The sequence below is a fragment of the Nocardia violaceofusca NBRC 14427 genome, assembly GCF_963869435.1.
GTDB classification, from domain to species: domain Bacteria; phylum Actinomycetota; class Actinomycetes; order Mycobacteriales; family Mycobacteriaceae; genus Nocardia; species Nocardia aobensis.
This window is the reverse complement of the sequence record NZ_CAWMPM010000004.1, coordinates 169909-504073: the sequence shown is the minus strand read 5'-3', so window position 1 is coordinate 504073 and position 334165 is coordinate 169909. Positions and strand designations below refer to the sequence as shown.

Annotated in this window: 273 protein-coding genes and 6 pseudogenes (1 of these 279 cut by a window edge); 142 read left to right on the top strand and 137 right to left on the bottom strand. The window is 67.9% G+C overall.

Annotated features, from left to right (window positions below):
• A partial coding sequence (locus tag AC5592_RS04690) for a hypothetical protein (protein ID WP_232329190.1) occupies nt 1–262 on the top strand: 262 nt, incomplete at its 5' end.
• Nucleotides 263–843: 581 nt separating this feature from the next.
• Here the strand turns inward: AC5592_RS04690 and AC5592_RS04685 are convergent.
• On the bottom strand, nt 844–2301 hold the full coding sequence (locus tag AC5592_RS04685) for a DHA2 family efflux MFS transporter permease subunit (protein WP_051025500.1): 1458 nt from the start codon (nt 2299–2301) through the stop codon (nt 844–846).
• 98 nt (nt 2302–2399) lie between these two features.
• Between AC5592_RS04685 and AC5592_RS04680 the strand changes: the two genes are divergently transcribed.
• Together AC5592_RS04680 and AC5592_RS04675 are read left to right on the top strand one after the other, a co-directional pair.
• Nucleotides 2400–3068 carry a TetR/AcrR family transcriptional regulator gene (locus AC5592_RS04680; RefSeq protein WP_051025499.1) on the top strand — a complete coding sequence of 223 codons (669 nt, stop codon included), beginning with the start codon at nt 2400–2402 and terminating at the stop codon, nt 3066–3068.
• A 29-nt stretch (nt 3069–3097) separates the two neighbouring features.
• A pseudogene (locus AC5592_RS04675) lies at nt 3098–3950 on the top strand (IS5 family transposase).
• A gap of 50 nt (nt 3951–4000) precedes the next feature.
• Here the strand turns inward: AC5592_RS04675 and AC5592_RS04670 are convergent.
• The 4 genes from AC5592_RS04670 to AC5592_RS04655 all read right to left on the bottom strand — a co-directional run bounded on the left by AC5592_RS04670 (nt 4001) and on the right by AC5592_RS04655 (nt 8680).
• On the bottom strand, nt 4001–4369 hold the full coding sequence (locus AC5592_RS04670) for a VOC family protein (protein ID WP_036501643.1): 369 nt from the start codon (nt 4367–4369) through the stop codon (nt 4001–4003).
• A 137-nt stretch (nt 4370–4506) separates the two neighbouring features.
• The gene (locus AC5592_RS04665; RefSeq protein WP_063063508.1) at nt 4507–6111 is read right to left on the bottom strand and encodes a tetratricopeptide repeat protein; all 1605 of its coding nucleotides are present in this window, start codon (nt 6109–6111) and stop codon (nt 4507–4509) included.
• 534 nt (nt 6112–6645) lie between these two features.
• Nucleotides 6646–7041 (bottom strand): type 1 glutamine amidotransferase family protein, encoded by a 396-nt coding sequence (locus tag AC5592_RS04660; protein WP_232329188.1) that lies wholly within the window; start codon nt 7039–7041, stop codon nt 6646–6648.
• A 1123-nt stretch (nt 7042–8164) separates the two neighbouring features.
• Nucleotides 8165–8680, bottom strand: coding sequence for a winged helix-turn-helix transcriptional regulator (locus AC5592_RS04655; RefSeq protein ID WP_063063507.1), 516 nt, complete (start codon nt 8678–8680; stop codon nt 8165–8167).
• 46 nt (nt 8681–8726) lie between these two features.
• Between AC5592_RS04655 and AC5592_RS04650 the strand changes: the two genes are divergently transcribed.
• Nucleotides 8727–9164, top strand: coding sequence for a nuclear transport factor 2 family protein (locus AC5592_RS04650; RefSeq protein WP_051024635.1), 438 nt, complete (start codon nt 8727–8729; stop codon nt 9162–9164).
• 88 nt (nt 9165–9252) lie between these two features.
• Here the strand turns inward: AC5592_RS04650 and AC5592_RS04645 are convergent, their stop codons facing one another.
• Nucleotides 9253–9951 (bottom strand): Lsr2 family DNA-binding protein, encoded by a 699-nt coding sequence (locus AC5592_RS04645; protein WP_063063506.1) that lies wholly within the window; start codon nt 9949–9951, stop codon nt 9253–9255.
• Between the two features lie 474 nt (nt 9952–10425).
• Between AC5592_RS04645 and AC5592_RS04640 the strand changes: the two genes are divergently transcribed.
• Nucleotides 10426–10908 carry an SMI1/KNR4 family protein gene (locus AC5592_RS04640; RefSeq protein ID WP_063063505.1) on the top strand — a complete coding sequence of 161 codons (483 nt, stop codon included), beginning with the start codon at nt 10426–10428 and terminating at the stop codon, nt 10906–10908.
• Nucleotides 10909–10977: 69 nt separating this feature from the next.
• Here the strand turns inward: AC5592_RS04640 and AC5592_RS04635 are convergent, their stop codons facing one another.
• On the bottom strand, nt 10978–11106 hold the full coding sequence (locus AC5592_RS04635; RefSeq protein WP_269750147.1) for a hypothetical protein: 129 nt from the start codon (nt 11104–11106) through the stop codon (nt 10978–10980).
• A 306-nt stretch (nt 11107–11412) separates the two neighbouring features.
• Between AC5592_RS04635 and AC5592_RS04630 the strand changes: the two are divergent.
• Nucleotides 11413–11829 (top strand): annotated as a pseudogene (locus tag AC5592_RS04630) (SAM-dependent methyltransferase); the annotation flags it as partial.
• A 73-nt stretch (nt 11830–11902) separates the two neighbouring features.
• Nucleotides 11903–12226, top strand: a complete 324-nt coding sequence (locus AC5592_RS04625) for a YdcF family protein (RefSeq protein ID WP_084506315.1) — start codon at nt 11903–11905, stop codon at nt 12224–12226.
• Here the strand turns inward: AC5592_RS04625 and AC5592_RS04620 are convergent.
• The 3 genes from AC5592_RS04620 to AC5592_RS04610 all read right to left on the bottom strand — a co-directional run bounded on the left by AC5592_RS04620 (nt 12211) and on the right by AC5592_RS04610 (nt 14282).
• Nucleotides 12211–13740: an outer membrane protein assembly factor BamB family protein gene (locus tag AC5592_RS04620; protein WP_198163755.1), complete on the bottom strand. Its 1530-nt coding sequence runs from the start codon at nt 13738–13740 to the stop codon at nt 12211–12213. The two genes, AC5592_RS04625 and AC5592_RS04620, sit on opposite strands and share 16 nt — an antisense overlap.
• A 101-nt stretch (nt 13741–13841) precedes the next feature.
• Nucleotides 13842–14003 (bottom strand): hypothetical protein, encoded by a 162-nt coding sequence (locus AC5592_RS04615; RefSeq protein WP_157121567.1) that lies wholly within the window; start codon nt 14001–14003, stop codon nt 13842–13844.
• A gap of 48 nt (nt 14004–14051) precedes the next feature.
• The gene (locus AC5592_RS04610) at nt 14052–14282 is read right to left on the bottom strand and encodes a hypothetical protein (RefSeq protein ID WP_084506313.1); all 231 of its coding nucleotides are present in this window, start codon (nt 14280–14282) and stop codon (nt 14052–14054) included.
• Nucleotides 14283–14622: 340 nt separating this feature from the next.
• Between AC5592_RS04610 and AC5592_RS04605 the strand changes: the two genes are divergently transcribed.
• Entirely contained in the window at nt 14623–16134 is a 1512-nt protein-coding gene (locus AC5592_RS04605; RefSeq protein WP_063063502.1) for a carboxylesterase/lipase family protein, read from the top strand.
• A 365-nt stretch (nt 16135–16499) separates the two neighbouring features.
• Here the strand turns inward: AC5592_RS04605 and AC5592_RS04600 are convergent, their stop codons facing one another.
• The 8 genes from AC5592_RS04600 to AC5592_RS04565 form a co-directional block, all read right to left on the bottom strand.
• Entirely contained in the window at nt 16500–17231 is a 732-nt protein-coding gene (locus AC5592_RS04600; protein WP_036501626.1) for a cobalt-precorrin-6A reductase, read from the bottom strand.
• A gap of 18 nt (nt 17232–17249) precedes the next feature.
• Complete coding sequence (locus AC5592_RS04595; RefSeq protein WP_063063501.1) at nt 17250–17858, bottom strand: DUF8020 domain-containing protein; 609 nt, start codon at nt 17856–17858, stop codon at nt 17250–17252.
• Nucleotides 17859–18128: 270 nt separating this feature from the next.
• Nucleotides 18129–19721: a precorrin-2 C(20)-methyltransferase gene (locus AC5592_RS04590; protein ID WP_036501620.1), complete on the bottom strand. Its 1593-nt coding sequence runs from the start codon at nt 19719–19721 to the stop codon at nt 18129–18131.
• A 71-nt stretch (nt 19722–19792) separates the two neighbouring features.
• Complete coding sequence (locus AC5592_RS04585) at nt 19793–20428, bottom strand: precorrin-8X methylmutase (protein ID WP_036501618.1); 636 nt, start codon at nt 20426–20428, stop codon at nt 19793–19795.
• Between the two features lie 93 nt (nt 20429–20521).
• Nucleotides 20522–21091: a hypothetical protein gene (locus tag AC5592_RS04580; RefSeq protein WP_051024636.1), complete on the bottom strand. Its 570-nt coding sequence runs from the start codon at nt 21089–21091 to the stop codon at nt 20522–20524.
• A gap of 156 nt (nt 21092–21247) precedes the next feature.
• Nucleotides 21248–22441: a precorrin-3B synthase gene (gene cobG, locus AC5592_RS04575; RefSeq protein WP_036501616.1), complete on the bottom strand. Its 1194-nt coding sequence runs from the start codon at nt 22439–22441 to the stop codon at nt 21248–21250.
• A 64-nt stretch (nt 22442–22505) separates the two neighbouring features.
• Nucleotides 22506–22835 carry a hypothetical protein gene (locus tag AC5592_RS04570; RefSeq protein ID WP_063063500.1) on the bottom strand — a complete coding sequence of 110 codons (330 nt, stop codon included), beginning with the start codon at nt 22833–22835 and terminating at the stop codon, nt 22506–22508.
• 4 nt (nt 22836–22839) lie between these two features.
• Complete coding sequence (locus AC5592_RS04565; RefSeq protein ID WP_036501614.1) at nt 22840–23067, bottom strand: hypothetical protein; 228 nt, start codon at nt 23065–23067, stop codon at nt 22840–22842.
• Between the two features lie 271 nt (nt 23068–23338).
• Here AC5592_RS04565 and cobN point away from each other — a divergent pair, with 271 nt between their 5' ends.
• Together cobN and AC5592_RS04555 are read left to right on the top strand one after the other, a co-directional pair.
• Nucleotides 23339–26962 carry a cobaltochelatase subunit CobN gene (cobN, locus tag AC5592_RS04560; protein ID WP_063063499.1) on the top strand — a complete coding sequence of 1208 codons (3624 nt, stop codon included), beginning with the start codon at nt 23339–23341 and terminating at the stop codon, nt 26960–26962.
• A gap of 94 nt (nt 26963–27056) precedes the next feature.
• Nucleotides 27057–27446, top strand: coding sequence for a PPOX class F420-dependent oxidoreductase (locus AC5592_RS04555; RefSeq protein ID WP_036501611.1), 390 nt, complete (start codon nt 27057–27059; stop codon nt 27444–27446).
• 11 nt (nt 27447–27457) lie between these two features.
• On the opposite strand, the gene AC5592_RS04550 is transcribed toward AC5592_RS04555, so the two are convergent.
• Together AC5592_RS04550 and map are read right to left on the bottom strand one after the other, a co-directional pair.
• Nucleotides 27458–27844 carry a PPOX class F420-dependent oxidoreductase gene (locus tag AC5592_RS04550; RefSeq protein ID WP_036501609.1) on the bottom strand — a complete coding sequence of 129 codons (387 nt, stop codon included), beginning with the start codon at nt 27842–27844 and terminating at the stop codon, nt 27458–27460.
• A 113-nt stretch (nt 27845–27957) separates the two neighbouring features.
• Nucleotides 27958–28725, bottom strand: coding sequence for a type I methionyl aminopeptidase (gene map, locus AC5592_RS04545; RefSeq protein ID WP_036501607.1), 768 nt, complete (start codon nt 28723–28725; stop codon nt 27958–27960).
• A 77-nt stretch (nt 28726–28802) separates the two neighbouring features.
• Between map and AC5592_RS04540 the strand changes: the two genes are divergently transcribed.
• Nucleotides 28803–29066, top strand: a complete 264-nt coding sequence (locus AC5592_RS04540) for a helix-turn-helix domain-containing protein (protein WP_036501604.1) — start codon at nt 28803–28805, stop codon at nt 29064–29066.
• Between the two features lie 9 nt (nt 29067–29075).
• Here the strand turns inward: AC5592_RS04540 and AC5592_RS04535 are convergent, their stop codons facing one another.
• On the bottom strand, nt 29076–29723 hold the full coding sequence (locus AC5592_RS04535; RefSeq protein WP_157163407.1) for a TetR/AcrR family transcriptional regulator: 648 nt from the start codon (nt 29721–29723) through the stop codon (nt 29076–29078).
• A 96-nt stretch (nt 29724–29819) separates the two neighbouring features.
• Here AC5592_RS04535 and AC5592_RS04530 point away from each other — a divergent pair, with 96 nt between their 5' ends.
• Complete coding sequence (locus AC5592_RS04530; RefSeq protein WP_051024627.1) at nt 29820–30326, top strand: nitroreductase/quinone reductase family protein; 507 nt, start codon at nt 29820–29822, stop codon at nt 30324–30326.
• Between the two features lie 4 nt (nt 30327–30330).
• Here the strand turns inward: AC5592_RS04530 and AC5592_RS04525 are convergent, their stop codons facing one another.
• Both AC5592_RS04525 and AC5592_RS04520 read right to left on the bottom strand, forming a co-directional pair.
• On the bottom strand, nt 30331–31716 hold the full coding sequence (locus AC5592_RS04525; protein WP_036501654.1) for a metallopeptidase TldD-related protein: 1386 nt from the start codon (nt 31714–31716) through the stop codon (nt 30331–30333).
• Nucleotides 31717–31837: 121 nt separating this feature from the next.
• Nucleotides 31838–33361: a TldD/PmbA family protein gene (locus AC5592_RS04520; RefSeq protein ID WP_063063498.1), complete on the bottom strand. Its 1524-nt coding sequence runs from the start codon at nt 33359–33361 to the stop codon at nt 31838–31840.
• Between the two features lie 206 nt (nt 33362–33567).
• On the opposite strand from AC5592_RS04520, the gene AC5592_RS04515 reads away from it, so the two are divergent.
• Nucleotides 33568–34221 (top strand): TetR/AcrR family transcriptional regulator, encoded by a 654-nt coding sequence (locus AC5592_RS04515; RefSeq protein ID WP_083870789.1) that lies wholly within the window; start codon nt 33568–33570, stop codon nt 34219–34221.
• 7 nt (nt 34222–34228) lie between these two features.
• Here the strand turns inward: AC5592_RS04515 and AC5592_RS04510 are convergent, their stop codons facing one another.
• Nucleotides 34229–34996 (bottom strand): TSUP family transporter, encoded by a 768-nt coding sequence (locus tag AC5592_RS04510; protein ID WP_036501599.1) that lies wholly within the window; start codon nt 34994–34996, stop codon nt 34229–34231.
• Between the two features lie 80 nt (nt 34997–35076).
• On the opposite strand from AC5592_RS04510, the gene AC5592_RS04505 reads away from it, so the two are divergent.
• The 8 genes from AC5592_RS04505 (at nt 35077) to AC5592_RS04470 (ending at nt 56804) form a co-directional block, all read left to right on the top strand.
• Nucleotides 35077–36297 carry a sensor histidine kinase gene (locus tag AC5592_RS04505; protein WP_036501596.1) on the top strand — a complete coding sequence of 407 codons (1221 nt, stop codon included), beginning with the start codon at nt 35077–35079 and terminating at the stop codon, nt 36295–36297.
• Between the two features lie 31 nt (nt 36298–36328).
• On the top strand, nt 36329–36988 hold the full coding sequence (locus AC5592_RS04500) for a response regulator (protein WP_036501594.1): 660 nt from the start codon (nt 36329–36331) through the stop codon (nt 36986–36988).
• An 85-nt stretch (nt 36989–37073) separates the two neighbouring features.
• Nucleotides 37074–37556, top strand: coding sequence for an FxsA family protein (locus tag AC5592_RS04495; protein ID WP_063063497.1), 483 nt, complete (start codon nt 37074–37076; stop codon nt 37554–37556).
• Nucleotides 37557–37606: 50 nt separating this feature from the next.
• Nucleotides 37607–39202 (top strand): amidohydrolase, encoded by a 1596-nt coding sequence (locus AC5592_RS04490; protein ID WP_063063496.1) that lies wholly within the window; start codon nt 37607–37609, stop codon nt 39200–39202.
• Nucleotides 39203–39306: 104 nt separating this feature from the next.
• Complete coding sequence (lnt, locus tag AC5592_RS04485) at nt 39307–40896, top strand: apolipoprotein N-acyltransferase (protein ID WP_083870796.1); 1590 nt, start codon at nt 39307–39309, stop codon at nt 40894–40896.
• A 370-nt stretch (nt 40897–41266) separates the two neighbouring features.
• On the top strand, nt 41267–54916 hold the full coding sequence (locus AC5592_RS04480; protein WP_084506312.1) for a non-ribosomal peptide synthetase: 13650 nt from the start codon (nt 41267–41269) through the stop codon (nt 54914–54916).
• On the top strand, nt 54913–55902 hold the full coding sequence (locus tag AC5592_RS04475) for a daunorubicin resistance protein DrrA family ABC transporter ATP-binding protein (protein WP_036501587.1): 990 nt from the start codon (nt 54913–54915) through the stop codon (nt 55900–55902). Before AC5592_RS04480 ends, AC5592_RS04475 begins: the two co-directional genes overlap by 4 nt.
• Before the next feature lie 119 nt (nt 55903–56021).
• The gene (locus AC5592_RS04470; RefSeq protein WP_036501646.1) at nt 56022–56804 is read left to right on the top strand and encodes an ABC transporter permease; all 783 of its coding nucleotides are present in this window, start codon (nt 56022–56024) and stop codon (nt 56802–56804) included.
• Between the two features lie 63 nt (nt 56805–56867).
• Here AC5592_RS04470 and AC5592_RS04465 read toward each other — a convergent pair whose 3' ends face one another.
• A complete protein-coding gene (locus AC5592_RS04465; protein ID WP_030517018.1) occupies nt 56868–57203 on the bottom strand; it encodes an RNA polymerase-binding protein RbpA in 336 nt (111 codons plus the stop codon).
• A 205-nt stretch (nt 57204–57408) separates the two neighbouring features.
• Between AC5592_RS04465 and AC5592_RS04460 the strand changes: the two genes are divergently transcribed.
• From AC5592_RS04460 to AC5592_RS04450, 3 genes are all read left to right on the top strand, one after another.
• Nucleotides 57409–57735, top strand: coding sequence for a hypothetical protein (locus AC5592_RS04460; protein WP_223273776.1), 327 nt, complete (start codon nt 57409–57411; stop codon nt 57733–57735).
• Nucleotides 57736–59161: 1426 nt separating this feature from the next.
• Nucleotides 59162–60448 carry a prenyltransferase/squalene oxidase repeat-containing protein gene (locus tag AC5592_RS04455; RefSeq protein ID WP_157121565.1) on the top strand — a complete coding sequence of 429 codons (1287 nt, stop codon included), beginning with the start codon at nt 59162–59164 and terminating at the stop codon, nt 60446–60448.
• 4 nt (nt 60449–60452) lie between these two features.
• On the top strand, nt 60453–61310 hold the full coding sequence (locus AC5592_RS04450; protein ID WP_036501165.1) for a DMT family transporter: 858 nt from the start codon (nt 60453–60455) through the stop codon (nt 61308–61310).
• Here the strand turns inward: AC5592_RS04450 and AC5592_RS04445 are convergent.
• Nucleotides 61249–61947 carry a phosphoribosylanthranilate isomerase gene (locus AC5592_RS04445; protein WP_063063492.1) on the bottom strand — a complete coding sequence of 233 codons (699 nt, stop codon included), beginning with the start codon at nt 61945–61947 and terminating at the stop codon, nt 61249–61251. The genes AC5592_RS04450 and AC5592_RS04445 overlap by 62 nt on opposite strands.
• 80 nt (nt 61948–62027) lie before the next feature.
• Complete coding sequence (locus AC5592_RS04440) at nt 62028–63008, bottom strand: glycosyltransferase family 9 protein (RefSeq protein WP_063063491.1); 981 nt, start codon at nt 63006–63008, stop codon at nt 62028–62030.
• A 341-nt stretch (nt 63009–63349) separates the two neighbouring features.
• On the opposite strand from AC5592_RS04440, the gene AC5592_RS04435 reads away from it, so the two are divergent.
• Nucleotides 63350–63700, top strand: coding sequence for a hypothetical protein (locus AC5592_RS04435; RefSeq protein WP_036501167.1), 351 nt, complete (start codon nt 63350–63352; stop codon nt 63698–63700).
• A 49-nt stretch (nt 63701–63749) separates the two neighbouring features.
• On the opposite strand, the gene AC5592_RS04430 is transcribed toward AC5592_RS04435, so the two are convergent.
• From AC5592_RS04430 to AC5592_RS04415, 4 genes are all read right to left on the bottom strand, one after another.
• Nucleotides 63750–64970 carry a Dyp-type peroxidase gene (locus tag AC5592_RS04430; RefSeq protein WP_498974558.1) on the bottom strand — a complete coding sequence of 407 codons (1221 nt, stop codon included), beginning with the start codon at nt 64968–64970 and terminating at the stop codon, nt 63750–63752.
• Complete coding sequence (locus AC5592_RS04425; RefSeq protein WP_051024580.1) at nt 64936–65469, bottom strand: copper chaperone PCu(A)C; 534 nt, start codon at nt 65467–65469, stop codon at nt 64936–64938. Before AC5592_RS04425 ends, AC5592_RS04430 begins: the two co-directional genes overlap by 35 nt.
• A 727-nt stretch (nt 65470–66196) precedes the next feature.
• On the bottom strand, nt 66197–66754 hold the full coding sequence (locus tag AC5592_RS04420) for a hypothetical protein (RefSeq protein WP_063920247.1): 558 nt from the start codon (nt 66752–66754) through the stop codon (nt 66197–66199).
• 101 nt (nt 66755–66855) lie between these two features.
• Nucleotides 66856–67365: a GtrA family protein gene (locus AC5592_RS04415; protein WP_036501181.1), complete on the bottom strand. Its 510-nt coding sequence runs from the start codon at nt 67363–67365 to the stop codon at nt 66856–66858.
• A gap of 101 nt (nt 67366–67466) precedes the next feature.
• On the opposite strand from AC5592_RS04415, the gene AC5592_RS04410 reads away from it, so the two are divergent.
• Nucleotides 67467–68267 carry a helix-turn-helix domain-containing protein gene (locus tag AC5592_RS04410; RefSeq protein ID WP_063063488.1) on the top strand — a complete coding sequence of 267 codons (801 nt, stop codon included), beginning with the start codon at nt 67467–67469 and terminating at the stop codon, nt 68265–68267.
• On the opposite strand, the gene AC5592_RS04405 is transcribed toward AC5592_RS04410, so the two are convergent.
• Together AC5592_RS04405 and AC5592_RS04400 are read right to left on the bottom strand one after the other, a co-directional pair.
• A complete protein-coding gene (locus AC5592_RS04405; RefSeq protein WP_063063550.1) occupies nt 68253–70022 on the bottom strand; it encodes a hydroxysqualene dehydroxylase in 1770 nt (589 codons plus the stop codon). The genes AC5592_RS04410 and AC5592_RS04405 overlap by 15 nt on opposite strands.
• A 124-nt stretch (nt 70023–70146) precedes the next feature.
• Nucleotides 70147–71607, bottom strand: coding sequence for an NAD(P)/FAD-dependent oxidoreductase (locus tag AC5592_RS04400; protein WP_084506311.1), 1461 nt, complete (start codon nt 71605–71607; stop codon nt 70147–70149).
• A gap of 234 nt (nt 71608–71841) precedes the next feature.
• Here AC5592_RS04400 and AC5592_RS04395 point away from each other — a divergent pair, with 234 nt between their 5' ends.
• A complete protein-coding gene (locus AC5592_RS04395; RefSeq protein ID WP_063063487.1) occupies nt 71842–73194 on the top strand; it encodes a WS/DGAT/MGAT family O-acyltransferase in 1353 nt (450 codons plus the stop codon).
• 50 nt (nt 73195–73244) lie between these two features.
• Here AC5592_RS04395 and AC5592_RS04390 read toward each other — a convergent pair whose 3' ends face one another.
• The 4 genes from AC5592_RS04390 to AC5592_RS04375 are packed head-to-tail and all read right to left on the bottom strand — an operon-like array spanning nt 73245 to nt 76879.
• Nucleotides 73245–74303, bottom strand: a complete 1059-nt coding sequence (locus AC5592_RS04390) for a cobalamin B12-binding domain-containing protein (protein ID WP_063063486.1) — start codon at nt 74301–74303, stop codon at nt 73245–73247.
• Between the two features lie 26 nt (nt 74304–74329).
• The gene (locus AC5592_RS04385; protein ID WP_063063548.1) at nt 74330–75937 is read right to left on the bottom strand and encodes a PP2C family protein-serine/threonine phosphatase; all 1608 of its coding nucleotides are present in this window, start codon (nt 75935–75937) and stop codon (nt 74330–74332) included.
• 60 nt (nt 75938–75997) lie between these two features.
• Nucleotides 75998–76495, bottom strand: a complete 498-nt coding sequence (locus AC5592_RS04380; RefSeq protein ID WP_036508437.1) for an ATP-binding protein — start codon at nt 76493–76495, stop codon at nt 75998–76000.
• A gap of 24 nt (nt 76496–76519) precedes the next feature.
• On the bottom strand, nt 76520–76879 hold the full coding sequence (locus AC5592_RS04375; protein WP_198163754.1) for an STAS domain-containing protein: 360 nt from the start codon (nt 76877–76879) through the stop codon (nt 76520–76522).
• A gap of 437 nt (nt 76880–77316) precedes the next feature.
• Here AC5592_RS04375 and AC5592_RS04370 point away from each other — a divergent pair.
• Nucleotides 77317–77460, top strand: a pseudogene (locus AC5592_RS04370) (DUF1304 family protein); the annotation flags it as partial.
• 56 nt (nt 77461–77516) lie between these two features.
• Here the strand turns inward: AC5592_RS04370 and AC5592_RS04365 are convergent.
• The 3 genes from AC5592_RS04365 to AC5592_RS04355 form a co-directional block, all read right to left on the bottom strand.
• Nucleotides 77517–78422, bottom strand: coding sequence for an alpha/beta hydrolase family protein (locus AC5592_RS04365; RefSeq protein WP_063063547.1), 906 nt, complete (start codon nt 78420–78422; stop codon nt 77517–77519).
• A gap of 120 nt (nt 78423–78542) precedes the next feature.
• Nucleotides 78543–78800, bottom strand: a complete 258-nt coding sequence (locus AC5592_RS04360; RefSeq protein WP_063063485.1) for a hypothetical protein — start codon at nt 78798–78800, stop codon at nt 78543–78545.
• 339 nt (nt 78801–79139) lie between these two features.
• A complete protein-coding gene (locus tag AC5592_RS04355) occupies nt 79140–80333 on the bottom strand; it encodes a lactonase family protein (RefSeq protein WP_157121561.1) in 1194 nt (397 codons plus the stop codon).
• Nucleotides 80334–80598: 265 nt separating this feature from the next.
• Here AC5592_RS04355 and AC5592_RS04350 point away from each other — a divergent pair, with 265 nt between their 5' ends.
• Nucleotides 80599–81534 carry an alpha/beta hydrolase gene (locus AC5592_RS04350; RefSeq protein WP_157121559.1) on the top strand — a complete coding sequence of 312 codons (936 nt, stop codon included), beginning with the start codon at nt 80599–80601 and terminating at the stop codon, nt 81532–81534.
• A 78-nt stretch (nt 81535–81612) separates the two neighbouring features.
• On the opposite strand, the gene AC5592_RS04345 is transcribed toward AC5592_RS04350, so the two are convergent.
• The gene (locus AC5592_RS04345; RefSeq protein ID WP_063063483.1) at nt 81613–84873 is read right to left on the bottom strand and encodes a protein kinase domain-containing protein; all 3261 of its coding nucleotides are present in this window, start codon (nt 84871–84873) and stop codon (nt 81613–81615) included.
• A gap of 171 nt (nt 84874–85044) precedes the next feature.
• Here AC5592_RS04345 and AC5592_RS04340 point away from each other — a divergent pair, with 171 nt between their 5' ends.
• Nucleotides 85045–85197, top strand: a complete 153-nt coding sequence (locus AC5592_RS04340) for an acyl-CoA dehydrogenase family protein (RefSeq protein ID WP_371507089.1) — start codon at nt 85045–85047, stop codon at nt 85195–85197.
• Between the two features lie 113 nt (nt 85198–85310).
• Here AC5592_RS04340 and AC5592_RS04335 read toward each other — a convergent pair whose 3' ends face one another.
• A complete protein-coding gene (locus AC5592_RS04335; protein WP_195050167.1) occupies nt 85311–85739 on the bottom strand; it encodes an ester cyclase in 429 nt (142 codons plus the stop codon).
• 125 nt (nt 85740–85864) lie between these two features.
• Nucleotides 85865–86554 (bottom strand): GntR family transcriptional regulator, encoded by a 690-nt coding sequence (locus AC5592_RS04330; RefSeq protein WP_063063481.1) that lies wholly within the window; start codon nt 86552–86554, stop codon nt 85865–85867.
• A gap of 218 nt (nt 86555–86772) precedes the next feature.
• Between AC5592_RS04330 and AC5592_RS04325 the strand changes: the two genes are divergently transcribed.
• The 6 genes from AC5592_RS04325 (at nt 86773) to AC5592_RS04300 (ending at nt 92697) form a co-directional block, all read left to right on the top strand.
• Complete coding sequence (locus AC5592_RS04325) at nt 86773–88353, top strand: AMP-binding protein (protein ID WP_084506307.1); 1581 nt, start codon at nt 86773–86775, stop codon at nt 88351–88353.
• Nucleotides 88354–88400: 47 nt separating this feature from the next.
• Entirely contained in the window at nt 88401–90353 is a 1953-nt protein-coding gene (locus AC5592_RS04320) for a flavin-containing monooxygenase (RefSeq protein WP_063063480.1), read from the top strand.
• Nucleotides 90350–91099, top strand: coding sequence for an SDR family NAD(P)-dependent oxidoreductase (locus AC5592_RS04315; RefSeq protein WP_198163753.1), 750 nt, complete (start codon nt 90350–90352; stop codon nt 91097–91099). Before AC5592_RS04320 ends, AC5592_RS04315 begins: the two co-directional genes overlap by 4 nt.
• A 1-nt stretch (nt 91100) precedes the next feature.
• On the top strand, nt 91101–92084 hold the full coding sequence (locus AC5592_RS04310; RefSeq protein WP_063063479.1) for an alpha/beta hydrolase: 984 nt from the start codon (nt 91101–91103) through the stop codon (nt 92082–92084).
• A 68-nt stretch (nt 92085–92152) separates the two neighbouring features.
• The gene (locus AC5592_RS04305; protein WP_063063478.1) at nt 92153–92545 is read left to right on the top strand and encodes a nuclear transport factor 2 family protein; all 393 of its coding nucleotides are present in this window, start codon (nt 92153–92155) and stop codon (nt 92543–92545) included.
• Nucleotides 92542–92697, top strand: coding sequence for a hypothetical protein (locus AC5592_RS04300; RefSeq protein ID WP_157121557.1), 156 nt, complete (start codon nt 92542–92544; stop codon nt 92695–92697). The genes AC5592_RS04305 and AC5592_RS04300 overlap by 4 nt, the downstream gene beginning before the upstream one ends.
• An 11-nt stretch (nt 92698–92708) precedes the next feature.
• Here the strand turns inward: AC5592_RS04300 and AC5592_RS04295 are convergent, their stop codons facing one another.
• Both AC5592_RS04295 and AC5592_RS04290 read right to left on the bottom strand, forming a co-directional pair.
• A complete protein-coding gene (locus tag AC5592_RS04295) occupies nt 92709–93848 on the bottom strand; it encodes a lactonase family protein (protein ID WP_198163752.1) in 1140 nt (379 codons plus the stop codon).
• Nucleotides 93849–94383: 535 nt separating this feature from the next.
• Nucleotides 94384–95265: a helix-turn-helix transcriptional regulator gene (locus AC5592_RS04290; protein ID WP_063063475.1), complete on the bottom strand. Its 882-nt coding sequence runs from the start codon at nt 95263–95265 to the stop codon at nt 94384–94386.
• Between the two features lie 111 nt (nt 95266–95376).
• On the opposite strand from AC5592_RS04290, the gene AC5592_RS04285 reads away from it, so the two are divergent.
• A complete protein-coding gene (locus tag AC5592_RS04285; protein WP_498974557.1) occupies nt 95377–95952 on the top strand; it encodes a hypothetical protein in 576 nt (191 codons plus the stop codon).
• Nucleotides 95901–96158 carry an alpha/beta hydrolase family protein gene (locus AC5592_RS04280; protein ID WP_198163751.1) on the top strand — a complete coding sequence of 86 codons (258 nt, stop codon included), beginning with the start codon at nt 95901–95903 and terminating at the stop codon, nt 96156–96158. Before AC5592_RS04285 ends, AC5592_RS04280 begins: the two co-directional genes overlap by 52 nt.
• Nucleotides 96159–96266: 108 nt before the next feature.
• Here AC5592_RS04280 and AC5592_RS04275 read toward each other — a convergent pair whose 3' ends face one another.
• The 5 genes from AC5592_RS04275 to AC5592_RS04255 form a co-directional block, all read right to left on the bottom strand.
• Nucleotides 96267–97124 carry a mycofactocin-coupled SDR family oxidoreductase gene (locus AC5592_RS04275; RefSeq protein WP_063063474.1) on the bottom strand — a complete coding sequence of 286 codons (858 nt, stop codon included), beginning with the start codon at nt 97122–97124 and terminating at the stop codon, nt 96267–96269.
• 59 nt (nt 97125–97183) lie between these two features.
• Nucleotides 97184–98299, bottom strand: coding sequence for an NDMA-dependent alcohol dehydrogenase (locus tag AC5592_RS04270; RefSeq protein ID WP_063063473.1), 1116 nt, complete (start codon nt 98297–98299; stop codon nt 97184–97186).
• Entirely contained in the window at nt 98296–99135 is an 840-nt protein-coding gene (locus AC5592_RS04265) for an N-acyl homoserine lactonase family protein (RefSeq protein ID WP_063063472.1), read from the bottom strand. Before AC5592_RS04265 ends, AC5592_RS04270 begins: the two co-directional genes overlap by 4 nt.
• A gap of 434 nt (nt 99136–99569) precedes the next feature.
• On the bottom strand, nt 99570–100835 hold the full coding sequence (locus tag AC5592_RS04260; protein ID WP_198163750.1) for a cytochrome P450 family protein: 1266 nt from the start codon (nt 100833–100835) through the stop codon (nt 99570–99572).
• 371 nt (nt 100836–101206) lie between these two features.
• Nucleotides 101207–101869, bottom strand: a complete 663-nt coding sequence (locus AC5592_RS04255) for a TetR/AcrR family transcriptional regulator (protein WP_198163749.1) — start codon at nt 101867–101869, stop codon at nt 101207–101209.
• Nucleotides 101870–102141: 272 nt separating this feature from the next.
• On the opposite strand from AC5592_RS04255, the gene AC5592_RS04250 reads away from it, so the two are divergent.
• The 4 genes from AC5592_RS04250 to AC5592_RS04235 are packed head-to-tail and all read left to right on the top strand — an operon-like array spanning nt 102142 to nt 107514.
• The gene (locus AC5592_RS04250) at nt 102142–103590 is read left to right on the top strand and encodes an aldehyde dehydrogenase family protein (RefSeq protein ID WP_063063469.1); all 1449 of its coding nucleotides are present in this window, start codon (nt 102142–102144) and stop codon (nt 103588–103590) included.
• A gap of 52 nt (nt 103591–103642) precedes the next feature.
• Nucleotides 103643–104794: a CaiB/BaiF CoA transferase family protein gene (locus AC5592_RS04245; protein WP_232329187.1), complete on the top strand. Its 1152-nt coding sequence runs from the start codon at nt 103643–103645 to the stop codon at nt 104792–104794.
• Nucleotides 104795–104848: 54 nt separating this feature from the next.
• Nucleotides 104849–106423: a class I adenylate-forming enzyme family protein gene (locus AC5592_RS04240; RefSeq protein WP_063063467.1), complete on the top strand. Its 1575-nt coding sequence runs from the start codon at nt 104849–104851 to the stop codon at nt 106421–106423.
• The gene (locus AC5592_RS04235) at nt 106420–107514 is read left to right on the top strand and encodes a Zn-dependent alcohol dehydrogenase (protein WP_063063466.1); all 1095 of its coding nucleotides are present in this window, start codon (nt 106420–106422) and stop codon (nt 107512–107514) included. The genes AC5592_RS04240 and AC5592_RS04235 overlap by 4 nt, the downstream gene beginning before the upstream one ends.
• 46 nt (nt 107515–107560) lie before the next feature.
• On the opposite strand, the gene AC5592_RS04230 is transcribed toward AC5592_RS04235, so the two are convergent.
• The 7 genes from AC5592_RS04230 to AC5592_RS04200 all read right to left on the bottom strand — a co-directional run bounded on the left by AC5592_RS04230 (nt 107561) and on the right by AC5592_RS04200 (nt 115573).
• Nucleotides 107561–109051 carry an aldehyde dehydrogenase family protein gene (locus tag AC5592_RS04230; protein ID WP_063063465.1) on the bottom strand — a complete coding sequence of 497 codons (1491 nt, stop codon included), beginning with the start codon at nt 109049–109051 and terminating at the stop codon, nt 107561–107563.
• Nucleotides 109052–109085: 34 nt separating this feature from the next.
• Entirely contained in the window at nt 109086–109535 is a 450-nt protein-coding gene (locus AC5592_RS04225) for a nuclear transport factor 2 family protein (protein ID WP_063063464.1), read from the bottom strand.
• A 205-nt stretch (nt 109536–109740) separates the two neighbouring features.
• Complete coding sequence (locus tag AC5592_RS04220; protein ID WP_063063463.1) at nt 109741–111099, bottom strand: MFS transporter; 1359 nt, start codon at nt 111097–111099, stop codon at nt 109741–109743.
• Nucleotides 111100–111166: 67 nt separating this feature from the next.
• On the bottom strand, nt 111167–111868 hold the full coding sequence (locus tag AC5592_RS04215; protein ID WP_063063462.1) for a DUF8020 domain-containing protein: 702 nt from the start codon (nt 111866–111868) through the stop codon (nt 111167–111169).
• Between the two features lie 344 nt (nt 111869–112212).
• Nucleotides 112213–113265, bottom strand: coding sequence for a zinc-binding dehydrogenase (locus AC5592_RS04210; protein WP_371507087.1), 1053 nt, complete (start codon nt 113263–113265; stop codon nt 112213–112215).
• 274 nt (nt 113266–113539) lie between these two features.
• The gene (locus tag AC5592_RS04205; protein ID WP_063063543.1) at nt 113540–114433 is read right to left on the bottom strand and encodes an alpha/beta hydrolase; all 894 of its coding nucleotides are present in this window, start codon (nt 114431–114433) and stop codon (nt 113540–113542) included.
• A 378-nt stretch (nt 114434–114811) separates the two neighbouring features.
• Nucleotides 114812–115573 carry an IclR family transcriptional regulator gene (locus tag AC5592_RS04200; RefSeq protein ID WP_063063461.1) on the bottom strand — a complete coding sequence of 254 codons (762 nt, stop codon included), beginning with the start codon at nt 115571–115573 and terminating at the stop codon, nt 114812–114814.
• 179 nt (nt 115574–115752) lie between these two features.
• Here AC5592_RS04200 and AC5592_RS04195 point away from each other — a divergent pair, with 179 nt between their 5' ends.
• Nucleotides 115753–116739, top strand: coding sequence for a LysR family transcriptional regulator (locus AC5592_RS04195; protein ID WP_063063542.1), 987 nt, complete (start codon nt 115753–115755; stop codon nt 116737–116739).
• Between the two features lie 56 nt (nt 116740–116795).
• On the opposite strand, the gene AC5592_RS04190 is transcribed toward AC5592_RS04195, so the two are convergent.
• Nucleotides 116796–118148 carry a phenylacetate--CoA ligase family protein gene (locus AC5592_RS04190; protein ID WP_063063460.1) on the bottom strand — a complete coding sequence of 451 codons (1353 nt, stop codon included), beginning with the start codon at nt 118146–118148 and terminating at the stop codon, nt 116796–116798.
• 379 nt (nt 118149–118527) lie between these two features.
• On the opposite strand from AC5592_RS04190, the gene AC5592_RS04185 reads away from it, so the two are divergent.
• From AC5592_RS04185 to AC5592_RS04140, 10 genes are all read left to right on the top strand, one after another.
• Nucleotides 118528–119970, top strand: coding sequence for an aldehyde dehydrogenase (locus AC5592_RS04185; RefSeq protein ID WP_371507086.1), 1443 nt, complete (start codon nt 118528–118530; stop codon nt 119968–119970).
• Nucleotides 119967–121121 carry a CaiB/BaiF CoA transferase family protein gene (locus AC5592_RS04180; protein WP_063063458.1) on the top strand — a complete coding sequence of 385 codons (1155 nt, stop codon included), beginning with the start codon at nt 119967–119969 and terminating at the stop codon, nt 121119–121121. The genes AC5592_RS04185 and AC5592_RS04180 overlap by 4 nt, the downstream gene beginning before the upstream one ends.
• Before the next feature lie 164 nt (nt 121122–121285).
• Nucleotides 121286–122443: an acyl-CoA dehydrogenase family protein gene (locus tag AC5592_RS04175; RefSeq protein ID WP_063063457.1), complete on the top strand. Its 1158-nt coding sequence runs from the start codon at nt 121286–121288 to the stop codon at nt 122441–122443.
• A 33-nt stretch (nt 122444–122476) separates the two neighbouring features.
• Entirely contained in the window at nt 122477–122980 is a 504-nt protein-coding gene (locus tag AC5592_RS04170; protein WP_063063456.1) for a MaoC family dehydratase, read from the top strand.
• 5 nt (nt 122981–122985) lie between these two features.
• Nucleotides 122986–124197: a thiolase family protein gene (locus tag AC5592_RS04165; RefSeq protein WP_232329186.1), complete on the top strand. Its 1212-nt coding sequence runs from the start codon at nt 122986–122988 to the stop codon at nt 124195–124197.
• 21 nt (nt 124198–124218) lie between these two features.
• Nucleotides 124219–124665, top strand: coding sequence for a Zn-ribbon domain-containing OB-fold protein (locus tag AC5592_RS04160; RefSeq protein ID WP_063063455.1), 447 nt, complete (start codon nt 124219–124221; stop codon nt 124663–124665).
• 1 nt (nt 124666) lies between these two features.
• On the top strand, nt 124667–125878 hold the full coding sequence (locus AC5592_RS04155) for a CaiB/BaiF CoA transferase family protein (RefSeq protein WP_063063454.1): 1212 nt from the start codon (nt 124667–124669) through the stop codon (nt 125876–125878).
• The gene (locus tag AC5592_RS04150; RefSeq protein ID WP_063063453.1) at nt 125875–126678 is read left to right on the top strand and encodes an SDR family NAD(P)-dependent oxidoreductase; all 804 of its coding nucleotides are present in this window, start codon (nt 125875–125877) and stop codon (nt 126676–126678) included. Before AC5592_RS04155 ends, AC5592_RS04150 begins: the two co-directional genes overlap by 4 nt.
• 49 nt (nt 126679–126727) lie before the next feature.
• A complete protein-coding gene (locus AC5592_RS04145) occupies nt 126728–127960 on the top strand; it encodes a CaiB/BaiF CoA transferase family protein (RefSeq protein ID WP_063063452.1) in 1233 nt (410 codons plus the stop codon).
• Nucleotides 127957–129105 carry a CaiB/BaiF CoA transferase family protein gene (locus tag AC5592_RS04140; protein WP_063063451.1) on the top strand — a complete coding sequence of 383 codons (1149 nt, stop codon included), beginning with the start codon at nt 127957–127959 and terminating at the stop codon, nt 129103–129105. Before AC5592_RS04145 ends, AC5592_RS04140 begins: the two co-directional genes overlap by 4 nt.
• A gap of 56 nt (nt 129106–129161) precedes the next feature.
• Here the strand turns inward: AC5592_RS04140 and AC5592_RS04135 are convergent, their stop codons facing one another.
• The gene (locus tag AC5592_RS04135; protein ID WP_063063450.1) at nt 129162–129437 is read right to left on the bottom strand and encodes an alpha/beta hydrolase family protein; all 276 of its coding nucleotides are present in this window, start codon (nt 129435–129437) and stop codon (nt 129162–129164) included.
• 55 nt (nt 129438–129492) lie between these two features.
• Nucleotides 129493–130614: an NDMA-dependent alcohol dehydrogenase gene (locus AC5592_RS04130; protein ID WP_063063449.1), complete on the bottom strand. Its 1122-nt coding sequence runs from the start codon at nt 130612–130614 to the stop codon at nt 129493–129495.
• A gap of 456 nt (nt 130615–131070) precedes the next feature.
• On the opposite strand from AC5592_RS04130, the pseudogene AC5592_RS04125 reads away from it, so the two are divergent.
• Nucleotides 131071–131426 (top strand): annotated as a pseudogene (locus AC5592_RS04125) (cytochrome P450); the annotation flags it as partial.
• An 8-nt stretch (nt 131427–131434) separates the two neighbouring features.
• Here AC5592_RS04125 and AC5592_RS04120 read toward each other — a convergent pair.
• A pseudogene (locus AC5592_RS04120) lies at nt 131435–131580 on the bottom strand (cytochrome P450); the annotation flags it as partial.
• Between the two features lie 187 nt (nt 131581–131767).
• Between AC5592_RS04120 and AC5592_RS04115 the strand changes: the two are divergent.
• Together AC5592_RS04115 and AC5592_RS04110 are read left to right on the top strand one after the other, a co-directional pair.
• A pseudogene (locus AC5592_RS04115) lies at nt 131768–131981 on the top strand (cytochrome P450); the annotation flags it as partial.
• A gap of 417 nt (nt 131982–132398) precedes the next feature.
• On the top strand, nt 132399–133457 hold the full coding sequence (locus AC5592_RS04110) for a lactonase family protein (protein WP_198163748.1): 1059 nt from the start codon (nt 132399–132401) through the stop codon (nt 133455–133457).
• 124 nt (nt 133458–133581) lie between these two features.
• On the opposite strand, the gene AC5592_RS04105 is transcribed toward AC5592_RS04110, so the two are convergent.
• Together AC5592_RS04105 and AC5592_RS04100 are read right to left on the bottom strand one after the other, a co-directional pair.
• Nucleotides 133582–134472 (bottom strand): SDR family NAD(P)-dependent oxidoreductase, encoded by an 891-nt coding sequence (locus AC5592_RS04105; protein ID WP_063063446.1) that lies wholly within the window; start codon nt 134470–134472, stop codon nt 133582–133584.
• Between the two features lie 13 nt (nt 134473–134485).
• Entirely contained in the window at nt 134486–135013 is a 528-nt protein-coding gene (locus AC5592_RS04100; RefSeq protein ID WP_063063445.1) for a cupin domain-containing protein, read from the bottom strand.
• A 219-nt stretch (nt 135014–135232) separates the two neighbouring features.
• On the opposite strand from AC5592_RS04100, the gene AC5592_RS04095 reads away from it, so the two are divergent.
• Entirely contained in the window at nt 135233–135604 is a 372-nt protein-coding gene (locus AC5592_RS04095) for a nuclear transport factor 2-like protein (RefSeq protein ID WP_063063444.1), read from the top strand.
• Between the two features lie 110 nt (nt 135605–135714).
• On the opposite strand, the gene AC5592_RS04090 is transcribed toward AC5592_RS04095, so the two are convergent.
• Together AC5592_RS04090 and AC5592_RS04085 are read right to left on the bottom strand one after the other, a co-directional pair.
• Complete coding sequence (locus tag AC5592_RS04090; protein WP_063063443.1) at nt 135715–136551, bottom strand: mycofactocin-coupled SDR family oxidoreductase; 837 nt, start codon at nt 136549–136551, stop codon at nt 135715–135717.
• 84 nt (nt 136552–136635) lie between these two features.
• On the bottom strand, nt 136636–138168 hold the full coding sequence (locus AC5592_RS04085) for an aldehyde dehydrogenase family protein (RefSeq protein ID WP_063063442.1): 1533 nt from the start codon (nt 138166–138168) through the stop codon (nt 136636–136638).
• Nucleotides 138169–138467: 299 nt separating this feature from the next.
• Here AC5592_RS04085 and AC5592_RS04080 point away from each other — a divergent pair, with 299 nt between their 5' ends.
• The 3 genes from AC5592_RS04080 to AC5592_RS04070 all read left to right on the top strand — a co-directional run bounded on the left by AC5592_RS04080 (nt 138468) and on the right by AC5592_RS04070 (nt 141220).
• The gene (locus AC5592_RS04080) at nt 138468–138815 is read left to right on the top strand and encodes a carboxymuconolactone decarboxylase family protein (protein WP_063063441.1); all 348 of its coding nucleotides are present in this window, start codon (nt 138468–138470) and stop codon (nt 138813–138815) included.
• 310 nt (nt 138816–139125) lie between these two features.
• Nucleotides 139126–140115 carry an alpha/beta hydrolase gene (locus tag AC5592_RS04075; RefSeq protein ID WP_198163747.1) on the top strand — a complete coding sequence of 330 codons (990 nt, stop codon included), beginning with the start codon at nt 139126–139128 and terminating at the stop codon, nt 140113–140115.
• 187 nt (nt 140116–140302) lie between these two features.
• Nucleotides 140303–141220, top strand: a complete 918-nt coding sequence (locus AC5592_RS04070; RefSeq protein ID WP_063063440.1) for an alpha/beta hydrolase family protein — start codon at nt 140303–140305, stop codon at nt 141218–141220.
• Nucleotides 141221–141302: 82 nt separating this feature from the next.
• On the opposite strand, the gene AC5592_RS04065 is transcribed toward AC5592_RS04070, so the two are convergent.
• From AC5592_RS04065 to AC5592_RS04040, 6 genes are all read right to left on the bottom strand, one after another.
• On the bottom strand, nt 141303–142766 hold the full coding sequence (locus tag AC5592_RS04065) for an aldehyde dehydrogenase family protein (protein WP_063063439.1): 1464 nt from the start codon (nt 142764–142766) through the stop codon (nt 141303–141305).
• Between the two features lie 69 nt (nt 142767–142835).
• Complete coding sequence (locus AC5592_RS04060) at nt 142836–143603, bottom strand: SDR family NAD(P)-dependent oxidoreductase (RefSeq protein ID WP_063063438.1); 768 nt, start codon at nt 143601–143603, stop codon at nt 142836–142838.
• Between the two features lie 152 nt (nt 143604–143755).
• Nucleotides 143756–144016, bottom strand: a complete 261-nt coding sequence (locus tag AC5592_RS04055) for a hypothetical protein (protein WP_063063437.1) — start codon at nt 144014–144016, stop codon at nt 143756–143758.
• A gap of 13 nt (nt 144017–144029) precedes the next feature.
• Nucleotides 144030–145967: a hydantoinase B/oxoprolinase family protein gene (locus AC5592_RS04050; RefSeq protein ID WP_063063436.1), complete on the bottom strand. Its 1938-nt coding sequence runs from the start codon at nt 145965–145967 to the stop codon at nt 144030–144032.
• A gap of 6 nt (nt 145968–145973) precedes the next feature.
• A complete protein-coding gene (locus AC5592_RS04045) occupies nt 145974–148040 on the bottom strand; it encodes a hydantoinase/oxoprolinase family protein (protein WP_063063435.1) in 2067 nt (688 codons plus the stop codon).
• 153 nt (nt 148041–148193) lie between these two features.
• Nucleotides 148194–149300, bottom strand: coding sequence for a LuxR C-terminal-related transcriptional regulator (locus AC5592_RS04040; RefSeq protein ID WP_063063434.1), 1107 nt, complete (start codon nt 149298–149300; stop codon nt 148194–148196).
• A 490-nt stretch (nt 149301–149790) separates the two neighbouring features.
• On the opposite strand from AC5592_RS04040, the gene AC5592_RS04035 reads away from it, so the two are divergent.
• The 6 genes from AC5592_RS04035 to AC5592_RS04010 all read left to right on the top strand — a co-directional run bounded on the left by AC5592_RS04035 (nt 149791) and on the right by AC5592_RS04010 (nt 158545).
• On the top strand, nt 149791–151836 hold the full coding sequence (locus AC5592_RS04035; protein ID WP_063063432.1) for a hydantoinase/oxoprolinase family protein: 2046 nt from the start codon (nt 149791–149793) through the stop codon (nt 151834–151836).
• A gap of 5 nt (nt 151837–151841) precedes the next feature.
• Nucleotides 151842–153782: a hydantoinase B/oxoprolinase family protein gene (locus AC5592_RS04030; RefSeq protein ID WP_063063539.1), complete on the top strand. Its 1941-nt coding sequence runs from the start codon at nt 151842–151844 to the stop codon at nt 153780–153782.
• 50 nt (nt 153783–153832) lie between these two features.
• Nucleotides 153833–154564 (top strand): hypothetical protein, encoded by a 732-nt coding sequence (locus AC5592_RS04025; protein WP_157121553.1) that lies wholly within the window; start codon nt 153833–153835, stop codon nt 154562–154564.
• Nucleotides 154565–154573: 9 nt separating this feature from the next.
• The gene (locus AC5592_RS04020) at nt 154574–156034 is read left to right on the top strand and encodes an aldehyde dehydrogenase family protein (RefSeq protein WP_063063430.1); all 1461 of its coding nucleotides are present in this window, start codon (nt 154574–154576) and stop codon (nt 156032–156034) included.
• A gap of 73 nt (nt 156035–156107) precedes the next feature.
• Complete coding sequence (locus tag AC5592_RS04015) at nt 156108–157748, top strand: class I adenylate-forming enzyme family protein (RefSeq protein ID WP_063063429.1); 1641 nt, start codon at nt 156108–156110, stop codon at nt 157746–157748.
• Nucleotides 157745–158545: an SDR family NAD(P)-dependent oxidoreductase gene (locus tag AC5592_RS04010; RefSeq protein WP_063063428.1), complete on the top strand. Its 801-nt coding sequence runs from the start codon at nt 157745–157747 to the stop codon at nt 158543–158545. The genes AC5592_RS04015 and AC5592_RS04010 overlap by 4 nt, the downstream gene beginning before the upstream one ends.
• Before the next feature lie 65 nt (nt 158546–158610).
• Here the strand turns inward: AC5592_RS04010 and AC5592_RS04005 are convergent, their stop codons facing one another.
• The 4 genes from AC5592_RS04005 to AC5592_RS03990 form a co-directional block, all read right to left on the bottom strand.
• Complete coding sequence (locus AC5592_RS04005; RefSeq protein WP_063063427.1) at nt 158611–159591, bottom strand: AraC family transcriptional regulator; 981 nt, start codon at nt 159589–159591, stop codon at nt 158611–158613.
• A gap of 121 nt (nt 159592–159712) precedes the next feature.
• Nucleotides 159713–160876: a low temperature requirement protein A gene (locus tag AC5592_RS04000; protein WP_063063426.1), complete on the bottom strand. Its 1164-nt coding sequence runs from the start codon at nt 160874–160876 to the stop codon at nt 159713–159715.
• Between the two features lie 59 nt (nt 160877–160935).
• A complete protein-coding gene (locus tag AC5592_RS03995; RefSeq protein WP_063063425.1) occupies nt 160936–161310 on the bottom strand; it encodes a DUF2255 family protein in 375 nt (124 codons plus the stop codon).
• A gap of 45 nt (nt 161311–161355) precedes the next feature.
• Entirely contained in the window at nt 161356–162255 is a 900-nt protein-coding gene (locus AC5592_RS03990) for a helix-turn-helix domain-containing protein (RefSeq protein WP_063063424.1), read from the bottom strand.
• A gap of 150 nt (nt 162256–162405) precedes the next feature.
• Here AC5592_RS03990 and AC5592_RS03985 point away from each other — a divergent pair, with 150 nt between their 5' ends.
• Nucleotides 162406–163326 (top strand): alpha/beta hydrolase, encoded by a 921-nt coding sequence (locus AC5592_RS03985; RefSeq protein ID WP_063063423.1) that lies wholly within the window; start codon nt 162406–162408, stop codon nt 163324–163326.
• 183 nt (nt 163327–163509) lie between these two features.
• Here AC5592_RS03985 and AC5592_RS03980 read toward each other — a convergent pair whose 3' ends face one another.
• The gene (locus AC5592_RS03980; protein ID WP_063063422.1) at nt 163510–164991 is read right to left on the bottom strand and encodes an aldehyde dehydrogenase; all 1482 of its coding nucleotides are present in this window, start codon (nt 164989–164991) and stop codon (nt 163510–163512) included.
• A 455-nt stretch (nt 164992–165446) separates the two neighbouring features.
• Between AC5592_RS03980 and AC5592_RS03975 the strand changes: the two genes are divergently transcribed.
• From AC5592_RS03975 to AC5592_RS03965, 3 genes are all read left to right on the top strand, one after another.
• Nucleotides 165447–166865 (top strand): MmgE/PrpD family protein, encoded by a 1419-nt coding sequence (locus AC5592_RS03975; RefSeq protein WP_063063421.1) that lies wholly within the window; start codon nt 165447–165449, stop codon nt 166863–166865.
• 61 nt (nt 166866–166926) lie between these two features.
• Nucleotides 166927–168228, top strand: coding sequence for an MFS transporter (locus AC5592_RS03970; protein ID WP_232329185.1), 1302 nt, complete (start codon nt 166927–166929; stop codon nt 168226–168228).
• A gap of 104 nt (nt 168229–168332) precedes the next feature.
• Nucleotides 168333–169076: a DUF8020 domain-containing protein gene (locus AC5592_RS03965; protein WP_063063420.1), complete on the top strand. Its 744-nt coding sequence runs from the start codon at nt 168333–168335 to the stop codon at nt 169074–169076.
• A gap of 146 nt (nt 169077–169222) precedes the next feature.
• Here AC5592_RS03965 and AC5592_RS03960 read toward each other — a convergent pair whose 3' ends face one another.
• Together AC5592_RS03960 and AC5592_RS03955 are read right to left on the bottom strand one after the other, a co-directional pair.
• Nucleotides 169223–170041, bottom strand: a complete 819-nt coding sequence (locus AC5592_RS03960; protein WP_232329183.1) for an IclR family transcriptional regulator — start codon at nt 170039–170041, stop codon at nt 169223–169225.
• A 96-nt stretch (nt 170042–170137) separates the two neighbouring features.
• Nucleotides 170138–171532, bottom strand: coding sequence for an MmgE/PrpD family protein (locus tag AC5592_RS03955; RefSeq protein ID WP_063063418.1), 1395 nt, complete (start codon nt 171530–171532; stop codon nt 170138–170140).
• 286 nt (nt 171533–171818) lie between these two features.
• On the opposite strand from AC5592_RS03955, the gene AC5592_RS03950 reads away from it, so the two are divergent.
• The 11 genes from AC5592_RS03950 (at nt 171819) to AC5592_RS03900 (ending at nt 184327) form a co-directional block, all read left to right on the top strand.
• Complete coding sequence (locus AC5592_RS03950) at nt 171819–172991, top strand: CaiB/BaiF CoA transferase family protein (RefSeq protein ID WP_063063417.1); 1173 nt, start codon at nt 171819–171821, stop codon at nt 172989–172991.
• Between the two features lie 51 nt (nt 172992–173042).
• Nucleotides 173043–173738 (top strand): nitroreductase, encoded by a 696-nt coding sequence (locus AC5592_RS03945; RefSeq protein WP_063063537.1) that lies wholly within the window; start codon nt 173043–173045, stop codon nt 173736–173738.
• Nucleotides 173739–173863: 125 nt separating this feature from the next.
• Entirely contained in the window at nt 173864–174340 is a 477-nt protein-coding gene (locus AC5592_RS03940) for a MaoC family dehydratase (RefSeq protein ID WP_063063416.1), read from the top strand.
• Nucleotides 174341–174423: 83 nt separating this feature from the next.
• A complete protein-coding gene (locus AC5592_RS03935) occupies nt 174424–176325 on the top strand; it encodes an AMP-binding protein (protein WP_232329182.1) in 1902 nt (633 codons plus the stop codon).
• Nucleotides 176322–177485, top strand: coding sequence for an acyl-CoA dehydrogenase family protein (locus tag AC5592_RS03930; protein WP_063063414.1), 1164 nt, complete (start codon nt 176322–176324; stop codon nt 177483–177485). Before AC5592_RS03935 ends, AC5592_RS03930 begins: the two co-directional genes overlap by 4 nt.
• Before the next feature lie 94 nt (nt 177486–177579).
• Complete coding sequence (locus AC5592_RS03925; RefSeq protein ID WP_063063536.1) at nt 177580–178758, top strand: CaiB/BaiF CoA transferase family protein; 1179 nt, start codon at nt 177580–177582, stop codon at nt 178756–178758.
• Nucleotides 178755–179930 (top strand): CaiB/BaiF CoA transferase family protein, encoded by a 1176-nt coding sequence (locus tag AC5592_RS03920; RefSeq protein ID WP_063063413.1) that lies wholly within the window; start codon nt 178755–178757, stop codon nt 179928–179930. Before AC5592_RS03925 ends, AC5592_RS03920 begins: the two co-directional genes overlap by 4 nt.
• A gap of 90 nt (nt 179931–180020) precedes the next feature.
• Nucleotides 180021–180734: a GntR family transcriptional regulator gene (locus AC5592_RS03915; protein WP_063063412.1), complete on the top strand. Its 714-nt coding sequence runs from the start codon at nt 180021–180023 to the stop codon at nt 180732–180734.
• 251 nt (nt 180735–180985) lie between these two features.
• Nucleotides 180986–182221 carry a cytochrome P450 family protein gene (locus AC5592_RS03910; protein WP_063063411.1) on the top strand — a complete coding sequence of 412 codons (1236 nt, stop codon included), beginning with the start codon at nt 180986–180988 and terminating at the stop codon, nt 182219–182221.
• A gap of 37 nt (nt 182222–182258) precedes the next feature.
• Nucleotides 182259–182873, top strand: a complete 615-nt coding sequence (locus AC5592_RS03905) for a TenA family protein (RefSeq protein ID WP_063063410.1) — start codon at nt 182259–182261, stop codon at nt 182871–182873.
• Between the two features lie 110 nt (nt 182874–182983).
• Nucleotides 182984–184327: a phenylacetate--CoA ligase family protein gene (locus AC5592_RS03900; protein WP_063063409.1), complete on the top strand. Its 1344-nt coding sequence runs from the start codon at nt 182984–182986 to the stop codon at nt 184325–184327.
• Nucleotides 184328–184488: 161 nt separating this feature from the next.
• Here AC5592_RS03900 and AC5592_RS03895 read toward each other — a convergent pair whose 3' ends face one another.
• Nucleotides 184489–184779, bottom strand: coding sequence for a WhiB family transcriptional regulator (locus AC5592_RS03895; protein WP_063920233.1), 291 nt, complete (start codon nt 184777–184779; stop codon nt 184489–184491).
• Between the two features lie 10 nt (nt 184780–184789).
• Nucleotides 184790–185740 (bottom strand): acyl-CoA thioesterase domain-containing protein, encoded by a 951-nt coding sequence (locus AC5592_RS03890; protein ID WP_063063407.1) that lies wholly within the window; start codon nt 185738–185740, stop codon nt 184790–184792.
• A gap of 37 nt (nt 185741–185777) precedes the next feature.
• On the opposite strand from AC5592_RS03890, the gene AC5592_RS03885 reads away from it, so the two are divergent.
• Both AC5592_RS03885 and AC5592_RS03880 read left to right on the top strand, forming a co-directional pair.
• A complete protein-coding gene (locus AC5592_RS03885) occupies nt 185778–186572 on the top strand; it encodes an enoyl-CoA hydratase/isomerase family protein (RefSeq protein WP_063063406.1) in 795 nt (264 codons plus the stop codon).
• A 30-nt stretch (nt 186573–186602) separates the two neighbouring features.
• Nucleotides 186603–187490 (top strand): HpcH/HpaI aldolase/citrate lyase family protein, encoded by an 888-nt coding sequence (locus AC5592_RS03880; RefSeq protein WP_063063405.1) that lies wholly within the window; start codon nt 186603–186605, stop codon nt 187488–187490.
• Between the two features lie 71 nt (nt 187491–187561).
• Here the strand turns inward: AC5592_RS03880 and AC5592_RS03875 are convergent, their stop codons facing one another.
• The 6 genes from AC5592_RS03875 to AC5592_RS03850 form a co-directional block, all read right to left on the bottom strand.
• Nucleotides 187562–188257, bottom strand: a complete 696-nt coding sequence (locus tag AC5592_RS03875) for a GntR family transcriptional regulator (RefSeq protein ID WP_063063404.1) — start codon at nt 188255–188257, stop codon at nt 187562–187564.
• 180 nt (nt 188258–188437) lie between these two features.
• Nucleotides 188438–188890, bottom strand: a complete 453-nt coding sequence (locus tag AC5592_RS03870) for a MaoC family dehydratase (RefSeq protein ID WP_084506299.1) — start codon at nt 188888–188890, stop codon at nt 188438–188440.
• 14 nt (nt 188891–188904) lie between these two features.
• On the bottom strand, nt 188905–189774 hold the full coding sequence (locus AC5592_RS03865; protein ID WP_063063403.1) for an HTD2 family dehydratase: 870 nt from the start codon (nt 189772–189774) through the stop codon (nt 188905–188907).
• The gene (fabG, locus tag AC5592_RS03860) at nt 189774–190520 is read right to left on the bottom strand and encodes a 3-oxoacyl-ACP reductase FabG (RefSeq protein WP_063063402.1); all 747 of its coding nucleotides are present in this window, start codon (nt 190518–190520) and stop codon (nt 189774–189776) included. Before fabG ends, AC5592_RS03865 begins: the two co-directional genes overlap by 1 nt.
• A gap of 24 nt (nt 190521–190544) precedes the next feature.
• Nucleotides 190545–191399 carry an HpcH/HpaI aldolase/citrate lyase family protein gene (locus AC5592_RS03855; protein ID WP_063063401.1) on the bottom strand — a complete coding sequence of 285 codons (855 nt, stop codon included), beginning with the start codon at nt 191397–191399 and terminating at the stop codon, nt 190545–190547.
• On the bottom strand, nt 191396–192559 hold the full coding sequence (locus tag AC5592_RS03850; protein WP_157121551.1) for an acyl-CoA dehydrogenase family protein: 1164 nt from the start codon (nt 192557–192559) through the stop codon (nt 191396–191398). The genes AC5592_RS03855 and AC5592_RS03850 overlap by 4 nt, the downstream gene beginning before the upstream one ends.
• Nucleotides 192560–192663: 104 nt before the next feature.
• Here AC5592_RS03850 and AC5592_RS03845 point away from each other — a divergent pair, with 104 nt between their 5' ends.
• From AC5592_RS03845 to AC5592_RS03835, 3 genes are all read left to right on the top strand, one after another.
• Nucleotides 192664–193899 (top strand): acetyl-CoA C-acetyltransferase, encoded by a 1236-nt coding sequence (locus tag AC5592_RS03845; protein ID WP_232329181.1) that lies wholly within the window; start codon nt 192664–192666, stop codon nt 193897–193899.
• Nucleotides 193900–193984: 85 nt separating this feature from the next.
• Complete coding sequence (locus tag AC5592_RS03840) at nt 193985–195148, top strand: acyl-CoA dehydrogenase family protein (RefSeq protein ID WP_232329180.1); 1164 nt, start codon at nt 193985–193987, stop codon at nt 195146–195148.
• A 293-nt stretch (nt 195149–195441) separates the two neighbouring features.
• Nucleotides 195442–196431 (top strand): quinone oxidoreductase family protein, encoded by a 990-nt coding sequence (locus AC5592_RS03835; RefSeq protein WP_063063399.1) that lies wholly within the window; start codon nt 195442–195444, stop codon nt 196429–196431.
• Between the two features lie 317 nt (nt 196432–196748).
• Here AC5592_RS03835 and AC5592_RS03830 read toward each other — a convergent pair whose 3' ends face one another.
• The 3 genes from AC5592_RS03830 to AC5592_RS03820 all read right to left on the bottom strand — a co-directional run bounded on the left by AC5592_RS03830 (nt 196749) and on the right by AC5592_RS03820 (nt 200485).
• Nucleotides 196749–197978, bottom strand: a complete 1230-nt coding sequence (locus AC5592_RS03830; protein WP_063063532.1) for a CoA transferase — start codon at nt 197976–197978, stop codon at nt 196749–196751.
• A gap of 70 nt (nt 197979–198048) precedes the next feature.
• Nucleotides 198049–199080, bottom strand: coding sequence for an MBL fold metallo-hydrolase (locus AC5592_RS03825; RefSeq protein ID WP_063063398.1), 1032 nt, complete (start codon nt 199078–199080; stop codon nt 198049–198051).
• A gap of 307 nt (nt 199081–199387) precedes the next feature.
• Nucleotides 199388–200485, bottom strand: coding sequence for a helix-turn-helix transcriptional regulator (locus AC5592_RS03820; protein ID WP_157121549.1), 1098 nt, complete (start codon nt 200483–200485; stop codon nt 199388–199390).
• 207 nt (nt 200486–200692) lie between these two features.
• Between AC5592_RS03820 and AC5592_RS03815 the strand changes: the two genes are divergently transcribed.
• The 3 genes from AC5592_RS03815 (at nt 200693) to AC5592_RS03805 (ending at nt 204858) form a co-directional block, all read left to right on the top strand.
• On the top strand, nt 200693–202111 hold the full coding sequence (locus AC5592_RS03815) for an MmgE/PrpD family protein (RefSeq protein ID WP_063063396.1): 1419 nt from the start codon (nt 200693–200695) through the stop codon (nt 202109–202111).
• Between the two features lie 182 nt (nt 202112–202293).
• A complete protein-coding gene (locus AC5592_RS03810; RefSeq protein WP_063063395.1) occupies nt 202294–203760 on the top strand; it encodes an aldehyde dehydrogenase in 1467 nt (488 codons plus the stop codon).
• A 48-nt stretch (nt 203761–203808) separates the two neighbouring features.
• Nucleotides 203809–204858 (top strand): zinc-dependent alcohol dehydrogenase family protein, encoded by a 1050-nt coding sequence (locus AC5592_RS03805; protein ID WP_063063531.1) that lies wholly within the window; start codon nt 203809–203811, stop codon nt 204856–204858.
• A 182-nt stretch (nt 204859–205040) separates the two neighbouring features.
• Here AC5592_RS03805 and AC5592_RS03800 read toward each other — a convergent pair whose 3' ends face one another.
• The 8 genes from AC5592_RS03800 to AC5592_RS03765 all read right to left on the bottom strand — a co-directional run bounded on the left by AC5592_RS03800 (nt 205041) and on the right by AC5592_RS03765 (nt 214592).
• Complete coding sequence (locus tag AC5592_RS03800) at nt 205041–205799, bottom strand: SDR family NAD(P)-dependent oxidoreductase (RefSeq protein WP_063063394.1); 759 nt, start codon at nt 205797–205799, stop codon at nt 205041–205043.
• Between the two features lie 121 nt (nt 205800–205920).
• Nucleotides 205921–206100, bottom strand: a complete 180-nt coding sequence (locus AC5592_RS03795; protein ID WP_157121547.1) for a hypothetical protein — start codon at nt 206098–206100, stop codon at nt 205921–205923.
• Nucleotides 206101–206313: 213 nt separating this feature from the next.
• Complete coding sequence (locus AC5592_RS03790) at nt 206314–207825, bottom strand: sugar ABC transporter ATP-binding protein (protein ID WP_063063393.1); 1512 nt, start codon at nt 207823–207825, stop codon at nt 206314–206316.
• Nucleotides 207826–207835: 10 nt separating this feature from the next.
• Nucleotides 207836–208921, bottom strand: coding sequence for an SMP-30/gluconolactonase/LRE family protein (locus AC5592_RS03785; RefSeq protein WP_063063392.1), 1086 nt, complete (start codon nt 208919–208921; stop codon nt 207836–207838).
• Complete coding sequence (locus tag AC5592_RS03780) at nt 208918–211152, bottom strand: ABC transporter permease (RefSeq protein WP_157121545.1); 2235 nt, start codon at nt 211150–211152, stop codon at nt 208918–208920. Before AC5592_RS03780 ends, AC5592_RS03785 begins: the two co-directional genes overlap by 4 nt.
• Before the next feature lie 2 nt (nt 211153–211154).
• Nucleotides 211155–212225: a sugar ABC transporter substrate-binding protein gene (locus AC5592_RS03775; protein ID WP_063063390.1), complete on the bottom strand. Its 1071-nt coding sequence runs from the start codon at nt 212223–212225 to the stop codon at nt 211155–211157.
• Between the two features lie 58 nt (nt 212226–212283).
• Nucleotides 212284–213300 (bottom strand): ABC transporter permease, encoded by a 1017-nt coding sequence (locus AC5592_RS03770; RefSeq protein WP_063063389.1) that lies wholly within the window; start codon nt 213298–213300, stop codon nt 212284–212286.
• Nucleotides 213301–213422: 122 nt separating this feature from the next.
• On the bottom strand, nt 213423–214592 hold the full coding sequence (locus AC5592_RS03765; RefSeq protein WP_063063388.1) for a PucR family transcriptional regulator: 1170 nt from the start codon (nt 214590–214592) through the stop codon (nt 213423–213425).
• 407 nt (nt 214593–214999) lie between these two features.
• Between AC5592_RS03765 and AC5592_RS03760 the strand changes: the two genes are divergently transcribed.
• The 5 genes from AC5592_RS03760 (at nt 215000) to AC5592_RS03740 (ending at nt 221259) form a co-directional block, all read left to right on the top strand.
• Nucleotides 215000–216607: a sigma-54-dependent Fis family transcriptional regulator gene (locus AC5592_RS03760; protein ID WP_063063387.1), complete on the top strand. Its 1608-nt coding sequence runs from the start codon at nt 215000–215002 to the stop codon at nt 216605–216607.
• A 374-nt stretch (nt 216608–216981) separates the two neighbouring features.
• Nucleotides 216982–219135: a sensor histidine kinase gene (locus AC5592_RS03755; protein ID WP_084506294.1), complete on the top strand. Its 2154-nt coding sequence runs from the start codon at nt 216982–216984 to the stop codon at nt 219133–219135.
• Between the two features lie 11 nt (nt 219136–219146).
• A complete protein-coding gene (locus AC5592_RS03750; protein ID WP_063063385.1) occupies nt 219147–219581 on the top strand; it encodes a roadblock/LC7 domain-containing protein in 435 nt (144 codons plus the stop codon).
• Nucleotides 219578–219952: a DUF742 domain-containing protein gene (locus AC5592_RS03745; RefSeq protein ID WP_063063384.1), complete on the top strand. Its 375-nt coding sequence runs from the start codon at nt 219578–219580 to the stop codon at nt 219950–219952. Before AC5592_RS03750 ends, AC5592_RS03745 begins: the two co-directional genes overlap by 4 nt.
• A gap of 260 nt (nt 219953–220212) precedes the next feature.
• A complete protein-coding gene (locus AC5592_RS03740) occupies nt 220213–221259 on the top strand; it encodes a lactonase family protein (RefSeq protein ID WP_063063383.1) in 1047 nt (348 codons plus the stop codon).
• A gap of 80 nt (nt 221260–221339) precedes the next feature.
• On the opposite strand, the gene AC5592_RS03735 is transcribed toward AC5592_RS03740, so the two are convergent.
• Both AC5592_RS03735 and AC5592_RS03730 read right to left on the bottom strand, forming a co-directional pair.
• Nucleotides 221340–224087: an excinuclease ABC subunit UvrA gene (locus AC5592_RS03735; RefSeq protein ID WP_198163746.1), complete on the bottom strand. Its 2748-nt coding sequence runs from the start codon at nt 224085–224087 to the stop codon at nt 221340–221342.
• A gap of 199 nt (nt 224088–224286) precedes the next feature.
• Nucleotides 224287–224994, bottom strand: a complete 708-nt coding sequence (locus AC5592_RS03730; protein WP_036508421.1) for a DUF8020 domain-containing protein — start codon at nt 224992–224994, stop codon at nt 224287–224289.
• Nucleotides 224995–225331: 337 nt separating this feature from the next.
• On the opposite strand from AC5592_RS03730, the gene AC5592_RS03725 reads away from it, so the two are divergent.
• The 4 genes from AC5592_RS03725 (at nt 225332) to AC5592_RS03710 (ending at nt 228147) form a co-directional block, all read left to right on the top strand.
• A complete protein-coding gene (locus tag AC5592_RS03725) occupies nt 225332–225961 on the top strand; it encodes a TetR/AcrR family transcriptional regulator (RefSeq protein ID WP_036508419.1) in 630 nt (209 codons plus the stop codon).
• On the top strand, nt 225958–226827 hold the full coding sequence (locus AC5592_RS03720; protein WP_232329179.1) for a fructosamine kinase family protein: 870 nt from the start codon (nt 225958–225960) through the stop codon (nt 226825–226827). Before AC5592_RS03725 ends, AC5592_RS03720 begins: the two co-directional genes overlap by 4 nt.
• A 196-nt stretch (nt 226828–227023) precedes the next feature.
• The gene (gene gloA2 / locus AC5592_RS03715) at nt 227024–227410 is read left to right on the top strand and encodes an SMU1112c/YaeR family gloxylase I-like metalloprotein (RefSeq protein ID WP_036508415.1); all 387 of its coding nucleotides are present in this window, start codon (nt 227024–227026) and stop codon (nt 227408–227410) included.
• A gap of 245 nt (nt 227411–227655) precedes the next feature.
• Nucleotides 227656–228147 carry a peptidylprolyl isomerase gene (locus AC5592_RS03710; protein WP_039783114.1) on the top strand — a complete coding sequence of 164 codons (492 nt, stop codon included), beginning with the start codon at nt 227656–227658 and terminating at the stop codon, nt 228145–228147.
• A 102-nt stretch (nt 228148–228249) separates the two neighbouring features.
• Here the strand turns inward: AC5592_RS03710 and AC5592_RS03705 are convergent, their stop codons facing one another.
• A complete protein-coding gene (locus AC5592_RS03705; protein ID WP_063063382.1) occupies nt 228250–228969 on the bottom strand; it encodes an SDR family oxidoreductase in 720 nt (239 codons plus the stop codon).
• A gap of 101 nt (nt 228970–229070) precedes the next feature.
• On the opposite strand from AC5592_RS03705, the gene AC5592_RS03700 reads away from it, so the two are divergent.
• Nucleotides 229071–229943 carry a helix-turn-helix domain-containing protein gene (locus AC5592_RS03700; RefSeq protein WP_063063381.1) on the top strand — a complete coding sequence of 291 codons (873 nt, stop codon included), beginning with the start codon at nt 229071–229073 and terminating at the stop codon, nt 229941–229943.
• On the opposite strand, the gene AC5592_RS03695 is transcribed toward AC5592_RS03700, so the two are convergent.
• A complete protein-coding gene (locus tag AC5592_RS03695) occupies nt 229881–230591 on the bottom strand; it encodes a metal-dependent hydrolase (RefSeq protein WP_063063380.1) in 711 nt (236 codons plus the stop codon). The genes AC5592_RS03700 and AC5592_RS03695 overlap by 63 nt on opposite strands.
• A gap of 42 nt (nt 230592–230633) precedes the next feature.
• Nucleotides 230634–232904, bottom strand: a complete 2271-nt coding sequence (locus tag AC5592_RS03690) for a serine/threonine-protein kinase (RefSeq protein ID WP_036508406.1) — start codon at nt 232902–232904, stop codon at nt 230634–230636.
• A 373-nt stretch (nt 232905–233277) separates the two neighbouring features.
• Here AC5592_RS03690 and AC5592_RS03685 point away from each other — a divergent pair, with 373 nt between their 5' ends.
• Genes AC5592_RS03685 through AC5592_RS03670 form a run of 4 tightly spaced genes read left to right on the top strand, consistent with a single transcriptional unit; the run spans nt 233278 to nt 235326 of the window.
• On the top strand, nt 233278–234024 hold the full coding sequence (locus AC5592_RS03685) for an SCO6745 family protein (protein WP_063063379.1): 747 nt from the start codon (nt 233278–233280) through the stop codon (nt 234022–234024).
• Between the two features lie 40 nt (nt 234025–234064).
• The gene (locus tag AC5592_RS03680) at nt 234065–234337 is read left to right on the top strand and encodes a hypothetical protein (RefSeq protein ID WP_030516981.1); all 273 of its coding nucleotides are present in this window, start codon (nt 234065–234067) and stop codon (nt 234335–234337) included.
• Nucleotides 234334–234741 carry a hypothetical protein gene (locus tag AC5592_RS03675; protein ID WP_036508401.1) on the top strand — a complete coding sequence of 136 codons (408 nt, stop codon included), beginning with the start codon at nt 234334–234336 and terminating at the stop codon, nt 234739–234741. Before AC5592_RS03680 ends, AC5592_RS03675 begins: the two co-directional genes overlap by 4 nt.
• Before the next feature lie 42 nt (nt 234742–234783).
• Complete coding sequence (locus AC5592_RS03670) at nt 234784–235326, top strand: hypothetical protein (protein ID WP_036508398.1); 543 nt, start codon at nt 234784–234786, stop codon at nt 235324–235326.
• A 4-nt stretch (nt 235327–235330) separates the two neighbouring features.
• Here AC5592_RS03670 and AC5592_RS03665 read toward each other — a convergent pair whose 3' ends face one another.
• Nucleotides 235331–236272 carry a LysR family transcriptional regulator gene (locus tag AC5592_RS03665; protein WP_063063378.1) on the bottom strand — a complete coding sequence of 314 codons (942 nt, stop codon included), beginning with the start codon at nt 236270–236272 and terminating at the stop codon, nt 235331–235333.
• Nucleotides 236273–236374: 102 nt separating this feature from the next.
• Here AC5592_RS03665 and AC5592_RS03660 point away from each other — a divergent pair, with 102 nt between their 5' ends.
• Genes AC5592_RS03660 through AC5592_RS03650 form a run of 3 tightly spaced genes read left to right on the top strand, consistent with a single transcriptional unit; the run spans nt 236375 to nt 238119 of the window.
• The gene (locus tag AC5592_RS03660; RefSeq protein ID WP_063063377.1) at nt 236375–237478 is read left to right on the top strand and encodes a quinone oxidoreductase family protein; all 1104 of its coding nucleotides are present in this window, start codon (nt 236375–236377) and stop codon (nt 237476–237478) included.
• A 27-nt stretch (nt 237479–237505) separates the two neighbouring features.
• Nucleotides 237506–237799 carry a hypothetical protein gene (locus tag AC5592_RS03655; protein ID WP_063063376.1) on the top strand — a complete coding sequence of 98 codons (294 nt, stop codon included), beginning with the start codon at nt 237506–237508 and terminating at the stop codon, nt 237797–237799.
• The gene (locus AC5592_RS03650; RefSeq protein ID WP_143860283.1) at nt 237796–238119 is read left to right on the top strand and encodes a ribbon-helix-helix domain-containing protein; all 324 of its coding nucleotides are present in this window, start codon (nt 237796–237798) and stop codon (nt 238117–238119) included. Before AC5592_RS03655 ends, AC5592_RS03650 begins: the two co-directional genes overlap by 4 nt.
• Nucleotides 238120–238152: 33 nt before the next feature.
• On the opposite strand, the gene AC5592_RS03645 is transcribed toward AC5592_RS03650, so the two are convergent.
• Both AC5592_RS03645 and AC5592_RS03640 read right to left on the bottom strand, forming a co-directional pair.
• Nucleotides 238153–239631, bottom strand: a complete 1479-nt coding sequence (locus AC5592_RS03645) for a MutS-related protein (RefSeq protein ID WP_063063375.1) — start codon at nt 239629–239631, stop codon at nt 238153–238155.
• Nucleotides 239628–241148 carry a MutS-related protein gene (locus tag AC5592_RS03640; protein ID WP_063063374.1) on the bottom strand — a complete coding sequence of 507 codons (1521 nt, stop codon included), beginning with the start codon at nt 241146–241148 and terminating at the stop codon, nt 239628–239630. Before AC5592_RS03640 ends, AC5592_RS03645 begins: the two co-directional genes overlap by 4 nt.
• Nucleotides 241149–241324: 176 nt before the next feature.
• On the opposite strand from AC5592_RS03640, the gene AC5592_RS03635 reads away from it, so the two are divergent.
• The 3 genes from AC5592_RS03635 to AC5592_RS03625 all read left to right on the top strand — a co-directional run bounded on the left by AC5592_RS03635 (nt 241325) and on the right by AC5592_RS03625 (nt 243837).
• Nucleotides 241325–241768, top strand: a complete 444-nt coding sequence (locus AC5592_RS03635) for a MarR family winged helix-turn-helix transcriptional regulator (protein WP_036507700.1) — start codon at nt 241325–241327, stop codon at nt 241766–241768.
• Nucleotides 241769–241873: 105 nt separating this feature from the next.
• Nucleotides 241874–242437, top strand: a complete 564-nt coding sequence (locus AC5592_RS03630; RefSeq protein WP_063063373.1) for a cysteine hydrolase family protein — start codon at nt 241874–241876, stop codon at nt 242435–242437.
• Nucleotides 242434–243837, top strand: coding sequence for an MFS transporter (locus tag AC5592_RS03625; protein WP_063063372.1), 1404 nt, complete (start codon nt 242434–242436; stop codon nt 243835–243837). Before AC5592_RS03630 ends, AC5592_RS03625 begins: the two co-directional genes overlap by 4 nt.
• 1 nt (nt 243838) lies before the next feature.
• Here the strand turns inward: AC5592_RS03625 and AC5592_RS03620 are convergent, their stop codons facing one another.
• The 5 genes from AC5592_RS03620 to AC5592_RS03600 all read right to left on the bottom strand — a co-directional run bounded on the left by AC5592_RS03620 (nt 243839) and on the right by AC5592_RS03600 (nt 249229).
• Nucleotides 243839–244795: an SRPBCC family protein gene (locus tag AC5592_RS03620; RefSeq protein WP_063063371.1), complete on the bottom strand. Its 957-nt coding sequence runs from the start codon at nt 244793–244795 to the stop codon at nt 243839–243841.
• Entirely contained in the window at nt 244788–245153 is a 366-nt protein-coding gene (locus AC5592_RS03615) for an ArsR/SmtB family transcription factor (protein WP_063063370.1), read from the bottom strand. Before AC5592_RS03615 ends, AC5592_RS03620 begins: the two co-directional genes overlap by 8 nt.
• Nucleotides 245154–245200: 47 nt before the next feature.
• Entirely contained in the window at nt 245201–246412 is a 1212-nt protein-coding gene (locus tag AC5592_RS03610) for a TerC/Alx family metal homeostasis membrane protein (protein ID WP_036505654.1), read from the bottom strand.
• Nucleotides 246413–246553: 141 nt separating this feature from the next.
• Nucleotides 246554–248779 (bottom strand): catalase/peroxidase HPI, encoded by a 2226-nt coding sequence (gene katG, locus AC5592_RS03605; protein WP_063063369.1) that lies wholly within the window; start codon nt 248777–248779, stop codon nt 246554–246556.
• Nucleotides 248780–248815: 36 nt separating this feature from the next.
• Nucleotides 248816–249229, bottom strand: coding sequence for a Fur family transcriptional regulator (locus AC5592_RS03600; RefSeq protein ID WP_036505652.1), 414 nt, complete (start codon nt 249227–249229; stop codon nt 248816–248818).
• 918 nt (nt 249230–250147) lie between these two features.
• Between AC5592_RS03600 and AC5592_RS03595 the strand changes: the two genes are divergently transcribed.
• The gene (locus AC5592_RS03595) at nt 250148–268366 is read left to right on the top strand and encodes a non-ribosomal peptide synthetase (protein ID WP_063063368.1); all 18219 of its coding nucleotides are present in this window, start codon (nt 250148–250150) and stop codon (nt 268364–268366) included.
• 176 nt (nt 268367–268542) lie between these two features.
• On the opposite strand, the gene AC5592_RS03590 is transcribed toward AC5592_RS03595, so the two are convergent.
• Nucleotides 268543–270765 carry a DEAD/DEAH box helicase gene (locus tag AC5592_RS03590; protein ID WP_157121543.1) on the bottom strand — a complete coding sequence of 741 codons (2223 nt, stop codon included), beginning with the start codon at nt 270763–270765 and terminating at the stop codon, nt 268543–268545.
• Nucleotides 270762–271598: a hypothetical protein gene (locus AC5592_RS03585; protein WP_157121541.1), complete on the bottom strand. Its 837-nt coding sequence runs from the start codon at nt 271596–271598 to the stop codon at nt 270762–270764. The genes AC5592_RS03590 and AC5592_RS03585 overlap by 4 nt, the downstream gene beginning before the upstream one ends.
• Before the next feature lie 860 nt (nt 271599–272458).
• Here AC5592_RS03585 and AC5592_RS03580 point away from each other — a divergent pair.
• Nucleotides 272459–274189 (top strand): FAD-dependent oxidoreductase, encoded by a 1731-nt coding sequence (locus tag AC5592_RS03580; RefSeq protein WP_063063365.1) that lies wholly within the window; start codon nt 272459–272461, stop codon nt 274187–274189.
• Between the two features lie 25 nt (nt 274190–274214).
• Here the strand turns inward: AC5592_RS03580 and AC5592_RS03575 are convergent, their stop codons facing one another.
• Genes AC5592_RS03575 through AC5592_RS03565 form a run of 3 tightly spaced genes read right to left on the bottom strand, consistent with a single transcriptional unit; the run spans nt 274215 to nt 276320 of the window.
• On the bottom strand, nt 274215–275057 hold the full coding sequence (locus tag AC5592_RS03575) for an ABC transporter permease (protein ID WP_063063364.1): 843 nt from the start codon (nt 275055–275057) through the stop codon (nt 274215–274217).
• Nucleotides 275017–275850, bottom strand: a complete 834-nt coding sequence (locus AC5592_RS03570; RefSeq protein ID WP_063063363.1) for an ABC transporter ATP-binding protein — start codon at nt 275848–275850, stop codon at nt 275017–275019. The genes AC5592_RS03575 and AC5592_RS03570 overlap by 41 nt, the downstream gene beginning before the upstream one ends.
• Nucleotides 275847–276320, bottom strand: a complete 474-nt coding sequence (locus AC5592_RS03565) for a MarR family winged helix-turn-helix transcriptional regulator (protein ID WP_232329178.1) — start codon at nt 276318–276320, stop codon at nt 275847–275849. Before AC5592_RS03565 ends, AC5592_RS03570 begins: the two co-directional genes overlap by 4 nt.
• Nucleotides 276321–276523: 203 nt before the next feature.
• Between AC5592_RS03565 and AC5592_RS03560 the strand changes: the two genes are divergently transcribed.
• Nucleotides 276524–277225, top strand: a complete 702-nt coding sequence (locus AC5592_RS03560; RefSeq protein ID WP_084506292.1) for a type 1 glutamine amidotransferase domain-containing protein — start codon at nt 276524–276526, stop codon at nt 277223–277225.
• On the top strand, nt 277222–277572 hold the full coding sequence (locus tag AC5592_RS03555) for a UBP-type zinc finger domain-containing protein (protein ID WP_036505631.1): 351 nt from the start codon (nt 277222–277224) through the stop codon (nt 277570–277572). The genes AC5592_RS03560 and AC5592_RS03555 overlap by 4 nt, the downstream gene beginning before the upstream one ends.
• Before the next feature lie 42 nt (nt 277573–277614).
• Here the strand turns inward: AC5592_RS03555 and AC5592_RS03550 are convergent, their stop codons facing one another.
• On the bottom strand, nt 277615–278076 hold the full coding sequence (locus AC5592_RS03550) for a cupin domain-containing protein (RefSeq protein ID WP_036505630.1): 462 nt from the start codon (nt 278074–278076) through the stop codon (nt 277615–277617).
• A gap of 76 nt (nt 278077–278152) precedes the next feature.
• Here AC5592_RS03550 and AC5592_RS03545 point away from each other — a divergent pair, with 76 nt between their 5' ends.
• The 3 genes from AC5592_RS03545 (at nt 278153) to AC5592_RS03535 (ending at nt 281277) form a co-directional block, all read left to right on the top strand.
• Nucleotides 278153–278728, top strand: a complete 576-nt coding sequence (locus tag AC5592_RS03545; RefSeq protein ID WP_232329177.1) for a TetR/AcrR family transcriptional regulator — start codon at nt 278153–278155, stop codon at nt 278726–278728.
• A gap of 137 nt (nt 278729–278865) precedes the next feature.
• The gene (locus AC5592_RS03540) at nt 278866–280092 is read left to right on the top strand and encodes a cytochrome P450 (protein ID WP_084506326.1); all 1227 of its coding nucleotides are present in this window, start codon (nt 278866–278868) and stop codon (nt 280090–280092) included.
• 48 nt (nt 280093–280140) lie between these two features.
• The gene (locus AC5592_RS03535; RefSeq protein ID WP_063063358.1) at nt 280141–281277 is read left to right on the top strand and encodes a phosphotransferase family protein; all 1137 of its coding nucleotides are present in this window, start codon (nt 280141–280143) and stop codon (nt 281275–281277) included.
• A gap of 4 nt (nt 281278–281281) precedes the next feature.
• Here AC5592_RS03535 and AC5592_RS03530 read toward each other — a convergent pair whose 3' ends face one another.
• On the bottom strand, nt 281282–282184 hold the full coding sequence (locus tag AC5592_RS03530) for an alpha/beta fold hydrolase (RefSeq protein WP_063063357.1): 903 nt from the start codon (nt 282182–282184) through the stop codon (nt 281282–281284).
• A gap of 82 nt (nt 282185–282266) precedes the next feature.
• Between AC5592_RS03530 and AC5592_RS03525 the strand changes: the two genes are divergently transcribed.
• Both AC5592_RS03525 and AC5592_RS03520 read left to right on the top strand, forming a co-directional pair.
• Nucleotides 282267–282854, top strand: a complete 588-nt coding sequence (locus tag AC5592_RS03525; RefSeq protein WP_063063356.1) for a TetR/AcrR family transcriptional regulator — start codon at nt 282267–282269, stop codon at nt 282852–282854.
• A gap of 237 nt (nt 282855–283091) precedes the next feature.
• Entirely contained in the window at nt 283092–284195 is a 1104-nt protein-coding gene (locus AC5592_RS03520) for a GGDEF domain-containing protein (RefSeq protein WP_063063355.1), read from the top strand.
• On the opposite strand, the gene AC5592_RS03515 is transcribed toward AC5592_RS03520, so the two are convergent.
• From AC5592_RS03515 to AC5592_RS03505, 3 genes are all read right to left on the bottom strand, one after another.
• A complete protein-coding gene (locus AC5592_RS03515; RefSeq protein ID WP_232329176.1) occupies nt 284174–284944 on the bottom strand; it encodes a DUF2071 domain-containing protein in 771 nt (256 codons plus the stop codon). The two genes, AC5592_RS03520 and AC5592_RS03515, sit on opposite strands and share 22 nt — an antisense overlap.
• Nucleotides 284945–284958: 14 nt before the next feature.
• On the bottom strand, nt 284959–285294 hold the full coding sequence (locus tag AC5592_RS03510) for a metalloregulator ArsR/SmtB family transcription factor (protein WP_063063354.1): 336 nt from the start codon (nt 285292–285294) through the stop codon (nt 284959–284961).
• 99 nt (nt 285295–285393) lie between these two features.
• Nucleotides 285394–286923, bottom strand: a complete 1530-nt coding sequence (locus AC5592_RS03505; protein WP_063063353.1) for a PucR family transcriptional regulator — start codon at nt 286921–286923, stop codon at nt 285394–285396.
• 199 nt (nt 286924–287122) lie between these two features.
• Here AC5592_RS03505 and AC5592_RS03500 point away from each other — a divergent pair, with 199 nt between their 5' ends.
• Together AC5592_RS03500 and AC5592_RS03495 are read left to right on the top strand one after the other, a co-directional pair.
• Nucleotides 287123–287569 (top strand): GreA/GreB family elongation factor, encoded by a 447-nt coding sequence (locus AC5592_RS03500; protein ID WP_036505644.1) that lies wholly within the window; start codon nt 287123–287125, stop codon nt 287567–287569.
• Nucleotides 287570–287614: 45 nt separating this feature from the next.
• A complete protein-coding gene (locus AC5592_RS03495) occupies nt 287615–287866 on the top strand; it encodes a hypothetical protein (RefSeq protein WP_036505623.1) in 252 nt (83 codons plus the stop codon).
• Nucleotides 287867–287872: 6 nt separating this feature from the next.
• Here the strand turns inward: AC5592_RS03495 and AC5592_RS03490 are convergent, their stop codons facing one another.
• On the bottom strand, nt 287873–288136 hold the full coding sequence (locus AC5592_RS03490; protein WP_232329175.1) for a DUF5652 family protein: 264 nt from the start codon (nt 288134–288136) through the stop codon (nt 287873–287875).
• A gap of 213 nt (nt 288137–288349) precedes the next feature.
• On the opposite strand from AC5592_RS03490, the gene AC5592_RS03485 reads away from it, so the two are divergent.
• From AC5592_RS03485 to AC5592_RS03470, 4 genes are all read left to right on the top strand, one after another.
• A complete protein-coding gene (locus AC5592_RS03485) occupies nt 288350–289219 on the top strand; it encodes a class II glutamine amidotransferase (protein WP_063063352.1) in 870 nt (289 codons plus the stop codon).
• Between the two features lie 91 nt (nt 289220–289310).
• The gene (locus AC5592_RS03480; protein WP_063063351.1) at nt 289311–290834 is read left to right on the top strand and encodes an acetyl-CoA acetyltransferase; all 1524 of its coding nucleotides are present in this window, start codon (nt 289311–289313) and stop codon (nt 290832–290834) included.
• Between the two features lie 30 nt (nt 290835–290864).
• The gene (locus AC5592_RS03475; protein WP_063063350.1) at nt 290865–292607 is read left to right on the top strand and encodes a DUF3556 domain-containing protein; all 1743 of its coding nucleotides are present in this window, start codon (nt 290865–290867) and stop codon (nt 292605–292607) included.
• Between the two features lie 48 nt (nt 292608–292655).
• Complete coding sequence (locus tag AC5592_RS03470; RefSeq protein ID WP_232329174.1) at nt 292656–293651, top strand: SMP-30/gluconolactonase/LRE family protein; 996 nt, start codon at nt 292656–292658, stop codon at nt 293649–293651.
• A 36-nt stretch (nt 293652–293687) separates the two neighbouring features.
• On the opposite strand, the gene AC5592_RS03465 is transcribed toward AC5592_RS03470, so the two are convergent.
• Entirely contained in the window at nt 293688–295313 is a 1626-nt protein-coding gene (locus AC5592_RS03465) for a serine/threonine-protein kinase (protein WP_063063348.1), read from the bottom strand.
• A gap of 97 nt (nt 295314–295410) precedes the next feature.
• Nucleotides 295411–296673 (bottom strand): MFS transporter, encoded by a 1263-nt coding sequence (locus AC5592_RS03460; protein WP_036505642.1) that lies wholly within the window; start codon nt 296671–296673, stop codon nt 295411–295413.
• Nucleotides 296674–297193: 520 nt separating this feature from the next.
• Here AC5592_RS03460 and AC5592_RS03455 point away from each other — a divergent pair.
• From AC5592_RS03455 to AC5592_RS03445, 3 genes are all read left to right on the top strand, one after another.
• The gene (locus tag AC5592_RS03455) at nt 297194–299065 is read left to right on the top strand and encodes an APC family permease (RefSeq protein WP_232329193.1); all 1872 of its coding nucleotides are present in this window, start codon (nt 297194–297196) and stop codon (nt 299063–299065) included.
• Between the two features lie 515 nt (nt 299066–299580).
• On the top strand, nt 299581–303585 hold the full coding sequence (locus tag AC5592_RS03450; protein ID WP_084506325.1) for a Pls/PosA family non-ribosomal peptide synthetase: 4005 nt from the start codon (nt 299581–299583) through the stop codon (nt 303583–303585).
• A 13-nt stretch (nt 303586–303598) separates the two neighbouring features.
• Nucleotides 303599–304957 (top strand): M1 family metallopeptidase, encoded by a 1359-nt coding sequence (locus tag AC5592_RS03445; protein ID WP_036505617.1) that lies wholly within the window; start codon nt 303599–303601, stop codon nt 304955–304957.
• 36 nt (nt 304958–304993) lie between these two features.
• Here AC5592_RS03445 and AC5592_RS03440 read toward each other — a convergent pair whose 3' ends face one another.
• Nucleotides 304994–305830 (bottom strand): patatin-like phospholipase family protein, encoded by an 837-nt coding sequence (locus AC5592_RS03440; protein ID WP_063063347.1) that lies wholly within the window; start codon nt 305828–305830, stop codon nt 304994–304996.
• A gap of 133 nt (nt 305831–305963) precedes the next feature.
• Between AC5592_RS03440 and AC5592_RS03435 the strand changes: the two genes are divergently transcribed.
• Nucleotides 305964–306584, top strand: a complete 621-nt coding sequence (locus AC5592_RS03435; RefSeq protein WP_063063346.1) for a TetR/AcrR family transcriptional regulator — start codon at nt 305964–305966, stop codon at nt 306582–306584.
• Nucleotides 306585–306626: 42 nt separating this feature from the next.
• Nucleotides 306627–307280 carry an enoyl-CoA hydratase-related protein gene (locus AC5592_RS03430; RefSeq protein WP_063063345.1) on the top strand — a complete coding sequence of 218 codons (654 nt, stop codon included), beginning with the start codon at nt 306627–306629 and terminating at the stop codon, nt 307278–307280.
• A 19-nt stretch (nt 307281–307299) separates the two neighbouring features.
• On the opposite strand, the gene AC5592_RS03425 is transcribed toward AC5592_RS03430, so the two are convergent.
• Complete coding sequence (locus tag AC5592_RS03425) at nt 307300–310275, bottom strand: type II toxin-antitoxin system Rv0910 family toxin (protein ID WP_063063344.1); 2976 nt, start codon at nt 310273–310275, stop codon at nt 307300–307302.
• A gap of 99 nt (nt 310276–310374) precedes the next feature.
• Here AC5592_RS03425 and AC5592_RS03420 point away from each other — a divergent pair, with 99 nt between their 5' ends.
• The 3 genes from AC5592_RS03420 (at nt 310375) to AC5592_RS03410 (ending at nt 311685) form a co-directional block, all read left to right on the top strand.
• Nucleotides 310375–310746 (top strand): ArsR/SmtB family transcription factor, encoded by a 372-nt coding sequence (locus tag AC5592_RS03420; RefSeq protein WP_084506289.1) that lies wholly within the window; start codon nt 310375–310377, stop codon nt 310744–310746.
• Entirely contained in the window at nt 310743–311225 is a 483-nt protein-coding gene (locus AC5592_RS03415; protein ID WP_063063343.1) for an SRPBCC family protein, read from the top strand. Before AC5592_RS03420 ends, AC5592_RS03415 begins: the two co-directional genes overlap by 4 nt.
• Before the next feature lie 148 nt (nt 311226–311373).
• Entirely contained in the window at nt 311374–311685 is a 312-nt protein-coding gene (locus tag AC5592_RS03410) for a hypothetical protein (RefSeq protein WP_063063342.1), read from the top strand.
• Nucleotides 311686–311893: 208 nt separating this feature from the next.
• Here AC5592_RS03410 and mshC read toward each other — a convergent pair whose 3' ends face one another.
• The 4 genes from mshC to AC5592_RS03390 all read right to left on the bottom strand — a co-directional run bounded on the left by mshC (nt 311894) and on the right by AC5592_RS03390 (nt 315529).
• Nucleotides 311894–313132 (bottom strand): cysteine--1-D-myo-inosityl 2-amino-2-deoxy-alpha-D-glucopyranoside ligase, encoded by a 1239-nt coding sequence (mshC, locus tag AC5592_RS03405; RefSeq protein WP_036505612.1) that lies wholly within the window; start codon nt 313130–313132, stop codon nt 311894–311896.
• Nucleotides 313133–313321: 189 nt separating this feature from the next.
• A complete protein-coding gene (locus AC5592_RS03400) occupies nt 313322–314164 on the bottom strand; it encodes an SCO1664 family protein (RefSeq protein WP_036505611.1) in 843 nt (280 codons plus the stop codon).
• Between the two features lie 6 nt (nt 314165–314170).
• Nucleotides 314171–314755: a DUF3090 domain-containing protein gene (locus AC5592_RS03395; RefSeq protein WP_036505610.1), complete on the bottom strand. Its 585-nt coding sequence runs from the start codon at nt 314753–314755 to the stop codon at nt 314171–314173.
• A gap of 24 nt (nt 314756–314779) precedes the next feature.
• Nucleotides 314780–315529 (bottom strand): histidine phosphatase family protein, encoded by a 750-nt coding sequence (locus tag AC5592_RS03390; protein ID WP_036505609.1) that lies wholly within the window; start codon nt 315527–315529, stop codon nt 314780–314782.
• A gap of 269 nt (nt 315530–315798) precedes the next feature.
• On the opposite strand from AC5592_RS03390, the gene AC5592_RS03385 reads away from it, so the two are divergent.
• The 4 genes from AC5592_RS03385 to AC5592_RS03370 all read left to right on the top strand — a co-directional run bounded on the left by AC5592_RS03385 (nt 315799) and on the right by AC5592_RS03370 (nt 319982).
• The gene (locus AC5592_RS03385) at nt 315799–316761 is read left to right on the top strand and encodes an aldo/keto reductase (RefSeq protein ID WP_036505608.1); all 963 of its coding nucleotides are present in this window, start codon (nt 315799–315801) and stop codon (nt 316759–316761) included.
• A 187-nt stretch (nt 316762–316948) separates the two neighbouring features.
• Nucleotides 316949–317959: a heme/hemin ABC transporter substrate-binding protein gene (locus AC5592_RS03380; protein WP_063063341.1), complete on the top strand. Its 1011-nt coding sequence runs from the start codon at nt 316949–316951 to the stop codon at nt 317957–317959.
• Nucleotides 317956–319128 (top strand): FecCD family ABC transporter permease, encoded by a 1173-nt coding sequence (locus tag AC5592_RS03375; protein ID WP_084506288.1) that lies wholly within the window; start codon nt 317956–317958, stop codon nt 319126–319128. The genes AC5592_RS03380 and AC5592_RS03375 overlap by 4 nt, the downstream gene beginning before the upstream one ends.
• 20 nt (nt 319129–319148) lie before the next feature.
• The gene (locus AC5592_RS03370; protein ID WP_051025108.1) at nt 319149–319982 is read left to right on the top strand and encodes a heme ABC transporter ATP-binding protein; all 834 of its coding nucleotides are present in this window, start codon (nt 319149–319151) and stop codon (nt 319980–319982) included.
• 7 nt (nt 319983–319989) lie between these two features.
• Here the strand turns inward: AC5592_RS03370 and AC5592_RS03365 are convergent, their stop codons facing one another.
• Both AC5592_RS03365 and AC5592_RS03360 read right to left on the bottom strand, forming a co-directional pair.
• Nucleotides 319990–320982 carry an RNA polymerase subunit sigma-70 gene (locus AC5592_RS03365; protein WP_063063340.1) on the bottom strand — a complete coding sequence of 331 codons (993 nt, stop codon included), beginning with the start codon at nt 320980–320982 and terminating at the stop codon, nt 319990–319992.
• 23 nt (nt 320983–321005) lie between these two features.
• Nucleotides 321006–321998 carry a zinc-binding dehydrogenase gene (locus AC5592_RS03360; protein ID WP_063063527.1) on the bottom strand — a complete coding sequence of 331 codons (993 nt, stop codon included), beginning with the start codon at nt 321996–321998 and terminating at the stop codon, nt 321006–321008.
• Between the two features lie 447 nt (nt 321999–322445).
• Between AC5592_RS03360 and AC5592_RS03355 the strand changes: the two genes are divergently transcribed.
• A complete protein-coding gene (locus AC5592_RS03355; protein WP_198163745.1) occupies nt 322446–323246 on the top strand; it encodes a pentapeptide repeat-containing protein in 801 nt (266 codons plus the stop codon).
• 27 nt (nt 323247–323273) lie between these two features.
• Here AC5592_RS03355 and AC5592_RS03350 read toward each other — a convergent pair whose 3' ends face one another.
• Nucleotides 323274–324515, bottom strand: a complete 1242-nt coding sequence (locus AC5592_RS03350; protein ID WP_063063338.1) for an epoxide hydrolase family protein — start codon at nt 324513–324515, stop codon at nt 323274–323276.
• 85 nt (nt 324516–324600) lie between these two features.
• Here AC5592_RS03350 and AC5592_RS03345 point away from each other — a divergent pair, with 85 nt between their 5' ends.
• Nucleotides 324601–325038, top strand: coding sequence for a MarR family transcriptional regulator (locus AC5592_RS03345; protein ID WP_063063337.1), 438 nt, complete (start codon nt 324601–324603; stop codon nt 325036–325038).
• A 144-nt stretch (nt 325039–325182) separates the two neighbouring features.
• Here AC5592_RS03345 and AC5592_RS03340 read toward each other — a convergent pair whose 3' ends face one another.
• Genes AC5592_RS03340 through AC5592_RS03330 form a run of 3 tightly spaced genes read right to left on the bottom strand, consistent with a single transcriptional unit; the run spans nt 325183 to nt 328120 of the window.
• On the bottom strand, nt 325183–327276 hold the full coding sequence (locus tag AC5592_RS03340) for an MMPL family transporter (protein WP_063063526.1): 2094 nt from the start codon (nt 327274–327276) through the stop codon (nt 325183–325185).
• 8 nt (nt 327277–327284) lie between these two features.
• Nucleotides 327285–327818, bottom strand: a complete 534-nt coding sequence (locus AC5592_RS03335) for a WKL family lipoprotein (protein ID WP_063063336.1) — start codon at nt 327816–327818, stop codon at nt 327285–327287.
• 56 nt (nt 327819–327874) lie between these two features.
• Nucleotides 327875–328120, bottom strand: a complete 246-nt coding sequence (locus tag AC5592_RS03330) for a hypothetical protein (RefSeq protein ID WP_232329172.1) — start codon at nt 328118–328120, stop codon at nt 327875–327877.
• Nucleotides 328121–328379: 259 nt separating this feature from the next.
• Here AC5592_RS03330 and AC5592_RS03325 point away from each other — a divergent pair, with 259 nt between their 5' ends.
• The 4 genes from AC5592_RS03325 (at nt 328380) to AC5592_RS03310 (ending at nt 332814) form a co-directional block, all read left to right on the top strand.
• Nucleotides 328380–329402, top strand: coding sequence for a YncE family protein (locus tag AC5592_RS03325; protein WP_063063335.1), 1023 nt, complete (start codon nt 328380–328382; stop codon nt 329400–329402).
• On the top strand, nt 329402–329692 hold the full coding sequence (locus AC5592_RS03320; RefSeq protein ID WP_051024622.1) for a DUF5703 family protein: 291 nt from the start codon (nt 329402–329404) through the stop codon (nt 329690–329692). The genes AC5592_RS03325 and AC5592_RS03320 overlap by 1 nt, the downstream gene beginning before the upstream one ends.
• A gap of 3 nt (nt 329693–329695) precedes the next feature.
• The gene (locus AC5592_RS03315; protein ID WP_036501545.1) at nt 329696–330790 is read left to right on the top strand and encodes a quinone-dependent dihydroorotate dehydrogenase; all 1095 of its coding nucleotides are present in this window, start codon (nt 329696–329698) and stop codon (nt 330788–330790) included.
• Nucleotides 330791–330981: 191 nt separating this feature from the next.
• On the top strand, nt 330982–332814 hold the full coding sequence (locus AC5592_RS03310; RefSeq protein WP_063063334.1) for an AMP-dependent synthetase/ligase: 1833 nt from the start codon (nt 330982–330984) through the stop codon (nt 332812–332814).
• Nucleotides 332815–332893: 79 nt separating this feature from the next.
• On the opposite strand, the gene AC5592_RS03305 is transcribed toward AC5592_RS03310, so the two are convergent.
• Nucleotides 332894–333445 (bottom strand): YbhB/YbcL family Raf kinase inhibitor-like protein, encoded by a 552-nt coding sequence (locus AC5592_RS03305; RefSeq protein ID WP_063063333.1) that lies wholly within the window; start codon nt 333443–333445, stop codon nt 332894–332896.
• 33 nt (nt 333446–333478) lie between these two features.
• Nucleotides 333479–334165, bottom strand: the 3' portion of a protein-coding gene (locus AC5592_RS03300; protein ID WP_051024608.1) for a M20/M25/M40 family metallo-hydrolase. The gene runs 663 nt beyond the window's last position; 687 of the gene's 1350 nt are visible here — the last part of the coding sequence; its start codon lies beyond the right edge, outside the window — the gene reads right to left on this strand; the stop codon is at nt 333479–333481.

The window sequence follows — 334165 nt, the reverse complement described above, 5'->3', positions numbered from 1 at the left end:
CTCTTGGATGCTGACCGCCGAACGCCCCTCCGACAAGAACTTCCGCGCCGCACCCAGCAAGGCGTTGCGAGTCCGCTCGCGCCGTCGGTCGATACGGTTGCGGACCACTGGCTCGGCCATCTCGTGCCATCCCTTCAGCGACGTCATGAAGATCGTAACTGAGCATATTATCAGCTACGATTTCGTGTCCGAGATCTGGCGCGTATCCGGCAGCGCAGCGCGGCAGAGCGGCGTCGATCTATCAGGCGCGTCGGGGAGGTGAGGGTCGGTGTATCGGCCGTCGGCGCCTGGAGGGGTCATCCTGGACGACAGCGTCCCGTTGATGACCGATGGCCGGCGCGCCGGACGTCGCTACGCCCGAGTTCGGGTCGTAGCCGTGCCTCAACCGCCGGTCTCGGTTTGGGCCGGCCAATTCCGGCCGCGGGTCGGCGGCGCAGTGGGCGCCGCGTGGCAGTCGGGGGTCGACAGGCGCAGCCACCGGACCGTCATTCGGGATGGTTTCCAGCGATGGGCCGCGGAATGTGCGCGCCGGGTCATGAAGTTCGCCGATTCAGCGTGGCCGACCAGGTCGTGTCTCCCCATGATTTGAGCCACTGGAACGTTGTGCCGCGCCTATCCTGCGAAATCAGTTGCAGGACATCAACCCCTCGGATCTCCGCCCTGCACACCGCCAAGTCCGCAGTCGCCGGTCTGCTCATCGCCACCGACCCCGCCGAAGGCCGGTCACAAGAAGGCGGCAGTGCCTACGCCCGCCGCAACGCCGACGAGGGCGGCCGCCGTCAGGCTGTCCAGAGCACCCGCGCCCGTCGACCACACTGCGCAGCCACACTCTTCGTCGCCGCCTTATGTGCGGTTCGGTACTGGGCCCGGGGCTTTTTCGCGGCGAGTCCGCATCTCCAGGATAGCCATGAGCGCGGTCGGCACGACCGCCAGCACCGACGCGGCCAGCACCCAGGCGAAGGTCACCGCGAATGCCGATGCCGGATCGGGATGCTCGACGCCCTTGTCGTGCAGGTGTTGCTGCAGGACGACCACGAAGGCGGCGGTGCCGATGGAACCCCCGACGCGCTGCATGACGGTGAGTTGCGGTGTGGCATCGATGATCTGGGACGGAGTGAGATTCCGCAAGGCGGCGGTCATGGCGGGCATGGCCGCCAGGCCGATGCCGAGGCCGCGCACGATCATGGCGCAGCCGAGCAGCCAGTACGGGGTGTCGTCGGCGATCAACATGAACGGAATGGTCGCGACACAGCCGACCAGCGCACCGAGCAGGCAGGTCAGTGCGCCGACCCGTTCGTAGAGCCGGGCAGACACCCCCATGGCGACGGCCGCACCGATGCCTTGAGGCGCCATGAGCAGGCCGGTGTGCGCAGCGTCCTGATGGCGAACCAGCTGAAAGTACAAGGGCAGCAACACCATCGCGCCGAATGTCACGGCTCCGATCACGAAGGTCGAGACGGTACCCGCCGTGAAGAAACGATCCCGCCACAACCTCAGGTCCAGCACGGGGTTCGGGATGCGAAGCGAGCGCACCACGAACAGGGCGGTGCACACCGCTCCTCCGCACAGCGTCACGAGCACCCGCGTAGCCGTCAGCCCGTGTGAGGCTGCCTCGGCGAGCCCGTAGGTGATGCCCACCATCCCCGCCGAGACCAGGATCAGTCCCGGTGTATCCAGGGCTCCGGCCGGTTCGTCCGGCTCGTCCGCGGGCAGCAGCCGTGCGGCGAGCACCAGCCCGATGACACCGATGGGCGCGTTGATCAGGAAGATCCACTGCCACCCCGCGTATTCCAGCAACAGCCCGCCGATGGTGGGACCGACGATCGGCGTCAGCACCATGGGTATGCCCGCGGCCACCATGGCTCTGGCCATGCCTTGCCGCCCGGCGGCGGTCACCAGGATCATCTGCCCGACGGGGATCATGACCCCGGCTCCGAGGCCCTGCGCGACCCGGGCGAGGATCAACAGGCCGACGCTGTTCGCGGCCGCGCATGCGACCGAGGCGAGGGTGAATGCCAGCAGCGCACCGATATACAGCCGTTTAGCTCCCACTCGGCGTGCCGCCCATCCGGTCACCGGCAGCACCGCCGCCTGTACCAGCAGGTACGCGGTCACGACCCACTGGATTGCGTCGAGGGCGCCGCCCAGGTCGGCGGCGAGTGATTTCAAAGCGACATTGACGACGGTGGCGTCCAGGAACGCCAGAACCGCGCCGAACAGCACAACCACGACTGCCCGCCGCGCCTGCGGGCTGAGTGTCGGCCGCTCGACGGCCGCGTCCGATGGATTCGAGATGGTCACCCCTCGAAGTGTCACCCACGGGGATGAACCTGTCAATCAGTTGGATGACAATGTATCCGTTCAGATGACTCGATCATCCAGCCAGTTACAATGTTCGAATGGCGACCGAGCCCGACACCACCGCAAACTCCAGCCGTTCCGCCGCGGGCCGTCGTCCCCGCCGCGCGCCCAGCGCTGCAGATCGCCGTCGCGATGCCGAACGCTCACGCCAGGCGCTGCTCGATGCCGCGCTGGACGAGTTCGCGGCCAAGGGGTTCGACGGCGCCCGGGTGCAGGAGATCGCCGACCGGGCCGGGGTCAACAAGCAGCTGATCGCCTATTACTTCGGCGGCAAAGAGGGCCTTTATCAAGAGATCCAGCGCGGCTGGCCCGCGGCCGAGGCAGAGCGCGCCGATCCGGAACTCCCTCTCGAGGAGGTCGCCGCGCGCTACCTCTCCGCAGCGCTGGAAGATCCGAGACCTGCGCGGCTGCTGGTGTGGCGGGGGCTCACCGGAAGCGGTGCCGCCAGCGACTACCTCGAAGGGGAGGACACTGTCGAGACCGACCTGGCCAATCTTGCCCGCGCCCAGGAACGCGGAGAAATCCACCCGGACTTGGATCCGGCCTTCGTGCGCATGGCGGTCACGGGCATGATCCTGGCCCCGGTCATGCTGCCCGAGACCGCATTGCAGGCGACCGGAAAACAGCCTGGCTCATCGGAATTCGAGGAGTACTACAGCGGGCAGTTGCGGACGCTGCTCCGCCTTCTAGGTCGTGTCTCCCAATAGTGTTCGCTGTGTGGGGCTGATCGGGCATCATGTTCGCCGTGGTGACGGTGGCGGGTGATCGATATCGTGTGCTGACGGACAGGCAATGGGAGCTGCCGGAGTGGCTGTTGCCGAAATCCGAAGGGCGCGTTGGTCGTAACTTCTGCGAGAATCGCAGGATCGTGGAGGGGATGCTGTATCGGCTGCGCACCGGTGTGCCGTGGCGGGATCTGGCGGAGGTGTTCGGGCCGTGGCATACGGTGTGGAACGGCACCGCCGCGATGCCATCGACGGCACCTGGGATCGGGTGCTGACCGCGCTGCTCGCGCCGTCCGACAGCACCGGTGATCTGGACTGGGTAGTGGCGATCGACTCGACGATCGTGCGCGCGCATCAGCACGCCGCCGGGGGCCCGCACCGCTGGCCGGGAGTGCGATTCATGAACCGACCGGCCACGGGGTGGCCCGTTCGCGGGGCGGGCTGATCATCAAGGCCCCTGTGGCCACCGACGGCAACGCCCCGCGGCCTGGCCGTGCTGATCACGCCTGGACAGGCCGCAGACTCGGGTGATGCTGCCCGCAGTGGCTCGAGCGGGTGGCGGTGCCCCGGCTCGCCGGTGGCCCACCTCGGCGTGATCCCGGCACGGTCATCGCGGACATGGCGTACTCGGCGGCGTCGAACCGGGACCTGCTGCGGCGCAAACAGATCCGCAGCGTCATACCCCGACGATCCGGCCAGGTCGCCGACCGGAAAAAGTGCGGCCGCCTCGGTGGACGGCCGCCAGGCTTCGACGAGGTCGAGTACAAACGACGCAACGTGGTCGGGCGCGCGTTCAACAAGGGCGAACACTGGCGCGTAGTCGCGACTCGCTACGACAAGCTCGCCCTGACCTACCGCGCCTGATTCACACTGGCTCTCATCGTCGAATGGCTCAAATCATTGGGAGACGCCAGCTAGCCCCAGTTGGCAGCGAGGGTGAGGCAGAACGGGTGGCCGCTGGGATCGAGCAGCACCCGCCAGGTCTCACCAGGCTGAAACTCCGGCACGGTGGCGCCCAGTTCGACCAGTTGTTTACTGGCGATCTCGAGGTCTTCGACCGCCAAATCCAGGTGGAACTGTTTGGTGCCGTTCTCGTTCGGCCAGGCCGGCGGCTGATAGTCCGGGATCGTGCCGAATCCGAGCGCGTGATCCGGGCCGGTGAGCATGGCGTACTCGTCCTGCACGTGCGCGATTTTCCAACCGAGCGCCGCCGCCCAGAACTCCGCGTCTCGTCGTGCGTCGGCACTGTCCAGGGTGAGCATTTTCAACGTGGCAACCGCCATGGTTTTTCCTCTCCGCAACAAGATTACTGTCAGTCAGCCTGCAACACCGGAAGCCGCAGACGATTGCAAAAACGCGACACCGGCCCGCGCCCGAGATCGGCGGCCGTAAGCGGTCCGCCGAGGTCCACTCCCCACCGTCACTGCCTTCTGCGCTTCGGTATCCCGAATCGTCTGGTCCGTCCTCCGTCTCCGGCGTGCTTTGTCTGGTTCCGAACTCCGTTGTATTCGGGTGGGTCCCACAGCAATCCGGAGGCGAAGTGGCCGCGGCGGGCGGCCTTGCCCAGCCAGTACTCTGCCTGCTCCAGGTCGCCCTTGCTCTGGGCCCGAACTCCGAGAGTGAACATCTCCCACACGTCTTCGGCCGGATCCTGGTCGCTGCGAGGTTCGGTCCGTTTCGGATCGCTGGCCATCTCGAGCTGTGCGCTCAGGGTCCCCGCGAGGCCGTCACCGGCGTCGACCGCTCTTCTCAGCCAGCGTTTGGACTGCTTCCGATGACCATCCCATTGGCACACGACCCCGAGAGTGAACATCGCGCACGTGTCGCCGGCGTAAGCGGCCCTGCGCAACGCCTCGATCTGGCCGGCGTCGAAGATCTTACGAGGCCCGAGTTCGATACCGGCGGGTTCGATCCCCTGTTCGCGCAGCTTCTGGTACCTGGACTTGGCGTCGGTGTCGCCGGCGTCAGCAGCCCTGCGATACCAGAAGGCCGCCCGGTCCGGCTTATCTTCGTGTTCGTACAGGTCTGCGAGATTGAACATCGCGCCGCTGTGGAAGTTGTGGGCAGCCTCGAGGTACCAGTGTTCGGCTTGCTGCGAATCGTTATGGGCCCGGAGCAGATTCCCGAGGTTGATCATCGAGCCGGAAAATCCGGCCTCGGCGGCCGTGCGGTACCAGTGCTCGGCCTGTTCGATATCGCCCGCGTGCTCGAACAGGTGGCCCAAGTTGTGCCGCGCGACGGTGCTGCCGGCCTCGACCGCTCGGCGGTACCAGTGCTCGGCCTGGTCGCGGTCGCCGAATCGCGTGAGCAGGGCGCCCAATTCGTTCATCGCGTCGGCGTCGCCGGCCTCGGCCCGCCCACGCAACGCCTCGGCATCGCTGGTTGCCACCTCCGATTGTGCCTGGCCGGCCCCACCATCGTTCTGCGCACGCAGTGCGTTGAGATTCTCCCGAGCCTGCTGGTTCCCGGCGTCGGCGGCCTTGCCGAGCCAGTATGCGGCCTTGTCCCGATCGCCGGCACTCTGGGCCAGGAGCGCAAAGTTGTTCATCGCATCCGGGCCCCCCGTTGCGGCCGCCTTGGCCATCCAGTATTCGAGCTGTTCGCTGTCATCGCCCTGGTACAGGATTGCGAGATTGTTCATCGATGCCCCGTTGCCCGCATCCGCGGCCTGGCGATACCACTTTTTCGCGCGCTCACGATCACCGCGCTGGTCGAACAGCGAACCGAGGCGGTGCATGGCCCAATGGTCGCCATCCTGGGCGGCCACACGATCGCGATATTCCGCCTGTTGCACCTCATCGCCCTGCGCGAGCAGGGGGCCGAGGCGGTCCAAGGCATCGGCACGTCCGGCATCGGCGGCTTCGCGATACCAGTGCTCGGCCTCCGCTCTCTTTCCACCATCGGAGAGCACGACACCGAGATTGGACATCGACCCCGTCCTCCCCGCGTCGACGGCCTTGCGCAACCAGTGCTCGGCCTGGTCGAGGTCACCCTCTGTGCGGAGCAAGATGCCGAGGTGGTTCATGGCATCGGTATCGCCGGTCGCGTCGATGGCCTTGCGATACCAGAACTTCGCCTGTTCCTGATCGCCGTCGACCCGAGGTGGAAGTGCTCCCCGAGATAGAACATCGCATCCACATCCCCGGCCTCGGCCCGAGCGCGCCAACGCTCGACCGCGTCCGAATCACCTTGCGCCACTATCGGGACCTTCCTGCTCACAAACCCAACTCCATCGCACCACCGACTGTTCGGCAGGCGAGTGCCGTCGGCGCATGTTGGCGAACCCGAAAATCCAAGTGCCTACGCACATCTGCTCAGCCAAAATCCCCCGTTGCAAGTGCCTTCCGAATCCCGACATGCACTATATGACGCGGGCAACCGGGAGCAGAGGGGACCGTACAGACAACGGCGTAACTCCGAATTATGGAGTGGTACTTGATGTCTGACACGACAATGGTCGATGTGGCCGATACCGGGTCGGATTCGGACTGAGCTGCTTGGTCATCGGAGGCAGGATCGGATTGCGCGTTGTGTTTTCGGTCGCGGTGGGTTGGCGTCCCTAATTGAGGATTTCCAGCATCCGCCCTCCCAGAACCCCGGCGGAGTGCGGGTTTTGGCCGGTGACGAGGTTACGGTCCTCGACCATGTAGGGCTCCCAGATGGGGCCACGGCTGTAGTTGACCTTGACCTTCTCTTTCAGGTCCGTTTCCAGCAGCCATGTGGCCCGTGAGGCGAGGCCGACGGCCTCTTCCTCCTCGTTGGAGAAGCCGGTGACGTTGTAGCCCTGGAAGGGCGAGACGCCGTGGATTCTGGTGGCCAGCATCGCGGAGGGCGCGTGGCACACGATGAACAGCGGGTTGCCCGACTCCAGTTGCGCCGTGAGCAGGCGGCCCGCGTCGGCGTCGAACGCCAGGTCGGCCATTGGGCCGTGGCCGCCGGGCAAGTAGACCGCCACGTAGTCCTCCAGGCGTACGTTCGACAGCTGCAGCGGCCGGCGCAGAGCCTCCGCGTCGCGGATGATCGCTTCCAGATCCAGCGCGCCCTGTTCGCCCCTGCCATCGCGGGGCGCAGGCTCATCATGTCCACGTTCGGCGTGGTGCCGCCGGGAGTGGCGACGACGATTTCGTAGCCCGCGTCGGTGAGCATCTTGTAGGGGTTGGCGAACTCCTCGGCCCAGTAGCCGGTCGCGTACCTCGTTCCGTCCTTGAGCACCCAGTACGTGGCCCCACTCACGATGAACAAGATCTTCGGCTTGGACATGATGCACTCCTCTCGGATCGGCCCCTTCCTTCAGCGTGACACCCGAACCACGGCGGCGCTCGTGCCCGACCGTGAAACGTGGATTCGAGACAGCGACGGGTGCGCGCCTTGCGTTGCCTGTGTGTGAGCCTCCGAGCGGGGTGGCCAGCGGCGTTCGCGGGCGGCCGCGTGGGCATGAGAGCGGCCTGACCGTGTTGTCTCCACATCGGGCCGGACTGCCAGGCGGACAGGGGAGCGGTGAGGCTCCGGCCGCCGTTCGATCGTTGCGCCTGTCCGCCATCCACCTGTCGGGAGTGTGGGCTCAGCGTGCTCGTCGAGGACGAGCGCCTGTTTCCAGCCGAGGTTCGCCGCGTCCTGCAGTCCGAGGCCCGCTCGGCGAGCACCTGGACAAGCCTTCGCTGTTGCACGGTGTGGTGAACAGTTGGGAGGCAGGCATCGATGTGAGTTCCAAGGGAAATCCCGCGAAAGATGATTTGATGCGCAAGTCCTGACGCCGCCGAAACAGCACCAGTACGAGATTCGTTGCTACATAAGCGATCCCGGGGTCGCATCATCGAGGTCGGACAAACGACCGACGCGAGCGGAGACTGGACGCCGTGGTTGCCGTCTTCTCGCAATCATGACGTCGGGCGGTTGTGCTTGCCGGTTGCCGGTGCCCACGGCTCGGCCTCCCGAGCAGGGTATCCGCGGTTGAGTCGAGGCCACGGGACTCGCTTCAACGGGACCTCGTCGGGATGAACCGTTGACCCCGGCTCGTAGCGTGCATCAGCCGCGACCCGTTGTGCGCCAGGAGAAGAACTGCGGCGAACCGACCTCGTTCACGGTGTTGTGCGGTCGCCCGCGGAATTCAGCACGGTCGCGATCAGCGCGGTGCCTTCGCCGGTGCGGCCGCCCGGACCTGGCTGATAGACAACCGATTCCGGCGTCAGCTCGCCGCCGCAGCCGTCGCATGTCACCTTCGCCTCGACTCGATGACCGCACGTGCGATGGTGCAGCACCAGCGGCGGCCCCTCGGTCCCGGACTCCCATTTATCACCCCAAGCCATGAGGGCGAACAGCACCGGAATCAGTTCCTGACCCTTGTCTGTCAGGTGGTATTCGTATCGGTCGGGCCGCTGCTCGTAGCGGTGACGCCGCAAGACGCCCTGGTCCACCAGCCGCTGCAGTCGCTGGCTCAGCACATTGGTGGCGATACCGAGGTCGCGCTGCAACTCCTCGAAACGCCGCAGGCCCAGTGCCGCATCGCGAAGGATCAGCAGGGTCCACGAGTCTCCGATGATCGACGCCGAACGCGCGATCGAGCACGCGATCTCGTGAAAGTTCGTTCGCCCCATCTTCCAGTCCCTTGCTTTGAGCAAGCTAGCTGCTTACAGTCGTTTTATGTACAACGCCATCGTACGGTTCCTGGTCCGGAGAACGTGGCGCCGCACCGGCTCGGGTGATCACGACGCCGCTGTGGCGATGGCGGCGCCGGACCTGCGATTCCGCTTCCTCGGCGATACCCCGCTCGGTGCCGACCTGCGCGGACCGGAGGCGTTCCGCGATTGGTTTGCCCGCTTCGATCAACTGCTGCCGGGATTGCGCCTGGAATTGGTGGATGTGGTCTCCAGCGGCCCGCCCTGGAGAACGAAGGTCGCGGTCCAGTTGCGGGTGAGTGGAACCCTGGCCGACGGCAGCGGTTACCGCAACACCGCGATGCAGTGGCTCACCCTGCGCTGGGGCAAGCTGGTGGACGATCTCGTCCTGGAAGACACCCTGACTTTGCAACGCGCCCTCGACCGGCAGCAGGCAGACGGGGCGATCGCCCGATCGCTGTGAGGCCGGCGGCAACACGCGATGAACGATCTCTACGCCACCGCCGGCCAGCGGGCGCGGACTCTCGAACTCGAGATCCCCAGGCAGGTGGTCAGTCGGACCGGATGCTCGCGCGCTGCCACGCCTGTGTAATCGCGGTGGGAATGCGCCCTCTGTCGGGTAGGTCGTATCCATTGGCGCGAGCCCACGCACGAATGACGTGGGGATCCACAGTCTGTGCTGCGCCTGAACTATCGAGATCAGTGGCGTGCGAACCTGGCAGCTGCTGCTCGGAATCACGGGAGAAGCTGACACCGTCATCGAGGAGCCCGTCGGGGAACAGTGGCACCTCGATCCGACCGCTGAAGCTGGCGGCGAGGAATGCAACCAAGCTGCCGTCGAAGGTGTACCAGCGCGGCCCGCGGGCTTCGTTGATGGCTAAACGCCAGTGGTCGGGATCGTCCGCGGGTTCGGCGATCCAGAAGAGATACTCGCCGTTGTCGGTGACCCCGCAGGCGAACAAGCTGTCCGGGGCGTGCGGCACCGGAAAACGACCAGTGTCACGATCATCGCGCAGTTGCCGGCGCAGAGTTGCCGGCATCGGGCCGAAAAGATTGACCCACTCGGTGGGGCCGTGCGGGTGATAGACCCTCAAGTACTCGCAGAAATTGCCGGGGCCGTACATCGTGGCGAGCTGCTTGTAGTCGGTCGGCAACTTGACACCCAGGGTGCTTTCGACAGCGCCCCAGTCCACTGAGACCGGGTGGGCGGGCGGTGGACAGATCCGCAGCAGGTCCGCGATTGAAGTCATAACGGTTCGACCGTACGGCCAAGCTGTGCGGTCGGCCAGCCGGCTCACAAACTGTCCGAGAAGGCCGTGGGGGCCGACCTGTGAAAAGTCACGTAAAGCGGGCTACTGCAGGCAATTGCTCATCTGCAGCACTTGCTCAGCGCCGGATTCCGCAGAGCTGCCCGGTGGGCTCCGAGCGCGGCCGGACGTACCTTGGCCGCACCCCACCCGGTACCGCGCCCGCGCCCATGATTCGATCGCGGTTCGTGGGGTGCGGGTCGGCTCCGACTCCGAGAAGTTTCCAACCTCGTCCAAACTGACGGCAGCGGCTGGAAGAACCTCGGTACCGCGGTCGACGGCAGGACAGGCGTCGACGTTCCGCTCGCGGGAGACTGAGCGTGACCCCCGCATCTCTGAAAGGAATCCGCTGTGTCACATCCCTTGGTGGCCCGCCTGCGTGACGTGCTCCCACCGCCGTCCAGTGGTGGAGACACCGTGGACTGGGAGGAAATCGCCCGGACGGAAGGGCTCGTGCTGCCGTCGGACTACCGGGAGTTCGTCGAGGTGTACGGCGGGGGAGAGATCGACGAGTACCTCGGCATCAGTACTCCTCCGGTGCCCGGGTCGGTGTACGGCGACCTGCTCGACGGGTTCGCGCCGTACCTCCGGCCCGAGGACGAGGCCGAGCTCGCGGTCCACTTCCCCGATGGCGGCCCACTGAAGCTTCTGGTCCTCGGATGCACGACCGACGGAGATGTGTTGGTCTGGCTGCGCATCGGTGAGCCCGACACGTGGAAGATCGCCGTCTTCCGACGCCAGGCGCTCCATGGAGAAAAGTCCTGGACGGTCTTCGACGGGGGGCTGGTGGAGTTTCTTGTGACGGTTCTCGAGGGGAGAACAACAGCCCCGCTCGAAGCCCGGAAGCTCGCGAGTACGCCCCACCGGTTCCTTGGCTGGCGTGAGGCCGAGAACCCCTGAGCTTGTGTTACTTTCCGCCCTCTGGCCGGTCTGGTGTTCATTACTGCCAACGGCCCTGGATCAGGGACGTCATTTTTCCACCGTCACGTCGAAGCCGAACACATTGCGGGCCAACACGATATTGCGCCGCGTCGCGGCGATCGAAACTTCAGCCGCACCGAACCGCGCTTGCCGCGCCGCTGCACGGGTAGGTGACATGAAGCAGCCCCCTGTGGCGAACTCGGTGGGGAAGGAGGACGGTGGTGCGGACTCTGTGGTCTGGTGGGGCGGAACACGATATCGAGCGGGGCTCGCTCGACACTGTGAACCGTCTCGGGATGGGGACGCTTTCCAGCGTATCCGGGCTCGATGTCCACGCCTCGAGGTCGCCGAAGGCGTACCGCGCGAAGGCATCCCGCAACCGGCCGAGTGAAACCGACGCGGCCGTGCGGTATGCCGGCACAACCCGCGCCGTGCGGTGATTCAGATACTCTGCATTGAAATTCTTCTGCGGCGCAGTGAAGGATGCCTATGGCCACCGATAAGGCGGACACGTCGTTCATGCCGATGGTGATCGCGGCCTGCGAACAGCGGGAGTCGCCGCAGCAGCGCCTGCTCACCGACGAACTGGCCGCCACGATGCTGCCCGCGCCGCTGCGCGCCCTGCTCGGGCTGCGTGTGGTCCGCACCCGGTTCGCTGCGCTGATGGACCGTGATGCGCCCGGGATCTGGAACAGCATCGCCTGCCGCAAGCGGTATCTCGACGATGCCGTCGCGCGGGCGATTGCCGATGGCATCACCCAGATCGTGGTGCTGGGTGCCGGATTCGACACTCGTGCCGCACGGTTCACCGCCTCGTCCGAGGCCACCGCGGTGGAAGTGGACCTGCCCCGTTCCGTCGCGCGTAAGCGGCGCCGGCTCGGCGACAGCCGGGTCGTCCTGGCGCCCATCGACTTCGAGCACGACGACCTGGCCACGGTTCTGACTTCCCGCGGCTACGGTCGCGGTCTGTTTCGTGGCGCATCTGATCGCGTTCGGCGGCTACGCACTGATCTACGGCAGCTTGGCGGCTCGTCCCGAAGCCGACGCGATGGCGCGTTACCTCACCGCGCGCGGCGTCTCCGGACACGCCATCGTCCGAGAACGGCGCTCGCGCAACACCGCCGAGAATCTGCGCAACTGCCTGCGGGAGCTGAACCGGCGCGGTATCGATCCGGAGCTGCTCCGAATCACGGTGGTAACCAGTAACTTTCACGTTCTGCGGACGGCCGGGCTGACCCGCCGCCTCGGTATCGATGCCCAGGTCCTGGTAGGCACGCGCGATCAGGGCAGGCCGTAGGCCAGTAGGACGTTGCCCGGCGCGCCTTGGGTGATCGGGTGCAGGTAGCCGGAGTTTGTGTAGAGCATGCCGTTCGAGATGACCGCGCCGTTGCCGTTGAGCGAGCCGCCGGTGCCTGGCACCAGGTTCACAGTCGTGTAGGCGCCCGACGTGTTGAGGTCCGCGAGGATCGTGCCGGTGTCGGCCGAGAAGACACGTAGGTGGCCGTCGACACTACCCTCATAGACCAGACCGGGCGTCGCGGATACCGCATTCGGCATGGCCCGGCACTGCTGGTCGACCAATTTGATGCCGGGCGGGCACAGGGTGGGCGGGTTCGGGGTGCTCCAGACACGTGAGCCGTCGGCCGGGTTCAGCGCGAACAGAGTGCCCGGACCCGCCTGGTAGGTGGCCACGTACAGGCGTTTGCCGTCGTAGGCTGCGCCCCACTGGATACCTTGCAGCGACTCGGCGCCCTGCACCGGCAGGGGGGTGGATGGAGACGACAGCTGGGATTGCCAGATGATCGCGCCGTTCGTGGCGTCGAGCAGATGGTAGATGCCGCTCTTCTGACCCGCGCCGACGACTCTGCGGCCGTTGATGGTGAAAATGTTCGGCTGAGTGCCGAAGTCGTAGTCGTGACCGGGATTCGGGCAGTTCCCTCCGGCCGGTGGTATCAGGCAGCGGACGTTCCACGTGTCGTTCGGGGTCATCTGATGGTTCCAACGGACCGCCCCGCTCCCCAGGTCCAGCGCGGCGATCGCTTCCGCTCCGTCGGGCGTGCCGGTGTAGGGATTTCCGGAGGTGTAGTACAGCGTGTTGCTCGTCGGGTCGATGGTGGGTGAGGACCAGATCGCCCCACCGCTGGGCGCCAATGCCGGCGTGCCACCGGTCGGCTCTGAGGGCGGAATCGTGTAGTGCTGCCACTTGATAGCGCCGCTCGCGGCATCGACCGCCACCATGCTGCCTCGAAACGAGCAGCACTGGTAGGTGGGGTTGACCGCTTGGCCCTCCTCCTGACTCGAGGTGCCCACGTAGACCGTGCCGTTGTATACCAACGGCGAGCTGGTAATGATCGCCCATGGGTGCTGGTCGAGTTTGGCGCTCCACCGCTTGGCGCCCGTCGCTGCGTCGAGTGCCCACAGGTTGGCCGAGTTGTCACCGAAGTAGACGATGCCGCCCACGACCGCGATCCCGTCGCGCAACCCGTACGTGGGAAGGTTCCCGAGAGTCGTGTGGGCGTCGAACGACCATTTGGACCGACCGGTCTTCGCGTCGAGAGCGTACAGCTTTCCGTCGCGGCCGCCGACGTAGAGGACACTGCCCACTACTGCGGGCTGACTGGATGCGGCGACGGCACCTGGGAAGGCGAACGCCCACTCGAGTTTCAACGAACCGACATTGGCGGGCGTGAGAGCGGTTTCGTTCGGATTGTACCGGGAACCGGTCGGATCGAACTGCCACATGGGCCAGTCTCCGCCGGCCGCCGGAGACTGCGCGGAGGCGACGGAGGTGAACAACAGAACAACCGCCACGAGTGGAAACCACACGCGGAGTAGTAGCTTTCGGAGCCTGGCTGGGAACGCGGCGTGACTGGTGGCGTCGGCCTTGCTGTTCACGGTCGTACGTATGTTCATCAGCTGAATCCTTTTGACCACAGCGCGATTTCATCGCCGAAGGTGCACGGTGCGCCGATCCGGCCCCGGCCGGTGTTCGGGAGCAGTGCATGGATGTTGCTGCTGTGCGGCACTTTCCCTCGAATTATTGCCGTCTGAACCCGAATCTGTCCCAGTTCCACGAAATCAGACTGATGTTCCCAGTTTTCGTGGGGTCGCGATACTGGACTTCAGGCCACGGGTTGGATGAACGGTTGCATCATTTCGGACTCGATCGGGCTCCGCATTCCCAGGGCGGAGTGACGACATCGGCGGTTGTGGAAGATCTCGAGGTATTCGAAGATCGCGTTTGCCAGCCCGATCCGCGTCTTCCGTCGCTGCCGGTTCAACAGATCGGTTTGCGTTCTGCCCCAAAGGTATTCGATGACGGCGTCGTCGTAGCAGTCGCCGATCGAGCCCATCGAGGGCACCAGCCCGGACTTACGGGGCCCGGTCGGTGAAGGCCCCGGAGGTGAATTGGACCCCGTGATCGGAATGAATGATCGTCCCGGCCTGTGGTGAGCGGTTTGGCGATGGCCATGCCCAGTGCGTTGGTCACCAGCGCGGCGGTTTGTGTTGAGTCGATCGACCAGCCGACGACCCGAGGGGAGATATCCCACCGGGTTCCGAACCCGAGCGAGTGCTTTCGGGTGACCTCGATCCAATTCGACCGGCACGGCAATCGAATCTGGCCTAAATGGTTTGCGCCGGGTCTTGCGCGCGGGGATGCTCAGCCGGACAGCCATAGATAGGACAAACGAAATGGCCGCATCCCGTAACCAGTCCGAGCCGGAGGTCCGCACGGCGGCCGGCGTGCTGCGCGGGCGCCGGGAGGCGGGGCCGGCGGTCTTCCGCGGCGTCCCGTTTGCCGAACCGCCGGTCGGCGACCTGCGTTTCGCCGCGCCGCAGTCGGTGCGCGGCTGGGACGGGGTGCGACCGGCCGTCGACTACGGCCCGCCGCCTCCGCAGTCCGCCGTGCTAGCGGTGCCTCTGGCCACTGCCGGAGGCGACTGGCTGACGGTCAACGTCTGGACGCCGGAACCGGATCCGGTCTCCGAGCTCCCGGTGATGGTGTGGATTCCCGGTGGTGGATATGCCATGGGCAACTCCGGCCTGCCGCAATACGACGCCGGGCACCTGGCCGCGACCGGAACTGTGGTCGTGACCCTCAACTACCGTCTCGGCATCGAGGGGTTCGCCCAGATCGAGGGCGCCCCGGCCAACCGTGGACTACTCGACCAGGTTGCCGCCCTGGAGTGGGTGCGGGACAACATCCGTGGGTTCGGTGGCGACCCTGAGCGAGTGACTGTCTTCGGGCAGTCGGCGGGTGCGGGATCGGTCGCCGCGCTGCTCGCGATGCCGCGCGCCGCCGGGCTGTTCCGCCGGGCGATCGCACAGAGTGTGCCGGGAACGTTCTTCTCTCCCGAACTGGCCGCCGACCTCACCGCGGCCTTCGCCGCCGAGCTCGGGGTGGCGCCCACGGTGTCCGGGCTCTCGGCGGTGGCCCCGGACCTGCTACCCGCCGCCGGCGACGCGGTCTTCGCCAAAATGGGCCGGTGGCGGGAGCGCTGGGGGCGGATCACCCACCGGCCGATCCCGTATGCGCCGGTCGTCGACGGTGATGTGCTGCCCACGACCCCCTGGCGGGCCCTGGCCGAGGGCACCGCCCGCGAGGTCGAGCTTCTCGTCGGGCACACGCGGGACGAGCATCGGCTGTTCAGCCTGATCGATGGAGTGCTCGGCCAGGTCACCAACGAGCAGACCGAGACCGCGCTGCACGTTCTCGCCGGGCCGGACGGTGCGCGCCGGTATCGCGAGGCGTTCCCGACCGCGGACGATGAGGAGCTCTACGAACTGGTCAACGCCGACTGGTTGTTCCGCATACCGAGCGTCCGGCTCGCCGACGCGCAGGTCGCAGGCGGCGGCCGAGCCCACGTCTACGAGCTCACCTGGACTGCCCCGGGCATGGGCGGCGCTCTCGGCGCCTGCCACGGGCTGGACGTGCCGCTCGTTTTCGGCAACCTGGGCAGTGGGGAGACCGCCATGCTGATCGGCGACCCGCCCCCGCCGGCGGCGGCGGAGCTGTCGGCGCGAATGCGCGGGTCATGGACGTCATTCTCGGCGCACGGCGATCCGGGCTGGCCCGCGTACGACGTCGAGCAGCGCCTCACCCAGGTCTTCGATACGCCGTCGACGGTCATCGCCTACCCGGAGGATGTCTCACGGCTGTTGTGGAAAGGCTTCACCTTCCCGGCGCTGCCGCTGCTTCCGTAGTGAAAGTAGCTGCCGCTCGGCCAAGTTCGGACCGCGTCGAGCGCGGCGATCTCGTACCGGTGTTCGGCGCCGAAGCGAGATTGATGCGCGAGACCCGCAGAGAGAATCGGCGGTAACCCATAAGGCGAGAGCCACCAGAATCGTTCGTTTACAGCCGAAGCGGCCGTGGTCGACAACCCTGAGTTCCACCAACTCGCTCAGACAAGGGCTATCCGAATATCTCGCGGCAGGGGGCAGCGGGGGATTTTCGACACCGACGTCGTGTACAGGACGATCGGCAGTCGTGTCAGCCGTGCCTACCGCATGTCCGAGGAATGGATCGATGCCGAACACGAGCACGTGAACAGCCGGCACGGACGACGGCGTCAGCGCGCGTTCAGCCATTCCCACGCCGCCGCAACCGATTCCGCGCACTCGACGCCTTCGGGCACCGGTGGCCGATCGACGACCACGACTGGAATGCCGCACCGACGGGCAGCGGTCAGCTTGGCCGCGGTGAGGTCGCCACCGCTGTCCTTGGTCACCATCACGGAGATGCGATGCTCGCGCAGCAGATCGACCTCCTGTGCCGCGGTGAACGGGCCACGGGCGAGAAGCAGGAGATGTTGCGGCGGAACGGGCCCGGTGGGCGGATCGATGGCCCGGATCAGAAACCACGGCTCACCGAGCGCGGCGAAGGCACCCACGCCCTGGCGGCCGATGGTGAGGAAGACGCGGTCGAAGGCGGTCACGGCGTGGGCGGCGGCGGCCAGATCCGGCACCCGCGACCACCGGTCACCGGGTTGTTCGGACCAGCCCGGCCGGCGCAGGTGCACGATCGGCACCCCGCCCGCTCGTGCCGCATCGGCCGCATGCGAGGAGATGGTGCCGGCGAAGGGATGGGTGGCGTCGACGACCGCGTCGATCGCATTGTCCGCCAGCCATTTCCGTAGCCCCTCGGTGCCACCGAAGCCGCCGATGCGCACCGCGCCGGCAGGCAGGACGGGTTCGCGCACCCGGCCGGCGAGCGAGGAGACGATGTCGAATCCTCGCTCGCCGGAGGCGATATCGGCGAGCTGCCGGGCTTCCCGGGTGCCGCCGAGAATCAGAACCTTCAGTGTCGCAGCACTTCCGGGTCAGTTACCGCTGAAGTAGGCGAAGGCCGAGTCGATCAGCGGCTGGCCGCCCGCGACCAGCAGGCCGATCACACCGCCCAGGACCGCGCCCGGAATCGAGCCGACGCCGATGAAGATCAGGCCGACCAGGAAGCCGATCACCGCGCCGACCGCGGCGCCCAGCGAGGCGTGCTGCAGCTCGGAGAAGAACCAGTCCTGACCGGAGATGTTCTTCACCGACGAGATCGGCTGCCCCTGGGGGGTCAGCGTCAGGCTGGTGCCGTCCTCGTTCACCGCGGCGGCGACGTTGGTGCCGTTGGGCCCCTTGGCCGAGAGCGGGTAGCTCATCACCACGGCGCCCTGGTCGTTGGTCAGGGTGACCGCCGACTTGTCCGAGGTGAGGGCGAACTTGCCACCCGTCACCGTGGTGACGATCTTGTTGCCCATATCGGCGAGTTCGGTGGTGTAGCCGACACCCTGGTCCGTGCCGTGCACGGCCGGGCTCTGCTGGGTCTGAACCTGGCTCGGCGCCGGCGCGGGCGCGGCAGGTTCGGCGTAAGCGGTACCGTAGGCGATGCTCGTCGCCGCGATGGCGATCAGCGAGGTGCCGACAATGTTGGTGAATCTCATCTATTTCCCATCGGATCGATCACCCGACATAACGATCGGATTACGCTGACCCGAAACATTTCCGCAGGTCAGCCGGTTGCCGTCTGTGGAATCGGATCAGAATCGTTACTCTACCGTCACTTTGGCGATCCAGGTACTCCAGCCACTGGGAGTTGTCGACCGCCTTGCGCCGGAACCCGCGCCCGAAGCTCCCCGCGCCGCTGGAGACGAACGCAGGTCCGCGCGTTCGTGTGCGCTCGGCGTTCGTGGCGGCCGTGTCCGGCTGCCGTCCTACCGGTCGGCCGCGACCGACGCGGTGTTGTCCCGTACTGCCTGCCCGTACCGCCGTGAGGTGAAAACCCGTGTCCCGTGCGGGGTTTCGACGGTGGCGGTGGTGGATGCGCCGATGATGAGCAGCGTGCGCATGTCGACCTCGTCCGGGTTCAGCTCGGCCAGCGTCGTCACACGCACCGATTCGGTCGGCCCACCGACGTCGCGGCCGAGGACCACCGGTGTGTCCGGGCCGCGGTGTTCGAGGACGAGCTCGCGCAGGGCGCCCACCTGCCACCGTCGCTGGGTGGAGGCCGGGTTGTAGATCGCGATCGCCATATCGGCGGCGGCGACCGCCGAAATGCGTTGTGCCACGGTCTCCCACGGTTTGAGGCGGTCCGAGAGCGAGATCATCGCGAAATCGTGGCCGAGGGGTGCGCCGATGCGGGCGGCGACGGCACTGGCCGCGGTGACGCCGGGCAGCACCCGCACGGGCACGTCACGCCACTGCGGATCCGCGGATTCCTCGACGACCGCGGCGGCCATCGCGAAAACCCCGGGATCGCCGGAGGACACGACCACCACGCGGGCTCCGGATTTCGCCAGATCCAAGGCCATGGCGGCGCGTTCGGATTCGACCCGGTTGTCGCTGAGATGGCGGCGCTGCCCGGGGCGGACCGGCACCCGATTCACGTAGGTGGTGTAGCCGACGATGTCGGTCGCCGCCGCGAGGGCGCGGGTCACCTCGGGCGTGGTCCACTGCGGGGAGCCGGGTCCCAGTCCCACCACCACGACCTCGCCGACCTCGGAGGCGGGGGAGGCGGGCGAATCATCCTGGGCCGCAGCGGGTTCGGCGGTGGTGAACGGTATCTCGGTGGTCGGGGCAGGTCCGGGCACCACGGTGATGGCGAAATACGGCACGTCGGCGTCGGAGACGTCGGCGGCGCGCAGGATCCGCTGCCGCCCGCTGCTGGCGCGTTCCACGTAGTAGGCGTCGTCGAGCCGACCGGCCTTCGACAACGCTTGGCGCACACCGGGATAGGTGCGGCCGAGTTTCATGATCGCCGCGGCGTCGGCGTCGGCGAGGCGTTCGGCGAGCTGATCCGGCGGCATGGTCCCGGGCAGCACCGTCAGCACCTGCTCACCCTCCACCAACGGTGTGCCGAGCGCGGCCGAGGCGGCACTGACCGAGGTGATGCCCGGGATGATCTCCGCGGGGAACCGGTCGGCCAGGCGCCGGTGCATATGCATGTACGAGCTGTAGAACAGTGGATCGCCGGCCGCCAGCAGCGCGACGGTGCGGCCTGCGGACAGGTGGCCGGCCAGCAGGTCGGCGGCGCGTTCGTAGAATTCGTCGATCGCGCCCTGATAGCCGCCCGGATGGTCGGTGGTCTCGGTGGTCACCGGATAGACGAGATGTTCCTCCAGCTGGCCTGGCCGCATATACGGCGCCGCGATCGAGCGCGAGATGCTGCGACCGTGGCGGGCGCTGTGGAAGGCGATGACATCGGCCGATTCGATGATGCGGGCCGCCTTCACCGTCACCAGCTCCGGGTCGCCGGGGCCGAGACCCACACCCCACAGCTTTCCGGGAGCCACACCCTGAGCGCTCATGCCGTGCCCCTCGAGGAATGAGCTGGGGTTCTCCGTGGTTACGCGCGCTGCCTCCTCCGCACCCTGAGCGCTCATTCCTGCTCACTCGCGATCGCGTTGAGGGCGGCGGCGGTGATGGCGCTGCCGCCGCGCCGGCCGTGCACGGTGAGGTATTCGACGCCGCCGTATTCGGCCAGCGCCTGTTTGGATTCGGCGGCGCCGACGAAGCCCACCGGGATTCCCAGCACCGCGGCCGGGCGGGGCGCGCCCGCGTCGAGCATGTCCAGCAGATGGAACAGCGCGGTCGGGGCATTGCCGATCGCGACCACGGCGCCGTCGAGCCGATCGCGCCACAGTTCCAGTGCCGCAGCCGATCTCGTATTGCCCATTTGCTGTGCGAGCTGCGGTACGCGCGGATCGGCGAGCAGGCACAGCACGTCGTTGTCGGCGGGCAGTCGTTTGCGGGTGACGCCGGAGGCGACCATGGTGGCGTCGCACAGGATCGGCGCGCCGGCACGCAGGGCGGTGCGGGCCGCCGCCACGACCTGCGGGGTGTGGGAGATATCGGTGGTCAGATCGACCTGTCCGCACGCGTGGATCATGCGCACCACCACCTGCGCGACATCGGCCGGGAACGGCGCCAGATCGGCTTCGGCCCGGATCGTCGCGAACGAGCGCCGATAGATCTCGGCCCCGTCGGTGAGGTAGCTGGTACGCACATCGGACATGGGCATCACCCTAGCGGTGGGAATCCGGGCCCCGAGCGGCAGCGTGGGCGAGGCACCGCCGGGTCCGCAACCTCGGGCGCCCGGCCCGCGACCTCAGAACGGCAGCCGGGCCCGCCACGGCGATTGGGCCGGATCGTGCAGGGGGTTGGCGAAGACGAGGTAGCGGAACAGGGCCAGTGCCCCGGTGAGCAGTAGCACCGCGAGCGGGACTTCGGCGAGCGCGGCCGTCGCGATCGACACCCGGATGTCGTCGGGTCCGGCGGTCGTCGTGTCGAACCAGGCGTCGGCGAGCAGCAGCACCCCGGTGCCGAAGGCGGGCAGGATGAGCAGTGCCCGGCGCCGCCAGCCGAGATAGGCGGTGGTCGTCATCATGACCACCAGCAGAATGTCGAATCCGATCCACACGAGGGACCAGTTGTTCGCGTTGTACTCCGGCGGCAGCGTGAGTCCGAGATAGACCAGCCACGGGATCATCGCGACCGAGCCGCCGACCATCAGCGACAACCGCAGCCCGCGCGCCACGCGCACCCGGCGGGGATTCGGCCGTACCCGGTCCGGCCGCAGGCGCGCGACCAATTCGAGCCGCTGGGCGAGCGAAAGCTCCTCGATCTGCGCATCGGAGAGCAGGGCGGCGGTGGACGGCTGTGGGGCGGACGGGTCCATCGATTCAGTGTGCGCGAACCCCAGGGACGAGGTATAGCGAGTCACCGCGAATCGGAGGGAGTTCGTCCCGATGATCGCACCGTCGGCCGGGGAGGCCGGGCTGCGGGTGGTTGTGGCCGGGCGGGTGCGCGGACGACAGTCGCGGCGGTGTGAGTCTCAGCGATCCGCGCGGGGCCCGGTGATGCGATAACCGCCGGCTTCGGCGACCACCTCGGTCACCGGCCCGGCCGGCCGCCCGCATTGCCGATCGCACCCGGACCAGTGCTGTCGCCCGGCGACGACCACCTGATCGGCCGCGACGCCGGACAGATCCGGGGCCGGGGCGCCGACCGGCAGCACCCGGCCGGTGGCGACGGCGTCGGCCGCATCGGCTCGCACGTCGGTGAGTGATTTCGCGCAGCCCGGCCGCCCGGCGCACGCGGTCACCGCCAGCCACGGCGAGTTCGCGTCGAAGATCAGGCCCATCGGTGCCAGCACCCGAACCACCTGCTCGGCGGTCCACTCGTCCATATCGGCCACGACCAGACTGCGCCAGGGGGTGATCAGAACCGGATGTTCCACCGCCGCGACGAATTCCGCGGTCCGGGCCGGGAGCGCGCCGAGGGGCACCGCCGCCCCGAGCGCGACCCGGTCGTCGGCCTGGGTGAGCCAGCCGATCGGAATATCGTGGCGGGCAACGAAATCCATCGGTTCGGCAATCGGGTCCAGAGCCAGTTCGGCCAGGATCCGAGCCGGGCCGTCGGCAACCTCGCGCAGCCGCCACTGTTCGCCGCGCACCCGCTGGAAGCTGTGTGCGGCCGCCAGCATCGTGTCCACCGCCCGGTCCGCGCCGATGCGCGCGCCCGAATCGCGCCCGGCCAGAACCAGCGCGAACTCGGCCTCATCGGTGGCGTGGACGCCGATATCGCCGCCGAGGCCACTGATGTCGCCGCGGCCGTCGTCGAGGGTGAACAGCACGCGCCCGGGTAGTGCGGCCAATTGCGGGGCCGCCCGCAGCCCCGCGTCGAGTTGCGCGGCCAGCGGATGCACATCGCTCCAGCCGCCCGACCGGCCCGACAGCGGCGAGGCCACGATGTTGCGCACCCGTTCGTGGGTGGGTGCCGGCAGCAGATCGGCGTGCTCGAGGCGCTCGGCCAGTGCTGCGGCGTCGTGCATCTGCCGCAACTGCACATTGCCGCGCGAGGTCAGTTCGATGCTGCCGTTACCGAGCTCGTCGGCCGCCGCGGCCAGCGCGCGCAGTTGGTCGGGGGTGATCGCGCCGCCGGGCAGCCGGATCCGGGCCAGCGGACCGTCGGCGGCCTGATGCAGGCGCAGGACACCGGGGCAGGAGTCGGGAGCGGAGCGCGTCATGATGGTCCCAGCCTACGAGCCGGGCCTGCCCGGGATGCGGCCGGTGCGTCCGAGGCCGGGCTGGTCAATGACCGCGGCGCAGGCGCAGCCGGTGACGCGCGGCGTGCGGCGCGTGGGACGGTCCGAGTGTGACGCCCGGCCAGTAGGAATCCCACAGGAGGCTCGGGCCGGTGTGGTGGGTGGTCCGGTCGTAATAGGCGGTCGCGCCGAACAGGCTGATACCGCCGACGAAGGCGCCCGCGCAGACAGCACCCGCGACGAGGGCCCAGCCGAGATGTCCGCTGCCGGCGGCGGTCAGCCCCATCGCCAGGGTGCCGAAGCCGATCAGAACGCAGAAGTAGCTGGTCCAGGCGACCATACGGTTGCGCCGCACCCAAGGCGGGGTGGCGGGCATGGGATCACCGGTCCTTCGGAGTATCCCTGTCGCGGGCGCTGATCACGGCCTTCCACAGCTGATCGTCGACGTAACTGTCCGACAACAGGTGTGGGTTGTCGTGGCGCTCGAGATGGTCGCGGCGGACAGTGGACTCGAAGACCAGCAGCCCGAAGATCGCGACCGCCGCGCAGGCGCCGGCGGCGACGAGCAACAGCCCGCCGTGGCCGCCCGCTGCAGCGGCCAGAGCCATTGCTAGCAATGCAACAGCAATCATCATGCATGTAATTCCCGACCAGGCGGCAAAGCGGTTCCGCCTGCTCCATCCCGGTGTGTTCGGCATATTCACAGCGTACGCCGCGGAGTTGGATCGGAAAATACCTGTCACAGCAGTGCGATAGCATCCGGAGGCTCGCCGATACGAGGAAAACCGGTGCAATTCCGGTGCGGTCGCGCCACTGTGACAGTCAGACCCTCCGGGCGGGCGGCCGTATCCATCATGGGCGCGTCACCCGAGGAGAACCGTGATCCTGCTGCTGTCCACATCCGACACAGATCTGCTGTCCGCGCGCGCGAGCGGCGCCGAGTACCGGCTCGCCAACCCGGCCCGGTTGCTGGTGGAGGATCTGCCCGGACTGCTCGACGGCGCCGATCTGATCGTGGTCCGCATCCTGGGCGGCCGCCGCGCCTGGGAGGACGGCCTGGACGCGCTGCGTGCCAGCGGGATTCCGCTGGTCGCCCTGGGCGGCGAGATGGCGCCCGATGCCGAGCTGATGGAGTGCTCGACGGTCCCGGGTGGAGTCGCCGCGGACGCGCACAACTATCTCGCCGCGGGCGGGCCGGGCAATCTGCTGCAGCTGCACAACTTCCTGTCCGACACGGTGCTGCTGACCGGTCACGGCTTCGAGCCGCCGGTGCAGCTGCCCTCCTGGGGTGAACTCGACCGAGCCCCGAAGACGTTGTCCGGCAACGATTCCCGCCTCGCCGACGCGCCGACGGTGGCCGTGCTGTACTACCGCGCCCAGCATCTGGCCGGGAATACGGCCTACGTCGAGTCGCTGTGCCGCGCGCTGGAACAGGCCGGCGCCCGTCCGCTGCCGCTGTACTGCGCGTCGCTGCGCAATGCCGAACCGGACCTGCTCGACACGCTGCGTCGCGCCGACGCGCTGGTGGTGACCGTGCTGGCCGCGGGCGGCACCAAACCCGCGACCGCCGCCGCCGGCGGTGACGACGAGGCCTGGGATATCGGCGCGCTCGCCGACCTGGATGTGCCGATCCTGCAGGGCCTGTGCCTGACCAGCGGCCGGGACCAGTGGGCGGACAACGACGACGGGCTCTCGCCACTGGACGTCGCCACCCAGGTCGCGGTGCCGGAATTCGACGGGCGGATCATCACGGTGCCGTTCTCGTTCAAGGAGTTCGACGCCGACGGTCTGTCGACCTATGTGCCCGACCCGGAGCGGGCGGCGCGGGTCGCGGGCATCGCGGTGCGCCACGCGCGGCTGCGGCATCTGCCCGTGGCGCAGCGGCGGATCGCGCTGATGCTGTCGGCGTATCCCACCAAGCATGCCCGCATCGGCAATGCCGTCGGGCTGGACACGCCCGCGAGTGCGATCCGGCTGCTGACCGAGATGCGTACGGCCGGTTACGATCTCGGCGCGGCAGGTGAGGTGCCGGGGCTCGAGGAGCGCGACGGCGACGCGCTCATCCACGCGTTGATCGCCGCCGGTGGCCAGGATCAGGACTGGCTCAGCGCGGAACAGTTGGAGGGCAACCCGATTCGCATCGGCGCCCGGCAGTACACGGCCTGGTTCGACACCCTGCCCGAGGAACTGCGTACCGCGGTCGTGGCGGCGTGGGGGCCGCCGCCGGGCGAGTTGTTCGTCGACCGCTCCGCCGATCCGGACGGTGAAATCGTCATCGCCGCACTGCGTTTCGGCAACATCGTGCTGCTGGTGCAGCCGCCGCGCGGCTTCGGCGAGAATCCGGTCGCGATCTACCACGATCCGGATCTGCCGCCCAGCCACCACTATCTGGCGGTGTACCGGTGGTTGTCCGCGGCGGCCGACGAGGGCGGGTTCGGCGCCGACGCGATGGTGCACCTGGGCAAACACGGCAATCTGGAATGGCTGCCGGGCAAGACGCTGGGCATGTCGGCGGCCTGCGGCACCGATGCCGCCCTCGGCGATCTGCCGCTGATCTATCCGTTCCTGGTCAACGACCCAGGCGAGGGCACCCAGGCCAAGCGCCGCGCCCACGCCACACTGGTCGACCATCTCATTCCCCCGATGGCGCGCGCGGAGACCTACGGCGATATCGCGCGCCTGGAACAACTGCTCGACGAGCACGCCAACATCTCGGCGCTGGATCCGGCCAAACTGCCCGCGATCCGCCAGCAGATCTGGACCCTGATGCGGGCCGCGAAGATGGACCACGACCTGGGCCTGGAAGAGCGGCCGGACGAGGACACCTTCGACGACATGCTGCTGCACGTCGACGGCTGGCTGTGCGAGATCAAGGATGTGCAGATCCGCGACGGCCTGCACATCCTGGGCCAGGCCCCCGCCGGAGAGGGCGAATTGGATCTGGTGCTGGCCATGTTGCGCGCGCGCCAGCTGTGGGGCGGCGAAGTGGCGGTGCCGGGGCTGCGCGAGGCGCTGGGTCTCGACGAATCCGGGGAGGAATCGCGCGAGCGCGTCGACGTCGTCGAGCAGCGCGCCCGGCAGCTGCTGGCCGCACTGCAGGCGGCGCAGTGGTCGCCGGAGGCGGTCGGGGAGCTGGTGGCCCGCTACGAACCCGATGCTCCGGACACCCTCGCCGCCGTCTTGCGGTTCGCCGCATCCGAGGTCGTGCCTCGGCTGCGGCAGACCGGAGTCGAGATCGAGCGGATTCTGCACGCCCTGAACGGCGGTTTCATCCCGGCCGGCCCGAGCGGCTCGCCGCTGCGCGGTCTGATCAACGTGTTGCCGACCGGGCGGAACTTCTATTCCGTGGATCCGAAGGCGGTGCCGTCGCGGCTGGCGTGGGAGACCGGGCAGGCGATGGCGGATTCGCTGCTGGAGCGCTACCGCGCCGACCACGGCGACTACCCGCGCTCGGTCGGGCTCTCGGTGTGGGGCACCTCGGCCATGCGGACCGCCGGTGACGATATCGCCGAGGTGTTCGCGCTGCTGGGTGTGCGGCCGGTATGGGACGAGGCGAGCCGCCGCGTCACCCGCCTGGAGGTGATCGACCTGGCCGAACTCGGCCGCCCGCGCATCGACGTCACCGTCCGGATCTCCGGCTTCTTCCGCGACGCGTTCCCGCACGTGCTGGCGCTGCTCGACGACGCGGTGCGGCTGGTCGCCGAGCTGGACGAATCGGCGGAGTCGAATTACGTTCGCGCGCATACCGATTCGGATCTGGCCGAGCACGGTGACCGCCGTCGTGCCACCACCCGGATCTTCGGCTCCAAACCCGGCACCTACGGCGCCGGCCTGCTGCAGCTGATCGACTCCAAGAGTTGGCGCACCGACGACGATCTGGCCCAGGTGTACACCACCTGGGGCGGCTACGCCTACGGCCGGGATCTGGACGGCGCGCCGGCCGCCGACGATATGCGCGCCGCCTACCGGCGCATCGCGGTCGCGGCCAAGAACACCGACACCCGCGAGCACGACATCGCCGATTCCGACGACTACTTCCAGTACCACGGCGGTATGGTCGCCGCCGTCCGCGCGCTGACCGGCAAGAATCCCGAGGCCTACATCGGCGATTCGACGCGTCCCGACGCGGTGCGCACCCGCACCCTCTCCGAGGAGACCACCCGGGTGTTCCGCTCCCGCGTGGTCAATCCGCGCTGGCTGGAGGCGATGCGCCGCCACGGCTACAAGGGTGCGTTCGAGATGGCCGCGACGGTCGACTACCTGTTCGGCTATGACGCCACCACCAATGTCGTCGCCGACTGGATGTACGAAAAGCTCTCGGAGAGCTACGTATTCGATGATGTGAACCGCAAGTTCATGACCGAGTCGAATCCGTGGGCACTGCACGGTATCGCCGAACGACTGCTCGAGGCCGCCGAACGCAAACTGTGGGAGGCGCCGCAGCCGGAAACGCTCGACCGGCTGCGGCAGATCTACCTCGAAACCGAGGGTGAGCTGGAGTAGCGCGATCCGGTGCGGCCGCTACGTCGGCGGGCGCACCGGGTCCTGCGCCGCGCGGCGGATGTGCGGGGCACGAGTTCGGCCCTACCGTGGGGATATGACCTGGAACGAACTCGCACAGCAGAAGTACGTCCTGCTCACCACCTACAAGAAGGACGGCACGCCGGTCGGGGCCCCGGTCTGGGTGGCTCCCGACGGCGACCGGCTGGTGGTCTGGACCAATCCGAAGACCTGGAAGGTGAAACGGCTGCGCCGCAATGCCGCGGTGACGGTCCAGGCCTGCGACGCCCGCGGCCGCACATCCGGATCGCCGGTGAGCGCCGGCACGGCGCGCATCCTCGATGCGGACGGGACCGAACGGGTCCGCGATCTCGTGGCCCACAAATACGGCGTGATCGGCACGGTGCTGATCCGCGGGCACAAGCTGATCTTCGGGAAGGATCGCTCGGTCGGGCTGGCGATCACCGCCGAACCGGCGGGGGAGTAATCGTCGCCGAATCAGGCCGGGGCAGCGGTGATTTCGATGCCGATCGTGCCCTTGCGGCCGCGCCGCAGCACGCTGCCGGTGACGATCAGCCAGCCCATGAGCGAGTACTTGCGCTTGATCAGCTGCCGGGTCCGGTCGCTGTCCTGCTCGTCGAGCACGCGGGCGGTGCCGCGCACGATCTCTCCGTGCGGCTTGCCGGATACGCTGCACGGCTGCAGGGTGACGTCCGGATTGCGCCGCACTCGCTTGACCTTCCACGCGGCGGTCTCGGTCCAGACGTACAACTTGGCATCGTCGAGCGCCGCCCACACCGGGGTCGCGACCGGCGTGCCGTCCTTCTTGTAGGTGGTGAGCAGAACGTAGTTCGCGGTACCCGCGGGCCCGAAAGGATTGTCCACGACTGCCGAGCCTAATCGGTCGAGCCCGGAGGCGGCAGCGCAGCGTCACCACGGAGGGCTCCCCGATCGAGCTCCGAACGACACTGCCCGATCGGTCGGGAGACCGATGTGAATCATGCCGTGTGCGTGAGGATTCGGGGGCCCTCGTCGGTGATGGCGACCGTATGTTCGGAATGTGCGGTGCGCGAGCCGTCGGCGGAGCGGATCGTCCACCCGTCCGGATCGGTGATGATGCGGTCGGTGGTGCGGGCGAACCAGGGTTCGATCGCGATGGTCAGGCCGGGAACGAGCCGCATGCCGCGCCCGGCGCGCCCGGCGTTGGGGATGTGCGGATCCTCGTGCATGGTGCGGCCGAGCCCGTGACCGCCGAATTCGGTGTTGACGGGGTAGCCGTACCGCCGCGCGACCGCCGCGATGGCCGCGGAGATGTCGCCGAGCCGCCCACCCGGCCGCGCGACCTCGACGGCGGCGGCCAAGGCCTCCTCGGTGGCGGTGACCAGCCGGGCGTCCTCGGGATCGGCGGTGCCGACGATGGTGCTGACCGCGGCGTCGGCGACCCAGCCGTCGACCGAGACCGCCAGATCCATGGTCAGCACATCACCGTCGCGCAGCCGGTAGTCGTAGGGCAGGCCGTGCAGGACCGCGTCGTTGACCGACAGGCAGACGGTGTTGCGGAACGGGCCGCGCCCGAACGAGGGCGCGTAGTCCCAGTAGCACGACACCGCTCCACGTTCCCGGATGCGCTGCCGCACATGCTTTTCCAGATCGAGCAGGTTCACCCCGACCTCGGCTTTCTCCCGCAGCTCCGCGAGCACCTGGGCGACGAAGCGTCCGGCCACGCCCATCCGCTCGATCTCGGCGGCTGTCTTCAGTTCGACCATGAAACCTCCCTGGAATCGGTATTTATATACCGACTCTAACCGTAGCGGTATTTGAATACCAGCTCTATGCTGAGGGCATGGTTCGACTTCCGCTGACCCCGGCCCAGGTGGAGGCCGGTCGCCGCCTGGGTGCGCATCTGCGTGCGGCCCGAGGCGATAGAGACCCCGCGGAGATCGCCCGGGCGGCCGGCATCTCGCCGGAGACACTGCGCAAGATCGAATCCGGCCGGCTGCCCAGCCCGGCGTTCGGCACCGTCGTCGGACTCTCCGGTGCGCTGGGAATTCCGTTGCAGGAGTTGGCCGAGGTCTGGCAGTCCGCACGCCTCAGCGCCTCGGCCTGACGGTCCCGATCAGTTCTCCTCGACGCGGAACAGGGGCAGGGCCGTGTCGGCGATCGCCTCCGGGGAGGGGAGTGCGGCGCGCGCCTCCGGCGGGCTCATTCGCGACTGGAGTGCCCGCTGATGTGCCGCGCCCACCACCAGCAGGGCCGCGGTGCGTGGTTCGGCGACGATGCGGTGGCGGGCCGAGAGGTGTCCGATCACCACGTCCAGGGCGCGATGCGGGCCCAGATCGAAGTCGCGGCTGCGTTCGGAGTAGACCGCGCGCAATTCGGCATCGGATTCGATCGCCGCGATGACGGGGAGCGCGGCGCGGAAGAAGTCCTCCAGCACGGTCACCAGGCGCACGAGATCGGTGCGCAGATCGGGCGATTCGGCCTCGTCCACCGAATGTGCGGGATCGGCGAGCATATCCTTCAGCGGCCGCAGGTGATGCTGGATCACCGCTTGGAGCAGACCGGTGCGATCGCCGAAGTGGTAGAAGATGCTCGATTCGGCGACCCCGGCGCGAGTGGCGATCTCCTTGGTGGTGAGCCGCGCGACCCCGGAGTTCGTGAGGACTTCCTGTGCGGCCGCGATCACGGCCTCCCGCACCCCGCTGCGCGGCCGCCCTCGGGTGCGTGCGGGTGGTTCGGTGGGCTCGGTGTGCTGGCGGGGCACCACATCTTCCTTCCGATCGGACGTGCTCTTGCAGTATGCCGCAACCCGTCGTATTTTCTGAGTAGGCACTCGAAAATATTGATCGGAGCTGTCGTCATGTCCACTTCCAGCACACCTCCCTCCGCCGGCACCCCGGCCGCCGAGTCGGCGGGCCGCGGCCGGTTGCGCATGCAGACGGCGGTCGACGCCGCCATGCGCGCGCTGCTGCGGTCGCCCCTGCATCGCCTGCTCAGCGCGAAATTGATGATCGTCACCGTGGTCGGCCGCAAAACCGGCCGTGTCTACGCGAATCCGGTCGGCTATGCCGAATCCGACGGCGCGCTGCTGGTCGGCACGGCGGCGGGCTGGCGGCGCAATCTGCGGCCGGGCGAACCGGTGCGGATCACCTGGCGCGGCCGGGAGCGGCTCGCGGACTGGGAGGTGATCTCCGGCGAAGACGAGATCGCCGAGCCCTACCGCGTCATCCTCACCCAGAACCCGACGCACGGCCGCTTCGCCGGCATCGGCCTCGACGCCGACGGCAATGTCGACCGGGAACAACTGCGCGCCGCGATCGGCCGCGGCACGGTGGTCGTGCGGCTGCGGCCGCAATCGATGCGCTGAGCGCTCAGGTCGCCTGGCTGACCGAGGACATGTGGAAGTCGGGGATACGCATCGGCGGCATGGCCGTGCGGGTGAACCAGTCCTTCCATTCGCGCGGCAGTGTGATCTCGGTGGCGCCGACCTCGGTGGCGCGGCGCAGCAGATCCAGCGGGCTCTCGTTGAAGCGGAAGTTGTTCACCGCGGCGGTGACCGCGCCGTCCTCCACCAGATACACGCCGTCGCGGGTCAGGCCCGTCTGCAAGAGGGTGGCCGGATCGACCTCACGGATGTACCACAGGCAGGTCAGCAGCAGACCGCGCTCGGTGGTGGCGATCATCTGCTCGAGCGTGCGATCCGTCCCGCCGCTGAGCAGCAGATTCTCACCGGCCACCGTGACGGGAGCGTCGTACTGCGCGGCCACGGCGCGTGGATAGATCAGCGACTCGATCACTCCCTCGCGCAGCCAGTCGACGCGACCGGCCGACAGGCCGTTGTCGAAGATCGAGGACGTCTCCGACGAGGCCGCGGTCGCCACGAACGGCCGGTACTCCAATCCGGCGGCGGCCGGGTCCGAGTACAACGTCAGCGGCAGGTCGGTGAGGCGCTCGCCGACGCGGGTGCCGCCGGCCCGGGCGAATGCGGTGTGTCCCTCGTGGGCGCCGCGCCCGTCCATCGACCACAGCATCGGAATGAGCAGATCCGCCACCGCCGAGGGCGGTAGCAGGGTGGGGTAGCGGCCGGCCGGCAGTTCGACCCGGCGGGCGCACCAGTCCAGGCGCCGGCTCAGCTCGGCCAGCAGTGCGGTGACGCCGATATCGGCGAAGTCGGCGGTCGGCGCGCCCACCCAGGCGCTGGCCGGATCGTTGTCGCCGCGTTTGCCGTTGATCTCGATGGATCCGGTGGGCTCGGTCCACCGGCGGCGGATACCGGTCGACGTGCCCAGCCAGGTGGTGTGCAGCTGATGATGGGCGAAACCGTAGAGCCGGTCGGCGCCGGCGAATCCGACCGCGAGCTCACCGGCGAGTCCGGTGAACACCTCGATACCGGTTTCGCGCACCGGGCCCGACCACTCCGAATCCGGTTGCGCGCCCGCGTTTTCCGGGTCCAGCAGCGGCATCGCGTCGGCGGCGGGCTCGGCGGTGCGAGCCGCCTCTTCGGCACTGCGCACCACTGCCTCGATCTCGGCGGGGTCCACGCTCGTGGAACCGACACTGCCCACCCGCGCCGAGCGCGGGCCCTCGCGCAGGATCGACACCACCGCCCAGGACCGCGACACCGACGACCCGTTGGTGGTCATGGAATTACCGGCCCAGCGCAGCGAGGCCTCCGACGCGTCGGTGACGATGACGATCGTCTCGTCCGCGCGTGCGACGGCCAGCGCCCGCTCCACGACCTCCGCGCCGTGCATCATCGTCACCGACCGGCCTCCCGTGTTGTCTGCGAATTCCGAACCGTGGCCGTTCACCCTGCCTCCTGTGTCTTGCGGGACACCCGCACCCGGTCGGCAGGATGAGTGGCTGCGCGAGTGTTACTCACCCTGCCTCCTGGCGGGTGTTGAGGATGTTCACCCCACGCACCAGCACCGACGGGCACCCGTGCGATACCGCCGCGACCTGGCCGGGCTGGGCCTTACCGCAGTTGAACGCCCCGCCCAGGACCCAGGTCGACGGGCCGCCGACGGCTTCCATCGCGCCCCAGAAGTCGGTGGTGGTGGCCTGGTAGGCGACATCGCGCAGCTGTCCGGCCAGCTCCCCGTTGCGGATCCGGAAGAAACGCTGCCCGGTGAACTGGAAGTTGTAGCGCTGCATGTCGATCGACCAGGATCGGTCACCGACGATGTAGATGCCGTCTTCGACGCGCGAGATCAGCTCGGCGGTGCTGGTATCGGTCTGCGGATCGGGCTGCAGCGACACGTTGGCCATGCGCTGAATCGGCACGTGGTGGGCGGAATCGGCGTAGGAGCAGCCGTTGGACCGGGGCACCCCGAGACGTGGCGCGAAGACCCGGTCGAGCTGATAGCCGACCAGGGTGCCGTCTCGCACCAGATCCCAGCGTTGCCCGGCCACCCCCTCGTCGTCGTAGCCGACCGTCGCCAGGCCGTGCTCCTGGGTCCGGTCGCCGGTGACGTGCATGATCGGGGTGCCGTAGCGCAGCGTCCCGAGCTTGTCGGGGGTGGCGAAGGAGGTTCCGGCGTAGGCCGATTCGTAGCCGATCGCGCGATCGTATTCGGTGGCGTGACCGATGGATTCGTGAATCGTCAGCCACAGATTGGTCGGATCGATCACCAGGTCGGTGGGACCCGGCGTCACCGAGGGCGCGGCGACCTTCTCGGCCAGCCACTGCGGTATCCGGGCCAATTCGTCGCCCCAGTCCCAGACTCCGTCGGCGCCGGTGACGTACTCCCATCCGCGCCCTGCGGGGGCGGCGAGCGTTCGCATGGTCTCGAAACCGCCCGTCGCCGCGTCGACGGTGATCGCCTCGAGTTGCGGATGCAGCCGCACCCGCTGCTGAGTGATCGTGGAACCCGCGGTGTCGGCGTAGTAGGTCTGCTCCTTGACCTGCAGCACCGAGGCCGTGACGTGATCGATGCCCGTGGCCGAGGACAGGCGCTGCGAATAGTCCTGCAGCAGCGCGACCTTCTCCGGCGTCGGCACGGTGAACGGGTCCACGTCGTAGGGCGAGACCCAGGTGGCGTCGCGGTAGACCGGTTCGTCGGCGAGTTCGACCCGCTCGCGGTTGAGCGCCCGCACGGTGGCCGCGACCGTGACCGCGCGCTGGGCCACCGCCACGGCGGTCGCGGACGTCAGCTCGCAGTGCGAGGCGAAACCCCAGGTGCCGTCGACGATCACCCGGACCGCGAAGCCCAGGTCGACGGCGTTGTCGACGGACTCGACCCGGCCGTCGCGCAATCGGATCGATTGCGTCACCAGCCGGTGCACCCGCAGATCGGCGTGTTCGGCGCCGGCCGCGCGTGCCGCCGTCAGCGCCGCGTCGGTCAGGGCGGCCAGCGGTAGCGCGCGGAACTGTTCGTCCACGGTCGCGGATGCGATGCTCACCCGGCCTACGCTAATTGCTGACCGCCGACCGGGCCAACAGATTCGCCGACGGGTGCGGCGAAACACTCCGGGCCCCAATGCGACACGCCGTGCAAGTGTGCAGCTGATGCAAACATGCACGAAATGCGGTGTGGCACGGACTGAAACGCGCGCGAAACGCGCAGCCTGCCGCAGGTTGCGGCACCGATGGCGTACTGTCTGCCCGCGTGCCGCCATCCGCACTCCGTGACCGCAAGCGGGAACGCACCCGCCGCTCCCTCCTCGAGGCTGCCGCCGACCTGTTCGAATCGCGCGGCTACGAGGCGACCACCGTCGCCGATATCGCCGCGACCGCCGAGGTGGGTACCAGAACATTCTTCAACTACTTCGAGAGCAAAGAGGAACTGCTCTTCCCCGAACCCGACGAACGCGTGACCGCGGCGGTGGCCGCGATCGCGAGCCGCCGCAGTGACGAACGGCCCGTCGAGGTGCTGCTGCGCGCGCTGCGTGCCGCCGGCGACAATCCCGGTGACCACCTCGGCGACGATCTCGCGGCCCGAATCGCGGTGTTGCGCGCCCAGGTCTCGCGCACCGTTCCCGCCGTGAGCGGCCGGGCCGCACACGCCCAGCTGGCCGCGCAGCAGGAGATCGCGCGGCGGCTGCGCGACGCGTTCCCCGACGAATTGGACGAGGTCGGCGCGGCCGCGCTGGTCGGCGCCGTCGTCGGCGCGGTGTCGGGCGCGCTGACCGTGCTGTTCTCCGGCCGCCACGCGATCGAGGACGGGGAGCGACTTCATCGCACCATTCGCGAGACCACGTCGCGGGTGCTGGCGCCCTGGCTCTCGGCCGGGCGGCATCTGACCGCGGAGGCGCGCTGCTGAGCGCGGCTCAGCCGAACTGCTGCCAGCCGAGGCGAATGACCATCGCGGTCACCACGACCAGCAGCACCGCGCGCACGAACCCGGCGCCGCGGGCGAGCGCCATCCGCGAACCCACCACGGACCCCGCGATATTCGCCACCGCCATGCCCAGGCCCACCGACCAGATGATGTGCCCGGTGGCGGCGAGCAGAATCAGCGCGCCGAGATTGGAACCGCAGTTGATCACCTTCGCCATGGCTGCGGCGCGCACGAACTCGGTACCCAGCAGGGTGGCGAAGGAGATGATCAGGAAGGTGCCGGTGCCGGGACCGACCAGCCCGTCGTAACCGCCGATCAATCCGGCCGACAGGCCCACCACCAGGATCGTGCGGCGCCGGGTCGGCGGGTGGGTGGCCATCGTCACCCCGATCGAGGGCCGTGTCGCCACCACGATCGCAACACCGATCAGCACCGCCATCACGATCGGGATGAAATAGCGCCGGTCGATCAGCGCCACCGCGGCCGAACCGGCGGCCGCCGCGCACGCCGCGATCACCGCTCCCGACAGCATCAGCGGCCGGTTCATCGGCACCCGGCGCGCGAAAGTCAGGGCGGCGGCGCTGGTTCCGGCGAATGCGGCGATCTTGTTCGTGCCCAGGGCGGTCTGGGGGGCCAGCGTCGGCGCCACCAGCAGCAGGGTCGGCAGAATGATCAGCCCGCCGCCGCCCACCACGGCATCCACCCAGCCCGCGACCGTGGCCGCGGGCAGCAGCACCGCCCAATCAGCCACATCCACGTCGGCGACACAATCAGAGTTCGCGACGTGCGGCAAATCGTGGCGCCCGAGACTGCGGTGGGGCCACCTAGGCTGAGCGGGTGCGCCGATTCAGTCTGTGGCTCCGTGGCAAACCCATGGTCGCCGATTCCATCCTCGCGGCCGCACTGGTGCTGCTCGATCTGCTCACGCTCGGCGGCAAGGATCACGCGATCGTCTATCTGATCCTCGGCCTGCTCGTACCGGTGCCGGTGATCTGGCGGCGCAGCTATCCGCGGGCCAGCGCGGTCGCGCTGCTGGTGTTGTCGATCACGACCAGCGCGGTGAGCGTGGTGCTGCACGAGGATCTGCAGCCCCCGGCGCTGCTGGCGGTCGGCGTCGCGCTCTACACGCTCGTCGCGTACGTGGGCCGGCGTGAGGGGCTGCTGTATCTCGTCGGCCTCGCGGTGGACGGGGCGTTCTCCCTGGCCGTGGTCGACCAGTCGGTGCCGATCGTCATCGGCTTCCTCATCATGTTCTACGCGCTGTGCTGGACCCTCGCGGAATTCCTCGGCGCCCGCCACGCCTATGACGCCGAGGTCGCGGCCCGGCTCGCCGTCGCCGACTACGACCGCGAACGCAGCGCCCACGACGCGGTCTCGACCGAACGCACCCGCATCGCCCGCGAACTCCACGATGTGGTCGCGCACGCGGTCAGCGTCATCATCGTGCAGGCCGACGGGGCGAAATACGCGCTGCGCCGCGATCCGGAGATCGCCGAACAGGCATTGGCCACCATCGCCGCGACCGGCCGCGAGGCGCTGCGCGAACTGCGCCGCACCGTCGAACTGTTGCGCACCGAACACGCCCCGGAACAGCTACCGCAGCACGGCACCGCCGGGCTGGCGAAGGTGGTGGAGATGATGCGCAACGCCGGGCTCGCCGTGGAATTGGAACTCACCGGGGAACTCGACGACGTCGCGCCCGAGGTGAGCCTCGGCATGCACCGCATCGTGCAGGAATCGCTGACCAACACCTTCCGCCACGCCGGCCCCGACCCGCAGGCGTGGGTGCGGGTGCGCCGGCGCGATGCGGACGTGCTGGTCGAGGTCCTCGACCGGGGCGATGCCGGACCGGCCGCGACCGGGTCCACCGTGGCGGCGAAGGCGCCTGTCGTGGATGACACCGCACTGCGCAACGGCATCGCCGGCAGCGGCCTCGGACTGGTCGGGATGCGGGAGCGGATCGCGGTGCTCGGCGGCACCCTCGAGGTGGGACGACGCCCCGAGGGCGGCTGGCGCGTCTGCGCCACCATTCCCCTGCAGCGCGAACTACCCGACTGACCGGGGGAGGAGTCCCGGTTAGATTGGTGCGGTGCCGATCACCGTACTCGTCGTCGACGACCAGGAACTCATGCGCGCCGGACTGAAGATGGTGCTGGGCGCGCACCCGGACGTCGACGTGGTCGCCGAGGCCGACAACGGCGCGACCGCCGTGCGCCTGGCCGGTGAACTGGCCCCCGACGTGGTGCTGATGGATGTGCGGATGCCCGTGGTCGACGGCGTCGCCGCGACCGCCCAGATCCTCGAATCGGGTTGCGGCAGCCGGGTTCTGGTGATGACCACCTTCGACCTCGACGAACACGCGCTCGGCGCGCTGCGCGCCGGAGCCAGTGGCTTCCTGCTCAAGGACACCCCGCCCGAGGATCTGATCTCCGCGATCCGCAGCGTCGCGGCCGGCGACGCCGTGGTCTCGCCGAAGGTGACCAAACGGCTGCTGAACCGGTTGATCGCCGCCGACCCCGCCCGCGTGCGCGACCCGTCGGTGCTCGACGTGCTCACCGCGCGCGAACGCGAGGTGCTCGAACAGATCGCCGCCGGGCGCTCCAACGCCGAGATCGCCGCCGAGCTGTATCTGTCGGAGGCCACGGTGAAGACGCACGTCGGCCGGGTGCTGACCAAGCTGGGATTGCGCGACCGGGTGCAGGCGGTCGTGCTGGCCTATGAAACCGGGCTGGTCACACCGGGTACCTGACCCAGGTCTGGGGCGATATGCCCGGATCGGGAGAAAATCGGAGCCGTCGCGCGTTGGGCAGGGTAGATCGTGGAAAGGATCGCCGATGCCCGCCCTGTTGTTCGCCCTCTATCTCGTTGTCGAGATCGCGGCGCTGGTCGTGGTCGGCCACCTCATCGGTGCCGTGCCGACCATTCTGCTGCTCATCGCCGGATCCGCGCTCGGGCTGATCCTGGTGCGTTCTCAGGGCCGCCGGGTCTTCCAGCAGTTCCGCCGGGCCAGGCGCGGCGAAATCGCCCCGAGTACCGCCGTCGCCGACGGCGCGCTGGTCGGGGTGGGCGCGCTGCTGATGTTCGTGCCCGGTCTGGTCACCTCGGTGTTCGGACTGCTGCTGCTCCTGCCCACCCGCGCACTGCTGCGACCGCTGGTCTCGGCCGCGGCGCTGCGGCGCATCGATCGGCTGACCATGGCCACCGGATATCGCGGCGTGGTGGTGGAACCCTCCGGTGAGGTCGTTGACGGCGTGGTCGTCGAGCAGTACTACGACGACGGTCAGGGCCCCGCGCGGCGCATGATCGATCCCCGCTGACCGACCCGCACTGATCGCATGCCGCCGGCCGTGCGGCACACTGGTCACCCGTGAGTACCCAGTTGCTGGTCGGCGGCCGAATCTACAGTTCCAGTTCCCCCGATGCGACCGCGATGGCGGTCACCGACGGCACCGTGGTCTGGCTGGGCGCCGAACGTCCCGGCCGCGCCCTGCATCCCGACGCCGAAATCATCGATCTGGACGGCGCTTTCGTCGCCCCGGCCTTCGTCGATCCGCACGTGCACGTCACCGCACTGGGCCTGCAACTGACGGGTCTGGATCTGTCCCAGGCGAATTCGCTCGCCCAGTGCCTGGATCTGGTGCGCGAGTACGCCGCCACGCATTCCGGAACGATCATCGGCGACGGCTGGGACGAGACCCGCTGGCCCGAGGGACGCCCGCCCACGGTCGAGGAGATCGACGCCGCGGCCGGGCCCGGCCGCGCGGTCTATCTGTCCCGTGTGGACGCCCATTCCGCCGTCGCCTCGACCGCGCTGCTCGACGCGGTGGCCGCCGTTCGCGCGGCCGCCGGATACACCGCCGGCGTACCGCTTCGCGCCGACGCGCATCACCTCGTCCGCGAGGCCGCTCTCGACGGTCTCGACGGCGCTCAGCGCGACCGGGCCCGGGCCACCGCACTCGATTACGCGGCCGCGCACGGTGTGGTCGCCGTTCACGAATGCGCGGGCCCGCGGATCTCCGGACGCACCGATGTGCGCGAATTGCTGGAATTCGAGCACGGTGTGCAGGTGCGGGCGTATTGGGGCGAGGCCGTCACCTCCGCCGAGGAGGCGCGGGCGCTGGTCGGCGAACTCGGCGTGCACGGGCTCGCCGGGGACCTGTTCGTCGACGGCTCGTTCGGCTCCCACACCGCCTGGCTGCGCGAACCGTATGCCGACCGCGACACCACCGGCGTCTCCTACCTCGACGCCGCGGCGATCGCCGCCCACGTCCGGGCCTGCACCGAGGCGGGAATCCAGGCCGGATTCCACGCCATCGGCGACGCCGCCGTCGACGCGGTGGTCGAGGGCTTCGCCCGCGTCGCCGGCGAACTCGGCGCACCGGCGGTGGCCACCCGCGGCCACCGCCTCGAACACGCCGAACTTCTCGATGCCGCCCAGATCGCGAAACTGGCCGAATTCGGTGTGATCGCCAGTGTGCAACCGGGATTCGACGCCGCCTGGGGTGGCGCCGAGGGAATGTACGCCACCCGGCTGGGCGCCGAACGCGCCGCGGCCACCAACCCGTTCGCGGCGATGGCCGCCGCCGGCATCTCCCTGGCCATCAGCTCCGACGCCCCGGTGACGGCGCTGAACCCGTGGGAGGCCGTCCGCGCGGCCGCGAACCACCGCACCCCGGGACACCACATCTCCCCGCGCGCGGCCTTCGCCGCCGCCACCCGTGGCGCGTGGCGAGCAGGCGGCGTGCGCGACGGCATCGCCGGCACGCTGGTGCCCGGCGCTCCGGCCGACTATGCGATATGGGACACAACGGAATTGGTGGTCGCCGCCGCCTCGGACACGGTGCAACGCTGGTCCACCGATCCGCGCTCCCGCGTGCCCGGCCTGCCGTCCTTGGACGCGGGCGCCGAACTCCCGCGTTGCCTGCGCACCGTCCGTGACGGAGTGACCATTTACGCCTCGTGATGCCGGCAGTACCCGTCGGCGGTCATCACGCGACGGGGTGTCGTGGTCTCGGCCCGGAGCCCGGCACGGGCCGGTGCGCGGTATCCCAGTAGGCTGGCGCGGTGCTGGGCGTGACGTGGCGGGTGTGGGGAAGGATCGGGGCCGCTGTCGTCGCCGGGCTGTTGGTCTTCGCGAGTTTTCCGCCCCGTACCTGCTGGTATCTCGCGCCGATCGGCATCGCGATCCTGACCCTGGTCGTGCGCGATGCGACGAGGTTGCGCGGCGGATTCGGCTACGGACTGCTGGCGGGGCTCGCGTTCTTCCTGCCGCTGCTGCCGTGGACCGGCATCTACGTCGGCCCGGTGCCGTGGCTGGCGCTCTCGGCCGCGTGCGCGATCTATGTCGGCCTGTTCGGGCTGCTGTCGCGGCTGGTGGGCGCCCTGCCGGGCTGGCCGGTGTGGGTGGCCTTGATGTGGACGCTCACCGAATGGGGACGCTCCAGCTTTCCGTTCGGCGGATTCCCGTGGGGCCGGCTCGCTTTCGGGCAGGCCGACGGCTGGTATCTGCCGCTGGCCTGGCTCGGCGGTGCGCCGGTGGTGAGCTTCGCGGTCGCCCTGACCGGAACCGTCCTGGCGGCCCTGCTGCTTAGGTTGCGTCCCCGGGCAACCGCACGTCGTACCGTCGTAATTATCACTCTCGCAACGGTTGTGGCTATTATCCCGATTACCGGAGTGATCCTCCGGACCGCGCTGCCCGCCCCGGACGACGGAGACCGGTCGATCACGGTCGCCGCTATCCAGGGCAGCGTGCCGCGGCTGGGCCTGGACTTCAACGCCCAGCGCCGCGCCGTGCTGGACAATCACATTCGCCGTACCGAGGAACTGGCCCGCGCGGTCGCCGCCGGCACCGCCGCTCAGCCGGATGTGGTGATCTGGCCGGAGAATTCCTCCGATATCGACCCGCTGCGCAATTCCGACGCCTACGACGAGATCACCGCGGCCTCCCGCGACATCCACGCCCCGATCCTGGTGGGCGCCGTCCTCGTCAACGACGACCGCACCACCACCAATTCGGTGATCGTGTGGGACGCCGACGGACCGGGAGAGCGCCACGACAAGAAGATCATCCAGCCCTTCGGCGAATATCTGCCCTACCGCGGCTTCTTCCGCCACTTCTCCAGCTACGCCGACCGCGCCGGCTACTTCGTGCCCGGCCACGGAGACGGTGTCGTGCACGCCCGGCCGGCGAGCGGTGGCCCGATGGTCGCGATCGGCGTGGCGACCTGCTACGAGGTCGCCTTCGACCGGGCTTTCGAGGATTCGCTGCGCGCCGGTGCGCAACTGCTGACCGTTCCCACCAACAACGCCACCTTCGGCGACAGCGATATGACCTATCAGCAGCTGGCCATGTCGCGGGTGCGGGCCGTCGAACACGGCCGGGCACTGGTGGTCGCCGCGACCACCGGGGTGAGTGCCGTCGTCACCGCCGACGGGGTGGTGCGGCAGCACACCGGAAAATTCGTGCCCGCCGCACTCGAGGCGACGCTGCCGTTGCGCAGCGACACGACACCCGCGACCGCGATGGGTCCCCTTCCGGAACGCATGTTGTGTATTCTTGCTGCGGCCGTCGCCCTGGTCGCGGCTATCCGGCGGCGAACGATGCGCTCGGCGCATCGGACCGATGAGGACGTCACCGGCGACCCGGCATTCGACTGACGGCCGCCGCAGTTCTCCCGGACAATCACACATCGCGGGTACCCGCGAATCGAAATTTCTCACACTCCGTCGATTCCGGGCTGCCCATCCGCATTCGCCGCTCGGTTGCACATCCGGTTACCGCGTGCTGCCGATCTTGTCCTCGACGGGCGATCAGCGCTGAACGGCTGCGATTTGCGGTGAAATAGCTATCCAATTGCTTCATCTGCCTGTGGCGTTCGAGGCCGAAGATCACGACATCGTTACCAGTCCGGCCGCAACGGGGCTCCGAATCATAGGGCGTGGATCACGTCCTCCCGCTGGCGCGCGCTTTTCCGCCCGCGGATGGGGACCGGGGAGTTGCGTATACAGCGGCAGAACGGAGTGATGAATGAGTTCATTGGCCACCGATCGTGTCGACCAATGTGCTTCCGGCGAATTCTCAGCACAACCCTTCGCTCTGTCACCGGCGCAAACCGCCCTGTGGTACGCGCAGCGGATTCGACCCGATGTGCCACTGACCATCGCTCAGTATGTGGAAATTCACGGTGATCTCGACGTGGGCCGGCTGCTCTACTCGATCGAGCGGTTCGGCGCGGAAACCCAGGTGGGGCAGTTGCGCGTCGTGGAGATCGACGGTGTGCCGCAGCAGGTGGTGGATTCGGCGCATCGGCCCGGCTGGGCTCGGATCGATCTGCGCAAGGAGCCCGATCCCCGCGCGGCGGCGCTGCGGTGGATGAACGAGCACGCCAGCAGCCCGATCGATATCGAACACGAGCCGCTGACCATCAACGTCGTCCTGCGCGTCGGTGACCAGGACTACATCTGGTATTGCCGCGCCCACCACATCGTCATCGACGGCTACGGCGCCATGAACGCGCTCACCCGCACCGCCGAGATCTACACCGCGCTGGAGAACCACACCGAGCCCTCGGTCTCGCGGGCCACCCCGCTGGCGGAGATCTACGCGGGGGAGTCGCGGTATCGGGAGTCGAGCCGCTTTCGCGCCGATCAGGAGTACTGGCGTGAGCAGCTCGTGGGGGTGGGCGAGCCGCTGACACTGTCGTCGTCGGGGATCGCCTCGTCCATGCCCGATCCGGGCCGGCGCATCGCGGCGGCCGTGCTCGACGCCGACACCGAGACCGAACTCACCACTGCCGCCACCACATTCGACTCGCAGAATTCGGCGCTGGTGGTCGCGGCGCTGGCGGGGTACGTGCGCGCGGTGACCGGCACATCCGATGTGGTGCTGAGCCTGCCGATGTCCGCGCGGACCACGGTCGCGCTGCGCCGTTCCGCGGGCGTCGTGTCCAACGTGGTGCCGATCCGGGTGCGATTCGACGCCGGCACCACGGTCGCCGATGTCGTCAAGGCGACCGAACTGCAGATCACCGGCGCCCTGCGGCACCAGCGCTACCGCCACGACGACATCAGACGTGACTGCGGCTATTCGCGCGATGCCCGCGGCTTCTTCGGGCCGATGGTCAACATCATGCTGTTCCACAGCGAACTGAACTTCGGCAGCTTCGTCGGCTCGCTCAACGTGCTGTCCACCGGCCCGGTCGAGGATCTGTCGATCAACCTCTACAACGGCGAGGGCGGGCGCATCCACGTCGATTTCGAGGCAAATCCGCAGCTCTACGGCGCGGCCGAGCTGACCCGCCACCACGAGCGGTTCCTCGCCTACCTGAACCGCTTCCTCACCGCCGATCCGGCCGAGCCGATCGCGGCGGTACCGGTGATCACCGAGGCCGAACGCGACGAGGTGCTGCGGCAGTGGAATGCGACCGCGGTGCCGGAGCAGCCGGGCACGCTCGCCGATCGTTTCGGTGCGCAGGCGCGGGCCACGCCGGATGCGATCGCACTCGAATACGACGGCGACACACTGACTTACGAACAGCTACGCCGGCGCGCGGACCGGCTGGCGCGCATGCTGATCGCCCGCGGCGCCGGACCCGACACGGTCGTGGGCCTGGCCATGCGGCGCAGTCTCGACCTGGTGGTCGGCATGTACGCGATCGTGCGCGCGGGGGCGGCCTATCTGCCGATCGACCCCGATCATCCGGCCGAGCGCACCGCGCACATCCTCGAACAGGCCGCGCCGCTGTGCGTGCTGACCGCGGCCCGGGACGAGGTCGACCTCCCCGTCGACGTCGCGGTGATCGACGTACAACAGCTCGACCCGGCCGATTCCGGCGCCGAACCACCGATCACCGACGCCGACCGGCGCGCACCGCTGCGCCGCGACCACCTGGCATACGTGATCTTCACCTCCGGCTCGACCGGTAAGCCCAAGGGCGTCGGCATCACCCACGCCGCCATTGTGAACCGCCTGGCGTGGATGCAGCACCGCTATCCGCTCGACGACAGCGACACCGTCCTGCAGAAGACCCCCGCGACCTTCGACGTGTCGGTGTGGGAGTTCTTCTGGCCGTTGCAGATCGGCGCGCGGCTGGTGATCGCCGCACCGGACGGCCACCGCGATCCGGCCTATCTCGCGCGCGTCATCGCCGAAAAGGGTGTGACCACAGCCCATTTCGTGCCGTCGATGCTGTCGGTGTTCGTCACCGACACCGATGTGCGCGACTGCGACGGCCTGCGCCGGGTGTTCTGCAGCGGTGAGGCGCTGCCCGCGGCGACCGTGCGCGATTTCCACGCCGCCGTTCCCGGCGCGCGGCGGGCCGGATCCCCGGCATCGGACGGTGGGGCGCAGCTGCACAACCTGTACGGCCCCACCGAGGCGGCCGTCGACGTCACCTACTGGGCGTGCGCGCCGGAGAACGACGTCGTCCCGATCGGCGCGCCGGTCTGGAACACCCAGGTCTACGTCCTCGACGAGACCCTACGGCCGGTCGCGCCCGGTGTGATCGGCGAACTGTATCTGGCCGGCGTGCAGCTGGCCCGCGGCTACCTGGGCCGCCCCGGCCTGACCGCCGACCGCTTCGTCGCCAATCCGTTCACGCCCGGCGAGCGCATGTATCGCACGGGCGATCTGGTGCGCTGGCGGATGGATCCGATTCCGCCGGCGACCGGCGCCGACCAGCTGCCCGCGGTCCTGGAATACTTGGGACGCAGTGACTTTCAGGTCAAGATCCGCGGCCAGCGCATCGAACTCGGTGAGGTCGAGGCGGCGCTGCTGGCCGACGAGCGGATCGCCCGCGCGGTCTGCGTCGCCCACACCACCCCGGCCGGTGACGAGCTGGTCGGCTATGTGGTCGCCGCGCCGGGGCGCAACGTCGACAGCGCCGCCCTGATCGCCGAGCTGCGCGGTGTGCTGCCCGGGTACATGGTGCCCACCGTGGTCGTCGTGCTCGACGAACTGCCGTTGAGCGCCAACGGAAAAATCGACCGCAAGGCCCTGCCGGCACCGGAGGCGCCCGCGCGCCGCGGCGGCGACAGCATCGTCGAGCCCCGCACGGCCACCGAACGTCAGCTGGCCGCCCTGGTCACCGAGGTCCTCGGCTGCGAGAGTCTGGGTGTCGAGGACAGCTTCTTCGACCTCGGCGGCAATTCCCTGTCCGCCGCACGGGCCGTGGCGCGGATCAACGCCGCCTTCGGCTCCGGGCTGACCATCCGGGATCTGTTCGAATCGCCGACGGTCGCCCAGCTCGCCGAGCGGATCGGCGCGCACGGCGTCGACCGGTCCTCCCCGAAACTGGTGGCAGGCCCACGGCCGCAACACATTCCGCTCTCGCTCGCGCAGCAGCGGCTGTGGATTCTCAACCGTTTCGCCGAACACGCCGGCGCCTACAACATGCCGCTGGCCGTCGAGCTGACCGGACCGCTCGAGGTCGAGGTGCTGCGCGCCGCACTGCTCGACGTGCTCGAACGGCACGAGAGCCTGCGCACCACCTTCCCCGATTCGCCGACCGGCCCGGTCCAGGTGATCCACCCGGCCGAAGAGATCCCGCTGAACCTCGAGCCGATCGACGCCACCGGTGCCGACGCGCTGGCGCTGGCCACCGAATACGCCGGATACGGCTTCGATCTGCGCAGCCAGGCGCCGATCCGGGTGGCGCTGTACGCCACCGGGCCCGACGAACACGTCTTCCTCGTCGTCCTGCACCACATCTGCGGTGACGGCTGGTCGGTGGCGCCGCTGGCTCGCGATCTGATGGGTGCGGTCGCCGCGCGCACCACCGGACAGGCCCCGCATTGGGCGCCGCTGCCGGTGCAGTACGCCGACTTCGCGCTATGGCAGCGTGAACTGCTGGGCGACGAGACCGATCCCACCAGCGCGCTGGCGCGGCAGCTGGCCTACTGGCGCACCGCCCTGGCCGAACTGCCCGATCAGCTGGACCTGCCGCTGGATCGCCCGCGCCCGCGTCAGCGCGACACCGCCGGTGGCCGAGTCGAATTCACGATTCCGGCCGAAACCCGGCGCGCGGTGGCCGAGGTGGCCGCCGAACGCGGCGTCAGCACGTTCATGATCATGCACGCCGCCCTGGCGAGCCTGCTCTCGCGTCTGTGCAACACCACCGATATCGCCATCGGCACCCCGATCGCCGGGCGCTCCGATCCGGCGCTCGACGATCTGGTCGGCATGTTCGTCAACACCCTGGTGCTGCGCACCGAGGTCGACCCCGCCACCGGGTTCGACCGCATGCTCGATCGCGTCCGCGAAACCGATCTCGATGCCTTCGCCAATGCCGATGTGCCGTTCGAGCGGCTGGTCGAGGTCGTCAACCCGTCCCGTGACGCCGGCCGCCACCCGCTGTTCCAGGTGATGTTGTCCTACGAGAACTCGCCCGAACTGCGGGTCGACCTGCCCGGTCTCAGTGCCCGGGTGCTGCCGATGGATGTCGGCGTCGCGAAATTCGATCTGCAACTCATCGTCCACGACAGCGATGCCGCCGATGCCGAGGACGGCCCGCTGTGCGCCGAATTCGGTTACGCCGCCGATGTTTTCGACCATGCCACGGTGCAGGCGGTGGCCCGGCGTTTCGTCCGGCTGCTCGACGCCGCGGTCGTCGCGCCGGAGACCGCGGTCGGTGATCTGCCGATACTCGACGCCCGCGAAATCGGCAATCTGGTGCCGATCGCCGGTGCGCCGGGCGTGCCGCCGCTGAGCCTGGCGCGGCTGCTGCACGAGACCGCGGAGCGGGTCCCGGATCTGGTCGCGGTCCGATACCTGGGCCGCGACACCACCTACCGGGAGATCGACGAGGCCTCCAACCGGCTGGCCCGGGTGCTGATCGAACACGGCGCCGGACCGGAGGTGGTGGTCGCGATCGCGCTGCCGCGCAGCCTGGCCTCGATCACCGCGATCTGGGCGGTCGCCAAGACCGGCGCGGCGTATGTGCCGGTCGACCCCGGCTATCCCGCCGAACGCATCGAGCACATGCTCAGCGATTCCGGTGCGATGCTCGGTCTGACCGACGCCCGCAGTCACGCCGACCTGCCGGAACGGCCGATGCACCGCGGCCGGCACCGCAAACAGGGCGCCGACTGGCTGCTGCTGGATTCCCCCGTCCTCACCCATGCCCTGGCGCGGGTCTCGTCCGCGCCGGTCACCGACCGGGATCGTCTTCTGCCGCTGCGCATTTCGCATCCGGCGTATCTGATCTACACCTCCGGCTCGACGGGCAAACCCAAGGCGGTGGTGGTCACCCACGGCGGTATCGCCTCGCTGGCGCACGAGCAGATGCATCTGTTCAAAGTCAACGATATGGCGCGCACGCTGCACTTCTCCTCGCCCTCGTTCGACGCCTCGGTGCTCGAATTGCTGCTGGGCTTCGCCGCGGGTGCCACCATCGTGGTCGCGCCGGCCGGACTGTACGGCGGCGCCGAACTCGCGCGGCTGCTGCGCGACGAGCGGATCACCCACGCGTTCGTCACCCCGGCCGCGCTGGCGACCGTATCGCCGGACGGCCTCGACGATCTCGAGGCCGTCATCGTCGGCGGTGACGCGTGCCCCGAGGATCTGGTCCGCACGTGGACCGCCGGACGTCGCATGCACAACATGTACGGGCCGTCCGAGGCGACCGTCGCCGCCACCGCCAGCGACCCGATGGTCGCGGGCCGCCCCGTCCCGATCGGCAAGCCGGTGCGCGGCATGCGGCTGTTCATCCTGGACGACCGGCTGCATCCGGTGCCGCCCGGCGTCGCGGGGGAGTTGTACATCTCCGGACCCGGACTGGCCCGCGGCTACCTCGGCCGCCACGGCCTGACCTCGACCCGGTTCCCGGCGAATCCGCACGGGCGCCGCGGCGAGCGCATGTACCGCACCGGCGATCTCGTGATGACCGACGGGCACGGCGTGCTGCACTTCCTCGGCCGCGCCGACGATCAGGTGAAGATTCGCGGTTTCCGCATCGAGCTGCGCGAAATCGACCATGTGCTGCGCGCGCATCCGGGTGTGCGGTTCGCGATGACCGTCGTGCACACCGGGGAGCACGGGGCCGCGCGGCTGGCCTCGTACCTGGCCGCCGACGCCGGCGCCGATATCGACCCGGCCGAGGTGCGCGAGACCGCGCGCCGCCACCTGCCGGCCTATATGGTGCCCGCCGCGATCACGGTGCTGGACCGGGTACCGGTGACTCCGGCCGGCAAGGTCGACCGCAAGGCGCTGCCCGCGCCGGTCTTCACCTCCGCCGGGCCGACCCGGGCGCCGGAATCGGAGCTCGAGAAGCGGGTCGCGCAGATCTTCGCGGCGGTGCTCGGCCATGCCGTACCGGGCGCCGAGGACAGCTTCTTCGACGCCGGTGGCAACTCGCTGCTCGCGACGCGGCTCACCGCCGCGCTGCACGCCGAATTCGGTGTCGAACTGCCGGTCCGGGCCGTCTTCGAAACGCCCACCGTGGCGGGGGTCGCGGCGCATCTGGAACACGCACCGCGCACGAACCGGGTGGCGCTGACACGGTACGATCCGCGCCCCGCCCGGATTCCGCTGTCGCTGCCGCAGCAGCGCATGTGGTTCCTGAACCGCTACGCACCCGAATCCAGCGCCTACAACATCGCTTTCGCGTTGCGCATCGACGGCGACCCGGATCTGCCCGCGCTGCGTGCCGCATTGGCCGATCTGGTCGATCGGCACGAGGTGCTGCGCACGATCTTCCCCGAGGATCAGGCCGGTCCGTATCAGCTGGTTCTCGACTCCGACCGGTGCCTGCCGGTGCTGGAACCCGTGGTGACCGACGAACGTGGCGCTCAGCTGGCGCTGCGCGACCTGGCCCGGCGCGGATTCGACCTCACCCGGGAGATCCCGTTGCGAATGACGGTGCTGCGCACCGGAATCCGCACCTACCAGCTGGGCGTCGTGGTGCACCACATCGCCGCGGACGGCTGGTCGCTGGGACCGCTCACCACCGATCTGATGGTCGCCTACACCGCGCGCCGCGACGGCGCGGCCCCGGCGTGGGCGCCGCTGCCGGTGCAGTACGCCGATTTCAGTCTGTGGCAACGCGAATGCCTCGGTGACGAATCCGATCCGGCCAGCGCCGCGGCGGTGCAGCTGGGGTTCTGGCGCGAAACCCTCGCCGGCCTGCCGGAGGAACTGCCGCTGCCCTACGACCGGCCGCGTCCGGCCGAGCCGACCAACCGTGCGGGCACCGTCCGGATCCGGATGCCGGAGGACCTGCGCGAGCGGCTCGACGAGCTGGCCCGCGCGCAGGGTGTGAGCATGTTCATGGTGCTGCGCTCGGCGCTGGCGGTGGTGCTGCGCATCGTCACCGGCGGCCGCGACATCGTCATCGGCACGCCGGTGGCCGGGCGCGCCGACACTCGCCTCGACGATCTCGTCGGCATGTTCGTCAACACCCTGATGCTGCGCTCGGACGTCGATCCCGACCAGTCCTTCGCCGATCAGCTGCGCGCCGACCGCGACGGTGAACTCTCCGCTATGTCACATGCGGAACTGCCGTTCGAGCGCATCGTCGAGGAACTCGGCCGCGACAACGGCGGACTCCGGCCGTTGCTGCAGGTCGCGCTCACCGTGCAGGACACCACACCGCCGGCCCTCGAACTGCCGGGGCTGCGGTTGCGGGCCGAGGAGCTCGACATCGCGGTGGCCAAGTTCGATCTCGAACTGCGGGCGCCCGTCGATGCCGGTGACCTCGAAATGATCTACGCCGCAGAGCTTTTCGACGAGGACACGGTGTGCACGCTGGCCGAGCGCCTGCTGCTGGTGCTGGAGTCGGTGAGCGCCGACGCCCACGTCCGGGTGCGCGACATCGATGCGCGCACCGAAATCGAACGCACGCACTTCACCCCGCGCCGCGGCCCGGCCGCCACCCCGCAGTGCAGCCTGGCGAACTACTTCACCGCCACCGCTCACCTGCATCCGCACCGCACCGCGATCCGCAGTGGCGACGACGAGCTCAGCTACGCCGAGCTGGAACGCTGCTCGAATCGGATCGCACGCGCCCTGATCGCCCGCGGCGTCGGCAGCGGCGACCGGGTGGCCGTCGGGCTGACCCGGTCGATCGAATCGGTGGCCGCCGCCCTGGCCGTCACCAAAGCCGGTGCGGCGTTCGTGCCCGTCGATCCGAACTATCCGGCCGACCGCGTCCGGCATATGCTCACCGACTCCGGTTGTGCGCTGGGCATTTCCGTGACCGCCCACAGGGACCGGCTGCGCCGCGCCACCGAGGGCAACGGCGCGGCGCCGGGCACCGAGTGGCTGCTGCTCGATGACGCGGCACTGCGCGCCGAGCTGGACGCGCAGGACGAGCGCACGATCACCGACGCCGAACGGCGGCGCACGGTGTGGACGACCGACCTGGCCTACCTGATCTACACCTCCGGTTCGACCGGAAAGCCCAAGGGCGTGGCCGTCACGCACGCCGGGCTGTCCAATTTCGCCGACGAGATCCGCGACCGGATGCGCGTCGACCGCGACGCCCGCACCCTGCACTTCGCGAGCCCGAGTTTCGATGCGGCTGTCCTGGATCTGCTGCTGGCGATCGGCGCGGGCGCCACCATGGTGATCTGCCCGCCCGATATCTATGGCGGCGACGAACTGGCCGCGCTGATGGATCGAGAATGCATCAGCCACACCTTCATGACCCCGGCCGCGCTGGCCACCATCGACCATCGGCGCTGGCCGCTGCCACACCTGCGCGCGATCATGGTCGGCGGCGAGGCGCTCGGCACCGATCTGATCGGGCGGTGGGCGCCGGGCCGGATGCTGTTCAACGGGTACGGCCCGACCGAGACGACCATCGTGGTCACGATCGCCGGACCGATCGCGGTCGGTGACCAGGTGACCATCGGCTCGCTCGTGCGCGGTGTGCATGCGGTGGTGCTCGACGAGCGGCTGCGGCCTGTCCCGGTCGGCGTGCCCGGCGAGTTGTATCTCGGCGGCCAGTCCGTCGCGCGCGGCTACTTCGACCGGCCCGGCCTCAGCGCGGGGCGATTTGTCGCCGACCCGTACGGGCCCGACGGCGCGCGGATGTATCGCACCGGCGATGTGGTGCGCTGGCGCGCCGACGGCGAGATCGTTTATCTCAGCCGCAGCGATCACCAGGTGAAACTGCGCGGTTTCCGTATCGAGCTCGGCGAGATCACCGAGGTGCTGGCCGCGCACCCGGCGCTGCGCTTCGCCCACACCGAGGTGCGCGAGATCGCCGGTACCCCGCGGATCGTGTCCTACGTCCAGCCCGCCGAGCCCGGCGCCGCCATCGACGTCGAGGCGCTGCGGACCCATGTGGCCGCCCATCTGCCGGCGCATATGGTGCCCGGCAGCGTGACCGTGCTGGACCGGATTCCGCTGACCCCGACCGGCAAACTCGACCGCGACGCGCTGCCGGAACCGCAGCAGATCACCACCGCGGCGCGGGAACCGGGCACCGACACCGAACGCCTGGTCGCGCAGGTGATGGCCGATCTGATCGGCGCCGAATCCGTCGGCGCGGACGACAATTTCTTCGAGATCGGCGGAAACTCGCTGCTGGCAACGCAATTGGTGGCCCGGCTGAGCGACGCCACCGGGGTGCGAGTGCAGGTGCGTTCGGTCTTCGGCGCCCCGACCGTGGCCGAACTCGCCGCCCTGCTCGACGGCGGCACGGGCGACGGCGACCACGGCCCCGCCCTGACCCGGCGCGAGCGCCCGCCCCGGGTGCCGCTGTCCGCGGCGCAGCGGCGGCTGTGGTTCCTCAACCGGTTCAACGCCTCCTCGGCCGAGGACCTGTCCGGCGTCTACAACGTGCCGGTCGCCCTGCGGATGCGTGGCGCGCTGGACGTGGCGGCGCTGCGCGCGGCGCTGCACGCGGTGCAGCGGCGGCACGAAACACTGCGCACGGTCTTCCCGGAAGTCGAGGGCGAGCCGTACCAGCGGGTGCTGGCACCCGGCGAGGCCGCGGTGGCGCTGCCGGTCGTCGATGTCGACGAGGGTGAAATCACCGGCACCGTACGGACTTTCGCCGCCGCCGGATTCGATCTCGCGTCGACCGCACCCCTGCGCGCGCAGCTGCTGCGGATCGCCGCCGACGATCACGTCCTGGTGCTGGTCGTCCATCACATCGCCATGGACGGCTGGTCGCTGGAACCGCTGGCCGCCGATATCGCGGAGGCGTACCGGTCGTATGCGGCCGGGTCGGCGCCGCAATGGACCGAACTTCCCGTCCAGTACGCCGATTACACGCTGTGGCTGCAGGACACGCTGGGCGCGGAGGACGATCCGCAATCGCCGATGAGCCGTCAGCTCGACTACTGGCGCGAGGCGCTGGACGGCATTCCCGAACTGCTGCCGCTGCCCACCGACCGGCGTCGTCCGGCGACACCGAGCTACCGGGGCGGCACGGTGGACTGTGTCCTCGACGCCGTCACCCACCGCGAACTGCAGGCCGTCGCCGCCCGCCACGGCGTCACCATGTTCATGGTCCTGCACGCCGCGCTGGCCTCGCTGCTGCACCGGATCAGCACCGAGCACGACATCACCGTCGGCACGCCGATCGCCGGACGCGGACAGCAGGCCCTCGACCCGATGGTCGGCATGTTCGTCGGCACCCTGGTCCTGCGCACGCCGGTGAGCGGCGCGCAGACCTTCGCCGATCTGCTGCGCGCCGTCCGCGACACCGACCTCGAGGCCTTCGCGCATGCGGACGTGCCGTTCGAGCGGCTGGTCGAGGTGCTCAATCCGGCGCGCTCGCAGGCGCATCACCCGATGTTCCAGGTCATGCTCTCGGTGCGGAATCAGCCGGTGCGCAGCCTGGAACTGCCGGAGCTGACGATCGAGGCGTGCGACGCCGATCCGGGGATCGCGAAATTCGATCTGCAGTTCACCCTCACCGAATCGTGGACCGAGCAGCGGGAACCGGCCGGGATCACGGTCTCGGTGAATTTCGCCCGCGACCTGTTCGACGACACCAGTGCCGCCCGCCTGGGCGCGCGTTTCGCCCGCTTGCTGGGGGCCGCGGCCGCGAATCCCGAACTGCCGGTGGGTGATCTGGAACTGCTCGACCCCATCGAATGGTCGACGCTGGCGCCGGTGCGGGGTGCGCTCGCCGGCCGGCCGAGGACACTGCCCGAGGTCTTCGCCGCCGCGGTGGCCGTCGATCCGCGGGCGATCGCCCTGCGCACCGAGGACGCCGAGATCAGCTACGGTGCGTTGGACCGGTGGACCAACCGGCTGGCCCGGGTGCTGATCTCGCTCGGTGTCGGACCGGAAATGCTGGTGGCCCTGGGCATTCCGCGATCGATGGAATCGGTGGCGGTGACGCTGGCGGTGGCCAAGACGGGTGCGGCGTTCGTGCCGGTCGACCCGAACTACCCCGAACACCGCATCGCCCACATGCTCACCGATTCCGGTGCCACCCTGGGCATTACGCTCGACGCCCACCGCGATCGGATGCCCGCGGGCGCCGAATGGGCCGTCCTGGACGCACCGGCCCTGCAGGAGCGCGTGCTGCGCGCCTCCGATGCGCCGATCGCGCCGCAGGAGCGGCGGGGCCGGCTGCGCATCGAGAACCCGGCCTACGTCATCTACACCTCCGGTTCGACCGGCACCCCGAAGGGGGTGGTGGTCACCCACGGCGGTCTGTCGAACTTCGCCGCCGAAACCGCCGAACGGTTCGATGTGCGACCGGACAGCCGGGTGCTGCACTTCGCCACCCCGAGTTTCGACGCGGCCATGCTCGATCTGCTGTTCGCCCTGGGCGGGGCGGCGACGCTGGTCATCGCCCCGACCGGGGTGTACGGCGGTCCGGATCTGGCGCGGTTGCTGGCCGAGGAGGACATCACCCACGCGTTCATCACCACCGCCGCGCTCGGCACGGTGGATCCGGCCGGGCTCGACTCGTTCCGGCACGTGCTCGTCGGCGGCGAGGCGCTGCCGCCGGAGCTGGTGGCGCGGTGGGCGCCCGGTCGCAACCTGCACAACGTGTACGGACCGACCGAGACGACCATCGTGACCCTGATGGCCCCGCCGATCGCGCCGGGTGCGCCGATCACCATCGGCGAACCGATCCGCGGCGTGCACGCGGTGGTGCTGGATTCGCGGCTGCATCCGACCCCGGCCGGCGTGGTCGGTGAGCTGTATCTGTCGGGTCCGGCGCTGGCGCGTGGTTACCACAATCGCACCGGGCTCAGTGCCCAGCGGTTCGTGGCCAATCCGTTCGGCAAGCCCGGCGAACGCATGTACCGCACCGGCGATCTGGTGCGCTGGGTACAGCGCGGTGGCCGCGCCGAGGTCGAGTACGTGGGCCGCACCGACCATCAGGTCAAGATCCGCGGTTTCCGGATCGAACTGGGCGAGATCGACGCCGCGCTGCACCGCCACGAGCAGGTCGAATGGGCCACCACGATCGGTCACCGGACCGCCGCGGGCGCCACCGCGCTGGTGTCGTATGTGAAGCCGCGCACCGGCACGACTCCGACGGCGGCGCAGTTGCGCACCCACGTGGCCGGTCTGGTGCCGAGTTATATGGTGCCGCAATCGATCATGCTGCTGGAGTCGGTGCCGCTGAGCCCGGTCGGCAAGCTGGATCGCAAGGCGCTGCCCGAACCGGTCTTCGCCGCCGAGCACGGCTACCGCGCGCCGTCGGGCCCGCTGGAGACGGCCGTCTGTGCCGCCTTCGCCGAGGTGCTGGGGGTCGAGAAGGTCGGCGCCGACGACGGGTTCTTCGATCTGGGCGGCAACTCGCTGCTCGCGACGAAGGTGGTGGCGCACATGCGTTCGGGCGGGATCGAGATGCCGGTGCAGCTGATGTTCGCCGAATCCACCCCGGCCGGCATCGCCCGGCAGCTGGCGGCCTCCGGCGAGGATGTGCTGGCGGTCGCGATGCAGCCGCTGCTGCCGATCCGGCCCGCCGGCGAGTCCACGCTGGAGCCGTTGTTCTGCGTGCATCCGGCGATCGGCCTGTCGTGGTGCTACGCGGGCCTGCTGGCGCATCTGCCCGGCGACCGCCCGGTCTACGGGTTGCAGGCCCCGCACATCACCGGTGAGCAGGAGCACGACTCCATCCGGGCGGCCGCGAAAGACTATGTCGCGCATATGCGTTCGGTGCAGCCGGAGGGGCCGTACCATCTGCTGGGCTGGTCGCTGGGTGGTCTGATCGCGCACGAGATCGCGGTGCAGTTGCAGGAGGCGGGCCAGCAGGTGGCGCTGCTGGCGATGATGGACAGCTACCAGCTCGGCGATCGCTGGCTCGACCAGGCGATGCCGGGTGTGGCCGACATCATCGGCGAGTTCGGCAGCGATCTGCTCGGTGGCGACCACGGTGTGGATCCGGGCCTGACCCTGGACGAGGCGGCCGAGCTGCTGCGTAACCGGCCCGGTCCGTTCGCGGCGCTGACCATGGACCATCTGCAGCGGCTCTACACCGGATACGCCAACGGCACGGTGCAGGCGAACGGATTCCGGCCGCGGGTCTTCGACGGTGATCTGCTGTTCTTCACCGCCGCCGACGACGAGATCAATCTCGCCGACCCGCAGCGCTGCGCCGCGGCGTGGGAACCGTTCGTGACGGGTGTGATCGAGGACCGCAAACTGCGCTGCCGGCATTCCGGCATGACGACGCCGGAAGCGCTGGCCGTCATCGGCCCGGTGCTGCGGCAACAACTCGAGGCCGCCGCCGGCGGCGACACGGAGGAGACGCTGTGAGTTTGGCAGTGGAAGTCACCGATCTGGTCAAGACCTACGGCAAGGCCCGGGTGCTCGACGGCATCGATCTGGAGATCCCCTCGGGCACTGTGATGGGTCTGCTGGGTCCCAACGGCGCCGGGAAGACGACGACGGTCCGGATCGTCACCACCCTGTTGAAACCGACCTCCGGCAATGTCCGGGTCGCCGGGGTCGACGTGGTGCATCATCCGGCGCGGGTGCGCACCCGGATCGGGCTGTCGGGGCAGTACGCCGCGGTCGACGAGAACCTGTCCGGCTTCGAGAACCTGCGGATGGTGGCCCGGCTGTACGGGATGGACCACAAGAAGTCCGCCGAGCGAGCGACCGAACTGCTCTCGGCGCTGGGACTGGAACATGCGGCCGGGCGCCGTGCGGGCACCTACTCCGGCGGTATGGCCCGCCGCCTGGACCTGGCGGGTGCGCTGGTGGCGCGGCCCACGGTGGTGGTGCTCGACGAGCCGACCACCGGCCTGGACCCGCGTGGGCGGCTCGACATGTGGAAGGTGATCGGCGATCTGGTCGACGACGGCACCACCGTGCTGCTGACCACCCAGTATCTGGAGGAGGCCGATCAGCTGGCCGACCGGATCACCGTGATCGACAAGGGCAAGGTGATCGCGCGCGGCTCGGCCGACGAACTGAAGACCTCGATCGGCGGCGACCGCCTCACCGTCACCCTCGCCGAGGGGCAGGACCCGGGCCCGGCCAAGTCCGTGCTGAGCGAGGTCGGTCTCGGCGAGCCGATCCACGAACCGGGCGCCGATCACGTCTCGATCGTGGTCGGCGACGGCACCCGCACCATGGTCGAGGCGTTGCGCCGGCTCGACGACGCGGGGGTGTGCGTGGTGGACGCGGAGGTGACCCGGCCGAGTCTCGACGATGTGTTCCTGTCGCTGACCGGTACGCCCGCGGAGCCGATCGAAGAATCCGAAACCGAAGACGTAGCAGAGGAGATCATGTCGTGAGTACCGTCGAAGCGGCGGTCGCCGAATCGGAGACGGCGGCAGAGCCCACGCAGACAGACGCGGCGGTGACGCGGCCCGACATCGACAAGGACGTCCATACCATCGCGGCGCCGGTCCGGATCTTCCGCGACAGCGCGATCATCGCCTACCGCAATCTGCTCACCATCCTGCGGGTGCCGACGCTGCTGGTCACCGCGACGGTCCAGCCGTTGATGTTCGTGTTCCTGTTCGCCTACATCTTCGGGGCGTCGCTGGGCGGCGGCCAGTACCGCGAATTCCTGCTGGCCGGCATCTTCACCCAGACGGTCGCCTTCAACGCCGCGTTCACCACCGTGGGCCTGGCCAACGACCTGCAGAAGGGCATCATCGACCGGATGCGCACGCTCCCGATGTCGCGGATGGCGGTGCTGATGGGCCGCACCCTGTCCGACACGATGGTCAACGTGGTGGCGCTGGCCGTCATGGTGGCCTGCGGCTATCTGGTCGGCTGGCGGATCAACGGCTCGGTGGCCGATGCGGCGCTGGGGTTCGCGATCATCCTGCTGTTCGCGTTCGCGATGTCGTGGGTGGGTGCGCTGACCGGGCTGATCGCGCCGAATGTGGAGGTCGCCCAGAGCGCCGGACTGATCTGGCTGTTCCCGGTCACGTTCATCTCGTCGGCCTTCATCTCCGCCGAGACCCTGCCGGGCCCGCTGCGCTCGATCGCGGAGTGGAATCCGATCACCGCGGTCTCGGCATCGGGCCGGAAATTGTTCGCCAACAGCTCACCGCCGACCTTCGCCGCCCCGCACGGCTGGCCGGTCGATCACTGTGTGGAATACGCGGTGGCGTGTTCGGTGGCGATTCTGGTCATCGCGGTGCCGCTGGCGTTGCTGCAGTACCGCAAGGTCGCCAGCCACTGATCGTCCCGACAGCGAAAGTCCCCCCGCACGTGCAGTGCGGGGGGACTTTCGCTGTTGCTCGAATTACCGGCCGCGCCGGGTCTTGAGCAGTTCGAGGCGCTCCTGCAGCAGTTCCTCGAGCTCCTCCTTGGAGCGGCGTTCCAGCAGCATGTCCCAGTGGGTGCGCGGGGGCTTGACCTTCTTGGGTTCCTGGGTGGTGCCCTCGATCAGGATGCCCTCCTGACCGTTACGGCACAGCCAGGTCGGCGGGATTTCGGCGTCGTCGGCGAACGGGACGTCGAACTCCTCACCGTTGTCGGTCCGGTACCGCGCCACTCGACGTGGTGCCAGGTCGTGGTCGCGGTCCGTCTCGTAGCTCACCGCTCCGAGCCGGCTACCTCGGAGTACGCGATCTGCCATGGTGTGCGGTCCTCTCTGGCCTGTCGGCAACGTTCTACTTGACTATCAACGCGCCGGCGGCCCGATCGGTTCCCGCGACGGTCAACCGCAGTATTTTACGGTCTCGGCCGGGCCTCGCCGCCTTCGGCCCGGCCGGTAGCGGTGATTCGCCGGTTCCGGCGAGGCCCGGGCGCGGGTGGCGGGCGGGCGGCTAAGGTGTCGGGTCATGTCGCGCCGTGTGCTGTCGTCGTGCCTGTGGTGCGGCCGGGAAATCGCCGATACCGAGATCGGCCGTCGCCGCCGGTATTGCCGGCAATCCTGCCGCCAGCGCGCCTACGAACATCGAAAGGGGCTGGAGGGCACCGGTATACCGGAGGATTCGGTGGTGCTGAGCGCTCAGGAGGCCGCCGACCTCGCCGACCGCTGGTTCGCCGCCCGGTGCGCGGCCGAGGATGTCGCCACCGCCGTCGCCGAGGGCGCCGACCCCTCGGAGCTGGCCGAATTGACCGCCAACCTGGTCGCCCTCGCCAAGGACGCCGAACGGCTGCGCTGACCGTGCCGCACGACGGCCGCGCCCGCGCCCAGGGTTACCACGCCGAGCGCGACAAATGCGAGCACGCCGGCGCGATCGGGGTGGATCAGCGGCACCGCCCGCAGCGCCTGCCACAACAGCAGCGCCACCAGCCCGGCGTACCCGAGGCCCAGCACACCGATCAACCGGGCGCGCACCCGTTCGTCGAGCCAGGGCCGCCGGCGTGCGAGCCAGGCCGTGATCGCGACCGCCGCGAGCAGGACCTGGATGCCGTGCAGTCCCGCGAAATGCGGAATCCGCAGATCACCGCCGATCGTGCTCCAATGCGTGATCGGCATGTCGCCGACGCCGTCGCGCACGGGCAGGGCGGTATCGGTCACCGTATGCCCGGCCGCCAGCCGCACCGGGCGACCCTGCGCGTCCCGCACGGTCTGCTCGCCGGTGAAGCCCATCAGATATCCGAGCGCCATCCCGGCGACCGCGATGGCGAGCCCGGCGTGCACCGCCCGGCTGGTGGGGCGGTCGAGGACGCGCTGGCGGCACAGGACCACGGCGACGACGAGATTCGCCAGGAACAGGCCCGGCACGCCGGAGGCGAACACCATCTGGCCGATCGAATTGACCGCATCGGTTTCGGTGTCGAAGTGGCTGAAGGTGCCGCGAGCGGCCTGCACCACGATGAAACCCACGTCCACGACACCGGTGACGGCGAAAACGGTTCCCGCCCACCAGGTCACGCGCGCACCGCGATGCGGCACCGACAGCAGCCACGCCAGGGTCAGCGTGTACAGGCAGAAGGCGATCCCGAACTTGCCGGGTTTGAGCCACACCGACTCACCGAGGATGCGGCGATCGTCGAACGGCATGGCGCACAGGCAGCACAGAACGAGTGCCGCCATCGCCGCCGAGGTGCACAACAGCGGCCGGTGCCATCGGCGGGCGGGGGAGGTGATCGTGGTCATGACGCGAAGGTAGGAGCGGCGACCCCCGTCGCGCGTCCCCCGGGCGTACTGTTCGGCTCTCATACTCCGGTACCGGTACGTGGCGGCGGAAGGCGAGCTCTGTCACGGGTTTTGCCTCCGGCGGTCCGTCGCCGACCTTATCGGCGCGTCGTGGATTGCAATTCCGAGTCGGACCGGAAGCGGTACGGCCACGGGACGGCTGCCGGTAGATAACAGGCGCATCCGCGGTTGCCGACATCCACGCCGATCCCGCGTGAATTCTGCTCGCGGCCTTGGTGTTTCGCTGCGCAGGCCGCGGCGGCCGGGGCGTCGCGCCTCGAGACGAAACCGAAATATGCTCGCTACCAGGCAATTCGGGCATTGTTCGGCGGCGCGGCTTGTCGGACCATCCGAGTAACTTGGCGGTTATCAGCCCCATCGAAAATCTCCGGGGCTTCGTATCAAGGGGGCGGAGGGCCGTGTCGAACATCGACGAGCGTATCCGGATGGCAGTGGAATGGCTGCGCGGCAGTCAGTTACCGCATCTCGACGGGGGTGCGGGGTGGGGCTGGATCCCCGATGTTCCGCCGAATCCGCAGAACACCGCCGAGGTGGTCTGCATCCTGCATCGGGCCGGGTGCGAAATCCCGCGTGCCGCAAAAGTTGCCATGCTGGTGCGGGCAACGGTCGTGCAACGGCCGATCGGCGACGAATGGTACTTCCGGACCCCGATCGACGTCGCGTGGCGGATCCGCGCCCTGCGTTGTCTCGGAATCGCGGAGACCGACCCCGATCTGGCCGGGGCCGTGCGAAATCTGCTGGACCAACAGGATTCCGAAACCGGCGGCTGGCGCATGTCGGGCTTTCTGGGCCCGGTGTCGATCACCGCGACGGCTGCCGCGGTCGAGGCGCTGATCGGTGGCGGGACCTTCGACGGTGAACGCCACCAGGCCATCTCGCGGGGCATCGCCTATCTGGTGTCGTCGACGTATCAGGAGCCGCGGACGTTGCCGATGTACGCGGCGGCCCACATCGCCGCCGTGCTCGCCCGGCCGGAGATCGTCCGGATCGGTGACAAACGCGCCGAACGCGCGTGCGAGCTGGCGGTCAAGCGACTGCTGACCGGACTGCGCCGGGGTGAGTGGGATATCGAGACCGAGATCTTCCGCCGTGACGATCTCGTCGACACCTGGCGCCATCTCACTCTGCACCTGGCGGTCGGGGCGGTGATCGCGGCCGACAGCCGCACCATCTTCGACCCGGCCGTGCGGGCGGCGATCGTCGCGCTGCTGGATATGCAGGAGATGGACGCACTGGCCATCTACCGGGGCGGTTTCCGCATCTCGGACGAGGGGCCGGTCACCTCGTATGCCACCACGCAGGCGCTGGAGGCACTGCTGCAGGTGCGCCCGGCGATCAACGAGCGGGTGAATCCGGCGAAGGTGTACGACGAGATCTGCCGGGTCGACGGCGCCCATCGCACCGATCCGCAGGCGATCGCCACCCTGGGCGGGCATCGCCTGCTGATGAATTCGACTGCGGGACAGGCGTTGCTGGTACTGGCGGCGTCCGCCGGTGCGACGGTGTTCGCGTTGGCGGTCGGTTTCGACACCGTATTCGGCACGGTCGGCAGCCGCGCGCTGGTGGTGTGGGGCACGGTACTCATCGCGGTGGGCACGTATTGCGGTCTGGCGACGCGCTTTCCGCGACTACCCAAGCGGCGGGTGGCGAGCGCGGTATTCGCCGCGTTCACCGCGCTGGTCATGCCGGTGGTCACTTATCTGCTCGCCTGAGCCGATGAGCGCCCCGCTCCTGCGCATGGTCGCGGTGACCTGCCTGTGGGGTACCTCCAGCGCCCTGCTGGCGACGCTGGCCGCTCCCACCACCGCGGGCCTGGTGGCTCTCGGCGGAGCGGTGCCGCTGCTGGTGTCGGCGCGGCTGCGCGGTCAGCATCCGTGGACGACGCTGACCGCCCATCCGGCGTTGTACTTCCGGCTGGGCGGGCTGGAGGCGGCGAATCTGGCTCTGTACGTGGCGGCGCTGCGGATCGGGCCGCTGCCGGTGGTGGTCGCCCTGCACCTGACCGCGCCGATGCTGATCATCGCCGCCGCACTGGTCCGCGGCCGGCGCGCGCCGACGCTACCGGTGCTGCTCGAACTGCTCCTGGTCGCGGCGGCGATCGGGCTGGTCGCCTGGCGGCACCCGGGCGGCGACCCGCAGATCGCCGCGGTGACCGGATGTGTTCTGGCACTGGGCAGTGCGGCCTGTGTCGCGCTGCTGGTCAGCGTGATCGCCCGGCACTCGGGTCCGGACCACACGATCACCTCGGCGGCGTTGCAGTTGCTGTTCGGCGGTATCGCGAGTAGTCCGCTGCTGCTGCTGGATCCGCCCTCCGCGCGGGTGGCGATCGAGCTGGCCGCGGTGGGTGCCACTCTCCTCGGACCCGGATTCGCGCTCTACTGGCAGGCCCTGCGGGAGCTGAGCGCGGCCACGGCCAGCGTCATCGGGCTGAACGAGGCCGTGGTGGCCACCCTGGTGGGAGCGGTGGCCACGCACAGTCTGCCCACGGCGGCGACCGCCGCGGCAGGGCTGCTCATTCTGATCGCGGCCGGGCTAGAGCAGCGATCGGCGCCGCGACATCGCGTGCCGCCCTGACGAATTCGGTGCAGTGCGCGGGGTCCTTGTCACCCCGGCCGTCGTCGACGCCGGAATTGACATCGACCCAGGACGGCCGGACCGCGTCGATGGCCGCGGGGACGTTGTGCGGGTTGAGTCCGCCGGCGAGCATGACTGGAAAGGCCGGGCTGTCGAACAGTTCGACGATGCGGGCGCTGATCGACCAGTCGTGGGTGCGCCCGGTGCCGCCGAGCCGGTCGGTGGATCGCGAATCCAGTACGAGCCCATCGCAATCGGGCGCCGCGCGCTCGGCGGCGTCGATCGCCTCCGGCCCGGTGACGTGGATCGCGCGGATCACCCGCCGGCCGCCCGCGCCGCGCCGGACCGCGCGCGCGGTGTCGTGTGAGATCAGGCCGTGCAACTGGATGCAGTCGACGCCGATCCGATCGGCGAGGCGCAGAACCTCGCCCGCGTCGGTGAGATGGGTGACCAGTATGCGTTCCATCGAGGAGGGCACCAGCCTGGACAATCGATGGGCGGATTCCGGGTCGAGTTCGTCTTCGCTGAAATGCGTCGTGCCCGAAATGAATCCGGCCGCGTCCGCATCGGCTGCGACGACGGCCCGGAGATCGGACTCGCTACGGATACCGCAGATTTTGGTTCGGACGGTGATCATCGGCACACGATACTGCCCGAACGTGTCCAGTCCGGTGGTTCGTGGCGATTACCACGCTGACCGCGCCCGCGGCGCGGAACTCAGCCGACGCGGCGATAGGCGGTGCCGCGCCGGTCGGCCTCGGCCCACCGGCGCCGGTCCAGCTGGGTGTCGACGGCTTCCACCACATCCGGAACGGTGATCTGCAACAGACCCGGATCGGGGGCGTCGCCGTCGCGGTCCCCGGTGCTGCCCGCCCACAGCGCGATGTGGCGGCCGGACAGATGCGGCGGCGGTCCACTGCGGCCGGGCGCGGTGGGACCGAACAGGGCCACGGTGCGGGTGCCGAATGCCGTCGCCAGATGTGCGACGCCGGTATCGCCGCACACCACCAGCGCGGCCTCGGCGACGGTGGCCGACAGTTCGATGAGATTCTGCTGCCCGGCCAGCACGTGGTCGTGCGACAGGCCGGCACGCGCGGCGATGCCGAGAGCGAGATCGCGTTCGAATTCGTCGCCGGTCACCACGACCTCGCGGCCCTGCACGAGCAGATGCCGGATCACCGCGGCGAATCGTTCACCGGGCCAGCGGCGGGCGGGTGCCCCGGCGCCGACGTGCACGACCACGCAGTCGCGGTGGCTGGTGGTGGCCACCGGCGGCACCAGGCCGAGATTGCGGCGGTCGGCGCTGATTCCGGCCGATTCCAGCAGATGGCACCAGCGGTCGATGTCGTGCATATCCGCTTGCCATTCGGGGCCGTCGAGATCGGGGAAGGCGGCATTGCGGTAACTGAGCAACCGGGCGGGTTCGGTGCGGGCCAATTCGACGATGCCCTCGGCGCCGGAGCCCTGCAAGTTCACCGCCAGCGCGGGCGCCGCGCCGTCCCAGCGCATGGTGTGCGGGTCGGCGGCGGCGACCATCTCGTCCACCGACGTGATGAGGTCGACGATGGGTTTGAGCCGGTGCGGTGCGGCCAGCACGATGTGATCGCGTGGCCTCGCCCGGCGCAGCGCACGAAGGGCCGGGACCGCGGTGAGGAGATCACCCAGTCCACGTGCGCGCAGCACGAGTACAACCGCCACCCTCTTCTCCTAGCCATCACCAAGCGACCCAGCAGTCCCGACCCACTCGATTGCGCACCGTTGCCGCGGCACGAACGAAGAGAGCCACCTGAAGATGACTACCCGAGCCGATCCGGCGTGAAACGCGCGTATTTCCCCACCCGCCGGCATTCAAACCGGTCGGCACCCCGTGGGGTGGCGGCGGCCTGCCGAGCGCCCGGACAACACGCAGGAAACCGGGGCTGTGAGAGGGCGACGTCGCGAGAACGCATGGGGCGGTGCGGATATGCGGGGGAGGCGGGCGAGGGCTGTTCTACTACGCAGTGTCGTTGAATCTGCGTCGATCCTCTACGCTGTGAGCCATGACAGTGGTCTACAACCTGGTGGTCATCGCCCACCTGCTCGGTCTCGCCGCGGTGATCGGCGGATACGCTGCCGGACGGCCGGCGGTGTCGCAGGTGATGCTGTGGGGTGCGCGAGCGCAGATCGTCACGGGTCTGATCCTGGTCGGCATGGCCGACGGCATCGATTCCCTCGACAAGAATCTCGACATGGCCAAGATCGTGGTGAAGCTGGTCATCGCGGTCGCCGTGGCCGGTCTTGCCGAGATCGCGCACGCGGATGCCAAGCGTGGCAAGACGATTGCCTGGATGGCCGACGCCGCCGGACTGCTGGCCATCGCCAACGTGTTCGTGGCCGTGTTGTGGCACTGAGCAGTCGATGCGGTTCGGCATCGACTGCCGAACCGCATCCGACGCCCGTTCAGCCCTCCAGCAGGGTCTGGCCGAGGTAGCCCTGTGCGTCGGTGATTCCCGGCGGAATCACGAACACCGCGGACCCGACGGGTGTGGTCCAGGTGTTCAGGGCGTCGAATTCGGCCAGGCGGCGCTGCACCGGCAGATACTGCGCCGCGATATCGCGCTGATAGGCGGCGAACAGCAACCCCGAATTCGAAATGGTCCCGGGCGCGGGGGCATCGTCGTAGTTGTAGCCCCGCCGCAGGAAACGCTCGCCGTCGCTGGTGTGATGCGCCCGGGCGATATGCGCCGAGGGCGGTATGACCGGGATGCCGTGGGCGTCCACGGCCGCGAAATCCGGATCATCGGATTCGCGGGTACCGGTCAGCGGCGCCCCGGTCGCGATGCGCCGGCCCACGGTCAGTTCCCGTCCCTCGGGGTCGAGTTCGTCCCAGGTGTCCAGATTCATCGCGATCCGGCGCAACACCATCGAGGTGCCACCGCGCAGCCACGGCACGGTCGCGCCGTCGTCCCACACCAGCCGATCGAGATCCGCTCCGGGGGCGATGTTGACCGTGCCGTCGACCTGGCCCATCAGATTGCGCATCGTCTGCCCGGCAGCAGCGTTGCGGAATCCGCGCTGGGTCCAGCGCACCGTCACCAGGGAGGTCACGCTGCGCGACAGCGCCCGTACCGCGTGCGCCACCGTCGTCGCCTCGTCCGCGCAGACCTGCAGCAGCAGATCCCCTTCACAGAATGCGGAGTCGAGCCGGTCGATGGTGAAGCCGGGCAGTTGCGCGAGCCACTGCGGCCGTGCGGATTCGAGTCCTGCCACGGTGAACAGCCGCGGGCCGAATCCGACGGTCACGGTCAATCGGGCGGGCCGGCGAGCCAGCTCCGGTTCGGTGTCGGCCAGCGTCGGTTCACCGGCCGCGAGCCGCGCCGCGTCCCCGGACCAGATGCGCAGCAATCCCGCGAGGTCGGCCCGGCCGGTGCCGGGCCGCAGATCGAAGGCCACGAACGCCGCATGCTGCTGCGGCGCGGTCGCGATCCCACCCTGATGCGGTCCGTAGAACGGTTCGCGCACGGTGCCCGGGTCGGCGGTCTCGGGATGGCGCGTCCAGCGTTCGGCGCCGAAGGTGAGCCCCGCGACGCCCGCCGCACCGGCCGCGGCCGCGCTGCCGCCGAGTAGCCGCCGCCGCGAGAGCCGCTCAGCCACCGTGGGCGGCCGGGGTCGGTGAGTAATTCTCCTGATTGCCCGCGAAGTCACGCACCTGCGCGGTGAAGGTGGTGCTGGTGCCGTCGGCGAATTTCACCGTGACCGGTGTCTGGGCTCCCGTGCGCAGCGGCGCCTTCAGATCGATGAACATCAGGTGGTCGCCACCCGGCGTCAATTTCGCGCTGCCGTGTGCGGGGATCGCCAGACCGCCGGCCTTGGGCCGCATCATGGACGCTCCGTTCGACTCGACCACCTCGTGGATCTCCATGCGCGCCGACGCCGGGCTGGTCGCGTCGACGACGCGGATCTCGTGGTCGCTGTTGTTGGTGAAATTCGCGAACGCCGCCGACATTCCCGCATCGGCGGCCTTGATCCATTGATCGCTCACGGTGACTGAATTGGCGTCCGCGGCAGTGGATGTGCCGCCGGACGAACATCCGGCCAGCAGCAGCGGGATCGAGGCCGTGGCGGTGATCAGCAGGGCCGCGGACCGGTGGCGGCGCACGGGATGGGGGAGAGAGAACATTGGTGAACTCCGTTGCATGAGAAGAGGTTTCATCGTGGGGTGGCAGGGTGCGTAGCGGACACACTCACCCGACCGGGTGCTTGCTGCACGCGGGTCTGCGCGTGGCGCTGTATACGGGTGAGTGAGCGTTTGCCGTACTCCGCCATCGGTATTCGCTCGTTGCTGCCAAGCCACGGGAGGGTTCGGCCCAGGCGACCACCCGGAACCGGCCGCATGCAGCTCGTCCGGCATTCGATCGACCCGGGCTCTATCGGAACCATGGACGGGATGGGCGGCCGGAACAGCACTGCGTGCGATCAGCGAGCGGCGGTCGCGGACGACCACAGTGGTCATCGTCACCGGACAAGGCAGGCGTGCCGACGTCGACCCGGCGCACCGGACAACCGACGCTGATAGCGGGTGTGCACCCGGTCCGACAGCGTCCCGCGGCCTGGACTGCTCGAGCGACCACTCCCGATCGCGTAGCGGGCCGTCCAGGAGCCGTGCGGCACGGTCCATTCGGGTCGCCGTACCTCGATTGCCGATTTGCCGATTGCCGATTTGCCGATTGCCGACGGGCGACTGCCGTGTGGCGAACCACCGGTGGTGGGCTACGGGCACCCGCTGGGCGCACCCTGCGGCGGCTCCCGGGGGATTATCCGCGTATCACGCAGCTCAGCTTGACGGTCATCGGGAGTCCAGGGCCCAATCCAGCGAGACGGCGGACGTGTCCACCGAGATACCGGTATCACGCCCCCGCGACGACCCCATGCGAGGCAGCGAACGAACGGCTGGGGGCGGGCGGCCCACGCCGCCCGGTGCCCGACGCCAGCACGAGCCGCCGCGGCACTGTCACCGTATCCGGCACCGAGACGACGACCGTAGCGCCGCTGATTCCCAGGATGTGCGTGACCGCGCCGACCGCGCGACGAATCAGCGAAACCGCGCGTCGCAGCGTGGTTTCCGCGCCGCGGACCAGAATCGCCCCGGCCACCGTCGCCACGAGGTGCGCGACCAGCATGGGGGCGGTGATCAGCACGTTGTGGCAGTGCGGCGACAGCGTCAGCGCCAGATGGCCGAGCAGCTGTCCGATCGCGAGCAGGCCCATGAGCCGGAACAGTCCGGTGCGGGTGTGCGCGGCGAGGCAGCCGATCGCGGTGCTCGCGGCGATCAGGGCCATAATCGCCGCTGATCCGGGTGCCACCGTGCCGCCGCCGAGGGCGTGTGCGGCGATGCTCACCGTGCCCGCTGCGGCGCCGACGCATCCACCACGCAGTCGCGTGGAAGGGTCGGCCGTTGCTCGCACCCGCTCATGATATCGGTGCTCGGCGACGGTCTCGGCTGCCAGGTCCACCGGTCCGTACCTGTCGTGATGCCCGACACCCTCGCGGTTTCGGCGGTCCGGCGTCAGAGGATTTCCAGCTCGGCCTCGCGCAGATCCTGGGGAAAGACGAATCGCCGCAACGCCCAGAACCGGAATGCCATCGCCAGCAGCACGCCCAGGATCTGCCCGGTGATGAAGTTGGATACCGCCTGGGTGAACGGGCTGACATGCGGCACCCGGATATCGAAGACGTACAGCGAGACCGCCTGCGGAATCACGGTGACGCCGACCGCCAGCGCGCTGACGGCGAAGAACAGCGCCGCCTCGTGACCGCGCCGGCGTCCGCCGCGGGTGTTGAACGACCATTCCCGGTTGAGGATGTAGGAGACGATCGTGGCGATCAGCACGCCGAACGCGCGCGCGGTCAGCGGCTTGTCCGGCAGCACGGTCAGCTTGAGCGCGTACACGACTCCGGTGTCCACGAACCAGGTGATCGCGCCGACGACGGCGAATTTCATCAGCTCCCGATGGGCGAGCAACAGTGCGCGCCAGCGTTCGGGCAGCCGGTCCAGTCCAGCCTGCACCAACGACACGCAATCCACCCTAACCGTGAGCCGGGCGCCGGGCATCCGGACAGCGATCATGACCCGCGAGGTAATCGTCACGCCGACCGCACCCGCATACGATCGGGCAGGTGCCGACCCATACCGCCGGAGATCTGCTGCGCCACTGGCGTCGCACCCGCCGCCTCAGCCAGTTGGAGCTGGCCGGGCGCGCCGAAACCTCGACCCGTCACCTCAGCTTCATCGAAACCGGCCGGTCCACGCCGAGCCGCCAGCTGATCCTGCACCTCAGCGAGGAGCTCGACATCCCGCTGCGCGAACGCAATCGGATGCTGCTGGCCGCCGGCTACGCCCCGGTCTATGCCGAACCCGGATTGGATACCCCAACCATGGCCCCCGTCCGCACCGCGATGCGGCAGATCCTCACCGGTTACGAGCCGTATCCGGCCCTGGCCGTGGACGCGCAGTGGAATATGGTCGACGCCAATTCCGGTGTCGCCCTGTTCCTCGACGGCATTACCGCCGACTTGCTCACCCCGCCGGTCAACGCCCTGCGGCTGAGCCTGCACCCGCAGGGGCTGGCGCCGCGCATCCTGAATCTGGCGCAGTGGCGCGGACATCTGTTCGAACGCGTCGATCGCCAGATCGAGGCCACCGGCTCGGCCGATCTGGCCGCGCTGCGTAGCGAATTGCTCGGATATCCCGGGGGCCGTGACGATCCCGGCCTGCCGGAACCGGATCAGGCCGTCGTCCCGCTGCGGCTGCGCCACCACGACGGCGACCGCGGTGACATCGAACTGGATTTCATCAGCACCATGACCATCTTCGGCAGCCCGATGAACGTCACGGTCGCCGAGCTCGCGATCGAGTCGTTCCTGCCCGCGAGCCCGGCGACCGCCGAATTCCTGCGCCGCCGTTCACAGCTCGAGTAGATGCGGCAGCCCGGCCCGATAGCGGTCGGCGTCGATGCGCTTGAACGGCTCGAATTCGGGCGGTGCGTACATCGGGAACACCGCCGCCCGCGGCGCGGTGTCACCGGCCGCGTCCAGCACCGCGTTGGCCGCCTTGCGTCCCGCCTCGCAGGCGCCCTCCATGGTCGCGAGGTCGATGCCGGTGCGTACGTGGTCGCCGCAGAAGAACACGTTGCCGATCGCCGAATGCGCCTCCGGCCGGTGATCCCAGGAGCCGACGGTGTTCACCAGCAGCGGGGTGTCGTTGCGGTTGCCGCCCTCCTCGAAATGCACACCCGGATCGACGAACCACGAGTGCACGTCGTCGTCGCGCAGCCAGCCGGTGCCGGTGTTGAGCCAGCGTTTCAGCTGCGCCCACACCTCTTGCACCACTTCGTCTTTCGAGCACTGCTTGGCCGGTTTGCCGTACAGGATGCCGGGGGTGTCCCAGTCCGAGACGTCCGCGGACAGGCATTCCACCACCGTCCCGTCGCCGTAGCGGGCCGCGAAATCGCCACGCCACATCGGCGCCTGCCGCAGTGCGGTGATCGCCCACGGCGAGCCGAGTGCCGCGATATGTCCTTCCGGCACGCCGGTGGGCTGCCGTAGATAGAACTGCACGCCGACCATCCAGTCCAGCACCAGTTCCCGCATCCCGGCCAGCGCCGGGTCCGCGGCGAGGATATCGTCGTCGAGGATCGTGGCCGCGCGGTCGGCCGGCATCGCGCACACGTACCAATCCGCCTGTACCGCACGCCCGCCCACGTTCGCGCCGCTGATCCGGTCACCCGACAGACGCAGGCTCGTCAGGCCCGCGCCGGTGACGAACCGGACTCCCTGTCCGGACAGATGCGCCACCCACGGATCGATCCACGCCTCGTTGGTGGGGCCGTTCAGGATTCGATCCACCCCGCCGCGATATTGCGGCGCGATGCCGGCGCCGGCGAAAACCAGTGCCTCTCCGATGGTTCCGATGGTGCGCGCGGAGCTGGTCTCCGACTTCGCCGCCACCGTGATCCGGGTCAGCGCTCGCGCCAGGTAGTCCCGATAGGCCTGCGACTTCCCGGCGGCGCCGACCGCGTCCATCCACGAGCGGTACTCCCATTGGCCGAAGCGGCGTTCGGGGGAGCTGGTGAACCACATCATCATCCGGTCGCCGAAGAACGCCAATTCCTGCGGCGGCAGCTGCGGGATGAAGCCGAATCCGGCGATGAGCGAGTTGCGGATGCGATCGGGGTTCAGTTCGCGCAACCCGGCGATCTCGGTCGGCACCGTCACCGGGGGCAGATCCGGGAATCCGGCGACCGTGGCCTCCACCCGGATCAGATTCCCGGCCACCCCGTTCGCGTTGCCGGGGAACGGGATTCGCGCCATGGTATCCGGTACGTGCTGGTAACAGCCGGGGAAGAAGCGGAAGCCGTGTTCGCCGGGCAGGTCCGCGCGCCCGCCCGCCCCGGTGCCGGGCACGCTCATGCTGCGCGCCTTGCCGCCGAGCGCGGTCGGCTCGTACACCGTGACCGCATAGCCGCGTTCGGCCAGTTCGTGCGCCGCGGTCAACCCGGATACGCCACCTCCGAACACCGCCACCGTGCGGCCCGAACGAACTTGGCGGCGTGGCGGATTCGCGCGTGCGGCCGTGGCCCATGCGCCGCTCGCCGCGAGGGCCGCGCCCGCTACCGCCGCCCCTCGCAGCAACTGCCGCCTGCCGAATCCACCCGCATCGTCTCGACCGGTCATGTCCACTCCTCGAATCAGCGAGCGGGACCGGCCCTGCGTCGATCCCGAAGCCCGAATTTCTGTGCCTGCGAATCTGTTTCACCGAGGTCCGGCAGTATCGAAGGCCCGCCGGCCGGCCCGCCCCTCACTTCGGCGCCGCCACCGGCCACCGCTGCCACGCCGAACCCCACCGCGCCGCCTGACGTTCCCGCCAGTCCTGCGCGCTGTCGCGCACCTCGCGAATCACGGTGTCCACCACCGTGGCCGCCGGAGCGTGCGCCAGTGCCTGCAGCGCGAACTTCGCCGCCCGTGCCGGGGTCAGCAGTTCGTCGGGGGTCCGCGCCCGGGTCATCACATCCAAGGCGAGGCCGGCCAGGTTCGGGTCGGCCGCACCGGCGCGGTACAGCTGCACCTCGAGCGGTGACATCTCGGTGCCGCGGGCGAGCCGGTTGGTCCACTGGTACATGGGCAGGCAGTCCTGTTCCCGCCGGTGCTCCCATCGGGTCAGTGCCCGGTCCAGCGCGGCCGCGTCGTCGAGTACCGGTGCCGCGCATTCGCCGAGCAACCGTCCGTAGCGCATCGCATCGCGCATTCCCTGTGCGGTGACCGGATCCTTGAAATGCCCGGCATCGCCGGGCAATGCCCAGCCCGGACCGGTGGAGCGGCGGAAATAGGAGACGATGCCGGTGGCCGAGCGCACCCGGCCGATCGGTTCGCAATCGGCCAGTCGCACAGCGAGTTCCGGGATCGCGGCCACCATGTCGCGGTAGCGCCGCTCGGTCTGCCCGGCGGTGCGCGGCCCGTGGGCGACCGGTGGCTGGATCAGCGACAGCACCGCACCGTCCTCGCACGGGAAGGCGGTTCCCAGCAGATCCCCGGCCCGCCACTGCGCGGCCGTCGACCGCCATTCCGGGCGGCCGTCGCGCCAGTAGGCGAAGTAGCACGCACGCCCGCTGGGCTTGCTGCGGTACGGGTCCAGGGCTCCGGTCAGCCGCGCCACGGTGGAGCGGCGCCCGTCCGCGCCGACCACCAGGCGGGCCCGGATCTCGTGGGTGGTCCCCGCACGATCGACCGCGCGCACACCGGCGACCCGGCCGGCGTCGCGGATGAGTTCGATGACCCGCATCGATTCGTGGACGGTCGCACCGGCCGCGCGGGCCGTGCACACCAGGGCCGCGTCGAATCCGGTGCGCCGCACGCACATCGCGTAGTCGATGCCTTCCACGGCGGTGAACGGCGCCCGCACCACCTGCCCAGCGCCGGCGGCGAACGCGACTCGCAATCGGGGCGCGCCGAGTGCCAGCACCCGCTCCAACGCGCCCAACGCCGCTACCTCGGCGAGGCCGGCCGGCCACAGCAGATGGGTCGAGAGGGTGTCGGAGGGGAATCGGGCCGAGTCCACGACGACGACGCGCCGTCCCGCGCGGGCGAAGGCGATGGCCGTTGCCGACCCCGCGCAGCGCGCACCGACAACCACCACGTCGGTGAATTCGATGTCCGGACAGTCGTTTTCGTCGTGACCGCGGTCATTCGCCGGAAGATCCCGGACGGTCGCGTGGATGCCCGAATCGGTCGGCGAGGGGTCGGCAGGTTCGTCGGTAGGCATCGGCGCCGCCTTCGGGGTCACTATGTTCGGACACTATGTCCTAATGAGAGAATGAAGTGACTCCTCTCACATTGTCAATATGTTTGGACCGATTGTTCGCGGCAATTACCGACGCTCGAGCCGCCCGCGCCGGTGACACTCCGGATCGCCCACCTGATCCGGTCGTATCCGCGATGATCACCGGAAGGCGTGGCCGCCCGGCCCGATCGGAAACGACCGTGATGAGGTACCGCGATGGCGTTGATGTCACCCCTGGACTCGGCATTCCTGCTGCTCGAATCGCGCGAACACCCCATGCACGTCGGCGGCCTCTCGCTGTTTCGTCCCTCGGACACACAGAAGCGATCGGCACGGCAGTTACACGAGGAATTGGCCTCGGGCACCGGCCAACTCACCTCGGTGTTCCGGCGCCGGCCCGCGCGGTCGCTGGCGAGTTTCTCCCCGCTGCGGTGGGATCTCGACGACGACGTCGATCTCGACTACCACGTCCGGCTGCTCTCGCTGCCCACGCCCGGGCGGGTGCGTGAACTGCTGGAACTGGTATCGATGCTGCACGGATCGCTGCTGGACCGCCATCGCCCGCTGTGGGAGGTCTACATCATCGACGGGCTCGCCGACGGCCGGATCGCCTTGTACACCAAGACACATCACGCGCTGATGGACGGCGTGTCCGCGGTCCGCACCTGGCAGCGGGCCCTCTCACCCGACCCCGCCGCCCGCGACTGCGTGCCGCCGTGGCGCTCTCCCGGCCGACGTCCGGGCGCCGGCTCGAGCACGCTGTTGCGCCGCTCGGCCGACGCGGTGCGCGCGGCCGGGCGGATCGGCACCGCTGTACCCGAATTGCTGTCGGGCGCATACACGATCGCGCGCGATTATCCCGAACCGCGCCCGTTCGGGGCCCCGCACACGATGTTCAATGTCGCCATCACCGGTGCCCGGCGATTCGCCGCGCAGTCGTGGCCGCTGCCGCGGTTGCGTGCGGTCGGAGCGCGCGCGGGGGCGACCGTGAACGACGTGGTGCTGGCGATGTGCGCGGGCGCGCTGCGGCGATATCTGCTCGCCGAGCAGGCGCTACCGGCCGAGCCGTTGATCGCGATGGTGCCGGTCTCGCTGCGTGGCACCGCCGAAACCGCGGCGGGAGAGGGCAACTCGGTAGGTGCGGCACTGTGCGACCTGGCCACCGACGAACCGGACCCGGCCGCGCGACTCGCCCGCATCCACTCCTCGATGGCGCGGACCAAGAACGCTATGTCGCGGCTGACGCCGCTGCAGATCCTGGGGTTGTCGGCGGTCAACGTGGCAGGACTGGCATCGGCGGCGCTACCGGTGCGGCTGCCGGCCGTCGCGCCGCCGTTCAACATCGTCATCTCCAACGTTCCCGGCGCCGCCGAACCGCGGTACTGGAACGGCCTGCGCCTGGAAGCCGCCTATCCGGCGTCGATTCCCCTCGACGGACAGGCGGTCAACATCACGACGATCAGCTCCGATGGCGCCATGCACTTCGGCATCGTCGGGTGTCGCCGCAGTGTGCCGCACCTGCAACGGCTGCTGACCGGGCTCGACGAATCCCTCGCCGAACTGGAGTAGCCGGGCTGCGCGCGGCAACCGGACGCGACTCGATGGTCGGCGCCCGATGATCAGGCGATGCGGGCGGTTTCGGTGAGGGCGTCGGCGGCGGCGGTGAGAATCCGTCGCGCCCGCGGAAAGTCCTGCAACTGCCCACCGAGCAGATCGATGACAGGAAACAGCGAGTGGGCGGGTACCGCGCGTGCGCTCAGCACGTCGGCGGTCCACGTGACGAAGGTGGTGAACAACTCGTCGTCGTCCAGATACAGTGCGGTAGCGAGGAATTCGAGTATCTGCGAGATATCCTCGGCGGTGCGTTCCAGCTGGAATTCGGAATACTCCCGCATCGCGGGGAAACGGTGCTCCAGCTCCGCCATGGTGGTCGCCAGCAACTGCGGTGTGCTGCGGGCGATCAGGGTGAATTCCTGATCGGTCAGATGCGGCAGCGTCCGGTGCGCCTGCTGCTCGCGTCGCAGCCCCCGGGCGAGCAGCTCGGCCGCGGTCGCGGCATCCGGCGCCCAGGCGTCCGCACCGAGCAGGTTCGCCCAGCGGCCCTCCGGCCCGAACGCCGCACCGCCCACGAGTACCGGCACTCCGGCCGCCTGACATGCGGTGATCGTGCCGTGCGCCGACGGCAGGCGGGTCGGCAGCGACGACGACAGCAACACGGCATCGGGTCCGGTGTTGTGCAGGTGGGCGATCAGGTGCCGCGTGGGCACCTGGGCGCCGAGGAAGTCGACGTGCCAGCCACGCAGCCGCAGCACCTCGGCCACCAGCCGGGCGGGCAGCGCATGCCATTCGCCGTCCACACACGCGACGGTCACCCGACCGGCCGAAGCGGGGCGCGTTCCGGCCGCATGCAGAGCCAGTGCCGTCACGGCACGATCGTTGATCGCGGTGGCGGTGTGCTCGTCGGCGACACTGAGGGTGTTCGCGGCCCATTCCGCCCCCACCCGGCGCTGCACCGCGGCGATCACATCGAGCAGGACCGCCTCCGGTTCCAGACCCGCATCCAGCGCCGCGAGCACGATGCCGATCGCCGCGCGTTCGTCACGGCCCGTGACCGCCGTCCACAGCTGTTCACGAAATACGGAGGGGTCGTGGGTGATTCGGCGATGCGGCTCGGACATGGACGGCGGCTCCTTCGCTGCGCGGGTCAGTCGATCACGGGGGTCGGGGTGCGCGGCGCGGTGATCGCGACGACCGCGATGTCGTCGTGCTGGTTGCGGCCGACCCACTGGGTGGTGAGCATGTGGACGCGCTCGACCACTGCCTCCGCGGGCATATCCGCACACTGCGCCAGCGCGGCGATCAAACGCTCCTCACCGAACATGCGCCGGCCCAGCGGCCCGCCACGCGCCTCCGTCACACCGTCGGTGTAGAGCAGGCAGGTTTCCCCGGGCGCGAGCGAAGTCCGGAATGTCGTGGCGGTGATTCGGGGGAGCGCGCCGACCAACTGCCCACGCGTCTCGGCCGTTTCGACAGTCCCATCGGCGCGCACGATCAACGGTGGCGGATGCCCGGCGGAGGTCAACCGCAGCAGCACCCGCCCTTCCCGATGTACGGCCGATGCCAGCACCAGCGTGGCGAACCGGTCGTGGTGCGAGGACACCAGCGCGTCGTTCAGCAGGGCGAGCATCCGCTGGTGATCGTCGGCCATCGGCACCAGCGCGTGGACCGTGTTGCGGATCTTGCCGGTCAGCACGGCGGCCTCGAGACCTTTACCGCAAACGTCGCCGAGCACGACGAGGGTTTCCCCGCCCGGTGTCGCCGCGCGGTGCACGTCGTAGAAGTCCCCGCCGATGATCTCGTGATTCTCCGAAGCCCGGTAGGCGCCGGCCAATTCGATTCCGTGGATCCGGTGCAACTGCGGCGGCAGCAGCTCGCGCATCAGGATCGCCGTGATGCTGGTCTGCTCCGCGTACAGCCGCGCCGCCGACAACGCGATACCCGCCCGGCCGGCGAACAACTGGGCGAAGATTTCGTCGCGCTCGTCGAAGATCCGCTCGCCGGAGTGTCGCAGCAGTACCAGCGCTCCGGCCGAAACTCCATGGCCGGGAAGCGGAGTCACGATCACCGAGCCCGCGCGATTGGCGAAACCGGGCGGCAGCAGCCACGCCGGCACCGCCGCGGCATCGAGCCACTGCGAGGGAATCGGCGGGAACCCGCGCAGTGCCTCGCTCAGTCCGGCCACCGCGTCGGGATCCTCCTCGACGACGTTCACCCGCACCACACCGTGTTCGTCACACGAGACGACCGACAGCGCCCGCCCGGCCGGGGGAGTGACGACCACCGCGGCATCGGCGAGATGGCGGGCGGCGAGCCGGACTGTCGTCTCCAGGCACCTGTCGACATTCAACGACGCCAGCAGCCGCTCGGAGGCCTGCGACAGGAAGGCGGTCCGTTCGCGTTCCTGCTCCAACTCCGAACGGCTCTCCTGCAGCGAGCGCGCGGTGTCGCCGAGCAACCACCAGACGATCGTCCCTTCGGCGCCCGGGGAGGCGACCGCATGCAGTTCGCGCCCACGCACGCGCCCGGACACCGAGGCGGGCGACGACACGCCGTCCGATGCCGCCGTCGCGTCGTGTGCCTCGGACAACCAGGGCAGCGCGGCGCGGTGCAACGGCTCACCCACCGCCGCATCGGGCACCAGCGCCGCGGCGTCGCCGGTCAGCGCCACCACCGTGCCCGCGCGATCGACCACCACGGCCGGATACGGTATCGCCGACCATCGGTCCACCCCACTCACGATGGATTCGGGCATCGCGACCTCCTCACATCCAGTCACCCGAGTGAAACCCGCTGCGCCGCAGTCGAACCGGCGTCACGGCTGCTCCGCCGAGCTACGCCGGGACCGTTGTCCGGCGTCGGGATCGGATCGCTCCTCGGTGGTGGGCGAGACCACGAATTCGACGGTCGTACCGTCGGCGCCCGAGACGACGCGGGTTCCGGGCATCAGGGCGTTCATCATGGGCAGGCCGCGACCGCGATCGACCTCCTCGTCCGCTCGCGGCGCGCGCCAGGTCCCGCTGTCGGAGACGGTGATGCGGATCGAATGCGTAGCCGTGGCGTGCAGCACGATGGTACGGCCGTCACCGCGATGCCCGTGCTCGACCGCATTCGTACACGCCTCGTTGACGGCCAGCAGCAGATCGTAGGCGCGATCCGGTCCGAGGGTCGTGCCCGCGAGCCAGGCCCGCAGCAGGGTCCGCACGCGCTGCAACTCCCCGGACCGGGCCCGGAATTCGATGTGCAGATCCTCGAGCGAGCGCTGCCCGCTGGTCGTCGCGGCCTTTCGATCGCCGCTCTCGGGGTGACGCATGCCTTCGGGGTGACGCATCCGATATCAGCCGTTCGTGTGGGCGAGGGCGCTCGCGACCGCGGCGTCGACGTCGTCGAAGAGCGCGAACACCGTCGACAGGCCGGTGACCTCCACCACGCGCCGCACCGGCCGCGGCGCCACAACCAGCACTCGCCCCGCCTGTCGCAGGGCGCGGACCAGCACATTCATTCCCGAGGAGTCGAAGAATTCCACCGCGGACAGATCCACGATCAACTGTTCCGGTTGACGAGTCACTGCCTGCTGGACAGCCGTATCCAGCCGTGGCGCGGTATGCGAATCGACCTCGCCAGCCGCGACCACCACCACGAAACCGCCCACCGAGATCACATCGGCGGTGCAGCCGCTGTGGCCTTCGTATCCCACGTGTTCACCCTTCCCTGCACTCCCGGCATCCGTGTCCCGCCCCACGAGTATGAATCGTGCCGGCCGGGCGGATGTGTGCAGGCACATCTGCGCCTGACGAACACCGCGATACTCGGCGTAGTTTCGCGGTGCCGCGCGCGGCTGTGGTCTCAACCTCGCAGGATCACCGAGTGTAACGGCCGCTGCGCCCCCTCCGGGACACGCATCGAGCCGCGCTCGCCCAGCCCCGTCCACGGCGGACCTGCCGCATTCGTCGTGCGATGAGCGAAATCGCGTACGCCGATGGACGATTGGAAGGCGAACGGCACGCCGAGGTGGCATGGTGCGGGCATTTGCGTGGCCGGGTCCGGTGTGTCTGCCGCGACACCCGACGTGTCGCCGACATGTCCCGGGCGCCGCGTGGTTATATCGCGCGACGACGTTCACGGAGGTGTTCGGTGACGACAGCAGGTCTCATCCTCGCGTGCCTCGCGGCCGCGATTCACATCTACATCTTCTACCTGGAATCGGTGGCGTGGACGAGGCCGAAGACCCGGGCCATATTCGGGGTGTCCTCGGCCGCCGAAGCGGAAACGACCAGGAGGATTCGTCGCGGGCCAGCGACGGCACAACCGCGTGAGCGCTCCGGTGGCGGGATCTATTTCAGGTGGGAGTCGAACCAGTCGAGCATGACATCGGGATGTTCGCCGAAGTAGTTGTAGCCGCGGAATCGCTGGTCGGTGCCCTCGATCCAGTGCAGTTTCTTGTCGGTGGCGCCGAGGTTGTCGTAGATCGCCTGTACGTCGGAAGGGAAGGTGAGGGTGTCGTCGCGCACCTGTGCGACCAGGGTCGGCATCTTCACCGCCGGGCCGTGCGGGATCGGCGACTGCTCGTCGACGCGGAAACCGGTGCGTCCGCGCAGCGCCTCGTCGAACAGTTCGACGCCGTTGTCGATTCCGGCGCCTTCGACGACAACGCGCTCGACGAAGGCGCGCGCCGAGATCGGTTGCAGCGCGATCATCGCCTTGATGTGCTCGAACTCCTCGGGATGCTTGTCGACGGCGACGAAGGTCGAGTCGGCGCCCAGGCATACGCTGAGCAGGCCGGTGGTCATGTTCGCGGTGTCGGGACGGGTCCGCGCGTAGCGGATCGAGGCGATGACGTCACGGTACTCGAGCAGGCCGATACCCACGATCCCGCCGCTACCGCTGCCGCTGAGGCCGTGATTGCGCAGGTCGTAGCAGAGAATGTTGTATCCGGCGTCGTGCAGCGCCTTGTACGCCGGCAGGAAGTTCACCTCGAACCCGCCGAAGTCGCCGAGTCCCTCCAGATGTCCCGCGTAGCCGTAGCGGTTACCCGGCAGGAAGTGGTTGTGGATGATCAAGCGGTCGGAGTCGGCCGGGATGAACCATCCCTCGAGGTTGACCCCGTCGAGGGATGGGAAGTACACGTCCTCGTAGTTCAGGCCGACTTCGTCGGGGCGCCGGTACACCGGAGTGCGTTTTCCGTGGGCCCAGAGTTCGACCATCGGCTCGATGACCTTGCCAGGTGCGATCGCACCCATCGCCTTGGCCCCAAGGTTCTGCACGGTTTGCTTGGCCTTCGCCGCAGTGTCGGTCATCGTGATCGCCTTTCGTTGCTCTGTATCGGTCTGTGGCCGCCTACCCGAACCTCCGTGGAGAATTCACGCCCCGAGGAACAGCCGTTCGTTCGGCAAGCGCGGCAACGACAGACGACTCTCGAGGACGTCCAGAACCAGTTCGATGGCGTACCAGGGCCTTCGACGCCAATCCCGGATCAGATTGCTCGCCGCTTCGGCGGCAGCCGCGTAGTCGAATGCCGTGCCCCCCAACCAGATTCGCAGATGTACATCACCGCCCAGCGGCGCCCCGATCCCGTTCCGAGTGGCCGTCTCACCCTCGACAGCACCATGTGTCCACATCGAGCATGTCCCTTCCTGGGTCGGATTTGCTGTCGAAGGCCGAAGGCGAAGTTCGCCGGACGACACCGGTGAGCGTGGCGGCCGGGTCGGGTACACAATCCACGATATGCGCGGGTCCGTTCGCGTACGTGGGAGAATTTCTTCCCCCTCTCGGCTCGGTGATCGTCTACGGGAGCTCGCACGTCGAGGCGAACGTAGCCGTGGAATGGTGTCAGCCACTGCGGGCAAACCAGGTTGGCGGTGTGTCGCAACGCGTTGCGGCAGTTGATGTCCCGCAGTCGGCGACGGTGTGGGTGGTGGCCCACGGCGTGGCGGTTCCGGGCTTCTCGAGTTGCTCGCTCAGACTGCGGGCACCAGCGTCAGCGTCCGGCCGTCCGCGACCGTGGTGCCGGTGTAGCGGGCCGTGGAATCGTCGCGAACCAGAGTTCCGTCGTCGCCGATGGCGAAGCGGCGCAGCACCTCCTCACCGGCTCGCGCGGGATCGGTGCCCAGGACCCACAGCGCTTTCCCGCTCGGCGACATCACCGATGATTCGGAATTGACGCCGGGTTCGGGGGCGAAGTCGACGTCGGGCAGTCGGCGCAGGGTCCCGTCGGGTTGGATCGCGTAGGAGCTGATGAACGACGATCCCATATTGGGCACGTACAGGTAGCGGCCGTCCGGGGTGGTGCTCGCGATGTGCGGCAGCAGGCCCGCCGGGTACGGCGATCCGGCGACCTCGCTCAGCGTCCCGTCCTCGGCGCGGTTGAATGCCTGCACGGTAGCGCTGAGCTCGTTGGTGATGAACAGATGCCGACCGTCGGCAGTGATGGCCGGATAGAGCGGATTGATGCCACCTGCCAGGCGCTGCTTCGCCTCGGACAAGGTGCCGTCTGCGCGGATGTCGAAGACCACCAGCTGGCGGCCGGTGACGCTGGCCACATACAGGTTGCGGCCGTCGGGTGAGACCGCGGCCGAGCCCAGACCATCGATCGCGCCGCCCACCGGGACGGCGGAACCGTTGCGCACCGCGACGCCGTCGCTGCCGATCCGGATCGGCACGATCGCCGCGTTCACCGCCCCCACCGTGACGAATCCATCGCGACCGTTGGGCGCGAACGCGATATCGACCGGAGTGTCGGGCAGCGGCATCGTCGCGAGCGGCGACAGGCCACCGTCCGGGCCGATGGTGTAAGAGATCAGCCGCGGATCGGTAGTGGGCGCGGCGTAGAAGAACCGGCCGTCGGGCGACGGCGCCTGCGCCCAGTTCGGCAAACCGGTCGCGGCCCGCCCCGAGAGCGGGATCGGCTGCCCGGTGTCGGAAGCGCTGAATCCGACGATCCCGTCGCTCATGAAGCCATGGGCGTAGATGTGGTAACCGGCATCCGAGGCCGCCGGTGCCGCCACCGCGGGCTGGGCCGCCGCGGCGCAGCCGAGAACTACGGTGGCCGCGATCGCCATCCCCCAGCCGGTACGCCCGGTCCTGCCGGTTCCCGTGTCCGCGCCCACCACGCGCATCCCCTCATGACCTGTCACCGTTGAATCAGATGTCATGGTGCGCAGCCTATGGCTGGTAGACCGCACCGACTGTCCAGTGAATTGGACAGTCTCGCGACGATCGTGAACACCTCGGTCGTCCCGCAGTTCTGCGGAAGCCATGCGCCGCGCAATCGTGGCCGCCGCCGACGGTGAGGCACGGACCTCTCACGTTGGCTGGGAAGGATCGTTCCTAGGCAGCGTCTCGGCCTGCCGCTGCTGCCGAAACGGCCATACCTTGGGCTTATAACCGAAGAGTAGCCAGCGAACAGGACGGAACATCATGGCAGACAACATCGAGACCGTGGCGGTCAAGGGCTGGGCCTGGGACATCGCGACCGACATCTACTATCCGCCGAACTTCGACGAGTCGAAGGTATATCCCGCGATCGTCTCCGGCCACCCTACCGGCAGTTGCAAGGCGCAGACCTCCGGAAATGTCTACGGTAAAGCGCTGGCCGAGGCCGGCTTCGTGGTCGCGGCCTTCGACGCGAGTTTCCAGGGCGACAGCGGCGGTGATCCGCGCTCGGTCGAGGATCCCGGGTTCCGGACCAGCGACTTCAGTTTCGTGATCGACCATCTGGTGACCCTGCCCTACGTCGACGCCGACAAGATCGGTGTGCTCGGGATCTGTGGCGGCGCGGGCTACTCCGTGGCGGCCACCAAGATCGACCGCCGGATCAAGGCGCTCGGCACCGTCGTCGGCAGCAACGTCGGCCGGCTCATGCGCGAGGGCTTCTCCGAGTACAACCCGATGGGCATGCTCGAGGCCATCGCCGCGCAGCGCACCGCGGAAGCGCGCGGCCAAGACCAGGTGATCAACGATCTGCTGCCTCCGTCGGTCGAGGCGGCGAAGCAGGCCGGTATCACCGATATCGACGTCGTCGAGGCCACCGAGTACTACAAGACCGACCGCGGCCAGGCCCCCGGCGGGAAGACCAGCTTCAACTTCGCTCGCCAAGCGGCGCTGGCGGATTGGGACGCCTACGACCGCGTGGAAATCTTCCTGACGCAGCCGCTGTGCGTCGTAATCGGCGACAAGGTCGGCGCCTTCGCCTCCAACCGCCTGAGCATGGAGCTCTACGGCCGTGCGGCGTCCAAGGACAAGCAGCTCGTCGTCGTCGAAGGCGCATCCCACTACGACCTGTACGACAAGCCCGGCCCGACCGGTGTCGCACTGGAGAACCTGGTGCCGTTCTACCGCAAGCACCTGAGCTGACCGCTCGACACCACGACGTGGGCCACCGGAAACCCCGGTGGCCCACGCGCTTTCGCCATCGACCGCCACACTGAGCGTTCACGCCTCGTCCGGCGTTCGCTGCTGGGCGTCGTCTGCGACCCAGGCCGCGATTTGTGCGCGTGAGGTGAACGCGAGTTTGGTGAGGATATGTTCGACGTGGCCTTCGGCAGTGCGTTGGGAGATGACGAGCCGGGCGGCTATTTGCTTGTTGCTCAGTCCCTGTGCGACCAGATCGGCGACCTGCCGCTCACGCTTGGTCAACGTGGCGGGCGAGCGAGAGGCGGCGCCGGTGTGTGCCTGTCCGAGTGCGACGGCGACCGCGCCGTCCATACCTATTGATCGGCCGCGCCGGAATGCCGAATCGAATTTCCGTACCCCCAGAGCGCGGCGCGCCACCTGCTCGCATTCCTGGTGGAAGGGCGCGATCGTCGGATAGATCGTCGCGGCCCTGCTCACGACCTGCCAGATGTCATCGACCGCACCGAGCAGCACCGCGGCGCGTTCGGGATCGGCGTCGGCCACGATCCAGGCCATCGACTCGAGGCAGAATGCGGCCGCCACGGGGCTGTTCAAGGTGCGGTTGAGTTGCAGCGCGGCGTGAATCAGTCGCTCCGCGCGCGATGCGTCGCCGTGCTGCCAGGCGGCCACACCCAGTCCGCGAAGCGCCCCGCAGCGGTAGGACAACTCGCCGGACGTTTCGGTGATGGACAGCAGCTTCCGGCACCAGGCGGCTGTCTGCGCCATGTCCACGCGCATTTCGTATGCCCAGGCGAGGTAGGCCATGGCATTGACGTACATCACGGACGGCTTCGGTGAGGGAAGTACCTCGACCGCATTCGTGAGTGATGTACACGCGCGAGCGAGGTCGCCGCGGATCAGGGCGAGTATGCCGTCGGCGTGATCGATTTGTGCCCGGACGCTGGGGCGCGCGTCCTGTTCACCAAGAAGGTGTGCCATCTGCAATGAGTTTTGCGCGGCAGCAAAGTCGCCGTGTGCGGCAGCGAGCTGGATATCGGCCCGGAGCGCCTTGGCGCGATCAGGAATCGACCGGGCGTCGGTGCGGGCGATGGCACGCTCGAGCCAGAGCCTTCCTTCGCCGTATTGTCCACGGAAGAACCAGAATTCGTACAACGCGGCCGTGGTGCGCAGTGCTGCGTCGGCCGCTTCGGAGGTTTCGTCGCCGAGCATGGCATCCAGTGCGTCACGGAGATTGGATTGCTCCCGGTCTATGCGCGCTATCCATTCGGGCTGCCGGTGGCTGAGCCAGCCGGCCTCGGCGTCCAGGACCAACTGCTGGTACCAGTCGCGGTGTCGCCGACGCAGTTCGTGATACTCACCCGACTCGTGCAACCGCTGTCGGCCGTACTCGCGCAGTGTCTCGAGCATCCGGAAGCGCACCACGGTATCGACTTCTTCTCGGATCAGAATCGACTTGTCCACCAGAGCGGAAAGCACATCGAGTGCGCTGTGCGGTGTCAGGTCCCGGCCCGCCACGTGTTCGGCGGCGTCGAGTTCGAACGTGCCGGCGAAGACGGCCAGCCGGGCCCAGACGCGCTGTTCGGTCGGAGTGCAGATGGCATAGCTCCAGTCGACGCACCATCGCAGCGTCTGTTGCCGCGTCGGTGCGGCGCGGCTTCCGTGGGTGAGAAGTGCGTAGCGGTCGTCGAGGTGTTGCACGATCTGCTGGGCGGACATCGAACGCAGCCGGGCCGCGGCGAGTTCGATCGCGAGCGGCAAGCCGTCCAGCCGGGCACAGATCTGGGCGACGGCGGCCTGGTTCTTGTGGTCGAGCTGGAAGCCCGGCACGGCAGCGGCGGCGCGCTCGCTGAACAATGTCATCGCGTCGAAGCGGCGTCGCTGAGGGGCGGGTTCCTCGTCGCCGGGTGTGGTCAGCGGGGCCACCCGGACCACCGACTCGCCGGCGATGTTCAGTGGTTCGCGACTCGTCACGAGAATGCGCAAATCAGGACAGTTCCGCAGGACGGTATCGGTCAGTTTTGCCGCGGGCTCCACCAGCTGTTCGCAGTTGTCCAGGATCAGCAGCGCCGTCGTGGTGCTGAGACGCTTGATCAGCACCTCGAGCAACGATGCGTCCGGTTCGTCCCGGATGCCGAGAGTAGCCGCGACCACGCTGGTCAGAAGCGAAAGGGTGGTGACGTCGGCGAGCTCCACGAACCACGTTCCGTCGGCGAAGTCCTGTCTTCGAGCCGAGGCAGCGCGCAGCGCCAGCCGCGTTTTTCCGACACCACCGATGCCGGTCAGCGTCACCAGCCGGGAGGACGTCAGAAGGTTCCGTATCTCGGACAATTCGTGGCGGCGGTTGATGAAACTCGTCAACTCCGCCGGCAGATTCCCGCGTCCGCTGCCCGAATGCGATGCCGGGGTCACAACTCCGGTCTCCCGCACATCGGAGTCGGGCTCGCCCCGCAGTGCCATATCGTCGACCGGGAATCCGAGGCGCTGCTGGATCCGGCGAATGGACTCACCGAATGCGGCGGCCGAGGGACGGTCGCCGGGGTCGCGGCTCATCGCCGTCGTCACGAGGACTGCCACGTCCCCGGGTATGCCGTCGCGCTGCAGGTCGGGTACCGGTTCGGTGCTGATGCGCAGGAATTGCGTCACCATGTTCTCTCCCGTGCGCCGTTCGAATGCCGCATGGCCGGTGAGCGCGCTGAACAGGGTGGCGCCCAACCCGTAGACATCCGAAGCGGGGCTCGGTGTGCCGCCCTCGAGCACCTCGGGTGCGGTGAAGGCTGGCGATCCGGTCAACGTACCCGCGGCGGTCCGGAAGGCACCGGCGATGTGGGCGATCCCGAAGTCGGTCAACGCCGGCTCACCGTAGTCGGTGAGCAGGATGTTTCCGGGCTTCACATCGCGGTGCACGATGTCGAGGTGATGGGCGCTCTCCAGCGCCCCAGCGATCTTCACCCCGATCGAGAGCGCCTTCCGCAACGAAATCGGACCGTGCTCGCGGAGCAGGCGATCCAGTGAATCGGCCGGGTGGTACGGCATCACCAGGTATGGACGCCCGCTCGCGGTGCAACCGGCCTCAAGGATGGTCACGATGTTCGGGTGCCCGGTCAACCGGCCCATCGCCTGCTGCTCGCGAACGAACCGGGCCCGGTTGTCGGGGTCCAACTCCGTGGCCGAAACTTTCACCGCGACCGTTCGATCCAGTGCGTCCTGCCGGCATCGATACACCACGCCGAAGCCGCCGCGCGCGATCTCGACGGCATCCTCGAAACCGGCAGCCGCCAGTTCCGCCGCGAGAGGCGCAACCACCTCACGACGCGTCTGCTGCGGGTCGTCGTCAGTCATTCGTCATATGCATGCCCAGGCGTTTCCGGGGCTGGGCGGCACGCGCCTACCCGGCACCGAAGCCAGCGTATCGCCGAAGATCACCGTGTCGATGCGGTTACCGGCAATTACTCCCCGAGCGGAGCACACTGTCTGCGTCGCCGGACCGAAGGAATCCGGCATGTTGAGAGGATGCCTTCCGCATCCACGGCGGAGACGGTTTCGCCAAGGAATATCGAGCGCCTGTACCGAGGGGCCCCGATGCTGCTCATCGGCGAAGGTACCGTCGATATCCGGCGCATGATCATCGGCCGGCGGCTGCTGGAGACTTACTCCGAACGCTGATCGGCGTCGCCCTCGGTGGGGCCGACGCCCGGTCGCCGGAGCGCGACCGATGCGCTCCGGCGTCGCCAGGCGCCGTCGATGTCATTCGGCGCCTTAGTCTTTCGCTCGCGTTGTCACGCCACGGCGGCGGGCAGCAGTCCAAGCTGGGTCAGGAATGCGGCGTTGTCCCAATAGCCGCGGTGCTCGACGACCTTGCCGCCCCGCACGGCGAAGGTGTCGATGAGCGGGAACCGGACTGCGCGGCCCGTCGGCGGTACTTCTCCCTGCGGCGTGGCCAGTGGCCCGGTGTGCGTTCCCGAGAAGTTCACCTCGGCGACAGCGCCGTCACCGTCGTGCCAGATGTTGCGCACCTCGATCTTCAGATCCGGGAACGCGGTGATGAAAGTCTGGATCATGCCACGCAGTTCGCCGATGCCCGACAGTGGGCCGGAAGGGAATTCGCACGCCACGTCGTCGGCGAACGGGCTCGCCGCGAGCTCCACGTCACCGGTGTTCAATCCCTGGTAGTGCGCTTCGATGAAGCCGCCCAGCAGCTCGCTCATATATGCCTCCGTATCGAAAGTGGTCGGCCCGAATCCGGGTACCATCGACCATATTTCGAGCATTCGGCGGGAGGTGTCCGAGAAATTGGACACTCGCCCGCCGCGCAGTCCGGCGTCGCGATCGGTTACGTCGCGGGCTCGTCCCAGAATCCTTGGGCCTCCAGCGCGGCGATCGATGCCCTGGCACCCTCCAGAAAATGGCGTTCCATCGCTTTTCGCGCTGCCGCCGGCTTGCGGGATCGTAAGGCGGCGAGCACTTCTCGATGTTCGGCATCCGCGTCGGCGGCCAGGCGGGAGTGGGATTCGTAGAGTCCCAGGGGGAGTGGGGTGCCCAGCATGCGCAGGACGGTATTCATCCGTGGCGACTGCGCGGCGTGGTTGATCAGGCTGTGGAAGCGGAACGCCGCCTGGTCACGTTCTGGTTCGGTGGCAGCGCGTTCCATCAGGTTCGCGAGCTTCTCGAGCTCGGTCAGTGCCGATTCGGACAGGGTTTCGGCAGCTCGTTCCGCCGCACGGCCGGATACGACCGCGAGCATCCAGTAGTGATCTTCGATGTCGCGCTTGGACATCGGAGCCACGAACGCTCCGCGACGGGGTATCAGTTCGATGATGCCTTCCCCGACGAGGGCGGACAGGGCTTCGCGGACCGGGATCTTGCTCATGCCGAGTTCCGAGCCGAGGGCTTCGGGATCGACCTTCGCGCCGGCCTTCAACTCGCGGGTGAAGATTCGACGCCGAATCTCATCCATGGCAACCTGTTTCAGGCTTGCGGGAAGAGTGACTGCCCGCGGTGAAGCGGTGGCGTTGTCTGTCATGTGACCGGAGTACCTCCGCGCTGCGTCTTCATCGTGTCGGCCGACCGGGTCGTCGTAACTCGGCCCGGATACGCCGAGTCAGAAGATCAAGTATATCGGCTCCGGTATCCGATTCTGCTCGCGCTCGCTCCTCCACACAGCGGTGCCGAGGACGCCGTACCTACTGCCCTCAGAATTCTGTATACTAAATATTATTCTCGCCGAGAGGGGACCTGAGCGTGAACGACATCGTGCGGCCCGAGAGGGGCCCGACCGTCGCGTCGGTGCTGCGGCGCGGCTATCTCGATTACGCGGATCTGCCGGCGGTCGTCGAGCCATCGGGTGCGACTCTGACCTATCGCGAACTCGGCTCGCGGGCACGCCGGCTGATTTCCGGCCTGCGATCACTCGGCGCCGTCAAGGGGGACCGTGTTGTCGTCCTGACGGAGAATCGTCCGGAGTGTTTCGTCATCGATCATGCGCTGGCGATCGGCGGGTTCGTGCGGGTCGCGCTCAGTTATCGGCTGCATCCCGGTGAGGTGGCAGGGATCGTGCGCGACGCCGCCGCGCGGATCGTCATCGTCGACGGCGAGCGGGTAGCCGATGCGGCCGCCGCGCTCGCGCCCTTCGAGGGCGTGATCGTGAGCCTGGACGACACGTCGGCCGGCGATGTCGTGCCCCTCGACTCGCTGTACGCCGAGGTCGAAGCGGACGATGTCGAGATCCGGCCGGACGACCTGGTCTGGATGCCCTACACGTCGGGAACCAGCGGCAGGCCGAAGGGGGTCATGCACACCCACCGCAGCCTTCTGGCGATTCTGCGCAACATTTTGGTGGAGGTACCGGGCGCCGGGGCCTCGGATGTGCTCGTGCACGTCGCCCCGCTGACTCATCTGAGCGGGTACGCGATGATGGCCTATTTCCTACGGGGCGCACGGCAGATCGCGCTGAGCCACTTCGATCCGGCCGAGTTCGTCGACGTCGTCACCGCGCAGCGCGCGACGGTCCTGCCATTGGTTCCCACCATGATCAACATGCTGTTGCCGGTGCTGGAGGGCGGTTCCTACGACTTCTCGAGTGTGCACACCGTGCTCTACGGCGGGTCGCCGATGGCACCGGACCGGCTGGTGCGAGCCCTCGAGGCATTCGGCCCGGTATTCGTCCAATCGTACGGTCTCACCGAGATGCCCTATAACACGTGGCTTTCCAAGCAGGACCATGTGTTCGATCCGGCCGCGGGGGTTCCGGAGCGGCTGGCGGCGGCGGGGCGGGTGAGCCCGTTCGTGGACATGCGAGTGATGGCATCGGAGGATCGAGTCGCCGCCCCGGGCGAGGCGGGGGAAATCCAGGTACGTGGCGACGCCGCGATGGCGGGCTATTGGAATCTGCCCGAGGAAACGGCTGCGACGATTCTGGCGGACGGCTGGATCGCCACCGGCGATATCGGGCGCATGGACGACGGGTTCCTGTACGTCGTCGACCGCAAGAAGGACATGATCGTCTCCGGCGGATTCAATGTGTATCCGACGGAAGTCGAGAATGCGATCTACACACTCACCGGAGTGGCCGAGGTCGCTGTCGTCGGAATTCCGGATGAGCGATGGGGCGAAACGGTGCACGCGGTGATCGCCGTCCGGGAGGGATACCAGGTCAGCGCGGAACAGATCGAGGCCGCCTGTTTGGATTCCATCGCGGCCTACAAGCGGCCCCGTTCCGTCGAATTCGTGGACGAATTGCCCAAAACCGGTACGGGAAAGATCATGCGGCGCGAGGTGCGGAAGCGATTCTGGGTGGGGCGGGACCGGTTGGTGAACGGATAGCCGCCCGTCGAGCCGATATCGAATTCATCTCCACGGAAAGAGTTTTCATGACGTGTGACCTTGGCGCGACCACCCGAGGCTACGACTCGGTCGTCCGGGATGCGGTTCGCGATGCGAATATTCCGACCCTGCTCATGGTCTTGGTGCAACTGACCGGCGAGCGGCGCTGGTTGGCGGACCCCTACCGGCCCACCCGGGGCCGCGGCCTGGACGAGAACGACTCCGGTGGTCTTCCCGCGCCGATCCAGGATGAGATCCGCGCGGCGGCCGCGGCCGCCATCTCCCGATGGCACAACGGGCAGCCGGTGGCGATCCCGGAACCGGACGAGACATTGCTGACACACATGCTGTCGGTCTCGATCGGCGAGCAGGTGCCGGCGGAGTACGGACCCATGATCGCCGATGATCTGAATGCGGCTCGTGGCAGGGTGACCCGGGCTCGTGATGTGCCCGCGCCGCCGCCCGGCTTCTCGGCCGTCGTGATCGGCGCAGGCATCTCGGGCTTGCTCGCGGCGCATAACCTGCGCGAGATCGGCATCGACTGCACTGTCGTGGAACGCGGTGAGCGCGTGGGTGGTACATGGTGGAACAACCGCTACCCCGGGTGCGGCGTCGACGTGCCGAGCTATCTGTATTCGTTCTCCACCGTCGAGGCCGATTGGCCGCACTATTACGCCGACCGGGACGAGATCCACGACTACCTCGAGAATGTCGCCGCCGAGTGGGGAATCGAGGGCTCGATCAGATTCTCCACCGAAGTGACCGCGGCGCGATGGGACGAGGACGAAGGGCTCTGGACCGTCGAGACCGCCGGGCCCGACGGCGAGCGCGACGCACTTCGCGCGAACATCGTGGTCAGCGGAGTCGGCGCGTTCGGAAAGCCGAAACTCCCGGAAATCCTTGGGCTGGACCGCTTTCGAGGAATGTGGTGTCACACGGCGACGTGGCCGGAGGATGCTGATCTGGCGGGCAAGCGTGTCGGCGTGATCGGCAACGGCGCCAGCGCGATGCAGGTCGTGCCCGCCATCGCGGAATCCGTCGACGCGCTGACGGTGTTCCAACGCTCCGCGCACTGGGTAGCGCCGTTCGAGAAGTTCCGCACCGAGGTGCCCGAGTCGGTCCGATTCCTGTTGCGGGAGGTGCCGCTGTACCGGTCCTGGTATCGGCAGCGGCTGGCGTGGGTGCTCAACGACACTCTCTACGAGTCCTTCCACAAGGATCCGCGGTGGCCGCACCAGGAGCGCTCGATCAACGCGATCAACGACGGTCACCGCCGGTTCTTCACCCGATACCTCGAAGCCCAGCTCGAGGGACGGCCCCACCTGATCGAGAAGGCCACTCCGACCTACCCCCCGTGCGGGAAACGCATCCTGCTCGACAACGGCTGGTACCGGACGCTGCGGCGCGACGATGTCGAGCTGGTCACCGACTCGATCACCGAGATCACCGAGAAGGGAATCCGACTCGCGTCCGGACGAGAGGTCGAACTCGATGTCATCGTGTTCGCCACCGGATTCGACGTCGTGAACTTCCTGTCCTCGTTCGAAGTGACCGGCCGGTCAGGGCGCACACTTCGCGAGGTATGGGGTGACGACGACGCGCGCGCGTACCTCGGCACCACCGTCCCGGATTTCCCGAACCTGTTCGCACTGTACGGTCCCAATACCCAGGCCGGGCACGGGGGCAGCTTGATCTTCTATCTCGAATGCCAGATGCGCTATGTGACCAGCCTGCTGGCCAAGATGTTCGACGCCGGCGCGACGGTCGCCGAATGCCGCCCCGAGGTCAACGACAAGTACAACGACGATGTCGACGCCGCCCATCAGCGGATGATCTGGAGCCACCCCGGCTTCTCCACCTATTACCGCAACGCCCGCGGCCGCGTCGTGGTGGCCAATCCATGGCGGGTCGTGGACTGGTGGCATATGACCAAGGACGCCGACCTGTCGGACTACCGGCTCGGCGTGCGCACCGACCAATCCGCGGAGGCCCTACAGTGACGAACCGATTCGACCACAGCATCGCACTGGTGAACGCCGCCGCCGGCGCGGGAATCGGCTCCGCGATCGCTCGTCGGCTACTGGCCGAGGGCGCCACGGTCGTCATCACCGATCGCAGTGCCAAACGTCTGGACAAGCTCGCCGCACAACTCGTCGAGGAAAACCCTGGCGATCGCCTGACGTCGAGGGTTGTCGATGCCGCCGCCGAGGCCGAGGTCGAGGAACTGTTCGCGAGCGTCGCCGACCGGCACGGGCGGCTCGATGTGCTGATCAACAACGTTGGACTGAACCAGCTTTCGCCGTTTCCCGAAACCACTCTCGAAAGCTGGGAGACGGTACTGCACACGTCGCTCACATCCCATTTCCTGCATGCCCGCGCCGCCTGGCCGTTGCTTCGGAGATCGGCGGCGCCGGCGATAGTCAACGTCTCCTCGCTGGCGTCGGAATCTCCCGCGCCGTTCGGCGAGGTGGCCTACGCCTCCGCGAAGGCAGGCGTTCTCGGGCTTACCAAGGCCCTGGCCGTCGAGGGCGCGGCATTCGGTATTCGCGCGAATGCCGTTGTGCCCGGATTGATCTGGAACGAACGCCTGACGGCCGGAGTGGCTCCGGAATATGTCGACGCCTACCGTTCGAAGCGGCTGTTCGAGCGCGACGGGGAACCGGACGAGGTCGCCGACGTGATCATGTTCCTCGCGAGCACACAGAGCCGCAATGTGACCGGACAGGCCGTGAAGGTCGGGGCCTGAGATGGCCATCCCGGCGGATGAGGTGCGAGTACCGACCCCGTTTCCGCTCGACCCACAGCTGGCGAATGCGGCGGCGCCACTGCTGTCGGCGATGGCCCGTGCCACACCACCTCCGGTGGGGGACTGGGCGACTCGCCGGACGCTGGTCACCACACTGCTCCGGCGCCTGTCCCTGGCTCTACCCGAGAACGAACAGATCACGCGCTCGTCGCGGGAGATCGTCACCGCCGACGGCGGGCGTATCCCGGCAACCTGGTACGAGCCGCCGGGGCGCGGAGCGGGGCCGGCGGCAGTGTTCCTGCACGGCGGCGGCATGATCCTCGGCAGTGTCGCGGTATTCGATCGGATGATCGCGAAATATGTTGCCGACAGCGGCGTTCCACTGCTGGCGGTCGACTATCGGCTGGCTCCCGAGCATCCGCATCCGCTACCCGTCGAGGACTGCTTCGCCGCTGTGGTGTGGTTGCACGAGAACGCCGTTGAACTCGGCGTGGATCCGGGCAGAATCGGCATGGTCGGAGAAAGTGCGGGTGGCGGACTCGCGGCCGCGGTGGCTTTGCTGGCCCGCGACCGCGGTGGCCCACCGATCGCGCGCCAGATGCTCGTCCAACCGATGCTGGACGACCGTACGATCGACCCGGACCCGCATATCGCGCCCCACGCGTTGTGGACCTACGACGACAACGAGACCGGATGGCGCGCGCTGCTCGGAGAGCACTTCCGAGACGGGAATGTCGAACCGTATGCCGCGCCCGGCCGATGCACCGAATTTCACTGTCTCCCACCGGCGTATCTCGAGGTGGGCGAGATCGACATCTTCCGGGACGAGACGGTTCGATACGCGTCCGGCCTCGCGGCGGCCGGTGTAACCACCGAGCTCCACGTAATCCCCGGTGTCACACACTCTTTCGAATGGGTCGCGCCCCGGACGGACGCGTCCGTTCGTTCGATGGCCGGACGAGTTCGATGGCTGCGCATGCTGTGACGCCGATAACCGTGCGACCGCCGGATACGCCGGCGCCGAACTGTCGCCGCCACAGAAGGAGGAACGCAATGGTCGATGACCGAAGGCTCGAGGAGATGTCGGCCAAGCAGGCCATCGCGGACCTGTTGTCGACATATTGCCGGGGCATCGACAGGTGCGATGCCGAACTGGTGAAGCAGGCGTTCTGGCCGGACGCCTTTGACAACCACGGCGCCGACGCCGGTCCGGCGTGGGAATTCGCCGACCGGATCGTCGCCGCCAAACTCGCCCGAACCGAATGGACGACCCACGCGGTCACCAACCACCTGGTCGAGGTCGACGGCGACCGAGCATTCTCGGAGGCGATTGTGCTCACCTTCCAAAACAAAGCGGCAGCGAGGAAGTCAGCATCTTCTGTGGCCGCTACGTCGATCGGGTCGAGTGCCGCGAGGGTGTCTGGCGGATCGCCTATCGGCAGATGATCCACGACTGGAGCGGCTCGACCTTGCTGGCCCCGTGGGCGTTGTCGAGTGTCGCGAATGGTGCGTTCGTGCAGGGCGCACGGCGCGGCGACGACATCGTGACCGGCCCGGGCCGGCAGCGGTTGATGAACGACGAGTTCGCGAGGGATTGATCAGGCCTGCCCTATCGCTGGGTCACCAGCGTGGCGTCCGGTCCGTCGGAGAACAGCAGTCCGGTATCGATCGGTGGGTTTCCGGTGGGGGCGAGGCTCCCGTTGGGGGCGATGGAGTATGAGTGGACCTGTGTGGTGCCGTGCGCTGTCAGTGCGTCGATGAGGAAGACACGGTGGGCCGCTTCGTCGAGGACGACCCGGCCGGGCAGGGTGGCCGCGGGGGCGGGGTAAGGAGAGCCGGGGAGCGGGGTCAGTACGCCGTTGTCGCCGATGCTGAGGCCGCCGATCGAGTCGCTCATCGCGGTGGCGATGTACAGTCGCTTGCTGTCGGCGGTGATCGCCGGGCCGTGCGGAAGGACTCCGGCGCGGTAGGGCGAGCCCGGTGTGGGGGTCAGCTGTCCGTCGGGGCCGATGGCGAAGCCGGCGATACCGTCGCTGGCCTCATTGCTGACATAGAGGAAGCGGCCGTCGGGCGTAACACTCTGCAGGGTGGGCTGCAAGCCTGCGAATATCGGCCCGGCGACCGGGCGCAGACTGGCGTCGGGTTGAACGGCGTAGCTGGACACGGTCAGGTTGATCCAGCTGGCGGTGAACAGGAATCGGCCGTCGGGAGACAGTGTGGGCATGGTCAGTGCGCTCAGGCCCGGCAGCTGTGTGGGGGGCGCTCCGGTGGGCGTGAGCGCCCCGGAGGGGGCGATGTCGTACGAACGGACTTCGTTGACGGCGCCGCCGATCGTGGCAAAGAGGCGAGATCCGTCGGGGCTGACGACGAAGCCGACCGCCGGAGCGCCGAGGTCGAGCTGCGCGCCGGGAACAGGAGTCAGCTTGCCGTCGGCGCCGAGGTGGAATCCGCTGATCGTGCCCGAAACCGTATGTGCGACATAGACGGTGTTTCCGTCGGGCGTTGCGGTCAGTGACAGGGCGCCGGTCCCGGTGGGGAAGGGAGAGCCGGGAACCGTGGACAGGGCGCCGGCGTCCTCGACGCGCAGAACCTCGATATTCGACGACGCCGCGCCGGCGATGACCAGGAAGTGGTCCGGCGTGGCCGCCGTCGCGATCGGCGACCCGGCCCAGCCGCCACACGTGAGGGCTACCGCCGCCGCCAACCCCAGTGCGGCGCCTTTCGCCGTGCGAGCCGTATTCTCGAACACATCAACCTCCGTATTTCCGGTGAGCGGCATCGCTCACGCGAAGCAGCGGATCGCACATCCTGGACGAGGAAATAGGGCTCAGGAAATCCGGCCCTCGACCGGGTGGCCGTAAGCTCCGCGACCCCGCGGCCCGAGGTCGATGCCCCAGGGCGGAATCCATGCGGATGACGATGGCGATCTCTGCTTCCGGGGAGACGCTACGCACCTCGACGGGTGGTGAAGTCCAGGAAATTGGACAGTCCGGCCCGACAGCGTCCGCTGAATCTGCACGGCCACACCGGATTTCGCATTCGGTGCAACGGCGCGATAGTTCAGTGTCAGTCTTCCCGGCCGGTCATCCGGGTCATAGGGACCGGCGCGTGCCATCCGCACGGCAGTCCGCAGGTCGCGATGATCTCGTGGTCGGAACTCCCGTCGGCGTAGTGACGGCTGATCAGGGACGCCGAGGCCGGATAACCGCAGTCGGCGCATCGGCCGAAATAGTCCAGTAGTTCATGAACGTGGGTTCGAGTGGGGAAAGACATGCGCGGCCCGGTCAGTAGTTCCGGTCGGCCTGCGCTGTATCGGACACCGGTGCGTTCCATGAGGTGAGAATGCGTAGCTTCTCGTGAGAGGTGGTTCCGGGCTGGGCCGACCACAGCACCAGTTGCTGATCCGGATCGCCCGCGTACCGGAAGGTGTCCCAGTCCAGGGGCAGCTCACCGACCTCGGGGTGATTCAGGGTTTTGCTGCCGAATTCCTGCCGCGCGACATGGCGAGCCGCCCACCATTGCCGGAACTGTGGGTCGGCGATGGAAAGCTCACCCACCAGGGTCGACAGCTGGGGATCGGCGGGGTTGGTCGCGGCATCCATGCGCAGGATGGCGACGCACGTCTTCGCGACCCCCTCCCAGTCCGCGTAGAGGGTCCGCATGGCGGGGTCGGTGAATACCATGCGCACGTAATTGCGTTGCCGCACCGGCATTTCGGAGAAGTCGGTAAGCAGCGCCGCGGCCAGATGATTCCACGCGAGGATGTCGAGATAGCGGCCGAAGACCAAGGCGGGGGTATCGGTGAGCTGGTCGAGCAGTCGCTGGATCTGCGGCCGCACGATCGGCTGGCGGCGCTTGGGTGCGCTACGACGGTCGGCCTGGTGAACAAGGCTCTCCACGTAGGCGCGCTGATCGTCGTCCAGTCGCAGCGTATGCACAAGGGCTTCCAGGACCTGTTCCGACGGAGCGAGGCGCCCTTGCTCGACGCGGGTGTAATAGTCCTGGCTGATGGCGACCAGATCTGCGACCTCTTCACGGCGCAGGCCGCTGACGCGTCGGGTGGAACTGCCACGCAGCGGCAGCCCGACATCGGCGGGTGTGAGCTCGCCGCGCCGGGCCTTGAGAAATTCGCCCAGTTCGCGCAGGTGGGGCGCCCTGTCGGTCATAACTCCACGGTATGCGCTGACAAGGGGCGCATGCCTGGGAGAATTTACTCCCACCCTCCGGTTCCGGATTTCGCCGCGACCGACCGATACACCAGGCACGATGTATGAAATATGGTGCTTCAGCCGCTCGGATCGTCGACCGCCACCGATGTCGTGGGCGGAAAAGGTGGTGTTCTCGTGCACACAGCCGTGCCGCAGGGTCAACTCAGTTCGTCTCGTGCCGAGATCGCCTTGTCCTGGACGCGATCACGGATGAACGGCTTACGCGAAGATGACGAACCCTGCCTCGTGCTCGAGGAGGTCGACGCTGAGGGCGGTCTGGTGCGCGCGGCCGGCCGCGCTCTCCGGCAAGCGGCGGCCGAACTCGACGGCAGCCCCGTCGCCCTGGTACTCACCGACCATGCGGCGCGTATCGTCGATTTCCAGTGCGCGGCGGGGACGATTCGTGGCGCACTGCGCGATCTGGGGATCGCGCGGGGAGTGTGTCTCGGTGAGGATGTCATCGGGACCAATGCGCTGGGTACGCCCGCGGAGATTCGTCAGGGAGTGCTATCGACATCGTCAACGCGGTCGAGTACTACCGCACCCCACGTGGCCAGGATCCCCACTCGCCCAATAAACTCCGCTTCTCCGGCTTGGAGGCGGCCTTCGGTTTCGACGCCTTCCACTTGGCCGAAGTCTTGCTGACCCAGCCACTGCAGGTCATCATCGGCGACGTGCCGGGCGGATTTGGTTCCTACCGTGATGGTTTCGAGCTGTTCGACCGAGCGCGCTCGGAGAAGAAGAGCCTTCTCGTCGTGAAGGGCGCCAGCCATTACGACCTGTACGACCAGAAGGAATACGTCGACCAGGCGTTGGAACGGTTGCAGGAGTTCTACGCGGAGAACCTGTAGTCGGGCGAAGGGCTCGGGACGACACCGAGCCGGACATGTCCCCAGGATCGGAACGAGAACTCTCCTGGTACTCCAGCGCCTTTACGGGAGCGCTGGAGTACCGGGCGATCAACTCTTGACGGGAGCCGGATTGAATCCGGTCAGCAGACCGTGACCGGCATCGACCGGAATCACGGCGCCGGTGACCACCGAAGCGAGGCCGGAATTGAGGTACAGAGCCGTGTCGGCGATGACCTGAGGATCGAGTGCCGCGGTCTTCCCGAGTGCGTTGAAGTGATAGGCGCCTTCGTCGAGATGGGCCCGATTGCCCCCGGGGCCACCGGCGAACAGGTCGTAGGCCGATTGGTTGTCGATCATCGGCGTATCGATGACCCCCGGGCAGATGGCGTTGCACCGAATGCCGTGCGGTGCCAGCTCGAGGGCGATGTTCTTCATCAGCCCGATCACCCCGTGCTTGGCGGCGACGTAGTGAGCGTAGTTCAGTCCCGGTTCGAGTCCGTTGGCCGAGGATATGATCACGATCGAACCGGTCCCGCGCTCGATCATGTGCGGTGTGACCGCTTTCGCCGATCGCCAGACCCCGCTGAGGTTCACGCCGATCATCTGTTCCCAGTCGTCGTCGGTGAGCTCCCAGAACGGCTTACGCGTCCAGATCCCGGCGTTCGCGATGAGGATGTCGATCTTGCCGAATGCGTTGACGCCCTGGGCAACCGCCCGGTCCAGCGCCGCCTGGTCTCGAATGTCGGCTTCGACGGTGAGGGCTCGACGGCCGCATTTCTCGACGAGTTCGGCTGTTTCGGCGAGTTCGTCGGCGGTGCCCATCGGGTAGGGCACGGTGGACAGCTGACCGGCGAGATCGACCGTGATCACGTCCGCGCCTTCGCGCGCACAGGTCACGGCGTGGGCGCGCCCTTGTCCTCGGGCCGCGCCGGTGACGAGCGCGACTTTGCCGTCGAGAAGTCCCATGGTGGATGTCCTTCGATGAGAAGAGAGTGGTGAGCGATCGAATTGCGGTGCGTGGCAGGCTAATTCCCGTGCAGAATCACGCCGCGGATGATCTTTCCGGCCTTCAGGTCGGCGTAACCCTGGTTGATCTGATCCAGTCGGTAGTGGCGGGTGGCCAATTCGTCGAGCTTCAGATGCCCGCTGTCGTAGAGGCGCAGAAGTTTGACGATGTCGTGGTGCGGGTTGAGAGTTCCGAACATGGAGCCCTTGATCGTCTTCTCCCACTTGGTCATCACCGCGCCGGAGACGTGGACGGTGCGGTCTTCGGGAGCGCCGAGTCCGGTGATCACGACGGTCCCGCCCTTGCCGACGATGTCGAAGGCATCGCCGACAACCTTCTCGTCGACCACCCCGACGGTGACGAGTGCTTGGTCGGCGCCCTGTCCCCAGGTCAATTCGTGGACACGTGCCGCGGCCTCCTCGGCGCTCGCGAAAGCGTGTGTGGCACCGAGCTTCAGCGCGGTCTCGCGCTTGAATTCCACGGGGTCGACGGCGACCACGAACTTCGCTCCGGCGAAGGCGGCGCCCTGGATGGCGTTGATACCGATCCCGCCGATTCCGTAGACGACGACCGTGTCGCCGACATGCACGGCGCCGGCCTCGGTCGCCGTGCCCCAGCCGGTCGGCACTCCGCAGCCCACCAGGACGGCGACCTCCAGCGGAATCCACGGATCGATCTTGATCATCGAGCGTTCCATGACCGTGGCCCGTTCGGAGAAGGTCCCCAGCATGCAGAGGCTGCCGTAGTCACGGCCCTGCGCGTCGTGATAGCGGAAGCGGCCGTCGGGGAAGGTGCCGTTCATCGTGTCCGCGGCCATATCGCACAGGCTCGACCGGCCTGTCGCACAATAGCGGCAGGCGCCGCAGGTCGGTACGAAGCTGCCGACGACGTGGTCGCCCGGCTGTAGTCGGGTCACGCCCGGTCCGACGGATTCGACGATGCCCGCCCCTTCGTGACCGAGGACGATCGGGGTGCGACCGCCGAGCACGCCGTCGATGAAGTGGTAGTCGGAATGGCAGAGGCCCGAGGCGACGAACTTGACGTGAACCTCGCCGAAACCGGGTTCGTCGACCTCCAATTCGCGCAACTCGAGTTCGGTGCTGCCCTCGTCGATGACGGCTGCCAGTGTTTTCACGCCGGCACCGTCTCGGTAGTGCCGCGAAGCGTTGCGGCGCTGGTGATTTCCGAGCCCGCGGCACGCAGTTCGGACCAATCCGAAGGATCGTGGCTGATCCAGACCGTGGTTCCGGGTTGCGTGGCAAGCAGTTTGATTTTCTGCAGCGAATTGTTCTTGTTCGGCCGGTCCACGTCGAACGGCATGCCGATGGTCAGGTCGACGCTGTCGCGTTTGTGTGCCGCGTCGCTGGTGAGCACGAGTGTGCTCTCGTCGGGCATGCGCAATTTCAAGCCCAGCGTGCCGGGCGTATGCCCGTGCAGCGACAGCAGAGTGACGCTACCGTCGCCGAAGAGGTCGTGGTCGTATCCTGCCGGCACCTCGTTCCACGCGATCTTCTGCGCCGCCGCGATGTCCTCCTCCCGGAAGAAGGCCGCATCGAGGTTCGACGGCGTCTTCGCGTAGCGCAGCTCACCCGCGCCGATGAAACCCTGCGCTTGCGGGAAGAGATCCAGTCCTCCGGTGTGGTCGAAGTGCATGTGCGACAACACGACCCGACGAACATCGCGGGTCGTGTAGCCGATGGCTTCGATCTGCCGATCGAGCCGGTACTGCTCGGGGAAATCGATCCGGAATGCTGAGGCCATCTCGCCGTACGCGGCGGCGGGGTCTCCGGCGCCGGCGGTGGCCAGGCCGGAGTCGAAGATCATCAATCCCTCGTCGTGTTCGATGAGGAATGTCGGCGACGGGATGGTCTCCTGCACGCCGCCCGTGCCTAGCAGCAAGATGCCGCAGTCCACGGTGAGTTCCGGTGCGTCCAGCGCCCACACCCGGCGGACGGTTTTTGTTGCTGCCATGGAGACTCCAATGTCGTGCCTGGTCGAGATGCCGATGTGCTGCGGCTGAGCAGATTCAGCATTAAATATTATTTGTAAGCATGAGTCGCGTGGGTCGGGTCGATGAGGTTGTGGTCGTGCCCTGGCGATCCCATCGATCGGGAGGTCGGATCACCCGAGCGAGCCAGGCCGCGAGAGTCGCGGGCTTCTGTCGTTGTGAACGCCTGGGCGAGTTGTGCCGCGGATCACATGCCGCGCGAAATATTATCGTCTGTCGAATTGAGATTCAAGAGATGAGTAGATATTGGCCTTCACCTGCGCTGATGCCGCCTCTGCGGCGCTGGTCGTACGGTCCTGGGCGCTGCCGCAGTCCTGCATGGAGGAGTGGTACATCGCTGAGAGCGAGCCGGAGTAGGAATCGCCGCGATGTACCACCCGTCGCGCTGACCGCCGGATCAGACCATCGCGGAGACGCGGTCCGCGTCGGTGATCGCTACCGTACGAGAATCGGGGCGAGCGGCCGGCCGGACCGGCAGGCTGGTCAAGCCGTGAATCAGCAGGCTCTTTCGCCAGGACAGGTCACTGAATTTCCCGTCGAGCGACATATCCGGGAACGTGGCCAGCAGCCTCGAGATCGCGGTCGTGGCCTCCATGCGGGCCAGGGGGGCACCGAGACAGTGATGGATGCCGTGCCCGAAGGCGATGTGCCGGTTCCCGGGTCGTTCGAGGTCGATGCGGTCCGGCTCGGGGAACCGGGCGGGGTCGCGGTTGGCGGCGGCGAGCGAGACCAGGATGAATTCGTCCGCATCGATGTCTCGATCGCCCAACGTGATCGGAGCGGCGGTGTACCGGGCCGTCGCAAGGTGCAACGAGCCCTGGCAGCGCAGGATCTCCTCGACGTAAGCGGGTATCGCCTCGGGGTCCGCGCGCAACCGCTCGGCGATCGCGGGTTCACGGAGTAGCTCGAGTACCGCGTTGCCGATCAGATTGACGGTGGTCTCATGCCCCGCTATCAGCAGCAGGAGCAGCATGGCGATGAGTTCCTGCTGGTCCAGCCGGTCCTCGTGGTCTTTCGCGACGATCAGGTGGGAGAGCAGGTCGTCGCGAGGGTCGTCGGTGCGTTCGGCGATCAACTTCGTCAGGTAGGTGAAGTATTCGACCCCGGCGGCGGCGCGTTCCTCGTTCGTGGCCGTGTCGCTGACGACCACGGCGGTCCACGAACGGAAGTCTGCCTTGTCGTCGTCGGGCACCCCGAGCAGCTCGCAGATCACCGCGATCGGCAGCCGGAACGCGTAGCTGTCGATGAGGTCGACAGTCGTTCGCGCGCCGATGTCGTCGAGCAGGGTGTCGGCGATCGAGGTGATTCTCGGTTGCAGGTCGCGGATGGCGGGGCCCGCGAACGCTTTCGCCACGAGGCGGCGCAGACGCGTGTGCTGTGGCGGATCGGCGAACAGCATGTTGTCACCGATGGCGGTGTTGAACATCTCGGCCGCACCGTTTTTGGCCAGCACGGCCTGTCCCTCGGGTGACCCGATGCGCTTGCTGATGCTCGGCTCCGCCAAGGCTTGCTTGGCCACGTCGTGATCGACGATCAACCAGCCGACCACACCGTCCAATCGGATTCGATGGAGGGGGCCGCGCTCGCGCAGCGCCCGGTAGGTCGCATGCGGATCCTGGTAGAAGTCGTCGGTCAGTTCGAGGATTTCCATCTCGGTTGTCACCGGCCACCGCCGGCCGGCGAATCGATAGCCGAGCTTGAACATAGGTAATGCACTGTCTCTCAGTCCTTTCGGCGAACGTTCTGACTTGCGCCCGATGCGGTCCGGAACGAGTAAGTCGGCCAGGCTTGCATCGGTGAGAGGTCGAGCAGTGTCGATCGGGTGAAACAGGGATTGGTGAAACAGGGAGACCCCACGGCAGATTAGCCATGGCTACCATCCAGTAAACCCATGCGTGCCGAGTGGCTGTGTGTGAATGTCGCACGGGCGCTGGGAATTATCGGCGAACGCTTCCTTGCCGCAAGCTTCGATGAACGCGATGTCGCGCTTTCGTCACAACCGGAGCGGCCCGAAGACCGGCCCAGCGAGTCGCGCTAGTCGGGATCGGCGACGAACATCCTGATCAGAGTCCGGGACACCTGATCTGCGAACTCGTCGACACCGAGATCGCTGCCGGGATCGAACCATTCGTCGATGAGGGCCAGGCCGCCCAGTGCCAGATTCAACGTGACGTGCAAACGATCGGCAGGAATGGCCTGCGGGGCGGTGACGAGTTCGTCGACCACCCCCCGGAAGATCGCTGTCTGCTCGCGGCGCAGCTCGTCGCGCCGCTGCTCGAGCGCCTCGATCGGCAGTTGGACCTTGAGAAACAGGGGAATGAACTCAGGGTATTCGCGAAGAGTGATCACGGCCTCCTCGCGGAACATCAGGCGCAGCCGATGCAGCGGTGTCCCCTCGGACTCGGCGAGGACGCGCAATCGGGGAAACACCTCGGCGGCCGCGTGCTCCATGCAACGCAGGAAGAGCTCTTCCTTCGAGGCGAAGTAGTAGTAGAGGCTGGAGCCGCGCATATCGAGTTCGGCGCCGATGGCTTCGAAATTGGTGGACTCGTAGCCGAATTCGGCGAACAGGCGTGCCGCGGTGTGTTCGATCAGCCGGACGCGACCGGCGCGTTTGCGCATGGCGCGGGTCTCGGGCCGACCGTTGCCCCCAGCGCCGGCGTGGGGCGAATCGGTCCCGGCGTGCGGCGCGCTCATCATCAACCTCCCTGCCGACAGTGCTGCGGAGCTCGAGGAAGTCCCGACACGTCGGTGATTCTAACGAACCGCCGCGTCCGCTCTCCGTGACCGGTTCGCGGGCCGAAGGGCGATGGCCGCTCGATGGTCCCCGGTGGCGCGATCGGCAATCACCTCTTGTCCATGATTTGATACTATATATAATCTAGTCGTCTGTAGAAGTTCTGGGCATGGAGAGATTTCGTGGCCCGGGTTCGGATCGCCGGCCATCGCCGTCGGCAGAAGGTGGATCAGTGGACATCTCCGGAGTGGACATCCCGCATGCCGACCAGGTGCTGATAGGTGGCGCGCTGCGACCGGCCACGGGTGACAGCCACACCGTGGTCGCCCCGGCGACGGCCGAGCCGGTCGCGGAGGTCCGCCACTCGTCGGTGGCGGACGCGATCGCGGCGGTCGATGCCGCGGACTCCGCGCGCGAGGTATGGGGGCGTACTCCGCTCGCCGAACGGATCGCCACGACGGCGCGCTGGTTCGAACTCGTGGACGCACGTGCCGCCGAACTGGACGTGGTATGGGCGGTCGAGGCGGGGATGCCGTTACGACACGGCCGCGCGCTGCACCGTTTCGGCACCACCGCGGCATGGCGTTCGGCGCTCGACGGCGCGGAAGCCGTGTTGTGCGAACGACGCGCCCGGTCCGACCTCGGCGAGGTGCTGCTGTGCCGCGAACCCGTCGGCGTGGTGGTGGCGATCCTGCCCTATAACGGGCCGCTCGTCACGATCGCCTCCAAAGTCGTTCCCGCCCTGCTCGCGGGGTGTCCCGTGGTCATCAAGGCCGCGCCCGAGTCGCAACTGACCATGGCGCTGGTCGCCGATTGCGCACTGCGTGCCGGATTTCCGGCTGGCGTGGTCGATATCGTCTGCGGCACAGCCGAAGTCGGCAAGGCACTGACCCGCGACCCGCGGGTGGATCTGGTGTCACTCACCGGCGGGCACACCGCCGCCCAGGACGTGCTGGCCGCGACTCACGGCCGCTACGCCAGAACTCAGCTCGAACTCGGTGGCAAATCACCCGCGGTGATCCTCGACGATGCGCCGTTGGACCGAGTCTTGCGTGCGCTGATCCCCGGCGCCACGAACGGCGCGGGCCAGGTCTGCGCGCTGCTGTCGCGAATCCTCGTCTCCGAACGCAGGCACGACGAAGTGGTCGAACGGCTCCGACCTGGATGGGACCGGCTGACCATCGGTGATCCGCTCGACCCGAAGACCCATATCGGTCCGCTGATCAACGAAGCCGCGCTGCGCCGCACCGAGGACTTCGTCGCCAAGGCTGCGGCCGAGGGCGCACAGCTGGTGACGGGCGGCACGCGGCCCGCGCACCTGGACGCCGGATGGTTCCACGAGCCGACCCTGTTCACCGGTGTGGCAGAGGACTCCGACCTGGTTCAGCGCGAAGTCTTCGGACCGGTCACCGCGGTGCAGGTCTATCGCGACCTCGACGACGCCATACGCCTGGCCAATGCCACCGCATTCGGTCTGTCCGGCGCGGTATTCACCGCCGACACCGCGCTCGGAATCGAAGTGGCGCACCGGATCCGCTCGGGTGCAGTGGCGGTCAACTCCTTCGGTCCCGCCATGAACGCACCGTTCGGAGGTGTCGGGGCCTCGGGCTGGGGCCGCGAATCGGGGCCGGAGGGGATTCTCGGGTTCACCGAACTCAAGCAGATTCTCGTCGGGGCGTGACCCCTTGGACGGAAACAACAGTGCCGCCACCGCAAGCCCCGCGAAAGGACCGTTGACCGGTCTCAAGATCATCGAACTCGCCGGGCTCGGACCGGGGCCCTGGTGCGCAATGCTGCTCAGCGACCTCGGCGCCGAGGTCCTGCGCATCGACCGGCCCAGCGCCGTGGGCTCGCTGCGCACCGATCTGGGTGCGCGCAACGGCCGTCAGCCCGCATTCGTCAACGACCGCGGGCGACGCTCGATCGCCATCGATCTGAAACACCCCGACGGCGTGGAAACCGTTCTGCGGCTGGTCGAACAGGCCGACGCACTCCTGGAAGGACACCGCCCCGGCGTCATGGAACGCCTCGGCGTGGGGCCCGACGCGTGCTTCGCTCGCAACCCGCGGCTGGTTTACGGCCGGGCGACCGGGTGGGGGCAGGACGGACCACTCAGCCAGACCGCCGGGCACGACCTGAACTACTTGTCGCTGTCCGGGTTGCTCGCCGCGATGGGACCGGCCTCCGGCGCCCCCGCGATCCCGTTGAATCTGCTCGGCGACTACGCCGGCGGCGGGCTGATGCTCGCGATGGGCATGCTCTCCGCACTGTGGGAAGCGCGCGGCAGTGGCCGCGGCCAAGTGGTCGACGCTGCGATGGTCGACGGTATCGCGCTGCTCGGCGGCGTGTTCTACGGCCAGCGCCAGTCGGGCATGCACAGTCTCGAACGCGGGACGAACATGCTCGACGGCGGCGCACCGTTCTACAGCGTGTACGAAACCGCCGACGGTGGCTGGATGGCGGTGGGCGCGATCGAGCCCGCCTTCTTCACCGAGCTGCTCGACGTCCTCGGGCTGGAACCGGAACTCGTCGACGCCCAATGGGATCGCGCGCGGTGGCCGCGGTTGCGTGCCCGGCTCGCCGCGGTGTTCCGGACCCGATCCCGTGCGGAGTGGGAAGCATCCTTCGCCGGGCGAGACGCCTGCACGACACCGGTTCTCGACCTCGACGAGGCCCTGAAGCACGACCACGCGCTGGCCCGGCACAGCTTCATCCCGGTCGACGGTGTCCTGCAGCCCGCCCCCGCGCCTCGTTTCAGCCGCACACCCGGTGCCGTGCAGGGGCCTGCGGTGCCCGCGGGAACGAACACCACGCGCGCACTGATCGATTGGGGATTCGACCCGCGTGAGGTCGATGCCCTCCGAGCCGCCGGAGCGGTCGTCTAGCAGACAAGGAATACCACGAATGAGTCACTGCCGCCTCACTCACCGGAGCATCTCATGGGTTTGAGCCTGAACTACATCACCGATGCGATCGCCTCGCAGATGCCGGCCGTCGATCCGAGCCGGCCCGCTGTCGCGCTCGGCGGCGAGCCCGCCCTGAGCTGGCTCGAGCTCCGCGCCGCCGAACTGCGCTACGCACGGGCACTGCAACGGGCCGGAGTGCGCAAAGGCGACCGCGTCGGCCTGCTCCTGCGCAACTGCACCGACTATGTCGCGCTGTATTTGGCCATCGGACGGGTCGGCGCCATCGCGGTGCGCCTCAATTGGCGGCTCACCGCACCGGAATTGCAGTTCGCGCTCAGCGATTCCGATCCGGGCGTCCTCGTGCTCGATGCCGAGTTCTCACCCGTGGTGGCCGCGATCCGCGACGACATCGCGGTGGGTACGTATGTTGTGCGCGGCGATGCCTGCGCGCTGGACGGCGCCACTGCGCTGTCGGTGTTCGCCGCAGAGGAGTCGGATGCGACGGGTTTCCCGGTGGTCCATGCCGAAGACCCTGTGTCACTGATGTATTCGTCGGGAACCACCGGCCGGCCCAAAGGTGCGTTGTTCTCACACGGCAATGCCCTGTGGATCGGGTCGATCCAGGCGCAACGCTGGCGGATCGACAGCAGTTCCGTGTGCCAGACCAGCGGCCCGCTGTTTCATGCGGGCGGCTTCGAGGTCCTGCTGCTGCCGGCCCTCACCTCCCACGGCACCGCGATCACCTTCCCCTCGGGCAACTTCGCCCTGGAGAATTTCCTCGATGTCGCGGCCCGGCACGGCACCACCGACGCACTGCTCTATCCGTTCATGTTGTTCGACCTGCTGCGCAGCGACGACGACATCATCGACCGGGTGCCGAAGACGTTGCGGCGCATCGTCACCGGCGGCGACATCGTGATGCCGTGGGTCTACGACGAGCTCGACAACCGTCTGCCCGGGGTCGAGCTGGTGCAGTCCTACAGTCTCACCGAAGGCGGCGCGGTCAGCACCAGCCTGGAATTCGACCGGGCCCGCGGCCACGAGAGCAGCATCGGCACCCCTCAGGCCATGACCGAGATCAAGGTGATCCGGCCGGACGGCTCCTACACCGACGTCGATGAGGTCGGCGAGATCTGTGTGCGCAGCGGCGGGGTGAGCGTCGGCTACTGGAACCGTCCCGATGCCGACCGCATCACCTTCGTCGATGGTTGGTGCCACTCCGGTGATCTTGGGAGCATCGACGCCGAAGGGTTTCTCACCATCGCCGGGCGCGCCAAGGACATGTATCGCAGTGGCGGCGAGAACGTCTATCCGGCCGAGGTCGAGATGGTGCTGACCGGACACGACGATGTCGCCGACGCCGCAGTCATCGGTGTGCCGGACGAGCGATACGTGGAGGTCGGTGCGGCGTTGATCGTGGCTACCGAAGGCCGCACGGTCGACATCGAGGCGTTACGGGTCTGGCTGTGCGAACGGCTCGCCAAATACAAAGTGCCCAAACACTTTCACCTCGTCCGCGAACTGCCTCGCAACGCCAACGGCAAGGTCCTCAAGAACGTTCTGCGCGCCGAGTACGAGCAGATCACGACAACGGAGACGAAGATATGACACGAGCAGCCCTGTTCGAACAGCCCGGCGCGCCCCTGCGGCTCGCCGAGATCGACATCGCGCCGCCGGGGCCGGGGGAGGTCGTCGTCGATGTCAAGGCGACCGGCGTCTGCCACTCCGACGTCGGTGTCTTCTCCGGGAAACTCCCCGCCCCGCTGCCTTTGGTTCTGGGTCACGAGGGTGCCGGTGTCGTCACCGAACTCGGGCAGGGTGTCGACGATCTCGCGGTCGGTGACCACGTGGTGCTGTCCTGGCTGGCCAGCTGTGGCACCTGCTACTACTGCCAACGGGCCGAACAGCACCTGTGCGGACGCCCGCGCACCATGCTCGGTGCCCACACCCTGCCCGACGGCAGCACGCGGATGAGCCTGGACGGCGCACCCGTGCGGCAGTTCTGCGGGCTCGGCACGTTCTCGCAGCGCACGGTCGTGCCGGCGGGAGCAGCGATCCGGATCTCCGACCAGGTGCCGATCGCCTCGGCCGCTCTGCTCGGGTGTGGCGTGCTCACCGGATTCGGCGCCGCGGTCGAGACCGGCGGGGTCCGGGTCGGTGACGCGGTCGCCGTGATCGGTTGCGGCGGTGTGGGTCTCAACGCTGTGCAGGGCGCGCGGATCGCCGGCGCCACCACCATCATCGCCATCGATATGCACGCCGACCGACTCACACTGGCCACCGAGCTCGGTGCGACACATACCTTGACGGCGGGCCCCGACGTGGTCAAGAAGGTACAGCAGCTCACCGGCCGACGCGGCGCCGATGTCGTCATCGAGGTGGCCGGTCGGCAGGAGACCGTCAACCAGGCCGTCGCGATGGCCCGGCGCGGTGGCACCGCGGTCCTCGTCGGTGCGGGGCCAGGCGTCGGTGTGGACGAGGTCTTCAACAACGTCGTCATGTCAGGCAAGACCGTCAAGGGCTGCCTGTACGGCTCGGCGTACGTCAAGCGCGATATCCCACAGTTGGTCGAGCTCTACCAGCGCGGTGCGCTGCTGCTCGACCAATTGGTCACCGAGACTTTCGATTTCGGTGATACCGGCAAGGCCGTCGACTATTGTGCGGGCGAGAACGGCGCTCGGGCGGTGGTCATCTCCTGAATCGATGGGGTCGAGGCTTCGACGCACGAAGCCTCGACCCCGCTTTTCACCGATCCAGATAGGTGATGACCGACTTCGTTTCGAGGTACTCCTCGACCGCGTCCGGCCCGTTCTCCCGGCCCCAGCCCGACTGCTTGAATCCGCCGACCGGCATCTGCACACCGCCCGCGCGGTGCACATTGACCCCGATGCGGCCGGCGCGCAGTCTGCGGGCGATTCGATGTGCATGGGCGACGTCGCGGGTCCAGACGCTGCCGGCAAGGCCGTATTCGGTGTCGTTGGCGGCGGCGACGGCCTCATCGATATCTGTGAACGGCATGGCGCCGATGACGGGTCCGAAGATCTCCTCGCGGACCATTGTCATCTGCGGGGTGACGTCGGCGACGACCGTCGGCTCGAAGTAGAATCCCTTGTTGCCCAATCGTTTACCGCCGCTGACGACCCGTGCGCCTTCGGAGATCCCGCTGTCGACATAGCCGGTGACCCGTTCGAGCTGGCGCCGGGAGATGAGCGGTCCGAGGTCGGCGTCGGGATCGGTGCCGTACCCGATCTTCAGCGCTCGCCCGGCCTCCGCGACGCCCCGTACGACATCCTCGTACACAGCCTCGTGCACGAACAGCCGGGTACCGGAACTGCAGATCTGCCCGGAATTCCAGAACACGCCCAGCGCGATCCCTTGAACGGCCGTGTCCAAGTCGGCATCCGGGAGCACGATCACCGGGGACTTACCCCCCAGTTCGAGTGAGACCTTCTTCAGGTTGCCGATCGAGGCTTGAACGATTTTGTGTCCCACCAGCGTCGAACCGGTGAAACTGATCTTGTCGACCAGCGGGTGCTCGGCCAGCCCCGCTCCCGCCTCGCCGAAGCCGGTCACGATGTTGACCACGCCGTCGGGTACACCGGCCTCGAGCAGAAGGCGCCCGAGCGCCAGTGCGGTGAGCGGAGCCAGCTCCGATGGTTTGAGCACACAGGTACATCCGGCCGCGAGCGCGGGCGCGATCTTCATCGACATCGCGATCAGCGGCCCGTTCCACGGGACGATCATGCCGACGACGCCGATGGGCTCCTTGTAGGTCGACCCCTGGAAACGGCGATCGGCGGGACCGATATCGACTGTGCGGCCGTGGATCTTGTCCGCCCAGCCCGCCTGGTACCGGAATTGCGCGATGGCCTCGATGACCATCAGCCGGGCCTGCGTCACCGGCAGCCCGACATCCAGGCTCTCCAACCGCGCCAGCTCGTCGATCCGCGCCTCCATCAGCTCGGCCACCCGCCACAACACGATTCCGCGCTGCGTGGACGACAGTCCCAGCCAGCGTTCGGTGTCGAAGGCGTGGCGCGCCGCGCGGACCGCCGAGTCCACATCGGCAGCGCCTGCCTCGGCCACCTGGGTGATGATCTCTTCCGTACCCGGATCGACCACGTCGAACGTCCTGCCGGATGCTGCGGGCACCCACGCGCCGTCGATCAGCAGCTCTCCCCGCCTGCTCGCGGTGCCGAGCGCGACCGCCGTCGCCTCCGCCGTCGTGGTGGTCATAGAACAACTCCAACTTCGATTGTGATGGCGGCAATCAGCCGCGGACGTTCTCTGTGAAGATCGGGCTGAGGGAGACGAAACCGGAGAACTCCATACGTCGGATCCGCCATCCGTCACCCGTGCGGGCGAACTCGAAATCGTAACCACCGGAAAGTAATTGGTGAATGCCGTCGGAGGTCAGCCGGTAGTAGGTGACGTCGGTCTCGGCCGTCGCTGTGTCACCGTCGATCTCGATCACCGGATTGGTGATGTGATGATGGCACTGCGGCACCTGCTCCCACACGGTGCGCACCAGTTCCCGCACCCCTTCGATACCCTTGCCTTCACCGCGCGGAAGACTGTAGACCGCGTCGTCCGCCCAGATATTCATGAAGGTTTCTTCATCGTGTCTGTCGATGCCGTGACAGTACTTCGACATCAACATCTTGATCTCTTCGATGTCGATGACCCACTGGATCTTGTCTTCGAGGCTGCGCTCGCTCATTTCACTCCTGGGAGTGGGACCGATGACGTCGGGCGTCGCATCGACCTGGGGTGTGTGCGACGCCGGACTCCCGAGACTAATGTCGTCGGCCTGTGGCGGATGTCTGAATTTTGGACACAATGGTGCCGACTCCCGCGGTTACGGGGCGTCGGCACGCCTGGGCAGGCCGGCGGCGATTGCCTGCGCCGCCGGTCTGCCCCGCGACTCAGTTGATCGGCTCCGGGAGCTCCGCACCTCCCCGGATCTGCTCTGGGCTCGCAGAACCCGATACGGGCTTCGTTCGGCCGATCAGCGAGACTACGGTGGCGGCGACGAAGGCGGGTAGGGCGAAGGCATAGAAGTTCCACTCGACGCCGAGAGCGGAGCCGGCGATCCACCCGCCGATCAACGGGCCGAGAATCGCGCCGGCCCGGGCCAAGCCCATCGCCGCTCCCACCGCCGAACCGCGGCACGACGCCGGAAAGTGCACGGCTACATAGCCATACGTGAGCGTTGACGTCCCGACCGTTCCCAATCCCGCGCCCGCCACCGCGAGCATCAGGTAACCGACGTCGAGCGGTCGGCTCAGCGCGAGCAACGAGACCCCGCCGACCAGGAAAGACGCGACGATCACGCGTTTGGAGCCGAAACGATCGGCGAGCAGCGAGCCGCCGAGGGTTCCGACCACTGCGCCGAGCTGCAGGACGAGCAGGAACTGCAGCGATGAGCCGAGGGGATATCCGGCTTTGCGCATGAGCTGCGGCAGCCAGGTATTCAGGCCGTACACGATCAGTTGCGAACAGAAGCAGGTGATCACGAACAGCGCTGCCGCGATGACATACGGCCTCGTCAGCAGTAGTCGATAGCCACGCCCGCCCGCGCCGTCGGCCGCCGCCGCCTCGGCAGGCTCGACGGTGTGCTCTCGGCAGGCCGAATCGAAGTCCAAACCGTATCGGGATGCGACGCGGCGAGCGTCATCCGTTCGGCCTCGCAGGATGAGGTAGTTCACCGACTCCGGTAGGTAGAAGTACATGACCGGAAGGATCAGCAGATACAGCGCGGCCAGCCCGTAGAGCAGTCGCCAGCTGTGGTCGGGGAGCAGGGCGAGTGCGGCAAGTGCTGCGATGATGCCGCCCAGTGAATAGCCGGTCAAGGTGAGACCGTTGTAGAGCTGACGCCGAGTCTTCGGCGCGTACTCCACAGTCAGGGCGACCGCGGACGGCACCACACCGCCGAGACCGATGCCCGTCACGAACCGGGCGGCCCCGAGGAATTCGGGGGACTGGGCGAGGGCGCAGATCGCGGAGCCGATCGAGAACCACAGGATCCCGATCATCATGACCTTGCGGCGGCCGATCCGGTCCGTCATCGGGCCCGCCAGCAGGAAACCCACCATCAGACCGGCCAGCGTCCAGCTGCCGATCGCTCCGGCTGTCGCGGCGGTCATATGCCACTGCGGTTCGGCGAGCAAATTCGGCACCGTGGCGCCGTAGACGATCAGATCGTAACCATCGGCGACGATCGTCAAGAAACACAATGCGACCACGAACAATCCGCTGCGTGTGCGCGGAGCGGTGAGCTCCATATTCTCTCCTGGGTAATCCGGTACTGCACCACGGAATATGGTGTCGAGCATTGCAGCCCGTGGTCTGTTATTTCGCGGGGTGGAAAGGCTGGTTGATCGTGGTGAAGTACTGAACGGCGGCCATGATCGCCACCGGTGCGGTCACCAGCAATTGGCCGGCGAGTGTGCCGAGTGCGCCCACGGCGATGATGCCGCCGAGGCATCCGACGGCGGCCGCGGGAACGAATGCGCCGAAGAGTCCGACGATGGTCGCGGCGGCGACCGTGGCTCCGGCGATTCCGCCGAGAACGCAACCGACCGCTCCGCCGGCCAGCCCGCCGACCAGGGTTCCCACGGTCGCGCCGGTGGTGAGGGTCTGGAACATGCGATTCCACGCCGCTTGTTCGCGGTCGTACGGCGTCTTCCACGGGGCCGAGTCTTCGTATGGCAGCGCGACCGGCCGGTAAACCGCGTGCTGCATATCGAATCGCGGAGTCAATGTCGCTGTGTGGTCGCGTATTTCGGCGGCGATGGGAAAGACGAAATCATCCACCCGGAACGACAGTTCGGTACCCGCCAGAACTTTTCCGTCGGAGGCCTTGATTCGGAACACTCCGTTGTCGGCATCCATCGTCCCCGCGTCCGTGGTGATCACGGTGGATTGGTCGGTCGCTGTTGCCTTGTAATTCACCACGTCGGCCCGTGCGGCCGGCGTGGCACCGGAGGAGCCGGCGCAAACGGCGAGAGTGGCCGCGGCTGCCGTGGACACGGTGACGAAACTCCTGAACATATTTTCTCCTCGAGACGCCGACAAATACGAAGTCGGGCGTGCGGAAATGTGAACGCCGAATGCGTCACTCCCGATTCTCAGGTGATGCGGCGGGCTGCCGTGCTGTGTCGGGGACCACAGCGTATCACGCATAGTATACAAAATCTAGTATTTTTAGACCCAGCGCGGAGTGGGCCAGAGGGGTAGCTGACGGTCCCCGATACTGTTGTAGCCGTGCCTATTCGGAATCGACTCCGGTCCGTGTGCGACTGCGCCGTCCACCTCGTCGGGTGAACGGCGCAGTCGCAGTTATTGGACGGGCGATCAGAAATCGTCGGGGATCGAGCGGGCGGCCGGTCTCGGCATCAGTGAATCGCAGAGGTCGAATGTGCCGATTCGACGGCATACGGCCGGCGGTGACGACCCTCGAAATCGATGACGCCGCGGATATTGAGGCCCGCGTGCAAATCCTCGTATGCCTCGTTGACCTGTTCGAGTCGGTATGTGCGAGTGATCATTTCGTCGAGCCGCAGCGCTCCCCGCCGGTAGAGTTCGAGCAGCATCGGCACCTCGTTCTGCGGTCCCGCCATACCGTACAACGCGCCTTGAATGCGCTTTTCGCTCATCGTCAAATCCAGCACGGGCACCGATATCTCGGTCAGGGTATGTGGTGCCGCGCTGGTCACCACCAGGGTCCCCCGTTTACCCAGCGCGTCGTAGGACTGCTTCAACTGCTCCTGCGTGGGAACCCCGATACAGACGACGACCGAGTCGGCGCCCTGACCGTTAGTGGCCGAGCGAGCCACATCGGCTGCCTCGTCGATCGTTTCGACCGCATCGGTCGCGCCGAGGGTGAGCGCCAGTGTGCGCTTCATCCGCACCGGGTCGACGGCGATCACGTGCCCGGCGCCACGGAAGGCCGCACCCTGCACGGCACTCATTCCGATTCCGCCGGTGCCGACGACGACCACCACATCGCCGACATCGATATCGGCCGCGCGCGTCGATGATCCCCATCCGGTGGGCACCGCACAGCCCACGATGGCCGCGGTCCGGAACGGGATGTCGTCGGGAACCTTCACCACACATTCCTGCGGCACCGTCGTCCACTCCGAGAACGTCGACAGGCATGCGTTCTGTGCGATACCCCGGCCGTCGGTGTGCATGCGAAAAGTGCCGTCGGGGCGCGTGCCGACAGTGATGAGATGTCCGGCGTCGCACAGGTTCTGATGCCCCGTCACGCACATGCGACAGTGGCCGCATGCGGTGATGAACGATGTCACCACATGGTCGCCGGGCTCGACGCGGGTGACGCCGGGACCCACGGCTTCGACCACGCCGGCGCCCTCATGCCCACCGCACGCGGGTAGGAGTGGAATTGCATGTCGCCCTTGGCGAAATGGTCGTCGGAATGGCACAGGCCGGAGGCCATCACCTTGACGAGAACCTCGCCTTCGCGGGGCTCGTCGAGATCCACTTCCCGGACGTCCCAGGCGCCCGGTGCTTGCCACAGGATGGCTGCGGTCGTTTTCACCTCATGTTCCTCACTCTTGCCAGTCGGTCACGGCGTGTGAACTGCTCGGCGAATGCCTGTGCCGCGCAGAAAAATACGGCGCGCCATGACTCCGTGGTCGGTTCGATGTCCCGCCCGCAGCGCCGCGGCAGCTTCGGCGATATCGGCCGGATCAGCTGTCATGCGATGTGCTTGCGAGCCCACGCGGCGGATTCGGCGATCGTCCGGTCCGCCTCCGGATCGTTGCCCGCCGCGAACGGATGGACGTGCTGGCGGGCGGGGGCGACGTCGAGCGTCACATCGACGCCGGCGGCCTCGGCGGCCTTCACGAATTCCCTCGCACCGCCGAGCAGATTCTCGTGACCGCCGGCCGAGATGTACACCGGCGGGAAACCTGTGAGGTCGGCGTACAGCGGATTGCACAGCGGGTCCGACGTGCTCCGGCCGCCGAACGCGATCGACCCCATCGACACGATCACGGCCTTGCTCGCGAGCATGTCGTTGTCCTCGTTGACCATCCAGTTGCCGTCCCAGTCGAGACCGGGAGACAGCGTCAACACCGCACCGGGCAGCGGCTCAGCCAACTCTCGCAGCTGCACCACGAGGGCGAGAGCCAGTGTGCCGCCGGCGGAATCGCCCGCGCTGACGATTCGCCCGGCGTCGAATCCCTCGGAAAGCAGCCACCGATACGCTTTCACTCCGTCGTCGACCTGCGCCGGGTACAGCACCTCGGGCGCGCGGCGATACTCGACGACGAGCACCCGCGCACCGAAGGCCTTCGCGAGATGACCGGCCATCTTCCGGTGCGAGTTGGTGGAGCCGACGATGAATCCGCCGCCGTGGAAGTACACAACCGCCGAACTCGGATCAGCGTCGGCCGGGATACACCAGACCGCGGGCAGACCGTCGATGTCGACCGATTCGTAGCTCACCGCAGTGGGCTCCGTGGCGACGGTGTGCCAGCCCTCCTGCATATCGCGCATGGTCTGCACGGACATCTGCGGATCGGCTTGCATCCGCCCGGTCCATTCGACGTACAGGGATCGGAGGGGATCGGTGAACTCTGTCGACATGGTCGGCTCCTGGTTGCGGGCGCGGCAGCACAACTCGCGGTTCGATGAACTGTCCGAATGCCGGCAAGGATGAACGGCGTTGTGCGCCACGAGATTCTGATTGTGCGCATGCCCGGTGTCGGGCTTGAGTGACGTGCATCACTGATGATTGAGCCAACCGCGCGATAAAGCAATTGACATTCTTCGAACCAGAACTTCGAATTCGTTCAATCGATCGCCCGGCGGATATCGATCGGCTGCGGACGGCCGTTGACCAGGCGTCGGTTATTTGCTCGATGAGCAATCGTGATTTAGCACGAATCGAGCCGAATTTCTCTTGCTCACGGTCGCGGTTGGGCCGTCACCGGCAATTTCGACTCCCGCGTCATCGGAGTGTGGCTACGCGGAATGAGTTCGCTCGGACAGGGATAGGCGGTCGCTGATCTGCCGGGCTTCCGCGGTGACGGCCGCGGTGATCTGTTCGATCCGGGCATCGATACGGGCCGCCGGGCCCGCGAACGTCAGGACGGCCACGTGGACGCCTTCGCGAAAAATCGGCGCGTGGACTCCGCCCAGATCCGGGGTCGTCCGACGGTCCGCGAAGGACACTTCCTCCCGTGTCGTGCGTGCGAATTCGTCCTGCAAGCGGGCTCGGGTATCGGGGTCGTCGATGTGGCGAGCCAGGTAGTCGTCGCGGAATCTCCGGTCGCTGTAGGCGAGGAAACAGCGTCCCGCCGAGGATGGGTAGAGGGCGCGACGTTCGCCGATTCGAGCCGAAAACCGTACGGGGCGAGTGGATTCGATGGCATCGGCGTAGACAATCTGTTCACCGACGCGCATGCACAACAGGACGGTTTCGTCGAATTCACGATGCAGCGATTCCAGACTGGGGCGCGCCAGATGTTCGACCGAGGACGAGCGGGCGCCGAGCAGCGTCTCCACGGCCGGGCCGAGGGTGTAGACGCCGACATCGGTGAGATAGCCGGTGGCGACGAGACCCTTCGCGATGTAGTGCACCGATGAGCGCGGAGCCTCCAATGCCGTCGCGAGTTCGGCGAGCGTCATGCCCTGCGGGTTGCGGGCGACGAGTTCGAGGATGGTGACCACGCGCGACACCGTCCGGTGTTCCTGCGGCGCGGCCGTCTGGTGCCTGGTCGACATCGGTTCATCCCATCACAGTGAACGACGCTGCGGTTCGAGCGTTCATATATACGAACACGATGTTCGTACATATGATGTAGGCTACGGCTTCGTAGTGGCGCGCGCCATATTCGGAATGGCGGTGTGATCGAGATCCAGCGGGATCGGCGCAGATCCCGGAGTTGTATCGCGAGGTCCAGATGGGAACGTTCAACAGACTTCACCTGATCCGGCAGGTCGACCTGTTCACGCTGAGGTTGTTTCTCTCGGCGATCGAGGAGCGGCAGATCGGCCTCGCGGCCATCCGGGAGAACATCGCCCCGTCCACCGCCACCAAGCGAATCCAGGTCCTCGAGGACATCGCCGGTGTCGAACTGCTCGAACGCGGACCCAAGGGTGTCCTGCCCAGCCCGGCGGGCGCGGTACTCGAGCGGTATGCGCGGTCGATCTTCGGAGGCCTGGACGCGATGCGATCGGAAATCGCGGCACTCACCGAGGGTGTGCAAGGCGAGTTGTCCGTCGTCTCCGCGCGCACCATCATCGTGCCGTTCCTCGCCCGCGAGATCGGCGAATTCGGACGCGAGTATCCGTTGGTCGAAGTGGGCCTGCAGGAGACGGAGAACGTCAACATCGTGCGGCAGGTCGCGCGCGGCGAAGCGGATGTCGGCGTTTTCGCCGCCGCCTACGATCTGGATCTGGACGGCATCGACGTCATTCCCTACCGGCAGGATCGGCTCGTCGCCGTGGTGCCGCCGGGGAACCCGCTGGGGGCGAAGACCGCGGTGACATTCCAGGAGCTCGCCTCGGAACGACTGATCGCACCGCGCGCGATGGTCGGCGCGTTCCGGGCCGCGGCCAAGCGGCTCGGTGGTGAATTCCGGTCACCTCATCGTGTGCGCAGTTGTGAGGTCGCCATCGAACTCGTGCATGCCGGACTGGGTGTGACCGTCGTCCCGGAATGCCTGCTCGATCACGCGCTGCTGTCCCGGGTCACGGTGCTGGAATTCGACGAGTCCTGGGCCGTGCGCCGAATCCATATTGCGACGCCGAGTGGCCGCGTGCCGAGCCCGGCCGCGCAGGCGTTCATCCATCAGTTGTCGGCCCGGCCGGAAAACGATGCCGCCGTGCAGGCAGTCGAGGGGTCGTTGCACGCGGTCTCGGCCGACCACGACGCCCCCGTGGGGTGAGCGAACAGGCCACGATGCCGGTGGCGCCGCCACGATGCGGTGCCACCGGCACCTGCTCAGGAACCGGCCCGCTCCACCAGTGCGACCTTGACGTGATCGGGCCGCTTCAACGTCCCGGCGGGCACCAATTCGACAATCGTCTTCACATTGAGTGCCGACCGCACCCGGTCTTCGATGGCGGCCTTCAGGGCGACTTGCCGGTCCGGGGTCAGCCCGGCCGCGTACTCGACCACGAGCGGGAGCGGCCGCTGCGTCGAATGCCCTTCGAAGTCCGCGCGGATACGCATCTCACCGGTCGTCTCGGGTTCCATCTCGACGACGAGTTGCTTCACCGCGGACGGGAACAGATTGATGCCCCGCACGATCAGCATATCGTCGGTGCGGCCGACACAGCGGACCTTGTATCCGGTTCGGCCGCAGGAACATTCGGTTCCGGTGACGACAACGTGATCGCGGGTGCGGAAACGCAGCAGCGGGGAGGCCTGGCGCCGCAGCGCAGTATAGACCAACTCACCCTGGGCGCCCTCGACCGGGTCGACGATATCCCCGGTGACGGGGTCGATCAGCTCGGCGACCATGAGGTCGGGAGACAGGAAATGCATCCCCTCACCGGCCTCGCATTCACCCCAATACGTGCAGGCGATGTCGGTGCCGCCCAGCATCTCTCGCGCGGTGGCGCCCCACAGGGATTCCAGCCGCTGCCGCACGGCGGGCAGTCCGCCACCGGGCTCACCGCCGACGCTGATCGCACGAACGCCGAGATCGCGAGCCTGCTGCCCGACGATCTCGGGAGCCTGTTCGGCCAGATAGGTGAGGAAATACGGCGTGCCGATCAGCGCGTCGGGACGCTGATCGGCCTGCACGCGCAACAAGCGCTCGGCACCGGCCTCGGCGCCGATCGGAATGTCGACGATCCCCATGTACTGCAGGATCTGCACGACCGGCAGACCGCCGACGAAACCCTTGCTCATCCCGAAGGCGTGCAACAGGCGGTCGCCGGGACGGAAACCGTTGGCGTACAGCGCTCGTGCCCCGAGTTCGGACCAGGTCCCGATATCGCTCGGGGTCAGACCCACGTAGCTGGGGCTGCCGGTGGTCCCGGACGATGCCTGGATCTGCACGATCTGCGATGGGGCGGCCGCGACGTGCGCGCCCAGCGGTGGTGTCCGCGCCAGGCTGTCGCGCAACTCCTGCTTCTCGGTGAAGGGCAACCCAGCCAGATCGGCGACGGTTCGCACCTTCTCCGGGTCGACCTTGTGTTCGGCGAACTTCGCGCGATAGAAATCGCTGCGCGCGGCAAGATACGCGATTTGCTCGCGCAGGCGCTCGTCTTGAATCGCCGCCGCATCTGCGGGGGACGCACCTTCGATCTCGCTCCACCACGACTCCGAGAACGGAGCTCTACTCATCTTTCCTCCAATATTGTGCCCGAGGTCCGCGGCCGAACTGGATCAGGGCCATCCTCGCCGGCGGTTCCACGGAAATACCTGCTGCCCAGGTGAAATGGGTGTTATCGCGTTCATCGCGCACCGACGGCAGGCGAGTGCGGCCCACGGCAAACCGAACTTCATGATATCCACGATTCGGCAGTTTCCGATAGGTGAAAGCGGTTCGAATAATTCGAATCTCGAATTCGTATTTTGCCAATTGGAATATCTGCGAAAGCGAAATAGCCTCGCTGTGATCGGGTCTGTCTCGGTCCGCTACGCATGCACTTTCAAGTATCCCGGGAGCTGACACATGGTATGGCAAGGAAAATATGACAGCTTGTTCATCGGTGGACAATGGGTGGCTCCGTCGACCGATGAGCGCATCGACGTGGTGTCGCCGTATACCGAGCAGACGATCGCTTCGGTCCCCGCCGGTGCGAACGCCGACATCGATGCCGCCGTGGCAGCAGCGCGCCGCGCGTTCGATCATGGGCCTTGGCCGCGGATGTCGCTCGCCGATCGACTCGAGGTGATGGGCAGGCTCAGTGCGGAGATGCGGGCGGCCGAGACCCTCATGGCCGAGGTTGTCAGTGCCGAAATGGGTTGCCCGATAACGCAATCACACAGCATTCAGGCGCTGCGCCCGCGCTTGATCGTGGACGCGATGATCGACCTCGCGCAGGAATATCCGTTCGACGAAATCCGCGAGGCCCCCTCCGGCCGGGCCCGGGTGACCCGTGAACCGGTCGGCGTGCTCGCCGCGATCGTGCCGTGGAACGCCCCGCATCTGGTGACGATGATGAAACTGGCGCCCGCGCTGCTGGCCGGGTGCACGGTCGTGCTCAAACCCTCGCCCGAGACGCCCCTGGATGCCTATCTGCTCGCCGAATTCCTCTCACGGGCAGGGCTTCCGGATGGTGTCGTGAATATCGTTCCCGCGCATCGTGATCCGAGCGAGTACTTGGTGACCCACCCCGGGGTGGATATGGTCTCCTTCACCGGCTCCACCGGTGCTGGGCGCCGGATCGGCTCGTTGTGCGGTGGCCTCATCCGGCGAGCCGCGCTCGAACTCGGTGGCAAGTCGGCCGCTCTGGTGCTCGACGATGCCGATCTGGAATCCACGGTCGAAGCACTGCGGGTCGGCGCGTTCCGCAATACCGGGCAGGTGTGCAGCTCCAAGACCCGGGTGGTGGTATCGCGCAGGCGTGCAACGGAATTCATCGATGCCCTCCGTGCCGCGACCGAATCCATGCCCGTGGGCGACCCGTCGGACCCGGCCACCGAATTCGGTCCACTGGTCTCCGCGCGGCAACGCGAGGCCGTCGAGGGATATATCCGGGCCGGGGGTGCGGAAGGTGCGACTGCCGTTCTGGGCGGCGGCCGGCCCGCGGGGCTGGACACCGGGTGGTTCGTCGAGCCGACCATCTTCGCCGGCGTGCGTCCGGAAATGCGTATCGCGCAGGAGGAGATCTTCGGGCCGGTGCTGTCGGTGCTGGAATACGACACCGAGGACGAGGCGGTCGCCATCGCCAACGATTCTTCGTACGGACTCAACGGCGCGATCTTCACCGCCGACCCACAGCATGCGCTCGCTCTGGCCGAACGGATCCGGACCGGAACGGTCGAAATCAATGGCAATCCGGTGGGATTGGCCGCACCGGTCGGCGGAGTCAAGAACAGCGGCCTCGGCCGGGAACTGGGCCCCGAAGGTTTCGACGAGTTCATCGAGTTCAAGTCGGTCGGGTTGCCACGCGACCTGACCGTCCGACACGGAACCGTGGCTGCTACGGAGTGCGGATGAGCGAATCGGCCGGCCCGCTGTCGGGCATCAAGGTAGTCGAATTGGGTGGCGTCGGGCCAACTCCTTTCTCCTGTCAGCTGCTGTCCGATCTCGGTGCCGACATCATCCGCATCGATCGTCCGCCCGGATACGACGGCGGGGCGCCGGTCGCGCCGCGATTCGATCTGCTCAACCGGGGGCGGCGTAGCGCGGCCATCGATCTGAAGAAGCCGGAAGCCGTTGCGGCGGTGCTGGATCTGGTGCGCCGGGCCGATGTTCTGGTCGAAGGTTTTCGTCCGGGCGTCGCCGAAAGACTGGGGCTGGGGCCCGACGAATGCATGGGGGCGAACCCCGGCTTGGTTTATGGCCGGATGACAGGCTGGGGTCAACATGGCCCGCTCGCTCAGGCGCCCGGGCACGACATCAACTACATCGCGCTGACCGGAGTTCTGCATTCGATCGGTTCCGCGGGCGGTCCGCCGACTCCTCCGCTGAATCTCGCCGGTGACTTCGGCGGCGGCGCGCTGTATCTGGCGTTCGGCATTCTCGCCGCGTTGCTGGAACGCCACGGTTCAGGGCGGGGACAGGTGATCGACGCGGCGATGGTCGATGGATCGGCCTCTCTCATGACACTGTTCTACGGACTGCACGCGGCGGGCTATTGGCGCGACGAGCGGGGCGTGAACCGGCTCGACTCCGGCGCGCCCTGGTACACCACGTATCGCGCGCGCGACGGGCAATGGCTGGCGATCGGTTCCAATGAAGCGCGTTTCTGGCGCAACACGCTGCGCATTCTGGAATTGGACGAGGCCGAAATGCCCGATCAGCACGACCGGTCCCGCTGGCCGGAAATGTGCGAGCGCCTCGCCGAGGTGTTCGCCACCCGCACCCGCGACGAATGGTGTGAGCTGGCCGAAGGCGAGGATGTGTGCTTCGCGCCGGTGCTGTCGCTGAGCGAGGCTCCCCAGCATCCGCATCTGCGGGCCCGGGAAACGTTCATCGAGGTCGAGGGCGTGGTCCAACCCGCACCGGCGCCGCGTTTCAGTCGCACGCCGGGCGCCGTCCAGCGACCGCCCGCGCGCCCGGGCGAGCACACCGACGAGGTGCTCGGCGACTGGGGATTCGCGCCGGCGCGGCTGGCGGCGCTGCGTGCCGCCGGGGCGATCACATGAACCGGATTGTGCGCCCGGAAAATCGTCGATCGCACTGTTCGAATCCGTCGAAGCGCTGATTCGCAATTTATCACTTGGATCGCCGGGGCCCGCGGTTTAGCCTCGATACCGGGGCGAATCCGAAAATCACCGGCTCTTACATCACTATTTGGAGCGAACACGAAATGAATTCGAACTTTCTCACCGAATCCCAGGCGGACTGGCTCGATGTGGTCAACAAATTCATGGACAACGAGATCACCGTCGAATACGTGCGCAAATGCGACTCGGGCCGCGAATACCCGTACGAAGCCTATGAGAAGATCGCGAAACAGGGCTGGCTCGGCATTCTCATCCCGGAGGACGAGGGCGGCTCCGGCGGTGACATCTTCGACTATTCGCTGATGGCCGAAGGACTGGGCAAATTCGGATTCGACTTCGCCTGCTCTGTGCTCGTGCCCACCTTCACCGCGATGAACATCATCAAGTACGGCACCGCGGAGCAGAAGGCGCGCTACGTCAAGCCGTTCATCGACGGGCAGATTCGGTTCTCGGTGTCGATCTCCGAACCCGACGCCGGCTCCGACGCCTCCAACACCAAGACCCGCGCTCGCCGCGACGAGAACGGCGACTGGGTCGTGTCCGGTCAGAAGCTGTGGTGCAGTGGCGCCGCCGCGAAGGACACCGTGATCGCGATGCTGGTGCGCACCGACACCGAGGACAAGCACGGCGGCCTGTCGGTGCTGTTGATCCCGAACGACACACCCGGCCTGGACATTCGGCGGCTTCCCACCCTGTCGCGTCACGCGACCGGCACCACCGAGATCTTCCTCGACGAGGTCCGCGTTCCCGCCGACGCGCTGCTCGGTGAGGTCGGCCAGGGCTGGAAGATCATCACCGAGCACCTGGAGCTGGAGCGCTGCGCGGTTGCCGCGGCCTATGTCGGAAACGCTCAGGAAGCGGTCCGGGCGGCGAATAAGTACGCCCACGAGCGCGTGCAGTTCGGGAAGCCGATCTACGAATTCCAGGTACTTAAGCACATGCTGGCCGAGAACCAGACGCGGGTCGACGCCGCCCGCCTGCTCTGCTATCGCGCCGCGAAGATGAAAGCGGAGAACCTGCCCGCCGCGAGCGAGACCTCGATGGCGAAGCTGGCCGGCTCGGAGACCCTCAAGCAGTGCGCGCTCGACGGCATGCAGATTCTGGGCGGTTACGCCAACCTGCCCGAGGCGGATATGGAGCGTTACCTGCGCGAGAGCGTGCAGTCCACCATCGGCGGTGGTACCTCGCAGATTCAGCGCACCATCATCGCGAAGTCGATGCGCCTGTCCGCGACAGCGTAACCGTCTGCCCCGCAGTACTTCTGGAGGAATTCGATGGTAGCCATCAACAATCGTATCGATATGCCGCTCGACGAGATCGAGGTCGGCACGATCTTCCGCTCGGGCGGGCGGACGATCACCGAAACCGATGTCGTGAATTTCTGTGCGATCACCGGTAACTGGATCGAGATCCACTCGAATGTGCACTACGCCTCGCAAACGCGGTTCGGTGAGCGGATCGTGCAGGGATCGCTGACCTATTCGGTGATGACCGGGCTGATCCAGTTCGGTCCGTCGATTCAGGCGAACTACGGAATCGACAACCTGCGGTATCTGAAGCCGGTGGTCATCGGCGACACCATCTACGCCACCGCCGAGGTGATCGGCAAGAAGGACAAGGACGACAAGTTCGGGGTCGTCACCTTCTTGATGAAGGCGCTCAACCAGGACGGCTATGTCGTGCAGAAGAGCGAGTGGAGCCTGCTGATGCTGCGCAAGCGCGAGGACCTCGACGCGCTGGTCGGCTCCTCCGTCCCCACCGAGCGCCCGAAGGACTGATATCCGTGCCTGCCACTCCCGTCGCCGCGATCATCGGCATGGGCGATGCCTACGCCTCGCGGGACAACCGCAAGGACCCCATGCAGCTCGCCGTGCAGGCGACCTACGGTGCCCTCGCCGATGCGGGCATTCGTAAGAATCAGATCGACGCGGTCTTCACCGGCCGCTCGCCCTGGGCCGACAAACGCTCGCAGTGGTCGAACATCTTCATCTCGCACATGCACATGCCGGTGACCATCGACAGTGAAATCACCATGCACGGTGCGGGTCTCACCTCGAGTATCGCGATCGCCTCGCAGATGATCGCGGCGGGACAGGCCGAATATGTGCTGTGCCTGCAGAGCGATGCGACCGAGCTGTTCGTCGATGCCGTGGCGATGGGAGCGGAGGCGGATTCGGATCCGCAGGTGGAAGTTCCTTACGGTGCGACGATTCCGTCGCTGTACGCGCAGGCGGCGTGCCGGTATTTCCACGAATTCGGTATCACCGAAGCCGATTTGGCGGATGTCGCGATCGCGAATCAGCGGTGGGGCGTGCGCCATCCGCATGCCGCCAAGGCGCGGTTCGGTGAGATCGATCGGGAGAAGGTGCTCTCGTCTCCCTACGTCGCGACACCGTTGCGCCGGTGGATGTGCTCGACCTGGGGAGGCGGGACCGGCGGTGCGCTGGTCGTTACCTCGCCCGACAACGTCGGCGACCGCGACGGCGTCGTCTACGTCCACGGTTATGGTTCGGCGAGCACGCACGAGTATCTCACCGACCGTATGAACCTGCGGCACAGTCGATTCCCTGGACTTGGTGCGCTGCCGAACCTCACCCACACCGCGACGGCCGAGGCGGCCCGGCAGGCGTACGGCATGTCCGGGCTCGGTCCGTCGGATATCGACATGTTGCAGCTGTCGGTGAACTTCGCGCATATGGGCCCGATCGTGCTCGAGGATCTCGGGTTCGCGAAGAAGGGGCACGGCATCGACATCTACCGCGAGGGCCGCACCGCCATCGGCGGAGATCTGCCGACCGATACCAACGGCGGCTGGCTGTCGTTCGGACAGCCCGGTATCTCCTGCAATATGGACAGCCTCGTCGAGGCCATCCGGCAATTGCGCGGCACCGCACTGGGGGCGGCACCGGCGACGCGACCGGAAACGGTGCTCGTTCAGGGAGCCGGCGGGATGCTCGCCGCGGGCAGCGTCATGCTGCTGTCGTCGGCGGCGTGACCAGGGAAAAGGACTAACGACATGAGCGAAGTACCCCTGAACGAGTGGCCGCAGCCCTACCGCCAGCTCGATTCCGAACCGTATTGGGACGCGGTGGCCGAGGAGCGGCTGACCTACCAGCGCTGCGGGGCCTGCCATGAGGCGGTGTGGCCGGCGCATTCACACTGCCCGCACTGCGATGCCGCCGAACTCAGCTGGCAGCAGTCGCGGGGAGTCGGAACGGTCTACTCCTACAGTACGATCGGCCGCGGCCCGACCCCGGTGTGGGCGGCGATCGTGCCCTACACCGTCGGATTCGTCGAACTGGCCGAGGGCTATCACCTGTTCACCCAGATCGAAGGCGACCCGGAAACGATCGAGATCGGCATGCCGGTGGAGGTCCACTTCGTCGAGCGCGGCGGGCAGAAACTTCCGGTATTCGGCCGCCTAGGCGATGGCACGAAATCCACTGATCCAGTGGGGGATTGACATGGCGGGACCTTTGGACGGCGTGCGCGTACTCGACCTGACCACGAATGTGATGGGCCCCTACGCCTCACTGCAGCTCGGAGATCTGGGCGCCGACGTGTGGAAGATAGAGCCGCCGGCGGGTGACACGATCCGCAATGTAGGCCCATCCCGTCATGCCGGAATGAGCTCGAATTTCCTGCACCTCAACCGCAACAAGCGCAGCCTCGCTCTCGACCTGAAGACGTCGGCCGGGGCCGAGGCATTGCTGCGGATGATCGGCACCGCCGACGTGCTGATGCACAGCATGCGACCGACCGCGATGGCCCGGCTGGGGCTGGCCTACGAGAACGCCCGGGCGCGCAATCCGCGCATCATCTACTGCGGAATGTACGGCTTCGGTCAGGACGGACCCTATGCCGACCGTCCCGCGTACGACGATCTCATCCAGGCCGGGGTGGGGTTGCCGGTCCTGCAGAGCCGCAAATCCGGAGAGCCTGAGAACGTGGCGACGCCACTGGCCGACCGCGCGGTGGGGCTGGCCGCGGGCACCGCGGTCACCGCCGCACTGTATCGACGGTCGATCACCGGTGTCGGCCAAGAAGTTCAGGTGCCGATGTTCGAGACCTTCGCGCAATTCGTTCTGGGCGACCACCTCTACGGCTATACCTTCGATCCCCCGATCGGCGACTGGGGGTACGCACGGACGATGGACCCCGGCCGGCGACCCTATCGGACCTCCGACGGCGGTTACATCGCGGTGAACCTCTACATCGACAAGCATTGGAATTCGTTCTTCGCGGTGTCCGGCCACCCGGAGCTGGCCGCTGATCCTCGTTTCGCCGACGTCCACAGCCGGGCCGAACATGTGGGAATCCTCTACGAATTCCTGTCGGAAGTGTTCCCGGCCAAGACCACAGCGGAATGGCTACGGCTACTCACCGACGCCGATATTCCCTCGATTCGGATGCATACGCCCGCAACCGTTCTCGACGATCCGCATATGAAGGGGGTCGGCTTCTTCCGCGATGAGGAGCACCCCTCGGAGGGTCGGTTGCGCACGATGGGCATTCCGCAGCGATGGAGCGTCGACGCTCCCGAATTGCGTTATCCGGCACCGCGTCTGGGTGAGCATTCGGCCGAGTTGCTCACCGAGGCGGGGTTCGATCGTGACGAGATCGACGATCTGGTCGCCGGCGGCGCCGTGCGCGCGGCGGAGGTGCGAGCACGATGAACGACACATTGGCCGGCAAGGTCGCTGTCGTCACGGGTGGAACGGGCGGTATCGGCGCCGGAATCGCGCGGCGCCTGGCCGCCGGTGGCGCGACTGTGGTACTCAACGGCCGCGACGAGCGCAAAGCCGACGCTGTGCTGGCCCAGATCCGGGGCGACGGTGGAAGCGGTGGATTCATCCCCGGCGACGTTCGTTGCCGGCGGGACATGGATGAACTCGCGGCACAGACCGCACGCCGCTTCGGCGGCATCGACATTGTCGTCCCGAACGCCGGTGGCAATGACGACGAGGCCCGTGCGCCCGAGGTCCGAGGCTCGTTCGCCGACATCGATCTCGATCGCGTCACCGCCTTCATCGGCCAGGCGGTGGGCGCGAAATTGCGCGTCGTGCAGGCGGCGGTGCCCTACCTACGCGAAAGCGGTTCGGGCAGCGTCATATTCGTGACATCTGAGGGCGGCCGGGCGCCGACTCCGGGGCAAACCGCGATAGCGACGTTCTCGGGCGGGCTGATCCAGGCGAGCAAAGTACTGTCCAAGGAGTTGGCGCGCGACCGGATCCGAGTGAACTGCGTGTGCGTGACCGTCGTCCGCGACTCGCCATCGTGGGTGGCTGCCTTCGAACAAGACGACGGGGTTTCGGAGGCGCATCGCCGGCAATACGAGAAAATCCTCGCTCGCGCACCCTTCGGAGTCGCCGCGCCACCCGATATCGGCAATGTCGTGGCGTTCCTGGCCTCCGACGACGCGCACTATCTCACCGGCTCCACGGTCAGTCCGACCGGCGGGCTGACCATTCATTGACCGGGGGTCGAGGGCGGACGACCATGGTTTACAAGCAGAGGTATCGATAATGACCGGACCATTGGACGGAATACGGATTCTCGATCTGACGTCGAATTTCATGGGTCCCTACGCCTCGCTGCTACTGGCTGATATGGGCGCCGACGTCGCCAAGATCGAGTCCCGCGCGGGCGACACCACTCGCGGCGTCGGACCGTGTCGCCATCGCGGCATGGGTGCCATCTTCCTGCACCTCAACCGCAATAAACGCAGCATCGTGCTCGACCTGAAATCCGCGGACGGCAATGCCGCGCTGAAACGGATGCTGGAATCGGCCGATGTGGTGCTGTACAGCCTGCGCCCGCAGGCGATGGCGAAACTCGGTCTGTCCTACGACGACGTCCGCGCGATCAATCCCAAGGTGATCTATTGCGGCGCATTCGGTTTCGGTCAGAACGGACCGTACGCGGCGCGTCCGGCCTACGACGACCTGATCCAGGCCGCGGTCGGTATGCCGGTGCTACAGAGCCGCAAGATCGGCGCGCCGGATTATGTCGCCACCGCGATCGCCGATCGGGTCGTCGGAATGGCGACTTCCACGGCGATATCGATGGCGTTGTTCCATCGTGAGCGGACCGGCCGCGGCCAGGAGGTCCAGGTGCCGATGTTCGAGACCTTCGCGCATTTCGTGATGGGCGATCACCTCTACGGTTACACCTTCGACCCGCCGATCGGTGACTGGGGTTATGCCCGGATGATGAATCCGGATCGCCGTCCGTATCGCACTACCGACGGTTACCTCGGCGTCAATGTCTACACCGATAAGCACTGGCACCGGTTCTTCGACCTGTCCGGACACCCGGAGATGACAGCGGATCCGCGCTTCGCCGACATCCACGGCCGGACCGCGAACATCGCCGAGCTGTACGAGTTTCTGGCACGAACCTTCACCACGAAGTCGACCGCCGAGTGGGTGGGCCTCCTAACCGATGCCGATATTCCGGTGATCGAGATGAACACCCCCGACTCCTTGCTGGACGATCCGCACATGAAGGATGTCGGCTTCTTCATCGACGAGGACCATCCCACCGAAGGCAAGCTCAGATCGCTCGGCATCCCGCAGCAGTGGAGCGAAAGCCGACCGGAATTGCGGTATCCGGCGCCACGGCTCGGGGAGCATTCCACACAACTGTTGGCCGAATATGGTTTCGGCGCAGCGGAAATCGAACAACTGTTGAACTCGGGAGCCGCATACGAGGCCGATCGTGCGACGCCGGCGAATAGGAATCGGAGACAGCCATGACGAGCGATCTGCCGCTGGCCGGAATAACCGTGGTGGAATTGGGCGACAGTGCCTCTGCTCCCTTCGCGGGCAAGATACTCGCGGAATTGGGCGCGCAGGTGTGGAAGGTGGAGCGGCCGAGCGGCGACTCGTCGCGCGGCTGGGGCCCGAGCATGTGGCAGGGCAGCGGCGCCGCGTTCCATGCCTTGAATCGCGGAAAGCATTGCGTCCGTATCGATATCAAGGATCAAGATCAGCTCGCAGACCTGCACGAGTTGATCGCTTCCCGTGCCGACGTCTTCATCCACAACCTGCGTCCCGGCTCCGCGGCGAAGTACGGGCTGGACGCCGACAGCCTGCGGGTGACCAAACCTGAACTCATCTATTCCGAGATCGGCGCATTCGGTCACACCGGCCCGATGAATACGCTGCCCGGCTACGACCCGCTGATGCAGGCGTTCTCGGGAATCATGAGTATCACCGGCGAGGAGGGGCAGGCCCCCGTCCGAGCCGGGGTGTCGATCGTCGACTTCGGCACCGGAATGTGGGCAATGATAGGCATTCTCGCCGCATTGCTGCGCCGGCAGCTGAAGCACTGCGGAGCTACCGTGAACAGTTCGCTGTTGGAAACCGCCATGGCCTGGATGTCGGTCGGTGTCGCCAATTACACCGCCGACGGTGAGATCGGTGGGCGTCACGGTTCGGGAGTCGCCTTCATCGTGCCGCACCGGGCTTATGCCGCGGCCGATGGTCATCTGGTGGTCAGCTGCGCCAACGACGGGCTGTTCGCCCGTCTGAGCGAGGTGCTCGGACATCCGGAGTGGGCTCTGGACGACCGATTCGCCACCAACAGTGGAAGATTGAGAAACCGCGACGAAATCGATCGGTTGATCGGCGAGCGGATCGCGACCGAGACCCGCGAGCACTGGCAGCAGATTCTGCAGAGCGCAGGAATTCCGGTCGCCCCGACCCAGACCACCGCGGAGATCGTCGAGCACGAGCAGATACGCTCCCTCGCGATTCTCGGCAAGCCTTCGGAGGAGGAGATCGCGGTGGTGGGACTGCCGCTGTCGTTCGACGGAAAGCGTTCGCCGCCACTGCATTCGGCGCGCGACATCGGCGCCGACAATGACTGTCTCCGACAGGTCATCAGGACCGAATCCTGACGCCGCGCGGGTCGGGCGCCGAGGCGGTTGCTTTCGCGCCCGACCGGTGGCGCCGCTCAGAGGTACTTCTTGTAGAACGGAATCAGGTGGTTCAACGCGATGGCGACCGGTTCCGGCTGGTCGTAAAGATCGTAGTGCGACCACCCCTCGGCCACAACGAGTTCCTTGTCCTTGGAGGCCGCGCGGCGGTAGAGCTCGACGCCGTCGCGGTAAGCACCGAAGGCGCCGGGCTTGTCGCCGACAACGATGCACAGCGGCTGGGTACCTCGGAGCCAGATCCCTTGCGGGCGCGGTCGGCACCGCGCAGCGACGGTGGCACCGGTGCGGCGCACCGCTCCACGGGCGATGGCCGCGCAGTCGTATGCGCGGCCATCGGTGTCGAAGTTGTCAGGTGTCGTGCACGACGACGCCGCGCAAGTTGCGTCCGGCTTTCATATCGTCGAAGCCCTGATTGATCTGGTCCAGCGAATAGCGGGTCGTCACGAGTCCGTCGAGTTCGAGTGTGCCCTGCTGGTACATCGCGAGTTGGGCGGGAATGTCGGCGGTGGGGGAGCAGGCGCCGAACAGCGCGCCCTGCAACCGTTTCTGGAACAGCGTCAACTCGTGCAGGTTGATGTCGCCGTCCTTGACGAGGGTGTCACCGAGGCCGACGGCGACGCAGGTTCCGCCCTTGCGCACTGCCTGCAATGCCTGACCGATATGACGGCCCGTCGTCACGCCGACGGTGACGATCGAGGCATCCGCGCCTTGACCTCCGGTCAGTGAACGTGCGAGTTCTTCGGCTTCCTCCATCGTCGAGAATGCCTGCGTGGCACCGAATTTCAGTGCGCAGTCCCGTTTGAACTCCACCGGATCCACGGCGATGACCGCACTCGCACCGGCATGTGCGGCGCCTTGGACGGCATTGATGCCGATACCGCCGATGCCCATCACGATCACCACGTCGCCCGGGCGCACCTGAGCCGAATTCACCGCAGCGCCCCAGCCGGTGCCGATACCGCACCCGGTGAGCACCGCGACATCGAGCGGGATCGTCGGATCGATGCGAATGGCCGATGCGGTCGACACCGTCACGTGTTCGCAGAACGTGCCCAATCCGGCGAGCTGTCCCACGGGCCTGCCGTCCATCGAGAGCCGGAACGACGTGGGGTCGTCGAAGCGTGCGCCGGTGGCCAAGAACGCCCCGAGATTGCAGAGATTCTGCAGACCCTTCGCACACCATTTGCAGCGCCCGCAGACCGGCAGGAAGGAGAAGACCACGTGGTCGCCCTCGGCGAAGCCGATGGTCCCCGGCCCGGCCGCTTCCACGATGCCCGCCCCCTCGTGTCCACCGGCGATCGGCAGGATGCCCGGAGTCTGATCCCCGACGGCGAAGTGGTCGTCGGAATGGCACAGTCCGCTGGCGACCATCTTCACGCGGATCTCGCCCGCCCTGGGATCGTCCATTTCCAACTCGACGACCTCGTATCGGCCCGGAGATTCGAGCAGCACCGCGCCCCGTGTCCTCATCGACCCAACTCCTCTGGAAACATGAAATGCGGTCGGGCTGAATGTTTCGCGCCGATCGCGAGAATACTTTGCGCATTTTGGCATCGCCTGCAAAAGCAGGTCAATTGGCATTTTTCGAAATGGGAATTCGCGAAATTTCAACAGAACTCGCATCGGCGTGCGCTCGGCGGCCCACTCGTCCGATCGGGGCAGAGGTCGCAACGCTGACCGAACTCGGGGGTCTCGGGGCCGTGCGGTCCGGCTGCACGACCGTCGTGGTACGGCAACGGCCTGCGCGCGGGGGCGCGCCGCCGCACACGCACCCTCGACGATGCCGAACAGTGGTCAAAATCTAGTGCGTAACATATTCTATTTTGCGTCTGATGCTGGATGACTCCGGATACCATGTCGATCAGCTGCCGCGGTCGCTCGCGACCGGCGGCCGTCATTGGTTGCTCGAATCTTCGGAGTCCCTTCATGACCACCCCTGCGCAGGCCCCCGGCGGGCCTGCTCCACACGGCTCGCCGACGGACGGTAGCGTCCCCGAATCGCCCTGTACACAGAGGAATTCGCCGCCGACCCGCATCGGGTCTACCGCGAGATGCGTCGTCGGTTCGGTGCGCTGGTGCCGATCGAACTGGCTCCCGGTGGGCCGGCCACTCTGGTGATCGACTATCAGATCGCTCGGCGAATCCTCAACGACCCCGAGCACTTCCCGGCGGACCCGCGCCACTGGCAGCAGCGGATACCGCACGACTGCCCGGTGCTGCCACTGATTGAATCGCGGCCCAACGCATTTCGCAGCACGGAAGCCGACCATGCGCGCTACCGCAATCCTTTGTTGCAAGCCGCCATGCTGATCACGACAGGCTGGTGCGCGGGCAGCCAGACTCCGTCGATCAGGATCGGCTGCCGGGGAAAGGTCGTGCAAAGATGTTCGCCAGCGGCGGGTCGGTGAACAGCACCTCGTCCAGAGCCGCGTGCGTGAATCGGGCGGGCAGCCGAGCAGCGTATCGACTACCTCGAAAGTGAGCGGATACGCGTACTGGCCGATGATTTCAGCCGTCCCGGTTTCGCAGAACGCATTACGGTCGCGGCGCTGAGCGAGGTCGAAATGTTCTCGTTGCACCACACGGTCGAACGAATCGCGTTCCCGTTGATCACAGTGCGGACCTGTCGTGGAGTATCGGTCCGCACTCCTGCCCGGCCCCGATCTGTGGCCTATCTGGTCGCGCAGGATGCGGTCGATCAACTACTCGACGCCCTGCCCGATATGCGGCTCGCCGTGCCGGCCGAGCAACTGGCCTGGCGCCCCGGGCCGTTTCATCGCGCACTGACCGCGCTACCGGTCGTCTTCCCGCCCGCACCACCCGTGAGTCTCGGCTGAGCATTCGGAAACCGGTGCGCACAAACGCATTCGGGTCTCCGGTACGGGTGACGATTGTGCACATTTCTGGACAGTCGAGAGCCGGCATGCTGCCTACATTCGAATGGCGTGAACGGGTTCGGAAATGCAGTTCCTTCCGGTCCACCGTGGGAATGATTGCGCGGCAAGCGGTTTGCGCTCGAACAGTATGTGACCACTTCGCTCGGGAGAACGATGATGAGGACGTCAGTGAATATGAGAGCGCGACGGCGCCGGCCTGTGCCCGCGATATCTGCGGTCGGAGAAAAGCACAACATCCGACCGTGGTCAGCGGCGACGACACCGCCGAGACAAGTGGGATCGTCGCGCCGCAGTGGTGTGTTGCGCAGCGTCGCAAAAACTGTTACGACGGCGGTGTTCACCGCGATCGTCGCGGTCGTGGCTCCGGTTCCGAACGTGTCGGCCATGCCCGCGGCCCATCCTCGGTTCCTCATCGTCGGGGGGACAGCGTCGATGGGGATCGGCGTGGTGCGGGTGGAGGAGGACGGCGCTTTGTCGGCGGTTGCAGGCAGCCCGTTCGCGACGGGTTTCGGCATTCTGTCCGTGGTCGTCGCGCCCGACGGGCGCACCGTCTATGTTCCGCACGTCGGTGACCAGGCGGTCAGCGGTTACCGGCTGGACGACAATGGCGCGCTGCGCGAGATTCCGGGCGCGCGTATCGCACTCGACGGTCCGCCCACCGCCGCGCAGCTGACGCCGGACGGGTCTCATCTGTTCGTCGTGGTCGGTGGCGTGCCGGGCCATGTGGTGTCGTTCGCTGTCGCGCCGTCGGGTGCGCTGAGTCCGACCGGTGCGCCGCCGGTGGCGGTGGACGGCGTCAGTGCGGTGGGAATGGCCAGTGTCGATCCGAGCGGACGCTATCTGCGGGTGGCCACCTATATCGGAAATACGTTGTCCAGCTTCGCTATCGGCCCGGGCGGCATCCTCTTGCCGCTCGGCTCGACACCCGTCGAACTCGGTCCGGTTCGCCCCGGCTACACGCCCGATGGCCGGTATCTCTACTCGAGCAATGAGTTCGGCACCGACCTGTCCGGATTCGCGATCGGCGCCGACGGCGGTTTGATCCCCACCCCGGGATCGCCGTATCCGACCGGCGGGGTGCCGCACGGCGCGCTGGTCACCGCGGATGGCCGGCACCTCTACGTGCCCAATGCCGTGGGCGGGTCCATTGCCGGATTCGACGTGCACTCCGACGGCGGCCTTACTCCGCTGCCTGGCTCACCGTATGCCGCTCCGGCGGCGACGATGCCCGGTCAGGTGGCGGTGCATCCCGATGGACGCCACTTGTATCTCGCGGATGTGCTGACCGCGCACGGGACGACAATGGTGCATTCGTACCTGATCGGACCCGATGGCGGTCTCGTGCCGTCGGGTCAACCATCGCTCGATACCGGGGTCGTGATGTCCGACGGTCCGGTCGTCGCGATGACGCCGTAGCCGGTCGAGGACGGTAAGCGTAAGTGGGGCAAGGGAAAAGCGTGCCGGCTGGGCGATCCCCGGCCGGCACGCTTTTCGTCGGGCGACAGCCGACGCCTGTCACCTCTGCAGCGCTGCGGCGTTCCTACTTGCCGACTGCGCTGAGGTCCTGCTCGTCGATCTGCTTGAACGGCACATGCGTTGCGGGATCGAGGATCTCGTCGAGGTGCTGCTGCACGAGCTCCGGTGTCAGCTCCTTGCTCGTGAATCCGGTGTTGAAGCCGAGCACCAGCCGCTGCACCTCGCCGCCCTGGGCTTGGATCACCTCACCGTTGATCGCGCAGTCCTGGTGAGCCAGGTACGCCACCACCGGGCTGACCAGGGAGGTCGGCAGATTGTCGCGCATGAACTGCTTGAACTCCTCCGAGATGTCGGCCTCGTCGGACATCCGGGTCGCCGCGGTCGGAGCGATCGCGTTGACCTTGATGCCGACCTCCGCAGCCTCCAGGCCGAGGGTTCGGGTGAAGGCGAAGATCGCGCCCTTCGCGGAGACGTAGGGCGTCTGCTGCGGGAAGCCGATCAGGGTGGGGGAGGTGGTGTTCACGATGCGGCCGGAACCGCTCTCGATCAGATGCGGCCAGGCCGCGGCGGTGACTCCGGCGGTGCCGAAGAAGTGCACCTCCATGTGCCGGCGGATCGACGGCAGGATCTCGGGTCCGAAGGCGTGCACCTGGTTGATTCCGGCGTTGTTGACCAGGATGTCGAGGCGGCCGAACGCGTCGATCGCGGCCTGCACGATGCCTTCCGGGTTCTCGGTGACCGAATCGAAGTTCGCCACCGCGCGCCCGCCGGCGGCCACGATCTCGGCCACCACGTCCTCGGCCGGAGTCGTGTCGGCACCGGTGCCCTGCGCGGAACCGCCCAGATCGTTGATCACCACCGCCGCGCCCCGCGATGCCAGGAATTTGGCGTGCGACGCCCCGAGGCCGCGCCCCGAGCCGGTGACAATGGCGACGCGTCCGTCGAATGACAACATGAACTTTTCTCCTTCAGTCCTTCGCCGGAAGCATGACCGCGACCATCGTCACGGGTTTGTCGGTGCGGTTGCTCCAGGCGTGTTTGATTCCGCGGTTGATCACCGTGTCGCCCGGCCGCAGCAGGGTTTCGCCGGTTTCGTAGAGCGCGTAGATCTCGCCGTCGAGGATCGTGGCGATATCGATGGTCTCGGTCGCGTGCAGTCCGACGATGCCGTCGCTCTCGGCATTGGCGTCTTCGCCGTGCAGATTGCCGATCGACTCCGCGTATACCGCGGGATCGATCTCGCTGTCGGGCGGGAAGGTGGCCAGCCGGACCACCAGGCCGTGTGCCGGCGGATCGAGTTCCACCTCGGGCTTCAACGTGTCGTCGTCCTGGTACCGGCCCGGCAGCGAATCGGCCCGCCAGACGTCGTTGACCGTGAACGCCGGAAGTGCCACCCGGGTGGCCGTGTCCTCGTCCGTGACGACGGTCGACCTGCCGTCCGCGTCCAGCCCGGCGATCACGCGCCGGGCTGTCCTGTTCAGATGTTCGCCACTCATGAAGTTCCTTTCCCGGAAGCCGAGTCTGTGCCGTCAATCACAAAATACTATATATTAAATAGTCTAGACAAGGACCGTAGCCGGGGCTGATCGGTCTCGATCATCGGTCGCGAAGCGCCTGCGAAGTGTCCAAATATCTGCACACTCGACGCCTTGGCATCGGGACATCATGGTGACGCAGGCCACCTGCACCACCCGATAGGAAGGCACCGACTACCGATGAGCACCACACCAGACCAGGCGACCATCGACCTCGCGGAGAACTGGGTCAAGGCGTTGAAGAACATCGACCTGTTCTTGGAGATCAGCACCCCGGACTGCCAGGTGTGGCACAGCGCCGACGACAAATGGGTGTCGGTGGCAGAGGCTGTCGCCGCCGTCTACGAGCGTTCCGGTGACACCGGCGTGCCCGATTTTCAGGCCCAGGGCGTCACCTTCACCGAGAAGGGCTTCTTCAACGAGGCCACGACCGAGGTGCAGATCAGCGGCCAGGTGATGAAGCTGCATCTGATCCAGCTCGTCGAGGTGCGCGACGGAAAGGCCGCGCGGGTGCGTGAGTACATCGGCCCCGAGATGGGCGTCCAGCCGTAGAAGCCCGGTGCGCCAACCGAAAGCGCGCCGACCGTATTCCGGTCGGCGCGCTTTTCCGGTATGCGACGACAGCCGCGCTCGACAGCCGGCTCGTCCGCACGAAGTGAATGTCAGTTGAGGATCTGGCCGGCGTCGACGCGCAAGTCCAGTCCCGTCACGTAACGCGCGTCATCGGAGGCCAGGTAGGCCACGGCGCCGGCGATGTCCTCGGGTTCGACCCACGCCAGGTCGAGCAGGGGGATGGTCGCGAATCGGGGTTCGACATTCTTCAGGGTGAGCTGGTCCTCGGCGAGATCGGGGGCGAACAGCGCATAGGTCGGCTGATTGTGAATCAGCTTGGTGTTCACCGTTGTCGGCGCCACGCTGTTGACGCGAACGCGGTAGGGGGCCAGCTCCATGGCTGTCGTCTTGACCAGACCGGCGACGCCGTGTTTCGCCGAGCAGTACGGTGACATGTTCGGCGCTCCGATGGTCGCCATCGACGAGGTCGTGAAGATCATCGAGCCGCCCTCGTTCTGCTGTTTCAAGATGGGGATCGCGGCCTTGGCGGTGTGCCATGCCCCCTTCAGATTGACGTCGTGGACGACGTCCCACATCTGTTCGGTGATCTCCTCGGTGAGGCCGTAGTTCCACATACCCGCGTTCGCCACGACGATATCGAGGCGGCCGAGTTGGCGGACGCCGTCGTCGAGTGCTTCCTTGAGGCCGGCGAAGTCTCGCACATCGGCCTTCGTGGCGATCATGGTGCGGCCGAGTTCCTCGACCGCGAGGGCGGTGGTCTCGAGGTCGGCGGAGGTGGAGGCATCGGCGACATTCGTCGCGACCGGCCCGCAGATATCGATGCCGATGATGTCGGCGCCGTCGGCCGCGAGTCGCAGAGCTTCGGCGCGGCCCTGACCGCGAGCGGCGCCGGTGATGAAGGCGACCTTGCCGTCGAGCTTTCCCATGTGGTTGATCCTTTCCAGTACCCCACGCGTAGCCTGGCGAGCGGGGAAATAGTTGTGCGCGTGACTGTTTCGGTGACGCGGGAACTACCGGCCGTTGCCGAGGACGAGCCCGTAGGCTCGTCTGCTCAGTTCGCCGGACATGTCGACAGTGATCGATTTGGCCTGGGTGAATTCCTCCAGCGCATCGGGTCCCAGTTCGCGGCCGATGCCGCTCTGCTTGTACCCGCCGAACGGCAGATGCTGAGACATGTTGTGCCAGTCGTTGATCCACACCGAACCGGTCTGCAACCGCGCCGCGACGTCCAGTGCTCGCGTGTTGTCGGAGCTCCACACGCCTGCCGCGAGCCCGTAATCGCTGTCGTTGGCGATCTCGATCGCCTCGTCCACCGAGTCGTAGGAGATCACGGACAGGACGGGACCGAATATCTCCTCGCGGGCGATGCGCATGTCGTTGGTGACGCCGGTGAAAATGGTCGGTTCGACCCAGAATCCGCGGTCGAAACCGGCACCGGACGGTACGCCTCCGCCATGAACGAGTTGTGCGCCTTCGGCCTTGCCGATGTCGATGTAGCCCAGGATGCGTTCGTGCTGTGCCTTGTTCATCACCGGGCCGAGATCGGTAGTGGGGTCGAGTGGGTCGCCGATCCGCATCGTCTTCACCCGGGTGGTCAGCCGTTCGACGAAGTCGTCGTGCAGCGCCGAGGGCAGCAGCAGACGCGATCCCGATTCGCACGCCTGACCGGCATGCAGGGCGAACGCGTAGATCGATCCGGCGACGGCCAGATCGATGTCGGCGTCGTCGAGCACGATGTTCGGGCCTTTGCCGCCCAACTCGAGCAGCACCCGTTTGATCGAGCGGGATGCTTCGGCCATCACCCGGCGACCGGTCGCGGTGGACCCGGTGAACGAGATCAGGCGAACGAGTGGATGGCCGACCAGGTGTTCGCCGGCGGCACCGTCTCCGACAACGACATTGAACACTCCGGCGGGCAGGCCGGCGTCGCGGAGGATGGCCGCGAGTTCGAGTGCGAAGCCGGGAGTCTTCTCGTCGACTTTCAGTACGACGCTGTTGCCGACGGCCATGGCCGGCACCGACTTCCAGACCGCGGTGCTCGCCGGAAAATTCCACGGCGTGATGCCCGCGCACACACCTATGGGTTCTTTGTGAATCGTGCCGGCGTGCAGGACCGGACCGGAGGACAGCGCAGGCCGGACCGACTCGAATTTACGCGTCAGGTCGGCGTAATAGGACAGGTGCGTCATCGGGAAGCCGACACCCAGAGCGGTGGCCGTGCGGATGGGCATCCCGGTCTCCAGCACGCTCTTCGTGGCGAGTTCGTCCATGCGATCGGCGAGAATCGCTGCGGCGCGGTCGAATACGGCTGCTCGCTCGGCCGGTGGGGTGTGCCGCCACGTGCCCTCGTCGAACGCGGCCTGTGCCGCGGTGACGGCTGCGTCGAGGTGTTCCCGCTCGGCGACGGCCACGGTGGAGTCGGCGCGTTCGGTCGCTGGGTTGACCACGTCGAGTGCGGTCGTCGTGTCAACCCATTCACCGCCGATGAACATCCGGTAGTGCGGAATTCCGCTCTGCGAAACCGCGGGGGAGCTAGCGGGCATCTGATGCCTCCGTTCTCGATCCAGCCTTGCTGACGGCATCGGGGTGAGTCGGCGAACCGCGGCCCGTCGCTGTCGATGGGTAGATGAGAGCCCAATCACACAGCGGGGAAAAGACGGGCTCTCGGTAGGCGAGAATCGAAAAGTGCGCCTGCCTTCCGGGTTGACGCGCCATTCAACGCATTATATTTTCGATTTGCGGTGGTGGACGGGCTTGGGGTCGGTGTTCGCCGGCGTCCGGCCGCCGCGGCGTCTACGGGACATAAGACATTCCCGCACAACCGATTCGAAGGGTTCCCTCATTGGTCGACGAACCAACGCGGGCGCAGCAGATCATCGGAGCACTCGCCCCCAAGCTTGTCGAACTCACGGACGATGTCCTGTTCGGGGACGTCTGGGCCCGCTCCGAGATGTCGCCGCGCGACCGCAGCTTGCTCACGATCGCGTCACTCGTCACGCAGAGCCGCCCGACGCAGCTGCACTACCACCTTGCCAGGGCGCTGGACAACGGGCTGACTTCCGCCCAGCTGGCCGAAGCGATTACCCACCTGGCGTTCTATGCGGGCTGGCCGGCCGCATCGGCCGCGATCAGCACGCTGCGCGCCGTGCTCGAGGAGCGGAGGATCGACGAAGACGGAGGTGCGGGGTGACCGACTCGACCCTCGAAGGCTTCGAGCACGTCAACGAGCCGCGCCACCGTATGTCTGCCCCGCTCGGGCATCGACACTCCTGTCCGCGCGGTCGACCTGAGCGAACGGCAGGTGCGCGGGCCGATGCCGTCGCGAGATGCCATCGCCTCGGTACAGAGCGACGACATCGTCGGAAGATATACAACATTATGCACGATATGTAACTATTTCGGCCTTTCCGTGCAAAGGGGGTAGGGACAGCCTCTGTCTGGCTGAATCGTCCGGGCCTACGTTGAGGCAATGACAGTGCACAGCGACGAAGGGTGATGGGATGACCGAGAGCAAGAAGACCGGAAGCAACCGCCACGTCGAAACCTACGATCCCGGCTACGACGGGGAGATCCGTAGCGTGCGGGTATCGGCGCCGGCGTGGGATATCGCCGCGAATCTCTTGCTTCCGCCCGGGTTCGACGAGAGCAAGAAGTATCCGGCGGTGGTGTGCGGCCACCCGATCGGCAGCTGCAAGGAGCAGACCGCCGGCAGTGTCTACGGTGCGGCGCTGGCGAAGGAGGGCTACGTCGCGATCGCGTTTGATGCCAGCTTCCAAGGTGAATCCGGTGGACAGCCGCGTTTCATCGAGAATCCGACCCAGCGGGTGGCCGATTTCAGCCACGTGGTGGACTACCTCGTCACCCGAGATTTCGTCGACGCGGACCGCATCGCCGTGCTCGGTGTGTGCGGCAGCGGTGGGTACTGCATCAGTTCGGCGATGATCGAAAAGCGCTTCAAGGCGGTCGTGAGCGTCACCGGAGTCAACTTCGGGCGTTTGATGAACGAGGATTTCTCGCAGTTCGATCCGGTGGCAGCGCTCGAGCAGATCGCCGCGCAGCGGACCGCCGAGGCTCGCGGTGAAGAGCGGAGGGTCGACAATTACCTCCCCGTCTCACCCGACGAGGCCGAAAAATCCGGTGCGACCGAGGTCGACCTGTACGAGGCCACCCTGTACTACCGCACTCCCCGCGGCGAACAACCCAACGGTTGCACCCGGGCGCTGTTCTCCCACCAGTCCACGGCGGTCGGCTGGGATGCCTTCACGCGCGCGGAAAAGCTGCTGACCCAGCCACTGCTGGTAGCCATCGGCGACGTGCCCGGGTCCTTCGGCGCCTATCGCGATGGCCGTGAGATCTACCGTCGCGCCGCCTCCCGGGACAAGGAGCTGGTCGAGATCGCGGGGGGAACCCACTACGACCTCTACGACAACAAAGAGGCCGTCACCCAGATCCTGGACCGGGTGTTCCCGTTCCTGGCCGAACATGTTTGAGCGACAGGAATTTCGAGTGCCACACGGATCTCTGCCACGGCCTCTGGGCGGCCGAGTGGTACCACCTGAAAATATTGAGCAGCATATATAAAAGTCGGTTTTTCTGGGTGCCGTCCGGTTTGCTCGCCAGGTGAGGAGGTAGCCGGATCACGTCGGTACCGACGCGGACCCGAAGGAGTGAACGACCATGGCAGACACTGATCAGGTGCAGGAAGCGTTCGACAATTTCGTCCAGCTGTGGACCACCGGCACCACCGGAGGGCGGCGCGCACCGGTACTGCGTCGCCCCGACGAGGTCGGTTTGGACTACGAAGATGTGACCTTCCCGTCGATGGACGGGCTGCCGCTCGAGGGCTGGTTCATCCCGGCCGATTCCGACCGGCTGATCATCCACAATCATTTCCTGCCCGGGTGCCGCTACGGATACCCCGGGCATCTGCCCGAGTTCGGTGGCTTGGGCGGATTCGAGGTGAGTTTCCTGCCCGAATACAGGGCATTGCACGACGCGGGCTACAACATCTTGTGCTACGACATCCGCAACCACGGACTCAGCACGCAGGGCAACGGCGGAATCACCGGGATCGGGCTGCTCGAATACAAGGACGTCATCGGCTCGATCCGGTACGCAGCCGCGCGGCCCGACACTCGCAGCATGACGAAGGCGCTGCTGTCGGTGTGCTTGGGCGCCGACTCCACGGCGGTGGCGTGGTCGAAGCATCCCGAGGAGTTCGCCGAGATCAAGGCCATGATTATGCTACAACCGGTCTCCGCCCGGCCGGTGGTGGAGGAATTCGTCAAGGGCATCGGCATGTCCGACGGGTTCGAGAAATTCGACAAGGCCGTGCACGAGCGGACCGGGTTCCATCTCGATGAGCAGTCCCCCGTCGAATACGTGAAGGCGGTGACCGTACCGACGCTCGTCGCGCAGGTCCACGACGACACCATGACCCGGCCCGAGGATGTGCAATCGATCTACGACGCGTTGCAGGTGCAGGACAAGGACCTGCATTGGATCCGCGGAACCGACCAGCGCTTCCGCGGGTACAACTATTTCGGCGAGCACCCCGAAGTCGCGATCGAATGGTTCGACAAGCATCTGCAGTGAGTGTCTCGCGGTAGGCGCAGGTGCAGCGAGCGAAAGGCGCGCCGACTGCCGGTCGACGCGCCCTTCTCGCTACTCGAACCTGCTACAACGGCCACTGTATGTGTTTGATCTCGAAGAACTCGCGCAGCCCCTCTTCGCCGCCTTCGCGGCCGATCCCGCTGTGACCGGGGCCGCCCCACGGGGCGTCGGCTCGCATTCCGCCACCGCCGTTGATGGTGACCGTGCCCGAACGCAGCCGGCGGCCGAAGGCGACGGCATCGGCCGTGGGTCCCCAGACATTGGCGTTGAGCGCGTATTTCGCGTCGTTGGCCATGCGCACGGCGTCGTCGAGGTCGGTGTAGGGCATCACCACACCGACCGGCGCGAACAGTTCCTCCTGCGCGATCTCGGAGTCGTTGGGGACATGGGTCACCAGCGTCGCCTCCAGGAAGAAGCCCTCGTCCAGCCCCGGTGGGCGGCCACCGCCGACCGGCAGTCGCGCGCCCGCGTCCCGCGCCCGGGCCAGGAACCCTTCGACCTTGGCGCGATGCTCGCCGGTGATCAACGGCCCCAGGACGGTGTCGGGCGACAGCGGGTCACCGATGGTGAGACCTCGGAGGAAGGTCGCCGACCGCTCGACGTATTCGTCGAAGTCGGCCTGCGGCACCAGGGTTCGTGTGGTGGCACCGCAGGCTTGGCCACTGTTGCGCGTGAACCGCAGCGCCGAAGCCGGCACCGCCCGCTCCAGATCCGTCCCCGGCAGCACGATATTGGGTGACTTGCCGCCGAGTTCCAGCACGACCTTCTTCAACGTCGGCGCCGCCAGGGCCAGAATCTTGCTGCCCACCGCGGCCGAGCCGGTGAAGCTCACCATGTCGACCTCGGGCGCCTCCACCACCAGCGCCGTGGTTCCCGGCGGGCCGAAAACCAGATTCACTGCGCCGGAAGGGAATCCGGCCTCCTCGAAAAGCCGCACGATCGCCGAAGTCAGCAGGATCGCGCGCGGCGAGGTGACCAGCACCGTCGAGCAGCCCGCCGCCAGTGCCGCCCCAAGCTTGTACGCGCTCATCATGACCGGCACGTTGTAGGCGACGATGGCGGCGACCACTCCCACGGGTTCGCGCACCAGCATGCTGCTGGAGGTGATCGGGTCGTGGTCCAGGGGGAGGGGCTGTTCGTATCCGTCGCGCGGTCCTCGCGCCGCGGCGTCGGCGAACCAGCGGAAGAACTTGGCCGGTAGATCCACGTGCAGCGTGGGTGCGCTGCTGACCGGGGTGCCGATTTCGGTGGCGGCCAGCGCCACGATGGCGTCCCGGCGTTCTTCGAGCAGATCGGTGAAGCGGTGCAGCAGCCGGCCGCGGTCGGCGGGGGAGAGGCGACTCCATTCGCCGCCGTCGAAGGCGCGCCGCGCCGCGGATACCGCTGCCGCGACCTGCGCCGGACCGGTTGAGGGCGTCACCGCGATCTGCCGGCCGGTACTCGGATTGATGGAGACGATCGGTTCGCCGTCGCCGGTCGTCCAGCGTCCGTCGATATAGCTAGCCGCCTCGGCGGTGAGCGTAGTCATGACACCATTCCTTCGGTCGGAAATCCCGGAAACACCGAGACGTATGAAATATATTGTGCTGTGTCTCGCTTATCCGGCCATGTAACCGCCGTCGACGACGAACTCGCCGCCGGTCGCATAGCCGGCCCGCTCGGACAGCAGCCACACCGCCATCTCGGCGATATCCCCCGGCTGCGCCAGCCGCGCGAAGGGAATGCGCGCCATGATCGTGTCACCGCTGCGCGCCTTGGCGTCCTTCATCAGATCGGTGTCCGTATAGCCCGGGCACACCGCGTTGATACGGACGGTGGGCGCGTACTCGATCGCGGCGGTCTTCGTCAGGCCGATCACGCCGTGTTTGGCCGCCGAATATCCCGCGGTCGTCTTGAATCCGGTCAGGCCCGCCAGCGACGCGGTGTTCACGATCGCGCCGCCGCCCTGAGCCTCCATCTGCTTCAGCTCGGCGCGCAGGCACAGCCACACGCCCTTGAGGTTCACGGCGATGGCCTGGTCGAAGGCCTTCTCGTCCCATTCGCCCACGCGGCGCCCGCCCTGGCCGATCTGGCCGCCGCTGACACCGGCGTTGTTGAAGGCGCCGTCGAGGCGTCCGTAGTGGTCGACGGCGGCGGCGACCATCGCGTCCACGGAGCCGCCGTCGGTCAGATCGGCGGGAAGGGCGACCGCCTCGCCGCCGTTCGCGCGCACCTGCTCGGCCGCGGCCTTCAGTCCGTCCGTGGACACATCGGTCAGCGCCAGTCGCGCGCCTTCGCGGGCGGCGAGCAGGGCCGTGGCCCGTCCGATTCCGCCGGCCGCGCCGGTGATGAGTACGACCTTGCCGTCGAGCAACAGCTCAGGCATTTCAGAATTCCTTTCGATTGCGTTGCCGCGCTGGGCATTACGTCCGAGGTAGCCCGGCGCTGTCGGGGTGGGCGCTGCTGCTCATCGAGGCCGGGGTCCGGCCGCGCAGCTGTGATCGGTGCTGCGCGGCCGGCCGATTCCGATGGTGAGTCTCAGCCGACGCGGGAGGCGGGCCAGTCGTGTGCGGGGGACCGCCACGCGGGCCAATGGTCTTCGGGCTCCGGGCGAGTCACCGATATCTGGTGTAAGCACTGCTGGCACTTGACGACCATGCGGGGGCCGAGATAGTTGGCCACCGGGTAGCGGGCGAGGTTCGCCGCACCGCACTCCGGGCAGGTTCCGTCGACGGGGGTCCGTTCGACGTACACGCGCGGTGTTTCCGGGCGGGGGAACAGGAGTCGATCGACCGACATGAGTGTGCCTCTCTCAGATGATCCAGGTGGTGGGGTTGGCGACCGGCACCTGCCAGCGCTCCTGCTCGCGTTCCGCGGCCAGATGCGTGCGCCGTGCCGTGGTGGCGGCCTCGTCGACGGCGCCCTCGGTGATGACGACTCCGTACGCGGCGGAGGCGAATTCGGGGCTGACGAGCCCGGCGCGCACGTCGGCGGCGACGCGGCCGGTGTCGCGGGCGAGCGGATCACCCCAGCCGCCACCGCCGCCGATGACGAACCGAATCGCGTCGCCGGCCTGCAACAGCAGATTGGAGAACTTGCCGGACGTGTAGCGGGCGCCGCGGCCGAATTCGCCGTTGTTCGGATCGGGGCGGCCCTGCTCGTCGAACATGCCGAACAGCGGTTCGGCGCCGCGCAGATCGAGCGGGTTGCCGTGGGTGTTCAGATCGAAGTTCGCGATGTACCAGCCGTAGGCCGAGGTGCCCGCGCCGCCGCCCTTCGAGCCGGGAGCGCCGCGGCGCAACCGGTCGGCGACGACGGTGACGAGCGTGTCGGATTCGGCGTAAATGGAATACACCGAACCGAGTCCGCCACGGAACTCGCCCGCGCCGGCGGTGTCGATCACGATCTCGTGCTGGACGACGACCAGCGGGCTCTCGATCTCGACGTGTTCCTGCACCGAGGTGCGGCAGTTGCCGATCGGCACCACGCAGAACGAGACGCCGTCCTCCTTCCACGTACCGCCCCAGCCGCCGCCGGCGAGACCGTAAGCGCCCCAGGGGGTTCCCTCATGCCCCGCCCGGCTGTCGATACCGCTGAAGCCGACGTAGAGCGCGGTCCCGGTGTCGGGTGCGAAGGATTCCTCGACCGCCTGGCTCAACGCCTGCGATACCACGTTGATCGCGCGCGGGCCGATGTCGGCGTGGCTCGAGCAACTCGACGGTGGCAGCACCTGCACCACACTGCCCGCGGGCAGCAGGACGTCGATCGGTCGCAGGGTGCCGCTGTTGACCGGTGTCGACGGATCGACCATCAGCTTCACCGCCTCGATGCAGCGTCCCGCCTCGCACCAGGCGGTGCCGCAGTTACCCAGCGGCTGGCGGCCCGAACCGGAGAAGTCGATCTCCATGCGGTCGCCGCGCACCTTCACGGTGACGTTCACCGGGATCGGCTCGTCGGTCACGCCGTCCTCATCGAGGAAGTCCTCGGCGGTGTAGTCGCCGTCGGGGATGCTCGCTATACCGCGCCGCATACTCGCCTCGGTGGCGTCGATCGCGTACCGGCCGGCCGCACGGACCTGTTCCAGCCCACCGCGTGCGATGAGATCGTGCAGCTGACGCTCGCCGACGACCAGGCAGCCGTGCAGGGCACGCAGATCACCGAGCACCAACTGCGGAATCCTGTTGTTCTCCAGCAGGAAGTTGAAGGTCGGGCGCACCGGCACGTCGCCCGCGAAGAGCAAGGTCGGCGGCAGCTTCAGCTGTTCCTCGAAGTGAGTCTGCGCGCCGTTGGAGAAGCCGCCCGGGATCGGGCCGCCGAGATCCACGAGATGCGAGGTCGACTGCAGCAGGAATTCGACCCGGCCGTCGACGAAGACGGGCCGGAACAGATTCACATCGGCCTGGTGCAGCGAGCCGCGCCAGGGATCGTTGGTGAAGATGACGTCGCCGGGCTGCATGGTGTCGATATCCCAGTCGTCCATCACGAAATTCGCGATGTGCGGTGCGACGAAGGCGTGCTGCATACAGCCCTCCCACAGCGCGGCCGCCTCCCAGCCCTCGTCGGTGCGCATGTGGATGACGACCGTGCAGTCCAGAATGTCGCGGCAGACGGGCGAAAAGGCGCTGCGCATCAGCGAATCCAGCATTTCGCGCGCGACTTCGGTGAGTCCGTAGCGCAGGATGTCGAGTTCGACATCGGCGGCGGGTCCGGTGGATTCGGGGCTGGTGACAGGTGGGGTGGAAATGGTCATGGCTCCTCAGCTCTGCGGCTCGATGATCAGGTTCAGGTCGTCGTCCAGCGATGCGGTCCGCCCGGGCAGCACCAGCGTCGTCGCGTACTTCTCGGCGACGAGTGCGGGTCCGTGGACCTTCTCGTCGCGGCCGAGACGTTCGCGGACATAGATGGGAACCTCGACGGGGTCGGTGGTGCCCGGCACGGTGAGTTGGGTTGTGCGCAGGAAGGATTCGCCGTCCTCGGGCGTCGCCTCGGGCTTGCGGTTCTCGCGCGCGATGATGGCGGTCACCTCGACCGTCGACACCACGACCGGGATCTCCGTCGCCGCGAATCCGTACGACTCCCGATAGAACTCGTGGAAGGCGGGCACGAGCGCGGCAACGCCCTCAGCGGTGAGCGCCCCGTCGGGGATGGGCATCCGGTTGTCCCAGGTCTGGCCGCGGTACATGGCGAAGACGGCCCGCTCGAAGCGAAGGCGTTCGACATCGGCGCCCTGGTTCTTCAGTTCGTCGCGAATGCGGTCCTGCAGTGCGGTGAAGGCGGCCTCGATCGCGTCGGCGTTCGCCGGATCCAGCGCAGTCATGATCGACTGCGCCCGCGTGACCATCAGATCGCTGCGCAGCAACCCCAGCGCCGAGAACTGACCGGGACTCGACGGAACGATCACCTTGTCGAGACCGAGGATCTGTCCCACCCGGTCGGCGAGCATCGGCCCGGCCGAGCCGGAGGGCTGCAATGCGAACTCGCGCATGTCCAGTCCGCGATAGACCGAAATCGTGCGAACCTTCGCGGCGATGTCCTGGCACGCGACTTCGTATGCGGCGGAGGCGAGTTCGATCGCCGACATACCCCACTGCTCGCCGGTTCGCGCGAGAGCCGCCAGCGAGGCGTCGACGTCGAGGCGGATGGCGCCGTTGGCGAACAGGTCCGGTTGCAGAATCCCGAGCGCGGCGCAGGCGTCGGTCAGGGCGGGTTCGGTGCCGCCGCGCTGGTAGCACACCGGTCCGGGGTTCGAGCCGGCCGAGGCCGGTCCGACTGCGACATTGCCCAGGGCGTTGGGCCGGATCAGGCTGCCCGCGCCCGAGCCGATGCTCTCCACATCGACCAGGGGCATGGTCAGCGTGAGCCCGGTTTCCAGCGTCCAGGTGTCGGTGAGCGGGGTCTTACCCCGGCGGATCGCGGCCACGTCGGTGCTGGTGCCACCCACGTCGATGGTGAGCAGGTTCGGTGAGCTGCCCTCGTTCGCCAACTTCACACTGCCGCTGACGCCACCGACCGGCCCCGAAACCAGCTGGAAGACAGGCGCTTTCCCGGCATCGGCGAACGTGGCGACGCCGCCGTTCATCATCATGATCCACAGCGTGCCGCGGTAGTCACGCTCGGCCAGGCGGTTCATCAGGCGATTCAGATAGCCGACGACAGCCGGTCCGACGTAGGCGTCCAGGGCAACGGTGGTGGTGCGCTCGTGCTCCTTGGTCACCGGATACAGCGCGGAGGTCTGGATGTAGGCGTCCGGCAATTCCTCGGCGACGATTTCGGCGGCGCGACGCTCGTGCTCGGGGTTGGTGTAGGAATTCATCAGGCAGACGGCGACGGATTCGGTGCCCCGGCCGGCGAGCTCGCGGGCGGCGTCGCGGACGGCGTCCTCGTCGAGCGCCAGCAGCACCGACCCGTCGTAGCGCAGCCGCTCGGCGACGCCGTAGCGCGACTCGCGCGCCACGATCGGGCGCTCCTGATGCGGGCGTACCCAGGTCGGGTCGTAGAAGCGGTCACCGAATTCCCGGTGCATGCGGCCGATGTCGAGCAGATCCTTGTGCCCGCGGGTGGAGATCAGGCCGGTCGGCGCCCCGGTGCGGCTGAGCAGCGCGTTGATGCCGACGGTGTGTCCGTGCACGATTTCGGCGATGTCGGGGATCTCGATATCGATGGCCGCGATGCTGTCGAGCACCCCGACCTCCTGTTCGCGCGTGGACAGGACCTTTCCGTCGCGGATCTCTCCGGTGCTCTGATTCAGGCCGATGATGTCGGTGAAGGTGCCACCTACATCGATGCCGACGATCCAGTCGGCCACCCGCTCACTCTGCGTCATACCTGCGCCTCCAGTTGCCGTGTGCTGCAGCGGCGTGAACCCGGAACAGGCGCCGCTTTGTGGTGCAGCTCACTGTCTCGCGGCGGGCTCTCGCCTACATCCGGCGCAGGTAAGGGATTCGTACGACCTTCGGTCGAACCGGGCGGTGGGACGTCAGACTCGCGCGACGGAACCGGTCGCCGAGCTGCGCAGCCAGATCGACACGGCCTCGGCCCGGTTGGCGGCACCGAGCTTGCGCAGGATCCGCGTGATGTGGGTTTTCACGGTGCCCTCGGAGATGGTGAGCCGGCGGGCGATCCTGCCGTTCGAATCACCGGCCGCCATCAGGCGCACGATCTGCACCTCGCGGCGGGTCAGGATCGGGTTGTCGTCGACGCTCACGGCGACGGATTCGGCGATCGCCGGCGCGGGGGTGCGCCATCCGGTCAGTCCGTCGATCTGCGATCGCAAGGACGAGAGGCCTTCCAGCACAGTGACTCTCGCCAGGTGCTGGCTCAGGCCGTCGGCGAAGGCCGAGAGCACCACCCGATCGACCTCGGTGAGCACACGCCGCTGGTGATAGCAGTCGCCGTGGACCAGTCCGACCACCTCGCCCTCGACCAGCAGCGGTGCGATCCCGTAGGACGACGATTTGGTGATCTCGGCGAGCGGGCGATTGACCCGGGGATTGTCCTGAACCTCGGAGACCAGGACGGCGCGCGCGTCGACCACCGGGTCGTTCTCGACCAGGCTGCGGTCGAGCACCGGTGGGTTCTCCCGGCCCACCGCGACGATCTCCTCCGCCCATCGGGGCTCGCGCACGACACACATCGTGTGCAGCCGCCACGTCCGGTCGACGGTGGATACCAGCGCGCGGTCGAATCCGAGCCCGCACGCCGCCTCCGGAGCGCGAGCGAGCAGCGCATCCACCGAACGGGCATCGCCGATGCCTGCGAGTGCCGACCGGACCTTGGACAGCGCGCGCGTCCGGTCGTCCCACCGCACCTGATTCTGTATCGCCTCCGCCTCGCGGATCCGGCCGAGCAGGCCGATCAAATCGGTCAACCTCCCCGGCGTGCAGGCGCCGGCGTCCGCCTCGCGCAGTGCCTCGGAGCTCACCAGGTCCCAGAGGTCGCTCAAGGTGGACGCGTCCGGCGAGGCACCCGCGATATGCGGTGCCTCGAACGGTTCACGGTCGAGTAGGTCGCCGGCCGCGGAGGCGACCTCGGTCACCGCCGCGGCGAACTCGGCGGAACTCCAGTGCGTCGATGAACTGCCCATATGCGAACTCCCGTGATCTACCTCACTTAAATATAATATATCTCACTGGTGAATCGGAGGTGATCGGATACTGCGCTCGAGCCTCCCCGGGCCACGGTGGGGCTCGAGCCGGCCACCTCACCTGGCCGGCCCCGCGTAAGCGTCTTCGTTTTCCGGATCAATACCGGCGGTTTACGGATAGTGACGCGCGTCTCACCTCCCATAGCGTCGGTGCCACGGCGCACGAGCGTCGGTGACCGAGTCGACAGTGGAGTTGAACGGATGAGCCAGAACCGGGACGACCAGGCGCCGCGCCTGGAGCGCGAGCTCGTCGAGGGGGCGTGCCCCCGATGTGGCGGGGAGTTACGACGGTATCCCGTCAATTCGGAGGGAGGCTGGTTCGACGTGGTCAAGTGCCAGAACTGCCTGCACTCCGTCAGCCGCGTCCGGGGACCGCGACTCGGGCCGATCCAGCTTCTTTCCGACCAACTGTAGTGAAAAGGGATCAACGATGATCGCAGTCGATGTGGGCGGCACATTCACCGATGTGGTGGCCCTGCGGGACGGACTAATCCACACCGCGAAGGTGTCGACCGACTATTCCGACGTCACCAAACCGGTGCTGCAGGGCGCGGCGCTGCTCGGCGTCGAGAACTCCGCGGTATTCAATCACGCCAGCACGCACGGTCTGAACGCGGTGATCACCCGCCGGCTGCCGAAGATCGGCTTCCTGGCGACCGAGGGGCACCGCGACATCCTCGACATGGGCCGCGTGTGGCGGCCGGCGGAAGCCATTCTCGATCCGCGCTGGCGGCGCAGCTTCGGTGACGCCGCCCGCCCGCTGATCCCGCGCTATCTGCGCCGGGGCATCCGAGAGCGCATCACCGCCGGCGGCGGTGTGCTGTTCGAACTCGACGAGGCTCAGGCCCGCGCCGAACTTGAGGTGCTGCGTAGGTGCGAGGTGGCGGGTGTGGCGATCTGCTTGATCAACGCCTACGTCAATCCCGCGCACGAGCTGCGGCTGCGGGAGCTGGTGCGTGAGGTGCTCGGCGATGTGCCGTGCTCGGTGTCGAGCGAGGTGTCCCCGCTGGCCAAGGAGTACGCCCGCGCCTCCACCACAGTGGTCGACGCGTTGATGAAACTGATCTACGCCGACTACACCGCGAAACTCGAAAAGGGTTTGGCGGAGCTGGGTTTCACCGGCCAGTTGAATTTCGCCGACTGCGCGGCGACGCTGGTGCCCTCGCATCGGGCGATGGAACATCCGTTCCGCATCGTGTTCTCCGGCCCGGCCGCCGGTACCGTCGCCAGCGCGCATTTCGGCGCGCTGATCGGTGAAACGCAGTTGCTGTGCGCCGATGTGGGTGGCACCTCCTGCGATATCAGCGTGGTCACCAACGGTGAGCCGTATGTGAACACGACGTTCGAACTCGAACACGATCTGGTGGTCAACGCCTTGGCCAACGACGTCACCGCGATCGGCGCGGGCGGCGGCAGCCTGGTGAGCATCGGCCAGACCGGCGCGATCCAGGTGGGGCCGGGCAGCGCCGGCTCGACACCCGGACCGGCCTGTTACGGCCGCGGCGGCACGGAGCCGACCACGACCGACACCTGCCTGCTGATCGGCATCATCGACAGCGAAACCTTCGCCGGTGGTCAGTTGAGCCTGGATCCCGCGCTGTCGCGGCACGCGTTCGAACAGCTGGACTCGGAATTCTCACTCGCTCAACGGGTTCGGTACGCCTACGAGATGGCGGTGCACAACATCGCCGAAGGCGTGTTCAACGTGGCGATCAAGAACGGCGTCGATCCGCGCGACTACAGTCTGGTCGCCTACGGCGCCGCCGGCCCGATGCTGCTGCCCGCCGCGATGGACGCCGTGCACTGCAAACAGGTCATCGTGCCGCCGAATCCGGGATTGTTCTCGGCGCTGGGCCTGCTGTCTGCCGATCAGGTGTTCACCGTGAACCGCAGCGCGTATACCGTCCTCACTCCCGAGGTCGCGCCGCAGATCGACGCCCTGTTCACGGAGATGGAAGCGCAGCTGCGCGAGCGGCTCGCGCACGACGCGCACGTCGTTTTCGAGCGCAGCTTCGACGGTCATCTGGTCGGCCAGAGCTGGGACACCCCGTTCGTGCCGGTGCCGGACGGCACCATCGACGAGGCGGCCGTCGCGACCATGATCGGCGCGTTCCACGACACCTACCAGGAGCGTTCCCGCAACCGGTTCGACATGGTGCCCGTCGAGGGCGTCACCTTCCGGGTACGCGCGGTCCTCGACACCCCGAAGGTGGACTACCCGGTGGTCCCCGAACGTGGTCCGGACGAACCACTGATCCCGGATCGCACCGTGACTCTGCGCTACCTCGGCGACCTGGAGACCGACGATATCGAGTCCGGGCAGCCGGCCGCGGTCTACCACCGCGAGGCGCTGCGGGCCGGCGATGAGCTGGACGGCCCGATCATCGTCAACGAGGGACTGTCCACCACCCACGTCGGCGCCGGTCAGCGCATGACCGTCGGTCGCTACGGCGAACTCGTCATCCGGAGGAAGTGAAGATCATGAGCGCCGACAACACCGCCGACGTCCGCATCCGCGATCTGTCCGACCAGCAATTCCACGACGCCTACGGTTGTGACCGGTTCACCGCGTCGGTGATCGTCAACCGGCTGAAATACGCTGTGGGACATATGTCCACGGCCTTCCTGCGGGAGGCGTTCTCACCGATCATCCGCGACTGGTACGACTTCGCGTGCACCATCAGCGGGCCGCCGGAACAGGACTACCGGATGGCGGTGGTCAGCAACAGTCTGACCCCGTTCCTCGGCACCATGCCCGACGCCGGGCGCAACGCCGTCGAGGAGTTCGGCCCGGAGAACCTCTCGCCAGGTGACGTGCTGATCTGCAACGACCCCTATCGCGGCGGCACCCACGTCAACGACGTTTTGTTCACCCGGCCCGTGTTCGTGGACGGAAAGATCGTCTCGTTCGTGAATATGCGTGCCCATCAACTGGATATGGGCGGCACGGTGCCGGGCGGGTTCTCCGCGACGAAGATGAACGTCTTCGAGAACGGTCTGGTCATTCCGCCGATGCTGTTGTGGTCGAAGGACGAGCCGGTGCGCTCGACCTTCAGCCTGATCTTCGACAACACCCGCTGGGGCGCGATGCTGATGCCGGACTTCAAGAGCATGCATCAGCAGTTGCAGCTGGGGGAGCGGCTGATCCGGGAGAACATCGAAAGATACGGGCTGGCAGCCTATCTCGGCACTCTGACTTATGCGTGCGATACGTCGGCGGAGAAGATGCGGGAGGCCATCTCCCGCATTCCCGACGGCGACTACACCGGCCAGGCGTGTGTGGACGCGGACGGACTCGACGACACGGTCGACTACACCGTGCACGTCACCCTGCGTAAACGCGGATCGCTCATCGAGGCCGATCTGTCCGGAACCTCGGCCCAGGCCCGCACCTGCATCAATTGCGGTGTGCTGGACGCGAAGACGGCGCTCGGGGTGGCATTGACGATGCTGCTGGATCCCGAGATCCCGTTCACCTCGGGCACCTGGCGCACGATCGATCTGGTCGCACCGCCGGGCACCTTCCTCACCGCGATGCCGCCCGAGGGCGCGCCCATGATGTTCTGGGAGTCCTCCGGTGCGCTGATCGCCGCGATCTTCAACGCGCTCAACCCGGTTCTGGGCGCCGAGGGCGTCGGCGGCGACTACGGCTCCACCAACACCCACAACGCCAACGGCCTGCGCCCGGACGGGACACCGTGGACCAGCGCCACCCAATGCGGTGGCGAACACGGTCCGTGGGGTGCCACCAAGGAGGCCGACGGCGACAGCTACACGGTGCTGTTCAACCTCAACAACCTGGACCCGGCCACCGAAACCATCGAACACGATTCTCCGGTGGTCATGTTGCGCAAGGAACACGCGATCGACACCGGTGGCGCCGGTGAGCACCGGGGCGGTGCGGCCAACCTCAAGGACACGTTGTGGCTCACCGACGCCGACCACTACCTGTCGCCGTTCCGCACCAAGGAACCCAGCGGTGTGGGCGCCAACGGCGGACAGGCGGGACCGACCGGCGCGATCTGGATCTTCCCGCCGCAGAACGGAACCGGCGGGCCGGACGATCTGATCGGCACCACCGCCGAGGTATACGCGACCAGCACCCCGGTCGCGGGCGTGCTGGATCCGCGGACCAAGGCCCTGGATCCCGAGCACGGCACCTACCACTACTTCGCCAGCGAGAAGACGTGGAAGACCACGGCCGGATCGGTGCTGCGCTGCCTGACCAACGGTGGCGGCGGCTGGGGCTCGCCGTTCGAGCGTGACCCAGAGAAGGTGCTGCGCGATGTGCGCGACGAGTACGTCAGCATCGCCGGCGCCGCCCGCGACTACGGCGTGGTCGTCATCGGCGATCCGCACCACGACCCCGAAGGTCTGCGCATCGACGACGAGGCGACCGCGGCGCTGCGAGCGACGCACTGAGCATTTACCCACCCGCACAACATAATTCACAATCAACGAGGAGTTATCCGATGGCTTCCGCAGCCGTGCCGAACCCCAGCGATCGCAATCTGTTCTTCGCGTGGAGCACCTACACCACCGACTACGACACCTACGCGAAGTGGTACGACGAGGAACACATCCCGCAGGTGATGGCAGCTCCCGGAATGCTGGGCGCGCAACGCTTCCTGATCGCCGACACCAAACCGCTGCCCGGTTCGGCCGCGGTCGACTTCGGGCACCTGGCCCTCTACGAGATGGAGGGCTCCGCGCAGGGATTCCGCGAGGAGGTCAAGCGCAAACTGATCTCGCAGGAGATGGTGCTGCCGGACTACATGGTGCAGCCGTTCAAGGCGCTGTTCGCGAAATCGGTGAGCAAGCCGCAACTCTCGGAACAATTCGCGCGCACCGAATCGCTGGACGACCGGCATCTGTTCTTCGCGTGGAGCCGGCACACCGGCGACGACGACACCTTCGCCAAGTGGTACGACGAGGTGCACATTCCGCAGATCATGGCCGCCCCCGGTGTGATCCGAGCCGAACGGTTCGAGGTGTCGGAGGTCAAGCCGCTGCCCGGAGTGGAGGCGGTGGATCTGGGTCATCTCGCGATCTACGAGACGATCGGCGATCTTGAGGGCTTCCGCAGTGAGGTCAAGCGCCAGCTGATCTCCGGGGAGATGGTGATCCCGGACTTCATGATCAACCCGTTCTCGACCATGTTCTGCAAGCCGGCCAGCCCGTTCTTCATCGCGAACGGTTCGTGAGGTTCGCCGGTGAATGCGGTCGATGTCGCGGGAGTTACCGTCCCGCACAGTGATTCGGTATTCGTCGGCGGTGAGTGGATCACCGCCGACGGGCCCGCCTACGAAATCGTGTCACCGGCCACCGAGCAGGTGATCGCCGAGGTCGCGCTGCCTTCGCAGCAGCAGGCCCGCGCCGCGCTGCAGGCCGCGGACGCGGGCCGCGACTGGGGGCAGGTCCCCATCGCGACCAGGGTGGAAATCTGTGCCCGGTTCTGCACGGCGCTCGAGGCGCGATTCGCAGAGATGGGCACCGTGTGGGCCGCGGAGGCGGGTATGCCCGTCCGCTACAGCGCGACCCTACACAAGTTCGGTGCGGCCGGCGCGTGGTCGGCGGCCCTGGAATGCGCGGTCGACGCGCTGCGCGACGATCCCCGTAAATCCCTGCTCGGCGAGGTCGTCGTGCGTCGCGAACCCGCCGGTGTGGTGCTGGCGATCATGGCCTACAACGGCCCGCTGGTCACCGTCGGCACCAAGGTGATTCCGGCGCTGCTGGCCGGCTGCCCGGTGATCGTGAAGGCCGCCGTCGAATCGCAGCTGATCATGCGGCTCGTCGCGGACTGCGCGCAGGCTGCGGGTTTTCCGCCGGGCGCGCTGAGCATCCTGTGCGGCGACGTGACGATCGGGCGGATGCTGACCGCCGACGCGCGCGTCGACATGGTCTCGCTGACCGGCGGACGTGTTGCGGCACAACAGATCATCGAGACCACCCGGTGTCGCTTCGCCCGCACTCATCTGGAACTCGGCGGGAAATCTCCGGCGCTGATCCTCGACGACGCACCACTGGATCGGGTCCTCAGATCGCTCGTACCGGGCGCGACCGGCGGCACCGGACAGGTCTGCGCGGCGCTGTCGCGGGTTCTCATCTCCGAGCGGCGCCACGACGAGTTGATCGAGAAGATGCGGGCGGCGTGGGCGGCGCTGCGGATCGGTGATCCGCTCAACGACGAAACCCGGATCGGCCCGCTGGTGAACCAGGCGGCGCTGCGCCGCACCGAGGGGTTCGTGGAACGCGCGGTCGGCGCGGGTGGTCGCGTGGTCGCCGGCGGGCGACGGCCACGGCATACCGACACCGGCTGGTTCTACGAGCCGACGCTGATCACCGGTCTGGCGCCCGAGGCCGATCTGGTGCGCAACGAGGTCTTCGGCCCGGTGACGGTCGTGCAGACCTACCGCGACCTGGACGAGGGTGTGCGGCTGGCCGACGACACCAGCTTCGGTCTGGCAGCGTCGGTCTACACCACCGACCGCGAGGCGGCTCTCGCCACGGCGGCCCGCATCCGTGCGGGGTCGGTGGCGATCAACACCTTCGGCCCGGCGGTCAGCGCACCGTTCGGCGGCGTGAAGGGCTCCGGCTGGGGCCGGGAATCGGGGCCGGAGGGAATCCAGGAATTCACCGAGCTCAAGCAGATCGTGATCGGACCGGGCGTCTGACCATGCGCAACGAACAGATGACGCCGGTACGGCGGGCCCGTGATCGACGAGCCCGGAGGAAGGACGGTACGTCGTGAACTTCACTCGGATTCTCGACTCGGTGGTCGACCAGATCCCGGCGGGCGGACGGGATCGGGTCGCGGTCGCCTTCGACGGTCGCGCACGGATCACCTACGAACAGTTGCTCGACACATCGCTGCGCTACGCCCGGGCCCTCGCGGAACTGGGCCTCGGCAAGGGCGATCGCCTCGGGCTGATGTTGTACAACGACGCCGAATACCTTCCGTTGTGTTTCGCCGCGATGCGGCTGGGCCTGATCGCGGTACGGCTCAACTTCCGGCTCGCCCCGGCCGAATTGCGGTTCATCCTCGACGATTCGGGATGTAAGGCGCTGATCATCCACAGCAGTCTGCTCGCCAAGGCCGAGCCGATCCGCGCGGAACTCGACGTCGAAACCTTCATCGTGCGTAGCGACTCCGAGCATCCGACGCCGGAATGGGCGCAGCCGTTCGAGATCCTCGGGGGAGGTGAGCCGCTCGCCGAGGCACCCGACGTCGCCGCGGAGGACCCGATGTCGCTGCTCTACACATCCGGTACGACGGGATTGCCCAAGGGCGCGATCTGGACCCACGCCAACACCCTCGCCGCGGCTACCATGCAGGCGCTGCGCTGGCGCTTCTCCCCGCAGACCGTCGCGCTCGTCCCGGGGCCGCTGTATCACGCGGGCGGATTCGAAGCGGTCGCCGCACCCGCGCTGCTGATGCACGGCACGATCGTCACGCTCGCCTCGGGCAACTTCACCGTCGACCATCTGGTCGAGGTGATCGAACGCGAGCAGGTCACCGACTGCCTGCTCTTCTCGTTCATGCTCGGGGAGATGCTGCGCATGGACGACATCGAGCATCGGCTTCCGAAATCGGTGCGGCACTTCATCATCGGCGGCGACACGATGATGCCGTGGATGGTCGCCGAGGTCCGGCGGCGGCTGCCCGGGATCCGGCTCACCCAGGTGTTCGGGCTCACCGAGGGCGGGGCCATCGCCACCACCCTCGACGACGAGGATTTCGACTCCCAGCCCGACAGCATCGGCCGCCCACTTCCGCTGGCCGAGGCCAAGGTGTGGACGGGCGAGGGCGATATGTCGGCCGGCGCGGCGGCGCCCGGTGAGGTCGGCGAGATCATCGTGCGCAGCGGCGCGGTCAGCGCCGGCTATTGGAACCGTCCCGACGCCAACCGGGATACCTTCGTCGACGGCTGGTGCCGCACCGGCGATCTGGGATATGTGAACGCCGACGGCTTCCTCGTCCTGGCCGGGCGGGCCAAGGATATGATCCGCAGCGGCGGTGAGAACGTGTATCCCGCCGAGATCGAGAGCGTGCTCACCGCGCATCCGCGCATTCAGGATGCCGCGGTGGTCGGAGTACCGGACCGCAAGTACACCGAGGTGGGCTGCGCGGTGCTGGTGGTCGAGGACGGCGCCGATATCGATGAGGATGCGCTGCGGGCGTACTGCCGGGAGCGGCTGGCCTCCTACAAGATCCCGAAGTACTTCATCCGCCAGGACGAACTCCCGCGCAACGCCTCGGGCAAGATCCTGAAATACAAGCTGCGCGCACAGTACGAAAGTGTCGGCGCGACAGTCGAATCCGCCGATCCGGCGCCGGCCGAGCAGGCCGTCGGCGCGGGCGGCGACAACAGTGAGGTGGTCCGATGAGCGGCGCACGCAGTAAACCCGAATTCGCACTCGTCACCGGCGCCGCTGGCGGGGTGGGCTCGGCGGTGGTCCGCAGGCTGGTCGCCGACGGAGCGAAGGTCGCGGTGACCGATATCGACGCCGATCGGCTCGAGGTACTGGCGAAGGACACCGGTGCGCTGGCCCTGCCCGCCGACGGTACCGACCGGGACGCGATTCACGACGTCGTCGCCCGCGCGGCGGCCGACCTGGGTGGTATCGACACCGTCATCGCCGCGCAGGGCGCCGCGATCTCCGGCACCGCGAACCCGAAACATGCCGCGGCATACCAGAAAGCGCTCGACGTCAACGTGAACGGCTCGTACTACCTCGCCGGAGAGGTGATGCCGCATCTGGTGCAGCGGCGAGGTTCGCTGGTGCTGTTCGCATCGACCGCCGGACTGATCGCCGGCCCGCCCGGAACCGTCGGCTACACCGCGGCGAAGGCGGCGCTGATCGGCATCACCCGCTGGCTGGCGCGGGAATACGGTCCGAAGGGGGTCCGGGTCAACGCGGTCTGCCCCGGCTGGATCCGCACCCCACTCGGCGAGGGCGCGATGGCGTATCTGGCCCAACGCGAAGGAATCACCCTCGATGAGGCCTACGACCTGACCACCGCGCACGTCCCGTTGCGGCGCGCGGCCGAGCCGGAGGAGATCGCCGCGGTCTGCGCCTTCCTGGCCTCCGGGGACGCGTCGATCGTCACCGGGCACGTCCTGGTGGCCGACGGGGGAGGCGCCGCGGTCGACGCCTCGACCATCGTCTTCGACGAAAGCTGACCGCCGCGAAAGCTGTTGCGGCACACACCGAGCCGGGTCCGCGACCTCGTCGTCGCGGGCCCGGCTCAGTGGCGTGCGCGGCCGACCGTCTGTGACGGTGTGGCCCCGAAACGCTCGCGATACTGCTGGGAGAAGCGGCCTAGGTGGAAGAAGCCCCACTTCGCCGCGACGTCGGTGATCGACGATGCGCTGCCCGAAGCCAATTCCAGGTGCACGCGATCCAGGCGCACGCCGCGCAGATACGCGGTCGGCGACATGCCCACGATGTCCTGGAAACCGGCCTGCAGCGCGCGGGGACTGATTCCGGCGCGCGCCGCCAGATCCGCGGTGGTGATCTCCTCCTCCGGATGGTTGTCGATGTAGTCCATGAGTTCGCGGATCTTCGAGCGCCGGGTATGGGCCGGTTTGCTGTGCAGCAGGGGGCTCAGCTGACTGGGCACCGCCATCAGCAACTGTGTCATCAGCGCCGCTTCCAATTCCTGGCACGCGCTGGGCACGGTCGCCAGCCCACCCGGGCGATTCAGTTCCGCGTAGAGGAAACCGGTGGTCGCGAGCAGCGCCGAACCCAGTCCGCCGCGCAGGTCGAAATCGACGTCGAAGCGAATTCCGTCGTCGACCGGGACGCCGGTGAGTTTGGCGGCGTGCGCCTCCAGCAACTCCTTGGGGATCTTCACATGGTACTGCCACGATCCGGAACTCCAGGCCACCATGACCGGGTAGCGGGGGACGAACACCGCCCCGGCCTCACCGCCGGCGATGGTGCGGCGCACACCGTTCTGCGCCACCACGCTCTCGCCGGTCACCGGGAGATTCACGTGATAACAGAGCTGCATGGGCGGGCCGTGGATGGTCGCCTCGGTGCCGTAGCTCATCCGGGCGACGGTCAGTCGCGGCGCGGGCGCCAGATCGAGCTGGAAATCGAGGTCGCGCACATCCGCCAGCTGCACCTCGTGCCGGGCGAACGTCTTGGTGACCTGCTCGATGGCGGCGTCGACATCGCCGGTATGGAAACTCAGCCGGGGGTCGGTGTGTAGTTGCTCAGGCACCGTTACCTCCTCGCAACCTCAGCCTACTCGTGTGCGACGGGCGCTGACCCGGGGTAGCCTCACGAACAGGCGGGATAATATATTATATCTGAATCATCGGTTCGATGTTTCGCGATTTCCCTCAGTTCCGCTCACCGGGGGTTTGTACGGCACGACTCGGTATGGGAGTTCTGCTGCTGATACGCACTGCCAGTGTCAGCAGGATCGCGACCAGAACAATGATCACCAGGTAGGTCGGCAACCAGTAGGCCACCGCCGCCCCGAGCCCCAGTGCGGCCGCGCCGACCAGGCGGATCCTCCATCCGGTTCCCATCTCCCACCTGAAATAGATCGCCTGGGCCAGCAGGTACAGCGCCGGGCCGGCGAGGACGAACACTCCCGGCACGCCCGCCGCCCGTGTGGCCGGATGCGCCAGCAGCAACTCACTGCCCGCGGCGAACAGCACCAGGCCCGCGACCACACCGTAGATCGCGTTGATGCCGACGTGCACCGCGCGGATGGGATTCTCGATCTCGACGGCGTGGGTGACCACCAGCTGTTCCGAGCGGCCGAAGTAGACGGCCCACAGGCATACGAGGGCTGCGGCGCAGCCCAATGTCAGCAACAGGGTGACGGGATCACCGCGATGGTCGGAGATGATGCGCCCCAGCGTCAGTACCGTCTCGCCCAGCAGGATGATCAGAAACAGCCGCATCCGTTCCAGCATGTGCTCGGCGTCGAACGGCAGATGTGCGGTACGAACGCTACGGCCCCGCACCGGATGCGCGGTCCATGTGCCCAGCAGGTCGATCAGCGCGCCCACGGCCCACAGGTAGAGGCGAATGTCGGAGCCGATTGCGGCGCCGGCGATCCAGAAGGGCGCGGAGACCGCGAACCAGATCAGCACATGCCGGAAATGGCTGCGCAGCTCGGGCGTGGGTGCCGAGATCGCCGCATATCCGGCGGGCCCGCCGAGGGCCGCCAGCATCGGTGCGACGAAAAGCCATGGGCCGTCGTCGAATGCGTGCGCGATCCCGGCATTCATGAACAGCGCCAGGCCCATGACGGCGATGGTGACCGCGCGGGTGGCGCGGCGCTCGATATCGAGCAGCGTCACCTCGAAACTGGTGAACGCCCACACCCCGCATACCGCTATCAGCACCACCAGCGTTTCGGCGGCGCTGCGCCAACTCAGATGCGCGGTGAGATGGTGTGTGAGCTGGCCGATGGCCAGCACGAACACCAGATCGAAGAACAGTTCCAGCGGTGAGACTGCGCGCCGGGTGGCTGGGGTCGCCCGCGTCATCGTTCCTCCTCGGCCGCACCGATGTTCGTCGCGCCGTCGCGACTCGGGCGGGCCGCGAGCTATCCGGCGGCGGTCACCCGGAGCGTCGTTTCCGCGGCGGTCGGGGCCACCATCGGTTCGAGGGCGCTGGGCTGATCACGATACTTCGCTTCATAGGCGCGACGGACCAGCATGTTGGTGTCCGAGTCTCCGATGGGGTCGAGGGTGACGTCGGATTCGACGCCGTCGGCCCGGACGCGGGCGGCGCGGTGGCGCATGGCGTTTCGGTACCAGCCGCCGGCGGTGCCGTAGGCGGAGCGGATGTAGAGGTCGTCGCCGACCCGCACCACCCAGATGGGGATCCACCGGCGCAGACTGCCGTCGTCGCGGTAGCTGGTGATGTGCAGTTCCTCGGCGTCGCCGATGCGGTCGAGCTGATCGCTGGTCCAGGCCATTGCAGTACCTCCGTCGTAGATCTGATGTGCTGAGTTGTCGCTGTTCTACTCGTCGGCCTCGGTCGACAGCGTGGAGTCGGCGGGCCTGTTGCCACCCGCGTCGGGCTCCGGTGCGGTCCAGCTGGCGAGCAGAAGCAGCGCCTCCTGTGCGGAGGAGTTCGGTTCGGCGGTGAAGGCGACGATCGTGAGACCGGCGTCGGCCGAGATCTGCAGCGCCTCGTAGCGCAGCACCAGATCGCCGACCATGCGGTGATGGAACCGTTTGGTGCCGCGTCGGTGTGCTCGTACATCGTGAGCGGCCCAGCGAGTACGGAATTGCTCACTGCGAGTAGCTAATTCGCCGATCAGGCCGGTCACGGCGGGCGAGTGGGGCGAACGAGCCGCTTCCACCCGCAGCAGCGCGACCGCGTCGTCGGCGGCCCGGTCCCAGTCCGGGAAGGTGTGCTCGGCGTGGTCGTCGAGGAAGATGAATCGCGCTAGATTGGGCGTCGCTCCCGAATGCCGTTCGAAGACGTCACCGTAAATCGCGCGGCCCAGTGCATTGGCGGCGAGCAGGTCCAGATGCCCGTTCTGTACGACAGCCGGCGCGGTGCCCATCGCGTCGAGCAGCGTCTGCACGGTTTCGGGGACCGATTGCCGTGGGGTGCGAGTCCGGCGCGGTTTCGACGCGGTAGCGCGGGCCAGAGCGAACAGATGCGTGGTCTCGGCCTCGTCCAATAGCAATGCCCTGGCGATGGCGTGCAGCACCTCGTCCGACACCCCGGCAACTCGTCCGCGCTCGACCTGGATGTAGTACTCGGTGCTTACTCCGGCCAGCCGTGCCACTTCCTCGCGCCGCAATCCGGCAACCCGGCGGCGACCCGCCGCGGGCAGCCCCACCTGTTGCGGGGTGACCTTCGCTCGCCGGGTCATCAGAAAGTCCCTGATGTCCTTAGCGATTTCCATACGCCCAGGCTAGGCGCGTTTCGGTCGCGTAAGGAGAGGCTGGCGGTACCCCCTATAAGCGCGCTCTCCCTCCTGGGCGTGCGGCGGCGCAGGCTGAATTCAGCGCCCGAGCCGACCGGCCGAGCGAATCACCACAGCAAGGGAGTGACCATGGAAGCGATCACCTTCGCCAACGGCCCGATCACGATGGCCGGCAATCTGCACCTTCCGCCCGATTTCGATCCGAAGGGCAGCTACGCCGCGGTCGTCACGGTGCATCCGGGCGGCGGTGTGAAAGAGCAGACGGCCGGGCTCTACGCGAGCAAGATGGCCGAGCAGGGCTTCGTCGCCCTCGCGTTCGATGCCTCCTACCAGGGTGACAGTGGTGGCGAACCGCATTTCCTCGAGGATCCGTCGCGCCGGGTGGAAGATGTGCACGCCGCCGTGGACTACCTGCAGTCCCTGGACTATGTCGACACCGAGCGAATCGGTGTGGTCGGCATCTGTGCGGGCGGCGGCTACGGCGTCAACGCCACGATGACCGATTCGCGGATCAAGGCGATCGCCACGGTCAGCGCGCTCAATATCGGCAGCGCCTGGCGTAAGGGCTGGTTCGGCACCGAGCCCGATTCGGCCGCCGTACCGGTGCGCGACGCCGCGTCCGCCCAGCGCACCGCCGAAGCCGGCGGCGCCGACGCCTTCATGGCCGAATACGTGCCGAGCACACTGGACGACAGCGTGCCGCGCGACCTCGCCGAGGCCCACGACTACTACCTCACTCCGCGCGCGCAGCACCCCAACGCGCAGAACAAATACTCACTGGCCCTGAGCATTCCGCGCATCCTCGCCTTCGACGCCTTCCACCTAGTGGAGGACCTGCTGACCCAGCCGGCCCTGATCGTCGCCGGCAGCGAGGCCGGATCCCTGTGGCACAGCACCGAACTGTATTCGCGGGCACGCGGCGAGAAGAAGCTGGTGATCGTGGAGGGCGGCGCCCACATGGACTTCTACGACGTGCCCAAGTACGTCGACCGCGCGGTCGCGGAGTTCACCCCGTTCTTCCGCGAGAAGCTGGCGGCGACTCAGAGCTGATAGATACCCCTGGACCGATAGGTTCGGGCAGACAGGTAAGGGTGACGCCTCCGAATGCGCTACTACGCATTCGGAGGCGTCACCCTTCTTGTTTGACAGCAAACAATCCGCGTTCCAGCGAATGCGGCGTGGCGAGCACGCCGATGCTGGGTTCCGCAACGATGAACCTTCCGGATACGTCGATCAGGCGAGGGCACCGACGAGTTCGTCGGGCAGGCCGTAGGACTTGATCTCGACATAGGCGTCGAAGCCCTCCGGCCCGGCCTCCCGGCCGATCCCGCTTTTCTTGAATCCACCGATCGGGGCGTGGAAACCCACCCCCTTACCATTGACTTCGACTGTGCCGGTGCGGATCCGGCGCGCGACGGCCAACGCGTGTTCGGGGTCGGCGGCGAAAACCGAACCGTTGAGGCCGTATTCGGAGTTGTTGGCGATGGCGATGGCCTCGGCCTCGGTGTCATAGGTGTGGACGGTCAGCACGGGCCCGAAGACCTCTTCCTGGGCGATCTTCGCGATGGGGTCGACGTCGGCGAAGATTGTCGGCTCCACGTACCAGCCGCGGTCCAAACCGGCGGGGCGGCCGCCGCCGATGACAAGGTTCGCGCCGGATTCCTTGGCGCCGTTGATATATCCCTCGACCCGGGTGCGGTGGGTCGCGCTGACCATCGGGCCGATTTCGGTGGCCGGATCGAAAGGGTCACCGACAGGCATGGATTCGATCATCGCGACCATCCGGTCGATCAGTTCGTCTCGGCGCGAGCGCGGTACCACGATCCGGGTCTTGTTACTGCACACTTGCCCGCTGTTGCGCAGCGAGAGCGCGCGGATCGCGGGAATCACGACATCGAAATCCGCATCACCGAGCAGCACAGCCGCGGACTTTCCGCCCAGCTCCAATGTCACCCGTCGCAGGTCGTGGCCGCACAGCGACGCGATCCGGCGCCCCGCTCCGGTGGATCCGGTGAACGAGACCTTGTCGACGCCGGGGTGGCGGACCAGATGCTCGCTGACAGCGCGGCCGGCGGGCACGATATTGAACACCCCGTTCGGCAGGCCCGCCTCCTGCAACATCTCCGCCAGCAGGTAGGCCGACAGCGGTGTTTCCGGTGCCGGTTTGTGCACGACGGTGCATCCGGCCAGCAGCGCCGGGGCGATCTTGATCATGGTGGTGAGCAGCGGCGCGTTCCACGGCACGATCGCCGCGACGACCCCGACCGCTTCTCGGGTGACCAGAGCGTTCCCGGTCGCCGAGCTCCGGGTATCCGACCACGGGTACGACGGCGCCATGTCCAGGAACGCGTCCAACAGCAGCCGCGGTCCGGCCGCCTGCATCGTGTTCGACAGCGAGATAGGACAACCCATTTCGGAGGTGACAACCCGGGCGATCTCCTCGGCCCGGGCAGTGAACTGCGCGCTGAGTTTGCTCAGCACCGCCATACGCTCGGCGAGGTTACTACGCCCCCAAGGGCCGGAGTCGAAGGCGCGGCGCGCGGCGTCGACCGCGGCATCGATATCGGCCTCCACGCCCTCGGGAACTCGCGCGATGATCTCCTCGGTGGCGGGGGAGACCACGTCGATCGTCCGCTCCGACGTGGGCGCGACCCAGGCCCCGTCGATGAACAACTTGTCGTACTGCCCCTGCCGGACGGCTGCCTGTCGGCTCATCAATGACTCCTTGTGCGGTGTTCGGGAAGCCGGGGATCAAGCCCAAGCTGCTGGGTTTCCTGCGGTGACGGAGGGCACGATCCTCGGTCCACGTTACCCGGATAATGCAAAATATATGATATGTGACTTCGGTGAGTTCGGGTAACGGCCGGAAATGCCCTGGGGTGAGGCAACCCCTCTGTCACGGTGATCGTGGGGATCGATTCGCCCGCAGGATTCCATGCCACGACCGTGAGCTGCACGTTCGCTGATCGCAGCAATACGATGATCGCTCGGTCGTGACGGCCCACACATCGATCACCGGCTGAGACATGGTCCACATCTTGTCTCTCGTTGAACGAGAAGGCCCCTTTCGCAACCGCGGGGTATGCCGGACCGTTGCGACGGTCCATCGCGGAGGAATTCGTCCGCTCGCCCGGTTCGTATTTCCGCCACGGCTTACGAAGGTTCAGAGGATGACTCGATACACGATCCAGAACAACGAAGACCCCATGAGCACCCTGTGCCGGATGGCCATCGAGACACGATATCGCGACCTGCCCGACGAGGTGGTCCGGCACGCCAAACACACGCTGCTCGACTGCATGGCGGTGACGATCGGCGGTTCCGGAATGGACGGAATCCCCGAGATCGTTGAGCTCGTCAAGGAAAAGGGTGGAAAAGAGCAGACCGTCCTGCCGTTCTACGGGGGCCGCGTGCCGGCGGCGGAAGCCGCGCTCGCGATCGGCCCCATGCCGCGCGCCATGGACTGCGGTGACCTGCACGAAGAGGCCGGCCACGTGAGCGAGTACATCGTCGCCGGGCTGTTGGCCGCCACGGGTCTTCGCCCGCAGGTGACCGGCGAAGAATTTCTTGCAGCGCTCGTCGTCGGGCAGGAGATCCTCATACGAATCGGATCGGCGTACAAGGTGATCAGCAACGCGGTGAAGTCGAACGACGCGGGCGGCCACTATGTGTTCGGTGTGGTCGCGGCTGTCGGGAAGCTGCTCGGATTCACCGCGGAACAGCTGGAAAACGCGCAGGGTATCGCTCGAACGCTGACGCAGCCGCACACAATGGGCATTTATGCTCCCGCGACTCTGATGGTCCGGGTGCACCACGGGCTTGTCTGTCAATCCGCAATCACCGCGTGCCTGCTCGCGGCGAAGGGAATCACCGGTCCCCGGGAATCGGTTCTCACCGGTGCGAACGGTTATCTGCGTACTGCTCGGTGGGACACCGATCCCGAAGCTCTCACGCGCGAGCTCGGAGAACGGTGGGAGATGACTCGGATCACCACCAAAAGGCACAGCGCGTGCTACTTCTCCCATTCATCGATCGACGGAATCATCGGGCAGATGGTGACTCACGAATTCGCGGCCTCGGATATCGCCAGCATCCATATCGAGGTCTCCACCTCCGCCTGGCGCGCGGTCTGCGAACCTACCGATAAGAAATGGAATCCCCAGACCGTTCCGGAATGCCAGTTCAGCTTGCCATATGCCGTCGCCACGGCGGCGTTCGACCAGAAGGTTTTCATCGACTCCTATAGCCCCGGGGCACGTCGACGTGGCGATGTCCGCGAACTCATGACCAGAATCACTGCGGAAGAGGTCAGTGTCGTCGCGGATTGGGGCGCCCGAGTGCACACCACGCTTCGCGACGGCCGGAAAATTACCACCGAGCACACGTACGTGAAAGGGCATCCGAACAACCCGTTCACCGAGCAGGATTTCATCGACAAGTTCCGGATGTGTGTGCCCTATTCGGTTCTTCCGCTGTCCGCTGATATCGCGGAGGCGTTGATCGGATCCATCTTGGAGCTGGAATTCACGCAGGACGTAACCAAGGAACTCCTACTTCCCCTGAGTCTTGACACCAATTACGCCGCGTGAATCCGAAAGGTCGGAAACCGTGTCCTCGACTGTGCTCCCATCCCGACAGAACACCATGAATATGAGGCAGTTCGCCGTCGTCATCCTCTGCATGTTTCTCAATATGCTGGATGGCTTCGACCTGTTCATTGTCGGGTTCGCCTTGCCTCATATACCGTCCGGATTCGCAACGTCGGGACAAAAAGGCCTCGTGATCAGCCTGGCACTGATCGGAATGGGGGTCGGAGCCGTCGCCCTTGCCCGGTTGGCGGACCGATTCGGACGCCGCTCGACTGTGCTCGCGGGCATTGTGCTGAACATCATCGGATTGGTCGCATCGGCACTGGCGATCAACTATCAGATGTTGATGGCGGGACGCTTCGTCACCGGACTGGGCGTCGGAACGATCAGTGTGGTGATCGTCGTTATCGCACAGGAATCTTCGCTTCCGAGGTATCGCAACCTGTCGACCGGAATTGTCATGCTCGGGTTTCCGCTGGGCAGCACGGTGGCAGGACTCGGGGGAGCGTGGGTTCTGTCGCTCACCGGGCACGCCTGGCAATCCTTGTTCTGGTTCGGAGCCGTTCTGGGCGTCATCGGATTCGTCATCGGCTGGCTGGCGGTGCCCGAATCCGCTGCCTTCCTCGCGAAGCGCGCGGGCAATCCCGGTGACCTCACCATCGGCGCAACGGTAACGGCAGCCGACGATCGAATCCGGGGTGCGGATGCGCTGGATGACAACGACACCCGTCTGCTCGGCCGCGGGCTGAGGAGAAAGACGCTGCTGCTGACGACCGGATACGGGATGGTATCTGCTGCATACTATTTCGTCGGGACGTGGACGCCGCAGCTCATCACCGACGCGACCGATGATGCCGGCGCGGGTTCTGTTGCCGGAATCGTCGTCAGTGTGGGCACCCTCGTCGGGGCCGTCACATTCGCGTTGCTGGGGCTGCATTTCGCAGCTGTTCGCATGGTCTGGATCTTCCTCGTTACCGCGATGGTTTCGCTGGCGGCGTTCGCGTTGCTGGTGCCACATCTGCTCGCATACGCCTTCGCCGGAATGTTGGGCATGACGGTGTTCGCCGCCATGTCGGGATATACCGCGATGATTCCGGCCGGCTATCCGGTGCTCGCCCGGGCCAAGGGGTACGGAGCGATGCTCGGCGTGGGACGGGTGGGCGCGATGCTGGCACCGATCATCGCGGGCTATGCGCTGGCCGCGGTCACGCCGAAGACGTTGTATTTGCTCGCACTGGTTCCCCTGGGGATCACCGTCGCGACCGCACTGGCCCTGCTGGGGAAGACCTCAGCTCCGGAACCCGGAAGTGACAGCAGCGCGGGCGAACTCGGCCGGGAGCCGGGTGCCGTTCAGCGCGGGTGACCTCTTCGAGGCGGGCCCACACGTATTGGTTCCGAACAAATCTTCTTGGCCGAGTCCGGCCGGGAATTCTCGAATGAGGTGAGAAAGTCATGGCCAAATCTGATATGAGCGGGACTGCCGTTACCGGCTCCGGAAGATGGTGGACGAATTCCAGGAGGGCGGTTGTCACCTCGGCTCTGGTGACGGCTGCATTGTGTGCCTCGACCGCGGTCGGTGGCGCTGCCCCTGCTGCGGGCGGTGCAGTCGACTATCGCGCGACCACGACGGAAAAGTCGACGGTCATTTCGACCGACGCGGGTTCGATGTCGGCCGACAACGGGGTGTTCACGATCAAGGCCGCCGACGGGACGGTGCTGGCCGGTGCCGAATTGTCCTTCCGCGTGGACGACTTCGTGTTCCCCATCGCTGCTGAAATCCACGATCGCACGGCGACTCTCACCCCGATGCTCGACCGGGCCCACGCCACCTATGAGCCGGTCGATCTGCCGTACCAGGACTCGGCTCCCTGGAAGACGCCCTATGACCGAGAGCAGGCCGCCTGGAACCGCATGTTTCAGACGATCACCACCGGTGCGACAGTCGGAACCCTCGTGGGGGGTATCGGCGGTGGCGCAATCGGATGCTTGCTGGGTGGTATCGCCGGCGCGACCGTGGCCGCGGCCTCGATCGTGGGCTTGTTCGGGCCGTTCGTGCCCGCGGCCGTGATCGGCTGTCTCGGTGGGATCGTCGCCGTCGGCGCGCTGGGAACGCTCGCCGGTCAACTCCTGGTAACCGCTCCGGTGGCGATCATGGCTGCCGTCCAGTACTTCACCACCGTCAATTCTCCAATGCCGTCGCCGGGCAAGTAGCGGAACGGGGGGCGGTGTGGGAGTCATCGCGGCAGTCTGCGCCACAGGACAACCACACCGATCCCGGCTCTCGACAAGGGTCTCACCGGCTATGCCCATCGATCGCGACGTCGCTCATTCCGGGCCGATCACGCAACCGGGCGGCATCACCTGACTTCGGTCGCGTGACGGATCCTTTGCATCAACAAATGAATGCGGGGGTCCACGCGCCGGCTCGGGTCGAGTGCCGCGCGCGAAATCCCTCGGGCAGTTGTATGCAATGCGGGCAACAGATCCGACGGAACGCCGGTATCGAATGGGATGGTTACCGAGAGTGCGGCCATTGCCGTACCGTCGCCGGAAAGCACTGGAACAGCGACCCCGACAGCATCATTGGTGATCCACCGCCGTGCGACAACGTACGTGAGGCGCCGTGCTTCCTGAACGATTCGTGCAAGCTCGGTACGGTCGACCACGGTGTGTTCCGTGAATCGGGTGACCTTCGCCGATTCGAGAATGTGATCGCGCGCTCGGGGTGTCGAAAACGCAGTCAGGACAAGGCCTGGTGATGCCGCCAAAATGGGCAGACGTACCCCCGGCTGGGTCACGTTCGTGGCACTGGGCGGTCGCGCGGGGAGCGTTTCGATATTCACGACGTCGTTGCGATCCAGGATCGACAGCAGTGTCGGTGCGTTGACAACCGCACGCAGGTCCTCCATGTAGGGGAGGGCGCAGTCGCGAAGCGAGCGGACCTCGGAGGATCTGGCTACCAGACCCCACAGGCGCATCCCCACCTTGACCTTGCGGTCGGAGTTTCGCTCGAGGATGCCGAGTTCGACGAGTTCGGTGACGATTCTGTGTGCGGAGGGGACCGGAATATCAGTCTGTCGCGCGATTTCCGACGCGGTCAGCGCTCCGCCCGTTTCCTTGAACGCCTCGAGAACCCGCACGACGCGTTCGATCATTGATTCTTTGCGTGGCGTCATGACCTCGCCCATCCTGGAGAATGCCCGGCGCCATGATCACTACTGGAACGCTGTGGCGCCGGGCATTTCTCGAAGCGGTCCGCCGGACGGGCCGAGTCAGCGGCGCAACCGCGCTGCCAAATCCGCGGCGGAAGTGTCGAGCGGGGAGTTCTTGATGGTGTCGAGCAGCTCTTTTGCCCGCCGCTCGCCGAGCTCGCCGATGACCAGGTCGCGGAACTTCGCGTCCAGAGCCTGCTCTGACATCGGGTTCGCCGCCGAACCCACCGAGTCTTCGACGAAGACGTGCTCGCGACGGCCGTCGGCGAAGGTGACAGCGATATCGCCGACCATCTTGCGGCCGTAGTTCTTGTCCAGTTCAGGCTCGGGCCGGATGGTGATCTTCTGTGCGAACTTGGCCACCTCGCTCTGCGAGCCCAGGTCGAGGTCACCGTCCAGGTATGACTTGTGGATCTGGTAGCCATTGCCGATGCCGAGTAGGGCGAGTGAGAACTGGAACGGCAGGGCGTATTGCAGTTGCTCGATCGTTTGCGGGCTCCAGGCGTTGATGTTTTTGTTGCCGACCACTACGTCGCCACTGGGTTGGATGGCCAGCTCTACGGCCGTGATATCGCTGATCCGGTCGGAGAAGCGACGGGCGCCATCGATGAATGCATGGTTGTAGCCGCAGGCGCAGTACGGCTTGAACAGTGGGCCGGCGATCTCGAACGGCCGATCCAGCGCGAAGCGGTCGGTATCGGCATCGGTCAGAACCCGTGTGACGAATGTGTTGTAGAAGCCCTTGGCCCCGGACAGGAACCCGGACGGGCCGGTGATCCCGGCAGCCGCCATCTCCGCGGACCGGATGCCATTGCGGGTGCCGATTCCGGAGTGGACGCGTTTGATCGATCCTCCGGACGAGGTGTACTCAGTGGTTCCCGAGCTGTGGCTGAAAGCGATCGACAGCGCGTGCCGGGTCGTCGCGGCGTCGAAGCCTCGCATCTTCGCGGCTACCGCGGCAGCGCCGAACGGTGAGAGCACGGCGTGGGGGTGGAAGCCGTTGGCCAGTAGCCTCGGGGCGGCGAGTGTGCCGATCCGCGTGTAGATCTCGTAACCCGCGACGATCCCCTCGAGCACCTGCCGCAGGTCGGCGCCCATCTCCTCACCGATGGCGAGCGCGGCCGAGACCACGCAGCTGCCGGGGTGACTCAGGCTCGCACTGTGGGCGTCGTCGTACTCGAAGCTGTGCCCGAACGTAGCATTCACGAAAGCGGCGTCGGCGGCGCTGAACTTGTCCTCGGAGCCGGTGACCGAGGCCGTGCCCGGCGCATGCGACGCGCGGGTCAGGTTCAGTACGGCCTGACACCACGGCAGCGGCGCGCAGCCGATCTGCAACGCGAGTTGGTCTTCCATCAGCCGGCGGGCGCCGGTGAGCGCATCGGCGGGAATGGCGTCGAAGTCCAGGTCGGTGACGAGGCGGGCGACGGCCTGCTCCAGCGCGGGAATGTTCTGCATCGGTATGCCTTTCGGGTCAGGCGAGGGTGTCCGGCGGGTGTGATGTCGGCGAGGCCGTGGCGGACGCATCGGTGTCGCGCGGGGTGACGTCGCGCGCGATGGACCGCCATGCGATCCGGATAATACAAAGTATATGATATTGGAAACCTCGATCAAGGGTTCCGCGGAAGGGTGGTCGCGGGCATCGGCGCAGGGCTGCCCGAGGGATCGTCGCAAGTTCCTAGAGCCGCTTCCGGCGAGACAAACAATATATTATATTAAAGCGAAGACAGTCTGGAGGCAGGACATGCAGCACAAGCCGCTCGATGGGATCCGAATCCTGGAGATCGGGGGATATATATCCCTGCCGTTCGCCACCTCGATCCTCTGTGCGCTGGGGGCGGAGGTGGTGAAAATCGAGAAGCCGGTGGTCGGTGAGGACTTCCGGCGCCTGCAGAACGACGGGAGCCCGTATTTCCGCCAATACAACACCGGTAAGCGCAGCCTGTCCGTCGATTTGAAGAAGCCCGAGGGGATCGCGCTGGTCAAGGCGCTGGTGCCGCACTTCGACGTGGTGCTCGAGAATCTGCGCCCCGGCAAGCTGGCGGCGATGGGCCTCGGCCCCGAGGAGTGCCGCGCGCTGCGCTCCGATCTGGTTTACGGGTCGGTCACCGGCTTCGGCGGTGGCGGGCCGCTGGCCAACCGCCCTGCCTACGACACCATCGGACATGCCTTCGGCGGCCTGTACTCGCTGTTCGGTGATGCCGGCCATCCGCAGCTGGCGGGCGGTCTGAGCGCCGACCTGGTCACCGGTCTGAGCACGGCCACCGGCGTGCTGGCCGCGCTGGTGGGCCGATTGAAGACGGGGGCGCCGCAGCGTGTGGAGACCTCGATCATGGAGGCGGTGAGCTGTCTGACCATCGACGGCATCACCCAGGCCTTCGAACTGGGCGCGGACCCGAGTCGGCAGAGCCGTCACCCGCAGGCGCAGAACTTCTGCGTCAAGACCTCGACGGGGGAGTTCCTGGCGATCCACCTGTCCTCCTCGCAGAAGTTCTGGCACGCGCTGTGCACCGCGATGGACCGGCTGGACCTCACCGAGGATCCGCGATTCGCCGAATACCGCCCCCGCGAATCGAACTACTTCGAACTCGCCGAGATCGTCGAGGCCGAATTCGAACGCAAATCGGTGCAGCACTGGGAGCAGGCGCTCACCGCCGCCGACGTACCCTTCGCGCCGGTGCTGTCGATGTCCGGCTACCTCGGGCACGAGCAGGTCGAATGGCTGGAGATGGTCGAACGCCAGCCCGACGGGCTGGCCCTGATGCGGCCGCCGTGGAAGTTCGACGGTGAACGTCCGGATCGGCCGGGAACCGCCCCGCGGGTCGGCGCGCACAGTCGCGCTGTCGCCGCGGAGGTGTATTCGCCCGAGCAGATCGAGGAACTGGTCCAGAACAAGGTGATCTACGCCGAGGAATGAACCACGCGGTATCGAGACATCCTGTCTTCCAACAACAGTGAGTGAGTGTGTATGTCGAGCAACGACCTGATGACGGGCGCCTCGGTGGAGCTGGAGAAGCTGCTGGACTCGCGGTGGAGTTGCCGGGCCTACGAGTCGCGCCAGGTCCCCAGGGTCGATATCGAGCGCCTGTTCGCCCTCGCGCAGCGCTCGGCGTCGTGGTGCAACACCCAGCCGTGGCAGGCGATCGTGACCTCCGGCGCGGCCACCGACAGGTTCCGTGACGCGCTCGCCGAGCACGCGCGCCGGCACACCGCGCCGGAATTCGATTTCGAGGCACCCGAGCAGTATCGGGGGGTGTACCGCGATCGGCGCCGGGCCAGCGGCTGGCAGCTGTACGAGGCGGTCGGCGTGCGACGGGGTGATCGTGAGGCCTCCGCCCGGCAGGCGTTCGAGAATTTCCGCCTGTTCGGCGCTCCGCACGTCGCGATCATCACCACCGATGCCGAACAGGGCGTCTACGGTGCGGTCGACACCGGGCTGTATATCGGCACCCTCCTGCTCGCCGCCCACAGCATGAGGATCGCCACGATCGCCCAGGCGGCGCTGGCCGGGCAGTCGCCGTTCATCCGCGAGTACTTCGACATCCCCGCAGGCCGCAAGATCGTCGTCGGCATCTCCTTCGGATACCCGGACCTCGAGCACCCCGCGAACGGTTATCGCACCGCACGCGCGCCGCTGAGCGAAGTCGTCACCTGGCGGGACTAGCGGCCCGGCGAACGGCCGGGGCCGATCCTCCGCCCGCAGCGTGACAATATAATATATAATGTTGTAAGCTGGGTTCGACCGCGGGAAACCGGGGAAGCACCCTCATCGAATCGAAAGGACTCGTCATGGCCGGCCTCTACTTCGAGGAGTTCGAACCCGGAACCGTCATCGAGCACGCGACGCGGCGCACGGTGACCGAGACCGACAACGTCCTGTTCAGCACGCTGACCCTCAATGTCGCGCCGCTGCACCTGGACGCCGAGTACTCGAAGAACTCCATTCACGGCCAGCGTCTGGTCAACAGCCTGTTCATTCTCGGCCTCGTCTCGGGGATCACCGTTCCCGACACGACCCTGGGCACCACGCTGGGCAACCTCGGATTCCAAGAGGTGAAGTTCCCGGCGCCGGTCTTCCACGGCGACACCATCCGGGTGCGGACCGAGATCGTGAGCAAGCGGGAATCCAAGAGCCGCAACGACTCCGGCATCGTCAACTTCCGGCACCAGGGCATCAACCAGCGCGACGAGGTGGTCTGTGACTGCCTGCGCGCCGGTCTGATGCTCAAGCGTTCCGCCGCGCCGGAGCCCGCGACCGCGTCCTGATTCCGACAGACCAGTCGCGCCGAGAAAGGATGTGCCCGATGCGAGGACCAGGTCCCGCCGATTCGACCCGACCGTCGGTATGGATGCCCACCGACGACGTGCGTGCCCGCAGCCGCCTGTTGACGGCGATGGCGAAGTGGGGTTACAGCAACCTCGCAGAGTTGCACCGGGCGTCGGTCGATGATCCGGAATGGTTCTGGCGCGCCGCGATCGAGGATCTCGGCATCGAGTTCGCCGAACCGTTCGACCGGGTTCTCGACGACAGTGACGGCACGCCTTTTCCGCGGTGGTTCCCGGGCGGCCGGCTCAATCTGGCCACCCTGTGCGCGCATCGCCACGCCACCGGACCGATCGCGGACAAGATCGCGGTCGTCTACGAGGGGGACAACGGCACCCGCCGCACGCTGAGCTATGCCGAACTCGACGGGCAGGTCCGGCGGTTCGCGGCCAACCTTGCCGCACTGGGTGTTTCGCAGGGGGACCGAGTGGTGCTGTTCGCGCCCGTCGTTCCCGAAACCATCGTGGCGTTCCTGTCCTGCGCGATGATCGGCGCCATCTCGGTCCCGGCCTTCACCGGTTACGGCCCGGAAGCCCTCGCCGCACGCCTGCACGACTCCGAAGCGGTCCTGCTGATCACCGCCGACGCAACGACGCGCCGCGGAAAAGTGGTGCCGCTGAAGGAGACTGCCGACGAAGCCCTGCAGTCGGCCCCGTCCGTCCGCCACAGCGTGGTGGTCCGTCATCTCGACAACGACGTCGAGATGCGCGACGGACGCGACATCTACTGGGACGAACTGCCGGCGAACCCGGAGCCGGTGCCGACGGTGCAGGTCGAATCCAACGACCCGCTCACCATCGTCTACACCTCCGGTACCACCGGGCGTCCCAAGGGCATCGTGCACTCGCACGCGGGATTCGCGGTGAAAACCGCCGTCGACTTCGGCTACAGCTTCGATGTGCAGGACGACGACGTCATCGCCTGGATCTCGGATATGGGCTGGCTCGTCGGACCGATGCTCATCGCGGGCGGGCTGCAACTCGGCGCCACCGTCGTGTTCACCGAGGGCGTGCCCGATCATCCCACGCCCACGAGGATGTGGGAGATTATCGACCGCAACGGCGTCACTGTACAGGGTGTGGCGCCCACCGCGATGCGGCTGGTCATGGCCCGAACCGACGGCGCCCCAACTGGTCTGGACACGCTGCGAACCTTCGTGTCCACCGGCGAGGCGTGGGACGAACCGACCTGGCGCTGGTTGTTCGAAACCGTCGGCGGCTCGAAGCGGCCGATCGTCAACTTCAGTGGCGGCACCGAGGTGGGTGGCGGTCTGCTGGTCGCTTACCCGTTCCTGCCGATCGACCCCGCCTCCTTCAACGCGCCGCTGATCGGCGCGGACATGGCCGTCCTGGACGGTGACGGAAAGCCGGTGATCGGCGAAGTCGGCGAACTCGCCGTCCTCAACACCTTCCCCGGCATGACGCACGCGTTCTGGCAGGACCGCGAACGATATCTCGAAACCTATTGGAGCTTCTGGGAAGACGTGTGGGTGCACGGTGACCTGGCGGCGGTCGACGAGGACGGAATCTGGCATATCCACGGCCGCTCCGACGACACCATCAAGGTCTCCGGCCGTCGCGTCGGTCCCGCCGAGATCGAGGCGGCGCTGCTGAAGGATCGCCGCATCGTCGAGGCGGCGGTCATCGGCGAGCCCGATCCGCAGCGGGGCCAGCGGGTCGTCGCCTTCGTGGTGACCGGCGCCGATACCGATCACGACGACCTGAAGACCACCGCCGTGCACAACATCGGCCGGTCGTTCGCCCCGAGTTTGCATGTGGTGCAAGCACTTCCGAAAACCAAGAACGGCAAGATCATGCGCCGCGCCATTCGCTCGCGCTATCTCGGCCTCTCACAGGGGGATCTGTCGTCCTTGGATCCCGCCACGCCCATCGACGGCATCCCGACCCGATCAGGAGATCAACAGTGACACTCACCGACGAAGGCGATCTGGAACTGGTTCGCCAGAACACCCGCGAACTGGCTCGCAAGTTCGGCTACGACTACTGGCGCGAGAAGGACAAGAAGGGCGAATACCCCTGGGAATTCGTCAAGGCCTTCGCGGCGGCCGGATGGCTCGGCGTCATGATTCCCGAGGAGTACGGCGGCCTGGGGCTGGGCCTGACCGAGGCGGGCATCATGTTGCAGGAGGTCGCGGCCTCCGGCGCCGGCATGAGCGGCGGCTCGGCCATCCACTTCTACGTCTTCCCGCCGGCGCCGATCCTGCGTTACGGCTCGGAGGAGATGAAGCGCGAATGGCTGCCGAAACTGGCCTCCGGTGAGATCCTGATGGCCTTCGCCGTCACCGAACCCACTGCGGGTGTGGATACTTCGCGTATCCGCACCAAGGCCACCAAGACCGAGGGCGGCTGGGTGATCAACGGGCAGAAGGTGTTCATCACCAACGCCCAGAACGCGCACAAGATCCTGATCGTGGCGCGCACCTCGCCGCGCGACGAGAACAAGCCGCTCGACGGCATCACCCTGTTCTTCACCGATCTGGACCGCAGCAAGATCACCGTGCGGGAGATCGAGAAGCTCGGACGGTCGGCGATCGACTCCAACGAGCTGTTCATCGACAACCTCGAGGTCCGCGACGACGAGGTGATCGGCGAGGTCGGCCAGGGTTTCAAGTACCTGATCGACGGCCTGAATCCCGAGCGGATCGTGGTCGGCCTGGAAGGTGTCGGCCTGGGCCGCGCCGGTCTGGAACTGGCCACCCAGTACGCCAAGGACCGAGTCGTCTTCGACCGGCCCATCGGCAAGAACCAGGCCGTCGCCCATCCGCTGGCCGACTCCTGGATCCGGCTCGAGGCCGCCGAACGGGTCTGCATGCACGCCGCGGAACTGTTCGAGGCGCACAAGCCGTGCGGCAAGGAGGCCGCGGCCGCGAAATACCTCGGCGCCGAAGCCGGTTTCGAGGCGTGCGACCGCGCGTTGTCGACCTTCGGCGGGTACGCGTACTCCAAGGAGTACCACGTCGAACGGTTGTGGCGTGAGGTTCGCCTGCTGCGTAACGCGCCCTTCTCGCAGGAGATGGTGCGCAACTACATCTCGCAGCAGGTGCTAGGACTCCCGAGGTCCTACTGATCACCCCTGCAGGGGATCTCGGGCACGACGCCGGCCGCCGTCAGTCACAGGTCGCGGCCGGCGTCGTCTTCCAACGAAACAGGAGTGTGTGGTGATGAGCGGACCGCTGACCGGCGTGCGGGTTCTGGTCCTGGCCGGCATGGGCCCGGTGCCCTTCGTCGGCATGTTGCTGGCGGATATGGGCGCCCAGGTGGTGCGGGTGGTGCGGCCGCCGCATCGGTCCGCGCGTGCGCTCGGTCAAACCGACGGTCTCCGTGAGGAATTCGACGTGGTCAATCGCGGCGGTGACGCCATCGCGGTGGACCTCAAGGATCCAGAGGGCATCGAGAACGTGCTGCAGCTGATCGCGGGCGCGGACGTGTTCATCGAGGGCTATCGGCCCGGGGTGGCCGAACGGCTCGGGCTGGGGCCGGATGTGGTGCTCGCCCGCAATCCCGAAATCGTCTACACGCGGCTGACCGGATACGGCCAGAACGGTCCGCTGGCGACCGAAGCCGGGCATGACATCAACTATGTCGCGCAGACCGGCGCTCTGCACGCGATGGCGCGCGCCGGTGAGGCGCCGCGGCCGCCGATCAATCTGCTCGGCGACTACGCCGGCGGCGCGGCGATCGGCGCGTTCGGTATCGTCTGCGCACTGCTGGAGGCGTGGAAGTCCGGCCGCGGCCAGGTCGTGGACGCGGCCATGGTCGACGGTGTCGCGCTGCTGACCGCGAAACTCCAGGGCCTGCGCGCGGCGGGGCTCTACAGCGACGAGCCGGGTACGAACTACCTGGACTCCGGCGCTCCCTTCTACGACACCTACCGCTGCGCGGACGGCAACTACCTCGCGGTCGGCGCGCTCGAACCCGACTTCTACGCCGAATTCCTGGCCCGTCTCGGCGTCGACACGACCGGCTGGCCCGCACAGGACGACCGGGAGAACTGGCCCCGGCTGCGCGAACTCATCGGCGCCGCGATCGCGACCCGCTCCCGTGCGGAGTGGGCGGGCATCTACAAGGGCACCGACGCCTGCGTGACCCCGGTGCTGACCTTCGACGAGGCGGCCGAGGATCCGCACAATGCCCAGCGCGAGCTGTTCCAGCGTGTGCACGGCGTGCTGCATCCGGCGCCCGCGCCCCGGTTGAGCCGCACTCCCGCCCGCGCGCCCTCGGTGCCGCGCACCGACCATCTCGACGTGGCCGGACTGATCGCCGACTGGACCGGACCGGACCTGTCGCGCGACGGCGAATACGTTGCCGCACAAGCTGTCTCGAAGGAGAATCGCGCATGAGCGCACCGCTGTCGGGAATCACCGTCCTGGGGCTCGAACAGGCCATCTCCGCGCCGTTGTGCACTCGCCATCTGGCCGACCTCGGCGCCCGCGTGATCAAGATCGAACAGCCGGGCTTCGGCGATTCCACTCGCCACTACGACCGGGTGGTGCGGGGGATGGCCGCGCATTTCGTGTGGCTGAACCACGGCAAGGAATCCGCGACGCTCGATTTGACCGATGCCGCCGATCAGGAGGTGTTCACCGGGCTGCTGGAGCGAGCCGACGTGCTGGTGTCCAACCTGGGGCCGGGAGCTCTGGGCCGGCTGGGGTTCGAGCCCGAGGAGCTGCTGCGGCGGTATCCGCGCCTGATCGTGGTCGACATCTCCGGCTACGGCCGGGGCGGGCCGCTGGATCACAAACGCGCCTACGACCTGCTGATCCAGGCCGAGGCGGGTTCGTGTGCCATCACCGGGACGCCCGGGGCGCCGGCCAAACCCGGTATTCCGGTCGCTGATGTCGGGACCGCCCTCTACGCCTATTCCAGTGTGCTGGCCGCGCTCTACGACCGCGACCGCACCGGCCGCGGAGCGCTGATCCCGATCGCGATGCTCGACGTCGTCGCCGAGATGATGGGCTTCGCGTTGAACCAGGTGCTGCACGCGGGGACCGAACCGGAACCGGTCGGCATGGGGTCGCCGATGATCGCCCCGTACGGCGCCTATCCGACCGCCGACGGTCAGACCGCCGTGCTGGGCACCACCAGTGATCGCGAATGGCGCCGCCTCACCGAGGATCTGCTCGGCCGTCCCGATCTGGCGGCCGACCCGCGCTACAAGCACAATCACGATCGCGTGGCTCACCGCGCCGAGCTGGACGAGATCGTCGGCGCGTGGTGCGCGCAGCGCGATCTGGCCGATATTCAGCGCCTGGCCGATGCCGCCGGCATCGGCAACGCCCGGCTCAACGGGGTGCGGGAGCTTGCCGAGCATCCGCAGCTGGCCGATCGGGGCCGGTGGCGCGAGGTCGGCTCGCCGGTGGGTCCGCTACCGGCGCTGCTGCCACCCGCGCTGGCGCGCGACTGGTCCGCCGTGTCCGGAAGCGTGCCCGAGCTGGGCGCCGATACGGATGCCATTCGCAAGGAATTCGGTGGCCCGCGCGAGGACATAGCGCCGCGGTCTAGCGAAGGCTGAGACGGCCCGGCCGCTGAGCAGGGGCGTTCCGTTCCGGAAAGCATGAGGCATAATGCATAACAAGTGCCGACCGGAAAGGACCGAGTGTACATGGACTCGACGACGCGGAGTTTACCGCGGAGCTCGAACGCTCAGCGCCAGCAGCTCTCGGAGGATGTCGCGACCTATGTGCGCGAGCTGATCATCACGGGGCGGGTCCGGCCCGGCGACTTTCTGCGCACGGAGCCGATCGCGGAGGCGGTCGGGGTGAGCAACACCCCGGTGCGCGAGGGACTTCTGCTGTTGAGCGGTGAGGGTTTCGTCGAACTGGTCCCGCGGCGTGGATTCATGGTCTCGGCCTTCAGCCGCCAGGACGTGCGCGACATCTTCTGGGCGCAGGCGACGCTGGCCGGCGAATTGGCCGGGCGCGCAGCGAAATTGATCTCTCCGGCGCAGCTCGAGCATCTCGCCGACGTCAATGCCCGCCATGCCGAGGCGGTCGCGAAGGGGTCCGACCCGGAGCTGGTGGTGCAACTCGGGCACGAGTTCCATCGCACGATCAATCTGGCCGCGGATTCCCGCCGTCTCGCCATGCTGCTGCGCTCGATCGTGCGGCAGCTGCCCAACCGCTTCTACAACGACATCGAGGGCCACAGCAAGGACACGATGCAGCAGCACCCCGCGATCCTGGAGGCGCTGCAGAAGCGGCGCGCGAAGGCCGCGAACACCCTCATGCGCGATCACATCATGGAGGGCGCCGACGAGCTGGTCGCCATGCTGGAGGCGCAGGGCCTGTGGTCGGAGGAGGAGAAGTCCACGGCGTAGGGCGGGCGATAGCCTGTGCAAGCGGGGCGGGCCGAACGGTCCGCCCCGCTTTGCGTCAGCGACCACCGTTCCTCGGCCGGGCGGCCGCCGAGATGCCCGGGTCAAGTTTTACGCAAAATGCGTAATATCTGAAATTTCCCTCGGGATCGGTCGTGACTCGATACGATTCCGCAGGCCGGTTCGGCGGTATGTCGTTGTGACCGGCCACATTACGTCGGTCTTGCTCGATGCTCGGAGGGTCACCGTTGACCATGCCATCGCCCGGTGCCACGTCCTGCCCGGTCCCGCGCAGGGTGCCGTCCAACGAGAACGGACTCCGAACTCCGATCTACACAGCGGAATTCGCCGCCGATCCGTACCGGGTGTATCGAGAGTTGCGGGCTCGATACGGGGCGCTGGCGCCGGTCGAGCTCGCGCCCGGGGTGCCCGCGACGCTCGTGATCGGCTACGAGACCGCCCGGCGAATCCTCAACGACCCGGACCACTTTCCGGCCGATCCCCGGGTGTGGCAGCGTGATATTCCCGCCGACTGCCCGGTACTGCCGCTGATGGAGTGGCGCCCCAACGCCTTTCGCAGTGCGGGCGCCGACCATGCGCGTTATCGCGTCCCGACCGTCGAGGCCCTGAACGCCTTCGACCTGTTCTCCTTGCACAGCACCGTCGAAAGGATCGCGGTGCCGTTGATCAACGAGTTCTGTGAGACGGGCGCGGCGGAACTGATCGGCCAGTACGCCTATCCGCTGACCTTCGAGGTGGTCAACACGATGCTCGGCTGTCCGGCCGATATCGGGCGCAGGGTGGCGGAGGGCATGGCCTCGATATTCGACGGCTCGGACACCGACGAGGCCGATGCGATGCTGGTCGCGGCGCTGGCCGACCTGATCGCCTACAAGCGGAAGGAGCCCGGCGACGATATCACCACGCGCTTGCTGCGCCATCCGGTCGGCCTCGACGACGCCGAGCTGAACAGCCAGCTGTTCAGCTTCTACGGCGCCGGCATCGAGCCGCTGCAGAATCTGATCGTCAACACCCTGAGCATGCTGCTGACCGATGAGCGATTCGCCGGCGGGCTGCTCGGCGGCAGCCTGACCACCCGTGCGGCACTGGACGAAGTGTTGTTCACCGATCCGCCGCTGTCGAACATGTGCACCACCTTTCCGCGGCAACCGATCCTCATAGACGGTGTCTGGCTGCCCGCGAACGAGCCGGTCGTGATCAGCATGGCCGCCTGCAACAACGATCCCACGACCGGCACCGGCGAATACTTGGACAACAATTCGCACCTGTCGTGGAGTATCGGACCGCATGCGTGCCCGGCCCGCTCGGTGGCCTACCTGGTCGCTCAGGATGCCATCGACCAGCTCGTCGACGCCCTGCCCGAGATGACACTCGGCGGTGCGGAGCTGACCTGGCGTCCCGGCCCGTTCCACCGCTCGCTGACCGCGTTGCCGGTGACGTTCCCGCGGTCGCCTCGGATGCCGGTGTGAGCAGGCGAGCGGATCGCGAAGCTGATTCACTCGGGAGATGAGTCTTTCGGCGCATCTCGAGAGGACCGGCCTGCCGATCGTCGAACAGCAGCGCGCGCATCCCACGGTGGCCGGGATCGCCCGCGGCGATCTGCCCGCGCCGGTCTTCCGGTCTTGGCTCGAGCAGGATTATCTGTTCCTGCTCGATTACGTCCGGGTGTTCGCGCGCCTGGCCTGGCAGGCGCCGCCGGCGCATCTGGGCGATCTCGTGGATCTGGCCCACGCCACCTATCACGACGAGCTGACCTTGCATCGGTCGCTGGCGGCCGAGTTCTGCGCCGACCTCGACGGTGCGGTGAAAGGCCCTGTCTGCCAGGCATATACGACGTTCCTGCTCGATTCGGCGGCCTCGTACGCGGAGGGGCTGGCGGCGCTGTATCCGTGCATGTGGGGCTATTCGACCCTCGGCGCGATTCTCGCGCGCGAGCTGCCGGCGGAGCCACGTTACCGCCGGTGGGTCGAGACCTACGCCGACCCCGGATTCGCGGACCTGACGCGCCGCTGCGGGCAGATGCTCGACGAAACCGGCGCAGACCGGGCGCGGTCGGAGGCCCTGTTCCTCGAGGGCATGCGGTACGAGCTGGCGTTCTGGGACGTTCCGGGAGCTCAGTGAATCACAGTTTGGATATAATATATGATTACTGCTCGGGTCGATGCTGCCGCACAGTGCCGCACGCCGGCCCGCGACAGCACGTAGGGGGCTCGGCCAGGTAGGAGGCTCGGATGGCGGCCACACCGTTCTCGGCGCAGTACTGGAGCGAGATCGAGACGATCTCCCCGGCGGATGCGACGGTGATCCAGAACGAGCGGTTGCGGGAGCAACTCGCGCACCTGGCCGCGAACAGCGCCTTCTATCGCGCGAAATTCGCCGAGCACGGTGTCGATCCGGCGGCGGTACGCGGTGTGGAAGACCTTGTCGCCCTTCCCTTCACCGAGAAGCAGGAGTTGCGCGACAGCCTGGCGCAGTCGCCGCCGCTGGGCGCGCACGTCGCGGTCGCCGACTCCGATATCGTGCAGATCCAGGCATCCTCGGGCACCACCGGGAGTCCGTCGTATGTCGCGCTGACCGCCGAGGACATCGTCACCTGGTCGGAATTGGGCGCACGAGCGCTGTACGCCAACGGTTTCCGGCCCGGTTACCGCCTGCTGCACGGCTTCGGGATGAGCAAGGGTTTCGTCGGCGGCCTGCCGATCATCCAGATCCTGCAATACATGGGCATCGTGGATATTCCGATCGGTGCGGAAGCGGGGGCGGAACGGCTGCTGCGCGTGCAGGCCGATCAGCGGCCGAACGCGCTGATCGGAACGCCGAACTTTCTTGCCCACCTCGCCGAGCAAGCGCCCCGAATCGTCGGCCGTCCGGCCCGCGAACTGGGCGTGCGCACCATCAGTGTCGGCGGTGAACCGGGCGGCGGATCGCCCGCGATCCGCGAGAAGCTGGAATCGCTGTGGGGCGCCACCGCACGAGAGATGCTGGGCGGCACCGATATCGCCTGCACCTACTGGGGTGAATGCGACGCCGCCGACGGCATGCATTTCCTGTCACCGGATCTCATGGTGGCCGAACTGATCGACCCGGTGAGCGGCGACCGGATCGAACCGGTCGCCGGCGCCCAGGGCGAACTGGTCTACACCGCGCTGCGTCGTCAGGCCTCGCCGCTGCTGCGCTTCCGCACCCGCGACCATGTCGTCGTCACCGGCACCGACTGCTCGTGCGGCCGGACGGGATACAAGGTCCGCTGCATCGGCCGCACCGACGACATGCTGATCGTGCGCGGTATCAACGTCTTCCCCTCGGCCGTCAAGGATCTGATCCTCGAACTGGCCCCGGCGACGACGGGGGAGATGCGCATCCGCCCCGACTTCGAAGGCCATTCCACCCAGCGCCCGCTGCCGCTGGTCGTCGAATACGCCGACGGTCTGAGCGAGGAGGCGCGAACCGGCCTGCGCGCCACCATCGAGCAGCGGATCCGTTCGGCCCTCAACGTGAAAACGGTGGTCGAACTCGTCCCGGACGGCACCTTGAAGCGGCCTGACCACGTGAAGGTCGCTTTGATCGAGCGGTGAGCGGTCTTTACCGGTGAGTGGTGGCGGCGGCCGGTCGGCACGCCCGCAGCCGCCCGCACTCCGGTCTCGGCCGCGTCGTCGGCTGCCCTCGACCGCGCTCGCGTCGTAGCGACGATGGCTCCGGCGCAGGGAATAGACGCCGTGCCGCGCGAGGAAGAGGGCTACGCGGTGCGCCGTCGGGGGACGGGGCGGTAATGCGCCCACCGGTATTCGATCCGCTCCCGGGGTGTGAGCCCGCCCCAGATGCCGTGCGGCTCATGGGATGTGATCGCGTGGTCGCGGCAACGGGCGAGCACGGGGCAGCGGGCGCACAGCTGTTTGGCGGCGGCCGTATCGGACTCGTCGTCGGCGTAGAAGGCGTTCACGTCGTGGGTTCGGCAGGCGGCGCGTAGCTGCCAGTCCCAGGCGTCGGTACGGGGCGCTGGAAGTTCGAGTGGCTTCTCGCGGGACAACGGAGGTCCTTCAGTATCGGCGGAGGGAGTAGCGGCCGACGGCGCGGCGGGCGTTGGCCACGGCGGAGGCGGTGACCGTGCCGATGACGCCGTGGCGGTCGAAGGCGACCGCGGTGCCGACGGCTATGCCGTGATGTTCGACCCGTTCGGTCAGCGCCAGACCGAGTTCGGTCCCCCGCGGCAACCGCGCGATCGTCATGGTGACGTCCGGATTGATGAACTCGAGTCCCGCACTGCCGAGGTTGGAGATCAGGTTCGTCACGTCGGCGATGGACGCGGCCGATTGGAACGGTGTCAGTGATTCGCCGTGCACGATCGGAATCGGGAAGTGCCAGACCTGCTTTCGATCGACGGTGGCGAAGTTGGCGGTCCATTCGCCCCAGCCGTGTTCGAGGTCGAAGTACAGCCGTTCCCGATCGCCGGGAGCGTGATCGGCGGCCGGTGGGGCAGGGGTGGTGCCGCCGGACCAGACCGCGCCTCCCGGCGTCTCGCTCGGGCGCAGGAACAGCGCGCTCGCTCGGGCGACCGGTTCGCCGTCCTGGTGCAGGACGGTGTCGATCAGACACACACGTGGCCCGTCGCGCATCACCGTCGCCGAGGTGGTGGACGGCTGCATTCTCGCCGCCCGGAACATGTCGAGAGTCCATCGCACGGGTTGCAGGTCCCCGCGCCCCAGGGTGTCGACCGTGCGCTCGGCTTCGCGGGCGAGTGCGCCGCTGACGGCCAGGCCGCGCATGTGTTCGGCACCCCAGCCGCTGGCGGCGCCCGGTTCGGGATGTAATTCCTCGGTATCCCCGTATTTCACGCGGAAGAACGCACGATCCATGCGCTGGCCTTCCTCTCTGGTCGACAGCCGGCCCCGGCGCCGATGACCGGCGATCGGGGCGTTGCGCCGGATGCGGCGTTCGGTGAACTGGAGATCCGGATCGGTCTTGTAGTACTTAATATATAATGTTTTCATTGGTTTCGGTATTCGAGATCGGTACGGAAGGACGGACATGAGCCGCTATACGCGTTTCGAGCACCTGCGGGTGGATGGCCCCGACGAGGCGGGGGTCGCCGAACTGGTGTTCGACGCCCCGAATCTGAACGCGGTCAGCGAGGGCGCCCACGCCGATCTGGCCGAGATCTGGCGCGAATTCGACGCCGACCCGCAGGTCAAGGCCATCGTGATCCGCGGTGAGGGTAAGGGCCTGTCGGCCGGCGGCTCGTTCTCGATGGTCGAGGCGATGCGCGACGACTACGACGTTCGCACCCGCGTGATGCGGGAGGCCCGCGATCTGGTCTACAACCTGCTCGACTGCACCAAACCGATCGTTTCCGCCATCCACGGCCCCGCGGTCGGCGCCGGACTCGTTTCCGCGATCCTCGCCGACGTCTCGGTGACGACCAAGACCGCCAAGATCATCGACGGCCACACTCGGCTCGGGGTGGCCGCCGGCGACCATGCCGCCATCTGCTGGCCGCTGCTGTGTGGTATGGCCAAGGCCAAGTACTACTTGATGACGTGCCGGCCGCTGAACGGTGAGGAGGCCGAGCGCATCGGCCTGGTCTCGCTGTGTGTCGACGCCGATGCCGACCTGCTGCCGACCGCGCGGGAGGTGGCGCGCGAACTCGCCGCCGGCGCTCCGACCGCGATCCGGTGGACCAAACAGTCGCTGAACAACTGGTACCGGCAGGTCGCCGGCTCCATCTTCGACGCCTCGCTCGCGCTCGAGTTCTACGGCTTCGGTGGCCCCGAGGTCCGCGAGGGCCTGGCCTCCCACCTCGAGCACCGCAGCCCGAAGTTCTGAATCACCGAATTTCCCAGAAGGAGAAGACCTGTGAAGCCGTACCGTTCCATGTTGTTCGTGCCCGGGCACAAACCCACCTGGGCTGAGAAGGCGGTCGCCGCCGGCGCCGATGCGCTGATCCTGGATCTCGAGGATTCGGTGCCGGCCGCGGAGAAGGCCGATGCCCGGGTCACCGTGCGCGAGACCCTCGGCCGGCTGCGTGAGCAGAATGTGCGACCCGACGTGTGGGTGCGGCCCAACAGCTACGACAGCGGACATTTCGGCGCCGATGCCGAGGCCGTCATCGTGCCGGGTGTGGCGGGTCTGTTCCTGCCGAAGGTGTACAACGCCGAAGAGGTCCGGCGCATCGACGCCGTGGTGTCGCACATCGAAGAGCGCGAGGGGCTCGAACCCGGTTCGGTGGGCCTGATCATCAGCTTCGAGACCGCGGTGTCGGTGGCGCACTGCGAGGAGATCGCCGAGGCGTGCCCGCGAGTATGGAGTCTGCTCGGCGCCACCGGCCCGAACGCCGATGTGGGTCGCGAACTGGGTTTCGAATTCACCCTGGAGGGCCTCGAGACGCTGTATCAGCGCAGCCGCATCGTCGTCGCGGCTCGTGGGGCCGGACAGACTCATCCGGTGACAGGCGTGTGGCAGGACATCAAGGATCTCGACGGGTTCCGTCGGTTCGCCGAGGATTCGCGGCGGCTCGGCTTCCGGGGCATGGTGTGCATCCACCCGTCGCATATCGCCATCTCCAACGAGGTGTTCACCCCGTCCGAGCAGACGGTCGACTACTACCGCCGGATGATCGCCGCCTTCCGTGAGGCGGAGGCCGCGGGTAGCGGTGCGGTCGACTTCGAGGGTGTGCATATCGATCTGGCTCATGTGAAGACCGCCGAGGCGGTGATCGAACTGGCCGACGCGATCGGCGTGTAAGCGGTAGCGACGATGCCACCGGCTCCGGGAGGTGACCTCTCGGGGCCGGTTTCGCGTGTCGAGGGGGTGAACTAGGTGCTTTCGGCCGTCCACGGCCCGCTGCGCTCCAGCATGCCGAGCACGCCCTGAGCGCCGTCAAGGATGTGCTTTTCGGTCAGCTCCCGGACGCGGTCGGAGTCGCGCTCGCGTAGCGCCTCGATCATCTGCGGGTGATCGTTGCCGATGGCGGCCAATCGGCCCTCCAGTGAGGCGTAGAAGCGATTCGGCAGATGCCGCACGACCGAGCCCAGGAGCAGGGTCAGGCGGTGCGAGCTCGCCGCCAGATTGATGTGGCGATGGAATTCGTGGCCGTGCACGGCGATGGCATCGCGATCGTCGGCGGTGATCGCGTCGTCGAGCCGGGCATTGATCGCCTCGAGCTCGCCGATCTGCTCGGCGGTGATCGTCGTCGCGGCGCGCGCGGCCAGCTCTGCGGCGAATTGTGCCTGCGCCCAGAACAAGTCGTACACATCCTGCGGGGTCACCGGTGCCACGACGAATCCCCGCCGCGGCACCAATTCGACGAAACCCTCACTGCGCAGCGACAGCAGTCCCTCGCGCACCGGCGTATTGCTGACCCCGACGGCTGCGGCGATCGGTTCCATTCGCAGGAATTCTCCGGCGCGTACCTGTCCGGACATGATCAGTTCCCGCACATAGGACGCGACCTCGTCGGGCAGCTGCTGCCGGCCGCCGCTGCCGCGGATATGAGTCGAGTTGTCGGCCACGCCAAGCCTCCCGGTGGGGTGTGCGCGCACATGATCGGCGCTCTAATACATAATATATAAGATTTGTTACGAATAGTGCCTGTTCGCGCCGTCACTACCCCGAATACGGCGAGAGCCCCGCACGAGTACGCCTCGCACGGGGCCCTGCGTCCCTGCCAGGGTGGGCCGCCACGGTCCCTGTCAGGTGAGTAGCACCAATGTGTCCGCTACGCAGGCCGGTTTGGCCGCGTCCGCGGCCTGCACCACGTAGCGCGTGGTGAGGATGGCGCCGGCCGGGGTGTCGCGCAGATCGGTGAAGGTCGCGGTGCAGGACAGGGCCGAATCCACCGGCACGGGGGCCGGGAAACGCACCTTGTCCACGCCGTAATTGACCCGGGCCGTGCCGAATTCGAGCGCGAACAGCTGCGCACCGAACTGCGGCAGCAGCGACAGTGTCAGATATCCGTGGGCGATGGTGCGGCCGAACGGGCCGTCGGCGGCGCGGGCCGGGTCGACGTGGATCCACTGGTGATCACCGGTCGCCTCGGCGAAGGCGTCGATACGAGCTTGGTCGACGGTCAGCGGATCGCTCGGGCCCAGCTGGTCGCCGAGCGCGGCGCGGACCTCGTCGAGGCCCGTGAAAGTGCGAATCATGGTGTGGGCCTTTCCTATCCGAAATCGATCTCGACGGTCGCGTTCGGGCCGCCCGCCACGCCGCCGGGACCGAACAGTTCGATCCGCAACGCCTTGTCGTCCTGCTCGGTCCGGAACTGGGCGGACTGGGCGCAGAACAGGGGAGCGCGGTTGCGGTGCCGCAGCCGGGCCGGGCGTCCGGTCTGCCCGGCGAGGCGCCGGACTTCGGCGGCGGCGAGCGTGATCAGCGGTCCGTGCACGACCAGGCCCGGATAGCCCTCCACACGCGTCGCGTACGGCCAGTCGTAGTGAATGCGGTGCGCGTTGGCGGTGGCCGCGGAGAACCGCATCAGCAACGTCGGATCGGTGGCGAAGTCCCACGCCGTATCCTCGGCGCGTCGCAGCGGGCTGCCCGCCGGCGTCAGTGCCGCTGCCTCGGCCACCGGAGCCTCGGCGGATGCTGCCGGGCCTGCCTCGCGATAGATGAGGTCCTGGCGCTCTTCGAGGGCGAGTTCACCACCGTCGCGATACAGCCGGGTGCCGACGACCACGACGACCAGCTTCCCGGAACGTCCGGACTTCTCGGTCACCGATTCCACGCGCGAGACCCGCCGCACGGTCTCGCCGACGTGAATCTCGCTGTGCCAGCTCACTTCTCCACCGGCGAACATGCGCCGCGGCAGATCGACCGGCGGCAGGAAGCTGCCACGGACCGGATGGCCGTCGGTGCCGATCTGCGAGGAGACCGGCCAGCGCGGCAGCGCCACCCAATGCCACATCGGCGGGAGTTCGTCACCAGGGCCGGGGGCCGGCAACCCGTCGTCGAACAGCGACGCCAGGGTCGCGACCGGGTTGGGGTCGATGAGTTCTTCGGTGGTGACGGTGTGCGGTTCCCACTCGGGCACTACATGAACCTTCCGCCGGTGACCTCCAGGACAGTGCCGGTCATATACGACGACAGGTCCGAGGCGAGAAACAGTGCCACCGAGGCGATTTCGCCGACCTCGCCGGCGCGGCCCATCGGGATCTCGGCCATCTTCTGCTCCCAGACCTTCTCCGGCATGGCCTCGGTCATGGGGGTCCGGATCAGGCCGGGCTGGATGGCGTTGATCCGGATGCCGTGGTGGGCGACCTCCTTCGCGGCGGCCTTGGACAGCCCGACGATTCCGGCCTTGGCGGCCGAATAGTTGGTCTGCCCGACCAGGCCGACCTTGCCCGACAGCGACGACAGGTTCACGATCGCGCCGCGCTTGCGCTCGCGCATGATCGCTGCCGCCTTGCGGGTGCCGTTCCACGTGCCCTTGAGGTGCACCGAGATGACCTGGTCGAACTGCTCTTCGGTCATGGTGCGCATGGTCGCGTCGCGGGTGATGCCGGCGTTGTTGACCATGATGTCGAGGCTGTCGTAGGTGTCGAGCGCGGCCTGCAGCAGGGCGTCGACGTCGCCGGAATCGGTGACGTCGCAGCGCACGCCGATGGCCTTGTCCGGGCCGCCGAGGCGTTCGGCGGCCTGCTTCACGGTGTCGGCGTCGAGGTCACCGAGCACCACCCGGGCGCCTTCTTCGATGAACTTCTCCGCGATGGCGTAGCCGATGCCCTGGGCGGCGCCGGTGATGACCGCGGTGCGGTTGTGCAGCAGTGGTTGTGACATGTCGGACTCCGTTTCGTCGGGTCGTCAGGAGCGGGCAGTGCCCGCCTGTAGCAGGATGCGGTGGGCGCGGTCGACCACCGGTTTGTCGATCATCTGCCCGTTGAGGGTGGCGACGCCGTCGGCCGTGGTCGCCTCCACTACCGATGTGGCCCAGCGGATTTCGTCGGCGCTCGGACGCAGCGCGGCGGCCGCCGTCACGACCTGCCGGGGATGGATGCAGAGCTTGCCCGCGAATCCGAGGCGGCGGGCGTAGTTCACGTCCGCGGTCAGGATCTCGGGCTCGTCGATACTGCCGGTGACGCCGTCGATCGGCCCGGACAGCCCGGCCGCGGCCGAGGCGAGCACCAGGGCGCTGCGAGCCGCCGCCAGTGCTTCGCGGTCGGACGGGTCGATGCCGAGCTGGGCGGCCAGGTCGAAGGTGCCGATGGCCAGGCGTCGCACCTCGGCGGCGTCGGCCAGTGCCGCCGCGTTCAGCACACCCCGGGCGGTCTCGATGAGCGCGATGAAGACCGGGGAGTCCAGCCCCGCCGCCGCGTTCAGCAACGCGCCGGGCTCCTCGGCCTTGGGGATCATCACGATGGCACGGTGTTGGGCCAGCATGGCGAGATCATCCGCGTACCACCGGGTTCCGGCCGCGTTGATCCGCACCGCACTCCGGTTTCCGCCGGCGAGCCACTGGTGCACGTAGTCACGGGCCTCGTCCTTGCGATCGGGCGCGACCGCGTCCTCGAGGTCCAGCACGACCAGGTCCGCGCCGGCCGCCTGCGCTTTCGCGAACCGGTCCGGTCGATCACCGGGCACGAACAGCCAGGTCGCGGCGGTATCGACCACAGCCGATCCGCTCGCCGCTGCGAGTGAGTCCTGTTGGGTCGCGGTCATTTACGCTTCCCCGCTTCGCGCACCAGCCCGCCGCCGATGATCAGGCGCTGGATCTCACTGGTGCCCTCGTACAGGCGCAGCAGTCGCACGTCGCGATAGATGCGCTCGACCGGGACCTCGCGCATATAGCCGGTGCCACCGTGGATCTGCACGGCCAGGTCGGCGACCTTACCGACCATTTCGGTGCAGAACAGTTTCGCCGCCGAGGGGCCGATGCGGCGGTCCTCACCGCTGACATACCGGGCGGCGGCCTCGCGCACCAGTGCGCGGCCGGCCATCACCCCGGTCTGCTGATCGGCGATCATCGCCTGCACCAACTGGAATTCACCGATCGGCCGACCGCCCTGGGTGGCCGAGGCGGCGTAGGCCACCGACTCGTCGAGGGCGCGCTGGGCCGAACCGACGGCGAGCGCGGCGATGTGCACGCGGCCGCGAGCCAGCGAGGTCATCGCCGCGCGGTATCCCACGTCCTCGGAGCCGCCGACCAGCGCCGCGGCCGGCACCCGCACGCCGGAGAACACCACATCCGCGGTCCAGGCGCCCTCCTGGCCCATCTTCTTGTCCTTGACGCCGACCTCGAGGCCGGGGGTGTCGGCGGGCACCAGGAACACCGCGATGCCGGGGCCCGATTCGTCGGCGGGACGGGTGCGGGCGAAGACCACGAACAGGTCGGCGATCGGCGCGTTGGTGATGAAGCGCTTCTGGCCTTCGATCACCCAGTCGTCACCGTCGCGCACGGCTTTGGTGCGCAGTCCCGCCGGATTCGAGCCCGCGCCCGGTTCGGTGAGGGCGAAGGAGGCCACGACCTCACCGGAGGCGATGCGCTCGAGCCACTGCGCCTTCTGCTCGTCGGTTCCGAAGTTCACCAGCACCTGACCGGCGATGCCGTTGTTGGTGCCGAACATCGAGCGCAGCGACAGCGAGGTGTAGCCGAATTCCATCGCCAGCTCGACATCCTGGGTGAGGTCGACGCCTAATCCTCCCCACTGCTGGGGGATGGCGTAGCCGAACAGGCCCATCTCGGCGGCCTGCTTGCACAGATCGTCCGGGATGGCGTCGGCCTCCATGATCTCCTGTTCGCGCGGCACGACCTTGGTGCGAACGAATTCGCGCACATGTGCCAGGATCGCGCTGAAGTCTTCGGGGCCCACCTCGGGCATGTCGATCACCGTCCTTTGCTCGCTTGAAGAATATTATATAAAATGTATACGCTGCAAGTGGTGCGCACGCGGTGCGGCCATGAGCCAATTCGATCGGAATGGGTGTGAGTACGTTGTCGAATCAGCAATATCTACGGCGGGTCGCGATCGTGCAACCGCTGCGAACCCCCGTCGGAACCTTCGGCGGCGCGCTGCGTGACGTCCCGGTCGAGGATCTGGCGGCGACCGTGGTTCGCGAGGTCGTGGGCCGCTCCGGCGTCGACCCCGAACGCATCGATGATGTGGTCTTCGCGCAGTCCTACGCCAATTCCGAGGTTCCGTGTGTGGGTCGCTGGGTGGCGCTGCACGCCGGACTGCCGATCGGGGTGCCGGGAATGCAGCTGGATCGCCGCTGCGGCGGTGGTCTGCAGGCGCTGGTGACCGGGGCGATGATGGTGCAGACCGGCGCCGCCGACGTGGTGCTGGCCGGTGGCGTGGAATCCATGAGCCGCATCGAGTACTACTCGACGGCCACCCGCTGGGGCGCGCGGGCGGGAACGGTCTCGCTCTACGACCGTCTCGACCGGGGGCGGGAGCGCTCGCAGCCCGAGGAGCGGTTCGGCAAGATCTCCGGAATGATCGAGACGGCCGAGAATCTCGCCTCCGATTACAAGATCGATCGCGACAGCGCCGACGCCTATGCCGCCCGCAGTCATCAGCGCGCCGCCGCGGCATGGAAGAACGGACGCTTCGACGACGAGGTGGTGCCGGTGTCGGTGCCGCAGCGCCGCGGCGAACCGCGAATCTTCGCCACCGACGAGGGCGTGCGGCCCGACAGCACCACCGAGACCCTCGCCAAGCTGCGCTCGATCGCCCCGGGTGGCACGGTGACCGCCGGCAACGCCAGCCAGCAGAACGACGCCGCCTCGGCCTGTCTGCTGGTGGCCGAGGATCGGCTGGACGAACTCGGGCTGACTCCGATCGGCTATCTCGGCAGCTGGGCCGCAGCGGGCTGCGATCCTTCGCGGATGGGGATAGGGCCGGTGCCCGCGGTCGCGAAACTCGCTGCGCGCCAAGGACTCGACACCCGGCAGTTGCTGAACGGGCTGGATCTGGTCGAGCTGAACGAGGCGTTCGCGGTGCAAGTCCTCGCGGTGCTGGAGGGCTGGGGCTGGCGCGATCACGACCGGCTCAACGTCAACGGCTCGGGCATCTCGCTCGGCCACCCGATCGGCGCCACCGGTATGCGAATGGTGACCACGCTGCTGCACGAACTGCATCGCCGCGGCGGCGGTAAGGGGCTCGCCACGATGTGCATCGGCGGTGGTCAGGGACTTGCCGCCACCGTCGAAGCGGTGTAGTGCCGCCCTTGTAGGCTCTGGAAATAAAATATATAATTCTTGCCATGGCGGGGCTCGGCCTCTCATCGGCGCGCGAAGGAGAACGATGATCACCCTTACCCCTGACGAACAGGAGATCGTTGCCCTGGTCGGCAAGTTCGTCGACGAGAAGGTCCGGCCTCGGGTCCGGGAGTTCGAGGCCGACGACATCTATCCGGGCGAGCTGATCGACGAGATGAAGTCGCTCGGCTGCTTCGGTCTGCTGGTGCCCGAGGAGTTCGGCGGCATCGCGGTCAGCACGGCCTGCTTCGCGCGGGTCACCGAGGAGCTGGCCCGGGGATGGATGAGCATGGCCGGCGCGATCGGCGGCCACTCCGTGATCTCGTATCTGATCCGCACCTTCGGCACCGACGAGCAGAAGGCGAAATTCCTGCCGAAGATGGCGACCGGCGAGATCCGCGCGACCATGGCGCTCACCGAGCCCAGCGGCGGCAGCGACCTGCAGGGTATGCGCACCACCGCGCGCGCCGAGGGCGACGAACTGGTGATCAACGGCAGCAAGACCTGGATCTCCAACGCGGCGCATTCCGGTTTGATCGGTCTGCTGTGTATCACCGACCGCGACGCCAAGCCCGCGCACAAGGGCATGAGCGTCGTGCTGGTGGAGCCCGGCGAGGGCATGATCATCTCGAAGAAGCTGCCCAAACTCGGTTACCGCGGCGTCGAGGCGTGTGAGCTGGTCTTCGACAACATGCGTGTGCCGAGCTCGTCGGTGCTGGGTGGTACGCCCGGCGTCGGCTGGAACCACATGATGCGCGGGCTCGAGGTCGGGCGTGTGCAGGTCGCCGCCCGCGCCGTCGGCGTGGCGCAGGCCGCTCTCGCCGATGCCACGACCTACGCCCAGCAGCGCGAATCCTTCGGCAAGCCGATCTGGCAGCACCAGGCCGTCGGCACTCACCTGGCCAATATGGTCACCAAGGTGCAGGCCGCGCGGCTGCTCACCGCCGACGCCGCCGACCGCATCGATCAGGGCCTGCGCGCCGATATGGAGGCCGGCATGGCCAAGCTGTACGCCTCCGAGGCGGCGATGGAGGTGGCTCTGGACGCGATGCGCGTGCACGGCGGCTACGGCTTCTCCAAGGAGTACGAGGTCGAGCGCTACTTCCGCGACGCCCCGCTGATGATCCTCGGTGAGGGCACCAACGAGATTCAGCGCAATGTTATTGCCGCCCAGCTGATCTCGCGCAACAAGGTGACAGACCGCGGCTGAGATCGCCGAGCGTTGATCCCCGGTCGGCGGGCAGGGGAGTCAGCGCAACGCGATTGCTGCCCAACTGATCTCGCGGCGGGTTACGACCGCGGCCGAGATCGGCCGAAAGCCCGGCCGGCCGCCACAAGCAGCCGACCGGGCTTTCGCGTATCCAGTTGGGGTCGTTGCTGTCCGGGAATGTGACGGCAGAGTGGGCCGGAGACGACCTGTCTGGAGGAAGTGACCGACGGAGTGCCCCGGAAGGCCGACGGTGATCCGCAACCCGAGGAACAAGCCCTGACAGGAGAATCGGTATGGCTCAGATGATGCGCGCGCTCGTCGGCGGACTCGGCCCCGACTGGAGCTTGCGAGACGTTCCGGTTCCGCAGCCGGGTCCGGGGCAGGTGCTGATCCGCAACGAGGCGGCGGCGACGAACAACGGCGACATCCCGATGCTCGCCCAAGCCGATCCCACACGCGGCGGTCACGGTGAACAGTTCGTCGCCGGATTCGAGTACGCCGGAACCGTCGCCGCGCTCGGTGACGGCGTCGATACCTGGCAGGTCGGCGACGCGGTCATGGGGTCGACACCGCATTCGTTCGCCGAATACGTTCTCGCGGACCACCGTCACGTCCTGCCCCGCCCCGATGGTCTCGACCCGGCCGTGGCCTGCGCGTTGCCGACCGGGTTGCTGACCGAACACGGCGCTCTCACCGCTGCGGGTTTCACGGCCGGGCAGAGCGTACTCATCACGGGAGCATCCGCCGGAATCGGGCTGATCGGCGTCCAACTGGCCAAGGCCCTCGGAGCTTCATACGTTATCGGCACGACCCGCGCACCCGGCAAACAAGACCTGCTCACCGAGGCCGGCGTCGACACCGTCATCGTCACCGCAGACACCGACCTCACCGAAGCCACCCTGAGCGCCACCGATGGCGGCGTCGACGTCGTACTCGACCACGTCGGCGGAGAAACCTTCGCCCAGTGCCTTCCTGCCACGAGACACGACGGACACGTGGTCAATATCGGCCGCCTCGACGGCCCGGCATCCGCGATCAACCTCGACCACCTCTCCTACCGCCACCTCACCGTGCACGGCGTCTCCTTCGGCTTCACCCGCGCCGACGAAATGGCCGCCGTGGTCGCCGGGCTCCTGCTCGAGGTCATCCCGGCCGTCGCTCGCGGCGCGATCCGTCCGGTCATCGACCGAACCGTGCCGTTGGCCGACCACGGCAGTGCGGTCGTACGTCTGCGCTCCGGTGATGCCGTGGGGAAGATCGTGTTCACCATGAGCGGGACGTAGGGAGCCGGCGGTACTCGGCGCAATGTGGTTGCGGGCCAGCAAATACCGCGTTGAATACCGCGGCGTGGATCTGGCCTCAGCGAGTGCCGAAGGACAAGTCGGTCAGCGCTATTTGCGATCGCGTCGAAGGTGAGAAGCAGCAGTAGGTGAAGCTGACGAAAGCGAAGCAGTCTCTACGGGAGCAGATGTTGTGACTGCGACGTGGTCGTTGCGGCTGTGACGCGGTGCCACTCTCGGACGGAGAGGGGGTCTCTCGACCTGTGAGTGGGCGGCCCCGCATCCCGGAAAACGCGGTGCCGCCGCATCAGCAAACAGTTCTACTTCGCCGCGATGACTCCCGCGTCGTGCAGCCGGCCCAATTCGGCATCGCTCAATCCGAGCACCTCCGACAACACCTCACCGGTGTGCTCACCGAGGTCGGGGGCGACTGCGTTGTCGCCGTATTCGGAGTCGATGCGCAGGGGGGAGCGGCTGGTGAGGACCGGGCCGATGCCAGGTTGGTCCACCTCGCCGAAGATGGCGGGGGCGCCTTCGGCGCGGTAGCCGGTCGCTACGTCGTGAACGGTGCGGAACTTGCTCCACAGCACGCCGGATTCGGTGAGGGCGGGGGCGATGTCGGCCAGTGGGCGGGTGCTGAACCAGGGGCGCAGGATGGCGGTGATGATGTCGCGGTGGCGGTAGCGGTCGTCTTCGGTGCGAAGGTCGGCGTCGAGGGATTTCTCGAGGGCGTCGAAGACATCGCCGGTGCCGGTCAGGGTGCGTAGTGCGTCCCAGTGCCGGCGGGTGAGGGCGACGACCATGATGCGGCTGCCGTCGGCGGTCTCGAAATCGGCCCCGTAGCTGCCGTAGACCTGGTTGCCGTGTTTGGCGCGGGCGTGGCCCAGTTCGTCGGCCTCGGCCAGCCAGCCGAGATTCACCAGCGACGAGAACGCCACATCGGCGAGGGCGAGGCGAATGAACGATCCTTCGCCGCTGCGGGTGCGGCGGTGCAGGGCGGCCAGCAATCCGGTGGTGGCCGTCATTCCGGCGAGCAGATCCCAGGCGGGCAGGACGTGGTTCACCGGTGCGGCCGCGTCGAGTGGACCGGTCATATCGGCAACGCCCGCATCGGGATTCACGGTGTAGTCGACGGCGGCGCGGCCGTCGGCGTAGCCGTCGATGTGGACCTGGATCAGGTCGGCGCGTCGCTTGCTCAGCGCCTCGTACGACAGCCACGGCCGCCCGACGTTGTTGTCCACGACGATGCCCGAATCGGGTCCCGGTGCGGTGGCCAGGCCGATGATCAACTCCTGGCCCTCGGGGGAGCGCAGGTCGACCGCGACCGAACGCTTGCCGCGGTTGAGTGCCGTCCAGTACAGGCTGCGACCGGTCCGCTGCGACAGCGGCCACCGCGTGTAATCGGCCGCCCCGCCGATCGGGTCGACCCGGATGACGTCGGCGCCGAGCTGGCCCAGCGTCATCCCGCCGGACGGGCCGGCCACGAAGCTGGCGAATTCGACGATCCGCAAGCCCGCCAGGGGAGTCCGGGGCGAATGGTCTGTGGTCACGGTGTCCTCCACGATAGGTCGTCTGCGGCGTGCGGCCGGATTGTCGAAAACTGCTGTTCTGGTGAATGTTTCACGCAGCGGGTGCGTAATGGCGGATGGTCGCGCGATCGTCGTGCCCTACCCGTCCCTGGAGCGACAAAATCTCCAGATGGGCGCTGATCTCCATGATCGCGGACAGTTGATGCTCCGGCGGCAATTCCTCCAGCCGAATCCGGCGCCGAGTCCACGGCAGGGCGGCGGCGATCTCGTAGGCGGTGGTGGCACCCGCGTCCACTCGTTCGCACACCTCGTCGAGACGGTGCCGGTGGTGGTCGAGCAGGGCGTCGACCCGCGCGTGGGTGCTGCAGGTGACCGGGCCGTGCGAGGGAAGCAGCGCGGTGTCGGGCAATCCGCCGACCAGGCGCAGAGACTCGAGATAGGAGCGCAGCGGTTGCGGCTCGGGCGCCTTCTCGAATCCGAGAGACGGGGTGATGTTCGGGAGGATGTGATCGCCGGAGAACAGAATTCGCGTCTCGGGGTGGTGGAAGACGACATGCCCGCGGGTGTGACCGGGCGTCGCGATCACCTCGAGCGCGCCGCGGCGCAGTCCGATCACCTCCCCGTTGTCGAGCCAGCCGTCCGGCCGTCCGAAGGGGAGGTCGTCCCACTCCGTCGGCCCATCGTCGCGGGCGACTCGTTGCGCGAGTTCCGGCGCCCCACTGCGCGTGAGCAGCCGCAGATGGTTGGGAAAGCTGCCCGGCAGGGAGAAGACGTCGATGCTGTGGCGTTCCTCGCGGCCGGTGAACAACTTGCAGCCCAGCGTTTTTCGCCACGCGTAGGCCTGGGTGTAGTGGTCGGCGTGGTGGTGGGTGGCCAGGCAGATGGCGATGTCGTCGAGGGCGTAACCCAGCTTGCCCAGCGCCGCGGCGACGGCCCGCTCCGTCTGCGGGCACGCCCAGCCCGGATCGATGAGGATCAGGCCCTCGTGGGATTCCAGCAGGTAGGCGTTGACCGCCGCGAGGCCGTCGATCGGCAAGGGGAGCGGAATCCGGTAGACGCCGCGCACGACCTGGTGCGGACCCGGCTCCGTCCAGTCGGCGGGCTGGGTCGTGATCATCGTCATTGGGCTACCTCTGTCGCGGGAGGCCGGGATTGCGTTCCGGCGCGCTTCATCAGCGTCGATACACAATATATTATACGCGATAGCCCTGTGTGCGCTGAGGGCTCGGACGCTCCCGGGGGCGACATGGAGGTGCTGGGGTTGCGCCTCGCGCAACCGCCTCGGCACCGGAATCGCCGGTACTGGCCGATCGCAGGGCGCCGGCGTACCGAGTCCGCTCATCGAGGCAACCCGCCCACGCAGCAGCCGAGTCGGCACCGCGGTCGAAATGCGGGCGCCGGTCGGAGGGGCCGTGCGCGTGCCGATCTCGTCAGCGCGCGCCGACCGGGGCGTCGCGCAGCCAGTAGGACACCGCCTCGGCGCGGTTGGCGGCGCCGAGCTTGCGGAGGATGTGGGTCACGTGTGTTTTGACCGTGCCCTCGGAGATGCAGAGTTTGCGCGCGATGAGGCGATTGGGTTCGCCCGCGGCGAGCAGCTCGATGACCTCGACCTCGCGGCTCGAGAGCAAGGGGTGGGGTTGCGCCGGCGCCGGGAGTGCCTGGCGGGCGGTGAACTGCATGCCGGTGAGTTGCTGCAGGCCCCGCTGAAGATCGGCGACGCCTTGCAGCACCCGTACCCGGGCGAGGCTGTGGCTCAGGCCCTCGGCGAACAGGTTCAGCACCGCGCGATCGGCGGCGTCGACCTCACGGTGCGGGCGGTAGCAGTCGCCGTGCACCATACCGACGACCTGCCCCTGCACCGTCAGCGGCGCCACGCCGTAGGAGGTACAGCGCGACATCTTGACCAAAGTGCGTTCGACCCGCGGATTGCGCTGAACGTCCAGCGCCAGCCCGGCGCGCCGGTGTGTGACGATATCGGACTCGATCAGGGTGCCGTCCAGGCGCGGCGGGTTGTCGCGACCGGCCGCCACCATGTCCGCGGCGAGTTTCGGATCGCCGACCACGCACATGGTCTGCAGCTGCCAGGTCGAATTCTCCACCGTCGACAGCAGTACTCGATCGAATCCGAGAGTGCACGCCGCTTCGGGTGCGCCGGTGAACAATTCGTCGACGGTCGTCGCGTCGTGCATGCGGGCCAGCGCCCGGCGGACCCGCCGCAGTAATTCCACACCCTCGCTGAGCCGGGCCTCGTCGACCTCGCTCTCGGTGTCCCGGATCCGGTTGAGCAGCAAGGTCAGCCGGGTCAGCTGTGCCGGCTTGATATCGGTCGCCCGCAGCAGGTCCGCGACGGTCGCCTCCCAGAGGTAACGCAGGACCTGTTTGGCCGCGCCCGCGCGGGAGAAGTCGTGCGCGGGGAACTCCCGGCCCAGAGTGCTGCCGGCATCGGTGACGAGTTCGCGGATCCGGGCGCCGAGATCGCCGTCCAGCGCCACGTCACGGTGCTGTGAATCCCACGTTGCGGTTGCCACGATCGCTCCAGTACTTCGGCAAGACAATATATTATGTCCAATTCTAGCCGTAGGATGGTCATCGATGTCACAGATTCGCGCAACCCGGCGGTAGTCGGCCGAAGGTCGTACGCGAATCGGACCGGCGGCGGATGCCGGCGGTCTCGATCGACGCCATCGTTGACATCGGCATCGCAGCCGCGCGGTAGTCGGAAAGGACCTCCCTTCGTGTCGAAAACCATCGTCGAACAATTGGCCGATTTCACCACCGGTGTCGAGTACTCTCGCCTGCCCGCGGAGGTGGTCGTGGAGGCGAAGCGCATTCTGCTCGATTCGATGGGCTGCGCGCTGGGTGCGGTCGACCAGCACAAGGGCAAGATCGGCATCGAGTACGGGCGCCTGACCGGGGGCTCCGGTGACGCCACCATCATCGGCACCGCCGACCGGGTGTCGATCTTCGGCGCCGCTTTCGCCAACGGCGAATTGATCAACGCCCTCGACTTCGACGCGGTGCTGCCGCCCGGGCATGTGACGCCCTATGTGCTGCCGCAGACGATGGCGGTGGCCGAAAGTCAGCAGCGCTCGGGCCGGGATGTGATCGCCGCGATCGCGCTCTCGCACGAGATGTCGTTCCGGTTCTACAAGTCGGTCGACTATCTGCGCGACCGCACCGACACCGAGATGAACCTGTCGCCGGTCTTGGGCTACAGCAACACCATCTTCGGCGCGACCGCGGCCGTCGGAAAGCTCGAGGGCTATTCCGCCGAGGTGCTCGCCAACGCGCTCGCCATCGCCGCCAGCACCTCGCCGGTGAATTCCATGCGCTCCTGGCTCGCGCACGCGCCGACCGCGACGATCAAGTACTCGCTGGCCGGAGCCCTCACCAACGCCTCGCTGACCGCCGCCTACATGGCCAAACTCGGGCACCGCGGTGATCTGCCGGTCCTCGACGACGCCGAGCTCGGCTACCGTCGCTTCATCGGCACCCGGCGCTGGGAACCGCAGAACATCACCGCCGGGCTGGGGCAGGAGTGGCTGTTCCCCGCCGAGCAGACCTTCAAGCCGTATCCGCACTGCCGGATCCTGCACGCGCCACTGCATGCGCTGACCGAGATCGTGGCGGACAACGATCTGAAGCCGGAGGAGATCGAGGCGATCCGGTGCTGGGGTGAGGCGGCGGTCCTGCATCCGCTGTGGTTGAGCAACGTCATCGAGCACACCCACGACGCCCAGTTCAGCATCGCGCACGGACTGGCCGTCGGCGCGCACAACATCACCCCGAGCAAGGCGTGGCACGATCCGGATCTCGTGTTCAGCCGTTCGGTCCTGGACCTGATGGAACGGGTCACCTTCGAACCGCATCCGGACTACTTCAAGGCGCTGTCGTCGCATCCGTCCGCGCGGCCCGCCCGGATCGAAGTCGATGCTCGCGGAACGACTTTCGTCGCCGACCGGGTGTATCCGAAGGGCAGCCCCACCCCGGATCCGGAGACTCGGATGACCGACGAGGAACTGATCGCCAAGTTCCGCACCAATGCCGAGGGCGTCATCACCGAGGCGCAGATGGACAGCATCGTCGAGGCGGTGTTCGCCCTCGAGAACGTCGAGGACTTCGCGACGGTCATGCGCCGGCTCGGCACGAAGTGACCGCTATCGGCTGAAGGTCGCAGTCGAATACGACCGGCGACGGATATCGCCTCGGGTGTGCGCTGCGACACACTCGACGACAGCGCGCCGCGCAGCGTGACTACCGAGCCGCCCCATCGTGTCCGGCGGCTCCATGACTGGACCGGTGTGAGCGATGCTTCGGCCGGTGCGAGGAGAAGAACATGGTCTACCAGGGCAACTATTCGAAGCTGTTCATCGGCGGCCGCTGGGCCGAGCCCACCGCCACCGAGCAGATCGCGGTGATCTCGCCGTTTACGGAACAGACTGTGGCGCATGTGCCCAACTCGGCTGCCAGCGATGTCGATCGTGCCGTCGCCGCCGCCCGCCACGCGTTCGATAAGGGACCGTGGCCGCGGATGTCGCTGGCCGAGCGGATCGAGGTTTTGACGCGTGTCAGTGCCGGACTGGGGGAGCGGCAGGAGGAGATCGCCCAGCTGATCACCACCGAGATGGGCAGCCCCATCACCCTGTCGCGCAGCACTCAGTCGCTGGGGGCGAAACTGCTGCTGGATGCCTTCCTCGAGCTGGCGCCGCGCTACGAATGGAGCAGCATCCGCCCCTCCGCGACCGGCACCGGCCTGGTGACGCGCGAGCCCATCGGCGTTGTCGCCGCGGTCATTCCGTGGAACATGCCATTGCAGATCGCCATGCTGAAACTGGGTCCGGCGCTGCTCGCCGGATGCACCGTGGTGCTCAAGACCGCGCCGGAGGCACCCCTGAACGGCTACATCCTGGGCGAGATCCTGCAGGAAGCCGGTTTGCCGGACGGCGTGGTCAACATCCTGCCCGCCGACCGTGGCGTGAGTGAGCACCTGGTCACACATCCCGGTATCGACAAGGTGTCGTTCACCGGATCGACCGCCGCCGGCCGGCGCGTCGCGGAGGTGTGCGGGCGTGATCTGCGGCGCGTCACCCTGGAACTGGGCGGCAAATCCGCGGCGATCGTGCTCGACGACGCCGATCTCGACATCGCGATCGCGCAGATCCGCAAGCTCTCGATGCGCAACAACGGCCAAGCCTGCAGCAACAAGACCCGGATCGTGGTGGCACGCTCGCGCGAGGCCGAACTCGTCGAGCGACTGGTCGCGATGGTCGAATCGATGCCGGTCGGTGATCCGGCCGACGCGGCCACCGAGATCGGCCCCGTGGTCAGTGCCCGGCAGCGCGCGATGATCGAAAGTTACGTCGAGATCGGGCGCAACGAGGGCGCGAAGGTCGCCATCGGCGGCGGTCGGCCCGCCGGGCTGGACCGGGGATGGTTCGTGGAGCCCACGATCTTCACCGGGGTCCAGGCGGATATGCGCATCGCGCAGGAGGAGATCTTCGGACCGGTGCTGTCGGTGCTGAGTTTCGCCGACGAGGACGAGGCCGTGGCGATCGCCAACAACTCGATGTTCGGCCTCAACGGTTCGGTGTTCGCCGCCGACGACGAGCACGCGCTGGCGGTGGCCCGCCGGATCCGCACGGGGACCGTGGAATTGAATGGCAACGTGGTGGGCTTCCACTCGCCCATCGGCGGCTTCAAATGCAGTGGCATCGGTCGTGAGGCCGGGCTGGAAGGGTTCGACGGATACGTCGAGCCCAAGTCCTACGGCCTGTCGCCCGCCTTGGCGAAATCGCTGTCCTGACACCATCATTCGATCGACCCGGCATTGGCCGGAAGCAGAGGAGTGCCGATGCGCGGCGTTGTGTTCAACGGTGACCGCAACCTCGAAATCGTCTCGTTCGACGACCCCGAACCGGGGCCCGCGGATGTGGTCGTGCAGATCAAAGCGTCCGGGATGTGCGGTAGTGATCTCCGGTTCTATCGCGCCGCCCCCGGCGAAGCATTGGCGGCGTTCGGATTGCAGGGCGACGATGCCGGCATCATCGCCGGGCACGAGCCGTGCGGTGTGGTGGTCGCGCTCGGATCCGAGGTGGACGCCCGTGCGGTGCGCGTCGGCGACCGGGTGATGGTGCACCACTACGACGGGTGCGGATTCTGTGACCGGTGCCGCACCGGGTGGACACAGATGTGTGAACGTGGCGCCAAGATCTTCGGCGCCACGGCACACGGCGGCCACGCCGACTACATCAAAGTGCCTGCGCGAACACTGGTTCCGCTGCCCGACGAACTGAGCTTCGCCGCCGGCGCGGCGATCGCCTGCGGGACCGGGACGGCGTTCGGCGGCCTGGTGCGGCTGGATCTGGGCGCCCGTGACACCATCGCCGTCTTCGGTCAGGGCCCGGTCGGCCAATCCGCGGTGCAGTTGGCCGCGGCGATGGGCGCCGAGGTGATCGCGGTCGATGTCGCGAGCGAAAGAGTCGCCCGGGCAGCGGAATTCGGTGCCGCTCACGCGATCGACTCCAGTGCCACCGACGCGGTGGAGGCGATTCGCGAGCTGACCCGAGGCAAGGGCGTGAGCTGTGCGCTGGATTGCTCCGGCGCGTCGGCCGCACGTGCGGCGGCCGTCCAGGCCACCGCGCCCTGGGGCCGCGTCGGTTTCGTCGGCGAGGGCGGACAGGTCACCTTGAACGTGAGCCCCGACATCATCCGCAAACAGCTCACCATCATCGGCTCCTACACGTTCTCCGTCGTCGGACAGGGTGATTGCGCCCGCTTCATCGCCGCCCACGGCGTCGACGTCGACAAGGTCTTCACCGACCACTGGACTCTCGACGACGCCGACCAGGGCTACCGCGAATTCGACAAGCAGACCGGCGGCAAGGCCGTTATCGAGTTCTGAGCGACGACGGAGCACCGACAGACACCCGAGACTCGCCCTGGCCGCAGGTTCTGCCTGCCGTCAGGGCGAGTTGTGTTGTGCCGCAGAGGCGAAACCCCTCGCGTCGCCCCGCGAACGCCAACTTCGCCGCATGCACGACAGGTGCGGCGGTCGCAACCGCCGCACCTGTCGAGGAGTCGTGCTCAGTACAGCGTGTAACCGCCGTCGGTCGCCAGGGTGACGCCGGTGACGAACGAGGCGGCGTCCGACAGCAACCACATGGCGGCCTCCGCATGTTCGACGGGCTCGCTGGCGCGACGCAGGGCATGGGTGGCCGCCACCGTATCGGCGTAGGACGGATTGGATTCCAGGTACTCCATGTACATCGGAGTCTTGGCGGTCGATACGCCGATCGCGTTGACGCGGATGCCCTTCTCGCCGTATTCCGCGGCCGCGCCCTTGGTCAGACCGGCCACGGCGTGCTTGGACGCGGTGTATTCCGAGGCGAGCGGAATGTAGATGAAGGCGCCCACGGAGGCGGTGTTCACGATCGAGCCACCGCCGGCCTCGATCATCGCCGGGATCTCGTGCTTCATGCAGAGGAACGGCCCGGTGACGTTGACGGCGAAGATCCGATCGAAATCCTCGCGGGTGATGTCGACCAGACTCTTGCCGGAGTTGGGGATGCCCGCGTTGTTGAACGCCCCGTCGAGGCGGCCGTACGCCGAAACGGCGGCGTCGACCATTGCCTTCACCTGTTGTTCGTTCGTCACGTCCGTGGTGACGAACTGCGCGGTGTATCCCTCGGAGGTCAGTTGCTTCGCCAGCGCTTCGCCTGCCTCGGTGGTGAGGTCGGCGATGGTGACCTTGGCGCCGTTCTCGGCGAACAGGCGCGCGGCCGCCTCACCGATGCCGCTGGCGCCGCCCGTCACGATGACGGAACGTCCGTCGATTCCAGCCATGATATTTCTCCTGTGTGGGGTGGGACAGTTCGGCGGCGATCGCCGAACTCGGTGTGCCCGTTCATGTCCGGGCACGGGATTGGGGCGCCGAAGCGGGCCGTCCGGCGGGGCGCCCTCGGAGTCAGCGCACCGGGGCGAAGGCCGCTGCCGGTAACGGGAGAACCACCATGCCCGGCAGCACGATCGCTGCCATGGCGGCCGCCCAGCGTTCCTGCCGTGTCCTGGCCGGGCGTTGCTTCGGGCGTGCGGCGGTATCGGTCGTCGTCGCCGGATCACCTGTCGGCTGTGAACCAGATGTCATGAATCGAAGCTAGGCAGAATTGCCGGCGGTGACTGTCCAGATACTTGGACAGGGGTCCCGATCGGGGGGCCCTGTCGTAGCGGTCGGCGAAACGGCGGAGGTCTGGCATCGGCCCCCGATGCCAGGTTTCGGCGCGGAGCGCACTGCCCGACAACGACGTGTAACCCCGGGCTCGAATGAGCCGGGGTTACACGCAGGCCGCGACCTTCGCTGTCAGTGCACGGCCGCGAACATCAGCCGGGTCTCGTCCGCTTCCTCCGGGGCGAACTCGGCGGCGATCGTCCCGTTCTTGGCGACCAGGATGCGGTCGGACAAGGCGCGTATCTCGGGCATGTACGAGGAGATGACGACGACCGCCACACCGTCGTCGGCGAGCCCGCGGATCATGGCGTGAATTTCCGGGATGGTGCCCAGATCCACGCCACGCGTCGGTTCGTCGATGATCGCGACCAGCGGTTTGCGGGTCAGCCCCTTGGCCAGCACGACCTTCTGCTGGTTGCCGCCGCTGAGCTCTTCGAGGGTGGCCCGGTGCGGTTGCAGGGTTCGAACCTGGAACAGTTCGACGAAGCGTTGCGCCACGGACTTCTTGTCGCCCGGGCGGACGAGGAACGGCAGCCGCGCCGCGCTGCACAGATGGCCGAGGTAGATGTTGTCGGCGATCGTCAGATGGCTGAAAAAGCCGGAGGCCTTGCGGTCCTCGGTGATGTAGACGATGCCCGCTTTGCGGGCGTGCCGCGGTGTCCGGAAACGTACCTCTCGGCCGTTCAATCTGGTTGTCCCGCCGCGCAATCGGCGGCGTTTCATGATGCCGCTGACGATCATCGCGACCTCGCTGCGGCCGGCGCCGACCAGACCGTAGATGCCCACGATCTCACCGGCGTAGGCGGAGAACGACATATTGCGCACCACCGGCAGCAAGGTCACGTCCTCGACCTCGAGCACCGGTGTCGGGTCGGGTTCCCGGCCGGCGGCGACCCGGCCCATTTCGACGTTGCGTCCCACCATCATTCGCACCACCTCGTCGTGGCTGAACTCCGGCTTGGACAGCGTGCCCTGCACCTCGCCATCGCGCAGGACCGTGATGCGGTCGGCCTCCTCGAACGCCTCGTCGAGCATGTGGGTGATGAAGATGACGCCGATGCCCTTGCGTTTGAGCTGCTGCATGGACATGAACAGCTGCAGCCGTTCCTCCGGGGTCACCGAGGACGTCGGCTCGTCGAGGATCACCACCTTCGCATGGCGGTGCACCGCCCGCGCGATCTCGACCATCTGCTTCTGGCCGACACCGAGCGCACCGGCCGCGACATCCGGCCGGATGTGGAAGTTGTGCGATTCCAGCAGTTCTCGGGCCACGATGTTGAGGTGGGCGAGATTGTTGAAGACCTTCTCGTTGCCCATGAACAGGTTCTGCGCCACGGTCATGGTCTCGACGAGCGAACCCTCCTGGTACACCATCGAGATTCCGGCTTCCACCGAATCCTTCGGCGCGGTGAAGGTGCACTCGGCGCCGTCCACTTCCAGGGTTCCGCTGTCGTGGGTGACGGCGCCGGAAATGATCTTCACCATCGTCGACTTGCCGGCGCCGTTCTCGCCCAGCAGCGCGTGGATCTCGCCGGGCCGCACATCGAAATCGACACCGCGCAGGGCGTAGGTGCCGCCGTAGCGCTTGCTCACGTTCGACAGCCGGATCACCGGCTCGGCGATGTCGTTGTCCGCGTAAGGCATCCGTATCACCTCATTCCTTCTCACCGGACACGTGCAGGACATTGCCGAACCCGTTGGCCGCCACCACGATGCCATCGCCGGACACCGCGACACCGGTCACGCCGTGCCGCTTGCTGTCGACGCGCGCGTGCGCGCTCTCCACCACGCGCCCGGTCCGGTCGATGCGCAGCACCACTCCGCACGATCGCGCGGGCGCCCACGGTTTGACCACACCGAGCACCCGCAGCTGCCCCATCTGCATGGTGTCGGTGTAGGGGTTGGTGCAGCGCAGTCGCGGCACGAACCAGTCCTCGGGATCGATCCGCGCCACCATCTCCTCGATGACCGCGGGTTCGTCGAGCAGCATTTCGGTCACTCGATTGCGGATATAGGGCGCCGCGACCCACCAGCCGTCACCCGCGTCGACCAGGCGCCCCGGGTAGACGGGCAGATTGCGAGCGATCGCGCGCGCCGGGCGGGCGAGCGCGTCCAGGGATCGCACTTCGATGCGGTGTTCGAAACTCAGCGACACCAGCACCTCGGTGGCCGAGGCCACCTCGATGCCCGACGGCCATCCCAGACCTTGCGCCTCGACCCGCGCCCGCGAGCCGTCGAATCGGACGATGAGGCCGGAGCGATCGCTGCGGACCAATGCCCGAGACCAGTTGCGCGCGTCGTGGTTCCGGGAACCGACCGTGCCGATCAGTGAACCGTCGGGCAGGACCGCGAGGTCGGTGACGCAGGTGGCGACCACGGGGTCGGTGCACAGTTCGGTCACCGTCCCCGAGGTGTCGACCGCGACGAGCCCGGTGCCCTCGACGGCGGCGATCACCGCCCCGCCGCGGCATACGAGCGCCCCCACCGGCCCCGGAAGTTCGGCGACGGGGCGCACCTCGCCGTCACGCAGTGAGAGCAGATAAGCGCCGCTGCCGAACAGCACCGAACCGGATTCGGTGATGACGACGTCATCGGGTTCGTAGATATCGTCCGGCAGCAGATCCTTCGCCTCGTCCAGTCGCCGGTTGGGCCGCAGGCCGGCATCCATCGGCGGGACGGTGCGGTGCTTGCCCCACGCGGGGTTGATCCATTCGGCGAGGGTGGCGATCGTGCGGTTCACAGGATCACCCCAGCGGGTGTGCGCGTCGTATCCGCCAGTCCCGGAACGCGATTGGGATCGATGGAGCCGATTTCCTCCGGCAGCAACGGAAGCCGGCCGATGCGGTTGTTGCTGACGCCGCACAGATACAGGTGGCCGGCGTGTTCCTTGACCGAGGTCACCATCGGGTAGTTCTCCATCGTCTCGTCCCACAGCACCTGCAGGATCTGGCCCCGATCGTCGAACTTGATCACGCACGACATGTTCAGCTGCGGAACGACCCAGTTGTCCAGCGACACTTCACGAGTCATGCGCCGGCGCACGCCGGGGTATTTACGCAGCAGATCCGACATCGGGGTGCGTATGGCGCACAGCGGCAGCCAGTAGTTGCCGTCCGAGGAGCGATTGAGGTTGTCCGGGTAGCCGGGCAGGTTCTCCAGCACCGGTTCGAGCTGTCCCTGTTTCGGCCCGGCGATCCACAATCGATCCACCCGGCACAGACCGGTGCTGACGATAAGGATCGACTGGCCGTCGTGGGAGGTGCAGATGCCGTTGGGGAATACGTGATTGGACACGACGACTTCGGTGCTGCCGTCCGGATCGACCCGCACCACGCGGCCGTTGTGGCGGAATTCCACCAGCTCGATGAGGAAGTCCGCGGTGTTGTTGCGGGTGGAGAAGTCCGAGGCGTAGATCGAGCCGTCGGGGGCGACATCGAGATCGTCGACGGCGCGCAGTCCGGAGTCGTCGAGCAGGGAGAACGGGCTGCGTGCGACCTTGTTGGCCAGCAGTTCCGATTCCCCGTCCGGGGAGACCCGGTAGATGCCCATACCGCCGACCGCGACCACCAGCTGCCCGTCCCGGTCGAAGACGTGGCCGCAGGGGAAACCGCCGGTGCGCGAGAAGATTTCGCCTTCGGTGCGGTCGGGTGCGAATTTCCACACCCAGCCGCGCTGGTCACCGCAGAAGACATTGCCGTCACCGTCGACGGCGCAGTCCTCGGCGCCGCGGATCTGTCCGAGACCGATCGGCGGGGCGTCGGTCAGCCGGCTGTTGAGGTTCCAGACACTGCCGGGAGTGGTGATATCGGTCAGCGGCGGCAGCTCCAGTTTCGCCGGGTCGATCTTGAGCTTCTCGACCGTGCGCTGGCGATACTTACCCCACTTCAGGTCGAGGATCGTGAACAGCAGCAGCACCGCCGCGAGGATCACCGTGTAGTAGGACCCCTGTGCGCCCTCGGCGATGGTGGCCTGCTGGATGATCGCCACCACCAGAACACCGACGGTCGCCCGCAACACCGAACCACGGCCACCCTTGAGGCTCACACCACCGAGCACCACCGCGGTCAAAGCGATGATCTCCCAGCCGTTTCCGACGTTGGGGTCGGTGCGGCCGAGCCGGGCCGCGGTGAGCAGACCCGACAGGCCCGCGAGCGCACCGGAGAGCACATAGATCCAGAAGGTGGTGGCGTCGACCGGAATACCGTTGCGGCGCGCGGAGCGGCGATCCGAGCCGACCGCGGTGACCCACCAGCCCCAGCGGGAACGGGTGAGCCCCAGGTGCACGACGATCAACACCACCAGGAAGATGAACCACTCCGCCGGAATTCCGGCGATCTTGCCGAAACTCAGGAAATCCCAGACGATGTCGGGCTTGGCGAGGCCGATCTTCGTGCTGTAGGCGCTCTGCAGCGCGGAGGCCGCGCCGCCGAAGGCGATCAGCGTCACCAGGGTGGTGATGAACGGCCGCATTTTCAGCCGCGCGATGAGGAAGCCGTTGATCGCGCCGAGCGCGGCCCCGATCGCGACCGCCGCGGGCACCACGACCGGCATCGGCCAGTTCCACACCCGGTCGGCGACCATCGCGCCGAGGGAGGCGACCCCGACGATGGAACCCACCGACAGGTCGATGCCGCCGCCGACCAGCACCACCGTCAAACCGATGGCGAGCAGCCCGTATTCGGTCGCCTGGTCCAGGATGAGGGGAGTGTTGTCGGCGCCGACCTTCGTGGTGGCCAGCACGATCGCACAGAGGATCAGAGCCAGGCCCAAGGGGACCGCGCCCTCCATCCAGCGCTTCTCGAACAGCTCCGACAGCGTGCGGTAGCGCGCGATGCGGTCGGTCCACCTGCCGCCGGTGAGCGGGAAGGAGTCCACGCCGCGGGACAGATACTTGATTCCGAGCCGCCCCCGCGTCACTGTCTTGGAAGACGTTGCGGGCGGCGGGTTTTCGACGAGTGTGTTGGCTGTCATGCTCACTGGCCCTTGTAGCAGGCGATGGAGACGTCATCGACGTTGTTCTTGTCGACCATCGCGTCGGAGACGAAGGACACGGTGTGGTTGCCGCCGGGTTTGACACCGGACTGGATCAGCTGCTGGGTCGCGACTGCCGCCGCTTCACCGATACCCTGCACGTCGTAGGCGACCGAGGCGGTGACCAAGCCCTGCTTCAGCGCATCACACCAGCTCTTGTCGGCGTCGAAGGTGTAGGTACCCACCGAATCCGGGGCCACCTGGCCGCGGCCGACGGCGTTGGCGACGGTCTGGCCGACCGTGACCGCGTTGACGTCGTAGGTCACCAGGAATCCGCACAACTTGCCCTGCGACTGCTGCAGCATCGACTCCGCCGCCTGCTGCGCGACCGCGTTCTGGAACTGCGAATGGGCAACGGTCACTTTGTATCCCAGCGGGTCGAGCACATCGTGGATGCCCTGATTCCACTGGATCGAGGCCGGGTCGTTACCGGGCCCGTCGATCACCGCGACCTGTTTGGGTGCGTTGCGCGCGCCGCAATCGTCGGCCGCGCGCTGGGCGATCGTGCGTGCGGCATGCGCGACGTCGACGCCGATGAACGCGTCCCCGAGGCGGGTCGACATCATGTTCAGCACGACGGTGTAGATGCCGGCGCGCTCGGCCTGCTGGATCGCGTTGTCGAGCAGACCGAGGTCCTGATTCTGCAGGACTAGGACGTCGGCGGCCTTGCGGGCGATCAGGTCGTTGATGGTGCTGATCATCCGGTCGCTGGAGAAGTTGGAGTCGTAGACCTGGAAGTCGGCGCCCAGGTTCCCGAAGGAGCGCTGCATTGTCGCGCCCCAGTTCTCGGTCAGCGCATAGCCTTTGTAGAGGATCGGGACGAAGGCGATCTTCTTGCCCTTCATCACGTCGTGGGCCTTCTGCACCGCGGCGTTCATGTCCACATTCGCGCCGAAGGCCTGATCGCCGGAGGCGGCCCCGCCGGAACTGGCGCCGCTGTCGACCGAACATCCGGCGACGGCGAATGCCGCCAGGGCGGCCATCACGAGGGCGAGTATCTTCTTTCGGTTCATCGTTGAACACTCCTGCTGTGAGATTGATCGGAAAGGAAAACGCTTGTGGGGGAGGGCATTACAATTCGCCCGACTTCTCGGTCTCGACATTGCGCGGATGCAACCAGGCGTCGAAGGCGATGGCGGCGATCAGGACCGCGCCGCGGATGAGGTCCTGCACGGCTGTGGTCAGCCCGTGCAGTACGAGCAAGTTGTTGAGGACGCCGACGAACAGCGATCCCGCGAGGACGCCGAGAATCGTGCCGCGACCGCCCGAAAGCGACACACCGCCGATCACGGCAACGGTCAACGCGGTGAACAGAATCGGATCGAACGAGCTCACCGTGGTCTGCACGCTGCCCTGAATCGACACCGTGACATAGCCGGCCAGCACCGCCAGCAGTGCGGCGATCACATACGTCAGCACCTGCAGCGGGCGCACCGGCGCACCGGTCGCCCGGGCGGTGTCGAAGTTGTCGCCCATCGCGCGGATCAAACGTCCCGGCGAGGTGTAGGAGATGAACAGCCAGGCCAGCAGGAATACCGCGGCGGCCACAAGGACCGGACGCGGAACGCCCAGCACCGATCCGTTGCTCAGTGCCGCGATCCATGATCCGCCCGGCACGTTGTAGACGTTGCTGGTCAGGAACAGGATGTCGACGCCGCCGATGGCGAGCATGCCGGTGGCCAGGGTCGCGAACAGCGCCGGCACCTCGAAGTAGGCGATCAGCACGCCGTTGACGACGCCGACCAGCAGCGCCAGCCCGGCCATCAGCAGGATCGCTCTGCCTTCCGGCATACCGCGATTCATGAACGCCAGCGTCGCCTGCGCGGTCCCCAGCCCGATCCCGGCCACCGACAGGTCGATGCCCTTGCCGAGAATGACCACGGCCTCACCGACGGCCAGGATGCCGAAGGCCGCCGACAGGCTCGCGATGCTGGTGAAGTTGTTCAGCGACAGGAAGTTCGATGTGGTCAGCCCGCCCACGAGGCAGACCAGCACCGTGATGCCGAGCACCAGATAGCCCTGTTCGATCCGCGCGATCCGGGACCGTGGCGAGATGTGTACGCGAGTATCCAGCGTGGCCGTGGTCATCGCCGGCCACGCCCGTCGGTGTTGTGTGATGGCTCCATCGCCGCTCCTCGTCAGTCATGTGATGTGGCTGACACTGTGTCCCAGGGCACAGGGCGACGGCATCTGACGCCGGTCGGATTCGACTACGACGTTCGGATGATCGGCCGACGGTGGCTGCGCGCGATGAGGGCCGAGCGCAGATACCACAGGCCGGTGGAGCGCGAGACGTCCAGACCGGTGAGCTGAGCGATGCGTTTGAGCCGGTAGTCGACCGAATTCGGGTGCAGGTGCAGGCGATTGGCGGTGCGTTTGCGGCTCTGGTCGTTGGCGATGAAACATCGCAGGGTGCTCAGCAATTCGGGGTAATCGTCCAGGGGATCCAGCAGAGCGCTGAGCTGGTCGAGACCGGGGCCCGGCCGGGTGAGCTGATATTCCAGCGCCAGGTCGTCGAAGCGATGCAATCCGGTCATGCCGAGCCGGGCCGCCAGGTCGAGCAGTTCGTGAGCGCGATCGGCGGCGGCGGGGATGCCCGGGGCCTCGGCGCGGGTGAGCGCGGCGGCGATCGGCACGCCCGCCGTCCGGGTGAGGTCGGCGACGAGGAGGTCGAGAGCGGCATCCTCGGCGAGCGCGGCAGGCACCAGGACCGTGCCGCCGTCGAGCGACAGGACGTCCAATGCGGCGCCGTCGAATCGGTCGGCGAGTTCGGCCCGCACCCGCCGTATGGGCGCGAGGGTGAGGACGTCGGCGCCGACGCGGGAACCCGGACAATCCGGAATTCGCAGCACGGTCAGCGCCAGCACCCAGTATTCGTCAGCGACCTCGATGCCGCCGTGGCGAACCAGGGCCGAGGTCGGCCGTCCTTCCAGCAGAGCGGTCGCCAGCGCACGCGCCGCGTGCTGGCGGTCGGCGGCGTGGAGCTGGCGGGCGTAGGCTCCGGCGACCGTCGAGGTGATCGTGGTCAGCAGGTCCAGGACGACGTCGCCGTCGATCGGGCGGCGACGGATGCCGGTCGTGCCGATCCGGGTGACGGCGCTGCGCCGCACGAGATCGATGGCCAGGCGCACACCGTCGTGGACCAGCCGCAGGATCGTATCGATGGGGATTCCGTCGCGTGCCCAGCACGACGCCTCCTGCTGGAGCCGCCGCAGGTGTTCGGGGCGTTCCTGTCCGGCCAGTATGCACATCGACAGTTCCAGGCATTCCTGTACGGCGCGGGTCAGGTTGTCGCCGTTGGGCGTCGGCCCATCGAAGTGGTGCGAGCCGGTGTGTGGATCCGCGGCACGGGTCGGTAGGGAAAGTTGTCTTTGGGGCACTGCTCCTCCTATCCGGAGTTGATCCCCGGAATCCGGCGTGGGAGCGCCGTCGGGGGCGTCGGTGCGCAGTGGTGAGTTTCGGGCATCGAAATCTCCTCCGTCGATTCCGGTATTCGGGTCGAAAATGCGGACTCGGTGTGCGCGGGGACCGTAGACTCCGCTGACGCGTAGCGCCCGGATCGTTCGAGCTCCCCGAGACTATGGGCGCTGCCGAGTGCGCAGTGTTCAAGTATTTGGACACCCCGCCGGAGGATGGTGTCGGTGCCGGTCACCGCATCGTTTTCGAAAGGGGTGTGACTTGCATCATTTCGTACATAAAATATAATGCTTCTCACATATTCACTGCTCGTCCTGCCAGCGAACAGCGCAGCAGGGTAGGCGAGAACGGCGAGACAAGGTGGTGTCGCGTGCCTTCTATATCGGCGCATCCCGGCATAAGACCGGCACGACCCGAAATCGCGTCGGCGTGGTTACGATCCCGGCTCAACGGCCTCGACGAACATGTCACGCCCCGCTTCGATCCGGACGCGGTCGCCGTCGAGTCGGGCCTAACCCGGGCGGCGCGTCCGGTGCTCGAACGGGCCACGGCCGAACTGGAGGGTACCTCGGTCACGCTGTTGCTCGCCGATCAGTCGGCCCGCGTGGTGGATATCCAGTGCGCGGACCGGTCCACGTTGCGCGGTGTGGCCGACCTCGGAGTGGTGCCGGGGATCCGGCTCGCCGAGGACGAGGTCGGCGCCAACGCCGTGGGCACCCCCATCGAGACCCGGCAGGGTCTGCTCGTGGAAGGCCCCGAACACTTCATGTCGGCCTTCCAGGGCTTCACCTGTTACGGGCATCCGATCGTCAATCCGGTCACCCGCCGGCTCGAGGGCGTCCTCGACATCAGTGGCCGTGCCGGCGACGACCACCGGCTGTTCCCGCCCTTCGCCCGGCGGGTGGTGCGCGATATCGAAGACCGCCTCCAACTGGACGCCTCGCAGTCACAGCGGCAGCTCCTGACCGCCTTCCAGGCGGCGGCGACCCGCCGGAAACGAGCGGTTGTCGCGGTCGGCCACGGCCTCGTCCTGGCCACCCCCGCGGCGCTGGATCTGCTCGAACCCGCCGACCACGCGGCCGTGCGGATGTGCGTGGAGGGCACCCGGTTCGCCGGTGAGGCGACCCACCGACTCACCCTCGTCTCCGGGCAGTCCGTTCGACTGCGGTGTATGCCGGTCGACGACGACCACGGCGTGCTGGTCGACGTCATCCCGGATCAGGAGACTCGCCGCGGCGAGCGCCCCGCCACCCGGACGCAGACCTGGCCGCTGCTGGTGGTCGGCGAATTGGGCAGCGGCCGCACCGCCGCCGCCCAGCGGGCCGCGGGGTCCGACGCGGCGGAACTGGACGCCACCGAAATCGTGCGGCTGGGTGAACAGGCCTGGGCAGGCGCCGCCGATACCGTCCTCGGCCGGCCGGGACCCGCGGCCGTCGTGGAGAACATCCAGCTGCTCTCGGAACAGATGACGACGCTGCTGGCCCGGTATCTGCGCAGCGCGCGGCGCAATGTTGTCTTGACCTCGACGCCGGGCGAGCACCTCGACACCGTGCACGCGCCGCTGGCGGTACTGTGCAACGACCGCAACGATCTCCTGCCACTGCGCCGCCGCCGCCATGAAATCCCGCAGCTGGCGCGGCACATGCTCGCTGAGATGAAACCCGGCGGGCAAACCCGGCTGACCGCCGAGACGCTGCGCATTCTGGCCGAACAGCCGTGGCCGGGCAATCTGGCGGAGCTGCGGCGCGTGATCGCGGCCGTCGCCGACCTGCGCTCGGCCGGCGACATCATCCCCTCGGATCTGCCGGCCTCGCACCGCGGTCGTCCCGCGCCGGCCTCGCCGTTCCGGCAAGCCGAGCGGGAGGTCATCGTCGCGGCCCTGGAAGCCGCCGGTGGCAACCGGTTGCAGGCCGCGCGGGCCCTGGGAGTCAGCCGGTCCACCCTCTACAACCGGTTGCGGGCGTTGCACATCGACTGAATCCCGGTGAGTGTCTAGAACTTTGGACACTCACCGGCCGCATACCTCTCTACTGTGGGTCGGGCGCCGAATCAGGCGGTGCCCCGGACAGTTCCAGAGGTGGTGAGGACCATGACAGCTGCATCGGCGGCCGTGCTCGGCCCGGGTGCATGCGCGTCCACCCCTGCTCCGCCGGAGTAGTCCACTGGGCAGATCCGGCGGTCGGGGGGGCCTCCGGGGTTCGGTGCGTAGCGCGGACGCGCGCCGGGCCCCGGGGGCAGCCGCGTGCGAAAAGAATTGCGCGCGTTACGGATACGCATTCAAAGAAGCGCCGCCCGGGTAACGCAACATCAAGCTCAATGTATTAAGCGTAAAACTACGTTTGGACGTCACCGATGACAGTTGCCGAAAGCCCGCGCGCGAGACGGTGGGCCGGTATCCGAACCCGCGTTCTCGCGATCGCGTTGATCCCGAGCATCCTGCTGCTGGCGACCGGCGGTGTCACCATCGCCGTCCTCGCCACTCGTGCGCACGCGGTCCGGGAATGGTCGAACTACCAGCAGGGCATCATCGACCCACTCCTGCATTTCGTCAGCGCCGTCGAGGACGAACGGACGGCCGGCATGCTCGTGGCCGGCGGCATCGCGGGCCCGGAGGTGAATATCGCGGACCGGCGGAGAGCGCTGGACACCGCGATGGCGGAAACCGCTGCGATCGCCTCGGGGGCGAAAAAGATCGATGCGGGCACGGCCGAGAAGTTCGGCAGCCAGATCGGTCAGCTCGTGGCGAAGCTCGCCGACGTCCGGCACCAGATCGACACGCGCGCAACCACGCCCGAAGCCGTCGACGCCTTCTACAGTCTGCTCGTGGGCGCCACCGCCGACGGTGGCTTCGACAGCGCCGTCGGTCACTCTCCGGACAACGACACCTTGGCCGGAGATATGACGGGCAATGCCCTGATCCGCGCGGTCGATACCCACGCGCGGGCCCTCGGCTACGCGGCGGTCGCGCAATCGCGCGGAATGCTCGACGTCGCCGGAAGACGAGCTCTGGCCGAGCTGACCGGCTCCTACCGGCAGCAGCTCGACACGCTGGTAGCACGGCTGGCCCCCGTCGCGCAAACCGCGTTCCGGGCACTGACCGACAGCGCCGAATGGCGGCTCACCGAGAGCGCGCAGAACCAGCTCGCCGAGCGGGGCAGCCTGGACACGCCCGAGGACGCATGGCGGCCCGCGCAGCGGTCGGTCGACGACAGGCTGGTCGCCGTGGTCGCCGACCAGTACCGCAACACCGTCGCACTGACCCAGAAGGTCGCCGACAGAACGTTGAACTGGGCGATCACCGCCGGTACTGGACTCGTCATCGCGACCGTGCTCGCCGTCGCCGCCGCCCTCGTGCTCGCCGGGCGGCTCGTGCGCCGACTGCGGTCGCTGCGCTCGTCCAGCCTCGAGTTGGCCAACGACCGGCTCCCCGCGATCATCGACCGCATCCATCGAGGCGAAACGGTGGATGTGCAGGGCGAGACCACCCCCGTCGACTCCGGTGTGGACGAGATCGGCGAAGTGGCCGACGCCTTCGCCGCCGCCCAGCGCACCGCCATCGCCGCCGCCGTCGCCGAGGCTCGCACCCGGGACGGATTCAACCGGGTCTTCCTCGACATCGCGTTCCGCAGTCAAGCCCTGGTCCGCCGGCAGCTCGACGTGCTGGATGTGGCCGAGGCCAAACAGGACCACCCCGATCATCTCGAGCTGCTGTTCCAGCTCGATCACCTGGCGACCCGCGCCCGGCGCAACGCCGAGAATCTGCTCATCCTCGGCGACCGGCAGCCCGGGCGGCAGTGGCGGCGGCCGGTGGGCCTCGAGGAGATCGTGCGCAGCGCGGCCTCCGAAACCGAGGGGTTCGCGCGGGTGACCGCCGTCCGGCTTCCCCCGGTGAGCGTCCTCGGCGCCGCGGTCGCCGATCTCATCCATCTGCTCGCCGAACTGATCGACAACGCGGCGAACTTCTCTCCGCCGGAAGCGCCGATCACCGTGCACGGCAGCATCGTCGGGCGCGGGGTCGTGGTCGAGATCGTCGACCGCGGCCTCGGCATGGTGTTCGAACAACTGGAGCAGGTCAACACGCTTCTGGTCGAACCACCCGAATTCCACGAGATGGCGCTCACGGGCCGGCGTCAACTCGGATTGTTCGTGGTCGGTCGCCTGGCGCGCCGGCACGGTATCGGAGTGAGCCTGCGGGAATCACCCTACGGCGGCGTCACCGCGATCGTGCTCGTTCCCGCGGCCGTGCTGGATCGGGTGAGCATGGATGTCGCACCGGCCGACCAGGCCGCTCTCGAGCCGTCGCGCACGCCGCTGCCCCGGCGAGTACGGCCGAGCAACGGAATGCCGGCCGCGCGCCGGCACATTGGGTCACCCTCGGCGTCCGTCGCCGAGCGACGACGAAGCCCGGACGTGGCACGTGCGGCCATGACCTCCTTCCAGCGCGGAACCCGGCAAGCCCGGCGTTCCGCCGACACCAGCGCACAGCATAATTCCGACGAACAGTGAACGGCCATAACATGAACGAATACCCCTCGACCACTCCCGCTCCCGTCGGGCTGGACTGGATACTCGACAAGCTGGTCTCCCGAGTCTCCGGGGCCGAAGGTGCGGTCGTCCTGTCCGCCGACGGATTGCCGATGGCCGGTTCCGGCCTCGGCCGCGAGAATGTCGAACATCTGGCGGCCATCGCCTCGGCTCTGCACAGTCTCGCGCGCGGCGTCGGCTCCCATTTCGGCAAAGGCGAATTGCATCAGACGGTCATCGAACTGGAATTGGGTTTCCTGGTCGTGACCGAGGCCGGAAACGGGGCGTGTCTGGCGCTGCTAGCGGATATCGAATCCGATCTCGGTCTGATCGCCTACGAAATGAATGTGATCATCGGTCAGGTGCGCGAGCACCTGTCGACGGTCCCCAGAGTGTCGGAAACAGTTGTCCCGCCGTACCAGCCGTGACCCGACCACCCGACGATTCACCGATCGACGACGATCCAGGGCCGCTGGTTCGGCCCTTCGCCACGACCCGCGGGCGAACCGGGACGAACGTGCACGATCTGGATATCTTCACGCTGGTGACGGCCGTCGAGTTCGACAACGACATCGAGAATTTCGACCGTGAATACCGGCAGATTCTGTCGTTGTGCCGTGGTGGGCCGCAATCCATCGCGGAAATCGCGGCGCGCTGCGGATTGCTGGTCACGGCGGCGAAGGTTCTCGTCGGTGATCTGATCACCGCCGGATACATCGAGTTCCGATCGCCACATCCTGACGTCGGACACGATCCGGTATTTCTGCGGGAGGTTTTGGCCGGGTTACGGAAACTATGACCGGCTTCGGTGTCGGTTGTCCAAATCCTTGGACACTTCGCCTCCGACCGGGGGCATACGTTCGTGGCAGCGCGCCGACGGATCCTTGTCGGCGCACCGACCCGCGCCCCGCGGGCTGCCAACCAACGGAGGTTGTCTTGAACGATCGGAATACCCTCAGCGGCCCGAAAGTGTCTTCGTCCCGTATAGGGCAGCGGAGGCGAACGTCGGCACTTGCGGCGGCGATCGGCGTGGCTGTGGGGGTTTCCGTCGGTGGTGTTGTGACCCCGCCGGTGGGCGCGGCCCCGGCCGGCCCCAGTTATCTTCTGGTCGGAGGCACCGGGTCGTCGAATCTCGGGGTGCTACGCGAATCGGGCGGCCACCTGTCGGGCACCGGCCCGACAGTACCGATCGAAACCGGCACCCTCACCGTCGCCGTCACCCCGAACAACCATTACGTGTATGTGGCCCATACAATTTCGGGTACCTTGCAAGGCTTCCGAGTACATCCGGACGGCTCGTTCGAGCCTCTTGCGGGCGCCCGGCTGGATCCGGGACAGCCGGTGGTGGGCGCGGTGGTGAGCCCCGACGGACGGTGGTTGTTCGCCACGGTCGGCTCGGTGACCAACGAGGTGCGTACTTACGCCATCGCCCCCTCGGGCGCCCTGACGCCGGTCGCCTCGGCGACGATTCCGGGAGCCACGAGCGGCCTCTCGATCCCGACGGTCTCGCCTGACGGCCGATTCCTGTTCGCGCCCAGCTTCATCGGCGCCACCATGGATTCCTTCGCGATCGGCGACGACGGGCATCTGACCCCCGCCGGGCCGCAGGTGCTCACGGGCGACCGGCCGGCACTGCCCTCGGTGACGCCGAACGGCAAATTCCTCTACATCACCAATGAGGGCACCAATGATGTGTCGGCATACAGTATTTCACCCACCGGTGCACTGACGCCCATCGGCCGATTCCCGACCGAGGGCACCCCGCACGGTATGGCGATCACTCCGGACAGCAAATACTTGTACCTCCCGCAAACCGCGGGCCCGGGCGTCAACGGCTTCGCCATTCAGGACAACGGCGCGCTGGCCCCCATTCCCGCCGCCGACGCGCCCAGCCAACCCGGTCACTTCCCCGGCCGCGTGGTCCTGAGCCCAGATGCCAAACGGCTCTACGTCATCGATACCCTCAGCACGGCGGGCACCGAAAAGGTGTTCACCTACCGGGTACTCGAGAACGGGGCGCTCGAACCCAGCGGGGAGCCGCCGGCCGACACCGGGGTGGTGTTCTCCGACGGCGCCACCGGCGTATTCGTCACCCCGGGGGCGTGAATCCGTGACGCGCGGACATTGGAGCCGGGTGTTGTTCCACGTACCCCGTCTCCGCGCGTCGCCACCGTCGTGACTGCCGCCTATTCGGCCCGGTGCGGCTTCGCAGCGGTATCGACGTGGTGCCCTCCGGCACCGGAATCGCGGTGCGGGCGTGGCGAATCGCGATGGGTTCCCAGCGCCGCGGCCAGGTAGGGGGCGGTCGCGCTATGGGGATCGGCGGCCGCCTCGGCCGGGGTGCCGGTGACGACGACCCGGCCGCCCTCGTTGCCGGCGCCGGGCCCGAGGTCGATAGCATGGTCGGCCTGGACCACAACACGCATATCCAGTTCGGCGACCACGACGGTATTGCCCGCGTCCACGAGTTTCTGCAGGTGCAGCATCAGCCGGTCGGTATCGGCCGGATGCAGCCCCGAGGTGGGCTCGTCGAGCAGATACAGGGCGTCGCCGCGATGGGCGCGCTGCAGTTCGGTGGCGAGTTTGACGCGTTGGGCCTCGCCGCCGGACAGTTCGGTCGCCGGCTGTCCCAGCCGCAGATAGCCGAGCCCGACGTCGCTCAGAACCGTCAGCGAGCGCAGGATGTCGGTGTCGCCGTCGAAGAACGCGCGCGCCTCGTCGACGCTCATCTCCAGAACCTCGGCGATATTGCGGCCGTGCCACGTGATGTCGAGTGTGCTCGCCTGGTAGCGGGTGCCGTGGCAGTCCGGGCATGGCGTGTAAACGCTGGGCAGGAACAGTAATTCGACCATCACCCAGCCTTCGCCCTCACATGTCGGGCACCGCCCGGACGCGACGTTGAACGAGAACCTGCCCGCGTTGTAGTGCCGGCGCCGCGCCTTGGGTGTACTGGCGAAACGGCGGCGGATGTAATCGAACATTCCGGTGTAGGTGGCGACATTCGAACGGGGAGTTCGGCCGATCGGTTTCTGATCGATGGACACCACCCGGCGAAGATCGCCGACTCCGCCGACGATCGTGCCGTCGACGGCCTGCGACTCGTCCGAGAGCAGCAGGTCGTCGCCGTCGTCGTCGGCGGTGAGCACCGGATGGCCCAGATGCTCACCGACCAGCGCGGGGAGTGCCTGACTGACCAGGCTCGACTTCCCGGAACCCGAGACCCCGGTGACCGCGGTGAGGCATCTCAGCGGAAACGACACCGACACGTCACGTAAGTTGTTGCGGCGCACCTTCTTCAGGCGCAACCATTCCTCCGCCTGCCGCGGCGGCCGGGGTGCGGGCCGTTCGTGGCCGAACAGATAACGACGGGTCGCCGATCCATCGACGTCGCGCAAGCCGTCGGGCGGTCCGCTGTGCAGAATCCGGCCGCCGTTCTCGCCCGCGCCGGGACCGAGATCGACCAGCCAGTCGGCGGCGCCGATGATGTCGAGCGAGTGCTCGACGACGAATACGCTGTTGCCGCGGCGCTTCAGCCCCTCCAGGATGCCCAGCAGGGCGTCGCGGTCGCGCGGGTGCAGCCCCGCCGACGGCTCGTCGAGGACGTAGACGACTCCGAAGAGCTGCGAAGAGAGTTGCGTCGCCAGCCGCACGCGCTGCAACTCGCCAGACGACAGGGTCGGTGTACTGCGGTCCAGAGACAGATAGCCCAGGCCCAGGTCGGTGACCGGACGCAGCCGCTCCAGCAGTTCGGCGACCAAACGCTGTGCGGCAGCGCGTTTTTCGACCGACATATTCGGCGTGTTTCGCACATCCGGAGCCGCGTCGTGTGCGGAGCCGCCGGCCGCGACCCGTTTCTCGACCGCCGTGCGCCGGGCCGACTCGTCGAGGACGGCGCCGGAGCCGATATCGGCCGGGCGCCAGTTCTCGGCGAGTACCGACGACAACAGTTCGGCGAGGCGGGCCAGGGGAAGTGCGGAGAATTCGGCGATGTCGAGCCCTTCGAACGTCACCGACAGGGCCTCCGGTTTGAGCAGTTTGCCGTCGCAGGTGGGGCACACCGCACTGCTGATGTATCGGGACACCCGCTTCTTCACCGAGGCGCTCTTGGTGTTCGCGAACGTGTCGAGGACATACCGGCGCGCACCGGTGAACGTGCCCTGGTAGCTGGGCTCCATCTGCTGCTTCAGCGCGCGGCGCGTCTGCGCCGGGGTGAATCCCGCGTACACCGGCACCGTCGGATGCTCGTCGGTGTAGAGGATCCAGTCGCGGTCCTTCTTCGGCAGATCTCGCCAGGGCCGGTCGACGTCGTAGCCGAGCGAGACCAGGATGTCGCGGAGGTTCTGGCCGTGCCAGGCCGGAGGCCAGGAGGCGATCGCCCGGTCGCGGATCGACACCGACGGGTCGGGCACCATCAGTTTCTCGGGTACCTCGTACACCCGGCCGATACCGTGACAGGTAGGACAGGCGCCCTGCACAGTGTTCGGCGAGAAGTCCTCGGCATAGAGCATCGGCTGCTTCGCGGGGTAATTACCGGCCCGCGAATACAGCATGCGGACCAGGCTCGACAACGTCGTCACACTGCCGACCGAGGATCGAGCACTACCGCCGCCGCGGTGTTGCTGCAGGGCGACCGCCGGTGGCAGCCCCTCGATCGAATCGACATCGGGAACGCCGACCTGATCGATGAGGCGGCGCGCGTACGGCGCCACCGACTCCAGATATCGGCGCTGGGATTCCGCGAACAACGTGCCGAAGGCCAGTGACGATTTCCCCGAGCCCGAGACGCCGGTGAAGACGACCAGCGCATCGCGCGGGATATCGACATCGACGTCGGCGAGATTGTGCTCCCGCGCGCCGCGCACCTGGACGCGGTCGGGGACGGCGATCGGCGGGTCCCCGCCGGGCGCCCGCTTCCGCGCGGAAGTACGTGTCATCACCTGGCCTCACGTCTACGGTGGTCGATCCGGTGCCGAAGGATGCTCTGATCTCATCGGTTACCCGGGACCGGTCGCTTCTATCGTGGGTAATCGTGCTCGCACGAAACGCAGCGTGAATTTCCGGCACCTACGACGATGCCCTCACAGCAAACTGCTGTGAGGGCATCGTCGTAGGTGCCTGGCGGCGGTAAGCGCGTTATTTGCTCGGCGCCGGCTTGAACGGGGCGTTGATGGTCGCGAAGTACTGGATCGCGGCGCCGATCGCGACCGGAGCGGTCACGAAGATCTGGCCGGCGAGTACACCCAGGAAGCCGACAGCGGCGGCACCGGCGATGCAGCCGCCGAGCGGGCCGAGGCCGAACAGGGTGGCCAGCGCACCGGTGGCGACGACACCGAGGGCGGCGCCCGCGATGCAGCCGATGGCCGCGCCGCCGATACCGCCGGCGAGGGTGCCGATGGTGGCGCCGGTGGAGATGGTGTCCTTCAGGCGGTTGAACGCGGCGGTCTCACGGTCGTAGGGGGTCTTCCACGGGGCCGAGTCCTCGAAGGGGAGGGCGACCGGCTTGTAGACCGCATGCTGCACGTCGTACTGCGGGGTGAGGGTGGCGGTGTTGCCGGAGATGTCGGCGGCGATCGGGAACTCGAAGTCGTCGACTCGGAAGTTCAGCGGGGTGCCGGCGAGCACGGTGCCGTTGGCGGCCTTGATCTTCAGCATGCCGTCTTCGTTGACGATCGAGCCGCCGTCGGTCTTGATCACGGCTTTGTCGTTGTCGACGACGCTGGCCTTGTAGTAGACGCTCTCGGGCGCCGCGGGGGCAGCAGGGTCGGCTGTGGCGGTACCGGCCGCGACACCGACAGCGGCGACCAGCATGGCGGCGGTCGCGACGAATTTCCTCATCATCATTTTCTGCGGAACCTCGAGACGGAGTGGTTCAGGGACGAAGGAATCACAGACGAGGCCAGCTAACAGACAGTGAACGCCCGGAGTCCATTCATTCAGATCCCGTTCACTACCCCCGCCCCGCTGTCGGCGAGACATCTGAAACCTCCAGTGCGAGTGATGCTTTCTCGCGAGGCCCGAAATGAAGCGGAATGCGGCTGAACTGCCGTTTGTGGCTGTTATCACAGACTTTTCCCAGCATGATGCCCGAATCGTCCGGTGATTTCCTCCGGTGCTCACCTGCGTTGTCTCGTGACTCGAGCGACAATATGCCCATGGCCGTCCTCGACGAACCCACGACATGGCGTCGCTGACCCGCCCCGGCTCGCGGTCTCGTGAGCGTGACGAACGGCGTGACGCGGTGGAGCGGCGGGTGCTCGCGGCTGTGGATCGGCTGCTGGATACGGGCGTCACCTACACCGAACTGCCGGTGGCCCGGATCGCCGCCGAGGCCGATATCGCCCGCTCCACCTTCTATCGCTACTTTCCCGACAAGAGCCAACTGCTGATCCGGATGGCCGACCTGGCGACCGACGATCAATTTCGCACGGCCGAACTGTGGTGGGCCGCGGATCACCTCGACGGAGAGGCCGGGGTGGTCACCGCGATGCGGCTGATGATCGCCGGAACCCGGGCACACCATCGCGTGTTGCGCGCGCTCACCGAGGTGGCGGGTTACGACCGCGATGTGGGCCGCTACTGGCAGGAGCGGGTCCGGCGCTTCACCGAACTCGTCCGTCTGCGGCTCGACCGCGAGCGCGCGGCCGGCCGGGTTCCCGCCGACCTGGAGGTCGAGGCCACCGCCATCGCCCTGACCTGCATGGTCGAGCGTGCCATCGACTTCACCTTCGCAGCCGGGAATCCGGTGGGCGACGAACAACTGGCGCGGGCGCTGGGACGTGCGATCTGGCGGACGGTCTACGCCTCGTGAGCGATCTGTCGGCGCATCTGGAGTCCCTGCTGGGCATGCCGGTGGTGGCCGAGCGCACGGTCGGCCGCGGACACGCTTGGACCCTGTATCGCGTGCGGCTCGCCGACGGCCGCGACGCCTTCGTGAAAAGTGCTGTGGGCGAACCAGGTTCGCCCGCCGACCACGCCTTGCTCGCCGAAGCCGCCGGGCTGCGCTGGTTGCGCGAGGCCGACGCCGCCGGTCTGATCCCACAGCTTCTGGGCGCCGACGACCGCACACTCGTCCTGCCGTGGTTGAACTCGACAGCGCCCGGCCGCGAAGCCGCGGAACAGTTCGGTGCGGCGCTCGCCTACCTGCACACGCACACCGTCGACCGGTACGGGGCCCCGTGGGTGGGTCGTATCGCCACCGTGCCGCAGGACAACGCGATGGTCGCGGGGGAGTGGGGGCAATGGTATGCCCGGTATCGACTGCAGCCGCTGCTTCCCGCCGCCGCATCCGTGCTGGGCCGCAACGGGATTCGGCTCGTCGAGCGGGTGATCGACGAGATCGGCGAACTGGCCGGCCCGCCGGAACCGCCGTGCCGCATTCACGGGGACCTGTGGTCGGGCAACGTGCTGTGGACCGAGCGCGGCGTGATGCTCATCGATCCGGCCGCCCACGGGGGTCATCGCGAGACGGACCTGGCCATGTTGCGGCTGTTCGGCGCTCCGCATCTCGGCCACATTCTGGGGGCATACCAGGAGCGCTTCCCCCTCTCGCCCGGCGTGGAGCAGCGGGTCGCACTGCATCAGCTGTATCCGTTGCTGGTGCATGTCGTGCTGTTCGGTGGGGGATACCGGGAACAGGCCATCGCTGCGGCGGAAGAGGCGTTGTCCGCAGGGTGAAAGCGACTGGGCGACAGACTGTTACATGATCGGGGCCGATGTGTTCGGCCAAGCGCCGAGTGGAGAATGCAAGTAACGAACATATCGATATGGACGTATGCGTATCTAGACATGGGAAGCCACAGTGTCGTCGCGCGGTAGACGACCGGCTCACCGGCGACAACCACAGCCATGACGGAGTGGCTACGGTCGGGCAATGAAGTTGCGGAGGATTCACCACGCGGCGATTATCGCGTCGGACTATCAGCGGTCGAAAATGTTCTATACCGAGGTGCTCGGGCTGCGGGTGGTGGCGGAGCACTACCGGGCCGAACGTCGTTCGTGGAAGCTGGATCTCGCACTGCCAGACGGCACCCGATTGGAGCTCTTCTCGTTCCCGGATCCGCCTCCTCGGCCGTCGCGGCCGGAGGCGTGCGGGTTGCGTCATCTCGCCTTCGCCGTCGAAGACGTCGCCGCGGGCCTGGCGGAGCTGCGGGGGAGGGGAGTGGTCGTGGAGGAGGTTCGCGTCGACGAATTCACCGGTCGCCGTTTCGGTTTCTTCTTCGACCCGGACGACTTGCCACTGGAGTTGTACGAGGCCTGAATCCTGTTCCGGCCGCGGGCGCCGGCGTTCGGAACCATGCCGGGCGGCATTTGCGGCGCCGGGACGTATAATGCAATGCATGATGGAGATATGCGCATCTAACTATGTATCTCCATCATGGCGTGCCGCAGGCTTCCAGCTCACACACCGAAAACCAAAAGAAGCACACGACGAGGAAGGTCATTTCGTGCATCCGAGATGAGGGGTTGTCCGCCGGGTGAGGGCGGCTGCCATACGATGACCGGATGACCACAGTGTTGCTCAACACATCAGCCGGGGACATCACCCTCGAATTGGACGAGACGAAGGCGCCGCAAACGGTCGCCAACTTCGTGGACTACGTCAAGTCCGGCCATTACGACGGGACGATCTTCCACCGTGTGATTCCGGGTTTCATGGTGCAGGGCGGCGGTCTGACCGCCGATATGCAGCAGAAGCCGGCGCCCAATCGGGTGCAGAACGAGGCCAAGAACGGGCTGCGCAACGACAAGTACACCGTCGCGATGGCACGTACGGCGGATCCGCATTCGGCCAGTGCGCAGTTCTTCATCAACACGGCGAACAACGACTTCCTGAACTACCCGGGTCAGGACGGCTGGGGTTATGCGGTCTTCGGGCGGGTCGTCGACGGTAATGCCGTCGTGGATTCGATCGAGGGTGTCCGCACGGGCTCCAAGGCCGGCCACCAGGATGTGCCGGTCGAGCCGATCACGATCGTCTCGGCTCAGCTGGCCTGACCGGCAGGGCGCGCGCCCCGCATATCCGTCGATTCAGCGCCGCAGTGGTAGCGGTGCCGATGACGGGTGGTGCGGGGCGCCGCCATATGTGGGGTGCTCTCGTCAGACCAGGCGGTGGCCGCCTTCGACGTGGAGGACTTCACCGGTCAGGAAGTCGTTGTCGAGGACGGCGTGGAAGGCGGCCGCGATATCGGCGGGACGGCCGATGCGGCCGGCGGGCAGCCGGGCGGCCATCGCGGTGAGGCGGGCGTGTTTGTCGGGGCCGGCGAAGTCGTCCCAGATCGGGGTGTCGATCCAGCCGGGTGAGACGGCGTTGACCCGGATCGGCGCCAATTCCAGCGCCAGCGCTCGGACCAGGCCTTCGAGGGCGGCGTTGGCGGTGGCGACGACCGATCCGCCGGGAGCGGGACGATAGGCCGCGATGCCGGAGGTGACGGTGATGGAGTTGCGAACCCGGTCCGCTGCGTATTTCGCGACCAGCCACGGCCCGAGCACCTTGATGTCGAGGACCGTCCGCGCGTCGTGTGCGGAAAGTTCGGTGAGCGGTCCGTATCCGTGGCGCATGTCGGCGGCGGTGACGACGACGTGATCGACCGTGCCGAGGGTGTCGAAAAGTGCTGCGATGGAGGCTTCTTCGGCGATGTCTACGCGCTGTGAGCGGACCTGATCGGGATATCCGAGGTGTGCGGTCGCGGCGGTGAGGCGGTCGGTGTCGCGGGCGGCGATGGTGATTCGATGGCCGGCGGGCAGGAGCCGTTGGGCCAGGGCGAATCCCATGCCGGAGCTGCCGCCGATGACGAGGGTGTGGGTGCTGTCGGTCATGGATCCACCGTGCGGTGCGGCGAGGGCGGCGGGGAGACCGGCTGTGGCCTGGTCCTGGCGGGGCTACCCCGGCGTGGCTGGGAAGCGGGCACACTGGATGAGTGAATGATCGTCGGGCCCTGGGAGAGTTCCTGCGTGCGCGCCGCGCGCGGGTGCAGCCGTCGCAGGTGGGTCTGCCGCCGGGGACGCGGCGTCGGCAGACGGCGGGTCTGCGTCGCGAGGAAGTGGCGGCGCTGGCGGGTCTGAGCGTGGACTATTACATCCGGCTGGAACAGGGCCGCGATCGCAATCCGAGTCCGGAGGTGTTGGCGGCGTTGGCGTCGGCGTTGCTGCTGGATGCCGACGAGGCGGCGCATCTGCACCGGGTGGCGAGGCTGGCGGGGGCGCGGTCGGCCGCGGCGGCGGCGCCGGTGGAGCGGGCGGGGCGGGGGATGGTGTTGCTGCTCGATTCGGTGCGTCCCACACCGGCTTTCGTCCTCGATCAGGTGAGTAATCTGCTGGCGGCCAATCCGGAGGGGTTGCGGTTGCTGTGGGGTATCGAGGAGTGGGAGCCGGTGCGGCGGAATCTGATTCGGTATGTGTTCACGCATCCGGCGGCGCGGACGGTGTTCGAGGATTGGACGGGGATGGCGCGCGATTGTGTGGCGCATCTGCGGGTGGTGCAGGGGGCGGGGTCGCATCCGGTGGAGCTGGCCGCGCTGACGGATGAATTGTGCGGGGCGACCGCGGATTTCGAGGCGCTGTGGGCGCACTACGATGTGCGGGCCAAGCGCGGTACGCGGCGGATGTTCCGGCATCCGGCGGTGGGCCGGATGGAGTTGACGTCGGAGATTCTGACCGCCGCGGACGGGCAGCGGTTCGTCGCGTTCCAGGCCGAGCCGGGCAGCCCGGACCGCGACGCGGTGACGCTGTTAGGGCTGGTGGGTGATGACGTACCAGAGCGCGGCGAGGGTGCCGAGCACGAACAGTGGTGAGATCAGCCAGGTTTCGACCTTGTTGCCGGTGCGGTCGATGATCGGGATCCTCGTGCGGATGTCCAGTGGCCAGAACAGCCGGCAGCCGCGGTCGGTGAGGCAGTCGCCGATGAGGTGGGCGAGGGCGCCGAGGCCGACGGAGAACGGCAGCCAGGCGGGTTTGTCGGAGATCCACTGGTCCATGGCGAAGGTGCCGGCGACGGCGAGTACGGCGATGGTGGCGTAGGAGCGCAGTCCTTCGCCGGGCGGGCACAGGTTCAGGGCGCGCACGGCGAGGGCGAGCAGGAAGAAGACCAGGCCGAGGGTGAACCAGCGGCCGATCCAGTGTTCGCCGGCCCAGGTGCCGTAGGCGACGGCCGCGACGAAGGCCAGGGAGTGGGTGGCGTGGCGGTGTCCGCCGGAGACGGTGGAGATGATCTTGCAGGCGGTGTGCGTGATCGGTCCGAGCGCATGCGAGATGGTGCCGCTGGGGTGGTCGGCGTCGGGCAGCAGGGCGGCGCCGGCGGTGAGAAACGTTCCCATGAGCAGGTCGACGGTGCCGAGATGGCCGATCTGCGCGGCGGGGAAGGTGAGAATCGAAAGTGGTAGCGCGGCAGCGGCTCCCGCCCACGCGAGCGCACCACTGGTCGCATGTGAATGTCCTAGCACCGCCTCGAGATTAGCCGATCTTGATCGGTGGTCTCGAGCCGGTCAGGAGTGGGGGTGGGGGTCGAGGATGCGGTCGAGGGCGTTGAGGTCGGATTCGAGTGCGTAGAAGGTGCGCAGGGTGATGAGGAAGGCGAAAAGCCCTCCGACACAGAGGCCGACGATGGGGCCGATGACGGTCTGTTGTTGGTCGGGGGTGAGGAAGACCAGTCCGGCGGGGACGCCGATGAGTGGGACGCAGGCGGCGACGCCGAGGTAGATGCGGCTGCGGTGCACCATGCGCCGCAGCATGGCGGCGTCGGCGGGGGTGGTGGCGCCGGCGGCGACCAGACCCGGGTAGTACCAGCGCAGGACGAAGTAGGTGACGGGGAAGTAGGTGTAGACGACGGCGACGCAGGCGGCGACGAGGTTGCAGGCGATGAGGCTGGTGGTGATGCCGGGGGATACGTCGCCGAGGGTGTGCAGTTTGACGAGGAAGACGCCCAGTGCGGCAAGCCATCCCGCGAAGGTGGCCACGGCGATGCGGTCGCCGCAGGCGAGGGTGTCGGCGCGGGCGCGGGCAAGGGTGTCGGCGTCGAATTGTCTGCCGCGGCGTAATCCGTTGGGTATCACGAACACCGAGCGGCACCAGTACATGAGGGCGGCGATGGCGATCGGGTAGGCGATGGCGATCATGACGATGCCGAGGCGCACCATCTGGTGGGCGGCGTCGGCGCCGAGGGCGTCGCGGATGAGTCGCAGGTTGTGGGAGCCGAGGTAGAGCCCGGCGAGCAGGTGGCCGAGCAGGCTGGAGAGGGTGACCACGGGCATGGGGCGCATGCGCAGGCGGGCGCGCAGGCTGTGGGTGGGCGGGTCGACGAGGTCGCGGGCGGCGCGGTCCTGGCTGAGGTCGAGTTGCTGGGCGAGGTCGGCGCCGGTGGCGTAGCGGCCGGCGGGGTCGGGCGACAGGCAGGTGAGCAGTGCGTGGCGCAGCAGGGCGGGGGTGTCGGGCGGGAGGTCGGCTTCGTAGCGGGCGGCGATGGGTGTGCGGCGCCGGTCGATCATGGCTTGCAGGGATTCTTCGGTTTCGCCGGCGTCGTGGCCGTCGTCGAAGGGGAGGCGGCCGGTGAGTAGTTCCCACAGCACGACGGCGAGGGCGTAGAGGTCGGTGCGGGTGTCCAGGTCGGCGGCGGTGGTGTCGAGGTGGGGGTGGCAGGCCTCGAGTTGTTCGGGGGCCATGTAGGGCAGGGATCCGCCGAAGTAGGCGACGGGGTTGGCGCCGGGCAGGTGGCGGCTGAAGCTGATGTTGAAGTCGGCGAGTTTGGGTTGGCCGTCGGCGGTGAGCAGCACGTTGGCGGGTTTGAGGTCGCGGTGCAGGATGCCGCGGCGGTTGGCGTAGTCGAGGGCGGCGGCGAGGCGGCTGCCGAGCCAGGCGACGGTTTCGGGCCAGCTGAGCCGGGCGAGTTCGGTGCGGGTGGGGGAGGGCTGGGGTTCGAGGACGCCGCCGGTGGTGGTGGCGGCGTCGATGGCTTCGAGCAGGAGTTTTCCGTTGCGCTGGTCGGGTGGTGTGCGGCGCAGCATGCGCAGGACGCCGAGCAGGGTGCCGCCGGGCACGTACTGCATGTACATGAGTTTGAGGTGCTGGTCGGTGATCTGGCGTTGGTCGAAGACGCGCACGATGTGGTCGTGGTCGAGTTGGGCCAGGGTTTGTGGTTCGCTGCCGCGGTCGTGGGAGATCTTGACGGCGACGAGGCGTCCCATGGAGCGTTGGCGGGCGAGGAAGACGCGGGCGAATGCGCCTTGGCCGAGGGGCAACAGCAGGTCGAAGTCGTCGACGGTGGCGCCGGGGTTGATGGTGTCGAGTGCGTCGAGGGCGGTGGGGTCGGCGAGCATGGTGGTGCGCAGTCCGGGTGCCGAGGGGGGTAGGTCCTCGAATCCTTCGGTGATGCGGGCCATTTGGATGGGGTAGTCCTGTTCGTATTCGCCGAGGTCGACGGCGTGGTGGTCGCGGCGGCTGCGGGCGTTGATCTCTTCGTAGACGAGGTCGGGTGGCAGGGGTGCGGCGGCGAGTTCGGGGAATTGTTCGCGGTAGTCGGCCAGGCGCGGTGCGTCGGTGTCGCGTTGCCAGCGTTCGTGCAGGTCGACCTTGATGAGTTCGATGAGCGCGGAGCGGCGCAGCGCGGGTTCGGCGGGCAGGTGGGCCGACAGATCGGGCGGTTCGCCGGAGGTTTGCCATTGCTGGGCGAAGCGGGCGACGAGCGACGTCAGCGCGGTCTGCGTGGCGGTGGCGCGGTCGGCACCGGGGTCGGGTGCGGTCGCGCCGAGGTTGTCGGTCATCCCTCGCTCGCTTCGAAATCGGTGGTACCCGGGCCCGGACCCGAGAATAGGTGAATCCTCCCATGAATTCCGGGCAACGTGCCGATGCCGTTACGTTATACGGGATTTCACGCGTACCGTGCGGTGCTGGGAAGCCGGTCGCCTGCGGCGGCGGAATATCGCGAGCGTCGGGCCGGCGGGTTCGGCAGGCGGGCGGTGGCGAGGCCGTCTCGCGGGCGGGCCGGATGGCGCTGGATTAGCTCGGGGGTTGTTCGCGGGTGCGGCGGATTGCCGTCGGGTGCTGGCATTAGCGGATTGAAGCGAGATAGGCTCCGGGGGATTGTCGAAGGAGCCGAGCGGCCGGATCGGTCGCTCTCGTCGAAAGGGGTCCGCCGTGTCGGTGCCGGCCGCGGTGAAGTCCGAGATCCAGACCATCGGGGGCGCGTTCATGTTCTCCCGTGAGGCCAAGGCCTTCGGTGCCACCACCGGCGTGGACGGCTTCATCGGACCTTATACCCGCGGCCGCGGCGGGGTGCTCGGCGAGGTGGATGCCGATGTGGTGACCGCGGCGTTCGGGTTCTTCGAGGCGGAAACCGTTCGGGCAGCGTGGAATTCGGTGGCGATGGCGCCCGCGGAGGCCGCGGCCGGTTATCTGGCGGCGTGCCAGGGTTTCGGTCGCCGCAAACTCGCCGGATTCGACGACGCGGACCGGTTGGCCGAATTGCTGCGGGCGGTAGCCGATTCCGCCGATGTCGCGGGGGTGAGCCTGTTCGCGGGCTGGCGGGCGTTGCCGCTCGCCGGCGATGCCCCGGGCCGGGTATTGCAGTTGATCCACTGTCTGCGAGAGCTGCGCGGCGGCCTGCATCTGATCGCGGTGCGGGCGAGTGGGCTGTCGCCGTTCGAAGCGGTGCTGATCGGCGGTTCACCGCGGACCGACGGGCCCACCCAGGCGCGGCTGTTCGGGTGGGGTGAGCGGGTGGATGCCACCGAGGTGAGCGCCGCGATGCGGGAACGCTGGGACGCGGCCGAGGCTTTGACCGACGAGTTGATCGCCCCGGCCTTCGCGGCGCTGGACGATACCGCGGGCAAGGAGCTGGTCGAGCTGCTGCGGCAGGCTTACGCCACCATCTTCACCCGGTAGTCGCCGCCGTCCGTTCGCCATACTGACGTACCCTGTTGGTATGGCGGAGACGAAGAAGGTGACGATCTCGGTCCCCAAGGATGATGTGTCGACCTTGGAGCGCTGGAAGGCGTCGGGGCGGATCGACAATCTGTCCGCCTACGTGTCGGCCGCGCTGCGGGATCGGATGGATCGCGATATCTCGCTGGATGCCATCGAGTCCAGTTTCGGTGGCGTGCCGCCGCTCGAGTTGGTGAATCAGGCCCGGCGTGTGCAGGGCCTGCCGCCGCTGTCGGCGGAGGATCTGGATCGGCGAAGCGCCGGCGCCGCGTGAGCCCGGCCGCACTGGGCGGCGTGGTGTTCGACACCGCCGCCGTGGTGGGCTGGACGCGGCGGCTGCCGTACGTGCACGCGGTGGCGTGGGCGACGGCCGAGGCCGGTCATACCATCGTGGTGCCCGCGGCGGTGGCGGCGGCGGGGCAGGCGCTGATCCGGCCGGATCGGCTCGATATTCTCGCGGTGTTGCTGGAGTTGCCGCACACCGTGGTGACCGGACTGGACACCGGCGCGGCCTCCCGGGTCGCGGCGCTGCTGGCCGGGCGCTCGGATGCCGATGGTCTGGTGGCCGCCGGACACGCCGCCAGTGAGGCGGTCTCTCGCAATTGGCCGTGTTTGACCGCTCGGCCCGATATGTTGCGACGCATCGACCATCAGGTGCTGGTCGATCCGCTGCCCTGACCGCCGCGGCTGCCGCGCGACGACGAGGAGAGGACCGCGACCATGTCAACGGCCCTGAGCCCCCGGATTTCCCGGCTGCGCCAGCTGATCGACCATCCCGCCACCGGCGCCGCCGAACGCGATGCTGCCCAGCGCATGCTCGATCGCATCCTGGCCAAGCATCCGCAGGCGGCGGGGCCGCGCGGTGATCGTGACTACGGTCCCCGCTATCACCGGGTGGGCCGGCATGCCACCCTGGCCAGCATCGCCGAGATGATCAGTCAGGACATCGCTTTCGCGAAGATCTTCAGCATGCCGCAGCATCGCGCGGAGCTCGCCGAGCGTTCACCGATCCGCGATGCGCCCATCGAGATCTCCTATTCGGTCGCGACGCCGTACGTCGGCAAGATCATCGTCACCATCGAGGGCGTGCCGCGGGAATGGGGCTGGGTCAGCGACTGCGGTATCGACAACCCGAGTCCGGCGCTGCAGGAGCTGGCCGACGAGCTGGCCGAGATCATGAACGCCTACAACCACGACGGCAGCGATATCGGAAAACGCTTCTTCGCCTGTGTGCGGGTACCCGAGCGGACCCTGATCTGGTGACCCGCTAGCCCGGTACCCGCCCGGTAGCGGGGGCGAAAGGTATTGCGGCGCTGCGCAATGCGTCGATGACGGCGGCGACCGCGGGGGTGAGTGCGGCGGGCGGGCGGATCAGCGACAGGCGGCGCAGTTCGGTGGCGGCGCGGTCGTGGGTGCCGGTGACCACGCGCAGCGTGATCACCTCCGGCGGCAGCACCGGGAACAGGCCCGAGGGGACGGTGGTGACGCCGCAACCGGCGGCGACGAGGGCGAGTTTGGCGAGCCAGTCGCGGGCGCGGTGGGCGATGTGGGGGCGGCCGGGCAGGCCGGGCCACACTCCCAGCAGGGGTTCGGTGGTGGCGGCGGGGCTCGCGATCCAGGGGACGTCGAGGAGCTCGTCGACGGTGACGGTGGCGCGGCCGGCGAAGCGGCCGGTGGCGGGCGCGGCGACGAGCAGTTCGACGTCGGTGAGGTGTTCGACGATCAGCCGGGGTAGCTCGGTGTCGGGTGGCCGGTGCGGCGGGCGGGAGGTGATCACGGCGAGATCCAGGCTGCCCGCGCGGATCGCGCGGACCAGCGCCGGAGTGGTGCCCTCGCGGGTGGACACGTCCAGGCCGGGATGGGTGCGGCGCAGCGCGGCCAGCGCGGTGGGTACGAGGACCACGCCCGCGCTGATGAGGCTGCCCAGCCGCACCCGCTGGGTGACGTCGTCGCCGTCGAGGTCGCGCCGTGCCGCGTCCAGGGCGTCGAGGACGACGCGTGCGTGGCGCAGCAGGGTGAGTCCGGCGGGGGTGAGATGGACGCCGGTGCGGTGGCGTTCGAACAGGAGTTTGCCGGCCTCGCGTTCGAGGGCGGCGGCTTGGCGGGAGATTCCGGATTGGGTGTAGCCGAGGGCGGTGGCCGCGGCGGTGAACGAGCCGCGTTCGGCGACCTCGGCCAGTACCCGCAGCCCGGCCGGTGACAGATCCATGCAAGTACGGCATACCAGATATGCCGGACTCTCGCTGGTGGCATGGCCGGATCGCGACCTACGTTGGCGGGGAGACAATTCGGAAAGCAGGAGGAGCGGGCGATGCGTGCGGCGATGTTGGAGCAGTTCGGGCGGCCGTTGACGGTGACGACCGTGCCCGATCCGGTGACCAGCTCCGGTGAGGTGCTGGTGGATGTGCTGGCCACCTGTGTATTGCCCTATGCGGCAGAGGTTTTCGGTGGCGCGCGCAAGTACCCGCTGGAGCCGCCGGTGATTCCGGGAATGGGCGGGGTGGGCCGGGTGGTGTCGGCCGGACCGGATGCGACCCGGCTGCGGCCCGGTGACCTGGTGTGGTGTGATCCGACGGTGCGTTCCCGCGACGACGCGCGCACGCCCGACATCACATTGCAGGGCTGGAGTTCGCGCGGGGCGGGCGGGCTGCGGTTGTCGCGGTACTTCCATCACGGTTCGTTCGCGGAGCGGATGGTCGTGCCGACCGAGAACGCCGTGCCGCTCGGTGACATCGATGCCGGGGAGGTGGCGCGGTGGGCGGCGCTAGCGGTGCCGCTGGTGCCGTACGGGGGTCTGCTGGCGGCGGATCTGCGTGCGGGAGAGACGTTGCTGGTGAGCGGGGCGACCGGCAATTTCGGGGGTTCGGCGGTGGCGGTGGGGCTGGCGATGGGTGCGAGCCGGGTGGTGGCTCCCGGGCGCAACCGCGCGGCTCTGACCCGGTTGCGGGACCTGTTCGGTGAGCGGGTTCGCCCGGTCGAGCTGACCGGTGACGAGGAGATGGATCGGCAGGCGATGCAGGCGGCGGGCGGGGGACCGGTGGATGTCGTGCTCGATATTCTGCCGCCCGCGGCGGATTCGCGGGTGGTGCGGACCGCGGCGATGACGGTGCGGGAGTTCGGGCGCGTCGTGCTCATGGGCGGGGTGGGGATGCTGGGTGGTCGTGATCTGGCGCTGCCGTATCCGTGGCTGATGCGCGACAGTGTCACGGTGCGCGGGCAGTGGATGTGCCCGCGCACCGCGATCGGCGGGCTGATCGAGCTGGTGCGCTGCGGGCTGCTGGATCTGTCGGGGGAGACGGTCACGACCTTCGGGCTGGCGGAGATCGCGACGGCGGTAGAGCATGCCGCGGCCCATCCCGCGGCGTTCGATCGCACGGTGGTGTTGCCGCAGCGGCGGTCACCACTGCCGGAGTAGGTAATACGCGGGTATTATGGTGGCTGCGTGGAGTACGCATGGTGGATCGGAATCCACTCGTTCCTGGATCGTGCCGAGGTGGCGCCCTGGGAGGTGATGGAGGTGCTGTATTCGTCGCGGCGCTGGCCGCGCCCGGCCCGCACCCTGGAAGGGCTGCCCGTCACCACCGTATGGGGCCGCACCGATGCGGGCCGTCCGCTGGTGGTGATGCTGCGGATGCGGCCGTCGCCGGAGTCGGCCGGCACCTGGGAGATCGTGATGGCCGCGCAGATGCGCCCGCAGCAGCTCGAGGAATACACCGCATGGGAGGCGAACCGATGACCGACAAGCACATCTTCGAACCGAAGCCCGGCGCCGACCCGCAGGCGGTCGTGGACGCCCTGGTGTTCGACGACACCGCCGCCGCACCCGCGCTGCCGCCGACCGGCGAGGAGATCGAACGCGGCATGGTCACCACCTCCCTGAAACTGCCGAAGGATCTGCGCGACCGGATCCGGGAGGCGGCCGCCGAACACTGCATCACCCCGTCGATGCTGATTCGCCAATACATCGAGATGGGGTTGCTCGCCGAACAACCCGGCCGCATGATCCCGCTCTCGGATGCGATCCGGGTGCTGAGCAGTCTGCGTCCCTCGGCCTGAGACGCGGGCGGTGCCCGTCTGCGGGCGGTCCCCTCAGTGTCCGAGGGCGTCGAGGTCGGTGGCGGCCCACAGGTCGTAGCCGTGACCGCCGGGCTCGGGCGGGCCGGGCACGATGCGGTGGGTGCGGGTGCCGTCGGGGCGGCGTTCGGCGCGCAGGAACAGATCACCCGGGTGCGCGTCGGCGTGGCGGGTGCGGGCGTAGTCGTGGAGGTGGGTGACGAACACGACCTTCACTGCGGCCTCGGTGAGCGCGCGCAGCAGCGGTCCGGCGATACGGCCGGCGTCGCGTTCGCCGGTGGAGGCGAACGCCTCGTTGCACAGCAGCATGCCGTGCGGCCCGATCCGGTCGACCACGGCGTTCATCCGGACCAGTTCGTCGGCGAGTTTGCCGTAGGACAGGGTGTGGTCCTCGTCGGCGGCGAAGTGGGTGAACACCCCGTCGCGGACGTCGGCGGCGAATTCCTCGGCGAGGACGAACATTCCGGCCTGCATCATCAGTTGCGCGGCGCCGAGGCTGCGCAGGAACGTGGATTTGCCGCCGTTGTTGGCGCCGGTGACGATCAGCAGCGATCGTCCGTCGGCGGCGAGGTCGCTACCCGTGACGGTCGCGGGGGAAGCGCCCAGGGCCAGGGTGATGTCGCGCAGCCCGCGGCCGCGCAGTCGCGGGGTGCCGGGTGGGTGGGGGTGTGGCAGGCAGTAGGGGATCGCGGTGCGGTCGAGGTGGTCTCGCAGGATCAGGCAGCCGAGGTAGAAGGCGGTTTCGTCGCGTAAGCGCAGGAAGAAGCCGTGCAACTCGTCGGCGGCTGCGGCTACCACGTCCGCGAGTTCGGCCAGCGCGTGATCCTTCAACTGCATCACCGGATCGGAGGTGAGGTCACCGTCGGCGATCGCGTCGAAAACGCCGGCGCCGCGCGATGATCCGAATCGTGTGCGGCGCGGCGGCGGTGGCCGGTGGACCACGACATCGGTGATCTTGTTGCCGGCGCCCAGGCCTGCTTCGAACTCGACTCCGTGGTCGAAGCGCAGCACGCTCAGCTCGTCGCGCACCGCTTGCAGGTAGGTGTCGTCGAACTGTTTCGTGGTCGCGATCAGGTCGGTCCAGCCCGCGGCGGTGACGCGGTCGCCGTCGCGTTCGAGCAGAGTGCGCAGTCGGCGCAGCAGTTCGAGTTGTTCGGTGAACGGTGGCAGCGCGAGCACCAGTGTGCCGTTGGCTCGCCGCCCGGCGGCCGATGTCCAGCGCCGCACCGCGGTCGCGGTGGTGGCGATGTCGTGGACGGCGCGCACGAGGTGCGGATTCGCGCAGCAGTCGGTGAGCACGTCGTGGCGGTGGGAGATCACCGCCGGATCGGCCGGGGCGGTGGCGATCACGGCCCGGACCGCGTCGGCGGCCGCCGGGTCGCTGTCGGCAATCGTGTCGAACAGCGCGGACAGGCCCAGATCCTCGACGGCGGTGTCGCCGAGCGCGGTGGGTGCGGGTGTGGTGTCGCCGGGGTAGAGCAGCCGGACCCTCATCGCGCCAGCCTCGCGGCCACCGCGTCGTAGCCGAGTCCGAAGCGGTCGGCGAGTTCGGTGGCGTAGGCGTGGCCGTCGGCGGGGCGGCGCACGATCCGGTAGCTGCGGTGCGCGCGGTCGTCCGGGTCGGTCAGTGCCACCATCGACACCACCTCCGGTCCAGCCTCGGCGAGGTCGTCGAAGAAGCTCACCCACACCCCCCACGCGCCGCGCCGCACGATGTGGGCCAGCACCTCGCCGGCGATGCGCACACCGTCGTGGGTGGTGGTCGTGGCGAAACTCTCGTTGAGCACGATCAGGGTGTCCGCGCTCGCGGTGCGCAGAATCTCGCGCATCGACCGCAGCTCCGCCAGCAGCCTTCCGTCCGGGTCGCCGGCGTGTTCGGCGCGTTCGAAGTGGGTGTGGATGCGATCGGGCAACGGCAGCCGCGCCGTGTGCGCGGGCACCGGGCCGCCGAGTGCGGCGAAGTACACCAGTTGCCCGATCGTGCGCGCGAAAGTCGTTTTGCCGCCCTGATTGGGGCCGGTCACCACCGCCAGCCGTTCCCCGCCCTCGAGCCGGAAATCGTTGCACACCACAGAGTTCGGAGAGCGCACAGTGAGGGCGAGGTCGTAGGCGCGATCGGCGTGGATCGGTTCGCCCGGTGCGGCGATCTCGGGCAGGCACACACTGCGCCCGGTTCCGGCGGCGCGGTGGGCGAAGCGGCGGTAGCGCAGATAGAACTGCATGCCTCGGTCGAAGTCGGCCACCTCGGGGGCGATGACATCGCGATGACGGGTGACGAATTCGGCCAGTCGCGCGAACGGCGCCGGATACCGGGCCGCGACCCGGTCGAGGATCTGTTCCTCGGTCTGGTTCATATCCGGCCACTGCGGTCGCGGGCGCGGGTCGTGGCGGTGGGGTGCGCCGAAGCGGGCGAGCAGCTGTGTCACGGCGGCGGTGTAGTCGGGGGCGGGACGGGCGGGGCTCACCTCGAGGGTGCGGTCGACGATCCGCAGCCGGTATCGCACCTGGGCCAGCGCGGCCTGCACGGTGTCGATGTCGTCGGCCAGGGCGCGCAGATCCGTACTCGCGCAATAGGTGTCGAGGTAGGTGCGCCACCGCAGCAGTGCCCGCGATCGCAGTGGCAGTCGTGCGGTCGCGGTGTGCAGCGCGGTCACCGCCGTCAGGTAGTCGGCGGCGGCGTCGAGGTGCAGGCGGTGGCGCTGATGGGGGTGATACAGCTCGCCCGCGACGCGCAGCCGGTGCCGCACCCGCCACATGGCGATCACAAATTCCTCTGCGGCGGAGTAGGTTTCGCCGTCGTCGAGGTCGGTGAACACTTCCTGGCGGAATCGGACGGTGTCGGGATCACGGACCGGGCGGCGCAGCAGGGCGGTGAGATCGTGGTCATCGGTCTCGCCGACGATGGCGGCGATCAGCGGTGCGATCTCCAGATCGGTCAGCGCGTCCTCGCCGATCTCGACGGAGGCCACGCGCTCGGCCGGTACCGGCCACAACACGCTGACGGTCTGCATTCCCCACCCACTTCCCACGCCGGCCGGATCGGATGAACGACCCGGTAGGGGGCTTTTCGGTCAGGCTAGCCACATCACTTACCGGCCGTCAAGTAATCACGACCGGCCCAGGCGAGGCCCCGGCAAAGTTGTACAGCCAACTACACAGTTAGCTTAGTAAATGGTACGGTGGAGTCATGTCCGGAAAGCCTGCGCCCACAGCCGCCGCGGTGGCGAGCGATCTGCGTGTCGCCGTCAGCCGGCTGCTGCGGCAGCTGCGTGCTCAGGCCGAGGGCAGCGACCTCACCAAATCCCAGAGCTCGGTCCTCATCCGCCTCGAACAGGGCGGGCCCGCCACGGCCACCCAGCTGGCTCATGCGGCGGGAATGCGCCCGCAATCGATGGCGAAAATCGTTCGCGCGCTGGAAGATGCGGGTCTCATCGCGGGCACACCCGATCCGGCCGACGGCCGCAAAACCGTCCTGGACCTGACCGATGCCGCCCGCGACGAATTCCGCACCGGCCGCCGCGCGAAAGAGGACTGGCTCACCCGCGTCATCGAGGCCGAATTCACCGACGCCGAAATCCGGCAACTCGCCGATGCGATCGAGCTGCTCGACCGCATCGGCCGCGCCGGCTGATCGAGCGCCTACAACCGAAATCCGCGACCCGGCCACCGGGCCCGCGCGTCCTCGCGCGCGCCGCACCCGGTGCTCCGAACTCGCCCGCCAGCAAAGGAATTCGTCATGCCCGTCACCACCGTGGACCCGGCCACCGCTCTCATCGTGATCGATTTGCAGCAGGGCATCGTCGGGCGGCCGCTGGCACATCCGGTGGAACCGGTGATCGCGCGGGCGGCCACGCTCGCCCAGGCCTTCCGTGACCGTGACCTGCCGGTTGTGCTGGTCAACGTCGCCGGTACCCCGCCGGGGCGCACCGACGCCGGCGCCACCACCATGACCGATCTGCCGCCGGACTGGACGGCCCTCATCCCGCAGATGCGGCCGCATCCGGGCGATATCCAGGTGACCAAGCACGCCCGCAGCGCCTTCGCCGGTACCGGGCTGGCCGACCGGTTGCGCGCCGACGGAGTCACCCAGGTGGTGGTCGTGGGCATCGCCACCGGCGCCGGTGTCGAATCGACCGCCCGCGACGCCCACGAACAGGGGTTCCACGTCACACTGCCCGTCGACGCGATGACCGATCCCGACGGCGGACGCCACGACCACAGCATCACCCACATCTTCGGCCGCATCGCCGAAACCGGCACCACCGACGACGTGCTACAGACATTGGCGGCCCGCCCGTGACAGCCGCCCCCGCCGATACCGCGCCCGCCCGCAGCGACCCGTTCACCGCCCGCTTCGTGGGGCCGCTGCTGCTGGGCTCGACCCTCAACCCGATCAACACCTCCACCATCGCCACCGCTCTGGTGGGCATCGGCGTCGACTTCCACCGGGGCCCCGGCGCCACCGCCGTGCTCATCTCGGTGCTGTATCTGTGCAGCGCCGTCGCCCAGCCCACCATGGGCAAACTCGCCACCCTGTTCGGGCCCCGGCGCGTATTCACCAGCGGGCTGATCATTCTGATCGCCGCCGGTGTGATCGGCACCGCCGCACCGGCTTTCGGATTCCTGGTGGTGTCGCGGGCGCTCATCGGCATCGGCACCTCGGCGGCGTTTCCCACCGCGATGGCGCTGGTGCGGCGGCGCGCCGACGACGCCGGGACGGGGGTGCCGGCGCGGGTGCTGGGTAATTTCTCGATCGCCGCGCAGGTGACCTCCGTGGTGGGACTGCCGCTGGGGGGACTGCTGGCGGGGGTGTTCGGTTGGCGCGCGATCTTTTTCGTCAACATCCCGCTCGCGCTGGTCGCGCTGGTGGCGACGCTGACCGGTGTGCCGAAGGATGAACCGCGCCGCCGCGATCAGGGGTCGCTGCCGGCCGCGATCGACATCGTCGGCATCGGCCTGTTCGCCGGTGCGGTGATCGGCATGCTGACGTTTCTGTCGGATCTGCGCTCACCGCTGTGGTGGTTGCTGCCGGTGACGCTGGGTCTGGCCGCCGCGCTGGTGGCGTGGGAGTGGCGGGCCCGCAGCCCGCTCATCGATGTGCGGATGCTGACTCGCAACGGCGGGCTGTTGCGCACCTATCTGCGGCAGGCGGTGGTGTCGCTGGGCACCTACACCGCTCTCTACGGGACCAGCCAGTGGATGGAACAGGCCGCGCACTACAGCGCCTCCCAGGTGGGGTTGATCCTGCTGCCGCTGTCGGCGATCAGCATCGTCATCGCTCGTCTGGTGTCGAATCGTGGCTGGGTGCGGGTGCCGCTGGCCGCCAGTGGTGCGGCGTTGATCGCGACCGGGCTGGTGATGGTCGTGATCCAGCACGACTCGCCGGTGATCGTGCTGATCGCGATGTCGCTGCTGTTCGGAGTGGCCGGCGGCGCCAGCGGGTTCGCCAACCAGGCCGCGCTGTACGTGCAGGCGCCGGCCCGGCAGGTCGCGGTGGCGTCGGGGCTGTATCGCACCTTCGCCTATATGGGGGCGATCTTCTCCTCCAGCCTGATCGCGCTGACCTTCGGTTCGGCCACCACCGACGCCGGGTTGCATGCCATCGCGTGGGTGATCGCCGGGCTCGGCGTCGTTGTCGCGCTGATGACGTTGCTGGACACCACGATTCCGGTCCGCACCGGCCGGGGGGCGGCGCGGTGACTCAACTGTAGGTGGCGGTCAGTTCGATGACGCGTTGCCGCGGCCACGGGCATCGGATCTCGCCCTGGGTGGCGGCGAAGAACAGTTCGAACTGCACCTGCCAGGCGGCCAGCAATGCGGCGCGGTGCGCGGCGAGGCGGTGGGGCAGGGTGTGGGTGAAGTCGACGCGGGTGCCCAGTCGCGGATCGGCGACGATCTCCCACCGCGCCCGTCCCGCCGGCTGCCCGTGCACCGACACCTCGTATTCCAGCAGCCGCGGCGGATCGCATGCGGTGACCGGTCCGGGTTCGATCTGCGGGTTGGTCGCGCGGGCCGGTGGCATCGCACCGACGCGCGGCGACTGGTCCTCGACTAGGATCGCCCAGATCGTGTCCGCGGGCCGCCACACCAGATCACGCGAAAACCGCAGCACCACATCGGATTCGGGGTCCGCGCCCGGTTCGGCGCTGCCGCGGGCCAGCCCGAACTTCTCGATATAGGCTTCGGCGCGCGCCAGCCATCCGGTCGTCGGGTCCTCGCTCACCTCGGTCTCGTCGAGTGCGGCGGTCAGGCTCGTCAGGCAGCCGTCCCATCCGGCGGCGGTGCGGGCGGCGCCCAGGCGGCCGGTCGGGCCGTCGCCGAGCGCGTGGGTGAACACCAGCCGGCAGCCGTCGCCGTCGGCGAGCAGTTCGAACCGCAGCACGTCGCGGTTCCAGCGGAACATGAACACCTTCGGCGGATCGACCTCGAGGACTTCCCCGTCCCAGGTGCCGTCGACGGGCGCTTCGTCGTCGAAGACGAACCGCATCGGCGCGCCGGGGCGCAGTTCGGTCTGCACGGCGGCGGGAAACCACGCCGTCATCTGCTGCGGATCGCTGATCGCCCGCCACACGCGTTCGCGGGGGTGGGCGAAGCGGCGCTCGAATCGCAAGGTCGGGGTGCCGTCGATCGTGGTCAGTTCGGCGGACGGGTCACTCATCGTCATCACTCCTCGCGGTCTCGGCATCGGTGGGTGTGGTGCTGTCGTCGGCGGCGGCCAGGACGTCGAGGTGGCGGGCCAGCGCGTCGAGGCTGGTGTCCCACAGCTGCCGGTAGGGGGCCAGCCACAGGTCGATGTCGGTGAGCGGCTGCGGTCGCAGCCGATACCAGCGGCGTTGGGCGTCGTGGCGGACCTCGACCAGTCCGGCGCCGCGCAGGATCTTCAGATGTTTCGACACCGTCGGCTGCGCGAGCCGCAGCTCCGTGACCAGTTCGCCGACCAGGTGTTCGCGCCGGCGCAGCAGGTCGAGGATTTCGCGGCGCCGCGGTTCGGCCAGCGCCTCGAACGTAGATGCCATATCGGCAATATAGCCGAAACGGAATATAAGTGGAAGGCGTGCGGAGTTCACATGCGCAGCGGCAGGCCGGCGCGGATGCGCTCCATGCGGTCCTCGTGCACGACGTGCGCGCGGTCGAGAAGCGCGGTCAGGTCGTCGGCGCGGAAGCGGTGCACATATTTGTCCGGCAGTCCGGCCATGGCCCGCTCCGAGTCCAGCATGCGCGCGTAGGTGCGTTCGCGGACGGCCTGGTCGGCCTCGTAGCCCAGATCGAGGTAGCGGGTGGCGTAGCGACGCGCTCCGGCGACGGCGGTCTGCGCGCGCCCGGCCGGGCTCCACAGCGAAACCACCACCGTCACAACGAGAATCGCGACGATCACGACCAGCGACCACCCGGTGGGGATCTCGGCCACCGGCACCGGGTCGCCGTCGTTGACGAACGGCACGCTGTTGTGATGCAGGGCGTGCAGGATCAGCTTCACCCCGATGAAGCCGAGCACGGCGGCCAGCCCGAAACCGAGATAGATCAGCCGGTCCAGCAGCCCCTCGAGCAGGAAGAACAGCTGCCGCAAACCCAGCAGCGAGAACGCCGTGGCGGTGAACACCAGGAACACGTTCTGGGTCAGGCCGAAGATCGCGGGAATCGAGTCGAGGGCGAACAGCACGTCGGTGCCGCCGATCGCGATCATCGCCGACATCATCGGGGTCAACCGGCGCCGCCCGTCCACGATCGTGGTCATCGCGTCACCGTCGTAGAAGTCGGTGGTGCGCAACAATTTCCGGGTCGCGCGCACCACGAACCCGTCACCGGAGTGGGTGTCCTCGCTCTCGGGGCGCAGCATATTGCCCGCGGTCACCAGCAGCACCCCGCCGAACAGGTAGAACACCCACGCGAAACGGTTGATCAGCGTCGCCCCGAGGAAGATGAACCCGGTCCGCGCCACCAAAGAGATCACGATCCCCACCAGCAGCACCTTCTGCTGGGCTGCCGCGGGCACCCGGAAGGCGGTGAAGATCACCAGGAAGACGAATAGGTTGTCCACCGACAACGCCTTCTCGGTGATGTAGCCGGCGAAGTATTCGACCCCCATCTCCGACCCGCCCAGCGCCCACACCACGAACCCGAACGCCACGGCGACACCGATGTAGGCCGCCGACCACACCGCCGACTCGCGCAGTGTCGGCGAATGCGCACCGCGCACGTGGAAGACGAAGTCGAACACCAGCAGCACGACGATCAGCGCCAGCGCACCGGCCCATGCCAGCAGCGGAACGGTCACGGCGGCCTCCTGGGCGGCGAGGGGTCTCGGGTGACTGTAGCGTCCGCGCCCACGCGCCCGCGGCGATCGACATGCTCCCCCCGGACGCCCGGATGCCCCGCGCACCGGCGGTGGTGCGCGGGGCATCCGGGCGTTACCGGATCAGGCCAGGTCGAACCGGTCGGCGTTCATCACCTTGTCCCAGGCGGCGATGAAATCGTCGATGAACTTGGCCTTGGCGTCGTCGGCGGCATACACCTCGGCCAGCGCCCGCAGTTGCGAGTTCGAGCCGAACACCAGATCGACGCGGCTGCCGGTCCAGCGCTGTTCGCCCGTGGCGCGGTCCGTGCCGATGTAAGTGCCGTCGTCGGCGGGCGAGGGCTTCCACTCGGTGCTCATGTCGAGCAGGTTGACGAAGAAGTCGTTGCTCAGCACACCGGGATTGTCGGTGAGCACACCCAGCGGCGACTGTTTGTGGTTGGCGCCGAGCACGCGCAGCCCGCCCACGAGCACGGTCATCTCCGGCGCGGTCAGCCGCAGCAGGTTCGCCTTGTCGACCAGCAGATACTCCGCCGGCAGGCGGGTGCCCTTGCCGAGGTAGTTGCGGAAACCGTCGGCCTTGGGCTCGAGTGCGGAGAACGACTCGACGTCGGTCTGCTCCTGAGTGGCGTCGCTGCGGCCGGGGGTGAACGGGACGGTCGCCCCGAAACCGGCATCGCGGGCGGCCTTCTCGATCGCCGCGACACCGCCGAGCACCACCACATCGGCGAACGAAACGCGCACGCTGCCGGTCTGTTCGGTGTTGAACGCCTCCTGGATCGCTTCCAGGGTGCGGATCACCTGGGCCAGTTCGTCGGGATCGTTGACCTCCCAGCCGTTCTGCGGTTGCAGCCGCAACCGGCCGCCGTTGGCGCCGCCGCGTTTGTCGCTGCCGCGGAACGAGGCAGCCGCCGCCCACGCCGTGGACACCAGCTGCGGCACCGTCAGGCCCGAATCCAGGATGCGCGCCTTGAGGGTGGTGATCTCGGCGTCACCGATCAGGTCGTGATCGACGGCCGGGATCGGGTCCTGCCACAGCAGGGTCTCCTCGGGCACCAGCGGACCCAGATACCGGGATTTGGGTCCCATATCGCGGTGGATCAGCTTGTACCAGGCCTTGGCGAACTCCTCGGCCAGTTCCTCGGGATGGTCGAGCCAGCGCCGCGTGATCGGCCCGTAGATGGGGTCCAGGCGCAGCGACAGGTCGGTGGTCAGCATCGCGGGGGCCTGGGTCTTGGACGGGTCGTGGGCGTCGGGCACCGTGCCCGCGCCGGCGCCGTCCTTGGGCACCCACTGCCACGCCCCGGCGGGGCTCTTGGTCTGCTCCCATTCGTAGCCGTAGAGGGTTTCGAGGAAGCTGTTGTCCCACTGGGTCGGGGTCGGGGTCCACGTCACCTCGATACCGCTGGTGATCGCGTCCTTGCCGACACCGGTGCCGAACGAGCTCTTCCAGCCCAGGCCCAGCTGCTCGAGCGGCGCGGCTTCGGGTTCGGGGCCGACGTTGTCGGCGGGTCCCGCGCCGTGGGTCTTGCCGAAGGTGTGCCCGCCGACGATCAGCGCCGCGGTCTCCACATCGTTCATCGCCATCCGGTGGAACGTCTCGCGGATGTCGATCGCGGCGGCCAGCGGATCCGGATTGCCGTTGGGCCCTTCGGGATTGACGTAGATCAGGCCCATCTGCACGGCCGCGAGCGGGTTCTCCAGATCGCGCTGCCCGGAGTAGCGGTCATCGCCGAGCCATTCCAGCTCCGGACCCCAGTACACCTCCTCGGGCTCCCATTCGTCGACGCGGCCGCCGCCGAAGCCGAAGGTCTGGAAACCCATGTGCTCGAGGGCGACGTTGCCGGTGTAGACGATGAGGTCGGCCCACGACAGTTTGGCGCCGTACTTCTGTTTCACCGGCCACAGCAGCCGCCGCGCCTTGTCCAGGCTGGCGTTGTCGGGCCAGCTGTTGAGCGGGGCGAAGCGCTGCATACCGGAGCCGGCGCCGCCGCGGCCGTCCTCGATGCGGTAGGTGCCGGCCGCATGCCAGGCCATGCGGATGAACAGGGGGCCGTAGTGGCCGAAGTCGGCCGGCCACCAGTCCTGCGAGGTCGTCATCACCTCGATGATGTCGGCCTTGACCGCCGCCAGATCCAGGGTGGCGAATTCGGCGGCATAGTCGTAGTCCGCGCCGAACGGGTGAATTTCGGCCGGATTGTGTTGCAGCACTTTGAGGTTGAGTTGTTCCGGCCACCAGTCGCGGTTGCCGCCACCTTCGACCGGTCGCTTCATGCGGCCGACGACGGGGCATCCGCTCTCGGGCGGTTCGGTGTTGGCCTCGGCGATAGGTGGATGTTCCTCAGGCACGGTATTTCCTTTCCGAGAGAGTGAAACGGGCTGTGATCACGGGTTCGATCGTGACGTGGGCGGGGAACAGGAGGGGCACACCCCCCAGTAGATGACCTCGGCCTCGTCGAGGACGAAGCCGTTGTCGTCGGCGGCGGTCAGGCATGGTGCGTCGCCGACCGCGCAGTCGACGTCGGCGATGACGCCGCAGGAGCGGCACACCAGATGGTGGTGGTTGTCGCCGACACGGGTCTCGTAGCGCGCGACCGATCCCATCGGCTGGATCCGGCGCAGCAGACCGGCCTCGGTCAGCGCCCGCAGCACGTCGTAGACGGCCTGATGGGAGACCGTGCCGAGGGTGCCGCGGACCAGGCCGAGGATGGTGTCGGTGTCGGAGTGCGGGTGGTCGGCCACAGCGGTCAGCACCGCGATCCGCGGGGCTGTCACCCGCAGCGCGGCCCGGCGCAGCATGCGCTCGAAATCCGCCGTAGTGGACACGGTCCGAAGTATGACTCATTCAAGTAACCGGTAGGTGCGGATTGGAGAACCCAGTTTCCGAACATCTGCCCTCCGGCGCGGGAACCGGCGGGTCGCACCCGCGGTATCGCGCGCTCGGCGGCCGAGAGCGGGCCCCGGGCGAGCCGGACGGACCGGGTACCCCGCTGGGATACAGGTCCCGTGCCGCCGAATCTGTGATTGTTGTGATTTCTGTGGTTTCTGATGCCGGTGACCACACCGAAATTCGAGCCTCGTCGGGGCTCGATTTCATAACGACCGTCACGAAAACCGCGGGCCGCGACCCGGAGCGTCCCCTTCTTCCCACATCCGACCGGGTGAAAGTCCGACTATCTGGTACCGGGGAAACTTCACAGTTATCAAAAAATTACTTTTTATCCGGGCGTGTCCCGCCACCGAATCTACCTACGACACACTGCCGTGAGGCTTCACGTGCCAGAAGGTGATCCGGTGAACGCGATGAATACCAACGATGTGGGTAACCCGCCCGCTCCGCCGGGCCCGCTCGCGGGCCACGCCGTCCCGCACGAGGTATGCGGCCGGCACGGCGGCGGTGACGGCTCCGAACCCCGGGGTGGCGTCGAATCCGCGGACCGGCGATCACGCGATCACCGGCTCCGCCGCAAACGCAGGCACTGACCTGGCCCGACGGCCCACGGAGGCGGTCGGCGCGGCGTGTCGGGGCGCCGTGACCACCGCCTTCGCGCCCGGACGAATATCCGCCCACAGCACCGCGCGGGCGTTGTTCGTCGCGCCTGAATAAATTCTGGGCGCACATTTCGACCTGCTTCACGCATTACGGCGAACGTCGTTTCGGAGAACGGTCCGGCGTCTTATCACTGCGTCGAAGTAAAGAGATCCGATGGAGGACCGGTGACCCAATTCAAAAGCAACTTCGGCGGCGATCGGCAGACCCCGAAGTCACCGCGGATCGGGGCAGCGCCACTGGGCGGTCACCAGGCATCCGGTACCGGAACACACGCACACGGCTCGGGACACGTATTCCCGCGCCCGGCCCCGGACGGCGTATTCAAGCTGACCGCGGCGCAGCGCGGAATATGGTTCGCCCAGCATCTCGCGGGGGAGTCCCCGATTTCGGTGGCGCAATACGTCGAAATCGTCGGCGAATTGAATACCGACCTGCTCGTCGAAGCCTGCCGCGCCGCGAGCATCGAATTCGGCTCCGGGCATCTGCACATCATCGAGGTCGACGGCGAACCCTGCCAGTACGTCGACCACTTCCGCGGCGCCCCGATCTCGGTGGTGGATCTGCGCCGCCACGCCGACCCGGTGGCCACCGCCCACCGGCTGATGACCGAGGACTACGCCGCACCCCTGGATCTGCTGCACGACCACCTCATGGTCTGCGTCATCTACCAGGTCGGCGACAACCACTACCTGTGGTATCAGCGCGCCCACCACATCGCCCTCGACGGCTTCGCCGCGGTGACCATGCTGCAGCGCATCACCGAGCTGTACAACGCGTGGCTGCGCGGTGAGGAGCCCGGCACGGCCGCGGCGAAGGATCTGGCCGACATCACCGAACAGGACCTGGCCTATCGCGGGTCGACGCGCTTCGACAACGACCGCAACTACTGGACCGAACATCTGGCCGGCGCCCCGCCGGTGGTCAGCCTGGCCGGTCGCGTCGCCAAACCGACCATCCATCCGGCGCTGGTCAGCGAAGCGCTCTCACCCGAGACCGCGGCACTGCTGGATGCCGTGGTCGCCGAGCGCAGCACCAGCGTGACACCGATCGTGGTCGCCGCCTTCGCCGCCTACCTGGCGCGGATGACCGGCAGCACGGAGGTGCTGCTGAGCCTGCCGGTGTCGGGCCGGCATTCGGCCATGCTGCGCCGATCCGGCGGCATGGTCGCCAACGTGGTGCCGCTGCGTGTGCGGGTCGGTTCCCGCAGCGTCGGCGAACTGATCGACGCGGTGCAGGGCGAGCTGACCAGCGCGCTGCGCCGCCAGCGCTACCGGCAGGAGGACATCTTCCGAGATATGGGCATCGCCCGCGACGAGACCGCCTCCTTCGGTCCGGCCGTGAACCTGATGATGATCGACAACGACGTCGTCCTGGGCGACACCACCGGGCACCTGCATGTGCTCACCTCCGGGCCCACCGCCGATCTGTTCGTCAACATCTATCCCGGCGCCGGCCGCGACAGCACGCACATCGACTTCCAGGGCAACCCGAACATCTACCGCCCCGACGAACTCGCCGGCCACCACGGCCGTTTCCTGATGTTCCTGCACGAATTCCTCGCCCGCGGAACCGATCACCGCATCGACCGGCTGCCGCTGCTCGCGCCGGCCGAACAGCAGCGGCTGCTGCCCGTGCACGGCGACGACGCGGTCGCGCCCCGGCTGCTGCCCGACATCCTCGCCGGCAGCGCCTGCCGCCACCCCGCCTCCGACGCGATCGCCACACCCGAGACCACACTGACCTACGGTGAACTCGACACCCGATCCTCCCAGCTGGCCCGGCAACTGATCGCGCACGGCTGCGGACCCGGCACCACCGTCGCGATCATGCTGCGCCGCTCGATCGACTCGATCGTCGCCGCCTGGGCCGTCGCCAAATCCGGCGCCGCCATCGTGCAGGTGGACCCCGAATATCCCGCCAAACGCATCGAGCACATGATCGCCGACAGCGGCGCCGGTGTCGGCATCACCGTCGGCGCCTACCGCGGCCGGCTGCCACACACGGTGACCCCGGTGGTGCTCGACGATCGCAGCACCGCCGCCGCCTGCCACAACACCACCGGCGCCCCCATCGGCGACAGCGAACGCCCGCGCTCGCTGCGCCCCGACGACCTCGCCTACATCACCTACACCTCCGGATCCACCGGCATCCCGAAAGGGGTGCAGGTCACCCACGCGGGGTTGGCGAACCTCATCGCCGACCGCAGCGACGTGTGCGGTGTGGACGCGAGCGCGCGGGTGTCGTATGCGCTGTCGCCCAGTTTCGACGCCTCGCTCGAACAGTTCCTGGTGTGCTTCGCCAACGGCGCGACCCTGCTGGTCGTCCCGCCCGAGGTGATCGGCGGCGACGAACTGACCGAACTGCTCGCCGCCCAGCACGTCACCCACCTCACCCTCACCCCGGCGATGCTGGCGACCGTGGATCCGCGGCAGCTGAGCGAACTGCGGGTGGTCGTGGTCGGCGGTGACGCGTGCCCGCCGCACGTGATCGAACGATGGACCCACACCGCGGTGATGTTCAACGAGTACGGGCCCACCGAAACCACCGTCACCGCCGCCAGCGCCGCCATCACACCCGGCGCCGATCTGACCGTCGGCGGCCCCATCCGCGGAATGTCGGCGATGGTGCTCGACCGCTACCTGCAGGCCGTTCCGGCCGGCACCGCGGGCGAGCTGTATCTGGCCGGGCCCGGCGTGGCGCGCGGCTACAGCCACCGGTTCGCCGAAACCGCGGCCCGTTTCGTCGCCGACCCCCACGGCGGGCCCGGAGCCCGCATGTACCGCACCGGTGATATGGCGCGCTGGGTCGGCGACGGACCCGTACCCGAGCTGGAGTTGCTGGGGCGCACCGACTTTCAGGTCAAGATCCGCGGCTACCGCATCGAACCCGGCGAAATCGACGCCGCGCTCGCCGCCCACGCCGACGTCGACATCTGCGTCACCGTGCCGGTGCGCAACAACGCCGACGCCACCGTGCTGGCCTCCTACGTGGTGCCGGTGCGCGGCCGCCGCATCGACCCGCTGGAACTGCAACGCTTCGCCCGCGACACGCTGCCGCCGCATCTGGTTCCCGCGGTGATCATGGCGTTGGACACGCTCCCGATGAACGCGTTCGGCAAACTGGACCGCGCCGCCCTGCCCGCACCCGCCTTCGGCGCCGCACCGGCCGGCCGGGCGCCGTCCAGCCCGCGCGAACAGCGCGTGGCGGATCTGTTCGCCGACATCCTGGACGTGGCCAGCGTCGGCGCCGACGACAGCTTCTTCGCCCTCGGCGGCGACAGCATCCTGTCCATCCAGCTGGTGGCCCGCGCCAAGGCCGAGGGGCTGAGCTTCTCCACCCAGGACGTGTTCGAACACAAGACGGTGGCCGGTCTGGCCGCGGTCGCCACCGACGCCGGCGGCGGCCCGCAACTGGCCGAACTGCCCGGCGGCGCGGTCGGACCCATGCCGCTGACCCCGATCATGTACGCGATGCTCGACCGCGGCCGATTCGACCGATTCGCCCAGGCCACCCTCATCGAACTGCCCGAACACGTCGACGACGCCCACCTGGTGGCGGCGCTGGCGGCGGTGCTGGAGCGCCACGACATGCTGCGCGCGGTCCTGCGCGGCGCCGGATCGGCCGACCCGTCGGTCGAGGTCGCCGCATCCGGCACGGTCGACGCCGCCGCACTGTTCGAGTCGGTGCGGTTGCCGCGCCGCGACGCCCCCGAGATCGACACCCGCTTGCAGGCGGCCGCCGACCGGCTCGATCCCGCCCACGGTGTGCTGGTGCACCTGGTGCGGATGAGCGACGACACCACCGGCCCCGACCTGATGTGGGTGGTGATCCACCACCTCGCGGTCGACGCGGTGTCGTGGCGGATCGTGCTCGCCGATCTGGCCGGCGCGTGGCAGCAGATCAGCGCCGGCACCGAACCCGCCTTCGGTCCGCCCACCACGTCGGTGCGGCGCTGGAGCCACGGACTCACCGAACAGGCCGCGAGCCGCCGCGCCGACGAACTCGAGTTGTGGAAGAGCGTGCTCGCGCCGGGGGAGACGCTGCTCGGCACGAGACATCTGGACCCGGCACGCGACACCGTGGCCACCGCGGGCCGCGTCGAGGTGCACGTGCCCGCCGACGTGTCCGAAGCGGTGCTCACCACCGTCCCGGCCCGCTTCCACGGCACACCCAACGATCCGCTGCTGGCGGCGCTGGCGCTGGCGCTGCGACAGTGGCGTCGCCACCGCGGCGTCGACACCGACACCGAACTGATCTCACTGGAAGGACACGGCCGCGAGGAACACGCCGTGCCCGGCGCCGACCTCAGCTCCACCGTCGGCTGGTTCACCACCCGCTTCCCGGTGCGCCTGGACCTGCGCGGCGTCGACGCCGACGACGCGTTCGCCGGCGGCGCCGCCGCGGGGACGGCGATCGTGCGCGCCAAGGAACAGTTGCGCGCGATCCCCGACAACGGCATCGGCTACGGCATGCTGCGCCGCCTCGACCCCGACGCCGGCGCCGAACTGGCCGCCGTGCCCGAGCCGCAGATCGCGTTCAACTACCTCGGCCGCGTCGGCGTGCACGAACAGTCCGGGCCGTGGACACCGACCACCGAATTCACCTCCCTCACCGCGACCGGCGACCCGGCGATGGCGCTGCCGGCCGTCCTGGACGTCAACGCGATCGCCGAACCCGGGCCCGACGGCCTCGAACTCGACGCCACCTGGGAATTCGCCACCGACGTGCTCGACACCGCGGACGTGGAGGAACTGGCCGGACTGTGGGTGCGGGCACTGCGCGGGCTCGCCACCCACGCCCGCACCGACACCGCCGGCGGATTCACCCCCTCGGATTTCCCGCTCGTGGACCTCACCCAGGACGATATCGACCGCTGGCAGCTGGAATACCCGACCATGACCGACGTGTGGCCGCTGACCGCACTGCAGTCCGGTCTGCTGTTCCACGCCGTCTACGACACCGACCGCGCCGACGGCTACACCGTGCAGGCCACACTCACCCTCGACGGGCAGGTCGACACCGCCCGCATGCGGGTCGCGGCCCAGACCTTGATCGACCGCCACGACAGCCTGCGCACCGCCTTCGTCGAATCCGCCGCCGGGCCCCGCCAGATCGTGATGAGCGGCGTGCGCGCCGACTGGCACGACAGCGACCTCACCGACATCGCCGACGCCGGGGAACGCGCCCGCGAACGCCGCCGCATCACCGACGCCGCGTCCGCCCCGTTCGACCCCGCCCGTCCGCCGCTGCTGCGTTTCCACCTGATCCGCACCGGCACGAGCCGATTCGAACTGCTGCTCACCAACCATCACATCGTGCTCGACGGCTGGTCGATGCCGCTGCTGATCCACGAACTGCTCACCCTCTACGCCGCCGACGGCGACCCGGCCACCCTGCCACCGGCCGGCACCTACCGCGACTACCTGCACTGGCTGCACAACCAGGACCGCGACGCCGCGATCACCGCCTGGCGCGACGTGCTCGCCGGCATCGAGAGCCCGACCCTGGTCACCGGGCGCCCGGACCGGACCGTGCCCGCCGACAACGCCGACGTCAGCCGCAACCTGTCCACCGAGACCACCGCCGCGATCACCGACCTGGCGCGCGCCTACGGTGTCACCGCCAACACCACCGTGCAGGTGGCGTGGGCGCTGCTGCTCACCACCTTGACCGGCCGCGCCGACATCGTGTTCGGCAACACCGTCTCCGACCGTCCACCCCAGCTGCCGGGAGTCGAACGCATGGTGGGGCTGTTCATCAACACCCTGCCCGTGCGGATCCGGCTCGAACCCGCCGAAACCGTCGCCGACCTGCTGACCCGGGTGCAGTCCGAACAGGCCGCCACCCTCGATCACCGGCATCTCGGGCTGGCCGAACTGCAACGCGCCACCGGTTTCGCCGACATGTTCGACACGGTGACCGTCCTCGAGTCCTATCCGCTCGATCGCGAACAACTGACCCACAATCTGCACGACGCCGGGCTGCGCCTCGTCGACATCGACGCCCACGACGCCACCCCGTACCCGCTGAGCCTGCAGGTGACCCCGCCGCGACCCGGCCGCGACAGCGACCCCGACGCGGCAACCGCCGCCACCCACACCGTGATGCTGCGCTTCTCCTGCGACCGGCTCGACACCGACACCGCCGCCACCCTGCTCGACCGCTACGAACAGATCCTCGACCAGATCACCGCCGACCCCACCGCGACCGTCGCCACGATCAGCGCCGGCTCGAATGCCGAAGCGGCCGAACCGATTCCGGCGCGCAGCGCACCGGCCGGGCGCACCCTGCGCGACATCCTCGCCGACACCGCCCGCGCGCACCCGGACGCGCTGGCCGTGCGGGCCGGGACCACCACCCTCACCTATCGGGAACTCGCCGCGCGGGCCCACCGCCTCGCGCAGCGGCTGCTCGCCCGCGGCGCACGCCCGGAAACCGTTGTCGCCGTGGTCGTTCCGCGATCGATCGAGCTGGCGGCCGCGATCTGGGCGGTCGCCGAAACCGGGGCGGCGTTCCTACCGCTGGATCCGGGCAACCCCGACGAACGCATCGCCGAACTGCTCGCCGACTCCGGCACCGCCCTCGGCGTCACGACCAGCGCCCTCGCCCACCGGCTACCCGGCACCGTCGACTGGGTCCACGCCGACACCGACCTGACCGCCGAACCCGACACCACCACCGTGCACGAGGTGCGGCTCGACCACGCCGCCTACCTGATCTACACCTCCGGATCGACCGGCACCCCCAAAGCCGTGCACCTGACACACCGCGGCCTCGCCGGACTGGCCGCCGCACACGCCGACGCATTCGGTGTCGACACCACCTCGACCGTCTTGCAGGTCGCCTCACCAGGATTCGACGCCTGCCTGTCGGAGCTGCTGCTCGCCCACGGCCACGGCGCCGGCCTCGTGATCGCCCCGCCCGACGTCTACGGCGGCGCCGGACTCGAAGAACTGCTGCACACCCACGGGGTGACCCATGCCATCATCACCCCGTCGGTGCTCGACACGATGGATCCCGCGCACGTGCCGGCACTGACGACCATCGCGGTCGTCGGGGAGGCCACCAGCAGCGACCTCGTCACCCGCTGGGCACCCGGGCGGCGGCTGATGAACCACTACGGTCCCACCGAAACCACCGTGTGGGCCACCGGATCCGACACACTCACCCCCGGCGAACCCGTCACCATCGGCACCCCGATCCACGGACTGTCGGTCACCGTGCGCGACATGTGGCTGCGGCCCGTCCCCGCCGGCGTGGCCGGCGAACTGTATGTGCGTGGCCCCGCCCTGGCCCGCGGCTACCTCGACCGCCCCGCCACCACCGCCGCCCGCTTCGTCGCCGACCCGGAATCCCCTCGCGGACAACGCCTCTACCGCACCGGCGACAGCGTGCGCTGGCTGCACACCCCGCACGGACCGCAACTGGAATACCTCGGCCGCAGCGACCAGCAGGTCAAGATCCACGGGCTGCGCATCGAACCGGGGGAGATCGACGCCCGGCTGGCCCGCCACGACACCGTGGCCGCCGCCGCCACCGTCGACCGCCCCGGACCCGCCGGCGAACCCGTGCTGGTGTCCTACGTCGTCGCCGCACCCGGCGCCACCCTCGACCCGGCCGCCCTGCACGCCGACCTGGAACGCGAACTGGCCCACTACATGAACCCGTCCGCCATCGTGGAACTGGCCGAGATGCCCCGCACCCCGGTCGGCAAAATCGACCGGAAAGCGTTGCGCGCACTCGACTTCCGGACCGACGAGACCGGTGGACGGGCACCGGCCACCGCCGACGAACAGCTCATGGCGAAACTGTTCGCCGAAGTCCTGCACCGCGACACCGTGTACGCCGACAGCAACTTCTTCACCCTCGGCGGCGACAGCATCGTGTCCATGCGCCTGGTGGCGCTGGCCCGCGAGGCCGGGCTCACCCTCACCCCCCGCGACGTCTTCGAAGCCAAAACCGTTGCCGCCCTTGCCGAACTGGTTCGCGGCACCGTCGCCGCCGACCCGTCGCCGTCGCGCGAACCGGCCCACCGAGCCGAAGGCCGCCCCCCGCGCCCCGCGGACTTCCCGCTCGTCGAACTGACCACCGCCGACGTCGAACGACTCGACCACCGCTACCCGGAGCTGGCCGACGTGTGGCCGCTGTCGCCGATGCAAGCCGGAATCCGCTTCCACTCCACCTACAATCCCGGCGCCGGCGACAACTACACCGTCCAGACCGCGATCGGCTTCACCGGCACCGTCGACGCCGAACGGCTGCGCCGCGCCGCCCAGGCCCTCGTCGACCGCCACGACATCCTGCGCGGCGCCTTCACCGACACCAGCGCCGGACCCTGCCAGATCGTGCTCTGCCACGCACCCGTCCGCTTCCGGCACATCGACCTCACCGATACCGACCACTCCGGCCTCGACCGGGTGGCCGCCGACGACGCCGCCGAAGGGTTCGACCTGTCCGCACCGCCGCTGATCCGGTTCACCCTGATCACCGTGCGCCCCGACACCTTCCGGCTGCTCGTCACCAACCACCACGTCATCCTCGACGGCTGGTCCATGCCGCTGCTGATGAGCGAACTACTCACGTACTACGCCACGCCCGCCCACATCGACACCGCCGAACCCGCCCCCAGCTACCGCGACTACCTGAGCTGGCTGCACCGCCAGGACCTCGCCGCCTCCACCGCCGCCTGGGCCCACGAATACGCCGATGTCGAATCACCCACCCGCGTCGCCCGCGCCGACGCCGCCCACCGCGACACCTCCGCCGGCGAAATCGACACCCTGCTGCCCGCGCGGCACGTCACCGACCTGCGCCGCGTCGCCGCCGACGCGACCGTCACCGTCAACACCGCCGTCGCCGCGGCCTGGGCGCTGACCCTGCGCGAACTCACCGGCGACACCGACGTCGTCTTCGGATCCGCCGTCTCCGGCCGGCCCCCCGAACTCCCGCAGGTCGACCGCACACTCGGCATGTTCCTCAACACCATCCCCGTGCGCGTCCCCCTGGACCCCACCCTGACCGTCGAGCAGCTGCTGACCCGCATCCAGCAACACCAGACCCGCATGCTCGGCCACCACCACATCGGACTGCCCGACATCCACCGCGCCGCCGGAATGACCGCCCTGTTCGACACCGCCGTCGCCTTCCAGTCCTTCCCCGTCGACCGGCCCGCCCTGCAGCACCTCGTCGACGCCGCCGGCCTGCGCATCGACGACATCACCGGCGTCGACGCCACCCCGTACCCGCTCAGCCTCGTCGTCGCCCCCGAACCCGCCGACACCCACACCGACCCCACCGCCGCCCCAGGACTGCGCATCACCCTGCGCTACCTCGACGACGAATTCGACACCCACCGCGCCCGCTGGATCCTCGACCGGTTCGTCGCACTGCTGCACCGCATCGCCGACCACCCCGCCGGCCACCTGGCCCGCCTCACCACGCCCGGCGACACCGAACCCGCCCACCCGGACCACGCCCACCACCAGCCGCGCACCTTCGGCGACATCCTCACCGCCACCGCCGCCGCCCACCCCGACGCCGTAGCCGCCACCTGCGGCACCGACACCGCCACCTACCGCGACCTCGACCAGCGATCCAACCGGCTCGCGCGACTGCTGCTGCGCCGCGGCCTCCCCCCGCACACCGTGCTCGCCAGCGCGCTGCCACGCTCCCTGGACGCCGTCGTCACCATATGGGCCGCCGCGAAGACCGGCGCCGCGTTCGTGCCGATCGACCCCCGCCTGCCCGCCGACCGCATCGCCTTCCTGCTCGACGACACCGGCGCCACCCTCGGCATCACCCACACCGCCGGCACCCACCCCGACAACACCCGCCCGACCCAGCGCATCGACTGGCTCACCCTCGACGACCCCGACACCGTCGCCGCCCTCGACACCGAATCCACCGCACCGATCACCGACACCGAACGCGGAGCCACGCTCACCCCCGACCACACCGCCTACCTCATCTACACCTCCGGATCCACCGGAACCCCCAAAGGTGTCCTGGTCACCCACCGCGGCCTCACCGACCTCGTCGCCGCCCAGCACCGCCTCCTCGGCGTCACCGCCGACTCCGCCGTCCTGCAGGTCGCCTCACCCAGCTTCGACGCCTCGATCTTCGAACTGCTCATGGCCCACGGCGCGGGCGGGCGGCTCGTCGTGTCCCCACCCGACGTCTACGGCGGCCCCGACCTGGCGAAACTCATTCAGTACGAACACATCTCACACGTCGTGCTGACACCGTCGGCGCTGGCGACCATCCCCGGCGACCGCTTCGACACCCTGCGCGTGCTGGCCACCGCCGGCGAACCCGTCGGACCCGAACTCGTCGACCGGTGGGCGCCCGGACGCACCATGATCAACCTCTACGGACCCACCGAATCCACCATCTGGGCCACCGCCAGCGCACCACTGACCCCCGGCGCGCCGATCACCATCGGCACCCCCGCCGGCCCCGTCACCACCACCGTCCTCGACACCTGGCTGCGGCCCGTCCCGCACGGCGTCGCGGGGGAGCTGTACCTGCTCGGCCCCGGACTCGCCGACGGCTACAAAGACCGCACCGCACTGACCGCGACCCGCTTCGTCGCCTGCCCCTTCGGCGCACCCGGCACCCGCATGTACCGCACCGGCGACATCGTGCGCAGCACCGGCAGCGGCGACCTGGAATTCGTGGGACGCAACGACTTCCAGGTCAAAGTCCGCGGCAACCGCATCGAACTCGCCGAAATCGACGCCGCCCTGGCCACCCACCCCGACGTCGCCTTCGCCGTCACCATCCCACGCACCGACGACGGCCGCCCCACCACCCTCGTCTCCTACGTGACACCCGCCGCCGGCACCACCCTGTCCGACACCGACCTGAAAACCACACTCGCCCGAGCACTTCCGCCCTACATGGTGCCCGCCGCCGTCATGATCCTCGACGAGGTGCCGCTCACCCCGACCGGCAAACTCGACCGCGACCGACTACCCCGGCCCCCCGAAACCGCCCGCACCTTCCGCGCACCCACCACCTGGGCCGAAGACATCGTCGCCCGCGCCTACGAACAAGTCCTCGACGCCGAACACGTCGGCGCCGACGACGACTTCTTCGCCCTCGGCGGCGACTCGCTCAGCGCCGCCCTCGTCGCCGCCCGCATCGGCGCCGCCCTCGACGTGCGCATCCCCGTCCGCACCATCTTCGAAGAACCCACCGTCGCCGCACTCGCCCGAGCCGCCCGCACCCTGCACGGCACCGCCCGCATCCCACTCACCGCCGGCCACCGCCCCGACCCCATCCCGCTGTCGCTGGCCCAGCAACGCATGTGGTTCCTCAACCGCTTCGAACCCGACTCGGCCGCCTACAACATCCCCGTCATGCTGCACCTGTCCGGACGCCTCGACACCGACGCACTGAGCGCCGCCCTCGACGACGTCCTCGCCCGCCACGAAGTGCTGCGCACCATCTACCCCGAAACCGACGGCGAACCCCGCCAGCTCATCCTCGACCGGGCACCGGTCACCCTCGAAACCGGCCACCCCGCCCGCGACACCCTCCCGCAACTGCTCACCGAATTCGTGCGCCGCGGCTTCGACGTCTCCACCCAGGTACCGCTGCGCGTCGCCCTGTTCGACATCACCACCGACACCGACACCACCAGCCGATACATGCTGATCCTCGTCGTGCACCACATCGCCGGCGACGGACAATCCATGGGTCCGCTGGCCCGCGACGTCATGACCGCCTACGCCGCCCGCCACACCGGACAACCCCCACACTGGCAGCCACTGCCCGTGCAATACGCCGACTTCGCGCTGTGGCAACGCCGAGTCCTCGGCGCCGCCGACGACCCCACCTCACTGATGTCGACCCAGCTCGACTACTGGCGCACCACCCTCGACCGCGCACCCGACCTGCTCGACCTGCCCACCGACCGGCCCCGGCCCACCGTCGCCACCCTCACCGGCGGCCGCGTCCCCCTCGACATCCCCGCACCCCTGCACCAGCACCTGCAGACACTGGCCCGCGACCACGGCACCTCCCTGTTCATGGTCGTCCACGCCGCCCTCGCCGTCCTGCTCGGACGACTCGCCGACACCGACGACATCGTCATCGGCACCCCCGTCGCCGGACGCGGCGAACCCGGCCTCGACGACCTCGTCGGCATGTTCGTCAACACCCTCGCCCTGCGCACCCCCCTCGACCCCGGCGAACCGTTCACCGAACTGCTGGCCCGCACCCGCGACACCGACCTGCACGCCCTCGACCACGCCGACGTCCCCTTCGAACGCATCGTCGAAGAACTCAACCCGCACCGCACCACCGCCGCGCACCCCCTGTTCCAAGTGGTGCTGGCCTTCCAGAACACCGGCGCCATCGACATCGCCCTCCCCGACGTCGTCGTCTCCCGCGCCGACGTCGACACCGGCACCAGCCAATTCGACCTCCAACTCGTCATCTCCGACACCTCCACCGAAACCGGTGCCGCCCAAGGCCTCTCCGGCATGCTGATGTACGCCCGCGACCTGTTCGACCCCGACACCGTCACCGGATTCGTGCACCGACTGCTGCGCATCCTCGAAACCGTCGCCACCACCCCCGACACCCCCGTCGGCGACATCGACTGGCTGCACCCCCGCGAACGCCGCACCCTGCTCTCCAGCATCGGCCCACGCACCGCACCCACACCCGAATCACCGCTGCTGCCCGGCATATTCGCCGACGCCGTCCGCCGCAACCCCGACGGCCTCGCCCTCACCACCGGCGATACCGACCTCACCTACACCGCACTGGACCGGCGCTCCAATCGCCTGGCCCGGCTACTCATCGACCACGGCGCCGGACCCGAAATCCCCGTCTTGGCCGCCGCGCCCCGCTCCGCCGAATCCGTGCTCATCTGGTGGGCGGTGGTGAAAACCGGCGCCACCTACGTACCCGTCGACCCCGCCTATCCGGCCCACCGCATCGACCACATGATCACCGATTCGGCTGCCGCACTGGGCATCACCGTCACCACCGCACGCCCACAACTACCCGACACCGCCCACTGGATCACCCTCGACGCCCCCGAAACCATCGCAGCGCTCGACACCCACCCCGACAGCCCGATCGACGATCACGACCGGCTCCGGCCCCTGCGCCCCACCACCACCGCCTACGTGGTCTTCACCTCCGGATCCACCGGCCGCCCCAAAGGCGTCGCCGTCACCCACACCGGCATCGCCGACCTCGTCGCCACCCAACGCGCCGACTACCACATCGAACCCGGCGCCCGATTCCTGCACTTCGCCTCACCGTCCTTCGACGCCTCCCTGATGGAAATCCTGTTCGCCACCGCCGGCGCCGCCACCCTCGTCATCGCACCCCCGGCCACCTACGGCGGCGACGACCTCGCTGACCTGCTACGCAACCGGCACGTCACCCACGCCTTCGTCACCCCCGCCGCCCTCGCCTCGGTCGACCCCACCGGACTCGACGACCTGCACCTGGTGCTCTCCGGCGGCGAAGAAGTCCCCGCCGAACTGATCAACCGGTGGGCAGGCACCGACCGCCGCGGCACCCGCGAATTCCGCATCCTCTACGGCCCCACCGAAACCACCATCCTCGCCACCGCCACCCGGGCGCTGCACCCGGGGGACCGGCCCACCATCGGCACCCCACTACCCGGCATGCACGCGCTGATCCTCGACACCCGCCTGCATCCCGTCCCCGCCGGCGTGGTCGGCGAACTCTACCTGGCCGGCCTCGCCCCGGCCCGCGGCTACCTCAACCGCACCGCCACCACCGCCACCCGCTTCGTGCCCTGCCCCGCAGGCGAACCAGGCACCCGCATGTACCGCACCGGCGACCTCGTGCGCTGGAACACCCACGGCGACATCGAATTCGTCGGACGCAACGACTTCCAGGTCAAAGTGCGCGGCTACCGCATCGAACTCGGCGAGATCGACGCCGTCCTCGACGCCCGCGCCGACATCGCCTTCGCCGCCACCATCGCCCACCGCCAGGGCAACGCCCCCGCCATGCTGGTCACCTACGTCGTCCCCGCACCCGGCGCCACACCCACCGCCACCGAACTGACCACCGCGATCGCCGACGCCCTCCCGCCCTACATGGTGCCCGCCGCCGTCATGATCCTCGACGCGATCCCACTGTCGCCCAACGGAAAACTCGACCGCAGCGCACTACCCGAACCCGTCCTGCACACCGAAACATTCCGCGCACCCGCCTCACCGGTCGAGGAAATCGTCGCCGGCATCTTCGCCGACCTCCTCGGCCTCGACACCGCCATCGGCGCCGACGACAACTTCTTCGACCTCGGCGGCAACAGCCTCGTCGCCACCCGCGCCGCCGCCCGCATCGGCGCCGCCCTCGACACCCGCGTCCCCGTCTCGATGATCTTCGACGCACCGACCGTCGCCAAACTCGCCGCCCGCGCCGAATCCCACGCCGACACCCGCCGCATCGCCCTCACCGGACAACCACGCCCACACCACCTCCCGCTGTCCTACGCACAACAGCGCATGTGGTTCCTCAACCGCTTCGAACCCGACACCCCCGCCTACAGCATCCCCATCGTCATCCGGCTCACCGGCCGCCTCGACACCGACGCCCTGCACGCCGCCATCGGCGACGTCATCACCCGGCACGAAGTACTGCGCACCATCTACCCGGCCGTCGACGGCGAACCCACCCAGAAAATCCTCCCACCCGCCGACGCCGTCCCACCCCTGGCCGTCACCCGCATCGCCGAAACCGAACTCCCACACACCCTCTCGTCGCTGCTGGCCACCGTCTTCGACGTCACCACCACCGTGCCGCTGCGCATCCGGCTCTACGACATCGGCGACGACACCTGGATCCTCGCCCTCGTCGTCCACCACATCGCCGGCGACGGATCCTCCCTGGCGCCACTGGCCCGCGACCTCACCATCGCCTACACCGCACGACTCGACGGCGACGCCCCCGCCTGGCCACCGCTGCCCGTCCAATACGCCGACTACGCCCTCTGGCAACGCACCGTTCTCGGCGACGACAGCGACCCCGACTCGCTCCTGCACGCCCAGATCGACTACTGGACAACACAACTCGCCGACGTCCCCGCACTGCTCGCCCTGCCCACCGACCGGCCGCGACCGCCCGTGCAAAGCTACGCCGGCGCCGCCGTGCCCCTCACCGTCGACCCCGAACTCCACGCCGGGCTCCAACACATCGCCCGCGCCCACAACACCACCCTGTTCATGGTCTTCCACGCCGCCCTCGCCGCCGTCCTCGCCCGCCTCGCCGGCACCGACGACATCACCATCGGCACCCCCTACGCCGGACGCGGCGAACCCGAACTCGACGACCTCGTCGGCATGTTCGTCAACACCCTCGTCCTGCGCACCCACGTCGGCACCGACATGACGTTCACCGACCTGCTCGAACAGGTCCGCGACACCGACCTCGCCGCCTTCGGCCACGCCGACGTCCCGTTCGAACGACTCGTCCAGGAACTCAACCCCGCCCGCTCCCACGCCCACCACCCCCTGTTCCAGGTGATGCTCGCCTTCCAGAACCTCACCGGCACCGAATTCGAACTCCCCGAACTCACCCTCTCCGCCGTCGAAGCCGACCTCGACACCTCTCTGTTCGACCTGCAGATCACCGTCTCCGACAGCTACGACGACCACGGCGGCCCCGCCGGCATCACCGGCGGCATCACCTACACCCGCGACCTGTTCGACCCCGACACCGTCACCGCCATCGCCGCCCGCCTCGACCGGCTGCTCCGCGCCCTCGTCGCCGACCCCACCCGGCTCGTCCACGACGTCGACCTGCTCGACGCCGACGAACGCCACAACGTCGTCGTCCGCTGGAACTCCACCCAGCACGCCCTCCCCACCGACGAGACACTGACCTCCATGTTCGCCGACGCCGTCCCGGCATACCGCGACCGCACCGCCGTCACCTACGACGACGAGTCCCTGACCTACGCGCAGTTCTCCGCGCGCGTCAACCGGCTCGCACGCTGGCTCATCACCCGCGGCGTCGGCCCGGAAAAGCTGGTCGCCGTACGGATGCGCCGCTCACTCGACCAGGTCACCGCCCTCTACGCCGCCCTCGCCGCCGGCGGTGGATACGTGCCCGTCGACCCCGACCTGCCCGCCGACCGCATCGACTACATGCTGGCCACCGCCGACCCCGTCGTCGTCCTGTCCACCCTCGACGGCATCGACCTGTCCGGCTTCGATGACACACCCGTCACCGACCGGGAACGCCACGCGCCACTGCGCCCCGACAACACCGCCTACGTGCTGTTCACCTCCGGATCCACCGGCCGGCCCAAGGGCGTCGCCGTCCCGCACGGCGCGGCCGCCAACCAGGTCCGCTGGCTCGGTGACACATATCAACTCACCGCCGACGATGTGGTCCTGCAGAAGACACCGGCCACCTTCGACGTCTCGGTCTGGGAACTGTTCGCCACCCTCGGCGTCGGCGCCCGCCTCGTCATCGCCCGCGCCGACGGCCACACCGACCCCGCATATCTCGCCGAAATCATTGCCGCACAGCAGATCACGATCACCTCGTTCGTGCCGTCCATGCTCGCCGTCTTCGCCGAAGCCGCACCCGCCCGCACCCTGACCTCGCTGCGCGCGCTGCTCATCGGGGGAGAGGCATTCGGATCCGACACCGTGGCCGCCGTCCGGCGCGTACTGCCCGACGTCGAACTCGACAACCTGTACGGACCCACCGAATTCACCGTGCACGTCACCTCCCACCGCGTCACCGCCGCCGACCAGGGCAGTGTGCCGATGGGTCGGCCCGTCTGGAATGCCCGCGCCTACGTCCTCGACGCCCGGCTCAACCCCGTGCCGCCCGGAGTGGCGGGGGACCTGTACCTCGCGGGCACCCAGATCGCCCGCGGCTACCACGCCCGCCCCGGCCTCACCGCCGAACGGTTCGTGCCCGACCCCTACAACGACGGCGGGCGCATGTACCGCACCGGCGACCTCGTGCGGCGCCGCCGCGGCGACGGCGAACTGGAATACCTGGGCCGCACCGACTTCCAGGTCAAACTGCGCGGCCTGCGCATCGAACTCGGCGAAATCGAAACCGTACTCGCCGAACATCCCGGCGTCGCCCGCGCCATCGCCGTCGTCCACTCCAGCGAGATCGCCGCCCAGCTCGTCGGCTATCTCGTACCCGTCGCCGGCGCCACCGTCGACACCGACGCCGTCCTCGCGCACGCCGCCGCCGAACTGCCCAACTACATGGTGCCCACCACGCTCATGGTGCTCGACACCGTGCCGCTCACCGCATCCGGCAAACTCGACCGCGCCCGGCTACCCGAACCGGTGGCCGCGGTAGGGGAGTTCCGCGAACCGTCGTCCTGGCTGGAAGGCGAGATCGCCCGCGCGTTCGAACACGTCCTCGGCGTCACCCACGTCGGAGCCGACGACGACTTCTACGCCCTCGGCGGCAACTCGCTGCGCTCGGTGCAGGTCGCCAGCGAACTCACCAAGGAACTGCACTTCGAGATCCCGCTCGGATGGATGCTGTCGGATCCGAATCCGGCCGACCTCGCCAAGCGCATCGAAACCGGAATGAGCAACGGGCATCACGAATCCGGTCCTGCCGCCTTCGGATTGGACGTCGTGCTGCCGATCCGGACCGGCGGCAGCCGGCCACCGCTGTTCTGCATCCATCCCGCGTCGGGACTGTCGTGGTGCTACTACACCTTCGGTGACCACCTCGCCGGCGACCGCCCGATCTACGGCCTGCAGGCGCCGCAGATCGGTGGGGAAGTGCCCGGCCCGCAAACGTTCGAGGAGATCGCGCGCCGCTACTTCGAGGAGATCCGCGCCATCCAGCCGCACGGGCCCTACCATCTGCTCGGCTGGTCGCTGGGCGGGCAGATCGCGCACGCCGTCGCCGCCGAAATGCGTTCGGCCGGTGAGGAAGTCGCGTTGCTGGCGTTGCTGGACGCGGAAGCCGAGGGGATCGACGCCACGGAGGTCGCCGAGGCCACGCCAGGGGAGTTGATCAGCAATCTCGGCCCGGTCATGGGCATCGATGTCGTCGGCGCCGACGCGACCGCCGAAGAGGCCGCCGACCTGATCCGCCGGCAGCTGGGCGACAGCTTCGCCATCGACGCCAAGACCATCGAACGCATGACCGACGCCTACAACCTGTCGATCCGCGCCGCGAGTGCCTGGCAGCCGCCGGTACTCGATGCCGACATGCTGTATTTCACCGCCACGACGGACCGGCGCACCGACGCCACGGGCCACGAGGGATGGGCTCGGTTCGTCAGCGGTCAGATCTCGAACGTCGATATCGCGGCCGAACATCTGGCGATGACCGAACCCGCGGTCGTCGCCGAAATCGCGAAGATCCTCAACCGCCGGCTGGATCGGTGAGGGGATGGGGCCCGGCGGCCGCGACTGCCGTTACTGGTAACTCCGCGTATTCGATCCCTGCGTAATCGTTCTACCCCTGACGACTGCCCACATGAAAAGCCATCGTGATCGTGTTCGACCATTCTCGGAGCGTACTGGTCGGTACGTGCCGTGTATGCCGATCGGCTTTAGCGCGATCAGACCAGACTCCCTTTCTGCAATACCACTAGAGAGTTTGCGATGGCTCGCTGGAGCACCTCAGGAACGCCACCGTCGTCATCGTTGACGAAGACCCTTACGTCGTTCTCTGCCCGGCTGATCCCGAGGTAGAGGAGCGACAACAGTCGGGTTATCTCGCTCGGCGTGCGCGATCCATGACTCAGATCGGGAATCCCGGCGACCAGCACGGTGCCGAATTGGAGGCCGGCGAGATACTCAGCGGGGCCGACTACCAGTCCGCGCTTTCGATACCCCAGGCCTTCTATGTCTCCACGCCCAGCGATAGTTGATACGTGATACTTTTGCGACTGGTCTATCAGCGACGCGAGTTCGCTGAACCGACTCCACTGTCGAGTATCCACGATCGCCAGCGCAATCGTCCCCGTCTGATACCGGTCTTGTACTGCTCGAACGACGTCGGTCTCTTCGCCAGTACGGCTGGCGGCAGTAACTAGCGTAGGCACCGGCCCATTCTCACGTGCAGACTCGACCGAGCTAAAATCGATATTCCAATCGCGACCCAAGTCCAACGTAGGAAACTCGTGGTGGACATGCTTTACCAGTCGAAGGATCTGCGGCGTATACCTGTGGACGTGGTTCAATTCGAAGCTCGTGACCTCCCCGAGACCGTCGCCAGCCTCAAGCGAGGCTGACGACCTGGTGCCGTCGGATGCCAAGCCAATGAATGCCTCTGATGGTGACTGCCGGGGATCGAGGGCCATGAAGATTCTCGGATATACCGTCACATCGCGGGAAAGGTAGTGGAGAACCTGCCGCTCCAAGGGGTTAAAGAGGTGGAACTCGTCTACAAAGATCAGGTCATAACCTTGGTCGCGCCGTGACCGGTTCCAGGAGTGTTTCTGGAGGTCGTTCAAGAGATCCGCAAGTACTTGGTCGCTAGTCCAGAGCCCGCGAGCGTCGAGGCTGTCCATATAACGGCTATATAACTCGAAAACCACCCGCATGTCGGCGCGACCTGATAGTGGGAGCATCCACGAGGCACGCTCCAAGTTGAAATATCGGCTCTCTGAGCCAGCGCCTGGGAAAATCGCCGCAGCACCTATGACAGAGCCAAACTCGATTAGGAGATCCCAGGCAAGTGCCAGTCGCTCGTCCGAGTCCGGCGAATCAAATCGATCGCGCAGCGATGGGGTGACATCAGCCTTATAAGTGATCCAGTCACCTGTAACGAAATCGCTAAGTAGGTCCAGGATCTCATCAAGCTGTGCCTGCTTTCCGCTGAAGCTGTCATCGCCGATCAGTTTGTACGATCCGTCGCTATTCCCACCTGGTGAGATTTCGGCTGCGATCTCTAACAATGGAAAGGCATCGATCTCGTGCAATGACCCAAGACCGAATGCATCGGTGGAATCCGCAATCTCCGTTGCCAGTGACCAGCTGTGGGTGACCATAAGAATCCTGATTTGCTCGCCGGATTCGCGAGCTTTGAGGAGCTCATAAACGGCCTTCAACGTGAGGGTCAGAGTTTTGCCGGAGCCCGCAGGACCGCGGAGTCGGATGGATCTGTCGGAGGGGGCGAGCACAAACGCACGTTGATCGGCACTGATGGCTTCCATCCATTGGACGTAGGTCCAATTTTGTGTCGCGGCGCGTTCGAGCTCCGGTAAGGCGATTTCAACGTCAGACGGTTGAGGACGTTTCGCGGCCTGAAAGTGTATCGTTGCGGCCCCGGCAGCTTCGATCCACTCGTTATTCCGCAGGGGGTTCGGCGGCTTCGTGGCATCGAATTCCTCTAGCCTCGTCTTCTCGTCAGATGTTGTCGCGTCCCAGAAGACGACATCTGAGCTGTCACCTGTCAACACTTCGGCAATCCAGCGTGTTGTTTCCGTGTCGCGCCCCGGCACTGCGAAGAACGCCATCAAGTTGTTGTGTTTGTATTGGCGCCAGGCTCGGGGCAATGTGAGCGGACCTGCCGTCCGCGCGCGCTCGGCGAATGCGGCCATCCGACTAAGCACCGCCCGACGATCATCCCTGAGATGGTCCGGGACGAAGGGGTCGCTGATGAATGAATCTCGAACGACTACGATGCGCTGATCGCTGGCATGGTCACTGTTCGTGAGCAAGTAATCGGCACCTACACCTTCCCATGAGAACAGGGAGGTCGAGGTCGGAATGGCAGACGGAGCCACGCCGGTTGCCAGCTCCTTAAGGGCACTTGCTGTCGTAACCAATGGCTTCACGAAATGTCCTCTACAAGTAGGTCCGAGTGGAGGTTACGCATCTCTTCGTACGTGTCAGGTAGGCCAATCGCCGTAAACACGAGCCCAAACCGCTGCGCAATTGCATGTGTGAAATTGTCTTGCAGCCTGGATAACCTTCGGTATTCCATTACCTTGCGTGAAGGACTAAGCGCCACCCGGGGCTCCCAGATCTGCTCCAAATGTCGCAAATAGACGAAGTATCCGTAGTCGTGGCCGTCGGCGATCGCCGACAGGAATAGTGCGTCACCAGGCGGATTCTTGAAGGCGTTCTGGAGTGTGTTAACTATGTTCCTTCTCAGGTTCTTCTCGCTTTGCGGGTTTGGCAATTGGAGCTGCGCTTGGACTAAAATGTTTATTGCTTCAGCGAGTGACAGCTCGCTCCTACCTAGTGCGCGAATGGAATCAAACATGCCGCGTACAGCGTCGTGCTTGCTATCTGGAATCGGTAGAGACGTCAGAATTCTTTCGGTTGACTGCTCAATTGGCCACTCTCTCAGCCGAGCGTCCGAGATGCCGATCGTTCCCAGTTTTGATAGCACATCTTGCAGGCTCTTCGTAAGGTCAGCGACTGCCTTACTGAGGAGCTTTGGTATCTGGAGTTTAACGAGGTATTCGTCCTTGGTTAACAGCGGTACGCACGTCACCCTACCGTGATGCTTGTTATGCGCGAAATCGCAATCGGCTGTCATCACCAGCAAATGCCGATTCCAAACAGTCGAATCATCTGCTACGCGCTCCAAAATGTCACCCTGTCGAAGGGGTTCCGTGATTGCGATCGATCGATACTCGACGAAACTGTTCGTTCCAGCCATGCTGTCTACTTCCGAATTTCATGAAAAAAACTCAGATCGCGCGGTCTCAACCTTGCGCAAGCGCCGCGCAAGGTTGAATCATCGTTGATTCGACCTAAACGGTTTGCCCCTTGCGGGAGTGGCGAGAATCTAGCCGGTGAATGCTGCGTCACTTGGCGTGCGAACCCTTCGTGTTGTGCTGATTCTGCATCGTTCAGTAGGACTCGCGCACGATAGCCGAGAGCTTTCTCGAAAGCGTCCTCGTAAGGCCGTCGTGGACGAGATAATTACCGGGCCTGCCCTTCTTCGCGATCGGACCTGACGAGATTACACTCACTCACGCAGTTTCGTCGGGCCAAGGCGGTCATTGGTTTCGTCTGTATCAGCATGTTACTTGACATAATGTAGATTATCGGCGCAATGGAACGGGCGCTGTTGGCTGCGTTTACGCCTGTGTGTCAGTGTGTTTCGCGCGCGGGCGTCGGCGCCTCGGCTTATCGCTCGGCTCTTCTGTCTGCTTGCGACGGTGCTCGATGCCGGCGAAGTCTCGCGCGCACTCGCCGAAATCCGCCGGATGAACTTTTTCGCCTCAGGTCCGATTTGCCGGAAAATTTTCTGCTGTTCGTGCTGGGTCGACTCCGCCCCTTATCGGCCACTTCCCCAGCTTCCCGGACTCCTGTCGTAAAACGTCACAGTGACGTAATAAGGGTGGCTGGGCGGGGCCTCTCGCAACGAGTCGAGATCCGCATCCGCTGAACGTCACCGCGCGCCTTGCCGGCGGATTGTGACTCAGGGGCAGTGCACACCGCACGGTTTGGTACCCGCCACGAGAACCTCGCGGGCCCGCTGGTGACTTGTTAGCGTCCTCGGCAGGAGGTGTCATGAAGGCAGCGCGGCCTTTCGATGTCGATGTGGTGATCGTCGGATCCGGATTCGGCGGCAGTGTGACGGCATTGCGATTGGTGGAAAAGGGATATTCGGTCGCGGTGCTCGAGGCCGGGCGACGCTACGAGGACGCCGAGTTCGCCACCACGAGCTGGGATCTGCGGCGATATCTGTGGGCGCCGGCACTGGGCTGCTACGGCATCCAGCGGATCCACCGGCTGCGCGACTGCTTCATCCTCGCCGGCGCCGGAGTCGGCGGCGGATCACTCAACTACGCCAACACCCTCTACAAGCCGGGCCGCGCGTTCTTCGAGGACCGCCAGTGGGCCGAGATCACCGACTGGGACGGCGAACTCACCCCGCACTACGACCAGGCCCGGCGCATGCTCGGTGTCGTGGAGAATCCGCACACCACTCCGGCCGACGAGATCATCCGCTCGGTGGCCGAGGAGATGGGCGTCGCCGACACCTATGTTCCGACCCCCGTCGGCGTGTATTTCGGCGAGCCCGGAGTAGCGAGCCCGGACCCCTATTTCGGCGGCGCCGGACCCGAGCGCACCGGCTGCATCGAATGCGGCGAATGTATGACCGGTTGCCGGCACGGCGCGAAGAACACGCTGGTCAAGAACTATCTGGGTTTGGCCGAACGCGCTGGGGCACAAGTACATTCGATGACCACCGTGACCGCCCTGCGACCGCAGGACGACGGCAGTTGGCGGGTCGAGACGCGCCGCACGGGCCGATTCCGAGGTGGGCGGCGCAGCTTCTCGGCGCGGTACGTGGTGCTGGCGGCGGGGACCTGGGGAACGCAGCGGTTGCTGTTCCGGATGCGCGACACCGGGGTGCTGCCCGCGCTGTCGCCGCAGCTGGGCGTGCTGACCCGCACGAATTCCGAGGCGATTCTGGGTGCGGGCCGCACCCGGGTGGACACCGGCCTGGATCTGACGGCGGGTGTGGCGATCACGTCGTCGTTCCATCCGACCGCCGACACCCATATCGAGCCGGTGCGCTACGGCAAGGGTTCGAACACGATGGGGCTGTTGCAGACCTATCTGGTCGACGGCGGGAAGGCGGTGCCGCGGTGGGTGCGGGTGCTGGCGATCGCGGCCACCCATCCCGTGCGGACGGTGCGGTTGTTGCGCACCCGGCGATGGAGTGAGCGGACGCTGATTCTGCTGGTGATGCAGAGCCTGGACAATTCGATCACCACGTTCACCCGGCGTGGGCTGTTCGGCCGCCGCTACACCAGCAGGCAGGGCTACGGTGAGCCCAATCCGTCGTGGATTCCGGCCGGTCACGAGGTGACGCGGCGGGTGGCGGACAAACTCGGCGCCACCGCGGGCAGCACCTGGCCCGATATTTTCGGTGTGCCGATGACGGCGCATTTCATCGGCGGGTGTGTGATCGGCGGCGACCGTGAGCACGGTGTGATCGATCCGTATCACCGCGTGCACGGATATCCGACGTTGAGCATCGTGGACGGGTCGGCGATCTCGGCTAATCTCGGGGTGAATCCGTCGTTGACGATCGCCGCGCAGGCCGAGCGGGCGGCGTCGATGTGGCCGAACAAGGACGAGCGCGATCCGCGGCCGCCGATGGATCTGCCCTACCGGCGCATCGATCCGATCGCGCCGGTAGCCCCCGTCGTTCCGAACTCCTCCCCTGCCGCGTTGCGGCTGCCGATCGTGGAGGTCCGGCACACCTCGGCGGGTGGCCGCCCGGCCTGAGCCGGCGTGGTTCCGGTTCTCGACGTCAGCGCGTGAGGCGTCCCAGCAGCGCTGAGGCGCAAGCGATTCCGAGGAGGGCGGCCAGGACGAGGACGCCGAAGTCGGTCCACAGGTCGGCGGTGCCGCCGACGAGCAGTCCGCGCAGGGCGTCGACCTCGTAGCTGAGCGGGTTGACGTGGCTGACGGCGTGCAGCCAGCCGGGCATGAGCGCCAGCGGGTAGAGGGCGTTGGAGGCGAAGAACAGCGGCATGGTGATGGCCTGGCCGATGCCCATGAGGCGGTCGCGTTGGGTGACCAGCCCGGCGATGGTCATCGACAGGCAGGCGAAGAACGCGGCACCGAGGACGACGACGGCGAGGGCGCCGAGCAGCTTCAGCGGGTTCATCGTCATGTGGACGCCCATGATCAGAGCGAGGACGACGATGATCAGCACCTGGGCGATGGCGCGTACTCCGGCGGCGAAGCATTTGCCGGTGATCAGCGCCGCGCGGGGTGTGGGGGTGACCATGAGTTTGTTGAGGATGCCGGCGTCGCGGTCCCAGATCAGTTGGATGCCGTAGAAGATCGCGATGAACAGTGCCGATTGGGCGATGATGCCGGGTGCGAGGAAGTCCAGGTAGGGCATGTCGCCGGTGGGGATGGTGTGCAGGCGGGCGAAGGTGGTGCCGAAGATCAGCATCCACAGCGCGGGTTGCACTGCGCGGGTGACCAATTCGGTGCGGTCGTGGCGCAGTTTCTGCAGTTCGACGATCGCGAAGGTGGCGATGCGGGAGCCCAGGGTGGCGATGCGGGCGGCGCCGTGCGGGGCGTGGCGCAGGGGCGGGAGTTCAGCCGGCGCGTTGAGCGGTTCGGCGGGTGCTTCGGACACCGCGCAGTCCTCCTTCGGTGGTGGGGTCGTCGTCGAGTCCGGCGTCGGCGTGGTGGCGGAAGACGTCTTCGAGGGTGGCGTGCGGGCCGAGTGCGGCTCTCAAATCCGCGGGTGCGCCGGCTGCGCGGAGTTTTCCCTTGTGCAGCAGGGCGATTCGGTCGCAGAGGCTGTCGGCTTCGGCCATGTAGTGGGTGGTGAGCAGGACAGTGGTGCCGAAGCGGGTGCGAAGGTCGTGGACGCGTTCCCAGACGCTGTCGCGGGCGATGGGGTCGAGGCCGACGGTGGGTTCGTCGAGGATGAGCAGGGCGGGCCGGTTGACGAGGGCCTGGGCGAGTTCGAGGCGGCGGATCATGCCGCCGGAGTAGCCGGCGGCGAGGCGGTCGGCGACGTCGAGCAGGTTCATGGCGTCGAGGGCTTCGGTGACGCGGTGGCGGCGTTCGCGGCGGGGGACGTCGAAGAGGCGGGCGAACCAGGTGACGTTCTGGCGGCCGGTGAGGGTGGCTTCGATGGAGAGTTGTTGGGGGACGTAGCCGAGGTTGTAGCGGATGTCGGTGTCGTGGCGGCCGGCGCGGAAGCCGAGGATGTCGACGGTGCCGTGCTGGATGGGCATGAGGGTGGTGAGCAGGCGGATGGTGGTGGTTTTGCCGGCGCCGTTGGGGCCGAGGAGGCCGAAGATCTCGCCGCGTTCGATGCGCAGGTCGAGGTGGTCGACGACGGTGTGGTCGCCGTAGCGGTGGGTGAGGTCGCGGCAGTCGATGGCGGGGTGGTGTTCGGGTGGGTCGTGCGGGGTCATCGTCGTCCTTGTTCGTGGTCGTGCAGGAGTTCGGTGATCTTGTCGACGACGGCGAGGCCGCGCAGGAGGTCGTCGCGTTCGGCCGGGGTGAGGGCGTCGAGGGCGGTGGCGACGATGTCGTGGCGGCGTCTGCGGATGTCGTCGACGTCGCGCTGGACCCGGGCGGGCAGGCTCAGGCGCATGACGCGGCGGTCGGCGGGGTCGGGTTCGCGGACGAGGAGGTCGTCTTTGACGAGTGCGGTGACGAAGGTGGAGACGCTGTTGGGTGCCAGTCCCATCTCGGCGGCGGCGGATTTGACGGAGATGTGTGGGTTGCGGCCGACGAGGCGCAGGAATTCAGCTTGGGAGGCGCTGACGCCGGGCCGGTCGAAGGATCGGCCGGCGATGCGCCCGACTTGGCGGCGGAAGCGGCCGAAGGCGCTCATGAGCCGAGGGACCAGTTCGGCGTGGGTGGCGGGTGGGGTGGTCACCTCCCCACAATACCTCTGACTCAGAGCTATTTTCCTGTGAGTCTCCCCCGAGTCCCGGGACGGCTCCGGCGACCTGCGCCTGTGTTAGGTTGTGATCGACGTCACGCGGCCGGCGGTCTTCCCGGATCGGACGACAGTGATCATCGGACGACAGTGATCCCGGACGGCCGGTCGCCCATCGCATCGACCGGAAGGAGATCGCCGTGGCCACCGACCGGATTCTGGTCATCGTCACCAATGCCGGGGAATACGAGAAGGTCGGCTATCGCACCGGGCTGTGGCTCGGCGAGCTGACCCACTTCTACGACTATGTCACCGAACACGGCTATACCGTCGACATCGCCAGTCCCGCAGGCGGATTCGTGCCCATCGATCCGGAGAGCCTGGCCCGTGACGTCCTCGCCGATCTCGGCACCGACCGCCGCTACCGCGACCGGGAATTCATGGACCTGCTCGACCGCACGCGCAGTATCGGTGAGATCGAGGTCGAGGATTACGACGCGATCTACTTCACCGGCGGGCACGGGGTGATGTTCGACTTCGGTGGCGACGATCTGGGCGCGCTCACCGCGGCCTTCCACGACAGCGGCCGCGTGGTGTCGGCGGTGTGCCACGGTCCGGTCGGATTGCTGAACGTCCCGCTGGAGAGCGGGGCGGCGCTGATCGCCGGGCGGCGGGTGACCGGGTTCTCGTGGCCGGAGGAGGAAGCCGCTCAGCGCGCCGACGCGGTACCGTTCAGTCTTCAGGACGAACTCGTGAAATTGGGCGCCGACTACAGCATGGCCGACGAGCCGTTCGGACCTTACGTCGTCACCGACGGGCGGCTGATCACCGGTCAGAACCCCGCCAGTGCGCGCGGCGTGGCCGAAGCGGTGGTCGCGACCCTGAAAGGAGAGCAGCGGTGAGCGATTCCGGCAGCGATATCGACGTCGAGGTGCCCGCCAGCGGAACCGGGTGTGCGGAGTGTGTCGCCGCCGGCGGTTGGTGGGTGCATCTGCGTCGGTGCGCGCGCTGCGGGCATGTGGGGTGCTGTGACACCTCCCCCGCCCAGCACGCCACCGCCCATTTCCGCAGTACCGGCCACCCGATCATCCAGAGCTTCGAACCGGGCGAGGACTGGTTCTACGACTACCGCGACGGCGCGGTCGGTGAGGGACCGGAACTGGCGCCACCGACCAGTCACCCGGAGACGCAGCCGGTGCCGGGGCCCGCGGGTCACGTCCCCGCGGACTGGCAGGACCACATTCACTGACGGCGCCACACCGGGTTACCGACCGCTCCGCCGGCCCGGCGTTCAGTGTTCGTCGTAGCGGATGCGGTGCGCCGCGGCGATCGGGTTGATCTTGCGCGGGTCGAGTGCGCCGTCGGTGAGTACGGTGGGGCCTGCTTCGAACAGGTCTTCCAGATAGCATTCCCATCCGCCCGGCGACGATATCTGGAGCACTGTGGGCGGCGGGTCCGAGACCGCGCGCAGGGCGTGCGGAATCCCTTGTGGCAGTAGGACGAACGTGCCAGCCGGTGCGACGAACGACCGGTCGTCGAAGTCGACTCCGAGCTCACCGCTGAGCACGTAGACGCTTTCGTCGGCCACCTCGTGCGTGTGTCGCGGGATGTCTCGGGCCAAGGTCACCTCCAGCAGTGAGAACCGGCCCTCGGTGTCGGCTGTGGCGGCCTTGACCGCGAAGGCGGGTGGCATCGGAACCCGCCCCGGGCGCACCTCACCCGGAGCCACGTGGAGAAATCTGTTGTGCGACATCGTGCTACCCTTCCCGCGGGACAAAACGGAATCGGAATCCGCTTCCGTCTCGATGGTAGCCGGAAAGGACGGACAGGTGTCAACACCCGCGACGCCACGAAGAACCCGCGCCGACGCGGCCCGCAACCGCGACCGCCTCCTGGACGCGGCTCGAGAGTTGTTCGCCGAGAAGGGCTCTCAGGTGCAGTTGCCCGACGTGGCACGCGCCGCGGGTGTCGGAGTCGGCACGGTCTATCGCCACTTCCCCACCCTCGCCGAGCTCGTCGACGCGGCGGCCGAGCAACGCTTCACGGAGATCGAGAACTACGCTCGCGCAGAGTGTCTCGCTCACGCCGGCGAGGGGCTGCGACGCTATCTGACGCATGTGGGCGAGCTGCTCAGCGCCGATCAGGGCCTGTCCGCGGCCGTCGAAGCCGCCCGCCGGTCGCCCGGCAGCGAGCCGCGCGGATCGTCTCGCGCCCGGCTGGAAACCGTTGTCGGCGAGATCATCACGCGCGATCGAGAGGCCGGTGCGCTGCGGCAGGATTGCACGGCCGCGGACGCCTACATGCTCGTCGGTGCGATCTCGGCGACGATCCGCACCGGCAGCGGCGACTGGCGGCGCCTGCTGGAACTGATGCTCGACGGTCTGCGGCCGCGCGACTCGTCGTAGCGGCGGCGCGACACCGATGCGAGTCCGCCTTTTCCGGCCTTACGCCCGGATTGACACCTGTAAGGTACGGCGTGCCGGGTGTGTGGGGGCGCCCGTATTCGCCGGCGGGTGAGCTGTGGCAAGGAGGCGTGAACGTCGTGGACGAGGACGTCGACCTGACCGACCTGGACCGGTTCACCAGCGGATTTCCCCATCCGATATTCGATCGGCTGCGACGCGAGGCGCCGGTCTGGTTTCATCCGCCCACCGCGCACAGCCCCGGCGGCGACGGTTTCTGGGTGCTCAGCCGCTACGGCGACATCGTCGCCGCGGCCACCGACACCACGGTCTTCTCCTCCGAATCCGGCGGCGGACGCGACGGCGGCGGCACGACGCTCGAGGATATGCCGCTGGGCGTGCCGGTCGGGGCGCTGCTGAACATGATGGACGACCCCCGCCACGCGAAGATCCGTCGCCTGCTCGCACCCAGCACCACCCCGCGAGCGCTGCGGCGGATCGAGGACGACCTGCGCCGGCGCGCGGCCGCCATCGTGGATGCGGCCGTAGCGAAGGGTGAGTGCGACTTTCTCACCGACGTGGCCGCGGAACTGCCGCTGCAGGCCGTCGCCGAGCTGGCCGGTGTGCCGCAAGCCGATCGCCACGAACTGATGAACTGGGCCGACGTCGCCCTGGACTACGACGGCCGCGAAGTCGGCGAGGTCGACGACCGTCTCGCCCGGGCACAGGCCCGCATGTTCGCCTACGCCGCGGACCTGTTGCAGCGCAAACGCGGCGCACCGGGTGCGGATCTGCTGTCGGTGATCACACACGCCCTCGTCGACGGCCAGCCGCTGACCGACGCCGAACAACACCTGTTCTTGAGCCTGATCGTCGCCGCGGGCAGCGAGACCACACGCAACTCCATCGCCCTCGGCACGGCCGCGCTCAGCGAATCGCCGCAGTTGTGGAAACAGTTGCAGCAGGACAGAACTCGCCTCCCGGGCGCGGTCGAGGAGATGTTGCGCTGGGCATCCTCCACCCCCTACAACCGGCGCACGGCCACCGCGGACGTGTGGATCGGCGGCCACCGCATCGCCGCCGGTGACAAGGTCACGCTGTGGTGGGCCTCGGCCAACCGCGACGACAGTGTGTTCCCCGACCCGCACCGGTTCGACATCACCCGAAACCCCAACCCGCACCTGGCTTTCGGGCGGGGCGTGCATTTCTGCCTGGGCGCCTCGCTCGCGCGGATGGAGATGCGGGTCATGTTCGACGCGCTGCTCGACCGGGTCGAAACCCTCACTCCGCGCGGGCCCGTCGAGTACGTCCGCAGCAACAAACACAGCGGTATCCGGCATATGCCGGTCACGATCGGCGCCCGATGAGCGCCGAGTGGCCCGTGGATGACCCGCCCGAGTGAAAGGAGCCGGCCTGTGGCCAGCGAACCGACCGTGGAGAACGTCAGCCGGCTGCAAAGCTCGAGTCGCGACGTCACCCAGTTGCCCGCGCTGCTCGCCGACTGGCTGGCCACGGTCATGCTGGACGGGCAGCGGCCCGAGATCTCCGTCGTCGGCGGGATCGACGCCAACGGCATGTCCTCGGAGACGATCGTGCTCGGCGCCCGATGGGACGACGACGGCGCGCCCGTGCACCGGAAATGGGTGATGCGGGTGGCGCCCACCGGCTCCGACGTTCCCGTCTTTCCCGTCTACCGTCTCGACCATCAAGCCGCTGTGATCGAGGCCGCCGGTCGGGCCGGTATTCCGGTTCCGCGGGTGCGGTTTCTGGAGAACACGGCGACGGTGCTGGGTGCCCCCTTCTTCATCATGGACTACGTCGAGGGGATCGTCCCGCCCGATGTGATGCCGTATACGTTCGGCGGCAACTGGTTCTTCGACGCGGCACCCGAACAGCAGCGCCTGCTGCAGGACGCCACCATCGAGGTGCTCGCCACCCTGCACTCGATCCCCGACGCGGGCACCGCATTCGACTTCCTCGTCGCCGACCGCACCGGCGACACCGCCCTGCGCAAGAACCTCACCTGGCTGCGGGCGTGGTACGAGTTCGCGGTGGCCGATATCGGTCGGTCACCGCTGGTCGAGCGCGCCTTCGACTGGCTCGACACCCACTGGCCCGAACAGATCGCGGCCGGTGAGACCGTGCTGCTGTGGGGCGACGCGCGCATCGGCAACGTGCTCTACCGCGACTTCCGTCCCGCCGCCGTCCTCGATTGGGAGATGACGACGGTCGGGCCACGCGAACTCGATGTGGCGTGGTGTGTGTTCGCGCACCTGGTGTTTCAGGAGTTGAGCGGGCTCGCCGGACTGCCGGGATTGCCGGACATCTTGCGCGAGAACGACGTTCGTGACACGTATCGGCGCCTCACCGGTGTCGAACTCGGCGATCTGCGCTGGTTCTACGTCTATTCGGCGGTGGTGTGGGCGTGTGTGTTCATGCGCACCGGCTCGCGCCGGGTGCATTTCGGGGAGATGGATCGGCCCGAGGATGTCGAGTCGCTGTTCTACCACGCGGCCCTGCTGCGCACGCTGATCGGGGAAACGACGCAGTGAACCGCTACTGCCCGCCTGCGAGATGGTCGAGGATGATCTCGTTCACCGCCTCCGGTTTCTCCAGGTGCAGGAAATGCCCGGCGTCGTCGATGCGGACGACGCGGCTGCCCGGGGGCAGGTGCCGGTCGAGATCCTGGAAGAAGCCGGGCCGCAGGCAGCCGTCGGTGGCGCCGTAGAGCTGCAGAATCGGATGGATCGGTGGCGACATCAGCAGCCGGTCCAGGTCGCGGGGCCGCGTCGACCGCGGGCGGACCAGTTGCCGGTAGTAGCCGATGATCGCGGAGCGGTGCTGCGGCGGGGCGGCCGCGGCGAGGTGGGCGAGGTCGTCGGTGGCGTCGTATCCGGGAGACCACCGGCGCCACAGGAACGCGGTCATCGGGGTGAAGAAGCGTTCGGGAACGACCGGAAACTGGTTGGCGAGGATGTACCAGCTGTTCACCGACTGCGCCAGTGTCCGCGCCACGTGGCGGGCGAGATCGTCACGGGTGATCCTGACACTCGCCAACGGTGGAACCGCCGCCGCGACGAAGGACCGGAACGGCGATTCCGGCAGGGCGGCAAGGGCATTCGCGGTGAAGGCGCCCCAGTCGTGGCCGATGACGACGGCCCGCTCGGCGCCCAGGCGCTCGGCGATGCCGAGGGCGTCGGCCACCCGCGAACCGGTCGACACGTCACCGTCGGCCGGCACCGTCGACGGCGCATATCCGCGGCTGAACGGCGCCACGGCATAGTACCCGTGGTCGGCCAGCGCGGGTCCGAGATGGCGCCACGTCCAGGCGGTGTCGGGGTAGCCGTGCAGGCACAGCGCGAGCGTCGCCGCGGGATCGCCCCAGGTCAAGGCGTGCAAGCTGACCTGTCCCAGATCGAATTCGGTGCGATCCGGCGCGGGAGTGAATGTGGATGCCATCGTGCCTCGTCGGTAGTTCCGCACCCGCTGGGTCCGGCGTCGGCTTTTGCTGTTGACAGGCGTATATCCTAGTGTCTGATTCATGGTGGAGGCCGCGATACAACCCCGCCCGCCCCGGCGCTCGCTGGCCGGCCGCTCCGCCGAGACCGTGGACCGCTTGCTCGACGCCGGTCTCGAGGTGTTGCGGGAGCAGGGCTACGACCAGCTGTCCATGCGGGAGGTGTGCCGGCGCGCCGGGCTCACGCACGCGACCGCCTACGGCTATTTCTCGGCGAAACAGCATCTGGTGGCCGAAGCGTACTGGCGCCGGATCCGCACCTGGTGTGCTCGACCGGTCCTCGGCAAGACGCCGTCGCAGCGGCTGGCGAGCGTATTCACCGAGATGGGCGAGCTGATGTCCGAAGAGCCGGAACTGAGCCTGGCCGCCTCCGCCGCGATCCTCAGCCACGACCCCGATGTGTCGGCTCTGCGCACCCGCATCGGCGCAGCGATGAGCGACCGCGTCCGCACCGCCCTGGGCGACACCTGCACCGGCGACCTTCTCGACGCGCTGAACATCGCGGTCAGCGGCGCGATGATCCAGGCCGGGACGGGCTACTACAGCTACCGGGAGATGGCGGTCCGGCTGACCTCGGTGGCCCGCCTGCTGCTGGCGGCCGGCGACCACTGAGCCGATCCACGCGGTGGGGTCGAGCCGTACGGGGGCGAGGCGGCACCGAGAGCATTCACCGGGAACGATCATCCGCGGCGCCGGTCGTGGAAGTACCACATTTTCGCCCGGAGGGTCCGAGTTGCCGGTCTAGACTGCTGCGGATCAGCCGATGAGATTCCCGAGATCCTCGCACCGGGATTCTCGCACCGGATACGAGCGACGGCCGGGCAACCGGCCGGGTGCGAGGGTGAGTCGATGAATGGCGGCAAGACACTGCGGGCCTGGTGGAACGATCCGGTCGACTACCGCTGGCTGGTACGCAGCCTGACGGCCCGATCCGCGCTGGGTCCGTTGAAAGTGCTGGTCGGTGTCGCCGGGGCGATGATCGCGGCGATGGGAGCGGTGATCACGGGCTCACCGGTGGGACCGCCCGGCCATCCCGGCATCGCGTCCACGGTCGGGGTGTCGTGCGGGGCGCTGTGGGCACTGCGCTGGTGGTTGCTGCGCTGGCCCGGCAAATTCGAATCGCTGCTGCTGATCGGCGGCGCCGACGTGCTGTTCATCCTCGAATTCCTGCAGGTGCCGGATCGGGTGTTCGCGGCGATGGGCACGGTACTGCTCGTGGTCACCGGCAGCTACCTCGGCTTCTTCCACAACGCGCGGGTGTTGGCGGCCCATTCGGCGTGGTCGCTGCTGGCGGTGATCGTGATGTCGGTGCGCATCGCCACCGGCGGCGGACAACTTCGCCTCGCGGTCGCGGTCGGCTTGCTGCTGTTCGTGTCGGTGGTCAGCGCGGTACCCGCCCTGCAGATCCTCTACTGGCTGCTGCGCACCGAATCGATGTCGGATCCCCTGACCGAACTGCTGAACCGTCGCGGCCTCGAGATCCGGCTCCCGCTGCTGGTCGACCAGCACCCCGCGGTCAGCGTCATGACCTTCGACCTCGACAAATTCAAAAACGTCAACGACACCTGGGGACACCGCGTCGGCGACACCGTGCTGGTGCGGACCGCCCGCCGCCTGCACGAGGCCGCCGGACGAACCGCGGTGGTGGCCCGTACGGGGGGCGAGGAATTCGTGGTCGCCACGCCGATCGCCGCCGCCGACGCCGCCCACGCCGAGGGCGAACGCCTGCGCCGCACCGTCGCCGAACCGTCCGGAACCACGGTCGAGGTGACCGCCAGCGTCGGTGTCGCGGTCTACGACGCGACGACCTGTCCGCGATGCCCGCGACCGACCCCCGACCGGCTGCTGCAATCCGCCGACGCCGCCATGTACCGCGCGAAGCAGGCCGGGGGAAATCTGGTCGTGGTCGAGGACCTCACCCCGCCACGGGATCACCACCGGGCCACCGGATAACCCGTGGATGTGCGCTGCTCGCCCGCCGGCACGGAGTCGACATCGGCCCGCAGGGGCGGAAGGGGGCGCCAGGACACCGGCACCTGGCGCATGAGCAAGGCGCAGTCGAGCACCGCGGTGCCGGGCGGAAACCGGTCCCGGTCGTCGAAGACAGTGGACCGGACCGATTGGACCTCGACCGGCTCGACGTGCCACGCGTTCGTCTGGAGTTCGAGCCCATCGAAGCGTCGACCGCCACGCGTGGCCGAGAATCCGGCCGAGCCACGCCGGAAGAAGTCCGATGCCTGCGCCAGATCGGCGAACAGTTCGCTTCCCCGGAACCGCTCAGCGGTCCGGACGTCCACGCTCACGGAGACCGTCTCGTCCTGACTGGTGAAGGCCACGTGCAGGTCCTGCGCTGTTTCCCGCACGTCGAATCGCGCCGAACTGTGCTCACCCGGAAACAGTCGGCCACCGGCGAGAACATTGATCACCGAGCCGCTGTCGCGGCGCGGGATGTACACACCGGTCGAGCGTCCCCGCGGACCATCCCACTCGACCGCGATGCGATGTGCCGCGTTCTCGCTGCGCAGCCCGACCCAGCCGGGCAGCCGACTGGGTCGGAACTGCCCGAGGCGGATCAGGCAGATGCCGGCAACCGCCCAACCGCCCACCAATTGAGGTCGCATCGGCGGCGGCACCAAGCTCGCAGCCGCCTCAGGGGCGACGCGGTAGTTCACCAGAAGGCGTCGCTCGACGACGCTGGACATCCGCGGAGGTCTCATCAGGTTCCCTCGTTCTCGGTGGTTCGCGGTCTGCGCTGTCTGACGATGACCTGCTCCGGGCAGATCGCGCTCAGGAACCTGCCGACACACAGTGCCAGTCGTTCCTCGACAAGGGAGTAGAAGATTCGATTGCCGGCTCGTCGTTCTCGGACGAGCCCGGCTGCCTTGAGTACGCCCAGATGCCGGGAGATCGACGGACCGCTGATCGGAAACTTGGCGGCGATATCCCCTGCGGTCAGCTCACCGGGGCGCAGATCCTCCAGGATCTGCCGGCGCGTGGGGTCGGCCAGCGCGCGGAACACTCCGGTTTCCTCTTCAGGCCCGTACTCGGTCATTCTCGCACCTTAGCACTTTAGCTAAATAGCGAATAAAGAAAACTATTTCAGTCGCCGGATCACCTCATGCCACAGACATCGGTTTTCGCCGATCGGTGATCAGCCGGTGTGGATCGACAAAGCGATGAGCATCGCCGTGCGTTTGGCCGGATCGTCCGGATCGAGGAAGTCCAGTTCACGCATCCGCCGCATCCGGTGACGCACGGTGTTGGGATGGACGTCGAGAGTGCGAGCCGCGGTGTTCGGATCGCCGTGGGCTTCCAGCCAGGCCTTCAACGTGGGCAGATAGTGGGTGCCGGCCCGCTCGTCGATCTCCGCCAGCTGGGCGACGGGATCTCGCGACGGCAGCCGGCCGGTGGAGGCCATCGACCGCAGGCGCTGGATCAGGACCCGATCCCAGGCGGTGTCGTAGCAGGCCGGTGCCGGGGTGTTGGCCGCCGGCAGCGCCATGCACTCGTCGGCCTCCTGACGGCTCGCCGGCAACTCCCGCGCGTCGGCGCAGCCGCCGATGCCGGCCACCACGCTCATATGCGCGGGCAGGCTCGCGGCGATATCGGCGATCCACCGATACGCCGGCGCCGGATCGTCACCGGCGGGCAGCACGGTGTAGACGGTATTGCCGAACAGCGTGCTGCGGCCCAGGCGCGACCAGCCGAAACCGGTGGTGGCGCGTTCGAACGCGAGCAGGATGCCGGCGTTGCGTTCCTGCTCGGCATGCGCTTGTAAGGCGATGACGCGAAGATCGCGGGCCGGGATGCCGAGTTTGCCGATCGCGGCCTCCGCGTCGGGGCTGCCCTCGATCAACTCGATGACCAGTTCGGACTCCACCTGCCGTTCCAGATCGGCACTGACCCGGGACCGCAGCAGATGCAGCGCGACAGTGTGCGCGCCCTCCTGCAGGATCCGGGCCCGATCCGCCGACAGCGGCTCGCGACCGGACACCCACACCGAACCCAGCAGTTCCCGGCCCGCGCGCACCGCCGCCACCGTGCGCCCGTGCAGACCGTGCTCGGGGGCCGGCGGGATGTAGCGCGGCGCATCGGAGCGGGCCAAGTGCGCGAAAATGCCCTGCTCCTCGAAGAATCGGCGCACCCGATCGGGCATGCGCCGCCCCAGAATGGTGTCCGAGCGGACCGGGTCGGTGTCGTGGTGCGCGGTGGAGTAGGCCATCACGCGCGAGAGCTGATCCTCGATGGTCACCGGTCCGTCGAGGGAGGCGGAGATGGTGTCGGCGAGGGCGAACAGATCGCTGGGACCGCGCCCGGATTCGGTTTCGCGGCCCTCGAGGACCAGCCCGTAGACGACCGAGGCGATCTGGCTCCAGGACACGCTCGGATCGACGGTCATCAGCGCCGGCCCACGATCGCCGAGCAACTGCCGGATCCGGGCATCCGGTGTCTCGGAGGTGCGGGCCACGATCACCCGGGCCCGGGCGTCCATTCCCAGGGTGAGGGCTTCGGCGAGGTCGGCCGCACCGACCGCGAGGAACACATCGCCGGTAGCCGCGTGCGGGCGGATCGGGTCGTGGACCGCGACGCTGTGGATTTCGACGGCACGGTCCACGACGGTGCCGTGGAGGCGGGCGCCGTAGCGGCTCACGATATTGATCAACCGGTCCAATTTGACCATCGGTGCAGCTCACGACTCCTTCCGGAACTTCGGGCGATCGTCATGCTGTTCGTTGTCGACAACAGCGCCCGTCGAGATTGTTTGGTACCGACAATGTAGCGGGTAAGACGGCGGGTCACTCTGGAGGTGGACCCTCGGTGCGGCGGATGTGGTGTCGTCCGGGGGCCGGGTGTTGTCGGCAGTGGACGAAGAGAATGAGATGACGGGAACCGAAAGCGTCTGGTTGACGCAGGACGCGTACGAGCGGCTGCGGCGGGAATTGCTGGAGTTGCGGGCGGCGCAACACGGCCCCGGCGACGAGGACGGGCAGTCCGCGGCCGGGCGGCGGTTGCGCCGGCTGGAGTTGGAGGAGTTGCTGGATCGTGCCGTGGTCGGGCAGGCGCCCGCCGACGACGGCATCGCCGAACCCGGGATGGTGCTGACCGTCCGGTTCGACGACGAGCAGACCGAAACGTTCCTGCTGGGCCGGCGCGACGGCGCCGACACCGAGGAACTCGAGGTCTACTCGCCCGAGTCACCGCTGGGCAGCGCGCTCACCGGCGCCCGGCCCGGACAGGTGTGCTCGTACCGGATTCCCAGCGGGGCGTCGGTGAACGTGACATTGCTCGAGGCGGTCCCCTACGGCATGCACCTGCGACGGCGTTGATCGCGGTCGGCCGCGGCGGACTCGGCCGGAAAGTGAGGTCGTGAGATGGATTGGCCACATCTGCTCAGGTTCGTCGGTGTCACCGTCGCCTTCTCGGCGCTGGTGCTGCTGATCCTGGTACCGCGGAAGGTGACACGCCGATTGTGCTCGCACTGCGGGCATTCCAATATCGTGCACGACCCGGTATCGGGCCGCTGCCGCAGCGCCGTGGACGCCGGAGTCCTGGTGTCGCGCGATCGCGGCGCCGGGCTGCCGACCCAGCCCTGCCGATGCCAGGACTATCGCGGCGAACTGTGACCGGCTTCAGGAGTGCGTGCCCGGTTGCCGGCGCCCGGCGAGGAAGTAGGCGATCGGCACCGCGCCCGCCGAGTTGAGCAGCGTCACAGCGGTCGCCCACCGCAGTTTCGACCCTCGGATCTCGGCGGCCGGCCGGCGCGCGATATCGATGAGCGCCGCCAGTTTCAGGATCCCTTCCACCACGGTCGCGGCCACGATCAGCCGTCGCGTCCGCTCGTTCAGTTCGCTCCACCGTTTCCTCGCCACGAGCACCCCTTCCAGCTCCGCCACGTTTCGATCACCTCATAGTGCACTGCGGGCAACCGCCGATCCAGGGTCGAAGGGCCCCGCGTTTCGCGGGGGCCGGGTAGGGTCGGTTCGGCGGCCCGGGCCGCGTCACCGGTTCGGCTCCCCGTAGCTCGTTCACTGAATAACGAACCGCGACAAGCGGTTTCGTCCGACACGGATCATCAGGTCAGCGGCGGTGCGGCGAAAGGTGAATCGATGTGCCGATTGTTCGGGCTCAGCGCGGCACCCCAGCGGGTGCACGCCACGTTCTGGTTGCTGGAGGCCCCCGACAGCCTGGCCCGCCAGAGTCGCCGCGAACCCGACGGCACCGGGCTGGGCACCTTCGAAGCCGACGGCGAACCGCTGGTGCGCAAACAGCCCATCGCCGCCTACGAGGACCAGCAGTTCGTGCGCGAGGCCATGGAATGCGAGTCGGCGACCTTTCTCGCCCACGTGCGCTACGCCTCCACCGGGGCGACGGTCGCGGCCAACACCCACCCGTTCGAACAACACGGGCGGCTGTTCGCCCACAACGGCGTCGTCGGCGGCCTGCCGGAACTGGAACGCGCCCTGGGTGACTACCGCGATCTGGTCGCCGGGCAAACCGATTCCGAGCGGGTCTTCGCCCTCGTCACCCGATGCATCGACGAACACGACGGCGATGTCGTCGCCGGGATCGGCGCCGCGGTCGGGTGGATCGCGGACAACCTGCCGGTGTTCGCGCTGAACTTCGTGCTCACCACCGCGCAGGATCTGTGGGCGCTGCGCTACCCCGACACCCACGACCTGTTCGTTCTCGAACGCGCCGCGGGCGGACCCGGCGGCGGCAAACATCTCGACCACGCCGGCACCGGGCCCCTCCGCGCCCATTCCTCCGCGCTCGCCGACCATCCGGCCGTGGTGATCGCCACCGAACGCATGGACGCCGACCCCGGCTGGCGTGATCTGCCGGTGGGCCGGTTGCTGCACGTCGGGCCCGATCTGGTGACCACCCGCCACACCGTCGTCGACCACGCGCCCCGGCACCGGCTCACCCTCGCCGATCTCGGCGAGCACGCCGCGGCCTCGCAGCGAGCCACCACCTGAGACAAACGTCTGTAACAGGTTCTATTTCCCGTGTTACTGTCACTTCCATGAGACGGGGAGCCGACGCGGCCGCACGCAGTGGTGGGGTCCGCTGATGGTGGATGCGCGCACACCGGTCGTCGTGGGCGTCGGCCAGTCGATCGACCGCATCGACACGCCCGAGTACCGGCAGATGTCGTCGGTCGAGCTCGCCGCCGCGGCCGCCCGCGCCGCCCTCGAGGACACCGGCATCCGCTACGCCGAGGCCGCCGCGAGCGTCCAACTCATCGCCGGGGTACGCCAATTCGAGATCTCGGCACCGGTGCGCGCCCCGCTGGGACGCTCCGACAACTACCCGCGCTCGGTGGCGCGACGACTGGGCATCGATCCGGCCCGCGCCGTGCTCGAGGTGGTCGGCGGGCAGGGCCCGCAACATCTGCTCACCGAGTTCGCCGCCGACATCGCCGCCGGGCGACTGGAATCGGTGCTGATCACCGGGTCGGACGCGATCTCGACCGAGCGCTACTACGCCGGCCGAGACGACAAACCCGACTTCACCGAAACCGCCCCCGGACAGCTCGAGGACCGCGGCTTCGGATACGAATCGTTCGTCGACGACAACCTCATCGCCCACGCCGTCATGGGCGCACCCACCCAATACGGCCTGCTCGAGAACGCCCGCCGCGCGCGCGTGGGCGCGACACCGCAGCAGTATCGCCTGCAGATGGGAAAACTGCTGGCCCCGTTCACCTCCGTGGCCGCGAAGAACCCGCTCGCCGCCGCGCCGGTCGAGCGCAGCGCCGAGGAACTGGCGGCCGTCACCGATGCGAACCGGATGATCTGCGACCCGTATCCGCGCCTCATGGTGGCCCGCGATCTGGTCAACCTCGGCGCCGCGGCCGTGGTGATGTCGCTGGGCAAAGCCCGCGAGCTCGGCATCCCTGACGACAAACTGGTGTATCTGCGCGGCCACGCCGACCTCGAGGAACAGACCCTGCTCGCGCGCCCCGACCTCGGCGCCGCACCCACCGCGTGGACGGCGGCGCGAGAAGCGTTGCGGGTAGCCGGAATCGGCCTCGACGACCTCACCACCATCGATCTCTACAGCTGCTTCCCCGTCGCGGTGTTCAACTTCTGCGACGGCACCGGACTGGCCACCGACGACCCGCGCGGGCTCACCGTGACCGGCGGGTTGCCGTTCTTCGGCGGCCCCGGCAACAACTACTCCATGCACGCCATCGCCGAAACGGTGGCCCGGATGCGCGAGCAGCCCGGCGCTTTCGGCCTGGTGGGCGCCAACGGCGGCATCATGAGCAAATATTCGGTCGGGGTGTACTCGACCACGCCGGCGCCCTGGGCGCCCGACCGCAGCGCACAGTTGCAGCGCGCTGTGGCGGCGGCCCCGCGGGTGCCCAGCCGGGCGCGCGCCGACAGGCCGGCGCGCATCGAAACCTACACCGTGCGCCACGCATTCGAGCCGCGCACCGGACTGGTCGTCGGGCGCCTGCACGCCGACGACAGCCGGTTCCTGGCGTTGATGGCGCCGGAAAGCCTTGGCGCGGTGGACGATCCGATCGGCCGCGACATCCTCGTCACGTCGAGCGAGAAGGGCAACACCGCGGTCATGGTGCCGTGACCGGCCGCGGACGCGGGAACGGAGAGATTGATGGGGTTCGTTCAGCCGGAACTACCGGTCGTCGATCAACAGCAGTGGCAGAGCAGCGACCGCAGTGAGCGCATCCGGCTCATGGCGCGGCACTGGGCCGAGGTCGGCTTCGGCACACCGGTGGTGCTGCACCTGTTCTATGTGGTCAAGATCTGCCTCTACATCCTCGGCGGCTGGCTGTTCGCGCTGAGCACCAGCGGCATCGACGGATTCACCGACGTCGGCAGCTGGTGGTCGGAACCGATCGTGTTCGAAAAGGTCGTACTCTACACGATGCTGTTCGAAGTGATCGGGCTCGGCTGCGGATTCGGCCCGCTCAACAACCGCTACTTCCCGCCGATGGGATCGATCCTGTACTGGCTGCGGCCCGGCACGATCCGGCTCCCACCGTGGCCGCGCGTCGTCCCGCTCACCCGCGGCACCGCGCGCACCCCGGTCGACGCCGCGCTCTACGCGCTGCTGCTGGCGGTGCTGCTGTGGGCGCTGCTGTCCGACGGCACCGGCCCGATCCCCGCACTCGACACGAATGTCGGACTCCTGCCGGCCTGGCACGTCGGCCTCGTCGTGGCCGTGCTGGCGGTGCTGGGACTGCGCGACAAGGTGATCTTCCTGGCCGCGCGCGGCGAGGTGTACGGCTCGCTGGCGGTGGCGTTCCTGTTCGGCGGCGCCGACGCGATCCTCGCCGCCAAACTCGTCTTCGTCGTCATCTGGATGGGTGCGGCGACCTCGAAACTGAACCGGCACTTCCCGTTCGTGGTCTCGACCATGATGTCCAACAGTCCGATCGTGCGCCCGCGATGGCTGAAGCGCCGCTTCTTCGCCGACTTCCCCGACGACCTGCGCCCGGGACGGTTGTCGCGGTGGGTCGCCCACAGCGGCACCGCGGTGGAGATGTGCGCGCCGATCGTGCTGTTCTTCTCCCACGGCGGCTGGCCCACCACGATCGCCGCGGTGATCCTGCTGTGCTTCCACCTGGCGATCCTCACCGCCATCCCGATGGGTGTGCCGCTCGAGTGGAATGTGTTCATGATCTTCGGGCTCGGGGTGCTGTTCGTCGCGCACGCCGACATCGGCTTCGCCGACGCGGCGCACCCCTGGCTGCCGGTGCTGCTGTTCGCGGTGCTCGTCGCGGTCGTGATCACCGGCAACCTGCTGCCCTCGCGGATCTCGTTCCTGCCCGGTATGCGCTACTACGCCGGCAACTGGGACACCACGGTGTGGTGCCTCAAACCCTCGGCGGCACAGAAGATCGACCACAACATCGTCGCGATCGCGAGCATGCCGCAGGCGCAGATGGAGCGCTACTACGGCAAGGACCGAGCCCAGATCCCGCTGTATCTCGGCTACGCCTTCCGCGCCATGAACACCCACGGCCGCGCCCTGTTCACCCTCGTGCACCGCGCCATGCCCGCCGGTCGCGAAGACGAATACACCATCACCGACGGCGAACGCATCTGCAGCACCGCCATCGGCTGGAACTTCGGCGACGGGCATATGCACAACGAACAACTCATCGCCGCCCTGCAACAGCGCTGCCGCTTCGAACCCGGCGAAGTCCGGATCGTCCTGCTCGACGCCCAGCCCATCCACACCCAGGTGCAGGCCTACCGCCTCGTCGACGCCGCCACCGGCGAATTCGAAAGGGGCACAGTGCGAGTCGCCGACATGGTCGAAAGCCAGCCGTGGGCCGACAACCTGCCCGTCCACGTCACCAGCACCGCCGGCCCGACCGTGCCCGCCTGACATCGGCGCGACCGCGGGCGCGGTCACCGGGCGTGGGTATGGTGAGTCATGTCTTTCCAGCCGACCCGTTGGACTCCCCCGCCCGCACCCGCCCGGGCCCGCGCCCCGCACAGCGAACCGCCCATGCCCGAGCTGCGGCTGCTCGAACTCCCCGGCGCCGGCCCCGAGGACGTGGTACTCGCACCCGACGGGCGGATCCTCACCGGCATCGCCGACGGCGCCGTTCTCGCCGTCGACCCGGCCACCAGCGCGGTCGAGCAGATCGCCCATACCGGCGGCCGCCCCCTGGGCCTGCACGCCGAGGCCGACGGATCGCTGCTGATCTGCGACGCCGACCGCGGACTGCTGCGCCTGGACCGCCCGCACGGCACTCTGGAAACTCTCTGCGACCGGGTCGACGGCGTGCCGCTGAATTTCGCCAGCAACGTCGTCGCCGACACCGACGGCACCGTGTACTTCTCCGAATCCACCCGCCGCTACCCGCTCGACGACTATATGGGCGACATCCTCGAACACTCCGGCACCGGCCGGCTGTTGCGCCGCACCCCCGACGGCGGCGTCGACACCCTCGTCGACGGGCTGCAATTCGCCAACGGCATCGTCCTGGCCCCCGACCGCTCCTGCGTGCTGGTCGCCGAAACGGGCGGCTACCGCATCGCCCGCCACCACCTCACCGGACCCCGCGCCGGTGACACCGACTACCTCGTGGAGAACCTGCCCGGCTGCCCCGACAACCTCGGGCTCGGCAGCGACGGCCACATCTGGGCCGCGCTCGTCACACCGCGAAACCCCATCCTGGACAGGCTGCTTCCGCTACCCGGCGTGCTGCGCCGCCTCGTGCGCGCCATTCCACCCACGCTGCAGCCGAAACCCGCCCGCACCGTCTGGGTACAGGCCTACGACTTCGACGGCGACCTCGTCCACGACCTGCAACGCGACGCAGACCGGTACGCGATGGTCACCGGCGTCGCCGAATCCGGCGGCACCCTGTACCTGGGCAGCCTCAGCGAACCGGCCATCGCGGTCGTGCGCCTGCCCTCCTGAGACGGCCTGAGTCGAATCATTGTGCTGCAACACGTTTCACTGGCGTCGCAGTGTTCCGGTGATAGCGCCGATCGGACCGGTCATCGAATAGGCGAGCGTGCGATCCGGGTTCAGCGTGAGGGTGGAGGACTGGCCGTCGTCCATACAGGTCGGCCCCGACACCAAGCGGGCGCGCAGCGTGATCACGGACTCGCTCGCCGAGGTGAGGGTTTCGGCGCGCCGGCAGGTGACACCACTGGTCCGGCCGGTATTGCTCGCACTACTCAACTCCGTCCCTACCGCGCCCGCGCGCAGGGTGACGATGATGTCGTAGGTGGCCAGCCCGTCGGTCGCGGTGCCCTTCCACGTGCCCGCGTAATCGGCGGGCAGCGCCGACAACTCACTCGCCGCGGCCGTCGTCTCGGCCGTCGCCTCCGGCGTCGACGTCTCCTCGAAAGCGCCGGTCTCCACCGCGGTGTCGGTACCGGCTGCCGATCCCGGACCGTCCGAGGACGCACTGCGGAAGGCGAGCGTGGCACTGATCACCGCCGCGGCCACCAACAGCACCACCACGCATCCGATCACGACCACCCGGCGCCGCGACGAATCCCGCTGTGCGAGAGGGCTTTCGCTGTGCCCGGCGCCCGGGGGGACGCCGGGCGGAGCCCAGGGCGAGGGCGACGGCGCACCGGGTGTGTTCGCATGCCCAGCGGCGCCGGTCCGGCCCGCCGGCCCGATCAGCGTCGAGGGAAGTTCGGGCGTTCCGGGCCGCGGTGACGGAATGTGCGGCGCCGGATCGGAATCCAGATCCAGCAGCATCACCGCCTGCCGGCTGATCGCCTCCAGGATCGGTCCCGGCAACCACCCCGACCTGGCCTCACCCAAAGCCGCACACTGTCTTTCGATATCGGCGGGCGTCGGGCGATTGCCGGGCTGTTTGTCCAGACACGCCCCCGCGATCGGACGCAACGCCGCCGGCAGGCCGTCGAGCCGAGCCGGTTCCTGCATCACCCGCCACAGCATCGGAATCGAATCACCCGAACCGAACGGCCCGCTGCCGCTGGCGGCATACACCAGCACCCCGCCGAGCGCGAACACATCGACCGCCGGCCCCACCGGCGCATCGCCCCAAATATGTTCCGGCGCCATATATCCCGGCGAACCGATCACCTTGCCGGTCGTGGTGAGCGAGTCGTCGTCGACGGCGCGGGCGATGCCGAAATCGATCAGCCGCGGCCCGTCGAGGGTCAACAGCACGTTGGACGGTTTCAGGTCGCGGTGCACCACCCCGGCCGCGTGCACATCGGCCAGCGCCCGCGCCAAACCCGCCGCCAGCGGCACCAGCGCCGATTCCGGCAGCGGCCCGAACGAGTCCACCGCCTCACGCAACGACAACCCCGCCACGTACCCGGTCGCCAGCCACGGCCGCTGCGCCTCCACATCGGCATCCAGAACCGGAACCGCGTGTGCACCCGTCACCCGTCGCGCGGCGGCCACTTCCCGCCGGAATCGGGTGCGGAACTCGGGATCATCGGACAGATCCGGGCGTACCACCTTCACCGCGACGGTGCGGCCACCGGCGTTGCGGCCCAGATAGACCCGGCCCATCCCACCGGCGCCGAGCACCCCGAGCAGACGATACGGGCCGATGGTCGCCGGATCACCGGACTCCAATGGGAGCATCTGGGCTCGTCGTTCCTTCCCGGCCGTGCCTGCCGCATGCGGGCTCGCTCGATCACACACGAGCGCGGCATCCGCCGCAAGCCGGAGCCCGGGTGGCTCAGGTCGGCTGCGGAACCGGTTCCTCGTCGGCCGCGTCGGGAACCTCGGTACCGGCCAGCGAAACGCCCGCGGTCTCCCGCAGGAAGAACCACGCCACCAAACCCACCAGGCACGCCCCGACCATGTAATAGGCGGGGAACAGATGCCAGCCGGTGGCATCGATGACCGACTCGTTGATCAGCGGCGCGGTACCACCGAACGCGGCGGTGGAGATGTTGTAGCCCAACGCGAATCCCGCGTAGCGCACCTGCGTCGGGAAGATCGCCGGGAACGTCGCCGAAATCGTCGACAGCTGCGGAACATAGAGCAGGCCGAGCACCACGAAGCCGACGATCGCCCACGCCGCACCCTGACCCATCAGCCAGTACATGGGGATCGCCAGCACCGCCAGCCCCACCAGCGACACCAGCCACATCGGCCGCCGCCCCACCCGGTCGGAGACCGCACCCGAGAGCGGCAGCACCAGCGCCATCACGATCTGACCGATCAGCACCATCGCCGTGGTCTCGGAATCGCCCATGCCCAACGTGTTGTGCAGATAGGTCGGCTGATATGCCAGCAGCGTGTAGTTGACGACGTTGAGCGCGACCACCAGCCCGGCGATGGTCAGCAGTTCGCGGCGGTAGTCGCGCAACAGAATCCGCAACCCGCCCTGGGCCTTCTGATGCTCGGCGACCTCGGTGAACACCGGCGATTCGTCGAGCTTGCTGCGCAGATACCAGCCGATCAGACCCAGCGGCACCGCCAGCAGGAACGGGATCCGCCAGCCCCACGATTCCATCGCGTCGTCGGAGAGCAGAACCTGCAGGATCAGTACCACCGTGGAGCCACCGACGAATCCGCACAGGGTGCCGAATTCGAGGAAGCTGCCGAGGAATCCACGGCGGCGCTCATCGGTCGATTCCGCGATATAGGTGGCCGCGCCACCGTATTCACCGCCGGTCGAGAAACCCTGCACCACGCGCAACAGGATCAGCAGGATCGGCGCGGCGATCCCCACCGCCGAATGGGTGGGCAGGATGCCGATGCAGCCCGTGGCCGCGGCCATCAACAGGATCGTGGTGGCCAGCACGACTTTGCGGCCCACCCGGTCGCCGAGCGGACCCCACACCATGCCGCCGATCGGGCGCAGCACGAAGGAGATGGCGAAACCGAGCAGTGTGCCCAGGGTGCCCAGCGAGCCGGGGAAGAACGCGTCGGTCAGATAGGAGGCCGTGGCCGCGTAGACGCCGTAGTCGTACCACTCGGTGGCGTTACCCATGGCCGCGGCGGCCACCGAACGTCGTTGCTGGGCGTGCGGCAGGCTGGTGCTCACGCGCGCTCCTCCTCACCTGTTTTCGGTTGCTGCGCGCCCGGCCGTGAAACTGCGACGGGGGACACGAAACACACGGGTACCCGGTGGGCTGTCCGGCAAACCGGGCGCCGGCGGCGCGGCCGGCTCGAGCGGTGGGATCCACCTGCGATGATATCGGGGTGGGTGACTCCGCTCACAGCGCCACGCGGCCGGTGAACAGGAGTCACCGGCCGGTGCAGCGCCGGATTTGCCGGATATGGTGTCTGATTTGCCGTTTTGTGCTGCGGGGCGGCGCATCCGGTCCGCGCGACTCCGGTGGCGGCCCACGTACATTGACCCGGATATCGCTGGACTCCGGGATGCCCGGACAGATGCTCCCGAGGGGGACCACGTGACCGCCACCGCCACCGGACGACCGCGTTCGGCTTTGACGGAATGGTTGCTGCAGGGCGCCGACGAGGACCGCTACTCCCACCATCCCGGCCCGATGGTGAAGCAGGCCGAAGAACAGCACCAACGGTCGTGGTGGCAGGTGATGTGCCTGACCGGCGTCGACTACTTCTCCACCCTCGGCTATCAGCCCGGTATCGCCGCCCTGGCCGCCGGTGTGCTGTCCCCGCTGGCGACGCTGGTCCTGGTCGCGCTGACATTGCTGGGCGCGCTGCCGGTGTATCGGCGGGTGGCCCGCGAATCCCCGCACGGCGGCGGGTCGCTGGCCATGTTCGCCGACATCCTGCCCCGCTGGACCGGCAAACTGTTCATCCTCGTCCTGCTCGGATTCGCCGCCACCGACTTCGTGATCACGATGACGCTGTCGGCGGCCGACGGCGCCGCCCACATCGTCGAGAACCCGTTCGTGCCGCACGCGCTGCGCGGGCACGGCCTCGCGATCACCCTCACCCTCCTCGCTCTGTTGGCGGCGATCTTCCTCAAGGGATTCGCCGAGGCGATCCGGATCGCGATCGGGCTGGTCGGGGTCTATCTGGCCTTGAACCTGGTCGTCGCGGTCGTGGGCGTGTGGAAGGTCGCCACCGCCTCGCACCTGATCGTGGACTGGGGCCACGCCATGACCGCCCAGCACGGCAGCGTCTTCGCGATGGTGGGCATCTCGTTGCTGGTGTTCCCCAAACTCGCGCTCGGACTGTCGGGTTTCGAAACCGGAGTGGCGGTGATGCCGCAGATCAAGGGCGGCCCCGACGACACCGAGGAGCACCCGGAACGCCGCATCGTCGGCGCGCGCAAACTGCTGACCACCGCCGCGCTGATCATGAGCGCGTTCCTCATCGTCACCAGCTTCATCACCGTGGTGCTGATCCCGGAGCGCGAATTCGAATCCGGTGGATCCGCCAACGGCCGCGCACTCGCCTACCTGGCCCACCAGTACCTGGGCAACGGCTTCGGCACCGTCTACGACATCTCCACCATCGCCATCCTGTGGTTCGCCGGCGCCTCGGCCATGGCCGGACTGCTGAACCTCGTGCCGCGCTATCTGCCCCGCTACGGCATGGCGCCGGAATGGGCGCGCGCCACCCGGCCGCTGGTGCTGGTGTTCGCGGTGATCGCCTTCGGCATCACTTGGTACTTCGACGCCGACGTCGATGCCCAGGGCGGCGCCTATGCCACCGGCGTGCTGGTGCTGATCACCTCCGCCGCCGTCGCCGTCACCCTGTCAGCGGCGCGAAAACATCAGCGCGGCAAGGCTTTCGGATTCGGCGCCGTGGCGGCCGTGTTCGTCTACACCACCATCGCCAATATCGTGGAACGCCCCGAGGGCGTGCAGCTGGCCTCGCTGTTCATCATCGCCATCATCGTGGTGTCGTTCGTCTCACGGGCGCGGCGCGCCTTCGAACTCCGGGCCATCGAGGTCGACTTCGACGACAAGGCCGCCTGGCTGATCGACAAGATCGCCGCCTCGGGCACCATCCGCATCGTCACCCACGACCTCGACGACGTCGACGCCCGCCGGCCCGACGACTACCGGCAGAAGGAAGCCGAACAGCGAATCGAGAGCCACATCCCGGCCAAGGCGCCGATCCTGTTCCTCGAGGTGATCGTCAAGGACGCCTCGGAATTCTCCACCGACCTGCACGTCGGCGCGGTCGAAATCGACTGCTACAAGATCCTTTCCGTCGAAGCCGCCGCGGTGCCCAACTCGATCGCCGCGATCCTGCTCGCGATACGCGACCGCACCGGCATGAACCCGCACGTGTATTTCGAATGGACCGAAGGCAATCCGCTGCTCAACCTGCTGAAATTCCTGTTCGTCGGTGAGGGCGAGGTGGCGCCGGTGACCCGGGAGATCCTGCGGCGCGCCGTCGCCGATCCGAATCAGCGCCCGCACGTGCACGTCGACAGCTGACCGCCCGGCCACACGGGGTAGTTCACGGCCGGCGGTGCCCCGGCATATCGCGAGCGAACACGCCCGTCGCCCCCGCGAGACCGTATGCGCGGTTGTGTTGGGACAATAGGGCGGGCCGACGGTGCGACTGTCGGGGGCTGCGGCGGCCCGGACGCGCGTGAACCGGACAGCTGGTGTTTGCGCAACGGTAACCCCAATGTGAGACAACCGGACGTCCGATAGCCGGAACGGGAGAGGCAGGCAGAAACGTGATCGTCGGTTCGCAGTCGGGCGCGGGCGCTACCGATGCGCCGCCCACCGCGCCCTCGGGCAGCGACACGAATGGTGAGCCCCCCGAAGCCCTGGCGGACTCCGAAGCACTCACAGACTCCGAGGCCGTGACGGACGCAGAAGCCGCGACAGACTTCGAAGCTTCGACGGACGCAGAAGCCCGCACGGATTCCGAGACCGCGACCCACTCCGGGACCGCCTCCGAATCCCGAACCGGCGCAGATATCAGCACCTCCAGCCGGACGGTGACCGGCACCGACGGGCAATCGGCACCCGAGGCCGGCGACCCGGACTCCGCGCAGCGCACGGCACACGCTCCGGTCTCGCCGCTGCTGCGCGGGGCTTCGGCGGCGCAGCCCCGGACACTGGTCGACATCCTCGCCGAAACAGCACACGCATACCCCGACGCCGATGCCGTCGACGACGGCACCGAGGTGCTGACGTACCAGGAGTTGCTCGCGGCGATCGACGCGTCGGTGGCCGAGTTGCGGGCGGCGGGTATCCGTCGCGGCGACCGGGTCGGCGTGCGGATCCCGTCGGGAACCGCGCGGCTGTACGTGACCATCCTCGCCGTCCTGCACGCCGGGGCCGCCTACGTGCCCGTCGACGCCGACGATCCGGAGGAACGCGCCGAGCTGGTCTTCGGCGAGGCCGCGGTCGCCGCGGTCGTCACCGCCGAGGGCATCACCGCCGTACAGCGAGACGACATCCCCGCGACCCGGCGAGACGACACTGCCGCCGGGCCGGAAGGCACCGCCACGCGCCGCGACGACGACCGGGTGGCAGCCGATCCCGACGCGACCGGGCCCACCGTCGACGACGACGCGTGGATCATCTTCACCTCCGGCTCCACCGGAACCCCCAAAGGTGTGGCGGTCACCCACCGCAACGCCGCGGCCTTCGTCGACGCCGAAGCGCGAATGTTCTTGCAGCAGGAGCCGATCGGGCCCGGTGACCGGGTGCTGGCCGGACTGTCGGTGGCCTTCGACGCCTCCTGCGAGGAGATGTGGCTGGCGTGGCGGCACGGCGCATGCCTGGTCCCGGCGCCGCGCGCACTGGTGCGCAGCGGGATGGATCTGGGGCCGTGGCTGGTGCGCCGCGAGATCAGCATCGTGTCGACGGTGCCCACGCTGGCCGCCATGTGGCCGGCCGAGGCGCTCGACGCGGTGCGGCTGCTGATCTTCGGCGGCGAAGCGGTCCCCCCGGAACTGGCCGAACGGCTCGCCGGCACCGACGACCGCGAGGTGTGGAACACCTACGGGCCCACCGAGGCCACCGTGGTGGCGTGCGCGGCGCAGCTCACCGGCACCCCGCCGGTGCGCATCGGATTACCGTTGGACGGCTGGGACCTGGCCGTCGTCGACACCGACGGCAGGCCTGTCCCCGAAGGGGAATCCGGTGAACTGGTCATCGGCGGCGTGGGACTGGCCCGCTACCTCGACCCGGCCAAGGACGCCGAGAAATACGCGCCGATGCCGACCCTCGGATGGCAGCGCGCCTACCGCTCCGGCGATATGGTGCGCAACGACCCCGCCGGACTGATCTTCCTCGGCCGCGCCGACGACCAGGTCAAAGTCGGCGGACGGCGGATCGAACTCGGTGAACTCGACGCCGCGCTGCAACATCTGCCCGGCGTCACCGCCGCCGCGGCCGCCGTGCGCACCACCGCCACCGGCACCCCCATCCTCGTCGGCTACCTGTCCACCGGCGACGACGACATCGACCTGCCGCGCGCGCGGGAACTGCTCGCCGAACGACTGCCCGCCGCCCTCGTGCCCCGCCTGGCCGTCCTCGACGAATTGCCCACGCGCACATCGGGAAAGGTCGACCGTGACGCGCTGCCGTGGCCGCTGCCCGGCGCCGACGGCGAACCCGGCGCGGGATTGGACGGCACCGCGTATTGGCTTGCGGGACTGTGGCATTCGGTGCTCGGCGCCGACATCGACGGCCTGGATTCGGACTTCTTCGACCTCGGTGGCGGTTCGCTGTCGGCGGCGCAACTGGTCACCGCGCTGCGCGAACGGCTGCCGCAGATCACCGTCGCCGACCTCTACGACCATCCGCGCCTGGGCGCGCTGGCCGAATTCATCGACGCCGCCGCACCGTCCGAACAGGCACCCACCCGCCACGTCACCCCGACGCCGAGACGCGCGCAATGGATCCAGGTGCTGGCGTCGGTGCCGCTGACCACCCTCACCGGCCTGCAATGGCTGACCTGGCTCGGCGTGGTCACCAACATCGCCTCCCGCTTCGGTGCGCTGCCGTGGATGCCGGGACTGTCGTGGTGGTGGGCGCTGGCCGGATTCGTCCTGTTCATCTCACCGCCCGGCCGGATGGCGATCTGTGTGGCCGGCGCTCGGCTGCTGTTGCGCGGCGTGCGCCCCGGCAGCTATCCGCGCGGCGGCTCGGTCCATCTGCGCCTGTGGACGGCGGTGCGGATGGCCGAGGCGGCGGGCGCGGAAAATCTGTCCGGCGCACCGTGGATGGTGCCGTTCGCCCGTGCGCTCGGGGCACGCATCGGGCGCGGTGTCGATCTGCATACGCTGCCGCCGGTCACCGGGATGCTCGAACTCGGCGACGGGTGCAGTGTCGAACCGGAAGTGGATCTGGCCGGATACTGGATCGACGGCGACCTCGTGCACATCGGTGAGATACGCATCGGCCCCGGTGCGGTGGTCGGGTCCCGCTCCACGGTGATGCCCGGCGCGGTGATCGGCAAGAACGCCGTCATCGAACCCGGCTCGGCCGTGTTCGGGAAGGTGAAGGCCGGACAGAGCTGGGCCGGATCGCCCGCGGTGAAAGTCGGCCCCGCCGAACACCGCTGGCCCGCCACCACACCGCCGCGGGCGCTGCACTGGGTGCTCGCCTTCGGGGTGACCTCGATGCTGCTGTCGGCGCTGCCGGTGATCGCCCTCGCCGCGGGCGGACTGCTGCTGGCCTGGTGGATCCGCGACGAAACCACCCTGACCGGGGCACTGGCGCACGCGATGCTGATGCTGCCCGTGGCCGCGCTGATCGTGCTCGCCGTCTTCGCCGCCGTGACCGTCGTCTCCATCCGGGTGCTGTCGATCGGATTGACCGAGGGCTACCACCCGGTGCGCAGCCGCGTCGGCTGGCAGGCCTGGGCCACCGAACGGCTCACCGACTCCGCGCGCACCTTCCTGTTCCCGCTGTATGCCAGTCTGCTCACCCCGCTGTGGCTGCGGCTGCTCGGCGCCGACGTCGGCAAGGGCGTCGAGGCGTCGACGGTGCTGCTGCTGCCGAAATTCACCAAGGTCGCCGACGGGGCGTTCCTCGCCGACGACACCATGATCGCCGGCTACGAACTCGGCGGCGGCTGGATGCGCATCGGCGGCGCGAAGGTGGGAAAGCGGGCCTTTCTGGGTAACTCCGGGATGACCGCGCCCGGACGGCGGGTGCCCAAGAACGGTTTGGTGGCGGTGTTGTCGGCGGCTCCGGAGAAGGCGAAAGCGGGTTCGTCGTGGCTGGGCAGCCCGCCGGTGCGGTTGCGCCGCACCGCCGGCGATTCCGACACCGCCCGCACCTTCGACCCGCCGCTGAAACTCAAACTGGCCCGCGCGCTGGTGGAGACCTGCCGGCTCGTTCCCGTGATCCTCAGTTTCGGCATCGGCCTGGGTGTGCTGTTCACACTGGCCTGGCTCGCATCCGGGCCCGGATACTGGCTGGCCGCGCTGTGTTCCGGTGTGGTGCTGCTGATCGCCGGTGCGGTCGCCGGCGCGTGCGCGGTGGCGGCGAAATGGCTGATCGTCGGCCGTATCCAGCGGGTGGAACATCCGCTGTGGAGTTCGTTCGTGTGGCGCAACGAGGTGTGCGACGCGTTCGTGGAAACCGTTGCCGCGCCGTGGTTCGCGCGCGCGGCCACCGGCACCGCGGTGATGAACATCTGGCTGCGCGGGCTCGGCGCGCGCATCGGACGTGGAGTGTGGTGCGAATCGTACTGGCTGCCCGAGGCCGATCTGGTCAGCCTCGGCGACGGGGCGACCGTGGAACGCGGTTGTGTCGTGCAAACACATCTGTTCCATGATCGGATCATGTCCATGGACAGCGTGACCCTCGACGCCGGTGCCACCCTCGGCCCGCACTGTGTGGCACTGCCCGCGGCGCGCATCGGCGCCGGTGCGACGGTGGGCCCGGCGTCGCTGGTGATGCGCGGGGACACCGTCCCGCCGTCGACCCGGTGGCAGGGCAATCCGATTGCGCCGTGGCCGGATACCCGGCGCGGCAAGTGAAGGCAGGTCGTCGATGAAGCTGGGTAGAGGTGGCGCCGAGGCGCCGATCGACGACTATCTGCCGCAGAACGGCAACCGCGGCTATCGGGTCTCGCGCTACGAACTGGATCTGGGGTACAAGGTCGCCGCCAACCGGCTGACCGGACGGGCCACCATCACGGCGGTGACCACCGCGGTGCAGCCGCGTTTCGCGCTGGATCTGTCGCAGACACTCAGTGTGGCAAAGGTTTTCGTCGACGGCGCCAAACCCGCCAAATACACTCACACCCGCGGGAAGCTGACGATCACACCCGCCCGGCAGGTCCCCGCGGGAGCGGCACTGTCGATCGTGGTGCACTACGGCGGCACTCCGAAACCGGTGCGTGGACCGTGGGGTGAGGTCGGCTGGGAGGAGCTCACCGACGGTGTGCTCGTGGCGAGCCAGCCCAACGGCGCGGCGTCGTGGTTCCCGTGCGACGATCACCCCAGTTCCAAGGCGAGCTACCGGATTTCGATCACCACCGACTCCCCGTACCACGCACTCGCCAACGGCGTGCTCACCGCCCGCACCACCAAATCCAGCCAGACCACCTGGGTCTACGAGCAGTCCGAGCCGATGGCCTCCTACCTGGCCACCATTCAGATCGGGCCCTACCGCTCCCATCGCATCGACCCCGGACGCGCCACGAAGGTGCCGATGACCGCGGTGCTGCCGCCGCGGCTGCGCACCGCCTTCGACCACGACTTCGCCCGGCAACCACAGATGATGGCCGAATTCGAGCGCCGGTTCGGGCCCTACCCGTTCCACGGCTACACCGTGGTCGTCACCGACGACGACCTCGAAATCCCCATCGAGGCACAGGGATTGTCGATCTTCGGCGCCAACCACTGCGACGGGCAGCGCGGCGCGGAACGGCTCATCGCGCACGAACTGGCCCACCAGTGGTTCGGCAACAGCCTCACCGTGCGGCAATGGCGCGACATCTGGCTGCACGAGGGATTCGCCTGCTACGCCGAATGGATCTGGTCCCAGGCCGGCGGCGGACCCAGCGCCGACCAGCTGGCCCGCGCCGCCCGCCAGAACCTCTCCCGCGACCCGCAAGACCTCGTGATCGGCGACCCGGGACCGGCCTCGATGTTCGACGACCGGGTCTACAAACGCGGCGCCCTCACCCTGCACGCGCTGCGCCTGCGCCTCGGCGACGACGCCTTCTTCACCCTGCTGCGCGACTGGACCGCCCGGCATCGCTACGGCACCGTCGCCGCCGAGGACTTCACCGACCTCGCCGGCCACTACAGTCCCGCACCCCTGCGTGAGCTGTGGGACAGCTGGCTCTACCGCACCGCGCTGCCCGAACTGCCGCAGCATGGGTTGGGGGCGGTCGGCAGCTGAGCCCGATAGCCGAGGCCCCGGCGCGAGGCACCGGTCTCAGGCATCGAATCCGACGTTCGCCAATTGTTTTGCCGCATCCGCTGATTGGCGCAGCCCGGCCTCATAGGCGGGAGACAACGCGGCCGGGTTGAACACGTCGAAGCCGAACACCGACACCGCGTCGGCGTCGGGGGCGAGCGAGATCTCGGTCGCGCCGTGTGCGCTGTCGGAGCGGGTACGGGGGAACATGTGCGCGAGCGGTTCCATGATCACCACGATCTCCGCGCCGGCGGCCAGGTCGGCATTGAGGGCCGAGCGCACGCCGCCGTCGAAATAGCGGGATTCGCCGATCGGTATCGGCGGGAAGACACCCGGCACCGAAGTACTCGCGGCCAGCGCCTGCGGCAACGTCGCCGCCGTGTCACGGGTCCACACCCGCAGTTCACCGGTGCCGATATCGATGGTGGTGACCCGCAGGTCGGCATCCGGCCACTCGGTGACACCGGCCAGCCGGGCGATCCGCTCGACGTGGTCGCCGGGATCTCCGGCATCGGCGGCCAGCGCCAATTCGCCCATGCGGCGGCGGATTTCGCGGGCGTCGCCGCCCGAGGTCCGCAGCGAGAAGATTTCGGCGAGCCGCCGCGGATCCGGCGCGAACGATTCACCGCCGGGCGCCCGGGTGGCGCCCAGGTGTTCCAGATCTCCTCCGGCCGCGAGCACCGCGCCGACCACCGAACCCGCCGACGTGCCCACGATCCGGTCGGCGCGCGCGGGATCGAGCCCGGCGGCACGCAATCCGACCATTACTCCCGCCATCCACGCGATCCCGACGGGGCCGCCACCGCCCAGTACCAATGCGGTGCGGAATCGGTCGGGCGAAGGTGCGGCACACATGAGCGCGACACTACCGGCGCGCTCGCCGCCGCGCAGCGCCTCGGATCATCACGGACCGCGATGCCGGCGGCGGCCTCGCCGGAGTGGCGCACACCACCGAGTAATAGAGCAGCCGCTCTGTTACGGTGAGGGTGTGCCCCGCCCTCGCATTCACGATCTCGATGTCGTTCTCGACCATGCCGAAGCGCTCGCCGTGGCCGCCGGTGTGCCGGCGGTGACCATCCGTGCGGTCGCGGCTGCCAGCGGGATGTCGAACGGGGCGATCTACCACAGCTTCGGCTCGCGCGCGGAACTGGTGGCGCGCATGTGGATTCGCGCCGCGCGCCGGTTCCTGGACGTGCAGAACGAGCTCGTCGACACGGCGCTGGCCGACGGTTCCGGCAGCGATGCCGCCGTGGAGGCGGTCGTGCGCGCGGCCGAGGCGCCCGCGGAGTTCGCCGAACGGTATCCGGCCTCCTCGCGCCTGGTGTCGGTGCTGCGCCACGACGAGGTCCTGGCCGCGGAGCTGCCCGATAGTGTGGCCGCCGAGGTGCGCGCACAACACCGCGGGCTCGTCGCGGTGATGCGGAGGCTGTCGGCGCACCTGTGGCACCGCGAGGACCGGCGCGCGGTCGAGGTGATCACCGCCTGCATCGTCGATCTGCCCACCGCGCTGCTGCTGTCACGCGACCGCCTCGCCGACCCCGACACCCGCATGCGGTTGCGGGCGGCCGTCCGTGCCGCCGTCACCGCCGGGCCACCACCGAAACGCTGACCCGCACAAACACCGCCATCACCGAAAACCGAAGGAGACCCGATGTCCCCCACCCTCACCTACCGTGACAGCGTCGCCGTCCTCGACCTCGGCACGGACGAGAACCGTTTCTCACCCGAGTTCCTCGCCGCCGTGGATACTCACCTCGACACCGTGCTCGCCGACGGCGCCACCGGATTGATCACCACCGCCGGCGGCAAGTTCTACTCCAACGGACTCGACCTGGACTGGTTGAGCGCCAACGGCGACCGCACACCGTGGTACGTCGAACAGGTGCAGGGGCTGCTGGCGCGCGTGCTGACCCTGCCGGTACCGAGTGTGGCGGCACTGCCCGGCCACGCCTTCGGCGCCGGCGCCATGCTCGCCCTCGCGCACGATCAACGCGTCATGCGCGCCGATCGCGGCTACTTCTGCTTCCCCGAGGTCGACATCCATGTCCCGTTCACCCCGGCGCTGGCCGCGCTCGTTCGGGCGAAGCTGTCGGCGGAAGCCGTCACCGCCGCCGTACTCACCGGCCGCCGATTCGGCGGGGTCGAGGCACACGAATACGGCCTGGTCGACGCCACCGCCGCCGCGGGCACGGAGGTCGACACCGCCGCCGCGCTGCTGGCCCCGCTGGGCGCCAAGGATCAGGGCACCCTGGGCTCGATCAAGTCGGTGTTCTACGCGGACGCCTACACCGCTCTGACCGCGTGAAGGTCCCGCGTGGCGCTGCTCAGCGGCCCTTCCACTGCGGCGTGCGCTTCTGCGCGAACGCCAGCACACCCTCGGCCGCGTCCTCCGACGACAGCGCACTGCCCGACACCTCGAGCTGGCGGGTGAACGCGACATCGGTGGACCAGTCCGGTGATTCGTCGATGATGCGTTTGCTCGCCGCCAGACTCAACGGCGCGTTCACCGCGATCCGCTGCGCCAGCTCCAGCGCGGCGTCGAGCGCCTTCCCCGATTCGGTCACCTGATTGACCAGCCCCAGCGCCGCCGCGCGTTCGGCGGAGATCGGATCACCGGTCAGCGCCAACTCCATCGCCACCGCCCGCGGCAACCGCTGCGCCAGCCGCAACACGCCACCGCCGACGGCCACCAGTCCGCGTTTGACCTCCGGGATCCCGAACGTCGAATCCTGGGCCGCCACCACCAGATCCGCGGCCAGCGCCAGTTCGCAGCCACCGGCCAGGGCAGGCCCCTCGACCGCCGCGATCAACGGCTTCACCGGCGGCTGCGCGGTGATACCGAGCGGGCCGCGCTTCTCGGTCATCGGTGTCTCACCGCGCGCGGCGGCCTTGAGATCCATTCCGGCGCAGAAATATCCACCCGCGCCGGTGATGATCGCGACCTGCGCCGACGGATCGGCCTCGTAGGCGTCCAGGGCCCGTTCCAGTCCGAGGGCGGTGGCCAGATTCACGGCATTGCGCACCTGCGGGCGGTTCAGCGTGATGATCGTGATCGGGCCGCGCCGCTCCACCAGCACCGGTGGTGCGGGCGGGGCCGGCAATTCCACCCGTTCGCGGCCCTCGACGCTGATGTCGTGGCCGGATACCGTCACCGGCAGGCCCAGCAGATCGCCGTCGACCAGTTCCGCGATCAGCTCGGAATCGGTGTTGCGCAGCAGGATTCGGCCGCCCGCGGGTTCGATCAGGCTCAGGATCGCCGCCTCCGGCTGTCCGTCGCGGGCATAGGCGACGGTGTAGGCCTCCACCACCGCGGGACCGTCGTGGGTGCCGCGAGCCGGACGCGCCGGCGGATTCTCGATGATCGGGCGCAGATGCCGGTAGGGCTGGGCGGGCGGCAGCGACGAATACACGCCCAGGGCGTGTTTGGTGACATACCAGCCCAGCGAACTCGCCAGGCCGAAGGTGCCCGGTTCCGCGCGCAACCGCGACACCATCGTCGCCACCGCGTGGCCGCCGTAATTGTTGCCCGGACCGCCGCCGAAGGTCAGCCCGCCGGTCACCGACAGCGGACGTGCCGGATCGTCGATCGCCAGCCCCAATTCGCGCGCCGCGATCTGCACCGCCACCGGGAAACACGCGTAGAGATCCACATGGGTCAGCGCCTCGACACCGATACCGCTGTGTTCGAGCACCGCCCGGCCCAGCGTCGCGATCGCCGGTGAGGCGGCCAGCTCGGCGCGTTCACTGGTGAACCACTCGTCGTGTCCGGAGGCGCCGGCGTGGATGAAAATCCACTTGTCCTGCGCGATTCCGGCCTCCTGGGCGGCCGCGGCACTGCACATCACGATGCCGCTGGCCATATCGACGGTCAGATTCGCGCATTCCAGCTTGGTGTAGGGCGTGGAGACCATGCGATTGTCCGGACCGGGCGTGGCGATCCGACCGGCATCGAATTCCTCTGGCTGCCAGGCATATTCGTTGCGCGCCGCCACCGCCGACAGCCGCGACCAGAGTTCGGCCACCGCCGCGGCGTGATCGCCGGGGCTGCGGCCGAGCCGATGCCGGTTCGCCGACTCCAGCAGGGCATACATATTGATCGGCGCGATCAGGCCCGCCGCCGTCTCGGCCGGATTGTTGGCCGGTTTGTCGATACCGATCGAACGGGTCGGCGCGACCTCGGAATCCTGCTGCGGCCAAGCCAGCTCGACACCGGCGCGCTGCGCGGCGGCCTGCGTCGCTCCGGCCTCCGCGCCGGTGACCAGCACCATGTCGTAGTCACCGGCCGCGATCGCCGCCGCGGCCTCGTTGATCACCAACTGACCGCCGTCGCCGCCGAAGGGACTCGACTGCGCGGTGTCGACACCGGCCACACCCAATCGCTGCGCGATGACCGCGCCCATATCGCGGTACTGCCACGACGTGCACGCCACCGCGAACACCGCGTCCGCGCGGCGCAGCAGCTCCTCCCCGGCGCCGGTGTCGGCCGCGGCGCGGCGCAACGCGGTCACCGCGAGCGCGGCCGGATCGCCGTAACCGGAATCCGGTGTGCGCTGGGTGATCTGCCCGACGCCCACCAGCACGGGGGTGCGCGGATCGATCTCGGTGCCCGACGCGCGGTGCCGGATGGGCTGCGCCGCACGCTTTCTCACCGGCCCGGCCGCGGCGATCGCTTCCGGCAGCCGGGCCAGCGACTGCTCCATCGCCTCGCCGAGGCTGCGGGCCACCGACGCGCCCAGCGGGCCCTCGACCGGCGGGCCGCCCAGCCCGGCATCGAAATACACCGTCGCCTGTTCACCGGAACCGGCGACGGTCAGCCAATATCCCAGCCGCACGCCCTGCGGTCCCTCCCCGGCCAGCGCGAAACCGCGCTCACCGGCCTCGACGACCGTCCAGCGCAACTCGGCAGGGATGCCCATCACCAGCGCCCGCTGGGTGAACGTCAGGCCCTCCCGGACGGCGCCGGGGGCTTGGCCGCGCCAGCCGGCGTGCAGGGTGAACCAGTCGGCCAGCCGGCTCAGATCCGACAGATAGGCCGCCACGGTATCGGGTGCCACGGCGATGCTGCGGCGGGCGTGCGCGGATTTGGCGTAGTCGCTCACCCCGGCGGGTGTGAGGTAACCGTCCGCCTCTTCGGCGTGGGTGGCCTCGGGGGCGGACTGTGATCGGGCGGCGCCGACCAGGCCGGTGATCAGGTCACGGGCGATGCGCGGATCTTTGCGCACCGCCGCGAACAGGGCATTTCCCGCCTCGAGCTTGGTGCGTGCGGCGCGGATTCGATCCGATCCCGGCAATGGCGACACCGACAACCTCCTTGTTGCGTCTCGAGACAATTAATCACCCGCTCTTTCGAGGCGTCAAAGACTTGTGATCTGCATTACGTAAGGTTACACTTACGGTTCGTGGGGACTTACCAAGATGGTGCGCTCGACGCTCTCGGGGACCCGACCCGGCGAGCGATCTTCGAACGACTCGGGCGCGGACCTTGCGCGGTCGGCGAGCTCGCCGCCGAACTCCCGGTCAGCCGTCCGGCGGTCTCTCAGCACCTGAAGGTGCTCAAACAGGCGGGGCTGGTCCTCGACGAGGCGATCGGCACCCGCCGGATCTACCGGCTCGACCCGAACGGCATCGACGCACTGCGCGGCTACTTCACCCGGTTCTGGACCACGGCGATGTCGTCGTTCCGCGACCGGGCCGAGGCGGCGGCACACGCCGGGCAGCCGCTTTCGGCCGAAACACTCAGCGGCACAACCACATCCGAGGAGAAGCCATGACACAGCAAACCAGCGACACCCAGGTCCGCGTCGAACTCACCGTCGAGGCGCCGATCGACACCGCCTTCGACGTCTTCACCACCGGCATGGACAGCTGGTGGCCTCGTGAACATCACATCGGCGCGGGGCCGCTGGCGGAAGTGGTGGTCGAACCCCGCGTCGGCGGACGGCTGTTCGGCCGCGAGGCCGACGGCACCGAATGCCCGTGGGGCCGTGTCCTCGTCTGGGACCGTCCCGGCCACTTCGCCTTCTCCTGGGATATCTCCCTGGACTGGAAATACCAGCCCGACCCGGCGCTGACCAGCCGCGTCGATGTCACCTTCACCCCCGTCGACGCCACCCACACCGCCGTCACCCTGGTCCACGGCGACTTCGGCAACCACGGCGAGGGCTGGGAATCCATGCGCGATGCGGTCGGCTCCCCGGGTGGCTGGCCCGCACTGGCCGACACCTACGCCCGCGCCGCCGCGGCCGCCTGAGCGCTGCTACTGCCTGGGCATGCATCGGCTGCTTCGAGCCGGCATCGCGGCGCGGTGAACAATGGGGCGTGGCCGGATTCGCGCCCTGCGGTGCATTCGTCCGGCCGCTGTCCCGATTCGGGTTGATGTGTGGTGGAGGTTTGTGAGTATGGCCGGAGTTTCTTCGGTGCCGACGGCGGCGCTGGCCGCCGGTGGGCTGCTCGGCGGTTTCGCGCTCGCGCAGGCGACCGAGCAGCGGCAACTCGGCGGGGTGGTTTTCGCCGCGGCTACCGCGGCCGCGGTCCCGCGCTGGCGTGCGGCGGTGGGCACTCCCGGGGCGGCCGCGCTGACCGGGCTCTCGGTGGGCGCCATGGGCGCCTCGCATCCGCTGGCCAAGAAGATCGGCGCGTGGCCGTCGGTGGCGGTGGTCTCCGGCGCGGTGGCGATCACCTCGTGGGTTCTCGCCGACCGTCGCGCCTGAACGGCCGAGCCGGCTCGCACCCTGTGCCCGGCCACGGGCACAGGGGATGCCGTTCTCTTCGGACGGCAGCGGGCGCATTCGGCTGATCCGCAGGTGCGACACCCGCGGATCGGCTATCCGGCCCGCAGTTGCGTCGGCTTGCACTGCATTCACTGCGAACATGCAGCCGGTGCACCGCGCACTCTGTGCTCAGGCGGTCACCCGATGCTCAGAGGGTGATGCCCAGCAGTGCGTCGACCGCCGTGCTGACCAGTCCCGGCGCCGCGGTGTCCGGACCGCCGTACTCCAGCGCCTGCTGCACCCAGCTGTCCACGGCGGCAAGTGCTTTCGGGGTGTCCAGATCGTCGGCCAGATGCTGACGCAACCGCGCGACCGTCTCCTCGGCCGCCGGACCCGACTCCAGCGCCGCCGCCTGCCGCCAGCGCGCGAGCCGCTGCTGCGCCTGCTCCAGCACGGCATCCGACCACTGCCGATCGGTGCGGTAGTGGTCGGCGAACAGGCCCAGCCGGATCGCGGACGGATCCACGCCGGCGCGCCGCAACTTCGACACGAACACCAGATTGCCCCGCGACTTGGACATCTTCTCGCCGTCCAGGCCGATCAGCCCGGCATGCACGTAGTGGCGGGCGAAGCGGCGATGCGACACCAGCGCCTCGGCGTGCGCGGCCGAATACTCGTGATGCGGATAGATCAGATCGCTGCCGCCGCCCTGAATGTCGAATTCGGGGCCGAGCCGGTTCAACGCGATCGCCGCACACTCGATGTGCCAGCCCGGGCGGCCTTCGCCGAACGGCGCCGGCCACGACGGCTCACCCGGCCGCGCCGCCCGCCACAGCAGCGCGTCGATCGGGTCGCGTTTACCCGGGCGCTCCGGATCGCCGCCGCGTTCGGCGAACAGCCGCTCCATCGTGGACCGGTCGTAGCCGGACTCGTAGCCGAACTGTTCGGTGGCGTCGTGGCGGAAGTAGATGTCGCGGTATTCGGCGTCGTCGACCACATACGCCGCCCCGGCGGCCAGCAGCTTGTCCACCAGCTCCACCACCTCGCCGACCGATTCGATCGCGCCGATGTAATCGCGCGGCGGCAGCACCCGCAGCTGCGCCATATCCTCGCGGAACAACTCGATCTCGCCGGTGCCGAGTTCGCGCCAGTCCACCCCGTCGCGTTCGGCCCGCTCGAACAGCGGATCGTCGACGTCGGTGATGTTCTGCACGTAGTGCACCTCGTGGCCACCGTCGCGCAGGATCCGGTTGACCAGATCGAAGGCCAGATAGGTCGCCGCATGCCCGAGATGCGTGGCGTCGTAGGGTGTGATGCCGCAGACGTACATGGTGGCGGTCGCTCCGGGCGAGACCGGGCGCACCTGCCGGTCGGCGGTATCGAACAACCGCAACGGCGGTCCGGATCCGGGGACGGCGGGAACGGAGATTTCGGACCAGGACTGCATGATTCGAGGGTAAGGGTCCGCGCGGGCGCCTCGCCCGCCGACCCCGCCTACCGGGCCCGTCGCGGGGTGTTCGCCACCACATCCGACCTCGGCCGAGGCGGCCGATCCGGCGAAGTCAACCGTTGCGCGCCGCGCGCACCGAATGCGGCCCGCACGTCGGCGGATCGACGCGACCGGAGCCGCCGCGGATCAGAACGCCGGCCAGGGAATGGGGCGAGAGCTGATCGGTTGCGGCAGCACCGGATCGTTCAGCAGCTCACGCGCCCGCGCCTCGAGGGCCTCGATCTCGTCGTCGGTGATGTGCTCGGCCAGCGCCGCGCCGATGGGACCCGAGAGACGGTCGGCGAATTCGGCGATATCGCCGAGCAGTTCCTCCCCCACCGGTTCCCCCGCCCAGCCCCACAGCACCGTACGCAATTTCGGTTCGCTGTGCAGGCAGATGCCGTGGTCGACACCGTAGACGCCGCCGTCCACGCCTTCGAGGGCATGCCCGCCCTTGCGGTCGGCGTTGTTTAGCAACACGTCCAGCACCGCCATCCGGCGCAGCCGCGGATCGTCGGCATGGACCAGCGACACCCGCGCACCCGTGCCGTCCACCGCCCGCAGCACCTCGCGGAATCCGGCGGGCACCGCACCGGCGGGCACCAGATCCACCAGATCCAGGCGCTGCGGCGCCGACTCACCCGGGTCGACTGTCTCGATCCAGCGCTGCACCATGCCGGGGCCCAGCGGTCCCTCCCGCAGGATCGTCTCCGGAATCACCGACCAGCCCAGCGCGGCCGACACCAGATACGAGGCCACCTCACGTCCGGCCAGCGTGCCGTCGGGAAAATCCCACAGCGGGCGCTCACCGCGGACCGGCTTGTAGACCACCCGCAGCGGTTCCCCGCCTCCGTCGACCGGCGGAGCGTCGATCTCGCAAACCAGGGTCAGGTTGCTGGCAGTGGTCACCCGCCCGATGATCGATAGTTCACCGCTGTAGAGGCCGTCGCGGGCCGCGCCCTCGTCTGCGGCCGCCGCGCGCGTGGTCACCGGTCCTCAGTCCTCCAGATCGGTCGCGCCGAAGATGTCGCCGCGCTTGTAACCGTTGGTGCGCACACACATGTGGCCCTTGGGCGAAAGCGGTTCCCCGCACAGCGGGCACGGCGGGCGCCCGGCCGCGATCACCTTCGCCGACCGCAACGCGAACTCGCGCGCCTGCTCCGGGGTCAGGAACACCCGCACCGCGTCGGGTCCCTCCTCGGTGTCGTCGAGCACCACCGATTCGTCGACCTCGGTCTCGGTGATCGCCAGCAGTTCCACCACCACCGCCCCCGCGTCGGCGTCCCAGCCCAAACCCATTGTCCCGACCCGGAATTCGGTGTCGATGGGCATCTGGAGCGGAGCCGTGTCGTTGACGTCCTCGGCCTGCGGCGGCACCGTCGCGCCGAACCGGCGGGCCACCTCGTCCAGGAGCAGGCCCATCCGGTCGGCGAGCACCTTCACCTGCTGCTTCTCCAGCAGCACGCTCACCACGCGGGGTTCCTGCACGGCCTGTAGGTAGAAGGCGCGATCCCCTGGCTCACCGACGGTTCCGGCGACGAAACGGTCGGGGGTGCGAAACACATGGATTGCTCGGGCCATCTGCACCTCCTGAAACCGACTGCATCACTGATTACGCTCGTTCCCCGAATCGGGGGGATCCGCAATATTCCCATTATCCGCCCGCGCCGCGGCGCCCACCTCACCGCCGGGGACGGGCCCCGCGCGCTGCTCGGATGGTTGCGCGACCGCGGCCAGCGCCGACAGGTCCGAACCGGTGTCGTTGACCCGCCACACGTAGGGGGCGGCCGGGGTGTAGCGCACGACACTGATCGAGGCCGGTTCCACCACGATGCGCTGGAAACCGTCGAGATGGATACCGAACGCGTCGGCCAGCAGCGACTTGATCACGTCGCCGTGCGTGCACGCCACCCACAGCACGTCGCGGCCGTGGCGTTCGGCCAGCTCGGCGTCGATCGCGCGCACCGCGGCCACCGCCCGGTACTGCACCTGGGCCAGGCCCTCACCGCCGGGGAACACCGCACCCGAGGCGTGCTGCTGCACGACCTTCCACAGCGGCTCCTTGACCAGCTCCGACAGCAGCCGGCCGGTCCACTCGCCGTAATCGACCTCGAGCAGGCGCTCGTCGGGTTCGGGTTCGAGGCCGAGTTTGTCGGCCAGCGGCGAGACCGTGCGCGTGCAGCGCAGCAGCGGGGAGTGCGCGATGTGCTCGATCGGTAACGGTGCCAGGCGTTCTGCCACGGCCAGTGCCTGCTCGGTGCCGCGCTCGGTGAGCTCGACGCCCGGGCTGCGGCCGGCCAGCGTGCGCGCGGTGTTGGAGGTCGACACCCCGTGCCGCAGCAGGATCACCGTCATGGGACCAGACTAGGCGATCACCACCGCCGAGCTCGCGCCGTCACCGGCCCGCGACCTCGGACGCAGCGCCCGTCTATGCGGAACACGCTGGTGTGCAACGTGTTTCGCTGTCGGAGGAATCGGCGTCCGGGATCCGGGCCGGGCTCCCCGCACCGGCGGGCGCTGTGGTGCGCCTCGCATCTTCCGGCGGTTCGGGAGTGGTATCCGTTTCCGGGACCGGTTGTGGCCCTAGGCTCGGACACTGTGACAAGAGTTGGGGCGGTGTGGTGATGGAACAGCGGGCGGTGGGTCGTAGTGGCCTGCGGGTATCGCGCATGGGGCTGGCCACCCACACCTGGGGCCGGGAAACCGATGCCGAGGACGCGGCGGCGCAGCTGGTGGCCTTCGTGGAGGCCGGCGGAACGCTGGTCGACACCTCGCCGGTATATCAGGGCGGAGCCGCCCAACGCATGCTCGGCGAGCTCGTGGGTGAGCTGGTGCCGCGCGACGACCTGGTAATCAGCGGATGCGCGGGCCTGGTGCCGGTGCCCGGTGTCACCGACCCCGACGGCGGGCCCGTGGCGGGCATCCACTGGAGTGTGGACGCCTCACGCCGCACCCTGATGCGTCAACTCGACCGCACCCTCGCCGAACTGGGCACCGACTACCTCGACATCTGGAGTGTCGCGGCCTGGGATCGGCACACCCCGCTCGACGAGATCGCGGCCACCCTCGACCACGCCGTGCGCTCGGGCAAGGTGCGCTACGCAGGTGCGCGCGGCCTCAGCGCGTGGCAGCTGGCCACCCTGGCCTCGGCCGCCCCGATCGTGGCCGCGCAGTCGCCCTATTCGCTGCTGGCACGTGGCGCGGAAAGCGAACTGCTGCCGGCGGCCGGACACCACGGGGTCGGATTGATCGCGGCCTCGCCGCTGGCCGGTGGCATTCTCACCGGCAAATACCGCGACGGCGTGCCCGCCGACTCGCGCGGCGCCGACGAGGCGACCGCCGCCGAGATCCGCGAACGTCTCGACGAACACGCCACCCGGGTCGTGGACGCGGTGGTCACCGCCGCCGACGGACTGGGCACCTCACCCCTCGCGGTGGCGGCGGCCTGGCTGCGCGACCGGCCCGGCGTCGCGTCGATGATCGTGGGCGCACGCGACATCGGCCAGCTCACCGGCGTGCTCGCCGCCGAAACGCTGGAACTTCCGCGCGCGATCGCGGCCGCCCTCGACGACGTCAGCGGCATCTGACCGGCCGAGCCGGGCGAACGCGCGGGGACAGGGCGATGACAACCCGTCCGCGCGACCACTTAGGCTTGCCTACATGAGGTGTCTCGACGTCCGTTCGGCCCGCGCCGCCTCCGCCGCACCGGCGGGGCAGAAGGCTGGGACGACCGCACAGAACCGTTCGGCATCGACCGAGCCGGGGGCGTGGCGGATGGCCGGCACCCGGTGGTTGCTCACGCTGCTCGGGGTCGTGCTCGTCGGAGTCACCACCGCGTGCGGCGGCAGCGGCACCTCGGGCGGGCAGCAGGGGGCGGCCACCGCGACCCTCGCGAATCTGGATCCGACGCCGATCGGCCCCGCACCGGCACCGGCGCTACCGGTCACGGTCCACTCGTTCGACGGCGCCGAGGTCACCGTCACCTCCGCGGAGCGGATCGTGGCCGTCGACCGCTACGGCACCCTCGCCCAGACCGTGTGGGCGCTGGGTCTGGGGTCGAAACTGGTGGGCCGGTCGACGTCGGCGTCCTTTCCCGCGGTGCGTGATGTGCCCAACGTCGCGGGCGGCAACGGCAGCATCAACATCGAAGCCGTTGCCGCGCAACGGCCCACGGTCTTCCTCACCGACACCACCAGCGCCACCCCCACCATGCGTGATCAGCTGCGTGCGCTGGGCATCACGGTCGTCTACTTCGATCCGCAGCGCACCATCGACGGCGTCGGCCCGCAGATCCGGTCGGTCGCCGACGCGCTGGGCGTCCACGACCAAGGGGTGAAACTGGCCGACCGCACCCACGCCGAAATCACCGCCGCCACGGCCGCGGTGCCGAAACGCCAGCCGCCGTTGAAGATCGGATTCGTGTATCTGCGCAGCACCGCGATCACCATGCTCGCCGGGCCCGGCTCGGGCGCCGATTCGCTGGTGACCGCGCTGGGCGGCGTCGACGCCGGAACCGCTGCGGGACTCACCGAACCGTTCACCACCATCACCAGTGAGGCGATGATCAGCGCCGCACCGGACGTGCTGCTGGTGATGTCGGACGGGCTGAAATCGGTCGGCGGTGTCGACGGCCTGGAGAAGGTGCCCGGTGTCGCGCAGACGCCGGCCGGACGCAACCATCGCATCGTCGACATGTCCGATGCGGTACTGCTCAGCTTCGGCCCCGAGACCGGGCATGTGCTCGAAGCGCTGTCCAAGGCCGTCTACGGCGCCCAGCCCGCATGACCCCCGGCGATTCACCCGGCGAGGAGTCCGCCGATTCCGATCTTCGTCCTGCGGCGCTGATTCCGGCGCGTCCGGACCCGGTCCCCGACGCCCGCGCGGCCGGGGAAGCCGTCGTCGGCCCGCGCACACCGCGTCGCTGGTCCCGCATCACCGTCGTCTTCGCGGTATCGATCGCCTTACTGGTGATCCTGGCGCTGATCTCGGCCGCTGTCGGACAGGTTCCCACGACCCCGCTGGAGGTGGCCGGCAGCGTGCTGCACCGGATCGGGCTGGACTGGGGGCCGATGCCGCACCACCCCGCCGGTGAGGTCACGCTGTGGCAGGTGCGGTTCCCGCGCGTGGTGCTGGCGATGCTGGTCGGTGCGGCGTTGGCGACCGCCGGTGCGCTGCTGCAGGGTGTGTTCGCCAATCCCCTCGCCGAACCCGGCGTGATCGGTGTGTCCGCGGGCGCGGCCGTCGGCGCGGGCGTGGTGATCGTGGTCGGCGGCGCGTTCGCGGCGGCCTGGTCGGTCGCCGGTGGCGCCTTCGTCGCCGGCCTCGGGACCACCCTCGCCGTATATCTGCTGTCGCGCTCGGGCGGGCGCACCGAAACGGTGACGCTGGTGCTGACCGGTGTCGCGGTCAACGCCTTCGCCGGCGGTCTGATGTCGTTTCTGCTGTTCACCGCCTCCCCCGCCGCCCGCGATCAGATCGTGTTCTGGCAGATGGGCAGCCTGAACGGCGCCACCTGGCAGGCGGTGGCCGTGGTGGCGCCGCTGGCGGCGGTGGGCGTGGCGGCGGCGGTCGTGATGGCTCCGCGCCTGGATCTGCTCGCCCTCGGGGAATCGGCGGCGCGCCACCTCGGTGTCGACGTGGAACGCTTGCGGCGCAACGTGATCGTCGTCGTCGCGATCCTGGCCACCGCCGGGGTGGCCTTCACCGGCATCATCCTGTTCGTCGGATTGATCGTTCCGCACGTGGTGCGCATGCTCGTCGGTCCCGCGCACCGGGTGCTGATCCCGCTGTCGGCGATTCTCGGTGCGGTGGTGCTGCTGGCCGCCGACATCGGCGCCCGGACCCTGGTCCACAACGCCGATCTCCCGCTGGGCATGCTGACCTCGCTGGTCGGCGGGCCGTTCTTCTTCTGGCTGTTGCGGCGCACCCGCGCCCGATCGGGAGGCTGGGCATGAGCGGCACGGGCACCGCACGGATGCGCGCGCTGATCCGCACACTTCGTCCCGCACACGGCATTCCGCAGCCGACGCCCCGCGGCGCGGTCACCCTGCGGGCACGCGGTATCGATATCGCACGCGGCGGGCGACCGGTGCTCGAATCGGTCGACATCGACGTCGTCGCCGGACAGATCCTGGCCCTGGTGGGTCCCAACGGGGCGGGCAAGTCGACGCTGCTGGGCGCGCTGTCGGGCGAACTCGAACCGGCAAGCGGCACAGTCGAACTCGACGGCCGGCCGGTCGCCGACTGGACACCCACCGACATGGCGCGCCGACGCGCGGTGCTGCCGCAGAACCACACCGTCGGCTTCCCGTTCACGGTCCGCGAGGTCGTCGCCATGGGCCGTTCCCCCTGGGCTCGCACCCCGCGCCAGGACGTCGACGATCAGGCGATCGCCGCCGCGCTGGCCGCCACCGATATCGAACATCTCGCCGCGCGGCCCTTCCCCGCGCTCTCCGGCGGCGAGCGCGCCCGCGCGGCGCTGGCCCGGGTGCTGGCCCAGGACACCGAGACGTTGCTGCTCGACGAGCCCACGGCCGCATTGGATCTCGGCCATCAGGAACAGGTGCTGCGCCTGGCCGCGGCCCGTGCCGCCGAGGGGGCGGCCGTGGTGGTCGTGCTGCACGATCTCGGTCTGGCCGCCGCCTACGCCGACCGCGTCGCCGTGCTCGACGGCGGCCGCCTGGCCGCGGTCGGCCACCCTCGCGACATTCTCACCACCGACCTGCTGACCACCGTCTACCGCCATCCCGTCGAGGTCATCGACCACCCCGTCACCGGCGCCCAGCTGATCCTGCCCGTGCGCCGCTGACCTCGGCTCAGCCCGCGATCGAATCCGGGTGGCCGAACAGTGCGACCAAGGCCGGATCGTGGAACTTCACCACGCGCGACACCCCGGCGGCGGTCGCCGCCAGCACCACGATCCCGTCCGCGCGCAGCGCTCCGTCCGCGCAGCGGTGGTAGACGACAGCGGCGGGCTGGCCGTTGGCGGTGGTGGCGGCCATCCGCCACTCGCCGGGCACACCCAGCACGTAGGTGTCGAGCACGCGGATGCAGTGTTCACGTCCGGCCTGCCAGTCGCGGAACGGGGTCGCCTCCAGGGTGGCGTCGGTGCGCAGCACCTGTTCCAGCAGGGCGGCATCGGATCGCTCGAAGGCCGCGATGTATCCGTCGAGCAGCGCTCGCGCGCGCCGGTCGGTCGGTTCCAGGAGTGCCTCGGGGGCGGGTTCCAGTTCGTCGAGGCGGGCGCGGGCGCGCTGCAGGCTGCTCTTCACCGCAGCGGTGGTGGTGCCGAGAATCTCCGCGGTCTCGGTCGCGGAGAAGGCCAGCACCTCGCGCAGCAGGAGGATGGCGCGCTGGCGGGCGGGCAGGTGCTGCAGGCTCGCGACCAGCGCCAGGCGCAGCGATTCGCGCGCGACCACCACCGCCGCCGGATCGCCGGTGTCCGCCGCGACCCAGCCGTCCGGAAATGGTTCCAGCCACGAAACCTCCCCTGCCGCAATGTCTCTCGGTGGCCGACCGATACCACCGTCCGGGCCGTTGAGACCCGAGGGCAGGACCCGCGTGCGGCGCGATGTGCGCGCGGTGAGGCAGACGTTGGTGGCGATCGTGTACAGCCACGACCGCATCGACGCCCGGCCCTCGAATCCGGCGTAGGAACGCCAGGCCCGAAGGTACGTTTCCTGCACCAGATCCTCGGCATCCTGTGCCGAACCGGCCATGCGGTAGCAGTGCGCCAGCAACTCCCGGCGGTAGCGCTCGGTGTCGGCGGCGAATCGGTCCCGGTCCGCCGCCCGTGGCTGCGCCGTCATATCGCCGAGTGTAGGAGTCGTGGTCACGGCCGCAGGGCCAGTTTGCCGACGGTCGTGCGGTTCTCCAGTTCGGCCAGCACCTTCGGACCATCGGTCAAGTCGTGGACCGTGGGCTGTGCGGGTGCGATCACACCGGCGGCGACGAGGTCGGACAACTCCGCCATGACGGCGCCGAAGATTTCCGGCGCCGCCTGGATCAGCACGCCGATATTGAGGCCGACGAGCTGGATCTGGTGTTCGTAGATCAGCTGCCAGTTGCTGATCGCGGCATCGCCTCCGGCCGCGCCGAATACGACCACCCGGCCGGTGACCCGTTCGGCCGCGGCCAGGCTGTCCGTGAAGCCGGGGCCGCCTGCGGATTCGAGCACCAGATCGACGCCGGTGCCGCCGGTCAGCTCCCGCACCTCGGCGGCCGGGCTCGCACCGCGCGAGTCCACGACATGGTCGGCGCCGAGCCCGCGCACGATGTCGTGTTTGCCCGGTGCGGCGGCGGCGATGACCGTCGCCCCGTAGTGCTTGGCCAGGGTCACCGCGGCCTGTCCGGTCGCCCCCGCCGCGGCCTGGATCAGCACGGTTTCACCGGCTACGAGGCGACCCAGCGGTTTCAGCGCGGCGAGCGCGGTCGGGTGGTTGACGGTCAGGCCCAGGGTTTGTTCGGGTGTCCAGCCCTCCGGCACCGGGACGGCCGCGACCGCCGGCAGGACCAGGTATTCGGCGAAGGCTCCGTCTCCCACCCCCGCCACGTGCGCTCCCGGCCGGGGTTCGGTCACACCCTCGCCCACCGCCACGACCTCGCCGGCGGCTTCGAACCCCGCCAGGTACGGCGGCCGCGGGCCGCCGCCGAACGTGCCGTGACTGCGCGAGATGTCGGCGAAGTTGACCCCGGCCGCGGTCACGCGGATCAGGATCTCGCCCGGGCCGGGGTGGGGCACCGGCGCGTCGGTGATCAAACGAATGTCCTGCGGCCCCAGCAGCGATGTCTGCTGCAGGGCCCGCATGGTCGCGGGAACGGTCACGGCACTCAACTCTCTTCCTCGGCTCGTTGCGGCCCACCGGTTCGGCGCCACCGATCATGTAGACCTCGGGCGCTGTGAAAAGGAATCGGTGGTCCGGCGCGAGATCGCGCGGTATGCCGCGACATCACCGCTCGCCACGGCGTCCCCGCCGACTACCACCCCACCCGGCCGCCGGTGTGGTGCTCGATGGTCGACCTGCCCTCCAGTTGCGTTGCCCCGGTGAGCGAATGACCGTATCGGCCTGACCGTTCGCCTGAAATCGGTTGGTGCCGAGCAGTTTCGGCTTACAGTGGCTGATGGAGGCGGGGTTCGCAGGCCGACTTTCCACGCCGCCTCCGAGAGGGGAGATGTGCGATGACGGCGCCGAAGTCGCCTGGAAAGCCCTCCGGATCGCGGTCATGGCCGCGGCGGATGCTGCATTGGTCCGGCTGGCCGAAGGTGGCGGCGATGGCGACCGCCGTCGGTACGCTCGGCGCCACACTCACCGCCGCCGTCGCCTTGTGGTTCACCGCTCAATCGCTGCGCGCGACGAACAATCAGTACGCACTGTCCGAGCAGGTCGCGGTGACCGACCGTTTCCGGCTGGCCGCGGAGCAATTGGCTTCCGACAAGATCAACGTCCGGATCTCGGGCATCTATCTGCTGGAGCGGCTCGCGAAGGATTCGACAGCAGACCATCCGACGGTGTTCTCCGTGCTCGAGGCGTTCGTGCGCACCCAGATGGGCGCAGCGGCATGCGACGACTCCGAAGCGCGGCCGGATTCTGCGGTCGAGCCGCCCGCCGACATCCAGACCGCGCTCACCGTCATCGGCCGCCGGGACGCGGCTCGGGACGGTGACCACCGGGTCGATCTGAGCCGCACGTGTCTGAACGGCGCGACTCTGGACAGCGCCCGGCTCGCGGGTGCCGATCTCACCGGCGTGCGCCTGATCGGCGCGAAGCTCGGCAAGGTGGACCTCACCGGCGCGAAGCTCAGCGGTACACGCCTGGCCTTCGCGGATCTCACCGCCGCGAATCTCGGCAACGACGACCTCACCGGCACCGATTTGCACCGGGCGGATCTCACCGGCGCGCACCTCACGGGCGCGAATCTGACCGGCGTGCACCTGACCGGCACCAAGCTCAACGATGCGAACCTCGCCGGCGCGAGACTGACCGGCGCACTGCTCACCGGCGCCGACCTGACGGGCGTGACATACGACGACGGGACCGCATGGCCTGCCGGGTTCGCTCCCCCGCCGCGGTGACCGGCCGGCCCGACCGCCCGATGCCGGTCAGCGCCGCCCGCGGAACGTGCGGCGCAGATCGTCGATCCACAGATCCGGGATCTCCCACGGGATGAAGTGGCCGCCGCGGTCGTGGACGGTGAGGTTGACGTGGTTGTACCACCGGGCGCGGTCGCCGGTGCGGAAGTTCTCCACGCGGCTCTCGGTGTCGACGCCGGGTGGGTTCTCGTAGCCGACGAAGGTGATGCCGGTGGGTGCCTCGACGACCGGAAGGCGGTCGTGCGACGGCGTCCAGGGGTAGCGATTGTTGTTGGCGTAGAGGCGGATCGACGTACCGATGGTGTTGGTGACCCAGTAGATCGTCGCGTGGGTGAGCAGATCGTCTCTGCTGAACACGGTTTCGACATCACCGCCGTTGTCGCTCCACTTGCTCCAGCGTTCGAGGATCCAGGCCAGCATGCCCGCCGGGGAATCCGACAGAGCGTGAGCGAGGGTGCTGGGGGCGAGCAGGTGTGCGGCCAGGTGGACAGCGAAACGCCTGTCCAGCTCCACGAAACGCGCGTGCACCTCGGCGGGCAGGTCGTCGGGAATCGGCCGTCCGCCACTGAAGTCCCAGGCGCGATCGCCGTTGAACAGGGTCAGTTTCAGCCCGGACCCGATGTGGATGGCATACAACTCGTCGGCGTATTTGTGACCGAGCTGCGCGGTGACCAGCGCGCCCACGTCGCAGCCCGCGGCGGCGTATTTCTCATGGCCCAGCACCTCGGTCATCAGCGTGTGCCAGAGGTCGGCGACCTTCCAGAAGTTCAGATCCGGGCGGTCGGCCAGCGGACTGGAGAATCCGAAGCCGGGAAACGACGGCACGATCACGTCGAACGCCTCGCCCGGGTCGCCGCCGTGCGCACCCGGATCGGCCAGCGGGCCGGCGACCTTGGACCAGTGCCAGAACGTCCAGGGCCAGCCGTGCGTCAGGATCAGCGGCGTCGGATTCGGTCCGATGCCGGGCTTGCGCATGAAGTGAATCGGCACCCCGTCGATGTCGGCCTGGTAATGCTGGAAGGTGTTGATCTCGGCTTCGGCTGCGCGCCAGTCGTATCCGCTGCGCCAATAGTCGACGAGCTCCCGCAGATAACTCCCGGGCACGCCGTAGTACCCGTCCTCGTTGCCGGTGTCGTCGGGCAGACGGGTCAGTTCCAGGCGCTGCCGCAGGTCGGCGAGCGCACTGTCGGGGACGTGAATCGTCGTGGGAGTCAAGGGGAACGGTCGGGCATCGTGGGTGGTATCGCTCATGTGACCTCCTGCGCCGTGTGGTCGCCACAATTGCATAAGCAGCTTATTTAAGCAACTTGTATAAGTTCCGGATATAGTTGACCGTGTGGACGACATCGACGATTTCGACGTGGACGGATTCGCCGCGGTGATCGAGGACTTCAACCGCGTCTACATCCGCATCCCGGTCCGGGAGAAACTGTCGTTCACCACGCTGTCGGTGCTCGACACCCTGGCCCAGCGCGGCCCGATGCGGCTGACGGAACTGACCGAGACCGAGCAGATGACCCAGCCGGGCATCACGCAACTCGTCGCGCGCCTGGAACGTGACGGGCTGGTGCTGCGCCGCCGCGACCCCGGCGACGGGCGAGCCGTACTCGTCCACCTCACCGAGGCGGGCCGGCAGATCCGGCAGAGCCGCCACGACGACCGAGTCCGCTACCTGGCACCACTGATCGGCGACCTGAGCCCGGCCCAGCGCCGGGCGCTGGCGGCCGCGCTGCCCGCCCTCACCCGGCTGGCGCGGCTGCAGCGGGAGCGCTGACACATCGCATCCCTCACCCCGGGTTGCGCAGGGCTCGCAGCAACAGTGCCCAACGCTTCGCGGGATCTCACGACGCTGCGCGGCAGGAGTTTTGTGCAGGAGGGCGGCGAGCATGCTCACCGCGATGAACGCCTCCTCGGACGCTCACCGCCACACCAGTTTCAGTACCGCGGGGGTCAGCAGCATGCGGATCACCGTGGCATCGAGGATCAGCGCCGCGATCATGCCGTAGGCGATGTACTTCATCAGCACCAGATCCGAGAATCCGAACGCGCCGGTGACCACGATGAGAATCGCCGCCGCCGAGGTGATCACCCCGCCGGTATGAGCGATGCCGTAGCGGATCGCCTCCGCCGGCGGCGCCCCGTCCGCGCGGGCCTCGGCCATGCGCGACTGCAAGAACACCTCGTAATCGGTGGACAATCCGAACAGCACCGTCACGATCAGCACCAGCACCGCGAACATCAGCGGCCCGGGCGTGAAGCCGAGCAGGCCCGCGCCGTGGCCCTCGACGAAAATCCACGTCAGAATGCCCAGTGCCGCACCGAGACTCAGCGCGCTCATGATCACGGCCTTCAACGCCAACACGATCGAGCGGAAGGCGATGTACATCAGAACCAGCGCTGCGGTCGCCAGAATTGTAGCCAGCAACGGTAATCCGTCGATCAGGCCGTGGATGGCGTCGCGTTCCAGGGCCGGCACCCCGGCCACCATCACCTGCACACCGGGCGGATGCGGAATCGCACGCAGCGCGGCGATGGCGGCGTCGGCATCGGATTTGTGCACCAGACCGGTGGACAGCACGTTGATGCCGTTGGTCGTCGGCGCCGCCGCCTCGAACGGACCCGTCAGACCGGGCGCGAAATTGGCCTGGAACCGGATATCGGACAGCTGCTGCGGATCGGCCCCGACCACCACCAATTTCACCGGCTCGGTGCGGAATTCGGGAAACAGCGTGTCGAACTTCTCCTGCGCCACGCGGGCCGGGTTGTCGGCCGCCAGATACCGCTCCGACAGGCCGCCGAATTCGATATTGCGGAACGGGATCAGCAGGAACAGCAGCCCGGCCACCACCGGCACGATCACCCGCGCGGGGTGGCGCATCGCGAAAAGGGCCAGCTTGGAGAAGAATCCGTTATCGATCTCCTGGGCGCTGCGGATCCCGGCGAACCGGTGCCAGCCCCACAGATCGATGCGCCGCCCGACGATGCTCAGCGCCGCGGGCAGCGCCGTCACCGACAGCAGCGCCGCCAGCAGCACCGAACTTATCCCGCCGTAGGGCACCGAACGCAACACCCCGTTGGGGTAGATGAACAGCGCCGCCAGGCTCACCGCGATGATCGCCGCGGAGAACAGCACCGTGCGCCCGGCCGTGGCGACGGTACGCGCGGTCGCGTCCTCCACACTGCGCCCCGCCGCCAATTCCTCCCGGAAACGGGTCACCGCGAACAGGCCGTAGTCGATCGCCAGCCCCAGGCTGACGAGGGTGACCACGGCACTGGCGAAGACGTTGACGTCGATGCGGTCGGTGAGCAGGCGCATCATGCCCTGACTGCCCAGAATCGTCATCCCGCCGATCAGCACCGGCAGCAGCGCGCCCACCACGCCGCCGAACACGAAATACAGCAGCACCGCCACCACCGGCAGCGCGATCAGCTCGGCCCGGTGGATATCGTCCTGCATCCCGATGTTGATGCCCTCGACCACCGGCTGCAGGCCCGCCAGTTGCACCGTCGTGCCGCCCGGCCCGCGCCCGGAACCACCTGCGCCCAAATCCTTCTGGATGGCGAGGTAGTTGTCGACCGTGGCGGTGTCGGAGCCGTGCAGGCCAATGCTGGCGAACGCGTGGGTGCGGGAGGCGTCGGCGAACTGCCCCATCATGGAACCGTCGAAATAGCTGTCGATCTTCTTGATCCGGTCCGGATACCGGTCGTGCAGATCCTTCAGCGCCGAGCCGATCGCCGCGCGGATCGGCGGATCGTCGACGGTGTGGCCGGGTGGTGCGGTGTAGAGCACGATCACGTCGGCGTCGGTGTCGCGCCCGAAGGTCTGGTCGGCGAGTTTGGAGGCGACCACCGATTCGCTGTGTTCGTCGAACCATCCGCCCTGGGTCAGCCGCGAGCCCAGATCACGGCCGTAGAACCCCGAGACGGCCACGATCAGGACGAAGACCGCGAACACGAGATACCGATGGCGGTGGACGAATCGGCCCCACCGCAGGAGAAACCCCTCGAGCATGCCCGGGGTCAGCCGCAGGCCGCGGTGCGATAGTCCGCCGAACGCAGGATTCCGCACAGGTCGGTGCGCGAAATCTTCCACTTCCCGTCGATATCGACGAAATGCACGATGGTGGTGCGCACGTTCTCGCCGCTGCCGTCCTTGTCCAGCCGCATCGTGGCGGTCAGCGTGCCGTCGTGATTGTCGAAGACGGGATCGACCACGCCGTATACGGCGCGCGGATTGTCGTGCAACGCCTTGTACATATCGGGAATGGCGTCCTTGAACGCGGCGCCGTCCTCGATCAGGTCGGTGCGCTCACTGTCGGGCAGCGACGGATCCAGGGCGCGCTTGATCTGCGAGTCCAGCTGCGCGGCGGACGGCAGCGGCGGCCGGTTGGCGCTGCTGACGGCAGCCGCCTCCGAGGAGGAGGTGAGCGCGGCATAGGCCGACGAGCGCGCCGCCGCCACCGAAGCCTCGTCGGGACCGCTGTCGCAGGCGGCGATCACCAGCGCGAGCATCGTGATTCCCCAGGCGCCGTGGACCGTGCGTCGCAATGCCATTACGTCCTCGAATGTGTCGAAAGTAACCGGTGGTTCCTACAGTCTGGCACGTGGGATCAGCGGCCCTCGATGACCGCGCTCAACCGGTTCAGCAAGGCGCGCACCGTCGTCGTCGCGCCGCGCTGTTCGGATACCGGCACGGCGGTCGGCACCAGATCACGCACCAGGGCGCGCACGCTGCGGGCGTCGTCGAGGTCGATATCGGTGACGGCGGCCTCCACCACGGCCACCACATCCTCGGGGCCGGGCACGTCGGTGGTGGCGTCGGCGCGGTAGATCTCGAGGGTGAGGGTGGAGCGCACCGTGCGGAAAGCGAACGGCTGCCCCTCGGCCGTTCGGCCGAACCCGTGCGCGAACGGACCAACGGTTAAATCTTCAAGTGTGAATTCAGACGTGCGGTCTGTTTCCAACCGAGACTCCCCTGGTTCGACGCCGGATGCGAGGTATCCACGGTAACGGGTGAGGCGCGTGCCACGCCGGAACCACCCCGGTGACCGGCCCGCGTGTCCGATCATGGTCAGATGAAGCAGTACGCATGAGTCACACGAAGGAGTTCGGAGCATGCGGGGTAACCGGTCGGCACTGAGTGCCGTCCTCGCGGCCGCCGGTGCCGTCATGCTCGTCGCGGGCTGTTCCTCCCACAGCGACGACGCGACATCTCCCGCGGCCGGTGCTCCCGGCATCGCCGCCGCCGCGCCGGCGACGACGGCCGCGCCCGCCGGAGCCGTCACCTCCTTCGGGCCCGTGGGTTCGCTGCTCGCCGAACCCGCTACCGGCCGGGTCGTGGCGCTCGATCCCAACGGACTCGGATTGCGCCTGGTCGACCCGGCGAATCCCGCTGCCGCGCGGTCGGTCACCCTGCCCGCGCACGCCACCGATCTCGCGCTCGGCGCCCCCGGTGAGGTGCTGGTAGCGGCCGGGCGCGAGGTGTTGCGCGTCGATATCGCCACCGCCGCGGTCCGTCCGGTGCCCGTCGACGGCGACGTGCGCGCCGTCGCCCGCCGCGACGACGGCAGCCTGGTCGCCGGGCTGAACGGCGGCCGCGTGCAGATCCTCGACGCCGACGGGCACCCGAAGCGCACCGTCAGCGGCCTGGGCACCGTCGATGCCGTGGCCACCACGGCCGAAGCGGTGGCCACGCTGGATCTGGACCAGACCACCCTCACCGAACTGGACCTCGATCGCGACCGCCCGGGTCTGGCTCTGCGCGCCGGCCTCGGCGCCACCCACCTCATCAGCGATCACTACGGCCGCCTGCTCGCGACCGACACCTCCGGCGGAGCGCTGCTGGTCTACACCACCGATCCGCTGCTGCTGCGCCAGCGCTTCCCGGTCGGGCCCTCCCCCTACGCGCTGGCCTACGATGAACGGTCCGACACCGTATGGCTCACTCTGAGCGGAAGCAACCAGGTGGTCGGTTTCGATCTGTCGACCGGTATACCGGAAGAAGTGGGTCGCTTCGCGACGGTGCGCCAGCCCAATTCGCTGACGATCGACAGCCGCACCGGCGACATGTTCGTCGGGTCGGCAACCGGAGACGGTCTGCAACGCATCGGTGCGGACCAGAGGAAGAGAGGTCAGTGATGGCTCGAGCGCCTCGATACGAGTCGGCGTCCGGCGCCGCACACCATGACCGGCGCAGACGGTCGATTCCCGCGGGATGGGAGGAGACCAGCGAAGAAGGAGAATACGAGTACGTGCCGCTACGACTACCCCCGGACGTGAATCGGGTCACCGCGTCCATGCGCCTGGCCATCCAGGCCGAATTCGGTGGCTGGGAGCTCTCGCGAGTGCGGGCCTACACCGATGGCAGCCGGCGAGTGTTGTTGCGGCGGCGCAAAACCAGCTTCCCCGTGACCGAAACGGGGATGTGAGGGATGTATTCCTTATTCCTGCGGTTGCTGTTCCTGGTGCCGCCCGAGCGTATCCACCACCTCGTGTTCACCGTCATCCGGCTCACGACCGCCTTCCCGCCGACACGATGGCTGGCCCGCCGACTCACCGCGGCCGCTGATCCGATCCTCTCCACCACCGTCTTCGGCGTCGACTTCCCGGCGCCGCTGGGCCTGGCCGCCGGGTTCGACAAGGACGCCGCCGGTGTGAACGCTTGGGGCGCACTGGGTTTCGGTTTCGCCGAGATCGGCACCGTCACCGCGCAGGCGCAGCCGGGTAATCCGGCGCCGCGACTGTTCCGGCTGCCGGCCGACCACGCGCTGATCAACCGGATGGGCTTCAACAACCACGGAGCGGCCGCGGCCGCGGGGCGGCTGGCCGCACGCCGCGGCGGTGGCGTGCCGATCGGCGCCAACATCGGCAAGACCAAGGTCGTGGAGCCCGAACACGCCGCCGAGGACTATGCCCTCAGCGCCCGGCTGCTGGGCCCGCTCGCGGACTTCGTCGTGGTCAACGTCAGCTCCCCCAACACCCCCGGCCTGCGCGATCTGCAGGCAGTGGAATCGCTGCGCCCGCTGCTGCGCGCGGTGCTCGACAGTGTCGCGGCCGGCGCCGAACCCAAACCGGTGCTGGTCAAGATCGCCCCCGACCTGTCCGACGAGGACATCGACGCGGTCGCCGACCTGGCCGTCGAACTCGGGCTCGCCGGAATCGTGGCCACCAACACCACCATTCGCCGGGACGGACTGGCCACCCCGGCCGCGAAGGTCACCGCGATGGGCGCGGGCGGACTGTCCGGACCGCCGGTCGCCGACCGCTCGCTCGAGGTGCTGCGCCGCCTCTACGCCCGCGTCGGGGACCGGCTGGTGCTGATCTCGGTCGGCGGGATCGAGAACGCCGACCAGGCCTACGAACGCATCCTCGCGGGGGCCTCGCTGTTGCAGGGCTACACCGGGTTCATCTACGGCGGGCCGTTCTGGACGCGGGCCGTGCACCGTGGCATCGCCGCCCGCCTGCGCGCGGACGGATACCGCAGCCTCGCCGAGGCCGTCGGCGCGGCGCACACCGCCCGCACCTGAGCGGAGCCGATCCCGCCCGCTCGTCCGATCCCACCGCTCGCCGATTCCCGCTGCCGTGGCCCGTGTCCGGTGCGCGGAGACGGTTGCTACCGGCCGGAAGCGCCCCCCGAATGTCCGATTTCACGTTTAGGATGGGTGATCCGCATCACGTCCCAGACGTGATGTTCGTGCACTGACCGGGAACAAGGGATATGACCACAGCAGAGATCGGCTACACCCACCACACCGGCGCCACGGTCCGCACCGTGCCCGAGGCCTTCCAGCAGACGGCGACACTACGCCCGAACCAGGTCGCGTTGCGGACCGTCGGCGGCACCCAGCAGATCACCTGGGCCGACTACGCGCGCCGCGTGCGCGCGATCGCGGCCGGGCTGGCGAAACTCGGTGTCGCGCATGGGGACACGGTCGGGATCATGCTCACCAACCGGCCCGAGTTCAACCTGGTCGACACCGCGATCCTGCATCTGGGCGCCACCCCGTTCTCGGTGTACAACACCAGCTCCCCCGAACAGATCGCGCACGTGTTCGGCAACGCCGAGAACGGCGTGGTCGTCACCGAGCAGGCATTCCTCGCGCCGATCACCGCCTCCGGGGCGAAACTCGAGCACGTGATCGTCGTCGACGGCGCCGCCCCGGAGGGCGGGCTGACCCTGGAGCAGGTCGAAAACGATCCGGCCGAGGATTTCGATTTCGACGCCGCCTGGCAGGCGGTGCGGCCCGACGATCTGGCCACCCTGATCTACACCTCGGGCACCACCGGGCCGTCGAAGGGCGTGGAGATCACCCACGCCAATGTCGTCGCCCAGATCGTCGCGCTCACCAACGGCGCCCTCGTCGCCGATATCGATGCCCGGGCGGTGTCCTACCTGCCGGCCGCCCATGTCGCCGACCGCATCTCCGGGCACTGTCTCACCCTGTTCACCGGTGTCACCATCACCTGTGTGCCGGACCCGCGCGAGATCGCCGCCGCCCTGCCCGATGCCCGGCCCACCTTCTTCTTCGGCGTGCCGCGGGTGTGGCAGAAGATCAAGGCCGGTGTCGACGCGGCGATCGCCACCGAATCCAGCCCGGTCAAGAAGGCGCTGGCGCAGTGGGCGATCGGGGTCGGCGTCGCCACCGCCCGGGCGCGGCTGGCCGGCGGCAACGGCGGTCCGCTGCTGGCCGTACAGCACAAACTCGCCGATGCGCTGGTGCTGTCGAAGTTGCGCGCCACCCTCGGCCTGGACGAGCTGAAGGTCGCCTCCTCCGGCGCGGCCGCGATTCCGCCCGAAACGCTGGAATTCCTGCTGGGACTGGGTTTCACGGTCAGCGAGGTGTGGGGTATGTCGGAGACCACCGGCGTCGGCACCTTCACCGAACTCGACAAGCCACGCCCGGGATCGGTAGGTCGGGCCGTCGACGGGGTGGAGATCCGCCTCGACAGCGACGGCGAACTGCTCATCCGCGGCGGTATCGTCACCCACGGTTACCGCAAGATGCCCGAGAAGACCAGTGAGGCCATCGATTCCGACGGCTGGCTGCACACCGGCGATATCGCGACCATCGACGGCGACGGCTACGTCACCATCGTGGACCGCAAGAAGGAATTGATCATCACCGAGGCCGGGAAGAACATCTCCCCCACCAATATCGAGAATTCGGTGAAGGCCGCGTCGTCGCTGATCGGCCAGATCGTCGCCATCGGCGACTCCCGCCCCTACATCGCCGCGCTGGTCGTGCTCGATCCCGACACCGCCGCCGTGCGCGCGAAGGCACTGGGCATCCCCGACGCCGATCTCGACACCCTCGCCACCCATCCGCAGATTCTGGAGGAAGTGCGCGCCGCCATCGTCGCCGGCAACGCGAAACTGTCCCGGGTGGAGCAGATCAAGCGCTTCCGCATCCTCGCGCGGGCCTGGGAACCCGGTGGCGTCGAACTCACCCCCACGCTGAAGCTGAAGCGTTCGCCGATCGCCGCCGAATACGCCGCCGACATCGCCGAGCTCTACACCGATCCGGTCCCCGAGGGCATCCACAACCTCTAGTCGAAACGTTTCGGGCACAAGCTGTTTCACGGCGGTGGGGTCTTCGGAATCACCGAAGACCCCACCGCCGCTCGACCGGTTACTTCTGTTCGTAGGTACCCACGAGGGTCGCGCGCGCGATGGCGTGCGAGAACAGGTTGAAACCCAGATAGGCCGGGGTCGCGTCCGCGCCGATGCCCAGCGATTCGACGTCCACGGCGTGCACCACGATGAAGTAGCGGTGGTAGCCGTGCCCGGGCGGCGGGCCGGCACCGACGAATCCGGCGAAGCCGCCGTCGTTGCGCAGCTGCACCGCACCGCTCGGCAGTGCGCCGCCTTCGCTGCCCTCACCGGCGCTGCCCGCACCGGATTCCAGCGAGGTCACCGACGCCGGGATGTCGGCGACGGCCCAGTGCCAGAAGCCGGAGACGGTCGGTGCGTCGGGGTCGTAGACGGTGACCGCGAAACTCCTGGTCTCCGCCGGGAATCCGCTCCACGACAACTGCGGGGAGATATCTCGGCCGCCCGCCCCGAACACCCCGCTGACCTGCTCGTTACCCAGCGGCTGTCCGTCGGTGACATCGGTGGAGGTGAGGGTGAACTCGGGCAGCTGCGGCAATGCCGCATAGGGATTGTAGGAATAGTCGGGCACGAGGACCGTCCTTTCTGCTAGTCGAGCGGATCGTCAGCTGTGCAACAGGAAATGCTCCATGACGCGGGCGCCGAATTCCAGCGCCGACACCGGAACCCGTTCGTCCACGCCGTGGAACAGCGCGGAGAAATCCAGGTCCGGCGGCAACTGCAGCGGTGCGAAGCCGAAACACCGAATTCCCAAGCGCGCGAACGCTTTCGCGTCCGTGCCTCCGGACAGCATGTAGGGCACGGTGCGGCCGTCGGGGTCGTGGGCCAGGATCGCCTCGTTCATCGCGTCGACCAGATGCCCGTCGAAGGTGGTCTCGTAGGAGTCGAGTTTGGTGATCCACTCCCGCTCCACGTCCGGGCCGATCAGCTCGTCGACCTCGCGTTCGAAGGCCGCCTGCCGGCCCGGCACCACCCGGCAGTCCACGGTGGCCTCCGCGGTCTGCGGAATCACGTTCGCCTTGTAACCGGCGCGCAGCATGGTCGGATTGGCGGTATCACGCAGGGTCGCGCCGATGATGCGCGAGATGGTGCCCAGTTTCGCGAGCTGCCCCTCGATATCCGGACTGTCCGGATCGAACTCGATGCCGGTCTCCTCGCTGACCGCGGCCAAAAACTCGGCCACCGAATCCGACAGCACCAGCGGGAAGGTGTGCTTACCCAGCCGCGCCACCGCCTCGGCCAGAATCGTCACCGCGTTGTCGTCGTGCAGGAACGAACCGTGGCCCGCGCG

Bases quoted from the DNA above. Each gene is read 5' to 3' on its own strand.
- AC5592_RS04680 (WP_051025499.1), top strand. From the start codon at position 2,400: ATGGCGACCGAGCCCGACACCACCGCAAACTCCAGCCGTTCCGCCGCG.
- AC5592_RS04670 (WP_036501643.1), bottom strand. From the start codon at position 4,369: ATGGCGGTTGCCACGTTGAAAATGCTCACCCTGGACAGTGCCGACGCA.
- AC5592_RS04665 (WP_063063508.1), bottom strand. From the start codon at position 6,111: ATGAACCACCTCGGCATCTTGCTCCGCACAGAGGGTGACCTCGACCAG.
- AC5592_RS04655 (WP_063063507.1), bottom strand. From the start codon at position 8,680: ATGGGGCGAACGAACTTTCACGAGATCGCGTGCTCGATCGCGCGTTCG.
- AC5592_RS04650 (WP_051024635.1), top strand. From the start codon at position 8,727: ATGTACAACGCCATCGTACGGTTCCTGGTCCGGAGAACGTGGCGCCGC.
- AC5592_RS04645 (WP_063063506.1), bottom strand. From the start codon at position 9,951: ATGACTTCAATCGCGGACCTGCTGCGGATCTGTCCACCGCCCGCCCAC.
- AC5592_RS04635 (WP_269750147.1), bottom strand. From the start codon at position 11,106: ATGTCACCTACCCGTGCAGCGGCGCGGCAAGCGCGGTTCGGTGCGGCT.
- AC5592_RS04610 (WP_084506313.1), bottom strand. From the start codon at position 14,282: ATGGGCTCGATCGGCGACTGCTACGACGACGCCGTCATCGAATACCTT.
- AC5592_RS04605 (WP_063063502.1), top strand. From the start codon at position 14,623: ATGGCCGCATCCCGTAACCAGTCCGAGCCGGAGGTCCGCACGGCGGCC.
- AC5592_RS04595 (WP_063063501.1), bottom strand. From the start codon at position 17,858: ATGAGATTCACCAACATTGTCGGCACCTCGCTGATCGCCATCGCGGCG.
- AC5592_RS04590 (WP_036501620.1), bottom strand. From the start codon at position 19,721: ATGAGCGCTCAGGGTGTGGCTCCCGGAAAGCTGTGGGGTGTGGGTCTC.
- AC5592_RS04585 (WP_036501618.1), bottom strand. From the start codon at position 20,428: ATGTCCGATGTGCGTACCAGCTACCTCACCGACGGGGCCGAGATCTAT.
- AC5592_RS04580 (WP_051024636.1), bottom strand. From the start codon at position 21,091: ATGGACCCGTCCGCCCCACAGCCGTCCACCGCCGCCCTGCTCTCCGAT.
- cobG (WP_036501616.1), bottom strand. From the start codon at position 22,441: ATGACGCGCTCCGCTCCCGACTCCTGCCCCGGTGTCCTGCGCCTGCAT.
- AC5592_RS04570 (WP_063063500.1), bottom strand. From the start codon at position 22,835: ATGCCCGCCACCCCGCCTTGGGTGCGGCGCAACCGTATGGTCGCCTGG.
- AC5592_RS04565 (WP_036501614.1), bottom strand. From the start codon at position 23,067: ATGGCTCTGGCCGCTGCAGCGGGCGGCCACGGCGGGCTGTTGCTCGTC.
- AC5592_RS04555 (WP_036501611.1), top strand. From the start codon at position 27,057: ATGACCTGGAACGAACTCGCACAGCAGAAGTACGTCCTGCTCACCACC.
- map (WP_036501607.1), bottom strand. From the start codon at position 28,725: ATGGTCGAACTGAAGACAGCCGCCGAGATCGAGCGGATGGGCGTGGCC.
- AC5592_RS04540 (WP_036501604.1), top strand. From the start codon at position 28,803: ATGGTTCGACTTCCGCTGACCCCGGCCCAGGTGGAGGCCGGTCGCCGC.
- AC5592_RS04530 (WP_051024627.1), top strand. From the start codon at position 29,820: ATGTCCACTTCCAGCACACCTCCCTCCGCCGGCACCCCGGCCGCCGAG.
- AC5592_RS04525 (WP_036501654.1), bottom strand. From the start codon at position 31,716: ATGATGCACGGCGCGGAGGTCGTGGAGCGGGCGCTGGCCGTCGCACGC.
- AC5592_RS04495 (WP_063063497.1), top strand. From the start codon at position 37,074: ATGCCCGCCCTGTTGTTCGCCCTCTATCTCGTTGTCGAGATCGCGGCG.
- AC5592_RS04480 (WP_084506312.1), top strand. From the start codon at position 41,267: ATGAGTTCATTGGCCACCGATCGTGTCGACCAATGTGCTTCCGGCGAA.
- AC5592_RS04465 (WP_030517018.1), bottom strand. From the start codon at position 57,203: ATGGCAGATCGCGTACTCCGAGGTAGCCGGCTCGGAGCGGTGAGCTAC.
- AC5592_RS04460 (WP_223273776.1), top strand. From the start codon at position 57,409: ATGTCGCGCCGTGTGCTGTCGTCGTGCCTGTGGTGCGGCCGGGAAATC.
- AC5592_RS04455 (WP_157121565.1), top strand. From the start codon at position 59,162: ATGGCAGTGGAATGGCTGCGCGGCAGTCAGTTACCGCATCTCGACGGG.
- AC5592_RS04450 (WP_036501165.1), top strand. From the start codon at position 60,453: ATGAGCGCCCCGCTCCTGCGCATGGTCGCGGTGACCTGCCTGTGGGGT.
- AC5592_RS04445 (WP_063063492.1), bottom strand. From the start codon at position 61,947: ATGATCACCGTCCGAACCAAAATCTGCGGTATCCGTAGCGAGTCCGAT.
- AC5592_RS04435 (WP_036501167.1), top strand. From the start codon at position 63,350: ATGACAGTGGTCTACAACCTGGTGGTCATCGCCCACCTGCTCGGTCTC.
- AC5592_RS04425 (WP_051024580.1), bottom strand. From the start codon at position 65,469: ATGTTCTCTCTCCCCCATCCCGTGCGCCGCCACCGGTCCGCGGCCCTG.
- AC5592_RS04405 (WP_063063550.1), bottom strand. From the start codon at position 70,022: ATGACCGGTCGAGACGATGCGGGTGGATTCGGCAGGCGGCAGTTGCTG.
- AC5592_RS04400 (WP_084506311.1), bottom strand. From the start codon at position 71,607: ATGCCTACCGACGAACCTGCCGACCCCTCGCCGACCGATTCGGGCATC.
- AC5592_RS04395 (WP_063063487.1), top strand. From the start codon at position 71,842: ATGGCGTTGATGTCACCCCTGGACTCGGCATTCCTGCTGCTCGAATCG.
- AC5592_RS04390 (WP_063063486.1), bottom strand. From the start codon at position 74,303: ATGTCCGAGCCGCATCGCCGAATCACCCACGACCCCTCCGTATTTCGT.
- AC5592_RS04385 (WP_063063548.1), bottom strand. From the start codon at position 75,937: ATGCCCGAATCCATCGTGAGTGGGGTGGACCGATGGTCGGCGATACCG.
- AC5592_RS04380 (WP_036508437.1), bottom strand. From the start codon at position 76,495: ATGCGTCACCCCGAGAGCGGCGATCGAAAGGCCGCGACGACCAGCGGG.
- AC5592_RS04365 (WP_063063547.1), bottom strand. From the start codon at position 78,422: ATGGGTGCGATCGCACCTGGCAAGGTCATCGAGCCGATGGTCGAACTC.
- AC5592_RS04360 (WP_063063485.1), bottom strand. From the start codon at position 78,800: ATGTGGACACATGGTGCTGTCGAGGGTGAGACGGCCACTCGGAACGGG.
- AC5592_RS04355 (WP_157121561.1), bottom strand. From the start codon at position 80,333: ATGACATCTGATTCAACGGTGACAGGTCATGAGGGGATGCGCGTGGTG.
- AC5592_RS04350 (WP_157121559.1), top strand. From the start codon at position 80,599: ATGGCAGACAACATCGAGACCGTGGCGGTCAAGGGCTGGGCCTGGGAC.
- AC5592_RS04345 (WP_063063483.1), bottom strand. From the start codon at position 84,873: ATGACTGACGACGACCCGCAGCAGACGCGTCGTGAGGTGGTTGCGCCT.
- AC5592_RS04340 (WP_371507089.1), top strand. From the start codon at position 85,045: ATGCCTTCCGCATCCACGGCGGAGACGGTTTCGCCAAGGAATATCGAG.
- AC5592_RS04335 (WP_195050167.1), bottom strand. From the start codon at position 85,739: ATGAGCGAGCTGCTGGGCGGCTTCATCGAAGCGCACTACCAGGGATTG.
- AC5592_RS04330 (WP_063063481.1), bottom strand. From the start codon at position 86,554: ATGACAGACAACGCCACCGCTTCACCGCGGGCAGTCACTCTTCCCGCA.
- AC5592_RS04320 (WP_063063480.1), top strand. From the start codon at position 88,401: ATGACGTGTGACCTTGGCGCGACCACCCGAGGCTACGACTCGGTCGTC.
- AC5592_RS04310 (WP_063063479.1), top strand. From the start codon at position 91,101: ATGGCCATCCCGGCGGATGAGGTGCGAGTACCGACCCCGTTTCCGCTC.
- AC5592_RS04305 (WP_063063478.1), top strand. From the start codon at position 92,153: ATGGTCGATGACCGAAGGCTCGAGGAGATGTCGGCCAAGCAGGCCATC.
- AC5592_RS04300 (WP_157121557.1), top strand. From the start codon at position 92,542: ATGATCCACGACTGGAGCGGCTCGACCTTGCTGGCCCCGTGGGCGTTG.
- AC5592_RS04290 (WP_063063475.1), bottom strand. From the start codon at position 95,265: ATGACCGACAGGGCGCCCCACCTGCGCGAACTGGGCGAATTTCTCAAG.
- AC5592_RS04285 (WP_498974557.1), top strand. From the start codon at position 95,377: ATGGTGCTTCAGCCGCTCGGATCGTCGACCGCCACCGATGTCGTGGGC.
- AC5592_RS04275 (WP_063063474.1), bottom strand. From the start codon at position 97,124: ATGGGACTTCTCGACGGCAAAGTCGCGCTCGTCACCGGCGCGGCCCGA.
- AC5592_RS04265 (WP_063063472.1), bottom strand. From the start codon at position 99,135: ATGGCAGCAACAAAAACCGTCCGCCGGGTGTGGGCGCTGGACGCACCG.
- AC5592_RS04255 (WP_198163749.1), bottom strand. From the start codon at position 101,869: ATGAGCGCGCCGCACGCCGGGACCGATTCGCCCCACGCCGGCGCTGGG.
- AC5592_RS04240 (WP_063063467.1), top strand. From the start codon at position 104,849: ATGGGTTTGAGCCTGAACTACATCACCGATGCGATCGCCTCGCAGATG.
- AC5592_RS04235 (WP_063063466.1), top strand. From the start codon at position 106,420: ATGACACGAGCAGCCCTGTTCGAACAGCCCGGCGCGCCCCTGCGGCTC.
- AC5592_RS04230 (WP_063063465.1), bottom strand. From the start codon at position 109,051: ATGACCACCACGACGGCGGAGGCGACGGCGGTCGCGCTCGGCACCGCG.
- AC5592_RS04225 (WP_063063464.1), bottom strand. From the start codon at position 109,535: ATGAGCGAGCGCAGCCTCGAAGACAAGATCCAGTGGGTCATCGACATC.
- AC5592_RS04220 (WP_063063463.1), bottom strand. From the start codon at position 111,099: ATGGAGCTCACCGCTCCGCGCACACGCAGCGGATTGTTCGTGGTCGCA.
- AC5592_RS04215 (WP_063063462.1), bottom strand. From the start codon at position 111,868: ATGTTCAGGAGTTTCGTCACCGTGTCCACGGCAGCCGCGGCCACTCTC.
- AC5592_RS04205 (WP_063063543.1), bottom strand. From the start codon at position 114,433: ATGTCGACAGAGTTCACCGATCCCCTCCGATCCCTGTACGTCGAATGG.
- AC5592_RS04200 (WP_063063461.1), bottom strand. From the start codon at position 115,573: ATGTCGACCAGGCACCAGACGGCCGCGCCGCAGGAACACCGGACGGTG.
- AC5592_RS04195 (WP_063063542.1), top strand. From the start codon at position 115,753: ATGGGAACGTTCAACAGACTTCACCTGATCCGGCAGGTCGACCTGTTC.
- AC5592_RS04190 (WP_063063460.1), bottom strand. From the start codon at position 118,148: ATGAGTAGAGCTCCGTTCTCGGAGTCGTGGTGGAGCGAGATCGAAGGT.
- AC5592_RS04180 (WP_063063458.1), top strand. From the start codon at position 119,967: ATGAGCGAATCGGCCGGCCCGCTGTCGGGCATCAAGGTAGTCGAATTG.
- AC5592_RS04175 (WP_063063457.1), top strand. From the start codon at position 121,286: ATGAATTCGAACTTTCTCACCGAATCCCAGGCGGACTGGCTCGATGTG.
- AC5592_RS04170 (WP_063063456.1), top strand. From the start codon at position 122,477: ATGGTAGCCATCAACAATCGTATCGATATGCCGCTCGACGAGATCGAG.
- AC5592_RS04160 (WP_063063455.1), top strand. From the start codon at position 124,219: ATGAGCGAAGTACCCCTGAACGAGTGGCCGCAGCCCTACCGCCAGCTC.
- AC5592_RS04155 (WP_063063454.1), top strand. From the start codon at position 124,667: ATGGCGGGACCTTTGGACGGCGTGCGCGTACTCGACCTGACCACGAAT.
- AC5592_RS04150 (WP_063063453.1), top strand. From the start codon at position 125,875: ATGAACGACACATTGGCCGGCAAGGTCGCTGTCGTCACGGGTGGAACG.
- AC5592_RS04145 (WP_063063452.1), top strand. From the start codon at position 126,728: ATGACCGGACCATTGGACGGAATACGGATTCTCGATCTGACGTCGAAT.
- AC5592_RS04140 (WP_063063451.1), top strand. From the start codon at position 127,957: ATGACGAGCGATCTGCCGCTGGCCGGAATAACCGTGGTGGAATTGGGC.
- AC5592_RS04130 (WP_063063449.1), bottom strand. From the start codon at position 130,614: ATGAGGACACGGGGCGCGGTGCTGCTCGAATCTCCGGGCCGATACGAG.
- AC5592_RS04105 (WP_063063446.1), bottom strand. From the start codon at position 134,472: ATGTTGTCATTCGACGGACGCGTCGCCATTGTCACCGGCTCGGGGCGC.
- AC5592_RS04100 (WP_063063445.1), bottom strand. From the start codon at position 135,013: ATGAGTGGCGAACATCTGAACAGGACAGCCCGGCGCGTGATCGCCGGG.
- AC5592_RS04095 (WP_063063444.1), top strand. From the start codon at position 135,233: ATGAGCACCACACCAGACCAGGCGACCATCGACCTCGCGGAGAACTGG.
- AC5592_RS04090 (WP_063063443.1), bottom strand. From the start codon at position 136,551: ATGGGAAAGCTCGACGGCAAGGTCGCCTTCATCACCGGCGCCGCTCGC.
- AC5592_RS04085 (WP_063063442.1), bottom strand. From the start codon at position 138,168: ATGCCCGCTAGCTCCCCCGCGGTTTCGCAGAGCGGAATTCCGCACTAC.
- AC5592_RS04075 (WP_198163747.1), top strand. From the start codon at position 139,126: ATGACCGAGAGCAAGAAGACCGGAAGCAACCGCCACGTCGAAACCTAC.
- AC5592_RS04070 (WP_063063440.1), top strand. From the start codon at position 140,303: ATGGCAGACACTGATCAGGTGCAGGAAGCGTTCGACAATTTCGTCCAG.
- AC5592_RS04065 (WP_063063439.1), bottom strand. From the start codon at position 142,766: ATGACTACGCTCACCGCCGAGGCGGCTAGCTATATCGACGGACGCTGG.
- AC5592_RS04060 (WP_063063438.1), bottom strand. From the start codon at position 143,603: ATGCCTGAGCTGTTGCTCGACGGCAAGGTCGTACTCATCACCGGCGCG.
- AC5592_RS04055 (WP_063063437.1), bottom strand. From the start codon at position 144,016: ATGTCGGTCGATCGACTCCTGTTCCCCCGCCCGGAAACACCGCGCGTG.
- AC5592_RS04050 (WP_063063436.1), bottom strand. From the start codon at position 145,967: ATGACCATTTCCACCCCACCTGTCACCAGCCCCGAATCCACCGGACCC.
- AC5592_RS04045 (WP_063063435.1), bottom strand. From the start codon at position 148,040: ATGACGCAGAGTGAGCGGGTGGCCGACTGGATCGTCGGCATCGATGTA.
- AC5592_RS04040 (WP_063063434.1), bottom strand. From the start codon at position 149,300: ATGGGCAGTTCATCGACGCACTGGAGTTCCGCCGAGTTCGCCGCGGCG.
- AC5592_RS04035 (WP_063063432.1), top strand. From the start codon at position 149,791: ATGATCGCAGTCGATGTGGGCGGCACATTCACCGATGTGGTGGCCCTG.
- AC5592_RS04030 (WP_063063539.1), top strand. From the start codon at position 151,842: ATGAGCGCCGACAACACCGCCGACGTCCGCATCCGCGATCTGTCCGAC.
- AC5592_RS04025 (WP_157121553.1), top strand. From the start codon at position 153,833: ATGGCTTCCGCAGCCGTGCCGAACCCCAGCGATCGCAATCTGTTCTTC.
- AC5592_RS04010 (WP_063063428.1), top strand. From the start codon at position 157,745: ATGAGCGGCGCACGCAGTAAACCCGAATTCGCACTCGTCACCGGCGCC.
- AC5592_RS04000 (WP_063063426.1), bottom strand. From the start codon at position 160,876: ATGACGCGGGCGACCCCAGCCACCCGGCGCGCAGTCTCACCGCTGGAA.
- AC5592_RS03995 (WP_063063425.1), bottom strand. From the start codon at position 161,310: ATGGCCTGGACCAGCGATCAGCTCGACCGCATCGGCGACGCCGAGGAA.
- AC5592_RS03990 (WP_063063424.1), bottom strand. From the start codon at position 162,255: ATGGAAATCGCTAAGGACATCAGGGACTTTCTGATGACCCGGCGAGCG.
- AC5592_RS03985 (WP_063063423.1), top strand. From the start codon at position 162,406: ATGGAAGCGATCACCTTCGCCAACGGCCCGATCACGATGGCCGGCAAT.
- AC5592_RS03980 (WP_063063422.1), bottom strand. From the start codon at position 164,991: ATGAGCCGACAGGCAGCCGTCCGGCAGGGGCAGTACGACAAGTTGTTC.
- AC5592_RS03975 (WP_063063421.1), top strand. From the start codon at position 165,447: ATGACTCGATACACGATCCAGAACAACGAAGACCCCATGAGCACCCTG.
- AC5592_RS03970 (WP_232329185.1), top strand. From the start codon at position 166,927: ATGAGGCAGTTCGCCGTCGTCATCCTCTGCATGTTTCTCAATATGCTG.
- AC5592_RS03965 (WP_063063420.1), top strand. From the start codon at position 168,333: ATGAGCGGGACTGCCGTTACCGGCTCCGGAAGATGGTGGACGAATTCC.
- AC5592_RS03960 (WP_232329183.1), bottom strand. From the start codon at position 170,041: ATGACGCCACGCAAAGAATCAATGATCGAACGCGTCGTGCGGGTTCTC.
- AC5592_RS03955 (WP_063063418.1), bottom strand. From the start codon at position 171,532: ATGCAGAACATTCCCGCGCTGGAGCAGGCCGTCGCCCGCCTCGTCACC.
- AC5592_RS03950 (WP_063063417.1), top strand. From the start codon at position 171,819: ATGCAGCACAAGCCGCTCGATGGGATCCGAATCCTGGAGATCGGGGGA.
- AC5592_RS03945 (WP_063063537.1), top strand. From the start codon at position 173,043: ATGTCGAGCAACGACCTGATGACGGGCGCCTCGGTGGAGCTGGAGAAG.
- AC5592_RS03940 (WP_063063416.1), top strand. From the start codon at position 173,864: ATGGCCGGCCTCTACTTCGAGGAGTTCGAACCCGGAACCGTCATCGAG.
- AC5592_RS03935 (WP_232329182.1), top strand. From the start codon at position 174,424: ATGCCCACCGACGACGTGCGTGCCCGCAGCCGCCTGTTGACGGCGATG.
- AC5592_RS03925 (WP_063063536.1), top strand. From the start codon at position 177,580: ATGAGCGGACCGCTGACCGGCGTGCGGGTTCTGGTCCTGGCCGGCATG.
- AC5592_RS03920 (WP_063063413.1), top strand. From the start codon at position 178,755: ATGAGCGCACCGCTGTCGGGAATCACCGTCCTGGGGCTCGAACAGGCC.
- AC5592_RS03915 (WP_063063412.1), top strand. From the start codon at position 180,021: ATGGACTCGACGACGCGGAGTTTACCGCGGAGCTCGAACGCTCAGCGC.
- AC5592_RS03910 (WP_063063411.1), top strand. From the start codon at position 180,986: ATGCCATCGCCCGGTGCCACGTCCTGCCCGGTCCCGCGCAGGGTGCCG.
- AC5592_RS03905 (WP_063063410.1), top strand. From the start codon at position 182,259: ATGAGTCTTTCGGCGCATCTCGAGAGGACCGGCCTGCCGATCGTCGAA.
- AC5592_RS03900 (WP_063063409.1), top strand. From the start codon at position 182,984: ATGGCGGCCACACCGTTCTCGGCGCAGTACTGGAGCGAGATCGAGACG.
- AC5592_RS03890 (WP_063063407.1), bottom strand. From the start codon at position 185,740: ATGAAAACATTATATATTAAGTACTACAAGACCGATCCGGATCTCCAG.
- AC5592_RS03885 (WP_063063406.1), top strand. From the start codon at position 185,778: ATGAGCCGCTATACGCGTTTCGAGCACCTGCGGGTGGATGGCCCCGAC.
- AC5592_RS03870 (WP_084506299.1), bottom strand. From the start codon at position 188,890: ATGATTCGCACTTTCACGGGCCTCGACGAGGTCCGCGCCGCGCTCGGC.
- fabG (WP_063063402.1), bottom strand. From the start codon at position 190,520: ATGTCACAACCACTGCTGCACAACCGCACCGCGGTCATCACCGGCGCC.
- AC5592_RS03855 (WP_063063401.1), bottom strand. From the start codon at position 191,399: ATGACCGCGACCCAACAGGACTCACTCGCAGCGGCGAGCGGATCGGCT.
- AC5592_RS03850 (WP_157121551.1), bottom strand. From the start codon at position 192,559: ATGCCCGAGGTGGGCCCCGAAGACTTCAGCGCGATCCTGGCACATGTG.
- AC5592_RS03840 (WP_232329180.1), top strand. From the start codon at position 193,985: ATGATCACCCTTACCCCTGACGAACAGGAGATCGTTGCCCTGGTCGGC.
- AC5592_RS03835 (WP_063063399.1), top strand. From the start codon at position 195,442: ATGGCTCAGATGATGCGCGCGCTCGTCGGCGGACTCGGCCCCGACTGG.
- AC5592_RS03825 (WP_063063398.1), bottom strand. From the start codon at position 199,080: ATGACGATGATCACGACCCAGCCCGCCGACTGGACGGAGCCGGGTCCG.
- AC5592_RS03810 (WP_063063395.1), top strand. From the start codon at position 202,294: ATGGTCTACCAGGGCAACTATTCGAAGCTGTTCATCGGCGGCCGCTGG.
- AC5592_RS03805 (WP_063063531.1), top strand. From the start codon at position 203,809: ATGCGCGGCGTTGTGTTCAACGGTGACCGCAACCTCGAAATCGTCTCG.
- AC5592_RS03800 (WP_063063394.1), bottom strand. From the start codon at position 205,799: ATGGCTGGAATCGACGGACGTTCCGTCATCGTGACGGGCGGCGCCAGC.
- AC5592_RS03795 (WP_157121547.1), bottom strand. From the start codon at position 206,100: ATGACATCTGGTTCACAGCCGACAGGTGATCCGGCGACGACGACCGAT.
- AC5592_RS03790 (WP_063063393.1), bottom strand. From the start codon at position 207,825: ATGCCTTACGCGGACAACGACATCGCCGAGCCGGTGATCCGGCTGTCG.
- AC5592_RS03780 (WP_157121545.1), bottom strand. From the start codon at position 211,152: ATGACAGCCAACACACTCGTCGAAAACCCGCCGCCCGCAACGTCTTCC.
- AC5592_RS03775 (WP_063063390.1), bottom strand. From the start codon at position 212,225: ATGAACCGAAAGAAGATACTCGCCCTCGTGATGGCCGCCCTGGCGGCA.
- AC5592_RS03770 (WP_063063389.1), bottom strand. From the start codon at position 213,300: ATGACCACGGCCACGCTGGATACTCGCGTACACATCTCGCCACGGTCC.
- AC5592_RS03755 (WP_084506294.1), top strand. From the start codon at position 216,982: ATGACAGTTGCCGAAAGCCCGCGCGCGAGACGGTGGGCCGGTATCCGA.
- AC5592_RS03750 (WP_063063385.1), top strand. From the start codon at position 219,147: ATGAACGAATACCCCTCGACCACTCCCGCTCCCGTCGGGCTGGACTGG.
- AC5592_RS03735 (WP_198163746.1), bottom strand. From the start codon at position 224,087: ATGACACGTACTTCCGCGCGGAAGCGGGCGCCCGGCGGGGACCCGCCG.
- AC5592_RS03730 (WP_036508421.1), bottom strand. From the start codon at position 224,994: ATGATGATGAGGAAATTCGTCGCGACCGCCGCCATGCTGGTCGCCGCT.
- AC5592_RS03725 (WP_036508419.1), top strand. From the start codon at position 225,332: ATGGCGTCGCTGACCCGCCCCGGCTCGCGGTCTCGTGAGCGTGACGAA.
- gloA2 (WP_036508415.1), top strand. From the start codon at position 227,024: ATGAAGTTGCGGAGGATTCACCACGCGGCGATTATCGCGTCGGACTAT.
- AC5592_RS03710 (WP_039783114.1), top strand. From the start codon at position 227,656: ATGACCACAGTGTTGCTCAACACATCAGCCGGGGACATCACCCTCGAA.
- AC5592_RS03705 (WP_063063382.1), bottom strand. From the start codon at position 228,969: ATGACCGACAGCACCCACACCCTCGTCATCGGCGGCAGCTCCGGCATG.
- AC5592_RS03690 (WP_036508406.1), bottom strand. From the start codon at position 232,904: ATGACCGACAACCTCGGCGCGACCGCACCCGACCCCGGTGCCGACCGC.
- AC5592_RS03680 (WP_030516981.1), top strand. From the start codon at position 234,065: ATGGCGGAGACGAAGAAGGTGACGATCTCGGTCCCCAAGGATGATGTG.
- AC5592_RS03670 (WP_036508398.1), top strand. From the start codon at position 234,784: ATGTCAACGGCCCTGAGCCCCCGGATTTCCCGGCTGCGCCAGCTGATC.
- AC5592_RS03665 (WP_063063378.1), bottom strand. From the start codon at position 236,272: ATGGATCTGTCACCGGCCGGGCTGCGGGTACTGGCCGAGGTCGCCGAA.
- AC5592_RS03660 (WP_063063377.1), top strand. From the start codon at position 236,375: ATGCGTGCGGCGATGTTGGAGCAGTTCGGGCGGCCGTTGACGGTGACG.
- AC5592_RS03650 (WP_143860283.1), top strand. From the start codon at position 237,796: ATGACCGACAAGCACATCTTCGAACCGAAGCCCGGCGCCGACCCGCAG.
- AC5592_RS03645 (WP_063063375.1), bottom strand. From the start codon at position 239,631: ATGAGGGTCCGGCTGCTCTACCCCGGCGACACCACACCCGCACCCACC.
- AC5592_RS03640 (WP_063063374.1), bottom strand. From the start codon at position 241,148: ATGCAGACCGTCAGCGTGTTGTGGCCGGTACCGGCCGAGCGCGTGGCC.
- AC5592_RS03635 (WP_036507700.1), top strand. From the start codon at position 241,325: ATGTCCGGAAAGCCTGCGCCCACAGCCGCCGCGGTGGCGAGCGATCTG.
- AC5592_RS03630 (WP_063063373.1), top strand. From the start codon at position 241,874: ATGCCCGTCACCACCGTGGACCCGGCCACCGCTCTCATCGTGATCGAT.
- AC5592_RS03620 (WP_063063371.1), bottom strand. From the start codon at position 244,795: ATGAGTGACCCGTCCGCCGAACTGACCACGATCGACGGCACCCCGACC.
- AC5592_RS03615 (WP_063063370.1), bottom strand. From the start codon at position 245,153: ATGGCATCTACGTTCGAGGCGCTGGCCGAACCGCGGCGCCGCGAAATC.
- AC5592_RS03600 (WP_036505652.1), bottom strand. From the start codon at position 249,229: ATGCTGCGCCGGGCCGCGCTGCGGGTGACAGCCCCGCGGATCGCGGTG.
- AC5592_RS03585 (WP_157121541.1), bottom strand. From the start codon at position 271,598: ATGGCTGGAACGAACAGTTTCGTCGAGTATCGATCGATCGCAATCACG.
- AC5592_RS03580 (WP_063063365.1), top strand. From the start codon at position 272,459: ATGAAGGCAGCGCGGCCTTTCGATGTCGATGTGGTGATCGTCGGATCC.
- AC5592_RS03570 (WP_063063363.1), bottom strand. From the start codon at position 275,850: ATGACCCCGCACGACCCACCCGAACACCACCCCGCCATCGACTGCCGC.
- AC5592_RS03550 (WP_036505630.1), bottom strand. From the start codon at position 278,076: ATGTCGCACAACAGATTTCTCCACGTGGCTCCGGGTGAGGTGCGCCCG.
- AC5592_RS03530 (WP_063063357.1), bottom strand. From the start codon at position 282,184: ATGGCATCCACATTCACTCCCGCGCCGGATCGCACCGAATTCGATCTG.
- AC5592_RS03525 (WP_063063356.1), top strand. From the start codon at position 282,267: ATGGTGGAGGCCGCGATACAACCCCGCCCGCCCCGGCGCTCGCTGGCC.
- AC5592_RS03520 (WP_063063355.1), top strand. From the start codon at position 283,092: ATGAATGGCGGCAAGACACTGCGGGCCTGGTGGAACGATCCGGTCGAC.
- AC5592_RS03515 (WP_232329176.1), bottom strand. From the start codon at position 284,944: ATGTCCAGCGTCGTCGAGCGACGCCTTCTGGTGAACTACCGCGTCGCC.
- AC5592_RS03510 (WP_063063354.1), bottom strand. From the start codon at position 285,294: ATGACCGAGTACGGGCCTGAAGAGGAAACCGGAGTGTTCCGCGCGCTG.
- AC5592_RS03505 (WP_063063353.1), bottom strand. From the start codon at position 286,923: ATGGTCAAATTGGACCGGTTGATCAATATCGTGAGCCGCTACGGCGCC.
- AC5592_RS03500 (WP_036505644.1), top strand. From the start codon at position 287,123: ATGACGGGAACCGAAAGCGTCTGGTTGACGCAGGACGCGTACGAGCGG.
- AC5592_RS03495 (WP_036505623.1), top strand. From the start codon at position 287,615: ATGGATTGGCCACATCTGCTCAGGTTCGTCGGTGTCACCGTCGCCTTC.
- AC5592_RS03485 (WP_063063352.1), top strand. From the start codon at position 288,350: ATGTGCCGATTGTTCGGGCTCAGCGCGGCACCCCAGCGGGTGCACGCC.
- AC5592_RS03475 (WP_063063350.1), top strand. From the start codon at position 290,865: ATGGGGTTCGTTCAGCCGGAACTACCGGTCGTCGATCAACAGCAGTGG.
- AC5592_RS03470 (WP_232329174.1), top strand. From the start codon at position 292,656: ATGTCTTTCCAGCCGACCCGTTGGACTCCCCCGCCCGCACCCGCCCGG.
- AC5592_RS03465 (WP_063063348.1), bottom strand. From the start codon at position 295,313: ATGCTCCCATTGGAGTCCGGTGATCCGGCGACCATCGGCCCGTATCGT.
- AC5592_RS03460 (WP_036505642.1), bottom strand. From the start codon at position 296,673: ATGGGTAACGCCACCGAGTGGTACGACTACGGCGTCTACGCGGCCACG.
- AC5592_RS03455 (WP_232329193.1), top strand. From the start codon at position 297,194: ATGGTGAAGCAGGCCGAAGAACAGCACCAACGGTCGTGGTGGCAGGTG.
- AC5592_RS03445 (WP_036505617.1), top strand. From the start codon at position 303,599: ATGAAGCTGGGTAGAGGTGGCGCCGAGGCGCCGATCGACGACTATCTG.
- AC5592_RS03440 (WP_063063347.1), bottom strand. From the start codon at position 305,830: ATGTGTGCCGCACCTTCGCCCGACCGATTCCGCACCGCATTGGTACTG.
- AC5592_RS03430 (WP_063063345.1), top strand. From the start codon at position 306,627: ATGTCCCCCACCCTCACCTACCGTGACAGCGTCGCCGTCCTCGACCTC.
- AC5592_RS03415 (WP_063063343.1), top strand. From the start codon at position 310,743: ATGACACAGCAAACCAGCGACACCCAGGTCCGCGTCGAACTCACCGTC.
- AC5592_RS03410 (WP_063063342.1), top strand. From the start codon at position 311,374: ATGGCCGGAGTTTCTTCGGTGCCGACGGCGGCGCTGGCCGCCGGTGGG.
- mshC (WP_036505612.1), bottom strand. From the start codon at position 313,132: ATGCAGTCCTGGTCCGAAATCTCCGTTCCCGCCGTCCCCGGATCCGGA.
- AC5592_RS03395 (WP_036505610.1), bottom strand. From the start codon at position 314,755: ATGGCCCGAGCAATCCATGTGTTTCGCACCCCCGACCGTTTCGTCGCC.
- AC5592_RS03390 (WP_036505609.1), bottom strand. From the start codon at position 315,529: ATGACGGTGATCCTGCTGCGGCACGGGGTGTCGACCTCCAACACCGCG.
- AC5592_RS03385 (WP_036505608.1), top strand. From the start codon at position 315,799: ATGGAACAGCGGGCGGTGGGTCGTAGTGGCCTGCGGGTATCGCGCATG.
- AC5592_RS03380 (WP_063063341.1), top strand. From the start codon at position 316,949: ATGGCCGGCACCCGGTGGTTGCTCACGCTGCTCGGGGTCGTGCTCGTC.
- AC5592_RS03375 (WP_084506288.1), top strand. From the start codon at position 317,956: ATGACCCCCGGCGATTCACCCGGCGAGGAGTCCGCCGATTCCGATCTT.
- AC5592_RS03370 (WP_051025108.1), top strand. From the start codon at position 319,149: ATGCGCGCGCTGATCCGCACACTTCGTCCCGCACACGGCATTCCGCAG.
- AC5592_RS03365 (WP_063063340.1), bottom strand. From the start codon at position 320,982: ATGACGGCGCAGCCACGGGCGGCGGACCGGGACCGATTCGCCGCCGAC.
- AC5592_RS03355 (WP_198163745.1), top strand. From the start codon at position 322,446: ATGGCGACCGCCGTCGGTACGCTCGGCGCCACACTCACCGCCGCCGTC.
- AC5592_RS03350 (WP_063063338.1), bottom strand. From the start codon at position 324,515: ATGAGCGATACCACCCACGATGCCCGACCGTTCCCCTTGACTCCCACG.
- AC5592_RS03340 (WP_063063526.1), bottom strand. From the start codon at position 327,276: ATGCTCGAGGGGTTTCTCCTGCGGTGGGGCCGATTCGTCCACCGCCAT.
- AC5592_RS03335 (WP_063063336.1), bottom strand. From the start codon at position 327,818: ATGGCATTGCGACGCACGGTCCACGGCGCCTGGGGAATCACGATGCTC.
- AC5592_RS03325 (WP_063063335.1), top strand. From the start codon at position 328,380: ATGCGGGGTAACCGGTCGGCACTGAGTGCCGTCCTCGCGGCCGCCGGT.
- AC5592_RS03320 (WP_051024622.1), top strand. From the start codon at position 329,402: ATGGCTCGAGCGCCTCGATACGAGTCGGCGTCCGGCGCCGCACACCAT.
- AC5592_RS03315 (WP_036501545.1), top strand. From the start codon at position 329,696: ATGTATTCCTTATTCCTGCGGTTGCTGTTCCTGGTGCCGCCCGAGCGT.
- AC5592_RS03310 (WP_063063334.1), top strand. From the start codon at position 330,982: ATGACCACAGCAGAGATCGGCTACACCCACCACACCGGCGCCACGGTC.